The organism is Pseudomonas peradeniyensis (assembly GCF_014268935.2).
GTDB classification, from domain to species: domain Bacteria; phylum Pseudomonadota; class Gammaproteobacteria; order Pseudomonadales; family Pseudomonadaceae; genus Aquipseudomonas; species Aquipseudomonas peradeniyensis.
On sequence record NZ_JABWRJ020000001.1, the window covers coordinates 282336 to 731352 of the forward strand.

General features: G+C 64.8%; 408 protein-coding genes, 21 tRNA genes and 6 pseudogenes (2 of these 435 only partly in view). 275 read left to right on the forward strand and 160 right to left on the reverse strand.

Going from position 1 to position 449017, the window contains the following annotated elements; all coding sequences use genetic code 11:
- The 13 genes from HU751_RS01205 to HU751_RS01265 form a co-directional block, all read left to right on the forward strand.
- On the forward strand, positions 1-543 hold the 3' portion of the coding sequence (locus HU751_RS01205; protein ID WP_186733737.1) for a GNAT family N-acetyltransferase. 39 nt of this gene lie to the left of the window's left edge; only the last 543 of its 582 coding nucleotides appear in the window; its start codon lies beyond the left edge, outside the window; it ends in the stop codon at positions 541-543.
- Entirely contained in the window at positions 540-1499 is a 960-nt protein-coding gene (locus HU751_RS01210; protein WP_186733736.1) for a GNAT family N-acetyltransferase, read from the forward strand. Before HU751_RS01205 ends, HU751_RS01210 begins: the two co-directional genes overlap by 4 nt.
- On the forward strand, positions 1499-2908 hold the full coding sequence (locus HU751_RS01215; protein WP_186733735.1) for a polysaccharide deacetylase family protein: 1410 nt from the start codon (positions 1499-1501) through the stop codon (positions 2906-2908). The genes HU751_RS01210 and HU751_RS01215 overlap by 1 nt, the downstream gene beginning before the upstream one ends.
- A gap of 87 nt (positions 2909-2995) precedes the next feature.
- Entirely contained in the window at positions 2996-4279 is a 1284-nt protein-coding gene (locus HU751_RS01220) for an oligosaccharide flippase family protein (protein ID WP_186733734.1), read from the forward strand.
- A 266-nt stretch (positions 4280-4545) separates the two neighbouring features.
- Complete coding sequence (locus HU751_RS01225; protein ID WP_186733733.1) at positions 4546-6138, forward strand: hypothetical protein; 1593 nt, start codon at positions 4546-4548, stop codon at positions 6136-6138.
- Positions 6135-7271 (forward strand): glycosyltransferase, encoded by a 1137-nt coding sequence (locus tag HU751_RS01230; protein WP_186733732.1) that lies wholly within the window; start codon positions 6135-6137, stop codon positions 7269-7271. The genes HU751_RS01225 and HU751_RS01230 overlap by 4 nt, the downstream gene beginning before the upstream one ends.
- Positions 7272-7504: 233 nt before the next feature.
- Entirely contained in the window at positions 7505-9274 is a 1770-nt protein-coding gene (locus HU751_RS01235) for a hypothetical protein (protein ID WP_197866344.1), read from the forward strand.
- A 16-nt stretch (positions 9275-9290) separates the two neighbouring features.
- Positions 9291-10520 carry a glycosyltransferase family 4 protein gene (locus HU751_RS01240; RefSeq protein ID WP_186733731.1) on the forward strand — a complete coding sequence of 410 codons (1230 nt, stop codon included), beginning with the start codon at positions 9291-9293 and terminating at the stop codon, positions 10518-10520.
- On the forward strand, positions 10517-11110 hold the full coding sequence (locus HU751_RS01245) for a sugar transferase (RefSeq protein WP_186733730.1): 594 nt from the start codon (positions 10517-10519) through the stop codon (positions 11108-11110). The genes HU751_RS01240 and HU751_RS01245 overlap by 4 nt, the downstream gene beginning before the upstream one ends.
- Entirely contained in the window at positions 11107-11742 is a 636-nt protein-coding gene (locus tag HU751_RS01250; protein WP_186733729.1) for an acetyltransferase, read from the forward strand. The genes HU751_RS01245 and HU751_RS01250 overlap by 4 nt, the downstream gene beginning before the upstream one ends.
- Positions 11743-11970: 228 nt before the next feature.
- Entirely contained in the window at positions 11971-13146 is a 1176-nt protein-coding gene (locus HU751_RS01255) for a DegT/DnrJ/EryC1/StrS family aminotransferase (protein ID WP_186733728.1), read from the forward strand.
- A gap of 164 nt (positions 13147-13310) precedes the next feature.
- Positions 13311-15308 carry a polysaccharide biosynthesis protein gene (locus HU751_RS01260; RefSeq protein WP_186733727.1) on the forward strand — a complete coding sequence of 666 codons (1998 nt, stop codon included), beginning with the start codon at positions 13311-13313 and terminating at the stop codon, positions 15306-15308.
- Between the two features lie 316 nt (positions 15309-15624).
- Complete coding sequence (locus tag HU751_RS01265) at positions 15625-15948, forward strand: ComEA family DNA-binding protein (protein WP_186733726.1); 324 nt, start codon at positions 15625-15627, stop codon at positions 15946-15948.
- 49 nt (positions 15949-15997) lie between these two features.
- Here the strand turns inward: HU751_RS01265 and HU751_RS01270 are convergent, their stop codons facing one another.
- Complete coding sequence (locus HU751_RS01270; RefSeq protein WP_082120463.1) at positions 15998-16165, reverse strand: DUF2897 family protein; 168 nt, start codon at positions 16163-16165, stop codon at positions 15998-16000.
- Between the two features lie 182 nt (positions 16166-16347).
- Between HU751_RS01270 and pyrF the strand changes: the two genes are divergently transcribed.
- The gene (pyrF, locus tag HU751_RS01275; protein ID WP_069017485.1) at positions 16348-17049 is read left to right on the forward strand and encodes an orotidine-5'-phosphate decarboxylase; all 702 of its coding nucleotides are present in this window, start codon (positions 16348-16350) and stop codon (positions 17047-17049) included.
- Positions 17050-17149: 100 nt separating this feature from the next.
- Here the strand turns inward: pyrF and HU751_RS01280 are convergent, their stop codons facing one another.
- Positions 17150-18151 carry an NADP-dependent oxidoreductase gene (locus HU751_RS01280; RefSeq protein WP_186733725.1) on the reverse strand — a complete coding sequence of 334 codons (1002 nt, stop codon included), beginning with the start codon at positions 18149-18151 and terminating at the stop codon, positions 17150-17152.
- Between the two features lie 176 nt (positions 18152-18327).
- Between HU751_RS01280 and HU751_RS01285 the strand changes: the two genes are divergently transcribed.
- A complete protein-coding gene (locus HU751_RS01285) occupies positions 18328-19089 on the forward strand; it encodes an SDR family oxidoreductase (protein ID WP_186733724.1) in 762 nt (253 codons plus the stop codon).
- On the opposite strand, the gene HU751_RS01290 is transcribed toward HU751_RS01285, so the two are convergent.
- Positions 19040-20221 carry an MFS transporter gene (locus HU751_RS01290; protein ID WP_186733723.1) on the reverse strand — a complete coding sequence of 394 codons (1182 nt, stop codon included), beginning with the start codon at positions 20219-20221 and terminating at the stop codon, positions 19040-19042. The genes HU751_RS01285 and HU751_RS01290 overlap by 50 nt on opposite strands.
- 123 nt (positions 20222-20344) lie before the next feature.
- Here HU751_RS01290 and HU751_RS01295 point away from each other — a divergent pair, with 123 nt between their 5' ends.
- The 3 genes and pseudogenes from HU751_RS01295 to HU751_RS27165 all read left to right on the forward strand — a co-directional run bounded on the left by HU751_RS01295 (position 20345) and on the right by HU751_RS27165 (position 23796).
- Positions 20345-21742 (forward strand): aminotransferase-like domain-containing protein, encoded by a 1398-nt coding sequence (locus tag HU751_RS01295; protein WP_186733722.1) that lies wholly within the window; start codon positions 20345-20347, stop codon positions 21740-21742.
- A 968-nt stretch (positions 21743-22710) separates the two neighbouring features.
- A pseudogene (locus HU751_RS27160) lies at positions 22711-22938 on the forward strand (HAMP domain-containing protein); the annotation flags it as partial.
- Positions 22933-23796 carry a methyl-accepting chemotaxis protein gene (locus tag HU751_RS27165; RefSeq protein WP_437181040.1) on the forward strand — a complete coding sequence of 288 codons (864 nt, stop codon included), beginning with the start codon at positions 22933-22935 and terminating at the stop codon, positions 23794-23796. The pseudogene HU751_RS27160 and the gene HU751_RS27165, both read left to right, overlap by 6 nt.
- Before the next feature lie 97 nt (positions 23797-23893).
- Here the strand turns inward: HU751_RS27165 and HU751_RS01305 are convergent, their stop codons facing one another.
- Positions 23894-25084 (reverse strand): benzoate/H(+) symporter BenE family transporter, encoded by a 1191-nt coding sequence (locus HU751_RS01305; RefSeq protein WP_186733720.1) that lies wholly within the window; start codon positions 25082-25084, stop codon positions 23894-23896.
- A 145-nt stretch (positions 25085-25229) separates the two neighbouring features.
- On the opposite strand from HU751_RS01305, the gene HU751_RS01310 reads away from it, so the two are divergent.
- Complete coding sequence (locus HU751_RS01310) at positions 25230-25832, forward strand: glutathione S-transferase family protein (RefSeq protein WP_110736600.1); 603 nt, start codon at positions 25230-25232, stop codon at positions 25830-25832.
- A gap of 95 nt (positions 25833-25927) precedes the next feature.
- Here HU751_RS01310 and HU751_RS01315 read toward each other — a convergent pair whose 3' ends face one another.
- From HU751_RS01315 to HU751_RS01335, 5 genes are all read right to left on the reverse strand, one after another.
- Positions 25928-26299, reverse strand: coding sequence for a glutathione S-transferase N-terminal domain-containing protein (locus HU751_RS01315; RefSeq protein WP_186712821.1), 372 nt, complete (start codon positions 26297-26299; stop codon positions 25928-25930).
- Positions 26300-26357: 58 nt separating this feature from the next.
- Positions 26358-26903 carry a GTP cyclohydrolase I FolE gene (folE, locus tag HU751_RS01320; protein ID WP_110736603.1) on the reverse strand — a complete coding sequence of 182 codons (546 nt, stop codon included), beginning with the start codon at positions 26901-26903 and terminating at the stop codon, positions 26358-26360.
- Between the two features lie 69 nt (positions 26904-26972).
- A complete protein-coding gene (locus HU751_RS01325) occupies positions 26973-27533 on the reverse strand; it encodes a Smr/MutS family protein (protein ID WP_186733719.1) in 561 nt (186 codons plus the stop codon).
- 205 nt (positions 27534-27738) lie between these two features.
- Complete coding sequence (locus HU751_RS01330) at positions 27739-28059, reverse strand: hypothetical protein (protein WP_186733718.1); 321 nt, start codon at positions 28057-28059, stop codon at positions 27739-27741.
- An 88-nt stretch (positions 28060-28147) separates the two neighbouring features.
- Positions 28148-28738, reverse strand: a complete 591-nt coding sequence (locus HU751_RS01335; RefSeq protein ID WP_050704637.1) for a cysteine hydrolase family protein — start codon at positions 28736-28738, stop codon at positions 28148-28150.
- A gap of 179 nt (positions 28739-28917) precedes the next feature.
- On the opposite strand from HU751_RS01335, the gene prmB reads away from it, so the two are divergent.
- Complete coding sequence (gene prmB, locus HU751_RS01340) at positions 28918-29826, forward strand: 50S ribosomal protein L3 N(5)-glutamine methyltransferase (RefSeq protein WP_028691769.1); 909 nt, start codon at positions 28918-28920, stop codon at positions 29824-29826.
- Between the two features lie 180 nt (positions 29827-30006).
- On the opposite strand, the gene HU751_RS01345 is transcribed toward prmB, so the two are convergent.
- The gene (locus tag HU751_RS01345) at positions 30007-30789 is read right to left on the reverse strand and encodes a hypothetical protein (RefSeq protein ID WP_186712823.1); all 783 of its coding nucleotides are present in this window, start codon (positions 30787-30789) and stop codon (positions 30007-30009) included.
- 151 nt (positions 30790-30940) lie between these two features.
- Positions 30941-31900, reverse strand: coding sequence for an alpha/beta hydrolase (locus HU751_RS01350; RefSeq protein ID WP_186733717.1), 960 nt, complete (start codon positions 31898-31900; stop codon positions 30941-30943).
- A 211-nt stretch (positions 31901-32111) separates the two neighbouring features.
- Between HU751_RS01350 and aroC the strand changes: the two genes are divergently transcribed.
- The 3 genes from aroC to HU751_RS01365 all read left to right on the forward strand — a co-directional run bounded on the left by aroC (position 32112) and on the right by HU751_RS01365 (position 34995).
- On the forward strand, positions 32112-33203 hold the full coding sequence (aroC, locus tag HU751_RS01355) for a chorismate synthase (RefSeq protein WP_186733716.1): 1092 nt from the start codon (positions 32112-32114) through the stop codon (positions 33201-33203).
- A gap of 101 nt (positions 33204-33304) precedes the next feature.
- Positions 33305-34459, forward strand: a complete 1155-nt coding sequence (locus HU751_RS01360; protein ID WP_186733715.1) for an MFS transporter — start codon at positions 33305-33307, stop codon at positions 34457-34459.
- Positions 34459-34995: an oxidase gene (locus HU751_RS01365; RefSeq protein ID WP_186733714.1), complete on the forward strand. Its 537-nt coding sequence runs from the start codon at positions 34459-34461 to the stop codon at positions 34993-34995. The genes HU751_RS01360 and HU751_RS01365 overlap by 1 nt, the downstream gene beginning before the upstream one ends.
- Positions 34996-35013: 18 nt before the next feature.
- Here the strand turns inward: HU751_RS01365 and HU751_RS01370 are convergent, their stop codons facing one another.
- Positions 35014-35286: a DUF3509 domain-containing protein gene (locus HU751_RS01370; RefSeq protein ID WP_028691763.1), complete on the reverse strand. Its 273-nt coding sequence runs from the start codon at positions 35284-35286 to the stop codon at positions 35014-35016.
- 268 nt (positions 35287-35554) lie between these two features.
- On the opposite strand from HU751_RS01370, the gene HU751_RS01375 reads away from it, so the two are divergent.
- The gene (locus HU751_RS01375) at positions 35555-36076 is read left to right on the forward strand and encodes an ankyrin repeat domain-containing protein (RefSeq protein WP_186733713.1); all 522 of its coding nucleotides are present in this window, start codon (positions 35555-35557) and stop codon (positions 36074-36076) included.
- 60 nt (positions 36077-36136) lie between these two features.
- Positions 36137-36667: a hypothetical protein gene (locus HU751_RS01380; protein ID WP_186733712.1), complete on the forward strand. Its 531-nt coding sequence runs from the start codon at positions 36137-36139 to the stop codon at positions 36665-36667.
- A gap of 213 nt (positions 36668-36880) precedes the next feature.
- On the opposite strand, the gene HU751_RS01385 is transcribed toward HU751_RS01380, so the two are convergent.
- Positions 36881-37819: a ZIP family metal transporter gene (locus HU751_RS01385; protein ID WP_186733711.1), complete on the reverse strand. Its 939-nt coding sequence runs from the start codon at positions 37817-37819 to the stop codon at positions 36881-36883.
- 126 nt (positions 37820-37945) lie between these two features.
- Here HU751_RS01385 and HU751_RS01390 point away from each other — a divergent pair, with 126 nt between their 5' ends.
- The 4 genes from HU751_RS01390 (at position 37946) to HU751_RS01405 (ending at position 41298) form a co-directional block, all read left to right on the forward strand.
- Complete coding sequence (locus HU751_RS01390; protein WP_023629733.1) at positions 37946-38137, forward strand: PLDc N-terminal domain-containing protein; 192 nt, start codon at positions 37946-37948, stop codon at positions 38135-38137.
- A 185-nt stretch (positions 38138-38322) separates the two neighbouring features.
- A complete protein-coding gene (locus tag HU751_RS01395) occupies positions 38323-40398 on the forward strand; it encodes an LTA synthase family protein (RefSeq protein WP_186733710.1) in 2076 nt (691 codons plus the stop codon).
- A 145-nt stretch (positions 40399-40543) separates the two neighbouring features.
- Positions 40544-40780, forward strand: coding sequence for a hypothetical protein (locus HU751_RS01400; RefSeq protein WP_028691758.1), 237 nt, complete (start codon positions 40544-40546; stop codon positions 40778-40780).
- A 185-nt stretch (positions 40781-40965) separates the two neighbouring features.
- Positions 40966-41298: a ribonuclease E inhibitor RraB gene (locus tag HU751_RS01405; protein WP_186712832.1), complete on the forward strand. Its 333-nt coding sequence runs from the start codon at positions 40966-40968 to the stop codon at positions 41296-41298.
- 13 nt (positions 41299-41311) lie between these two features.
- Here the strand turns inward: HU751_RS01405 and HU751_RS01410 are convergent, their stop codons facing one another.
- A complete protein-coding gene (locus HU751_RS01410; protein ID WP_186733709.1) occupies positions 41312-42115 on the reverse strand; it encodes a c-type cytochrome in 804 nt (267 codons plus the stop codon).
- Between the two features lie 528 nt (positions 42116-42643).
- On the opposite strand from HU751_RS01410, the gene HU751_RS01415 reads away from it, so the two are divergent.
- Entirely contained in the window at positions 42644-43369 is a 726-nt protein-coding gene (locus tag HU751_RS01415) for an amidotransferase (protein WP_186733708.1), read from the forward strand.
- Between the two features lie 42 nt (positions 43370-43411).
- Here HU751_RS01415 and HU751_RS01420 read toward each other — a convergent pair whose 3' ends face one another.
- From HU751_RS01420 to HU751_RS01430, 3 genes are all read right to left on the reverse strand, one after another.
- Positions 43412-44383, reverse strand: a complete 972-nt coding sequence (locus tag HU751_RS01420) for a magnesium and cobalt transport protein CorA (protein ID WP_050704649.1) — start codon at positions 44381-44383, stop codon at positions 43412-43414.
- 75 nt (positions 44384-44458) lie between these two features.
- Positions 44459-45178, reverse strand: coding sequence for a lysophospholipid acyltransferase family protein (locus HU751_RS01425; protein ID WP_186733707.1), 720 nt, complete (start codon positions 45176-45178; stop codon positions 44459-44461).
- 192 nt (positions 45179-45370) lie between these two features.
- A complete protein-coding gene (locus HU751_RS01430) occupies positions 45371-46060 on the reverse strand; it encodes a crotonase/enoyl-CoA hydratase family protein (RefSeq protein ID WP_186733706.1) in 690 nt (229 codons plus the stop codon).
- Between the two features lie 290 nt (positions 46061-46350).
- Between HU751_RS01430 and HU751_RS01435 the strand changes: the two genes are divergently transcribed.
- Positions 46351-46440 (forward strand) — tRNA-Ser (locus HU751_RS01435).
- A gap of 113 nt (positions 46441-46553) precedes the next feature.
- On the opposite strand, the gene HU751_RS01440 is transcribed toward HU751_RS01435, so the two are convergent.
- From HU751_RS01440 to HU751_RS01455, 4 genes are all read right to left on the reverse strand, one after another.
- Positions 46554-48566: an acyltransferase family protein gene (locus HU751_RS01440; protein ID WP_186733705.1), complete on the reverse strand. Its 2013-nt coding sequence runs from the start codon at positions 48564-48566 to the stop codon at positions 46554-46556.
- 11 nt (positions 48567-48577) lie between these two features.
- On the reverse strand, positions 48578-49609 hold the full coding sequence (locus HU751_RS01445; protein WP_186733704.1) for a hypothetical protein: 1032 nt from the start codon (positions 49607-49609) through the stop codon (positions 48578-48580).
- A 201-nt stretch (positions 49610-49810) separates the two neighbouring features.
- A complete protein-coding gene (locus HU751_RS01450) occupies positions 49811-51943 on the reverse strand; it encodes a TonB-dependent siderophore receptor (RefSeq protein ID WP_186733703.1) in 2133 nt (710 codons plus the stop codon).
- Positions 51944-52165: 222 nt separating this feature from the next.
- A complete protein-coding gene (locus HU751_RS01455; RefSeq protein ID WP_186712839.1) occupies positions 52166-52543 on the reverse strand; it encodes a hypothetical protein in 378 nt (125 codons plus the stop codon).
- Between the two features lie 440 nt (positions 52544-52983).
- Between HU751_RS01455 and HU751_RS01460 the strand changes: the two genes are divergently transcribed.
- The 5 genes from HU751_RS01460 to HU751_RS01480 are packed head-to-tail and all read left to right on the forward strand — an operon-like array spanning position 52984 to position 59290.
- Entirely contained in the window at positions 52984-54441 is a 1458-nt protein-coding gene (locus tag HU751_RS01460; RefSeq protein WP_186733702.1) for a serralysin family metalloprotease, read from the forward strand.
- Between the two features lie 53 nt (positions 54442-54494).
- Positions 54495-54872 carry an AprI/Inh family metalloprotease inhibitor gene (locus HU751_RS01465; RefSeq protein ID WP_186733701.1) on the forward strand — a complete coding sequence of 126 codons (378 nt, stop codon included), beginning with the start codon at positions 54495-54497 and terminating at the stop codon, positions 54870-54872.
- 44 nt (positions 54873-54916) lie between these two features.
- Positions 54917-56638: a type I secretion system permease/ATPase gene (locus tag HU751_RS01470; RefSeq protein WP_186733700.1), complete on the forward strand. Its 1722-nt coding sequence runs from the start codon at positions 54917-54919 to the stop codon at positions 56636-56638.
- A complete protein-coding gene (locus tag HU751_RS01475) occupies positions 56635-57927 on the forward strand; it encodes an HlyD family type I secretion periplasmic adaptor subunit (protein ID WP_186733699.1) in 1293 nt (430 codons plus the stop codon). Before HU751_RS01470 ends, HU751_RS01475 begins: the two co-directional genes overlap by 4 nt.
- Before the next feature lie 10 nt (positions 57928-57937).
- Entirely contained in the window at positions 57938-59290 is a 1353-nt protein-coding gene (locus HU751_RS01480) for a TolC family outer membrane protein (RefSeq protein ID WP_186733698.1), read from the forward strand.
- Positions 59291-59460: 170 nt separating this feature from the next.
- Here the strand turns inward: HU751_RS01480 and HU751_RS01485 are convergent, their stop codons facing one another.
- Positions 59461-60648, reverse strand: coding sequence for an MFS transporter (locus HU751_RS01485; RefSeq protein ID WP_186735923.1), 1188 nt, complete (start codon positions 60646-60648; stop codon positions 59461-59463).
- Positions 60649-60756: 108 nt separating this feature from the next.
- Here HU751_RS01485 and HU751_RS01490 point away from each other — a divergent pair, with 108 nt between their 5' ends.
- Positions 60757-61641 (forward strand): LysR family transcriptional regulator, encoded by an 885-nt coding sequence (locus HU751_RS01490; protein ID WP_186735921.1) that lies wholly within the window; start codon positions 60757-60759, stop codon positions 61639-61641.
- 104 nt (positions 61642-61745) lie between these two features.
- Here HU751_RS01490 and HU751_RS01495 read toward each other — a convergent pair whose 3' ends face one another.
- A complete protein-coding gene (locus HU751_RS01495) occupies positions 61746-62495 on the reverse strand; it encodes a 3-oxoacyl-ACP reductase family protein (RefSeq protein WP_110736651.1) in 750 nt (249 codons plus the stop codon).
- A gap of 116 nt (positions 62496-62611) precedes the next feature.
- Between HU751_RS01495 and HU751_RS01500 the strand changes: the two genes are divergently transcribed.
- Positions 62612-63553 (forward strand): LysR family transcriptional regulator, encoded by a 942-nt coding sequence (locus tag HU751_RS01500; RefSeq protein WP_186735919.1) that lies wholly within the window; start codon positions 62612-62614, stop codon positions 63551-63553.
- Between the two features lie 21 nt (positions 63554-63574).
- Here the strand turns inward: HU751_RS01500 and HU751_RS01505 are convergent, their stop codons facing one another.
- Positions 63575-64057, reverse strand: coding sequence for a GreA/GreB family elongation factor (locus HU751_RS01505; protein WP_186735917.1), 483 nt, complete (start codon positions 64055-64057; stop codon positions 63575-63577).
- 2 nt (positions 64058-64059) lie between these two features.
- Positions 64060-64458 carry a hypothetical protein gene (locus HU751_RS01510; protein ID WP_186735915.1) on the reverse strand — a complete coding sequence of 133 codons (399 nt, stop codon included), beginning with the start codon at positions 64456-64458 and terminating at the stop codon, positions 64060-64062.
- A 135-nt stretch (positions 64459-64593) separates the two neighbouring features.
- Between HU751_RS01510 and earP the strand changes: the two genes are divergently transcribed.
- Together earP and efp are read left to right on the forward strand one after the other, a co-directional pair.
- Positions 64594-65727 (forward strand): elongation factor P maturation arginine rhamnosyltransferase EarP, encoded by a 1134-nt coding sequence (gene earP / locus HU751_RS01515; RefSeq protein WP_186735913.1) that lies wholly within the window; start codon positions 64594-64596, stop codon positions 65725-65727.
- Between the two features lie 48 nt (positions 65728-65775).
- On the forward strand, positions 65776-66345 hold the full coding sequence (gene efp / locus HU751_RS01520; protein ID WP_028691737.1) for an elongation factor P: 570 nt from the start codon (positions 65776-65778) through the stop codon (positions 66343-66345).
- 128 nt (positions 66346-66473) lie between these two features.
- On the opposite strand, the gene HU751_RS01525 is transcribed toward efp, so the two are convergent.
- From HU751_RS01525 to HU751_RS01535, 3 genes are all read right to left on the reverse strand, one after another.
- A complete protein-coding gene (locus tag HU751_RS01525; protein ID WP_023632623.1) occupies positions 66474-66902 on the reverse strand; it encodes an organic hydroperoxide resistance protein in 429 nt (142 codons plus the stop codon).
- A 130-nt stretch (positions 66903-67032) separates the two neighbouring features.
- Entirely contained in the window at positions 67033-67488 is a 456-nt protein-coding gene (locus HU751_RS01530; protein WP_110698155.1) for a MarR family winged helix-turn-helix transcriptional regulator, read from the reverse strand.
- A gap of 55 nt (positions 67489-67543) precedes the next feature.
- Positions 67544-68500 carry a LysR family transcriptional regulator gene (locus HU751_RS01535; protein ID WP_110736662.1) on the reverse strand — a complete coding sequence of 319 codons (957 nt, stop codon included), beginning with the start codon at positions 68498-68500 and terminating at the stop codon, positions 67544-67546.
- Between the two features lie 117 nt (positions 68501-68617).
- Between HU751_RS01535 and HU751_RS01540 the strand changes: the two genes are divergently transcribed.
- Positions 68618-69367 carry a sulfite exporter TauE/SafE family protein gene (locus HU751_RS01540; protein WP_186735911.1) on the forward strand — a complete coding sequence of 250 codons (750 nt, stop codon included), beginning with the start codon at positions 68618-68620 and terminating at the stop codon, positions 69365-69367.
- Between the two features lie 110 nt (positions 69368-69477).
- Here HU751_RS01540 and HU751_RS01545 read toward each other — a convergent pair whose 3' ends face one another.
- Positions 69478-70329 carry a LysR substrate-binding domain-containing protein gene (locus HU751_RS01545; protein WP_028691732.1) on the reverse strand — a complete coding sequence of 284 codons (852 nt, stop codon included), beginning with the start codon at positions 70327-70329 and terminating at the stop codon, positions 69478-69480.
- A gap of 96 nt (positions 70330-70425) precedes the next feature.
- Here HU751_RS01545 and HU751_RS01550 point away from each other — a divergent pair, with 96 nt between their 5' ends.
- Complete coding sequence (locus tag HU751_RS01550; protein WP_028691731.1) at positions 70426-70644, forward strand: DUF1127 domain-containing protein; 219 nt, start codon at positions 70426-70428, stop codon at positions 70642-70644.
- Between the two features lie 76 nt (positions 70645-70720).
- The gene (locus HU751_RS01555) at positions 70721-71941 is read left to right on the forward strand and encodes a winged helix-turn-helix domain-containing protein (RefSeq protein ID WP_186735682.1); all 1221 of its coding nucleotides are present in this window, start codon (positions 70721-70723) and stop codon (positions 71939-71941) included.
- Here HU751_RS01555 and HU751_RS01560 read toward each other — a convergent pair.
- Positions 71922-73268, reverse strand: coding sequence for a class II 3-deoxy-7-phosphoheptulonate synthase (locus tag HU751_RS01560; RefSeq protein WP_186735680.1), 1347 nt, complete (start codon positions 73266-73268; stop codon positions 71922-71924). The two genes, HU751_RS01555 and HU751_RS01560, sit on opposite strands and share 20 nt — an antisense overlap.
- A 116-nt stretch (positions 73269-73384) precedes the next feature.
- On the opposite strand from HU751_RS01560, the gene HU751_RS01565 reads away from it, so the two are divergent.
- Positions 73385-74140: a spermidine synthase gene (locus HU751_RS01565; protein ID WP_186735678.1), complete on the forward strand. Its 756-nt coding sequence runs from the start codon at positions 73385-73387 to the stop codon at positions 74138-74140.
- A gap of 490 nt (positions 74141-74630) precedes the next feature.
- Complete coding sequence (locus HU751_RS01570; protein ID WP_186735676.1) at positions 74631-76307, forward strand: DEAD/DEAH box helicase; 1677 nt, start codon at positions 74631-74633, stop codon at positions 76305-76307.
- A gap of 130 nt (positions 76308-76437) precedes the next feature.
- Here the strand turns inward: HU751_RS01570 and HU751_RS01575 are convergent, their stop codons facing one another.
- Positions 76438-77190, reverse strand: coding sequence for a DODA-type extradiol aromatic ring-opening family dioxygenase (locus HU751_RS01575; RefSeq protein ID WP_186735674.1), 753 nt, complete (start codon positions 77188-77190; stop codon positions 76438-76440).
- 101 nt (positions 77191-77291) lie between these two features.
- Here HU751_RS01575 and HU751_RS01580 point away from each other — a divergent pair, with 101 nt between their 5' ends.
- Positions 77292-77942 (forward strand): thiopurine S-methyltransferase, encoded by a 651-nt coding sequence (locus tag HU751_RS01580; RefSeq protein ID WP_186735672.1) that lies wholly within the window; start codon positions 77292-77294, stop codon positions 77940-77942.
- Between the two features lie 134 nt (positions 77943-78076).
- On the opposite strand, the gene htpX is transcribed toward HU751_RS01580, so the two are convergent.
- Both htpX and HU751_RS01590 read right to left on the reverse strand, forming a co-directional pair.
- Complete coding sequence (gene htpX / locus HU751_RS01585; RefSeq protein ID WP_038705666.1) at positions 78077-78964, reverse strand: protease HtpX; 888 nt, start codon at positions 78962-78964, stop codon at positions 78077-78079.
- Positions 78965-79228: 264 nt separating this feature from the next.
- Positions 79229-80440 carry a pyridoxal phosphate-dependent aminotransferase gene (locus tag HU751_RS01590; protein WP_050704677.1) on the reverse strand — a complete coding sequence of 404 codons (1212 nt, stop codon included), beginning with the start codon at positions 80438-80440 and terminating at the stop codon, positions 79229-79231.
- Positions 80441-80607: 167 nt separating this feature from the next.
- Here HU751_RS01590 and msrB point away from each other — a divergent pair, with 167 nt between their 5' ends.
- Both msrB and HU751_RS01600 read left to right on the forward strand, forming a co-directional pair.
- The gene (gene msrB, locus HU751_RS01595) at positions 80608-81003 is read left to right on the forward strand and encodes a peptide-methionine (R)-S-oxide reductase MsrB (RefSeq protein WP_050704678.1); all 396 of its coding nucleotides are present in this window, start codon (positions 80608-80610) and stop codon (positions 81001-81003) included.
- A gap of 12 nt (positions 81004-81015) precedes the next feature.
- Positions 81016-81504, forward strand: coding sequence for a glutathione peroxidase (locus tag HU751_RS01600; protein WP_069017516.1), 489 nt, complete (start codon positions 81016-81018; stop codon positions 81502-81504).
- Here HU751_RS01600 and HU751_RS01605 read toward each other — a convergent pair.
- Entirely contained in the window at positions 81494-83848 is a 2355-nt protein-coding gene (locus HU751_RS01605) for a response regulator (RefSeq protein ID WP_186735670.1), read from the reverse strand. The two genes, HU751_RS01600 and HU751_RS01605, sit on opposite strands and share 11 nt — an antisense overlap.
- Positions 83849-83953: 105 nt before the next feature.
- Between HU751_RS01605 and HU751_RS01610 the strand changes: the two genes are divergently transcribed.
- Together HU751_RS01610 and HU751_RS01615 are read left to right on the forward strand one after the other, a co-directional pair.
- Positions 83954-84841 carry an ATP-binding protein gene (locus HU751_RS01610; protein WP_084941800.1) on the forward strand — a complete coding sequence of 296 codons (888 nt, stop codon included), beginning with the start codon at positions 83954-83956 and terminating at the stop codon, positions 84839-84841.
- Positions 84842-85324: a GAF domain-containing protein gene (locus HU751_RS01615; RefSeq protein ID WP_186599762.1), complete on the forward strand. Its 483-nt coding sequence runs from the start codon at positions 84842-84844 to the stop codon at positions 85322-85324.
- Positions 85325-85398: 74 nt separating this feature from the next.
- Here the strand turns inward: HU751_RS01615 and HU751_RS01620 are convergent, their stop codons facing one another.
- Positions 85399-86166, reverse strand: a complete 768-nt coding sequence (locus HU751_RS01620; RefSeq protein ID WP_186599763.1) for a hypothetical protein — start codon at positions 86164-86166, stop codon at positions 85399-85401.
- 431 nt (positions 86167-86597) lie between these two features.
- On the opposite strand from HU751_RS01620, the gene HU751_RS01625 reads away from it, so the two are divergent.
- The 6 genes from HU751_RS01625 (at position 86598) to HU751_RS01650 (ending at position 87632) form a co-directional block, all read left to right on the forward strand.
- Positions 86598-86673, forward strand: a tRNA-Glu gene (locus tag HU751_RS01625).
- 4 nt (positions 86674-86677) lie between these two features.
- Positions 86678-86753, forward strand: a tRNA-Gly gene (locus tag HU751_RS01630).
- Between the two features lie 92 nt (positions 86754-86845).
- Positions 86846-86921: transfer RNA gene (locus tag HU751_RS01635), tRNA-Glu, on the forward strand.
- Positions 86922-86926: 5 nt separating this feature from the next.
- Positions 86927-87002 (forward strand) — tRNA-Gly (locus HU751_RS01640).
- An 81-nt stretch (positions 87003-87083) separates the two neighbouring features.
- Positions 87084-87159: transfer RNA gene (locus tag HU751_RS01645), tRNA-Gly, on the forward strand.
- 248 nt (positions 87160-87407) lie between these two features.
- Entirely contained in the window at positions 87408-87632 is a 225-nt protein-coding gene (locus HU751_RS01650; RefSeq protein ID WP_186716210.1) for a hypothetical protein, read from the forward strand.
- 63 nt (positions 87633-87695) lie between these two features.
- On the opposite strand, the gene HU751_RS01655 is transcribed toward HU751_RS01650, so the two are convergent.
- On the reverse strand, positions 87696-88106 hold the full coding sequence (locus HU751_RS01655; RefSeq protein ID WP_186735668.1) for a PA2817 family protein: 411 nt from the start codon (positions 88104-88106) through the stop codon (positions 87696-87698).
- 206 nt (positions 88107-88312) lie between these two features.
- Positions 88313-90760: an acyl-CoA dehydrogenase gene (locus HU751_RS01660; protein WP_186735666.1), complete on the reverse strand. Its 2448-nt coding sequence runs from the start codon at positions 90758-90760 to the stop codon at positions 88313-88315.
- Positions 90761-91028: 268 nt separating this feature from the next.
- Here HU751_RS01660 and HU751_RS26755 point away from each other — a divergent pair, with 268 nt between their 5' ends.
- Both HU751_RS26755 and HU751_RS01665 read left to right on the forward strand, forming a co-directional pair.
- Positions 91029-91337, forward strand: a complete 309-nt coding sequence (locus HU751_RS26755) for a transposase (protein ID WP_062574409.1) — start codon at positions 91029-91031, stop codon at positions 91335-91337.
- A gap of 8 nt (positions 91338-91345) precedes the next feature.
- Positions 91346-92176, forward strand: a complete 831-nt coding sequence (locus HU751_RS01665) for an IS3 family transposase (RefSeq protein ID WP_264082599.1) — start codon at positions 91346-91348, stop codon at positions 92174-92176.
- 77 nt (positions 92177-92253) lie between these two features.
- On the opposite strand, the gene HU751_RS01670 is transcribed toward HU751_RS01665, so the two are convergent.
- Positions 92254-92496, reverse strand: coding sequence for a DUF3077 domain-containing protein (locus HU751_RS01670; RefSeq protein ID WP_186735909.1), 243 nt, complete (start codon positions 92494-92496; stop codon positions 92254-92256).
- Positions 92493-92732 carry a hypothetical protein gene (locus HU751_RS01675; protein WP_186735907.1) on the reverse strand — a complete coding sequence of 80 codons (240 nt, stop codon included), beginning with the start codon at positions 92730-92732 and terminating at the stop codon, positions 92493-92495. The genes HU751_RS01670 and HU751_RS01675 overlap by 4 nt, the downstream gene beginning before the upstream one ends.
- 401 nt (positions 92733-93133) lie before the next feature.
- Here HU751_RS01675 and HU751_RS01680 point away from each other — a divergent pair, with 401 nt between their 5' ends.
- The 3 genes from HU751_RS01680 to HU751_RS01690 all read left to right on the forward strand — a co-directional run bounded on the left by HU751_RS01680 (position 93134) and on the right by HU751_RS01690 (position 95598).
- Entirely contained in the window at positions 93134-93757 is a 624-nt protein-coding gene (locus HU751_RS01680; protein WP_186735905.1) for a glutathione S-transferase, read from the forward strand.
- 132 nt (positions 93758-93889) lie between these two features.
- On the forward strand, positions 93890-94822 hold the full coding sequence (locus tag HU751_RS01685; RefSeq protein WP_028690973.1) for an ABC transporter ATP-binding protein: 933 nt from the start codon (positions 93890-93892) through the stop codon (positions 94820-94822).
- The gene (locus HU751_RS01690; RefSeq protein ID WP_050704689.1) at positions 94819-95598 is read left to right on the forward strand and encodes an ABC transporter permease; all 780 of its coding nucleotides are present in this window, start codon (positions 94819-94821) and stop codon (positions 95596-95598) included. Before HU751_RS01685 ends, HU751_RS01690 begins: the two co-directional genes overlap by 4 nt.
- On the opposite strand, the gene HU751_RS01695 is transcribed toward HU751_RS01690, so the two are convergent.
- Positions 95482-96108 carry a DUF2062 domain-containing protein gene (locus HU751_RS01695; protein ID WP_186735903.1) on the reverse strand — a complete coding sequence of 209 codons (627 nt, stop codon included), beginning with the start codon at positions 96106-96108 and terminating at the stop codon, positions 95482-95484. The genes HU751_RS01690 and HU751_RS01695 overlap by 117 nt on opposite strands.
- Before the next feature lie 144 nt (positions 96109-96252).
- Between HU751_RS01695 and HU751_RS01700 the strand changes: the two genes are divergently transcribed.
- The 10 genes from HU751_RS01700 (at position 96253) to HU751_RS01740 (ending at position 104402) form a co-directional block, all read left to right on the forward strand.
- Positions 96253-98469 (forward strand): DNA internalization-related competence protein ComEC/Rec2, encoded by a 2217-nt coding sequence (locus HU751_RS01700; RefSeq protein ID WP_186735901.1) that lies wholly within the window; start codon positions 96253-96255, stop codon positions 98467-98469.
- Between the two features lie 151 nt (positions 98470-98620).
- Positions 98621-99256 carry a MotA/TolQ/ExbB proton channel family protein gene (locus tag HU751_RS01705; protein ID WP_028690976.1) on the forward strand — a complete coding sequence of 212 codons (636 nt, stop codon included), beginning with the start codon at positions 98621-98623 and terminating at the stop codon, positions 99254-99256.
- Positions 99253-99687: an ExbD/TolR family protein gene (locus tag HU751_RS01710; RefSeq protein ID WP_186735899.1), complete on the forward strand. Its 435-nt coding sequence runs from the start codon at positions 99253-99255 to the stop codon at positions 99685-99687. Before HU751_RS01705 ends, HU751_RS01710 begins: the two co-directional genes overlap by 4 nt.
- Positions 99687-100691 (forward strand): tetraacyldisaccharide 4'-kinase, encoded by a 1005-nt coding sequence (gene lpxK / locus HU751_RS01715; protein ID WP_186735897.1) that lies wholly within the window; start codon positions 99687-99689, stop codon positions 100689-100691. The genes HU751_RS01710 and lpxK overlap by 1 nt, the downstream gene beginning before the upstream one ends.
- A gap of 34 nt (positions 100692-100725) precedes the next feature.
- Positions 100726-100911: a Trm112 family protein gene (locus HU751_RS01720; protein WP_011532874.1), complete on the forward strand. Its 186-nt coding sequence runs from the start codon at positions 100726-100728 to the stop codon at positions 100909-100911.
- Positions 100908-101672, forward strand: a complete 765-nt coding sequence (gene kdsB, locus HU751_RS01725) for a 3-deoxy-manno-octulosonate cytidylyltransferase (protein WP_186735894.1) — start codon at positions 100908-100910, stop codon at positions 101670-101672. The genes HU751_RS01720 and kdsB overlap by 4 nt, the downstream gene beginning before the upstream one ends.
- Positions 101672-102136 carry a low molecular weight protein-tyrosine-phosphatase gene (locus tag HU751_RS01730; RefSeq protein WP_062573279.1) on the forward strand — a complete coding sequence of 155 codons (465 nt, stop codon included), beginning with the start codon at positions 101672-101674 and terminating at the stop codon, positions 102134-102136. The genes kdsB and HU751_RS01730 overlap by 1 nt, the downstream gene beginning before the upstream one ends.
- Positions 102133-103152, forward strand: a complete 1020-nt coding sequence (gene murB, locus HU751_RS01735; protein ID WP_186735892.1) for a UDP-N-acetylmuramate dehydrogenase — start codon at positions 102133-102135, stop codon at positions 103150-103152. Before HU751_RS01730 ends, murB begins: the two co-directional genes overlap by 4 nt.
- Positions 103153-103200: 48 nt before the next feature.
- Positions 103201-103560 carry a transposase gene (locus HU751_RS26760; RefSeq protein WP_075043813.1) on the forward strand — a complete coding sequence of 120 codons (360 nt, stop codon included), beginning with the start codon at positions 103201-103203 and terminating at the stop codon, positions 103558-103560.
- An 8-nt stretch (positions 103561-103568) separates the two neighbouring features.
- Positions 103569-104402, forward strand: coding sequence for an IS3 family transposase (locus HU751_RS01740; RefSeq protein ID WP_264082600.1), 834 nt, complete (start codon positions 103569-103571; stop codon positions 104400-104402).
- Positions 104403-104590: 188 nt separating this feature from the next.
- On the opposite strand, the gene rne is transcribed toward HU751_RS01740, so the two are convergent.
- Positions 104591-107815: a ribonuclease E gene (rne, locus tag HU751_RS01745; RefSeq protein ID WP_186735613.1), complete on the reverse strand. Its 3225-nt coding sequence runs from the start codon at positions 107813-107815 to the stop codon at positions 104591-104593.
- Positions 107816-108611: 796 nt separating this feature from the next.
- On the opposite strand from rne, the gene rluC reads away from it, so the two are divergent.
- The 3 genes from rluC to HU751_RS01760 are packed head-to-tail and all read left to right on the forward strand — an operon-like array spanning position 108612 to position 111238.
- Entirely contained in the window at positions 108612-109565 is a 954-nt protein-coding gene (rluC, locus tag HU751_RS01750) for a 23S rRNA pseudouridine(955/2504/2580) synthase RluC (protein ID WP_050704696.1), read from the forward strand.
- A 3-nt stretch (positions 109566-109568) separates the two neighbouring features.
- Positions 109569-110249 carry an HAD family hydrolase gene (locus tag HU751_RS01755; RefSeq protein ID WP_186735614.1) on the forward strand — a complete coding sequence of 227 codons (681 nt, stop codon included), beginning with the start codon at positions 109569-109571 and terminating at the stop codon, positions 110247-110249.
- Positions 110250-110251: 2 nt separating this feature from the next.
- Positions 110252-111238, forward strand: a complete 987-nt coding sequence (locus tag HU751_RS01760; RefSeq protein WP_186735616.1) for a S49 family peptidase — start codon at positions 110252-110254, stop codon at positions 111236-111238.
- 119 nt (positions 111239-111357) lie between these two features.
- On the opposite strand, the gene HU751_RS01765 is transcribed toward HU751_RS01760, so the two are convergent.
- Entirely contained in the window at positions 111358-111936 is a 579-nt protein-coding gene (locus HU751_RS01765) for a Maf family protein (RefSeq protein ID WP_186735618.1), read from the reverse strand.
- A gap of 96 nt (positions 111937-112032) precedes the next feature.
- On the opposite strand from HU751_RS01765, the gene HU751_RS01770 reads away from it, so the two are divergent.
- The 12 genes from HU751_RS01770 to HU751_RS01825 all read left to right on the forward strand — a co-directional run bounded on the left by HU751_RS01770 (position 112033) and on the right by HU751_RS01825 (position 121915).
- On the forward strand, positions 112033-112560 hold the full coding sequence (locus HU751_RS01770) for a YceD family protein (protein WP_023630499.1): 528 nt from the start codon (positions 112033-112035) through the stop codon (positions 112558-112560).
- A 13-nt stretch (positions 112561-112573) separates the two neighbouring features.
- Positions 112574-112756: a 50S ribosomal protein L32 gene (gene rpmF / locus HU751_RS01775; RefSeq protein ID WP_028690987.1), complete on the forward strand. Its 183-nt coding sequence runs from the start codon at positions 112574-112576 to the stop codon at positions 112754-112756.
- Between the two features lie 3 nt (positions 112757-112759).
- Complete coding sequence (gene plsX, locus HU751_RS01780; protein WP_082337679.1) at positions 112760-113770, forward strand: phosphate acyltransferase PlsX; 1011 nt, start codon at positions 112760-112762, stop codon at positions 113768-113770.
- Positions 113771-113956: 186 nt separating this feature from the next.
- Complete coding sequence (fabD, locus tag HU751_RS01785) at positions 113957-114895, forward strand: ACP S-malonyltransferase (RefSeq protein ID WP_050704702.1); 939 nt, start codon at positions 113957-113959, stop codon at positions 114893-114895.
- Positions 114896-114911: 16 nt separating this feature from the next.
- Positions 114912-115652 carry a 3-oxoacyl-ACP reductase FabG gene (gene fabG / locus HU751_RS01790; protein WP_023630496.1) on the forward strand — a complete coding sequence of 247 codons (741 nt, stop codon included), beginning with the start codon at positions 114912-114914 and terminating at the stop codon, positions 115650-115652.
- A 204-nt stretch (positions 115653-115856) separates the two neighbouring features.
- Positions 115857-116093, forward strand: coding sequence for an acyl carrier protein (gene acpP, locus HU751_RS01795; RefSeq protein ID WP_028690990.1), 237 nt, complete (start codon positions 115857-115859; stop codon positions 116091-116093).
- A gap of 162 nt (positions 116094-116255) precedes the next feature.
- On the forward strand, positions 116256-117500 hold the full coding sequence (gene fabF / locus HU751_RS01800) for a beta-ketoacyl-ACP synthase II (RefSeq protein WP_050704704.1): 1245 nt from the start codon (positions 116256-116258) through the stop codon (positions 117498-117500).
- On the forward strand, positions 117500-118315 hold the full coding sequence (pabC, locus tag HU751_RS01805) for an aminodeoxychorismate lyase (protein WP_186735620.1): 816 nt from the start codon (positions 117500-117502) through the stop codon (positions 118313-118315). Before fabF ends, pabC begins: the two co-directional genes overlap by 1 nt.
- A gap of 3 nt (positions 118316-118318) precedes the next feature.
- Positions 118319-119491 carry an endolytic transglycosylase MltG gene (gene mltG / locus HU751_RS01810; RefSeq protein WP_186735622.1) on the forward strand — a complete coding sequence of 391 codons (1173 nt, stop codon included), beginning with the start codon at positions 118319-118321 and terminating at the stop codon, positions 119489-119491.
- Positions 119488-120120 carry a dTMP kinase gene (gene tmk, locus HU751_RS01815; protein ID WP_186735624.1) on the forward strand — a complete coding sequence of 211 codons (633 nt, stop codon included), beginning with the start codon at positions 119488-119490 and terminating at the stop codon, positions 120118-120120. The genes mltG and tmk overlap by 4 nt, the downstream gene beginning before the upstream one ends.
- Entirely contained in the window at positions 120113-121099 is a 987-nt protein-coding gene (locus tag HU751_RS01820) for a DNA polymerase III subunit delta' (RefSeq protein ID WP_186735626.1), read from the forward strand. Before tmk ends, HU751_RS01820 begins: the two co-directional genes overlap by 8 nt.
- Before the next feature lie 33 nt (positions 121100-121132).
- Positions 121133-121915: a TatD family hydrolase gene (locus tag HU751_RS01825; protein WP_186735628.1), complete on the forward strand. Its 783-nt coding sequence runs from the start codon at positions 121133-121135 to the stop codon at positions 121913-121915.
- A 365-nt stretch (positions 121916-122280) separates the two neighbouring features.
- Here HU751_RS01825 and HU751_RS01830 read toward each other — a convergent pair whose 3' ends face one another.
- Positions 122281-123414 (reverse strand): aminotransferase class V-fold PLP-dependent enzyme, encoded by a 1134-nt coding sequence (locus HU751_RS01830; protein WP_186735630.1) that lies wholly within the window; start codon positions 123412-123414, stop codon positions 122281-122283.
- A gap of 74 nt (positions 123415-123488) precedes the next feature.
- Between HU751_RS01830 and HU751_RS01835 the strand changes: the two genes are divergently transcribed.
- From HU751_RS01835 to HU751_RS01855, 5 genes are all read left to right on the forward strand, one after another.
- On the forward strand, positions 123489-124124 hold the full coding sequence (locus HU751_RS01835; protein WP_011532895.1) for a TetR/AcrR family transcriptional regulator: 636 nt from the start codon (positions 123489-123491) through the stop codon (positions 124122-124124).
- Between the two features lie 129 nt (positions 124125-124253).
- A complete protein-coding gene (locus tag HU751_RS01840; RefSeq protein ID WP_186735632.1) occupies positions 124254-125222 on the forward strand; it encodes a GTP 3',8-cyclase MoaA in 969 nt (322 codons plus the stop codon).
- A gap of 66 nt (positions 125223-125288) precedes the next feature.
- The gene (locus tag HU751_RS01845; protein ID WP_186735634.1) at positions 125289-125894 is read left to right on the forward strand and encodes a DUF4823 domain-containing protein; all 606 of its coding nucleotides are present in this window, start codon (positions 125289-125291) and stop codon (positions 125892-125894) included.
- Positions 125895-125905: 11 nt separating this feature from the next.
- Positions 125906-126466 (forward strand): DUF1285 domain-containing protein, encoded by a 561-nt coding sequence (locus tag HU751_RS01850; RefSeq protein ID WP_186735636.1) that lies wholly within the window; start codon positions 125906-125908, stop codon positions 126464-126466.
- Positions 126467-127390: 924 nt separating this feature from the next.
- On the forward strand, positions 127391-127807 hold the full coding sequence (locus HU751_RS01855) for a cupin domain-containing protein (RefSeq protein ID WP_186735945.1): 417 nt from the start codon (positions 127391-127393) through the stop codon (positions 127805-127807).
- Between the two features lie 55 nt (positions 127808-127862).
- On the opposite strand, the gene HU751_RS01860 is transcribed toward HU751_RS01855, so the two are convergent.
- Together HU751_RS01860 and HU751_RS01865 are read right to left on the reverse strand one after the other, a co-directional pair.
- A tRNA-Asn gene (locus HU751_RS01860) sits at positions 127863-127938 on the reverse strand.
- Positions 127939-128000: 62 nt separating this feature from the next.
- Entirely contained in the window at positions 128001-129197 is a 1197-nt protein-coding gene (locus tag HU751_RS01865; protein WP_028690419.1) for an amino acid aminotransferase, read from the reverse strand.
- 289 nt (positions 129198-129486) lie between these two features.
- Between HU751_RS01865 and uvrB the strand changes: the two genes are divergently transcribed.
- On the forward strand, positions 129487-131502 hold the full coding sequence (uvrB, locus tag HU751_RS01870) for an excinuclease ABC subunit UvrB (protein WP_050704719.1): 2016 nt from the start codon (positions 129487-129489) through the stop codon (positions 131500-131502).
- Positions 131503-131617: 115 nt separating this feature from the next.
- On the opposite strand, the gene HU751_RS01875 is transcribed toward uvrB, so the two are convergent.
- Entirely contained in the window at positions 131618-133168 is a 1551-nt protein-coding gene (locus tag HU751_RS01875) for an MDR family MFS transporter (RefSeq protein ID WP_189657195.1), read from the reverse strand.
- Complete coding sequence (locus HU751_RS01880) at positions 133158-134207, reverse strand: HlyD family secretion protein (RefSeq protein ID WP_186735943.1); 1050 nt, start codon at positions 134205-134207, stop codon at positions 133158-133160. Before HU751_RS01880 ends, HU751_RS01875 begins: the two co-directional genes overlap by 11 nt.
- Positions 134208-134349: 142 nt before the next feature.
- On the opposite strand from HU751_RS01880, the gene gltX reads away from it, so the two are divergent.
- From gltX to HU751_RS01940, 12 genes are all read left to right on the forward strand, one after another.
- Positions 134350-135831 (forward strand): glutamate--tRNA ligase, encoded by a 1482-nt coding sequence (gene gltX, locus HU751_RS01885; protein WP_186735941.1) that lies wholly within the window; start codon positions 134350-134352, stop codon positions 135829-135831.
- Between the two features lie 346 nt (positions 135832-136177).
- Positions 136178-136253, forward strand: a tRNA-Ala gene (locus tag HU751_RS01890).
- Positions 136254-136325: 72 nt separating this feature from the next.
- A tRNA-Glu gene (locus HU751_RS01895) sits at positions 136326-136401 on the forward strand.
- 53 nt (positions 136402-136454) lie between these two features.
- Positions 136455-136530: transfer RNA gene (locus HU751_RS01900), tRNA-Ala, on the forward strand.
- Positions 136531-136572: 42 nt separating this feature from the next.
- Positions 136573-136648: transfer RNA gene (locus HU751_RS01905), tRNA-Glu, on the forward strand.
- A gap of 66 nt (positions 136649-136714) precedes the next feature.
- Positions 136715-136790, forward strand: a tRNA-Ala gene (locus HU751_RS01910).
- 42 nt (positions 136791-136832) lie between these two features.
- Positions 136833-136908 (forward strand) — tRNA-Glu (locus HU751_RS01915).
- A gap of 171 nt (positions 136909-137079) precedes the next feature.
- Positions 137080-137619, forward strand: coding sequence for a TetR/AcrR family transcriptional regulator (locus tag HU751_RS01920; RefSeq protein ID WP_050704722.1), 540 nt, complete (start codon positions 137080-137082; stop codon positions 137617-137619).
- Positions 137620-137643: 24 nt separating this feature from the next.
- The gene (locus HU751_RS01925) at positions 137644-138477 is read left to right on the forward strand and encodes an alpha/beta fold hydrolase (protein WP_186716407.1); all 834 of its coding nucleotides are present in this window, start codon (positions 137644-137646) and stop codon (positions 138475-138477) included.
- Positions 138478-138521: 44 nt separating this feature from the next.
- Positions 138522-138956, forward strand: a complete 435-nt coding sequence (locus HU751_RS01930) for an acyl-CoA thioesterase (protein WP_096048341.1) — start codon at positions 138522-138524, stop codon at positions 138954-138956.
- A 52-nt stretch (positions 138957-139008) separates the two neighbouring features.
- Positions 139009-139980, forward strand: coding sequence for a tRNA dihydrouridine synthase (locus HU751_RS01935; protein ID WP_186735838.1), 972 nt, complete (start codon positions 139009-139011; stop codon positions 139978-139980).
- A 167-nt stretch (positions 139981-140147) separates the two neighbouring features.
- Positions 140148-140591: an Hsp20 family protein gene (locus HU751_RS01940; RefSeq protein WP_186735837.1), complete on the forward strand. Its 444-nt coding sequence runs from the start codon at positions 140148-140150 to the stop codon at positions 140589-140591.
- Between the two features lie 177 nt (positions 140592-140768).
- Here HU751_RS01940 and HU751_RS01945 read toward each other — a convergent pair whose 3' ends face one another.
- Positions 140769-144065: a PAS domain S-box protein gene (locus HU751_RS01945; protein WP_186716408.1), complete on the reverse strand. Its 3297-nt coding sequence runs from the start codon at positions 144063-144065 to the stop codon at positions 140769-140771.
- A 61-nt stretch (positions 144066-144126) separates the two neighbouring features.
- On the reverse strand, positions 144127-145005 hold the full coding sequence (locus HU751_RS01950; RefSeq protein WP_186735836.1) for a LysR family transcriptional regulator: 879 nt from the start codon (positions 145003-145005) through the stop codon (positions 144127-144129).
- A gap of 131 nt (positions 145006-145136) precedes the next feature.
- Between HU751_RS01950 and leuC the strand changes: the two genes are divergently transcribed.
- From leuC to HU751_RS02045, 19 genes are all read left to right on the forward strand, one after another.
- Positions 145137-146570, forward strand: coding sequence for a 3-isopropylmalate dehydratase large subunit (gene leuC, locus HU751_RS01955; RefSeq protein WP_186735835.1), 1434 nt, complete (start codon positions 145137-145139; stop codon positions 146568-146570).
- A complete protein-coding gene (leuD, locus tag HU751_RS01960) occupies positions 146567-147211 on the forward strand; it encodes a 3-isopropylmalate dehydratase small subunit (protein ID WP_110739341.1) in 645 nt (214 codons plus the stop codon). The genes leuC and leuD overlap by 4 nt, the downstream gene beginning before the upstream one ends.
- 90 nt (positions 147212-147301) lie before the next feature.
- Positions 147302-148384, forward strand: a complete 1083-nt coding sequence (gene leuB, locus HU751_RS01965) for a 3-isopropylmalate dehydrogenase (RefSeq protein ID WP_186735834.1) — start codon at positions 147302-147304, stop codon at positions 148382-148384.
- 63 nt (positions 148385-148447) lie between these two features.
- Positions 148448-149560 (forward strand): aspartate-semialdehyde dehydrogenase, encoded by a 1113-nt coding sequence (asd, locus tag HU751_RS01970; RefSeq protein WP_028690434.1) that lies wholly within the window; start codon positions 148448-148450, stop codon positions 149558-149560.
- 953 nt (positions 149561-150513) lie between these two features.
- A complete protein-coding gene (locus HU751_RS01975; RefSeq protein WP_186735723.1) occupies positions 150514-151521 on the forward strand; it encodes an aspartate-semialdehyde dehydrogenase in 1008 nt (335 codons plus the stop codon).
- Positions 151522-151592: 71 nt separating this feature from the next.
- The gene (locus HU751_RS01980; protein WP_186735725.1) at positions 151593-154259 is read left to right on the forward strand and encodes a FimV/HubP family polar landmark protein; all 2667 of its coding nucleotides are present in this window, start codon (positions 151593-151595) and stop codon (positions 154257-154259) included.
- A gap of 135 nt (positions 154260-154394) precedes the next feature.
- The gene (truA, locus tag HU751_RS01985; RefSeq protein WP_023632367.1) at positions 154395-155249 is read left to right on the forward strand and encodes a tRNA pseudouridine(38-40) synthase TruA; all 855 of its coding nucleotides are present in this window, start codon (positions 154395-154397) and stop codon (positions 155247-155249) included.
- A gap of 59 nt (positions 155250-155308) precedes the next feature.
- Positions 155309-155929, forward strand: a complete 621-nt coding sequence (locus HU751_RS01990) for a phosphoribosylanthranilate isomerase (protein WP_046856435.1) — start codon at positions 155309-155311, stop codon at positions 155927-155929.
- A gap of 207 nt (positions 155930-156136) precedes the next feature.
- Positions 156137-157030, forward strand: a complete 894-nt coding sequence (accD, locus tag HU751_RS01995; RefSeq protein ID WP_028690439.1) for an acetyl-CoA carboxylase, carboxyltransferase subunit beta — start codon at positions 156137-156139, stop codon at positions 157028-157030.
- Complete coding sequence (gene folC / locus HU751_RS02000) at positions 157030-158337, forward strand: bifunctional tetrahydrofolate synthase/dihydrofolate synthase (RefSeq protein WP_186735727.1); 1308 nt, start codon at positions 157030-157032, stop codon at positions 158335-158337. Before accD ends, folC begins: the two co-directional genes overlap by 1 nt.
- A complete protein-coding gene (locus tag HU751_RS02005; RefSeq protein WP_186735729.1) occupies positions 158321-159004 on the forward strand; it encodes an SPOR domain-containing protein in 684 nt (227 codons plus the stop codon). Before folC ends, HU751_RS02005 begins: the two co-directional genes overlap by 17 nt.
- A gap of 329 nt (positions 159005-159333) precedes the next feature.
- Positions 159334-159888 carry a CvpA family protein gene (locus tag HU751_RS02010; RefSeq protein ID WP_050704773.1) on the forward strand — a complete coding sequence of 185 codons (555 nt, stop codon included), beginning with the start codon at positions 159334-159336 and terminating at the stop codon, positions 159886-159888.
- A 42-nt stretch (positions 159889-159930) separates the two neighbouring features.
- Positions 159931-161436, forward strand: a complete 1506-nt coding sequence (gene purF / locus HU751_RS02015; protein WP_050704774.1) for an amidophosphoribosyltransferase — start codon at positions 159931-159933, stop codon at positions 161434-161436.
- Between the two features lie 15 nt (positions 161437-161451).
- The gene (locus tag HU751_RS02020; RefSeq protein ID WP_028690444.1) at positions 161452-162663 is read left to right on the forward strand and encodes an O-succinylhomoserine sulfhydrylase; all 1212 of its coding nucleotides are present in this window, start codon (positions 161452-161454) and stop codon (positions 162661-162663) included.
- The gene (locus tag HU751_RS02025) at positions 162660-163433 is read left to right on the forward strand and encodes an SDR family oxidoreductase (RefSeq protein ID WP_050704775.1); all 774 of its coding nucleotides are present in this window, start codon (positions 162660-162662) and stop codon (positions 163431-163433) included. Before HU751_RS02020 ends, HU751_RS02025 begins: the two co-directional genes overlap by 4 nt.
- Positions 163434-163696: 263 nt before the next feature.
- Positions 163697-163772, forward strand: a tRNA-Val gene (locus HU751_RS02030).
- 79 nt (positions 163773-163851) lie between these two features.
- Positions 163852-163928 (forward strand) — tRNA-Asp (locus HU751_RS02035).
- 83 nt (positions 163929-164011) lie between these two features.
- A tRNA-Asp gene (locus HU751_RS02040) sits at positions 164012-164088 on the forward strand.
- Positions 164089-164284: 196 nt separating this feature from the next.
- On the forward strand, positions 164285-165166 hold the full coding sequence (locus tag HU751_RS02045; RefSeq protein ID WP_186735731.1) for a DUF2242 domain-containing protein: 882 nt from the start codon (positions 164285-164287) through the stop codon (positions 165164-165166).
- Between the two features lie 205 nt (positions 165167-165371).
- On the opposite strand, the gene HU751_RS02050 is transcribed toward HU751_RS02045, so the two are convergent.
- Both HU751_RS02050 and HU751_RS02055 read right to left on the reverse strand, forming a co-directional pair.
- Entirely contained in the window at positions 165372-166412 is a 1041-nt protein-coding gene (locus HU751_RS02050) for an AraC family transcriptional regulator (RefSeq protein WP_186735734.1), read from the reverse strand.
- A 4-nt stretch (positions 166413-166416) separates the two neighbouring features.
- A complete protein-coding gene (locus HU751_RS02055; protein ID WP_186735736.1) occupies positions 166417-167535 on the reverse strand; it encodes a nitrilase-related carbon-nitrogen hydrolase in 1119 nt (372 codons plus the stop codon).
- Positions 167536-167741: 206 nt separating this feature from the next.
- Here HU751_RS02055 and HU751_RS02060 point away from each other — a divergent pair, with 206 nt between their 5' ends.
- Positions 167742-169778, forward strand: a complete 2037-nt coding sequence (locus HU751_RS02060) for an NADPH-dependent 2,4-dienoyl-CoA reductase (protein ID WP_186735738.1) — start codon at positions 167742-167744, stop codon at positions 169776-169778.
- Positions 169779-170402: 624 nt separating this feature from the next.
- On the opposite strand, the gene HU751_RS02065 is transcribed toward HU751_RS02060, so the two are convergent.
- Positions 170403-171766, reverse strand: a protein-coding gene (locus HU751_RS02065; protein ID WP_437181031.1) for an IS3 family transposase whose coding sequence is annotated in 2 segments (ribosomal slippage) — positions 170403-171251 and positions 171254-171766 — 1362 coding nt in all. Because the reading frame shifts where the segments join, the coding sequence is not laid out codon by codon here.
- Positions 171767-171977: 211 nt separating this feature from the next.
- Between HU751_RS02065 and HU751_RS02070 the strand changes: the two genes are divergently transcribed.
- Both HU751_RS02070 and HU751_RS02075 read left to right on the forward strand, forming a co-directional pair.
- Positions 171978-172211 carry a hypothetical protein gene (locus HU751_RS02070; RefSeq protein WP_217862529.1) on the forward strand — a complete coding sequence of 78 codons (234 nt, stop codon included), beginning with the start codon at positions 171978-171980 and terminating at the stop codon, positions 172209-172211.
- 9 nt (positions 172212-172220) lie between these two features.
- Positions 172221-173114, forward strand: coding sequence for a 1-aminocyclopropane-1-carboxylate deaminase/D-cysteine desulfhydrase (locus tag HU751_RS02075; protein WP_186734406.1), 894 nt, complete (start codon positions 172221-172223; stop codon positions 173112-173114).
- On the opposite strand, the gene HU751_RS02080 is transcribed toward HU751_RS02075, so the two are convergent.
- Entirely contained in the window at positions 173105-173650 is a 546-nt protein-coding gene (locus HU751_RS02080) for a cytochrome b (protein ID WP_050704781.1), read from the reverse strand. The two genes, HU751_RS02075 and HU751_RS02080, sit on opposite strands and share 10 nt — an antisense overlap.
- A 125-nt stretch (positions 173651-173775) precedes the next feature.
- A complete protein-coding gene (locus HU751_RS02085; RefSeq protein ID WP_186734407.1) occupies positions 173776-174762 on the reverse strand; it encodes a DUF1853 family protein in 987 nt (328 codons plus the stop codon).
- A 44-nt stretch (positions 174763-174806) separates the two neighbouring features.
- On the opposite strand from HU751_RS02085, the gene HU751_RS02090 reads away from it, so the two are divergent.
- The 11 genes from HU751_RS02090 to HU751_RS02140 all read left to right on the forward strand — a co-directional run bounded on the left by HU751_RS02090 (position 174807) and on the right by HU751_RS02140 (position 186893).
- Positions 174807-175697: an NAD(+) kinase gene (locus HU751_RS02090; RefSeq protein WP_023632574.1), complete on the forward strand. Its 891-nt coding sequence runs from the start codon at positions 174807-174809 to the stop codon at positions 175695-175697.
- On the forward strand, positions 175697-176668 hold the full coding sequence (locus tag HU751_RS02095) for a metallophosphoesterase (RefSeq protein WP_186734408.1): 972 nt from the start codon (positions 175697-175699) through the stop codon (positions 176666-176668). Before HU751_RS02090 ends, HU751_RS02095 begins: the two co-directional genes overlap by 1 nt.
- Complete coding sequence (locus HU751_RS02100) at positions 176665-177537, forward strand: rhomboid family intramembrane serine protease (RefSeq protein ID WP_186734409.1); 873 nt, start codon at positions 176665-176667, stop codon at positions 177535-177537. The genes HU751_RS02095 and HU751_RS02100 overlap by 4 nt, the downstream gene beginning before the upstream one ends.
- 13 nt (positions 177538-177550) lie before the next feature.
- Positions 177551-177811, forward strand: a complete 261-nt coding sequence (locus HU751_RS02105; RefSeq protein WP_011532970.1) for a YeaC family protein — start codon at positions 177551-177553, stop codon at positions 177809-177811.
- A complete protein-coding gene (locus tag HU751_RS02110) occupies positions 177808-178638 on the forward strand; it encodes a DUF2797 domain-containing protein (protein ID WP_186734410.1) in 831 nt (276 codons plus the stop codon). The genes HU751_RS02105 and HU751_RS02110 overlap by 4 nt, the downstream gene beginning before the upstream one ends.
- 13 nt (positions 178639-178651) lie before the next feature.
- Positions 178652-181309, forward strand: coding sequence for an aminopeptidase N (gene pepN, locus HU751_RS02115; protein WP_186734411.1), 2658 nt, complete (start codon positions 178652-178654; stop codon positions 181307-181309).
- A gap of 235 nt (positions 181310-181544) precedes the next feature.
- Positions 181545-182561 (forward strand): WD40/YVTN/BNR-like repeat-containing protein, encoded by a 1017-nt coding sequence (locus HU751_RS02120; protein WP_186734412.1) that lies wholly within the window; start codon positions 181545-181547, stop codon positions 182559-182561.
- The gene (locus HU751_RS02125; protein WP_186734413.1) at positions 182558-184951 is read left to right on the forward strand and encodes an efflux RND transporter permease subunit; all 2394 of its coding nucleotides are present in this window, start codon (positions 182558-182560) and stop codon (positions 184949-184951) included. The genes HU751_RS02120 and HU751_RS02125 overlap by 4 nt, the downstream gene beginning before the upstream one ends.
- Before the next feature lie 108 nt (positions 184952-185059).
- A complete protein-coding gene (locus HU751_RS02130; RefSeq protein ID WP_186734414.1) occupies positions 185060-185350 on the forward strand; it encodes a DUF5629 family protein in 291 nt (96 codons plus the stop codon).
- Positions 185316-186446: a lactonase family protein gene (locus HU751_RS02135; protein WP_186734415.1), complete on the forward strand. Its 1131-nt coding sequence runs from the start codon at positions 185316-185318 to the stop codon at positions 186444-186446. The genes HU751_RS02130 and HU751_RS02135 overlap by 35 nt, the downstream gene beginning before the upstream one ends.
- Before the next feature lie 270 nt (positions 186447-186716).
- Entirely contained in the window at positions 186717-186893 is a 177-nt protein-coding gene (locus tag HU751_RS02140; RefSeq protein ID WP_186714796.1) for a hypothetical protein, read from the forward strand.
- A 157-nt stretch (positions 186894-187050) separates the two neighbouring features.
- Here HU751_RS02140 and HU751_RS02145 read toward each other — a convergent pair whose 3' ends face one another.
- From HU751_RS02145 to HU751_RS02185, 9 genes are all read right to left on the reverse strand, one after another.
- Positions 187051-187644 carry a glutathione S-transferase gene (locus tag HU751_RS02145; RefSeq protein ID WP_186734416.1) on the reverse strand — a complete coding sequence of 198 codons (594 nt, stop codon included), beginning with the start codon at positions 187642-187644 and terminating at the stop codon, positions 187051-187053.
- Complete coding sequence (locus HU751_RS02150; protein ID WP_186734417.1) at positions 187641-191285, reverse strand: SbcC/MukB-like Walker B domain-containing protein; 3645 nt, start codon at positions 191283-191285, stop codon at positions 187641-187643. Before HU751_RS02150 ends, HU751_RS02145 begins: the two co-directional genes overlap by 4 nt.
- Entirely contained in the window at positions 191282-192520 is a 1239-nt protein-coding gene (locus HU751_RS02155; protein ID WP_186734418.1) for an exonuclease SbcCD subunit D C-terminal domain-containing protein, read from the reverse strand. The genes HU751_RS02150 and HU751_RS02155 overlap by 4 nt, the downstream gene beginning before the upstream one ends.
- Positions 192521-192616: 96 nt before the next feature.
- A complete protein-coding gene (locus HU751_RS02160; RefSeq protein WP_186734419.1) occupies positions 192617-194245 on the reverse strand; it encodes a BatD family protein in 1629 nt (542 codons plus the stop codon).
- Complete coding sequence (locus HU751_RS02165) at positions 194242-195960, reverse strand: vWA domain-containing protein (protein WP_186734420.1); 1719 nt, start codon at positions 195958-195960, stop codon at positions 194242-194244. The genes HU751_RS02160 and HU751_RS02165 overlap by 4 nt, the downstream gene beginning before the upstream one ends.
- Positions 195957-197033 carry a vWA domain-containing protein gene (locus HU751_RS02170; RefSeq protein WP_186714801.1) on the reverse strand — a complete coding sequence of 359 codons (1077 nt, stop codon included), beginning with the start codon at positions 197031-197033 and terminating at the stop codon, positions 195957-195959. Before HU751_RS02170 ends, HU751_RS02165 begins: the two co-directional genes overlap by 4 nt.
- Positions 197026-197520 (reverse strand): DUF4381 domain-containing protein, encoded by a 495-nt coding sequence (locus HU751_RS02175; RefSeq protein WP_186714802.1) that lies wholly within the window; start codon positions 197518-197520, stop codon positions 197026-197028. Before HU751_RS02175 ends, HU751_RS02170 begins: the two co-directional genes overlap by 8 nt.
- The gene (locus HU751_RS02180; RefSeq protein ID WP_186734421.1) at positions 197517-198461 is read right to left on the reverse strand and encodes a DUF58 domain-containing protein; all 945 of its coding nucleotides are present in this window, start codon (positions 198459-198461) and stop codon (positions 197517-197519) included. Before HU751_RS02180 ends, HU751_RS02175 begins: the two co-directional genes overlap by 4 nt.
- 3 nt (positions 198462-198464) lie before the next feature.
- Positions 198465-199424, reverse strand: a complete 960-nt coding sequence (locus tag HU751_RS02185) for an AAA family ATPase (protein WP_050706542.1) — start codon at positions 199422-199424, stop codon at positions 198465-198467.
- A gap of 329 nt (positions 199425-199753) precedes the next feature.
- Here HU751_RS02185 and HU751_RS27410 point away from each other — a divergent pair.
- From HU751_RS27410 to HU751_RS02235, 10 genes and pseudogenes are all read left to right on the forward strand, one after another.
- Positions 199754-200123: pseudogene (locus HU751_RS27410) on the forward strand (transposase); the annotation flags it as partial.
- A gap of 250 nt (positions 200124-200373) precedes the next feature.
- Positions 200374-201954 carry a ShlB/FhaC/HecB family hemolysin secretion/activation protein gene (locus HU751_RS02195; protein ID WP_186734423.1) on the forward strand — a complete coding sequence of 527 codons (1581 nt, stop codon included), beginning with the start codon at positions 200374-200376 and terminating at the stop codon, positions 201952-201954.
- Between the two features lie 33 nt (positions 201955-201987).
- Positions 201988-203793 (forward strand): DUF2341 domain-containing protein, encoded by a 1806-nt coding sequence (locus HU751_RS02200; protein WP_186734424.1) that lies wholly within the window; start codon positions 201988-201990, stop codon positions 203791-203793.
- Positions 203794-203803: 10 nt separating this feature from the next.
- Positions 203804-204229: an ExbD/TolR family protein gene (locus HU751_RS02205; RefSeq protein WP_050707632.1), complete on the forward strand. Its 426-nt coding sequence runs from the start codon at positions 203804-203806 to the stop codon at positions 204227-204229.
- A gap of 8 nt (positions 204230-204237) precedes the next feature.
- Positions 204238-204909, forward strand: coding sequence for an energy transducer TonB family protein (locus HU751_RS02210; protein ID WP_225933211.1), 672 nt, complete (start codon positions 204238-204240; stop codon positions 204907-204909).
- Positions 204910-204947: 38 nt separating this feature from the next.
- Positions 204948-206645, forward strand: a complete 1698-nt coding sequence (locus HU751_RS02215) for a putative porin (protein ID WP_186734426.1) — start codon at positions 204948-204950, stop codon at positions 206643-206645.
- A 15-nt stretch (positions 206646-206660) separates the two neighbouring features.
- Positions 206661-207308 (forward strand): DNA repair protein, encoded by a 648-nt coding sequence (locus tag HU751_RS02220; protein ID WP_186734427.1) that lies wholly within the window; start codon positions 206661-206663, stop codon positions 207306-207308.
- A gap of 28 nt (positions 207309-207336) precedes the next feature.
- Complete coding sequence (locus HU751_RS02225) at positions 207337-207813, forward strand: YbjN domain-containing protein (protein ID WP_186734428.1); 477 nt, start codon at positions 207337-207339, stop codon at positions 207811-207813.
- Complete coding sequence (locus tag HU751_RS02230; RefSeq protein WP_186734429.1) at positions 207810-208769, forward strand: peptidylprolyl isomerase; 960 nt, start codon at positions 207810-207812, stop codon at positions 208767-208769. The genes HU751_RS02225 and HU751_RS02230 overlap by 4 nt, the downstream gene beginning before the upstream one ends.
- A gap of 99 nt (positions 208770-208868) precedes the next feature.
- Positions 208869-209789 carry a LysR family transcriptional regulator gene (locus HU751_RS02235; protein WP_186734430.1) on the forward strand — a complete coding sequence of 307 codons (921 nt, stop codon included), beginning with the start codon at positions 208869-208871 and terminating at the stop codon, positions 209787-209789.
- 9 nt (positions 209790-209798) lie between these two features.
- On the opposite strand, the gene alkB is transcribed toward HU751_RS02235, so the two are convergent.
- The 5 genes from alkB to HU751_RS02260 all read right to left on the reverse strand — a co-directional run bounded on the left by alkB (position 209799) and on the right by HU751_RS02260 (position 214517).
- A complete protein-coding gene (gene alkB / locus HU751_RS02240; protein WP_186734431.1) occupies positions 209799-210443 on the reverse strand; it encodes a DNA oxidative demethylase AlkB in 645 nt (214 codons plus the stop codon).
- 121 nt (positions 210444-210564) lie between these two features.
- Complete coding sequence (locus tag HU751_RS02245; protein ID WP_186734432.1) at positions 210565-211893, reverse strand: MFS transporter; 1329 nt, start codon at positions 211891-211893, stop codon at positions 210565-210567.
- Between the two features lie 46 nt (positions 211894-211939).
- A complete protein-coding gene (gene lhgO, locus HU751_RS02250) occupies positions 211940-213133 on the reverse strand; it encodes an L-2-hydroxyglutarate oxidase (protein WP_186714815.1) in 1194 nt (397 codons plus the stop codon).
- Between the two features lie 102 nt (positions 213134-213235).
- A complete protein-coding gene (locus HU751_RS02255) occupies positions 213236-213946 on the reverse strand; it encodes a FadR/GntR family transcriptional regulator (protein ID WP_050704752.1) in 711 nt (236 codons plus the stop codon).
- A 217-nt stretch (positions 213947-214163) separates the two neighbouring features.
- Positions 214164-214517 (reverse strand): hypothetical protein, encoded by a 354-nt coding sequence (locus tag HU751_RS02260; RefSeq protein ID WP_186734433.1) that lies wholly within the window; start codon positions 214515-214517, stop codon positions 214164-214166.
- Positions 214518-214788: 271 nt separating this feature from the next.
- Between HU751_RS02260 and HU751_RS02265 the strand changes: the two genes are divergently transcribed.
- A complete protein-coding gene (locus HU751_RS02265; RefSeq protein ID WP_186734434.1) occupies positions 214789-219654 on the forward strand; it encodes an NAD-glutamate dehydrogenase in 4866 nt (1621 codons plus the stop codon).
- 90 nt (positions 219655-219744) lie between these two features.
- Here HU751_RS02265 and ppsR read toward each other — a convergent pair whose 3' ends face one another.
- Positions 219745-220563 (reverse strand): posphoenolpyruvate synthetase regulatory kinase/phosphorylase PpsR, encoded by an 819-nt coding sequence (gene ppsR / locus HU751_RS02270; RefSeq protein WP_028692934.1) that lies wholly within the window; start codon positions 220561-220563, stop codon positions 219745-219747.
- Positions 220564-220741: 178 nt separating this feature from the next.
- Between ppsR and ppsA the strand changes: the two genes are divergently transcribed.
- The 8 genes from ppsA to HU751_RS02310 all read left to right on the forward strand — a co-directional run bounded on the left by ppsA (position 220742) and on the right by HU751_RS02310 (position 228970).
- Positions 220742-223117, forward strand: coding sequence for a phosphoenolpyruvate synthase (gene ppsA, locus HU751_RS02275; RefSeq protein WP_186734435.1), 2376 nt, complete (start codon positions 220742-220744; stop codon positions 223115-223117).
- 136 nt (positions 223118-223253) lie between these two features.
- Entirely contained in the window at positions 223254-224246 is a 993-nt protein-coding gene (locus HU751_RS02280) for an alpha/beta fold hydrolase (RefSeq protein WP_186734436.1), read from the forward strand.
- 121 nt (positions 224247-224367) lie between these two features.
- Positions 224368-224859 carry a ribonuclease E activity regulator RraA gene (rraA, locus tag HU751_RS02285; protein WP_023630330.1) on the forward strand — a complete coding sequence of 164 codons (492 nt, stop codon included), beginning with the start codon at positions 224368-224370 and terminating at the stop codon, positions 224857-224859.
- A gap of 25 nt (positions 224860-224884) precedes the next feature.
- The gene (cmaX, locus tag HU751_RS02290; protein ID WP_186734437.1) at positions 224885-225880 is read left to right on the forward strand and encodes a divalent cation transporter CmaX; all 996 of its coding nucleotides are present in this window, start codon (positions 224885-224887) and stop codon (positions 225878-225880) included.
- Between the two features lie 168 nt (positions 225881-226048).
- A complete protein-coding gene (locus HU751_RS02295) occupies positions 226049-226312 on the forward strand; it encodes a CrfX protein (RefSeq protein WP_186734438.1) in 264 nt (87 codons plus the stop codon).
- A 2-nt stretch (positions 226313-226314) separates the two neighbouring features.
- Complete coding sequence (locus HU751_RS02300; RefSeq protein ID WP_050704758.1) at positions 226315-227139, forward strand: mechanosensitive ion channel family protein; 825 nt, start codon at positions 226315-226317, stop codon at positions 227137-227139.
- Positions 227140-227252: 113 nt separating this feature from the next.
- Positions 227253-227819, forward strand: a complete 567-nt coding sequence (gene sigX / locus HU751_RS02305; protein ID WP_050704759.1) for an RNA polymerase sigma factor SigX — start codon at positions 227253-227255, stop codon at positions 227817-227819.
- 110 nt (positions 227820-227929) lie between these two features.
- Positions 227930-228970 (forward strand): OmpA family protein, encoded by a 1041-nt coding sequence (locus HU751_RS02310; protein WP_186734439.1) that lies wholly within the window; start codon positions 227930-227932, stop codon positions 228968-228970.
- Positions 228971-229080: 110 nt separating this feature from the next.
- On the opposite strand, the gene HU751_RS02315 is transcribed toward HU751_RS02310, so the two are convergent.
- The 4 genes from HU751_RS02315 to HU751_RS02330 form a co-directional block, all read right to left on the reverse strand.
- A complete protein-coding gene (locus HU751_RS02315; RefSeq protein WP_186734440.1) occupies positions 229081-230739 on the reverse strand; it encodes a bifunctional protein-serine/threonine kinase/phosphatase in 1659 nt (552 codons plus the stop codon).
- A 9-nt stretch (positions 230740-230748) separates the two neighbouring features.
- A complete protein-coding gene (locus HU751_RS02320) occupies positions 230749-231960 on the reverse strand; it encodes a nitrate/nitrite transporter (RefSeq protein ID WP_186734441.1) in 1212 nt (403 codons plus the stop codon).
- Between the two features lie 149 nt (positions 231961-232109).
- A complete protein-coding gene (locus HU751_RS02325) occupies positions 232110-232685 on the reverse strand; it encodes an ANTAR domain-containing response regulator (protein ID WP_186734442.1) in 576 nt (191 codons plus the stop codon).
- Positions 232686-232695: 10 nt separating this feature from the next.
- Positions 232696-233970 (reverse strand): CmpA/NrtA family ABC transporter substrate-binding protein, encoded by a 1275-nt coding sequence (locus tag HU751_RS02330; protein ID WP_189657425.1) that lies wholly within the window; start codon positions 233968-233970, stop codon positions 232696-232698.
- A gap of 66 nt (positions 233971-234036) precedes the next feature.
- Between HU751_RS02330 and HU751_RS02335 the strand changes: the two genes are divergently transcribed.
- Positions 234037-235062, forward strand: a complete 1026-nt coding sequence (locus HU751_RS02335) for a quinone-dependent dihydroorotate dehydrogenase (RefSeq protein WP_186734444.1) — start codon at positions 234037-234039, stop codon at positions 235060-235062.
- 214 nt (positions 235063-235276) lie between these two features.
- Here HU751_RS02335 and rmf read toward each other — a convergent pair whose 3' ends face one another.
- Complete coding sequence (gene rmf / locus HU751_RS02340) at positions 235277-235501, reverse strand: ribosome modulation factor (protein ID WP_186714826.1); 225 nt, start codon at positions 235499-235501, stop codon at positions 235277-235279.
- 549 nt (positions 235502-236050) lie between these two features.
- On the opposite strand from rmf, the gene rlmKL reads away from it, so the two are divergent.
- Positions 236051-238249, forward strand: coding sequence for a bifunctional 23S rRNA (guanine(2069)-N(7))-methyltransferase RlmK/23S rRNA (guanine(2445)-N(2))-methyltransferase RlmL (gene rlmKL, locus HU751_RS02345; RefSeq protein WP_186734445.1), 2199 nt, complete (start codon positions 236051-236053; stop codon positions 238247-238249).
- Positions 238250-238344: 95 nt separating this feature from the next.
- Positions 238345-240741 carry a sensor domain-containing diguanylate cyclase gene (locus HU751_RS02350; protein WP_186734446.1) on the forward strand — a complete coding sequence of 799 codons (2397 nt, stop codon included), beginning with the start codon at positions 238345-238347 and terminating at the stop codon, positions 240739-240741.
- A 977-nt stretch (positions 240742-241718) separates the two neighbouring features.
- Here the strand turns inward: HU751_RS02350 and dacB are convergent.
- Positions 241719-243182, reverse strand: coding sequence for a D-alanyl-D-alanine carboxypeptidase/D-alanyl-D-alanine endopeptidase (gene dacB / locus HU751_RS02355; protein WP_062574638.1), 1464 nt, complete (start codon positions 243180-243182; stop codon positions 241719-241721).
- 186 nt (positions 243183-243368) lie between these two features.
- Here dacB and HU751_RS02360 point away from each other — a divergent pair, with 186 nt between their 5' ends.
- Entirely contained in the window at positions 243369-243713 is a 345-nt protein-coding gene (locus HU751_RS02360) for a YggL family protein (protein WP_050704800.1), read from the forward strand.
- 30 nt (positions 243714-243743) lie between these two features.
- Here the strand turns inward: HU751_RS02360 and HU751_RS02365 are convergent, their stop codons facing one another.
- The 6 genes from HU751_RS02365 to HU751_RS02390 form a co-directional block, all read right to left on the reverse strand.
- The gene (locus HU751_RS02365; RefSeq protein WP_225933272.1) at positions 243744-247331 is read right to left on the reverse strand and encodes a transporter substrate-binding domain-containing protein; all 3588 of its coding nucleotides are present in this window, start codon (positions 247329-247331) and stop codon (positions 243744-243746) included.
- A gap of 46 nt (positions 247332-247377) precedes the next feature.
- Positions 247378-247998, reverse strand: a complete 621-nt coding sequence (locus HU751_RS02370) for a response regulator transcription factor (protein ID WP_050704801.1) — start codon at positions 247996-247998, stop codon at positions 247378-247380.
- 281 nt (positions 247999-248279) lie between these two features.
- Positions 248280-249611 carry a deoxyguanosinetriphosphate triphosphohydrolase gene (locus HU751_RS02375; protein WP_186735874.1) on the reverse strand — a complete coding sequence of 444 codons (1332 nt, stop codon included), beginning with the start codon at positions 249609-249611 and terminating at the stop codon, positions 248280-248282.
- A gap of 78 nt (positions 249612-249689) precedes the next feature.
- Positions 249690-250019, reverse strand: a complete 330-nt coding sequence (locus HU751_RS02380; protein WP_050704803.1) for a hypothetical protein — start codon at positions 250017-250019, stop codon at positions 249690-249692.
- On the reverse strand, positions 250016-250390 hold the full coding sequence (locus HU751_RS02385; RefSeq protein WP_186713712.1) for a phage holin family protein: 375 nt from the start codon (positions 250388-250390) through the stop codon (positions 250016-250018). The genes HU751_RS02380 and HU751_RS02385 overlap by 4 nt, the downstream gene beginning before the upstream one ends.
- A gap of 9 nt (positions 250391-250399) precedes the next feature.
- Entirely contained in the window at positions 250400-250711 is a 312-nt protein-coding gene (locus HU751_RS02390; RefSeq protein WP_186713711.1) for an ElaB/YgaM/YqjD family protein, read from the reverse strand.
- A 304-nt stretch (positions 250712-251015) separates the two neighbouring features.
- On the opposite strand from HU751_RS02390, the gene HU751_RS02395 reads away from it, so the two are divergent.
- The 4 genes from HU751_RS02395 to HU751_RS02410 all read left to right on the forward strand — a co-directional run bounded on the left by HU751_RS02395 (position 251016) and on the right by HU751_RS02410 (position 253845).
- Entirely contained in the window at positions 251016-252224 is a 1209-nt protein-coding gene (locus HU751_RS02395; RefSeq protein ID WP_186735872.1) for an ammonium transporter, read from the forward strand.
- Between the two features lie 72 nt (positions 252225-252296).
- The gene (locus HU751_RS02400) at positions 252297-252533 is read left to right on the forward strand and encodes a glutaredoxin family protein (protein WP_050704806.1); all 237 of its coding nucleotides are present in this window, start codon (positions 252297-252299) and stop codon (positions 252531-252533) included.
- Between the two features lie 68 nt (positions 252534-252601).
- Positions 252602-252910: a hypothetical protein gene (locus HU751_RS02405; protein ID WP_050704807.1), complete on the forward strand. Its 309-nt coding sequence runs from the start codon at positions 252602-252604 to the stop codon at positions 252908-252910.
- A gap of 50 nt (positions 252911-252960) precedes the next feature.
- On the forward strand, positions 252961-253845 hold the full coding sequence (locus HU751_RS02410; protein WP_186735870.1) for a pseudouridine synthase: 885 nt from the start codon (positions 252961-252963) through the stop codon (positions 253843-253845).
- A 113-nt stretch (positions 253846-253958) separates the two neighbouring features.
- On the opposite strand, the gene HU751_RS02415 is transcribed toward HU751_RS02410, so the two are convergent.
- The 3 genes from HU751_RS02415 to acnA form a co-directional block, all read right to left on the reverse strand.
- A complete protein-coding gene (locus HU751_RS02415) occupies positions 253959-255524 on the reverse strand; it encodes a methyl-accepting chemotaxis protein (protein ID WP_186713708.1) in 1566 nt (521 codons plus the stop codon).
- A gap of 200 nt (positions 255525-255724) precedes the next feature.
- Positions 255725-256501, reverse strand: coding sequence for a CPBP family intramembrane glutamic endopeptidase (locus HU751_RS02420; RefSeq protein WP_186735830.1), 777 nt, complete (start codon positions 256499-256501; stop codon positions 255725-255727).
- 129 nt (positions 256502-256630) lie between these two features.
- Positions 256631-259372, reverse strand: coding sequence for an aconitate hydratase AcnA (acnA, locus tag HU751_RS02425; RefSeq protein WP_186735828.1), 2742 nt, complete (start codon positions 259370-259372; stop codon positions 256631-256633).
- A 219-nt stretch (positions 259373-259591) separates the two neighbouring features.
- Here acnA and rlmM point away from each other — a divergent pair, with 219 nt between their 5' ends.
- The 3 genes from rlmM to pdxB all read left to right on the forward strand — a co-directional run bounded on the left by rlmM (position 259592) and on the right by pdxB (position 262156).
- Entirely contained in the window at positions 259592-260656 is a 1065-nt protein-coding gene (gene rlmM, locus HU751_RS02430; protein ID WP_186713705.1) for a 23S rRNA (cytidine(2498)-2'-O)-methyltransferase RlmM, read from the forward strand.
- Between the two features lie 67 nt (positions 260657-260723).
- Positions 260724-260966, forward strand: a complete 243-nt coding sequence (gene tusA, locus HU751_RS02435) for a sulfurtransferase TusA (RefSeq protein WP_050704845.1) — start codon at positions 260724-260726, stop codon at positions 260964-260966.
- Between the two features lie 47 nt (positions 260967-261013).
- Positions 261014-262156 carry a 4-phosphoerythronate dehydrogenase PdxB gene (gene pdxB, locus HU751_RS02440; RefSeq protein WP_186735826.1) on the forward strand — a complete coding sequence of 381 codons (1143 nt, stop codon included), beginning with the start codon at positions 261014-261016 and terminating at the stop codon, positions 262154-262156.
- Between the two features lie 63 nt (positions 262157-262219).
- Here pdxB and HU751_RS02445 read toward each other — a convergent pair whose 3' ends face one another.
- Positions 262220-262393 (reverse strand): PA1571 family protein, encoded by a 174-nt coding sequence (locus HU751_RS02445; RefSeq protein WP_186735824.1) that lies wholly within the window; start codon positions 262391-262393, stop codon positions 262220-262222.
- Positions 262394-262641: 248 nt separating this feature from the next.
- On the opposite strand from HU751_RS02445, the gene HU751_RS02450 reads away from it, so the two are divergent.
- The 4 genes and pseudogenes from HU751_RS02450 to mqo all read left to right on the forward strand — a co-directional run bounded on the left by HU751_RS02450 (position 262642) and on the right by mqo (position 268122).
- A complete protein-coding gene (locus HU751_RS02450) occupies positions 262642-264405 on the forward strand; it encodes an ABC transporter transmembrane domain-containing protein (protein ID WP_186735822.1) in 1764 nt (587 codons plus the stop codon).
- Between the two features lie 771 nt (positions 264406-265176).
- Positions 265177-265287 (forward strand): annotated as a pseudogene (locus tag HU751_RS27175) (hypothetical protein); the annotation flags it as partial.
- Between the two features lie 228 nt (positions 265288-265515).
- Positions 265516-266220 (forward strand): methyl-accepting chemotaxis protein, encoded by a 705-nt coding sequence (locus tag HU751_RS27180; RefSeq protein WP_371263132.1) that lies wholly within the window; start codon positions 265516-265518, stop codon positions 266218-266220.
- 336 nt (positions 266221-266556) lie between these two features.
- Positions 266557-268122, forward strand: coding sequence for a malate dehydrogenase (quinone) (gene mqo, locus HU751_RS02460; RefSeq protein ID WP_186735820.1), 1566 nt, complete (start codon positions 266557-266559; stop codon positions 268120-268122).
- A gap of 263 nt (positions 268123-268385) precedes the next feature.
- Here mqo and HU751_RS02465 read toward each other — a convergent pair.
- Together HU751_RS02465 and HU751_RS02470 are read right to left on the reverse strand one after the other, a co-directional pair.
- Positions 268386-268462 (reverse strand) — tRNA-Pro (locus HU751_RS02465).
- Positions 268463-268543: 81 nt separating this feature from the next.
- Positions 268544-268765: a YgdI/YgdR family lipoprotein gene (locus HU751_RS02470; protein ID WP_043206706.1), complete on the reverse strand. Its 222-nt coding sequence runs from the start codon at positions 268763-268765 to the stop codon at positions 268544-268546.
- Between the two features lie 170 nt (positions 268766-268935).
- Here HU751_RS02470 and moaB point away from each other — a divergent pair, with 170 nt between their 5' ends.
- Positions 268936-269475 (forward strand): molybdenum cofactor biosynthesis protein B, encoded by a 540-nt coding sequence (gene moaB, locus HU751_RS02475; protein ID WP_028692756.1) that lies wholly within the window; start codon positions 268936-268938, stop codon positions 269473-269475.
- Positions 269459-270679: a molybdopterin molybdotransferase MoeA gene (locus HU751_RS02480; RefSeq protein WP_186733480.1), complete on the forward strand. Its 1221-nt coding sequence runs from the start codon at positions 269459-269461 to the stop codon at positions 270677-270679. Before moaB ends, HU751_RS02480 begins: the two co-directional genes overlap by 17 nt.
- Here HU751_RS02480 and HU751_RS02485 read toward each other — a convergent pair.
- Positions 270668-271903 carry a glycosyltransferase family 4 protein gene (locus HU751_RS02485; RefSeq protein ID WP_186733479.1) on the reverse strand — a complete coding sequence of 412 codons (1236 nt, stop codon included), beginning with the start codon at positions 271901-271903 and terminating at the stop codon, positions 270668-270670. The genes HU751_RS02480 and HU751_RS02485 overlap by 12 nt on opposite strands.
- Positions 271904-271966: 63 nt before the next feature.
- Complete coding sequence (locus tag HU751_RS02490) at positions 271967-273424, reverse strand: mannose-1-phosphate guanylyltransferase/mannose-6-phosphate isomerase (RefSeq protein ID WP_186733478.1); 1458 nt, start codon at positions 273422-273424, stop codon at positions 271967-271969.
- Between the two features lie 266 nt (positions 273425-273690).
- On the opposite strand from HU751_RS02490, the gene yegS reads away from it, so the two are divergent.
- The gene (gene yegS, locus HU751_RS02495; protein WP_186733477.1) at positions 273691-274578 is read left to right on the forward strand and encodes a lipid kinase YegS; all 888 of its coding nucleotides are present in this window, start codon (positions 273691-273693) and stop codon (positions 274576-274578) included.
- Here the strand turns inward: yegS and HU751_RS02500 are convergent.
- The 3 genes from HU751_RS02500 to HU751_RS02510 form a co-directional block, all read right to left on the reverse strand.
- Positions 274562-275221 carry a response regulator transcription factor gene (locus HU751_RS02500; RefSeq protein ID WP_186733476.1) on the reverse strand — a complete coding sequence of 220 codons (660 nt, stop codon included), beginning with the start codon at positions 275219-275221 and terminating at the stop codon, positions 274562-274564. The genes yegS and HU751_RS02500 overlap by 17 nt on opposite strands.
- Positions 275211-276107, reverse strand: a complete 897-nt coding sequence (locus tag HU751_RS02505; RefSeq protein ID WP_186733475.1) for a sensor histidine kinase — start codon at positions 276105-276107, stop codon at positions 275211-275213. The genes HU751_RS02500 and HU751_RS02505 overlap by 11 nt, the downstream gene beginning before the upstream one ends.
- 377 nt (positions 276108-276484) lie before the next feature.
- Positions 276485-276985 (reverse strand): histidine kinase, encoded by a 501-nt coding sequence (locus HU751_RS02510; protein WP_186733474.1) that lies wholly within the window; start codon positions 276983-276985, stop codon positions 276485-276487.
- Positions 276986-277324: 339 nt separating this feature from the next.
- On the opposite strand from HU751_RS02510, the gene HU751_RS02515 reads away from it, so the two are divergent.
- Positions 277325-278254: a chemotaxis protein CheV gene (locus HU751_RS02515; RefSeq protein ID WP_050704823.1), complete on the forward strand. Its 930-nt coding sequence runs from the start codon at positions 277325-277327 to the stop codon at positions 278252-278254.
- A gap of 40 nt (positions 278255-278294) precedes the next feature.
- Positions 278295-279098, forward strand: coding sequence for an MOSC domain-containing protein (locus HU751_RS02520; protein ID WP_186733473.1), 804 nt, complete (start codon positions 278295-278297; stop codon positions 279096-279098).
- A gap of 74 nt (positions 279099-279172) precedes the next feature.
- On the opposite strand, the gene HU751_RS02525 is transcribed toward HU751_RS02520, so the two are convergent.
- Complete coding sequence (locus tag HU751_RS02525; RefSeq protein WP_186733472.1) at positions 279173-281101, reverse strand: transglycosylase SLT domain-containing protein; 1929 nt, start codon at positions 281099-281101, stop codon at positions 279173-279175.
- Positions 281102-281308: 207 nt separating this feature from the next.
- On the opposite strand from HU751_RS02525, the gene HU751_RS02530 reads away from it, so the two are divergent.
- Positions 281309-283240: an ATP-binding cassette domain-containing protein gene (locus HU751_RS02530; RefSeq protein WP_050704847.1), complete on the forward strand. Its 1932-nt coding sequence runs from the start codon at positions 281309-281311 to the stop codon at positions 283238-283240.
- A gap of 81 nt (positions 283241-283321) precedes the next feature.
- Here HU751_RS02530 and HU751_RS02535 read toward each other — a convergent pair whose 3' ends face one another.
- Positions 283322-283765, reverse strand: coding sequence for a universal stress protein (locus HU751_RS02535; RefSeq protein ID WP_186733471.1), 444 nt, complete (start codon positions 283763-283765; stop codon positions 283322-283324).
- 110 nt (positions 283766-283875) lie between these two features.
- Here HU751_RS02535 and HU751_RS02540 point away from each other — a divergent pair, with 110 nt between their 5' ends.
- The 7 genes from HU751_RS02540 to HU751_RS02570 all read left to right on the forward strand — a co-directional run bounded on the left by HU751_RS02540 (position 283876) and on the right by HU751_RS02570 (position 292180).
- Complete coding sequence (locus HU751_RS02540) at positions 283876-284313, forward strand: hypothetical protein (protein ID WP_186733470.1); 438 nt, start codon at positions 283876-283878, stop codon at positions 284311-284313.
- Between the two features lie 474 nt (positions 284314-284787).
- Positions 284788-286935, forward strand: coding sequence for a fatty acid oxidation complex subunit alpha FadB (gene fadB, locus HU751_RS02545; RefSeq protein WP_050704828.1), 2148 nt, complete (start codon positions 284788-284790; stop codon positions 286933-286935).
- 31 nt (positions 286936-286966) lie between these two features.
- A complete protein-coding gene (gene fadA, locus HU751_RS02550) occupies positions 286967-288142 on the forward strand; it encodes an acetyl-CoA C-acyltransferase FadA (protein WP_050704829.1) in 1176 nt (391 codons plus the stop codon).
- 78 nt (positions 288143-288220) lie between these two features.
- The gene (locus tag HU751_RS02555; RefSeq protein WP_050704830.1) at positions 288221-288472 is read left to right on the forward strand and encodes a DUF1653 domain-containing protein; all 252 of its coding nucleotides are present in this window, start codon (positions 288221-288223) and stop codon (positions 288470-288472) included.
- A 100-nt stretch (positions 288473-288572) separates the two neighbouring features.
- Positions 288573-291182 (forward strand): type I DNA topoisomerase, encoded by a 2610-nt coding sequence (gene topA, locus HU751_RS02560; protein WP_186733469.1) that lies wholly within the window; start codon positions 288573-288575, stop codon positions 291180-291182.
- A 191-nt stretch (positions 291183-291373) separates the two neighbouring features.
- The gene (locus HU751_RS02565) at positions 291374-291895 is read left to right on the forward strand and encodes a DUF6586 family protein (protein ID WP_050704832.1); all 522 of its coding nucleotides are present in this window, start codon (positions 291374-291376) and stop codon (positions 291893-291895) included.
- 51 nt (positions 291896-291946) lie between these two features.
- A complete protein-coding gene (locus tag HU751_RS02570; protein ID WP_023630868.1) occupies positions 291947-292180 on the forward strand; it encodes a hypothetical protein in 234 nt (77 codons plus the stop codon).
- A gap of 51 nt (positions 292181-292231) precedes the next feature.
- Here HU751_RS02570 and sulA read toward each other — a convergent pair whose 3' ends face one another.
- Together sulA and lexA are read right to left on the reverse strand one after the other, a co-directional pair.
- The gene (gene sulA / locus HU751_RS02575) at positions 292232-292708 is read right to left on the reverse strand and encodes an SOS-induced cell division inhibitor SulA (RefSeq protein WP_050704833.1); all 477 of its coding nucleotides are present in this window, start codon (positions 292706-292708) and stop codon (positions 292232-292234) included.
- Positions 292709-292721: 13 nt separating this feature from the next.
- Positions 292722-293330, reverse strand: coding sequence for a transcriptional repressor LexA (gene lexA / locus HU751_RS02580; protein WP_186733468.1), 609 nt, complete (start codon positions 293328-293330; stop codon positions 292722-292724).
- Between the two features lie 219 nt (positions 293331-293549).
- Between lexA and HU751_RS02585 the strand changes: the two genes are divergently transcribed.
- Both HU751_RS02585 and nagZ read left to right on the forward strand, forming a co-directional pair.
- Positions 293550-294254: a TetR/AcrR family transcriptional regulator gene (locus HU751_RS02585; protein WP_028692735.1), complete on the forward strand. Its 705-nt coding sequence runs from the start codon at positions 293550-293552 to the stop codon at positions 294252-294254.
- A gap of 191 nt (positions 294255-294445) precedes the next feature.
- The gene (gene nagZ, locus HU751_RS02590; protein WP_186713722.1) at positions 294446-295444 is read left to right on the forward strand and encodes a beta-N-acetylhexosaminidase; all 999 of its coding nucleotides are present in this window, start codon (positions 294446-294448) and stop codon (positions 295442-295444) included.
- Between the two features lie 67 nt (positions 295445-295511).
- Here the strand turns inward: nagZ and HU751_RS02595 are convergent, their stop codons facing one another.
- From HU751_RS02595 to mfd, 3 genes are read right to left on the reverse strand one after another with little or no spacing between them, the layout of a single operon-like run.
- The gene (locus HU751_RS02595; RefSeq protein ID WP_186733467.1) at positions 295512-298826 is read right to left on the reverse strand and encodes a DEAD/DEAH box helicase; all 3315 of its coding nucleotides are present in this window, start codon (positions 298824-298826) and stop codon (positions 295512-295514) included.
- 4 nt (positions 298827-298830) lie between these two features.
- A complete protein-coding gene (locus tag HU751_RS02600) occupies positions 298831-299391 on the reverse strand; it encodes a CsiV family protein (protein ID WP_186733466.1) in 561 nt (186 codons plus the stop codon).
- Between the two features lie 9 nt (positions 299392-299400).
- A complete protein-coding gene (mfd, locus tag HU751_RS02605) occupies positions 299401-302850 on the reverse strand; it encodes a transcription-repair coupling factor (protein ID WP_186733465.1) in 3450 nt (1149 codons plus the stop codon).
- A gap of 167 nt (positions 302851-303017) precedes the next feature.
- Between mfd and HU751_RS02610 the strand changes: the two genes are divergently transcribed.
- The 3 genes from HU751_RS02610 (at position 303018) to sthA (ending at position 307306) form a co-directional block, all read left to right on the forward strand.
- Positions 303018-304481, forward strand: coding sequence for a glyceraldehyde-3-phosphate dehydrogenase (locus tag HU751_RS02610; protein WP_050704838.1), 1464 nt, complete (start codon positions 303018-303020; stop codon positions 304479-304481).
- A 228-nt stretch (positions 304482-304709) separates the two neighbouring features.
- The gene (locus tag HU751_RS02615) at positions 304710-305708 is read left to right on the forward strand and encodes an FAD:protein FMN transferase (RefSeq protein ID WP_186733464.1); all 999 of its coding nucleotides are present in this window, start codon (positions 304710-304712) and stop codon (positions 305706-305708) included.
- A gap of 203 nt (positions 305709-305911) precedes the next feature.
- Positions 305912-307306: a Si-specific NAD(P)(+) transhydrogenase gene (sthA, locus tag HU751_RS02620; protein WP_023631920.1), complete on the forward strand. Its 1395-nt coding sequence runs from the start codon at positions 305912-305914 to the stop codon at positions 307304-307306.
- A 48-nt stretch (positions 307307-307354) separates the two neighbouring features.
- On the opposite strand, the gene HU751_RS02625 is transcribed toward sthA, so the two are convergent.
- On the reverse strand, positions 307355-308071 hold the full coding sequence (locus HU751_RS02625) for a glycerophosphodiester phosphodiesterase (protein ID WP_186733463.1): 717 nt from the start codon (positions 308069-308071) through the stop codon (positions 307355-307357).
- A gap of 32 nt (positions 308072-308103) precedes the next feature.
- Positions 308104-308688 carry a PilZ domain-containing protein gene (locus HU751_RS02630; RefSeq protein ID WP_186733462.1) on the reverse strand — a complete coding sequence of 195 codons (585 nt, stop codon included), beginning with the start codon at positions 308686-308688 and terminating at the stop codon, positions 308104-308106.
- 93 nt (positions 308689-308781) lie between these two features.
- On the opposite strand from HU751_RS02630, the gene HU751_RS02635 reads away from it, so the two are divergent.
- The 3 genes from HU751_RS02635 to HU751_RS02645 all read left to right on the forward strand — a co-directional run bounded on the left by HU751_RS02635 (position 308782) and on the right by HU751_RS02645 (position 312029).
- Complete coding sequence (locus HU751_RS02635; protein WP_186733461.1) at positions 308782-310032, forward strand: lipoprotein-releasing ABC transporter permease subunit; 1251 nt, start codon at positions 308782-308784, stop codon at positions 310030-310032.
- A 7-nt stretch (positions 310033-310039) separates the two neighbouring features.
- Positions 310040-310723, forward strand: a complete 684-nt coding sequence (lolD, locus tag HU751_RS02640; RefSeq protein ID WP_186733460.1) for a lipoprotein-releasing ABC transporter ATP-binding protein LolD — start codon at positions 310040-310042, stop codon at positions 310721-310723.
- 61 nt (positions 310724-310784) lie between these two features.
- Entirely contained in the window at positions 310785-312029 is a 1245-nt protein-coding gene (locus HU751_RS02645; RefSeq protein WP_186733459.1) for a lipoprotein-releasing ABC transporter permease subunit, read from the forward strand.
- Positions 312030-312177: 148 nt separating this feature from the next.
- Here the strand turns inward: HU751_RS02645 and HU751_RS02650 are convergent, their stop codons facing one another.
- Both HU751_RS02650 and HU751_RS02655 read right to left on the reverse strand, forming a co-directional pair.
- Positions 312178-313521 (reverse strand): heavy metal sensor histidine kinase, encoded by a 1344-nt coding sequence (locus tag HU751_RS02650; protein WP_186733458.1) that lies wholly within the window; start codon positions 313519-313521, stop codon positions 312178-312180.
- Positions 313521-314201 carry a heavy metal response regulator transcription factor gene (locus HU751_RS02655; protein WP_186733457.1) on the reverse strand — a complete coding sequence of 227 codons (681 nt, stop codon included), beginning with the start codon at positions 314199-314201 and terminating at the stop codon, positions 313521-313523. The genes HU751_RS02650 and HU751_RS02655 overlap by 1 nt, the downstream gene beginning before the upstream one ends.
- A 157-nt stretch (positions 314202-314358) precedes the next feature.
- Between HU751_RS02655 and HU751_RS02660 the strand changes: the two genes are divergently transcribed.
- Together HU751_RS02660 and queF are read left to right on the forward strand one after the other, a co-directional pair.
- Positions 314359-314874, forward strand: a complete 516-nt coding sequence (locus tag HU751_RS02660) for a cupredoxin domain-containing protein (protein WP_186733456.1) — start codon at positions 314359-314361, stop codon at positions 314872-314874.
- A 68-nt stretch (positions 314875-314942) separates the two neighbouring features.
- Positions 314943-315773 carry an NADPH-dependent 7-cyano-7-deazaguanine reductase QueF gene (gene queF / locus HU751_RS02665; RefSeq protein ID WP_186733455.1) on the forward strand — a complete coding sequence of 277 codons (831 nt, stop codon included), beginning with the start codon at positions 314943-314945 and terminating at the stop codon, positions 315771-315773.
- 33 nt (positions 315774-315806) lie between these two features.
- Here queF and HU751_RS02670 read toward each other — a convergent pair whose 3' ends face one another.
- Both HU751_RS02670 and pcrP read right to left on the reverse strand, forming a co-directional pair.
- On the reverse strand, positions 315807-316070 hold the full coding sequence (locus tag HU751_RS02670; protein WP_050704856.1) for a DUF4404 family protein: 264 nt from the start codon (positions 316068-316070) through the stop codon (positions 315807-315809).
- Between the two features lie 123 nt (positions 316071-316193).
- Positions 316194-316745, reverse strand: coding sequence for an HAD superfamily inactivated hydrolase PcrP (pcrP, locus tag HU751_RS02675; protein ID WP_186733454.1), 552 nt, complete (start codon positions 316743-316745; stop codon positions 316194-316196).
- A 188-nt stretch (positions 316746-316933) separates the two neighbouring features.
- On the opposite strand from pcrP, the gene HU751_RS02680 reads away from it, so the two are divergent.
- Positions 316934-317641 carry an MlaA family lipoprotein gene (locus tag HU751_RS02680; protein WP_186733453.1) on the forward strand — a complete coding sequence of 236 codons (708 nt, stop codon included), beginning with the start codon at positions 316934-316936 and terminating at the stop codon, positions 317639-317641.
- A gap of 144 nt (positions 317642-317785) precedes the next feature.
- Here the strand turns inward: HU751_RS02680 and HU751_RS02685 are convergent, their stop codons facing one another.
- Positions 317786-318085 carry a PilZ domain-containing protein gene (locus tag HU751_RS02685; protein WP_050704859.1) on the reverse strand — a complete coding sequence of 100 codons (300 nt, stop codon included), beginning with the start codon at positions 318083-318085 and terminating at the stop codon, positions 317786-317788.
- A gap of 269 nt (positions 318086-318354) precedes the next feature.
- On the opposite strand from HU751_RS02685, the gene rssB reads away from it, so the two are divergent.
- Together rssB and rssC are read left to right on the forward strand one after the other, a co-directional pair.
- Positions 318355-319539: a two-component system response regulator RssB gene (rssB, locus tag HU751_RS02690; RefSeq protein ID WP_028692716.1), complete on the forward strand. Its 1185-nt coding sequence runs from the start codon at positions 318355-318357 to the stop codon at positions 319537-319539.
- Positions 319536-320018, forward strand: coding sequence for an anti-sigma factor antagonist RssC (gene rssC, locus HU751_RS02695; protein ID WP_023631332.1), 483 nt, complete (start codon positions 319536-319538; stop codon positions 320016-320018). The genes rssB and rssC overlap by 4 nt, the downstream gene beginning before the upstream one ends.
- 111 nt (positions 320019-320129) lie before the next feature.
- On the opposite strand, the gene HU751_RS02700 is transcribed toward rssC, so the two are convergent.
- The 4 genes from HU751_RS02700 to HU751_RS02715 all read right to left on the reverse strand — a co-directional run bounded on the left by HU751_RS02700 (position 320130) and on the right by HU751_RS02715 (position 324825).
- Positions 320130-321983, reverse strand: coding sequence for an alkaline phosphatase D family protein (locus HU751_RS02700; protein WP_186733452.1), 1854 nt, complete (start codon positions 321981-321983; stop codon positions 320130-320132).
- A 197-nt stretch (positions 321984-322180) separates the two neighbouring features.
- Positions 322181-323101 (reverse strand): transaldolase, encoded by a 921-nt coding sequence (gene tal / locus HU751_RS02705; RefSeq protein WP_186733451.1) that lies wholly within the window; start codon positions 323099-323101, stop codon positions 322181-322183.
- Between the two features lie 214 nt (positions 323102-323315).
- Positions 323316-324323, reverse strand: a complete 1008-nt coding sequence (gene dusA / locus HU751_RS02710; RefSeq protein ID WP_186733450.1) for a tRNA dihydrouridine(20/20a) synthase DusA — start codon at positions 324321-324323, stop codon at positions 323316-323318.
- 256 nt (positions 324324-324579) lie between these two features.
- The gene (locus HU751_RS02715; protein WP_069016657.1) at positions 324580-324825 is read right to left on the reverse strand and encodes a hypothetical protein; all 246 of its coding nucleotides are present in this window, start codon (positions 324823-324825) and stop codon (positions 324580-324582) included.
- A gap of 949 nt (positions 324826-325774) precedes the next feature.
- Here HU751_RS02715 and HU751_RS02720 point away from each other — a divergent pair.
- Together HU751_RS02720 and HU751_RS02725 are read left to right on the forward strand one after the other, a co-directional pair.
- A complete protein-coding gene (locus tag HU751_RS02720) occupies positions 325775-326500 on the forward strand; it encodes a hypothetical protein (RefSeq protein ID WP_186733449.1) in 726 nt (241 codons plus the stop codon).
- A 1194-nt stretch (positions 326501-327694) separates the two neighbouring features.
- Positions 327695-328426: a hypothetical protein gene (locus HU751_RS02725; protein ID WP_186713626.1), complete on the forward strand. Its 732-nt coding sequence runs from the start codon at positions 327695-327697 to the stop codon at positions 328424-328426.
- A gap of 173 nt (positions 328427-328599) precedes the next feature.
- Here HU751_RS02725 and HU751_RS02730 read toward each other — a convergent pair whose 3' ends face one another.
- Together HU751_RS02730 and HU751_RS02735 are read right to left on the reverse strand one after the other, a co-directional pair.
- The gene (locus tag HU751_RS02730) at positions 328600-328869 is read right to left on the reverse strand and encodes a DUF3077 domain-containing protein (RefSeq protein ID WP_186733448.1); all 270 of its coding nucleotides are present in this window, start codon (positions 328867-328869) and stop codon (positions 328600-328602) included.
- Positions 328870-328979: 110 nt separating this feature from the next.
- Positions 328980-329225, reverse strand: coding sequence for a hypothetical protein (locus HU751_RS02735; protein ID WP_069016657.1), 246 nt, complete (start codon positions 329223-329225; stop codon positions 328980-328982).
- A 602-nt stretch (positions 329226-329827) separates the two neighbouring features.
- On the opposite strand from HU751_RS02735, the gene HU751_RS02740 reads away from it, so the two are divergent.
- Both HU751_RS02740 and HU751_RS02745 read left to right on the forward strand, forming a co-directional pair.
- A complete protein-coding gene (locus HU751_RS02740) occupies positions 329828-330823 on the forward strand; it encodes a sel1 repeat family protein (protein ID WP_186733447.1) in 996 nt (331 codons plus the stop codon).
- A 65-nt stretch (positions 330824-330888) separates the two neighbouring features.
- A complete protein-coding gene (locus HU751_RS02745) occupies positions 330889-331296 on the forward strand; it encodes a hypothetical protein (RefSeq protein WP_186733446.1) in 408 nt (135 codons plus the stop codon).
- A gap of 34 nt (positions 331297-331330) precedes the next feature.
- Here HU751_RS02745 and HU751_RS02750 read toward each other — a convergent pair whose 3' ends face one another.
- Positions 331331-331942, reverse strand: a complete 612-nt coding sequence (locus HU751_RS02750; RefSeq protein WP_186733445.1) for a hypothetical protein — start codon at positions 331940-331942, stop codon at positions 331331-331333.
- Between the two features lie 116 nt (positions 331943-332058).
- Here HU751_RS02750 and HU751_RS02755 point away from each other — a divergent pair, with 116 nt between their 5' ends.
- The 7 genes from HU751_RS02755 (at position 332059) to HU751_RS02785 (ending at position 340184) form a co-directional block, all read left to right on the forward strand.
- Entirely contained in the window at positions 332059-332850 is a 792-nt protein-coding gene (locus tag HU751_RS02755) for an aminoglycoside phosphotransferase family protein (RefSeq protein ID WP_186733444.1), read from the forward strand.
- 120 nt (positions 332851-332970) lie between these two features.
- A complete protein-coding gene (locus HU751_RS02760; RefSeq protein ID WP_186733443.1) occupies positions 332971-333546 on the forward strand; it encodes a hypothetical protein in 576 nt (191 codons plus the stop codon).
- An 86-nt stretch (positions 333547-333632) separates the two neighbouring features.
- Positions 333633-334673, forward strand: a complete 1041-nt coding sequence (locus tag HU751_RS02765; RefSeq protein ID WP_186733442.1) for an alpha/beta hydrolase family protein — start codon at positions 333633-333635, stop codon at positions 334671-334673.
- Between the two features lie 176 nt (positions 334674-334849).
- Positions 334850-335365 carry a sigma-70 family RNA polymerase sigma factor gene (locus tag HU751_RS02770; protein ID WP_050704877.1) on the forward strand — a complete coding sequence of 172 codons (516 nt, stop codon included), beginning with the start codon at positions 334850-334852 and terminating at the stop codon, positions 335363-335365.
- Positions 335362-336282 (forward strand): FecR domain-containing protein, encoded by a 921-nt coding sequence (locus HU751_RS02775; protein WP_186733441.1) that lies wholly within the window; start codon positions 335362-335364, stop codon positions 336280-336282. The genes HU751_RS02770 and HU751_RS02775 overlap by 4 nt, the downstream gene beginning before the upstream one ends.
- A gap of 163 nt (positions 336283-336445) precedes the next feature.
- On the forward strand, positions 336446-338857 hold the full coding sequence (locus HU751_RS02780) for a TonB-dependent siderophore receptor (RefSeq protein ID WP_186733440.1): 2412 nt from the start codon (positions 336446-336448) through the stop codon (positions 338855-338857).
- Between the two features lie 325 nt (positions 338858-339182).
- Entirely contained in the window at positions 339183-340184 is a 1002-nt protein-coding gene (locus HU751_RS02785) for an RHS repeat-associated core domain-containing protein (protein ID WP_186733439.1), read from the forward strand.
- On the opposite strand, the gene HU751_RS02790 is transcribed toward HU751_RS02785, so the two are convergent.
- Positions 340181-340645: a MarR family winged helix-turn-helix transcriptional regulator gene (locus HU751_RS02790; RefSeq protein ID WP_186733438.1), complete on the reverse strand. Its 465-nt coding sequence runs from the start codon at positions 340643-340645 to the stop codon at positions 340181-340183. The genes HU751_RS02785 and HU751_RS02790 overlap by 4 nt on opposite strands.
- Before the next feature lie 94 nt (positions 340646-340739).
- Between HU751_RS02790 and HU751_RS02795 the strand changes: the two genes are divergently transcribed.
- The 3 genes from HU751_RS02795 (at position 340740) to HU751_RS02805 (ending at position 342435) form a co-directional block, all read left to right on the forward strand.
- The gene (locus HU751_RS02795) at positions 340740-341108 is read left to right on the forward strand and encodes an antibiotic biosynthesis monooxygenase family protein (protein WP_186733437.1); all 369 of its coding nucleotides are present in this window, start codon (positions 340740-340742) and stop codon (positions 341106-341108) included.
- A gap of 392 nt (positions 341109-341500) precedes the next feature.
- Positions 341501-341791 carry a hypothetical protein gene (locus tag HU751_RS02800; protein ID WP_186733436.1) on the forward strand — a complete coding sequence of 97 codons (291 nt, stop codon included), beginning with the start codon at positions 341501-341503 and terminating at the stop codon, positions 341789-341791.
- 11 nt (positions 341792-341802) lie between these two features.
- Complete coding sequence (locus HU751_RS02805; protein WP_186733435.1) at positions 341803-342435, forward strand: hypothetical protein; 633 nt, start codon at positions 341803-341805, stop codon at positions 342433-342435.
- 8 nt (positions 342436-342443) lie between these two features.
- On the opposite strand, the gene HU751_RS02810 is transcribed toward HU751_RS02805, so the two are convergent.
- Positions 342444-343337 carry an EamA family transporter gene (locus tag HU751_RS02810; RefSeq protein ID WP_186733434.1) on the reverse strand — a complete coding sequence of 298 codons (894 nt, stop codon included), beginning with the start codon at positions 343335-343337 and terminating at the stop codon, positions 342444-342446.
- Positions 343338-343472: 135 nt separating this feature from the next.
- On the opposite strand from HU751_RS02810, the gene HU751_RS02815 reads away from it, so the two are divergent.
- From HU751_RS02815 to HU751_RS02880, 14 genes are all read left to right on the forward strand, one after another.
- Positions 343473-344270 carry an AraC family transcriptional regulator gene (locus tag HU751_RS02815; protein WP_186733433.1) on the forward strand — a complete coding sequence of 266 codons (798 nt, stop codon included), beginning with the start codon at positions 343473-343475 and terminating at the stop codon, positions 344268-344270.
- 92 nt (positions 344271-344362) lie between these two features.
- Complete coding sequence (locus HU751_RS02820; protein WP_186733432.1) at positions 344363-344977, forward strand: YjfI family protein; 615 nt, start codon at positions 344363-344365, stop codon at positions 344975-344977.
- Between the two features lie 16 nt (positions 344978-344993).
- Positions 344994-345695 carry a PspA/IM30 family protein gene (locus HU751_RS02825; protein ID WP_186733431.1) on the forward strand — a complete coding sequence of 234 codons (702 nt, stop codon included), beginning with the start codon at positions 344994-344996 and terminating at the stop codon, positions 345693-345695.
- 291 nt (positions 345696-345986) lie between these two features.
- Positions 345987-346643: a DUF2491 family protein gene (locus HU751_RS02830; protein ID WP_050704883.1), complete on the forward strand. Its 657-nt coding sequence runs from the start codon at positions 345987-345989 to the stop codon at positions 346641-346643.
- A gap of 12 nt (positions 346644-346655) precedes the next feature.
- Entirely contained in the window at positions 346656-347081 is a 426-nt protein-coding gene (locus tag HU751_RS02835; RefSeq protein ID WP_028692698.1) for a DUF350 domain-containing protein, read from the forward strand.
- Between the two features lie 25 nt (positions 347082-347106).
- On the forward strand, positions 347107-347862 hold the full coding sequence (locus HU751_RS02840) for a DUF1190 domain-containing protein (protein WP_186733430.1): 756 nt from the start codon (positions 347107-347109) through the stop codon (positions 347860-347862).
- Positions 347863-347864: 2 nt separating this feature from the next.
- Positions 347865-349022, forward strand: a complete 1158-nt coding sequence (locus tag HU751_RS02845) for a glutathionylspermidine synthase family protein (protein ID WP_186733429.1) — start codon at positions 347865-347867, stop codon at positions 349020-349022.
- A gap of 402 nt (positions 349023-349424) precedes the next feature.
- The gene (locus HU751_RS02850; protein WP_186733428.1) at positions 349425-349910 is read left to right on the forward strand and encodes a formate dehydrogenase subunit gamma; all 486 of its coding nucleotides are present in this window, start codon (positions 349425-349427) and stop codon (positions 349908-349910) included.
- Entirely contained in the window at positions 349904-351448 is a 1545-nt protein-coding gene (locus tag HU751_RS02855) for a formate dehydrogenase beta subunit (protein ID WP_186733427.1), read from the forward strand. The genes HU751_RS02850 and HU751_RS02855 overlap by 7 nt, the downstream gene beginning before the upstream one ends.
- Complete coding sequence (gene fdhF / locus HU751_RS02860; RefSeq protein ID WP_186733426.1) at positions 351445-354321, forward strand: formate dehydrogenase subunit alpha; 2877 nt, start codon at positions 351445-351447, stop codon at positions 354319-354321. Before HU751_RS02855 ends, fdhF begins: the two co-directional genes overlap by 4 nt.
- Positions 354318-354533, forward strand: coding sequence for a formate dehydrogenase subunit delta (locus HU751_RS02865; protein ID WP_186713608.1), 216 nt, complete (start codon positions 354318-354320; stop codon positions 354531-354533). Before fdhF ends, HU751_RS02865 begins: the two co-directional genes overlap by 4 nt.
- Positions 354534-354742: 209 nt before the next feature.
- The gene (locus tag HU751_RS02870) at positions 354743-356560 is read left to right on the forward strand and encodes an ABC transporter ATP-binding protein/permease (RefSeq protein WP_186733425.1); all 1818 of its coding nucleotides are present in this window, start codon (positions 354743-354745) and stop codon (positions 356558-356560) included.
- A 73-nt stretch (positions 356561-356633) separates the two neighbouring features.
- The gene (locus HU751_RS02875; RefSeq protein WP_156329610.1) at positions 356634-356801 is read left to right on the forward strand and encodes a YhfG family protein; all 168 of its coding nucleotides are present in this window, start codon (positions 356634-356636) and stop codon (positions 356799-356801) included.
- 2 nt (positions 356802-356803) lie between these two features.
- Complete coding sequence (locus HU751_RS02880) at positions 356804-357400, forward strand: putative adenosine monophosphate-protein transferase Fic (RefSeq protein ID WP_186733424.1); 597 nt, start codon at positions 356804-356806, stop codon at positions 357398-357400.
- A 90-nt stretch (positions 357401-357490) separates the two neighbouring features.
- On the opposite strand, the gene HU751_RS02885 is transcribed toward HU751_RS02880, so the two are convergent.
- Complete coding sequence (locus HU751_RS02885) at positions 357491-358660, reverse strand: MFS transporter (RefSeq protein WP_186733423.1); 1170 nt, start codon at positions 358658-358660, stop codon at positions 357491-357493.
- 198 nt (positions 358661-358858) lie between these two features.
- Positions 358859-360799 carry a methyl-accepting chemotaxis protein gene (locus HU751_RS02890; RefSeq protein WP_186733422.1) on the reverse strand — a complete coding sequence of 647 codons (1941 nt, stop codon included), beginning with the start codon at positions 360797-360799 and terminating at the stop codon, positions 358859-358861.
- A gap of 621 nt (positions 360800-361420) precedes the next feature.
- Here HU751_RS02890 and HU751_RS02895 point away from each other — a divergent pair.
- Positions 361421-361708, forward strand: a complete 288-nt coding sequence (locus HU751_RS02895) for a hypothetical protein (RefSeq protein ID WP_036986696.1) — start codon at positions 361421-361423, stop codon at positions 361706-361708.
- A gap of 18 nt (positions 361709-361726) precedes the next feature.
- Here HU751_RS02895 and HU751_RS02900 read toward each other — a convergent pair whose 3' ends face one another.
- The 4 genes and pseudogenes from HU751_RS02900 to HU751_RS02915 all read right to left on the reverse strand — a co-directional run.
- Positions 361727-362029, reverse strand: coding sequence for a Txe/YoeB family addiction module toxin (locus tag HU751_RS02900; RefSeq protein ID WP_186733421.1), 303 nt, complete (start codon positions 362027-362029; stop codon positions 361727-361729).
- Positions 361995-362279 (reverse strand): type II toxin-antitoxin system Phd/YefM family antitoxin, encoded by a 285-nt coding sequence (locus HU751_RS02905; RefSeq protein WP_062574577.1) that lies wholly within the window; start codon positions 362277-362279, stop codon positions 361995-361997. The genes HU751_RS02900 and HU751_RS02905 overlap by 35 nt, the downstream gene beginning before the upstream one ends.
- Positions 362280-362476: 197 nt before the next feature.
- Positions 362477-362926 carry a GNAT family N-acetyltransferase gene (locus HU751_RS02910; RefSeq protein ID WP_186733420.1) on the reverse strand — a complete coding sequence of 150 codons (450 nt, stop codon included), beginning with the start codon at positions 362924-362926 and terminating at the stop codon, positions 362477-362479.
- Between the two features lie 35 nt (positions 362927-362961).
- Positions 362962-363156 (reverse strand): annotated as a pseudogene (locus HU751_RS02915) (helix-turn-helix domain-containing protein); the annotation flags it as partial.
- An 84-nt stretch (positions 363157-363240) separates the two neighbouring features.
- On the opposite strand from HU751_RS02915, the gene HU751_RS02920 reads away from it, so the two are divergent.
- Complete coding sequence (locus HU751_RS02920; protein WP_186733418.1) at positions 363241-363612, forward strand: hypothetical protein; 372 nt, start codon at positions 363241-363243, stop codon at positions 363610-363612.
- 18 nt (positions 363613-363630) lie between these two features.
- Here HU751_RS02920 and HU751_RS02925 read toward each other — a convergent pair whose 3' ends face one another.
- Positions 363631-364203: a biliverdin-producing heme oxygenase gene (locus HU751_RS02925; RefSeq protein ID WP_186733417.1), complete on the reverse strand. Its 573-nt coding sequence runs from the start codon at positions 364201-364203 to the stop codon at positions 363631-363633.
- Between the two features lie 150 nt (positions 364204-364353).
- Here HU751_RS02925 and HU751_RS02930 point away from each other — a divergent pair, with 150 nt between their 5' ends.
- Both HU751_RS02930 and HU751_RS02935 read left to right on the forward strand, forming a co-directional pair.
- Positions 364354-365394, forward strand: coding sequence for a DUF1176 domain-containing protein (locus HU751_RS02930; protein WP_186733416.1), 1041 nt, complete (start codon positions 364354-364356; stop codon positions 365392-365394).
- Positions 365395-365424: 30 nt separating this feature from the next.
- Entirely contained in the window at positions 365425-366474 is a 1050-nt protein-coding gene (locus tag HU751_RS02935) for a DUF1176 domain-containing protein (protein WP_186733415.1), read from the forward strand.
- 33 nt (positions 366475-366507) lie between these two features.
- Here the strand turns inward: HU751_RS02935 and HU751_RS02940 are convergent, their stop codons facing one another.
- Both HU751_RS02940 and HU751_RS02945 read right to left on the reverse strand, forming a co-directional pair.
- Positions 366508-367293 (reverse strand): sulfite exporter TauE/SafE family protein, encoded by a 786-nt coding sequence (locus tag HU751_RS02940; protein ID WP_050705024.1) that lies wholly within the window; start codon positions 367291-367293, stop codon positions 366508-366510.
- 266 nt (positions 367294-367559) lie between these two features.
- Positions 367560-368162: a helix-turn-helix domain-containing protein gene (locus HU751_RS02945; protein WP_186733414.1), complete on the reverse strand. Its 603-nt coding sequence runs from the start codon at positions 368160-368162 to the stop codon at positions 367560-367562.
- Positions 368163-368275: 113 nt separating this feature from the next.
- Here HU751_RS02945 and HU751_RS02950 point away from each other — a divergent pair, with 113 nt between their 5' ends.
- From HU751_RS02950 to HU751_RS02960, 3 genes are all read left to right on the forward strand, one after another.
- Complete coding sequence (locus tag HU751_RS02950) at positions 368276-369412, forward strand: NAD(P)/FAD-dependent oxidoreductase (protein WP_186733413.1); 1137 nt, start codon at positions 368276-368278, stop codon at positions 369410-369412.
- A gap of 12 nt (positions 369413-369424) precedes the next feature.
- Entirely contained in the window at positions 369425-369802 is a 378-nt protein-coding gene (locus HU751_RS02955; RefSeq protein ID WP_186733412.1) for a RidA family protein, read from the forward strand.
- A gap of 132 nt (positions 369803-369934) precedes the next feature.
- Positions 369935-370999: a YkvI family membrane protein gene (locus tag HU751_RS02960; protein ID WP_186733411.1), complete on the forward strand. Its 1065-nt coding sequence runs from the start codon at positions 369935-369937 to the stop codon at positions 370997-370999.
- A 42-nt stretch (positions 371000-371041) separates the two neighbouring features.
- On the opposite strand, the gene HU751_RS27185 is transcribed toward HU751_RS02960, so the two are convergent.
- The 3 genes and pseudogenes from HU751_RS27185 to HU751_RS02970 all read right to left on the reverse strand — a co-directional run bounded on the left by HU751_RS27185 (position 371042) and on the right by HU751_RS02970 (position 373957).
- A complete protein-coding gene (locus tag HU751_RS27185; protein ID WP_371263136.1) occupies positions 371042-371782 on the reverse strand; it encodes a methyl-accepting chemotaxis protein in 741 nt (246 codons plus the stop codon).
- 114 nt (positions 371783-371896) lie between these two features.
- Positions 371897-372928, reverse strand: a pseudogene (locus tag HU751_RS27190) (HAMP domain-containing protein); the annotation flags it as partial.
- A gap of 150 nt (positions 372929-373078) precedes the next feature.
- A complete protein-coding gene (locus tag HU751_RS02970; protein WP_186733409.1) occupies positions 373079-373957 on the reverse strand; it encodes a LysR family transcriptional regulator in 879 nt (292 codons plus the stop codon).
- Positions 373958-374057: 100 nt separating this feature from the next.
- Between HU751_RS02970 and HU751_RS02975 the strand changes: the two genes are divergently transcribed.
- A complete protein-coding gene (locus HU751_RS02975) occupies positions 374058-374486 on the forward strand; it encodes a PACE efflux transporter (RefSeq protein ID WP_186733408.1) in 429 nt (142 codons plus the stop codon).
- Between the two features lie 144 nt (positions 374487-374630).
- Here HU751_RS02975 and HU751_RS02980 read toward each other — a convergent pair whose 3' ends face one another.
- Positions 374631-375608 carry a hypothetical protein gene (locus tag HU751_RS02980; protein WP_186733482.1) on the reverse strand — a complete coding sequence of 326 codons (978 nt, stop codon included), beginning with the start codon at positions 375606-375608 and terminating at the stop codon, positions 374631-374633.
- A 190-nt stretch (positions 375609-375798) separates the two neighbouring features.
- Positions 375799-376242 (reverse strand): GNAT family N-acetyltransferase, encoded by a 444-nt coding sequence (locus HU751_RS02985; protein WP_186733407.1) that lies wholly within the window; start codon positions 376240-376242, stop codon positions 375799-375801.
- Between the two features lie 99 nt (positions 376243-376341).
- Between HU751_RS02985 and HU751_RS02990 the strand changes: the two genes are divergently transcribed.
- Positions 376342-376926: an isochorismatase family protein gene (locus HU751_RS02990; RefSeq protein WP_186733406.1), complete on the forward strand. Its 585-nt coding sequence runs from the start codon at positions 376342-376344 to the stop codon at positions 376924-376926.
- A gap of 6 nt (positions 376927-376932) precedes the next feature.
- Here the strand turns inward: HU751_RS02990 and HU751_RS02995 are convergent, their stop codons facing one another.
- The 5 genes from HU751_RS02995 to HU751_RS03015 all read right to left on the reverse strand — a co-directional run bounded on the left by HU751_RS02995 (position 376933) and on the right by HU751_RS03015 (position 381956).
- Entirely contained in the window at positions 376933-377790 is an 858-nt protein-coding gene (locus HU751_RS02995; RefSeq protein ID WP_186733405.1) for a lectin MOA-related protein, read from the reverse strand.
- A gap of 195 nt (positions 377791-377985) precedes the next feature.
- The gene (locus HU751_RS03000; RefSeq protein ID WP_186733404.1) at positions 377986-378690 is read right to left on the reverse strand and encodes a GntR family transcriptional regulator; all 705 of its coding nucleotides are present in this window, start codon (positions 378688-378690) and stop codon (positions 377986-377988) included.
- A 19-nt stretch (positions 378691-378709) separates the two neighbouring features.
- Positions 378710-379411, reverse strand: a complete 702-nt coding sequence (locus HU751_RS03005; RefSeq protein ID WP_186733403.1) for a FadR/GntR family transcriptional regulator — start codon at positions 379409-379411, stop codon at positions 378710-378712.
- Between the two features lie 70 nt (positions 379412-379481).
- Positions 379482-380792 carry a C4-dicarboxylate transporter DctA gene (locus HU751_RS03010; protein ID WP_050705037.1) on the reverse strand — a complete coding sequence of 437 codons (1311 nt, stop codon included), beginning with the start codon at positions 380790-380792 and terminating at the stop codon, positions 379482-379484.
- Between the two features lie 297 nt (positions 380793-381089).
- The gene (locus HU751_RS03015) at positions 381090-381956 is read right to left on the reverse strand and encodes a LysR substrate-binding domain-containing protein (protein WP_225933213.1); all 867 of its coding nucleotides are present in this window, start codon (positions 381954-381956) and stop codon (positions 381090-381092) included.
- A gap of 277 nt (positions 381957-382233) precedes the next feature.
- Here HU751_RS03015 and HU751_RS03020 point away from each other — a divergent pair, with 277 nt between their 5' ends.
- A complete protein-coding gene (locus HU751_RS03020) occupies positions 382234-383556 on the forward strand; it encodes an MFS transporter (protein ID WP_186733401.1) in 1323 nt (440 codons plus the stop codon).
- A gap of 397 nt (positions 383557-383953) precedes the next feature.
- Here HU751_RS03020 and HU751_RS03025 read toward each other — a convergent pair whose 3' ends face one another.
- The gene (locus HU751_RS03025; protein WP_186733400.1) at positions 383954-384268 is read right to left on the reverse strand and encodes a helix-turn-helix domain-containing protein; all 315 of its coding nucleotides are present in this window, start codon (positions 384266-384268) and stop codon (positions 383954-383956) included.
- 276 nt (positions 384269-384544) lie between these two features.
- Between HU751_RS03025 and HU751_RS27195 the strand changes: the two are divergent.
- The 3 genes and pseudogenes from HU751_RS27195 to HU751_RS03035 all read left to right on the forward strand — a co-directional run.
- Positions 384545-384826, forward strand: a pseudogene (locus HU751_RS27195) (PAS domain-containing protein); the annotation flags it as partial.
- Positions 384827-385000: 174 nt separating this feature from the next.
- Positions 385001-386110, forward strand: a complete 1110-nt coding sequence (locus tag HU751_RS03030) for a methyl-accepting chemotaxis protein (protein ID WP_437181042.1) — start codon at positions 385001-385003, stop codon at positions 386108-386110.
- A 12-nt stretch (positions 386111-386122) separates the two neighbouring features.
- Entirely contained in the window at positions 386123-387805 is a 1683-nt protein-coding gene (locus tag HU751_RS03035) for a putative bifunctional diguanylate cyclase/phosphodiesterase (protein WP_186733398.1), read from the forward strand.
- 51 nt (positions 387806-387856) lie between these two features.
- Here the strand turns inward: HU751_RS03035 and HU751_RS03040 are convergent, their stop codons facing one another.
- The 8 genes from HU751_RS03040 to folD form a co-directional block, all read right to left on the reverse strand.
- Positions 387857-388348, reverse strand: coding sequence for an Lrp/AsnC family transcriptional regulator (locus tag HU751_RS03040; RefSeq protein WP_050705041.1), 492 nt, complete (start codon positions 388346-388348; stop codon positions 387857-387859).
- Between the two features lie 13 nt (positions 388349-388361).
- Complete coding sequence (locus tag HU751_RS03045) at positions 388362-389174, reverse strand: ABC transporter ATP-binding protein (RefSeq protein WP_225933214.1); 813 nt, start codon at positions 389172-389174, stop codon at positions 388362-388364.
- 4 nt (positions 389175-389178) lie between these two features.
- Positions 389179-389892 carry an ABC transporter permease gene (locus tag HU751_RS03050; RefSeq protein WP_186733397.1) on the reverse strand — a complete coding sequence of 238 codons (714 nt, stop codon included), beginning with the start codon at positions 389890-389892 and terminating at the stop codon, positions 389179-389181.
- A complete protein-coding gene (locus tag HU751_RS03055) occupies positions 389889-390596 on the reverse strand; it encodes an ABC transporter permease (protein WP_186733396.1) in 708 nt (235 codons plus the stop codon). The genes HU751_RS03050 and HU751_RS03055 overlap by 4 nt, the downstream gene beginning before the upstream one ends.
- A gap of 69 nt (positions 390597-390665) precedes the next feature.
- Positions 390666-391448, reverse strand: a complete 783-nt coding sequence (locus tag HU751_RS03060) for an ABC transporter substrate-binding protein (protein ID WP_084941448.1) — start codon at positions 391446-391448, stop codon at positions 390666-390668.
- A 397-nt stretch (positions 391449-391845) separates the two neighbouring features.
- Entirely contained in the window at positions 391846-392892 is a 1047-nt protein-coding gene (ocd, locus tag HU751_RS03065) for an ornithine cyclodeaminase (protein ID WP_186733395.1), read from the reverse strand.
- A gap of 19 nt (positions 392893-392911) precedes the next feature.
- The gene (ctlX, locus tag HU751_RS03070; RefSeq protein ID WP_186733394.1) at positions 392912-393829 is read right to left on the reverse strand and encodes a citrulline utilization hydrolase CtlX; all 918 of its coding nucleotides are present in this window, start codon (positions 393827-393829) and stop codon (positions 392912-392914) included.
- Positions 393830-394115: 286 nt separating this feature from the next.
- Positions 394116-394970 (reverse strand): bifunctional methylenetetrahydrofolate dehydrogenase/methenyltetrahydrofolate cyclohydrolase FolD, encoded by an 855-nt coding sequence (gene folD / locus HU751_RS03075; RefSeq protein ID WP_050705047.1) that lies wholly within the window; start codon positions 394968-394970, stop codon positions 394116-394118.
- 255 nt (positions 394971-395225) lie between these two features.
- Here folD and HU751_RS03080 point away from each other — a divergent pair.
- The 11 genes from HU751_RS03080 to HU751_RS03130 all read left to right on the forward strand — a co-directional run bounded on the left by HU751_RS03080 (position 395226) and on the right by HU751_RS03130 (position 404821).
- Positions 395226-395302 (forward strand) — tRNA-Arg (locus HU751_RS03080).
- 35 nt (positions 395303-395337) lie between these two features.
- Positions 395338-395413 (forward strand) — tRNA-His (locus tag HU751_RS03085).
- 56 nt (positions 395414-395469) lie between these two features.
- Positions 395470-395554, forward strand: a tRNA-Leu gene (locus HU751_RS03090).
- A 36-nt stretch (positions 395555-395590) separates the two neighbouring features.
- Positions 395591-395666, forward strand: a tRNA-His gene (locus HU751_RS03095).
- A 149-nt stretch (positions 395667-395815) separates the two neighbouring features.
- Complete coding sequence (locus HU751_RS03100; protein WP_186734351.1) at positions 395816-396115, forward strand: DUF6388 family protein; 300 nt, start codon at positions 395816-395818, stop codon at positions 396113-396115.
- Between the two features lie 248 nt (positions 396116-396363).
- Positions 396364-397677, forward strand: coding sequence for a trigger factor (gene tig, locus HU751_RS03105; RefSeq protein WP_186734350.1), 1314 nt, complete (start codon positions 396364-396366; stop codon positions 397675-397677).
- A 91-nt stretch (positions 397678-397768) separates the two neighbouring features.
- A complete protein-coding gene (clpP, locus tag HU751_RS03110; RefSeq protein ID WP_043213484.1) occupies positions 397769-398410 on the forward strand; it encodes an ATP-dependent Clp endopeptidase proteolytic subunit ClpP in 642 nt (213 codons plus the stop codon).
- 108 nt (positions 398411-398518) lie between these two features.
- Complete coding sequence (gene clpX, locus HU751_RS03115) at positions 398519-399802, forward strand: ATP-dependent Clp protease ATP-binding subunit ClpX (RefSeq protein WP_050705049.1); 1284 nt, start codon at positions 398519-398521, stop codon at positions 399800-399802.
- Positions 399803-399957: 155 nt separating this feature from the next.
- Positions 399958-402354: an endopeptidase La gene (gene lon, locus HU751_RS03120; RefSeq protein WP_050705050.1), complete on the forward strand. Its 2397-nt coding sequence runs from the start codon at positions 399958-399960 to the stop codon at positions 402352-402354.
- Positions 402355-402508: 154 nt separating this feature from the next.
- Positions 402509-402781: a nucleoid-associated protein HU-beta gene (gene hupB, locus HU751_RS03125; protein ID WP_011533117.1), complete on the forward strand. Its 273-nt coding sequence runs from the start codon at positions 402509-402511 to the stop codon at positions 402779-402781.
- 180 nt (positions 402782-402961) lie between these two features.
- On the forward strand, positions 402962-404821 hold the full coding sequence (locus tag HU751_RS03130; RefSeq protein WP_186734349.1) for a SurA N-terminal domain-containing protein: 1860 nt from the start codon (positions 402962-402964) through the stop codon (positions 404819-404821).
- Between the two features lie 274 nt (positions 404822-405095).
- Here HU751_RS03130 and HU751_RS03135 read toward each other — a convergent pair whose 3' ends face one another.
- A complete protein-coding gene (locus tag HU751_RS03135; protein ID WP_186734348.1) occupies positions 405096-406136 on the reverse strand; it encodes a patatin-like phospholipase family protein in 1041 nt (346 codons plus the stop codon).
- Between the two features lie 157 nt (positions 406137-406293).
- On the opposite strand from HU751_RS03135, the gene HU751_RS03140 reads away from it, so the two are divergent.
- From HU751_RS03140 to HU751_RS03150, 3 genes are all read left to right on the forward strand, one after another.
- Complete coding sequence (locus tag HU751_RS03140; protein WP_046854892.1) at positions 406294-406572, forward strand: hypothetical protein; 279 nt, start codon at positions 406294-406296, stop codon at positions 406570-406572.
- 14 nt (positions 406573-406586) lie between these two features.
- Positions 406587-407354 carry a CHAD domain-containing protein gene (locus tag HU751_RS03145; protein ID WP_186734347.1) on the forward strand — a complete coding sequence of 256 codons (768 nt, stop codon included), beginning with the start codon at positions 406587-406589 and terminating at the stop codon, positions 407352-407354.
- A gap of 83 nt (positions 407355-407437) precedes the next feature.
- Positions 407438-408235: an acyl-CoA thioesterase gene (locus tag HU751_RS03150; RefSeq protein WP_186734346.1), complete on the forward strand. Its 798-nt coding sequence runs from the start codon at positions 407438-407440 to the stop codon at positions 408233-408235.
- A gap of 60 nt (positions 408236-408295) precedes the next feature.
- Here HU751_RS03150 and HU751_RS03155 read toward each other — a convergent pair whose 3' ends face one another.
- The 3 genes from HU751_RS03155 to HU751_RS03165 all read right to left on the reverse strand — a co-directional run bounded on the left by HU751_RS03155 (position 408296) and on the right by HU751_RS03165 (position 411127).
- Positions 408296-408664 carry an Mpo1-like protein gene (locus HU751_RS03155; protein ID WP_186734345.1) on the reverse strand — a complete coding sequence of 123 codons (369 nt, stop codon included), beginning with the start codon at positions 408662-408664 and terminating at the stop codon, positions 408296-408298.
- 91 nt (positions 408665-408755) lie between these two features.
- A complete protein-coding gene (locus tag HU751_RS03160; protein ID WP_186734344.1) occupies positions 408756-410234 on the reverse strand; it encodes a methyl-accepting chemotaxis protein in 1479 nt (492 codons plus the stop codon).
- Positions 410235-410320: 86 nt separating this feature from the next.
- A complete protein-coding gene (locus HU751_RS03165; protein WP_186734343.1) occupies positions 410321-411127 on the reverse strand; it encodes a TatD family hydrolase in 807 nt (268 codons plus the stop codon).
- Positions 411128-411285: 158 nt separating this feature from the next.
- Here HU751_RS03165 and HU751_RS03170 point away from each other — a divergent pair, with 158 nt between their 5' ends.
- From HU751_RS03170 to greB, 4 genes are all read left to right on the forward strand, one after another.
- Entirely contained in the window at positions 411286-412686 is a 1401-nt protein-coding gene (locus tag HU751_RS03170) for an MltF family protein (RefSeq protein ID WP_186734342.1), read from the forward strand.
- A gap of 111 nt (positions 412687-412797) precedes the next feature.
- Positions 412798-413232: a DoxX family protein gene (locus HU751_RS03175; RefSeq protein WP_028692624.1), complete on the forward strand. Its 435-nt coding sequence runs from the start codon at positions 412798-412800 to the stop codon at positions 413230-413232.
- Positions 413233-413478: 246 nt separating this feature from the next.
- Positions 413479-413787, forward strand: coding sequence for a hypothetical protein (locus HU751_RS03180; RefSeq protein ID WP_186734341.1), 309 nt, complete (start codon positions 413479-413481; stop codon positions 413785-413787).
- A gap of 89 nt (positions 413788-413876) precedes the next feature.
- Positions 413877-414356: a transcription elongation factor GreB gene (gene greB, locus HU751_RS03185; RefSeq protein WP_186734340.1), complete on the forward strand. Its 480-nt coding sequence runs from the start codon at positions 413877-413879 to the stop codon at positions 414354-414356.
- A gap of 40 nt (positions 414357-414396) precedes the next feature.
- Here the strand turns inward: greB and HU751_RS03190 are convergent, their stop codons facing one another.
- The 3 genes from HU751_RS03190 to HU751_RS03200 are packed head-to-tail and all read right to left on the reverse strand — an operon-like array spanning position 414397 to position 418418.
- A complete protein-coding gene (locus tag HU751_RS03190) occupies positions 414397-415218 on the reverse strand; it encodes a hypothetical protein (RefSeq protein WP_186734339.1) in 822 nt (273 codons plus the stop codon).
- Positions 415219-415227: 9 nt separating this feature from the next.
- Positions 415228-417735 carry an ABC transporter permease gene (locus HU751_RS03195; protein WP_186734338.1) on the reverse strand — a complete coding sequence of 836 codons (2508 nt, stop codon included), beginning with the start codon at positions 417733-417735 and terminating at the stop codon, positions 415228-415230.
- Positions 417735-418418 carry an ABC transporter ATP-binding protein gene (locus HU751_RS03200; RefSeq protein ID WP_050705063.1) on the reverse strand — a complete coding sequence of 228 codons (684 nt, stop codon included), beginning with the start codon at positions 418416-418418 and terminating at the stop codon, positions 417735-417737. Before HU751_RS03200 ends, HU751_RS03195 begins: the two co-directional genes overlap by 1 nt.
- Positions 418419-418428: 10 nt before the next feature.
- On the opposite strand from HU751_RS03200, the gene HU751_RS03205 reads away from it, so the two are divergent.
- From HU751_RS03205 to HU751_RS03215, 3 genes are all read left to right on the forward strand, one after another.
- Positions 418429-419034, forward strand: coding sequence for an arylesterase (locus HU751_RS03205; protein WP_186734337.1), 606 nt, complete (start codon positions 418429-418431; stop codon positions 419032-419034).
- Between the two features lie 58 nt (positions 419035-419092).
- On the forward strand, positions 419093-419374 hold the full coding sequence (locus HU751_RS03210; RefSeq protein WP_028692618.1) for a hypothetical protein: 282 nt from the start codon (positions 419093-419095) through the stop codon (positions 419372-419374).
- 94 nt (positions 419375-419468) lie between these two features.
- Positions 419469-420443, forward strand: coding sequence for a L,D-transpeptidase family protein (locus tag HU751_RS03215; protein WP_050705065.1), 975 nt, complete (start codon positions 419469-419471; stop codon positions 420441-420443).
- Between the two features lie 228 nt (positions 420444-420671).
- Here HU751_RS03215 and oprI read toward each other — a convergent pair whose 3' ends face one another.
- Positions 420672-420923 carry an outer membrane lipoprotei OprI gene (gene oprI / locus HU751_RS03220; protein ID WP_003259780.1) on the reverse strand — a complete coding sequence of 84 codons (252 nt, stop codon included), beginning with the start codon at positions 420921-420923 and terminating at the stop codon, positions 420672-420674.
- Between the two features lie 633 nt (positions 420924-421556).
- On the opposite strand from oprI, the gene HU751_RS03225 reads away from it, so the two are divergent.
- Positions 421557-421838 (forward strand): GNAT family N-acetyltransferase, encoded by a 282-nt coding sequence (locus HU751_RS03225; protein WP_186734336.1) that lies wholly within the window; start codon positions 421557-421559, stop codon positions 421836-421838.
- A gap of 57 nt (positions 421839-421895) precedes the next feature.
- Here the strand turns inward: HU751_RS03225 and HU751_RS03230 are convergent, their stop codons facing one another.
- Positions 421896-422972, reverse strand: a complete 1077-nt coding sequence (locus HU751_RS03230; RefSeq protein ID WP_028692615.1) for a 3-deoxy-7-phosphoheptulonate synthase — start codon at positions 422970-422972, stop codon at positions 421896-421898.
- 261 nt (positions 422973-423233) lie between these two features.
- On the opposite strand from HU751_RS03230, the gene HU751_RS03235 reads away from it, so the two are divergent.
- The 3 genes from HU751_RS03235 (at position 423234) to cysB (ending at position 425891) form a co-directional block, all read left to right on the forward strand.
- Positions 423234-424196: a putative 2-dehydropantoate 2-reductase gene (locus tag HU751_RS03235; RefSeq protein WP_186734335.1), complete on the forward strand. Its 963-nt coding sequence runs from the start codon at positions 423234-423236 to the stop codon at positions 424194-424196.
- Positions 424197-424291: 95 nt separating this feature from the next.
- A complete protein-coding gene (locus tag HU751_RS03240; protein WP_028692613.1) occupies positions 424292-424789 on the forward strand; it encodes a universal stress protein in 498 nt (165 codons plus the stop codon).
- Between the two features lie 127 nt (positions 424790-424916).
- Positions 424917-425891, forward strand: a complete 975-nt coding sequence (cysB, locus tag HU751_RS03245; RefSeq protein WP_011533140.1) for an HTH-type transcriptional regulator CysB — start codon at positions 424917-424919, stop codon at positions 425889-425891.
- Positions 425892-425929: 38 nt separating this feature from the next.
- On the opposite strand, the gene HU751_RS03250 is transcribed toward cysB, so the two are convergent.
- The 5 genes from HU751_RS03250 to rloA form a co-directional block, all read right to left on the reverse strand.
- Positions 425930-426664 (reverse strand): phosphoadenylyl-sulfate reductase, encoded by a 735-nt coding sequence (locus tag HU751_RS03250; protein ID WP_186734334.1) that lies wholly within the window; start codon positions 426662-426664, stop codon positions 425930-425932.
- A 113-nt stretch (positions 426665-426777) separates the two neighbouring features.
- Positions 426778-428121, reverse strand: coding sequence for an aminodeoxychorismate synthase component I (gene pabB, locus HU751_RS03255; protein WP_186734333.1), 1344 nt, complete (start codon positions 428119-428121; stop codon positions 426778-426780).
- A 248-nt stretch (positions 428122-428369) separates the two neighbouring features.
- Positions 428370-429350: an alpha-L-glutamate ligase-like protein gene (locus HU751_RS03260; protein ID WP_028692610.1), complete on the reverse strand. Its 981-nt coding sequence runs from the start codon at positions 429348-429350 to the stop codon at positions 428370-428372.
- Positions 429350-430885 carry an osmotic stress tolerance membrane protein RloB gene (gene rloB, locus HU751_RS03265; RefSeq protein WP_186734332.1) on the reverse strand — a complete coding sequence of 512 codons (1536 nt, stop codon included), beginning with the start codon at positions 430883-430885 and terminating at the stop codon, positions 429350-429352. Before rloB ends, HU751_RS03260 begins: the two co-directional genes overlap by 1 nt.
- Positions 430886-430890: 5 nt before the next feature.
- The gene (rloA, locus tag HU751_RS03270) at positions 430891-431427 is read right to left on the reverse strand and encodes a retropepsin-like aspartic peptidase RloA (RefSeq protein ID WP_186734331.1); all 537 of its coding nucleotides are present in this window, start codon (positions 431425-431427) and stop codon (positions 430891-430893) included.
- A 285-nt stretch (positions 431428-431712) separates the two neighbouring features.
- Here rloA and HU751_RS03275 point away from each other — a divergent pair, with 285 nt between their 5' ends.
- The 6 genes from HU751_RS03275 (at position 431713) to prpD (ending at position 440306) form a co-directional block, all read left to right on the forward strand.
- A complete protein-coding gene (locus tag HU751_RS03275) occupies positions 431713-432429 on the forward strand; it encodes a GntR family transcriptional regulator (protein ID WP_186734330.1) in 717 nt (238 codons plus the stop codon).
- Complete coding sequence (prpB, locus tag HU751_RS03280) at positions 432426-433316, forward strand: methylisocitrate lyase (protein ID WP_028692606.1); 891 nt, start codon at positions 432426-432428, stop codon at positions 433314-433316. The genes HU751_RS03275 and prpB overlap by 4 nt, the downstream gene beginning before the upstream one ends.
- Before the next feature lie 114 nt (positions 433317-433430).
- Positions 433431-434558: a bifunctional 2-methylcitrate synthase/citrate synthase gene (prpC, locus tag HU751_RS03285; RefSeq protein ID WP_028692605.1), complete on the forward strand. Its 1128-nt coding sequence runs from the start codon at positions 433431-433433 to the stop codon at positions 434556-434558.
- Positions 434559-434722: 164 nt separating this feature from the next.
- On the forward strand, positions 434723-437311 hold the full coding sequence (gene acnD / locus HU751_RS03290) for a Fe/S-dependent 2-methylisocitrate dehydratase AcnD (protein ID WP_186734329.1): 2589 nt from the start codon (positions 434723-434725) through the stop codon (positions 437309-437311).
- A 151-nt stretch (positions 437312-437462) separates the two neighbouring features.
- Positions 437463-438653: a 2-methylaconitate cis-trans isomerase PrpF gene (gene prpF / locus HU751_RS03295; protein WP_186734328.1), complete on the forward strand. Its 1191-nt coding sequence runs from the start codon at positions 437463-437465 to the stop codon at positions 438651-438653.
- A 168-nt stretch (positions 438654-438821) separates the two neighbouring features.
- A complete protein-coding gene (gene prpD / locus HU751_RS03300) occupies positions 438822-440306 on the forward strand; it encodes a 2-methylcitrate dehydratase (protein WP_186734327.1) in 1485 nt (494 codons plus the stop codon).
- A 183-nt stretch (positions 440307-440489) separates the two neighbouring features.
- Here prpD and acnB read toward each other — a convergent pair whose 3' ends face one another.
- Positions 440490-443099 carry a bifunctional aconitate hydratase 2/2-methylisocitrate dehydratase gene (gene acnB / locus HU751_RS03305; protein ID WP_186734354.1) on the reverse strand — a complete coding sequence of 870 codons (2610 nt, stop codon included), beginning with the start codon at positions 443097-443099 and terminating at the stop codon, positions 440490-440492.
- 409 nt (positions 443100-443508) lie between these two features.
- Here acnB and HU751_RS03310 point away from each other — a divergent pair, with 409 nt between their 5' ends.
- Entirely contained in the window at positions 443509-443988 is a 480-nt protein-coding gene (locus HU751_RS03310) for a DUF1289 domain-containing protein (protein WP_186734326.1), read from the forward strand.
- Between the two features lie 66 nt (positions 443989-444054).
- Here HU751_RS03310 and queD read toward each other — a convergent pair whose 3' ends face one another.
- Both queD and HU751_RS03320 read right to left on the reverse strand, forming a co-directional pair.
- Positions 444055-444411 (reverse strand): 6-carboxytetrahydropterin synthase QueD, encoded by a 357-nt coding sequence (gene queD / locus HU751_RS03315; RefSeq protein WP_023630589.1) that lies wholly within the window; start codon positions 444409-444411, stop codon positions 444055-444057.
- A gap of 53 nt (positions 444412-444464) precedes the next feature.
- Positions 444465-445544 carry a patatin-like phospholipase family protein gene (locus tag HU751_RS03320; RefSeq protein ID WP_186734325.1) on the reverse strand — a complete coding sequence of 360 codons (1080 nt, stop codon included), beginning with the start codon at positions 445542-445544 and terminating at the stop codon, positions 444465-444467.
- Between the two features lie 333 nt (positions 445545-445877).
- Between HU751_RS03320 and HU751_RS03325 the strand changes: the two genes are divergently transcribed.
- From HU751_RS03325 to HU751_RS03345, 5 genes are all read left to right on the forward strand, one after another.
- Positions 445878-446183: a PepSY domain-containing protein gene (locus HU751_RS03325; protein ID WP_186734324.1), complete on the forward strand. Its 306-nt coding sequence runs from the start codon at positions 445878-445880 to the stop codon at positions 446181-446183.
- Positions 446183-446497 (forward strand): PepSY domain-containing protein, encoded by a 315-nt coding sequence (locus HU751_RS03330; RefSeq protein ID WP_186734323.1) that lies wholly within the window; start codon positions 446183-446185, stop codon positions 446495-446497. The genes HU751_RS03325 and HU751_RS03330 overlap by 1 nt, the downstream gene beginning before the upstream one ends.
- Positions 446498-447166 carry a response regulator transcription factor gene (locus tag HU751_RS03335; RefSeq protein WP_050705081.1) on the forward strand — a complete coding sequence of 223 codons (669 nt, stop codon included), beginning with the start codon at positions 446498-446500 and terminating at the stop codon, positions 447164-447166.
- A complete protein-coding gene (locus HU751_RS03340; protein ID WP_186734322.1) occupies positions 447163-448482 on the forward strand; it encodes a sensor histidine kinase in 1320 nt (439 codons plus the stop codon). Before HU751_RS03335 ends, HU751_RS03340 begins: the two co-directional genes overlap by 4 nt.
- A 389-nt stretch (positions 448483-448871) precedes the next feature.
- Positions 448872-449017: the start of an HPP family protein gene (locus tag HU751_RS03345; protein WP_186734321.1), read on the forward strand. It continues 1012 nt past the right edge of the window; 146 of the gene's 1158 nt are visible here — the first part of the coding sequence; its start codon is at positions 448872-448874; its stop codon lies off the right edge, out of view.

Sequence of the window (449017 nt, forward strand, 5' to 3'; positions counted from 1 at the left end):
TTCTTGATTGGGAATTTTTCGCGTTTTCTTCGCGTGGCGGCTATCCCTGAATTTAGAACGGGTGGTGTCATTGTGCGGGGGTGTCGACGCGGGGAGTTGAGTTCTGCTTTTTTGCTGTACTCGCACCTTAACGATGGAGGAGAGGTGGGGTATGTGCAGCGGATTTTGTATTATTTTCTGAGTGAGCGCTGCTTTCTGGTTGCCTTGCAAGATGATGCGCAAGGACAGAGGTCTGTGGTTGGCGTTGACCTCTACTATCTGAACCCCCGAGATCTCCGTGAGGGGACAGTACATGAAGGATTCATTGGTGTGCATCCTGCAACGGAAGGGAAGGGAGTGGCCACCACGCTGCGTAGGCAGGCGCTGCGGCATTTCCGCAACGCGAAATTTTCCGGTGTTTCGACGCGCATCTCTGTGAGTAATCCCGGCTCATTGCGCTCGGCCAGTAAGCTGGGCTTCGAGCAAGTAGAGGAGTACGTTGATGCTTGCTCTGGAGAGCAGAGGCTCTACATGGTTTGTAAGATTCAGGAGAGGTCTGATTGAGTACCAATGTTGAGCGGTACAGGTTGCTCTGTGCCCAGGAGGACTCTATCCCCTTGTTCAGTCAGTCATGGTGGCTGGATGCTGTCGCCGGCGAGAGTTGGGATGTCGTTCTGCTTGAGAATGACGGTGTGATTGTTGCCACACTTCCTTACGTGGCTCGCTCAAGACTCGGGCTCAGACTGATAGGCCAACCTATATTGACCCCAAATCTCGGTCCCTGGCTTAAATCGAGTGAGGCAAGAACAGCTCGTCGCCTGGGGCAGGAGAAAAATCTGCTGCAGTCTCTGTATCGACAGCTGCCCAGCTTTGCGCAGTACAATCAGAATTGGTATTGCGAGCGGAGCAATTGGCTGCCGCTCTATTGGCTGGGCTATGAGCAAAGTACGCGGTACACCTACCGGATTGAGCAGCTCGACGATCTGGCGGCTATCTGGAATGGTTTTGACAGTAATATTCGCACTGATATCAGGAAGGCTGAAAGCAAGTTTGGTGTCAAGGTGCAGACCGACTGTTCAATAGAAGCTTTTCTGGCTCTGAATAAAAAAGTGTTCGACCGGCAATCCATGGCAGTGCCGTATACGAATGAAACGGTGAAGGCTATTTATGCTGCGGCTTCAGCGCAAAAAGCATGCCGGGTGTTCATGGCAGAAGATGAACAGGGGCGGCAGCATGCTGCAGTCTTCATTATCTGGGATAGCAACAGTGCATATTATCTGCTAGGGGGTGGGGATCCGGATCTGCGTAACAGCGGCGCCACCAGTCTATGCATGTGGCATGCTATTCAATTTGCCGCAACGGTGACCAAGAAATTCGACTTTGAAGGCTCGATGATCGAACCGGTTGAGCGGTTTTTCCGTGGTTTCGGTGCCACTCAGGCCCCCTACTCGGTCATAACCAAAACCAACTCCCGGCTTATCAGGACTCTCCAATTTCTTCGTACGATCAGGGCCGGATAATGCGCGATCATACGTTTTGGCACTCTGCAGCGGCATTGTCATGGATGCAGGTCTTGTTGGAGGAGCGTGTCGGACAGGGCTTCGTGCTTCGAGTCGAGTCCGACGATCGATTGACGATCAGGCGGCTGGGCGAGCCAGGCGCCATCAGTCTGAAGCTCGATGGCGCTACTTTTCTTCGCGCCGACTCCGAAATGGCGTGCACTCAGTGGGATGGCGTTGCCGAGGGTTGGGCGATGGCATTACCGGGCCAATTGCCGGCCCCGGGCGTGCAGTGCCTTGAGTTACCGTTGATCAGGAGCGTTGGGGGCGATTACCACATCGGCTACGACATTCTGGGTCTGACTTTCTGGATGCTGACGCGGCAGGAGGAAGTCGGGCGTGAGGATCTTGACAGTCATGGGCGTTTTCCTGCCACCTCGTCTCATGCATTCAGACACGATTATCTAGAGCGCCCCATCGTCGATGAGTGGTTGCATATACTGCGTCTGGTCGTCGGACGGGTCTGGCCTCGGGTGGTGCTCAGGCAGCATCGCTTCAGTATCAAGTTGTCCCATGACGTCGACACGCCGAGTCTGTATGGCTTCAAATCCTGGACAATGCTAGGACGGATGATGCTGGGAGATTTGCTTAAACGGCATGATCTACGTGCTTTCGCGCAAGCTCCGTTTATCAGGGTGGGTAGCCGTAAGGTGCTTCACACTGCCGATCCTTACAATACATTTGACTGGATCATGGAGCGCTCGGAGGCGCAGGGGCTGCGCAGTGCGTTCTATTTCATCTGTGGTCGGACCGATGAATCCCGCGATGCAGAGTACGAGCCGGAGCACCCAGCCATCAGGCAGTTGATTCGCCGCATTCATGCGAGAGGACACGAGGTTGGCTTGCATCCAAGTTATGCCTCGTATCAGCATGCAGGGACGATCAAGGCTGAGGCTGATCGTCTACGCAAGATTGCGCGAGACGAAGGTGTATTCCAGGATCAATGGGGGGGGCGCATGCACTATCTTCGCTGGGAGCAACCGACCACCCTGCGTGCCTGGGCTGATGCGGGAATGGACTACGACAGTACACTGGGTTACGCGGATCGTCCGGGCTTTCGGTGTGGCACCTGCTTTGAGTATCCGGCCTTTGATCCGGTGATGGACAAGGCGATCAATTTGCGGATACGGCCACTGATCGCCATGGAAGCTACGATTATTGATCCTATTTATCTGGGGCTTGGTCTTGGGCAGGAGGCGCTGGAGCGGTTCGAGGCGCTGAAGGCAGCGTGTGCAAGGGTGCAGGGATGCTTTACGCTGTTGTGGCACAACTCAAGTCTTGTAAGCCTTGAACAACGTGAACTATATTCCAAGGTTTGCACGATGAGCGATATTTCATTAGAGGGTGAGCGACGCCCGTTGCGGCAATAGTCTGAGGCGTGCGTTGGAGAGCCCAGGTGTTAATAATAAGGTGGTAGCGGTCATGGGGTGGAGTGTGTTGAGGCATGAGCGTTGTGGTTGGAAAGTCTGCTGATGTCTATTATCCCGAGAAGTAACTTTGCCAAGAGTGTCATCACCTTGATGACCGGGACTGGCTTGGCGCAGGCCCTGCCGATTGTGCTCGCGCCAATCTTGACACGCTTGTACACACCCGCGGATTTTGGCGTGTTTGCGATGTATGCATCTATCTGTGCGGTTTTGGCGGTGCTGGTCACCGGCAAGTATGAGCTTGCTATTGTGGTGCCGAAGTATGAAGGTGAGGCGGTGAATTTGGCCGCCGTGACGATGGTGCTGAGCTTTGCTGTCAGTCTTGCGCTCATGGTTGTTGTCATGGTGTTTGGTAGTAAAATTGTTGCATTTCTAAATCATCCGGAAGTGGGGGTGTGGCTTTACTGTGTTCCGGTCGCCACGTTTGTTCTGGGTGTTTACTATGCGCTCAATTTTTTTGCAAATCGTCGAGGGGGCTATAAAGATATGGCCGTCAGTCGAGTGGTGCAAAGTGCGAGCGGTGGGGTTACACAATTGTTGGCGGGGTTTTCAAGGTTTGGTTTTCTTGGGTTGGTAATTGGGCAGCTGTTTGGTCAGTTCTTGTCGACGTTATTCTTGGCAAAGTCGCTATCTGGGGAGGCGCCCAAGTTATTGCGGCGTGTGAGTCTCAAACGCATGCGCTGCGTGGCGCGGAAGTATGTAGGCTACCCAAAGTTTATGGTGCCAGGGCAGTTGATGAATGCGGGAGCTAACGAACTGCCGTTGCTGCTGCTTACGGTGTTTTATGGTCCTGTCGTTGCGGGTTTTTACTCGCTTGCTCAGCGAGTAATGACGGCTCCGATGAGTCTGTTTGCAAATGCCATTGGTGACGTCTACAGGCAGGAGGCCGCCGAGCAGTATGCAGGGAAAGGCGAGTGTAGGGATATATTCATTGCTTCTTTCCGGCGACTGCTTGTGTTTGCATTCCTGCCGATGATACCTGTTTTCGTGTTTGGTCCTTCCATTTTTGGCTTTGTATTCGGAGAGGACTGGCGCGGGGCGGGTGAAATTGCATCAATTGTATCGGTTTTGATGTTTTTTCAAACAGTTTCTTTACCGCTTAGCAATACGGTTCTGTTGCGAGGTTGGTTGAGGCTTGACACGGTCTGGCAGTTGTCGAGGGTTTTGTTTGTTGGTGTTGCTTTCTATCTGAGCAGTGCGTTCGGTGTCGGCTTCTTGAATGCGATTCTTGCTTACGTCTGTGTATGTTCGGTGTTCTTTATGTTGCACTCTTTCATTCAGTTTCAGGCTGCGAAGGGGTCGCTTGTTGTTTGAGTCTGGGAGGGCGTGGTTATACTGAGGTGACAGCCGGTTGGTGTGTGGCTGAAGTGAGGGGTGTTCCCCGGCGCTTGCGCGGTATTTTTGCACATTGCCATTTTGGCGATGATGTTAGGGTGGGGGCGTTGCTGGCACGTTGGTTTTTGTGTGGTCGGCGCTGAGATGAAAATATATTTTCTGGCGGCTGGTTCTATGGACAGGTGCCTGTGGTAGGGGTTATGGAGACTGCTGACTACACAATAATGCTCACTCAGTTGAGTGTCATGAAACCGGTGTTTTCCGGTTTCTGGGCCTTCAATGTGGTGTGCACCTTGCTTGTTCTGACTACCTGTGCGGTCAGATTCTCGAAGAACAAGTACATTCTTGCGCGGTTGTCGTTCTGTTTCCCTTTGTTCGTTTGCGTATTTTACCAGGTCCCCCTGGTGATTTTTTCCGGGCAGTTGGACAGGGCGCTCGCTGAACCCTGGGCGTATGCATTGGTCGTCAATGGCGGTGCAGTGGCGCTTGTGTCTTGGGGGTGGTTGAGCAGTCGTTTCGACTTCAAGGCGGAAGGCTCCGAGTTCCCTGTGGCAGTGAACGGGGTTTACTCATTCACGGCGCTCGCTGGTGCTGCCTTGGTGTTTGTTTATTTGTGGAGGGTGTCGTGGGAGTGCAGTGGGCTTTACGCGCTGATGTACGATCCTTGGATGACGTTGTTGGCTCGTGAGTTTAGTGTAAAACTTATTGGTACATCCATCTCAACCTATGCCTTGGGTGCATACGTAAACACAGTAGCCCCCATGCTTGCGTTGCTTTCCATCTGGTTGCTCAAGGCTTCTGTTCCGCATCATCCACTTCGCGCGATAATCGCTGTCCTCGTAGGATTCCTGGCGATCTTGGCAGTGCTCATCAGTGGCACCAAAGGACTCCTGGTTTCTTCGATGCTGATGCTGTTGGCAGGGGCATTCTTCTGGTGCAGAACCTGGATCTCCCGCCTGCTGATGGGCGGCTTCGCGGTGGCGTTCGTAATGGCCTCGCTTGTTGCTTTCGAGGTGCTGAAGGAGCGCGAATCGGTCGTGGGGGGGCACTATGACTTCGCGGCCTGCTCCGTCAAGGCCGGTACATGCCAGAAGAGCAAGGAGCTCATAGAATCCCTGGCCCTCAGAGATTACTCGCTGGGGTTGCCGTCCAAGTATATCGGACCTATCGCCGCGCGCCTGGAGTGTCTGTGTGCAAGTGAGGGAGCCGTGGAGGAGTGCCCTTCGAGTGTGCTGTCGTCACCGGCTCAAAGTGTTGCGATCACACCCGGGCAGGCACCCAAGCAGGAGCAGGAGCAGGCGCCAGTCGTTCAGGCACAGGCGGTGGCTGCGTCGCAAAACAGGAGTTTGATTTTCCTGCAGGCAATCTTCAACCGGATGCTGGTGATTCCATTCCAGGTTTCTGTATGGAACTTCATGTATGCCGAAAGCGAAGAAGTGGACGGGTTCAAGACCTTACCGTTTGCCAGGCGCGTATTGGGAGAGTCGGTAAACATACCTGAGTTGGTCTATCAGAAATTTGGCTCTGTCTATGCACAAGGTGATAAAACCAGTACCAGTACGGCACCGACGAGCTTTTTCCTTGTCTATCCAGCTTTCCTGGGTGTGATGGGAATGGCAATCGCATTGCTGGCGATTATTGTGCTAGACCTCATTCTTGCCAGGTTGGCATCCTCCATGGGGAGCGGCCTGATTCCAATCCTGGTCGGTGTTGTGCTGATAATGTGTGTGAATTTCATGTCGTCAGACTATATCACCGTACTGATGTCTCATGGTGGGATCGCGGGTCTCCTCATGTTGTCGTTCTACACCCTACTGCTCAAGAAAAATAGCCGATGAAAACTCTTCATTTAACTCACACAGATATTGAGTCTGATTCGAGAATACTCAAGGAAATGGGTGCGCTGGCTGCTGCTGGCTATGCCGTCAGTGGGTTGGGAGTTGCACTCGATGAAGGCGCGCAAAAGACCGCTATTTCCTTTCCCGCGGATATCGTCGCGCTCAACCTGGGGGCGCGGAAGCTGACATCTGTGCCGAGGACCCTGCGGCACGTCATTACGCTGCTTGAGCTGGTTCTTAAAATGCTGCCTCGGGCAGTGCGCAAGCGTCCGGACGTCATCCACTGTCACGATATACTGGTCCTGCCGCTGGGGTGCATTGTGAAATGGCTTGTCGGCGGAACACTGGTTTATGACGCCCACGAGTTGGAGTCCAACCGAAATGGGCTGACCAAACTGCAAGGTACGTTGACATTGCGCATGGAGAAGCTGCTATGGCGCTTCGTTGATGCATTGATCGTGGTCAGCCCTTCCATCGATCGCTGGTACCAGGAAACCCTCGGCCCAAAGCCGTCTGCGGTCATCCTCAACTCGCCGCTTTTCAGCGGGGAACAAGCTCATGACGAGGATTACCTGCGCAAGAAATTCTCAATCCCTGACGAAAGCAAGATTTTCATCTATGTCGGAATTCTGGGGCATGGGCGTGGCATTGACCTGCTCACGGAAGCCTTCAAGGATCCGCAGGTGTCTTCGCATGTCGTGTTCCTTGGCTATGGCGAGTTGAGCGATGACCTCAAGCGTTTGGCTGAGCAGCACTCGAATGTGCATGTACACGATGCTGTACCGCATTCGCAGGTCGTGCCGATCGCGCAGTCAGCGGATTTCGGATTGTGCCTGGTTCAGGATGTTTCCCTCAGCGATTACTATTGCCTTCCCAACAAGCTCTTCGAATACTGCTTTGCTGGCGTGCCTGTGCTGGCCTCGGATTTTCCGGACATTCGCACTGTGCTTGAGACGTACGGATTGGGTGAATGCTGTAAACTGCAGGCCAATGAAATACGGGACGCTATCCTGAGGCTCGAGCGTTCGCAGGTGGCGTTCGAGTTTTCCGACCTGACGCCTCTGAGCTGGCAAGCCCAGGAGCAGAAGCTGGTGGCGCTTTACCAGCAAAGCCTTTCAAATCGTAATCACTGATTTTTCTGGTGGGCACGCAATCCATGCATGGCCGCCTTGGGGTCGTTGCGGCGTTTGTAAGGGGATGTCCTTACGGAAACCAGTCGCAGCACAAGGCGGTGCTCAGCGGTTAGTGCGTACTGGCTCAGATTACAACCCTGCGTGAGCGCTAGGGAAAACCATTCAATACGGGTTGCAATATGTGTGGAATTTTTGGCTACATCGGCAAGGAAAAAGTCAACAAGGAAAGTCTGATGACCCTGGCGCTGCATGCCAGGCAGCGTGGGCGTGACTCCAGCGGCCTGATCTACGCGGATGGCGCGGGCTACCAGGTGAGCAGGGCCGACTACGACATCAAGAAGTTGATCTCGCAGGTTAAGCCTTTCGATTCCGCCTTTGTCTTCGGCCATAGCCGCCTGATCACCAATGGCCTTGCCGACAACCAGCCCGTCGTGCGCGGCGGTGTTTGCGTGATCCACAACGGGATCATCGTGAACGACGCCGATGTATGGAATCACATCAAGCCCAAGCGAACCCTCGAGATCGACAGCGAGGTGATCGCCGCGATCACCGAGCAGCATCTGGAAGAAGCAGGCGACACGCTTGAAGGCCTGGCGGAAAAGGTCCTGGCGCTGTGCGTCGGTGTCATCGCCTGCGCGATCGTCGTGCCGCGCCTGGGCAAGGCCGTGCTGTTTTCCAACAACGGCAGCCTGTATGTCGGCACGGTGGAGGGCGGGCGTTGTTTCTCCTCGGAGCGCTTCCCACTTACCCAGGTTGGTTGCAGCGACATTCTCCAAGTCAGGGAGAAAGCAGTAGTCATCGATCTGCCGGTGGCTTCGGACATTCGCGTGTCCGACAACAACCAGCGCGTTCACAACCTGATTCCACCCTTCCAGTTCATCACCTCCGAAGAAAAGCAACTGCTCTACCCGCAGCCCAACCTGCGTCGCTGCACCCGTTGCATCCTTCCTGAGACCATGCCGTTCATCACCTTCGATGCCGAAGGTGTCTGCAACTACTGCCACAACTACAGTCCTCGCAATGTGCCCAAGCCGAAAGAGGAACTGTTCAATCTGGTCGAGGGCTATCGCCGTGCGGGCGTTACTGACTGCATCGTGCCGTTCTCGGGAGGACGCGACAGCTGCTACGGGTTGCACCTGATCGTCAAGGAACTGAAGATGAACCCGGTCACCTATACCTACGACTGGGGTATGGTCACCGACCTGGGGCGGCGCAACATCAGCCGGATGAGTGCCGAACTGGGTGTCGAGAACATCATCGTCGCCGACGATATCGCCAAGAAGCGCCATAACATCGCCATCAACCTCAAGGCGTGGCTCAAGGCGCCGCACCTGGGCATGATCAGCATCCTGACCGCGGGCGACAAACACTTCTTCCGTCATATCGAGACAGTCAAGCAGCAGACCGGCGTGAGTCTGAACCTGTGGGGCGTCAACCCGCTGGAAGTCACTCACTTCAAGGCCGGATTCCTCGGTGTGCCGCCCGCGTTCGAAGAAAAGCGGGTCTACATGCACGGCTGGCGCAAGCAGATGGAGTACCAGAGCCTGCGTTTCAAGGCGATGCTCAAGAGCCCGGGGTATTTCAACAGCTCGCTGTGGGACACCTTGTCGGGCGAGTACTACCGCAGCTTCACCGAGAAGAAGGACTACTACCACATCTTCGATTACTGGCGTTGGGACGAGAAGACCATCGACGACACCTTGATCAACGATTACGGCTGGGAGCTGGCGGTCGACACCAGCACTACCTGGCGGATCGGTGACGGTACCGCGGGCCTGTACAACTATATCTACTACCTTGTGGCCGGCTTCTCCGAACACGACACGTTCCGCAGCAACCAGGTACGTGAAGGCGAAATCACCCGTGAGCGTGCCCTTGAACTGGTACGTGAGGAAAACCGCCCGCGTTACCAGAACATCCGTTGGTACCTGGATGCCCTGGGCATGGACTTCACCGAAGTGATCAAGATCGTCAATTCCATTCCCCGCCTTTACAAAGATTGATGAGCTGTTTGCCTAGATGAACAAGACGATCTGGTACGTAACGAAGTACTTCTCTCCAAAGACCGCCACCAGCCCCGGAGGACGGGGCTGGTTCCTGGTGGACGAAATGAGCCGCGCTGGCCACCAGGTCGTCGTGATCAGCTCGGACTCCAACAACCTGGTGGATCTCCCGGTGCTGCAGGACCGGGTAACGGTTGAGGATACCGATGGGGTCAAGATCGTCTGGTTGAAGACGATGAAGTACTCGGTTGCCAAGTCCTTGCGCAGGATCCTGAGCTGGTTCCATTTCGAATGGAACCTGTTCTGGCTCGACAAACGTGCGTTGCCGCGTCCTGATGTGGTGATCATTTCCAGCCTGTCGTTGCTGACCATCGTCAATGGCCTGTTGATGCGGCTCAAGTACCGGTGCCGTCTGGTGTTCGAGGTTCGGGACATATGGCCGCTCACCATCGTGGAGGAGGGCGGCTTCAGCAACGGCAACCTGTTTGTCAGGGGGTTGTCGTGGCTGGAGCGGCTCGCCTACCGGAAGTCCGATGCCATCGTGGGGACCATGCCGAACCTTGCCGCTCATGTCCGGGCGGAGCTGGGTCATGAGCGGCCGGTCTACTGCGTGCCGATGGGTGTCAGCCAGGAGCATCTGAACGATGTGGCCGAGGTTCCCGCGGACTATGCCGAGCGCTATCTGGCCAGCGACAAGTTCAAGGTGGTGCATGCCGGTACCATCGGCATCACCAACGCGCTGGACGTGTTTTTCGAAACGGCGAGGGCGATGCGCGAGCACACCGACGTCGAGTTCGTGATCGTTGGCGATGGCGCGCTGCGGGAAAGCTACCAGAAGCAGTATGGTGATCTTCCCAATCTTGTGTTTGCGCCAAAGGTTCCGCGCAACATGGTCCAGTCGGTGCTGTCCGAGGGTGACCTGCTGTACTTCTCGGTGCACGACTCGAAGGTCTGGGATTACGGGCAGTCGTTGAACAAAGTCATCGACTACATGCTGGCGGCCAAACCAGTGGTGGCCTCCTATAATGGCTACCCGTCGATGATCAACGAAGCGGACTGCGGTGTGTTCGTGCCGGCGAACGATGTCGGTGCCGTGGTAAGCGCCATTGTCGAAATGAAATCGAAAAGTGCGCAGGAGCGGGCCCAGATGGGCATGCGTGGGCGCGAATGGTTGCTGCAGAACCGGAACTACTCGACCTTGGCTGATAATTATCTGTCGATATTGTTTCAGGGTGATGTCAAGTGAAACGCCTGGTTGATATCGTACTGGCCCTGCTGGGGCTGCTCGTGCTTGCGCCCGTCATCCTGTTCGTTGCGATGGCGATCCGCAGGCGTCTGGGGTCGCCGGTCATCTTTTCCCAGGTTCGTCCGGGATTGCATGGCAAACCGTTCAAGATGGTGAAGTTCCGTACCATGCGTGATGCGTTCGACGCCGATGGCAACCCGTTGCCGGACGCGCAGCGCATGACCCCCTTCGGAAACTTCCTGCGTGCCAGTAGCCTCGATGAGTTGCCGGAGCTGTGGAATGTCCTCAAGGGCGACATGAGCCTGGTTGGGCCACGACCTTTGCTGATGGAGTACCTGCCGCTCTACAGTCCTGAACAGTACCGGCGCCATGAGGTTCGGCCCGGCATCAGCGGGTGGGCTCAGGTCAATGGTCGCAATGCCTTGAGCTGGGAAGACAAGTTCGATCTGGACGTCTGGTATGTGGACAACCGTTCATTGCTGCTGGACTTCAAGATCATCTTCCTCACCCTGAAGAAGGTCGTGATCCGCGAGGGGATCAATGGCGCAGGCGAGGTGACCATGTCGAAGTTCACGGGAAAACGCTCGTGAGCAGACTGGCGATCCTCGGTGCCAGTGGCCATGGCAAGGTGGTGGCCGATACCGCGCAATGCTGTGGTTGGCAGGTGGTCGATTTCTACGATGATGCCTGGCCGGATCGGCAAAGCAACGGTTTCTGGCAAGTGGCGGGCGACAGCGCCTTGCTGCGCGAGCGCCTGCACGAATACGACGGCGTGGTGGTGGCCATCGGCAACAATCCGATCCGTTTTCGCAAGCTGCTTGAGCTGGAGTCGGCAGGTGGCCGGTTGTGCACGCTGGTACATCCTGCAGCCACCGTCAGTCGCCACGCACTGATCGGCAAGGGGACGGTGATCTTTGCCGGGGCGGTTGTGAACGCCGATGCACGGGTCGGGCTTGGCAGCATTCTCAACACCGGATGCAGTGTCGATCATGACTGCGTGCTCGGGGATGGTGTGCATATCAGCCCCGGTGCACACCTTGCCGGTGGCGTCAGGGTCGGCGATTTGAGCTGGGTTGGCATCGGTGCTAGTGTTCGTCAGCTTGTAACAATTGGTATGTCTGTAACGGTGGGGGCAGGCGCGGCAGTCACGGCCGATATTGCGGACGGACTGACCGTGGTAGGGGTTCCCGCCAGGCCCATGGCAGGCAGGAGCGTCACCTAGCGTCGTTGCATTACCTGTCACTGTCGATTCGTCTTGTGTTGATGCCATACCTGGCGCAAGCTTTCTTGACTGTATGGATGAGAAGCATTCGCGCAAGTGCTGTCGGCAGAGGTGACCGCCAAGGTTGCTCGTGGCTGCCGAGGGTTTCGAGATGTGCAATGGAATTCAACCGAGGGGCTGCGTGTGCGCAGCCCTTCTATTTCGACCAAATACTGAAGAGCCTCAATTGTGTTGAACACTTCCTTCTCGCCATGGCCTTCCTTTACCGAGGAAGAGGCGAACGCGGTACGTGACGTGATTCTGTCCAATAAGGTCAACTATTGGACGGGACAGGCGTGCCGAGAGTTCGAAAAGGAATTCGCTGCCTGGGCGGGTACCGAACATGCGGTAGCGTTGGCCAACGGAACGGTGGCGCTGGATGTGGCCCTCAAGGCGCTGGACCTGGGGGACGGTGACGAGGTGGTGGTCACCTCGCGCACTTTCCTGGCGTCGGCCTCTTCGATCGTCAATGCCGGCGCGATACCGGTCTTCGCCGACGTGGATCCTGACTCGCAGAACATTACCGCGAAGACGATCGAGGCGGTGCTGACGCCGCGTACAAGAGCGGTGATCTGTGTGCATCTGGCGGGTTGGCCTTGCGACATGGATCCGATCATGGCATTGGCTGAAAAGCATGGCCTGAAGGTCATCGAAGATTGTGCCCAGGCACATGGCGCCCATTATAAAGGGCGCCCGGTAGGGTCGATCGGACATGTGGGAGCCTGGTCCTTCTGCCAGGACAAGATCATGACCACGGGCGGCGAGGGCGGCATGGTCACGACCAATGACCGGACGCTGTGGTCGCGCATGTGGTCGTTCAAGGATCATGGCAAGAGCTGGGAGGCGGTCTACGAGCGACAACACGCTCCTGGTTTCCGCTGGTTGCATGAAAGTTTCGGGACAAACTGGCGCATGCTCGAGGTGCAGGCGGTAATCGGTCGGATCCAGTTGCGCAGGATGGTGGACTGGCAGGCCCGTCGACTGGCCAATGCCCGTCGAATCTGGAGCACGGCTGCGCAACTGTCCGGCCTGCGCGTGCCGTCGGTACCCCATGACATTATCCATGCGGCCTACAAGTGCTATGTCTTCGTCGAACCGTCGGCACTGAAGGACGGTTGGAACCGGGACCGCATCCTGGGTGAGATCACTGCCCTGGGTGTGCCGGCGTATTCCGGTTCGTGCTCGGAGGTCTACCTGGAGAAAGCCTTCGATGGTACCGGCTGGCGACCGCAGCCGGGCTTGCCCGTTGCCCGGGAACTGGGGGAGAACAGCTTGATGTTCCTGGTACATCCCACCCTGACTGACGATGAGATCGGCAAGACGTGCGATGTACTGCGTGACGTCCTGCAGCGGGCAAGTCTGTAAGCGATTCAAGGTATACGACCCGTCGGAATGAAGGCAGGCACCGCTTGCCTTCGTCCGGCGCGTTCGATACCGATGTGTGTCAAGGCAATCTGGTTGGCGCTGTCGGTCGTTGCCTGGCCAACACGGTATAACATCCGCGGGAAGCGGAAGCGGGACAAACTCTGATGATGGATAAATTGAGGGCCGCCCTCCTGGGCCTGCCTCGTCGAAAAAAACGCGCATTGCAAGTAGTGGTGGACCTGCTGCTGGTGTGGTGTGCGCTGTGGATGTCATTCATCGTCCGGCTGGGCTTCGAGGACGCCGGCAATCCCATGGTCAGCCATCCATGGCTGTTCGCAGCCGCGCCGCTGATTGCCATTCCCACGTTCATCCGCTTCGGCATGTACCGGGCCGTCATGCGTTATATCGGCAACGACGCCCTCATCGTCATCTTCAAGGCGGTGGGGTTGTCATCGTTGGCGCTGGCGCTGGTGGTCTATTGGTACAGCAACCATGCCACCCTGGTACCGCGCTCGATCATCTTCAACTACTGGTGGCTGAGCATGGTCATGCTCGGTGGATTGCGCCTGATCATGCGCCAGTACTTCCTGGGTGACTGGTTCTCGACGGTGAAGCACGTCCCGTTTGCCAGCCAGGACGATGGTTTGCCACGTGTGGCGATCTATGGTGCCGGAGCTGCGGGCAACCAGCTCGTCGCCGCCCTGCGCATGGGGCGCACCATGCGTCCGGTGGCCTTCATCGATGACGACCCGGATATCGCCGAACGGGTGATTTCCGGCCTGCATGTCTACAAGTCACGCAATATTCAACGACTGATCAACGTCACCGGTGCACAGGAAGTGCTCATGGCCATCCCATCGGCCAGCCGCGGACGACGACGCGAGATCCTGACCTATCTGGAAGGTTTCCCTCTGCATGTGCGCAGTGTGCCGGGGCTGATGGACCTCGCCAGCGGCAGGGTCAAGGTCGACGACATCCAGGAAGTCGACATCGCCGACCTTCTGGGGCGCGATGCCGTGCCTCCGCAGGAAGGTCTGCTCGAACGTTGCATCACCGGCAAGGTGGTGTTGGTGACAGGGGCAGGTGGCTCCATCGGCTCGGAACTTTGCCGGCAGATCCTCGAACTGGGGCCGACCACGCTCCTGTTGTTCGAGCACAGTGAATTCAACCTCTACAGCATACTTGCGGAGCTGGAACAGCGTTGCCAGCGAGAAGCCTTGGCCGTTCATGTGCTCCCGATACTCGGCTCGGTGCGTGACCAGAACAAGCTGCTGCATGTCATGCGCACCTGGCATGTGGAAACCGTCTATCACGCGGCGGCGTACAAGCATGTGCCAATGGTCGAACACAACATTGCCGAGGGCGTGCTCAACAATGTTATTGGAACCTTGCACGCGGCCCAGTCTGCTTTGCAGGCCGGGGTGTCCAATTTCGTCCTGATCTCGACTGACAAGGCCGTGCGTCCTACCAATGTCATGGGCAGCAGCAAACGCCTGGCCGAAATGGTCCTGCAGGCATTGAGTCGGGAGAGTTCCGCGACGCTCTGGGGGGACAGGAACGCTATCCCGCATATCAACTCCACACGTTTCACCATGGTGCGTTTCGGCAACGTACTGGGTTCCTCAGGTTCAGTGATTCCATTGTTCCGTCAACAGATCAAGTCCGGCGGGCCGCTGACTGTCACGCACCCGAAGATCACCCGATACTTCATGACCATTCCGGAGGCTGCGCAGTTGGTGATCCAGGCCGGGTCCATGGGGTTGGGCGGGGATGTCTTCGTGCTGGATATGGGGGAGCCGGTGAAGATCGTCGAGCTGGCGGAAAAGATGGTGCATCTCTCAGGGCTCAGTGTCCGCTCCGAGCGCAATCCGACAGGGGACATTGCCATCGAGTTCACAGGGTTGCGGCCAGGCGAGAAGTTGTACGAAGAACTTCTGATCGGCGACAACGTGGAGGCGACACGGCATCCGATGATCATGAGTGCGCACGAGGATTATCTTGCCTGGGAAGTCCTCAAGGAGCGCCTCGATCAACTGGTGGCCGCAGTATCGGAGGATGACTATGCACGCGTACGGCAGTTGCTGCGCGAAGTGGTGAGCGGTTACTCGCCCGACGGCGAAATCGTCGACTGGATCTACCAGCAACGGCGACTCGATCCCTGAGCATCACCACTGAACATGGAAAGCCCGACGCAATGTCGGGCATTTTTGCATTGAGAGCGGGTGAGGTTGGGTTGGCTGACAATGCGTCTGCAAGGAGATGATGCTGAAGCGGCCAATACGTTGTAACAGTTCGACTGTTGTGGCACATCGGTCGCAATTCCACCTGGCGGCGGGGCTTTGCCATGACGTTCTGGTGCCAGAAGCATCCGGTAAAGGCTTGCGTCGGCAAGGCGATTGCCGTGAGCGATATCGCGATCTAACGTGAGGGGGCAATCAAGGAACGTTGCTTCATTTCAGCCGCAAGGAGTGATACCTCATGCGTAATACCGTACTGTCATACCTGTTGCTTCCACTTTTCGCCGCTCTTCCATTTACCATCAGCGCGGCTCCCGGGGTGGACAGCCAGCCGGCTGCCGCAGTGGTGAGCTCGCTGGGCCAGGGTAATCGGGTGGACCTGAACAAGGCTGATAGCCAGACCTTGCAAAAGGCGCTCGATGGCATCGGCCAGTCCAAGGCCCAGGCAATCATTGCCTACAGAGAAGCGAACGGTCCGTTCACTTCGGTGGATGAGCTGTTGGAAATCAAGGGCATCGGCAGCGCGTTGCTTGAGCGTAACCGTGACCGGTTGACGGTCGAGTAATGCAATCGACAGCCGATCAGGCGTCTTGCCCGGTCGGCCTGTCGGTCACTTAGCGATCCTGCGCGTCCTTCGCATCCGCCTCGGCATTGCGCTCATGCACCTTCTTCAACTGCTCCTCGGTCAACGGCAACTTCTTCGCCGTATCCCGCAGCAGCATCAACCCGCCGACAATCGACCCGAGAGCCACAAGCAGTATCAACCAGGCATACCAAGGCATCGAGATTCTCCTGAACGCGTACAGGGCACCGCTTACATGGCATTCGAGCCATTGCCGCAGCCGTTGGTTCAATTATAGGAGCCGCCCCCGCCCGGGCCAAATCTCATGACCCGCGGCCCCCAAACCCCGCGCCACTTCGTTTACAATGCGCGCCGTTTACGACTTGCCAAGAGACCCTGCCCATGTCCGCCTGCCAGACGCCCCTGATCGTCGCCCTGGATTTCCCCACCCGTGACGCCGCCCTGAAGCTGGCCGACCAGCTCGACCCCGCCCTGTGCCGGGTCAAGGTGGGCAAGGAACTGTTCACCAGCAGCGCCTCGGGTATTGTCGAAACCCTGTGCAGCAAGGGCTTCGAAGTATTCCTCGACCTCAAGTTCCACGACATCCCCAACACCACCGCCATGGCGGTCAAGGCCGCGGCCGAGATGGGCGTGTGGATGGTCAACGTGCACTGCTCCGGTGGCCTGCGCATGATGTCGGCCTGCCGTGAAGAGCTGGCCAAGCGCAGCGGCCCGCAGCCGCTGCTGATCGGCGTGACCGTGCTGACCAGCATGGAGCGCGAGGACCTGGCCGGCATCGGCCTGGATGTCGATCCGCAGGAGCAGGTGCTGCGCCTGGCGGCGCTGGCGCAGAAGGCCGGCATGGACGGCCTGGTGTGCTCGGCACTGGAAGCGCCGGCACTGAAGGCGGCGCACCCGTCGCTGCAGCTGGTGACCCCGGGTATTCGCCCGGCGGGCAGCGCCCAGGATGACCAGCGCCGGATTCTGACCCCGCGTCAGGCACTGGACGCCGGTTCCGATTACCTGGTGATCGGGCGTCCGATCAGCCAGGCGGCCGATCCGGCCAAGGCACTGGCTGCCGTGGTGGCTGAAATCCGCGGTTGAATCAGGGATCGTGGGAGCGGGCTGGCCCCGCGATGGCGTCAGCCCAGGCAATCGCCATCGCGGGGCAAGCCCGCTCCCACAAAGCGCCTGGCTGCTGATCTCAGACCTTCAACACCAGCTTGCCGAAATTCTCCCCGCTGAACAGCTTGAGCAGCGTCTCGGGGAAGGTCTCCAGCCCCTCCACCACATCTTCCTTGCTCTTCACCTTGCCGCTGGCCAGCCAGCCGGCCATTTCCTGCGCGGCCTTGCCGTACTCCTTGACGTAGTCCATCACCACGAAGCCTTCCATGCGCGCACGGTTGACCAGCAGCGACAGGTAGTTGGCCGGGCCCTTGACCGCTTCCTTGTTGTTGTACTGGCTGATGGCGCCGCAGATCACCACCCGGGCCTTGAAGTTCAGGCGCGACAGCACGGCATCGAGGATCTCGCCGCCGACGTTGTCGAAGTACACATCCACGCCATTGGCGCATTCACGCTTGAGACCGGCGAGCACATCCTCGGCCTTGTAGTCGATGACCCCGTCGAAGCCCAGCTCATCCAGCAGGTACTGGCACTTCTGCGCGCCACCGGCGATGCCCACCACGCGGCAGCCCTTGAGCTTGGCGATCTGCCCGGCAATGCTGCCGACCGCCCCGGCGGCGCCGGAGATCACCACGGTTTCGCCGGCCTTGGGCTGGCCGACATCGAGCAGGGCGAAGTAGGCGGTCATGCCGGTCATGCCCAGGGCGGACAGGTAGCGGGGCAGGGGCGCCAGGCGCGGGTCGATCCGGTGCAGGCCCTGGGGTTCGCCGGTGAAGTAGTCCTGTACGCCAAGGGCACCGCTGACATGGTCGCCGGGCTTGTAGTCCGGGTGCATGGAGCTGACCACCTCGCCGACGCCGAGGGCGCGCATGACCTGGCCCAGGCCCACGGGTGGGATGTATGACTTGCCTTCGTTCATCCAGCCGCGCATGGCCGGATCCAGCGACAGGTAGAGGTTCTTCACCAGTACCTGGCCTTCGCCCGGCTCGGTGGCGGGTACCTGCTCGTAGGTGAAGTCGTCACGACGCACGGCGCCGACCGGGCGTCGGGTCAGCAGGAAACGGCGGTTGGTGTGGGGCATGGCGAGTTCTCCTGAACGAGTGTGAGGGGCTGATGATCGGCGGGTTGAATGGGCCGCGTCACGCAAGATCACCGCGAACGATAGTAGTCCAACCGTGCCCTTGATGATGCTGCCCAGCCCGGCGGTGCCCTGACTAGACTCAGCCACGACTTTCCATCCTTTTGCAGGAGCCAGTGATGAGCATGACTTTCTCCGGCCAGGTTGCCCTGGTCACCGGTGGCGCAGCGGGCATCGGCCGGGCGACGGCCCAGGCATTTGCCGCCGAGGGGCTCAAGGTGGTGGTGGCCGACCGTGACGCGACCGGCGGTGAAGCCACCGTGGCGCTGATTCGCCAGTCTGGTGGCGAGGCGCTGTTCGTCGCCTGCGACGTCACCCGCGACGACGACGTGCGCCAGCTGCACGAGCAGGTCATCACGGCCTATGGCCGGCTCGACTATGCCTTCAACAACGCCGGTATCGAGATTGAGAAGGGACGCCTGGCCGAGGGCAGCGAGGCGGAGTTCGATGCGATCATGGGGGTCAACGTCAAAGGTGTGTGGCTGTGCATGAAGTACCAGCTACCGCTGTTGCTGGCCCAGGGCGGCGGCGCCATCGTCAACACCGCCTCGGTGGCTGGCCTGTCGGCGGCGCCGAAGATGAGTATCTATGCGGCGTCCAAGCATGCGGTGATCGGCCTGACCAAGTCGGCGGCCATCGAGTATGCGAAGAAGGGCATCCGGGTCAACGCGGTGTGCCCGGCGGTGATCGACACCGACATGTTCCGCCGTGCCTACGAGGCCGATCCGCGCAAGGCCGAGTTCGCCGCGGCGATGCATCCGGTCGGGCGCATCGGCAAGGTCGAGGAGATCGCCAGCGCGGTGTTGTACCTGTGCAGCGATGGCGCGGCGTTCACGACGGGGCACAGCCTGACTGTCGATGGCGGCGCGTTGGCGATTTGACTGAGGTTATCCAAAGGACCAGTGCCACGGCTGTGCAGCCGAGCAGCAACACGCCGCCGAAGGCGATCAGCGCCAGTCGCGAGCCCAGCCGGTCACTGAGCAGCCCGGTAAAGATCACTGGCAGGCTGAACCCCAGGTAGGCGAGCAGGAAGAACCCGGCACTGGCCCGGGTCTTCTCGCTGCCGGCCAGTTCATTCACCGCCGCCAAGCCACCCAGGTAGATGAAGCCATAGCAGGCGCTGCTCGCTGCCACTGCGCCCAACAGCACACCCAGCAGATTGCCACTGTCGGCCCCCCAGGCCAGCAGCGCGTAGCTGCACGGCAGGATCAGCAGCCCCAGCAAGGTCGCCTGGGCACTGGCCAGGCGCCGGGCCAGCGGCTGGAACAGCAAGCCGCAACTGATCACGCAGAAGGTCGAAAACCCCGACCAGGCGCTCAGCCCGTGCTGGCGCAGAATCCCAGGCAGCAGGGCAATGACCAACCCGACACAGGCCCAGGCCAGCAGGATCGCCAGGCCATAGGCCAGGCTGCCGGCGGGGTAGCAGGGCAGGCGCAGCATGGCGCTGCGCTGCGCCGGGCGAGGGTCGGGCAGGCGCCAGACCAGCAGCAGAGCGACGGCGGCCAGCGCCAGTTGCAGGTGGAAGCTGCCGGGGGTGAGGGTCGCCCCGCTTAGCAGGAACAGGCTGGTCAGTGCCGCGCCCAGGCCGAAACCGAGCGACGTGCTGGCGGTGACCCAGGTGGCGGCGCGGCCACTGGCATCCGGCGCCATCAGTTCGCTCATGTAGGCGGTGGCGGTGGCCGAGGCAAGGCCTGTGCCCAGCCCCAGGAACAGGCGCGCCAGGCCCAGCATCTGCAGGCTCGGCGCCAGCAGCATGAGCAGCGTGGCGACCATCGACAGGGCCAGCGCGACCAGGATCAGCGGGCGCCGACCTACCCGATCGGCCAGCCCGCCGAGGGCCAGCAGCACCGGCAGCACGCCGAGCACATAGCCGGAGAAGGCCACGGCGGTTGCCGCCGCGCCTTGCCCGGACAGGTCGGCGTAGGTGATGTACAGCGGGGCCTGCAGGTTCACCGCCAGGGTGATCAGGCACAGGGCGAAAGCCAGCAAGGCTGGGGCATGGCGAGTGGACATCGGTACGGATCCGCAAGGCAGTGACAGTGACTGGCAGCATCGGCCTTGGCAGAGGCGCTCGCCAAGGCACACTCGCGGGGCATTTATGCTTAACTGTTTGCCTGAAAACAGCGAACACTTGCCATGCATTTTCATCTTGATCGTGACCTTCCCATCCCCCTGGTCCAGCAACTGACCGAGCACCTGCAGGCCTGGATCGAACAGCAGCGCCTGCGCCCCGGTGCGCGCCTGCCGTCGATCCGCGCGCTGGCCAAGGCGCAGTCGGTTAGCGCCTCGTGTGTGATCGAGGCCTACGACCGCCTGGCGGCCAACGGCTGGCTGGAGGCGCGACATGGCGCGGGCTTCTTCGTCGCCGAGCGCAAACCGGGCCTGCGGCCCGACCCCGGCGAGCCCTGGGGCGAGGCGATCGACGGCAGTTGGCGGCAGTTTCGCGAAGGGCATGAACAATTGCTCAAGCTTGGCTGTGGTTGGCTGCCGGTGGCCTGGCGCGCCGAAGCCGAGCTGGCCCAGGCCATCCGTCAGGTCAGCCGCGGCGCGCCCGAGGCGCTGTTCGACTACTGCCCGCCCCAGGGCCTGGCCAGCCTGCGCCTGCAACTGCACAAGGGTTTGGCGCGGCTGGACATCGCCGCCGAGCCGGAGCGGATCGTCACTACCCAGGGCGCCAGCCATGCCCTCGACCTGCTGGTGCGGACCTTGCTCAAACCGGGCGACACGGTGCTGGTGGAGCGCCCCGGCTACTACAACCTGTACAACTTGCTGCGCCTGCACGGTGTACGCATGCTCGAGGTGCCGCGCATCGCCACTGGCCCGGACCTGGTGGTGCTCGAGCAGTTGCTGGCCGAGCACCAGCCCCGTTGCCTGTTCATCAACAGCCTGTACCAGAACCCGACCGGCACCTGCCTTACGCCCAAGGTCGCCTACCGCCTGCTGGAACTGGCCCGCGAGCATGACCTGCGGATCATCGAGGACGACCTGTACGCGGACTTCCAGGACGGCCCGGCCACGCGCCTGGCGACCCTCGACAGCGAGCAGCGGGTGATCTACCTGGGCAGCTTCTCCAAGACCCTTAGCAGTTCGTTGCGGGTCGGCTACCTGGTGGCCGACCCGCCGTTGATCGCCCGCCTGGCCGAACTGAAGATGGTGGCCGGCATCGGCACCTCGCGCTTCGCCGAGCAGGTGGTCGGGCAGATGCTCGCCAATGGCGGCTACCGCAAGAGTGTGCAGCGCCTGCGGCTGCGCCTGGGGCAGCACCGGGCCAGGACGCTGGGGCAATTGGAGGCCTGCGGCTGGGAGGTGTTCTGCGAGCCGGTCGGCGGCATGTTCGTCTGGGCCCGGGTGCCCGGGCGCGACTTCGCCGAGCTGGAGCGGCTGGCGCTGGAGCATGCGGTACTGCTCACCCCGGGCAGCGCCTTCGATCCGCAGGGGCGGGCCAGTGACTGGCTGCGGATCAATGTCGCCTATGGGCAGGATTCCCGGGCCCAGGCGTTCTTCCGGCATGCGGGGCGACCTTTGGCGGTCTGAAAGCGACACGCTCATAGCTAAATGACACCATTCGCGCACGCGGCCCTTGTGACGAGGTCGGCGCCATTGTCACTCTTGCCGTTGGCAGAGGACCAAAGGCGAGGAGGGCGGTGATGACGGCGACCAAGCACGGTGTATTGGCCAACCTGGGCATGGCGCGCAAGCTGGGCCTGGGTTTTGCCCTGGTGTTGCTGCTCACCCTGGTGGTGGCCGCCATCGGTGTGTACGCCCTGGCCAATGTCGGCCAGCGCTTCGAGGGGCTGCGGCAGATGGCCCAGTTCAATACCGACCTGTTGAAGCTGCGCCAGCACGAACAGGCCTTCGCCCTGCGTTCGGACATCAAGGAGGCCGATGCCCTGCGCGTTGGCCAGCAGGGGCTGGTGGAGCGGGCCCGCGCGGTGCCGGCGCTGTCTTGGGCCGAGGCCGACCTTAACGCCTACGGGCAGGCCTTCGACCAGTTCGTCCAGGCGGTGCAGGCCAAGGAGCTGGCGCTGGACATGGCCAGTTGGTCGGTGTCGAGCGTGGCCAACAACCTCGATGTGCTGCAGGCCGGTCTGGCCGATGACGGCACCTATACCCTCAAGCAGTCCCAGGGCCAGCAAGGCAGCGAGTTCCTCGAGCAGGCCGGGCAGGTGGCGCAGGTGTCGCGGCTGATGCTGCAGGCCATGGACGAGGCCCGGGTGCGCCTGGAGCAGAGCCGCAAGGGCGGCGAGGCCGTTGCCGAGGGGCGCATCGCCCAGACAGTGGAGGCGGCCAGCCTGGTGGAGCAGCTCAAGTCGGCGGTGACCGACGCCGGCTACCAGAGCGTGCTGGGCGAAGTGGCCGGGCATATCGCCAGTTTCTCCGAGAAGCTCAACGAGTACACCGACCTGCTGGGCCAGGAGCGGGGGATCAAGGACCAGCTGCAGGCCCGGGCCGAGCAAGTCACCACGCGGGTCGACCAGGCCTACGTCGTCCAGGAGCAGGCCATGCAGGCGGAGCTGGCGCGCAACACCGTGGCCATCGCCGTGGCCACGGCCCTGGCACTGCTGGTGGGCGTACTGGCGGCCTGGTTGATCACCCGTGCCGTGGTCGCGCCGCTCAAGCGGGTGATCAGCCGTGCCCGGCGTATTGCCGCGGGTGAACTGGGTATCGAGGCCGAGCAGCCGCGTGCCGACGAGGTCGGTCAGCTGCTGCAGGCCATGCAGCAGATGGCCGAGGGACTGTCCGGTATCGTCAGTGGCCTGCAGCAGGGCATCGATCAGCTGGCCGGCAGCGCCCAGGCCTTGTCGGCGGTCACCGAGCAGACCAACCGCGAAGTCGGTAGCCAGAAGGATGAGACCGAGCAGGTGGCCACCGCCATGCAGCAGATGACCGCGACGGTTCACGATGTGGCGCGCAACGCCGAGCAGGCGGCCCAGGCGGCCCAGGATGCCGACGACAAGGTCGAGTCGGGGCAGCAGGTGGTGCGCCAGAGCATGCAGCGCATCGAGCAGCTGGCGGTGGCGGCCGAGACCGCCAGCAGCGGTATCGACAGCCTCAGCGCCGAGATCCATACCATCGGTGACGTGCTCGAGGTGATCAAGAGCGTGGCCGAACAGACCAACTTGCTGGCGCTCAACGCGGCGATCGAGGCGGCCCGCGCTGGCGAGCAGGGCCGTGGCTTCGCCGTGGTGGCCGACGAGGTGCGTGCCCTGGCCCGGCGCACCCGGCAGTCCACCGAGGAGATCGAGCGGCTGGTCGCCAGCCTGCGCGGCAATGCCCAGCAGTCGGTGACGCAGATTCGCGGCAGCACCGAGCTGGTGCGCCTGGCGGTGGCCGACACGCTGCAGACCGAGAGCGCCCTGGGCAGCATCGCTGCGGCAGTGTCGTTGATCCAGCAGATGAATCAGCAGATCGCCGCGGCGGCCGAGCAACAGAGCTCGGTGGCCGAGGAGATCAGCCGTAGCGTCACGCAGATCCGTGGCAGTGCCGACCAGGCGGCGCTGGCGATGCAGGACAATGCCCGTTCAAGCGTCGAGTTGGCGCAGTTGGGCAGTGACCTGAAGGGGATGGTGGGGCACTTTCGCCTGTGATTGGCTGTGGCGGCCCTATCGCGGGGCAAGCCCGCTCCCGAGCATGCCCGCTCACAGGGTCTGGGCGTGGGAGCGGGCTTGCCCCGCGATAGCGTTGTCAGCCCCTGCGCGGACTGAGGATCAGCAAGGTCAGCACTCCCGCCACGATCCCCCAGAACGCCGAGCCGATCGAGAACAGGGTGAACCCCGACGCCGTGACCATGAAGGTGATCAGCGCCGCCTCGCGCTCGCGTGCCTCGCCCATGGCCACGCTCAGGCCGTTCATGATCGAGCCGAACAGCGCCAGGGCGGCGATCGACAGCACCAGTTCCTTGGGCAGGGCGCCGAACAGCGCCGCCAGGGTCGCGCCGAAGGTGCCGGCGATGCCGTAGAAGATCCCGCACCAGACCGCCGCTGTGTAGCGCTTGGCCGGGTCTTCATGGGCATGGGGTCCGGTGCAGATCGCTGCGCTGATCGCCGCCAGGTTGATGCCGTGGGAGCCGAACGGCGCCAGCAGCAGCGAGGCGAACCCGGTGGCCGAGATCAGCGGCGAGGCCGGCACCTGGTAGCCGTCGGCGCGCAGCACGGCGACGCCGGGCATGTTCTGCGAGGTCATGGCCACCACGAACAGCGGGATGCCGATGCTGATGGTTGCCGCCAGCGAGAAGCTCGGCGTGGTCCATACCGGGGTGGCGATCTCCAGCTGGAAGCCGCTGAAGTCCAGCAGCCCCAGGGCGCCGGACAGCGCCGTGCCGACCAGCAGCGCGGCCAGCACGCAGTAGCGCGGCGACAGGCGCTTGACCAGCAGGTAGCTGAAGAACATCCCCAGCACCAGCACCGTGCGATGCTGGGCGGCGACGAAGATCTCGCTGCCGATCTTGAACAGGATGCCGGCCAGCAGGGCCGAGGCGAGCGAGGTGGGGATGCGCCGCACCAGGCGCTCGAAACTGCCGGTCAGACCGCATATCAGCACCAGCACGGCGCAGGTGATATAGGCACCGATGGCCTCGCCGTAGGTGACGCCGCCGAGGCTGGTGATCAGCAGCGCCGCGCCGGGTGTCGACCAGGCCACGGTGACCGGGGTACGGTAGCGCAGCGACAGGCCGATGCTGCACACCGCCATGCCGATCGACAGGGCCCAGATCCACGACGAGATCTGCGCGCTGGTCAGGCCGGCGGCCTGGCCGGCCTGGAACATCAGTACCAGCGAGCTGGTATAGCCGGTGAGCATGGCGATGAAGCCGGCGACGATCGCCGACGGGGAGCTGTCCGCCAGCGGCCGCAGGCGCGCGGAGGTGGCATCGGTCATGGGGAATTCCTTGTACAGGTGTAAGCAGTTTTTTCAGGCTACCGTGCAATGGCGTGATCCTTGCCATACAGCAGGCATTGCATTTAGCCGTACAGTCGCCAACTATGGGGTATTACTGCGCAACTGCGTAAAAAGGGGAGGGGCGATGTACAAGGTGTATGGGGATTACCAGTCGGGCAACTGCTACAAGGTCAAGCTGATGCTGAGCCTGCTCGACCGTCCGTATGAGTGGCACCCGGTGGATATTCTCAAGGGTGAGACCGAAACCCCCGAGTTCCTGGCCATGAACCCCAACGGCAAGGTGCCGGTGCTCAAGCTCGAGGACGGCACCTGCCTGTGGGAGTCCAACGCGATTCTCAACTACCTGGCCGATGGCAGTGAGTTCCTGCCCAGCGAGCCACGCCTGCGCACCCAGGTGCTGCAGTGGCAGTTCTTCGAGCAGTACAGCCACGAGCCGTACATTGCCGTGGCGCGCTTCATCCAGTTCTACCTGGGCTTGCCGCAGGACCGGCTGGAGGAATACAAGGGGCTGCACAAGGGCGGCTACAAGGCGCTCAAGGTGATGAACAAGCAGCTGGAAATGACGCCTTACCTGGTCGGTGAGCAATACTCGATTGCCGATGTGGCGTTGTACGCCTATACCCATGTGGCGCATCAGGGCGGTTTCGACCTGGCGGGTTACCCGGCCGTGCAGGCCTGGCTGGCGCGGGTGGCCAGCCATCCACGGCATGTGCCGATGGTGGATTGACCGGCCTCATCGCGGGTCAAGCCCGCTCCCACGCAAGCCAGCACCCGTGGGGGCGGGTCTGCGTGGGAGCGGGCTTGCCCCGCGATGGCGATCTGTCACACCGCCGCGAAGCGTTTGTCCAGATAGGCAATGATGTCCTTGGACTCGTACATCCAGGTCACCTTGCCGTCCTCCTCGATCCGCAGGCACGGCACCTTCACCCGGCCGCCGCCTTCGAGCAGCGCCTGGCGGTGCTGGGCGTCGTTCTTGGCATCGCGCAGCGCCACCGGCACGTTAAGGCGGTGCAGGGTGCGGCGGGTCTTCACGCAGAACGGGCAGGCGTGGAACTGGTACAGCGCCAGGCCCTTGGCCTGCTGCTCGACCTGGGCCTGGGCCGCGGCATCGCGCTGCTTTTTCGCCGGGCGGCTGATCCAGTCGCCGAACACGATTAGCTGGCCGAGGCCGACCCGCAGGGCTTTGACGATCATGGGCAACTCCTGAAATGAAAAAGCCGACCCCATGGGGTCGGCTCGGGACACAGGCCGATCACTTGATCAGGCTGAGGAACTCGCTGCGGGTGGAGGCGTTGTCGCGGAACTCGCCGAGCATCACCGAGGTGAGCATGGTCGAGTTCTGCTTTTCGACACCGCGCATCATCATGCACATGTGCTTGGCCTCGATGACCACCGCCACGCCCGCGGCGCCGGTCACCTGCTGGACGGCCTCGGCGATCTGGCGGCTGAGGTTTTCCTGGATCTGCAGGCGACGGGCGTACATGTCGACGATCCGCGCCACCTTGGACAGGCCCAGCACCTTGCCCTTGGGCAGGTAGGCCACATGGGCCTTGCCGATGAACGGCAGCATGTGGTGTTCGCACATCGAGTACAGCTCGATATCCCGGACCAGCACCATTTCGCTATTGTCGGAGGTGAACAACGCGCCGTTGGTCACTTCTTCCAGGGTTTGCTCATAACCGCGGCAAAGGTACTTCATGGCCTTTGCGGCCCGCTTGGGCGTGTCGAGCAGGCCCTCGCGGGAGACGTCCTCGCCGATCTGGCTGAGGATCGCGGTGTAGTTCTGTTCCAGGGACATGGATCTACCTGTGGAAAATTTCGCAAAGACGAAGGGTACGGCGACGGCGGCGGCGCTGCAAGCGCGATGTCACTCGTCGCGGCCTTCGAGCATGGTTCGCTTGAGCATCACGTACACCGCGCCGGTGCCGCCGTGGCGGGCCTGGCACGAGGCGAAGCCGAGTACCTGCGGGTGCTGGCGCAGCCAGGTGTTGACGTGGCTCTTGATCATCGGGCGCTTGCCGTCCAGGCGCGCGGCCTTGCCGTGGGTGACGCGCACGCAGCGTACTTCGAGCCTGGTCGCCTCGGCGATGAAGTCCCACAGTGTCTCGCGGGCCTTCTCGACGCTCATGCCGTGCAGGTCGAGGCTGCCCTCGAAGGCGATCTGGCCGAGCTTGAGCTTGCGGATCTGGGTTTCCTGGACGCCGTCGCGGCGCCACATCAGTTCGTCCTCGGCGCCGACGTCGATGACGAACTGGTCGGACAGGCCGTCGATCACCAGCGGCTGGTCGCTGCGGATGGTCGCCGCCTGGCGCAGGCCGGCCAGCTGCTTGCGGTCGGCCTTGGGTTTGCCGACTTCGGCGCGGTCGTGCTTGATCGGCTTGACGCCCTGCACTTGGCTGCGGAAGAGGGAAAAGTCGTCGTCTTGCATGGTGCCTCCACGTGGGCGGCGTAGTTTACGCGACTGTGCGTCGGAGTGAAGCCCTGAGCTGCGCGCGGTTTGTGTAGGGGCGGCCTCGTGCCGCGAAAGGGTCGCATAGCGGCCCCGGCGATATCAGCTTGATGCGAAGATCTGGGGGCGCTTCGCACCCCTTTCGCGGCACAAGGCCGCTCCTACACGGGGACGTGTAAATCTGTCAGTCGTGCTTCTTCATCAGGTGCGGCGACAGGTTCAACTCGCGGCCACGGCGCAGGCGGATGCGGCTGCGTCGCCAGGCGCGCACGCCGATCCACAGCAGCAACAACCCGACCACGACGAGAATCGCCGACAGCGGGCGGTTGGCATTGAGCTCGGCCAGCGCGGCGTAATTGCCCAGCAGGCCGGCGAAACCGGCCATGGCGAGCAGTATGCCCAGGGTGGCCAGCAGCACGGAAAGGGCGGCGGCAACCCGCGCGCCCCAGTTGCTCGGCTCGCGCTGGCGCAGGCGCTTGGCATCGAAACTGCCTTTGAGCTTCATTCGAATTCCTCAGGATCTGATAGAGCTGATCCGGATTTCGACCTGCGGGTCACCTTGGGGTTCCGCCCGTCCGCCGGGCGGTCGTGGCTCAGACCAGGCTGGCGGTGGGGGCGACGCAGGCGAAGTTGTCGGCCATCACGGCCATTTCGCACTGGTGGATCTGCGCGGCAGGGATCACGGTGTCCTTCAGGGCCAGGTCACGGGTTGCCGAGGCGTCCTCCACCAGGGTGCAGCGATAACCATAGTCCTTGGCGCGGCGCACGGTGGTGCTGACGCTGGAGTGGCTCATGAAACCGCAGACGATCAGGTCCAGCGGGCCGAAGGCCTGCAGCGTCTCGTGCAGCTTGGTGTTCTTGAAGGCGTTGGGCATGCGCTTGTCGATGATGGTTTCACCGGCCAGTGGCTCCAGGCCCGGGATGAACTCGCCCGCCGGGCCCTGGGGGTCGAAGCGACCGCCGACGGTGCCGAGGTGGCGCACGTGGATGATCGGACGGCCGGCCTTGCGGGCGGCATCGAGCAACCTGGCAATGTTCGCCACGGCCTCGTCCATGCCCGACAGCGCCAGCGGACCGCTCAGGTACTCCTTCTGCGCGTCGATGACGATCAGGCTGGCTTGGCCCAGCTTGGCCGGCGGGTAGTCGCGGCCAGTGAGGCGGAACATCGTGGTTGGAACGGACATCAAGGGCTCCTTGGGTAGGGCTTTTGTATACCTATTCTCCCTTGCCTTGACGTCAATGTGAATGGTTGACAGTGCAGACAGCGTGGTTGCTGGCTTGTGGCTATCGGTTTGGCTATCGGAGGAAACAAATGTGCGGTGTGGGCTGTTAGACTTTTGTCCTGTCTGAAAAGGAGTACCCCGTGATCACATCCCGCCTGCGCACCCTGCGCGACCATATCCGCTGGGCGGTCAGCCGCTTCCATGAACACGAGCTGTTCTTCGGCCATGGTGCCGACAACGCCTGGGACGAAGCCCGTCTGCTGGTGCTCGGCGCGGTGCACCTGCCCTGGGAGGTGGCCGACAGCTACCTGGACTGCGCGCTGGAGGATGACGAAACGGTACGCCTGCAGCACCTGCTCAAGCGCCGCATCGAAGAGCGCGTGCCCACCGCCTACCTGCTGGGAGAGGCCTGGTTCTGCGGCATGTCGTTCATCGTCGACGAGCGGGTGCTGGTACCGCGCTCGCCCATCGGCGAGTTGATCGAGAAACGCTTCGAGCCGTGGCTGGCTGCAGAGCCTGCGCGCATCCTCGACCTGTGCACCGGCTCAGGCTGCATCGGCATCGTTGCCGCCGAGGTGTTCCAGGACGCCGAGGTGGTGCTGGCCGACCTGTCCTTCGACGCGCTGGAGGTGGCCAACCAGAACATCGAGCGCCATGGCCTCGATGAGCGGGTGTACACCGTGCAGGGCGATGGTTTCGCTGGCCTGCCGGGGCAGCGCTTCGACCTGATCCTGTCCAACCCGCCGTATGTCGATGCCGAGGATTTCGGCGACATGCCGGCTGAGTACCACCACGAGCCCGAGCTGGGCCTGGCCTGCGGCAACGACGGCCTGGATCTGGTGCGGCGCATGCTGGCCGAGGCGGCCGACCACTTGACCGACAAGGGCCTGATGATCGTCGAGGTGGGCAACAGCCAGGTGCACGTCGAGTCGCTCTATCCCGAGGTGGACTTCGCCTGGCTGGAGTTCGAGCGCGGTGGTCACGGGGTGTTCATGCTGACGGCAGAGCAGTGCCGGCAGCATCAGGAGCTGTTCAAGGCGCGGGTCTGAAGGATTCACACCGCCCCTGTAGGAGCGGCCTTGCCGAGGCGTCGGACCGGTCGGAAAGGGCTGCATAGCAGCCCCAGGATTTCAGTGTTGATGCAAAGATTGCTGGGGCCGCTTTGCGGCCCTTTCCGACCGGTCCGACGCCTCGGCAAGGTCGCTCCTACACGGATCGCGTAGGGCAGGTCAGCGAGTGGCGATCCAGATCAGCAACCCGGCCTGGAACACCGCGAACGCCACCAGGCAGGTGATGGTGAAGCGCAGGCCGCTGTCCTCGCGGCGGTACTTGGCTACCCGCTCGTCACGCTCGCGCAGCTGGGCTTCCTTCTCCATCAGGTTCTGCTCGGCCTGCTGCAGCATGCCGGCGGCCTCGAGGTTGTCCACCCGCTGCACCTTCTCGGTGTTCCAGCCGCCCTTGAGCTGGCCCACCGGCGTTTCCACCACGCGGCCCTTGAGCAACTGGCCGTCGGTGTACTCCACCGCCAGGCCGACGCTGCTCAGCACATGGTCGCGGCGCAGGCGGGTGTCTTCGTTCAGGGCGTCCTTGTTCGGCAGGCTCATGCCCTCGACCCGGTAGTGCGAGCAACGCTGCTGCAGCCACTGCACCGCCTGCGCCAGCAGGTAGCGGCCAAGGCCACGGTTCAGCGGCTCCAGCTGCAGGCCAGCCGCGTCGCCGATACGTACCGTGCGCGCTTCGTGGTCAACGCGGATATCCAGCTGGTTCTGTTCCTTGCGCACTTTCTGCCCCGGCAGGCGGATTTCCATGCGCAGCAGGCTGTGGGCCTTGTCGTGGCGCTCGGCGTAGCCGAACTGGACGAAACGCAGCGGGCGGGCGCCGCTGTTGCGGTCGGTCGGCAGCGGCGCCAGGCGCAGCAACTGGAAGTGCTCGGCGGCAAGGTCCGCCCAGGGCAGCGGGGCGCTTTCCGGGGCTTGTTCTTCGGTCGCCTCGGCGGCGGGGGCATCGGTCATCAGGGAATCCTCAGGTGCACAGCGGCCGGGTGCCGGTACCTGCAAGGACATCGCAGATGTGGGCTTGCCCGCGATCGGGGCGCGCATGCCCCCGGATCACTGCCTTCTTAGCCGCGTTATCGGCAGGCCTGGTCAATACCTGAGGGTACTTTCAGGCCTGCGGCAGCCCGTGGATGAACAGGACGATGCGCTCCCCCAGCTCACGGGCCAACGGCAGCTCGGGATTGCGGTAGCTGTCCCGCTGCAGGTCCATCTCCCGCGGGCTGATGCGCAGCATGTGGTTCATGCCGTCGATCAGCGCCAACTGGGCGTCGGGCTTGGCCGCCTTGAGGCGCTCGGCGTCGGCCACCTCGACCTGGATGTCGTTGCGGCCCTGGACGATCAGCGCGGGCACCTTGAGCCGGGCGAATGCGGCCGCCGGGTCCTGGTGCAGCAGGGTGATCAGGTACGGCTGCACGCTGGGGCGAAATACCTGGCGCAGCGGGGCGGGCACGTCGAGGCTGGTCTGCCCGGCCTGCAAGCGGTCGATCAGCGCCACGCCACCGGCCAGTTGCGCGGGGGGCAGGCGTTGGGCCAGTTGTTCACGCAGCACGTCGGCCACCGGCCGGCCGCTGCCGGCCAAGGTGATCACCGCGCTGGCGCCGGCCTGTTCGGCGGCGAGGCTGGCGATCAGCGCGCCTTCGCTGTGGCCGACCAGGATCAGCGGGCCGAAGCGCGGGTCCTGGCGCAACGCGCGCCCCCAGGCCACCACATCGGCGACATAGCGCTCGACGCTGAGGTCGCGTTCGTCGGGGGTGGCCGGCTGGCTGGCGGCCACGCCGCGCTTGTCGAAGCGCACGCTGGCGATGTGCTCGCCGGCCAGCAGCAGGGCCAGGCGCTTGAGGTTGTCGATGCGACCGGAGGCGGGATTGTTGCCATCGCGGTCGGTAGGGCCGGAGCCGGCAATGATCAACACCACCGGCGGCGGGGTGGCTTGTTGCGGCAGCAGCAGACTGCCATGCAGCACGCCTTGGCCGGTGTCCAGGTCGATGGGGCGCTGCAGCACGGTGGGGGCGGCCTGGGCGAGGCTGGCGCAGAACAGCAGGAGCAGGGCGGCGAGGCGCGACTTCATGGAGGGGGTACTACATGGGAAGTTGATGTTTCGACCTTGGGTCATCCTGAAGGTTCGCGGGCCTCGTCGCGGAGCAAGCCCGCTCATACGAACCAACGAGAACTTTTGGGAGCGGGCTTGCCCCGCGATAAGGCCTGCACGCCCCCCAAATCCCCGTTGTTTTCCGTATACTGCCGCTTTCGACCACTTCAGGCAGATTCGCGGAGCGTCCATGTCCGGCAATACCTACGGCAAGCTGTTCACTGTCACCACCGCTGGCGAGAGCCATGGCCCGGCGTTGGTCGCCATTGTCGACGGCTGCCCGCCAGGCCTGGAAATCTCCCTCGCCGACCTGCAGCACGACCTCGACCGGCGCAAGCCCGGCACCAGCCGGCACACCACCCAGCGCCAGGAACCGGACGAAGTGGAGATCCTCTCCGGGGTGTTCGAAGGGCGTACCACCGGTTGCTCGATCGGCCTCTTGATCCGCAACACCGACCAGAAGTCCAAGGACTACTCGGCGATCAAGGACCTGTTCCGCCCGGCCCACGCCGACTACACCTACCACCACAAGTACGGCATCCGCGACTACCGCGGCGGTGGCCGCAGCTCGGCGCGCGAGACCGCCATGCGCGTGGCGGCTGGCGCTATTGCCAAGAAGTACCTGGCCACCCAGGGTATTCGCGTGCGCGGCTTCATGAGCCAGCTCGGCCCGATCGAAATCCCGTTCAAGACCTGGGACTCGGTCGAGCAGAACGCCTTCTTCAGCCCCGACCCGGACAAGGTGCCGGAGCTCGAGGCCTACATGGACCAGCTGCGCCGCGACCAGGACTCGGTGGGGGCGAAGATCACCGTGGTCGCCGAAGGCGTGATGCCGGGCTTGGGCGAGCCGATCTTCGACCGCCTCGACGCGGAGCTTGCCCATGCGCTGATGAGCATCAACGCGGTCAAGGGCGTGGAAATCGGCGCAGGCTTTGCCAGCGTCGCCCAACGTGGCACCGAGCACCGTGACGAACTGACCCCCGAGGGCTTCCTCAGCAACAATGCCGGCGGCATCCTCGGCGGCATTTCCTCGGGCCAGCCGATCGTCGCCCACCTGGCGCTCAAGCCGACCTCGAGCATCACCACCCCGGGTCGTTCGATCGACGTCGACGGCAACCCGGTCGAGGTGATCACCAAGGGCCGTCACGACCCGTGTGTCGGCATCCGCGCCACGCCGATCGCCGAGGCGATGATGGCCATCGCCTTGATGGACCACCTGCTGCGCCACCGGGCGCAAAATGCCGACGTGAGGGTCAACACCCCGGTGCTGGGCCAGCTCTGACAGTCCCGGCCCTATCGCGGGGCAAGCCCGCTCCCACGAATTCCAGCGTGGGAGCGGGCTTGCCCCGCGATAGGACCGCAAGTTTCTGAACGGACTTCCCAATGCCCCCGATCCCCTACTGGCGCCTCTCCAGCTTCTACCTCTTCTACTTCGCCCTGCTCGGCTCCACCGCGCCGTTCCTGGCCCTGTACTTCGATCACCTGGGCTTCTCTCCGGCACGCATCGGCGAGCTGGTGGCCATCCCCATGCTGATGCGCTGCGTCGCTCCCAACCTGTGGGGCTGGCTGGGTGACCGCAGCGGCCAGCGCCTGCTGATCGTGCGCCTGGGCGCGCTGTCGACCCTGGCGACCTTTTCGCTGATCTTCTTCGGCAAGAGCTATGCCTGGCTGGCGATGGTCATGGCCCTGCACGCGTTCTTCTGGCACGCGGTGCTGCCGCAGTTCGAGGTGATCACCCTGGCCCACCTGCATGGCCAGACCGCGCGCTACAGCCAGGTGCGGCTGTGGGGCTCGATTGGTTTCATCCTCGCCGTGGTCGGGCTTGGGCGCCTGTTCGAATGGCTGAGCTTGGACATCTACCCGGTGGCGCTGGTGGCGATCATGGCCGGGATCGCCGCCGCCAGCCTCTGGGTGCCCAACGCGCAACCGGTGGAGCAGGCCGAACGGCGCGGGGCAGGGGGCTTCCTCGCGCAGGTACGGACGCCTGGTGTACTGGCCTTCTATGTGTGCGTGGCCCTCATGCAGCTCAGCCACGGGCCGTACTACACCTTCCTCACCCTGCACCTGGAGCACCTGGGCTACAGCCGCGGCGCCATCGGCCTGCTGTGGGCGCTCGGGGTGGTGGCCGAGGTGCTGGTGTTCATGGCCATGAGCCGGATCTTCGGCCGTTTTTCCGTGCGCAAGGTGCTGCTGGCGAGCTTCCTGCTGGCCGCCGTGCGCTGGCTGTTGCTGGGCAACCTGGCCGATGTCCCGGCGGTGCTAGTGTTTGCCCAGGTGCTGCACGCGGCTACGTTTGGTTGTTTCCACGCTGCGGCCATCGCCTTCGTCCAGGCCAGCTTCGGCGCCCGCCAGCAGGGCCAGGGCCAGGCGCTGTACGCGGCGCTCTCGGGCACCGGCGGCGCGCTGGGCGCCTTGTACTCGGGCTACAGCTGGAAACTGCTGGGCCCGCACTTCACCTTTGGTATGGCCAGCGTCGCGGCGCTCGCGGCAGCCGTTATCATTGCCTTCCGACTCAAAGACAGCAGGAACCACCCCTGATGAGCATCCTCAGCGTATTCGACCCGTCCAGCCCGGAACTGCCGCACAAGGTGCTGACCCACCACGACGACATCGCCGCGACCCTGGCCGAGCAGGGCGTGCGCTTCGGCCGCTGGCAGTCCGGCGCGCGCCTGCGCCCGGGCAGCAGCCAGGATGAGGTGGTCGCTGCGTGCCGTGGGCCGCTCGACCAACTCATGACTGCCCATGGCAGTGTGGTGTTCGGCGTGCTCAGTCGCGATGGCGTCGACCCGAGCCAGGCCGACCTGCGCGACGAGCATGTGCATGACGGCGAGGAAGTGCTTGCGCTGATCAGCGGGCGTGGACAGGTCAGCCTGCGTCTGGGAGACGCGGTGTACGCCGTGTTGTGCGAGAAGGACGATGTGCTGGTGGTGCCGGCCGGGACACGCCGCTGGCTGGATCTGGGCGACACGCCGTTCTGCCTGGCCCTGCGTCTGTTCGCTAGCGAAAAAGCTGTGCTGCCGCGTTTTACCGGTGATGCCACGGCCCGGCAATTTGCCGGGCTCGACGAGCTCTGAAGGGGTTGGGCCGCGTGATTAGCGGTAGGTCGGCAGGGCGAAGCGTTGCTGGCTCTGCAGCATCGAAATCACCGGCAGCTCGCTCGGTTGTCCGGCCAGGTCGCGGCGGATGGCGCTGATCGCCCAGGACAGTTGCTCGGCGCTGTGCAGCTGCGCATAGGTCAGCACGCGGCGGGTCACCACGCCGTCGCTGGCGCGCAGGGTCAGCAGGACACCACCGTCCGGACGCGGTTGGGTGGTGACCTGGTAGGCGGCGAAGACCGAGGCGAATTTTTCCTGGATGAGGTCCATATCAACTCCTGACTGTTGTACTGGCAGACTTGAGTTGATGATTGCAGCGACCGTGCCAGCCTTTGATTTGATAAAAATCCTTTAAATTCAATGGCTTGAATTTGATTTTATAAGGTCGTGCATTGCAATCTGCACGCCCGTGCATTTTGCACAGTGCATTTTGCACGGTCATAGCCTCGCTCTCTGCCGCCGATAGAATCTGAACCTTGGACCGCTCGCCGCTGCCTGATGGACACTTGGCCCATTGCCAGATGCCAGGAGGTTCCCGATGTCCGATCACCAGCCCGCCACCATGACCGCCGAAGAAACCGCGGCCTTCGCCGAGGAGGTCTTCGAGCGCGCCCGCCGCGGCGACGCGACCATGCTCGGTCGCCTGCTCGACGGTGGCCTGTCCGCCGACCTGCGCAACCACAAGGGCGACACCTTGCTGATGCTGGCCAGTTACCACGGCCACCACGACGCCGTGCGGGTGCTGCTGGCCCATGGCGCCGATCCGCTGATCGCCAATGACAACGGCCAGCTGCCCATGGCCGGCGCGGCCTTCAAGGGCGACCTGGCGATGATCCGCCTGCTGCTCGAGCACGGCGTGCCGGTGGATGCCGCCGCCGCGGACGGCCGCACCGCGCTGATGCTGGCGGCGATGTTCAACCGCCTGGAGATCATCGACTACCTGCTGGCTCAGGGGGCCGATCCGGCGCTGCGTGACGCGGCCGGCGCCACCGCGCTTGCAGCCGCACGCACCATGGGCGCGGTGGACGCCGCCGCACGCCTGGAGGCGAAGGCCGGCTAACCCTTCGGGGGCGTTTGCGGCTATCCTTGGCGCCTTTCACGCCAACCCGCAGGGCCCCCCATGAAAGACCAGTTGCTCGAATTCATCAGCCTCATCGGCGCCGGCTGCATGCGCGATGAGGATATCGAGCGCATCGCCGCCGAGGCCGCCCAGGCCTACGCCGACCCCGCCGCCTTCCTCGCCGCCAACCCGGACATCAACTACGACGACACTTTCCCGTTCCCGCTGGGCGAATGGGTGGTGGTCGGCAGCCTGCCCGACACCGTGCTGTTCCAGGCCGACAGCTACCAGGACCTGTTCCAGCGGATCAGCGACTCGTTCGACAAGAGCGTGCCGTTCACCCTCAAGCCCAAGCAGCTGACGCGCACCGAGGCGCTGACCGCGCTCAACCGCATCCAGGTGCAGATGGGCGCGCTGAACAAGGAAGCCGGGGGCTACGTGTTGCTGAACTTCAGCCAGCTGCTCGATGACGAGCTGCAGATGGTGATGGTGGGGCAGAACGACCTGGCCCGTGTGCTGGAGTTGGGCGAGGCGGTTGGGATCAAGGTGGAGCCGGCGCTGGAGGCGCTGAAGGTGGCGGTGCACGTCTAAGCAACGATTCCACTTTAAGAGATCGTCCAGCCCTTCGGGCTACGCTGTCGCGCAGGGAACTATCCCCTGTGGGAGCGGCCTTGTGTCGCGAAAGGGCCGCAAAGCGGCCCCAGATTCCGAGCCACCATCAAAATTGCTGGGGGCTGCTGCGCAGCCCTATCGCGACGCAAGGCCGCTCCCACAGGGATTGCGCATGGTTTGAGAATGTGTGCCTCAACCCAACGCGGTATCAAGAAACATCATCACCGCGAACCCGCCCATCAGCCCCAGCGTCGCCGCGGTCTGGTGCCCGTTGCGATGGGTCTCCGGGATCACCTCGTGGGACACCACGAAGATCATCGCCCCCGCCGCCAGGCCCATGCTGATCGGGTAGGCCAGGGCGAAACCGGTGGAAATGCCCAGGCCGATCACCGCGCCCAGCGGCTCCATCAGGCCCGAGCCAATCGCCACCATCATCGCCTTGAAGTTCGACAGCCCCGTGGCGCGCAGGGCCAGGGCCACGGCCAGGCCTTCGGGAATGTCCTGGATGGCGATGGCGCTGGTCAGCGGCAGGCCGATGTTCATGTCGCCGTTGGCGAAGCTCACGCCGATGGCCATGCCCTCGGGCAGGTTGTGCAGGGTGATGGCCAGCACGAACAGCCACACCCGGTTGACCCGCTCGGCCTGCGGCCCGCAAGGGCCGGTGCTTTCATGCTCGTGTGGGGTGAAGCGGTCCAGGCCGAGCATCAGCAGTACCCCGAGGCCCATGCCCAGGACCACGGTGAAGGCCGCCGCCGGGCCGTTGCCGGTGATTTCGCGGGCGGCGTCCAGGCCCGGCAAGATCAGCGAGAACGAACTGGCGGCGAGCATCATGCCGGCGGCAAAGCCCAGCATCACATCCTGGGTGCGGGCGTTGACGTCGCGCAGGATCACCGCCAGCACCGCGCCCAGGGCGGTGGCGCCGAAGCCCGACAGCCCGCCGAGCAGGGCCAGGTGCAGGTTGTCGGCGTGGTCGCCGTTGACCGCGTTCCACAGGCTCGCCAGCAACAGCGCGGCGACGGCCAGCAGGCTCAGGGCCAGGCCGGCGCTGAGCCAGGGCGTTTCCTGGGCCTGTTGCCGCCAGGCGTTGAACAGTGAGTCGGGGGCGGCGCTTTGGGTGTGGGCAGGGGGCATGGAAACCTCGGGGCAGTGGATGAGAGCAGTCTATCCACTGGCCGGTACGCCCGGCCAAGGATTCCCTTCTATCGAGGCCATAGCCAGCTATGCTCTTGAACACATTTACCGTGCGGGAGCGGCGCCATGGGGTCCACCTTCAACAGTCTGGTCGGCCTGATCATCCTGGCCCTGGATATCTGGGCCATCCTCAATGTGCTCAAGAGCGGCGCCGAGGTCGGCATCAAGGTGCTGTGGATCCTGCTGATCCTGCTGCTGCCGGTGCTGGGGCTGATCATCTGGGCGATCGCCGGGCCGCGGGGCAATGTGCGGATCTGAAGCCTCTCATCCCAACTGTGTAACTTTGTAAGGGCAAGCTGCTCTCGACAAAATTTTCACACTCGATTTTTGAAAATCCGCGCCGCACAATGCGGCCTTGGTCTCGCCTCGCGTTCGAGGGCCGACCACCAGGCTGTCGGCGACTTCGCCTTCCCGCAAACCGCAATCCTAGGACCTCTCCATTCATGGCTAACACGGACGCCTTGAAGCAACAGGGCGTGCGAGGCTCGTTCTCGCCGACCCTGAAATCCCACCTGGCCTACACGTTGCTCAGTGGCCTGGTGATCATGCTGATGCTCAGCCTGGTGCGCCTGGCGCTGCTGGTCTACAACAGCGACATGATCGGCGACACGCCGTACTCGACTGTCGCCGAAGGCTTCCTCAACGGCCTGCGTTTCGACCTGCGGGTGGTGGTGTACATCAGCATTCCGTTGCTGCTGGCGCTGCTCAGCCCCTGGCTGATGGCCCGCCGTGGCTTCTTCCGCTTCTGGCTGACCATCGCCTCGAGCGTGGTGATGTTCCTCGGCCTGATGGAGATGGACTTCTACCGCGAGTTCCACCAGCGCCTGAACGGCCTGGTGTTCCAGTACATCAAGGAAGACCCCAAGACCGTCATGAGCATGCTCTGGTACGGCTTCCCGGTGGTCCGCTACCTGCTGGCCTGGCTGGTCGGCACCTGGCTGCTGAGCCTGCTGTTCAAGGGCATCGATCGCCTGACCCGTGGCGAGCAAAGCCTCCAGCCCGCCAGCAGCCGCAAGCTCGCGCCGTGGTATGGCCGCCTGGCAGTGTTCATGGTCGTGCTGCTGGTGGCCGTGGTCGCCGCCCGTGGCACCCTGCGCCAGGGCCCGCCGATGCGCTGGGGCGATGCCTTCACCACCGACTCGAACTTCGTCAACCAGCTGGGCCTGAACGGCACGCTGACCCTGATCGACGCCGCCAAGAGCCGCTTTGGCGAGGACCGCGCCAACATCTGGAAGCCGGTACTCGAACAACCGCTGGCCACTCAGACCGTGCGCGAGCAGCTGCTGACCGCCAACGACACCTTGGTCGATGCCGACGAGGCACCGATCCGTCGTGATTTCCTGCCGCCGGAGAAGAACACACTGGCGGTCAAGAATGTCGTGGTCATCCTCATGGAAAGCTTCGCCGGCCACTCGGTGGGCGCCCTGGGCAGCCCGAACAACATCACCCCGTACTTCGACAAGCTGGCCAAGGAGGGTCTGCTGTTCGACCGCTTCTTCTCCAACGGCACCCATACCCACCAGGGCATGTTCGCCACCATGGCCTGCTTCCCCAACCTGCCGGGCTTCGAGTACCTGATGCAGACCCCGGAAGGCGGCCACAAGCTGTCCGGCCTGCCGGCGCTGCTCAGTGCCCGCGACTATGACGATGTCTACGTCTACAACGGCGACTTTGCCTGGGACAACCAGTCCGGGTTCTTCGGCAACCAGGGCATGACCACCTTCATCGGCCGCAACGACTTCGTCGACCCGGTGTTCTCCGACCCGACCTGGGGCGTGTCCGACCAGGACATGTTCAATCGCGGCAACGAAGAGCTGGCCAAGCACGATGGCAAGAAGCCGATCTACGCGCTGCTGCAGACCCTCTCCAACCACACGCCGTACGCCTTGCCCAAGGACCTGCCGGTGGAGAAGGTCACCGGACAAGGCCGCCTGGACGAGCACCTGACCGCCATGCGCTATTCCGACTGGGCGCTGGGCCAGTTCTTCGAGAAGGCCCGCAAGGAGCCGTACTTCAAGGACACCCTGTTCGTCATCGTCGGCGACCATGGCTTCGGCAACCACCAGCAGGTCACCGAGCTGGACCTGGGCCGCTTCAACGTGCCGCTGCTGCTGATCGCCCCGGGCATCCAGGAGAAGTTCGGTGCGGTCAACCACACCGTGGGTACCCAGGTCGACATCGTGCCGACCATCATGGGCCGCCTGGGTGGCCAGGCCCGTCACCAGTGCTGGGGCCGCGACCTGCTCAACCTGCCTGAGGGCGACCAGGGCGTGGGCATGATCAAACCGTCGGGCAGCGAGCAGATCGTCGGCCTGGTGCAGGGCGACCGCATCCTCATCGAGTCCAAGGACATGACCCCGCGGATGTACCGCTATCAGCTGGGTCGCGAGTTCAAGGCCGAACTGATCGAAAGTCCGGATCAACCGGAAATGCTCAAGAAACTCGAGGCCTATATCCAGACCGCGACCAAGAGCCTGCTGGACAACACCGCCGGTGTCGTCCACGGCACGCCGAAGTAAGGCCGCCGCCTGCCTCATGAAGCCCGCCCTGAACCGGCGGGCTTTTTTTCATGCGCTTTCATGTATGTGGCTGAACATTCATCCCTGCGCGATGGTCAAGTGAGTACGCCGTTCCATTCACCGTTGCGTCAGCGAGGGTTGATCGATGAAAGCATGGGAAGTCAGCTTTGCCGACCAGAAGGGCGAGCCGCAGACGCTGCTGCTCAATGCCGAGCAATGCCCCAGCGAGGAGGATGCCGCCCGCGCGATCCGTTCGCGGCTGTTTCCGCTCATGGACGAACTGGACCTCAACGACTTCCAGGACCGCAGCTTTTCCCCCACCGCACGTTGGCTCAAGGAACAGAGCGGCGTGACCATCACCACCATTCGCGAAGCGCCCTGAACCGGGAGTCTCTGGCGTAGCGCCAGCGCAGGCGCTACGCTCAAGTCAGGCGCCGGCCTTCTCTGCGGGCCGCCGCCGTTTTCATCGCGTCTTGCAATCCGCTCGTATTGTCAGGCATTCCTTGTGTGCCAGGCAGGTGCGTTGTGCACGGAAAGTCTATCCATTGCTTTGCAGGAGGACGTTTCATGAGCAGCCAGAACGACGACATCAGCAGCAGTGTCCTGCGCCAGATGAAAGCTGGCGGTTTCGATTTCACCCGCATCCATCCGATCGAGTTCTACGCCGTGTTCCCCAGCGAGGCTGGTGCGCGCCGGGCAGCGGGGCAGTTTCGTGGCGAATCGCTCAACGCCCAGGTGAGCGAGCGCGACGACGGCGCCTGGCACCTGGAGTTGAGCAAAGTGATGTACGCCACCCATGGCGGCATCGGCGCCTTCGAACAGGCCTTTGAACAGGTCGTCTCGCCCTACGGTGGCGAAGTCGAGGGTTGGGGCGTCAAGCAGGAAAGGCCGATCGCCTAGGCCCGCGAGGCCATTAGTCTGCTTTGCGCCCCGCCATATGCTTCAGGTACGCCAGCACGGCATCGAGCGCCGGCTCGTCCAGCACCTGGGTGGAAAACCCGGGCATCTTCGCCTGCGGCCAGTGCCGCAGGCTCTGCGGGTCGCGAATGTACTGGCGCAGGAAGGCCGGCTGGAAATACTCGGTGGGGTTGTGCGGCAGGTTCAGGTCCGGGCCCAGGTGCGCGTCGCCGGCGCCATTGAGGCGATGACAGGCCAGGCAGTTCTGCTGGAACAGGGCAAAACCCTGGCGCACCGGATCGTTCTCGGCCACGGCCGTGTCGGGCAGCAGGGCGGGGAAGCGTGTCTCAACTGGGGGCAGGCGGCGGATGCTGGCGATCTGATACGGCCATTGTTCCGGGCGGATACCACTGGCCTGCGGTTGCGTCCATACCAGGTAGAACGGCCCGGCGCCTGGCTTGCCTTTGCTCAGCGCGGGCCAAGGGTGGCTGGGGTCTTCGATGGCCAGCCAGGCCTGCGCGGGGCCCGCCTGCAACAGCGGCCCGGCGGGCATCTCGGCGGCGAAGCCATCGAGCGCCACGGCCTGCAGGTGATCGCTCGGGCTCACGCCCTGCAGCAGCACCGCCAGGGGCACGGCGCGGTAATGCAAGGTGCGCTTGTAGGCCACGTCCTGTTCGATGGTGATGTTTCGCGCCTGTGGATGGGCAAGTAGCTGTTCACTGCTCCAGTGCCGGCTGTCGCCACCCAGTTCGAGGTTCAGCTGCGCCGCCGACAATGTCGGGGCGAGCAGCAGGCAGAGCAGGGCAAGACACAGGCGCATGGGCAATCTCCAACCATCAAGGTCGGCAGAGTACCCGTGCGTGATCGGAGAAGGCCACCGCCGCGTTCAGCCGAACAGCCGGGTGAGGTTCGGCAGGATCAGCAGCAGCGTCGTGGCGAAGAGTATGAGGCCGGCTTGGCGTACCTTGGATTGTCTGAACATGGCGGACCGCCTTCTTGTTGTTATTCCTGAATAACCCTTGGCTTCCTTGTCTAGCGTCGGGTCGATCGCAGCGGCGTGATGGCACGCCGTTTCTGCTTGCCGCGTGTATCTGGATATACAACCAACAGTAGGGCCCGCGTCATCCCTGTTTCAGAACCCTTTGTTCTAAGATTTATCATGTCGATTCCTCATGGCTTTAAGGCCACTGGCCACCCCGCTGGCACGCTCAGGCTAGACGAGTGCGCGGCAGGGGTTACCAAGGGTTACAGGGCCTACCGTTCGTCCGGACATCCTACTTGCTTGTACGGCCCTTTCGCGTCAGTCTCTACAGCAAATCCCACCCACATGTCGTTCAGGACTACCCCTATGTCGTTACGCATCTGCATCCTTGAAACCGATGTCCTGCGACCGGAGTTGATCGCGCAGTACCAGGGCTACGGAAGGATGTTCGAGCAGCTGTTCTCGCGTCAGCCGATCGCGGCCGAATTCGATGTGTACAACGTGATGAACGGCGACTACCCCCCGGACGGCGAACGCTTCGATGCGTACCTGGTGACCGGCAGCAAGGCCGACTCGTTCGGCGACGATCCGTGGATCCAGACGCTCAAGGCCTACCTGCTCAAGCTCTACGAACGTGGCGAGAAGCTGTTGGGCGTGTGTTTCGGTCACCAACTGCTGGCGCTGACCCTCGGCGGCAAGGCCGAGCGCGCCGACAAGGGCTGGGGCGTGGGGGTTCACCGCTACAGCCTGGCGGCCCATGCGCCGTGGATGGACCCGCAGGTGTCCGAGCTGACCCTGCTGATCAGTCACCAGGACCAGGTCACCGAGCTGCCCGAAGGGGCCACGGTGATCGCCTCCAGTGACTTCTGCCCGAACGCCGCCTACCACATCCGTGACCAGGTACTGTGCTTCCAGGGGCACCCGGAGTTCGTCCATGACTACTCCCGGGCATTGCTCGACGCGCGACAGGCGTCGCTGGGTAATGAAGTCTATGAGAAGGCGGTGGCCAGCCTGGCCACTGAGCACCAGGGGGATCTGGTGGGGGAATGGATGCTGCGTTTCGTCCAGCAGCCCGGCAGCCGCGCGATCTGAGATCCGCATCGACCTCAATCGCGGGCTCGCCCGCGATTGGCGTTACAGCCAGCCCGAACGCTTGAAGCTGTAGTACAGCCCCGAACAGCCCAGGGCGATCACTCCCAGCACGCCGAAGTAACCGTAGCGCCAGGCCAGCTCCGGCATGTTCTCGAAGTTCATCCCGTAGATCCCGGCGACCGCCGTGGGAAACGCCAGGATCGCCGCCCAGGCCGCGAACTTGCGCTGGGTGATGCTTTGCCGTGACGACTCCAGCAGCATGCCGATCTCGATGGTCTGGCTGGCGATGTCGCGGATCCCGGCCAGGTCCTCCATCTGCCGCGTGACATGGATCTGCACGTCGCGAAAGTACGGGCGCATGTTCTTGTCGATGAACGGGAAGCTCAGGCGCTGCAGTTCCTCGCTGATCTCCACCATCGGCGCCACGTAGCGGCGCAGGCGCAGGATGTCGCGGCGCAGGCTGTGCAGGCGCTGGATGTCTTCTTCCTTGAGCGAATTGCTCAGCACACTCTGCTCCAGCTCCTCGATCTCGCCGTGGATGGCCTCGCTCACCGGCTGGTAGTTCTCGGTGACGAAATCCAGCAGGGCATAGAGCACGAAGTCCTCGCCGTGCTCGAGCAGCAGCGGGCGCGCCTCGCAGCGCTGGCGCACCAGGGCGTAGGACTTCGAGTGACCGTTGCGGCAGGTGATGATGTAGCCGTTGCCGGCGAAGATATGGGTCTCGATGAACTCGAGCTTTCCCTCGTGGCGTACCGGCGAGTAGGTGACGATGAACAGCGCGTCGCCGAAGGTCTCGAGCTTGGGCCGGCTGTGTTTCTCCAGGGCATCCTCGATGGCCAGCTCGTGCAGGCCGAACTGGCGCTGCAGGTTGGCCAGTTCCTCGGCGTTGGGCTCTTCCAGGCCGATCCAGACGAAGTGTCCGGGCTTGCGCGCCCATTCGGCGCCCTCGTCGAGGCTGATATTGGTGACCTTCCTGCCGGCGCTGTACACCGCCGATGCGACGACTCGACCCATGGTTGTCCGCTTATCCGATTGAACACGCTACACAGCTTGGGCTGTGAAGCGGCACGGGGCAAGTCCGGGCGCCGATCAGGGCGCGGTGACTTCGCTTTCCATATGGTCGATGCAATGCTGCATCTGGCTGCGGCATTGCTCGATCAGCGCGGGCAGGTCCTGCTGGGTCAGGCCCGCGGTGGCGATGGGGGCCAGCGAGCGAATGATCACGGTGCGCTGGCGCCAGCTGTTCAGGCCCAGGCGCTGGGTGTAGCGGCTGACGCACACCGGCACGATCGGCACGCCGGCCTCGATGGCCATGTGGAAGGCGCCCTTCTTGAACGCCAGCAACTGCTCGCCGGGGTTGCGCGTGCCTTCGGGGAAGATCCAGATCGAGGTGTCGTCGCGCAGGGTCCGGGTGGTGGTCTGCATGGCCTTGCGCGCCTGGTAGGCGTTCTTGCGGTCGATCAGCACATTGCCGCCCAGCCAGAACAGCTGGCCGAACAGCGGGATCCAGCCCAGGCTCTTCTTGCCGATGGCCACGGTGCGGCGCGGCACGACCTGGCCGATGATGAACAGGTCATAGTTGGACTGGTGGTTGGCGATGATCACGCAGCCGGGGGGCTGGTCCCACAGCGGGCCGACCTCGGCCTTGACCTTGATGCGCATGAGCCAGGCGGCCGGCACGCTGTACAGACGGGCGAACAGGCGGCTGTTGTCGGGGTTGAACGGGCGCAGCAGGCCGATCACCAGACCGACGACACCCACGAGCAGGAAGTGCAGCGCCAACAGGAGCATGCGAAGCATATAAAGCATGGTACGACTCACACCGGACAGTCGCGGCGCAGTGTACGGGTGTGCACTGTCAGGGGCAAACGTTGGTGTCGCGTACGGAGCCTGGATATCACGTGGGAGCGGGCTTGCCCCGCGATGCGATCGCCCGGGCGGACGCCATCGCGGGGCAAGCCCGCTCCCAAAATGCCTGTAGAGAAAAGCCAGTGGACGGGATCAGCCCAGGTGGTTCTGATCCGCCAGGATCGCTTCGTCCAGCGCCTCCAGCAGCGCCTTGCGTACCTTCAGCTTGGTGTTCTTGTGCGCCAGCATGTTCAGCTTCTTGAATTCACGGGCCGCGGCCAGGGCGGTTTCCTGCAGCTGCTCGGCGGGCACCACCTTGTCGAGGAAGCCGGCTTCACGGGCGCCCTGAGGGTCGAACACCTCGGCGTTGTTCACCGAGCGCTGGAACGCCGCGCGGCCCAGGCGGTCGCGGGCCAGCTCGATACCGGCATGGTGCATGGTCATGCCGATCTGCACTTCGTTCAGGCAGATCTTGTAGGGGCCTTCGACCCCGATGCGGTAATCACCCGACAGCAGCAGGAAGGCGCCCTTTGCCACGGCATTGCCGGGGCAGGCGACGATCACCGGGAAGGGGTGCGACAGCAGGCGACGGGCCAGGGTGGAACCGGCGGTGACCAGGCCGACGGCCTCCTTGGGGCCGGCGGTCATCACCTTGAGGTCGTAGCCGCCGGAGAGAATGCCCGGTTGGCCGGTGATGATCACCACCGCGCGCTCCTCGACGGCACGGTCGAGCGCGGCATTGAAGGCTTTGATGACATCCGGGGAGATGGCGTTGACCTTGCCGTTGTTCAGGGTCAGGGTGGCGATGCCGTCTTCGGCGTGGTAGGTAATCAGCTCGCTCATGGCAGAGTCCTTTGGATGGCGTGGCGATGACGTTACCCAGCGGCACCGGCCAGGTAAAGCGCCAAGACTGACTGGTCAGTCAGCGTCGCGTCCTTGCGCCCTGTGCCACCGGGGTGGGGGCACGAGGGGCGGGAAAAGCGCTGGGCACAATGGCAGCATTGCCCTGATTGCCCCGGTTTTTCGGTCGATTGGCTTAAGCGCATGAAAATTCTGAAAAAAATGCTTGCCAAAGGAAAAGGCTTCTACTAAATTAGCGCGCCTCGACAGGCTGAATAGCTTGAAGAGAAAACGGTGAAGTGTCCGAGTGGTCGAAGGAGCACGCCTGGAAAGTGTGTATACGAGAAATCGTATCAAGGGTTCAAATCCCTTCTTCACCGCCACATTCTACGAGAAGCCCCCGAATCGAAAGGTTCGGGGGCTTTTTGTTTGCGTGTGATTTATATCGAAGCAACAGCGGGTGGCGCGCGCTGTTGGCGGCGCCACCCTTGCGCTGCTAGCGCAGCGCGTTGGCGGAGGGGGTCGCCGTGGAGGGGCGTGGCAATGCCTGTCGCTCCAGTGCCTCGCGGATTCTTTCCTTGGCGGCTTCCCCATAAAGCCTTGAGCCGATCTCGTTCAGATGATCGCTGTCCGAGTAAAGCGGTGTCGCTCCGTGGAAGGGTGCATCGCGCCAGAGTTCGAGGTCGGTGAAATCCAGTACCCCGACGTTCGAATACTGCCTGGTCATCTCGCTGATCCTGGTATTGGCCAGTCGCCACTTGTCGTCGACCTCCACCGCAGGGGCGAGACCGAGCGCCTTGAGTCGCATGGCGCGCTGCAGGTCGGCGGTGAGGTTGGGAATCTGCATGAGCACGAACACGTGCTGATGGCGGCGTGAGGCATCCTTGAGCAGCTTGTCGATCGCATCGACGGAGACTGGGTCGTTGGCGTGCAGATCCCATCGGCCGGCAAGCATCACCGTGCTGGCCGTGGCCAGCTCCTTTTCCACCTGCTGTGTCTGTGCCTTGCACGCGGCGCGCGCGTTTTCCGGGACAGACTGAAGGTTGAAACCATGGATCGGCAGGCAACTGCTCGCGCTGATGACTTTCAGGCGTGCATTGAGGTGGCGTCCGACCACATCGGCAAACAGATTGAGCTGCGCGGCATGGCTGTCACCGATTACCAGGATCTCCTGGTTGCCATCCCGGGCGCCCCGTATGCAGTCGCCTGTTACCTGGCCATGGCAGATGAGCGCCGGATCGGCGTAGCGGGTGACCTCGACGGGTGGGCGTGGGTATACCACCTTGTTGACCTTGCGCGTCGACCAGATCGTTGCCACTGCAACGATCACGATCAAGGCGGTCAGGCCCAGTGATGGCGACAGGTTGCGTTTGAAGCGGATGGTGTTTTCGATGAAGCGGTAGGAGAGCCAGCTGGTCACCAGGGTCAGCAAGGCCGCGCTTGCCAGGGCTGTCGGGGGAAGCTCGTAGCTGCCATGGATGTAACGCAGCGCCGCCAGTATCGGCCAGTGCCAGAGATACAGCGAATAGGACAGGTTGCCGACGGCAACGGCCAGCGGGTGGCACAACGGGTTGCCGCGCTGGTTGATGGCGCCCCAGATCACCAGGGCTGCGCCGAAGCATGCTGGCAGCATCGGCAGCCCGGGCTTGAAGGTGTCTTCCTGTATCAGGACAAGGCTGGCCAGCATCAGGACAGCCCCCGCTGCGCAGGCCAGGCGCTGCCACATTGCCTGGGTTGGCGGGCGGATCAGGGCGGTCACGCTGCCGATCAGAAATTCCGGTACTCGGGCGAGCAGCGAGTAATAGAGCCCGGTGGAGTCCTGCTGCCCGCCCCGAAACGTCGCATAGGCGGTGAGCAGGACGAACAGCGCGACCAGGACCGGCCGTCGCCATTTGTCGGGCAACAGCAGGAACAGCACCGGCATCAGCAGGTAGTACTGCATTTCGATCGCCAGCGACCAGGTGTGCAACAGCGGCAGTTCGAAGGCCTTGGGGCCGAAGTAGTCGTAGTAGCTGGCGAAATAGTGGTTGCTGTTGAAGACCAGTGCCGCTTTGGCGCTGTCGAAGAAGGCACGGAAGTCGCCCTTGGTCAGCAGTACGGCGAAGCCCAGTGAGCTGATGACGATCAGGGCCAGGTAGGCCGGTATGATTCTCCGGGCACGTGACAGGTAGAACTGCCGGTAACTGAAGCGGCCGCAGGCATGCTGGTCGCGCAACAGCCGGGTAATGATGAAGCCGGAAATGACGAAGAAGATGTCGACGCCGAGGAAGCCCCCTGGCAGCCAGCTGCTGTTCATGTGGAACAGGATGACGGCGAGCACTGCAAGTGCACGCAAGCCTTGGATGTCGTTTCTTATTACGGGGACGGTCGTCTGCATGGGCCGGTATTCTATTGCCAGGGGCGGGCGGCTGGCGATTATACGGGGCGTGACGAAGCGGGGGTTAGCGGGTTTTGCCCGGTGAGACAGGCCTGATTGAATGCAGGCCCGACGCGTTGCGGGTCGGGCCATGCGAATGGGCGTTAACTGACAGCCCTGGATCGACGTTCTGCAAAGGCGTGGAAATCCCGGTCCTGAGCCCAGAGTTTATCCACCTCGTCGCGTTTCTCCGGCGTCGGCATTTGGTTCAGCACCTCAAGTGCCTTGTCCCAAAACACATAGCGGGTCGCGTTCAGGTAGACGCAGGTGCTTGGCTTGCGACCGAGCAAGTAGTACCGGCCAACCTTGCGCAGCTCGCTGCTCAGGCCCATGAGCCTGAACCTGTTGCCGACCCTGTGCGTCAGGTTGGGGGGCGGTATGTGGCTGGGCACTCCCCGCGAAACCTCGACCAGTGCGCGGCTGAACTGCTCATCGAAACGCTGGAAGAACAGCCCTACCATGGCGTGGTAATAGGACTTCTGTGAATAGTAGTGATGCACGCAGTCGCGGGCCTCGACCACCTGCTTGTCGCCCAGCATGAAGGAAACGGCGATCTGCTCCATGGTGTGCAGCTGTGTATGCAAGTGTGCCCATTGATCGATCAGGGCGATCGCCTCGTCCAGCAGTCCGGTGTGACGGCGAGTCATTCCGCAGATACCGCTGTTGTAGAGACGCAGCGAAGGGCTGGGGGAACGTTTGCTCGCCGCCAGTTCTGCGACCAGCCCGGTGTAGTCGTCGCGTTGCGACGCGTGCTGCCAGCAGAACTCGAATTGGTCCATGAGGAAATGCTCATCGCTGACGCGCTCGAAGAGCATTGCCGGATCTTTCACGAAGATGGTATCGGTATCGACGAAGATGGTCTTTTCAGCGAGCTCCATGCCCCGGCGAATCGCCATGGCCTTGCGTCGGTGAACGTAACCGGCCGGTCCCATCCAGTCGGCCAATGTCGCCTCGTCCAGAAACTCCGTATGAACCGGCCAGCCTGCGAAGGCCTCGGGATGGTCGGTGAACACGGTAATGTTGAAGCTCTCGCGGTCGGCTTGGTGACGCAGGGCGGAGAGGATGCTGAACTTTGCCTCGTGCAGATAAGCGGTTTTCTTTCCGTACAGGAGGTACAACAGATGATTCGACTGCATAAAAACTGAATTCCAATATCCCTATCCGGCTCCGCGCCTATTGGGTGGCATAATGCCATATGCGTGTGAAAGCCTCCAAACGGCTTTCAGCGGGTGTGGCGACGATTATGTTGCAGGGGACTGCAACGATAAGGTGAGAAGGCCCCCGCGTCGTTCGACCGCGAACTGGGGGCCGTGTTTGCCGGATATCCGGCGCGGCGCTCAAAAACTGACACTGGCCGACAGGCGGGCGGTTCGCGGTGCTCCCTGGAACAGGTAGTTGTCGCCCAGGTAGTCGCCCACGTCGCGCCAGTAGCGCTTGTCGAAGAGGTTGTCCACGGTCAGGCGCAGCACGGTGTCGTAGCCACCGATGGTCGTGCGGTAGCGGCTGCCGACGTCGAACACGGTATAGCCGCCGACTTCGACATCACCGGTGTGGTTGGCGTACTTGCTGGCGCTGTAGCGGGCGCCGCCGAGCAGGGCCAGGCCGGGTACGGGCAGGGCGTAGTCGGCCTGCAGCGCCGCGCGCAGGCGCGGGACGTTGATCGCCTGGTGGCCTTCGTAGGCGTCAGTGTCGCTGTTCTGCACGCGTGCGCGGATCGCCGCGGCGCTGGCCTGGATCTGCAGGTTGGAGGTCACCCAGCCGCTGGCGCCGAGTTCGAGACCGGTATTTTTCTGCTGGCCCGACTGCACGTAGGTCGGCGCCGGGGTGTCGTCGGGCCGGGCATATTGGTAGGCCTGGCGGATCTGGAACAGCGCCGCGCTGAAGCTCATGCCCTGCCAGTCGCGCTTGATGCCGACCTCGAGCTGGCGCGACAGGGTGGGGGCGAGGATTTCGAATTTGTTGCTGGCGAACCACGGTGCCGTGCCGCCTGCTGAAAGACCCTTCGAGTAGCTGGCGTACAGCGTGGTGTCCGATTGAGGTTTATAGATCAACGCGGCGTTGGGCAGCAGTTGGTACTGGCGAGTATGGCGGTCGGGTTCACCGGTTTCCTTCCAGGTTTTTTCATCCAGGCGTACTTCCCGGGCACCGATTACAGTCTGCCAGTTCTCGTTGAACGTGATGCGGTCACTGAAGAACAGGCCGTACTGGCGGCTGTCGAGACGGCGCTCACTGTCGCGAAGCGGGTTATCCGAGGGAGGAAAGGCGGGGGCACCGGTGTGGATATTGCCGGTGCCGCGCCAATCATTGTAGCCCGGCCGCTGATCCAGTGTACGACGCTGAGCGCTGGTGCCCACAGTCAGCTCATGGCCCACGCCCAAGGCGTCGAAGCGTCCATCAAGCGTGGCCTGTGCCTCGTCGATCCGCCGGGTGTCGTCGGGACTGCGGAAATCGTAGATGTCGTAGTCGCCGTTGCTGCCGAAGAAGGCGCCCTCGCTCGAGCCCCAGGCAAACGCACTGTAGTCGTCGATCACCACCTTGCTGCGCGAAGCGCTCAAGGTGCCGTTCCAGTTGTCGTTGAACTGGTACTTGAAGCGCCCACCCAGGTTCAGCGAGTCGTTCTGCACCGGCTTGGCCCAGGACTGCCAGGCCAGGTGATCCTTGGGATCGATGTTGTGGGGTAGCTGCTTGCCGCCGAGCAGTTGATAACCCGGTACCGAATATTGCTCTCGGTGCTGGTACTCGGCGTCCAGTTCCAGCACGGCATTCGGGTTGATCTGCCAGTCGAGCGCCAGGGAGGCGAAATCCCGCTTGCCGTCGGCGTGGTCGACATAGGAGCGGATGTCCTCGTGGGCCAGGTTGACCCGCAGGCCGAACTGGCGCTCGGCGCCGAACCAGCCGCCCAGGTCGGTGGCCAGGTAGCGTTCGCCCTGCTCGTTGCTCGAGACCGTGACCGAGCGCACGTCCTCGGCGCGCTTGGTCACGTAGTTGACCAGCCCGCCGGGCTCCGACACGCCGCTCTGCAACCCCGACAGCCCCTTGAGCAGTTCCACCTGCTGCTTGTTCTCCAGCGCCACGTTCTGCTCGCCGGCGATGGTCTGGCCGTTGATCCGGTAGCTGCTGGCGGCATTGAGCTCGAAGCCGCGCACGTTGAAGTTCTCGTAGTAGCCGATCGGCGCGTAGCTTTCGCCCACCGAGGCATCGCTTTGCAGCACCTCGCTCAGCTTGCGCACCTGGCGGTCGTCCAGCAGCTGGCGGCTGAACACGCTGACCGAGGCCGGGGTGTCGAGCAGTGGTGCATTGTGCAGGCCGCCGACCTGGGCTTCGCGTGCCTGGTAGCCGGTGTTGTCCTGAACCTCGGAGATGCGTACCGGGGCGAGGGTCACACTGTCCTCGGCCAGGCCCTGGCCACTGTGCAGGGCCAGGCCCAGGCCGAGCAGGCCAAGGGGCAGGCGGGGGCGAAGCGGGGTCATGCAAGGCTCCTTGAAAAGTGGACGCGCCGTTATCGCTCGGCAGCTGTCGGGCAGGCAAAAGGGCGCCATGGTAGCAGGCTGCCAGGGGAGGGATTCGATGTTTCAGGGGAAACGTTCGTATGGCTGATGCAAGCCCGCTCCTACAGATGCATCTGCCCCTGTGGGAGCCGGCTTGCCGGCAATCAGGCCTGTCATGTCAGAACGAACGAAGCAGCTGTGGATTCAGGCCGCCGCCGGCCGCTGGTGCCGGCGCCAGTTGTCGTCGATCTTCGACCAGGTCTTGCCGTCGGTGATGGCCAGCAGCTTGCGGCCATCCTTGAAGGTGGCGAGGAAGGTGACTTCCTCTTCCTTGCCGCCCAGCAGGAGGCCAGCCAGCAGGCCGACCGGGCCGGCCACCAGGGCGCCGGCCACGCCCCAGCCCAGGGCGCCACCGAGGCTGCGGGTCGATTCGAGGTTGGCCAGCTTCAGATCCTTGATCCGCGCCAGCGAAATGCGCTCGCCGGGCGAGGGGCTACGCGGGGTCTTGAGAGTGAGCGCTCCATTGCGATACTCGCCTTCACCTTGCAAGAAATCGCCGGATTGCACCGTGAGTCTTGTCATTGTGTCGTCCTGTCAGGAAGGGGTCGTTGACCAACGCCTACTGAGCGCTTGCCACGCCGGCAAGTCAACGAGCAGGCGACGGAGGGTCGTGTGGCGGGTTGTCGCGCAGTAAAGCGCATAGACGAGCGAGCGGTGGCGCTCAACAAGTGAAAGTCGCATTTTCGAAAGTAAACTTCGAACCGTTGTCTATAACTGTCACGGTGCATGACTGGAACTAATGCTTATCGCTGGCGCCGTTGATCCATCGCAGTTTGCGCAAATTAGTGCGGCGCAGTTTATTTTCGAAAACGAAAAAATGACGTCAAAAAACGCTGGACATCAAGTTTCAATGTGTGTCAGTTTTTTTGCGCCTCATAAAGGCGAGTGACAGGAAGTTCTCGCCCGGTGGGAGAACCCTGTCGGACATCAACTGCTTTTTTGTACACAAGGAAGTAATCTGCATGTCGAAAGTCAAAGAAAACGCCATTGTTTCCGCCGTTTCCGCACTGCAACCGAAGGGCCCAAGTTCTTCCTTCGGCCTGATCGACAGCTTTGCCCACCAGTACGACCGCGGCGGCGCGAACATCAATGGCAAGAAGTCCTTCACGGCCGACCAGGCCGCCGATCACATCCTGCGTGACGGCGCTTCCTGGAAAGACCTGAACAAGGACGGCACGATCAGCCTCACCTACACCTTCCTGACCAAGGCACCGGCGGACTTCTACAGCCGCGGACTGGGCACCTTCAGCCAGTTCAGCGACCTGCAGAAGCAACAGGCCAAGCTGTCCATGCAGTCCTGGGCGGACGTGGCCAAGGTCACCTTCACCGAGGCGGCATCGGGTGGCGATGGCCACATGACCTACGGCAACTTCAGTGCCAGCAACGGCGGCGCGGCATTCGCCTACCTGCCGTTCGACGGCCCGGGCTCGCACAAGGGTGAATCCTGGTACCTGATCAACAGCGGCTACCAGGTCAACATCAACCCGGGCACCGGCAACTACGGTCGTCAGACCCTGACCCACGAGATCGGCCACGTACTGGGCCTGTCCCACCCCGGCGACTACAACGCCGGCGAGGGCAACCCGACCTACAAAGACGCCGACTACGCCCAGGACACCCGTGGCTACAGCGTCATGAGCTACTGGAGTGAGAGCAACAACGGGCAGAACTTCGTCAAGGGCGGCGGTCAGTACTACGCCTCGGCCCCGCTGATGGACGACATCCTGGCGATCCAGAAGCTCTACGGCGCCAACTACGCCACCCGTGCCGGCGACACCACCTACGGCTTCAACTCCACCGCAGAGCGCGACTTCTACTCGGCCACCTCGGCCTCGTCGAAGCTGGTGTTCTCGGTGTGGGACGGTGGCGGCAACGACACCTTCGACTTCTCCGGGTTCACCCAGAACCAGAAGATCAACCTCAACGAAGCGTCGTTCTCCGACGTCGGCGGCATGGTCGGCAACGTTTCCATCGCCAAGGGCGTGACCATCGAAAACGCCTTCGGCGGCTCGGGCAACGACCTGCTGATCGGCAACGCGCTGGCCAACGTGCTCAAGGGTGGTGCCGGCAACGACATCATCTACGGCGGCGGCGGTGCCGACCAGCTGTGGGGCGGCACCGGTTCGGACACCTTCGTGTTCGCGGCCGTCAGCGACTCCACCAAGGCGGCGCCGGATCGCATCATGGACTTCACCTCGGGTGTGGACAAGATCGACCTGTCGGCCATCTCCGCGTTCGCCGTGAACAAGCTGCCGCTGCAGTTCGTCAACGCCTTTACCGGTCATGCCGGCGAGGCACTGCTGACCTACGACCAGGCCACCAACCTGGGCAGCCTGTCCATCGACTTCACCGGAAACAGCTCGGCTGACTTCCTGGTGACCACCGTTGGCCAGGCCGCTGTCACCGACATCGTGGTCTGATGCAACAGGGGGCGGCGCTTGCGCGTCGCCCCTTTTGCCGGTGAGGCGAAGCAATGAAAGCAAACCTGAGAATGATCGCGCTGGCCGCGGTCCCCATGGTGTCGATGACCGAGGTAGTCATGGCGAGCAGCCTGTTACTCCCCAACGCCGCGCAACTGGCCGGCCGTTGGCAGCTTTACCCTGAACAGCAGCAAGCGCAGGCCTGTGACCTGCGTCTTGGCGCCACGGAAGGCGAAATCGAAGGTGATCTGGAGTGTGCCAAAGGGCTGATAGGCCTGCGCCCCGGCAGCTGGCTGGTGACCCCCGACACCCTGGCCCTGGTGGGCGGTGACGGCAGCAGCGTGGTGCACTTCAGCCGCGAAGGCGCCCAGCGTTACGCCTGGACCACCCCGGACGGCAAGCAACTGGTGCTCGAGCGCCTCGACAAATAATCCCAGCCTGGAACTAAAAAGTTCCAGGCGAGCCAGGGCGAAACATGAAACTACCGAGCCAAAAGCCCGGGGCGCCTTTGTGGGCGGCACTCGGCGAACATAAGTCGACCTTGATCAGCGTTGGCTGTTTCACAGCATTGATCAACTTGCTCATGCTGGTGCCGTCGATTTATATGCTTCAAGTGTACGACCGTGTACTGAGTTCGCAGAGCACCACAACTTTGTGGGTGCTTACCCTGATGGTGGTCGGCTTCTTCGTTTATATAGGTGGGCTTGAAGCAGTCCGCAGTTTCATTGTCATCCGCGTGGGCAACCAGTTGGAGAAAAGTTTCAACTTGAAGGTCTACCGCGCGGCCTTCGAGCGCAACTTGCGCCAGCGTGACGGCGCCGCCGGGCAGGCCCTGGGTGATCTGACCCAGCTGCGCCAGTTCATCACCGGCCCCGCGCTGTTCGCCTTCTTCGATGCGCCCTGGTTCCCCATCTACCTGGCGGTGATCTTCGCCTTCAACGTCTGGCTGGGGGTGATGGCCACGGTCGGCGCGCTGCTGCTGATCGCCCTGGCGATCCTCAACGAACGCCTCACCCACGCCACCCTGGCCGAGGCCAGTGGCTTCCAGCAGCAGTCGACGCAACTGGCCGGTAGCCAGTTGCAGAGTGCCGAGAGCATCCAGGCCATGGGCATGCTCGGCGCCCTGCGCCAGCGCTGGTACACCCTGCACGGACGCTTCCTCGACCTGCAGAACAAGGCCAGCGACACCTCGGCGGTGATCACCGCCACCAGCAAGGGCCTGCGCCTTTGCCTGCAATCGCTGGTGCTGGGGCTGGGCGCGCTGCTGGTGATCGAGGGGCAGATGACCCCGGGCATGATGATCGCCGGTTCCATCCTGATGGGCCGGGTACTCGCCCCGATCGACCAGCTGATCGCAGTGTGGAAGCAGTGGAGCGGCGCGCAGCTGGCCTACCAGCGCCTGGACGTCCTGCTGCGCGAGCACCCCGAGCCGCCGACGCCGATGCCCCTGCCGGTGCCCACCGGGCAACTGGCGGTGGAGCAGGTCAGCGCCGGCCCGCCCGGGCGCAACCTGGCCACCCTGCAGCAGGTGAACTTCGCCCTGGCGCCGGGTGAACTGCTCGGCGTGCTGGGCGCTTCCGGCTCGGGCAAGTCGACCCTGGCCAAGGTGCTGGTCGGCGTGTGGCCGACGATGAGCGGCCATGTGCGCCTCGACGGCGCCGAGCTCAGTCAGTGGGATCGCGATGCCCTGGGCCCGCACATCGGCTACCTGCCGCAGAACATCGAACTGCTGCGCGGCAGCATCGCCGAGAACATTGCCCGCTTCGGCGAGCTGGACGGTGTCAAGGTGGTCGAGGCGGCCCGCCTGGCCGGCGTGCACGAATTGATCCTGCGCCTACCCCAGGGCTATGACACACGCCTGGGCGAGGAGGGCGTCGACCTTTCCGGCGGTCAGAAGCAGCGCATCGCCCTGGCCCGCGCCCTGTACGGCGATGCCCGGCTGATCGTGCTCGATGAACCCAACTCCAACCTCGACAGCCACGGCGAGGCCGCGCTGGCCAGCGCCATCGTCCAGCTCAAGGCCCAGGGTCGCACCGTGGTCCTGGTGACCCACCGCAGCGCGGCGCTGGCCCAGGCCGACAAGCTGCTGGTGATGAACGAAGGGCGCATGCAGGGCTTCGGCCCGGCCCGCGACATCCTCCACGCCATGGGCCAGGCCCCGGCGCAACGCCCGCTGCAAGCCGGAGGTGGCGCATGAGCCAGCACACCCGTGATGCACGTTTCCATGTTCGCCTGGGGTGGTTGCTGACCCTGGTCGGTTTCGGCGGTTTCATGGCCTGGGCCAGCCTCGCTCCGCTCGACCAGGGCGTGCCGGTGCAGGGCACCGTGGTGGTATCGGGCAAGCGCAAGGCGGTGCAGTCGATGGCCGCCGGCGTGGTCAGCCGCATTCTGGTCAGCGAAGGCCAGCTGGTGCGCCAGGGCGAACCGCTGTTCCGCCTCGACCGCACCCAGGTGCAGGCCGATGTCGATGCGCTGCAGGCCCAGTACCGCATGACCCGCGCCGCCCTGGCGCGCTGGCAGAGCGAGCGCGACAACCTGGGGCAGGTGCAGTTTCCCGCAGAGCTGCTGGAAGATTCCGACGCCCGCCTGGCGCTGATCGTCGAAGGTCAGCGTCAGCTGTTCGACAGCCGCCGCCAGGCCCAGGCCCGCGAGCAGGGCGCCCTGGCCGCCAGCATTGACGGCTCCCAGGCCCAGCTGACCGGCATGCGTCGCGCGCGCAGCGACCTGCAGGCCCAGGCCGATTCGCTGCGCGAGCAGCTCGACAGCCTGCGCCCGCTCGCCGGCGACGGCTACATCCCGCGCAACCGCGTGCTCGAGTACCAGCGCCAGCTGTCGCAGGTGCAGCGCGACCTGGCGCAGAACGCCGGCGAGAGCGCGCGCCTTGAGCAGGTGATCGTCGAAGCCCGGCTCAACCTGCAACAGCGCCGCGAGGAGTACCAGAAAGAAGTGCGCACCCAATTGGCCGAAGCCCAGGTCAAGGCCGCGACCCTGGAGCAGCAGCTCAATTCCGCGCACTTCGAGTTGCAGCACAGCGAGATCCTGGCGCCGGCCGACGGCGTGGCGGTCAACCTCGGCGTTCACACCGAGGGCGCCGTGGTGCGGGCCGGTGACACCCTGCTGGAAATCGTGCCCCAGGGCACCGCGCTGGAAGTGGAAGGGCGCCTGCCGGTGAACCTGGTGGACAAGGTGGCGCCGCAGTTGCCGGTGGACATCCTGTTCACCGCCTTCAACCAGAACCGCACGCCACGGGTGACCGGGGAGGTGGCGCTGGTGTCGGCCGACCAGCTGATCGACGAGCGCAGCGGCCAGCCGTACTACGTGCTGCGCAGCACCGTCAGCGAAGAGGCGCTGGCGCGTCTCGAGGGGCTGGCGATCCGCCCGGGCATGCCCGCCGAGCTGTTCGTGCGCACCGGCGAGCGCTCGCTGCTCAACTACCTGTTCAAACCCCTGCTCGACCGTGCAGGCACCGCCTTGACCGAACAATAAGGACCGCCCAGTGAAGAAGTTCCCACTGATCGGGCTGCTGCTGGCCTGTGCCTGGCTGCCGACCGCCGCCCAGGCGGCCATGGGGCCGTTCCAGGTGTACGAGCAGGCCCTGCGCCGCGACCCGACCTACCTGGCGGCATTCAAGGCCCGCGAGGCTGGCCAGGAATACCGGGCCATCGGCCGCGCCGGCTTGCTGCCGAACATCTCGTACAGCTACAACAAGGGGCGCAACGACTCCGAGGTGCGCTACCTCGGCGATTCACGCCGGCAAAAGGAGGACCGCAACTACAACAGCATGGGTTCGACCTTCATCCTCCAGCAGCCGCTGTTCGACTACGAAGCCTATTCGAGCTACCGCAAGGGCGTGGCCCAGGCGCTGTTCGCCGACGAGAGCTTCCGCGACCAGAGTCAGCAGTTGCTGGTGCGGGTGATGACCAGCTACACCCAAGCGTTGTTCGCCCAAGACCAGATTGCCATCAGCGTGGCCAGCAAGCAGGCCTACCGCCAGCAGTTCCAGCAGAACCAGCGCCTGTTCGACGCCGGCGAAGGCACGCGCACGGACATCCTCGAGGCCCAGGCCCGCTACGAGCTGGCCGATGCCGAGGAAATCAAGGCGCGCAACGAGCAGGATGCCGCGCTGCGCGAACTGGGGGCGCTGATCGGCGAGCCGGCGGTGCGGGTGGAAGACCTGGCGCCGCTGCGCCTGGGCTTCGCCTTGCCGGTGGTCGACCCTAGCGGCTACGAGGCCTGGCAGGAGCGGGCCCTGGCCAACAACCCGCAACTGGCTTCGTCACGCCAGGCGCTGGAAGTGGCGCGGTACGAAGTCGAGCGCAACCGTGCCGGGCACCTGCCCAAGGTCACCGCGTTCGCCACCTCGCGGCGCCAGGAGTCGGACAGCGGCAACACCTACAACCAGCGCTACGACACCAACACCGTGGGCATCGAAGTCAGCGTGCCGATCTTCGCCGGGGGCGGCGTGCTGGCCTCGACCCGCCAGGCCAGCCGGCACCTGGAGCAGGCCGAGTACGAGCTTGACGGCAACACCCGTAGCGCGTTGATCGAACTGCGCAAGCAGTACAACGCCTGCGAGTCCGGCGCCAGCCGCCTGCGCGCCTACGAGCGGGCGCTGGTGGCGGCCGAGGCGCTGGTGGTGTCGACGCGCAAGAGCGTGCAGGGCGGCGAGCGGGTCAACCTGGACGTGCTCAACGCCGAACAGCAGCTGGCCACCACCCGCCGCGACCTGGCCCAGGCGCGTTATGACTACCTGCTGGCGTGGATCAAGCTGCACTACCAGGCCGGGGTGCTGAGCGAGACGCAGCTGGCACGGGTGGACGAAGCGTTCATCGAGGGCAAGTCAGGCTGACCAGGCATGCACAAGTCCCTGTAGGAGCGGCCTTGCCGAGGCGTCGGACCGGTCGGAAAGGGGTGCGAAGCGCCCCCAGGATTCGTGCATCAAGCTGATATCGCCGGGGCGCTACGCGCCGACCGGTCCGACGCCTCGGCAAGGCCGCTCCCACAGAGGGGGGCGGGCATTCAGGCTGCCACGACCAGCTTCCCGCGCTTGCGCTCCGCCAACCCCCACACCACCAGCGCCAGCGCTCCGATCACCAGCCCGGCCACCACGATCCCATCCCAGCCATGCACCTCGAACAGCTGCGTCCCCAGCAACGACCCCAGCGCCCCGCCAATGAAGTAGCAGGTGATGTACCCGGCATTGAGCCGCGTACGCGCCTCCGGCCGCAGCACGATCACCGCATTCTGGTTGCTCACGTGCACCAGTTGCACCGCCAGGTCGAGCAGCAGCACCCCCACCAGCAACGCCACCAGCGATTGCTGCGCGAAGCCCAGCGGCACCCACGACAGCAGCAGCGCCACCAGCCCCACGGTGGTGCCCAGCGGCCCTTTACCGCGATCAGCCAGGCGCCCGGCCCAGTTGGCCGCCAGCGCGCCGATCGCCCCGGCCAGGCCGAACAGGCCGATCACCGCATCGGAATAGTGGTAGGGCGCATTGCTCAGCAGGAACGCCAGCGGTGTCCAGAACAACGCGAACAGGCTGAACGCCAGCAACCCCAGCAGCGAACGCAGGCGCAGCACCGGTTCCTCGACGAACAGGCGGAACACCGAACCGATCAGCGCCGGGTACTTGAGCCCCGCGTGGCTGTGGTGTTGCGGCAGGCTGCGGTAAAGAGCGAGGGCGCTGATCGCCATCAGCACCGCCGCCAGCACGTAGATGCTGCGCCAGCCGCCCAGTTCGGCCATGAACCCGGCGGCGGTGCGCGCCAGCAGGATGCCCAGCAACAGCCCGCTCATCAGCGTGCCCACGGCGCGGCCACGCTGCTCCGGGGCACTGAGGGCGGCGGCCATGGGCACCAGCACCTGGGCCACCACCGAGAACAGCCCGGTCAGCGCGGTGCCGAACAACAGCCACGGCAGGCTCGGCGCGCAGGCGCTGATCACCAGCCCGGCGGTGGCGATCAGCACCATGCTGACGATCAGCCGGCGCTGCTCGAACAGGTCGCCCAGCGGCGCCAGCAACAGCAGCCCGGCGCCGTAGCTGAGCTGGGCGGCGATGACGATGGTGCCGGCGCTGGCGGTGCTCAGGCCGAACTGTTGGGCGATGCTGTGCAGCAGCGGTTGGGCGTAGTAGTTGCTGGCTACGGCCAGGCCGGTGGCGGTGGCCATCAGGAAGATCAGGGCGCGGCCGAGAGTCGGGGCGTTCATGGGCAGTCTCGTTGCAGGCAAGGTTGTGTGGTTACAAGTATCAGGAAGTGTCTGGCATGACGCCAATGTATAGTTTTCAACTTATTCATCTTGAAAGCAGATAGATCGATGAACCTCAAGCAGCTCGAATATGCCCTGGCCGTGGCCGACACCGGCAGCTTCACCCGCGCCGCCGAGCGCTGCCATGTGGTGCAGTCGGCCCTCAGCCACCAGGTGGCGCGGCTGGAGGCTCAGCTGGGGGTGAGCCTGTTCGAGCGCAGTTCGCGGCGGGTGCGCCTGACCCCGGCGGGCGAGGCCTTCGTGCTCAGCGCCCGGCCGGCGGTGGCGGCGGCGCGGCGGGTGGCCGAGGATGTCGCCGCCGCCTGCGGGCAGGTGCGTGGGCGCCTGTCGATCGGCGAGATCAGCTCGCTCACCGCGCTGGATCTGGTCGATCTGCTGGCGGTGTTCCATGAGCGTTATCCGGATGTGGACGTGCGCTGGTTGACCGCCAAGAGTGAGTTGCTGATGGCGGACGTCTGCGAGCGGCGCCTGGACGTGGGCTTCATCGGCCTGTGGCAGGGCGAGGCACTGCATGGCGTGCAGCATCGCCTGCTGGCGCGGGAGGAACTGGTGGCGGTGCTGCCGCCCGGCCATCGGCTGGCGGGCAGGGCACGGCTGGCCCTGGCCGACCTGGCCGACGAGGTGCTGGTGGACTTTCCCGAGGGCACCGGGGCGCGCCGGCAGACCGACGAGGCTTTCCAGGCGGCGGGGTTGCGGCATCGGGTGCAGTTCGAGATCGGCCATATTCGCCTGGTGGAAAAATTCGTCCAGCGCGGGATGGCGCTGGGGTTGGTGCCCGAGCGCATTGCCCGGGGTTTTCAGGGAGTGGCCACGGTGCCACTGGTGGATGCGCCGGTGCGGCATCTGTATGCGGTCTGGTCGCCGAGCCCCACGCCCGCGGCGCGGGCATTTCTCGACGTTCTGGAAGAGCGTCTGGCGGCCATTCAAATGTGACCTGCACCGGCCCTTTCGCGGGCAAGCCCGCTCCCACAAGGAAAGTGAAATACCTGTGGGGGCGGGCTTGCCCGCGAAAGGGCCGGTGCAGGTAAATCGGTCGATCAGGCCGCAAACCCACCATCGGCCAGCAGGCTCGCCCCGGTGATGTACCCCGCTTCAGGTCCCGCCAGGTAAGCCACGAAACTGGCGATCTCGTCCGCCTGCCCATAGCGCCCGATGGCCATCAACGGGATCAGGCTCTCGGCGAACTCGCCGCTGGCCGGGTTCATGTCGGTGTCCACCGGCCCCGGCTGCACATTGTTGACGGTGATCCCCTGCGGCCCCAGGTCCCGGGCCAGGCCCTTGGTCAGGCCGACCAGCGCCGACTTGCTCATGGCATAGGGCGCGCCGCCGGCGAATGGCATGCGCTCGGCGTTGGTGCTGCCGATGTTGATGATCCGCCCACCCTTGCCCATGTGCTTGACCGCCGCCTGGGTGGCCACGAACACGCTGCGCACGTTGATCGCCAGCAGGCGGTCGAAGTCGGCCAGGTCGAACTCGGCCACCGGCGCCACCGCCAGCACGCCGGCGTTGTTGACCAGGATATCGAGGCCGCCGAAGGCCTTGGCGGTGTCGGCCACGGCCTGTTGCACGGCCTGGATGTCGGCGCTGTCGGCGCGCAGGGCCAGGGCCTGGCCACCAGCGTTGTTGATTTCACCGGCCAGGGCCTCGGCGCTGGCGCTGGAGCTGACATAGGTGAAGGCGACCTTGGCGCCGTCGCGGGCCAGGCGGCGGACGATGGCCGCGCCGATTCCGCGTGAACCGCCCTGGACCAGGGCCACCTTGCCGGTGAGAGGAAGTGCTTGGGACATGCTGATCTCCTGCAGTGAAGCAAGGCCGGATGCCTTGGGATGGACGCAGTATCCGCGCTCGATTACCTGTTGATAAGATGGCAATCGAGTTACTCAGAATAAACCAGGAGTTGATAATGGCCGTGGTGGAATCCTTCAGCAGCCTGGAATGCTTCATCCGCAGCGCCGAAGTCGGCAGCTTTGCCGAGGCGGCCCGGCGCCTGTCGCTCACCCCGGCGGCGGTTGGCAAGAATGTCGCCCAGCTCGAGGCGCGGCTCGGCGTGCGCCTGTTTCTGCGCAGCACGCGCAAGCTGACCTTGACCGAGGCCGGGCAGCGATTTCTGGCCGAGGTGAGCGAAAGTTTTCGCACCATCCAATACGCCGTGTCCAACCTCGCCAATTGCGAAGGGCATCCGTCGGGCGTGCTGCGGGTCAGCATGGGCACGGTGTTCGGGCGCCTGTATGTGTTGCCGTTGCTGGGCGAGTTCCTGGCCCGCTATCCGGCGGTGACGGCGGACTGGCATTTCGACAACCGCCAGGTCGACCTGATCGGCCAGGGCTTCGACGCCGCCATCGGTGGTGGCTTCGAACTGCCGCCAGGGGTGGTGGCACGCAAGCTGACCCCGGCGCACCGGGTGCTGGTCGCTTCGCCGGACTACCTGCGACAGCACGGACCCCTGAGCCGCCCTGAGCAGTTGCAGACGTGCGCCGGCATCCTTATCCGCTCGCCGCAGACCGGCCGGGTGCGCAGTTGGCCGCTGACCAGCCGTTGGCAGGAGCAACAGCCGCTGCAACTGCCCCAGCGCCTGACCATGAGCGATTCGGACGCCGCCTGCGTGGTGGCCGAGCAAGGGCTGGGGATCGCCCTGGTCAGCCTGCCGTTCGCCTTGCCCTACCTGACCGCCGGGCGCCTGAGCCGGGTGTTGCCGGACTGGTATGTGGACGATGGACATATCAGCCTGTACTACGCCGAGCGCAAGCTGTTGCCGGGCAAGACCCGGGCCTTCATCGATTTCGTGGTGGAGCAGTTCGCCGAGCAGGGGCTGGCGGGGCGCTTCGATGCGTTACAGGGCCATTAATGGCCCCACTATAGCGCTCACTCAGGCGATATCGATGATGAACTGCACCTGCGCCGCCCCGGCCACTACCAGGCTCACTTCGTCATCCAGCCGCTTGCCGAGCAGTTGCTGCCCCAGCGGCGCGCGGGGCGTGATCACCGTCACCAGCTCATCCCCCTCGCCAACCTTCAGCCCGGCCCCTTCCGGCCCGAGGAACAGTCGGCGCCGCTGGCCCGCCTCATCTTCCAGGGTCACCAGGCAACCGATCTGGATCCCCCGCGCCGGGTCGTAATCGCGCAGCACCAACTGCTGGTAGGTCAGCAACGCCTGGCGGATCTCGGCGGTGCGCCGCGCCTGCCCGGTGGCCAGGTACGACGCCTCCAGCCCCAGGGTGTCGTACTTGTTCTCGGCGATGTTCTCTTCGGCGGTGGCGGCCTCGTAGGCGGTCTGGGCGGCGCGGCGCAGCACCTCCATGTCGTGCTCGAGGGTGGCGACGATGCGTTGCAGCAGGCTGGCCTTGTCCATGGTCAGTAGCAGAACTCCAGCACGTTGGCCTGGCTCTTGTCGGTCGGCGCGGTGCGGTTCTGCTGCAGCCAGAACTGGCACTTGGGGCTGTTGAGGTTGCGCGGGTTGCCCTGGGCGGCCTCGGCGGCCTGTTGCAGTTCCTGCTTGTGCAGGATCTCCTTGTAGTGCTCGAACATCTGCGATTGGGCGTCAGCCGGTTGTGCCGGCGCGGTTGCAGGCGCAGGCTGGACCACGGCGGGGACGGCGGTCTCGACCAGTGGCTGCACCTGTGCCGGCCACAGGCGCAGGGCCAGCCACAGGCTCAAGGCGATGGCCACGGCGCCGAGCCACAGGCCCAGGGCGACGCACAGCACCAGTTGCACGGGTCTGAGGGTGATCTTCAATTCGCGGGGGCGGGGCATGGCGGCCTCCTGGCAGGCGGGTCGATGGGGGCCATTCTCGCATGGCGCGACAGGTTTTTTCAGCGCCGCGCTTTTGCTGGTGGGCAAATATCCGCAAAATCCGCGGTCTTTTTTCGCAGGTAACGGAACGTGGCGATGAAAACCACCTGGGACATCTTCTGCACGGTCGTCGACAACTATGGCGACATCGGCGTCACCTGGCGCCTGGCGCGCCAGCTGGTGGCCGAGCACGACCTGGCGGTGCGCCTGTGGGTGGACGACCTGCAGGCCTTCGTGCGCCTGTGTCCGCAGGCCGACAGCCAGGCCGGGCAACAGTGGCAGCAGGGCGTCGAGATACGCCACTGGCCTGTCACGTGGCAAGGTGCGCAGCCAGCCCAGGTGGTGGTGGGTGCCTTTGCCTGCCAACTGCCGGACGGCTACGTCGAGGCCATGGCCCGTCAGCCCACGCCGCCCTTGTGGCTGAACCTGGACTACCTGAGTGCCGAAGACTGGGTGGAGGGCTGCCATGGCTTGCCTTCGCCCCAGGCCAATGGGCTGCGCAAGTTCTTCTTCTTCCCGGGTTTCACCGAGAACACCGGTGGGTTGCTGCGTGAAGCCACCTTGCTGCCGCGTTGCCAGGCCTTCCGGCAGACGCCCGGCGAGCGCGCGGATTTCCTCGCTGGGCTGGGCGTGCAGCCCCGGGAAGGGGCGCGGCTGATCTCGCTGTTTGCCTACGAGAACCCGCAACTGGGCGACTGGCTCGATGCCCTGGCCGCCGATGTGCATCCCACCCACCTGCTGGTGCCGCAGGGGCGCATCCTGGGGGACCTCGGCGACTGGCTGGGCGAGGCGGACCTGCCCGTGGGCGCGCTGCATCGGCGCGGGGCCTTGACCGTGCAGGTCCTGCCTTTCGTCAGCCAGGACGACTACGACCGGCTGCTGTGGAGCTGCGATTTCAACGCCGTGCGCGGCGAGGATTCCTTCGTGCGCGCGCAATGGGCTGGCGTGCCGATGCTCTGGCACATCTACATCCAGGAAGAGAACGCCCACTGGGAAAAGCTCGAGGCATTCCTCGCCCTTTATCGCCAAGGCCTGTCGGCCGCCGCCGGGCAGGCGCTGACCGAACTGTGGCGCGCCTGGAACATGGATCGCCCGATGGGCCAGGCCTGGCAGGCGCTGCAGCCGCATTGGGACGAGGTGCGCGAACACGCCCGCCAGTGGCAGGCCGCGCAGGCCGCTCGGCCGGACCTTGCCACGAGGCTGGTACAGTTTTACCTAAATTCGCTATGATACGCGGCCTCGATTTTTATAAATCCATCCAGATTCGGATACTTCGTAATGAAAACTGGTAAAGAGCTGAAACCCGGTACCGTACTGCGGATCGACAACGACCCGTGGCTGGTTCAGAAAGCTGAGTTCACCAAGTCGGGCCGTAACAGCGCGATCATGAAGACCAAGCTGAAGAACCTGCTGACCGGCTACAAGACCGAAACCGTATACGGTGCGGACGACAAGCTGGACGACGTGATCCTGGATCGCAAAGAAGCGACCCTGTCGTTCATCAGCGGTGACTCGTACACCTTCATGGACACCACCGACTACACCATGTACGAACTGAACGCCGAAGACATCGACGCCGTTCTGCCGTACATCGAAGAAGGCATGGAAGACGTCTGCGAAGCCGTGTTCTTCGAAGGCCGCCTGGTATCGGTAGAACTGCCGACCACCATCAGCCGCCAGGTTGTCTACACCGAGAACGCCGCACGTGGCGACACCTCGGGCAAGGTCATGAAGCCTGCCAAGCTGAAGAACGGTACCGAGATCTCGGTTGCCGACTTCATCCAGATCGACGAGTGGATCGACATCGACACTCGCGACAACAGCTTCAAGGGCCGTTCCAAGAAGTAATCCTTCTTGCGATGAGCACGAAAAACCCGGCCTTGGCCGGGTTTTTTTGTGCCTGTGAAACCGTGTCGCCTTCATCGCGGGGCAAGCCCGCTCCCACGTGGGAGCAAGCTTGCCCCGCGATGGCGTCCTCAGACCGTCACATGCAACCGCACATCCACATTGCCGCGGGTGGCGTTGGAGTAAGGGCAGACCTTGTGCGCCTTCTCCACCAGCCCTTCGGCGTCGGCCTGGGCCAGGCCCGGCAGGTTGATGTGCAGGTCGATGTCCAGGCCGAAACCGCCCGGGATCTGGCCGATGCCGACCTTGGCGGTGATCGACGCATCCGCCGGCAGGGCTTTTTTCTCCTGGCCGGCGACGAACTTCAGCGCGCCGATGAAGCAGGCCGAGTAGCCGGCGGCGAACATCTGCTCGGGGTTGGTGCCGTCACCACCCGCGCCGCCCAGTTCCTTGGGGGTGCTCAGCTTGACTTCCAGCTTGCCGTCGCTGGAGCGGGATTTGCCATCACGACCACCGGTGGAAGTGGCTTCTGCGATGTACAGCGGAGTGACCTTTTGCATCTTGAGCCTCGCTTGGGTGCTGTGCGCCGTCGGCGCTGAGTGGGTATGGGTTTAACTTAGCGCGCAATTATTTAGTGCGCAAGTTAAATATTCGACCATTCATCCGAACAGCCATCTCACAGCTTAGACGTCAGAGGTTTTCTTGCAGCTGCGCACGCAGGGCGAGCAGGTCGGCCTGCAGCTTGCGCAGCTGCTCGGCGCTGTGACCGCTGGCCTGCAGAATGCACTGCGGCACGCGCTGGGCCTCGGCCTGCAGGGCGCGGCCCTTGTCGGTCAACTGCACCAGCACCACCCGTTCGTCCTCGCGGCTGCGGCTGCGCTTGAGCAGGCCTTCGCTTTCCAGGCGCTTGAGCAGCGGCGTCAGCGAGCCGGGGTCGGTTAGCAGGCGCTGGCTGATCTCGCCCACGGTCAGGCCGTCCTGTTCCCACAACACCAGCATGGCCAGGTACTGCGGGTAGGTCAGGCCCAGTGCTTGCAGCAGGGGCTTGTAGACCTTGGTCATCAGCAACGAGGTCGAGTGCAGGGCGAAGCAGACCTGGTTGTCCAGCAGCAGCGCGTCGCAGGGGGCTTGGGTGTCGGCGTTCATGCAGGTCCTTGGAATCGGTAAGGGTTAAAATCTAGCACGCCAAAGCTTGGTGCGCTCATTGCCAGCGCAGCTCGCTTCTCAGCGCCAGGTCCCAGGGCGGCACCGGGCTGAAACGGCTCTTGAGGAATTCGAGCAGCAAGCGGCTGCGAGAGTTCGTTTCATGTTCCAGGCGCAGGGCATAGATGCCGCTGGTCTCGGGCTCCGGCAGGCCGTTGTCACAGAACAGCGGGACCAGTTCGCCACGCAGCAGGTAGTCGCTGATCAGCCAGGTCGGCAGGTGGGCGACGCCCAAGCCGGCCAGGGCGCCGAACAGCAGGGTCTCGGCGTTGTTGGCGGCCATGCGCATGCGCGCCGGGCGGTACAGGCGGGTCTGGCCGTCGACCGCGAAGCGCCAGGCGAACGGCGGGGCCAGCCCGTCCCAGTCGAGGCCGTCGTGCCCGGGCAGCTCGCTGGGGCAGGCCGGCACTCCGCGGCTGGCCAGGTACGCGGGGCTGGCACAGGCGATGCGCACCATGTAGGCCAGGGGCGTGGCCACCAGGCGGGTGTCGGCCAGGGGGCCGGCGCGCAGCACCAGGTCTACTTCGCCCAGGTGACTGCCGTGCAGGTCGACGAAGCTGTCGATCAGGCGCAGCTGCACGTCGAGCCCGGGGTAGGCCACCAGGAAATCGGCGATGGCCGGGGCCAGGTGGCGACGGCCGAAGGCGGCTGGTGCGTCGATGCGGATCAAACCTTCCGGGGCATTGCTCAACGACACCGCCTCGGCGCGCGCCAGGCGCAGCTCCTCGATGATGCGCCGGGCCCGCTCGGCGAAGGCGTTGCCAGCCGGCGTCGGGCGCACGGCGTGGGTGCTGCGCGAGAACAGGCGGCTGCCCACCGCGCTTTCCAGGTTGTCGATGCGCCGCGCCACGGCAGAGGGCGTCAACGGGTGGCGCCGGGCGGCGGCGGAGAAACTGCCGGTTTCCAGCACGTCGAGGAACAGGCTGAGTTGTTCGGTGAGGATGTCAGGGCTCATGGCAGCTCGGTGCTTGTGCGAAATGCGCAAAGCCATTGTGCGCTGCTGTGCGTTTCCCCGCCAGCCGCGACTGGCTAGCATGCCCTCATTCTCTGAAAGCAGGCGGATGAGGCGCTGATGATCGAGTGGGTGATGTATATCGTGCTGGGGGCCGCGCTCGGCACCTTGGGTGGGCTGTTCGGCATCGGCGGCGGATTGATCGCCATTCCGGCGCTGGGCGTGCTGTTCGGCCTTGACCAGCAGCTGGCCCAGGGCACCGCCCTGGTGATGGTGGTGCCCAACGTGCTGCTGGCGCTGTGGCGCTATCACCAGCGCAACCGCATCGAACTGCGCCATGCCGTGCCGTTGTCGCTGTGCAGCTTCGTGTTCGCCTGGCTGGGGTCGATCTGGGCGGTGGGCATCGATGCCCAGTCGATGCGCCTGTACTTCGTCGGTTTCCTGGTGGCGCTGGCAATCTGGAACGTGGCGCGGATGTTCCTGCCGGTGCGACCGCCGAGCAACCAGCTGCGTTATCCGTGGCCCTGGCTGGGCGTGCTGGGCAGTTTCGCCGGGACCATGGGCGGGCTGTTCGGCGTGGGCGGGGCGGTGGTGGCCACGCCGATCCTGACCTCGGTATTCGGCACTACCCAGGTGGTGGCCCAGGGGCTGTCGCTGGCATTGGCGGCGCCGAGCACCATGGTGACGCTGTTGACCTACGGGGTGCACCAGAGTGTCGACTGGAGCATCGGGATTCCGCTGGCGGTGGGTGGGTTGCTGAGCATCAGCTGGGGGGTGAAGCTGGCCCATGCGTTGCCGGAGAAGGTGTTGCGCACGCTGTTCTGCGGGTTTTTGGTGGTGTGTGCGGTGATGCTTGGGTTCGAGCTCTAGCGAGCCGGGGCCGCGTTGGGTCCATCGCCGGCAAGCCGGCTCCCACAGGGGGCGATGCTGTTCTTGTGGGAGCCGGCTTGCCGGCGAAAAGGGTGCGAAGCACCCTCGACTTACTTGAACCCTTCGACGATGTACTCGGCCATGCAGTCGGTAATCGGCGAATGCTGCTGGTCGTTGCGCAGCAGCATCACATTGGCCATGTGCAACTGCGGCAGGCCGTCGTCCGCGCCGAGTATGCGCAGGTCGCCGCCGATCAGGCTCTGCAACTGCGCGGTCACCGCCAGCCCGGCATGCACGATGGCGAAGATCGCCGCCAGGCTCGGGCTGGTGTAGGCAATGCGGTACTCGATGCCCTGGCGCTCCAGGGCGTTGCAGGTCCAGGCGCGGCAGAAACAGTCGGTGTTGAACAGCGCCAGCGGCATCGGCCGCTGCTCGTGGGGGCAGAAACCCTTGGCCGCAGCCCACACCAGGCGCTCCTGGCGCAGCAGCTGGCCGACCTCGTTGCCCGGCTCGCGGGTGACGATGGTCAGGTCCAGGTCCTGGCGCAGCATCAGTTGCTTGGACGAGTCGCAGTGCACCTCGACATGAATCAGTGGATACGCCTGGGCGAAGCGGGTGAGGATGCCCGGCAGGTAGCGCATGGCGTAGTCGTCCGGAGTGCCGATACGCACCACGCCGACCATGTGCGGCATGCGCAGGGTGTTGAACACCTCGCCGTGCAGCTTGAGGATGCGCCGGGCATAGCCCAGCAGGACCTGGCCCTCGGCGGTGAGGCGCACCTGGCGGCCGTCGCGCTCGAACAGCTGGCGCTGCAGGATGTCCTCTTCCAGGCGCTTCATCTGCATGCTCACCGCCGACTGGGTGCGGTTGACCACCTCGCCGGCGCGGGTGAAGCCGCCTTGCTCGGCGATGGCGACGAAGGTGCGCAGCACGTCCGCGTCGAGACTCTGGTACTGGGACATGGCATCAATCTCCGAGATGCATGACATCAGAAACATTCGTTGGATTGATCTTAGGCCTGGGCAGAGACTGGAGCCATCCACAAGGAGGGCGTCAAGATGAAAGGTCATTTCAACGTTGCTCACCAGCCTGGGTCTACCCTCGGCCACCTGTTGCACGATGCCGGCGGGCGGCTGCTGCGCTGGTACGAGCTGCACCGCCAGCGCGACGAACTGGCGCGCCTGAGCGATGCCACGCTGCACGACCTGGGGTTGTCGCGAGCCGATATCCAGCAGGAGGCCGACCGGCATTTCTGGGAGGATCCGTTGCGTAAATGAAGAGGGCTACAATCGCCGGACAAGCCTGTCCGGCGATTGCGTCTTTACTGTCTGAACATCAGACGGAGCCCACTTCATGCCCCTCAGCTTGTCCATTTCCCAGGCCCGCCGCCTGGCCTTGTCCGCCCAGGGCTTCGGCAAGTCGCCCGGCGGCCCGCCGACCCTCGCCAGCCTCACGCGGATGTTCCAGCGCCTGGGCGTGGTGCAGATCGATTCGGTCAATGCCCTGGTACGCTCCCACTACCTGCCGCTGTTCTCGCGCCTGGGCGACTACCCGCACGACCTGCTGGACCAGCTCGCCTGGGGCCAGCGCCGCCAGCGCCGATTGTTCGAATATTGGGGCCATGAAGCATCGCTGCTGCCGCTGGCGTTGTACCCGCTGATGCGCTGGCGCATGGCCCACGCTGCCGACGGCAAGGGCATCTACCGGCAACTGGCCGCGTTCGGCCGCGAGCGGCGCGAGGTGATCGAGCGGGTGCTGGCGGCGGTGCGCGACCAGGGCGCGTTGGGCGCGGGCAGCCTGTCCACCCGCGAGGAGCGCGCCGGCCCCTGGTGGGACTGGAGCGAAGAAAAGCACGCGCTGGAATGGCTGTTCGCCGCCGGCGAGGTCACCGTGGCCGGGCGTCGCGGTTTCGAGCGCCTGTACGACCTGCCCGAGCGGGTGCTGCCGGCGGCGATCCTCGAGCAGGCCCGGCCCAGTGAGGCCGAAGCGCACCAGGGCTTGCTGCTGCACGCCGCCGTTGCCCTGGGCGTGGCCACCGAACAGGACCTGCGCGACTACTTTCGCCTCTCGCCGCAGCAGAGCAAGGCCGCCCTGGCGGTGTTGGTCGAGGACAGGCGCCTGCAGGCCTGTACCGTGCAGGGCTGGAAACAACCGGCTTATGTCGCGGGGGTGCCACGGATTCCCCGGCGTATCGAGGCCAGCGCCTTGCTTTCGCCGTTCGATTCGCTGGTCTGGGCGCGCGAGCGTACTGAGCGCCTGTTCGATTTCCGCTACCGCCTGGAGATCTATACCCCGGCGCACAAGCGTGTGTACGGTTACTACGTGCTGCCGTTCCTTTATCGGGAGCGTATTGCCGCGCGGGTGGACCTGCGCGCCGAACGCGCCCATGGGCGGTTGGCGGTGCATGCAGTGCACGAGGAACCGGCAGGGCTGGACGGGGAAGGGTATCTGGCGCTGGCGGCCAACTTGCAGCGGCTAGCCGCCTGGCTGGGGCTGGAGAGGTTGCAGCTCAACTGCCCCCGCGCCGAGGGCAGCCGGCTGCGTCAGGCGTTGCTCAGCGGCGTACCTGCTTGAGGGTTTCGGCGATCAGGAACGCCAGCTCCAGCGACTGGTCGGCGTTCATGCGCGGGTCGCAGTGAGTGTGGTAGCGGTCGGACAGGGCGTCCTCGGTGATCGGCCGGGCGCCGCCGATGCACTCGGTGACGTTCTGCCCGGTCATCTCGATATGGATGCCGCCAGCGTGGCTGCCCTCGGCCTGGTGCACCTGGAAGAACTGCTTGACCTCGTCGAGGATCTGCGCGAAATCGCGGGTCTTGTAGCCGCTGCTGGCCTTGATGGTGTTGCCGTGCATCGGGTCGGAGCTCCACAGCACCTGGCGCCCCTCCCGTTGCACGGTGCGGATCAGCCCCGGCAGGTGGTCGCCGACCTTGCCGGCGCCCATGCGCACGATCAGGTTCAGGCGGCCCGGGTCGTTGTCCGGGTTGAGCACGTCGATCAGGTGGATCAGCTCCTCGGGGTTCATGCTCGGGCCGACCTTGACCCCGATCGGGTTGTGCACACCGCGCAGAAACTCGACATGGGCGCCATCGAGTTGGCGCGTGCGGTCGCCGATCCACAGCATGTGCGCCGAGCAGTCGTAGTAGTCACCGGTCAGGCTGTCGCTGCGCACGAAGGCTTCCTCGTAGTTGAGCAGCAACGCTTCGTGGGCGGTGAAGAAGCTGGTTTCACGCAGTTGCGGCGCGGTGTCCAGGCCGCAGGCGCGCATGAAGGCCAGGGTCTCGTCGATACGGTTGGCCAACTGGTGGTACTTGTCGGCCAGCGCCGAGTTGGCGATGAAGTCCAGGTTCCACTTGTGCACCTGGTGCAGGTCGGCGAAGCCGCCCTGGGCGAAGGCGCGCAGCAGGTTGAGGCTGGCGGTGGCCTGGTGGTAGGCCTGCAGCAGGCGCTCCGGGTCGGGGACGCGGCTTTTTTCGTCGAAGCCGATGCCGTTGACGATATCGCCGCGGTAGGCGGGCAGGGTGATGTCGCCGATGGTCTCGTCATTGGCCGAGCGCGGCTTGGCGAACTGGCCGGCCATGCGCCCGACCTTGACCACCGGGCAGCCGGCGGCGAAGGTCATGACAATGGCCATCTGCAGCAGCACCTTGAAGGTGTCGCGAATCTTCGCCGCGGAGAACTCGGCGAAGCTCTCGGCGCAGTCGCCGCCCTGCAGCAGGAACGCCCGACCCTGGGTTACTTCGGCGAACTGCCGGCGCAGCTCGCGGGCCTCGCCGGCGAACACCAGCGGCGGGTAGCTGGCCAACGTCTGCTCCACCTTCAGCAGGTGCGCGGCGTCGGGGTAGATCGGTTGCTGCTGGATCGGCAGGGCGCGCCAGCTGTCAGGGGTCCATTGTCGGGTCATCGCAAGCTCTATCCATAAGTGTCGTTAAGGCCTGCCAGCCATGGTACGCCCGGGTGTGCTTGTTGCACCACCGGCATTGGCGGACAATGGGCGTTTTGCGCGGGCAGGTGGTAAGGATGGCGACGGAGCGGGAAGAGCGGCTGCTGGCACGGGTCGAGGACGCCTTTGGCGTCATCAGCGTGTACGAGGTGGATGACTATCGCTTCCTCGAGTTCGGCGACGCCATCGAGCAGAGCTGCACCTTCACCGCCGATCCGAGCTGGCTGGAGTACGACTACACCCGCGCCATGCTGGTCGGCGCGCTGTGCCACGGGCAGCCGGAGAGCGCGCTGTTCCTCGGTCTTGGCGCCGGCACCCTGACCCAGGCGTGCCTGAAGTTCCTGCCGCTGGAGGATGTCGAGGCCATCGAGCTGCGCCCCGACGTGCCGCGCCTGGCCATGGAGTACATGGGCCTGGACGACGACCCGCGGCTGTATGTGCGGGTGGGCGACGCCCTCGAGCTGCTGCCCAGCGCGGAGAAGGCTGACCTGCTGTTCGTCGACCTGTATACCGACTATGGTCCCGGTGTCGGCCACCTGGCCTGGGGCTTCCTGGAAAACTGCCAGAAGCAGTTGAACCCCGATGGCTGGCTGGTAATCAACCAGTGGGCCGGGGACGACGGCAAGCCGCTGGGCGCGGCCTTGTTGCGTGGTTTGTACCACCGCCATTACTGGGAGCTGCCGGTGAAGGAGGGCAACGTGATCCTGCTAGTGCCGGCGGACCTGGAGCAGGCGCTGGATATCGATGCCGTGCGGGCGCGGGCCGCCGCGCTGGCGCCGCAGCTGGGGTATTCGCTGGAATACCTGATCAAGGAAATCCGCCCGGCGACCTGATGAGCCGCCCAACGCGATCCCTGTGGGAGCGGCCTCGTGTCGCGAAAGGGCCGCAGCGCGGCCCCGGGATATGTGCCCACCTCAAGATCGCCGGGGCCGCCTTGCGGCCCTTTCGCGACACAAGGCCGCTCCCACAGGGGATAGTTTCCCTGCGCGACAGCGTAGCCCGAAGGGCTGGGCGATCTTCTACAGGGAAACGATTCAGCCTGGATCCAATGTGGGTCTTGGCCGTCGAAATATTTCTCACAATTCACGGCTATTTCGGGTATAGTACGCGCCGGTCTTTTAGCGGACCTCAAAATCAGGTGGTGCAAATCCTCCGAATCCAGCTTCGGCTGCGCGTCCGCTAGGCGGACCTTCCCAAGACGTTCCTATTTCAATCGTTTTCGCAAATCCCCGCCGCCAAAGCTGCCTGGGTGACCGACTGGTCTTTCAAGGCATGTGCAGCTTTGGAGCATGGGTCTTTGCGGATGCACCTAGAGGCAGACCCATGACCCAGGAAACCGGCGGATTCGCCGCTCTCGAACTCAATCCGAACATCGTTGCTGCCGTCCTGGCCACCGGCTATGAAGAGCCGTCGGCCATCCAGCAACAGTCGATCCCGATCATCCTCGCCGGTCACGACATGATCGGCCAGGCGCAGACTGGCACCGGCAAGACCGCTGCCTTCGCCCTGCCGATCCTCAACAAGATCGACGTGAGCAAGCGCGAACCGCAAGCCCTGATCCTGGCGCCAACCCGTGAGTTGGCGCTGCAAGTAGCCACCGCTTTCGAAACCTACGCCAAGCAGATGCCGGGCGTTAACGTGGTGGCCGTGTACGGTGGTGCCCCGATGGGCCCACAGCTGCGTGCCATTCGCAATGGCGCACAGATCGTCGTCGCCACCCCGGGCCGCCTGTGCGACCACCTGCGCCGCGACGAGAAAGTCCTGTCCACCGTCCAGTACCTGGTACTCGACGAAGCCGACGAGATGCTCAAGCTGGGCTTCATGGATGACCTCGAAGTGATCTTCGATGCCATCCCTGCCACCCGCCAGACCGTGCTGTTCTCCGCCACCCTGCCGGCCTCGATCCGTGCCATCGCCGAGCGCCACCTGCGCGAGCCGAAGCACGTCAAGATCCAGAGCAAGACCCAGACCGTGACCGCGATCGAGCAGGCCCACCTGATGGTCCACGCCGACCAGAAGATCCCGGCCGTGCTGCGCCTGCTGGAAGTGGAAGAGTTCGATGCGCTGATCGCCTTCGTGCGTACCAAGCAGGCCACCCTGGACCTGGCCGCCGCCCTGGAAGCCAAAGGCTACAAGGCTGCCGCGCTGAACGGCGACATCGCCCAGAACCAGCGTGAGCGCGTGATCGACTCGCTCAAGGACGGCCGCCTGGACATCGTCGTCGCCACCGACGTCGCTGCCCGTGGCCTGGACGTGCCGCGCATCACCCACGTGTTCAACGTCGACATGCCGTACGACCCGGAGTCCTACGTGCACCGTATCGGCCGTACCGGCCGTGCCGGTCGCGATGGCCGTGCGCTGCTGCTGGTCACCCCGCGTGAGCGCCGCATGCTGCAGGTGATCGAGCGTGTCACCGGTCAGAAAGTCGCCGAAGCCCGCCTGCCTAACCCGCAAGCCGTGCTGGATGCGCGCATCAAGAAGCTGACCAAGAGCCTGGCGCCGCTGGTGGCCGAGTCCGAGGCCAGCCACGGCGAGCTGTTCGACCGCCTGACCGCCGACCTGGGCTGCACCCCGCGTGCCTTGGCCGCGGCCCTGCTGCGCAAGGCCACCAACGGCCAGGCGCTGGACCTGGCTTCGGTGGAGCGCGAGCAGCCGCTGGTGCCGACCTACACCCCGCGTGAGCGTGGTGAGCGTACCGAGCGCGGCGAGCGTCCGGACCGTGGCGAGCGCGAGCGCCGTGCGCCAATGCCGCTGGCCGAAGGCCGCGTGCGTTGCCGTACCGCCCTGGGTGCCCGTGACGGCATCGCCGCCAAGAACCTGCTGGGCGCGATCCTCAACGAGGGTGGCCTGGCGCGTGACGCCATCGGTCGTATCCAGGTGCGTGACAGCTTCAGCCTGGTCGAGCTGCCGGAAGACGGCCTCGAGCGCCTGCTGACCAAGCTCAAGGACACCCGCGTGGCCGGCAAGCAGCTGAAGCTGCGCCGCTACCGCGAAGACTGATCCTGGCGCTGCAATAAAAAATCCCCGGCCACTTGGCCGGGGATTTTTTTTGCCTGACGCTCAGCTGACCCCGATCCCTGTAGGAGCGGCCTCGTGCCGCGAAAGGGGCGCAACGCGCCCCCGGCGTACGTCAGTCGAACCGATAGATATCCATCCCCAACGCCCCCAGCGTAAACCCCTGGTGCACGATCCCAAACCGTCCGCCAGCCCCCATGGCGAAGAACAACGGCAAAAGGTGTTCGTCACTGGGATGGTTACGCACCGCAAACGGCGCCTGCCGCCGATAATCCACGAGCGCCGTCTCATCCCCGGCACTTGACCGATCCACCACCCAGTCACGAAACGCCAGCGCCCAGGGCTCGACCGCATCCGGCCCGGCGTGCCAGTCCAGCTCGCCCAGGTTATGGGTGATGCTACCCGAGCCGACCAGCAGGATGCCTTCTTCGCGCAGTGCCGACAGCGCCCGGCCAACCTTCAGTTGCAGATCGGGACCGGCCTGGCTGGGCAGCGACACCTGAACCACCGGAATATCCGCCTCGGGATACATCAGCGACAACGGCACCCAGGCACCATGGTCGAAGGGCCGCTGCTCATCCAGCCGGGCTCCGAGAAGTTCGGACAGCCGCCTGGCCAGCGCCGGTTCGCCGGGCGCCGGGTACTGCACCGCATACAGCGCTGGCGGAAAACCATGGAAGTCATGCCAGGTCTGCGGCTGCGGGTTGCTCATCACCAGCAGTTCGCGGCTCTCCCAGTGCGCCGACACCACCACGATCGCCTTCGGCCGGGGCAGTGCGCGGGCCAGCGCGGCCAGGGCCGGGCCGCTGGCGCCGGGTTGCAGGGCGAGCATGGGCGATCCATGGGAGATGAACAGGCTGGGCAGCATGGCGGGGTCCTGGCAGGTAAGATGCTGCCATCTTCGATCAGCTTTCGATCGAGATCCAATATAAGTTTTCACAGGCTTTTATCGAAAAACCGGGAGGAATCATGGAGCCAGCGTTCTGGCACAAGCGGTGGGCGGACAACCAGATCGGCTTTCACCAACCTCAGGTGAACCCGTACCTGCAGGCGCACTGGTCGACGTTGGGGCTGGCCCACGGCGCGCGGGTGCTGGTGCCGCTGTGCGGCAAGAGCCTGGACCTGCTCTGGCTGGCCGCCCAAGGCTATAGGGTGCTGGGGGTGGAGCTGTCGCGCAGGGCGGTGGCGGACTTCTTCACCGAACATGGCCTGGTGGCGCAGATTGCCCGGCACGGTGCCTTCGAGGTGTGGCGCAGCGATGAGGTGGAGCTGTGGTGCGGGGATGTGTTTGCCTTGCGCGCCGAGGATCTGGCGGAGTGCGCGGGGGTGTATGACCGGGCGGCGCTGATCGCCTTGCCGCTGGCGATGCGCGAGCGCTACATGGCGTTGTTGGGTGAGCGGTTGCCAGCGGCCTGCCGTGGGCTGCTGGTGACCCTGGATTACGACCAGGGATTGATCGACGGGCCGCCGTTCTCGGTGCCGGACGCCGAAGTGCGGGCTGGGTTTGCCGGGTGGCGGGTCGATGAGGTCGAGGCGCGGGAGATTCTGGGCGAGAGTCCGAAGTTTCTCAAAGCTGGTGTCGAAAGTTTGGTTGAGCGAGTCTACAGCGTTCGGCGTTGAAGCCATCGCGGGGCAAGCCCGCTCCCACGCCTGCACCAAACGGGCTGGTGTGGGAGCGGGCTTGCCCCGCGATGGGGCCGGTACTGGCAATGAAAAAGGGCGACCGAAGTCGCCCTTTCTTGTTGCTGCCTGGATCAACCGCGACGGCGCAGGGCGTCGATACGGTCTTCCAGCGGCGGGTGGCTCATCAGCAGGCCGGCCAGGCCATGCTTGAGGCCGCCATTGATACCGAAGGCCTTCATGGTGTCGGGCATGTGCACCGGCAGGCCCTGTTCCGAGCGCAGGCGCTGCAGTGCACCGATCATCGCGCCGGTACCGGCCAGGTGGGCGCCGGCTTCGTCGGCGCGGAACTCGCGGCGACGCGAGTACCACATGACGATGATGCTGGCGAGGATGCCCAGTACCAGCTCGGCGACGATGGTCGCGATGAAGTAGGCGATGCCGTGGCCTTCTTCGTTCTTGAAGATCACCCGATCGACGAAGTTGCCGATGATACGGGCGAAGAACATCACGAAGGTGTTCACCACGCCCTGCACCAGCGCCATGGTGACCATGTCGCCGTTGGCCACGTGGCCGATCTCGTGGGCCAGCACCGCACGCACCTCATCGGGCGAGAAGCGCTCCAGCAGGCCCTGGGAGACGGCGACCAGCGCGTCGTTGCGGTTCCAGCCGGTGGCGAAGGCGTTGGCCTCGTAGGCCGGGAAGATACCCACCTCGGGCATCTTGATGCCGGCCTCGCGGGACAGTTCCTCGACGGTCTGCAGCAGCCACTGTTCGTGGCGGGTGCGCGGCTGGGTGATGATCTGGGTGCCGGTGGTCATCTTCGCCATCCACTTGGAGATGAACAGCGAGACGAGCGAGCCAGCGAAACCGAACACGGCGCAGAAGACCAGCAGCTGGCCGAGGTTGAGGTCAACCCCGTTGGCCGCCATGAACCCGTTGAAGCCGAACAGGCTCAGGGTAATGCTTGCAACCAGCACCACCGCGAGGTTGGTGGCTACAAACAACAGAATGCGCATCATGGTTGTTACGTTCTCCTGACGGATAAGTTCGTTGCGTACTGCGGGGTATATAAGGGGGAGGGCGCGGCTATTCAACCGGGCGACTATTTCAAACTGTGTACGCGAGGAGTATGGCAGAGGATGCCGGGCGTACCGTGGGATAGAGCGTTGCAGGATGTAAGGCGAAAACATCGCGGGGCCAGTCGCATCGGCGCACCGCCGCTCCCACGCCAGCTAGCGTGGGAGCGGCGTGGGAGCGGGCTGGCCCCGCGATGACGGTATCGCTTACTGCGAATAAGTGCGCAGGAAATTGCCGATCCGGCCAATGGCCTGTTCCAGGTCATCCACCCGCGGCAGCGTCACCACGCGGAAGTGGTCCGGCCATGGCCAGTTGAACGCCGTGCCCTGGACGATCAGCAGCTTTTCCGACAGCAGCAGGTCGAGCACGAACTTCTCGTCGTTGAAGATCGGGCAGACCTTCGGGTCGATCTTCGGAAACGCGTACAGCGCGCCCATCGGCTTGACGCAGCTCACCCCGGGGATGGCATTGAGCAGCTCGTAGGTGCGGTTGCGCTGCTCCAGCAGGCGGCCTGGCGGCAGTACCAGGTCGTTGATGCTCTGGTAGCCGCCCAGGGCGGTCTGGATCGCGTGCTGGGCCGGCACGTTGGCGCACAGGCGCATGTTGGCCAGCATGTCGATGCCTTCGATGTAGCTCTGGGCGTGGTGCTTGGGCCCGGAGATGATCAGCCAGCCGGAGCGGAAGCCCGCCACCCGGTACGACTTGGACAGGCCGTTGAAGGTCAGGCACAGCAGGTCCGGGGCCAGCGACGCGGTGCTGATGTGCACGGCCTCGTCGTAGAGAATCTTGTCGTAGATCTCGTCGGAGAACACCACCAGGTTGTGCTGGCGGGCCAGCTCCAGCATGCCCAGCAGCAGCTCTTTCGAGTAGACCGCGCCCGTCGGGTTGTTCGGGTTGATGATCACCAGGGCCTTGGTATTCGGGGTGATCTTGGCCTTGATGTCGTCCAGGTCCGGGAACCAGTCGGCCTGCTCGTCGCACAGGTAATGCACCGGCTTGCCGCCGGCCAGGCTCACCGCGGCGGTCCACAGCGGGTAGTCGGGCGCCGGGATCAGCACCTCGTCGCCGTTGTTGAGCAGCGCCTGCATCGACATCACGATCAGCTCGGAAACGCCGTTGCCGAGGTAAATGTCCTCGATGGTGACACCTTCGATTTCCTTCTGCTGGCAGTACTGCATCACCGCCTTGCGCGCGCTGAACAGACCCTTGGAGTCGCTGTAGCCCTGGGCGGTGGGCAGGTTGCGGATCACGTCCTGGAGGATCTCGTCCGGCGCCTCGAAACCAAACGGCGCCGGGTTGCCGATGTTCAGCTTGAGGATGCGGTGGCCTTCCTCTTCCAGGCGTTTGGCGTGCTTGAGCACTGGGCCGCGAATGTCGTAGCAGACATTGGCGAGCTTGTTCGATTTGCTGAACTGCATGATGAGATCCCGAGTGAGAATGCGCGCCGCCCTTGCTCGAAAGGTTTGAAAGGGCGGGAAGCGGGTGCCAGACTGGCGGCCTTGCACACGAAGCCAACTAATATACGTGCCACCCGCGCCAGGGAAAAGCCGGTGCGAGGTGAAAATCAGCCTGCCGAGGTCCCATCATGCAAAAGATCGACAAAACCCTGGACGAATGGCGCGCCATGCTCGATCCGGCCCAGTACCAGGTGTGCCGGCTCAAGGGCACCGAGCGGCCGTTCAGCGGCAAGTACAACAGCGAGCGCCGCGACGGCATCTACCACTGCATCTGCTGTGACCTGCCGCTGTTCGACGCCAAGACCAAGTTCGATTCCGGCTGCGGCTGGCCGAGCTTCTACGCGCCGATCGAGGAGGCTGCGATGATCGAGATTCGCGACACCTCCCACGGCATGATCCGCACCGAAGTCACCTGCGCCCAGTGCGATGCCCACCTGGGCCATGTATTTCCCGACGGCCCGCCGCCGACCGGGCTACGCTACTGCATCAACTCGGTGTGCCTGGACCTCAAGCCACGCGATTGACGGAGAGCGAACATGGCCGATGCGCTGCTGGACATCCCCTGCGTCACCCTCGGTGGCGAACAGAAAGTGCTGGGCGACTTCGCCGGCAAGGCGCTGCTGGTGGTCAACACCGCCAGCCAGTGCGGTTTCACCCCGCAGTACAAGGGCCTCGAACGCCTGTGGCAGGACTACCGCGACCAGGGCCTGGTGGTGCTGGGCTTCCCCTGCAACCAGTTCGGCAAGCAGGAGCCGGGTGACGCCCGCGAGATCGCGCAGTTCTGCGAGCTCAACTTCGGCGTGAGTTTCCCGCTGTTTCGCAAGATCGAGGTCAACGGCCCCGGTGCCCACCCGCTGTTCGCCGAGCTCAAGCGCCGCGCGCCGGGCGTGCTGGGCACGCAGAAGATCAAGTGGAACTTCACCAAGTTCCTGGTCGACCCACGCACCGGCAAGGTCAGCCGCTTTGCCCCGACCACCAAGCCCGAGGCACTGAAATCGGCGATCGAGCCGCTGCTCAACCGCTGACCGGCACCCAGTGCTCGATCAGCGCCAGCAGTTCCTCGCGGCGGAACGGCTTGGCCAGGTAGTCGTTCATGCCCGCGGCGCGGCAGCGCTCGCGCTCCTCGGGCATGGCATTGGCGGTCAGCGCGACGATCGGCAGCTCCGGCCAGCGGCTGCTCTGGCGGATGCGCCGGCTGGCCTCGTAGCCATCCATCACCGGCATGTTGCAGTCCATCAGCACCAGGTCGAAGCTGCCTTGCTCCAGGCAGTCCAGGGCTTCCTGGCCGTGGGCGGCCACCTGCACCTGACAGCCGAGCTTGCCCAGCATGCCCTTGGCCACCAGCTGGTTCACCGGGTTGTCCTCCACCAGCAGGATGCGCGCCCTGAGCTCGCGCGAGGCCGGCACCTCGTGGGGCAGTGGCGCGTTGGGCTCGCCCTGCAAGGTGCGGCGCAGTGTCTGGTACAAGGCATTGCGTGCCAGGGGGCGGGCCAGTTGCTGCAAGGGCGCCAGTTGCTCGGCCTGCTCGGTGGGCAGGAAGTTGCCGTAGGCGGTCACCAGCAGGATCGGCGCCTCGATGGCCGGGCGCAGGTCGAGCACGTGGTCCAGGTCGTCGGTAATCAGCAGGTCGACGGCCGTGCCGGCCAGGTCCTTGGCATCCTCATGACGCGCGTATTCCAGCCCCCAGCGCGGCAACAGCCCCGCCAGCAGCTCGGCCAGGCCACTGCCGGGGTTGCCCAGGGCCACCACCCGTCCGTTCAATGGCGCCGGCGGGATCGCCTCGGTGTGCGCCGGTAGCGGCAGGTCGGCGCTGAAGCGGCTGCCGAAGCCGGTTTCGGACTGGATATGCAGGTGCCCCTGCATGGCCTGGCACAGGTTGCGGGTCAGGGCCAGGCCCAGGCCAGTGCCGCCGTACTGGCGAGTGATGCCGGCGCCAGCCTGGGTGAACGGCTGGAAGATCCGCGCCTGGGCCTCCTCGGGGATGCCGATGCCGGTGTCGCTCACCTCCAGGCGGATACCGCCGACGATGCTGCTCAGGCGCACATCGACGCGGCCGAAACGGGTGAACTTGAGGGCGTTGGACAACAGGTTGCTGACGATCTGCCGCACCCGGGTCGGATCGCCCAGCACCGTGCTGGGGAAGTCCGGGGCGACCAGGCAGGTCAGCTCGACGCTGGGCGCGGCATTTTGCGACAGCAGGTTGGCGGTGTCCTCGACCATGGCGCCGAGGTCGAACGGAATGCGCTCGAGCTCCAGCTGGCCGGCGTCGAACTTGGACAGGTCGAGGATATCGTTGAGCAGCTCCACCAGTACCTTGCCCGAGTCGTGGGCGATCGACAGCTGCTGGCGCTGCTCGGGCGCCAGGCCACTGTCCAGGGCCAGGGCGATCATGCCCAGCATGCCGTTGAGCGGGGTGCGGATCTCGTGGCTCATGTTGGCCAGGAAGGCAGCGCGGGCCTGGGCCATGTCCAGGGCGCGCTGGCGCGCTTCGTCCAGCTCCTGGTTGGACAGGCTCAGGCGGCTGTTGCTGGCCTTGAGCTCGGTGGTGCGCGCCGAGACGATGTCCTCCAGCTCGTTGAGGTACTGGGTCAGGCGGTTCTCGGCGGTGCGCCGCTGCTGGATCTCGGTGGCCATGCTGACGAACTGCTGGTTGGCGACCCGCACCAGCACACCGATCTCGTCGTTCTCGTGGCCCCTGGGGCAGTCCACGCGGTTCTGCCTGGGTGTGCGCGCATCGTTGCCGCTGAGCGCGCCGATCACCGTCACCAGCGGCTTGGTCAGCATCAGGTAGAACAGCGCCAGGAGGATGCCGGTAAGCACCAGGCTGCGGGCGAAGCCGTTGACCAGGGTAACCCCGGCCCGATCGAGGAAGCGCCCGCCGAAGGTGTAGGTGTCGACATCCAGGTAAAGGGTGCCGAGGTATTCATCGGGCATGTGGGCGAGGAACAGCCGGTCCTGGAACTGGCGCTGCTCGCCGAACAGGAAGTCCGACAGCGCTCGGTAGCGGCTTTCCATGCTGGGCCGCTGCACGTCGGCCAGTACCGTGTCGTTGTTGTCGATCAGCCGCGCGCGGATCAGCGCCGGCGATTTCAGCAGGCCGCCGGTCAACTCCTGGGCCAGTTCCGTGTCGATGTTGTAGGCGATGCGCGAGGCCGTGTCGTGGCTGATCTTCAGCAGTGCCTGAATTTCACGGTTGATGGACGCGTCTTCGCTGGCATAATCGATGCCGATCTGGATGAGACTGAGCAATGTTCCCAGGATGAAGCCGACCAGGACTGTCAACCGGGCTTGCTTGTATGACAGGCGATTGGTGAACTTGATATCCATGGGTCCCAAGCCGGTTACTTGCTCCGTGCGCTGCGCAAGCATAGCCGATCAGCCCTGGCTGCTGGCGGGTCTGTCTGTTCATTTCAGTTGATCGTCGATAGTGGGTCGCTGCGCGCCCCCCAAAAACTGAAATCAATAGGAGTCGTAATGGACGCCCGTCTCAATGCTTTCCTCGACCGCGCCGAATCGGTCCTCGCCCGCCTCGAACCCTTGTTGCCGGCCCCGCGCCCGGACATCGACTGGACCCGCACCCTGGCCGCCCGCTGGCAACGCGACGGCCGCAGCGGCTACCTGATGCCGCTGGAGGTCAGCCTCGATATCCGCCTGTCCGACCTGATCGGCGTCGACCAGCAGCGTGAACAGCTGGGCCGCAACACCCACCAGTTCATCAACGGCATGCCGGCCAACCACGCCCTGCTGTGGGGCTCGCGCGGCACCGGCAAGTCGTCGCTGGTGCGCGCGCTGCTGGCCGAGCATGCGGGCCAGGGTCTGCGCCTGATCGAAATCGAGCGCGACCACCTGGCCGACCTGCCGCGGGTGGTCGAGCAACTGCAAAAGCTCGAACAACGCTTCATCCTGTTCTGCGACGACCTGTCGTTCGAAGCCGGGGAGGGCGACTACCGGGTGCTCAAGAGCGTGCTCGACGGCTCGCTGGAGCAGGCCCCGGACAACGTGCTGCTGTACGCCACCTCCAACCGCCGCCACCTGGTGCCTGAGAAACAGAGCGACAACGAGAACTGGAAGATGGTCGACGGCGAGCTGCACCCCAACGAGGCTGTGGAGGACAAGATCGCCCTGTCCGATCGCTTCGGCCTGTGGCTGTCGTTCTACCCGTTCAGCCAGGAGCACTTCCTCAACGTGGTCGAGCACTGGATCGGCCAGCTGGCACGCCCGGCCGGGCTGCAGTGGCAGCGCAGCGAAGCGCTCGACATCCTCGCCGTGCGCTGGGCCACCGGCCGCGGCAACCGTAATGGCCGTTGTGCCTATCAGTTCGCCCGCTACTGGGTCGGGCTGCAATTGCTGGAGCAGAAATAAATGATCGACCTCAACGCCAGTGGCCAAGGCCTCGACGGCTACGACCTGCTGGCCGCGCAAGTCCAGGCGCTGTTCGCCGACGAGCGCGACTTCATCGCCAACGCCGCGCAGTTCTCGGCCTTCCTGTACAACCAGGTAGAGGACCTGAACTGGGCGGGCTTCTATATCAACCGCAACGAAGAGCTGGTGCTCGGCCCGTTCCAGGGCCAGGTGGCGTGCGTGCGCATCCCGTTCAGCCGGGGCGTGTGCGGTGCCGCGGCGGCCACCCGCACTACCCAGCGGGTCGAGGACGTGCATGCGTTTCCCGGGCATATCGCCTGTGACAGCGCGTCCAACAGCGAGCTGGTGATCCCGTTGGTCAAGGCCGGCAGGCTGATCGGCGTGCTCGACCTGGACAGCCCGAAGCTGGCGCGCTTCAGCGAAGCCGACCAGGCGGGGCTGGAGCGGTTGGTCGAGGTGTTCCTCGAGTTGACCGATTGCTGAAATGAAGAAGGGGCCTGCATTGGCCCCTTTCTTTATCAAGATCGCTGGGGCGCAAAGCGCCCCCAGAATCTCGATCAGTCGTAAATAACCTTCTTCTTCCAGGTCTCATCCTCGTCAGTCTTGAGCCCCTGGGTCAGCGCGTTCTGTTCATTCTCCGCCGGCTCCATCTGGTCCAGCACCTGGGCATTGGCCCGGTTCAGCAGTTTCTCAAGGTAAGTCAGCTGCTCTTCATACTGCTTGGGCTCAGGCTGCTTGCGCAGGTACTGCACGCCACGCTCGAACGCCAGGCGCGCCTGCCCCGGCTGGTTCTGCTGCAGGGCCTGCTGGCCGAGGTTGTTGAAGAACTCGATATGCAGCAGCACCAGGATATGGCGGATCTCCTTGACCCAGTACTTGCCTTCGTTGGTCGCGAGGAACCCCTCCTGGGTGGCGCGCACGATCTGGTTGTGCAGCAGTTCCAGCAAGAAGCGCACATCCTTGGCCTTGACCTCGGTGTGGATAGGCGAGGGCGGGTTGCTCACCGGGATCCTCTCGCCTTGGCCGATTAGCCCTTCCAGCTCGGCGATGCGCGCCTTGAGGTCGCCACTGTGCTTGTCCAGGGCCAGCTGGCGCTGGTTGAGGTTCAGTTCCAGGCGGGTCAGCAGCAGCTTGAGCGCGGGCGTCATGAACTGCCCGGGGAAGGTCTCGGTGATTTCGCCGCAGCGGCGCAGGCGGTCGGCCAGCTCGACCTTGAGCCGTGCACGCTCGAGCTTGCCGTTCTCGACCACATTGTTGAGGTAGCCGATCACGATCAGCAGCGCGATACCCGCAACGATAAGCAGGGTGATCAGAAGTGGTGTCACCGTTAACGCCTCATGAAGAAGTTTTGCATCTATCGAGAGTGTAGTGAGTCCGCCCGAAAGCGAACAGTGCAGCCTGGCGGAACAGCCTGCGCTCCCTCATATCTGTAGATATGCGTGGGAGCGGGCTAGCCCCGCATGGGCCCTCAAGCCTTGCCTATATGTATCGGCCCGTAATCCAAAACCTACAGATAGTGGCATATCGCCACGAGCTTGCCGAGGCAACGTCAGAAAAGCAACGCCAATCCCCGGACGCATCCTGCACCACCGCCCATGACGACGGGAAGTCATTGATTTAAATAAATTTCTACAAAGGGGTTGACGACCTTCCAAGGCATCCATAGAATGCGCGCCACTTGCAGCGTAAAGCACACAGCGAAACGCGGCAGGGAGTGAAAGCAAGCAGTACTTTGAATAGGTAGTGCAAGCAGTGTGTCCCCTTCGTCTAGTGGCCTAGGACACCGCCCTTTCACGGCGGTAACAGGGGTTCGAGTCCCCTAGGGGACGCCATATTGCGGGAATAGCTCAGTTGGTAGAGCACGACCTTGCCAAGGTCGGGGTCGCGAGTTCGAGTCTCGTTTCCCGCTCCAGTTTCTCCGGCACTGCTTCGGCAGGGCAGGAAAAGAAAATCCAGGCTGAATCGTGAGGTTCATGTTCTGGTACGCTGAAAAGCGTCGGCTTAGTCCCCTTCGTCTAGTGGCCTAGGACACCGCCCTTTCACGGCGGTAACAGGGGTTCGAGTCCCCTAGGGGACGCCATATTTGCGGGAATAGCTCAGTTGGTAGAGCACGACCTTGCCAAGGTCGGGGTCGCGAGTTCGAGTCTCGTTTCCCGCTCCAGTTTCAACGCATCGTTTCCGACGGTGCAGGTGGTGAAGGTCGTCAAGGCGCTTCACGCCACATGCGGTAAAGCTTCACCCTGCGGGAATAGCTCAGTTGGTAGAGCACGACCTTGCCAAGGTCGGGGTCGCGAGTTCGAGTCTCGTTTCCCGCTCCAAATTGAAAACGCCACTTCGTTTGAAGTGGCGTTTTTTTTTGCTCGCGTGGTTGGTTTTTGGGGCGAGCTGGCTCAGCACACCTATCAATTTTGCTAGTTGGCTAATGTCGTCTGAGGGCGTACAACGGCATGGCGCTACTCGTTACGTGCCCGATGTTCGTACTCATACCATCAGTTATTACTCTGTCTGGGGAGAATGTTGGGCGCGCCTGATCCCACTCCATTCTGCCTTGAACAAGGAAGGAGCAATGACCGTGACGATCGAAAAGACGGATTTGGAAGTCCAGCTGGAGATATGTAAACGGGCGGTCGATGCGTGGAGGCGTTATGAAGAAAGTAAAGGGCAGCAGCCCCCTTCGCAGGTAGAACGACTTCGACTGGAAGCAGAGTTCTTATGTTCTTCGGCGCATCATTTTTTCGGGGGTAAGGCTAGGATTCCCGCAGATTTGCTAGATCGTGATTTGGCGGAGTGAATTCACTTGTCCCGCTCAGGTGATTGGGGTTCCCGGCCCAGATGGGGCCGGGATGCATCTACATCAGTGAATATCACCCTGAGCAGGCTTGGCTAGCAGTTGCTTTTCTTGGTGCCAATCAAACGCTTCGCCGTTCTGCTCTGCCTCGTAGCGTCGCTCTTCCAGCGTCTGGTAAAGCTCCAGCTCTTCATCCGGCATGAAGTGCAGGCAATCCCCACCAAAGAACCACAGCAGGTCACGCGGCACCAGGTGGGCGATCTGCGGATAACGCTGGATCACCTGGCAGATCAGGTCCTGGCCCAGGTACTGGCTTTCCAGCGGGTCCTGGGGCAGCAGGGTGAGCAGTTCGTCGAAGCGCTCGAGGAACAGGGCGTGGCTTTCCTCCGGGACCTGTTCGGCTTCACCCAGCGCGGCCAGGATGGTGCGCAGGTGGTGAAGCAGTTGCAGGTGGTATTCCAGGTGGGGGTTGGCCATGGCGGCGGTCCTCGGGGTGGTTGAAACGGGGGGCGGAGTATACGCCGGTTTTGCATGGGCTGGCAGCGTGGCTGCCTGTGCTGGCGCTATCGCGGGGCAAGTCGCATCGGCGCACCGCAGCTCCCACACCCACACTAGTCGCATCTGTGGGCGTGGGAGCGGCGGTGCGCCGATGCGACTTGCCCCGCGATGCGGTCGACCAATTCTCAGCGCACTTTGCCTGCCTCGGACAACAGCACGTCCTTGTCGAACGCATCCACATCGATCACCACCCGCCGCGCCTGCTCGGCCTGATGCAGGCGCTGGCCTTCCTCCGCCTGCAACACGCCCGCTTCGATGGCGGCGTCGATCACCGACTGCCCCGGTGCCGCCTGCACCTTGCCTTCCTTGACCGCCTGATGCAGCGCCTTGTGTAGCGGGGCGGCATCGTCCAGCAGGTCGCAGGCCGTCTGCAGCGCGGCCACCGGGTCGCCCTCGGCCTGGGGCCTGAAGCAGCCCGCCAGCAGCTCTTCCAGCGCCGGGTCGCCTTTGCGGCGGCCGATCAGTGCCGCCACCTCGGCATCCAGTTCATCGCTGGGCCCGGTATGCCGGCGGCCGAACGGGAACACCAGCACCCGCAGGGCGCAGCCCAGGAAGCGGTTGGGGAAGTTGTCGAGCAATGCGTCCAGCGCTTTCTCGGCCTGCCCCAGGCTTTCCTCCAGCGCCCAGCGCAGCAGCTGGCGCAGGTGCTCGGGCGAGCCGAGGTCGTGGTAGCGCTTGAGCGCGGCGCTGGACAGGTACAGGTAGCTGAGCACATCGCCCAGCCGGGCGCTCAGGCGTTCGCGGCGCTTGAGCGCGCCGCCCAGAAGCATCATCGACAGGTCGGCCAGCAGGGCGAACGCCGCCGCCTGGCGGTTGAGGGCGCGGAAGTAGCCCTGGCTCAGGGCATCGCCCGGAACCTTCTCGAAATGCCCCAGGCCCAGGCCCAGCACCAGGGTGCTGGCGGCGTTGCCGGCGGCGAACAGGATGTGCTGCAGCAGCAGGTCGTCGAACTCGTTCAGCGCCTGGTCGTGGTCCTCGCGCCCGGCCAGGGCCATTTCCCTGAGCACGAACGGATGGCAGCGGATCGCGCCCTGGCCGAAGATCATCAGGTTGCGCGACAGGATGTTCGCCCCCTCGACGGTGATGAAGATCGGCGCGCCTTGCCAGTTGCGGCCCAGGTAGTTGTTTGGGCCCATGATGATGCCCTTGCCGCCGTGCACGTCCATGGCGTGCTGGATGCATTCGCGGCCGCGCTCGGTGAGGTGGTACTTGAGGATCGCCGACAGCACCGAGGGTTTTTCCCCGAGGTCCACGGCCTTGGCGGTGAGCAGGCGGGCGCTGTCCATCAGCCAGGCGTTGCCGCCGATACGCGCCAGGGACTCCTGGATGCCTTCGAAGGCGGCCAGCGGCACGTTGAACTGTTCGCGCACGCGGGCGTATTGGCCGGTGACCAGGCTTGTGTACTTGGCCGCGCCCGTGCCGACCGCCGGCAGGGAGATCGAGCGGCCCACCGACAGGCAGTTCATCAGCATCATCCAGCCCTTGCCGAGCATGGCCTGGCCGCCGATCAGGCAATCCAGCGGCACGAATACGTCCTTGCCGCTGTTGGGGCCGTTCATGAACGCGGCCCCCAGCGGCAGGTGGCGCTGGCCTATTTCCACGCCGGGGAGGTCGGTGGGGATCAGCGCCAGGCTGATGCCCAGCTCGGTCTGCTCGCCCAGCAGGTGGTCGGGGTCGTAGGCCTTGAAGGCCAGGCCTAGCAGGGTGGCGACGGGGCCGAGGGTGATGTAGCGCTTTTCCCAGTTCAGGCGCAGGCCGATGACTTCTTCACCCTGCCACTGGCCTTTGCAGATGACGCCGGTATCGGGCATGGCCCCGGCGTCGGAGCCGGCCAGGGGGCCGGTGAGGGCGAAGCAGGGGATGTCGTCGCCACGGGCCAGGCGCGGCAGGTAGTGGCTGCGTTGTTCGTCGGTGCCGTAGTGCAGCAGCAGTTCGGCCGGGCCCAGGGAGTTGGGCACCATCACCGTGGAGGCCAGGTCGCCGCTGCGGGTGGCCAGTTTCATCGCCACCTGGGAGTGGGCGTAGGCCGAGAAGCCCTTGCCGCCGTATTCCTTGGGGATGATCAGGGCGAAGAAGCCGTGCTGCTTGATGAAGTCCCAGGCTTGCGGCGGCAGGTCGAGGTCCTGGCCGATCTGCCAGTCGCTGACCATGGCGCACAGCTGCTCGGTGGGGCCGTCGATAAAGGCCTGTTCCTCCTCGCTGAGCCTGGGCGCGTCGTAGTCAAGCAGGGTGTTCCAGTCGGGGCGGCCGCTGAACAGGTGGCCGTCCCACCACACGGTGCCAGCGTCGATGGCTTCGCGCTCGGTCTGCGACATTGGCGGCAGGGTGCGCTGGAACCAGCTGAACATCGGCGCGGTGAACAGCTTGCGGCGCATCTCGGGCAGGACGAAGAAGGCGGCCTTGAGGGCGATCACCACCCAGATCAGCGTCAGCAGCCAGCCCGGCGCCGTGCTGAACAGGCCCATGAGCAGGGTGTAGGCGGCGATTGCCGCGAGGATCTGCAGTGGCGCCAGGCGCCGATGCAGGAGATACGCGGCGCCTAGCACCAGGACCAGCAACCACAACAGCAGCATGATTCTTCCTCCTTGGAAGCGGGGGGCGGGGGCGATCCACAGAGCTTAGACGTGTTGGGGTGGATGGCCTGCCTAGGAGATGACAGGGTGGGGCGCTGGGAGTTCGTTCGGTGACTGTCGATGGATCCTGGGGCCGCTTTGCGGCCCTTTCGCGACACAAGGCCGCTCCTACAGGGATACGCGTACTCCTGTAGGAGCGGCCTTGAACTGGCCTAATGATCCCGGACACCTCTTAAGGGCGATATGATTCGCCCATTCAGGAGGTTCCATGCAAGAGCGAAAGACCTATACCCGCGAGTTCAAGCAACGTGCTGCAAGCATGGTTCTTGACGACAACTGTTCGGTTCCCGACGTCTGCGCATCGATGGACGTCGGTCCAACGGCTCTGCGCCGGTGGGTGGATCAGGTTCGTAAAGAACGCCAGAAAGGACAGCCAGTGCCAGGCACCAAGGCGATTAGTGACGAACAGCGGGAGCTCCAGCAGTTACGCGCCAAGATCAAACGCTTGGAGACCGAGGCCGAAATATTAAAAAAGGCTACCGCTCTCTTGATGTCGGATCCCGGTCGTTTTTCCTGATCGAGGAGCTGAGAGAGTCAGGCTCGTATCCGACCAGCCAGCTTTGCAGTGTTCTGGGCGTTTCCCGTAGCGCGTTTTACGACTGGCTCCATCGCCGCTCAGTACCGGATACCGAGCGCGATGCGCTCAGGGAAAAGGTTGTGCAACTGCATGCTGAAAGCAGAGAAAGTGCCGGTGCAAGAATGATCTCTCAGTACTTGAAGGCCCAGCAACTCAAAGTGGGAAGGTATCTGGCTGGAAGACTTATGGCGGAGGCAAACCTGACCAGCAGGCAGCGCCGTCGCCACCAATATCGCTCTAAAGGTGTTGAGGCATTTGTGGCCAAGAATGTCCTTGAACGTAATTTCCGGCCAGCAGCAGTCAATCAGGTTTGGTGCGGCGACGTTACCAGCCTGATGGTCGGAAAGCGCTGGTATCACTTGGCTGTGGTCATTGACCTGTTCGCCCGCCGGGTCGTTGGCTGGGCATTTTCTCTGATCAATGACGCCAACCTGGTCGCCAAAGCACTGAGAATGGCTGTGGAAGTACGAGGCAAGCATACGGGCTTGATGTTTCATTCGGATCAAGGTTGCCAATACACGAGCCAGCGCTTCCAATCCGAACTGCTTGAGCATGGCATAACCCAAAGCATGAGTCGTAGAGGCCAATGCTGGGACAACGCACCGACAGAGCGCTTGTTCGGCACGCTCAAGTCAGAGTGGGTGCCCACTAAGGGCTACACAGAGATCGAAGAAGCCAGACAGGATATGACCAGCTTCTTCATGCGTTACAACCGAGTCAGGCTCCACAGCTACAACAACTACCTGTCGCCAATAGCCATGGAGCAGCAGGCGGCTTGATCACCGTAATCGGTGTCCGGAAAAACTTGACCAGAACACCTTGTGTCGCGAAAGGGCTGCGCAGCAGCCCCCGGGGTTCATGCGGTCTTCCGGTTCAACCCCACCTCCATGTCATCGATCAGCGCCTTGGCCATGGCGCTGAGGATCCGCGCCGAGCTGCCGGCCAGCAGGTCGCCTTCCATCTCCGCCTCGCAGGTCAGGTGGCGGATGCAGCCGAGCAGCACCGACAACTCGCTGAAGGCGTCTTCGAACGTAACACCCGGCTCGACCTTGAACAGGTCGAGGCAGGTGGTGCGGCCCGCGGTATGCCCGCGGCTCATGGCTGCACCTGCGGCTTGTGCTCGAGCAGGGCGCAGGCCAGCTGGCCGAGGTAGTCGCTGGCGGTGAACAGGCGGTCCTGGGTTTCGCCGGGCTCGGTCTTGAAGTAGATGTCGAGGACGTCGGAGATGGCGGTGGCTACTTCGACGGCGGCGGCCATGGCGTCGTCGCGGGGGAGGGTGGGGCGGATGGTGATGAAGTGGGAGAGACGGGGTGGGTCTGGGACGATTTTTTTCATGGTCGAGCTTCCTTGTGGTTACGAGTAACCACCACCCGCATCCTTTCTCACGAGATCAAGGTGGCAGCCATGTACGAGGTGAGAAATCCGGGCCACAAGGTAAACCCGGCCAGACCGAGGTCTGCCCGTACACGGCCACCATGACGGAGGCGCGTTACCGTTGTGGAAATCGGGTTTCTCACGCCCGGTCACCCAATTGGGCGACCCGATGAAGTTATCCCCGGGGTATTTCCCCGACAACGCGGCGGCTTCCGGCAAGCGCGTAGGATAGTTCCCAAGCTTTGCTGGCTGAAGCATTTGGTTTCAGGTTCGGAAATATCTGACAGATCGCGGGGGCCGCTGGCACCGCCCACCGCTTGGAGTAGACTGACCCCCCTCCCGCATTCATTAAGGACGTTGCCATGCTGAAGATCTGGGGCCGCAAGAATTCGAGCAATGTGCGCAAGGCGTTGTGGATCGCCCACGAGCTGGGCCTGGACTTCGAGTCCATCGATGCCGGCGGCGCCTTCGGCGTGGTCAACGAACCGCATTATCGGGCGCTCAACCCCAACGGCCTGGTGCCCATGCTCGAAGACGCCGACCTGGTGCTGTGGGAGTCCAACACCATCGTGCGCTACCTGTGCGCCGAGTACGGCGCGGAACAAGGCTGGTACCTCGACGACCCGCGCCAGCGCGCCCTCGCCGACAAGTGGATGGACTGGACCACCTCGTCCTTCGCAGGCCCCTTCCGCCCGCTGTTCTGGGGCCTGCTGCGTACCCCCGAGGACCAGCGCGACTGGGTGGCGATCAACGCCGCGCACAAGCAGTGCGCGCAACTGCTGGCCATCGCCGACGAGACCCTGGCCAAACAGCCGTACCTCTCCGGCGAGCAGATCGGCATGGGCGACATTCCCCTGGGCAGCTTCATCTACGCCTGGTTCGAAATGCCCATCGAACGCCCGGCCATGCACCACCTCGAAGCCTGGTACGCGCGCCTCAAGCAGCGCCCGGCCTACCAGGCGGCGGTGATGACCGCCCTGACGTGACGCCACTTCGATAGTCATTATCAATAGATGTGACTGTACTTGTGCGGCCGGCCCTTGCACCATGGCCGCACTCACTGCGCCAGTGACTTCACCTGGCGTGTCCCGCACCCTTTTCTCGGTACCCGACCCGCTATGAGTTCCGCCCTGTCCATCCGACAGCTGACCAAGACCTACGGCAACGGTTTCCAGGCCCTCAAGGGCATCGACCTGGACGTTTCCGAAGGCGACTTCTTCGCCTTGCTCGGCCCCAACGGCGCCGGCAAGTCCACCACCATCGGCATTCTCTCGACCCTGGTGAACAAGACCAGCGGCACGGTGAATGTGTTCGGCCACGACCTGGACCGCGAGCCTGCGGCGCTCAAGCGCTGCCTGGGCGTGGTGCCCCAGGAGTTCAACTTCAACCAGTTCGAGAAGACCTTCGACATCGTCGTCACCCAGGCTGGCTACTACGGCATCCCGCCCAAGGTGGCCAAGGAGCGCGCCGAGCAGTACCTGACGCAGCTCGGGCTGTGGGACAAGCGCGACGTGCCGTCGCGTTCGCTGTCCGGCGGCATGAAGCGCCGGCTGATGATCGCCCGGGCGCTGATCCACGAGCCGCGCCTCCTGATCCTCGACGAGCCGACCGCCGGGGTGGACATCGAGCTGCGCCGTTCGATGTGGAGCTTCCTCACCGAGCTCAATCAGAAGGGCATCACCATCATCCTTACCACCCACTACCTCGAAGAGGCCGAGCAGCTGTGCCGCAACATCGGCATCATCGACCACGGCACCATCGTCGAGAACACCAGCATGCGCCAGTTGCTGGGCAAGCTGCACGTCGAGACCTTCGTCCTCGACCTCAAGCACGACCTGCCCGCCGCGCCTGAGCTGCAGGGCTACCCGTGCCGGCTGATCACCCCGCACACCCTGGAGGTGCAGGTGGACAAGGACATCGGCATCACCGCGCTGTTCGGCCAGCTGGCGCTGAAGAACATCGAGGTGCAGAGCCTGCGCAACAAGACCAACCGACTCGAGGAGTTGTTCGTGTCCCTGGTGGAAAAGAACCTGTCGAAGGTGGCCGTATGAGTGTGGAGCTGCGCACCAACTGGGTCGCCCTGAACACCATCGTCTACCGCGAAGTGCGGCGCTTCCTGCGCATCTGGCCGCAGACCCTGCTGCCGCCGGCGATCACGATGGTGTTGTACTTCGTGATCTTCGGCAACCTGATCGGCCGGCAGATCGGCGACATGGGCGGCTTTACCTACATGGAGTACATCGTGCCGGGGCTGATCATGATGTCGGTGATCACCAACTCCTACGGCAACGTGGTGTCGAGCTTCTTCGGCAGCAAGTTCCAGCGCTCCATCGAGGAACTGATGGTGTCGCCGGTGTCGCCGCACACCATCCTCGTCGGCTATGTGCTGGGCGGCGTGCTGCGCGGGCTGGCGGTGGGGGTGATCGTGACCATGCTGTCGCTGTTCTTCACCCACTTGCAGGTGCATCACCTGGGCGTGACCATCGTCGTGGTGCTGCTGACCGCGACCATCTTCTCGCTGCTGGGCTTCGTCAACGCGGTGTTCGCGCGCAACTTCGACGACATCTCGATCATCCCGACCTTCGTGCTGACGCCGCTGACCTACCTGGGCGGGGTGTTCTATTCGATCAACCTGCTGCCGCCGTTCTGGCAGACCGTGTCGCTGGCAAACCCCGTGCTGCACATGGTCAACTCGTTCCGCTACGGCATCCTAGGGGTGTCGGACATCAGCATCGGCACGGCGATCAGCTTCATGCTGGTGGCCACCGCGCTGCTCTACCTGCTGTGCGTGCGCCTGTTGGTCAGCGGCCGCGGCATGCGTGCGTAGGCATCGGCACTGGCGCCGGCGCCACTGCCGGCCCACCCACCAGCGCCAGTAGCCCATGGTGGTGAAGTAGGCGAGCACGCCGAGCACCACCCCGCACACCACCGAGCCCAGCAGGAACGGTTGCCAGATCGTCGCCAGCTGGTCGGTGACCCAGTCGACGGTGATCTCGTCGGGCAGCGTGCGCGGCGGCACCTGCATCAGCCAGGCGCCGGTCATGTAGGTGACGAAGAACACCGGCGGCATGGTCAGCGGGTTGGTCAGCCACACCAGGCTCACCGCGATCGGCAGGTTGCCGCGCACCGGGATCGCCAGCGCGGCGGCCAGCAGCATCTGCATGGGGATGGGGATCAGCGCCGCGAACAGGCCGACGCCCATGGCCCGCGCCACCGAATGGCGATTCAGGTGCCACAGGTTGGGGTCGTGCAGCAGCTTGCCGAAAAAGCGTAAGGACTTGTGTTCGCGGATGCTGGTCGGGTCCGGCATGTAGCGTTTGAACAGACGGCGCGGCATGTGGGCTCCCGGCGGGGTTGAAGGGCGTCAGTATGCCTTGATTGAAGCGCAGCCTCGTTCAGAGTTTGTGACAATTGATTAGCAGGTTTCTCCCGCCAATCGGCTAAGCCTCAGGGGCCGTTTTCGCTTCTGGAGCTCTATCTCATGCGCACAGGGATGCTGGCGCTGGTCCTCGGGCTGTTGAGCCTGCGCTTTTTACCTGCCCTGCCACCGGTCGGATGGCTGATTCCATTGCTCTTGCTGGCCCTGGCCTGCCTGCGTACCCGGGCCTGGCCGCTGGGTTGGTGGGTGCTGGGTGTGTGCTGGGCCTGCTGGTCGGCGCAGCAGGCCCTGGACGACCGCCTGCCGGCCGCGCTGGACGGTCGCACGCTGTGGCTGGAGGGGCGGGTGGTCGGCCTGCCGACCCGTACCGAGCGCGGCGTGCGTTTCGAGCTTGAGCAGCCGCAGTCGCGCAGGGCCCGGTTGCCGCAGCGGGTGCAGTTGAGCTGGTTTGACGGGCCACCACTGCGGGCGGGGGAGCACTGGCGGCTGGCGGTCAACCTGCGTCGGCCGCAGGGCCTGCTCAACCCCCATGGCCCCGATCAGGAGGCCACGCTGTTGGCGCGGCGGGTCGGTGCCACCGGCACGGTCAAGGCCGGTACGCGCCAGGGCGAGGCGGCCAGCAGTTGGCGCGACGGCCTGCGTCAGCGCTTGCTGACCACCGATGCCCATGGCCGGGAGGCGGCGTTGGCCGCCCTGGTGCTCGGGGATGGCGCAGGCCTGGCGCGGGAGGACTGGCAGGTGCTGCAGGCCACCGGCACGGTGCACCTGCTGGTGATTTCCGGGCAGCACATCGGCTTGCTGGCCGGGTTGGTCTATGGGTTGGTGGCCGGCTTGGCGCGCCTGGGGGCCTGGCCCCGGCGGTTGCCGTGGCTGCCCTGGGCCTGCGGCCTGGCGATGACAGCGGCACTGGGTTACGGCTGGCTGGCGGGGTTCGGCGTGCCGGTGCAGCGGGCGTGCCTGATGCTGGCGGTGGTGCTGCTCTGGCGCTTGCGCTTTCGCCATCTGGGCGCCTGGGTGCCGTTGTTGATGGCGCTGTCGGGCGTGCTGCTGGTCGAGCCGCTGGCCAGCCTGTTGCCGGGGTTCTGGCTGTCGTTCGCTGCCGTGGCGGTGCTGGTGTTGTGTTTCGCCGCCCGACTGGGCGCCTGGCGGCCCTGGCAGGCCTGGACCCGCGCCCAGTGGGTGATCGCCGTAGGGTTGTTGCCGGTATTGCTGGCCTTGGGGCTGCCCGTCAGTCTCAGTGCGCCGCTGGCTAATCTGCTCGCCGTGCCGTGGCTCAGCCTGGGCGTGCTGCCGCTGGCGTTGCTGGGCACGGCCCTGTTGCCGGTGCCTGGGCTGGGGGAGGGGATGCTGTGGCTGGCGGGCCTGTCGTTGGACGGCTTGTTTGCCGTGGTGACGCGATTGGCGGGCCTGCAGCCGGCCTGGATACCCGAGCCACTGCCGTTGTGGGCTTGGCTGCTGGTGTGCCTGGGCGCCTTTCTGGTGCTGCTGCCCCGTGGCGTGCCGTTGCGGGCGCCGGGTGCGGTCATGCTGTTGGCGCTGTGGGTGCCACGCGAACAGCTGCCATTGGGCCAGGTGGAGGTCTGGCAGCTGGATGTGGGGCAGGGCCTGGCGGTGCTGCTGCGCACCCGCAATCACGCGCTGCTGTATGACGCAGGCCCGGCCCGGGGTGGCAGTGACCTGGGCGAAACGGTAGTGCTACCGACCTTGCGCAAGCTGGGGGTGAAGGCGCTGGATGTGATGCTGATCAGCCATGGCCATGCTGACCATGCCGGTGGGGCGGCGGCTGTGCGGCGTGGGGTGCCGGTGAAGCGGGTGCTGGCCGGCGAGGTTGCCGGGCTGGAAGCGGCGTCGCTGTGCCGCAGCGGCGAGCGCTGGCAGTGGGATGGCGTAGATGTCGAGCTTTGGCACTGGCCGCAGGGGGCTTCCAGCAACGAGCGCTCCTGTGTGTTGCGGGTGCAGGCCAAGGGCGAGCGCTTGCTGCTGGCCGGGGACATGGAGGCCGGCGCGGAGCGTGCGTGGCTGGCCGCGACCGATGATCCTCGGGTGGACTGGTTGCAGGCGCCGCACCATGGCAGCCGCACGTCGTCCAGCGAGCCGTTCGTCCAGGCCACGGCGCCGCGCGGGGTGCTGATTTCCCGAGGGCGGCACAATGGTTTCGGGCATCCCCATGGGCAGGTGATCGAGCGCTATCGGCGGCATGGGGTGGCGGTGCATGACACGGCGGTGGAGGGGGCGTTGCGGTTGGTGCTGGGGAGTCGGGTTGGGGTGGAGGGTGTGCGCAGGGATCGGTGGTTCTGGCGTGAGGTTGACGAGGGCTGAGCCGGCGCCATCGCGGGGCAAGTCGCATCGGCGCACCGCCGCTCCCACGCCAACGCGATTACGCGGACCGAACGTTTCCCTGACCTCCGGCAGATGAGCCCCAGGCGCTCCTATGGTAGAGTGGCGGCCTTTTTCCGAGGGGATGCTAACTGTGTGGGAATTGGTCAAGTCCGGTGGCTGGATGATGCTGCCGATCATCCTGAGCTCCATCGCCGCCATGGCGATCGTCGTCGAGCGCCTGTGGACCCTGCGCGCCAGCCGTGTCACCCCGCCGCACCTGCTGGGCCAGGTATGGATGTGGATCAAGGACAAGCAACTCACCAGTGACAAGCTCAAGGCCCTGCGCGCCGACTCGCCGCTGGGCGAGATCCTCGCCGCGGGCCTGGCCAACTCGCGCCACGGCCGCGAGATCATGAAGGAGTGCATCGAGGAGGCCGCCTCGCGGGTCATCCACGAGCTGGAGCGCTACATCAGCACTCTCGGCACCATCGCCGCCATGGCCCCGCTGCTGGGCCTGCTGGGCACCGTGCTGGGCATGATCGACATCTTCAGCGCCTTCATGGGCTCGCAGATGACCGCCAACGCCGCCGTCCTGGCCGGGGGGATCTCCAAGGCCCTGGTCACCACCGCGGCCGGCCTGATGGTCGGTATCCCGGCGGTGTTCTTCCACCGCTTCCTGCTGCGCCGCATCGATGAGCTGGTGGTGGGCATGGAGCAGGAGGCAATCAAGCTGGTGGAAGTGTTGCAGGGCGACCGCGAAGTGGAAGTGGCCGGAGGCAAGGCGTGAAGTTCCGGCGCAATCGCCAGCGCGAGAACGTCGACATCAACCTGGCGTCGTTGATCGACGTGGTGTTCGTGCTGCTGCTGTTCTTCGTGGTCACCACCACCTTCACCCGTGAGACCCAGCTGCGCGTCGAACTGCCCGAGGCCAGCAGCGCCGAGCAGCCGCCGGCCGACCCGGGCAAGCTGGTGGAGATCTCCATCAGCGCCGATGGCGTGTACTCGGTGAACAACCACCTGCTGCCCAAGAGCGACCTGGACACCCTGACCGAGGCGATCGAGAAGGAATCCGGCGGTGACATCACCCTGCCGCTGGCCATCAGCGCCGACGGCAAGACCCCGCACCAGGCTGTGATCACCGCAATGGACGCGGCCGGCAAGCTCGGCTTCAGCAAGTTGCGCATGACCACCGTCGAGGCCGCGCAGGGCAAGCCCTGATGGCCTTCGCCGATCGTCTGCTCGCCGCCTGGTACGCCGGGCACCCGGCGCTTGCCGTGTTGCGCCCGCTCGAGGCGCTGTACCGCCGCGTGGTGACGCGCAAGCGCGCGCGCTTCCTCAGCGGCGAAAGCCCCAGCTACCGCGCCCCGGTACCGGTGATCGTGGTGGGCAACATCACCGTCGGCGGTACCGGCAAGACACCGATGATCCTCTGGCTGATCGAGCACTGCCGCCGGCAGGGGCTCAAGGTCGGCGTGGTCAGTCGGGGCTATGGCGCCAAACCACCGCACTATCCCTGGCGCGTCCAGGCTGACCAGCCTGCGGAGCAGGCCGGCGATGAGCCCTTGCTGATCGTCCAGCGCACCAGGGTGCCGCTGGTGATCGACCCCGACCGTTCCCGCGCCGTGCAGGCCTTGCTGGCCAGCGACGCGCCGGACCTGATCCTGTGCGACGACGGCATGCAGCATTACCGCCTGGCCCGCGACCTGGAGCTGGTGCTGATCGACGCCGCCCGGGGCCTGGGCAATCGCCGCTGCCTGCCGGCCGGCCCGTTGCGCGAGCCGGCCGAGCGCTTGGGCGAGGCCGACGCGGTGCTGTTCAACGGCGCCGAGACCGACCGCGACGACGGCTTCGCCTTCCGCCTGCAACCCTCGGCGCTGATCAACCTGCGCAGCGGCGAGCGCCGCGAGCTCGACCTGTTCCCGCCTGGCCAGGCGCTGCACGCCGTGGCCGGCATCGGCAATCCGCAACGTTTCTTCAACACCCTGCTGGGGCTACACTGGCAGCCGGTGCCGCACCCTTTCGCCGACCATGCGCCCTACAGCCGTGAAGTGCTGTCGTTCAGCCCGCCGCTGCCGCTGGTGATGACCGAGAAGGATGCGGTGAAATGCCGGCCCTTCGCCGCCGACGACTGGTGGTACCTGGCGGTCGACGCCGTGCCGACGCCCGCTTTCAGCGCCTGGTTCGACGCCCAGCTCGACCGCCTGCTGCCCGGCCGCCCCTGAGCCTTTTTTCATTTTCCGTCGCAAGGACTCCTCCATGGACACCAAACTGCTCGATATCCTGGCCTGCCCGATCACCAAGGGCCCGCTCAAGCTCAGCGCCGACAAGACCGAGCTGATCAGCAAGGGCGCGGGCCTGGCCTATCCGATCCGAGACGGCATCCCGGTGATGCTGGAAAGCGAAGCGCGCACCCTGACCGACGAAGAGCGCCTGGACAAATGAGCCTGGACTTCACCGTGGTGATTCCCGCCCGGCTGCGCTCCACGCGCCTGCCGGGCAAGCCATTGCTGCCGATCGCCGGCAAGCCGATGGTCCAGCATGTGTGGGAGCAGGCGCGCAAGAGCGGCGCCAGCCGCGTGGTCATCGCCACCGACGATGCCAGCATCGTCGAGGCCTGCCGGGCGTTCGGCGCCGAGGTGCTGCTGACCCGCGCCGACCATGAGTCGGGCACCGATCGCCTGGCCGAGGTGGCCGCCCAGCTGGGCCTGGCCGCTGATGCCATCGTGGTCAACGTGCAGGGCGACGAGCCGCTGATTCCGCCAGTGATCATCGACCAGGTGGCGGCCAACCTCGCCGCGCACCCGGAAGCCGGCATCGCCACCCTGGCCGAGCCGATCCACGCCCCGGAAACCATTTTCAATCCCAACGCGGTCAAGGTGGTCAGCGACAAGCACGGCCTGGCCCTGACCTTCAGCCGCGCGCCGCTGCCCTGGGCCCGTGACGCCTTCGCCAACAACCGTGACCAGCTGCCGGAGGGCGTGCCTTATCGCCGTCATATCGGCATGTATGCCTACCGCGTGGGCTTCCTCCAGGACTTCGTCGCCTGGGGCCCGTGCTGGCTGGAGCAGACCGAATCGCTGGAGCAGCTGCGCGCCCTGTGGCACGGCGTGCGCATCCATGTCGCCGACGCCATCGAGGCGCCGGCCGTGGGCGTGGACACCCCTGAAGACCTGGAGCGCGTACGGCGCTTGCTGGAGGCCTGATGCGCGTTTTGTTCGTCTGCCTCGGCAATATCTGCCGTTCGCCGACCGCCGAAGGCGTGCTGCGCCACCAGCTCGAGGCCGCAGGCCTGGGTGATCTGGTGCAGGTGGCCTCCGCCGGCACCGGCGATTGGCATGTCGGCAAGGCGCCCGACAGCCGTACCTGCAAGGCCGCCCTGGCCCGTGGCTACGACCTGTCGCGCCAGCGTGCCCAGCAGGTCAAGGCGGCGCATTTCGCCGAGTACGACCTGGTCCTGGCCATGGACAAGAGCAACCTGGGCAACCTGCAGGCCCTGCGCCCGCACAACGCCAAGGGCGAGCTCGACCTGTTCCTGCGCCGCTATGGCGCGGCCCTGGACGAAGTGCCGGACCCTTACTACGGCGGTGCCGAAGGCTTCGAGCAGGTCCTGGACCTGATCGAGGCGGCCTGCCGCGAGCTGGTCGTGGAAATCAAGGGGCGGTTATGACGGCGCACTGGCAGGAGCGCGTGTCGCTCAAGCCCTACAACACCTTCGGCATCGACGTCAGTGCCCGCTACTTCACCCAGGCCCATGACGACGACGAAGTCCGCCAGGCCCTGGCCCAGGCCGCCGAGCGGCAGGTACCGGTGCTGGTGATCGGCGGCGGCAGCAACCTGCTGCTGTCCCGCGATGTCGAGGCCCTGGTACTGCATATGGCCAGCCGTGGCCGACGCCTGCTCAGCGACGATGGCGAGCGGGTGGTGGTCGAGGCCGAGGCCGGGGAACCCTGGCACCCGTTCGTGCAGTGGAGCCTTGGGCAGGGCTTGTGCGGGTTGGAAAACCTCAGCTTGATCCCCGGCACCGTGGGCGCCGCGCCGATGCAGAACGTCGGTGCCTATGGCGTGGAGATCAAGGATGTGTTCGCCGGCCTGACCGCGCTGGACCGAGAGACCGGCGAGCTGCGGGATTTCTCGCTGGAGGAGTGCGCGTTCGGCTATCGCGACAGTCTGTTCAAGCGCAACCCCGGGCGCTGGCTGATTGTGCGCGTGCGCTTTGCCTTGAATCGCACGTTGCAGGCACACCTTGACTACGGCCCGGTGCGTCAGCGTCTGACGGAGCAGGGCGTCGAACAGCCGACCGCGCAGGCGATCAGCGACGCGATCTGCAGTATCCGTCAGGAAAAGCTGCCGGATCCGGCTGAGCTGGGCAACGCCGGGAGCTTCTTCAAGAACCCGGTGGTGTCCGCTGAATTGGCCGAGTGTATCCGTGCCGGGCATCCCGGCGTGGTGGCCTATCCCCAGGCCGATGGCCAGGTGAAGCTGGCGGCCGGCTGGTTGATCGAGCAGGCGGGGTGGAAAGGCTATCGCGATGGCGATGCCGGGGTCCACCGTTTGCAGTCGCTGGTGCTGGTGAACTACGGCCAGGCGAGCGGGGCGCAGTTGCATGCCCTGGCGCGGCGGATCCAGGCGGATATCCTCGAGCGCTTCGGGGTGGAGCTGGAGATGGAGCCGAACCTGTACTGATGGGTTGGCCTGGGCCGGCCCTATCGCGGGGCAAGCTGAACTGGCCTAATGATTTTGGACACCTTCATCGGGCGCTATGATGGCGCCCAATTGGAGGCAAAATCAGTGCGTAAATCTTATTCAAGAGAATACAAAGTCCAAGCTGCCGAAATGGTGCTGGACGGTGGGCAGTCAGTTCCTGAGGTCTGTGCCGCCCTTGGGCTGGGCCCTACCGCGCTTCGCCGCTGGGTTGACCAGGTACGTGAAGAGAGAGCCGGTAAGGTTCCGGCTGGAGCCAAAGCGATCACACCCGAGCAGCAACGAATTGAAGAACTCGAAGCGCTGGTTCGGCAAAAGGATCGGGATATCGAAATCCTAAAAAAGGCCAGTGCTCTCCTGCTTCGGGACTCCAAAGATCGTTCTCGCTGATCAACGAGCTGAGTGAGCAATACCCTGTTGTCGACTGCTGCCGCGTGCTTGGGGTTAAGCGCAGCAGTTTCTATGCGTGGCGCAAACGGCAAGGACGTGAAAACCCGGCCAGAGATGCTCTACGCCTGCTGGTAATCAAGCACTTCAACGCATCGCGAAGTGCTTTTGGCTCGCGAACCCTGGCGCAGGAATTGCGGCATGAGGGCCATGGAATAGGACGATACAAGGTGCGTGCGTTGATGCGCGAAGCTGGCCTGAAGTGCAAGCAGCGCAGGCCGCACCGCTATCGGTCATCAGGGGCAGAAGCGTTGATTGCCGAGAATCAGCTGAAGCGCAATTTCAAGGTTTCGGCGATCAATGAGGTTTGGTGTGGCGATGTGACCTATATCCAGGTTGGCAGGCGCTGGCTGTACCTAGCCGCCGTGATTGACCTCTATGCCCGTCGCGTAGTGGGTTGGGCATTCTCGATGATTGCAGATGCCAACTTAGCTTGTAACGCCCTGCGCATGGCAGCTGAATCGCGGGGTAGACCGGCGGGCGTAATGTTTCATTCAGACCAGGGCTGTCAGTACACCAGCCATAAATTCAGAGCCGCGCTCGATGAGTACAACTTGAACCAGAGCATGAGCCATCGAGGCCAATGCTGGGATAACGCTGCCATGGAGCGATTCTTCGGAGCATTGAAATCAGAATGGGTGCCGGCAGAGGGTTACGAGACCGAAGCGCAGGCACGAGTGGATATCCAGGCTTATCTGATGCGCTACAACCTCAAGCGCCTCCACAGCTACAACGGCTATGAAACGCCAGTAGCCATGGAGGAAAAACTCAAGGCAGCGGCATGAACCTTAACCGGTGTCCAAAATTACTTGACCAGTTCAAGCCCGCTCCCACGCCACCGTTCCGCGGCTGAGAGGGACTGCGTGGGAGCGGGCTTGCCCCGCGAACACCGGCGAAGCCGGTGCCATCCACCCGGCAAAGAAAAAGCCCCGCCAGTTCGCACTGGCGGGGCTTTTTCATTCAGCCGAGGCTATCAACCGTGATGAGGCTTGTGCTCGTCAGCGGTTTCCAGGGCTTCGGCCGGGGCAGCAGCGGCCAGGGCAGCGGCGGCTGCTTCGGCTTCACGCTTGCGGCGACGCACTTCACGCGGGTCGTTCGGCGCACGGCCGTTCGGCAGCATGATGGTGGACGGCTCGACCGGCGCTTCTTCGGCAACCACGGCTGGTGCAGGCTCAGCCACCGGGGCTTCGACCACTTCAGGCTGGACTTCGACGGCTTCGACCACCGGAGCAGGCTGCTCGGCGACTGGTGCCTGGGCTTCGACCACTTCGGCAACCGGTGCCTTCTCGATCTCGCCCGCTTCCACCGCTGGGGCTTCCACGACCACTGCAGGCTCGACGGCTGCCTCGACAACGGCGGTCGGCTGCTCGATGGCGGCTTCTTCAACCACAGGCTGCGGCGCCACTTCGACGACAGGCTCGATGCTTGGCTCGGCAGCGACCACTGGCTCGCTGACAGGCTGCTCGACCACCGGGGCGATGGCGACCTGCTCGGCCACGACTTCGGTGATTTCCACCTGGGTCTCGGCGACAGCGGCGCTGGCGCGTTCGGCCTGCTGGTTGGCTTCGGCCTCGGCGTCGGCACTGATGTTGCTGGTGGCAACGGCAGCGATGACGGCAGTGCCGGCGGCCAGTTCGGCACCCAGCTCGGTGGCCTGGTGCTGTTGTGGCTGCTCTTCGCCGGCGTCTTCGTCGCCGCCTTCGATCAGCTCGCCATTGGCGTTGCGCTGGCGCTCACGACGGTTGCTGCGACGACGCTGGCCACGGGAACGGCGACGTGGACGTTCGCCATCGGCGCCTTCCTGCTCGTCCTGCAGCAGCTCTTCGTTCGGCAGTTGCTCCTCGGCGAGCTCCACGGCCTGTTCGGCGGCCTGCACCTCAGGGCGCAGCTGGCGCTCTTCGCGTGGGGCGCGTTCCTCACGTGGCGCACGCTCTTCACGAGGGGCACGTTCTTCACGCGGTGCACGCTCTTCGCGAGGTGCACGTTCTTCACGCGGTGCACGCTCTTCGCGAGGGGCGCGTTCTTCACGTGGTGCGCGCTCTTCGCGAGGAGCGCGTTCTTCACGCGGTGCACGCTCTTCGCGTGGGGCGCGCTCTTCACGGGCTACGCGTTCTTCACGTGGCGCACGCTCTTCACGCGGGGCGCGTTCTTCGCGGGCGACCGGTGCGGCGTCCAGCGGCTCGCGCAGTTCGCGCACGCGCTCTTCGCGGTTGCCACGGCGGTCTTCACGCGGCTGGCGCGGTTGACGCTCTTCACGTGGCGCGCGTTCTTCACGCGGGGCACGCTCTTCGCGAGGCTGACGCTCTTCACGCGGGGTGCGCTCGCCGCGCTCTTCGCGTGGCTTGCGGTCTTCTTCGCGACGGCCGTTGCGGTTGCGGCTCTGCTGGCGACCGTTGCGACGCTCTTCATTGCGTGGCGAGCGCTCGGTGGCAGGCTTCTCGGTGGCGGCGGCCGGTGCGGCGGCAGGTTCTTCCTTACCGGCGAACAGGCTGACCAGCGACTTGACCAGGCCCTTGAACAGGCTTGGTTCGGCGGCGGCAGGGGCGGCGACCGGCGTGGCAGGTGCCGGCTGCTCTTCAGCGGCGGCCGGCACCGGGGCGTTGGCGCGGGCCGGCGCGGTCTTGACCGCGGCTTCCTGGCGCACCAGGGTGCGGGTGGCGGTCGGCTGCGGCGCTTCTTCGGTCTCGGCCGAGGCGATCTCGTAGCTGGACTGGTTGTTCAGCACGTCCGGGTTGTCGTCGCGCAGGCGCTGGACTTCGAAGTGCGGGGTTTCCAGGTGATCGTTCGGCAGGATGATGATGCGTGCGCGAGTGCGCAGTTCGATCTTGGTGATCGAGTTGCGTTTCTCGTTGAGCAGGAAGGCGGCCACCGGGATCGGCACCTGGGCGCGTACTTCGGCGGTGCGGTCCTTCAGTGCTTCTTCTTCGATCAGGCGCAGGATCGCCAGCGACAGCGACTCGACGTCACGGATGATGCCGGTGCCGGAGCAGCGCGGGCAGACGATACCGCTGCTTTCGCCCAGCGATGGACGCAGGCGCTGACGGGACATTTCCAACAGGCCGAAGCGCGAGATGCGGCCTACCTGCACGCGAGCACGGTCGGCTTCGAGGCACTCACGCACGCGCTCTTCGACGGCGCGCTGGTTCTTGGCCGGGGTCATGTCGATGAAGTCGATGACGATCAGGCCGCCGATGTCGCGCAGGCGCAGCTGGCGGGCGATCTCTTCGGCCGCTTCCAGGTTGGTCTGCAGGGCGGTTTCTTCGATGTCGCTGCCTTTGGTGGCGCGTGCCGAGTTGATGTCGATGGACACCAGGGCTTCGGTCGGGTCGATGACGATCGAGCCGCCGGACGGCAGGTCGACCACGCGCTGGAAGGCGGTTTCGATCTGGCTTTCGATCTGGAAGCGGTTGAACAGCGGCACGCTGTCTTCGTACAGCTTGACCTTGCTGGCGTACTGCGGCATCACCTGGCGAATGAAGGTCAGGGCTTCTTCCTGGGCGTCGATGCTGTCGATCAGCACTTCGCCGATGTCCTGGCGCAGGTAGTCGCGGATGGCGCGGATGATGACGTTGCTTTCCTGGTAGATCAGGAACGGCGCGGCGCGGTCTTGCGAGGCTTCCTTGATGGCGGTCCACAGCTGCAGCAGGTAGTCGAGGTCCCACTGCATTTCTTCGCTGCTGCGGCCCAGGCCCGCGGTGCGCACGATCAGGCCCATGTCGCCCGGAACGGTCAGGCCGTTCAGCGCTTCGCGCAGTTCGTTGCGCTCTTCGCCTTCGATGCGGCGGGAGATGCCGCCGGCGCGCGGGTTGTTGGGCATCAGCACCAGGTAGCGGCCGGCCAGGCTGATGAAGGTGGTCAGGGCGGCGCCTTTGTTGCCGCGCTCTTCCTTCTCGACCTGGACGATGACTTCCTGGCCTTCGCTCAGGACTTCCTTGATGTTGACCCGGCCTTCAGGGGCTTTCTTGAAGTATTCGCGGGAGATTTCCTTCAGCGGCAGGAAGCCGTGACGGTCGGAGCCGAAGTCGACGAAGGCGGCTTCGAGGCTGGGCTCGATCCGGGTGATCTTGCCTTTGTAGATGTTGGCCTTTTTCTGCTCACGGGCGCCGGACTCGATGTCCAGGTCGTAGAGACGTTGGCCGTCCACCAGGGCTACACGCAACTCTTCGGGCTGAGTTGCGTTAATCAGCATTCTTTTCATGTTGTACCGTCGGTTTCCGGGCTGCCGGAAACGGCGTGCGGCACACACGACTTCTCAGGGTCGGTGCCAAGGTGCGCAAAGGGTGGCGGGCCACCCCCGTGTCTGGCGACGTTCGGCACCAGCCGGTTGCCCAGCCTGCCGTTGTCGCGACGACGCGTCCTGTTTTGCGGTGCCAAAAGACCTGTCGAGCTTTTCGAAGGTTATCCGAATCAATCGAGCGGGCCTGGTGCACTCAGTCAGGAGGAGGAATCAACCGGTCGTCCGTGGACGCCACGAGGGCGTCTGTTCAGGACCTTGTCCGCTCATCGCCCGTTGAGTGGGGCGCTGGTGCGGGTTCGGTGCCACACGGTCCGAGGGCTGTACGTCTCCACCCTGCACGTATCCCTTGAAAATTCGGTGCTGCCGCGCGCTGAATCCGCAACGGGTTGCATTTTTCGCCAGCCCGGTTCCGGGCTGGCGCCATAACATATCCAAGGCAGGTATTTCCGAAGCATTCGCCCGAATGCGCGGAAACGACGGTGGCGGGCAGAGGTACGGCGAAAAGAATCGGGTAAGCAGGTGAAACACCGCACTTGTCGTTTTTTTTCGGTCTTCTCTACACAGCGCTGGTGGCGATTCCAGGCATTTAGTTAAACTGGCGAACGCTCCGTAGGACGGCCTCGCGTCCTCGGGAATTGCGATGGTCAGGGCCGGCGTAGAGCCTGGTGCCGCTGGCCTGCCGCTTTTGGCGGCGTTCGCGACTATAGCAGCAATGATTAAGTGCTTCAATTCCATAAAAAATTGTTATGATCCCGCCATGACGACCAATACCCCCCCGACTTCCGGCGTTCAGCTGATCGAAGTCCCGCCGGAGCTTGCCGGCCAGCGCATCGACAATTTCCTCATCACGGCCCTCAAGGGCGTGCCCAAGACCTTGGTCTACCGCATCCTGCGCAAGGGTGAGGTGCGGGTCAACAAGGGCCGGATCAAGCCTGAGTACAAGCTGCAGGCCGGCGATATCGTGCGGGTGCCGCCGGTACGCCTGCCCGAGCGCGACGAGCCGGCGCCGGTGGCCCAGGGGCTGCTGCAGCGCCTGGAGGCCGCGATTGTCTACGAGGACAAGGCGCTGATCGTGATGAACAAGCCGGCCGGCATCGCCGTGCACGGCGGCAGCGGCCTGAGTTTCGGTGTGATCGAGGCGCTGCGCCAGCTGCGTCCGGACGCCAAGGAGCTGGAGCTGGTGCATCGCCTGGATCGCGACACCTCGGGCCTGCTGATGATCGCCAAGAAGCGCAGCATGCTGCGCCACCTGCACGCCGCCCTGCGCGGCGATGGCGTGGACAAACGCTACATGGCGCTGGTGCGCGGCCATTGGCCGACCTCCAAGAAGCAGGTCAACGCGCCCCTGCAGAAGAGCAACCTGCGTTCCGGCGAGCGCATGGTCGAGGTCAACGACGAGGGCAAGGACGCGCTGACGATGTTCCGCGTGCTGCGCCGTTTCGGCGAGTTCGCCACCATCGTCGAGGCACGGCCGATCACCGGGCGTACCCACCAGATCCGTGTGCATACCCTGCATGCCGGGCACATGATCGCCGGCGACAGCAAGTACGGCGATGAAGACTTCACTCGCGAGATTCGCGAGCTGGGCGGCAAGCGTCTGTTCCTGCATGCCTACCAGCTGACCGTGCCACTGCCCGACGGTGGCGAGCTCAAGCTCGAGGCGCCGGTGGACGAGATGTGGGCCAAGACCATCGAGCGGCTGGCGTCCTGATCCATGAATAAAAGTTATGACCTGCTGATCTTCGACTGGGACGGCACCCTGGCCGATTCCATCGGGCGCATCGTCGAGGCGATGAACGTGGCCGCCGGGCGTGCCGGCGAGGCCGTCAGCAGCGACGAGGCGGTCAAGGGCATCATCGGCCTGGCGCTGGGGGAGGCGATCGCCACCCTGTACCCGCACCTCGATGTGCCGCAGGTCGAGGCATTCCGTCAGCACTACGCCGACGTGTACATGGCGCTGGACCAGCAGCCGTCGCCATTGTTCGACGGCGTGGTCGAGTCGCTGGAAGCGTTCCGTGCCGAGGGGTATCGTCTGGCGGTGGCCACCGGCAAGGCGCGGCGCGGCCTGGATCGCGTGCTCAAGGCCAATGGCTGGGAAGGCTATTTCGACATCACCCGGGCGGCCGACGAAACCCGTGGCAAGCCGCATCCGCTGATGCTCGAAGAGATTCTAGCCCATTGCCGGGTCGAACCCGGGCGGGCGCTGATGGTCGGAGATTCGGCGTTCGACCTGCAGATGGCCAGCAACGCCGGCATGCATTCGGCGGCGGTGGGCTACGGCGCCATGCCGCTGCAGGCCCTGGCCGAATACGGCCCGCAGGTGTGCATCGAGCATTTTTCCCAGTTGCGCGAATGGCTGGCCGAGCCTGCGCAGATCAATTTCCAAGGTAGGTGAGCATGACTGACGAATGGAAGGCGCCCGAGCCGGACGACACTGGCGAGGAGCGCAAGAGCTGGAAGCTGCTGGAGAAGACTTTGCTGGCCGGCGTCCAGGAGCAGCGCCGGGCGCGGCGCTGGGGGATCTTCTTCAAGCTGCTGACCTTCGTTTACCTGTTCGGCATCCTGTTCCTGTTCACGCCGTTGATGGATGTGGACAAGGCGGCCTCGCGCAGCGGCAACCATACCGCGCTGGTCGAGGTGCGCGGGGTGATCGCCGACCAGGAGCCGGCCAGCGCCGACAATATCGTCAAGAGCCTGCGCGAGGCGTTCAAGGATCCGAAGACCAAGGCCGTGGTCATGCGCATCAACAGCCCGGGCGGCAGTCCGGTGCAGTCGGGCTACGTGTATGACGAGATCCGTCGTCTGCGCGCCGAGTACCCGGCCATCAAGCTGTATGCGGTCATCAGTGACCTGGGGGCGTCCGGCGCCTATTACATCGCCAGTGCCGCCGACGAAATCTATGCCGACAAGGCCAGTCTGGTCGGTTCCATTGGTGTTACCGCGGCCGGTTACGGCTTCGTCGGGACCATGGACAAGCTGGGGGTGGAGCGTCGCACCTACACCGCCGGCGAGCACAAGGCGTTCCTTGATCCGTTCTCGCCGCAGAAGCCCGAGGAGACCGCGTTCTGGCAGGGCGTGCTGGATACCACGCACCGCCAGTTCATCGCCATGGTCAAGCAGGGGCGGGGTGAGCGGTTGAAGGACAAGGAACATCCGGAGCTGTTCAGCGGGCTGATCTGGTCCGGCGAGCAGGCCAAGACGCTGGGGCTGGTGGACGGGCTGGGCAGTGCCAGCTATGTCGCCCGTGACATCGTGGGCGAGAAGGAGTTGGTGGACTTCACCGTGCAGGAGTCGCCGTTCGATCGCTTCTCCAAGCGCATCGGTGCCAGCGTGGCGGAGCGTCTGGCGCTGTACATGGGCTTCCAGGGGCCTTCGCTGCGTTGATCTGAAATCGATTGGGGCCGTTTCACGGCCCTTTCGCCGGCAAGTCGGCTCCCACAGGGGGTGTAATTCTTGTGGGAGCCGGCTTGCCGGCGAAAGGGGCGCGAAGCGGCCCCAGTCTTTCAGGGCACCTGCACGCCTTCCTTGTGCAGCATGTCCACCAGTCTGATCAGCGGCAACCCGATCAGGCTCGTGGCGTCGCAGCCATGGGTGCTCTGGAACAGGCTGACCCCCAGTCCCTCCGCCTTGAAGCTGCCGGCGCAGTCCAGTGGCTGCTCGGCCGTCACGTAGCGCTCCACGCACTCTCGATCCAGCTCGCGCATCGTCACGGTAAACGGCACGCAATCGACCTGGCAGTGGCCGGTGGCGCTGTTCAGTAGCGCCAGCCCGGTGAGGAAGGTGACCTGCTGCCCGCTGGCCTCCAGCAATTGCTCGCAGGCACGTTCGAAGGTGTGGGGCTTGCCGAGGATCTGCTCGCCCAGTACCGCCACCTGGTCGGAGCCGATGATCAGGTGGTCGGGGTGGCTGGCGGCCAGGGCCTCGGCCTTCTGTCGGGCCAGGCGACGGACCAGCTCGACGGCGGGCTCGCCATCGAGGCGCCGTTCGTCAAGGTCGGGGCTCGCCCAGGTGAAGGGCAGGCGCAGGCGGGTGAGCAGTTCGCGGCGGTACGCAGAGCTGGAAGCCAGTAACAAGGGAAGCATGGTAGACTCCTGGGCAATTACCCCGAATTCTAACATGCGAGATGACACCTAATTTCCTTTGACAGGGAGGGGGTGCATCCCTAGAATGCTGCGCCTATGTTGAATGACCCGATTCCACCTCACGTTGACCCGCGCAAATTGGCTGATCGTGGCGTAACCCTCGAAGGTTCGCTGCAACTCGCTGATTTGGAAAGACTCTGCGACCCGCTTTCCGACAATGTCGGTACGGTGCAGGCGAAGTTCGATTTTGAACGAGATGAACAGCACGTGGTGGTTATCCACAGCGCGCTGGACGTCGAAGTCAAGATGGTTTGCCAGCGTTGTCTTGAGCTGGTCACCCTGCCGATCCACAGCGAATGCACATACGCCGTGGTGAAGGAGGGTGCGAACACCCAGTCGTTGCCGAAAGGCTATGACGTGCTGGAACTGGGCGAAGATCCTTTGGATCTGCAGGCGTTGGTCGAGGAAGAGCTTCTGCTTGCCCTGCCGATCGTGCCTGCTCATCATCCGGAAGAATGCCAGCAGCCGGCGGGACTCGATGAGCCCGAGCCGAGCAAGGACGAGGTATCGCGGTCCAACCCGTTCAGTGTATTGGCGCAGTTAAAGCGTGACCCAAACGTTTAGGAGTTAATCAATTATGGCTGTTCAGCAGAACAAAAAATCCCGCTCTGCCCGTGACATGCGCCGTTCGCACGACGCCCTGTCGGCAGAAGCTCTGTCGGTAGAGAAGAGCACCGGTGAAGTACACCTGCGTCACCACGTATCGCCAGAAGGCGTATACCGTGGTCGCAAAGTGATCGACAAGGGCGCCGACGAGTAATCCTTGTCCGCTCAGATCATCGCGATCGACGCAATGGGCGGGGACTTCGGTCCCCGCAACATTGTCCAGGCTAGCATTGCCTGCCTTTCGGCTACCCCCTCGCTGCACCTGACCCTCGTCGGTCAACCCTCCCTCCTTGAAGATCTCGTCAGCGGCCTTGCGGCTGCGGATCGCGCGCGCCTGCAGATTGTCGCGGCCAGCGAAGTGATCGGCATGGACGAGCGGCCATCGCAGGCGTTGCGGGGCAAGCCGGACTCGTCGATGCGCGTCGCCCTCGAACTGGTGCGTGATGGCAAGGCCCAGGCCTGCGTGAGCGCCGGCAATACCGGTGCGCTCATGGCTCTGTCGCGCCTGGTGCTCAAGACCCTGCCTGGTATCGATCGCCCGGCGATGGTGGCGGCGATTCCGACCCAGGCCGGCTATTGTCAGCTACTCGACCTCGGCGCCAATGTCGATTGCAGCGCGGAGAACCTCTACCAGTTCGCCGTGATGGGCTCGGTGGCCGCCCAGGCCCTGGGCGTGCACCGGCCGCGGGTGGCACTGCTCAATATCGGCACCGAGGACATCAAGGGCAACCAACAGGTCAAACTGGCCGCCAGTCTGCTGCAGAACGCCCGGGGCCTGAACTACATCGGCTTCGTCGAGGGTGACGGGCTGTACCGTGGCGAGGCGGATGTGGTGGTGTGCGACGGTTTCGTCGGCAATATCCTGCTCAAGTCCAGCGAAGGCCTGGCGACCATGATCGGTGCGCGCATCGAGGCGTTGTTCCGTGGCGGGCTGCTGGCGCGGGCGGCGGGGGCCATGGCCATGCCGTTGCTCAAGCGCCTGCAGGCCGACCTGGCGCCGGCGCGACACAATGGCGCAAGCTTCCTGGGGTTGCAGGGCATCGTCATCAAGAGCCATGGCTCGGCGGGCGTGCAGGGCTTGCAGAGCGCGATCCAGCGGGCGCTGATCGAGATCCAGGAGAACCTGCCGCAACGCCTGCACGGGCGCCTCGAAGACCTGTTGCCCTGAGCGGCGTGGGAGCGGGCTGCCCCGCGATGAGGCCATGACTGGAAATACAAAGCCTTTGGGCGTGTCGCCCATGAAGTGCTTAAATGTGACCGCTTGGTCCGCCGCTCCATCCAAGCTTTCAGATTGCGCGCCCGGCCCACGGCCCGGCGCACCCTATCCGACGACAAGATCATAAGGGCTTGTTCAATGTCTGCATCCCTCGCATTCGTCTTTCCTGGTCAAGGTTCCCAGTCGCTGGGCATGCTCAAGGAGCTGGGCGCCGAAAAACCGGTAATCGTCGAGACCTTCAAGGAAGCATCCGAGGCCCTGGGCTACGACCTGTGGAAGCTCGTCCAGGAAGGCCCGGAAGAACAACTCAACCAGACCGACAAGACCCAGCCGGCCATCCTGACCGCCTCGATCGCCCTGTGGCGCCTGTGGCTGGAAGAGGGTGGTGCGCAGCCTGCGTACGTCTCCGGTCACAGCCTGGGTGAATACAGCGCCCTGGTCGCCGCCGGCAGCCTGTCGCTGAAGGACGCCGTGCGCCTGGTCGAGCGTCGCGGTCAGCTGATGCAGGAGGCCGTGCCGGCCGGTCACGGCGCCATGGCCGCGATCCTCGGCCTGGACGACGCGGTCGTGGTCGAGATCTGCGCCAAGGCTGCCGAAGACCAAGTGGTCAGTGCGGTGAACTTCAACTCCCCTGGCCAGGTGGTCATCGCCGGCAACAAGGCGGCTGTGGATCGCGCCATGGAGCTGTGCAAAGAGGCCGGTGCCAAGCGCGCCCTGCCGCTGGCGGTCAGCGTGCCGTCGCACTGCGCGCTGATGAAGCCGGCCGCCGAGCGTTTCGCCGAGTCGGTCAACGCCATCGAATGGAAGGCCCCGCAGATCCCGGTGGTGCAGAACGTCACCGCCGCCATCGCCGCCGATCTCGACGCTCTCAAGCAAGACCTGCTGGCGCAGCTGTACCAGCCGGTACGCTGGGTAGAATGCGTGCAGGCCCTGGCCGAGCGCGGCGCGGTGAACCTGGTCGAATGCGGCCCGGGCAAGGTCCTGGCCGGCCTGAACAAGCGTTGCGCCGACGGCGTGACCACCTACAACCTCAACACCCCAGACGCCGTCGCCGCCACCCGTGCGGCGCTGGCCTGAATTCGGAGAAGCTTGCATGAGCCTGCAAGGTAAAGTTGCACTGGTCACCGGCGCCAGCCGTGGTATCGGCCAGGCCATCGCCCTCGAGCTGGGCCGTCAGGGCGCGACCGTGATCGGTACCGCCACCACCGCTTCGGGCGCCGAGCGCATTGCCGCCACCCTGAAAGAGCACGGCATCAATGGCACCGGCCTTGAGCTGAACGTCACCAGCGCCGAGTCCGTGGACGCGGTGCTGGGCGCCATCGGCGAGCAGTTCGGCGCACCGGCCATCCTGGTCAACAACGCCGGCATCACCCGCGACAACCTGATGCTGCGGATGAAGGACGACGAGTGGTTCGACGTGATCGACACCAACCTCAACAGCCTCTACCGTCTGTCCAAGGGCGTGCTGCGCGGCATGACCAAGGCCCGCTGGGGTCGTATCATCAGCATCGGCTCGGTGGTAGGTGCCATGGGCAACGCCGGCCAGGCCAACTACGCCGCCGCCAAGGCCGGCCTGGAAGGCTTCAGCCGTGCCCTGGCCCGTGAAGTGGGCTCGCGTGGCATCACCGTCAACTCGGTGACCCCGGGCTTCATCGACACCGACATGACCCGCGAACTGCCAGAAGCGCAGCGCGAGGCCCTGCAGAAAGAGATTCCGCTGGGCCGCCTGGGCCAGGCCGAGGAGATCGCGAAAGTGGTTTCCTTCCTGGCTTCCGACGGCGCAGCCTATGTCACCGGCGCCACCGTGCCGGTGAACGGCGGGATGTACATGTAAAAACCGCAACTCAATGTGACGGATTGCTTCAAAAAAGAGTCATACTGCGAGCCTAAAATCCGTTATAAAGCTGCAACCAGATTCCGGGCAGAGGGCCCGGTGGCCTGGTGGAAGGCGCGTTACGCTTGAAAAGCAGGCGTCTTCCTATAAACTTGGTCACCGGCCAGCTGCCTGACATATGTCCATTAGGAGTGAAAACTAGGTATGAGCACCATCGAAGAACGCGTCAAGAAAATCGTCGCCGAGCAACTGGGCGTCAAGGAAGATGAAGTGAAGAACACCTCTTCCTTCGTTGAGGACCTGGGTGCCGATTCGCTTGACACCGTTGAGCTGGTGATGGCTCTGGAAGAGGAATTCGAGACCGAAATCCCTGACGAAGAAGCCGAGAAGATCACTACCGTTCAAGCTGCCATCGACTACGTCAACGCCCACCAGGCCTAAGACGTTTCAGTCGACGCTTCTTGTCGGGAAAAACCGCACTGCCGTCGCCGGCGTGCGGTTTTTTCTTTGCAAGCCCTGCAATCAGCGGAGTCTGTTGCCAGGCCATTGGCCGCGCCAGTGCACTGGCAAGAGACTCTGTAATTTGGAAATGAGGAGAGTACTGTGTCGCGTAGACGCGTCGTGGTCACTGGTATGGGTATGCTGTCGCCACTGGGTACCGATGTACCGAGCACCTGGCAGGGCATTCTGGCTGGCCGCAGTGGCATCGGTCCGATCGAGCATACGGATCTGTCTGCCTACTCCACCCGTTTTGGCGGCTCGGTAAAGGGCTTCGAAGTCGAGCAGTACCTGTCGGCCAAGGAGGCCCGCAAGCTCGATCTGTTCATCCAGTACGGCCTGGCGGCCGGCTTCCAGGCGGTGCGCAACGCCGGCCTGGAAATCACCGACGCCAACCGCGAGCGCATCGGCGTGGCCATGGGCTCGGGCATCGGTGGCCTGACCAACATCGAAGAGACCAGCAAGACCCTGCACGAGCAGGGGCCGCGCCGGATCTCGCCGTTCTTCGTGCCGGGTTCGATCATCAACATGATCTCCGGCTTCCTGTCGATCCACCTGGGTCTGCAAGGGCCGAACTACGCGATCGCCACCGCCTGCACCACTGGCACCCACTGCATTGGCATGGCCGCGCGCAACATCGCCTACGGTGAAGCCGACGTGATGATCGCCGGCGGCGCCGAAATGGCCGCCTGCGGCCTGGGCATGGGCGGCTTCGGCGCGTCCCGCGCGCTGTCGACCCGCAACGACGAGCCGGCCCGTGCCAGCCGTCCGTGGGACAAGGGCCGTGACGGCTTCGTGCTGTCCGACGGTGCCGGCGCCCTGGTGCTCGAAGAGCTGGAGCATGCCAAGGCCCGTGGCGCCACCATCTACGCCGAGCTGGTCGGCTTCGGCATGAGCGGTGACGCCTATCACATGACTTCGCCGCCCGATTCCGGCGAAGGCGCCGCCCGCTGCATGGCCAACGCCCTGCGCGATGCCGGCATCCAGCCTGAGGACGTCAGCTACATCAACGCCCACGGCACCTCGACGCCGGCCGGCGACATCGCAGAAGTGGCCGCGATCAAGCGCGTGTTCGGCGAGCACGCCTACAAGCTGGCGGTCAGCTCGACCAAGTCGATGACCGGCCACCTGCTCGGCGCCGCCGGCGCGGTGGAGGCGATCTTCAGCGTCCTGGCGATCAACAGCCAGATGGCGCCGCCAACCATCAACCTGGACGAGCCCGACGAAGGCTGCGACCTGGACTTCGTGCCGCACCAGGCGCGCAGCATGCCGATCGACGTGGTGCTGTCCAACTCGTTCGGCTTTGGTGGCACTAACGGCTCGCTGGTATTCCGTCGGTTCGCCGACTGATGCACAGCTGGATCGATGGCCAGGACGCGGCTGCGGTCAATCTGCAGAATCGTGGCCTGGCCTACGGCGATGGCCTGTTCGAGACCATCGCCGTGCGCGGCGGCAGGCCCAGCCTGCTGGCCCTGCACCTCGACCGCCTGGCGCTGGGTTGCCAGCGCCTGGCGATCGAGGCCGACCTGACGCTGGTTCGCAATGAACTGTTGCAATTCGCCCAGCTGCTGGGCGAGGGCGTCGCCAAGCTGATCCTGACCCGTGGCGACAGCCAGCGTGGCTATGCCCCGGCGGCTGGCGCCCCGGCGCGGCGCATCCTCCAGGGCAGCCCCTTGCCGGCCTATCCCGCCGAACATGCCGAACAGGGCGTGCGCCTGTACGTCTGCCAGACGCGGCTGGCGGAACAACCGCTGCTGGCCGGGCTCAAACACCTCAACCGCCTCGAGCAGGTGCTGGCCCGCGCCGAATGGCAGGATCCGGCGTTTGCCGAAGGCTTGATGCGTGACGGCCAAGGGCGGGTGATCGAAGGGGTGTACAGCAACCTGTTCCTGGTGCGTGACGGCGTGCTGCTGACCGCCGAGCTGAGCCGTTGCGGCGTGGCCGGGGTGATGCGCGCGGCGTTGCTGGAGCAGGCGGTGTTGCTGGGCATTCCCACCCAGGTGCGGGACTTGCCGCTGGAGGCGCTGGAGCAGGCCGACGAAGTGTTCGTCTGCAACAGTGTCTACGGCATCTGGCCCGTGCGTGAATTCGCCGCGCTGAACTGGCCGGCCGGGCCGCTCACCCGTAAACTGCAGGCCGTTGCCCGTACGTTACTGGATACCTGATTCGTGAGACGCAAATTCCTGCTGCTGCTGGAAATGAGCTTGATCCTCGCCGGCCTGGCACTGGGCTGGGCCGCCTGGAAGGTCAACTCGGTCCTGGAGCAGCCCCTGCAAGTGGCGCAGGAGCGCCTGCTCGACGTGCCCAGCGGCACGACGCCCAACCGTATGTTCTATCGCATGCAGAGCGAAGGCCTGCTCGACGATCCGCTGTGGCTGCGCCTTTACTGGCGCTTCAACATGGCAGGCACGCCGCTGCATACCGGCGAATACCGGGTGACCCCGGGCATGACCGTGGGGCAGCTGTTCGACGCCTGGAAGCGCGGCGACGTGGTGCAGTACAACATCACCCTGGTCGAGGGCTGGACCTTCCGCCAGGTGCGTGCCGCGGTGGCCAAGCATGAAAAGCTCAAGCACACCCTCGAAGGCTTGTCCGATACCGAGGTGATGGACAAGCTCGGCCACACCGGCGTGTTCCCCGAGGGCCGCTTCTTCCCTGACACCTATCGCTTCGTGCGCGGCATGAGCGACGTCGAGCTGCTGCAGCAGGCCTACATGCGCCTGGACGAAGTGCTGGCCAAGGAGTGGGCCGAGCGCAGCACCGACCTGCCGTATCGCGACCCTTACCAGGCGCTGATCATGGCCTCGCTGGTGGAGAAGGAAACCGGCATTCCCCAGGAACGCGGGCAGATCGCCGGCGTGTTCGTGCGGCGCATGCGCCTGGGCATGATGCTGCAGACCGACCCGACCGTGATCTACGGCATGGGCGAGCGCTACAACGGCAAGATCACCCGCGCCGACCTGCGCGAGCCGACCCCCTACAACACCTACACCATGACCGGCCTGCCGCCGACGCCGATCGCCATGGTCGGGCGCGAGGCGATCCATGCCGCGCTCAATCCGAGCGACGGTTCGAGCTTGTACTTCGTCGCCCGTGGCGACGGCAGCCATGTGTTCTCCGACGACCTGGACGATCACAACAGCGCGGTGCGCGAGTTCCAGCTCAAGCGTCGGGCGGATTACCGTTCCAGCCCCGCGCCGCAGGCCGAACCCACGACGACCGAGCCGCAAGCGGCACCGGACGCGGCCCCAGCGCCCGCACCGGAGAGCGACGCGCCGGCCACCGATGAATCCGCGCCGGCCGACACGTCGGTGCCTGAAGACACTAAGGAACACTCGTGAGCGGTTTGTTTATCACCCTGGAAGGCCCTGAAGGCGCCGGCAAGAGCACCAACCGCGACTACCTGGCGGCACGCCTGCGCGAGCAGGGCGTCGATGTGGTCATGACCCGCGAGCCCGGTGGCACGCCGTTGGCCGAGCGCATCCGCGAACTGTTGCTGGCGCCGAGCGAGGAGCGCATGGCGGTCGACACCGAGCTGCTGTTGATGTTCGCCGCCCGTGCCCAGCACCTGGCCGAAGTCATCCGCCCGGCACTGGCCCGTGGCGCCGTGGTGCTGTGCGATCGCTTCACCGATGCCACCTACGCCTACCAGGGCGGCGGCCGTGGCCTGCCGGTGGAGCGCATCGCCATCCTCGAGGCCTTCGTCCAGGGCGAGTTGCGCCCTGACCTGACCCTGGTCTTCGACCTGCCCGTGGAGGTCGGCCTGGCCCGCGCCGCGGCCCGTGGCCGGCTGGACCGCTTCGAGCAGGAAGGCCAGGCCTTCTTCGAGGCGGTGCGCCAGGCCTATCTGCAGCGTGCCGGCCAGCAGCCGCAGCGCTACCGGCTGCTGGACGCCGCACAGCCGCTGAGTGGGGTGCAGCAGGCCATCGACGCCCTGGTGCCGGGTATCCTGGAGCGTTGCCGTGGCTGATGCCTACCCCTGGCAGCAGACGCTCTGGCAGCAACTGGCCGGGCGCGCCCAGCATGCCCATGCCTACTTGCTGCACGGCCCCCAGGGCATCGGCAAGCGCGCCCTGGCCGAGCGCCTGATGGCGCGACTGCTGTGCCAGCAGCCGCAGGGGCTGGATGCCTGCGGCCAGTGCAAGTCGTGCCTGTTGCTCAAGGCCGGTAGCCACCCGGACAACTTCGTGCTGGAGCCGGAAGAGGCCGACAAGCCGATCAAGATCGACCAGGTGCGTGATCTGGTGTCGTTCGTGGTGCAGACCGCCCAGCAGGGCGGGCGCAAGGTGGTGCTGATCGAGCCGGTGGAGGCGATGAACATCAATGCCTCCAACGCCCTGCTCAAGAGCCTGGAGGAGCCTTCCGGTGATACCGTGCTGCTGCTGGTCAGTCACCAGCCCAGCCGCCTGCTGCCGACCATCAAGAGCCGCTGCCAGCAGGTCGCCTGCCCGCAGCCGAGCCTGGAGCAGAGCCGCGCCTGGCTGGCCGCCGCCCTTGTCGACAGCGGTGAGGAAGAGCGCGAAGAACTGCTGACCCTGGCCGCTGGTTCGCCGCTGATGGCCGTGAGCCTGCAGGCCCAAGGCGTGCGCGAGCAGCGGGCGCTGGTGACCGAGGGGGTGAAGAAGCTGCTCAAGCAACAGCAGTCGCCCAGCCAGCTGGCCGAGGCCTGGAACAGCGTGCCGTTGCTGCTGCTGTTCGACTGGTTCTGCGACTGGTCGCACCTGATCCTGCGCTACCAGTTGACCCAGGATGAGGAAGGACTAGGCTTGGCCGACATGCGCAAGGTGCTGCAGTACCTGGCGCAGAAGAGCCGCCAGGGCAAGGTGCTGGAGGTCCAGGCGTGGATCCTCGAGCAGCGCCAGAAAGTGCTGGGCAAGGCCAACCTCAACCGTGTACTGCTGCTCGAAGCCTTGCTCGCCCACTGGGTGCAGCTGCCGGGCATGCGCTGATTTCCACCGTTCATTCATGTGTGTCGTGTTCCCATGCTCGTAGATTCCCATTGCCACCTCGACCGTCTCGACCTGAGCGCCCACCAGGGCTCCCTCGATGCTGCCCTGCAGGCAGCCCGTGAGCGCGGGGTAGGGCACTTCCTGTGCATCGGCGTGAGCTCCGAGAATGCCGGCGCGGTCAAGGCGCTGAGCGAGCGTTACGCCGACGTGGACTGCTCGGTGGGCGTGCATCCGCTCGACCTGGCGCCCGGCGAGACGCCGGCGCTGGAGTGGCTGTTGCGCGAACTGGCCCACCCGCATGTGGTGGCCATCGGCGAGACCGGGCTGGACTACCACTACGAGCCGGAGGCCGCCGAGTTGCAGCAGGCCTCGTTCCGCCTGCACCTGGAGGCCTCGCGGCAGACCGGCAAGCCAGTCATCGTGCACACCCGAGCGGCCCGCGAGGACACCCTGGCGCTGCTGCGCGAGGCCAGCCTGCCCCAGGCCGGCGTGCTGCACTGCTTCACCGAGGACTGGCCGATGGCCAGGGCCGCGCTGGACCTGGGCTACTACATCTCGCTGTCCGGCATCGTCACCTTCCGCAATGCCGACGCCCTGCGCGAGGTGGCCCGGCAGGTGCCGGTGGATCGCCTGCTGGTGGAGACCGACTCGCCGTACCTGGCGCCGATCCCGCATCGCGGCAAGCCGAACCTGCCGCAGTATGTGCGGGAAGTGGCCGAGTATGTGGCGTCGTTGCGAGGGGTGAGCTACGAGCAATTGGCCGAGCAGACGACCGGCAACTTCAAGCGACTGTTCCCGCTGGCAAGGGTGGCCTGAGGTCGTTTCGTGGTGTAAGGCTCAAGTTGGATGTGGGCATTGAAATCGAGCGCCGCGCGGGCGGCGCTCGATCTTGAGAGCGCTGAAAATCTGTCGGCGAACGCCTGCAAGCCTGCCCCAACGCTATCAGACGCCACCCCAGCCCCGAACCGGACAAAAAAAACCCGGGTTCTGGGGGGGGAATCCGGGTTAAGACCATTAGGAGTAAAACAAAGGCACACGGTCCCTGGGCACCTTTATCGGCGCGCCACTTGGGGGGATGCGCCGCGCCAACACTTCAAGTATTGGCCAGGATTGGCGCCCCGCCAGCGGTGATTGATCGTTTTTTAAACAGATTTGGAATACGTCCGCAGCCCCTTGCGCGCTCAATGCATGGCGATTTGCCGGACCTGTCGCAGTACTTCGTCGATCAGGCGGCGGTCGGTATAGAAATGTGGGGAAAACCGTACCCCAGGGCCGCGTACGGCGCACATCACTCCGTTACTGCTCAGGGTTCGATAAATGTCGGCGTTGGCATGGCCGTCCAGGCTGAAACTGACGATGCCGGCCCGCCGTGAAGGATCGCCCGGGCTGTGCAACTGCGCACCAGGGATGGCCGTCAGCCCTCGATGCAGCTGCTCGACCCGCTGCTCCAGCTGTTCGGCGACCACCGTCATGCCGACATCCTCCAGCAGCGACAGGCTGGCCTCCAGCGCGCAGGCGCCGAGCATGTTCGGGCTACCGCACTCGAAGCGCCGCGCACTGCGCGCCGGTTGCCACTGGCGGCGTTCGAAGTCGCCAAGGTGTTCGAGCATGTGCCAGCCATAGGCATGCAGCTTCAACTGCCGACGCAGCTCGCTACGGCAATAGAACACCCCCAGCCCCTCGGGGCCGAGCATCCACTTGTGGCCGTCGGCCATGGCGAAGTCGCATTGGTAGTGCTGCACATCGAAGGGCAGGGCGCCGACCTGCTGGATCGCATCGACGCAGAACAGTACGCCGCGCTGGCGACAGGCGGTGCCCAGGCGAGCCAGGTCCAGGCGCAGGCCGCTGGCGAACTGCACGGCGCTGACCGACATCAACCGCGTTCGCGGGCCGCAGACGGCGAGCAGCGCCGCTTCCGGATCGGCGCCGGCCAGGCTTGCCTCGATCACCTCGACTCCGCGATTGGCCAGGGCCTGCCAGACCACGCGGTTGGAGGGGAACTCCTCGTCGCTGATGACGACCCGGTCGCCGGGCCGCCAGTCCAGGCCGAAGGCCACCAGCGACAGCGCCTGGGAGGTGTTGCCCACCAGGGCGATGTCGCCGGTGGTGGGCGCATTCAGCAAGCGTGCCAGGCGTTCGCGCAGGCGGCGCTCGGTGGCCAGCCAGGCGGGATACTCGCGGGCGCCCAGGCGGACATTATCCTGGGCGAAGCGCGCCACGGCCTCGGCGGTCCGTCGCGGCCAGGGGGCGATCGCCGCGTGATTCAGGTAGCACAGGCCCGGCGCCTGCTCGAACTCATCAAGAAACACAGACATGGTTGGAAGATCCGTGCAATTTGCCGCCAGTTAGGCATAATAATCCGCTTCGATTGTCATCCCAGTCCTTCTTTATGCAGAAAGAACCTCGCAAGGTCCGTGAGTTTCGCCGTCGCGAACAAGAGATCCTCGACACGGCGCTCAAGCTGTTTCTCGAACAGGGTGAAGACAGCGTCACCGTCGAGATGATCGCCGACGCTGTCGGTATCGGCAAAGGCACGATCTACAAGCACTTCAAGTCCAAGGCGGAGATCTACCTGCGCCTGATGCTCGACTACGAGCGCGACCTGAATGAGCTGTTGCATTCGGCTGACGTCGACCGCGACAAGGAAGCCCTGTCGCGCGCCTACTTCGAGTTCCGCATGCGCGACCCGCAACGCTACCGGCTGTTCGACCGCCTGGAAGAGAAGGTGGTCAAGGGCAACCAGGTGCCGGAAATGGTCGAGCAGCTGCACAGCATCCGCGCCTCCAACTTCGATCGCCTCACCCAGCTGATCAAGGGGCGCATCAGCGAGGGCAAGCTCGAGGACGTGCCGCCGTACTTCCACTACTGCGCGGCCTGGGCGCTGGTCCATGGCGCGGTGGCGCTGTACCACTCGCCGTTCTGGAGCAATGTGCTCGAGGATCAGGAAGGTTTCTTCCAGTTCCTCATGGACATCGGCGTGCGCATGGGCAACAAGCGCAAGCGCGACCCGGAAGCCGCGAACTAAAGCCGTTCAATGCTCGCCCGCCGAGTCTTCGGCGGGCGCGTTGCATCCAGGCTTCGACGGGAAGGCTTGCAAAAACCTGATTTTTGAGTCAGGTTTTGCCCGCCAGAATCTTCCACGCCGGAGTCATCCATGATCGTCGATCGTCAAGGCAGGCGCTTTCGCAACCTGCGCGTCAGCCTGACTGCTGCCTGCAACTATGCCTGCACCTACTGCGTGCCCGACGGCAAGCGCCTGGTGGCGGCGCAGGACGAGCTCACGGCGGATGCCCTGGCCCGGGGCGTGGCCTACCTGGTGGAGGCGGCCGGGGTCGAACGGCTGCGCATCACCGGCGGCGAGCCGCTGGTCAGCCCGCGACTGGAAGCCTTTCTCGGCGCGGTGGCGGGCCTGGGGCTGGAAGACATCAGCCTGACCACCAACGGCCAGTTGCTCACCCGCAAGCTGCCGCTGCTGCGCGCTGCCGGCATCCGTCGGCTCAACGTTTCCCTCGATACCCTCGACGCCAGTGCCTTTCGCCGGATCGCCCGGGGCGGCGACCTGGCCAGCGTCTTGGCGGGCATGGCGCAGGCCAGTGCCGCGGGCATGGCGATCAAGGTCAACATGGTGCCCATGCGCGGGCAGAACCTTGATCAGGTGCTGCCGCTGCTCGACTATTGCCTCGAGCGTGGCTACGAGCTGCGCTTCATCGAGCTGATGCGCATGGGCCACCTGGCGCGCGACGGCAATGCCTTCCTGCAGCAGTTCGTCGGCCTTGAGCAACTGCTGGCGCTGATCGGCCAGTCGTACAGCTATGAGCAGGCGCCGCGCCCGTTGGATGCCACGGCCCTGCGCTACCGCATTCCCGGCAGGGGCCATTTCGGCGTGATTGCCAACGAGAGCGTGCCGTTCTGCCGCACTTGTTCGCGCCTGCGCCTGTCGTCCACTGGCTGGCTGCATGGCTGCCTGTCGTCGAGTAACCGTCACTTTGTCGGCGACCTGCTCGACAAGCCCCGCCATCAGGCGCTCCCGGCGCTGCAGCGGCTGCTGGTGAAGGCCCTGGCGGACAAGCAGGATGTGGCGTTTTCCGGCGATGTGATGGTGATGAAGGTGATCGGCGGCTGACTCTGGCGCAAAAGCTGCATCCTGCGGCTATTCGCCGGTTTTTCGTCACCGGTTTCTGGAGGAAAGATGCGTAGCCTGGTCTTGCTGCTGGCGCTGATGGCGTTGGGCGGCTGCATGAATGTCAGCGATATGGGCGAGGGCGTCCGTTACCACATGAGTGATGCGGGCCTGCTGGACCACAGCGACACCACCCGTACCCTGTCGATCCGTCTGCAGCCGGACTCGTTCATCTTCATTGGCCAGGGCGCGTTCGTGCCGCCGGGCAAGGGGGCGGTGCCGCAGCAGAACGCGGTGGCCGAGGAGGCCTTCAAGAGCTTTGTCGAGTACTTCCCGCTGGTGCGCCGCGCCCAGGGCCCGCTGGGTCTGGAAGACGCGATCGCCGAGGCCCGCGCGGTAGGTGCCGACTATGTGCTGTATACCCGTTTCGCCCGCACCGACGACCGTATCGGCAATGGTGACGAGTGGTATGACGAGCAGGCTGTCGATCGCCTGGGCTGGGACCGTGGCGTGGTGCAGATGATGCTGATCGAGACCAGCACGCGTTACCTGATCGACACCGCGCGCATCAAGAGCCGCGGCGGTTTGTTGACGTTCCACGACAACACGCCACAGGATTTGCTTGCCGCGCCGATGCGCGAGTACGCTCGTAGTCTTCTGGGCATGAGCAACTGAGCGAGCGTGTCATGAGCGATTCCGGCAAGGCCAACGATCTGCTGGCGCAGATCCCCGCGCACAAGGGGCTGCCCCCGGTGCACCTGTGGAACCCGGATTTCTGCGGTAACATCGACATGCGGATCGCCCGGGACGGGACCTGGTACTACCTGGGGACGCCGATCGGGCGCAAGCCGATGGTGCGGTTGTTCTCTACCATCATTCGGCGTGACGGGGACGATTACTTCCTGGTCACGCCGGTGGAGAAGGTCGGGATCCGGGTCGATGATGCGCCGTTTGTTGCCGTGCTGCTGGATGTCGAGGGCAGTGGGGAGCAGCAGGTGTTGCGGTTTACCAGCAATGTCGATGATCAGGTCGAGGCTGGGCCTGAGAATCCCCTGCGGGTCGAGCTTGATCCGGTTACCCAGGAGCCTTCTCCCTATGTGCTTATGCGCGGGAACCTGGAGGCGTTGATTCATCGCAATGTGTTCTATCAGTTGGTGGAGCTGGCGGTGGCGCGGGAGATTGATGGGGAAGATTGGCTTGGGGTTTGGAGTCGGGGTGAGTTTTATCCGATTGGGCGTAGTGTCTAATACCTGTTTCTGAATCCTCGTTTCATTGCAGATACAACAGCCCAGCAATCAACTCATATTTCTTGATCTTGATCTTGATCTTGATCTTGATCTTGCTTCTAAGCGCGCGATAGCTCAGGCAACGCCAATTGCGACTTCAGGAGGCCGAGCGGAGTTCTTGCGAAGGGAGGTGACGGGCATGGATGCCCGTCAAGCGCTGCGCCCCAGGATGGGGCGTTCAGCGCGGTCCTCCCGGGAGCAAGAACAGAGTGAGGGAACCCCGGAGCGAAGCGTAGGGGCCGGATGAATGGAGCGAGGATTTTTTGGTTCCTTTTTGATCCTTCAAAAAGGGACCCGCCGTAAGGGCGGAAAGGTGACTTCGCGTCACCATCGCGAATGAATGCGCATATAACTTTCAAAACACATGACTCTAAAAGTCAAAGTCAAAGTCAAATGCGATCGGCGTGGGTTTTCACAGGTGTAAGCGCATTCATTAGCTATACTGACGCATAGTCACCTTTTCGCCCTTACGGCGAGTCACTTTTTGTCAAACGCGACAAAAAGTAACCAAAAAACGCTGCGCTCCATTCATCCGGCCCTGCGCTTCGCTCCGGGTCCCCTCACTCCGGCCTTGCTCCCGGGAGGACCGCGCTGCAGGGCCCATCCTGGGCCCCAGCGCTTGACGGGCATCCATGCCCGTCACCTCCCTCCGCAAGGCCTGCGTTCGGCCTCCTGAAGTCGCGAAAGTACGGGCGGCGCCTGGGCTGGCGCAGCTGTCGCTAGCGAGCTATGGCGCTAGACTCTTGATCGGCAACGGCAACGGCAACGGCAACGGCCAAAAACGATAAACCGGAAATCGGCCTCCCGTTTTTTCCGCGAATTGGTCATTTGCCCCTCACAACCCTGGGCTTAACCTGCAGGCAGATACCCCTCAGGAGAAACCCCATGCGATCCATCCGCCTACCTATTGCCCTACTGACATTAGGCCTGCTCGCCCCGTTGTCGCCCACCTGGGCCCACGGCGAGAAGCCCGACCAGGTCAAGATACTCCAGGAGCAACTCCCCACCAACGCCCCCGGCAAGAAAGCCGTGATGCTCACGGTCAGCTATGGCCCCGGCCAGGCGTCGCCCGCCCACCAGCATCCAGGAGCGGTCATGGCCTATGTGCTGGAAGGGGCGGTGACCTCCAAGCTCAATGACGAACCGGAGAAAACCTACAAGGCCGGCGAGTTCTGGTACGAGGCGCCGGGCACCGTGCACAGCGTGTCGCGCAATGCCAGCAAGAGCGCGCCGGCCAAGCTGCTGGTCTGGAGCCTGGTGGAGGAGGGCAAGCCGGTGACCGAGCCCCTGGCCAAACCCTGAAATGCAGGCAATAAAAAAACCTCCAGTGCTTGCGCATCTGGAGGTTTTCAGTATTTGGCTCCGCGACCTGGACTCGAACCAGGGACCCAATGATTAACAGTCATTTGCTCTACCGACTGAGCTATCGCGGAATCTGCGCGTATCTTACCGACTGCCTGGGGGAAGTCAAGCTTCCCCCAAGACAATCAAGCAGTTACAGCACTTCGACGATGGCCTTGGTGACCACGTGAATGTTGCTCTGGTTCAGCGCGGCGACCGCGATGCGGCCGGTGTCCAGGGCGTAGATGCCGAACTCGTTCTTCAGGCGCGCCACTTGCTCCACGGTCAGGCCCGAGTAGGAGAACATGCCGCACTGGCGACCGACGAAGCTGAAGTCGCGCTTGGCGCCATATTCGGCCAGCAGCTCGACCATCTGCTTGCGCATGCCGTGGATGCGCTCGCGCATCTCGGCCAGCTCGGTTTCCCACATCTGGCGCAGTTCGGGGCTGTTGAGCACGGCGGCGACGATGCTGGCGCCGTGGGTCGGCGGGTTGGAGTAGGTGGTGCGGATCACCCGCTTGACCTGCGACAGCACGCGGGTGCTCTCGTCCTTCGAGGCGGTGACGATCGACAGCGCGCCGACGCGCTCGCCATACAGCGAGAACGACTTGGAGAACGAGCTGGAAACGAAGAACTCAAGGCCCGACTCGGCGAACAGGCGCACGGCGAAGGCGTCTTCGTCGATGCCGGCACCGAAGCCCTGGTAGGCCATGTCCAGGAACGGGATGTGGCCCTTGGCCTTGACCACTTCCAGGACGTTTTTCCAATCGTCCAGCGACAGGTCGACACCGGTCGGGTTGTGGCAGCAGGCGTGCAGGACGATGACCGAGCCGGCCGGCAGTTTGTTCAGGTCCTCGAGCATGCCGGCGCGGTTGACGTCGTGGCTGGCAGCGTCGTAGTAACGGTAGGTCTGTACCGGGAAGCCGGCGCTCTCGAACAGGGCGCGGTGGTTTTCCCAGCTCGGGTCGCTGATGGCCACCACGGCGCCCGGCTGCAGGCGCTTGAGGAAGTCGGCGCCGATCTTCAGCGCGCCGGTGCCGCCCACGGCCTGCACGGTGACCACGCGACCGGCGGCCAACAGCGGCGACTCGGCGCCGAAGATCAGCTTCTGCACGGCCTGGTCGTACTGGGCGATGCCGTCGATCGGCAGGTAGCCGCGGGAAGCGTGCTGGGCGGCACGGGCGGTCTCGGCCTCGATCACCGCGCGCAGCAGCGGGATGCGGCCTTCCTCATTGCAGTAGACGCCCACGCCCAGGTTCACCTTGTCGGTGCGTGGGTCGGCGTTGAATGCTTCGTTGAGGCCCAGGATAGGGTCGCGGGGTGCCAGCTCGACAGCGGAAAACAGGCTCATTGTTACCTTGGCTCTGATAGGAGAGTGATAGGGGTCGCCACGCTCCAGCCGAAGGCACTGAAGCGGTGCGCAAACGGGGAGTCAGTATAGTGATACCGACCGGTCACTGCGACAGTCTGGCGCAGCTTTTCCGGCTGTTTGCGCAAATATTTTTCGACCATTGGTCGAATTGCCCGGTCCATTGACATGAACGTTCACAGGTCGGGCTTGAATCCCGCGCCCGGGGCGCGCATTTGGGTATAGACTACTGGCTAAATTTACAGTTGCCGCGACATCCACGAGGTCCGTCATGTCCGAGTTCCAGCTCGTCACCCGATTCCAGCCGGCCGGCGACCAGCCCGAGGCCATCCGCCAGATGGTCGAGGGCATCGACGCGGGCCTGTCGCACCAGACCCTGCTCGGGGTGACCGGCTCGGGCAAGACCTTCAGCATCGCCAACGTCATCCAGCAGGTGCAGCGCCCGACCATGGTGCTGGCGCCGAACAAGACCCTGGCGGCGCAGTTGTACGGCGAGTTCAAGGCGTTCTTCCCGAACAACGCGGTGGAGTACTTCGTCTCCTACTACGACTACTACCAGCCCGAAGCCTACGTGCCGTCGTCGGACACCTTCATCGAGAAGGACGCGTCGATCAACGACCACATCGAGCAGATGCGCCTGTCGGCGACCAAGGCGCTGCTGGAGCGGCGCGACGCGATCATCGTCACCACCGTGTCGTGCATCTACGGCCTGGGTAGCCCCGAGACGTACCTGAAGATGGTCCTGCACGTCGATCGCGGCGACAAGCTCGACCAGCGCGCCCTGCTGCGGCGCCTGGCCGACCTTCAGTACACCCGCAACGAGATGGACTTCGCTCGCGCCACCTTCCGTGTGCGCGGCGACGTGATCGACATCTTCCCGGCCGAATCGGACCTGGAGGCGATCCGCATCGAGCTGTTCGACGACGAGGTGGAGAACATCGCCGCCTTCGACCCGCTCACCGGCGAGGTGATCCGCAAGCTGCCGCGCTTTACCTTCTATCCCAAGAGCCACTACGTGACCCCGCGGGAAACCCTGGTCGAGGCCGTGGACGGGATCAAGGAGGAGCTCAAGGAGCGCCTCGAGTACCTGAATTCGCACAACAAGCTTGTGGAGGCCCAGCGCCTGGAGCAGCGCACCCGCTTCGACCTGGAGATGATCCTCGAGCTGGGCTACTGCAACGGCATCGAGAACTACTCGCGTTACCTCTCTGGCCGTCCGGCCGGCGCGCCGCCGCCCACGCTCTACGACTACCTGCCGGATGACGCGCTGCTGGTGATCGACGAATCCCACGTCAGCGTTCCCCAGGTCGGCGCCATGTACAAGGGCGACCGCTCGCGCAAGGAAACCCTGGTGGAGTACGGCTTCCGCCTGCCGTCGGCACTGGACAACCGGCCGATGCGTTTCGATGAATGGGAGGCGGTCAGCCCGCAGACCATCTTCGTTTCCGCCACGCCCGGCCCCTACGAGGCCGAGCACGCCGGGCGGGTGGTGGAGCAGGTGGTGCGGCCGACCGGCCTGGTCGACCCGCAGGTCGAGGTGCGCCCGGCGCTGACCCAGGTGGACGACCTGCTGTCGGAGATCGGCAAGCGCGTGGCCATGGGCGAGCGTGTGCTGGCGACCACGCTGACCAAGCGCATGGCCGAGGACCTCACCGACTACCTGGCCGACCACGATGTGCGGGTGCGCTACCTGCACTCGGACATCGACACCGTCGAGCGGGTCGAGATCATCCGCGACCTGCGCCTGGGCACCTTCGACGTGCTGGTGGGGATCAACCTGCTGCGCGAGGGCCTGGACATGCCCGAGGTGTCGCTGGTGGCGATCCTCGATGCCGACAAGGAAGGCTTCCTGCGCTCCGAGCGCTCGCTGATCCAGACCATCGGCCGTGCAGCGCGTAACCTCAACGGCAAGGCGATTCTCTACGCCGACAACATCACCGGCTCCATGCAGCGGGCCATCGACGAGACCGAGCGGCGCCGGGCCAAGCAGGTGGCGTTCAACGAAGCCAATGGCATCGTGCCCAAGGGTGTGGTCAAGGACATCACCGACATCATGGAAGGCGCCACGGTGCCGGGGGCGCGGAGCAAGAAGCGCAAGGGCATGGCCAAGGCGGCGGAGGAGGCCGAGCGCTACGAGGCCGAGCTGCAGACCCCGGCGCAGATCACCAAGCGCATCAAGCAGTTGGAAGAGAAGATGTTCCAGTTCGCCCGCGACCTGGAGTTCGAGGCCGCCGCGCAGTTGCGCGACGAGATCGGCAAGCTGCGCGAGCGCCTGCTGACCAGCTAAAGCCCTACGCAATCCCTGTAGGAGCGGCCTTGTGTCGCGAAAGGCCGCTCCTACAGGTTCATGCGTAATCCCAAACGCCCAGCAAGACAGTTGCTCCCATGTGATATGAGCCTCCTCAGTGAGCCTCACCCGCCTTCAACCCCTGCGGCAACGTGCGTGTCAGCAACACCGCCAACATGCTCACCGCCAGCCCGATCCCGACAAAATGGAAGGCATCGTTGTAGGCCATGATCAAGGCCTGCTGGTGGGTAATCTCGGACAGCTTGCCCAGCGCCGCATTATCGCTGCCCAGCCGCTCGGCCAGCTGCGCCAGTCGCTCCGCCACCTGGGGGTTACTCGGCACCACCGCCTCGCGCAGGTAGTCGAAGTATTCCTTGGTCCGCGCATCCAGCAGCGTCGCCAGCAAGGCGATGCCGATGGCACCGCCCAGGTTGCGCAGGATGTTGAACAGGCTCGACGCCGATCCGGCGTCCTGGGGCTGGATATAGGCCGTGGCGATCAGCGAGATGGTCACCATGATCATCGGTTGGCCAAGGGCGCGGATCACCTGGATCTGGTTGAACTGCGGCCCGGCGAAGTCCGGGTTGAGCACCCCGGAACCGAAGCTGGCCGCGCCGAACAGGCAAAAGCCCAGGGCGCACAGCACCTTGGGCGGGATTACCTTCATCAGCTGCGGCACCAGCGGGATCAGGAACAGCTGCGGCACCCCCATCCACATGATCACCTCGCCGATCTGCAGGGCGTTGTAGCCCTGGATCTGCGCCAGGTACAGCGGCAGCAGGTAGATCGACCCGTACAGGCCGACGCCCATGCCCAGGCTGGCGATGCTCGACAGGCCGAAGTTGCGGTTGCCGAGGATGCGCAGGTTGATCAGCGGGTGCGGGCGGGAGAACTGCAGGATCACGAACAGGATCAGGCTGAGCAGGGCGACGCTGCCCAGGCTGACGATCAGGTTCGACTCCAGCCAGTCCTTACGATGCCCCTCCTCGAGAAACACCTGCAGGCAGCCCAGGCCAAGGCCAAGGGTAACGATGCCAGCGTAGTCGGTGCTCTTGAGCAGTTCCCAGTGCGCCTCCTTCTTCTCCAGCCCGTAGAGCAGGCCGGCGATCATCACCAGCCCCGGCGGGATGTTGATGTAGAAGATGTATTCCCAGCCCCAGTTCTCGGTCAGCCAGCCGCCCAGGGTCGGGCCGATGGAGGGGGCGAAGGTGGCGGTCATGGCGAACATGGCCATGCCCTTGGCGCGGTGGTGTTCGGGCAGCTTGATCAGGGTCAGGGTGAACGCCAACGGGATCAGCGCGCCGCCGGTGAAGCCTTGCAGGGCGCGGAACACGATCATGCTCTCGAGGTTCCAGGCCATCGAGCACAGCAGTGACGACACCAGGAAACCCAGCGACACCCACACCGCCAGGCGCCGGGCCGAGAGCAGCTGCACCAGCCAGGCGGTCAGCGGGATCATGATGATCTCGGCCACCAGGTAGGAGGTGGAGATCCACGAGCCTTCCTCCAGGGTCGCCGACAGCGCGCCCTGGATGTCCTTGAGCGAAGAGTTGGTGATCTGGATGTCCAGCACCGCCATGAAGGCGCCGAGCATCACGCTCATCACCGCGATCCAGTCGCGCCGGGTCGGCTCCGCGGTGGGGCGCAGCAGCGCGTCACCGGCCATCCGCATCCCCATCGCGCAGGTCGACCGTGGCGGTGACCGACATGCCCGGGCGAATGCGCCCATGCAGCGGGTTGTCGGCGGCGAAGGTCAGCTTGACCGGAATGCGTTGCACCACCTTGGTGAAGTTGCCGGTGGCGTTGTCTGGCGGCAACAGGCTGAACTGCGCGCCGGAAGCGGCGAACAGGCTGTTCACGCGGCCTTCGATCGGGGTGTCGGGGTAGCTGTCGAACAGCAGTTCGGCACGCTGGCCGGGGTGCATCCGGCCGATCTGGGTTTCCTTGAAGTTGGCCTGCACCCAGATGTCCTCGTCGGGGACGATCGACAGCAGGTAGGCACCGGCCTGCACCACCTGGCCGTTGCGGGCGCTGCGCTGGCCGATGGTGCCGCTGATCGGCGCGTGGATCGCGCAGCGGGTCAGGTTCAGCTCGGCCTGGGCCAGGTCGGCGCGGGCATTGGCGATCTGCGCGTCGAGGCGCTTGAGCTCGGCGTTCAGGGCGTCGACCTGCTGGCGCTGGCCCTTGAGGTCGGCCTGGGCCTTGTCCACTTGGGAACGGGCGACATGGCTTTCTGCCGACAGGGTGGTGACCCGCTCTTCGGAGACGAAGCCGGGCTTGCGCAGGGCCTGGGCACGGTTGAGGTCCAGTTGCGAGCGGTCGAGGGTGGCCTGGCTGGCGGCGACCTGGGCCTGGCCGGCCGCGATCAGGCTGCCTTGCTGGGTCAGGCGGCTGCGCGCCTGGGCCAGTTCCGCCTCGCGGGTGGCCAGGGCCGCGCGGGCGCGCTCGACGGCCAGTTCGAAGTCGGCGGCTTCCAGGCGCACCAGGAGGTCGCCCTTGCGCACGTGCTGGTTGTCCTCGACCCGCACCTCGTCGATGCGCGCGCCCAGCTGGCTGGAGATGCGGGTGATCTCGCCCTGCACATAGGCGTTGTCGGTGCTCTCGTAGAAGCGTCCCTTGAAGTACCAGTGGGCCAGGAAGGCGAGGCCGACCAGCAGCACCAGGGAGAGGAAAACCAGCAGGCGACGTTTGAGTGGAGTGGGCATGGGAGGCTGTCATTGCGAAAATGTAAGCAAATATAACAGCGCTCGGCGGGACGCTCACAAGTGACGATCGCGCCATTGCTGGAGCCCGGTGCCCGCTCCCTGCTAACATTCCGCCTTTGTTTCTCTTTGTCCGAGACTCTCCATGACCACCGTTCGTACGCGCATCGCGCCATCGCCCACCGGCGACCCCCATGTCGGCACCGCCTACATCGCCCTGTTCAACTACTGCTTCGCCAAGCAGCACGGCGGTGAGTTCATCCTGCGGATCGAAGACACCGACCAGTTGCGCTCCACCCGCGAGTCCGAGCAGCAGATCTTTGACGCCCTGCGCTGGCTCGGCATCGAATGGAACGAAGGCCCGGACGTCGGCGGCCCGCACGGCCCGTACCGGCAGAGCGAGCGTGGCGAGATCTATGCCCAGTACGCCAAGCAGCTGGTCGACGCCGGCCACGCCTTCTACTGCTTCTGCACCGCCGAAGAGCTGGAGCAGATGCGTGCCGAGCAGATGGCCCGCGGCGAAACCCCGCGCTACGACGGCCGCGCCCTGTTGCTGAGCGACGAGGAAGTGCAGCGCCGCCTGGCCGCTGGCGAGCCGCACGTGATCCGCATGAAGGTGCCGAGCGAAGGCGTCTGCGTTGTACCGGACATGCTCCGTGGCGACGTCGAGATCCCTTGGGACCGCATGGACATGCAGGTGCTGATGAAGAACGACGGCCTGCCGACGTACTTCCTGGCCAACGTGGTCGACGACCACCTGATGGGCATCACCCATGTGCTGCGCGGCGAAGAGTGGCTGCCGTCGGCGCCCAAGCTGATCAAGCTGTACGAGTACTTCGGCTGGGAACAGCCCAAGCTGTGCTACATGCCGCTACTGCGCAACCCCGACAAGAGCAAGCTGTCCAAGCGCAAGAACCCGACCTCGGTGACCTTCTACGAGCGCATGGGCTTCATGCCCGAAGCCATGCTCAACTACCTGGGCCGCATGGGCTGGTCGATGCCGGACGAGCGCGAGAAGTTCTCGCTGGCCGAGATGGTCGAGCACTTCGACCTGTCGCGCATCTCCCTGGGCGGTCCGATCTTCGACATCGAGAAGCTCTCCTGGCTGAACGGCCAGTGGCTGCGTGAGCTGCCGGTGGAAGAGTTCGCCGCGCGCGTGCAGAAGTGGGCGTTCAACAGCGACTACATGATGAAGATCGCCCCGCACGTGCAGGGCCGGGTCGAGACCTTCAGCCAGGTCGCCCCGCTGGGTGGCTTCTTCTTCGAGGGCGCGCTCAAGCTCGATGCCAAGCTGTTCGAAAGCAAGAAGCTGTCGGCCGACCAGGTACGCCAGGTGATGCAGCTGATCCTGTGGAAGCTGGAAAGCCTGCGTCAGTGGGAAAAGGACCGCATCACCGGCTGCATCCAGGCCGTGGTCGAGTCGCTGGAGTTCAAGCTGCGCGATGCCATGCCGCTGATGTTCGCCGCCATCACCGGCCAGGCCAGCTCGGTGTCGGTGCTCGACGCCATGGAAATCCTCGGCCCCGACCTGACCCGCTACCGCCTGCGCCAGGCCATCGACCTGCTCGGCGGCGTGTCGAAGAAGGAAAACAAGGAGTGGGAGAAGCTGCTGGCGAATATTGCCTGATGGCGTACTGAAGGCGGTCGCTGAACCTTGTGGGAGCGGCCTTGCGTCGCGAAAGGACCGCAACGCGGTCCCGCGAATTTAGCTTCCACGCAATAATCGCCGGGGCCGCTGTGCGGCCCTTTCGCGACGCAAGGCCGCTCCCACAGGCATTTCGCTCGCGGCCAAGTAACCGGTAGCAGCAGGGCAGGGCGGTAAGTGATTGTTATCTGTGAAAAAAATTTTGAATATTTTCAAAAATTCGTTTGACAGCCCTGCAATCCGATCTTAATATGCGCCCCGTCCACAGCGATGAACGAAAACGAAACGCCAGGCACCCAGCCAGCGCTTCGGTTCAAAGCGACATTGTGGGGCTATAGCTCAGCTGGGAGAGCGCCTGCATGGCATGCAGGAGGTCAGCGGTTCGATCCCGCTTAGCTCCACCAAATTCCGACTGATGGCCAAGGCCGTCAGGCAAGACCGGTTCCAGCAAACGGGTCTTGAAGGTAAGAAGGTTCGTCCCCTTCGTCTAGTGGCCTAGGACACCGCCCTTTCACGGCGGTAACAGGGGTTCGAGTCCCCTAGGGGACGCCAGTTTCACACAAGCGATGTTTCACGATGTCGCTGGGCCGCGAGGCTAGAAATCCGGGGCTATAGCTCAGCTGGGAGAGCGCCTGCATGGCATGCAGGAGGTCAGCGGTTCGATCCCGCTTAGCTCCACCAATTTTGCCGCGATTCGCGAAAGCGGGTCGGCACGAAGGTTACGTCCCCTTCGTCTAGTGGCCTAGGACACCGCCCTTTCACGGCGGTAACAGGGGTTCGAGTCCCCTAGGGGACGCCACTTTTACCCGCGTTTGCGGGAGTTGAATGGCTCATCATCCAGATCGGTGAGTCATTTGTTTTACTCGGGGCTATAGCTCAGCTGGGAGAGCGCCTGCATGGCATGCAGGAGGTCAGCGGTTCGATCCCGCTTAGCTCCACCAATTCGCCACGATTCGCAGCAGCGGATCGGCACGAAGGTTAAAGTCCCCTTCGTCTAGTGGCCTAGGACACCGCCCTTTCACGGCGGTAACAGGGGTTCGAGTCCCCTAGGGGACGCCAATTTTTTACCTGCGTTTTGCAGGACTTATAAGGCTCATTCGATTATTGAATGGGCCTTTTGTTTTTTCTGCCTCCCGAAAACTTTCGCTGCGCCGATCAATGGCCGCAGATTCCGCTTGCCAGAAAATATTATGAGCATAATATGATGGCTATAATGTTTTGAGGTGAGCCATGAGCGACAAGAAGAGCAAGACCCGCGAACGCATTCTTGATGCCGCCCGCAGCGCGCTGGTCCAGCAAGGGCCGGCCGAGCCGAGCGTCAGCCAGGTCATGGGCGCCGCAGGGCTGACAGTCGGCGGCTTCTATGCCCACTTCGACAGCAAGGACGAGCTCATGCTCGAGGCGTTCAGCCAGTTGCTCGGCGAGCGCCGCGCCTTGCTCGCTCAGGTCGATCCTGCCCTTGACGGCGCCGGGCGTCGGGCCCTGGTTGCGGCCTTCTATCTGTCGCGCAAGCACCGTGATTCCGAGGTGCAGGCGTGCCCGATTCCCAATGCCCTGAGCGAGATGCAGCGCCTGCCGGAGGCGTTTCGCAACGTGCTGGCCGAACACATCGAGCTGATGACCGCACAGATGGTCGATCGTCCCGAAGACATCGACAAGGCGCTCGCCGATTTCGCCCTGATGGTGGGCGGCCTGGCCGTGGCCCGTGCCCTGGGCGATGGCGAGCTGTCCGACCGTATCCTGCGCGCCGCCAAGTCGGCGGTGATCTGAGCAACCTGACCCTGGAGCATGGCGATGACTACCCTGAGCTGGATTCGTGGCGTCAATGGCACCCTCGGCCACCTGGTCCCCGAGCATGTCGCCGGCAAGATGCGTCGTGCCTTCATGACGCCGCGCAGCTTGCCGCCCAAAGCCTGGGAGCTGCCGTTGCTGGCCCGTGCCGAGCGCATCACCCTGCGCTTCGGGCTGTCGGCGCTGCGCTGGGGGCAGGGGCCGACGGTGTTGCTGATGCATGGCTGGGAAGGGCGCCCGACCCAGTTCGCGGCGTTGATCGAGCGACTGGTCGACAGCGGCCACACCGTGGTGTCGCTTGAAGGGCCGGCCCATGGGCGCTCGCCCGGCGAGCAGGCGCATGTGGTGGCGTTTGCCCGGGCATTGCTGGAGGCCGCTGCCGAGCTGCCGCCGTTGCGGGCGGTGATTGGCCACTCCATGGGCGGCGCCAGCCTGTTGCTGGCCCTGCAATGGGGGCTGCGCACCGATGCGGCGGTCAGCATCGCCGCGCCGGCACGCCTGCTTGGCGTGCTGCGCGGCTTTGCCCGGCGTCTTGGCCTGCCGGCCCGGGCCCGGGCCGCGTTCATCCGCCAGGTGGAGCGGGATGTTGGCGTCCAGGTGGCGCGGCTGGATGTCAGTGGCTATCAGCTGGATGTGCCGGGCCTGGTGGTGCATGCCGAGGACGATCCGGTGGTGCCGGCCGGCGAGGCACCGGTGATTCACCAGGCCTGGTTCGACAGCCGTTTGCTGCTGCTGGAGGAGGGCGGCCATCAGCGGGTGCTGGCCGACCCGCGCCTGGGCGAGGCGGTGATGGAACTGCTGGCGCGCTCCAGCCAGCGCGCGCGGCAAAGCGCCTGAGCATCCGTTACACTCTGCCCGGTCACTGAACACCAGGAGCGGGCATGAGTTGGGATCTGGCAACACCATTCATCATCGACCTACGCGTCGGCAGCGAGGACATCGACGGCCTCGGCCACGCCAACAACGCCGTCTATGTCACCTGGCTGGAGCGCTGTGCCTGGCGCCATTCCCAGCGCCTGGGGCTGGACCTGGCCGAGTATCGCCGGCTGGACCGGGCGATGGCCGTGGTCCGCCATGAAATCGACTACCTCGCCGCCGCCTATGAGGACGACGAACTGCAGCTGGGCACCTGGATCGTCGACTGGGACCAGCGCCTGCGCATGACCCGACGCTTCCAGCTCAAGCGCCCGAGTGACGGCGTCACCCTGCTGCGGGCGCAGACCACCTTCGCCTGCATCGAGCTGTCCAGCGGCAAGCCCAAGCGCATGCCGGCGGAATTCCTCGATGGCTACGGTCCGGCGCTGACCGGCCGCTGAAGCGCGGCGGTTTTTTGCTAGACTGCCGCCTTTTGCGTGGCGAGACCCTGAAATGCAAATTGCCCTGGCCCCGATGGAGGGGCTGGTCGACAACATCCTGCGCGACGTCCTGACCCGGGTGGGCGGTATCGATTGGTGCGTCACCGAGTTCATCCGCGTCTGTGACCGCCTGCTGCCAGCTTCGTCGTTCGACAAGCTGGCGCCGGAGCTGCGCCAGGGCGCGCGCACCTCCGCCGGCGTGCCGATGCGCGTGCAACTGCTCGGCTCGGATCCGGTGTGCCTGGCTGAAAACGCGGCCCTGGCCTGCGAGCTGGGCGCGCCGGTCATCGACCTGAACTTCGGCTGCCCGGCCAAGACCGTCAACAAGTCCCGGGGTGGGGCGGTGCTGCTCAAGGAGCCCGAGCTGCTGCATGCCATCGTCCGCGAGGTGCGGCGCGCGGTGCCGGCGCATATCCCGGTGACCTCGAAGATGCGCCTGGGCTACGACAGCCCCGACGGCGCGCTGGACTGCGCCAGGGCGCTGGCCGAAGGCGGCTCGGCGCACCTGGTGGTGCATGCGCGAACCAAGGTCGAGGGCTACAAGCCGCCGGCCCATTGGGAGTGGGTGGCGCGGGTGCAGGATGTGGTCGCGGTGCCGGTGTTCGCCAATGGCGAGATCTGGACGGTCGATGATTGGCGGCGCTGCCGCGAGGTCAGTGGCGCCAGGGACATCATGCTGGGCCGTGGGCTGGTGTCGCGCCCGGACCTGGCCCTGCAGATCGCCGCGGCCCGCGATGGCGTCGAGTACCAGCCGATGAGCTGGGACGAGTTGCTGCCGCTGCTGCGCGAGTTCTGGCGCCAGGCCCAGGACAAGCTGTCGCCGCGCTACGCGCCGGGGCGGATGAAGCAGTGGCTGGCGATGCTGACCCGTGGCTATCCCGAGGCGGTGGCGCTGTTCGCCGAGTTGCGTCGGGAGGATGACTGCCAGCGGATCAGTGGGTTGCTGGGGATGGAGCTGCAGGCCGTCGAGGCTTGTGTCGCCTGAGCTGGCGCGATCGCGGGGCCAGCCCGCTCCCACGAAGCCATACCCAGTCGAAAAATTTTTCAGGCCAGCCCTTGAAAGCCGTTTGCCCGGACATATCTCTTGAGTACGCGATGCCGAAGTCGGGTCGCGTAGTGACTTTACTTGCTGAATCTCAGGAGTTAATGACCATGACTACCGCTTTCTCTCTCGCACCGCTTTTCCGCAACTCCGTCGGTTTCGACCGTTTCAACGACCTGTTCGAAGCCGCCGCCCGTAACGAGGCCGGTAGCAGCTACCCGCCCTACAACGTGGAAAAGCATGGCGATGACCACTATCGCATCGTGGTTGCCGCAGCCGGCTTCCAGGAACAGGACCTCGACCTGCAGGTCGAAAAAGGCGTCCTGACCGTGACCGGCGGCAAGCGCGACAACGCCGGTGAAGGTGTCACCTTCCTGCACCAGGGCATTGCCCAGCGCGCCTTCAAGCTGTCGTTCCGCCTGGCCGACCATATCGAGGTCAAGGGCGCGGGCCTGGCCAACGGCCTGCTCAGCATCGAACTGCTGCGCATCGTGCCGGAAGAAGCCAAGGCCAAGCGCATCCCGATCAACGGCGAAAAGCCGGCGCTGAACTGAGTTCGGCGGGATGAAAGAAAGGGCACCTTCGGGTGCCCTTTCTGCTTTGTGCTGGGGATGAATGCCCTTTGACTGGCGTGGGAGCGGGCTTGTCCCGCGATTGCAATGCTGGGTCTCATACCGCAATCGCGGGGCAAGCCCGCTCCCACGCCATGCGTGAACTGTTACCAGGCCAGTTCAGTAATCCGCCGGCGCCTCCAGCAGCATCTGGCGGAACTCCGGCAACGGCAGCGGCCGGCTGTGCAGGTAGCCCTGGTACAGGTGGCAACCCAGCCGCTCGAGGAATTCCAGCTGCTCGGTCAGCTCCACGCCCTCGGCAATCACCGCCAGTTCCAGGCTGCGGGCCATGGCGACGATGGCGCGGACGATCTCGGCGTCGTTGGGGTCGACCGGCGCGTCGCGCACGAAGGTCTGGTCGATCTTCAGCGCATCCACCGGCAGGCGCTTGAGGTAGGTGAGCGAGGAATACCCGGTGCCGAAGTCGTCCATGGCGAAGCTCACGCCGTAGCCCTTGAGCTCGCGCATCTTGCTGATGGTGTCCTCCAGGTTCTGGATGACGATGCCTTCGGTGATCTCCAGCGTCAGCATGCGCCGCGGCAGGCGGTAGTCGTCGAGGCTGCGCAGCACCCGCTCGACGAAGTCGTTCTGGCGGAACTGCCGCGGGCTGATGTTGACGCACAGGCTGAAGTCGTCGGCGTCGATCAGGCCGTCCGCGAGCATGCGCGCGCAGGCATCGCAGGCTTCGTCGAGGATCCAGCTGCCGACTTCGAGGATCAGGCCGCTTTCCTCCAGCACCTGGATGAACTGCGCCGGCGGTTGCTGGCCCAGTTGCGGGTGGTGCCAGCGCAGCAGCACCTCGGCGCCGACGATGCGGTTGTCGCGGGCATCGACCTGGGGCTGGAAGTGCAGGGCCAGTTCGCCCCGGGCCAGGGCCAGGCGCAGGTCGCTCTCCATGCGCAGGCGCTCGCTGGCGGCCTTCTGCATGGTGGTGTGGAACAGCTGGGTGGTGTTGCGGCCGGAGTCCTTGGCCCGGTACAGGGCGATGTCGGCGCGCTTGAGCAGGTCGGCGGGGGTAGCGCCATGGTCGGGGATCAGCGCCACGCCGATGCTCGGCGTCACCTGCAGGCGCTGGCCGTCCAGCGACATCGGCTCGGCCAGCAGCTCGCGCAGGGTGTCGGCCAGCTCGCGGACCCGGGTCTCGACCACCTCGCGGCTGCCCTCCAGGCCGCTGAGCAGCACCACGAACTCGTCGCCGCCCAGGCGCGCCACGGTGTCTTCCAGGCGCACGCTGGCCTCGAGGCGGGCGGTGATGATCTTCAGCACCGTGTCGCCCACCGGATGGCCGAGAGAGTCGTTGATGTGCTTGAAGTGGTCGAGGTCGAGGAACAGCAGCGCGCCGCGCAGGTTGTGGCGCTTGAGCAGGGCGATCTGCTGGCTCAGGCGGTCCATCAGCAGGGCGCGGTTGGGCAGGTTGGTCAGCGGGTCGTGGTAGGCCAGGTGGCGGATCTGCGCCTGGGCGTTCTTCAGCAGGCTGACGTCGCGGGCGTTGATCAGCAGGCAATCGGTCTCGTTGAGGCTGATCGGCTCCACCGAGACTTCCACGGTAAGGATGTCGCCACGCTTGTTGCGCCCGAGCATCTCGCGGTGATGCACCCGGCCGCGCTCGCGCAGCTCGTTGAGCAGGGCGGCGCGCTGTTTTTCATCGGCCCAGATGCCGATCTCGTAGACCGTGCGCCCCACCACTTCCTCGGGGCTGTAGCCGGTCAGCCGGCTGAAGCCGTCGTTGACCTCCACGTAGCGCCCGCTCTGGCGTTCGGTGATGGTGATGGCGTCGGGGCTGGAGTGGAAGGCCTTGGCGAATTTCTCTTCGCTGGCCTTGAGCGCCGCCTCGGCGCGTTGCTGCTGGGTGATGTCGCGCAGGGTAGTGACGCTGCAGGGTTGGCTGTCGACGCTGATCAGGCGGCTGGAGATCACGCAGGTCAGCGGCGTGCCGTTGCGGTGGTTGACCACCACTGCCACGTTGCTCAGGGCCTGGTCGCGGATCACCCGCTCGATGCGCTGGGCGCGCTCGGCCGATTCGGCCCACAGGCCGATCTCCTCGGCGGTCTGGCCGAGGATCTGCTCCGGGTTCCAGCCGAAGGTCTGGCTGAAGGCCGGGTTGATCTCGATGAACTGGCCAGTGTCCTGGCGGGTCACGCAGATCGGGTCGGGGCTGACCTGGAACAGGCTGGCGAATTTTTCTTCCGAGGCGCTCAGGCGCTGCTCGCGCTCGACCTGGTCGGTGATGTCGAGCAGGGTGCCGGCCATGCGCAGCGGGTTGCCCTGGTCGTCACGGTACAGCCGGGCGCGGCTTTCGATATAGCGCGAGGCGCCGTTGTCCAGCTGCACGCGGTAGGTGATCTGGTAGTTGCCCGCCGGCCCCTCGCGCAGGCTACGGTAGGCCTGGCGCATGGCACTGCGCTCGTGCTCGGGCACGCCTTCGAAGAACGCCTCGAACGACTCGTGGAACGGCACCGGGTCCAGCCCATGGAGCTGGGCGGCGCGGGCCGAGCCGTAGAGCATGCCGCTGGGGATGTGCCAGTCCCAGGTGCCGAGCTGGGCCGAGTCCAGGGCCAGGTCGAGGCGCTCCTGGCTGTCCTTGAGCGCCTGTTCGGCGCGTTTGCGCTCGGTGGTGTCGACGAAGGTGCTGATCAGGTAGGTGACGCCTTCGAGCTCGATGCCCTGGGTGCAGAGGATGCCGTCGTGGATCTTGCCGCTGGTGGCGCGGAACTGCACCTCCAGGGTGAACGGCCCGCTGCCGGCGCGGGTGGCGTCCATCACCAGGTGGCGCTGCTCGGGATTGACCCACAGGCCCAGCTCCAGGCTGGTCTTGCCGACCACCTGGGCGCCCGGCCAGCCGAACATGTGCTCGAAATGCTGGTTGACCTCGATGATCAGGCCGTCGTGGCGGCGGGTCAGGAGGATGGCGTTGGGGCTGAGGTGGAACAGGGTGGCGAAGCGCTTTTCCGAGTTGATCAGCGCGGTTTCCCGCTCACGCTGGCGGGTGATCTCGCGAATGACCCCGATCATCTGTGGCCGGCCATGGGGGTCGTGGGTCAGGCTGCCGTTGATCTCCAGCCAGTGCACGCTGCCATCGGGCCAGCGGATGCGGTGGCGCATGGCCTGCTCCACCGGCTCGCCGTTGACCACGGCCTGGAACGCCTGGCGGGTGCGGGCGCGGTCTTCCTCGGGAAGCAGGTCGAGGTAGTCGACGTCGTTGGGCAGCGGGCGCTGCGGATCGAAGCCGAACAGTGCCTGGGTGCCCCGTGACCAGCTCACCCGGCCACTCTCGATGTCCCACAGCCAGGCGCCCAGGCGCGCGCCGTTGAGCGCGGCCAGCAGCTGGGGAGCGTTCTGCCAGGCCAGCTCCGATTCCTGGGGATCGGCCGCAGGGATGCGTGGCAGGCGCGGAAAGCGGTTTGCTGATTTGGGCATCGGTACCAGACCTTTGGCGGAAAACGCGTCCTTGTGGATGTCATGCCGTACTGACGAGCGGTCAGGCGGACCCTGCATGGCTGTCGAGCAAGGCCATGAAGGCCCTGGCCGCGTTCGACAGCGTGCGTTCGGTATGCAGTATGTAGCCTAGCTGGCGTGACAGCTGTATGCCGGGCAGGGCGATGGGCGCCACCTGTTCATCGAGCATAGTACGTGGCAGCACGCTCCACGCCAGGCCGATCGACACCATCATCTTGATGGTTTCCAGGTAGTTGGTGCTCATGGCGATGTTCGGCACCAGGCCCTGGCTCTCGAACAGGCGCTGGACGATATGGTGGGTGAAGGTGTTGCCGCCGGGGAACACCGCCGGGTGGCGCGCCACGTCGGCCAGGCTGACCGCGCCATTGCTGGCCAGCGGGTGCTCGGGCGAGGCGACGAAGTCCAGGGCGTCGTCCCACACCGGCACTGCCCGTACCAGGTGGTGCGGCTCGGGCGCCAGGGTGATCACGGCAATTTCGGCGCGGCCGTGCAGCACCTCGTCGTAGGCCGCCTCCGAGTCGAGGAACTGGATATCCAGGGCCACCGCCGGGTACTGGCGGGTGAAGGCACGCAGCAGCGGCGGCAGGCGGTGCAGGCCGATGTGATGGCTGGTGGCCAGGGTCAGGCGACCGCTCACCGCCCCGGTGAGGTTGGTCAGGGCGCGGCGGGTATCATCGAGTACGTTGAGGATCTGATAAGCACGGGGCAGCAGGGCGCGGCCGGCCTCGGTGAGGGTGATCTCGCGGCCCAGGCGGTCGAACAGGCGCACGTCCAGTTGCTGCTCGAGGCCGGCGATGCGTTTGCTGATGGCCGGCTGGGTCAGGTGCAGGCGTTCGCCCGCCCCGGAAAAACTGCCGGTTTCGGCGATGGCGATGAAGGCGCTGAGGTTGGCCAGGTCCATCTATTTGAATTCCTGATGGTTATGCAAAGCATGAAAATTATGAATTTGAGTTATTCAATCTATCGCCATAGCATCGTCCGTACAAGCCAAGGGGTCTTTGGCATAGAAAGACGCTGATGAGGAACAGTCTGATGGCTGGCAAAACGCTCTACGACAAACTCTGGGAAGCTCATGAGGTCAAGCGCCGCGATGACGGCTCGTCCTTGATCTACATCGACCGCCACATCATCCACGAGGTGACTTCGCCCCAGGCTTTCGAAGGCCTGCGCCTGGCCAGCCGCAAACCCTGGCGCATCGACGCCAACATCGCCACCCCCGACCACAACGTGCCGACCACGCCGGAGCGCAAGGGCGGTATCGAGGCCATCGTCGACCAGGTGTCGCGCCTTCAGGTGCAGACCCTCGATGAGAACTGTGACGAATATGGCATCGTCGAATTCAAGATGAATGACGAGCGTCAGGGTATCGTCCATGTCATCAGCCCGGAGCAGGGTGCGACCTTGCCGGGCATGACCGTGGTCTGCGGCGACTCGCACACCTCCACCCACGGCGCGTTCGGCGCCTTGGCCCATGGCATCGGCACCTCCGAGGTCGAGCATGTGCTCGCCACCCAGTGCCTGGTGGCCAAGAAAATGAAGAACATGCTGGTGCGCGTCGAGGGTGAATTGCCCGCCGGCGTCACCGCCAAGGACATCGTCCTCGCCGTGATCGGCAAGATCGGCACCGCCGGCGGCAACGGCCACGCCATGGAGTTCGCCGGCAGCGCCATCCGCGAGCTGTCGATGGAAGGCCGCATGACCATCTGCAACATGTCCATCGAAGCCGGGGCCCGGGTAGGCCTGGTGGCTGTCGACGGCACTACCGTCGCCTATGTCGAAGGCCGTCCGTACGCGCCGAAGGGCGAGCAGTGGACGCAGGCCGTCGAGGCCTGGAAAGGCCTGGTGTCCGACGCCGACGCTGTGTTCGATACCGTGGTCGAACTCGACGCCGCGCAGATCAAGCCGCAGGTCAGCTGGGGCACTTCGCCGGAGATGGTCCTGGCCGTCGACCAGCGCGTGCCGGACCCGGCCGCCGAGCCCGACCTGATCAAGCGCGGCTCGATCGAGCGCGCCCTCAAGTACATGGGCCTGGCCGCCAACCAGGCGATCACCGAGATCAAGCTCGATCGCGTGTTCATCGGCTCGTGCACCAACTCGCGCATCGAAGACCTGCGCGCCGCCGCCGAGATCGCCAAGGGCCGCAAGGTCGCCGCCAACGTCAAGCAGGCGCTGGTGGTGCCGGGCTCGGGCCTGGTCAAGGCCCAGGCCGAGCGCGAAGGGCTGGACAAGATCTTCCTGGAGGCCGGCTTCGAATGGCGTGAACCGGGCTGCTCGATGTGCCTGGCAATGAACCCGGACCGCCTGGAAAGCGGCGAGCACTGCGCGTCCACCTCCAACCGCAACTTCGAAGGTCGCCAGGGCGCCGGTGGTCGTACCCACCTGGTCAGCCCGGCCATGGCCGCCGCCGCCGCGGTGACCGGCCACTTCATCGATGTCCGCGAGTTGATCCAAGGGAGCGCAGCATGAAAGCCTTTACCCAGCACACCGGTCTTGTCGCGCCATTGGATCGTGCCAACGTCGACACCGACCAGATCATTCCCAAGCAGTTCCTCAAGTCGATCAAGCGCACCGGCTTCGGCCCCAACCTGTTCGACGAGTGGCGTTATCTGGACGTCGGCCAGCCTTACCAGGACAACAGCAAGCGTCCGTTGAACCAGGATTTCGTGCTCAACCATGCGCGTTACCAGGGTGCCAGCGTGTTGCTGGCGCGGGAAAACTTCGGTTGCGGCTCTAGCCGCGAGCACGCCCCATGGGCGCTCGACGAGTACGGTTTCCGCAGCGTGATCGCGCCGAGCTTCGCCGACATCTTCTTCAACAACAGCTTCAAGAACGGCCTGTTGCCGATCATTCTCGACGCTGCCGAGGTCGACGAGCTGTTCAAGCAGGTCGAGGCCAATCCGGGTTACCAGCTGACCATCGACCTCGAGGCCCAGGCCGTGACCCGCCCGGACGGCAAGGTACTGAAGTTCGAGATCGACGCGTTCCGCAAGCATTGCCTGCTCAACGGCCTGGACGATATCGGCCTGACCCTGCAGGACAGCGACGCGATCAAGGCGTTCGAGGGCAAGCACCGCGCCAGCCAGCCCTGGTTGTTCCGCGACGCGTGATTGACTGCTTGCCCCGCGCAGAGGGGCATTGGACACTGAAGTACTTCGGCGCGGCTGCGAGGCGCGCCGCTTGATTGGATAGAGGAAAGCATGAGCAAGCAGATTCTGATTCTCCCAGGTGACGGCATCGGCCCGGAAATCATGGCCGAGGCGGTCAAGGTGCTGGAACTGGCCAACGACAAGTTCCAGCTCGGCTTCAGCCTCACCCACGATGTGATCGGTGGCGCGGCCATCGACAAGCACGGCGTGCCGCTGGCCGACGAGACCCTGGCGCGTGCGCGCCAGGCCGACGCCGTGCTGCTGGGCGCCGTGGGCGGCCCGAAGTGGGACAAGATCGAGCGTGACATCCGTCCGGAGCGCGGCCTGCTGAAGATCCGTTCGCAACTGGGCCTGTTCGCCAACCTGCGCCCGGCCATCCTCTATCCGCAACTGGCCGATGCCTCGTCGCTCAAGCCCGAGATCGTTTCCGGCCTGGACATCCTCATCGTCCGCGAGCTGACCGGCGGCATCTACTTCGGCGCGCCACGCGGCCAGCGCGAGCTGGAAGGCGGCGAGCGCCAGGCCTACGACACCCTGCCGTACAGCGAGAGCGAAGTGCGCCGCATCGCTCGTGTCGGCTTCGACATGGCCCGCGTGCGCGGCAAGAAGCTGTGCTCGGTGGACAAGGCCAACGTCCTGGCGTCCAGCCAGCTGTGGCGCGAAGTGGTCGAAGAGGTGGCCAAGGGCTACCCGGACGTCGAGCTGAGCCACATGTACGTGGACAACGCCGCCATGCAGCTGGTGCGCGCGCCCAAGCAGTTCGACGTGGTGGTGACCGACAACATGTTCGGCGACATCCTGTCGGATGAGGCTTCCATGCTCACCGGTTCCATCGGCATGCTGCCGTCGGCGTCGCTGGATGCCGACAACAAGGGCATGTACGAGCCGTGCCACGGTTCGGCGCCGGACATCGCCGGGCAGGGCATCGCCAACCCGCTGGCGACCATTCTCTCGGTGTCGATGATGCTGCGCTACAGCTTCAACCAGACGGCCGCCGCCGAGGCGATCGAGCAGGCGGTGAGCCGGGTGCTGGACCAGGGCCTGCGCACCGGCGACATCTTCTCCGAGGGCTGCCGCAAGGTGGGTACGCAGGAAATGGGCGACGCAGTAGTCGCAGCGCTGCGGAATCTGTAATCTCTCTGGCCCGCCACCAAAAACTCCCGGTGGCGGCCCACTTTTAGCAAAGGTGTAGTTGCGATGAAACGTGTAGGTCTGATCGGTTGGCGTGGAATGGTCGGTTCCGTGCTCATGCAGCGGATGCTCGAAGAGCAGGACTTCGACCTGATCGAGCCGGTGTTCTTCACCACCTCCAACGTCGGTGGCCAAGGCCCGAACGTGGGCAAGGACACTGGCCCGCTCAAGGACGCCTACAGCATCGACGAGCTCAAGACCCTCGACGTGATCCTGACCTGCCAGGGCGGCGACTACACCAACGAAGTCTTCCCCAAGCTGCGCGAAGCCGGCTGGCAGGGCTACTGGATCGACGCGGCCTCGTCCCTGCGCATGCAGGATGACGCGGTGATCATCCTCGATCCGGTCAACCGCAAGGTCATCGACCAGCAGCTGGATGCGGGCACCAAGAACTACATCGGCGGCAACTGCACCGTCAGCCTGATGCTGATGGGCCTGGGCGGCCTGTTCGAAGCCGGCCTGGTCGAGTGGATGAGCGCCATGACCTATCAGGCGGCCTCGGGTGCCGGCGCGCAGAACATGCGTGAGCTGATCAAGCAGATGGGCGGTATCCACGCGGCGGTCGCCGATGACCTGGCCAACCCGGCCAGCGCGATCCTCGACATCGACCGCAAGGTGGCCGAGGCCATGCGTGGCGAGGGCTTCCCGACCGACAACTTCGGCGTGCCGCTGGCTGGCAGCCTGATCCCGTGGATCGACAAGGAGCTGCCGAACGGGCAGAGCCGTGAAGAATGGAAGGCCCAGGCCGAGACCAACAAGATCCTTGGGCGCTTCAAGAGCCCGATTCCGGTCGACGGCATCTGCGTGCGGATCGGCGCCATGCGTTGCCACAGCCAGGCGCTGACCATCAAGCTGAACAAGGATGTGCCTCTGGCGGATATCGAAGGCATGATCAGCCAGCACAATCCCTGGGTGAAGCTGGTGCCTAACCAGCGGGAGATCAGCATGCAGGAGCTGAGTCCTACCCAGGTGACCGGGACCCTGAACGTGCCGGTCGGGCGTTTGCGCAAGCTGAACATGGGGTCGCAGTATCTTGGGGCCTTCACTGTTGGCGACCAGTTGCTGTGGGGGGCTGCGGAGCCGCTGCGGCGGATGTTGCGGATTCTGCTGGAGCGGTGATCTGGGTGGTTTGAGTTTGGATTTTGAAGAGCCCGTGTTGCGTGAGTGATGCGGGTTTTTTTATTGGTCTTAGATTCGTTTTTTGTTTTGATGTTTTTATTCGCATTCATTTGCGATGTCGACGCATAGTCACCTTTCCGCCCTTACGGCGGGTAACTTTTTGAAGGATCAAAAAGTCACCAAAAAATCCTCGCTCCATTCATCCGGCCCTCCGCTTCGCTCCGGGTCCCCTCACTCCGGCCTTGCTCCCGGGAGGACCGCGCTGCAGGGCCCATCCTGGGCCCCAGCGCTTGACGGGCATCCATGCCCGTCACCTCCCTCCGCAAGACCTGCGTTCGGCCTCCTGAAGTCGCGAAGTTACGGGCGGCGCCTAGGCTGGCGCAGCTGTCGCTAGTTGAATTGGTAATTAACCTCTCTATCCCATCGCGGGGCAAGCCCGCTCCCACGCAGATTATTCAGCTTGGTGCGGGAATAGCGTGGGAGCGGGCTTGCCCCGCGATAGGTCGGAACAGCCAATATATACCTAAAGGTCAAATAACTAACTTCGCGCTTCTTGCTCTTGCTCTTGCTCTTGCTCTTGCTTCTAAGCGCGCAATAGTCCAGGCGCCACCAATTGCGACTTCAGGAGGCCGAGCGGAGTTCTTGCGGAGGGAGGTGACGGCCATGGATGGCCGTCAAGCGCTGCGCCCCAGGATGGGGCGTTCAGCGCGGTCCTCCCGGGAGCAAGAACGGAGCGAGGGAACCCCGGAGCGCAGCGCAGGGGCCGTATGAACGGAGCGGGACGGTTTTGCCTACTTTTCCCACGAGAAAAGTAGGCCGCCGTAAGGGCGGAAGGGTGATAATGCGTCGACATCGCCAATGAATGCGCATACAGAAATCAAAACCCACACTTTAGAACAATCCAAGTAAAGTGCCGCTCCCCCGCCGTACCCCCGCAGAAAGGAACCGATCCCATGACCACCCCCGCCCTAGACATCGCCGTAGTCGGCGCCACCGGCACTGTCGGTGAATCCCTCGTCCAGATCCTCGAGGAAGTGGCCTTCCCGGTCTCCACCCTGCACCTGCTGGCCAGCATGGAATCCGCCGGCAGCAGCGTCATGTTCGCCGGCAAGAAACTGAAAGTCCGCGAAGTGGACAGCTTCGACTTCTCCCAGGCGCAACTGGTGTTCTTCGCCGCCAGCCCCGCCGTGAGCCGCAGCTTCGCGCCCAAGGCCATCGCCGCCGGTTGCGCGGTGATCGACCTGTCCGGCGCCCTGGACGGCGCCACCGCCCTGGTCCCGGAAGCCAACGGCGAACGCATCGCCGAACTCGCTCGGCCCGCGCTGATCACCAGCCCGAGCGCCGGCGCGGTGGCCCTGGCCGTGGCGCTGGCGCCGCTCAAGGGGCTGCTCGATATCGAGCGCGTGCAGGTCAACGCTTGCCTCGCGGTTTCGGAGCAGGGCAGGGAGGCCGTCAGCGAGCTCGCCCGGCAGACCGCCGAGCTGCTTAACGCACGCCCGCTGGAGCCGCGCTTCTTCGATCGCCAGGTCGCCTTCAACCTGCTGCCCCAGGTCGGCACCCCCGATGAACAGGGCCACACAGCCGTGGAGCGCCGCCTGGTCGGCGAGCTGCGCCAAGTGCTCGACCTGCCGCAACTGAAGATTTCCGTGACCTGCATTCAAGTCCCGGTGTTTTTCGGCGATAGCTTCAGTGTGGCGGTGCAAAGCCGTAATCCGGTCGATCTGGTGGCTGTCAACGCCGCGCTGGAGGCCGCCGACGGCATCGAACTGGTCGAAGCGGGGGATTATCCGACACCGGTAGGTGACGCAGTGGGCCAGGACGTGGTCTATGTTGGTCGTGTACGCCATGGCGTCGATGAAGACCAGCAGCTGAACCTGTGGCTGACCACCGACAATGTGCGCAAGGGCGCGGCGCTGAATGCCGTGCAGGCGGCACAATTGTTGATAAAACACATGGCGTAAAAGATACTGCGAGCAATTTTGTCCTGCACCGCGCAAAGGTTTTCGGGACGCTTCATACAAGGGAAGAGTTCATGCTTCGAATTCGCAAACTGGTTCTGGCCATCGCGGCAGCCTCGGCGCTGTCGTCCGGCATGGCTAACGCTCTGGGGTTGGGCGAGCTGACCCTCAAGTCGGCGCAGAACCAGCCGCTGGATGCCGAGATCGAACTGCTCGACGTGCGCGACCTCACCGCAGCGCAGATGGCGCCCAGCCTGGCGTCGCCGGAAGAGTTCGCCAAGGCCGGGGTGGCCTTCCCGCCGTACCTCGAAGACCTCACGTTCACCCCGGTGGTCAACCCCAACGGCAAGAGCGTGCTGCGGGTCACCTCCAGCAAGGCGCTGCCGGAGCCGGTGGTCAAGTTCCTGGTCCAGGTCATGTGGCCCCAGGGCCGCCTGCTGCGCGACTACAGCGTGCTGCTCGACCAGGCCCAGGCCCAGGGCAGCCAGCCGACCCAGGCCAATATAAACCCGCCGGTCAGCGCGGGCAGCTACACCACCAAGCGCCGCGACACCCTCTGGCAGATCGCCGCGCGTAACAGCAACGGCGGCTCGATCCAGCAGACCATGCTGGCCATCCAGGCGCTGAACCCGGATGCCTTCATCGGCAACAACATCAACCAGCTCAAGACCGGCCAGGTGCTGCGCCTGCCCGATCAGCAGCAGGCACAGAGCATTCCCCAGGCCCAGGCCAACCGCGAAGTGGCCGAGCAGTACGCCGCCTGGCGCGAAGGCCGTCGCCTCGGCCCGCGCGCACGGCAACTGGACGCCACCCGCCGTGGCGAGGCTGGCGCCGCGCCGGCACGCATTGCCCAGGGCGACAACCTGCGCCTGGTGGCGCCGGGCGGCAAGGGTGCGGCCGGTGAGGCCAAGGCGCTGGGCGACAAGCTGGCCGTGGCCCAGGAAAGCCTCGACACCAGCCGTCGCGACAATGAAGAACTCAAGAGCCGCATGGTCGACCTGCAGAGCCAGCTGGACAAGCTGCAGCGTCTGATCGAGCTGAAAAACGACCAGCTGGCGCGCCTGGAGGCCCAGGGCGCCGCGGCACCGCAGCCGCCGGCCGGCGCGCTGCCGGGCGAGCCGGCTCCGGCACAGCCGGCGGTAAACGCCCAGCTGACCCCGGCCGAACCGGTAGTCGCTCCGGCGCCTGCCGCCGCCGACACCGCGCCGCAGGATGTGGCCGCCGAAGCACCGGCCAGCGAAGAGCCCGGCATGCTCGACCAGTTGCTGGGCAATCCGCTGCTGCTGGGCCTGATTGCCGGCTCCGCGTTCCTGGTCCTGCTGCTGTTGCTGCTGCTCCTGGCGCGCAAGCGCAAGGCCCAGCAGGAAGCCGAAAAGCACCTGCGCATGGCGCGTGCCCTGGCCGAGGATGGCGAGCGTGGCCCTGACCTGGAGCTGCCACCCAGCAGCTTCGAAGGCCTCGACGTGTCGGCGCCGAGCGTGACCCTGTCGCCAGCGGTGGTGGCGGCCTCGGCCGCAGCGGCCGTTGCCGCGGAAAAGCCTGCGGCCGCCGTCGAAGCCGCCGCGCCGGCGGTCGATCCGCGTGCCGCGCTGCTGGCCGAAGTGGACGACAGCCTGGCCCGTGGCCGTCTCAACCATGCCGCCGACTTGCTGGAGGCTGCGGTGGCCTCCGAGCCGCAGCGCAGTGACCTGCGCCTGAAGCTGATGGAAGTCTATGCCCGCCAGGGCGACCAGGACGCCTTCGCCGGCCAGGAACGCAAGTTGGCGGTCAATGACGCGAACCAGGCCGAGGTCGCCGCGCTCAAGGAGCGCTTCCCGGCCATGCTGGGTGTCGCGGCGGTGGCGGCAGGCGCTGCCGGGGCTGCAGCCCTGGCCGCCGAGCTGGATGAGCAGTATGTCCAGGACCTGCTGCAGGACAAGGAGCTGGAGCTGGGCGAAAGCGCGCCGGAACTCGTCGTGGAGCCGGAACCTGAGCCTGAGCCTGTCGTGGCGGCCGAGCCGGAACCTGAGCCTGTCGCCGAAGAGGCCGACCTGGACAGCGCCTTCGACCTGAGCCTGGGTGATGACCTGCCGGTAGATGATCACCTGGACATGGCCGGTCTTGAGGACCTGGTTGTCGAGGCGCCCGAGGTCCAGGCCGAGGTCGCGCCTGCGCCTGCGGTTGCCGAAACCGATGCCGACGACGACTTCGAGGCTTTGCTTGCCCAAGCCCAGGCGACGCCGCAGAACGTCGACGACCTGGCCGAATTCGACCTGGATGTCGCCGAACAGCCGGTGGCCCCGGCCAGCAGCGAGGAAACCCCGGTGGATGTGGCGGCGGAGCTCGCGGCCTTCGAGGCCATCCCGGAGTTCGACCCGATCTCCGAGTTGGAGCTGCCCGAGGACTTCGACCTGTCGCTGTCGCTGGACGACGACTCGCCGGCGGCGAAGAACTTCGCCTCGGAACTGGACGACGTCAACGCCGAACTCGACAAGCTGTCGCAGAACCTCGATGTCCCGGCAGCGGCGCCTGAACCGCAGTTCACCGCCGAGGACGCGGCGCTCGAGCCCGAGCCGCTGGACGACCTGGACTTCGACTTCTTCTCCGGCGCCGACGAAGTGGCCACCAAGCTCGACCTGGCCCGCGCCTACATCGACATGGGCGACCACCAGGGCGCCCGTGACATCCTCGACGAAGTGGTCAAGGACGGCGACGACAGCCAGCGCCAGGAAGCCAACGAGATGCTCTCGCGCCTGGTCTGAGGCGACGTTGCACCGTGCGGGGCAAGCCCATTTCCACAGAACACGTGGGAGCGGGCTTGCCCCGCGATCATTTCGGCCCCTGCACGGTTTGCCGGTATACTCCCGCCTTTCGTTTCAGCATCAGGTTTGCCGCTCTTGGACATCATCGACACCGCCGCCGCCGAATCGGCCGCCGAAGGCTACACCCGCATCGCCCTGGGCGTGGAATACAAAGGCTCGCGCTACCGCGGCTGGCAGCGCCAGGCCAGCGGCGTGCCCAGTGTCCAGCAGGCCCTGGAGCAGGCGCTGTCGACGGTGGCCAACGAGCCGATCTCGGTGATCTGCGCCGGGCGCACCGATGCCGGCGTCCATGGCTGCGGGCAGATCGTGCATTTCGACACCCGCGCCGTGCGCGACGAGCGCGCCTGGACCCTGGGCACCAATTTCAACCTGCCCCATGACATCAGCGTGGTCTGGTCGGCGCCCATGCCCGCGCACTTCCATGCCCGCTTCAAGGCCACCGCGCGGCGCTATCGCTACGTCATCTACAACGACCCGATCCGCCCGGCGCACCTTGCCGAGGAAGTGACCTGGAATCACCGCCCGCTGGATGTCGAGCGCATGGCCGAGGCCGCGCAGTATCTGCTGGGTACCCATGACTTCAGCGCCTTCCGCGCCAGCCAGTGCCAGGCCAAGTCGCCGATCAAGCATATCCACCACCTGCGCGTGACCCGCCATGGCCGGATGATCGTGCTGGACGTGCGCGCCACCGCGTTCCTGCACCACATGGTGCGCAACATCGCCGGCGTGCTGATGACCATCGGCGCCGGCGAGCGTCCGGTGGAGTGGGCCCGCGAAGTGCTGGAGGGGCGCAACCGCCGTGACGGCGGGGTGACCGCGCACCCTTACGGCCTGTACCTGGTGCAGGTGGAGTATCCGGAAGAATACGCGCTGCCGCAGCGTTACATCGGCCCACACTTTCTTACCGGCTACGAGGCGCTGGCGGACTGACGGGGCACGGGGCATTTGCTACCATCGACGCTTTCCCGATCACCCAAGGTTCGCCGTCCATGAGCAACGTTCGCAGCAAGATCTGCGGGATTACCCGTATCGAGGACGCCCTGGCCGCGGTCGAGGCCGGCGCCGACGCCCTCGGTTTCGTCTTCTATGCGAAAAGCCCGCGGGCGGTGGACGTGCGCCAGGCGCGGGCGATCATCGATGCGCTGCCGCCGTTCGTGACCACCGTGGGGTTGTTCGTCAACGCCTCGCGCTGCGAGCTCAACGAGATCCTCGAAGTGGTTTCCCTGGACCTGCTACAGTTCCACGGCGATGAGACCCCGGCCGATTGCGAGGGCTACCACCGCCCCTGGATCAAGGCCCTGCGGGTGCGCCCCGGGGATGACCTGGAGGCCGCCTGCCGGCATTACGCCGGCGCCCGCGGCATCCTGCTGGACGCCTATGTGCCGGGCGTGCCGGGGGGAACCGGCGAGGCCTTCGACTGGTCACTGATTCCGCAGCGCCTGAGCAAGCCGATCATTCTTGCCGGTGGCCTGTCGGCCGACAACGTCGCCGAGGCCATTCGCCAGGTGCGCCCGTACGCGGTGGATGTCAGCGGCGGCGTGGAGCAGGCCAAGGGCATCAAGGATGCGGCAAAGATCGAAGCCTTCATGCAGGCGGTGAAACACGCGTGAACGCGGATGTGACGGCTGGCCGCGCGCCATCGTCCATAGCTTTCGCAGCCCGGTGCTGCCAGGCCGCGCCAGAGCGCGGGGCATGCCGGGGAAGAATTGGAGGTGGGGCGGTTGTAGCCGGTCCATCGTCGCTTTACAGAAGAATTTGAGCTCAAGGGCAGGGCGGGGCCATGCAGGTCTCCCCGGCCAATACTGGAGAAAGCAAGCATGAGCAACTGGTTGGTAGACAAACTGATCCCTTCGATCATGCGTTCCGAGGTGAAGAAGAGCTCGGTGCCGGAAGGGCTGTGGCACAAGTGCCCGTCCTGCGAAGCCGTGCTGTATCGCCCGGAGCTGGAAAAGACCCTCGACGTCTGCCCTAAGTGCAACCACCACATGCGTATCGGCGCCCGCGCGCGCATCGATATCTTCCTCGATCCAGAAGGCCGTGCCGAGCTGGGCGCCGACCTGGAGCCGGTCGACCGCCTGAAGTTCCGCGACGGCAAGAAGTACAAGGACCGCCTGACCGCCGCGCAGAAGCAGACCGGCGAGAAGGACGCGCTGATCTCCATGAGCGGCACCCTGATGGGCATGCCGATCGTGGTCAGCGCCTTCGAGTTCTCCTTCATGGGCGGCTCCATGGGTGCCATCGTCGGTGAGCGTTTCGTGCGCGCCGCCAACTACGCCCTGGAAAACCGCTGCCCGATGGTCTGCTTCTCCGCTTCCGGCGGCGCGCGCATGCAGGAAGCGCTGATTTCGCTGATGCAGATGGCCAAGACCTCCGCCGTGCTGGCGCGCCTGCGCGAAGAAGGCATTCCGTTCATCTCGGTGCTGACCGACCCGGTCTATGGCGGCGTTTCGGCCAGCCTGGCGATGCTCGGCGACGTGATCGTCGGCGAACCGAAGGCGCTGATCGGCTTCGCCGGCCCGCGCGTGATCGAGCAGACCGTGCGCGAGAAACTGCCCGAAGGCTTCCAGCGCAGCGAGTTCCTGCTGGAGCACGGCGCCATCGACCTGATCATCTCGCGTGACGAGCTGCGTCCGCGTCTGGCTCGCCTGCTGGCGCAGATGACCGGCCAGCCGACCCCGGAAGCGGCCAAAGAGGTCGCTGCGGTCGCGTGATGAACCAGCGCAGCCTGGGCGACTGGCTCGCCTACCTCGAACAGTTGCACCCCTCGGCCATCGACATGGGCCTGGAACGCTCGCAACAGGTGCTGACGCGCCTGGGGCTGGGCAAGCTGGCGCCGCGAGTGGTGACGGTGACCGGCACCAATGGCAAGGGTTCGACCTGCGCCTTCGTGGCCGCGCTGCTGCGCGCCCAGGGGCTCAAGGTCGGGGTGTACAGTTCGCCGCACCTGCTGCGTTACAACGAACGGGTGCTGATCGAAGGCCGCGAGGCTAGCGATGAGCGCCTGTGCGAAGCGTTCGCCGCGGTGGAAGCGGCGCGTGGCGAGATCTCGCTGACCTATTTCGAGATGGGCACCCTGGCGGCGTTCTGGCTGTTCAAGCAGTCCGCGCTGGACGCGGTGGTGCTCGAGGTCGGCCTGGGTGGTCGGCTGGACGCGGTCAACCTGGTGGATGCCGACGTATCGCTGGTCACCAGTATCGGCGTCGACCATGTCGACTACCTGGGCGATAGCCGCGAGTCGGTGGCCTACGAGAAAGCGGGGATCTTCCGTCAAGGCAAGCCTGCGCTGTGCGGTGACCTGGATCCGCCGCAGCCTTTGCTGGACAAGGTGCGCGAGCTGGGTTGCCCGTTCTTCCTGCGCGGGCGTGATTTCGACCTGGATAGCAGCGTCGACCACTGGCATTGGCGTGGTCGCCAGCTCGACGGTTCGCCCGTTGAACTGCGCGACCTGCCGTTGCTCGACCTGCCCATGGAGAATGCCGCCCTGGCCTTGCAGGCTTTCCTGCTGATGGGCCTGCCGTGGGATGCCGGCACGGTTCGCCAGGCCTTGCTGGATACGCGTATCACCGGTCGTCTCGACCGGCGCGAGTTGCTGCTGCGGGGCAAGCGCGTGGAGTTGCTGCTGGATGTCGGCCACAACCCGCACGCCGCCGAGTACCTGGCCCGCCGCCTGGCGGCGCGCCCGGTGAAAGGGCGACGCCTGGCGGTGTTCGGCCTGTTGGCCGACAAAGACCTGCCCGGTGTGCTCGCGCCGCTGCGCGACCAGGTCGCCGATTGGGCGGTGGCGCCGCTGGACACGCCGCGCAGCCGCCCGGCCGCGGAACTGGCGGATGCCTTGACGAACCTCGGTGCGACGGTGAAGTCTTACGCCAGTGTCGCGGCTGCCCTCGAAGGGCAGTGCGCCCAGGCGACGGCGGATGACCAGATCCTGCTGTTCGGTTCGTTTTTCTGCGTCGGCGAGGCCTTGGCCTGGCTAGAGCGGCAGGTCCTCGAGGATGGAGTAGATGGCAGTGCTGGATAAAGGGATGAAGCAGCGCATGGTCGGTGCGCTGGTGCTGGTGGCGCTGGCGGTGATCTTCCTGCCGATGTTGTTCACTCGCGAGGACGAGATGCGCCAGGTGCGTGTCGAGGCGCCGGAGGCGCCGGCCATGCCCAGCCTGCCCCAGGTGCAGGTGGAGCCGGTCCAGGTGCCGGAACCGCAACCGTTGCCGGAGCAGAACGAGCAGCCGCCGGTGGTGGTCAACGAGTCCACGGCGCCGGTGACGACACCGAGTCAGCCGATCGCGCCGGTAGCGACCTCGGCGCCGCCCGTACAGCCCAAGCCGCAGACGCCAGTGCCGACGCCGCCGGTGGCGAAGGTGGAGGCGCGTCCGGCGCCTGCGCCGAGCGTGGCGCCCGCCGCTCCCGCCGCCAAGCCGGCCGCGCCGTCGAAGATCGATGCCAACGGCCTGCCGGTGAGCTGGTCGATCCAGTTGGCCAGCCTGTCCAATCGGGCTGGTGCCGAGAACCTGCAGAAGACCCTGCGCAGCCAGGGCTACAACGCCTATATCCGTTCGGCGGATGGCATGAACCGGGTGTTCGTCGGTCCGCTGATCGAGCGCGCCGAGGCCGAGCGCCTGCGTGATGTGATCAGTCGCCAGCAAAACCTAAAAGGCATCGTGGTGCGCTTCCAGCCGGAGCGTGGCTGACGCCCGATTGTCGACACCATGCGCCGTCCCTGTGGGAGCGGCCTTGCCGAGGCGTCGGACCGGTCGGAAAGGGCTGTGCAGCAGCCCCAGCGATTTCTGCTTCGACGCTGAGATCCTGGGGCTGCTGCGCAGCCCTTTCGCGACACAAGGCCGCTCCTACAGGTGCGCGTAGGATTTTGCAGGCGTGGGATTGCCTCGAAAGGGCTTTTCTAGCCCGCAAAGCTGTCCCCGGAGTCAGCCCGCAGCCCTTCAAACGCCTGACATTCCGCTTACCCCAAGCCCCCTGCCTCTGGTAAAATGCGCCGCCTCAAACGTCGGCAGGCAACACCGTGGCATTTACCTGGGTTGATTGGGCGATCATCGCGATCGTCGTCATTTCATCACTGATCAGTCTCAAGCGCGGCTTCGTCAAGGAAGCCTTGTCCCTGCTCATCTGGATTGTCGCCGGTGCGGTGGCCTGGATGTTCGGCGGCTCGCTTGCGCAGTATCTTGAAAGCTATATCCAGATGCCTTCAGCACGGGTCATTGCCGGCTGTGCGATTCTTTTCGTCGCCACGCTGCTGGTCGGGGCGATGCTCAATTTCCTCATCGGCGAGCTGATCCGCGTGACCGGGTTGTCCGGCACCGATCGCTTCCTCGGCATGGCCTTCGGCGCCGCGCGCGGGGGGCTGCTGGTGGTGGTGGCGGTCGGGCTGCTGAGCCTGGGGCCGGTGCAACAGGATCCGTGGTGGCAGGAATCACGCCTGATACCACAATTTCTATTGGTAGCCGATTGGTCGAAGAACCTCATACTCGGGTTCAGTGGCCAGTGGATGTCCAGTGGGGTCAGCGCACCCGTTGACCTTCCGTTCAAGGAGCAGCTGCTCGGGCCGACCAAGCCCTGAGTGCTCTTCACTCAAGTTTCATCAAAGTAGGGGTTGCGTCGCATGTGTGGCATCGTCGGTATCGTCGGTAAGTCGAACGTCAATCAGGCGCTGTATGACGCGCTTACGGTCCTCCAGCACCGCGGCCAGGATGCTGCCGGTATCGTGACCAGCCACGACGGCCGGTTGTTCCTGCGCAAGGATAACGGCCTGGTGCGCGACGTCTTCCAGCAGCGTCACATGCAACGCCTGGTCGGCAGCATCGGCATCGGTCACGTGCGTTACCCGACCGCCGGCAGCTCCACCTCGGCCGAGGCCCAGCCGTTCTACGTCAACTCGCCCTACGGCATCACCCTGGCGCACAACGGCAACCTGACCAACGTCGAGCAGCTGGCCAAGGAAATCTACGAGTCCGACCTGCGCCACGTCAACACCAACTCCGACTCTGAAGTGCTGCTGAACGTGTTCGCCCACGAGCTGGCCGTGCGCGGCAAGCTGCAGCCGACCGAAGAGGACGTGTTCGCTGCCGTTTCCCACGTGCACAGCCGCTGCGTCGGTGGCTACGCGGTGGTGGCGATGATCACCGGCTACGGCATCGTCGGCTTCCGCGACCCCAACGGCATCCGTCCGGTGGTGTTCGGCCAGCGTCACACCGACGAAGGCGTCGAGTACATGATCGCCTCGGAAAGCGTGGCCCTGGACGTGCTCGGCTTCACCCTGATCCGCGACCTGGCGCCGGGCGAGGCGGTGTACATCACCGAAGGCGGCCAGATGTTCACCAAGCAGTGCGCCGAGAACCCGAAACTGCAGCCGTGCATCTTCGAGCATGTCTACCTGGCCCGTCCGGACTCGATCATCGACGGCGTCTCGGTGTACAAGGCGCGCCTGCGCATGGGCGAGAAGCTGGCCGAGAAGATCCAGCGCGAGCGCCCGGACCACGACATCGACGTGGTCATCCCGATCCCTGACACCAGCCGCACCGCGGCGCTGGAACTGGCCAACCACCTGGGCGTCAAGTTCCGCGAAGGCTTCGTCAAGAACCGCTATATCGGCCGTACCTTCATCATGCCCGGCCAGGCCGCGCGCAAGAAATCGGTACGCCAGAAGCTCAACGCCATCGAGCTGGAATTCCGCGGCAAGAACGTGATGCTGGTGGACGATTCGATCGTGCGCGGCACCACCTGCAAGCAGATCATCCAGATGGCCCGCGAAGCCGGCGCCAAGAACGTCTACTTCTGCTCCGCGGCCCCTGCGGTGCGCTACCCCAACGTCTACGGCATCGACATGCCGAGCGCTCACGAACTGATCGCCCACAACCGTACCACCGAACAGGTGGCCGAGTTGATCGGCGCCGACTGGCTGATCTACCAGGACCTCCCGGACCTGATCGACTCGGTCGGTGGCGGCAAGATCAAGATCGAGCATTTCGATTGCGCGGTGTTCAACGGTGAGTATGTCACCGGCGATATCGACGAAGCCTACCTCGATCGCATCGAGCAGGCCCGTAATGACCTGGCCAAGGTGAAGAACCAGGCAGTCAGCGCGATCATCGACCTGTACAACAACTGATTTGGGAGCGACGGCATGACCGATCAATGGGATGCCGGTCGACTGGACAGTGACCTCGAGGGTGTCGGTTTCGACACCCTGGCGGTGCGCGCCGGTCAGAACCGTACTCCGGAGGCCGAGCACAGCGAAGCGCTGTTCCTGACCTCCAGCTATGTCTTCCGCACGGCCGCCGACGCCGCCGCGCGTTTTGCCGGCGAAACGCCGGGCAACGTCTATTCGCGCTACACCAACCCGACCGTGCGTGCCTTCGAGGAGCGCCTGGCGGCCATGGAAGGCGCCGAGCAGGCCGTGGCCACCTCCACCGGCATGGCGGCGATCCTCGCCGTGGTCATGTCGCTGTGCAGCGCCGGCGACCATGTGCTGGTGTCGCAGAGCGTGTTCGGCTCGACCATCAGCCTGTTCGAGAAGTACTTCAAGCGTTTCGGCGTGCAGGTGGACTACGTGCCGCTGGTCGACCTGAACGGCTGGGAAAAGGCCATCAAGGCCAATACCAAGCTGCTGGTCGTCGAGTCGCCGTCCAACCCGCTGGCCGAGCTGGTGGACATCACCGCCCTGGCCGAGATCGCCCATGCCCGTGGCGCCATGCTGGTGGTGGACAACTGCTTCAGCACCCCGGCCTTGCAGCAGCCGCTCAAGCTCGGCGCTGACATCGTGTTCCACTCGGCGACCAAGTTCATCGACGGCCAGGGCCGCTGCATGGGCGGCGTGGTGGCCGGACGCAGCGAGCAGATGAAGGAAGTGGTGGGCTTCCTGCGTACCGCCGGCCCGACCCTCAGCCCGTTCAACGCCTGGGTCTTCACCAAGGGGCTGGAGACCCTCAAGCTGCGCATGCGCGCCCACTGCGAGAGCGCCCAGGCGTTGGCCGAGTGGCTCGAGCAGCAGGATGGTATCGAGAAGGTCCACTACGCCGGCCTGCCAAGCCATCCGCAGCATGAACTGGCCAAGCGCCAGATGAGTGGCTTCGGCGCGGTGGTCAGCTTCGAGGTCAAGGGCGGCAAGGAAGGCGCCTGGCGCTTCATCGACGCCACCCGGGTGATCTCCATTACCACCAACCTCGGTGACAGCAAGACCACCATCGCCCACCCGGCGACCACCTCCCACGGGCGTCTGACGCCGCAGGAGCGCGAGGCGGCGGGTATCCGTGACAGCCTGGTGCGCGTGGCGGTCGGCCTGGAAGACGTGGCCGACCTGCAAGCCGATCTGGCCCGCGGCCTGGCGGCGCTGTGATCGACTGGAAGGGTGGCGAGCCCGGCCATAACGGCCGGGTGGCCCTGGTGACCGGTGCCGCTCGCGGCATCGGCCTGGGTATCGCCGCCTGGTTGATCTGCGAGGGTTGGCAGGTGGTGCTCAGCGACCTGGACCGCCCACGCGGCACCAAGGTTGCCAAGGCCCTGGGCGACAATGCCTGGTTCATCACCATGGATGTGGCCGACGAAGCCCAGGTCAGTGCCGGGGTGTCCGAGGTGCTCGGGCAGTTCGGCCGGCTGGATGCGCTGGTGTGCAACGCGGCGATCGCCAACCCGCATAACCAGACCCTGGAAAGCTTGTCCCTGGCTCAATGGAACCGGGTGCTGGCGGTCAACCTCAATGGCCCGATGTTGCTGGCCAAGCATTGCGCACCTTACTTGCGCGCCCATGGCGGTGCGATCGTCAACCTGACCTCCACCCGCGCCCGGCAGTCCGAACCGGACACCGAAGCCTATGCCGCCAGCAAGGGCGGCCTGGTCGCCCTGACCCACGCCCTGGCCATGAGCCTGGGGCCGGAGATTCGCGTCAATGCGGTGAGCCCGGGCTGGATCGATGCCCGTGATCCTTCGCAGCGACGCGCCGAGCCCTTGACCGAGGCCGACCATGCCCAGCATCCGACGGGCAGGGTAGGGACGGTCGAGGATGTGGCGGCGTTGGTGGCGTGGCTGTTGTCGCGTCAGGCGGGGTTCGTCACCGGCCAGGAGTTCGTGGTCGATGGTGGGATGACCCGCAAGATGATCTACACCTGAGCTGTAACCTGTTGAGATGAAAGAGAAAGGGGCCGAGAGCCCCTTTTTTTGTCGGTTGTGCTGGCTCTATCGCGGGGCAAGCCCGCTCCCACGCTGTGGTGTCTTGCTGTGGGGGGGGCGGGCTTGCCCCGCGATCAGGCTGCCCCAGTGGCTACCTTTTTTGCCCTTTTTGAAAAAAACTTCAATGGGGGTATTGACTTAGCATCGGTACCTGCGTAAATTTCGCGGCCTCAGCGAAGCAAACGCAACAAGCAACATCGCGGGGGTGATTAGCTCAGCCGGGAGAGCATCTGCCTTACAAGCAGAGGGTCGGCGGTTCGATCCCGTCATCACCCACCACTTCCTGAGGCGTTCCTGGTTCAGTGGTTTCGAAAGAAACACGCTGGCAGAGAGGAACAGGACGCAAGTCCAACTATGCGCGGCGGTAGTTCAGTCGGTTAGAATACCGGCCTGTCACGCCGGGGGTCGCGGGTTCGAGTCCCGTCCGCCGCGCCATTTTTCTCCAGATGGGTGCTTGCACCGGTCTGAGGCCGAAAGGCCAGATCCCAGTTTCAATCAGGCGCAAGCCTGAACGATACGCAGCGGTAGTTCAGTCGGTTAGAATACCGGCCTGTCACGCCGGGGGTCGCGGGTTCGAGTCCCGTCCGCTGCGCCATCTTCGCCTCGAGGTCCCTAGAACACTTCGAAGCAACGAGAAAGCGACCTTCGGGTCGCTTTTTTCGTTTCAGCATCTTGCGCAGTCATGGGCAAGGATTTACACCAAGCTGACAGAGTCTTCACCGATCAATGGTTTCGGCTGCTGATCGATGTGTTGCACAATACGCCCCATTCGTTTCTTCCCGGAATTGGCAATGTCTAGATCAACCGTCTATGGCGCGCTCGGGCTGGCCCTCGTGCTGGCGGGTGTGTCCGGCTGTTCCTCGAAAAAGGCCGCCGTCTACGAGCACGAGAACTTCGATGACTCGGGCACCTTCTCCCGCAGTTTCGCCACCAGCGAGGCGGGCTCCTGCGAGGCGGCGCGGCGCGCGCTGCTCAGCCAGGGCTACATCATCACCAGCAGCGACGCCAACCAGGTCGCCGGCAACAAGAGCTTCCAGCAGAACGCCGAGAACCACCTGCAGATCAGCTTCAACATCACCTGCGTGCCGGACATGAGCGACAAGCAGCGCTCGACCATGTTCGCCAACGCCCTGCAGGACCGCTACACCCTGAAGAAATCCAATACTTCCGCCAGCCTTGGCGTGGGTGTGCTGGGTTCGGTGTCGATGCCGATCGGCTCCACCGACGATTCCATGGTCAAGGTCGCCAGCGAGACGGTTACCGCCGCGCAGTTCTACGACCGCTACTTCGCCCTGGTGGAAAGCTACCTGCCGAAGCCGAAGAAGCCGGAGAAGACCGAACCTGCCGCGGAGCCGAAGGTGGAAAAACCGGCCGCCGACCTGGGCTTGCCGGAACCCGCGCCCGCTGCCCTGGCGCCCGCGCCGCAGTCTGCCGCGCCGGTCGCCGAGAGCGTGGCAGAGGCTCCGGTACCGACTCCGGTTGCCGTCGCCCCGGCCGCTGCGCCTGCGCCTGTCGCCGCTCCAGCGGCTGCCGTACCGGCCAGCGAAGCCCCTGCGGCCCCGATTGTGGACGACAGCAAGGGTTCGCAGCCCATCGCGCCGCCCGTCGAGCCAACGCCGATCCAGGTACAGCAGGAAGCGCCGGCAGTGGAGCAGGCCCCCGCGCCACTCTGACGCGTCGATAACTTCCCGGGCGCCTGCTACGTTTATCGTTCATAGGGCTGTAATCATTTGGTCATTCCGTTGCCTTAGGTTGGCGCAATGACCAAAGAACGATGAATCAAGGGGGCGAGAAGATGGACGACTACCAGGAAGAACTGCTCGAGTTTCAGGCCTATGAGCTGGACCTGCCAGAACCGGCGGACGACGCCACCGAACTCTAACCCACCTGCCGCTGATGGCGGCGAAATTCCCCCGGTGTCAGCCCCGTCCAGCGCTTGAATGCGCGCTGGAAGGCCTCGGCCGAGGCGAACCCCAACAGATAGGCGATCTCGCCGAAGGCCAGCTCCGTGTCGCGGATATAGGTCTCGGCCAGGTCGCGCCGCGTGTCGTTGAGCAGGTTGCGAAAGCGCGTGCCTTCCTCGGCCAGTTTGCGGCGCAAGGTCCAGGTCGGCAGCTGCAGGTGCCGCGCCACTTCTTCCAGATCCGGCTCGCGCCCACCGTTCAACAGCGGCCCCAGCAGGTGGGTGATGCGTTCGCCCAGGCTGCGCACGCGAGTGCGCTGGGCCAGTTCTGCTTCGCATAGCTGCAACAGGTGCTGCCAGGTGCTGGGGCAGTGCTGCGGGTTGGGCAGGGCCAGGGTGGCCTGGCTCAGGCGCAGTTGATTGGCCGTGGCACCGAAATGCACCGGGCCTGCGCACAGGCTTTGGTACTGCGCGGCGTAGGCGGGGGCGTCGAACTCGATTTCCAGGCGCTCGGCCTGCACCGGCCTGCCCACCAGGGCGCTGAGCTGCGCCAGCCAGCCAGCGAGCAGCGAGTCGACCACGAAGCGGTTGTAGTCGTTGTAGGGGCTGATGGAGTAGAACCGCAGCCAGGCGCCCTGGGCGTCTTCGTGAAAGCTCGACTGCCCACGGTAGTTGGCGGCATAAAGCGGTTCGAAACGTAGCAGGGTGCGGGCGGCGTCGCCGAGGGTCGGGGCCTGGGCGGCGGCGACGCCGGCCAGGCCGGCTTGGGCCAGGCGGCTCAGGCGCCCCATGTGCAGGCCCAGCGCCGGCTCGGCGGACAAGGCGATCGCCGCGTGTCCCAGGTGCATGTAGCGCGGGATCGACAGCCGCGCGCCCGGTTCGGCCAGGCGCCTGGCGTCGAGGCCATAGCGCAGCAGCAGGGGGTGCGGATCGTGGTCGAGTGCCGTCAGCGCCTCGGCCAGGGGCTGGACGAAACCGACCGACAGTTCACCCAGGCGTACGCGGGGGCGGGGCATGTCGTCACAGCCACAGGTTGAGCAGGCGCGCGCCGTGGCTGTCGTTGCCGACCCACAGCGTGCCACCCTGGCTGGCGAAGCCCTGTCCGTCGCTGCCCAGCTCCCAGAACTGGCCGCGCATGAATACGCTCATGCTCGGGGTGGCGGCGTTGGCGGCCAGGGGCAGTTGCTGCCAGGCGCGCTGTTCGCTCACTGCGCCGCGGCGCAGGGGCAGGTCGGCGGCCTGGGCCTGGTGGCGGTTGCCACGCCAGGGCGCCAGCCAGCTCTGCTTGCCGCTGAGGAATACCGGGTTGGCGACCAGTTGCACCGATTGCGCGGCCAGTTGCCGGTAGTTGGCGGGGTACCAGCTGTCGCTGCCGATCAGTACGCCCAAGCGTCCGGCGGGGGTTTGCAGCACCTGCAGCGGATGCTGCTGGCCGTCGTGGATGTAGCGTCGGCTTTCGCTGTCGGGGTACTGCTGGTGCTGGGGCTGCCCGAGCACCGAACCGTCGCTGGCGAACACCAGGCTGCTGTTGTACAGCGGGCCGTTGCCGGTGCGCAGCACGCCGTTCTCCACATAGGGCGCGGGCAGGACGATGGAGCCGGCGACCAGGGTGACGCCGAATTCCCGGGCCAGGTTTCCGAACACCTGCTGGTAGTCGGCGGCCATCTGCGCGGCCTTCATGCGCAGGTGGGCGTCCGAGCGGCGATCGTCGCCGCTGGCGGCGAGCATCGCCAGGCCATAGCGCAGCGGGTTGCTCAGCTCCAGCCACTGCCAGGCCTCGTTGCGCTGGGTGACCTGGTACAGCTCGCGCTTCTCGCCCCGGGCCCACAGCCAGGTGCCGATATGTTCCGGCAACACCACCACGGTGCGCGGGTTGACCAGGCCCTGGGCGCGGGCCTGTTCCAGGTAGGCCGAGAGCTTGCGGTGCAGGCGCGTGAGGTTCTGGTAGTCCCCTGGGTACAGCAGGGGTTCGACCCCCAGCAGGTTGCCGTGCTCGCCCGGCACGCCCTGGTTGAGGGCCAGTTCGATGCGCAGGTCGGACAGGTAATGACCCTCCGGGCGCTGCAGGGTCCAGAAGCCGTAGCCGCAGAGGGCGGCAAGGGTGACCAGCGCCAGGGCGCCGGCTAGCAGTTTTCGCATGGAGCAGTCCAGCGCTGTGCAGAAGGAGTGCCCTAGGGTAGTCCTGCTGTGCAGCAGGATCAATAAGTTGTCAGTTTCGATCATTGAGCGTGTTCAAACGCCTGTTTAATGTCGACCTCAGACAAACGACGGGCCCCGCCACGCTGCTGTAGAGGCTTGGTAGAGGCGCCCGCATTCCGTGATCACGCCACCTGTGGAGTCCATCCATGGCTACCGACCGTTACCCGCACCTGCTGGCCCCCCTCGACCTGGGCTTCACCACCCTGCGCAACCGCACCCTGATGGGCTCGATGCACACCGGCCTCGAGGAGCGCCCGGGCGGCTTCGAGCGCATGGCCGCGTACTTTGCCGAACGCGCCCGTGGTGGCGTCGGGCTGATGGTCACCGGTGGCATTGCGCCCAACGATGAAGGCGGCGTGTACTCTGGTGCGGCCAAGCTCAGCACCGAGGAAGAGGCTGACAAGCATCGGATCGTCACCGAGGCGGTGCATGCCGCCGGTGGCAAGATCTGCCTGCAGATCCTGCATGCCGGACGCTATGCCTACAGCCCGAAACAGGTGGCGCCCAGCGCCATCCAGGCGCCGATCAACCCGTTCAAGCCCAAGGAGCTGGACGAGGAGGGCATCGAGAAGCAGATCCGCGACTTCGTCACCTGCGCAAGCCTGGCCCAGCGCGCCGGCTACGATGGCGTCGAGATCATGGGTTCGGAAGGCTACTTCATCAACCAGTTCCTCGCCGCCCACACCAACCACCGTACCGACCGTTGGGGCGGCAGCTACGAGAACCGCATGCGCCTGGCGGTGGAAATCGTGAGCCGGGTGCGCGAGGCGGTGGGGCCGAACTTCATCATCATCTTCCGCCTGTCGATGCTCGACCTGGTCGAGGGCGGCAGCACCTGGGACGAGATCGAGCTGCTGGCCAAGGCCATCGAGCAGGCTGGCGCCACGCTGATCAACACGGGTATCGGCTGGCATGAGGCGCGCATCCCGACCATCGCCACCAAGGTGCCGCGCGCGGCGTTCAGCAAGGTCACCGCCAAGCTGCGTGGCGCGGTGAAGATCCCGCTGATCACCACCAACCGCATCAACACCCCGGAGGTGGCCGAGGCGGTGCTGGCCGAGGGCGATGCCGACATGGTCTCCATGGCCCGGCCGTTCCTGGCCGATCCTGACTTCGTCAACAAGGCCGCTGCTGGCCGTGGTGACGAGATCAACACCTGCATCGGCTGCAACCAGGCCTGCCTGGATCACACCTTCGGCGGCAAGCTGACCAGCTGCCTGGTCAACCCGCGGGCTTGCCATGAGACCGAGCTCAACTACCTGCCGGTACGGGCGGTCAAGCGCATTGCGGTGGTCGGCGCCGGTCCTGCGGGCCTGGCGGCCGCCACCGTGGCCGCCGAGCGCGGTCATGAGGTGACGTTGTTCGATGCCGCCGGCGAGATCGGCGGGCAGTTCAACGTGGCCAAGCGCGTGCCGGGCAAGGAGGAGTTCTACGAGACCCTGCGTTACTTCCGCAACAAGGTGAAGTCCACGGGTGTCGACCTGCGCCTGAATACCCGTGTCGATGTGGCTGCGTTGGTGGCTGGCGAGTTCGACGAGATTATCCTGGCTACCGGCATCGCCCCGCGTACGCCGGCCATTCCCGGTATCGACAACGCCAAGGTGCTGAGCTACCTGGACGTGCTGCTGGAGCGCAAGCCGGTGGGTGAGCGGGTGGCGGTGATCGGTGCCGGTGGCATTGGTTTCGATGTGTCCGAGTACCTGGTGCACAAGGGCGTGGCCACCAGCCAGGACCGTGAGGCGTTCTGGAAGGAGTGGGGCATCGATACGCGTTTGCAGGCTCGTGGTGGTGTGGCCGGGGTCAAGGCCGAGCCTCACGCGCCGGCGCGCCAGGTGTACCTGCTGCAGCGCAAGAAGACCAAGGTCGGCGACGGCCTGGGCAAGACCACCGGCTGGATTCATCGCACGGGGCTGAAGAACAAGCAGGTGCAGATGCTCAACAGCGTCGAGTACCTGAGCGTGGACGATGCCGGTCTGCATGTGCGGGTTGGCGAGGGCGAGCCGCAGTTGTTGGCGGTGGACAATATCGTCATCTGCGCTGGGCAGGATCCGCTGCGCGAGTTGCATGATGGCCTTGTTGCGGCCGGGCAGTCGGTGCACTTGATCGGGGGCGCTGACGTGGCGGCGGAACTTGATGCCAAGCGGGCGATTAACCAAGGGTCGAGGTTGGCGGCGGAACTGTGATTGTTTGAATCGTTGGTGAGCCAACTTCCACAGTTGAGATGGTAATACACCTTTTCTGTGGAAGTTGGCTTGTCAACGAGTGGCTGTAACTAAGTAAATATTGCCAGCACTCTACACTTACTCCATGTCCGTTGATCTTGATCTTGATCTTGATCTTGATCTTGATCTTGATCTTGCTGTTGCTTCTAAGCGCGCGATAGTTCAGGCAACGCCAATTGCGACTTCAGGAGGCTGAGCGGAGTTCTTGCGGAGGGAGGTGACGGGCATGGATGCCCGTCAAGCGCTGCGCCCCAGGATGGGGCGTTCAGCGCGGTCCTCCCGGGAGCAAGAACGGAGCGAGGGAACCCCGGAGCGAAGCGTAGGGGCCGGATGAATGGAGCGAGGATTTTTTGGTTCCTTTTTGATCCTTCAAAAAGGGACCCGCCGTAAGGGCGGAAAGGTGACTTTGCGTCACCATCGCAAATGAATGCGCATATAACTTTCAAAACACATGGCTCTAAAAGTCAAAGTCAAATGCGATCGGCGTGGGTTTTCACAGGTGTAAGCGCATTCATTTACTGTACTGACGCATAGTCACCTTTTCGCCCTTACGTGAACTGACCCCCGAAAGTTGGACAGGGTACGCTATGGGTTCAGCGCTTGGGTCCGAAATTGTACCGGACTCAAGCCATTTAGTCTGAGACTGATGCGTTCTTGGTTGTAGTAAGCGATGTAATCCTCTAGCCCTGATGCCAGTTGTTCAACACTCTCAAACGATTCCAGATAAAAGAACTCGCTCTTGAGCGTGCCAAAAAAGCTTTCCATCGCGGCGTTGTCCAGGCAGTTTCCCTTTCGCGACATGCTCTGCTCGATATTCTTCCCGGCCAACATGTGCCGGTAAGCTGGCTGCTGATACTGCCAGCCTTGATCGGAGTGCAATATTGGTTTGTCATCTTGATTCAGCCGCTCGAAAGCTTGCTCCAGCATTGTCGAAACCATCCTGAACTCAGGGCGTCGGTTGATCTGATAAGCGAGGATCTCGCCGTTGTACAGGTCCATCACCGGCGAAAGAAATAGCTTCTGGCCCTTTACCTTGAACTCTGTCACGTCGGTTACCCATTTTTGATTAGGGGCCTGCGCCTTGAATTCACGCTTGAGCAAATCAGATGCAACAAGCCCCTCGGAGCCTCGATACGAGCGATATTTCTTCACTTTGACTAGCGATTTGAGGCCCATCAACTGCATCAGCCGCTGCACCTTCTTGTGATTGATCACCTCGGCATTGTGCCCAAGAACCGCAGTGATACGGCGGTAGCCATACCGCCCCTTATGCTGGTGATAGACCCTGTCGATGCGTTCCTTGAGGGCAGCATGCCTGTCGGTCTGCAACACTTTGCTTTGGTAGTAAAAGGTACTGCGTGCCAGGCCTGCAGCGCGCAACAGCAGAGCGAGTCGATGCTCACGCCTTAATCCTTGGACAGCTTGCGTTTTCTTGCCTGCGCAGTGCGTGGGTCCGCTTGGATCAAGGCATCGAGCTTTTTTAGATAGGCATTCTCCGCGCGCAGATATTCCAGCTCTTCGAGCATTTGCTCAGGCGTGAGCTCACGATCCGAAGGTGCAGAAGGTCCTGCGCTGGATTGCTTTGATGGCTTGCGGGGCATGTTTAACTCTCGGGCACGGTTCGGATGAAGGGCTTCTATTCCGCCTTCATCGTACAGCCTTTTCCATTGCCTGATGCTGCTCGGCCCACGGATATCAAACCTTACGCATGCTTGCTGAGCAGACAGCCCGTCTTGCTCGATGCATTGCAAAACCTTTAATTTGAACTGAGCATCGTAGTGACTGTACTTGGGAATCAAACCGGCTGCGCCGTGTTTCTCATAGCCCTTTACCCAGCGGCGCAGCAGCGAAGGGCTCAGCTCATGCTTCAGTGCCACTTCATGAACACTGCGGGCAGAAAGGCACTCTTCGATGAGTGCCTGCTTGAGCGCCAGGTTGTATTTCGTCATGGAACACCCTCCAAGGGATAAGGTGTCCAACTTTCGGGGGTCAGTTCAACGGCGAGTCACTTTTTGTCAAACGCGACAAAAAGTAACCAAAAAACGCTGCGCTCCATTCATCCGGCCCTGCGCTTCGCTCCGGGTCCCCTCACTCCGGCCTTGCTCCCGGGAGGACCGCGCTGCAGGGCCCATCCTGGGCCCCAGCGCTTGACGGGCATCCATGCCCGTCACCTCCCTCCGCAAGGCCTGCGTTCGGCCTCCTGAAGTCGCGAAAGTACGGGCGGCGCTTGGGCTGACGCAGCTGTCGCTAGCGAGGTATGAGGATAGACTCCTGATCGGCAACGGCAACGGCAACGGCAACGGCAACGGCAACGGCAACGGCAACGGCAACGGCAACGGCAACGGCAACGGCAACGGCAACGAGCAGCACATCTGCATCTGCGCGATCAGATAAACTGCCTTCATGTCTGATTTTTCTCTCCCCCAAGCCCCCCTGCAACGTCTCGACCTGCCTTGGTTGCGCCACGCGGGAATCGAAGCTGCGGTCCTGCGCCTGGACCTGATCGACCCGCTGATCAGCGGCAACAAATGGTTCAAGCTGCGTCATCACCTGCACCAGGCCCGCAAGGCCGATGCCCCGGGCCTGATCAGCCTGGGCGGCAACCATTCCAACCATCTCCACGCCCTGGCGGCGGCCGGCAAGCGCTTCGGCTTCGCCACCGCCGGCCTGTTGCGTGGCCACCCCCAGGAAACACCCACGGTACAGGACCTGCGAGCCCTGGGCATGGAACTTCACTGGCTCGGTTTCGGCGGCTACCGCGCCCGCCATGACCCCGGCTTCTGGCAGCCCTGGCGGGCCCGGTACCCAGGCTGGCACTGCATCCCCGAAGGCGGTGGCGGCCTGGCCGGTGCCCAGGGCTGCGGGTTGATCATCGAGCAGTGCCGGGCGCAACTGGCAACGCTCGGCTGGACCGACTACGACGCCTGGTGGCTGGCAGCGGGAACCGGCACCACCCTGGCAGGGCTGGTGCTGGAGGAGGCGGGCAGGCATGCCGTCCATGGCGCTCTCGCCGTGCCGCTTGACCACGGCGTGCCGGAAACCGTCGCGGCGCTGGCCGGTGCGCACGGCTACCAGTTGCACGACGCCAGCCGCGGCGGCTTTGCCCGCATCGACGACGCGCTGCTGACGTTCATCGCCGACACCGAACGGCAAACCGGCATACCGCTGGAGGCGCTCTACACCGGCAAGGCCCTGCTGGCCCTGCGCGACCAGGTCGAGGCCGGGCGTTTCGCCCCCGGCACCCGCCTGGTGTTCCTGCACAGCGGAGGCCTGCAGGGACGACGCGGTTACTTGTAGGGCAGCATGCGCAGCAGCGTGTTGTCGCGCCGCACATAGTGGTGATAGAGCCCGGCCAGCGCGTGCAGGCCGATCAGCCAGTAGCCCCAGCTGCCGATGCGCTCGTGCCAACCCTTGATGAACTTGCTCAGGTCCGGATCGGGGGCGACGATCGCCGGCAGCTCAAGGCCATAGAACGGGATCGGCTTGTCGGCGGCGCTGAGGATCGCCCAACCGGCCAGCGGCAGGCCGATCATCATCAGGTACAGCAGCAGGTGCACCAGGTGCGACAGGCCCGTCTGCCAGGCCGGTGGCCTGGGCACGATCGGTGGGGTGGGGCGCGACAGGCGCAGGGCCAGGCGCAGCCAGACCAGCACGAACACCGTCAGCCCAAGCATGAAGTGCAGGTCTTTCATCAGGTCGCGTTCGGCGCTGCCCTTGGGGAACAGGCCACGCAGCTCGATGCAGGCGTAGACGGCGGCCAGCAGCACCAGCATCAGCCAGTGCAGGGCGATCGACAGCCGCGCGTAATGGGCCGCGGGAGTGGATGAAACCATGGTGGGTCCTCGTCATCAGGTCGGAAAGGGCGCTCTTGCTGGCGCTCAGGTACAACTGTAATGGCAGTCGGGAGTCGATCCTTGCGCCAGGTCGGTGAAAATTGTGTTGTCTGCTCCGGCCTACCTCAAAGTCCGGGCAAGTACGGCCAGCTGTCCGCCACCAGGAACAACCGCTCGGCCTCTTGCCAGGCGCCGTCGTCATCCTGTTCCAGCCGCACCAGCAATTGTGCGGGGGCGAATACATCCAGCCCGGTCAACCAACCGTCGAACTGGTTCGCGGGCCAGGATGCCTCCACCCGCGCTGGCGCGAGCCAGCCATGCCGGGGCAGCGGCTGCCAGCGTCCGGGCGGGCAGGTCGCGAGGTAATCCGCCCAATCCCGCCGATGCAGCCAACGCCCACGCAAATGTGCCGGATGAGCACCGACGGGCGCCTCGGCATGCCCGGGCCAGGGGTAGAACAGATAGCCGCCGAGCCACAGGTGGGCCTCGACCTCGGCGATTCCCAGCCCGTCCAGCGCGGCACGGCTATGGGGCTGGCCGGAAATCGTCAGTTGATGCCCGGCCAGGTGCGCCAGCTTGGTCCCGAGGCGGTCGTGGCAACCGGGGCCGAGCCAGTGCGTCGGGTCCTGCCCATCGCCGGCAGGCGGGCCGAGGTAGAGCTTGATGGCCAGCTCCAGGTGATGATCGCCGTCACGGTCGCGCAGCAACAGGTCGAGTTCGCCCAGGGTGTGGCCGCCGTCGCGGATCGCCAGGTTGGCCGCCAGCAGCAAGATGCCCGGCGCCTGCTGCAGGGCGAACTGCCACAGGCTTTCGTAGTACAGGCCCAGCCGCCGACTGTTCAGGCGTGCCAGCCAGCTCAGCAGCGGTGCAGGCGCCTGGTCGAGCGCCGCGAGCCAGTGGCCCAGGCGCTGCGGATCATCGGCCCAGGCGCTGCCCTGCAGCGGGTGGCGCTGGGGGCAGCCGGCCTGCGCCAGCAGCGGTGGCGACAACAGCGCCCAGGCCAGGTCGCGCACGGCAGGGTGGCGCAGCTGGCGGGGCAGGGACTCGAGGTCGGCGAAGGGCATCATCCTGCGAGCATAGCCGGTTTGCCGCTGGCCGGTCCTTTCGCCCATAATCCTGGCATTGTCACCCCGCCGCAGAGCCTTGCAGGAGCACCATGGAGCAATTTCGCAATATCGGTATCATCGGACGCCTTGGCAGCTCCCAGGTGCTCGACACCATTCGCCGACTGAAAAAATTCCTCCTCGAGCGCCACCTGCACGTGATCCTCGAGGACACCATCGCCGAAGTCCTGCCCGGCCACGGCCTGCAGACCTCCACGCGCAAGCTGCTGGGCGAGGTCTGCGACCTGGTCATCGTGGTCGGCGGCGACGGCAGCCTGCTGGGCGCCGCCCGCGCCCTGGCCCGGCACAACATCCCGGTGCTGGGCATCAACCGCGGCAACCTGGGCTTTCTCACCGACATCCGCCCCGACGAGCTGGAAGAGAAGGTCGCCGAGGTACTCGACGGCCACTACCTGGTGGAGAACCGCTTCCTGCTGCAGGCCGAGGTGCGCCGTCACCACGAGGCCATCGGCCAGGGCGATGCGCTCAACGATGTGGTGCTGCACCCGGGCAAGTCGACGCGGATGATCGAGTTCGAGATCTACATCGACGGCCAGTTCGTCTGCAGCCAGAAGGCCGACGGCCTGATCGTCGCCACCCCGACCGGTTCCACCGCCTACGCGCTGTCGGCCGGCGGCCCGATCATGCACCCCAAGCTCGACGCCATCGTCATCGTGCCGATGTACCCGCACACCCTGTCGGGCCGACCGATCGTGGTGGACGGCAACAGCGAGCTGAAGATCGTCGTGTCCAAGGACCTGCAGATCTACCCGCAGGTCTCCTGCGACGGCCAGAACCACTTCACCTGCGCCCCCGGCGACACCATCACGGTCAGCAAGAAGCCGCAGAAGCTGCGCTTGATCCACCCGCTGGACCATAACTACTACGAGGTCTGCCGCACCAAGCTCGGCTGGGGCAGCCGCCTGGGCGGCAGGGACGACTGATGCTCGATCCGGCGCGCAGTTTCGACATCATCGGTGACGTGCACGGCTGTGCGCTCACCCTCGAACGCTTGCTCGACGCGCTCGGCTACAAGCGGGTCGGCGGGGTCTGGCGTCACCCACGGCGCCAGGCACTGTTCCTCGGCGACATCGTCGACCGCGGCCCGCGCATCCGCGAGGCGCTGCACATCGTCCACGACATGGTCGAGGCCGGCCAGGCCTTCTGCATCATGGGCAACCACGAGTACAACGCCCTGGGTTGGGTAACCCCGGCACTGCCCGGCAGCGGCAAGGCCTTCGTGCGCGAGCACACCCCGCGCCATGCCCGGCTGATCGACGAGACCCTCGCACAGTTCGCCCAGCACCCCGGCGACTGGCACGATTTCATCCAGTGGTTCTATGAACTGCCGCTGTTCGTCGACGCCGGGCGCTTCCGCCTGGTGCACGCCTGCTGGGACCCGCGGCTGATCGAGCCGCTGCGCCAGCAGTACCCCACGGGCCGCATCGACGAGCACTTCGTGCAGGCGTCGGCGGTGTCTGGCAGTTTCGCCGCCACGGTGTGCAACCGCTTGCTGCGCGGCACCGACATGCGCCTGCCGGACGGTCTGACGCTGACCGGCGGCGACGGCCTGACCCGCGCCTTCTTCCGCACCAAGTTCTGGGAGGAAGACCCGCAGACCTATGGCGACATCGTCTTCCAGCCCGACGCGCTGCCCGACGAGGTGGCCCGCACGCCCCTCAGCCACAGCCAGAAGAACGCCTTGCTGCGCTACGACGAGGACGAGCCGTTGCTGTTCGTCGGCCACTACTGGCGCAGCGGGCGCCCGGCACCGATCCGCGCCAACCTGGCGTGCCTGGACTACAGCGCCGTGCTCTACGGCAAGCTGGCGGCCTACCGGCTGGATGACGAAACCCGCATCGATCCGCACAAGTTCGTCTGGGTCGACGTCGACCGTCCGCAGGCCAGCCAATGAACGTGATCGAAGTGCTGCGCCTGCCGTTGGCGGTCGATCTCAGTGGTTTCGTTGCCTTGCTGCGGCGCCTGCAGGTGCCGCACCGGGTGGTGGAGGAGGGCGAGGAGCAGGTGCTGTGGGCACCGCCGGCCATGGCCGGGGATGTGCTCGAGCTGTACCGGCGTTTCCCTGACGGCAATGCCGATCTGCAAGCCATGCCCGAACCTGTGGAAGCTGCCCCGGCACCACCTTCGCTGAAGGACCAGGCCCTGGCATGCAAGGTCACCGCCGCGGTGCTGATCCTGAGCCTGGTGGTCGCCGGGGTAACCGGCCTGGGCGACAACCTGTCGACCATCGGCTGGTTCACTTTCCTGTCGTTCAAGGTGCAGGGCGACTACCTGTACTTCACCCCGTTGCTCCAAGGCCTGGCCGAAGGCCAGTGGTGGCGCCTGGTGTCGCCGATGCTGCTGCACTTCGGCGTGTTGCACCTGGCGATGAACGGCTTGTGGTATTGGGAACTGGGCAAGCGCATCGAGTTGCGCCAGGGGCCGTGGATGCTGCTGGGGCTGACCTTGCTGTTCAGCCTGGTATCCAACCTGGCCCAGCATTTCACCAGCGGCCCGAGCCTGTTCGGCGGCCTGTCCGGGGTGCTCTACGGCTTGCTCGGGCATGTCTGGCTGTACCAGTGGCTGGCGCCCGATCCGCAGTTCAACCTGCCCAAAGGCGTGCTGGTGATGATGCTGATCTGGCTGGTGATCTGCCTGAGCGGCGTGGTCGGCCAGCTCGGCTTCGGCCAGATCGCCAACGCCGCCCATGTCGGCGGGTTGCTCATCGGATGCCTTACAGGGCTCTTGGGTGGCGCGCTGGCCCGGCGTAAACTGACCGCCTGACTGAGGAGACAGCATGTCCACGTTCGCGCAAATGATCGAAAACATCACCCCCGAGATCTACGAGAGCCTGAAGACGGCCGTGGAGATCGGCAAATGGTCCGACGGCCGCAAGCTGACCGCCGAGCAGAAGGAGCTGTCGCTGCAGGCGGTGATCGCCTGGGAGATGAAGAACCTCCCCGAAGAGCAGCGCACCGGCTACATGGGCCCGCAGGAATGCGCCTCGAAGTCGGCGCCGATCGCCAACATCCTGTTCAAGTCGGACTCGGTACATTGATCGAACTCGCTCGTGGCTCTTTGAGCAAGATGGCGGTGCGCCTGGACGCACCGGTCGTTCAATACAGTTTCCGCCTGGATGATACCGAGGTGCCGGTCAACCCGCTGATCGGCCAGTCGATCCGCCTGGAATACCTCGGCGCGATCCACTGCACCCACTGCGGCAAGCGCACCAAGACCAGCTTCAGCCAGGGGTACTGCTACCCGTGCATGACCAAGCTGGCCCAGTGCGATGTGTGCATCATGGCCCCGGAGAAATGCCACTACGACGCCGGCACCTGCCGCGAGCCTTCGTGGGGCGAGCAGTTCTGCATGACCGACCACGTGGTCTACCTGGCCAACTCGTCGGGCATCAAGGTCGGCATCACCCGTGCCACCCAGCTGCCCACCCGCTGGCTCGACCAGGGCGCCAGCCAGGCTCTGCCGATCATGCGCGTGGCCACCCGCCAGCAATCCGGGCTGGTCGAGGACGTGCTGCGCAGCCAGGTGCCGGACCGCACCAACTGGCGCGCGCTGCTCAAGGGCGACGCCGAGGTGCTCGACCTGCCGGCCATCCGCGAACAGATCTTCGACGCCTGCGCCGACGGCATCCGCGCCCTGCAGGAACGCTTCGGGTTGCAGGCCATCCAGCCGCTGCCCGACGCCGAGGTGGTGCAGATGCGCTACCCGGTCGAGGCCTACCCGAAAAAGATCGTCAGCTTCAACCTCGACAAGGACCCGGTCGTGGAAGGCACGCTGTTGGGCATCAAGGGCCAGTACCTGATCTTCGACACCGGCGTGATCAACATTCGCAAGTACACGGCCTACCAGCTGGCCGTGCTCCAGTAAAAGGATCGTCACCATGCGTACCGAACAACCGCAAGTGATCTACCTCAAGGACTATCAGGCCCCCGAGTACCTGATCGACGAGACCCACCTGACCTTCGAACTGTTCGAGGACCACAGCCTGGTCCATGCGCAGCTGGTCATGCGCCGCAACCCCGAGCGCGGCGCCGGCCTGCCGCCGCTGGTGCTCGATGGCCAGCACCTGGAGCTGCTGAGCGTGCAGCTGGACGACCAGGCGCTGGGCGCCGACGACTACCAGCTCGACGACGACAGCCTCACCGTGCAGCCGAAGGGCGAGCGCTTCACCCTCGACACCAGCGTGAAGATCCACCCGGAAAGCAACACCGCGCTGGAAGGCCTGTACAAGTCCGGCAAGATGTTCTGCACCCAGTGCGAGGCCGAGGGTTTCCGCAAGATCACCTACTACCTCGACCGCCCGGACGTGATGAGCACCTTCACCACCACGGTGATTGCCGAGCAGCATCGCTATCCGGTGCTGTTGTCCAACGGCAACCCGGTCGGCAGCGGTCCGGGTGATGACGGCCGCCACTGGGCGACCTGGGAAGACCCGTTCAAGAAGCCGGCCTACCTGTTCGCCCTGGTGGCCGGTGACCTCTGGTGCAAGGAAGACACGTTCGTTCGCCAGTCAGGCCGTGATGTGACCCTGCGCATCTATGTCGAGCCGGAAAACCTCGACAAGTGCGACCACGCCATGGTCAGCCTGAAGAAGTCCATGCGCTGGGATGAGGAGGTCTACGGTCGCGAGTATGACCTGGACATCTTCATGATCGTCGCGGTCAACGACTTCAACATGGGCGCCATGGAAAACAAGGGCCTGAACATCTTCAACTCCAGCTGCGTGCTGGCCCGCGCCGAGACCGCCACCGACGCCGCCCACCAGCGGGTCGAGGGCGTGGTCGCCCACGAGTACTTCCACAACTGGTCGGGCAACCGCGTGACCTGCCGCGACTGGTTCCAGTTGTCGCTCAAGGAAGGCTTCACGGTGTACCGCGACGCCGAGTTCAGCGCCGACATGAACTCGCGCACGGTCAAGCGCATCGAGGATGTCGCCTACCTGCGCACCCACCAGTTCGCCGAGGACGCCGGTCCCATGGCCCACCCGGTGCGCCCGGCGAGCTTCATCGAGATCTCCAACTTCTACACCCTGACCGTGTACGAGAAGGGCGCCGAGGTCGTGGGCATGGTCCATACCCTGCTGGGCGCCGAGGGCTTCCGCAAGGGCAGCGACCTGTACTTCGAGCGTCATGACGGCCAGGCGGTGACCACCGATGACTTCATCAAGGCCATGGAAGACGCCAACGGCGTTGACCTGACCCAGTTCAAGCGCTGGTACAGCCAGGCCGGCACGCCGCGCCTGGAGGTCAGCGAGGCCTATGACGCCGCTGCGCAGACCTACAGCCTGACCTTCCGCCAGAGCTGCCCGCAGACCCCGGACAAGGTCGAGAAGCTGCCGTTCGTGATCCCGGTGGCCCTGGGCCTGCTGGACGCCGAAGGCAACGACCTGCCGCTGCGCCTGGTGGGCGAGGCGCAGGCCGTCGGCAGCAGCCGCGTGCTGTCGGTGACCGAGGCCGAGCAGACCTTCACCTTCGAGGGGATCAAGGCCAAGCCGCTGCCGTCGCTGCTGCGCGGCTTCAGCGCGCCGGTCAAGCTGAGCTTCCCGTACGACCGCGACCAGCTGATGTTCCTCATGCAGCATGACAGCGATGGCTTCAACCGCTGGGAAGCGGGGCAGCAGTTGTCGGTGCAGGTGTTGCAGGAACTGATCGGCCAGCACCAGCGTGGTGAAGCGCTCACGCTTGACCAGCGCCTGATCACTGCCCTGGGCACCGTGCTCGGCAATGCGTCGCTGGACCCCGCCATGGTTGCCGAGATGCTTTCGCTGCCGGGCGAGGCGTACCTCACCGAAATCAGCCAGGTGGCCGATGTCGATGCGATCCACGCCGCCCGCGAGTTCGCCCGCCAGCAGATCGCCGAGCAGCTGTTCGACGCCCTGTGGGCGCGCTACCAGGCCAACCGCGAAGTCTCGCGCAAGACCGCCTATGTGGCCTCGGCCGAGCATTTCGCCCGCCGCAGCCTGCAGAACATCGCCCTGTCGTACCTGATGCTGAGCGCCAAGGCGCCGGTGCTCGAGGCGACCCTGGAGCAGTTCGAGCACTGCGACAACATGACCGAGCGCCTCACCGCCCTGGCGGTGCTGGTCAACTCGCCGTTCGAGGCCGAGCGGGCCAAGGCGCTGGAAGCCTTCGCCGAGCACTTCAAGGACAACCCGCTGGTCATGGATCAGTGGTTCAGCGTACAGGCGGCCAGCACCCTGCCGGGTGGCCTGGCGCGGGTCCAGGCGTTGATGGAGCACCCGGCCTTCACCTTGAAGAACCCGAACAAGGTACGCGCCTTGGTCGGCGCCTTCGCCGGGCAGAACCTGGTCAACTTCCACGCCGCCGATGGGTCGGGGTACCGCTTCCTGGCGGACCTGGTGATCGAGCTGAACGCGCTGAACCCGCAGATCGCCTCGCGCCAGCTCGCACCACTGACCCGCTGGCGCAAGTACGACGACAAGCGCCAGGCGCTGATGAAGGGCGAGCTGGAGCGGATTCTCGCGTCCGGGGCGCTGTCCAGCGATGTGTATGAGGTGGTGAGCAAGAGCTTGGCGTAAGCCTGTTCGACACCAATCGCGGGGCAAGCCCGCTCCCACGCCAGTTGAGGATGGCGTGGGAGCGGGCTTGCCCCGCGATGCTTCTGGCGGTTAACAAAACATAACGTCCCGCTCGTTGTGTTCCGCCGAACAACCCCGATACGATGGCCCGAAGCTATTCCAGGGCTCTGGAACAGGGTTTTCACAGTACCTGGCAATAGATTGACCCAGCACAAGAACACAACAGGGGGCAGTCATGAGAGAGCGGGCAAGGGCACGCTACAGCCTGGCGGCCAGCGCGATGCTGGCGCTGACGCTGGGTATCGGGGCCGGGCATGTCCTGGCGGCGGTGGCCGCCGAGGAATACTCGGTGGAGTCGGCCAAGGCCAGCCAGAGCCTGTTGATCGGCGCCACCCATGCCGGGCAACGCCTGGTGGTGGTCGGCGATCGCGGCCACATTCTGTTCTCCGACGACCAGGGCAAGACCTGGACCCAGGCCCGGGTCCCCACCCGGCAACTGCTCACCGCCGTGTTCTTCCTCGACGACAAGCGCGGCTGGGCCGTCGGCCACGACGCGCAGATCCTCGCCAGCAGCGACGGCGGCGCGACCTGGAGCAAGCAGTTCGAAGACCTGTCCCGCGAGGCCCCCTTGCTCGATGTGCGCTTCCTCGACCCGCAGCACGGCTTCGCCGTGGGTGCCTACGGCGCCCTGCTGGAAACCCTCGATGGCGGCCAGCACTGGCAGGACGTCGCCGAACGCCTGGACAACCCCGACCAGCTGCACCTCAACGCCATCACCCTGGTGAAGGACGCCGGCCTGTTCATCGTCGGCGAGCAGGGCGGCATGTTCCGCTCCAGCGACGCCGGCCAGAGCTGGACCAAGGTCCAGGGCCCCTACGAGGGCTCGCTGTTCGGCGTGATCGGCACCGCCCAGCCCAACACCCTGCTGGCCTACGGCCTGCGCGGCAACCTGTTCCGCTCCACCGATTTCGGCGACAGCTGGCAGCCGATCGAGCTCAAGGCCGAACGCGGCCCGCTCGAATTCGGCCTGGCAAGCGCTACGCTTCTCGAAGACGGCAGCCTGGTGCTGGTCGGCAATGGCGGCAGCGTGCTGCGCAGCCATGACGATGGGCAGACCTTCAGCGTGCGTAACCGCGCCGACCGCATTGCCCTGTCGGGCGTCAGCGGCCTGGGCGGTGGCGGCCTGCTGCTGGTCGGGCAAGGGGGCGTGCACCTGGCCTCGGCCGACGGCACCCAGGAGGCGCGTCCATGACCAGCCGGGAGAGCTTCGACATGCAGCACAAGGACAAGGCCACCCTGCTGGAACGCCTGATCTTCAACAACCGCCCCATCGTCATCGCCATCTGCGTGCTGGTGAGCATCTTCCTGTTCTGGCAAGCCACGCAGATCCGCCCCTCCACCAGCTTTGAGAAGATGATTCCGCTGCAGCATCCGTTCATCGAACAGATGCTCGAGCACCGCAACGACCTGGCCAACCTCGGCAACACCGTGCGTGTGTCGGTGGAGTCGACCAAGGGTGATATCTTCGACAAGGACTACATGGAGACCCTGCGCCAGATCCATGACGAGGTGTTCTACATCCCCGGCGTCGACCGCGCGGGGCTGAAGTCGCTGTGGAGCCCCAGCGTGCGCTGGAGCGAGGTCACCGAAGAGGGCTTCTCCGGCGGCGAGGTGATCCCCAACACCTACAACGGCTCCCAGGACAGCCTCGACACCCTGCGCGACAACGTGCTCAAGTCCGGCCAGGTCGGGCGCCTGGTGGCCAACAATTTCAAGTCCAGCATCATCGACATCCCGTTGCTGGAAAGCTACCCCGACCCGCAGGACCCGGGGCGCCAGGTCAAGCTCGACTACCAGCAGTTCTCGCACCAGCTGGAAGAGAAGATTCGCGACAAGTTCCAGGCGCAGAACCCCAACGTGAAGATCCACATCGTCGGCTTCGCCAAGAAGGTCGGCGACCTGATCGACGGCCTGGTGATGGTGGCAATGTTCTTCGGCGTGGCGCTGGTGATCACCTGGGCGCTGCTGTACTGGTTCACCTGGTGCATCCGCAGCACCATCGCCGTGCTCATCACCACCCTGGTGGCGGTGGTCTGGCAGCTGGGCCTGATGCACGCGGTGGGCTTCGGCCTGGACCCGTACTCGATGCTGGTGCCGTTCCTGATCTTCGCCATCGGCATCTCCCACGGGGTGCAGAAGATCAACGGCATCGCCCTGCAGTCCAGCGACGCCGACAACGCCCTGACCGCGGCGCGGCGTACCTTCCGCCAGCTGTTCCTGCCGGGGATGATCGCCATCCTCGCCGACGCCGTGGGCTTCATCACCCTGCTGATCATCGACATCGGGGTGATCCGCGAGCTGGCCATCGGCGCCTCGATCGGCGTGGCGGTGATCGTCTTCACCAACCTGATCCTGCTGCCGGTGGCGATCAGCTACGTCGGCATCAGCCAGAAGGCCATCGCCCGCAGCAAGAAGGACGCCACCCGTGAGCACCCGTTCTGGCGCCTGCTGTCCAACTTCGCCAGCGCCAAGGTGGCGCCGGTGTCGGTGGTGCTGGCGCTGCTGGCCTTCGCCGGTGGCCTCTGGTACAGCCAGAACCTGAAGATCGGCGACCTCGACCAGGGCGCGCCGGAGCTGCGCCCGGACTCGCGCTACAACCAGGACAACAGCTTCATCATCAGCAACTACTCGACCAGTTCCGACGTACTGGTGATCATGGTCAAGACCCCGGCCGAGAGCTGCTCGATCCACTCGACCATGGCGCCGATCGACGAGTTGATGTGGACCATGGACAACACCCCGGGGGTGCAGTCGACCATCTCCCTGGTGACCGTGTCGAAACAGGTCATCAAGGGCATGAACGAGGGCAGCCTGAAATGGGAGACCCTGTCGCGCAACCCGGACATCCTCAACAACTCCATCGCCCGCGCTGACGGCCTGTACAACGCCGACTGCTCGCTGGCGCCGGTGCTGGTGTTCCTCAACGACCACAAGGCCGAGACCCTGGAGCGGGTCACCGCCGCGGCCAAGGCCTTTGCCGACAGCCACAACAAGGAAGGCCTGCAGTTCCTCCTGGCGGCGGGTAACGCCGGCATCGAGGCGGCCACCAACGAGGTGATCAAGTCGGCCGAGCTGACCATCCTCATCCTGGTCTACATCTGCGTGGCGGTGATGTGCATGATCACCTTCCGCTCGTTCGCCGCGACGCTGTGCATCGTCCTGCCGCTGGTGCTGACCTCGGTGCTGGGCAACGCGCTGATGGCGTTCATGGGCATCGGCGTGAAGGTCGCCACGCTGCCGGTGGTGGCGCTGGGCGTGGGTATCGGCGTGGACTACGGCATCTACATCTACAGCCGCCTGGAGAGCTTCCTGCGTGCCGGCCTGCCGTTGCAGGAGGCCTACTACGAGACCCTGCGCTCCACCGGCAAGGCGGTGCTGTTCACCGGCCTGTGCCTGGCCATCGGCGTGTGCACCTGGATCTTCTCGGCCATCAAGTTCCAGGCCGACATGGGCCTGATGCTGACCTTCATGCTGCTGTGGAACATGTTCGGCGCCCTGTGGCTGCTGCCGGCGCTGGCGCGGTTCCTGATCAAACCGGAGAAGCTGGCGGGCAAGGAGGGTGGTTCGATCTTCGCTCACTGATCGAGGTCTGATTGCGGGGCAAGCCCGCTCCCACGACCTACCTGGCGTGGGAGCGGGCTTGCCCCGCGATGCGTATAATGGCGGCCATTTTTCTCAATCGGTGCCTCCATGACCACCCTCGCCAGCGCCCTCGCATCCTGCGACATGCTCCTGATCGACGGCCTGCACGCCTTCGACTTCACCTTCGACGCATCCGGCCTCACCATCGAGTGCATGGACGGCCGCCAGCTGCGTCGCTGGTCCTTCACCCCCGACCAGGTCGCCGCCGCCACCGGCGCGGGCGACGACTGGAGCCTGGCCAGTGACGAAGGCGAGCATCGTCTAGTCTGTATGAGTGCTTTTCGTGCCCCGGATGAAGAAGACGATGAACAGGAAATGGACACGCCTGCTGACCGCTAGCCTCATGGCTTTGTCAGTCAACGCCCAAGCCGCCACGTTGCTGGTGGGCAGCTACACCGACAACGGCAGCGAAGGGATCTACCGCTACGACTTCGACTCCCGCACGGGGCAGATCGACGCCACGCCCCGTCAGGTGGTCAAGAGCGTCAGCCCTTCGTGGCTGGTGCTGTCCGCCGACCAGCGCCAGTTGTTCGCGGTCAATGAAACGCCCAAGGGCCAGGTCAGCAGTTTCTCGCTGGGCAAGCAGGGCGAGATCAAGCTGTTGAACCAGGTGCCCAGCCAGGGCGATGAGCCGACCCACGCCAGCCTCAGCCACGACCAGCGCTACCTGTTCGTTGCCAACTACGCCGTTGCCCCCGACCCCGGTGGCAGCCTGGTGGTGATCCCGGTGGCCCGGGACGGCAAGCTCAAGCCGGTGGTGCAGCAGGCCCGGCATGCGCCGAGCAAGGTCAATCTCGAGCGCCAGGCCGGTGCCCATGTGCATTCGCTGGTGTTGTCGCCCGATGGCCGCCACCTGTACGCCAGCGACCTGGGCGCCGACAAGGTGTTCATCTACCGCTACGACGGCGCCAGCCCCGAGCATCCGCTGAGCCCGGCGATCCCGCCTGCGGTCGAATTGCCGCCTGGCAGCGGCCCGCGTCACCTGCTGTTCGACGCCAAGGGCCGGCATGCCTACCTGACCCTGGAGATGAGCGCCGAGGTGGTGGTGTTCGATGTGCAGGACGGTGCGCTGACCGAGCGCCAGCGCCTGCCGCTGACCGAAAGCACGGACGCTGCGGCGAAGGCCGCTGGCGGCCTGCACCTGTCGGCCGATGGGCGTTTCCTCTATGTCAGCAACCGCGGCACCGCCAACGAGATCGTGGTGTATGCCGTGGGCAAGGACGATGGCCGACTCACCCTGCTGCAGCGCCGTTCGGTGGAGGGCGATCATCCCCGGGAGTTTGCCCTCGATCCGGATGGCAACTACCTGCTGGTGGCGAACCAGAAGAGCAACCAGATCGTGGTCATGCGCCGCGATCCGCGCAGCGGCAAGCTGGGCGAGACGGTGCAGAAGCTGCCCCAGCAGGCGCCTTCGGATCTCAAGTTTTTGGAATGAACCTGCGTTTGCCCTGTAGGAGCGGCCTTGTGCCGCGAAAGGGCCGCAGAGCGGCCCCAGGATTTCAGCGTTAATGCATCAATCGCCGGGGCTGCTGTGCAGCCCTTTCGCGGCACAAGGCCGCTCCTACAGGGGGCGTGCGTCCAATTATCGATGGGGGTGATATTCGCTACTGCTGCAATGAATTTTTCCAGGCAGACGCATCGGCGTAAGTTTTGACCCAAGGCCCCGACGGGCCAACGTCAACCACCGAAGTCGAGGTCAGCCCACATGAACTTCAATCTCTTCCCGGTCATCGCCGCATCCGCCATCTCCGCCTCCGTCGTCCTGCCGGCCCATGCCCAGCTGGAGCAAAGCGCCAAGGCGTCCAACACCCACAGCTACACCCAGAAGTACCTGCAGCAGAGCGCGCATTTCCATGCGGCCCTGAGCAAGCACGTCAATTGAGTGTGTAAAGCCATTGGTAATAGCACAACGCCATGTGATTTAATTTGACGCTAATTTTTTGACTCGCCAAAGGGGCAGAGCATGATGTGGCGTATCACGGCGGTAGTGCTGTTGTTGATGTCCGCGCCGATCCTGGCGCTTTGAGCGACACGCTGTTTCACTTGGCCATCACGGCCTTGAACAGCGGCGATGCCAGCCAGCCCTGCAACCAGCTCCGCAACCGCGGATAAGCCGCCTCGGCGAACCATTCGGGTTCGACCCCGGCAAACTGGCGCATCAGGGGCAGCAAGGCGGCGTCGGCCAGGCTTGGGTGAGCGGCCAGCAGGTAGGGCCTGCCTTCGAGCAGGCGTTCCAGCTCGGCCAGCCAGGGCTCGGCCTGGGCGCGGTAGTGCGCCCGGGTGTGCTCGGGGTAGCGCTCGGCGTACTTGTACAGGTTCACCTGCGCCTTGAAGGTGCCGTCGTTGCGCGCGATCAGCATTTCGGCCTGCTGCGCCGCGGCGGGATCGGCCTGCAGGCGCCAGTCCTCGGGGTCATGTCGGGCCAGCGCCCAGCGCATGATGTCCAGGCTTTCCTCCAGCACCGCATCCCCGGTATCGAGCACCGGCACCGTGCCCTTGGGCGACAGTGCCAGCAGCTCGGCCGGCTTTTCCTTCATCTTCACCTCGTGGACCTGCACGTCGCAGCCAGCGTAGCGCAGGGCCAGGCGCGCGCGCATGGCCCAGGGGCAGCGGCGGAACGAGTAAAGGATCACCCGCACACCTCCACGTCGCTCAGACCATTGCCCTGGCGGCGCACCTGGATCTGCACCGGAATGCGCTCGTGCATCTCCTGCACGTGGGAGATCACTGCCACCTTGCGCCCCTGGGCCTGCAGGCCGTCGAGGGCGTCCATGGCCAGTTGCAGCGACTCGGGGTCGAGGCTGCCGAAGCCTTCGTCGATGAACAGCGATTCGATACGCAGGGTGCTCGACGCCATGGATGCCAGGCCCAGGGCCAGGGCCAGCGACACCAGGAAGGTCTCGCCACCCGACAGCGAATGCACCGAACGCAGCTCGTCGCCCATCTCGGTGTCCAGCACCAGCAGGCCCAGGGCACTGCCGCCGCGCTTGAGGCGATAACGCCGGGCCAGCTGGCGCAACTGGCTGTTGGCGTGGTGCAGCAGCAGGTCGAGGTTGTAGCCCTGGGCGATCTTGCGGAACACATCGCCCGAGGCCGAGCCGATCAACGCATTCAGGCGTGCCCAACGTTGCCATTGCTGGTATGCCTGGTCGATCTGTTCGGCCAGGGCCTGGCTGGCCTGTTGCCGGCGCTGATCCTCGGCCTGTTGGGCGCGCAGCTCGGCGCATTGCTGCTCTTGGGCCGCCAGCTGTGCGGCCAGCTCGGCGAGGGCGGTTTCCAACGCTTCGACGGGCAGCTCGCCATGGGCCTGTGCGGTATGTTGCTGCAGCCGTTGCTCACGCTCCTGGACCAGCACGCGGCCTTGCTCGACGGCTTTTTCCGCGGCCTGCAGGCGTTGGCGCAGTTCGCTCACTTGGCTGTCGTCGATGGCCAGCAGGCGGTCGAGGCCGGCGTCGTCCAGCTCCGGGTGTTCGCTGCGCCACTGGGCGATTTCGCCCAGCAACTGTTGGTGCTCCTGCTCCAGTGCCTGCTGGCGCTGCTGGTTGGCCTTGAGCTCGCCGGCCAGTTGCACGCCCTGGGTGTGCAGCGCCTGCAATTGCCGGGCGCTGTCTGCCTCGGCGGCGCGGGCCTGCTCCAGCTGGGTGTCCATGTGCTGCTGCCAGGCCTCGGCGCTGGACTGTTCGCCGAGCAGCTCGCCCAGGGTGGCCTGGGCCTGCCGGCGTTGCTCGTCCAGCACGGCGAGCTTCTGTTGCAGCTGCTGCTGGCTGTGCAGGCGTGCCTGTTGCTGATCGCGCTGTTTGTCCAGTTGGACCTGGCGAGCCTGTTGTTCTTCCAGCTCGTCCTTGCGCAGGTCGAGTTGCTGGCGGCGTTGGGCAATCTGCTGGTCGAGGCCGAGGAACGCGTTGGCCGGATCGTCGCGCAGGGCCTGGTGAATGTCCGGGGGCAGCACGCTTTCGAGGCTTTCGAGGGCCTGTGCGAGTTGTTGCTCGTCGGCGGCCAGGGCCTGGTGCTGCTGGTCGAGGTGGCGCTGGGCCTGTTGCTGGGCTTCGCCTGCGGCCTGCAATTGCTGGGTGAGGCGGGCGGCATCCTTTTGCAGGGCGAGCAGGGCGCCCTGGCGTTTCTCGTCGCGGTCGATCCCATCGCCGAGGCGGCGCAGCTGGCCGTCGAGCCACTTGCCACGGGCGCTGTCGTCCTGCGGCGCCAGCGCTGGCCACAGGGCATGGGCCTGAACCTGCTCGAGCACGGGCTGCAACTGCTCGCCCAACTGCTGCTGTTGCTGCTGGTAGTCCTTTAGCTGGGCGTTGACCACGCCCAGCTGGGTGCGCAGCTCCACCAACCTGGTATTGAGCTGTTCGACCTGCTGCTGCGCCGCCGCTTCCTCGGCCTGGTCGTGGCGCCCGAGGCTGTGCAGCAACGCCTCGGGTTGATGGAACGGGTGCTCGGCGCTGCCGCACACCGGGCAGGGTTCGCCATCGCGCAGCTGGGCGCGGAGTTCCTCGACGCTGGTGTTGCGCGCCAGGCGTTGGCGCTCGAGCAACTGGCGGGTCAGGGTCAGCGCCTGCTCGGCGCTTTCCAGTTCGGCCTTGGCCGCCGTGCCTTCGCCGATCAGTTGCTGGCGCTGCTGCATGGCCTGCTGCTGGCGCTCGCGCAGCGCATCGAGGCCGTTGCGCAGTTCCATTTCTCGGCCATGCAGGCGCGACAGCTCCTCGACCGCGCGTTGTTGCTTGCGGTTGTCCTGGAGCATGGCGCCGAGCAGGTCGATCTGTTCGGCCAGCGCCTGGGGCTCGGCACCCGCCTCGCGGAACAGCAGCTCGAAATGCTCGCGCTGGGCTTGCAGCTGGGCGTTGGCCTGGCTGGCCTGGGCCTGCAGGCCGGGCAGCTCTTCGCGGCCCTTGGCCAGGCGGCCGCCGATCAGCATCACCTGCTTGAGTTGTGGCAGGTAGGCCTGCCAGGCGTCGGCCAGGCTGCCGAGCGGTTCGCTCTCGGCCAGGGCGCTGTCGATCCGGGCCAGTTGTTGCAGGCTGCGCTGCTGGTTGTCCTCCAGCTGCTGCAGTTGCTGCTGGGCTGCACCGACTTCCTGTTCGACCTGGGTGCAGGCTTCACGTTGCTCGGCAAGCTCCTTGTCCAGGCGCGCCAGGTCGCCCTGGGCGGCGAAGGCCTGGCGCAGGCGCGGGGCGTTTTCGCCGTGCAGGGCCTGGTGCTGGACCAGGTGCTGGCGGGCCGTTTCCAGAGCCTGCTGTAGCGCGTCGGTGTGATGCTGCAGTTCGGTTTGCTGGCGCAGTTGCTGTTCGATATCGGCCAGCACCGGGGCCAGTTGCCCGGCCAGGTGCTGCTGGCGGTGGAACTGGTGGCGCTGGGGCGCCAGGCGCTCCAGGCGTTGCAGGTCGACGCGCTGCTCGGCCAGTTGCTGCCACTGGTGTTCCGCGTTTTGCAGGGCCGTGCCGGCTTCGCTGTGCTGGGCCTGCAGGCGCTGTTGTTCGGCAAACCAGGTGCGCTGCTGTTCCAGCTGGCGCTGGCGCGCCTGCTCGGTCTTGAACTGTTGCTGGGCCTGTTCCAGTGCCTGGTCGAGGGCGGCGCGGGCTTTGGCCTCCATCGGCAGCAGGTGCTCGGCCTGCTTCTTCAGGTCGTTGTGAACCTCGCCGGTTTCCCGCGCCTTGCTGAAGGCGCGTTGGCCCAGGCGGGTGTAGATCGCGGTGTTGGTGAGTTTTTCCAGCAGTTCGCTGCGTTCACGGTCGTCGGCCTTGAGGAAAGCACCGAACTCGCTCTGGGCCAACATCACCGCGCGGGTGAACTGCTCGAAGTTCAGGCCCAGGCGTGCCTCGACCAGTTGCTTGTACTCGTTCTTGCCGCTGACCAGCAGTTGCTCGCTGTCCAGGTCGTAAAGGCTCTGGCGGCTGTTCTGCAGTTTGCCGGTGGCCTTTTCGCGGGCGCGGTTGGCTTCCCAGCGGGCGCGGTAGCGGCCGCCGTCGATGCCGACGAAATCGACTTCGGCGAAGCCGCTGCCGGTGCCGCGGCGCAGCAGGTTGCGCGGATCCGAGGTGGGGATCTCGCCGTCGGCGTCCGGCACCTTGGCTTCCCGGGCGATGTCGTTCAGCCGTGGCACGCTGCCGAACAGCGCCAGGCACAGGGCGTCGAGCAGGGTGCTCTTGCCGGCGCCGGTGGGCCCGGTGATGGCGAACAGGCCGGCGCTGGCCAGGGGCTCGGCGGTGAAGTCGATATCGATCGGGCCGGCCAGCGAGGCCAGGTTCTTCAGGCGGATGGCGAGGATCTTCATGCCTGCTCCTCCTCTTGCAGGACGTCCTGCAGCAATTCGGCGAAATCGGCCAGGGACTGGTCGTCGGCGGGGTTGCCGTAGGCCTGCTCCCAGGCACGGCCGAACAGGTCCTGCGGGGTCATCTGGGCCAGCTCGACGAAGGCTTGCTCGTCGTCCTCGGCGCGGCCGCTGCCGGCGTATTCGGCGCTGATGCGCACCAGGCGCACGGCCTTGCCCTGCAGGGCGCCTTCGATCTGCTGGCGCAGGTCGGGCTGCGGCTCGTCCAGGCGTACCCGCACTTCCAGCCAGGGCTGGCGGTTGGGGTCTTCGAGCAGGTCGATCACCGGCAGTTGCCCGAGCTGTTCGAGCAATTCACCCAGTGGCGCCGGGCCGACCCGTTGCAGGGCCACCGCGCGGGGCACCGGACGCGGTTCGACGCTGACCAGCTCGGCGCCGTCCAGCTCCACTTCCAGGACCTGGTGCGGGTAGTTGATCTCGGCGAACGACAACGGGATCGGCGCGCCGCTGTAGCGGATGCGGTTCTCGCGGTTGACCTTCTGCGGCTTGTGCAGGTGGCCGAGGGCGACGTAGCTGATGGCCTTGTCGAACAACTTGGCCGGCAGGGCTTCGGCGTTGCCGATGATCAGGCTGCGCTCGGAGTCCTCCGAGATGCTGCCGCCGGCCATGTGCGCGTGGCTGATGGCGACCAGCGCCTGGTCTTTCTTGCGCTTCTTGCGCGCCGCGGCGATCAGTTGCTCATGGACCTGGTTGATGCCCTGCAGGTAGTCGTCGCCCAGCGCGGGGCCGGTGACTTCGGCGGGGCGCAGGAAGGGCAGGGCCAGGCACCAGGCGCCAACCTTGCCACGGGCGTTGGTCAACGGGATCAGCAGCCGCTCGGTGTCCAGCTGGCCCTCGTCGAGCCAGTGCACCCGGCCCAGGGCGTGGGTGCGCAGGCGGCGCATCAGTGGCGCCGGCAGCTCGATGCGCGAGCCTGAGTCGTGGTTGCCGGCGATCATCACGATATCCAGCTTGGGCTGTTGCTCGTGGGCCTGGACAATGAAGTCGTAGAGACGCTCCTGGGCTTTGACCGGCGGGTTGACCGTGTCGAAGATGTCGCCGGCGATCAGCAGCGCGTCGGGTTGGCGCAGGCGCAGCTGGCCGAGCAGCCAGTCGATGAAGCAGGCGTGTTCGAAATCGCGTTCCTGGCCATGCAGGCTCTGGCCCAGGTGCCAGTCGGAGGTGTGAAACAGACGCATGGAAGATCCGTTGGGTGGGCGGCAGGGGGCGTTTGGATTAGGGCGCTATGGTAACTCATCGCAGGGCCGTGGGAGCGGGCTGGCCCCGCGATGAGGCTACTTGGGATAGAGCGGCGGCAGGCTACCCGCTTCGCCCGACGGCGCCAGCACCTGCTCGGCCGGCGGAATCGCGCCGATCGCGCGCCACAGCTCGTCGCCGTGCCAGTACTGGCCACTCTCGCTGTACAGCGCGCCGTTCAGGCCATCCAGGGCATCGGACAGCGGCACGAAGCGCGCCGCCATCTCGGCCAGGGTTTCCGGCTGCTGCCGGGCCCAGGCGTCCAGCGCCTGGCGGGTGGCCTGCGGGTCGTTGGCCTGGCAGGCGCGCTTGAGGTCGTCGAGCAGCGTGCGCGGGCTCGGGCCGGTCTGTGCCGCGCGCAGCACGGCCGGTTGCGAGCGGGCCCGCCACCACAGGGTGAAGCCGAGCAGGGTGGTCAGGGCCAGGACCAGCGTGGCCAGTTGCCAGGGCCAGAGCGGGCTGGGGCTCAGGTTGCCATCGCCGACGGGCGTGTCGGCGCTCAGCGCCGGGTTGTCCTGCACGTTCAGGGTGCGGGCCGGCAGGCTGCTGTGCTCCAGGTGGTCTTCGCGGGTGTTCCACCAGGTCACCTCCAGCGCCGGTAAGGCCAGGTCGCCAGCGTGGGTCGGCACCAGCGCCTCGCGCTCCTCGCGGTTGGCGACCATGCCGCGCTCGCCGATCTCGTTGCGCAGCAGTGGCTGGTCGGGGTAGCGGCGCAGGCCGGTGACCTCGGTGGCCGGCAGTGGCGGCAGTTGGGTGCTCGACAGGCCCTCGGCACGCACGGTGATGTTGCGCGTCAGCGAGTCGCCGATCTGCGTCGGCTGACGCTCCGGGTCGGGGTTCCAGTGCTCTTCCAGAGTCAGGCTGCGGGCCGGCAGCCAGGGGCGGTCGGCCGGGTAGCTGGCCGGGATCGGCTTGACCGTCAGGCGCAGCGGCAGCGAGCTGACCTGCACCTGGCGGCCGACCCGCGGCGTGCCGGCCGGCTGTTCGCCATTGTCGGCGGCGGCGGTGGCGGTGAAGCGCAGCGGCGGTACTTCAAGGCTGCCGCTCTGTTGCGGATAGATCGCATAACGGGTCTCGATCACCCCGTGGCGCACGCCGTTGATGTCCTTCTCGTAGGTGCGCGACTCGCCCAGCGGGTCGACCTTGGCGTTTTCCAGCTGCAGCGGGCTGAGGCTGCTGTCGTCGTACAGCGCCACCGAATGGTAGATGCGCAGGGTCAGCACGGCCTGGGCCTGGACGTAGACCTCGCTGCTGTCCAGGGTGGCCTCGACGAACACCTGCGCCGCCGCGTCCGGGCGCTGGCTGTCGGCTTGCTGTACCTGCAGTTCGATGGCCTGGCTGCGCGACTGGCCCAGTTGCAGCTCGGGGATGCGCAGGCTGCCGCTGCGCCGGGGCAGCAGGGTGATGATCCAGCGGGTGCTGGCGCGGGTCTCGCCGTCCAGGGTATGCAGGCTGTTGAGCTGGCGCGTGCCGCGCACCTCGAAGTCGGGCTCGAGGGCGCGCAGGTCGGGCTTGCCGAACTGGGTGACGTCCTGGCTCTCGAGGGTGAGTTCCAGGGTTTCGCCGGCTTCCAGGCGCGTGCGGTCGACGCTGGCCTGCAGGATCGGTTCGGCCTGTGCCGCGAGGCTCCATAGCAGGCCTAGGAGAAAGACGCCGAGGCGACTCATCGTGGGGTTTCCTGATGCAATTGCTGTTCGTACCAGAATTTGCGCCGCAGCAGTTCCGCCGGATTGTCGGGGATCTCCCGCAGCCATTGCTCCAGGGCCTGGCGCTGCTCGGCGTCGAGGCTGGTGGAGAGCGGCCGCTGGGGCGGCTGGGTGAGGCTGTCATCATCGCCGCCGGCAGCGCCGGGTGGGGCCTGGGTGTTGCCCTGGCTTTCGCCGTTCTGCTGGCCTTGGGCCTGTTCGTCGCTGCCAGGTGTGCCTTGGGCCTGGCTGCTGGTCGAGCTGCTGTTGCCTTCGGTCTCGTTGCCGGGGGTGCCTTGGGCATCGGCGTTGTTCGGTTGTGTCTCGGCGCTGGCCTGGCGCTGTTGCAGCAGTTGCTGGACCAGGGCCTGGTTGTCCAGCGCCGCCTTCAGGTCGGGCTGACGCTCCAGCGCCTGTTCATAGGCGTCCAGCGCCGCCTCCAGTTCGCCGGCGCGGGCCAGGGCGTTACCCCGATTGTAGTGGGCGGCTGCGGTGCCGGCCTGGGCGAAGGCGGCGGCGGCGCCTTCGAAGTCGCCGGCCTGGTACAGGGCCATGCCGCGCCACTGGCTGTCCTCGAAGTGGCGAGCCGCCTCGGCCGGGCGTTGCCGCTCCAGCAGGCGCTGGCCCTGCTGGTCGGGACGCAACCACAGGTCGTTGAACTCGAAGGCCTGGCTCGGTTGCGGCAAGGCCAGCAGCAGCGGCAGGCAGAACAGCCAGCCACGCCGGCCGGCGCAGGCGGCGAGCAGCAGCAGGGGCAGCAGCAGCCAGTAGCCCTGGTCGGCCCAGCTGTCCAGTTGCAGGGTCTGGCCATCGTTGTGCAGCAGCCGCGGGTTGTCGAACAGGCCCAGGCCGCGCAGGTCGAGATCATCGATGCGGGCGTGGCGGTAGCGCCCGCCGGTCGAGCCGATGAAGCTCTTCAGCGAGGCGCTGTCCAGGCGTGGCAGGAGGATGCCGCCTTGGTCGTCCTTCAGGTACTCGCCATTGGCCTGACGTACCGGCGCCCCCTCGGCGCTGCCGACACCCAGCATCAGCAGGCTCGGGCCCTGGCGTCCGAGGGCCTGGCGGATGCCTTCGCGCTCCGGCTCACTCAGTGAAGAGCCGATCAGCAGCAGGCGGCCCTGGCCGAGGCCGCTCTGAGCGAGCAGGGCCAGGCCCTTGTGCACGGCGAGGTCGGCACGCTGGCCGGGCTGCGGCATGATCGACGGATCGACGGCCTCGAGCAGGTTGCGCGTGGTGCCCAGGTCATCGGACAGCGGCACCAGGGTGTGGGCGGAGCCTGCGTAGACGATCAGCGCGGTCTGGCTGTCGCGGCGGTGCTCGAGCAGGTCGAGGATCTTGCGCCGGGCCTGTTCCAGGCGGTTCGGCGTGCTGTCCTCGGCGAGCATCTGCGGCGTCAGTTCGAGCAGGATCACCAGCGGGTCGGCCGGGCGTTGGCGGGTTTCCTCCAGGCGCTGCCAGCTGGGCCCGAGCAAGGCCAGGACGACCAGCAGCCAGGCCAGGCCCAGGGCGATCCACGGCAGCTTGCTGGTGCTGCCGCTGCCGCCGCCGAGCAAGACCGCGTGGAACGGCTGCGGCAGGATCAGCTGCCAGCGCCCGGCGCGCTTGCGTCGGTGCCAGAGCTTGAACAGCAGCCAGCCAAGCAGAGGGATCACCAGCAGCCAGAGCGGGCGCAGCCATTGGGGCCAGAGTTCGATCATCGCCGCCTCCTCAGGCGCAGGCGCTTGAGGCGCTGGCGCCATTCCGGGTGGGGCTGCAAAAAGCGTGGCTTGCGCAGCAGGCGTTGCAACAGGTTGTCCGGCCACTGCACGGCCACCACCAGCAGCACGCTGAGCAGCAGCGCCAGGGCCAGTGGCCAGGCGTACAGCGCGTGGGCGGTGCGCGCCTGGGTCGGCTGCTGGGCCACCGGTTCCAGTTGGTCGAGGGTGTCGCCGATGGCGCCCAGCTCGGCGCCGTCGTGGGCGCGGAAATAGCTGCCGTGGGTGATCTCGGCGATCTCCTTGAGCGAGGCTTCGTCCAGGTCCAGGCTCGGGTTCAGCCCGAGCAGGCCCGGCGTGCCGCTGGCTTCGGGGTTGGCGCCGATGCCAATGGTGTAGATGCGCACGCCTTCCTGGGCGGCCAGGCGTGCGGCGGTCAGCGGATGGATCTGTCCGCCGTTGTTGGCGCCGTCGGTGATCAGGATCAGCACCCGGCTCTGCGCCGGGCGCTGGCGCAGGCGCTTGACCGCCAGGCCGATGGCGTCGCCGATGGCGGTGTTCTTGCCGGCGATGCCGATCTGCGCCTCGTCGAGGAAGGTGCGCACGGTGCGCCGGTCGAAGGTCAGCGGGGCCTGCAGGTAGGCCTGGCTGCCGAACAGGATCAGGCCGACGCGGTCGCCCTGGCGGTCCTGGAGAAAGTCGCCCATCAGCGCCTTGACCAGGTCCAGGCGGCTGATCTCGTCGTCCTTCCACTGCATGTCGGGGAAGTCCATGGACCCCGACACGTCCACCGCCACCAGCAGGTCGCGGCCACTGGCCGACACCGGCAGCGGATCGCCCAGCCACTGCGGGCGGGCGGCGGCCAGCAACAGCAGCAGCCAGATCAGGATGAACGGCGCCTGCTGGCGCCAGGTTGGCAGATTGAGCCGCGCGCGGCGCCCGGCCAGGCCTTCGAGTTCGTCGAGAAAGCCCACCTTGAGCACCGGCTCGCCGCTGTCGGCGGCGGGCAGCGCCAGGCGCGCCAGCCAGGGCAGCGGCAACAGCAGGAAGATCCACGGCCAGGCCAGTTCAAACATGCTTGCGGATCCAGGTTTCGACCGCCTGGGCGAGCCCGGCGATGGCCTTGTCGTCGAGCTTGCACTCGGGCTTGTAGGTGCCTTCGACCAGCACCATCCAGCGGGTCAGGCCGGCGGCCGGACAGCGGTTGTCGAGAAACGCCAGCCACTGCCGGCCATTGAGGGTATGGCTGTTGGCACCGGGATAGTCGTTGCGGCACAGACGTTTGAGCAGGGCGTTGATCTGCTGCAGCCAGGCGCCGGCCGGCGCGCCGTCGTAGGGGCGCGGCAGGCGCGCCAGTTCCGCCAGCGCCTCGACACGGATCGGGTCCAGCGGCAGTTCGGCGCGCACCACCTTGCGCTTGCCCGGGCGCCAGTGGCGCAGGCGCCACAGGCCCCAGCCGAGCAATGGCAGCAAGGCCAGCAACAGCCACCAGCCTGGGGCCGGTGGCCACAGGCCGATGGCAGGCGGTGCGATCAGCGGTTGCAGCTGATCCAACGGGTTCATTTGGCGCTCCCGGGACGCTGCGCGTTCAGGTACTCGCGCAATTGCTCGATCATCTCACTCTGGGTGCTCAGCGGCATCAGCACCACCCGCAGCTTCTGCGCCAGCAGTTCCCAGCGTTCGATGCGCGCCTCGGCCTGCTGGTGGTAGGCCTGGCGCAGGTTGGCATCCAGCGTGTCGAGTTCCAGTTGCGCGCCACGCTGGGCGAAGCGCAGCAGGCCGGCGGCGGGCAGGGCATGGTCGAGCGGGTCGCTGACCGGCATCAGCAGCACGTCGCAATGCCGTGAGAGCATGGCCAGGTGCTGCTCGACGCCGGCACTGAGGGCGCGTTCGTCGCAGATGACGATGGCCAGGCTGCCCGGACGCAGCACTTCGCGCGCCCGGCGCAGGGCCAGGCCCAGGCTGTCGGGCTGCGGCACGGCCTCGGTGTGCAGGGCCTGGTTGACCTTGGCCAGGCGGTTGAGCAGTTGCAGCAGGCTCTGCTTGCTGCGCCGTGGCTTGATCTCGTGGGGCTCGCTGTCGCCGAACACCAGCCCGCCGATGCGGTCGTTGTGGCCCAGCGCAGCCCAGCCGAACAGGGCCGCGGCCTGGGCTGCCAGCACCGACTTGAACATCAGCCCGGAGCCGAAGAACAGCCGCTGGCTCTGCTCGACCATGATGAAGATCGGCCGTTCGCGCTCTTCATGAAAGAGTTTGGTGTGCGGTTCCTGGGTGCGCGCGGTGACGCGCCAGTCGATGTTGCGCACATCGTCGCCGGCCTGGTACACCCGCACCTGGTCGAAGTCCACCCCGCGGCCACGCAGCTTGGAGTGGTGCAGGCCCACCAGCGGGCTGCGCTGGCCGGGCCGGGAGAACAGCTGGATCTCGCGCACGCGGTGGCGCATGTCGATCAGGTCGGCCAGGCCGATGCGGATGCCGGGTTCTGCCAGCTGCGTGGTGGGCATGGGTCAGGCGACGGCGACGACGTCGAGGATGCGCTGGACCACGCGGTCCTGGTCGACCCCGGCCGCCTCGGCCTCGAACGAGAGGATGATGCGGTGGCGCAGCACGTCGAACAGCACCGCCTGGATATCCTCGGGGCTGACGAAGTCGCGTCCGGCCAGCCAGGCGTGGGCGCGCGCGCAGCGGTCCAGGGCGATCGAGCCGCGGGGGCTGGCGCCGTAGGCGATCCAGTCGGCCAGCTCGCTGTCGAACTTGGCCGGAGTGCGGGTGGCCATGACCAGCTGCACCAGGTACTCCTCCACCGCATCGGCCATGTACAGGCCGAGGATTTCCTTGCGCGCGGCAAAGATCGCCTGCTGGCTGACCCGGCGCTCGGGCTTTACTTCGCCGCCCAGGGCTTCGCCGCGGGCTTGCAGGAGGATGCGCCGCTCGACGGTGGCATCCGGGAAACCGATCTTCACGTGCATCAGGAACCGGTCGAGCTGGGCCTCGGGCAGCGGGTAGGTGCCTTCCTGCTCGATCGGGTTCTGCGTGGCCATCACCAGGAACAGCGGCGACAGCTCGTAGGTGCTGCGCCCGACGCTGACCTGGCGCTCGGCCATGGCTTCGAGCAGCGCCGACTGCACCTTGGCCGGGGCGCGGTTGATTTCGTCGGCCAGCACCAGGTTGTGGAAGATCGGCCCTTGCTGGAATACGAAGCTGCCGGTTTCCGGGCGGTAGATCTCGGTACCGGTGATGTCGGCCGGGAGCAGGTCGGGGGTGAACTGGATGCGATGGAATTGCGCCTCGATGCCTTCGGCGAGCTCCTTGATGGCCTTGGTCTTGGCCAGCCCCGGGGCGCCCTCGACCAGCATGTGGCCGTCGGCCAGGAGCACGATCAGCAGGCGCTCCACCAGTTTTTCCTGGCCGAGGATCTGGGAGGAGAGAAAGGTGCGCAGCGCGATCAGCGCTTCACGGTGTTCCATCGTTGGCGGTTCCTGGGGATGGGCCCTGGCGCGCTGTGAGCGGTGGCCGGGCGGGGGTGGATACTTTAATCCATCCGGGGGGGCGGGGACCAATGGCGGTTTGCAAAATTAGTGTAAAGCAGCGAACGGGGGCCGAAGACGTTGCGACCTGTTCGCCCGCAAGCCTGGACCGCTGATGAACCTTTCATGACAAAACTTCGGTAGCAAAGCGCCACCCCCGTCAAAGCCATGGATACCGACAAGGCATCTGGCCATCAGGCCGGTCGAGCCTTGGGGAACGGCCTGGGAGCGGGGCGATGGGGACTATGGAACGCTACACGAAGGTGGGAATGCAGGAGCTCGACCAGCGCCTGGCGAAGATCGTCGAGGCCGCGCGCAAGCAGCCGGTCTCGGTCTACCGCTACGGCGCGCCCTGGGTCTGGATCGTCTCCCAGGAAGACTGGCAGGGCGCCCTGCGCGAGGTGGCCAGTTGCGTGCCGCCCGGGCATTCGCTGGCGCTGCTCAAGCCACGCATCGAGGCCTTGCTGGACGAGCACCGCCCTGCGCTGGCGCTGCTGGCCGAACAGCAGGGCATGATCATCGCCCCGCACACGCTGATGCACGTGCTGCTGCTGCAGCTGCTGTATTCGGTACCCAGTGAGAAACAGCTCTACGAGCAACTCAACTACAACCTGCTGTTCCGCTGGTTCGCCGGCCTGGAACTGAAGTCGCGGGTGTGGAACTTCAGCCTGTTCAGCCATGACCTCGGTGTGCTGCTGGGCAGCGCCATGGCCGTGTCGCTGCTGCAGCGCATGGTCGACGAGGTGCTCGGCGCAAGCTTGCAGGCCATGCCCGAGTTCAGCCTCAACCTGGCCCTGCTGCACAGCTGGCTGGCACGTCACCAAGGTCAGGCCGCGCCTGACGCAAACCACTAGAAACCCAACGAATTCCTGGCGCTCAAGGGGGCGGTGTGGAGCATTTTTTCTTCAAGCGATGCGCCATCGGCGCAGGGCTGCTGTCGTGCCTGCTGGCGCTCGAGGTGGTCGCGGACGAGGCACAGCGCCGGGTCGAGATCAATGAATACGTGGTGCGCGGCAATACGGTGCTCGACGCCCAGGCCATCGAAGAGGCGGTCTATCCCTACCTGGGGCCGGACAAGACCCTGGCCGACCTCGAAGGCGCCCGCGAGGCCCTGCAGAAAAGCTACCAGGCCCGAGGCTACCAGTCGGTGTTCGTCGAGCTGCCCGAGCAGAAGGTCGAGGGCGGCGTGGTCTATCTGCAGGTGAGCGAGACCAAGGTCGGCCGCGTGCGCGTGGTGGGTGCCAAGCATTACTCGCCGCTGGAGATCCGCGAGCAGGTCCCGGCGTTGGAGGAGGGCAAGGTGCCCGACTTTGCCCAGGTGCAGGACGAACTGGCCATGCTCAATCGAACCCCGGGCCGGCAGGTCATGCCGCTGGTGCGTGAAGGCCAGCGGCCGGGCACCATGGACGTCGACCTGCAGGTCGAGGACAAGCAGCCCTGGAACCTGAGCCTGGGCTTGAACAACGACCACAGCGCCGACACCGAGAAGCTGCGCAGCGTCGTCAGCCTGGGCTACAACAATCTCTGGCAGGCCGGCCACAGCGTCTCGCTGACCTGGTTCACCGCGCCTCAGGACCGCGATAACGCCGAGGTCTGGTCCGGTTCCTACGCCGCGCCCCTCAACGAGCGCTGGACCGTGCAGTTCTCCGGCTACCACTCCGACAGCAACGTCGCCACGGTGGGCGGCACCAACGTCCTCGGCAAGGGCCATTCCTATGGCGTTTCGGCAATCTACAACCTGCCGGGCGTCGGCGCCTGGGCCAACGCCCTGTCGATCGGCGTGGACTTCAAGGACTTCGACGAGCAGGTCGGCCTGGGCGGCAGCAGCGACAAGGTTCCGCTCAAGTACGCGCCGATCACCCTGGGCTACACCGGCTACCGCTTCACCGAACAGGACCAGCTGAGCCTGGGCCTGAGCCTGGTGGCCGGCACCCGTAGCCTGCTGGGCTACGGCAGCGATGACGCCGAGTTCGACTACAAGCGCTACCGCGCCGATTCCAGCTTCGCCGCGCTCAAGGGCGACGGCAGCTACACCTTCGACTTCGCAGGCTCCTGGCAGAGCGCCTCGAAGCTGGCCTTCCAGCTGGCCTCGGGGCCGCTGGTGTCGAACGAGCAGTTTGCCGCCGGCGGTGCCACCTCGGTGCGCGGTTACCTGGCCGCCGAGCGCACCGGGGACGACGGCCTGCTGTTCTCCCAGGAGCTGCGCACCCCGTCCATCGGCCGCTACGTCGGCAGCTACATCAGCGACTGGCGCTTCTACCTGTTCGCCGAAGGCGCCCAGCTGCGCCTGCAGGACGCGCTGCCCGAGCAGGACGACCGCTACAGCCTGGCCAGTGTCGGCGTCGGCACCCGCGCCACGCTCAATGACTGGCTGTCCGGCAGCGTCGACTGGGCCGTGCCGCTCAAGGATGGCCCCAACACCGACAAGAACGCTTCCCGTGTGCACTTCAGCGTGCAGGCGACTTTCTGAACTCACTGACCGGCATCGACCTGGAGACCTCTCATGCAACGCCTGATTTTGACCTTGCTGCTGTGCCTGGGCTTCGCCCTGCCGGGCAGCGCCAGCGCCTGGTGGCAGGATGACTGGATGTACCGCAAGCAGATCGCCGTGGACACCACGCCCCAGGGCGCCGGCCTGACCCAGGCGCTGGGCCGCACCGCGCTGCTGGTACGCCTGCATACCGGCAACTTCAGCTTCGACGGCGTCAGCGAGACCGGCGCCGACATCCGCTTCGTCGGCGCCGATGACAAGACCGTCCTCAACCACCATGTCGAGCAGTTCGATCCGCTGATGGGCATGGCGCTGATCTGGGTGGACGTGCCTCGCATAGAGGCGGGCCAGCGCCAGGACCTGTGGATGTACTACGGCAACCCGAAAGCCCAGGCGCCTGTTGGCCAGCCCAGCTTCGACGCCGACTACACCGCGCTCTACCACTTCGATGGCGCCACCGCGCGTGATGCCAGTCCCTATGGCAACCAGCTGCAAGGGCCGACGGTGAGCGTCGATGGCGTGATCGGCCGGGCCATTCAGCTTGGCGGCCAACCTCTGCAACTGCCGGCCAGCGCCTCGCTGCAACTGCCGACGGGCGCGGCGTTCACCTTAAGCACCTGGCTGCGCCAGGACCAGGCGGTGGGCGAGCAGTTGCTGCTGGCCCGTCGCGAGGCCGGCCACAGCCTGCTGCTGGGCCTGGCCCAGGGCGTGCCGTTCGTCGAGGTTGACGGCCAGCGCGCCAGCGCCAACCAGGTTGTGAGCGCCGGCCAGTGGCAACACCTGGCCCTGGTGGGCGAGGGCGGCAACCTGAGCCTGTTGCTCGAAGGCCAACCGGTGGCGCGCCTGGCCGCCAGCCTGGCGGCCTTCAGCGGTGCCATCGGCGTCGGCGGCGACCTGCCTGCGGCCGAAGGCGAGGCGGCCAGTCACTTCGCGCCGTTCGTGGGTGCCCTGGACGAACTGCGCCTGTCGCGCGTGGCCCGTAGCCAGGCCAGCCTGCAGGCCGACGTGCTGGCCCAGGGCGCCGAGTCGCGCCTGGTGGCGTATGGCGTCGACGAGGAACAGTCGGGCTTCGGCTTCGGCGGCCTGGGCTTCCTGCTCAAGGCGGTGCCGGTGGACGCCTGGGTGATCATCGCCATCCTGGTGCTGATGATGGTGCAGTCGTGGGTGATCATGCTGCGCAAGCAGCGCACCCTCAACCGCGTCACCGCCGCCAACACTCGCTTTCGCGAGCACTTCGCCACGGTCGGCACGCGCCTGGAGCAGTTCGCCGACGATCAGGACTTGCATGCGCGGCTGACCGACTCCTCGCTGTGGCGCCTGTACCTGGTGGCCGTGCAGGAGCTGCGCACCCGCCGCGCCCAGGGCGCCGACACCAGCTCAGTGTCCGCTGCCACCATCGAGGCCATCCGCTGCTCCATGGACGGCGTGCGCACCCGCGAGAACCAGGCGTTGTCGTCGAAGCTGTCGACCCTGTCCAACGCCATCGCCGGCGGCCCCTACATCGGCCTGCTGGGCACGGTGCTGGGGATCATGGTGGTGTTCCTCGGCACTGCCATGGCCGGCGACGTCAACATCAACGCCATCGCCCCGGGCATGGCTGCGGCGCTGCTGGCCACCGCCATGGGCCTGTTCGTCGCCATCCCCGCGCTGTTCGGCTACAACCGCCTGACCACGCGCAACCGCGAGGTCAGCGCCGACATGCGGGTGTTCGTCGACGAGTTCATCACCCGCCTGGCCGAGTTGCACGGCGAGGGCCAGGCCGGTGAGGCGGCGCAGCGTCCGGCCGGGCGCAGCGTCAACCCGTCGGTTCCGGCGTGAGGGCGCAGCCATGGCATCCGTGAACAACGCCCATGACGACGACGCCGACGCTGCGGTCGACAGCATCAACATCACCCCGCTGGTGGACGTGCTGATGGTGGTGCTGGTGATGTTCATCCTCACCGCCACCGCGCAGGTCTCCGGGATCCAGGTGCAGTTGCCCAAGGCCAGCGCCACGGTGTCGCTGGCCCAGCCCAAGACCAAGGCGATCTCGATCAACGATGCCGGCCAGGTATTCCTCGACGCCTACCCGGTGACGCTGCAGGAGCTGGAGGACCGCCTGCGCAGCGAGAAGGCGCGCAACCCGGACTTCCCGCTGATCGTGCGCGGCGACGCGGGCGTGCAGTACCAGAAGGTGGTCGAGGTGCTCGACCTGCTGCGCCGTCTTGAACTGGCCCAGGTCGGGCTGGTCACCGGCAAGCCGAACCAGGGATGAGCACAGGCATGGAACGTACAGCCAACCCCCGTCGCCTGCTGACCTGGGCCGTGCTCGCCGTTGCCGGCGCAGGCCTGGCCTGGCTGCTGTGGCAGTGGGCCAACGACATGGCCGGGGTGCGCCGCGAGGCGCCCAAGGTGCCGGCGATCATCCCGCTGCCACCGCCTCCGCCGCCACCCCCGCCCGAGCCGCCCAAGGAGCCCGAGCCGCCGGTCGAGGAGAAGATCGTCGAGCCGCAGCCGGTGCCCGAGGCCGAGGAGGTCAAGCCCGCCGAGGAGGCGCCCGACCCGGCCCAGGACCTGGCCGAGCCGATGCAGATGGACGGCGACGCGCAAGCGGGCGGCGACAGTTTCAACGTCGGCGCCGGCAAGGGCGGCGGCATGGCTGGCGGCGGCGGGGGGCTGGGCAGTGGCACCTACAGCCAGTACCTGGCCTACGCCTTCCAGCGCCTGCTGCGCGACAACCCCGAGCTGCGCAACCTGGTGTTCAACCTGCAGGCCGAGATCTGGCTCAGCGCCGCCGGCGAGATCACCCGTGTCGAGCTGCTGCGCGGCAGCGGCGAGCCGGAGGTGGACGCCCAGGTGCTCGCCGCCTTGCGCGGCGCCCGCGCCCTCGACCAGCGTCCGCCCGCCAACCTGACCTTGCCGGTGAAGATCGCCCTGCAGGGGCGCCGGCCATGAACAACGAAGCACGACTGACCCACAGGAGTTGCAAACCCATGAAGTGCCCAGTCAACCGATTGACCCTGGCGCTCGGCCTGCTGGCCGCCGCCGCGGTCGGTCCGACCGTCGCCCATGCCGCGCCGTCGGAGAATGCGACCGTCAACCTGATTCGCCTGCTGGTGGAGCAGGGCGTGCTCAAGCAGGACAAGGCCGACGCGCTGATTGCCCAGGCCGAACGCGAAGCCCAACAGGCGCGGGTCGCCGGCAGTGCCGCGCCGATTGTCGCCCAGGCCCCGGCCGCCAACGGCGAGGTGCGCGTGCAGTACGTGCCGGCCATCGTCCGCCAGCAGATCCGCGACGAGATCAAGGCCGAGGTGATGAACACCGCCAAGCAGGAAAACTGGGCCGCGCCCAACACCTTCCCCGACTGGGCCTCGCGCATCAGCTTTGACGGTGACCTGCGCCTGCGCTACGAGTCGCGTTCCTACGCCGACGGCAACAGCAACGAGATCGTCGATTTCGCCAAGCTCAACGACAAGGGGCCCTACGACGTCAACCCCAACAGCAGCTCGAGCCTGCCGCCATTGCTCAACACCCGCGAGGACCGCGACAGCCTCCTGCGCCTGCGGGCGCGCTTCGGCCTCAAGGCGCAGCTGGCGGACAACTGGGTGGCCGGCATCCGCGTCGCCACCGGGTCCAACAACAATCCGGTCTCGACCACCCAGAACCTCGGTGGCGGCTTTGGCAAGAAGGACATCTGGCTTGACCAGGGCTACGTCACCTGGACGCCGAGCGAGCGCCTGACACTGACCGGCGGGCGTATCGCCAACCCGTTCATGTCCACCGACATCCTGTATTCCCACGACCTCAACTTCGATGGCGTGGCGGCGCTCTTCGACCAGCCGCTGGGCCGTGACCTCAGCCTGTTCGGCACCGTCGGCGCATTCCCCGTGCAGTACAGCGACGACAACGCCACCAGCAACGGCCTGGACAAGGAAGACAGCGACAACAAGTGGCTGTACGGCGCGCAGCTGGGCGCGAAATGGGCGCTCAACGACAACAACCGGCTCAAGGGCGCGATGGCCTACTACCGCTTCGACGATATCGCCGGCGAGCGCTCCAGCCCATGCGCCCCGTGGGACGGCCAGCCGGCCTGCGACAGCGACGAATCCCGGCCGACCTTCATGCAGAAAGGCAACACCGTGTTCCTGCTCCGTGACATCACGCCGAATCCGGCCAACCCGGCGGCCACGCCGCAGCCGCAATTCGTCGGCATTGCCTCGGAGTTCGAGCTGCTCGATTTGAACCTGGTGTGGGACGCCGACCTGCCCCATGACTTCAAGCTGCGCAGCCAGGCCAACTACATCCACAACCTGGCCTACGACGAGGGCGACATGCGCAAGCGTTCGGCGGGACAACTGGCCAACAACGTCGACGAGAACGGCAACCTCAAGAGCGGCGGCGATGCCTGGATGTTCCAGTTCACCCTGGGCAACGCCCTGGACATGCGCAAGGCCGGCGACTGGAACCTGTTCGCCGGTTACAAGCGCATCGAGCCCGACGCGCTGCCGGACGGCTTCAACGACTCGAGCTTCCACCTCGGCGGCACCAACGCCAAGGGTTATTTCCTCGGTGGCAACTACGGCCTGGCCGACAACGTCTACGCTACAGCCCGTTGGTTGAGCAGCGAGGCGGTCTACGGCGCGCCGTTTGACATCGATGTGCTACAACTTGAAGTCAACACGCGGTTCTAGGGAAGGAGCACGGGCATGAACAAGGGAGCTTATCGCCACCGCTGCGCCTGGTTGATGCTGGCCCTGGGCGCAAGCCTGGCGGCCTCGGCGTCGGCCGAGACCCTCGAGGAGCGTCTGCGCACCCAGCTGCGCAGCACCACGCAACAGCTGCAGAACCTGCAGAGCGAGCAGGCCCAGGCCAGCGCCGCCCGCCAGGCGGCCGAGCAGCAGCGCGACGCGGCCCTTGGCCAGGTGCGCGAACTGACCGCGCAACTGGCCAAGGCCCGTGGCCAGAGCGAGCAACTGGCCGGCCAGCAACAGGCCGTGCACAGCCAGGCCCAGGCGCTGGTGGCCAGCAGCAACGAACAACTGCACAAGTACAAGCAGGCCTACGACGAGCTGCTGGCGATGGCGCGCACCAAGGAAAGCGAGCGCGCCACCCTGCAGGCGCAGCTGGGCGAACGTGACGGCCAGGTGCAGCAATGCCAGGCCCGCAATCAGCAGATGTACGGGGTGGCCAAGGAGATGCTGGCCGCCTACGAGAAGGTCGATATCGCCGATGTCATGAAGATGCGCCAGCCTTTTGCCGGTGGCGCCCGGGTCAAGTTCGAGGAGCTGGCCCAGGCTTATGGCGACAAGCTCTACGAAAGCCAGTTCGACGCCCCCAAGGGCGTGACCCATTGATGTTTTCTCAACGCAAGGAAGTAAGCACATGACCGAAGTCACCCTGATCGAAACCGTTAGCGCCGACTCCCTGACCCAGCTGCTGCAGGATGCCGGCTGCCGGGTCAACCGCACCGAGCAGAACGCCGTGGTGCAGTTGCTCAGCGCCAGCCAGGGCGTGGGTTATGCCGTTCGTTTCGGCAACCGGGCCGCGGGCAAGGAGGGCGAATTCCTCGACTTCACCTTCAGCTGTGCCCTGCGTATCCAGGGCGAGCTGCCGGCGGGCCTGGCCGAGCACTGGAATGCCAGCCGGCGCTTCGCCCGCCTGTCGGTGCAGGGCGAGTTCCTGGTGATGGAGCAGGACGTGGTGGTCGCCGACGGCGTCAGCCAGCAACACCTGCTGGGCAGCCTGGTGCTGTGGGACCGGCTGCTGCAGGAACTGATCGTCTATCTGCGTGACTACAGCCGTAATGTGGCCGACCAGCAGAAAGCCCAGGTCGCCCACGACGAAGAGCGCGCCTCGTGACGGCGCGCACTTTCTGGGCCGGCGCCGGCGCGCTGGCCATTGTCGCGGTGGCGGTCGCCCTGGCCTTGCGCCCGGGCGACGAGCCGGTGGCGGCGGCGCGTCCGGCGTCGCCCGCCGCCCTGGTGGCCGCCGACAACGGCCCGGTACTGGCGCGCCTGGGCGAGCAGCAGGTCGGCAGCGGCGAGCTCAAGGCGCTGTTCGCCCAGTTGCCCGAAGAGGCCCGCGCCAGCCTGCGCGGCGACCGCCCGGCACTGGAGGCCTGGATTCGCGCTCGCCTGGCGGAAAAGGCCCTGTACCAGCAGGCCGAGGCCCAGGGCTGGTTGCAGCGCCCGGAAATCCAGGTGCAGACCCGCGCGGCCACCGAGCAGATCGTCCTGCGCGACTACCTGAACTCGGTGAGCAAGGTGCCCGACGATTACCCTGGCGAGGCGGAGCTCAAGCAGGCCTACGAGGCAGGCAAGGCCGGGTTGCAATTGCCGGTGCGCTACCGCCTGAGCCAGATCTTCCTGCGGGTGGAGAACCCCAGGGACGACGAGGCCGTGCGCAAGCAGGCCCAGGCGCTGGCCAAGCAGGCCCAGGCCGCCGATGCCGACTTTGCCGCACTGGCCCGCGAGCACTCCCAGGATGCCGGCACGGCCGCCGCCGGCGGCGACACCGGCCTGCAAGCGCTGGCGCAGTTGTTGCCAGAGGTGCGCGGGGTGGTGCCCAAGCTCAAGGTGGGCACGGTCAGCGAACCGGTGCAGAGTGCGGCGGGCTATCACATCATCAAGCTGGTCGAGCAACAGCCCACCCGGGCGGCGACCTTCGAGGAGGTGGCGCCACGCCTGCGCGAGTTGCTGCGTGCCCAGCGCCAGGAGCAGGTGGCCAAGGCCTATGTCGAGGGCATGTTCGACACCGCCACCCTGAGTATCGATGGCGCGGCGCTGAACCAGGTGCTGGAGAGCAGCAGCCGCTAATCGCCAACAACCATGGAAGAACCGGGCCTGCCCAGGCGGGCCCGCGGGAGGCGAGGAATGCCGATCGATCTGCCCCGGGGACGAGCCCCGGATACCGCCGTGCCTGTCGTTCGTCCCCAGGTGCCGCTGGCCCTGGACGAACAGACCCTGAACTGTTTCCTGGTCACCGCGCGCTGCGGCTGTTTCATGCAGGCGGCGCGGCGGCTCAACCTCAAGCCGGTGGCCTTGCGCAAGCGCCTGGCGGCGCTGGAAGCGCGCCTGGGCTACAGCCTGTTCGTCAACCGCAACAACAACCCGGTGCTCAGCCAGCAGGGCGAGCGCCTGCTGCAGATACTCCAGGCGCGCGAGCCGGTCGTGCCGCTGCCACGAGAGCAAAGCGCCAGCGTGCGCCTGGCCGTGGCCGAACCGCTGCTGCAGGACCTGCTGGGTCGCAACCTGATCAACTTCGTGCGCCAGCATGCCGGCATGCGCCTGGAGGTGGCCACCCTCGATGGTCGCCAGGTACCCGAACAGGTCGCCGATGTCGCCCTGTGGTTGGGCGACGCCAGCCACGGTGCCCGCTCCGGCAGCTTCGCCGGTGCCGCCCCCGAGGCCCTGGCCACCCTCGAGTACCTGCCGCATATCGCCAAGCGCTACGCCCGGGAGGCCAACCGACCGACCCGCCTGGCGGACCTGCAGGACTACATGCTGGTGCAATGGCAGGGTGAGGTAGGTGTGCAGGCGCTGATGCCCTGGCAAGCGTTGCTGCGGAGCCGTTCGGCCGGGGTGACGCAGATCGAGGATTACGAAATGTACTGCCAGCTGATCAAGTGCAGCGCCAGTGTCGGCTTGCTGCCGCATTATGCGACGCACCTGGACCGTGGGTTGCTGGCCCTGCCGGGCCTGTTCCGCGAACCGATGCGGCGGCGGGTGTGGCTGGCGGTCAACGGGCAGACCGAGGGCGATCCACTGGTGCAGGTGATGGTCGGGGCGATCCGGGCTGCGTTCGAGGAGCGCCGCGAGTGGTTCGCCAGCCTGTAGGCGGGCGGCTTATCCCGCCTTGCGCAGCGTGAGGTTGATCCGCCGCTCGCCCATGCGCGGGTGCACGCCTGGCTTGATCGGCAATACGCCATGAAAGCGCAGGCGGTCCTCGCCGCCCCAGACGAGCACATCGCCATGGCTCAGCGGGATGTGTCGAGGGCGGTCCGAGCGTTGCAGCCCGCCGAACAGGAATACCGCAGGCAAACCCAGCGAAATCGAGACGATCGGCTGCCCGTAGTCCTGTTCATCGCGGTCCTGGTGCAGGCTCAGGCGGGTGCCGGGCAGGTAGTGGTTGACCAGGCAGGCATCGGCCACGAAGTCATCGAAGCCCGCTTGCGCGGCGGCGCGGGTGGCCAGGTCGACCAGCAGCGGGGGCAGGGCGGGCCAGGGTTTTGCGCTGACCGGGTCGATGGGGGTGTAGCGGTAGCCGTTCTCGTCGCTGACCCAGCCCAGCGCGCCACAGTTGGTCAGGGCCACGGCCATGCGCAGGCCGCCAGGGGTATGCATGTGACGAAACGGTGCCGCGCGCAGCACGGGACGCAAGGCGTCGAGCAGGGCTTCGAGTTCGGGCAGGGCGAAGCCGGGCAGCAGCAGGGTATGGCGCGCCAGGCGCTGGGGATGGGGGTCGAAGAGATCGAGGCTGGACTGGATCATGTCTGGAGGCTGCTGCCTGGGGAGGGGGTCATTATATCCTCCCAAGACAGCAGTTGGCGGTGGTCTACCTGGGAAATCCTGGCCAATGCCCGGGATTGTCCTCGATCCATGTGTTGCCAGGTCAGTTCTTCGACTTCGAATGCCGCCAGCCCTGGTCAAGGAACGCAAACACCACCACCAGCACTCCGGCCACCGCCAGGATCAAGGCTACGCCATCGGTGGAGTGAGTTGCCGAGCCGGCCACCAGCGCCAGCCCGCCCAGCGGTGCCAGGCCACCGGCCACGGCGGTGCCGACCTCGCGGCCGGTGCCGAACCCCGACGAACGCGTCTGGGTCGGGAACTGCCGGCTGAGGAACGAGCCCTGCGGGGCGAACATCATCGGCGCCAGGATCCCGGTGCCCACGGCGATGGCCAGGTAGATCATCATCGGCTCGCCGGTCGACAGCAGTTGCAGGAACGGGAAGGCGAACAGCGCCGACAACAGCCCGCCGAGCATCAGCACGGTCTTGCTGCTCCATTTGTCGCACAGCCAGCCGAAGAACGGCACGGCAAAGATCGCCACCAGGCTGGCCAGGGTCACCGACAGCGAGGTGACATGGGCCTCGACGCCCTTGAACTGGGTCAGGTAGGCCAGCGAGAAGGTCTTGAAGATGTAGCTCAAGGCGTTGTAGCCCACGGCCACGAAGAACACCACGGCCAGGCCCTTGAGGTCATTCCTGAACAGCAGCTTGAGCGGCGACACCTGCGGCTTGTCGTCGGCCTTGTCCAGTTCCTTGAAGTCCGGGGTCTCGGGGATGCTCTTGCGTACCCACAGGCCTACCGCCACCAGGGCGATACTGGCGATGAACGGGATGCGCCAGCCACCGGCCAGCAGGAACTCGTTGCCGTTCATGGTCAGCAGGTACACGGTCAGCGACGACAGCAGCAGGCCCAGGTTCAGCCCCAGCGCCGGCCAGGCGCCCTGGCTGCCGCGCTTGCCTTCGCTGGCGTGCTCGTAGGAGGTCACCGCCGCGCCGGACAGCTCGGCGCCGGCGCCCAGGCCCTGGATGATGCGGATGACCACCAGCAGGATCGGTGCCCAGATGCCGATGGTGGCGTAGCCGGGGATCAGGCCGATCAGCATGGTGCACAGGCCCATCATGCAGAAGGTGATCACCAGCACGTGCTTGCGCCCGAAGCGGTCGCCCAGGTAGCCGAACAGCACGCCGCCGAAGGGGCGGGCGATGAAGCCGATGGCGAAGGTGGAGAACGCCAGCAGCGAGGCCACCGCCGGGTTGCTCGGGTCGAAGAAGATCTTCGAGAAGACGATCGCCGCCATGGTGGCGTAGAGGTAGAAGTCGTACCACTCCAGCATCGAGCCGAAGATGGTCGCCGCCGCCACCTTGCGCAGGCGCTTGCGTTGCTGTTCGGGGGTTTCGCTCGCGGCCAGGGCCGTCTCGTGTACCGACATTGGGGTTTTCCTTGTTGTCTTTGTAATTGTGGATGCAGCGGGTGGATCAGCGGGCCTGGAGAATCTTCTCGGCGATCATCTGGCCGATGGGGATGGCCGAGGTGGCGGCGGGCGATGGCGCATTGCACACATGCACCATGCGTGGCGTCTCGGCGAACAGGAAGTCGTGCACCAGGGTGCCGTCGCGCATCACCGCCTGGGCGCGGATGCCGGCCTCATAGGGCAGCAGGTCCTCGACTTCGAGGGACGGGCAATACTTGCGGCACTGCTCCAGGTAGCCGCGCTTGAACAGCGAGTTCTTCATCTCGGTGGTTCCGGAACCGAGGTTGTTCCAGATGGTTTTCCAGAAGCCCGGGAAGCGTGCGTACTCGGCGACATCGCGCCAGTTCACCGAGAACTTGCGGTAGTTCTCCCGGCCGAAGCCGAGCACCGCGTTGGGGCCGACGGTGACGCTGCCGTCGATCATCCGCGTCAGGTGCACGCCGAGGAACGGCAGCTCCGGGTCGGGGATCGGGTAGATCAGGTGGTTGACGATCTGGTTCTTGCTCGCCGGCAGGCGGTAGTACTCGCCACGGAAGGGGATGATCTGGTGGTCGATCTTCACGCCTGCCAGACGGGCCAGGCGGTCGGACTGCAGGCCTGCACAGGCCACCAGCTGGCGGGCGCGCCAGGCATTGCCGTCGGCGCTGATCGCGACATGATCGGCATGCTCCTGGATGGCGCGCACGGTGGTGGACAGGCGCAGCTCGCCGCCGGCCTGGCGGATCACCTTGGCCATGGCGTCGCACACCTGCTGGTAGTCGACGATGCCGGTGGCATCGAGGAACAACGCACCCTTGCCGACGATGTTCGGCTCCCGCTCGCGCAGGGCGCCGGCATCCAGGCGCTCGACCTTCAGGCCGTTCTGCTGCGAGCGCTCGTACAGCGCCTGCATGCGCTGCACCTCCAGGTCGTTGGAGGCCACCAGCAGCTTGCCGCAGACCTCGAAGGCGATGCCGTGCGCGCTGCAGAAGTCCTTGGTGGCCTGGGCGCCGCGCTTGCACAGGTCGGCCTTGAGGCTGCCGGGCGCATAGTAGATGCCGGCATGGATCACGCCGCTGTTGTGGCCGGTCTGGTGGCGGCCGAGGCTGGCCTCCTTTTCCAGGATCAGCAGCGAAGCGCCGGGGCGTTGTTCGAGCAGGGCCATCGCGGTGGCGAGGCCGACGATGCCGCCGCCGATGATGCAGTAGTCGTAGGTCATGCAGGGTACCTTGGTATTCTTGTCGGTGAATCTGCTTATCAGGTTGTCAGACTAAGTAGTGCGCGTGAAAGCCTCGCCAGGCCGCGATGGGGTTCTCCGGGGTCAGTCGAGGTCGGGAAGGTCGAGTTTCAGGCGCTTGGCCGAGGCGCGCAGGTGGGCCTCGGCGCAGCCCGCCGCCGCCTGGCGGTCGCCGTCGGCGATGGCCTGGTACAGCGCCCGGTGCTCGCGCAGGGCATCGGCCGAACCGCCCACCGCCGGGGTGGCGGAGTTTTCCCAGGCGGTGCGCCGGGCGGCGGCCAGCTGGCCGCCGAGGAAATCGTGGAAGGCGACGAAGTAGTCGTTCTTGCTGGCTTCGGCGATGGCACGGTGGAAGGCCACGTCGGCGGCCGAGGCCGTGGCGAAGTCGCTGCGCGGGTCTTCCATGGTGCCCAGGGCGCTGGCCATGCGCGCGAGGTCGTCGGCGTCGCGGCGGCGGGCGGCGATGGCGGCGGCCTGGGTCTCGATCCACAGGCGCATCTCGAACATCTGCACCAGGTCCGGCTTGCGCCCCTGGCTGCCGGGGAAGCGGAACACCGTGCCGCTGGGCGTCTGCGAGATGTACGAACCGAGCCCGCGGCGGGCGATCAGCACCCCGTCGGCCTTGAGCTGCGCCACGGCCTCGCGCACCACCGAGCGGCTGACATTGAGCTGTTCAGCCAGTTGCTGTTCGGTGGGCAGGCGCGATTCGGCGGCCAGGCGGCCGGAATCGATCTCGGCGCGGATGGCGCTGACGACCCGTTCGACGAGGGTGTCGGGGCGCTGGAGCTGGAGCATGGACAGAGGTTTCTTGTTGGTCAGGTTGTCAGACAATGCCTGTGTCGATAGTGGGCTGTCAATGTCCTGAAGGCTTGCGCGGTCCCTGTAGGAGCGGCCTTGTGTCGCGAAAGGGCCGCATAGCGGCCCCGGCTATATCAGCGTGATGCACCAATAAGGGGGCGCTTCGCACCCCTTTCGCGGCACAAGGCCGCTCCTACACGAGCGATGTAACTGCTCAGATTTCGGACACGAACGTCCCGGTCCCGTCGAGGATATTGCGCAAGGTCAGCGCCACTTCCTCCAGGTCGGTTCCGGCGCTGGTCAGAATGATCTCCAGTTCCTCATCCCCCTTCAGCGCATCACGATCTCCGGCCGCCACCTCGATCAGCAGCCGCTGCGCACTCAGGGTTACCTTCAGCCCGTCCAGGGTCGACGGCTCATCATCCAGGGTCAGGTCGACGGTGTCCTCGTCCGGATAACGGGTCAGTAGGAACATCTGGCCCTTGTCGCTGTGGCAGCACAGGGTCGCCATGTTGTCTTCCTCATCGTCACAGGGGGTGGCGAAGAGCAGGGCGGTTTTCAGTTGCATGGGCGGCTCGGGTCAATGGCAAGGGAAAGGAATTCTGACAGCCTTGGCGGCCGTGTTAAACGTAAAGTTACCGCGCATTGACCGAAATTGTCGCAGCGCTGCAAGCCGTAGTGACCGTTCAGTCGTTAAGCTCCCCAGTCGGTGGACATGACGCTCATGTCCAACGCCTGGTTTTACCGTCCGGCTTGCCGCGGGTTGGCTATCGTTGATCCGTACACGGCGGACGTACGCGACGCTTCACCTATAACAAAGCCCAAGCGGAGTACCACAGATGGCGTTTTTCACCGCAGCCAGCAAAGCCGACTTCCAGCATCAACTGCAGGTGGCCCTGGCGCAGCACATCAGCGAACAGTCCCTGCCACAAGTGGCGCTGTTCGCCGAGCAGTTCTTCGGCATCATCTCTCTGGACGAACTCACTCAGCGCAGGCTGTCGGACTTGGCCGGCTGCACGCTGTCCGCCTGGCGCATCATCGAGCGCTTCGACCCCGAACACCCGCAGGTGCGGGTCTACAACCCCGATTACGAACGCCACGGCTGGCAATCGACCCACACCGTGGTCGAGGTGCTGCACCATGACCTGCCGTTCCTGGTCGACTCGGTGCGCACCGAGCTCAACCGCCGCGGCTACAGCATCCACACCCTGCAGACCACCGTGCTCAGCGTGCGCCGCAGCGCCAAGGGCGAGTTGGTCGAACTGCTGCCCAAGGGCACCCAGGGCGAGGGCGTCAGCCATGAGTCGCTGATGTACCTGGAGATCGACCGCTGCGCCAATGCCGCCGAGCTCAACACCCTGAGCATGGAGCTGGAGCAGGTGCTGGCCGAAGTGCGCGGCGTGGTCGCCGACTTCGAGCCGATGAAAGCCAAGATCCGCGAGCTGCTGGAACTGGTGGAGCAGAACGCCTTCGGCCCGGCGCAGAACGACAAGGCCGAGGTCAAGAGCTTCCTGTCGTGGCTGCTGGACAACCACTTCACTTTCCTCGGCTACGAGGAGTTCACCGTCGAGTCCGACACCGACGGCGGCCACCTGGTCTACGACGAGGCCTCGTTCCTCGGCCTGGCCCGCCTGCTGCGCGCAGGCCTGGGCGCCGACGACCTGCGCATCGAGGACTACGCCGTCGCCTATCTGCGCGAGCCGCGCCTGCTGTCGTTCGCCAAGGCCTCGCAGCCGAGCCGCGTACACCGCCCGGCATACCCGGACTACGTGTCGATCCGCCAGATCGACCAGGACGGCAAGGTCATCAAGGAATGCCGCTTCATGGGCCTGTACACCTCGTCGGTGTACGGCGAGAGCGTGCACACCATCCCGTACATCCGTGGCAAGGTCGCCGAAGTCGAGCGCCGCTCCAATTTCGACCCCAAGGCCCACCTGGGCAAGGAGCTGGCCCAGGTCCTCGAGGTGCTGCCCCGTGACGACCTGTTCCAGACGCCGGTCGACGAACTGCTCAGCACCGTCATGTCGATCGTGCAGATCCAGGAGCGCAACAAGATCCGCGTGTTCCTGCGCAAGGACCCGTACGGCCGCTTCTGCTACTGCCTAGCCTATGTGCCACGTGAGATCTACTCCACCGAGGTGCGACAGAAGATCCAGCAGGTACTGATGGAGCGCCTGAAGGCCACCGACTGCGAGTTCTGGACCTTCTTCTCCGAATCGGTGCTGGCCCGTGTGCAACTGATCCTGCGGGTGGACCCGAAGAACCGCATCGACATCGACCCGCAACAGCTGGAAAACGAAGTGATCCAGGCCTGCCGTTCGTGGCAGGACGACTTCTCGGCGCTGGTGGTGGAGAACTTCGGCGAGGCCCACGGCACCAACATCCTGGCCGACTTCCCGAAAGGCTTCCCGGCCGGCTACCGCGAGCGCTTCGCCGCGCACTCGGCGGTGGTCGACATGCAGCATGTGCTGAACCTGTCTGAAGCCAAGCCACTGGCCATGAGCTTCTACCAGCCGCTGACCCAGCTGGGCGAGCGCCAGCTGCACTGCAAGCTGTACCACGCCGATACGCCGCTGGCGCTGTCGGACGTACTGCCGATCCTGGAAAACCTCGGCCTGCGCGTGCTCGGCGAGTTCCCGTACCGCCTGCGCCACGCCAGCGGTCGCGAGTTCTGGATCCACGACTTCGCCTTCACCTACAGCGAAGGCCTCAATCTTGATATCCAGCAGCTCAATGACACCTTCCAGGACGCCTTCGTCCATATCGTCAAGGGCGACGCCGAGAACGACGCCTTCAACCGCCTGGTGCTGACCGCCGGCCTGCCGTGGCGCGACGTGGCGCTGCTGCGCGCCTACGCCCGCTACCTCAAGCAGATCCGCCTGGGCTTCGACCTGGGCTACATCGCCAGCACCCTGAACAACCACACCGACATCGCCCGCGAGCTGACCCGGTTGTTCAAGACCCGCTTCTACCTGGCGCGCAAGCTGACCCAGGACGATCTGGACGACAAGCAGCAGCGCCTGGAGCAGGCGATCCTCAGCGCTCTGGACGAGGTCCAGGTGCTCAACGAGGACCGCATCCTGCGCCGCTACCTGGACCTGATCAAGGCCACCCTGCGCACCAACTTCTACCAGCCGGACGCCAACGGCCAGAACAAGTCGTACTTCAGCTTCAAGTTCAACCCCAAGCTGATCCCGGAACTGCCGAAACCGGTGCCGAAATTCGAGATCTTCGTCTATTCGCCACGGGTCGAGGGCGTGCACCTGCGCTTTGGCAACGTCGCCCGCGGCGGCCTGCGCTGGTCGGACCGCGAAGAGGACTTCCGCACCGAAGTGCTCGGCCTGGTCAAGGCCCAGCAGGTGAAGAACTCGGTGATCGTGCCGGTGGGCGCCAAGGGCGGCTTCCTGCCGCGCCGCCTGCCGCTGGGCGGCAGCCGTGACGAGATCGCCGCCGAAGGCGTGGCGTGCTACCGCATCTTCATTTCCGGCCTGCTCGACATCACCGACAACCTCAAGGACGGTGGCGTGGTACCGCCGGCCAACGTGGTGCGTCACGATGACGACGACCCCTACCTGGTGGTGGCGGCGGACAAAGGCACCGCGACCTTCTCCGACATCGCCAACGGCATCGCCATCGACTACGGCTTCTGGCTGGGCGACGCCTTCGCCTCGGGCGGTTCGGCCGGCTACGACCACAAGAAGATGGGCATCACCGCCCGTGGCGCCTGGGTCGGCGTGCAGCGTCACTTCCGCGAGCGCGGCATCAACGTGCAGGAAGACCCGATCACCGTGGTCGGTGTCGGCGACATGGCCGGCGACGTGTTTGGCAACGGCCTGCTGATGTCCGACAAGCTGCAGCTGGTGGCCGCGTTCAACCACCTGCACATCTTCATCGACCCGAACCCGGACCCGGCCACCAGCTTCGTCGAGCGCAAGCGCCTGTTCGACCTGCCGCGCTCGGCCTGGAGCGACTACGACACCGGTATCATGTCCGAAGGCGGCGGGATCTTCCCGCGCAGCGCCAAGAGCATCGCCATCAGCCCGCAGATGAAGGAGCGCTTCGCCATCGAAGCCGACCGCCTGACCCCGACCGAGCTGCTGCATGCGCTGCTGCAGGCGCCGGTGGACCTGCTGTGGAACGGCGGTATCGGCACCTACGTCAAGGCCAGCACTGAAAGCCACGCCGATGTCGGCGACAAGGCCAACGACGCCCTGCGTGTCAATGGCAACGAGCTGCGCTGCAAGGTGGTGGGCGAGGGCGGCAACCTGGGCATGACCCAGCTCGGCCGGGTCGAGTTCGGCCTCAACGGCGGCGCCACCAACACCGACTTCATCGACAACGCCGGCGGCGTGGACTGCTCCGACCATGAGGTCAACATCAAGATCCTGCTCAACGAAGTGGTGCAGGGTGGCGACATGACCGAGAAGCAGCGCAACCAGCTGCTGGGCAGCATGACCGACGAAGTTGCAGGCCTGGTGCTGGGCAACAACTACAAGCAGACCCAGGCGCTGTCGTTGGCGGCCCGCCGCGCCCGCGAGCGGATCGCCGAGTACAAGCGCCTGATGGCCGACCTCGAGGCCCGTGGCAAGCTGGACCGTGCCATCGAGTTCCTGCCCACCGAGGAGCAGCTGGCCGAGCGCCTGGCGGCAGGGCAGGGTCTGACCCGCGCCGAGCTGTCGGTGCTGATCTCGTACAGCAAGATCGACCTCAAGGAGCAACTGCTCAAGTCGCTGGTGCCGGACGACGACTACCTGACCCGCGACATGGAGACGGCCTTCCCGCCGTCGCTGGTGAGCAAGTTTGCCGACTCGATGCGCCGTCACCGCCTGAAGCGCGAGATCGTCAGCACCCAGATCGCCAACGACCTGGTCAACAACATGGGCATCACCTTCGTCCAGCGCCTGAAGGAGTCCACCGGCATGAGCCCGGCCAACGTCGCCGGCGCCTATGTGATCGTGCGTGACATCTTCCACTTGCCGCACTGGTTCCGCCAGATCGAGGCCCTGGATTACCAAGTCCCGGCCGAGATCCAGCTGACCCTGATGGACGAGCTGATGCGCCTGGGCCGCCGTGCCACCCGCTGGTTCCTGCGCAGCCGTCGCAACGAGCAGGACGCGGGTCGTGACGTTGCCCACTTCGGGCCGGTGCTCGCGCAACTGGGGCTCAAGCTCGACGAACTGCTGGAAGGGCCGACCCGCGAGCGCTGGATGGTCCGCTACCAGGGCTTCGTCGAGGCCGGTGTGCCAGAGTTGCTGGCACGCATGGTTGCCGGCACCACCCACCTGTACACCCTGTTGCCGATCATCGAGGCCTCGGATGTCACCGGTCACGATCCGGCGCAGGTGGCCAAGGCGTTCTTCGCCGTGGGCAGCTCGCTGGACCTGACCTGGTACCTGCAGGAGATCAGCAACCTGCCGGTGGAGAACAACTGGCAGGCCCTGGCCCGCGAGGCGTTCCGCGACGATATCGACCTGCAGCAACGGGCGATCACCATCTCCGTGCTGCAGATGGCCGACGCGCCGCAAGATATGGATGCACGGGTGGCGCTGTGGTGCGAGCAGCACCGGGTGATGGTCGAGCGCTGGCGCGCCATGCTTGACGACCTGCGCAACGCCACCGGCACCGACTATGCGATGTATGCGGTGGCCAACCGCGAGCTGGTCGACCTGGCAATGAGCGGGCAGGCGGCGGTGATTCCGTCCTGAGCCTGGTGTTGAGGTAAAAGAAAGCCCCGGCAGTGATGCCGGGGCTTTCTATTTGGAGTTGGAGTTTCACAATTTTGTGTAGGAGCGGTGTTACTTGAACCTGCGCTCCACACCTTTCTCCACCAGGATCTTCGCCGAGATCTCCTCCACCGAGAAGTGCGTGGAGTTGATGTTGGGAATGTTCTCCCGGCGGAACAGGTTCTCCACCTCGCGCACCTCGAACTCGCACTGGGCAAAGCTCGAGTAGCGGCTGTTGGGCTTGCGCTCGTGGCGGATGGCGGTCAGGCGGTCGGGGTCGATGGTCAGGCCGAACAGCTTGCTGTGGTGCTTCTTCAGCACCGCCGGCAGCTGCAGGCGCTCCATGTCGTCCTCGGTCAACGGGTAGTTGGCGGCGCGGATGCCGAACTGCATGGCCATGTACAGGCAGGTCGGGGTCTTGCCGCAGCGCGACACGCCAACCAGGATCAGGTCGGCCTTGTCGTAGTAGTGGGTACGTGCGCCGTCGTCGTTGTCGAGGGCGAAGTTGACCGCCTCGATACGCTCCATGTAGTTGGAATTGCCGCCGATCGAGTGGGATTTGCCCACGGAATACGACGAATGGGCGGTCAATTCCTGCTCGAGCGGGGATAAAAACGTCGAGAAGATGTCGATCATGAAGCCATTGGACGTGGCCATGACCTCACGGATGTCCTGGTTGACGATGGTGTCGAAAATGATCGGACGCACCCCGTCGCGCTCGGCCGCGGCGTTGATCTGCTGGACCATGGCCCGGGCCTTGTCCAGCGTGTCGATGTAGGGGCGCGTGAATTTATTGAACGGAATGCTCTCGAATTGTGCGAGCAGGCTCTGGCCCAGCGTTTCTGCAGTGATGCCGGTACCGTCGGAGATGAAGAACGCGGTTCGTTTCATTTGCACCTGGGGGCCTTAAGCTGCCGAAGATTTCTGGATATGATAGGTTCGGTTTGCCGAACGCGGTTGCTCGGCATTCTCACTTATTTTCCAGGTCCAGGCCACAAGCGTCCGGCCCAGTCAGTCAGGCAGGCGGGCGCCCTTGAGCTTTTCCAATACAGTTAGTGGAGAGATCACCTTGGTAGAGTACGTAGTTTCCCTCGATAAGCTCGGCGTCCATGATGTGGAGCATGTGGGGGGCAAGAACGCATCCCTGGGCGAGATGATCAGTAACCTCGCAGGTGCCGGTGTCTCGGTGCCGGGCGGCTTTGCCACTACGGCTCAGGCGTACCGCGATTTTCTCGAGCAAAGTGGCCTCAACGACCGCATCCACGCCGCGCTCGATGCGCTGGATGTCGATGACGTCAACGCCCTGGCCAAGACCGGCGCGCAGATTCGCCAGTGGGTGATGGAAGCCGATTTCCCCACGCGTCTAGATAGCGAAATCCGAACCGCCTTCGCCGAAATGGCCGCTGGCAATGACAACATGGCCGTGGCCGTGCGTTCCTCGGCCACCGCCGAAGACCTGCCGGATGCCTCCTTTGCCGGCCAGCAGGAGACCTTCCTCAACATCCGTGGCGTCGACAACGTGATCCGCGCGGCCAAGGAAGTGTTCGCCTCGCTGTTCAACGACCGCGCCATTTCCTACCGCGTGCACCAGGGCTTCGACCACAAGCTGGTGGCCCTGTCCGCCGGCGTGCAGCGCATGGTCCGCTCCGAGACCGGCACCGCCGGCGTGATGTTCACCCTCGACACCGAGTCGGGCTTCCGCGACGTGGTATTCATCACCGGCGCCTACGGCCTGGGCGAAACCGTGGTGCAGGGCGCGGTCAACCCTGACGAATTCTACGTGCACAAGCAGACCCTGCAGGCCGGCCGTCCGGCGATCCTGCGCCGCAACCTGGGCAGCAAGGCGATCAAGATGGTCTACGGCGACGAAGCCAAGGCCGGTCGCTCGGTCAAGACCGTCGAGGTCGAGCGTGCCGAGCGCGCGCGCTTCTGCCTGAGCGACGCCGAGGTCAACGAGCTGGCCAAGCAGGCAATGATCATCGAGCAGCACTACCAGCGCCCGATGGACATCGAGTGGGCCAAGGACGGTGACGACGGCAAGCTGTACATCGTCCAGGCCCGTCCCGAGACCGTGAAGAGCCGTTCCAGCGCCAATGTCATGGAGCGTTACCTGCTGAAAGAGAAGGGCACCGTGCTGGTCGAGGGCCGCGCCATTGGCCAGCGCATCGGCGCCGGCAAGGTCCGCGTGATCAACGATGTCTCGGAAATGGACAAGGTCCAGCCGGGCGACGTGCTGGTTTCGGACATGACCGACCCGGACTGGGAGCCGGTGATGAAGCGCGCCAGCGCCATCGTCACCAACCGCGGCGGGCGTACCTGCCACGCGGCGATCATCGCCCGTGAACTGGGCATTCCGGCCGTCGTCGGCTGCGGCAACGCCACCCAGGTCCTGAAAGACGGCCAGGGCGTCACCGTGTCCTGCGCCGAAGGCGACACCGGCTTCATCTTCGAAGGCGAGCTGGGCTTCGACGTCAAGCAGAACTCGGTCGATGCCATGCCGGAACTGCCGTTCAAGATCATGATGAACGTCGGCAACCCGGACCGCGCCTTCGACTTCGCCCAGCTGCCCAACGCCGGTGTCGGCCTGGCGCGCCTGGAATTCATCATCAACCGCATGATCGGCGTGCACCCCAAGGCGCTGCTCAACTACGCCGGCCTGCCGCCGGAGTTGAAGGAAAGCGTCGACAAGCGCATCGCCGGCTACGACGACCCGGTCGGCTTCTATGTCGAGAAGCTGGTCGAGGGCATCAGCACCCTGGCCGCGGCCTTCTACCCGAAAAAGGTCATCGTGCGCCTGTCGGACTTCAAGTCCAACGAGTACGCCAACCTGATCGGCGGCAAGCTCTACGAGCCGGAAGAAGAGAACCCGATGCTGGGCTTCCGCGGCGCCTCGCGTTACATCAGCGAGTCGTTCCGTGACTGCTTCGAGCTCGAGTGCCGTGCGCTGAAGCGCGTGCGCAACGAGATGGGCCTGACCAACGTCGAGATCATGGTGCCGTTCGTGCGCACCCTGGGCGAAGCCAGCCAGGTTGTCGACCTGCTCGCCGAGAACGGCCTGGCCCGCGGCGACAATGGCCTGCGCGTGATCATGATGTGCGAGCTGCCGTCCAACGCCATCCTCGCCGAAGAGTTCCTCGAGTACTTCGACGGCTTCTCCATCGGCTCCAACGACCTGACCCAGCTGACCCTGGGCCTGGATCGCGATTCGGGCATCATCGCGCACCTGTTCGATGAACGTAACCCGGCCGTGAAGAAGCTGCTGGCCAACGCCATCGCCGCGTGCAACAAGGCCGGCAAGTACATCGGCATCTGCGGCCAAGGCCCGTCGGACCACCCGGACCTGGCCAAGTGGCTGATGGAGCAGGGCATCGAGAGCGTGTCGCTGAACCCGGACTCGGTGCTCGAGACCTGGTTCTTCCTGGCCGAGGGCCAGGGCGCGGCGTGATGCGCTGAAGGCAACACACTGTGGGAGCGGGCTTGCCCCGCGATAGCGTCAGCGAAGACACCTCTGTAGTCTGCTCTGACATCATCGCGGGACAAGCCCGCTCCCACGTTCAAGTCACCTGTTTTTTCGTGAACCCATGCAAAGCAGCTCCACCCAATTCCCCGTCGCGTTGCTCAGTGCCGAGCGCCGCGGCGACCTCAGCGAAGACGTCTATCGGATCAAGGCCGGCAACAGCCCCGATTCGAGCGTCGAGCTGGCCGTCACCCGCCTGGGCCTGGCTGATCAGGAACGCGCCCAGGGCGTGCCGGTCATTCTCCTGCACGGCAGTTTCTCCAACCGGCGCTTCTGGTACTCGCCCAAGGGCATCGGCCTGGGCGCCTACCTGGCCCGCGCCGGTTTCGATGTGTGGATCCCGGAGATGCGTGGCCACGGCCTGTCGCCGCGCAACCGCGATTGGCGGCAGAACCGGGTGGCCGACTATGCCCGCTACGACCTGCCGGTGATCGGCGCCTTCGTCCGCGAACAGGCCGGGCAGGCGCCGCACTGGGTCGGTCACTCGCTGGGCGGCACCACCCTGGCGGCGGCGCTGGGCAGCGGTTATCTGGACACTTCGCTGGTGGCCAGCGCGGCGCTGTTCGGCACCCAGGTCAGCCGGGTCTACTGGCCGCTGAAGGTACCGCCGGTGGAGTGGGGCGCGCGCGTGCTGCTCAAGCGCTTCGCGCAGATCTCGGGTTCGCGCCTCAAGCGTGGTCCGGAGGACGAACCCATCGGCCTGGCTTTGGAGAGCCTGCGCTGGAATGGCCTGTTCGGCCGCTTTGGCGACAAGGACAAGGACTGGTGGGCGGGCCTGGCCGAGGTCGAGGTGCCGCTGCTGGCGGTGGCCGGTGCCGGTGACTTCCAGGACCCGGTGTGGGCCTGCCGCAAGTTGTTCGAGCAGTTTGGCGGTGACGCCAGGCAGTTCCTGCGCCTGGGGCGCGAGGAAGGCTTCGAGGCCTTCGGACATGTCGACATGCTGGTCAGCAAGGCGGCGCAAACCCAGGTGTGGCCGCTGGTGGAGCGCTGGCTGAGGGATCCGCAGGTGCCGGTGCATGCTTCGACGGTGGTGATGGAGCCGCTGCCCGCCAATTGATTGCGTGTCGGCTTCTTCGCAGGTAAAGGCAAACTGACTGCTCGGTCCCGGATGACTGCCGGCCTCCTGCGGTGTAGCCTTGCTCCACATCCGCTTTCGTTGTGACTGACAGGAGTTTCCCATGCAGCATTACGTAACGCCCGACCTGTGCGACGCCTACCCGGACCTGGTCCAGGTGCTAGAACCGATGTTCAGCAACTTCGGCGGCCACGACTCGTTCGGTGGCCAGATCGTCACCATCAAGTGCTTCGAGGACAACTCGCTGGTGAAGGAGCAGGTCGAGCTCGACGGCAAGGGCAAGGTCCTGGTGGTCGATGGGGGGGGCTCGCTGCGCCGCGCGCTGCTGGGCGACATGCTCGCCGAGAAGGCTGCGAAGAATGGCTGGGAAGGCCTGCTGATCTACGGCTGCGTGCGTGACGTGGACGTGCTGGCGCAGACCGATGTCGGTATCCAGGCCCTGGCCAGCCACCCGATGAAGACCGACAAGCGCGGCATCGGCGACCTCAATGTCGCGGTGACCTTCGCCGGCGTGACCTTCCGCCCGGGCGAGTACGTGTATGCCGACAACAACGGTGTGCTGGTCTCGCCAAGCCCGCTGAAAATGCCCGAGTGACGCGCCGTACACCGATGGAGCTTTGATGTTCGAGGAAGACAACGCGCAGTGGGGCCTGGTGCATGCCCTGGTGCTCGATGGCAAGGGTGGCGCGCGTTCGATCGCCCGCACCGAGCTGGACGACCTGCAGCTGCAGCCCCAGGAGAGCCTGTGGCTGCACTGGGACCGCAGTCACCCGCAGACCCGCACCTGGCTGCTTCACGACAGCGGTCTCAGCGAGTTCGCCTGCGAACTGCTGCTGGAGGAGAACACCCGCCCGCGCCTGCTGCCATTGGCCGACGAGCAGATGCTGCTGTTCCTGCGCGGGGTCAACCTCAATCCGGGCGCCGAGCCCGAGGACATGGTCTCGGTGCGCATCTTCGCCGAGGCGCGGCGGGTCATTTCCCTGCGTCTGCGGCCTCTGCGGGCGAGTGACGAGGTCCTGCAGCAACTGGACGAGGGCAGGGGGCCGAAGACTGCCTCCGAACTGCTGTTGCTGATGGGAGAGCTGTTGACCGAAAAGGTCCAGGCGCTGGTCAGTGACCTGGCCGAAGCGGTCGATCTGGAGGAAGAAAAGGCAGAATCCGACGAACGGTATTCGCCAGCCCAGGGCAGTCTGCAGCAGATCCGTCGCCGCGCTGCCGGCCTGCGGCGTTTCCTCGCCCCCCAACGCGACATCTATGCCCAGTTGTCGCGCAATAAATACAGCTGGTTCGCCGATGCCGATGGGGACTACTGGAACGAGCTGAACAACAGCCTGATCCGCTACCTTGAAGAACTCGAACTGGCCCGCGAACGCGCCGCGCTGGTGCTGGAAAGCGAGGACCGGCGGCGCAGCGAGCGGATGAACCGGACCATGTACCGGTTCGGCATCATCACCTGCATCTTCCTGCCCATGAGCTTTATTACCGGGCTGCTGGGAATCAATGTCGGCGGCATTCCGGGCTCCGACAGCCCCTATGGATTCCTGTTCGCCAGCCTGATCGTGCTGGGGCTGGCGGTAGGGCAATGGCTGCTGTTCCGGCGGTTGCGGTGGGTGTGATGTGTCTTGTCGCGGGGCAAGCCCGCTCCCACGTTCTCAGCGTGGTTTCGTGGGAGCGGGCTTGCCCCGCGATGGGCTCGCACACTCATTTTGAAACATTCGTCCCACATCCCTGTGTGACCCATCGCTCGGCGCCCTCGTCTTTGACTGACATTGCGCGAGGTGCCCATGCACGATCCGTTTGAAGAATCCCTGCGCGACCTGCTCAAGGCGTCGCCGTCCGGCCAGGACCGCGACGATGCCGCCTGCCTGGGTCGCGTGCTCAAGACCGCCAACCGCCAGGTCGGCGCGGGCGATCTGTTCAGCCTGCTTGGCCGCTGGAGCCAGGCGCTGCTGATCGCCGTGAACAATGGTTCGGCGCATGTCGCGCCGGTCCGTCGCAACTCTACCCGCAAACCTGCCGCCGGCAGCACCGCAGATAAGGCCGATTGAATATGGAACTCGATCTCTGGACCCAGAGCCTGGTCACCGCCATGACTGCCCTTTGGACCAAGGTGGCGAACTTCATCCCCAACCTGTTCGGCGCGCTGGTTGTGGTGCTGCTCGGCTTCGTCGTGGCCAAGCTGCTCGACACCCTGCTGTCCAAGGTGCTCGCCAAGTTCGGCCTGGATCGCCTGATGAGCGGTACCGGGCTGACCAAGATGCTCGCCCGGGTCGGCATCCAGGTGCCGATCTCGACCCTGATCGGCAAGATCGTCTACTGGTTCGTGCTCCTGATCTTCCTGGTCTCGGCCGCCGAATCCCTGGGGCTCGAGCGGGTCTCGGCGACCCTCGACATGCTCGCCCTGTACCTGCCCAAGGTGTTTGGCGCGGCCCTGGTGCTGCTGGCGGGTGTGCTCCTGGCGCAACTGGTCAACGGCCTGGTGCGCGGCGCCGCCGAGGGCATCGGCCTGGAATACGCCGCCGGCGTCGGGCGCATCGCCCAGGGCCTGGTGATCATCATCAGCATCTCGGTGGCCATCAGCCAGCTCGAGGTCAAGACCGACCTGCTGAACCACGTGATCGTCATTGGGTTGATTACCGTTGGTCTGGCAATTGCGTTGGCCATGGGCCTGGGCAGCCGGGAAATCGCCGGGCAGATCCTGGCCGGCATCTATGTGCGCGAGCTGTATCAAGTCGGCCAGCAAGTGCGTATTGGCGAGGTCGAGGGGCACATCGAGGAAATCGGCACGGTCAAGACGACCCTGCTGACCGATGATGGCGAACTGGTGTCGTTGTCTAATCGCGAGCTGCTCGAGCAGCGCGTGAATAGCCGCTAACCGCACAAAAGCTGTTAATGTATGCCGCCGCAAAAATCGGCCCTGGGGGCCGAGCGGCGACATTGACCTGACTGTCGGCCAGATCCGTTTTGAATAAAGTTCATTCGCCGCCCATGCGCTATGACCCCCGCGAGCTCACCGACGAGGAGTTGGTGGCGCGTTCGCATGAGGAGCTGTTTCATGTCACCCGCGCCTACGAGGAGCTGATGCGCCGCTACCAGCGCACGCTGTTCAACGTCTGCGCGCGCTACCTGGGGAACGATCGGGATGCCGACGATGTCTGTCAGGAGGTGATGCTCAAGGTGCTCTACGGGTTGAAGAACTTCGAGGGCAAGTCCAAGTTCAAGACCTGGCTCTACAGCATCACCTACAACGAATGCATCACCCAGTACCGCAAGGAGCGCCGCAAGCGCCGGTTGATGGATGCCCTGAGTCTGGACCCTGTCGAAGAGGCGTCCGAGGACAAGGCACCGAAGCCGGAGGAGAAAGGCGGGCTGGACAAATGGCTGGTGCATGTGAACCCGATCGACCGGGAAATCCTGGTGCTGCGATTTGTCGCAGAGCTGGAATTCCAGGAGATCGCCGACATCATGCACATGGGCCTGAGCGCCACGAAAATGCGCTACAAGCGTGCGCTCGACAAGCTTAGAGAGAAATTTGCAGGCCTGGCTGAAACTTAGTGGCCAGCAAATACCTCTAACCAACCGGCAAGTTCTGCTAGACTTGCCGTCGAGTTGTCCCCCGGATGTTGGTGGGACTGCTTAACTATCACCAGATGGGGATTTAACGGATGAAATTGAAAAACACCTTGGGCTTGGCCATTGGCTCGCTCGTGGCCGCTACTTCGTTCGGCGTTCTGGCTCAAGGCCAAGGCGCTGTCGAAATCGAAGGCAACGTCACCAAGCAGTACTACGACAGCGAACGTAACTTCAAGAACGACGGCACCAATCCTGGTGTTCGCCTCGGTTACTTCCTGACCGACGACGTCTCCCTGGACCTGGGCTACAACGAGACCCACAACGCTCGTGGCGAAGTCTTCAACAAAGACATCAAAGGCTCCAAGACCAAGCTGGACGCCACCTACCACTTCGGTACCGTCGGTGACGCCCTGCGTCCGTACGTTTCCGCTGGTTTCGCTCACGAGAGCCTGGGCCAGGCCACTCGCAGCGGCCGTGACCACTCCACCTTCGCCAACGTTGGCGCTGGCGCCAAGTGGTACATCACCGACATGTTCTTCGCCCGTGCCGGCGTCGAAGCCATGTACAACATCGACAACGGCAACACCGAGTGGGGTCCGACCGTTGGTCTGGGTCTGAACTTCGGTGGCAGCGGTGGCCAGAAAGCCGCTCCTGCGCCGGCTCCAGTTGCCGAAGTCTGCTCCGACAGCGACAACGACGGCGTCTGCGACAACGTCGACAAGTGCCCTGACACCCCAGCCAACGTTACCGTTGACGCTGATGGCTGCCCGGCTGTTGCCGAAGTCGTTCGCGTTGAGCTGGACGTCAAGTTCGACTTCGACAAGTCGGTCGTCAAGACCAACAGCTATGGCGACATCAAGAACCTGGCTGACTTCATGAAGCAGTACCCACAGACCACCACCACCGTGGAAGGTCACACTGACTCCGTGGGTCCAGACGCTTACAACCAGAAGCTGTCCCAGCGTCGTGCCGATGCCGTCAAGAAAGTCCTGACCCAGGACTACGGTGTTGAATCGAGCCGTGTTGACTCGGTTGGCTACGGTGAGACCCGTCCGGTCGCCGACAACGCCACCGAAGCTGGCCGCGCCGTCAACCGTCGCGTAGAAGCTCAGGTAGAAGCCCAGTCCAAGTAATTGGTCTGACGCTTCACGAAAAACCCGGCCTCGGCCGGGTTTTTCTTTGCCTGCCATTTGTCGAGGCAGGCCTCGTCCCGCCTTTGTAGGAGCGTCACTCGCCTGCGCGCTCAGTGCTTGAGCAGCACCAGCAACAACACAATGTTCAACAGCAACGACACCAACCCAATCGTGCGCCAAACCTTCAACGGCTCGCGTTCCAGCAGTGGCCGTGGCCGTTCGGCCAGCTCCTGGCGATCTCCACGCTCCAGCAACAGCAGCCACTGCTCGGCGGTCTCGAACCGCTGCGCCGGGTCTGCCGCCACCGCCTGCAACAGGTTGCGCTGCAACCACTCCGGCAGATCCGGCCGATAGCGTGCCGGGTTCACTGGCGTGCCGAAGCGTGGCCGCTGGAACGCCTCGACCTCGCCGTAGGGGTAGTGGCCGGTGAGCAGGTGGTAAAGGGTCACGCCCACGGCATACAGGTCCTGTCTTGGCGCGGGGGGCAGGCCGTCGAAGGCTTCCGGGGCGAGGAACGAGGGCGTGCCCGGCAGGGCATGAGGCGGGTCCTCGGAAAGCCCCGGGCAGTACGCCAGCCCGAAGTCCAGCAGGCGCAGTTGGCCATCGCTGCCGTGGTGCAGGTTGCCCGGCTTGATGTCGCGGTGCAGCAGGTTGCGCCGATGCAGCACGCCGACGGCCTGCAGCAACTGGCGGGCGACCTCCAGCCATTGCGCCAGCGGTAGCGGGGGCTGCCCGGCCAGGGTCGTGCCCGGGTATTCGCGCATCAGGTAGTACAGATGCTGGCGTTGGCTGGCGGGGTGGACCTCAGGGAAGTGGCGGCCGGCGACACGGCGCAGGAACCACTCTTCCAGCAGCAGGGCCTGGGCGGCGCCGGGCTCCTGGTCGCGGGACTGCGGCAAGGTCTTGAGCAGCCAGGGCTGGCCGTTCGGGTCGCGGACCCGGTACAGCAGTGATTGTCGGCTCTGGTTGAGCAATCCCTCGACTTGCCAGCCATCGATCAGCTGGCCATCACGCAGCGCGCCAGGCAGCGGCCATTGCTGGAGTTGCGCCAGGGTGTCGCCCAGACTGCTGGTGCCCAGTTGATCGACCCGCACCAGCAGGGCGCTGGCGTTGTCCTGGCTGCCGCGATGGTGGGCGCTGGCCACCAGGGTGTCGGCGGCCACCTGCAAATCGGGCTGTTCGCGCAGGATCGACTGGATGTGCGCATCGCCCAGGCTGGCCCACACGCCGTCGCTGAGCAGCACGAAGCACTCGCCTTCGCGCAGGTCGCCTTCCAGGTAGTCCACCAGCAGGTGCTGGTCCAGCCCCAGCGCGCGCTTGAGCACATGCTGCATGCCGGGCTGGTCCCAGACATGGTCTTCGCTCAGGCAGTGCAGCTGGTCGGCCTGCCAGCGATACACCCGACAATCGCCGACATGGGCCAGGGTGAATCGCCTTCCGCGCAGCACCAGGGCGCTGAGGGTGGTCAGCAGCGGCTGGCCATTACCCTGGGCACGCAGCCAGCGGTTCTGCGCCGTGAGCAGGCGGTCCAGGGCCTGGGCCACGCCCCAGGTGGCGGGCGTGGCGTAATAGTCCAGGGCCAGGGCCTGCAGGCTGGCCCGCGCCGCCAGGCCGCCGTCGGCGCACTGGCTGACACCGTCGGCCAGTGCGCACAGGTAGCCCTTGCTCGCGGCCAGCTCCGGCGCTGGGGTCACCAGGCGCAGGGCATCCTGGTTTTCCGGACGCGGCCCGGTGGCGCTGGCCTGGGCAAAGCTCAGTCGCAGGCTCATGGCAAGGCCTCAGACCCGCGCCGCGGTGATCGCCGCCGAGCCCCAGGTGGTGCGCCAGCGTTGCTTGACCCCATGCAGGCCGAACCAGGCCAGCAGGCCGAGGCTGGCGAACAGCCACAGGCCGAGCTGGTAGTCGCCGGTATGCTGCTTGATGGTGCCCAGGCCTGCGGCAAGCAGGAAACCGCCGATGCCTCCCGCCATGCCGATCAGCCCGGTCATCACGCCGATCTCCTGGCGAAAGCGCTGCGGCACCAGCTGGAATACCGCGCCGTTGCCGGCGCCCAATCCGAGCATGGCACTGACGAACAGCGCCAGGGCCGCCGCCGCGCTGGGCAGGTTGAAGCCCACCGCGGCGATGCACACGGCGGCCACGCCGTACATCGCCAGCAGGGTGCGGATCCCGCCGAAACGGTCGGCCAGGGCACCGCCGAGGGGGCGCATCAGGCTGCCGGCGAACACGCAAGCAGCGGTGTAGTAGCCGGCGGTCACGGGGCTCAGGCCGTACTGGTCGCTGAAGTAGCCGGGCAGGGCGCTGGCCAGGCCGATGAAGCCGCCGAAGGTCACGCTGTAGAAGAACATGAACCACCAGCTATCCCTGTCACCCAGGGCCTTGAGGTAGTCGGCCATGGCCTTGGGCCTGGGGCGTTGGGGCGCATTGCGCGCCATCAGGGCGAACAGCACAAGCGTCAGCAGCAAGGGCAGCACGGCGAAGCCGAACACATTGTTCCAGCCGAAGCCTGCGGCCAGCGCCGGGGCCAGCAGCGCGGCGAACACCGTGCCGGAGTTGCCGGCGCCGGCGATGCCCATGGCCTTGCCCTGGTGCTGGGGCGGATACCACTGCGAGGCCAGCGGCAGGGACACGGCGAACGAGGCCCCGGCGAAGCCGAGGAACACGCCCAGCAGCAATGCCTGCTCGTAGCTGCGCACCCCCAGGTGCCAGGCGCAGGCCAGGGCGGCGATCACGATGACCTGGCCAATCAGGCCGGCGGTCTTGGGTGACAGGCGATCGACCAGCAGGCCCATCGCGAAGCGCAGTACCGCGCCGGCGAGGATCGGCGTGGCCACCATCAGGCCCCGTTGCTGTGCGCTCAGTTGCAGGTCGGCGGCGATCTGCACCGCCAGTGGGCCGAGCAGGTACCAGACCATGAAACTCAGGTCGAAATACAGGAAGGCGGCGAACAGCGTGGGCACATGCCCGGATTTCCAGAAGCTCGTATTCATCGAACACCTCGTTGGGCGCGGAAACGAAAAGACGCCACTGCCCGGTCCACGGTTGTGGAAGGGCAAGCGACGTCTTTGTCAGGGTATGGGGGCAACCGCCGTTGGCTACCGGGCTATGTTCAGCAAGAGCCGGGCCAAGTGTGATGGCGTCAGCCCAGCATCTCCGACATGGCAATGATCTGTTCCGCCACCTGGATCAGCTTCTGCTGGCGGCTCATGGCCTGGCGGCGCATCAGGGTGTAGGCCTGTTCCTCGTTGCAGTCCTTCATCTTCATCAGCAGGCCCTTGGCCTGCTCGATGCGCTTGCGCTCGGCCAACTGCTGGTCGCGGGCCAGCAGTTGGGCCTTGAGTGCCTGATCGCTTTCGAAGCGGGCCATGGCCACATCGAGGATCGGTTGCAGGCGCGTGGCCTGGATACCCTCGACGATGTACGCGCTGACCCCGGCCTGGATCGCCTGGCGCATCACACCGGGGTCATGCTCGTCGGTGAACAGCACGATGGGGTGCGGCCGGTCGCGGCTGACCAGCACCACCTGTTCCATCACGTCCCGGCCCGGTGACTCTGTATCGATCAGCACCACGTCCGGGTGCACCGTTTCGACACAGGCGGGCAGGTCGATGCTCAGGCTACCCGCCTCGATCACCTCGAAGCCGGCCTCGATCAGGGCGGCCTTGAGGCGGCCGACCTTCTTTTCCGTGTCGTCGATCAGCAGGATGCGCAACATGGCCGGGCCCTCAGCGATGGGCGCGGGCGCCAGGCGCCGCGACCAGGGCGTGCAGGGCGAAGCTGCGCGCATAGCCATGGGGGTCGCAGCCGTCCCAGCGACTGCCGTCGATCAGCAGGCTGCTGCGCATGGGCGGGTCGGCGCAGGGGATGCCCAGCGCCGTGGCGGCCTCGCGGTACAGCGCCAGCTGCTGCACCTGGCCGGCGACGGCCAGGTAGTCCGGGTCGTCACGCAGCAGGCCCCAGCGGCGGAACTGGGTCATGAACCACATGCCGTCGGACAGGTACGGCAGGTTGGCCCGCCCCTGGTCGAACAGGCGCAGGGCGTGAGGGTCGTGCCAGCGATGGCCCAGGCCGTCCTGGTAGTCGCCGAGCAGGCGTGGCTCGATGCTGCCGACCGGGGTGTCCAGGTAGGCGCTGCCACTGAGCAGTTGCGCGGTGCCTCGGCGGTTCTCCTGGCTCTGCTCGATGAAGCGCGCGGCGGCAAGTACCGACTTGATCAGCGCCCGGGCGCTGTTGGGGTACTGTTCGACGAAGCCGCGGGCACTGGCCAGGACCTTTTCCGGATGGTCGGGCCAGATCGACTGGCTGGTGGCCAGGGTGAAGCCCTGGCCCCTGGCGAGGGCGTCCGCCGACCAGGGCTCGCCGACACAGAAACCGTCGATGCGTCCGGCCTGCAGGTGGGCGGCCATCTGCGCCGGGGGCACCACCACGCTGGTCACGTCGCGCAGCGGGTGGATGCCCTGGCTGGCCAGCCAGTAGTACAGCCACAGGGCATGGGTGCCGGTGGGGAAGGTCTGGGCGAAGGTCAGTCGTGCGCCCTGTTGGTGCACCAGCCGCGCCAGTGCCTCGGGGCTGGTCACGCCCTTGCGCTGCAGTGCAGGGGAGAGGTTGATGGCCTGGGCGTTCTGGTTAAGGCCCATGAGCACGGCCAGGGGGCTGGCGGGCACGCCGCCAATGCCCAGGTGCACCGCGTACACCAGGCCATAGAGGCAGTGGGCGGCGTCCAGCTCGCCGCTGACCAGCTTGTCGCGCAGCCCGGCCCAGGAGGCCTGGCGGCGCAGGTTGAGGGTCAGGCCGAACTGCTGGGCGAAGCCCTGGGTGGCGGCGACCACCACCGAGGCGCAGTCGGTCAGGGCCATGAAACCGATGTCCAGGCTGGGCTTTTCCGGCGCGTCGCTGCCGTTGACCCAGGCCAGGGGCGTTGTCGGGAGGAGTGTGTTCACGAGAATCCTCGGGCATTCACGGATGGCTGCATGCAGCAGACATAGCAACCCATGTGCCATGGCCCTGTCGTCCCGGCGGCGCGCTGGCTATAATCGCCCCCTCACACACCGCGAGTCCGCCCGCCCATGTATACCCTGGCCCGCCAGCTGCTGTTCAAGCTCTCCCCGGAAACCTCCCACGACCTCTCGCTGGACCTGATCGGCGCCGGTGGCCGCCTTGGGCTCAACGGCCTGCTGTGCAAGCAGCCGGCGGCGTTGCCGGTGACGGTAATGGGCTTGAACTTCGCCAACCCGGTCGGCCTGGCCGCGGGCCTGGACAAGAACGGCGCGGCCATCGACGGCTTTGCCCAGCTGGGCTTCGGCTTCGTCGAGATCGGCACCGTGACGCCGCGTCCGCAGCCGGGCAACCCCAAGCCGCGACTGTTCCGCCTGCCGGAAGCAACGGCCATCATCAATCGCATGGGCTTCAACAACCTGGGCGTCGACCACCTGCTGGCGCGGGTACGTGCCGCGAAGTACACCGGCGTGCTTGGCATCAACATCGGCAAGAACTTCGACACCCCGGTCGAGCGGGCCCAGGACGACTACCTGATCTGCCTGGAGAAGGTCTACAACGACGCCAGCTACATCACCGTCAACGTCAGCTCGCCGAACACCCCGGGCCTGCGTTCCTTGCAGTTCGGCGACTCGCTCAAACAACTGCTGGATGCCCTGGCCGAGCGCCGTGAGCAGCTGGCGCAGGCGAACGGCAAGCGCGTACCGCTGGCGATCAAGATCGCGCCGGACATGAGTGACGAGGAGACCGCCCTGGTGGCGGCGGCGCTGGTCGAGTCGGGGATGGATGCGGTGATCGCCACCAACACCACCCTGGGGCGCGAGGGCGTCGAAGGCCTGCCGTATGGCGGTGAGGCAGGCGGCCTGTCGGGGGCGCCGGTGCTGACGAAGAGCACCCATACGGTCAAGGTGCTGGCCGGTGAGCTGGGTGGCAAGTTGCCGATCATCGCTGCGGGCGGGATCACCGAAGGACGCCATGCGGCTGAGAAGATCGCTGCGGGGGCGAGCCTGGTGCAGATCTACTCGGGCTTCATCTATAAGGGGCCTGCGCTGATCCGTGAGGCGGTGGATGCCATTGCCGCGATGCCGAAACAATGAAGTGAATCTGTAATTGTGGGAGCGGGCTTGGCCTGTGATGGCGCCAGAACAAGTTGTTTGGGCAGATGCCATCGCGGGGCAAGGCCGCTCCCACGTTGCCCGTTGGATGGAGTGAAGAAAGGGGCATAAAAAAGGGCCCCTACAAAGGGGCCCCTGGGCCGCAGCCCGCCGCCCGGATAGGGCGCGCATGGTGACTCGAATTCAGTGTCCTCGTTCAGCCAAGTGCGTGGTTTTCGTTTCGGGTAGAAATGCCAGCGATGCCGGTTTCAGCGTTCCAGTAAGCTTCACGGCCGTTGCGCCAACCGTTCATCCAGTTTTGATGGCCAGCTGTACCTTCCTGTTTTGGGCACAGTTCTCGGGATTTACCTTGCATGCCGTATTGAAAGCCGCGTGAAAAATCTTTCTCCGACGAGTTACGCTTCATTCTTCTATCACTCATAAGGTATTGCCCTCACTTGTTGACTGAAATGTCCCGTCGACCTCTCCGAGGCCGGGCAGAGTCGTTCTGCCGAAGTGCACCCGCTGCTGGCGTGGCGGGTTGAAAGTGCCGCCCCGTTGCGGTGCGGCCTGAGATCAGTTCTAACGAATGCGAGTCACAGTGTGAATGATCGATTTGTCATAAGGACGTAACCTTTCCGAGGGTGAGGGGATAAGTAAATAAATGCGACTCAACCTTGTTTGCCGTTGAGCCCGCTATGATCAGGGTTTACCCAACCTTGACGTCAATTGGCCAGCGTTGCTGGATGATGACAGTAATATTTGGTAATGCGACGAAGGGTCACATCTGAACCCAGCGTCCACGCAATTTTCATACTGCTCGACGATCAAAGCCTTTTTCGCCAGCCGGCAAAGGCATGATCGACGGGCGGCCAGGCCTGGCGAGCGTTTCGCCGGGCCACCCGGGCGCCTCGTGGAAAGGCGTGCGGGCAAACAGCGGCAGCCGATGCGTCGGCTCGCCATCTACCTAGCCAAAGGCTCTGGATTGCACATGTCGGACCGTTTCGAACTTTACCTTACCTGCCCCAAGGGTCTTGAAGGCCTGCTCGCCGAGGAAGCCCGTCAACTGGGCCTGAACGAGGTGCGTGAGCACACCTCGGCCATTCGCGGCGACGCCGACATGGAAACCGCCTATCGCCTGTGCCTCTGGTCGCGCCTGGCCAACCGCGTGCTGCTGGTGCTCAAGCGCTTCTCGATGAAGAACGCCGACGACCTGTACGACGGCGTGCATGCCGTCGACTGGGCCGACCACCTGGCGGCCGATGGCACCCTGGCGGTGGAGTTCAGCGGCCATGGCTCGGGCATCGACAACACCCACTTCGGCGCCCTCAAGGTCAAGGATGCGATCGTCGACAAGCTGCGCAACCGCGAAGGCCTGCGCCCGTCGGTGGAGAAGGTCGACCCGGATGTGCGCGTGCATCTGCGCCTGGACCGTGGTGAAGCAATCCTGTCCCTCGACCTGTCCGGCCACAGCCTGCACCAGCGTGGCTATCGCCTGCAGCAGGGCGCGGCACCCTTGAAGGAAAACCTGGCGGCGGCGGTGCTGATCCGCTCTGGTTGGCCACGTATTGCGGCCGAGGGCGGGGCCCTGGCCGACCCGATGTGCGGCGTGGGCACCTTCCTGGTCGAGGCGGCGATGATCGCCGCCGATATCGCTCCCAACCTCAAGCGCGAGCGCTGGGGCTTCAGCGCCTGGCTCGGCCATGTGCCGGCGCTGTGGCGCAAGGTCCACGACGAGGCCCAGGCCCGGGCTCAGACCGGCCTGGCCAAGCCGCCGCTGTGGATCCGCGGCTATGAGGCTGACCCGCGGTTGATCCAGCCGGGGCGCAACAACGTCGAGCGCGCGGGCCTGGGCGACTGGGTGAAGATCTACCAGGGCGAGGTGGCCAGCTTCGAACCGCGCCCGGACCAGAACCAGAAAGGCCTGGTGATCAGCAACCCGCCGTACGGCGAGCGCCTGGGCGACGAAGCCAGCCTGCTTTACCTCTACCAGAACCTCGGCGAGCGCCTGCGCCAGGCCTGCATGGGCTGGGAAGCGGCGGTGTTCACCGGCGCGCCGGAGCTGGGCAAGCGCATGGGCATCCGCAGCCACAAGCAATATGCTTTCTGGAACGGTGCGTTGCCGTGCAAGCTGTTGCTGTTCAAGGTCCAGCCCGACCAGTTCGTTACCGGTGATCGTCGTTCGGCCCAGGTCGAGGCGGCTGAGGGCGAGCCTCGTCGCCAGGCCCCGGTGGCCAGCGAGCCGGCGCGCCTGTCGGAAGGCGCGCAGATGTTCGCCAACCGCCTGCAGAAGAACTTCAAGCAGCTGGGCAAATGGGCCCGCCGCGAGAAGGTCGATTGCTACCGTGTGTACGATGCCGACATGCCTGAGTACGCCCTGGCGGTCGACCTGTATCACGACTGGGTGCATGTGCAGGAGTACGCCGCGCCTCGCTCGATCGATCCGGACAAGGCCCAGGCGCGCCTGCTCGACGCGCTGAGCGCGATTCCCCAGGCTCTCGGCGTCGATCCGCAGCGTGTGGTGCTCAAGCGCCGGGAGCGCCAGACCGGCACTCGCCAGTACGAGCGCCAGGCCACCGAAGGACGCTTCCAGGAGGTCAACGAAGGCGGCGTCAAGTTGCTGGTCAACCTCACCGACTACCTGGACACTGGGTTGTTCCTCGACCACCGCCCGATGCGCATGCGCATCCAGCGCGAGGCGGCGGGCAAGCGTTTCCTCAATCTGTTCTGCTACACCGCCACGGCCACCGTGCACGCGGCCAAGGGTGGCGCACGCAGCACCACCAGCGTGGACCTGTCGAAGACCTATCTGGACTGGGCGCGGCGCAACCTGTCGCTCAACGGTTTCTCCGAGCGCAACCGCCTGGAGCAGGGCGATGTCATGGCCTGGCTGGAGAGCGCCCAGGACAGCTACGACCTGATCTTCATCGACCCGCCGACCTTCTCCAATTCCAAGCGCATGGAGGGGGTGTTCGACGTGCAGCGCGACCATGTGCAGCTGCTCGACCTGGCCATGGCGCGCCTGGCCCCGGGAGGTGTGCTGTACTTCTCCAACAACTTCCGCAAGTTCCAGCTCGACGAGCACCTGGCGACGCGGTACGTGGTGGAGGAGATCAGTGCCCAGACCCTGGACCCGGACTTCGCCCGCAACAACCGCATCCACCGCGCCTGGCAGCTGCGCCTGCGCTGAACCGACGAGGTACGTGGCACGCCTGCTGGCCAGTGGCTATAACTCAGGACAGGGCGGGACAATACGCAGGACGCTGACCTTGGTTGGAGTCCTCTATGTCGACCCCGGGCGTACCTGTGAAGCGGCTTGGCCTGCTCGGCGACGAGTTGTCGGCCTGGGGCGTGGCCCTGGCGGCGCTGGTCGCCGGGGCGTTGCTCACGGCGGCCCTGGCGATCGCCACCCAGACCTTCTACCAGCAGCAACTGCGCCAGCGCTTCGAGCTGCTGGCCAGTGAGCGCTACAGCCGTATCGCCGAGCGTTTCGAGGAACAGGAGCAGCGCCTGGACGGCCTGCGCCGGTTCTTCGCCTATTCCACTGAAATCACCCCCCGCGAGTTCGATGGCTACGCACGTCCCTTGCTGCACCGCACCCAGGCCTACTCCTGGGCACCGCGGGTAGCGGCGGCGCAGCGCGAGGACTTCGAGCGGCGCGCCAGTGCCTGGCTGGGCCAGCCTTACCAGATCCGCGACGTGGACGCCCGGGGCGATTGGCAGGCCGCGCCGGCGCGCGATCACTACTATCCGGTCCTGTACACCCAGGCGGCGAGCCGCCAGGCCCAGCCCTACGGCTTCGACCTGGGCGGACAGCCGCTGCGCGCCGCGACCCTGGCCCGGGCCGTGAGCCCCGGCAGCATGGCGGTGTCGGCGCCGCTGGACATGATCAACGTCGAGCCGACCTATACCCGTGGCCTGCTGATCGTCGCCCCGGTGTTCGCTGAAGAAGCGTCTGCGGGCGAGCCCCCCCGAGGCTACGTCATGGCCTTGCTGAGCCTGCATCAGCTGATCGCCGAGAGCCTGCCGACGGTGGCTGACGACAACCTGGTGGTGCGCATCCTCGACCTGTCCACCGAGGGCGGGCACGAGGTGCTGTTCGATTCGGGGATGCCGCCGGCGCGGATGGGATTTGCCAGCAGTCACCTGCTGCACCTGGCCGACCACCATTACCAGCTCGATATTCGCCCCAGCCAGGGCTTTCTCGCGGCCAATCGTTCGTCGGCGGTGCCGGTGGTGGCGTTGCTCGGCGGCCTGCTCAGCGTGTTGCTGGCGTTGCTGCTGTACAGCCTGTTCAGCCAGCGCCAGCGTGCCCTGGGCCTGGTGGCCCGGCGCACTGCCGAGCTGCGCGTCAGCGAGCAGTCATTGCGCGAGACCCACAACCAGTTGCGCAGCGTGCTCGATGCCGCGACCCAGGTGGCGATCATCGCCACCAGCCTGCGCGGCGTGATCGGTACGTTCAACGCGGGCGCCGAACGCATGCTGGGCTATTCGGCCGGCGAAGCGCTGGGCCAGTTGCGGCTCGAGGATCTGGTCCTGCCCGAAGAGCTGCACCAGCGTGCCCACGCCTTGAGCGTGCGCTTCGGTCGTGAGGTCGGCGCGGGTCAGGCGATGTTCGCCGAGACCGTGCAGGAGGGCGGCGCGGAGCCGGCGGACTGGACGCTGGTGCGCAAGGATGGCAGTCACCTGCTGGCCAACATGCTGGTGACGGCGGTGCTGGACGAGCAGGGGTTGTGGGTGGGTTACCTGGCGATCTGCATCGATGTCACCGAGCGGCGCCGGGTGCACGAGGCGCTGGCGGCCCGTGATCGGCTGCTGGAAAAGCTCAGCGCGGAGGTGCCTGGCGGCATCTACCAGTATCGTCTGGATGCCGATGGTCATTCCTGTTTCCCCTATGCCAGCCAGGGCCTGCACGACATCTATGAGGTGGACCTGGCGTTGCTGCGCCAGGACGCCGCGGCGGTGTTCGAGCGTATTCATCCGGACGACCTGGAGCGGGTGCGGCGCTCGGTGCGTTACTCCGCCGAGTACCTGACGCCGTGGCGGGAGGAGTACCGGGTGTGCCTGCCACGGGCGGGGTTGCGTTGGGTGCGGGGGGAGGCCACCCCGGAAATCGGCGAGCACGGCAGTACGCTCTGGCATGGGTACCTGACCGATATCTCGGACCTCAAGCGGGTAGAGGAGGAGCTGCGGGCGCTGTCGGTGACCGATGCGCTGACCGGGATCTACAACCGGCGGTATTTCCAGGAGCGGTTGCGTAACGAGCTGGATCGGGCACAGCGGGATGGGTTGGACCTGGCGGTGATCATGCTGGATATCGATCACTTCAAGCGGATCAACGATCAGTTCGGGCATGCGGTGGGGGATCATGTGCTGCGCAGCCTTTGCCAGCGGATCGGGCAGCGGTTGCGGCGGACCGATGTGTTTTGTCGGTTGGGGGGGGAGGAGTTCATGGTGTTGTGTCCGGGGAGCAATGCCGAGCAGGCGCGGATGCTGGCGCAGGAGTTGTGGCAGGGGGTGCGGAGTGTGCCGGTCGAGGGGGTGGGGCGGGTGACGGCGAGTTTTGGTGTGGCGGGGTGGCGGGTTGGGGAGGGGGCGGATGCGTTGTTGTTGCGGGCGGATGCTGGGGTTTATGTGGCCAAGCAGGGGGGGAGGGATCGGGTTGAGGGGGAGCTGTCTTGAGTTAAGCTTGATCTGTTGTTTGGTTGTTTGGTTGTTTGGTTGTTTGATTGTTTGATTGTTTGATTGTTTGATTGTTTGATTGTTTGGTTGTTTGGTTGTTTGGTTGTTTGATTGTTTGATTGTGTTGAAGGATTTATGCGCATTCATTTTTGATGTCGACGCTTAGTCACCTTTCCGCCCTTACGGCGGGTAACTTTTTGAAGGATCAAAAAGTCACCAAAAAATCCTCGCTCCATTCATCCGGCCCTACGCTTCGCTCCGGGTTCCCTCACTCCGGCCTTGCTCCCGGGAGGACCGCGCTGCAGGGCCCATCCTGGGCCCCAGCGCTTGACGGGCATCCATGCCCGTCACCTCCCTTCGCAAGACCTCCGTTCGGCCTCCTGAAGTCGCGAAGTTACGAGCGGCGCCTGGACTGGCGCAGCTGTCGCTAGTTGAAAGCTTAGTTGATCTCTCGACCGTATCGCGGGGCAAGCCCGCTCCCACGCAATAGTCGCCGTTATATATAACCCTGTAAGAGCAGGGCTTGCCCTGCGAAAAGGGCCGGAACAGCCAGTACATAATTAACTGTCAAACAACTAAATTCGCATTTCTTGCTCTTGCTCTTGCTCTTGCTCTTGCTCTTGCTTCTAAGCGCGCGATAGTCCAGGCGCCACCAATTGCGACTTCAGGAGGCCGAGCGGAGTTCTTGCGGAGGGAGGTGACGGGCATGGATGCCCGTCAAGCGCTGCGCCCCAGGATGGGGCGTTCAGCGCGGTCCTCCCGGGAGCAAGAACGGAGCGAGGGAACCCCGAAGCGAAGCGTAGGGGCCGGATGAATGGAGCGAGGATTTTTTGGTTCCTTTTTGATCCTTCAAAAAGGAACTCGCCGTAAGGGCGAAAAGGTGACTATGCGTCACCATCGCCAATGAATGCGCTTACAACTCTCAAAACCAACACCCTGAAAGCCCAAGCCCAAGCCCAAGCCCAAGCCCACTCAAATCAAGGCATCACCCCAACAGTCCCATTCCCCGCCTTAGGCTGCCGATAAAGATCCAGCAACACCTGGTCGAGAACCTGCGAAGCCCCCCAAGGCTTGGGATCATTGAGAATGGCCGCCACCGCCCAGGTGTGCCCGTTACTGTCCCGGCTGAACCCGGCAATCGCCCGCACGGTATTCAGGGTCCCGGTCTTGATGTGCCCTTCGCCCGTCATGGCCGTGCGCTTGAGCCGCTTGCGCATGGTGCCGTCCATCCCCACCAGCGGCATCGAGCTGATGAACTCGGCCGCATACGGGCTCTTCCAGGCCGCCTGCAGCAACGCCGCCATCTCACGGGTGCTGACCCGCTCGGCACGGGACAGGCCCGAGCCGTTCTCCATCACCAGGTGCGGCGAGGTGATGCCTTTCTTCGCCATCCACTGGCGCACCACACGCTGGGCGGCACGGGCGTCGTCGCCGTCGGCGTCGGTGCGGAACTGCGCGCCAAGGCTCAGGAACAGCTGCTGGGCCATGGTGTTGTTGCTGTACTTGTTGATGTCGCGGATGACTTCGACCAGGTCCGGCGAGAAGGCGCGGGCCAGCAGGCGGGCGCTCTTGGGCACGTTCTCGATGCGGTCGCGGCCCTGGATGCTGCCGCCCAGCTCGTTCCAGATCGCCCGCACGGCACCGGCCGCGTAGGTCGGGTGATCCAGCAGCGACAGGTAGGTCTGCGAGTTGCAGCCGTCGGCGAGCTGGCCACTGACCGTCACGCTGACACCGTCCGGCTGGACTACCGGGTTGTAGCGCACCTCGCCGGTGCACTGCTTGCCAGCCACGGCCTTGACCTGGTTGTCGATGCGGATGCTGGCGATCGGCGGCTCGACCGAGACGTTGACCTTGCCACCGTCGTTGCGGGCAACGAAGCGCAAGGCCTTGAGGTTGACCAGCAGCGAGTCCGGCTTGACCAGGAACGGCTTGTTCTCGTCGCCGCCGTCGTCATCGAATTGCGGCAGGTTGGGTTGTACGAAGTGACTGCGGTCCAGGACCAGGTCGCCGGTCACGGTGCGCACACCATTGGCGCGCAGGTCGCGCATCAGCAGCCAGAGCTTTTCCATGTTCAGCTTGGGGTCGCCGCCGCCCTTGAGGTACAGGTTGCCGTTCAGCACGCCGTTGCTCAGGGTGCCGTCGGTGTAGAACTCGGTTTTCCACTGGAAAGTGGGGCCCAGCAGTTCCAGCGCGGCGTAGGTGGTGACCAGCTTCATGGTCGAGGCCGGGTTGACCGACACGTCGGCGTTGAACACGGTCGCCGTGCCCGGGCCGTCCAGCGGCAGCATGACCAGCGACAGGGCCGAATCCTGCAGCTTGTTGGTCTTGAGCGCCTGCTGCACCTTAGGCGGCAGGCTGGTGTTGACGGTGGCGGCCTGCACGGACAGCGACAGGGGCAGGAACAGGCCGGCGAGCAGCAGTGGGCGGAGCGTCTTGATCATAAATGGACAAACCCTGCAGGCGAGGGAAAAAGACAACGGGGCTGTAGGAAGTGATGGCCCCAGGACAAAATGTAGTGCGCATTATGCCCCAAGCAGCACGAGCATGGGCTTCATTCGACGGAAAAGCGCCGTTAGGCAGCGGAAACTGGTAAAGTGCCGCGCGTAATTAATTGAGAGGATTGTTTCATGGCTACCAACCGTTCCCGTCGCCTGCGCAAGAAACTGTGCGTGGACGAATTCCAGGAGCTGGGTTTCGAACTGAACCTGGGCTTCAAGGAAGACCTGTCCGATGAAGCCATCGATGCCTTCCTCGACGCCTTCCTGGCTGAAGCCATGGATGCCAACGGCCTGGACTACGTCGGTGGCGACGACTTCGGCCTGGTCTGCAAGGCCACCCGTGGTTCGGTCAACGAAGAACAGCGCGCCGCTGTCGAAGCCTGGCTCAAGGGCCGCAGCGAACTGACCAATATCGAAGTCAGCCCGCTGCTGGACGCCTGGTACCCGGAAAAACCGGTCAACCCGGCTTCCTGATGAATGTCGGCGGTACGCCCTGTACCGCCCTCATCCGGCTTCGGCCAGGCGCTCCCGCTGCCTGGCCAGGGCTTTCTCCACGCGGCGCATATGCCGCGCCAGCGCCTGACGGCGCCGTTTAAGCTCAGCCTGGGGCAGGTCCGTCTCCTCCAGTGCCTCGCACGCCTCGATCAATGCCTGTGCATCCAGCATCCTTCCTGCGCTGAGGATCTTGTGTGCCTGTAATGCCAGCTCGGCGCTTTCATGCCGCGGGTCGATGGCCATCAGCACCTGCAGGTCCTGGCGCAGGCTCAGCAGCAGGGTGTCGAGGATACGGTCGCGGTCGGCGAGGTTGTCGCCGACGATCGCTGAAAGACCGTCGAGGTCGAAACGCGCTGCTGGCGTATGGCGCTTGTCACCCTGGCGGGCAAGCAGCGCAATCGCATTCAGTCGCTGCCCCAGCACTTGCAGGCCGATGGGTTTGAGCAGGCAGTCGTCCATGCCGGCGTCGAGGCACTGCTGGCGCACCTCGGGTTGGGCGTTGGCGGTGTAGCCGAGGATGGTGCAGGGTGGTCGCTCGTGCAGGCGTTCTTCCATGCGCACGGCCCTGGCCAGTTGGTAGCCATTCATCTGCGGCATGTTGCAATCAACGATCAGCACGTCGAAACAGCCCTCACGCCATTTGCGCAGCCCTTCGCGTCCATCCTCGGCGCTTTCCTGGCTCAGGCCCAGGTAGTTCAGTTGCTGGGCCATCAGCAACAGGTTGGCCGGGTGATCGTCGATCACCAGTATGCGCAGCTGCCGGTCGGGCTGGAGGATTTCAGTGGCCGGTCGTGGCAAGGCTGCCGCCGGCTCGATGCATTGCAGCGGCATCACCAGGCGCACGCGGGTGCCTACGCCCTGCAGGCTTTGCAGGGTGAGTTCACCGCCCATCATCGCGCACAGGTCGCGACTGATGACCAGGCCCAGCCCGGTGCCGGCCCGGGCACCATCGCTGTAGGGGTTGGCCTGCACGAAGGGCGAGAACAGGCGTTGCAGGTCCTGCTCGTGGATCCCTATGCCGCTGTCGCGCACCTCCAGGTCGAGGGTCGGCACCGCCGGCTCGCCGTCGTTGCGCAGGCGGACGCTGATGCGTACCTGACCTTGTTCGGTGAACTTGATCGCATTGCTCACCAGGTTCGACAGCACCTGCTTGAAACGCAGCGGATCGAGCATCGCATGGCAGCGGGCCTCGCGGGCGATCACCACATCCAGCACCAGGCCCTTGTGCCGTGCCAGGCCATCGAACACGCGGCCGACCGACTCGACCAGGACCGCGAGGTCGACAGGTTCGGGAGCCAGGGACATTTGCCCGGATTCGATCCGGGCGATATCCAGGATGTCGCCGATCAACCCCAGCAGGTCGCTGGCCGAATGATGGGCGACCTCCAGCGCAGGGCGGTCCAGCTTGCCCTGGTCGGCGCGCTTGAGGGCCAGTTCCAGCATGCCGATGAGGGCGTTCATCGGCGTGCGGATCTCATGGCTGATGGTGGCCAGGAAGGTGCTCTTGGCCCGATTGGCGTCATCGGCCTGTTGCTTGGCCAGGCGCAGGTCCTGGACCAGGTTGCGGCGTTCGCTGATATCGATCCAGCCACCGATGATGCCCTGCATCTCGCCCACCGAGTCGCGGTAGGGCAGGATCCAGTGATAGATCGTCAGCTCACGGTCACGCAGGCGCAGGGGGCGATCGAGGATTAAGGGCTTGCCCTGGGCCATCACCCGCTGGTAGTCATCCTGGACCTGGCGGGTATAGTCGCAGTCGCTGAAGGGGGCCTCGTCCAGGCTCTTGCCCAGGACTTCCTCGAGACTGGCGCCAACGGCCTGCAGGTAGCTGTCGTTGCAGCTTTGCAGGCGCCCGTCACGGTCGCGGACATACATCGGATGGGGCGTGCCATTGAGCAGCGCGCCCATGAATTCCAGCTGGTCGTTGAGCGCCCGTTCGGCCCGCTGGCGCTGCTTGATCTGGCGGCGCAGCCGGGCATTCCACACCAGTGCGAGGACCAGCAGCACCGCGATGACCCCCGCCACCTGAAGGATCAGCCGACGGTAGCTGCGCCAGTAGGCGTCGTCACGCAGGCCATGGTCGCGCCAACGGCTGTTGATCACCCCCAGTTCCTCCGGCGAAATGCTCAACAGCGCCTTGTCGAGGATCGCCGCCAGCTCGCTGGCACCCGCGGCAGTCGCCATGGCGAAGGCTGCCGGTTCCGTGCCCACGGTGCTGCGGATCACCAGGTTGTTGCTGGTGGCGAGCATGTGGTTGGCGTCGATCAGGGTGGCGATTGCCGCATCCACCGCGCCGCTGCCGAGCAGCACCATGGAGTAGTAGGTGCTTTCGGTGGCGACCTGGTGAATCCGTGGGTGACGTGCCGCGAGCAGGGCGGCCACGCTGCTGTCGCGGGGCACGGCGACGCGTTTGCCCTTGAGTTGCTTGAGGCTGCTGGGCTGGTCGTCGCCGGTGTGGCTGACCAGCACGTAGGCGCTTTCAAGGTACGGGCGGCTGACCTGCAGCGGGCTGCCGCGACGGGCGTCGGTGGAGAGGCTGGCGATGATATCGGCGCGGCCGGACTCGAGCTGGTCGATCATGTCGCCATCGCCGCTGGCGCGGCGGATCTCGAAGCGCAGGCCGGTGCGCAGGCGGATGAGTTCGAGCAGGTCGGCGACGATGCCGCGCAGGCGGTCATTGTTGTCGAAGAAGGTCAGGGGCGCGGCGGTGTCGTTGACCACCACGCGCATGATCGGATGTTCGCTCAGCCACTGTTCCTCGCGCGCCGACAACTGCAGCTTGCGATCGGTCAGCAGGCTACTGCTGCTGGCACTCCAGCGCTTGAAGATATCGTTGCGGGTGGTGTTGGGCTGGGCGTCGAGGGCGGCGTCCACCAGGGACTGGAGGGTGAGCGCGTCCTCGCGCATGGCGAAGCTGAAGCCCACGGCTTCGTGCTTGCCGAAGTTTGCCATGCGCAGGTGCGGCAGGTGCCCCTGGCTGATCAGGTAGTGGGTGGAAATGGTATCGCCGATGAACACGTCGGCCTGCTCGAAGGCCACGGCATTCAGCGCCTGGGTGGATGATTCGAAGGTCAGCAGCTCGGCCTTGGGGTAGTTGGCGTGAATCTCCCCGGGCGGCAGGTAGTGATACAGCATGCTCAGGCGCATGCCCGTCAGGCCCGTGTCCAACGCCCGGGTTTCATCCTCGCGGGTCACCAGCACCGGTTGGTCGATGGCGTAGGGCCGCGACAGCGCCAGGCCCTGGGTCACCGCTTCGTAGCCGTTGGCGCTGCCCAGCAGGTCGATATGCCCACTCTTGAGCGCCGCGACCGCCGCCGGCCGGCTGGGAAAGCGCTGCACCCGCACCGGCAGGCCCAGGGCGCTGCCGATCAGGCCGGCGTAGTCGGCCGTCAGCCCCTGGTATTCGCGCCCGCCCGTGGCGATGTCGAACGGCGGGTAGTCAGGGGCCGAGGTGCCCAGCACCAGTTCCCGGCGTTGCGCGAGCCAGTCGCGCTGGGCCGGTGTCAGGCCGGGCTGGACCGATGCCGGCGCCGAACGGCTGAGCAGGGTATAGGTTCGCCCGGTGTCGACGGTCACGCCGGCACCTTGCAGCGGCATGCCCAGGCACAGCAGCGATGTAACGATGCACCTCCACATCATGACCTCAAACCAGCGCGTTGCGTTTGGCGACGTCGATCAATTCCACCAAAGTGCTGGCGCGCAACTTGTGCATGAGACGTTTCTTGTAAGTGCTGACGGTCTTGTTGCTGAGAAACATGCCCTTGGCGATCTCCTTGTTGCTGCGCCCCTGGGCAAAAAGTTGCAGGACCATGAGTTCCCGATCATTGACCTGGCGGAACAGCTCCAGCTCCTGGTTGCTGCCCGTCGGCGGTGGATTGAGTGCCTGGCTGGGGAAATAGTTGTAACCGGACAGTACGGCCTTGATCGCGCTGAGCAGTTCGCTGAGGTCTTCCTGCTTGCACACGTACCCGGCCGCGCCGGAGTGCATGCAGCGCACGGCGAACAGGGCCGGCGATTGGGCTGTGAGCACCAGGACCTTCAGCGGGATGGCCATGGCCTGCAGGCGCGAGAGCATCTCCAGGCCATCGAGCTTGGGAATGCTGATGTCGAGGATGACCAGGTCCGGCGGAGTCTCGCGGATCAACTGCATGGCGTCCACGCCGTTGTCCGATTCCCCGACCACCTTGTATCCCTGGTTTTCCAGCAACATCCGTATCGCCAAACGTATGACGGGATGGTCATCAACTATAAAGACTGAGTGCATATTCAACATTCCATGCGGCGCGTGAAGGCAGCCGGCACATTAGCTCAGTTGAATGTCAACGGGCAGGGAAGTAGCTGCCAAAACCGGGATATAGGAATTTACTTACAGTGTTGGCGAAACATTGCTACGAGTGATGTAGATATTGAGAGGGATTTATCAGGGTTTGATCGTTTTTGTGGGTTTGCGTGGTGAGTGTGTTTATTGGATATCAATATTGCGTGGGAAATTTCATGCATATTAAACGCGAGTGGCAAACAGACGCCTGCCACCCCGTCATTCCCTTATTTCGGACTGGAGCGCCCGGTCATTTCCAGGGCCATTTCGCTGGCGTAGCTGTCGGTCATGCCGGCGATGAAGTCGATCATGCGCAGGAAGGCGTCGTGCAGCGAACCATGCGGGTCGGGGGCGTTGTTGCCGATCAGGTCCAGCACCCGCCGGCTCTTGAACGACGGGGTACGCCCGCCATGCTGTTCCAGGGCCGCACCGCAGAAGGTATTGAGCAGGATCTCCAGGGTCGTGTAGGCGCCGATCTCGTGCAGGGTCTTGCGCTTGTCCTGGAAGATCTTCTTGCGCGCCATGTCCTTGGCCTGCAGCACGCAGCGTTGCGCCGGGCCGTGCATGTGCTCGACCAGGTCGCCCGCCAGGCTGCCTGCGAGCAGGGTCTGCTGCTGCTCGACGAAGGCCTGGGCGGCGGCGTTGGTCAGGTGCTCGATGGCCTTGCCACGCAGGATCGCCAGCTTGCGTCGACGTGATTCGCCGGGCCCCAGCAGGCGATAGGTTTCCGGCAGGTCGTCGCCCACCAGGTCCAGCAGCAGCGCCTCGACCTCGGCGTATTGCAGCAGGTCCATCTCCAGCCCGTCCTCGAGGTCGATCAGGGCGTAGCAGATGTCGTCCGCGGCCTCCATCAGGTACACCAGCGGGTGGCGCGCCCAGCGCTGGTGCTCCAGCTGCGGCAGGCCGAGCTTGCCGGCGATCTGTTCGAGCAGCCCCAGTTCGCTCTGATAGCAGCCGAACTTGTGCTTCTTGTAACCCAGGGCATCGGCATGGCGTGCCGCCCACGGGTACTTGAGGTAGGCGCCGAGGGTGGCGTAGGTCAGGCGCATGCCGCCGTCGAACTGGTGGTACTCCAGTTGGGTGAGCACGCGAAAGCCCTGGGCATTGCCTTCGAAGTTGAGGAAGTCGGCGCGCTGGTCGTCACTCATGTCGTCCAGCCAGCCGCGCCCGGCGGCCTGTTGGAACCAGTGGCGGATGGCATCTTCGCCGGAATGGCCGAACGGCGGGTTGCCGATGTCGTGGGCCAGGCAGGCCGACTGCACGATCATCCCCAGGTCGCTCGGTTCGCACCAGGCCGGCAGTTGCTCGCGCAGGGTCTCGCCGACGCGCATGCCCAGCGAGCGGCCGACGCAGCTGACCTCCAGGGAGTGGGTGAGGCGGGTGTGGATATGGTCGTTGCTCGATACCGGGTGCACCTGGGTCTTGCGCCCCAGGCGGCGGAAGGCGCCGGAGAAAATGATGCGGTCGTGGTCCTTGTGGAACGGGCTGCGGCCGAGTTCCTCGGGGCTGTAGAGGGCCTTGCCCAGTCGTTCGCGGGTCAGCAGGGTGTGCCAGTCCAAGGCGTGATCTCCCATCGTAGAGTCGGGATAGCTTCCTGCGTCCGGCGCGCCCGCGCAAGCGTCGGACGCGCCTTGGCCTCAGGGGCGGCGGCTGTTGCCGAGAAACAGGCGGATCAGCGGTACCAGGCTGGTGCCCAGGCGTACCAGGCGCGTCAGGTTGCCGCTGCGCACGCCCTTGCCGGTGAGAAAACCCAGGGCGACGACGGCGCCGATGCCCCACAGCGAGCCGTGCTTGACCCCCAGGCCCTCGCCGAACGAGCTGCCCATGCCGCGCAGGCGGCGGACTGGTTCGAGCAACTGGCCGGACTCGTGGCGGATTTCCTGGCGGTGCATTTCCATGCGCAGGCGCAGCAGCGCCTTGCGCAGCTCACGTGGGTTACGGGTGTTGGGCAGTTCGGGCAGGCTCATGGCAGCAGGCGCTCCCGATCCTTGGCCAACTCCTCGAGGGTGGCGTTGAACGGTGAGGACTCATCGAACACCGCGGCTTTCAGGCGCAGGCCGCAGTACAGCGCGGCGAGCCCGTAGAACACGCACAGGCCGATGATCCCGGCCAGCCGGTAGCTGTCCCACAGCAGCACCAGCAGCAGGCCCGACAGCGCGGTCAGCAGCAGCAGGGCGAACACCAGGGCGAGGCCCGCGAACAACAGCAGGCTGAGGGTGCGGGCCTTCTGCTCCTGCAACTCGATGCCGAACAACTCGATATGGCTGTGCAGCAGCCCCAATATGGCCGCGCCCAGGCGCCGACCGGAGGCGCCCGTGCCGATGGCGTCGTTGTCCATGCCGGCTCCTCAGCGCTTGGCCAGCAGGCCGATCAGCAGGCCGACGCCGGCGGCGATGCCGATGGCCTGCCACGGGTTCTCCTGCACGTACTCCTCGGCGCTGCCAAGGGCCGCCTGGCCACGGGCGCGCACCGAGTCCTGGGTCAACTGCAGGGTTTCGCGGGCCTGTACCAGGCGTTCGTGGATCTGCTCGCGCAGTTCGTCGGCCTGGTCGCCGGCCAGGTTGGCGGTGTCGGCGAGCAGCTTCTCGGTGTCGCGGACCAGGGCCTGGAAGTCAGCCATCAATATTTCCTGTGCAGTCTTTGCCGATTTGCTGGCCATGGATGGGCCTCTCCCTGTGGATGTGTACTGGTTATTTCGAGTGATCGGTGGCGCGGAAGGTTCAGCGGGATGTGTTGGTACAGCGCTTGCTAAAAAGCGGTGCGTGTCCGCCAAGGCTTGCGCCGAAACCATGCGCCAGCGCTGCGGATACCGCTAAACCTTAACCCAATCCACGACAAACCCAAGAAAAAACCACGCAGGCGCCGCCCGGCTCACCGAAACGGGGCAGGGGCCTGGCACCGATCCGGTGCATGGATGCCGGTTCTTGAACTGTCCTGGTGCCTTTTTGCAGGTCTGCCACTTCATGGAAAACATGCACAGCGCGATGGACTCCCTGGTCCATGGCTCCAACACCTTGTTCATCCTCATGGGCGCGATCCTGGTCCTGGCCATGCACGCGGGGTTCGCCTTTCTCGAGGTCGGCACGGTGCGGCACAAGAACCAGGTCAACGCCCTGTCGAAGATCCTCAGCGACTTCGCCATCTCGGCCCTGGTGTATTTCTTCATCGGCTATTGGGTCGCCTATGGCGTGAGCTTCCTGCAGCCGGCGGCGACGCTGGCCAGCGATCACGGCTATGCGCTGGTCAAGTGCTTCTTCCTGCTGACCTTCGCCGCGGCCATTCCGGCGATCATCTCCGGCGGTATCGCCGAGCGCGCGCGCTTTGCGCCGCAACTGTGCGCGACGGCTTTGATCGTGGCGTTCATCTACCCGTTCTTCGAGGGCGTGGTGTGGAATGGCAACTTCGGCCTGCAGGCCTGGTTGCAGGCGCGTTTCGGCGCGCCGTTCCATGATTTTGCCGGGTCCGTGGTGGTGCACGCCATGGGCGGCTGGCTGGCGCTGGCGGCGGTATTGTTGCTCGGCGCGCGCCGTGGCCGCTACCGCGACGGACGCCTGGTGGCGTTCGCGCCGTCGAGCATTCCGTTCCTGGCGCTGGGCTCGTGGATCCTGATCATCGGCTGGTTCGGCTTCAACGTCATGAGCGCGCAGACCCTGCAGGGGGTTAGCGGGCTGGTGGCGATCAACTCGTTGATGGCCATGGTCGGCGGCACGCTGTCGGCCCTGCTGGCCGGGCGCAACGACCCGGGCTTCCTGCACAACGGCCCGCTGGCCGGCCTGGTGGCGGTATGCGCGGGCTCCGACCTGATGCACCCGGTGGGCGCGCTGGTCACCGGGCTGGTGGCCGGTGGCCTGTTCGTCTGGTGCTTCACCGCCGCGCAGAACCGCTGGAAGATCGACGATGTGCTGGGCGTGTGGCCATTGCACGGCGTGTGTGGCGTATGGGGCGGCATCGCTTGCGGCGTGTTCGGCCAGGCGGCCCTGGGCGGCTTGGGCGGCGTCAGCCTGGTCAGCCAGTTGCTGGGGAGCCTGGCGGGCGTGCTGGTGGCGCTGGCCGGCGGTTTTGCCGTGTATGGCCTGATCAAGGCGCTGCATGGCCTGCGCCTGAGCCACGAGGAGGAGTTCCAGGGGGCGGACCTGGCCGTGCACCGGATCGGCGCCACCAGCCAGGATTGAGCCAGGTCAGGTGCGCGTTGGCGGGGACGGACCTAGAATGAGCATCCATTCATGCGAATTACGGATGTCTGCATGCTCCCTGAAACCCAGTTGTTCGGCACCGTGGGGTGCCACCTGTGCGAAGTGGCCGAGGCTGTGCTGATGCCGTTCGTCGAGCACGGCCTGCTGGTCGAGCTGGTCGATATCGCCGACAGCGAGGCGCTGTTCGAACGCTATGGGCTGAGCATCCCGGTGCTGCGCCGTTGCGATACCGGCGCCGAGCTGGGCTGGCCGTTCGATGCCGAGCAGGTGGTGGCCTTCCTCGGCTGAACCGTGCATTGACGAGCGGGTGGCTCGCTCCGTATGCTGTATATAAATACAGTATCCGAGGTGAAGCCATGCTCAATGTCGAGCAACTCAAGTACAGCATCAATCACATGGCTCCCGAGCGTGTGTGCGAGGCCGTGCTGGAATTGCGCCTCGACGGCATCGTCACCGACGAACGCACGCCGTTCGGCAAGGTGCATTTCAACACCTGCTTCGCCGAGATCGAGGCGCTGTTCCAGCGCGCCGGCTTCCACCGTCCGCTGGACGTGGTGGGCTACCAGGGCCTGAGCTACGCCCTCTACGATCCGGGGCGCTGGGACGCGGTGCAGGTGCTGCGCTGGCTCAAGGCGCGTTGCGAGCCGGCCAGCGAGGCTGGTTGAGGGGCGTGGGGTAGGGGATAATGCCGCCCCCTGCAAAACCGAGCCTGATGATGACCACGCCTTTCGACCCCGCCCGCCAGCAAGCCAGCACCGTATGCCTGCCCCCAGGGCCCTGGACGACCGTGCTCGACTGCCTGTGCGATCATTTCAAGGGCATCGACCGTGAGCAGTGGCTCGACCGCTTCGCCCGGGGCCGGGTGCTGAATGCCGATGGCCAGCCTATTGCGGCGGATACGCTTTATCGGCGGGGCATGCGTTTGCACTATTTCCGTGAAGTGCCCAACGAGAAGGTGATCCCGGTGCAGGAAGAAATCCTGCATGTCGACGAGCACCTGGTGGTGGCGGACAAACCGCACTTCCTGCCTGTCACGCCCACCGGCGAGTACGTCGAACAGACGCTGCTGCGCCGGCTGATCCGGCGCCTGGACAACCCGCACCTGGTGCCATTGCACCGCATCGACCGGCACACTGCCGGGCTGGTGCTGTTTTCCGCCAACCCGCAGAGCCGTGGCGCCTATCAGCGCCTGTTCCCTGAGCGGCGCATCGACAAGCACTACCAGGCCATCGCCTCAGCCATGCCGCAGCATCACTACCCGCTGGTGCACCGCAGCCGTTTGGTGCATGGCGAACCGTTCTTCCGCATGCATGAGGTGGAAGGGGTCGACAACAGTGAAACCCATGCCTGTGTGCTGGAGAAGAATGGCGAGCTGTGGCGCTATGGCCTGTCACCGGTCACCGGCAAGACTCACCAGTTGCGGGTGCATATGGCGGCGTTGGGCGCGGGGATCTGCAACGATCCTTTTTATCCGCATCTGGTCAACGAACAGGATGATTACGCACGGCCACTCAAGCTGCTGGCCCATAGCCTGCGCTTCGAGGATCCGCTGACGGGTGAGGCGCGTTACTTCGAGAGCCGGCTGACGCTCGACTGGTAAAAGCATCGCCGGCAAGCCGGCTCCCACAGGTACGGCGCAGGTCTCGAAATCGATGCGGCCGGTGTGGGAGCCGGCTTGCCGGCGATGCGCCGCGTAAGCGGCGCCCTATGGACTCAGCGGTTGAAGCGTTCCACCAGCGAGTACTGGGTACCCGCCGTGCTGGTCAGCTCTTCGCTGAGCAGCGCCGAGCGCTGGGCCTGGCCGGAGGTCTGGTCGGCCAAGTCGGCGATGGTGCTGATGTTGCGGCTGATCTCCTCGGCCACCGCGCTCTGCTCTTCGGTGGCGGCGGCGATCTGGGTGGCCATGTCGGTGATGTTGGCCACGGCCTCGCTGATGCCCACCAGCGCCTGGTCGGCCTGCATGACCCGCTCGACGCCTTCCTGGGCTTGGCGGTGGCCAGTCTCCATGGTCTGCACCGCATTGTTGGCGGTCTGTTGCAGCTTGGCGATCAGGGTGTGGATCTGCCCGGTGGATTCGGCGGTGCGCTGGGCCAGCTGGCGTACCTCGTCGGCGACCACGGCAAAGCCACGGCCCATCTCCCCGGCGCGCGCCGCTTCGATGGCGGCGTTGAGCGCCAGCAGGTTGGTCTGGTCGGCGATGCCCTTGATCACATCGACCACGCCGCCGATCTCGTCGCTGTCCTTGGCCAACTGGGTGACGGTCAGCCCGGTCTCGCCCACGGCGGCGGACAGCCGCTCGATGGCGTCACGGGTTTCGCCGGCGATGTTGCGGCCCTGGCTGGTCAGGCGGTTGGCTTCCTGGGTGGCGTCGGCGGTACGCTGGACATGGTTGGCCACCTCCTGGGTGGTGGCGGCCATCTGGTTGACGGCGGCGGCGACCTGCTCGGTCTCCACCCGCTGGCGCTCCAGGCCCGACGAGCTCTGGTGGGCGAGGGCGTCGGACTGGCGGGCCTGGTCGCTGAGCTGCTCGGCGCTGTCCTGCAGGCGGGTCAGGCAGGTCTTCATCCGTGCGTCCTGGCTGAGCATGGCCATTTCCAGGCGTGCCTGGACACCGCGGCTGTCGGTGTACATCTGCGCGATCAGCGGGTCGGAGGTGGTCTGTTCGGCCAGGCGCAGCAGGCGCTTGAGGCCGCGCTGCTGCCAGCTCAGGCCGAGCAGGCCGAGCGGCACCGACAGGCCGGCGGCCAGGGCGAAGCCCCAGGAGTGGCCGAGCCAGTTGCCGATCAGGAAGCCGACCTGGCTGACCAGGATGAACGGCAGCCAGTCCTGCAGCACCGGCAGCCACTTGTCACGTTTCGGGATGGCCGAGCGGCCCTGGTTGATGCGCTGGTACAGCGCTTCGGCGCGGCGGATCTGCTCGGCGGTGGGCTTGACCCGCACCGACTCGTAGCCAACCACCTGGTTGCTGTCGAAGATCGGCGTGACGTAGGCATTGACCCAGTAGTGGTCGCCCGACTTGCAGCGGTTCTTGACGATGCCCATCCACGGCAGGCCTTGCTTGAGGGTCTGCCACATGTGGGCGAACACGGCCGGCGGCACATCGGGGTGGCGCACCAGGTTGTGCGGCGCGCCCATCAGCTCCTCGCGGGAAAAACCGCTGATCTCGATGAAGGCATCGTTGCAGTAGGTGATCACGCCCTTGGCGTTGGTGGTGGAGATCAACCGCTGCTGGGCAGGGAAAGTCCGTTCTCTCTGGGTAATCGGCTGGTTGTTACGCATTGGCTGTTCAATCCGCAAGGCTTTCGACGGGTATCGGCAAGCCTCTGGTTTTATTGAATGAATATTTAACTGGCTTGATCTGGGGCAAGGTGCCATCAGTGCGGCTGAGCTAATGCAGCCCACCTGATCGCAGCCGTTGCCGCCAATATTGCAGTTTTCTTTATAAATGATGACGATCAGGTCTGATCATGACCGATTGTTCAATTAGGGGCCAGCATCGGGTAGCTGAAAGCGGCGAAGTGCGCCAGGTTGACGCAGGTGTGGCACAGCACCGCCGCCGCCAGCCCGCCATGGCGATAGGCCAGACCATACCCCACCCCGGCCAGGGTGGCCAGGTAGAACCATTGCCAGCCACCGGCCAGGTGCGCGAGGCCGAACAACAGCGCGGCCACCAGCAACGCCAGCCCTTCATGCCTGAACAGACGTTGCAGGCCGCCCTGGATATAGCCGCGGAACAGCAGTTCCTCGGTCAGGCTCACCAGCAGCAGGTTGTTCAGCAGCCACAGCCAGGCCTGGTCCGGCCATTTCGGTGCCCAGGCCAGCATGCCCAGGGCCCAGGCGCCACCCAGGCAGGCGAGCAGGGTCAGGGGCAGGGTCAGTGCCAGGCCCGGCAGCAGGCCGCGTGGGCGCAGTATCACCAGCCACGGGCAGGCCAGCAGCAACCACAGGCCGATCAGGGGCTTGTCCAGGTTGAGGTACAGGGAGAAGGGCGCGGCGCCGTCACTGAGCACGGCCTTGTCGATCACCTTGGCGCTGTGGAAGCCGGGTAGCCAGTGCAGGGCCAGGGCGATGGCCAGGACGATGAACAACAGGTGGCCGAGGCTCTGTTGCCAGCGCACCGGACGGCGGGCGAGCAGGGCACTGCACAGCAGCGCGAGCAAGGCGGGCAGGGCAGCGAGACCGAGGCTGCCGTAGGTCAGGGCGATCGCATAGCCGAGGGCGAGCAGGATCAGGGCGATCCAGTGGGGAAGAGGCATGACATTTCCTTAGTGCCGGTGAATCCGAGGAGGGTAGGACTCCTCGTTTGGCCGTCAGGACACCTGAAATCAGCCACGCGGGGCAAGCCCTCACATTGCGTGGGAGCGGGCTTGCCCCGCGATGGGGCCTTACCCTGCGATCAATTGCCGCAGCACATAATGCAGGATCCCTCCCGACTTGAAGTACTCCACCTCATTGAGGGTATCGATCCGGCACAGCACCTCGATCTGCTCCTGGCGCCCGTCCTCGCGGGTGATACGCACCGGCAGGCTCATGCCCGGGCGGATCTGCGCGCCGCCAAGGCCCAGCACATCGATGCGTTCCCTGCCGGTCAGCCCCAGGCGCTTGCGGTCGTCGCCGGCCTTGAACTGCAACGGCAGCACGCCCATGCCCACCAGGTTGGAGCGGTGGATGCGCTCGAAGCTCTCCGCCAGCACCGCCTTGACCCCCAGCAGGTTGGTGCCCTTGGCCGCCCAGTCGCGGCTGGAGCCGGTGCCGTATTCCTGCCCGGCAATCACCACCAGCGGCGTGCCATCCTGCTGGTAGCGCATGGCGGCATCGTAGATCGACAGTTTCTCGCCCGTGGGGACATACAGCGTGTTGCCGCCTTCCTCGCCACCAAGCATCTCGTTGCGGATGCGGATATTGGCGAAGGTGCCGCGCATCATCACCTCATGGTTGCCGCGCCGTGAGCCGTAGGAGTTGAAGTCCCTCGGTTCCACGCCCTTGCCGCGCAGGTAGCGGCCGGCCGGGCTGTCGGCCTTGATGTTGCCGGCCGGGGAAATATGGTCGGTGGTCACCGAGTCGCCGAGCAGGGCGAGGATGCGCGCGCCGTGGATATCGCCGATTTCCGGCAATGGACCACCGATGTCGTCGAAGAACGGCGGGTGCTGGATATAGGTGGAGTCGTCCTGCCAGACATAGGTGGCCGCCTGGGGCACCTCGATGGCCTGCCACTGGGCGTCGCCGGCAAACACTTCGGCGTACTCCTTGTGGAACATGCGCGTGTCGACATTGCGCACGGCCTCGGCGATCTCCTGCTGGCTTGGCCAGATATCGCGCAGGTACACGGGCTTGCCGTCCTTGCCGGTGCCCAGGGCGTCCTGGGTCAGGTCCAGGCGCACGCTGCCGGCCAGGGCATAGGCCACCACCAGCGGCGGCGAGGCCAGCCAGTTGGTCTTGACCAGCGGGTGCACCCGGCCTTCGAAGTTGCGGTTGCCCGACAGTACCGAAGCCACGGTGAGGTCGGCGCTGCCGATGGCCTTCTCGATCGCCTCGTCCAGGGGGCCGGAGTTGCCGATGCAGGTGGTGCAGCCATAGCCGACCAGGTCGAAACCGAGCTTATCCAGGTAGGGGGTGAGGCCGGCAGCCTTGAAGTAGTCCGTCACCACCTTGGAGCCTGGGGCCAGCGAGCTCTTGACCCAGGGCTTGCGGGTCAGGCCCTTCTCCACGGCTTTTTTCGCCACCAGCCCGGCGGCCATCATCACGCTGGGGTTGGAGGTGTTGGTGCAGGAGGTGATGGCGGCGATCACCACGGCGCCGTCGCGCAAGGTGTGGGTCTGGCCGGCATGGCTGTAGTCGATTTCGCCGGCCTGGTCGGCATTGCCCACCGCCACACCGCCGCCGCCTTCGCTTTCCAGGCGGCCGACTTCCTTGGCCAGGGGCTTGGGCTGCAGTTCGATGAAGTGGTCGAAGGCCTGGGCGACCTGGCCCAGGGCGACCCGGTCCTGCGGGCGCTTGGGCCCGGCGAGGCTGGCCTCCACCTCGTTCATGTCCAGCGCCAGGGTATCGCTGAACAGCGGCTCCTGGCCCGGCAGGCGCCACAGGCCCTGGGCCTTGCTGTAGGCCTCGACCAGTTGCACGGCCTCCTCGGGGCGGCCGGACAGGCGCAGGTAGTCCAGGGTCACCTGGTCCACCGGGAAGAAACCGCAGGTGGCGCCGTACTCGGGGGCCATGTTGGCGATGGTGGCGCGGTCGGCCAGCGGCAGGTCGGCCAGGCCGTCGCCGTAGAACTCGACGAACTTGCCCACCACGCCCTTCTTGCGCAGCATCTGCGTCACCGTCAGCACCAGGTCGGTGGCGGTGATGCCCTCGCGCAGCTTGCCGGTGAGCTTGAAGCCGATCACCTCGGGGATCAGCATCGACACCGGCTGGCCGAGCATCGCCGCCTCGGCCTCGATGCCGCCGACGCCCCAGCCGAGCACGCCCAGGCCGTTGATCATGGTGGTGTGCGAGTCGGTGCCGACCAGGGTGTCGGGGAAGGCATAGGTGCGGCCGTCCGCTTCACGGGTCCACACGGTGCGCCCCAGGTACTCGAGGTTGACCTGGTGGCAGATGCCGGTGCCCGGCGGTACCACGCGGAAGTTGTCGAAGGCGCTCTGGCCCCAGCGCAGGAAAGCGTAGCGCTCGCCGTTGCGTTGCATCTCGATGTCGACGTTCTGGGCGAAGGCACTGGGGCTGGCGTAGCGGTCGACCATCACCGAGTGGTCGATCACCAGGTCCACCGGCGACAACGGGTTGATCCGCTGCGGGTCGCCGCCGGCCTTGGCCATCGCCGCGCGCATGGCGGCCAGGTCGACCACCGCCGGCACGCCGGTGAAGTCCTGCATCAGCACGCGCGCCGGGCGGTACTGGATCTCGCGGTCGGAACGACGTTCCTGCAGCCACTGGGCCAGGGCGCGCAGGTCGTCGCCGGTGACGGTCTTGCCGTCTTCCCAGCGCAACAGGTTTTCCAGCAGCACTTTCAGCGACATGGGCAGGCGCTGCAGGTCGCCGAGCTGGCGCGCGGCGTCGGGCAGGCTGAAATAGTGGTAGGCGCGGTCGGCCACCTGGAGGGTCTTGAGGGTTTTCAGGCTATCGAGCGAGGGCATTTACAACTCCTTGTGCTCCGGTGCCCGGCGATTGCGGGTCGCTCGCCGGTGTCACCGCTCTGGACCGGTCCGCACGGCACGGACCTGGCTGAACAGTCAGGTTAGACCGGTTTGCCTGGCCTGACCCTTTTCTGGACCGATGGGGCGTGTCGTCGGTTCCGATCTTCCTTTATCATTCGCCGCCCTGGCGCCGTCTGCGCCAGTGATGTGGAGTGAGAAATGAATACCCTGTTCATGCATTGCCGGCCCGGCTTCGAGGGCGAGGTCTGCGCCGAAATCAGCGAACATGCCGCCCACCTGGGCGTGGCCGGCTATGCCAAGGGCAAGCCGCAGAGCGCTTGCGCCGAGTTCGTCTGCAGCGAGGCGGACGGCGCCGAACGCATGATGCAGACGCTGCGTTTTTCGCAGCTGATCTTCCCGCGCCAGTGGGCCCGCGGCGCCTATGTCGAGCTGCCGGAGACCGACCGCATCAGCGTGCTGCTCGAGCACCTGGCCGGGCTGCCGGTGTGCGGCAGCCTGTGGCTGGAAGTGCTCGACAGCAACGATGGCAAGGAGCTGTCGACCTTCTGCCGCAAGTTCGAGGTGCCGCTGCGCAAGGCCCTGGAAAAGGCCGGGCGGCTGGTGGACGACGCCCGGCGGCCGCGCCTGCTGCTGACCTTCATCAGTGGCCGGCGGGTGTTCCTGGGGCTGGCCGAGGCCGACAACTCGGCGCTCTGGCCGATGGGCATCCCGCGCCTGAAGTTCCCCCGCGAGGCCCCCAGCCGCTCGACCCTCAAGCTCGAGGAGGCCTGGCACCAGTTCATCCCCCGCGAGCAGTGGGACCAGCGCCTGAACGACGACATGACCGGTGTCGACCTGGGCGCCGCGCCCGGCGGCTGGACCTACCAGCTGGTCAAGCGCGGCATGCTGGTGACCGCCATCGACAACGGGCCGATGGCCGAAAGCCTGATGGACACCGGCCTGGTCACCCACCTGATGGCCGACGGCTTCACCTGGAAGCCCCGCCAGACCGTGGACTGGATGGTCTGCGACATCGTCGAGAAGCCGGCGCGCACCGCCTCGCTGATCGAGACCTGGCTGGGGGAAGGGCTGTGCCGCGAGGCGGTGGTCAACCTGAAGCTGCCGATGAAGCAGCGCCATGCCGAGGTGCGCAAGCTGCTCGAGCGCATCGAGGCCGGGTTCAAGGCGCGCAAGGTGAAGGTGTCGATCGCCTGCAAGCAGCTGTATCACGACCGCGAGGAAGTGACCTGCCACCTGCGCCGGCTGGACCTGAAACCGCGCTGAGGCCAGCGCGGGGCTGTGACAGCCCCGCTTCATGCGCCACAATGACGATCATTTTGCGGAGCCCTACATGACCGATTTCACCCACGACGCGATCCTCGACGCCACCGGCCTGAACTGCCCGGAGCCGGTGATGATGCTGCACAAGCACGTGCGCGAGCTGGCCGGCGGCGGCGTGCTCAAGGTGATCGCCACCGACCCGTCGACCCGTCGCGACATTCCCAAGTTCTGCATCTTCCTCGGCCACGAGCTGCTCGGCCAGCAGGAAGAGGCCGGCACCTACCTGTACTGGATCCGCAAGAAGGCCGACTGAGCCGCCTGCGATCGCGCTACACTGCGCTCCCCTGACAGGAGAGCGCCATGCTGATAGTTGCCGACGAGAATATCCCGCTGCTCGATGCCTTCTTCGCCGGTTTCGGCGAGATCCGCCGTTACCCCGGCCGGGCCATCGACGCCGCCTGCGTCAAGGACGCCGACGTCCTGCTGGTGCGCTCGGTGACCCGCGTCGACCGGCAACTGCTCGAAGGCAGCCGGGTGCGCTTTGTCGGCACCTGCACCATTGGCACCGACCACCTTGACCTCGAATATTTCGCCCAGGCCGGTATCCACTGGAGCAGTGCGCCGGGCTGCAACGCCCGTGGCGTGGTGGACTACGTGCTGGGCAGCCTGCTGACCCTGGCCGAACTCGAAGGCGTTGACCTGGGCAAGCGGGTCTATGGCGTGGTCGGCGCCGGCGAGGTCGGTGGGCGCCTGGTGCGGGTGCTGCATGGCCTGGGCTGGAAGGTGCTGGTATGCGACCCGGTGCGCCAGGCCAGCGAGGGCGGCGACTTCGTTGACCTGGAGACGATCCTTGCTCAGTGCGATGTGATCAGCCTGCACACGCCGCTACAACGCGGCGGCGATCACCCGACCTGGCACCTGCTCGACCAGCCGCGCCTGGCGCGCCTGCGTGCCGGCGCCTGGCTGATCAATGCCAGCCGCGGCCCGGTGGTGGACAACGCAGCCCTGCGCGAATTGCTGCTGGATCGCGAGGATCTGCATGCGGTGCTGGATGTGTGGGAGGGCGAACCGCAGGTGGACCTGCAACTGGCCGACCTGTGCACCCTGGCCACACCACATATCGCCGGCTACAGCCTGGACGGCAAGCAGCGGGGCACGGCGCAGATCTACCAGGCCTTCTGCCGCTGGCGCGGCGAGCCCGAGCAGGTGCGCCTGGCCGAGCTGCTGCCGGCGCCGGGCCTTGCACAGATCGAGTTTGACTCGAGCGCGGATCCGGCATGGGCATTGGCCACCCTGTGCCGGGCGGTCTACGACCCACGTCGTGACGATGCGGATTTCCGTCGCAGCCTCAGCGAAGATCCGGCCGAACAGCGTGCGGCGTTCGACCTGCTGCGCAAGCACTACCCGGTAAGGCGTGAGATCGAGGGATTGCCGGTACGTGTACGCGGGGAAGTACCGCAATTGGCGCAGCTGGTCAGTGCATTGGGCGCGGTGCTGGCCTGAGGACGCAGAAAGGCAGGGCAATAAAAACCCGGCGCAAGCGCCGGGTTGCACGCAATTCGGGGCTCAGGCCTTGCCGACTTTCTTGACCCGGCTCTCTTCCAGGTCCTTGCAGGCCTTCTGGATCATCTGCTCGGTGATCGGGACCTCGCGGCCCTGGGCATCGATGATCGAGCCGCAAACCTGAGGTTGCGGACGGTTCTGGGTCTTGGGCGTGTCGGTGCTGTGCTGCAAGCTCATGTCCTGTCTCCTCTTTCAGGTTCAAGCTCAAGGTAGCGCTTCGCCGTGACTGGTCTGTGACAGTTTCTTCGGCGTCATGCCGGATCAGTCCAACAGAAACGGCGGTAAACCTCCAGTCGCAGGTTAGAACGAATGGGCATAGTCACTGCCGCCTCGTTCGATCATGGGACGGCGTCGCATTCCCAGGCGTTGCACGGGGCCGACGAGTGGTAGTCTTGGTCTAATCCGTGCAAAGAACGACTTTCGCCATGCCCGAGCCAATCTCCCCCCGCCAGCGCCGCGCCCTGCACCTGGGCTGGCATTTCGTGCGCCCCTATCGCCGCCAGGCACTGCTGGCCTTGCTGGCGCTGGTGGTCACCGCCGCCATCACCCTGTCCATGGGCCAGGGCATCCGCCTGTTGGTCGACCAGGGCTTCATGACCGGTTCGGCGCACCAGCTCAACCAGACCATCGGCCTGTTCCTGCTGCTGGTGCTGGCCCTGGCGGTGGGGACCTTCGCCCGTTTCTACCTGGTGTCGTGGATCGGCGAGCGCTGCGTGGCCGATATTCGCCGGGCAGTGTTCGATCACCTGATCGGCCTGCACCCGGGCTTCTTCGAGGACAACCGCAGCTCGGAAATCCAGTCGCGGCTGACCGCCGACACCACCTTGCTGCAGTCGGTGATCGGCTCGTCGCTGTCGATGTTCCTGCGCAACGCGCTGATGGTGCTGGGCGGGGTGATCCTGCTGTTCGTCACCAACCCCAAGTTGACCAGCATCGTGGTGCTGGCCTTGCCCTTGGTGCTGGCGCCGATCCTGTTGTTCGGGCGGCGCGTGCGCAGCCTGTCGCGGCAGAGCCAGGACCGGGTGGCCGACGTGGGCAGCTATGTCGCCGAGGCCCTCGGCCAGATCAAGACGGTGCAGGCCTACAACCATCAGGGGCATGACCAGGCGCGCTTCGCCGAGACCGTGGAGGCGGCGTTCGGCGTGGCACGCAGGCGCATCGCCCAGCGCGCCTGGCTGATTACCCTGGTGATCGTGCTGGTGCTCGGGGCGGTAGGGGTGATGCTCTGGGTCGGTGGCATGGACGTGATCGCCGGGCGCATCTCCGGCGGCGAGCTGGCCGCCTTCGTGTTCTACAGCCTGATCGTCGGCAGCGCCTTCGGCACCCTGAGCGAGGTGATCGGCGAGCTGCAACGGGCCGCCGGTGCCGCCGAGCGCATTGCCGAGCTGCTGGCGGCACAGACGGCGATCCTGGCGCCGGCGCAACCACAGGGGCTGGCGCAGGGCCGCGCCACGGGCGATATCCAGCTGAGCGACGTGCGCTTTGCGTACCCGTCGCGCCCCACGGCGGCGGCCATCGATGGTCTTAGCCTGCACATCCGCCCGGGCGAGACCGTGGCCCTGGTCGGGCCGTCGGGGGCCGGCAAGTCGACCCTGTTCGACCTGCTGCTGCGCTTCTACGACCCGCAGGGTGGTGCGATTCTGCTCGATGGCCAACCGATCACCGGTCTGGAGCCGGCCGAGCTGCGTCGCCAGTTCGCCCTGGTGGCCCAGCAGCCGGCGCTGTTCCGTGGCACGGTCGAGGCCAACATCCGCTACGGTCGGCCCGACGCCAGCCTGGCCGAGGTCGAGGCGGCGGCGCGCGGCGCCCATGCCCATGAGTTCATCGCCCAGTTGCCCCAGGGCTACCAGACGCTGCTGGGCGAGGGCGGCCTAGGGCTGTCCGGCGGCCAGCGCCAGCGCCTGGCGATCGCCCGGGCGCTGCTGGTGGATGCGCCGATCCTGCTGTTGGACGAAGCCACCAGCGCCCTGGACGCGCAGAGCGAGCACCTGATCCAGCAGGCGTTGCCGCAGCTGATGGCCGGGCGCACCACGCTGGTCATCGCTCACCGCCTGGCGACGGTGCAGCATGCCGATCGCATCGCGGTGATCGACAAAGGCCGACTGGCGGCAGTCGGCAGCCATCGACAATTGATCGAGCAAAGCCCACTCTACGCACGCTTGGCCGCTCTGCAGTTCAACCCGGCCTGAGCGGCCATCGCTGTCACTGTTTTGTAACAATTTTGTAGCAATTGCCTGAGACTATCTGCCTCGGCCGTTGCGCAGGTGCTCGCCCTGGTTGTCATCGCCCGATGGCGGCGTTTTCGGGCCAGCGAACGAGGACAAGGATGCCTCCGTCGGCGGTGCCGTCGTGCGCCGTTTTCCCTCTTCCTTGTTCCGAGATCCGCAATCTTGCGTAAATCCCTCAGAGTGCAAATTCTCTCCCTGCTCGGTGGCAGCCTGGTGGCGATCCTGCTGATCGCCCTGGTGTGTTTCCAGTTCCTGTCGTCCAGCGTGCGCGGCTATGCCGAGCTGGTGGATGGGCCGTTGCGTGCCTCGCAGCTGATCGACGAAGCCAACCTGCAGTTCAAGATCCAGGTGCAGGAGTGGAAGAACGTGCTGCTGCGTGGTCGCCAGCCGGCGGAGCTGGACAAGTACTGGCAGCAGTTCCAGGCCCGCGAGCAGCAGGTGCAGCAGTTGCTGGGGCAATTGATCGACAGCAGCGAGCCGGCGCTCAAGGCGCGCCTGGAGCAGCTCAAGGCCAGCCACCGGCAGCTGGGCTCGGCCTACGAGCAAGGTCGCCAGGCGTTCCTGGCCGCCGGCGGCGACCCGGTGGCGGGCGACCTGGCAGTCAAGGGCGTGGACCGTGCCACCAGCGACCAGATGAGTGCGTTGGTGGAGCAGTTGCGCGCCGACGCCCACGGGCGTGCCGGTGCCATCAGCGCTAGTGCCGAGCGCACTGTGTGGCTGGGCGTGCTGGTGATGCTGGGCTCGGCCGTGCTGGTCGGGTTGTTCAGCCTGTGGCTGGTCAACCGCAGCCTGGTCGAGCCGATTCGCCAGCTGATCGACTATGTCGCCCAGCTCAGCCAGGGGCGTTTCGCCGCCCGTGTCGACAGCCGCCGCGAGGATGAGCTGGGGCGCCTGGCGCTGGCCGCCAACACCCTGCGCGACTTCCTCGCCGACACCGTCGGCCGTCTCAAGGACAACGCCGAGGAGCTGGAAAGCGCCAGCGACCGCCTACGCAGCATCGCCGGCGACATGGCCCATGGCACCCACGACCAGTTCCAGCGCACCGACCAGGTCGCCACGGCCATGCACGAGATGTCGGCCACCGCCCAGGAAGTGGCGCGCCACGCCGCCGACGCCGCCCGCGCCGCGGACGAGGCCGACCACAGCGCCCAGGCCGGCGAGCAGGTCATGCAGCGGACCATCGACACCATCGCCGTGGTCAACCGCGAAATCGCCGGTACCGCGGCGGTGATCCGTCATCTGGAACACGACAGCACGCGTATCGGCAAGGTGCTCGAAGTGATTCGCGGCATTGCCGAGCAGACCAACCTGCTTGCGCTCAACGCCGCCATCGAGGCCGCCCGTGCCGGCGAGGCCGGGCGCGGCTTCGCCGTGGTGGCCGACGAGGTGCGCAGCCTGGCCCAGCGCACCGCGGCGTCGATCGCCGAAATCCACCAGATCATCGAGGCGGTGCAGTCGGGCGCGGTGGAGGCGGTCAAGGCCATCGAGAGCGGCCAGCAGCGCAGCGAGGAGGGCGCCGAGCAGGTGCAGCAGGCCGGGCAGATGTTGCAGCGCATCACCACGGCGGTGGAGGCGATCCGCGACATGAACCGGCAGATCGCCACTGCTGCCGAGGAGCAGACCAGCGTCGCCGAGGACATCTCGCGCAACCTGGTCGAGATCACCCGCATCGCCACCGCCAACCAGGAGGCCGTGCAGCATACCGAACAGGCCGGACAGCGCCTGCACGGGTTGTCGGGGCAGCTGGGCGAGGTCACCTCCCGCCTGACCGCTTGAAATCGCCATCGCGGGGCCAGCCCGCTCCCACGCAATCGTGGGAGCGGGCTGGCCCCGCGATGCTTTTGAGGGTGGGGAAATCCGCCATATACGCATGCTGAATCAGGTGCCTGTGGCGGATTGTCGCCATCCAGGTGATGGCCAGGGGCGGCGCAAGCGGCACCAGCCGTGACCCAGGCCATGCTGGCACACTCCCTGCTTTACGGCGCCCCGGGCCACGGCCCGAGGCGATCGTGCCCCGATTTCGCAAGACTCCTGCTGACCAGAACAACAACATCCGGGCGTGCACGCCGGGGGCAACGACTGCCAATCCTTCACTTCAATTGGATTGAGCTAATGAAAAAAATCCTGCTGACGCTCCTGTGCCTGGGCGTCATCGGCTGCTCCAAGCCCGCAGAGCCACAGAAGTCCGTCGATGTCCTGCTGATCGGCGGCGGCATCATGAGTGCGAGCCTGGGGACCTACCTCACCGAGCTGGAACCGAACTGGAAGGTCGACGTCTACGAGCGCATGGACCAGGTCGCCGAGGAAAGCTCCAACGCCTGGAACAACGCCGGCACCGGCCACTCGGCGTTCTGCGAGCTGAACTACACCAGCGTCGGCAAGGACGGCAGCATCGACATCAGCAAGGCGGTCAACGTCAACGAGCAGTTCGAGGTGTCCAAGCAGTTCTGGGCCTACCAGGTCGAACAGGGCGTGCTGAGCAACCCGCGTTCGTTCATCAACAATGTGCCGCACATGAGCTTCGTCTGGGGTGACGACAACGTCGACTTCCTGCACAAGCGCGTCGAAGCCCTGCAACACAGCTCGCTGTTCCGCGGCATGGAGATCACCGAGGACCACGAGCAGATTCGCAAGTGGGTGCCGCTGGTGATGGAAGGCCGTGATCCCGGGCAGAAAGTGGCCGCGACCCGCATGGCCATCGGCACCGACGTGAACTTCGGCGAGATCACCCGCCAGCTGTTCGCCTCGATGACCCGCAACCCCAATGTACAGCTGCACCTGAGCCACGAAGTACGCGACATCGTGCGCAATGACGATGGCAGCTGGAACGTGGTGGTGGCCGACCTGGCCAACGGCGGCAAGGAATCGGCGGTCAAGGCCAAATTCGTCTTCATCGGGGCCGGTGGCGGTGCGCTCAAGTTGCTGCAGAAGTCCGGTATTCCGGAGGCCGAAGGCTATGCAGGCTTCCCGGTCGGTGGCCAGTTCCTGATGACCGACAATGCCGACCTGGTCGCCCGTCACAAGGCCAAGCTGTACGGCAAGGCCTCGGTCGGCGCGCCGCCGATGTCGGTACCGCACCTGGACACCCGGGTGATCGATGGCAAGGAAGTGCTGCTGTTCGGCCCGTTCGCGACCTTCTCCACCAAGTACCTCAAGCACGGCTCGCTGCTGGACATGTTCAGCTCGCTGACCACCCACAACCTCAGCCCGATGGTGCATGCCGGGATCGACAACATTGACCTCAGCACCTACCTGATGGGCCAGCTGATGCTCAGCTTCGATGATCGCATGGCGGCCCTGCGCGAGTACTTCCCCAACGCCAAGAACGAAGACTGGAAGCTGCTCCAGGCCGGCCAGCGCGTGCAGGTGATCAAGAAGGATCCCGAGCACGGTGGCGTGCTGCAGTTCGGCACTGAAGTGGTGGCCGCCGAGGACGGCAGCATTGCCGCGCTGCTGGGCGCTTCGCCCGGCGCCTCGACCGCCGCGCCGATCATGCTGAGCGTGCTGGAGAAGACCTTCAAGGACCGGATCAAGAGTGCCGAGTGGCAAGCCAGGCTCAAGGAGATCGTGCCGACCTACGGCCAGAAGCTGAACAACGACCTCGCGCTGACCAACAAGACCCGTGAGTGGAGCAGTGCGCGCCTGCAACTGCTGTACGTGCCGGTGTTGCCGGAGTAAGGCATAAAAAGGCGCAGCCCATTGGACTGCGCTTTCATGCGAGCAGTAGAGCCCTCTGTGGGAACGGCCTTGCGTCGCGAAAGGCTGCTGCGCAGCCTTTCGCGACGCAAGGCCGCTCCCACAGGGGGACAGTTCCCAGCGTGACAGCGTGGCCAAAGGACTAGCCGATCTCCTACAGGGCCCAGTGTTGCCCGATGCAGGGCGCTATCAGGCCTTTTCGCAGGCAACAAAAAACCCGCTCAAGGCGGGTTTTTTGTGGGATATGGTCGGAGAGACAGGATTCGAACCTGCGGCCTTCTCGTCCCGAACGAGACGCGCTACCTGGCTGCGCTACACTCCGATGTCCAAAATGCTACTGCATCGCTTTTTTCAACGCAACCCCTTGTTGCAAAAAGGAGTTGCGCTAAAAAGCGGGACTGGATCACAGCTCCTTGACGGTGCGGATCTGGTCCTTGTTGATGCGCGTGCGCTTGCCGTCGAGCTGCTCGAATTCGTAGAAGCCGGAGTCTTCGTCATAGGAAGGGGTGTCCACCGCCTGGATTTCGCGGCCGTCGTTGAGGGTGATGACGGTTGGCGAGGCGCAGCCGGCGAGGGCGCCCAGGCCCAGGGCAAGCAGGAAGGCGGGAAGGGTCCGTTGGATCATCGTGTTTCTCCAGTGCGATGGTGCTAGATGTCATTAAGACGCAGGGCGTCCACGCAAGTTCCTTGCACAGTGCAGCATAGCGCCATCGCGGCGGCATTGACCAAGAACAACGCCGCAGGCGGCCTGTGATATAACAGCGCACATTCCCAGTTACCCTGCGACGGACTCCCATGAAAGCCAAGGCAGATACCCCTTTCGTTGCGCTGAACATCGCCGTGCTGACGGTCAGCGACACCCGCACCTTCGACACCGACACCTCCGGCCAGCTGTTCGTCGATCGCCTGGGCGCCGCCGGCCATCGCCTGGCCGAGCGCGTGCTGCTCAAGGACGACCTCTACAAGATCCGCGCCCAGGTCGCGACCTGGATCGCCGACGACCAGGTGCAGGTGGTGTTGATCACCGGCGGCACCGGCTTCACCGGCCGCGACAGCACCCCGGAAGCCGTGGCGTGCCTGCTGGACAAGCAGGTCGAGGGCTTTGGCGAGCTCTTCCGGCAGATCTCGGTGGCCGATATCGGCACCTCCACCGTGCAGTCCCGCGCCCTGGCGGGGCTTGCCAACGGCACCCTGGTCTGCTGCCTGCCGGGGTCGACCAACGCCGTGCGCACCGGTTGGGACGGCATCCTCGCCGAGCAGCTGGACGCCCGTCACCGGCCGTGCAATTTCGTGCCGCACCTGAAGCAGGCGGCGGCCTGTGACAGCCGTGGCTGAGGTGGCCCGGCCCTTGATGCCGGTGGAAGAGGCCCTGGAGCGCCTGCTGGCGCTGGCCGACACGGCGCCCATCGCCGAGACCGAACACGTACCGCTGGCCGAGGCCGAAGGGCGGGTCCTGGCCCATGAGCTGGTGGCTGGCCTCGACCTGCCGCCGTGGCCCAATAGCGCCATGGACGGCTACGCCCTGCGCCTGGCCGACTGGCAGGGCGAACCGCTGCGGGTGACCCAGCGCATCTTTGCCGGGCATGCGCCACAGCCCCTGGAGCCTGGTACCTGCGCAAGGATCTTCACCGGTGCGCCGCTGCCGGAAGGTGCCGATTGCGTCGAGATGCAGGAAAACACCGAGGTGCTCGAAGACGGCCGGGTGCGCTTTCTCGAGTCCCTGGCACTGGCGCAGAACGTTCGCCCCAAAGGCCAGGAAACTCGTGTCGGCGAACAGGTGATGAGCGCCGGCACGCGGCTGGGCCCGATCCAGCTCGGCCTGGCCGCGACCCTGGGCTTTGGCACGCTCGAAGTGCGACGCCGACCCCGGGTGGCGGTGCTGTCGACTGGCGACGAACTGGTCGAGCCGGGCCTGGCACTGGGACCCGGGCAGATCTACAACAGCAACCGACGCCTGCTGGTCAGCTGGCTGCAACGCCTGGGCTGCACGGTGGTCGACGCCGGTATTCTCCCGGACGATCTCGAGCGCACCCGCCAGTGCCTGGGCGGGCTGGGCGATGTCGACCTGATCCTGTCCACCGGCGGCGTGTCGGTGGGCGAAGCCGATTTCCTCGGCCTGGCCCTGCGCGAGGCGGGCGAGCTGGCACTGTGGAAGCTGGCGATCAAGCCGGGCAAGCCGCTGACCTTCGGCCATTACCAGGGTGTGCCGGTGATCGGCCTGCCGGGCAATCCGGCCTCGACCCTGGTCACCTTCGGCCTGCTGACCCGACCCTACCTGCTGCGTCGAATGGGCGTAGCCCATGTCGCGCCGCTGCGCTTCAGCGTGCCGGCGGGCTTCGACTGGCCCAAGGCCGGGACGCGCCGCGAGTACCTGCGGGCGCGTATCGAGGAGGGTCGCGTGCGCATCTACAAGAACCAGAGCTCCGGCGTGCTGCGCAGCGCGGCATGGGCCGATGGCGTGGTGGAAGTGCTCGAAGGCACGACGCCGCAACAGGGCGATGCGGTGACGTTCATTCCGTTCAGCGAACTACTTGGCTAGCACGCTAGCGGCGGCCGCCGCGCCGGCCGGCGCCAGCTGGGTCAGGCGCATGTGCACGTTCTCCAGCTGCTGGGCGGCGACGCTCCAGTCATGACGCTGACGGGCGAACTGGCGCCCGGCCTCGCTGAGCTGGCACATGCGCCATGGCTGGTTGAGCAACTGGGTGACCAGCAGCGCCAGCTGGCCGCTGTCATCGCTGCCCAGGTAATGCTCGCCGTTGTTCATGGCCAGGCCCGAGGCGCCCTTGCTGGTGGTGATCACCGGCAACCCGGCGGCCATCGCCTCGAGGATCTTCACCTTGGAGCCGCCGGCATGGCGCAGCGGCGCGAAGAACAGCGCCGAGCGCCGTTGCAGTTCGCGCAGGTCGGGGCGATAGCCCACCCACTCGATGCGCGGGTCGTTCCAGTGCAGCTTCCAGCTGGCCGGCAGGGCGTGGCCGGCAATGGCCAGGCGCACCGCCGGATTGCTCATCCACACCTGGGGCAGGATTTCCTCCAGCGCCCATTCGATCGCCTCCAGGTTGGCGCCGTACTCGAAGTTGCCGACGAACAGCAGGCGCTGGCTGTGCGGCGTGGGGCGCACGTCCTGGTAGTGGTCGCAGTCCACGCCATTGACCACCACGTTCACCGGGCGCCCGCTGATCTGGCCGATCAGCTCGGCGTCGTGGGCGCTGACCGCCACCACCTCGGTGGGCTGGCGCAGCACCCGCTGCTCCCAGCGCCGGTAGCGCCAGCGGTCGAAGGCGTTCAGCGGCCGTAGCCACAGGGGCAGGCGGTCGTGACAGGCGGCGCCCATCACCGACTCCAGGTAGTGCTCGCTGAGCATGTAGGGCAGGCCACGGGCCTGCAAGGCCTTCTCGAACGGCTGGAAGCTATAGCTGTGCTCGATCTGGATCACGTCCCAGGGTTCGTCCAGCAGTTGCTCGAAGCGGTGCCTCAGGCAGGGCGCCAGGCCATTGATGATGGCCCGCATGGGGTAGTCGATGATGGGCGAGGCCAACAGGTTCAGCGGGCTGTGCAATGCGCGCCGGGGCAGCACCACCAGGCGCTCCACCAAGGGTTCCAGGGCCTCGCGCGCCGCGTCGCTCAAGGGTACCTTCGACTGCACCAGCAAGGTGATCCGGTGGCCATGCTGCGCCAGGGCGCGCAGCAGGTGGTATTGCCGGGTCTTGCTGCCGCTGGTGGTGGGCCAGGGCAGGTAGGGCAGGGTCCAGAGTATGCGCATGAGCCCGAATCCTCGCGGTTGGCCGGGTGTCGGCCCTGGATGGCAAAACGCGCCCTCTGGCAGTCAAGCAGGTGCTGCTGCTGCCGGGGCGCGTCCATAGATATCAGTAAAGCGCACGATGTCGTCTTCGCCCAGATACTCGCCGCTCTGCACCTCGATCATCACCAGGTCGATGACGCCGGGGTTGGTCAGGCGATGGCTGCGGCCGGGCTTGATGAAGGTCGACTCGTTGGTGTCGAGCAGAAACTCCTCTTCACCGTTGGTCACGCAGGCCATGCCGCTGACCACGATCCAGTGCTCGCTGCGGTGATGGTGCATCTGCAGCGACAGCGATTCGCCGGGGCGGACCATGATGCGCTTGATCTTGAACCGCGGCCCTTCCTCGAGCACGGTGTACAGGCCCCAGGGGCGGGTCACGGTGCGGTGCAGGCGGTAGGCATCGTGGCCCTGGCGCTTGAGTTGCTGGGCGATCACCTTGACCTCCTGGCTGCGCGCGGCATCGGCGATCAGCAGGGCGTCGGGGGTGTCGATGACGATCAGGTTGTCCAGGCCCACCGCGCCTACCAGCCGGCGCGGCGAGTCGATGTAGCAGTTGCTCACGTCGTGCAGCACGGTTTCGCCGTTGCAGTGGTTGCCCTGGCTGTCGGCCGGGCGCAGCTCGCGCACCGCTTCCCAGCTGCCGATGTCGCTCCAGCCGATGGCGCAGGGCACCACGGCCACCTGGGTGGAGGGCTGCATGAGGGCGTAGTCGATGGAGATGTCGGGGGCCAGCGCGAAACTGTCGGCGTCGAGTTCCACCTGCTGGCCGCACGTCCCCTCCTTGAACGGGCTCTGCGCCAGGCAGTGGGTCACGTTGTGCAGTACCTCGGGGGCATGGGCCTGCAGCTCCTGCAGCACGGTGCCCGCGCGCAGGCAGAACATGCCGGCGTTCCACAGGTGCCGGCCACCGTCCAGGTAGGCCTGGGCAGTGTCGGCGTCGGGCTTTTCGACGAAGCGGGCGACCCGGTAGCTGTCGCCGTCGAGCGGCTGGCCCAGTTCGACGTAGCCGAAGCCGGTTTCGGCGCGGGTCGGCAGCAGGCCGAAGGTGGTCAGCCAGCCTTGTGCGGCCAGGGTCATGGCCCGCTGGACGGCCGCCTCGAAGGCGTCCTGGTCCTGGATCAGGTGGTCGGCAGGCAGTACCAGCAGCAGGCTGTCCTCGCCATGCAGGCGGGCGCAGTGCAGCGCCGCGGCGGCGATGGCGGGGGCGGTGTTGCGACCGAAGGGTTCGAGGATGAAGTCCAGCGCAATGCGCTGGGTGCCGACCTGGCGATACTCGTCCTGGGTACGGAACACCACTTCGCGGTTGGTCACCGTGAGCACTCGTTCAACGCCGGGCAGGCTGCTGGCGCGGCTGAAGGTCTTCTGCAGCAGACTCATGCCATCGGGCAGGCGCATGAAGGGCTTTGGCATGGCCTCGCGGGAAACCGGCCACAATCGGGTGCCGGCGCCGCCAGCGATGATGCAGGGGATCAGAACGCTCATAGTCACAGCCTCGAATCAGGGCGCCGGGGGCAGCGCAATGCAAGGAAATCACGACCTGTCAGGCGTCTGGCGGCACAAAGTCAATAAAATGACTTTTCGAGTCGGCTTCGTCCGTGATGGCCAAATATTTGTCAGATGATGCACCTGTGGCGAGCGGCTTTCAATGGTATTTGTGAGAAGTGGCGGTTTTTGGTCGTTGCCGGGAGCAATCTGCGTAACGCGGTGGTCGAGATTGCGATAGGGCATTTTTATTCGGGGAGAGCGGCATGAGCGAGCGCAAGGCAATGTTGATCCTGCATGGCAAGCAGGCTGGCAACGAAGAGGTGCGAGCCGCGGTGGGTCAACTGCGCGAGCGGGGCTGGACCCTGGATGTGCGTCTGACCTGGGAGGGCGGTGACGCCCAGCGCCTGGTCGGCGAAGCCTTGGCGGCGGGCTATGGCCAGGTGGTGGCCGGTGGCGGTGACGGCACCTTGCGCGACGTGGCCGAAGCCATGGGCTTGGCCGCCACCCAGGCCAGCCTGGCGCTGCTGCCACTGGGCACCGCCAACGACTTCGCCAGGGCGGCCGGCGTGCCCCTCGAACCGCAGGCGGCTCTCGACCTGCTGGAGGTTCCGGCGCGGCCGATCGACCTGGGGCGGGTGGGCGACCAGTTGTTCCTGAACATGGCCACCGGGGGCTTCGGCAGCCAGGTCACGGCCAACACCTCGGAAGACTTGAAGAAAGTGCTGGGCGCGGCGGCCTACCTGTTCACCGGCCTGTCACGCTTCAGCGAACTGCAGGCTGCCTCGGTCGAGCTGCAGGGGCCTGGCTTCCAATGGCAGGGCGAGTTGCTGGCGCTGGGCATCGGCAACGGCCGTCAGGCCGGCGGCGGGCACGTGCTGTGCCCGGAGGCGACGGTGGATGACGGCCTGCTGGATATCGGCATCCTGCCGGCGCCGCAGGAAGTGGCGGGGGCCTTGCGCGACCTGTTGGCCGGTGACGGCCTGTTCGTCCGCGCGCGCTTGCCTTGGGTGGAAATCAAGGGCGCCCAGGGGCTGGACATGAACCTCGACGGCGAGCCGCTGCAGGCCGCCAGCCTGCGCTTCGAGGCCATGCCACGGGCGTTGCGCGTGCACCTGCCGACGGATTCGCCGCTGCTCAGTCGTCCAGGCTGATGATCTTCTCGCGCACGGCGAACAGCACCAGCCCCGCCACGTCGTAGATCTGCAGGCGCTTCATGATCTGTGAGCGGTGGGTCTCCACGGTCTTGATCGACAGGCCCAGGCCGGCGGCGATCTCCCGGGTCGACTTGCCGCGCACGATCAGGCGCAGGATCTCCAGCTGGCGACCGGTCAGGTTGTGACCTTCGTTGCTCGGCTGGCGGCCGCTCTGGGCGCGCAGCAGGGCCTGGTTGATGACGGTGTGGGCGATGGCCGGGCTGAGGTAGCGTTCTTCGTTGCGTAGCGCGGTGAGCGCCTGTTCCAGTTCGGTGGCCGTGGTGTCCTTGAGCAGGTAGCCGTGGGCGCCGCTTTCCAGGGCACGCATGATCAGTTCCGGGTCGGTGTGCATCGACAGGATCAGGACCTTGCAGGTGCAACCGTTTGCGCGCAATTGCGTCAGCGCGTCCAGGCCGCTGGTCGAGCGCATGGAGATGTCCAGCAGGACGATGTCCGGCGCCAGACGCTGGACGTGGTCCAGAAGCTGGTCGCCGTCGTCGGCCTCGCCGATCACGGTGTAACCGGGGATGTCCGATACCAGTGCCCTGACGCCTGCGCGAATCAGGGAGTGGTCGTCCACCAGCAGTAATCTACAGGTCATCGGGGGCAGGGGTCCTGGCGCGTTCTTGGCTGCGGGGCGGCCACGGAAAGAGGGCTTCGATCTGGGTGCCCTGGCCGGGCTGGCTGGTGATGGTCAGGCTGCCTTGCAGCGCGGTCACCCGCTCCTGCATGCCGGCCATGCCGCGCTGGCCGTATTCTGCGGGAGACTGGGCCGGTACGAAGCCGCCGCCGTCATCGTGGATCGACAGGGCGAGGCCGGCCGAGGTGCGTTGCAGGCGAACCACCAGGTTGCGGGCGTCGGCGTGGCGCAACATGTTGGTAACCGCCTCCTGGGTGATGCGGAAGGCGGCCATGGCCACCTCTTCGCTGATGCCACCCAGGCGCTGCTTGCATTCCAGGCTCCAGTGCACCTCGGTGTTTTCCAGGGTACGTAGCAGATGCGCGCGCAGGCTCGCCTCCAGGCCCAGGCTGGCCAGCTGGCGCGGGTTGAGAATGGTGGAGACGTCGCGCACGTTGCTCAGGGTCAGGTCCAGGGTACTGCGCAAGGTGCTGCAGTGCTCCTGCAGCTCGGCCGGCACCCGGCGTTGCAGCCAGTCGACCTGAAGCTTGGCGGCGGTCAGCAGCTGGCCGATATCGTCGTGCAGCTCGCGGCTCAGGCGCTGGCGCTCGCTTTCCTGCACCTTGAGCATGCGCGTGGCCAGTTCCGCCGGGCGCAGGCTGATCGAGCGCGCCCAGTGGCGCAGGTGCCAGCCGACGCCGATCATCGCCAGCAGTTGCAGCAGCAGCAGGCTGGCCGACAGGGGCTGGGTGCTCAGGTATACCACCAGGTTCGCCGCCAGCGATGCAACGCACAGCAGCGCGGTCGTCCAGCGCAGCAGGGCAACGCTGGAGCGACAACGCTGGAGAAACTTCAAGCGTGGGAGCATAGATAGGGAAGCCACTGAGTTATAGCGGTTAGGGGCATTGCACACGTCTGACCAGAGGTTTTACCGCCCCGCGTTCAATCAAGTGCGCAATGCGGATCCAATCGCCCGATAACCTGGGCGCGCATGTTCGAGTGCGCGCATGTTATCACTTTGATTGAATTTGGTCGCGGGGGGATAACTGCTTGAAACCTCGTATTTTCCGGGTTGTGGCGGGCCTGGTGGTCGAGGGCTTGGCTAGCAGAGTGCCATTATTAAATGATGTTTCCAATGCGCCTGGGGCAACTAATAAACCCGCTGCGCAAAAACATTTGGAAAAACTTGTCCAACTTTGCAAGTTTCACCCTGAGCCGACCTTAGTTGTGACTCAGTTGGCCGCATTAGTGTTGCCGGTCGGACGCGTCGATGCCGTTGTCTGCCGTATGAGGGTGGGCGCAGTACACCCCTGTCTGCTGGCAGTCCGTGCACAGCTGCGTGGACGGCTGGCCCAGGGAGGTGGCCAGTTCGCCCAGCAGCAGCCGTTGTTCGTCGGTGTCCATGCCCAGCTGGCCGGTCTGCGGGTCGAGCAGCTCCAGTTGCCAGTCGAGCAGGGTCAGGCAGGCGTCCAGTGCAGGCAGGCTGCTACCGTGCAGGTGCTGCTGGGCGCAGGTGGGCGCGAGCAGCTTTTGCAAGGCAAACGCATAGTGGGCGACCTCGAGCAGGCCGAGCGCGTCGGCGCGGCGGGCGAGGGTATCGAGTGCCGTGGTGAGGCTGTGGCAGGCGTCCGGGTCGTTGGCGATCAGTTCCAGGTGCTGCAGGCATTCCTGGGACCTGGCCAGCAGGACCTGCGCATCTTGCAGGAAGGCCGCCACGGCGGCGTTGTGCAGTGGTGTGCTATCCATCATGGCGCCCCGTGGTCAGGGATTGGCCGTACCAAGATGATCGCTCGCAAAAGCCTGACTCCGTTCATGCAGTGAGAATGGCGTCACATTAATGGCTAATGGATATTGCGAACATCAGGTTGCACCCGATTGCTACTAGGGGATTCCCTGATGAGGATTCAGGTGGGTCGTTCGTTGCGAGCGACGGACGCGGCGGGATGTGGCAGCAGTAAAGCATGATGGTAAAGTGATATCAATCACCCGGCGCGGCTTTTTCCATCAGGGGTCAAGCTGCGCGCGCATCCGCCGATACAGGGGGATGCATTCATTTTTTACCGACTCACGCCTGGGGGCTTTCCAATGGCTGGCATTCTCGACACGGTAGACCAACGCACGCAACTGGTGGGTGAGAACCGCCTGGAAATCCTCATGTTCCGCCTGGCCGGCCGACAGTTGTTCGCCATCAACGTGTTCAAGGTCCAGGAGGTGCTGCAGCTGCCCAAGCTGACCCTCATGCCACAGCGTCATTCCTTCGTCTGCGGCGTGGTCAACCTGCGTGGCCAGACGCTGCCGGTGATCGACCTGTCCCAGGCGATCGGCATGCGCCCGCTGCAGCCCGGGCCGGACAGCACCATCATCGTCACCGAGTACAACCGTTCGGTGCAGGCGTTCCTGGTGGGCGGCGTCGATCGTATCGTCAACATGAACTGGGAAGCCATCATGCCGCCACCGGCCAGCGCCGGTCGCCAACACTACCTCACGGCGATCACCAAGGTCGACGAGAAGCTGGTGGAGGTCATCGACGTGGAGAAGGTGCTGGCCGAGATCGTGCCGTACAGCGCCAAGGTATCCCGCGACAAGCTGGAAGACCCGGTGCTGGCCCGTGCCCGTGGCCGCGAAGTGCTGCTGGTGGACGACTCCAGCGTGGCCCTGGCGCAGTTGCGCGACACCCTGTCGCAACTGGGGGTGAAGCTGCACGTGGCCAGCGACGGCCTCAAGGCCCTGCGCCTGCTCAAGGGCTGGGCCGACGCCGGGGAGAATGTCTGTGAGAAGCTGCTGATGATCTTCACCGACGCCGAAATGCCCGAGATGGATGGTTACCGACTGACCACCGAGATCCGCAACGACCCGCGCCTGCGCGGCCTCTACGTGGTACTGCACACCTCGCTTTCCGGCAGTTTCAACGAATCCATGGTCAAGAAGGTCGGCTGCGACAACTTCCTGTCCAAGTTCCAGCCCGACCGTCTGGTGGATGTGGTGCGTCAGCGTCTGAACATGGATCACGCCTAGGTGTAAGCTTGGCATTTCCACGGATGCCAGGTGAGCAAGGATGTTTCTGAGTGCGTTGTATCGATACCCGGTGAAATCGGGGCGGGCCCAGGGCCTGCAAGCGTCCGCGGTCGGCAATCTGGGCCTGGACGGTGACCGCCGCTGGTTGGTGGTGGAGGAGGAGAATGGCCGCTTCCTGACCCAGCGGGCCTGGCCGCGGCTGGGGCAGGTTGCTGCCGATTATGGCGATCAGGGCCAGTTGCTGCTCCAGGCGCCGGGGCGGGCACCCTTGGAGGTTCCCGTGCCGCCGGCCGACGACGCCCTGCGCGGCGTCACCATCTGGCGCGACACCTTGCGCGTACCCGATGCCGGCGATGCCGCCGCGGCCTGGCTCAGCGAGCTGCTGGGCAAGGCGGTAAGGCTGGTGCACTGCCCCGAACAGCGGGCCCGCTACCTGCCCAGCGGCTACGGCCTTAACAGTGACCGGGCAGCCTTTCCCGATGGTTTTCCGCTGTTGCTGATCGGCCAGGCTTCACTGGATGAGCTGAGCCGTCGGGTGGGGCGCCCCATGGAGATGCTGCGTTTTCGCCCGAACCTGGTGGTCGAGGGGGCCGAGGCCTTCGCCGAGGACCGCTGGAAGCGTATCCGTATCGGCGACATGACCTTTCGCGTGCTCAAACCGAGCGTGCGCTGCATCCTCACCACCCTCGATCCCGCCACGGGCGAGCGCAGCCCGGACCGTGAGCCGTTGACCACGCTCAAGACGTTCCGCGAGAAGGAAGGGGATGTGCTGTTTGGTCAGAACCTGGCGGTGGATGGCGAGGGGGCGCTTGAGGTGGGTATGGACGTCGAGGTCCTCGAATAGCACCGTCGCGGGGCAGGTCGCATCGGCGCACCGCCGCTCCCACGTTGCGTGGGCGCGGGGTGATGGCGTCCCGATCACATATCGTCGAAATACCGCTCATGCCAATCCACCAGCGGCTGCGGTGAATTGAGCTTCTGCCCGTAGATGACCGAATACGACAGCACGTTCTGCACGTACTGGCGCGTCTCGTCGAACGGAATCGACTCGACCCACACATCGAAGCTCAGGTGCTTGGCGCCCTTGAGCCACTGGCGCACGCGCCCGGGGCCGGCGTTGTAGGCGGCCGAGGCCAGCACGCGGTTGCCGTTGAACTGGCCGTGCACCTGGCTCAGGTAGGCGGCGCCGAGCTGGATGTTCTTGTCCGGGTTGAACACCTGGGCCGGCGAGGCCAGCGGGATACTGAACTTGCGTGCGGTCTCCTTGGCCGTGCCCGGCATCAGCTGCATCAGGCCGCTGGCGCCGACGCTGGAGCGGGCGTCCTCCATGAAGGCGCTTTCCTGGCGGGTGATGGCGAACACCCAGCTCGAATGCAGGCCGCGGACCTTGGCTTCGCGCACCAGGGTGTCGCGGTGGGCCATGGGGAAGCGGATGTCCAGGTCGTCCCAGTACTGGGCCTGGCTGATGGTGCGGATGGCCGGGAAGTACCAGCGCATGTCGTAGGCCAGACGGGCCTGGGCGACCATCTCGTCACGGTTGAAGTGGCGGCTGACGTGGTACCACTCGCGGCGGCCCTCGACGATCTGGCCGCGGGCATGGAACTCCAGGGCGCGACGCACGCCCGGGGTATTGCGGACCTTGTTGATCACCGCCTGGCTGAGCGCCAGCGGCTTGTTGTTCAACTGGTAGGGCGTCTGCGCCCGGTCGGCGGCGAGGAAACCATAGAAGTCGCGCTCGCGGGCGACGGTCTTGTACAGCAGCGGGACCTGCGGGTTGTTCGGCTGGGCCAGCTCCAGGCTGCGCGCCTGCCAGTACTTCCAGCGGTTGCTGCTGGCCAGGTCCTGGGGCAGGCGTTTGGTCAGCTCGTAGGCGTCCTCCCAGCGGCCCAGGCGCAGCAGCAGGCGCAGGCGCCATTCGCTGACGGTGTTGTCGCGCAGCTCGGGGTCGTAGCGGGTCATCAGGTCGAGGGCGCGCGGGTCGTAGCGCCGGGCCAGGGTCAGGCCGATCTCGCGGGCGATGGCGACTTTCTCGTCACGGGAGAAGTGCATGCGCTGGGCGTAGTCGTCGAGCAGCGCCATGGCCTGCTCGGGGTCCTGGCGGGCCAGGCGGCGCAGGCCGAGGCTGACCACGTCGGGCATGGCTTCGTTGACCGGGGTGAAACGCGACGGCTGGTTGAGCAGCTCGGGCTTCTGCGCCACGTCGATCAGCAGCTTGCCCTGGGGGCCGAGGGTGGTGAGGGTCTTGACCAGGCTGCTGGCCAGGCCGTAGTTGCGTGCCTGGGCCGCCAGTTTGGCGCGCTGCCAGCGCTTGGCCTCGGTCAGCTGGCCTTCGGCCGCCCACATGGAGAACAGGGTATCGCAGGCGGTGGGCTGCGACTTGCCGACGTTCCACAGCTTGTCGGCGGTGGCAAAGCCTTCGGCGCGCAGGCCGTGGGAGAGCTGGTACTGACCGTTGAGGCAGTCCAGTTCGGTGAAGTTGAGCTTGGGGTCGTAGTAGCGGGTGAAGGTGTTCCATTCGCCGCGCTCGGCCAGCCAGCGCAACCAGCGCAGTTTCATCCAGTTGGCCTGGGGCAGGTCGCCGTGGGCCTTGAGGAAGCCCTCGATCTCCTCGTTGCTGGCGCTCTTCAGGCGGGCGGTCAGCTCGTCGTAGGTGAGGTAGGGCGTGAGCGGGTAGTCGCGCAGCGACTGCGCGTAACGCAGGTAAGGGCCCTTGTCGCCCTTGGCCAGGGCGCGCTTGGCCTCGTCGTAGTACTGACGCTGCTGGGAAATGTCGATGGCCTGTGCGGCGCTCGCGGCGGTGGCGGTGAGCAGCAGGCAGGAAGCAATTTGTAACAGGCGGCTGCGCATGATACGTCCGGGCAGTAGAACCATGGAAAGTGACGGCGGAGCCAGCACTGTTGGGTATTACTGCCTAGCTTAGCCGTTTGCCGGTGGCCGGTGAAAGCACTGTGCTTGTATCGAGTTGTTATCCGACGCCCTGCTGCCGGCGATGGGCTTTTGATGCCGTGAAGGGCCAAGTCAGGTAGAATGCGCGCCCGGTTTTTGGAGATGATCATGACCCTGCTCAAATTCAGCGATGTGTCCCTCGCGTTCGGCGCCATGCCGCTGTTGGACAAAGTGTCCTGGCAGATCGCCCGTGGCGAGCGGGTGTGCATCATCGGCCGCAACGGCACGGGCAAGTCGAGCATGCTGCGCCTGGTCAAGGGCGAGCAGAAGCCCGACGACGGCGATATCTGGCGCGCGCCTGGGCTGAAGATCGGCGAACTGCCACAGGAACTGCCGGTGGCCGACGAGCGCAGCGTCTTTGACGTGGTGGCCGCGGGCCTGGATGGCGTGGGCGAGCTGCTGGCCGAGTACCACCACCTGAGCCAGAACATCCACGGCGACGAGGACCTGGAAAAGCTCATGCATGTCCAGCACGAGCTGGAGGCCCGTGACGGCTGGCGCCTGCAGCAAGTGGTGGAAAGCACCCTGAGCCGCCTGCAGCTACCGGCCGACAAGACCCTGGCCGAGCTCTCCGGCGGCTGGCGCCGTCGCGTGTTGCTGGCCCAGGCACTGGTGTCCGAGCCCGACCTGCTGCTGCTCGACGAGCCGACCAACCACCTGGATATCGGTGCCATCGCCTGGCTGGAAGAAGCCCTTAACGGCTTCAACGGCGCGGTGCTGTTCATCACCCACGACCGTTCCTTCCTGCAGAACCTGGCTACGCGCATCCTCGAGCTGGACCGTGGCGGTCTGATCGACTGGAACGGCGACTACGCCAGCTTCCTGGTGCACAAGGAGGCCGAGCTTGCCGCCGAGGCCACCGCCAACGCGCTGTTCGACAAGCGCCTGGCCCAGGAAGAGGTGTGGATCCGCCAGGGCATCAAGGCCCGGCGTACCCGCAACGAAGGCCGTGTACGTGCGTTGAAGGCGTTGCGCGTGGAGCGCGGCGAGCGCCGCGAACGCCAGGGCAAGGCCAACATCCTTATCGAGGTGGCGGACAAGTCCGGCAAGCAGGTGATGGTGCTGGAGGACGTCAGCTTCGCCCACAAGGATGGCCCGAAACTGGTCAAGGACTTCTCCATGGTCCTGCAGCGCGAAGATCGCATCGGCCTGCTAGGCGCCAACGGTACCGGCAAGACCACCCTGCTCAAGCTGATGCTCGGTGACCTGGAGCCGACGTCTGGCAAGGTCGAGCGCGGCACCAAGCTGGAAGTGGCTTACTTCGACCAGATGCGCCATCAGCTGGACCTGGAAAAGACCGTCATCGACAACCTGGCCGAAGGTCGCGACTTCATCGAGATCGATGGCCAGAATCGCCACGTGCTGAGCTACCTCGGCGACTTCCTGTTCAGCCCGCAGCGTGCGCGCACGCCGGTCAAGGCGTTGTCCGGTGGCGAGCGTGCGCGCCTGCTGCTGGCCAAGCTGTTCAGCAAGCCGGCCAACCTGCTGGTGCTGGACGAACCGACCAACGATCTCGATGTCGAGACCCTGGAGCTGCTCGAGGAAGTGCTGTCCAACTACAAGGGCACGGTGCTGATGGTCAGCCACGACCGGGCCTTCCTCGATAACGTGGTGACCAGCACCCTGGTGTTCGAGGGTGAGGGCCGTGTGCGCGAATACGTCGGTGGCTACGAGGACTGGATTCGCCAGGGTGGTTCGCCGAAGCTGCTGGGCGTGACCGAGAGCAAGGGCGGCAAGTCCGAGCTCAACAGCGCGGTGGTGGCCAAGGCGGTTGAAGAGCAAGCGCCTGCGGCCGTCGCCGCGCCCGCTGCCGATGCCAGCAAGAAGAAGCTCAGCTACAAGCTGCAGCGCGAGCTGGAAGCGCTGCCAGGGCAGATCGATGCGTTGGAACAGCAGATGGCCGAGGTACAGGAAGAGGTCAATGCCTCGAACTTCTACCAGCGTCCGATCGATGAAACCACCGCAGTGCTGGCCAAGCTGGAGAAGCTGCAGGGCGAGCTGGACGTGCTGGTGGAGCGCTGGGCCGAGCTGGAAGGCTGAACGCATCGCGGGGCAAACCCGCTCCCACGCAGCCCTGTCTGACGGGCCATGTGGGAGCGGGCTTGCCCCGCGATTACAGGCTTACTCGGCCTTCTTCTGCAAGCGCACCGCCAGTACATCGCACGGCGCGCCGTGCAGCACGTCATTGGCGGTGGAGCCCAGCAGCAGTGCCAGGCCATGGCGGCCATGGCTGCCGACCACGATCAGGTCGCAGGCTTGTTTCTTGGCAAGTTCATGGATCTCCTGGCGCGGCTGGCCATAAACCAGGTGCGAATCGCCTCGCTGGATGTCCGGGTACTTGTTGAACAGGCGTTCCATGCGCTCCTTGGCCTGGTCGAACTGTTGCTGCTGCAACTGCGACAGGTCCATCGGCACGTCACCGCCGAAGGCCATGGCCATGGGTTCGACGATATGCACCAGGGATACCTTGGCGCCACTGGCCAGGGCGATGGTCTTGGCCCGCTTGATCACCGGGTCGCATTCTTCGGTCAGGTCGACGGCGACCAGAAGATGTTCGTAGGACATGTGCAGTACTCCTGACAATCGCGATAGTAGAAGTATGGTCGCTTTCGGGCCGGGCGTTCGTGAAACCTGGATAACCCGCTCATTTGCAACGCTTTATAAGGTCTACAGATATGACGGTATGGCTGGTGGTGTCAATCCTTGCGCTGATGCTCAGCCCGCTGGCCTGGCTGCGCCAGTCGCGCAAGCAGGGTGAGCAGATGAGCCTGCGCTTGGAGGGTCGGCGCATGGGCCTGGCCATGCAGCTGGCGCCGCAGCAGTGGCCGCACTGGCTGGAAAAAGAGCCGCCCAGCCCCTGTCCGCAATACCATCGGGCGCGGCGCAAGGGCCGCGAGGACTGCTGGTGCTACTGGCAGATCACCCCGGGCGTGTGGTGGAACCAGTGGCGCGAACCCTGCGAGGAGCCGCGCCTGGCTGAGGTCTTCGCCCGCCTGCCGGAAACCGTCTACAAGGTCGAGGCCGACCGGCGCATGATCGCCCTGTACTGGAGCGAGCGGGGCGATAAATCTGTTTTGCAGGATATTGCCCAGGCCCTCGATAGCCTCGCCTGAACCTGACCAACGCAAAACGGCGCGCAGGAGCAACCATGCTCTTGCGCGCCGTTTTGCGTTCTGCAGCGCAGAAAAAGGCCAGGCAGGCCGGAAACACTTTCATGCAGACCCAGTGTAGCCATCGTTGGCGGATGCGTTTAGAAAAAAGCGCTGTCCGCTGTCGGTGATGGTCTATCGCTGACATGAATGGTCGGCGATCACTGTCATCATGTTTCGTACCCGGCGGCTAGAAGATGACTGGAAAGTCGCGTTTTCACGGTGTTCGCGAGCATTTGACAACGCCGTCCATTTCGGAGAATGTGTGCACACCCAAGTCAAACGGGCGTATGAATTGAGCGTTTGTATGTCAGACGGCTCTTACAGAATCCCGATTAGCGCGTCGACGGGTGTGCCTGGGGCGAGGGACCGGTAGACCGGCTCTTGCGCCAGCGTTCGACGTGTACTGTTCAGCTTCCATATCGTGGAGATCAGTTGATGATTTACGAAGGTAAAGCCATCACGGTTAAGGCTCTTGAAAGCGGCATCGTCGAACTGAAGTTCGACCTCAAGGGTGAGTCCGTCAACAAGTTCAACCGTCTCACTCTGAACGAGCTGCGTCAGGCCGTGGACGTGATCAAGGGCGATGCCTCGATCAAGGGCGTGATCGTCAGCAGCGGCAAGGACGTGTTCATCGTCGGCGCCGACATCACCGAATTCGTCGACAACTTCAAGCTGCCCGAGGCCGAACTGGTCGCCGGCAACCTGGAAGCCAACCGCATTTTCAATGACTTCGAAGACCTGCAGGTGCCGACCGTCGTCGCCATCAACGGCATCGCCCTGGGTGGCGGCCTGGAGATGTGCCTGGCCGCCGATTACCGGGTCATGTCCAGCAGCGCCAAGATCGGCCTGCCGGAAGTCAAGCTGGGCATCTACCCAGGCTTCGGCGGCACCGTGCGCCTGCCGCGCCTGATCGGCTCGGACAACGCCATCGAGTGGATCGCCTCGGGCAAGGAAAATCGTGCCGAGGACGCCCTGAAGGTCGGCGCCGTCGACGCCGTGGTGGCTCCCGAGCTGCTGCAGGCCGGTGCCCTGGACCTGATCAAGCGCGCCATCAGCGGCGAGCTGGACCACAAGGCCAAGCGCCAGCCCAAGCTGGAAAAACTCAAGCTCAACGCCATCGAGCAGATGATGGCGTTCGAGACCGCCAAGGGCTTCGTTGCCGGCCAGGCCGGCCCGAACTACCCGGCGCCGGTCGAGGCCATCAAGACCATCCAGAAGGCCGCCAACTTCGGCCGTGACAAGGCCCTGGAAGTCGAGGCCGCAGGCTTCGCCAAGCTGGCCAAGACTTCGGTCGCCGAGAGCCTGATCGGCCTGTTCCTGAACGACCAGGAGCTCAAGCGCAAGGCCAAGGCCCACGACGAGATCGCCCACGACGTGAAGCAGGCCGCCGTGCTCGGCGCCGGCATCATGGGTGGCGGCATCGCCTACCAGTCGGCGGTCAAGGGCACGCCGATCCTGATGAAGGACATCCGCGAGGAAGCCATCCAGCTAGGCCTGAACGAGGCCTCCAAGCTGCTCGGCAAGCGCGTCGAGAAGGGTCGCCTGACCCCGGCGAAGATGGCCGAGGCGCTCAATGCCATTCGTCCGACCCTGTCCTACGGCGATTTCGCCAATGTCGACATCGTCGTCGAGGCCGTGGTCGAGAACCCGAAGGTCAAGCAAGCGGTACTGGCTGAAGTGGAAGGCCAGGTGAAGGAAGATGCCATCCTGGCCTCCAACACCTCGACCATCTCCATCAACCTGCTGGCCAAGGCGCTCAAGCGTCCGGAAAACTTCGTCGGCATGCACTTCTTCAACCCGGTGCACATGATGCCGCTGGTCGAAGTCATCCGCGGCGAGAAGTCCAGCGAAGTCGCGGTCGCGACTACCGTTGCCTACGCCAAGAAGATGGGCAAGAACCCGATCGTGGTCAACGACTGCCCGGGCTTCCTGGTCAACCGCGTGCTGTTCCCGTACTTCGGCGGCTTCGCCAAGCTGGTCAGCGCCGGCGTCGACTTCGTGCGCATCGACAAGGTCATGGAGAAGTTCGGCTGGCCGATGGGCCCGGCCTACCTGATGGACGTGGTCGGCATCGACACCGGCCACCACGGCCGCGACGTGATGGCCGAGGGCTTCCCGGACCGCATGAAGGACGACCGTCGCTCCGCCGTCGACGCCCTCTACGAGGCCAACCGCCTGGGCCAGAAGAACGGCAAGGGCTTCTACGCCTACGAGACCGACAAGCGCGGCAAACCGAAGAAAGTCGCCGACGCCAGCGTGCTCGACGTGCTCAAGCCGGTCATCTTCGAACAGCGTGAAGTCAGCGACGAGGACATCATCAACTGGATGATGGTGCCACTGTGCCTGGAGACCGTGCGCTGCCTGGAAGACGGCATCGTCGAGACCGCCGCCGAAGCCGACATGGGCCTGGTCTACGGCATCGGTTTCCCTCCCTTCCGTGGTGGCGCGTTGCGCTACATCGATTCGATCGGGGTCGCCGAGTTCGTCGCACTGGCCGACAAGTACGCCGACCTGGGGCCGCTGTACCACCCCACTGCGAAGCTGCGCGAAATGGCCAAGAACGGCCAGCGCTTCTTCAACTGAGCGCCCAACGAGCTAGAGCGAGAATATTGATATGAGCCTGAATCCAAGAGACGTGGTGATTGTCGACTTCGGTCGCACGCCGATGGGCCGTTCCAAGGGTGGCATGCACCGCAACACCCGTGCCGAGGACATGTCCGCGCACCTGATCAGCAAGCTGCTGGAGCGCAACGACAAGGTCGATCCGAAGGAAGTCGAGGACGTGATCTGGGGCTGCGTCAACCAGACCCTGGAGCAGGGCTGGAACATCGCCCGCATGGCCTCGCTGATGACCCAGATCCCGCACACCTCCGCCGCCCAGACCGTCAGCCGCCTGTGCGGATCGTCGATGAGCGCGCTGCACACCGCCGCCCAGGCGATCATGACCGGCAACGGTGACGTGTTCGTGGTCGGTGGTGTCGAGCACATGGGCCACGTCAGCATGATGCACGGCGTCGACCCCAACCCGCACATGTCCTTGCACGCTGCCAAGGCTTCCGGGATGATGGGCCTGACCGCCGAGATGCTCGGCAAGATGCACGGCATCACCCGTGAGCAACAGGATCTGTTCGGCCTGCGTTCGCACCAGCTCGCCCACAAGGCGACGGTCGAGGGCAAGTTCAAGGACGAGATCATCCCGATGCAGGGTTACGACGAGAACGGCTTCCTGAAGGTCTTCGACTACGACGAGACCATTCGCCCGGAAACCACCCTCGAAGGCCTGGCGTCGCTCAAGCCTGCGTTCAACCCCAAGGGTGGCACCGTCACCGCGGGTACCTCCTCGCAGATCACCGACGGCGCCTCGTGCATGATCGTCATGTCCGGCCAGCGCGCCATGGACCTGGGGATCCAGCCACTGGCGGTGATCCGCTCGATGGCGGTGGCCGGCGTGGACCCTGCGATCATGGGCTACGGCCCGGTTCCGGCGACGCAGAAAGCCCTCAAGCGCGCTGGCCTGACCATCGCCGACATCGACTTCTTCGAGCTCAACGAAGCCTTCGCCGCACAGGCCCTGCCGGTGCTGAAGGACCTGAAAGTGCTCGACAAGATGGATGAGAAGGTTAACCTGCACGGCGGCGCCATCGCCCTGGGCCACCCGTTCGGTTGCTCCGGTGCGCGGATCTCCGGCACCCTGCTCAACGTCATGAAGCAGAATGGCGGTACCCTGGGCGTCGCCACCATGTGTGTCGGCCTGGGCCAAGGCATCACCACTGTCTTCGAACGCGTCTGATCGCGTCGCGGGACAGCAGCCGGGGCCATGTGCCCCGGCTTTTGTTTTTTACAGGATTTGTTCAAGAGGGCGAGTGACATGCAGATACAACCTGGTGTGTACCGGCATTACAAAGGCCCTGAATACCGCGTGTTCAGCGCGGCGCGGCATTCCGAGAGCGAAGAGTGGATGGTCTTCTACCAGTGCCTGTATGGTGACTACAGCTTCTGGGTCAGGCCACTTTCGATGTTCCAGGAGTCCGTCGAGGTTGACGGCGAGCAGGTGCCACGCTTTGCTTTGGTCAAGGCCGAAGAGGGGCTGGGCGAGCGGCTTGGCAAGGCGCACGAGTGATCGACCACGCTTGACCTCACTCTTTTGCCACTATATATAGCGGTGCCGCGTCCGGCACCTGACGCGTTTTTCATCTTCAGATTCAGGAATACTCCGATCCATGGGCAAATCGCTGGTCATTGTGGAATCCCCGGCCAAGGCCAAGACCATCAACAAGTACCTGGGCAGCCAGTACGTGGTGAAGTCGAGTATCGGCCACATCCGTGACCTTCCCACCAGCGGTTCCGCCAGTGCGAGCAAGGAACCGGCGGCCAAGCGCGGCAAGGCCGCGGCCGAGGCTCCGGCCTTGTCGCCGAAGGAGAAGGCGCGCCGCACCCTGGTCGCGCGCATGGGCGTCGACCCGGAAGCGGGCTGGAAGGCCAAGTACGAGATCCTTCCCGGCAAGGAGAAGGTGATCGAGGAGCTGCGCCGCCTGGCCAAGGATGCCGACACCATCTATCTCGCAACCGACTTGGATCGCGAGGGGGAAGCCATTGCCTGGCACCTGCGCGAAGCCATCGGTGGTGACGACAGCCGCTACAAGCGCGTGGTGTTCAACGAGATCACCAAAAAGGCGATCCAGGAAGCCTTCTCCCAGCCGGGCGAGCTCGATATCGACCGGGTCAACGCCCAGCAGGCGCGGCGCTTCCTCGACCGCGTGGTCGGCTACATGGTCTCTCCGCTGTTGTGGGCGAAGATCGCCCGCGGCCTGTCCGCCGGCCGTGTGCAGTCGGTGGCGGTGAAGCTGGTGGTCGAGCGTGAGCGCGAGATCCGCGCGTTCAACCCGGAAGAATACTGGGAAGTCCACGCCGACCTGGGCACCGCCAAGAACGCCAAGGTGCGTTTCGAAGTGGCCCGCGAGAAGGGCGAGGCCTTCAAGCCGCTCAACGAAGCCCAGGCCATGGCCGCGCTGGAAAAGCTCAAGTCCTCCAGCTACAGCGTGAGCAAGCGCGAGGACCGACCGACCAGCAGCAAGCCTTCGGCGCCGTTCATCACCTCCACCCTGCAGCAGGCCGCGAGCAACCGCCTGGGCTTCGGGGTGAAGAAGACCATGATGATGGCCCAGCGTCTGTATGAAGCCGGCTACATCACCTACATGCGTACCGACTCGACCAACCTGTCGACCGACGCCGTCGAGATGGCGCGCAGCTACATCGAGAAAGAATTCGGCAAGCAATACCTGCCCGCCGCGCCGATCGTCTACGGCAGCAAGGAAGGCGCCCAGGAGGCGCACGAGGCGATTCGTCCGTCGGACGTGAACACCCATCCGACCAAGCTCAGCGGCATGGAGCGTGACGCCGAGCGCCTGTACGAGCTGATCTGGCGCCAGTTCCTGGCTTGCCAGATGCCGCCGGCGCAATACCTGTCCACCAGCGTCACCGTGGTGGCCGGCGAGTTCGAGCTGCGTGCCAAGGGCCGCATCCTCAAGTTCGACGGTTACACCCGCGTCCTGCCGCAGCAGAGCAAACCGGGCGAGGACGACGTGCTGCCGGAAATGGCCCAGGGCGAGGCGCTCAAGCTGATCCAGCTCGACCCCAGCCAGCACTTCACCAAGCCGCCGGCGCGCTTCACCGAAGCCAGCCTGGTCAAGGAAATGGAAAAGCGCGGCATCGGTCGTCCGTCGACCTATGCGGCGATCATCTCGACCATCCAGGATCGCGGTTATGTGACGCTGCACAACCGCCGGTTCTACTCCGAGAAGATGGGCGACATCGTCACTGAGCGCCTGTCCGAGAGCTTCGCCAACCTGATGGACTACGGCTTCACCGCCGGCATGGAAGAGAACCTCGACGATGTGGCCCAGGGCGAGCGTGACTGGAAGAACGTCCTCGACGAGTTCTATGGCGACTTCAGCAAGAAGCTGCAGACCGCCGAGTCCAGCGAGCACGGCATGCGCGCCAACCAGCCGACCCTGACCAACATTGCCTGCAAGGAATGCGGCCGGCCGATGATGATCCGTACCGCCTCCACCGGCGTGTTCCTCGGCTGCTCGGGTTACAGCCTGCCGCCGAAAGAGCGCTGCAAGGCCACGGTCAACCTGGTGCCGGGCGACGAGATCGCCGCCGACGACGAGGGTGAATCCGAGTCGCTGGTGCTGCGCGGCAAGCACCGCTGCCCGATCTGCTCGACGGCGATGGACGCCTACCTGCTCGATGAGAAGCGCAAGCTGCACATCTGTGGCAACAACCCGGACTGCGCCGGCTACGAGATCGAGGAAGGCAGCTACCGCATCAAGGGCTACGAAGGCCCGAGCCTGGAATGCGACAAGTGCGGCAGCGAGATGCAGCTCAAGACCGGTCGTTTCGGCAAGTTCTTCGGTTGCACCAACGCCACCTGCAAGAACACCCGCAAGCTGCTCAAGAGCGGCGAGGCGGCGCCGCCGAAGATGGACAAGGTGGACATGCCGGAGCTCAAGTGCGAGAAGGTCGACGACACCTACGTGCTGCGCGACGGCGCCTCGGGCCTGTTCCTGGCCGCCAGCCAGTTCCCGAAGAACCGCGAAACCCGCGCGCCGCTGGTGCTGGAGATCGTCCCGCACAAGCACGAGATCGATCCGAAGTACCACTTCCTCTGCGAAGCGCCGCAGAAGGACCCGGACGGTCGCCCGACGGTGATTCGCTACAGCCGCAAGACCAAGGAGCAGTACGTGCAGTCCGAGGTCGACGGCAAGCCGACCGGCTGGAAGGCGTTCTACGACGGCAAGGCGTGGAAGGTCGAAGACAAGCGCTGATCTGAGGTCGTAGTTGGGGCCGCTTCGCGCCCCATCGCCGGCAAGCCGGCTCCCACAGAGTTCGAGGTGATTCTGTGGGAGCCGGCTTGCCGGCGATGGGGTGCGAAGCGGCCCCAGTCATTTGATGACAAGCAAAGCGCAATCCCTGAAACTGCAGGCAATCGCCTTGCAGCCTTCAGGAGTCAGCCGAAATGGCCCAGGAACTCTACACCCGTACCAACCAGAAACTGTTCTTCGCCGGCCTTGCCCTGGAATCCATGGCCAAGGCCGCCGACAGCCAGGCCATGAACGCCCAGGGCCTGCTCCAGGCCGAGCGCGAATCGGCGCTGTTCCACCTGTATGGCGCGTTGCTGGGGTTGTGCCACGAGATCGCCGGCTTCTACCGCTTGCCCCAGGCCTCGGCGTCACGGGCCGAACTGCTGTTCAGCGACGAGGTGCTGCAGAGCGTGGCGATACCGGAAATGGCCGAGTTGCTGGAACTGGCCCGTCAGCCGGAAACCTGGCTGGCGCGCCTGCTGGCCGCTTATGCCGATTTGTTCCGACCGCCGGTCGCGAAGAAAGCCGTGAAGGGCGACGTCACCCAGCCGCTGATCCAGGCCGTCAATCTGGACGAGCCCGAGCCGGCCGAGCTTTCCCGCGAGGAGCTTGAAGCCTGGCGGCAGAACCTGAAAAGCCTGGTGAGACGATTCCGCGAAGCGCTGAGTGAGTGCTGACCGCCGCCATGGCTGGTACACTGATGGCCTTTCGTGAAAAGCAGGCCCTTTATGTCAACGTCCTTTCTAGAAATTGTCGAGTTGCCTGATGGCCGGATCGAGCTGCGCCGTGCCGAGGATGAAGGCTCCCTGGTGACCTTGGATTTCTCCGAGGATGCCAAGGCATTCCTGCAAGGACAGCATGTGGAAGTGGCCAAGGCCATGCTCAGCGTCGGTGTGCAGATGGCCGGCCGCCTCGTCGAGGGTGACTTCGAGCGTGAAGAGGGGCCGCGCGTCCTTCACTGAGGCAGGTTACCTGCCCAGGGTTTCAAGCGTTTGACAGGCAAAGCCTGAATATCAGCCGAGGCGGATGTTCAGGCTTTGTGCGTTTCCGCTGGCGGCGGCGCGCTGCAGCTGTTGGCGAGCGCTGCCGTTGAGGGTGCCCAGCCAGCTGACCACGGTGTGGCTGTGGCCCAGGCGCAGCGCTTCGCAGGCCAGTTGCAGGGCGGTCTGGTTGCCGCCAGGTTGCAGCAGCAGGATACGTTCACGGTTGAGGCCTGCATCGCGCAGCCAGGCTTGGGTGAGGCTGCCGGGTGGGGCGATGAGCGTCAGCCAGCGGCTGTCGTCTTCTTCGCTGAGTTCGCGCAGGACCGGCGCCAGCAGGCTCTGGCAATGCCCGGGCGCGCCGCGCAGGGCCAGTTCGCTGAACAGCTCGGGCTGGCTGCTCTTGCGCGCTGCTGGAGCGGGTTTGAGGCCGGGTAGCACCGGCTGGGCGAGAAAGGCCTCGAACAGCGGCAGCTGGGCTTGCTGGGGTGCATGGGTGAACGGCTGCATGACGCCTCCTGGTTCAGCGGCGCAGGACGCCGACGCTCAAGCCCTCGATCACCAGCTCCTGTTCCTTCAGGTCGACTTCGATGGGGGCGAATTCGGGGTTTTCGGCGATCAGCCAGACCTTGCTGCCTTCGCGCTTGAAGCGCTTGACGGTCACTTCGTCGCCGATGCGGGCCACCACCACCTGGCCGTTGCGGGCTTCGCGGGTGGTGTGCACGGCCAGCAGGTCGCCGTCGAAGATGCCGATGTCCTTCATGCTCATGCCGTGCACGCGCAACAGGTAGTCGGCTGGGGGGTGGAAGAAGGCCGGGTTGATGTTGCAGGATTCCTCGATGTGCTGCTCGGCGAGGATCGGCGCGCCGGCGGCGACCCGGCCGATAATGGGCAGGCCGTTGTCCTCGGACTTTGGTTCCAGGCCGGGAATGCGGATGCCGCGGGAAGCGCCGGGGGTCATCTCGATGGCACCCTTGCGGGCCAGGGCCTTCAGGTGTTCCTCGGCGGCGTTGGGCGACTTGAAGCCCAGCTCCTGGGCGATCTCGGCGCGGGTCGGCGGGAAGCCGTTGTCTTCGAGGCAGCGCTTGATGAAGGCCAGAATCTCGGCTTGGCGTGGCGTCAGTTTCAGCATGGGCGAGGGCTCTGTCTTTTTATACAGTGACTGGAATTATATACAGTGGCTCGCGGCCTGCAACCCACCCGGACCAAGAAAGATCGAAACGCCGACGCATCTTGTCGCTTGCAGCCTGACTCTTGGCGCTTTTAAATGGCGACCGACCGGTCACCCAGCCTTGACATCGGCAGGCCTGAAACGTATGTTTCAAACAACTGTTTGTCAGGCGGAGTAGTCATGGCCCAATCGGAAACCGTTGAACGCATCCTCGATGCGGCGGAGCAGCTGTTCGCGGAGCGCGGGTTCGCGGAAACCTCATTGCGGCTGATCACCAGCAAGGCCGGGGTCAACCTGGCGGCGGTGAACTACCATTTCGGTTCGAAGAAGGCCCTGATCCAGGCGGTGTTCTCGCGCTTCCTGGGGCCGTTCTGCGCGAGCCTGGAGCGCGAGCTGGAGCGTCGCCAGGCGCGTCCCGAGCAGAAAGCCTCGCTCGAGGAGCTGCTGGAGATGCTGGTGGAACAGGCCCTGGCCGTGCAGCCGCGCAGCAACAACGACCTGTCGATCTTCATGCGCCTGCTGGGCCTGGCCTTCAGCCAGAGCCAGGGGCACCTGCGGCGTTACCTGGAAGACATGTACGGCAAGGTGTTCCGCCGCTACATGCTGCTGGTCAACGAGGCCGCGCCGCGCATCCCGCCGCTGGAGCTGTTCTGGCGCGTGCACTTCATGCTCGGCGCCGCGGCGTTCAGCATGTCGGGGATCAAGGCCCTGCGGGCCATCGCCGAGACCGATTTCGGCATCAACACCTCGATCGAGCAGGTCATGCGCCTGATGGTGCCGTTCCTGGCCGCCGGCATGCGCGCCGACAGCGGCGTCACCGACGAGGCCATGGCCACGGCGCAGCTGCGTCCGCGCAGCAAGTCCGCCGCCCCCGCCAAGGCCTGAGCACTGGGCGGGGCAGGGCGCTTGCGCTAAGCTAGCGCGCATGTCTGACCTTGCCCCCCGCCGCATTTCCCGCCAGCACGGCTACTTCGCCACTGAACCATCGGGCACTTCGTTGTCCGATGGTTGCGTGCGCCCGCGCCACGGCGAAGCGCCCCTGGACCTCCCATGAAGGATTCCCTATGACTGCCAGCCTGCAAGGCTCCCTGATGGTGGATATCGCCGGTAAATGGCTGACCGCCGAAGACCGCCATCTGCTGCGCCAGCCCGAAGTGGCCGGCCTGATCATCTTTGCCCGCAACATCGACAGCCCGCGCCAGGTGCGCGAGCTGTGCGCGTCGATCCGCGCGATTCGCCCCGAGCTGATCCTTGCCGTGGACCAGGAGGGCGGGCGGGTCCAGCGCCTGCGCCAGGGCTTCGTGCGCCTGCCGGCCATGCGCGCGATCGCCGACAACGCCAATGCCGAGTACCTGGCCGAGCAGTGCGGCTGGCTGATGGCCACCGAGGTGTTGGCGGTGGGCCTGGACCTGAGCTTCGCTCCGGTGCTGGACCTCGATCACCAGCGCAGCGCCGTGGTTGGCAGCCGCGCCTTCGAAGGCAATCCACAGCGTGCCACCGAGCTGGCCGGTGCGTTCATCCGCGGCATGAACGCCGCGGGCATGGCCGCCTGCGGCAAGCATTTCCCCGGCCACGGCTGGGCTGAAGCCGACTCCCATGTGGCGATCCCGGTCGACGAGCGCAGCCTGGAGCAGCTGCGCGCCGCCGACCTGGTGCCGTTCACCCGCCTGGGTGGCCAGCTGGCGGCGGTGATGCCGGCCCATGTGATCTATCCGCAGGTCGACAACCAGCCGGCCGGTTTCTCCCGGCGCTGGCTGCAGGACATCCTGCGGGGCGAGCTGGGCTTCGACGGGGTGATCTTCAGCGACGACCTGTCCATGGCCGGCGCCCACGTGGTGGGCGATGCCGCCAGCCGCATCGAGGCGGCCCTGAGCGCCGGCTGCGACATGGGCCTGGTGTGCAACGACCGGGCGGCGGCGGAGCTGGCGTTGAGCGCGGCGCAGCGGATGAAGGTCAAGCCGTCGCCGCGGATCGCGCGGATGCGCGGGCAGGGCTTCGCGCGTACCGACTACCGCCAGCAGCCGCGTTGGCTGGAGGCGTTGGGAGCGTTGAAGGAAGCCCAGCTGGTCGATTGACCTCGCCGGCCTCATCGCGGGGCAAGCCCGCTCCCACGAAGTCCTGAGGGCTCGTGGGCGCGGGCTTTTATTTGCTTCGCTTGCCCGGCAACGGCGCGAACAGCGCCTCGATCTCGTCATCCCCCAGCCGCCATTGCCCGGCCTGCCCGCCATCGAGCAGCCCGGCCGCCAGCGCCGCCTTCTCCTGCTGCAACTGCTGGATCTTCTCCTCCACCGTCCCCCGGGTGATCAGCTTGAACACGAACACCGGCTTGTCCTGGCCGATACGGTAGGCACGGTCGGTGGCCTGGTTTTCGCTGGCCGGGTTCCACCACGGGTCGTAGTGGATCACGGTGTCGGCGGCGGTCAGGTTCAGCCCGGTGCCGCCAGCCTTGAGGCTGATCAGGAACACCTCGCTGTCGCCGTTCTGGAACTGTTGCACTGGCGCGCGACGGTCGCGGGTGTCGCCGGTCAGCAGGCTGTAGCGGATGCCGCGCTTCTCCAGCTCGAACTCGATCAGCGCCAGCATCGAGGTGAACTGCGAGAACAGCAGCACCTTGCGCCCCTCGCTGAGCAGCTCCTCGAGCATCTCCAGCAGGCTGCCCAGCTTGCCCTTGTCGGCGAACGTGCCCTTGGTCTCGGTGCCCTTGACCAGGCGCAGGTCGCAGCACACCTGGCGCAGCTTGAGCAGCGCGTCGAGGATGACGATCTGGCTGCGGGCGGCGCCGTTGCGGGCAATCTCGTCGCGGACCTTCTTGTCCATCGCCACCCGCACCGCCTCGTAGGTGTCGCGCTGGGCGTCGCTGAGCTCGACCCAGTGGATCATCTCGGTCTTGGCCGGCAGTTCGGTGGCCACCTGCTCCTTGGTGCGGCGCAGCAGGAACGGGCGGATGCGGCTGGCCAGGTGGGCCATGCGCTCGGCATCGCCATGGCGCTCGATCGGGGTGCGGTAGTCCTGGGTGAAGCGCTTGCTGTCACCCAGCCAGCCGGGCATCAGGAAGTGGAAGATCGACCACAGCTCGCCGAGGTTGTTCTCCATCGGCGTGCCGGTCAGGCACAGCCGCTGGCTGGCCTGCAGCTCGCGCACGGCCTGGGCGGACTTGCTGGTGCTGCTCTTGATGTTCTGCGCCTCGTCCAGCACCAGCAGGTGCCAGGGCTGGGCCTTGAGGTGCTCGAGGTCGCGGGGAACGAGGGCGTAGGTGGTCAGCACCAGGTCGTAGTCGGCCAGGTTGGCGAAGTGCTTGTTGCGACCGGGGCCGTGCAGGGCCAGGACGCGCAGGTCGGGGGCGAAGCGCTGGGCCTCGTCGAGCCAGTTGGGCACCAGGCTGGTGGGCATCACCGCCAGCGCCGGGTGGGCCAGGCGTCCGGCTTCCTTCTCCAGCAGCAGGTGGGCCAGGGTCTGCAGGGTCTTGCCCAGGCCCATGTCGTCGCCGAGGATGCCTCCGGTGCCCATCTCGCGCAGGGCCTGAAGCCAGTTCAGGCCTTGCTGCTGGTAGGGGCGCAGGGTGGCGTTCAGGCCCTTGGGCGGCGCCACCTGCAGGTCGCGGGCGTCACGCAGGCGTCGGCCCAGGTCGCGGACATGGCTGCCCCCCTCCCATTGCAAAGGCAGGTGGTCGATGTCGTTCAGCCGCGCGGCGTCGGCGCGTTCCAGGCGCAGGCTCGGGCCGCTGGCATCTTCGTGCAGGTACAGCTCGCCGAGGGTGCCCATCACCGCCTTGATCCGCCCGTAGGGCAGGGCGACGCGCAGCGCAGGGCTGTCGTGGCGGGCGCGGTTGAGGTCGATCAGCAGGTGTTCGTCGTCACTGCGCCGCGCCAGTTCGCTGGGGCGCAGCAGCTCGGGGCTGGCGCGCAGCAGCTGCAGGACGATGGGCAGCAGGCTGTGGCGCTGGCCCTCGACGACGATGCCCAGTTCCAGGTCGAACCACTCGTGGCCCGGTGCTTCATCGATGGTGGCGTACCAGTCGTCGACCTCGTGCAGGTTGAAGGCGAAGTCGCGGTGCACATCGATGGCCCAGCCGGCCTCGCGCAGGCGCGGCAGGCCTTCGCGGGCGAAGCGCAGCCAGGCTTCGTCGTCAGGCAACTGGAGCATCTCGCCGGCGCTGTCGGGCAGGGCCTTGCTCTGGCGGGTGGCGGGCTTGAAGCCATGCTCGCGCAACACCTTGCGCAGGGCCTGCTCTGCCTGGGGCTGGCGGCGGATGCGCTGGCTGGTGCTGCCCACCAGGCGGCTCAGCGGCTTGTCGTCGCCGCCACTGGCGCGCAGGCCGTCGTAGTCGAACGCCAGCGCGGCGCGGTGCTGCATCTGCCGTTGCATGCGTCCGGTCTTGGGCGTGTAGGCGCTGAATTCGAGGCTGCCGAGGGTCAGCTGCGGGGTCGGCTGGATGTCGTCGAGCTGCTCCTGCTGCACGGTGGTGGGCGTCGGCAGGTGATGGTTGAGGGCGTTGAGCTTGTGGCTGAGGGGCACGATGAGGTGTTCCGGTACATCGGGAGCAAGGGACAGCTGCAGGGCGGTGTGCGGATCCAGGTCGTGGGAAACGCTGCCGACCTCATTGGTGTCGATGTCGAAGTAGTACAGCGGTACCAGCGGTAGCACGCAATTGAGCGGTTGCTCGCTGTTGTACCACATGCCCCTATAGTCGCCGCTGTCCAGGCGCACCCAGCGGAAGTCCGCCTTACGAGGCGCGCCCTGGGTCAGCAGGGGCAGGTCTTCGATGAACATCAGGCGTCCGGTGTCCAGCGCCCGCTGCAGCAACTCGCCGCCCTCGAGCCCCTTGAGCGCATAGCCGCGCTCGTGGCCGTAGGGCGCGGTCTGCGCCGAGAGCTGACGAAGGATGCGCAGGTCATCTTCCTTGACAAACTTCGGGGGTTCGTAGAGCAGTTCGTACAGCGACTGGATGCGGCTGTAGCGAATGCCGTGCTCTTCCCGGGTGCCCTTGCGCACGCGCAATGCGCAACTGCTGTGGTCGTCGTTGAGCGCCAGCTGGTAGCAGACCATGCGGCCCCGTTTGTCCTCGGCATCGCCCTGTCGGGGTGTGGGCGGCTCCAGCCCCTGCAGCCAGTGCTGCAGGTGATGGGGCAGCTGGTCGCCGTTGGCCGCGACGTGTCCGTAGCTGTTGGCCAGGGTATAGAGCGCGGCGGCGCAGTGCTTGCAGTTGGTGCCGACCGGGCAGGAGCAGTCGCCGCGCACATGGCACTGCCCGGAAGGGCCGGCAGTGATGATGATCCGCTGGCGGTAGACATTGCCGCCGCTGCCGTGGCAGGTGGACGCGATGCGCGAGTCGCCGTGGGACTGGATCTGCACCAGGCCCTGTTCGGCGTAGCGTTCGCCACGTTGCAGGGTGGCCGCGGAAAAGTCACGCTTCCAGCTCGGGTTCTCGGCCGCCAGCTTCTGCACATCGGCGTTCACGGTTTCACTGCTCCATCATTTCCGGATCCGGCAGCGGGATCTTGCGCATGCCGGCCGGCGAAACCTTGAGCAGCAGCGCCAGGTGCCCGCCATCGAGGAAGGTCAGCTGGCCGGCCTTCATGTTGCTGTTGCTCTGCTTGAGCTGTTCGCTCTGCATCACGCTGCCGTTGCCGTCGAGCTGGTTGACCCAGAAGTTGGCGTCGACGGCGATGAAGCGATCTTCCCTGATGCTCAGGTTGCCTTCGATGGGGAAATGGCCGAACTGCTCGTCACCGGCGCTCACGGCGACGGTATCGCCGTCCTGCTGCCAGGCCTTGTGCAGCAGCACGGTGTAGTCGGCGGTGGCTTGCAGGCGGGTGACTTCGTCGCCCAGGCCGGTTGGGCGCTCGGCGCCTTTTTCCAGGCGCGGCGCGCCGGCGCTCCAGTCTTCCGGGGCGAACGGGCTGGTGATCGCCGGCACGGCGTTCTGCCGCACCAGGATCATTTCCACCTGGTAGGGGCCTGCGGCGAAGGCAGCTGGCGCGAGCAGGGCCAGCAGCAGGGTCAGGCAACGGATGGCACGCATGAAGCTTCCTTATGGATTTTGTGGGGTGAGGCGCTCGAACAGCGCTTCCAGGGTGTTGAAACGTTCTTCGGGGCGTTCCATCGGTACCAGGAAGCGGAACTGGGTCGCGCCTTCGAACTTGTAGCGTTTGGGCTGGCCCTGGATCAGCTTGATCAGGGTCAGCGGGTCGACCGGGGTCTCGGCCTCGAACTCCAGCTTGCCGCCGTTGGGGCCGGCGTCGACTTTCTTGATGCCGAGCTTTTCCGCCTGCAGCTTGAGCAGGGTCAGGCGCATCAGGTTCTTGGTCGGCTCCGGCAGCAGGCCGAAGCGGTCGATCATTTCCACCTGCAGGTCCTTGAGGCCCTCTTCGTCGGCCGCCGAGGCGATGCGCTTGTAGAGGATCAGGCGCGCATGCACATCGGGCAGGTAGTCCTCGGGGATCAGCGCCGGCAGGCGCAGGTTGATCTCCGGGCCACCGCCGAGCGGCTGCTCGAGGTTCGGCTGGGCGCCCTTGCGGATGGCCTTGACCGCGCGCTCGAGCATTTCCATGTACAGGGTGAAGCCGACCGCCTGGATCTGCCCGCTCTGGCCTTCGCCGAGCAGTTCGCCGGCGCCGCGGATCTCCAGGTCGTTGGTGGCCAGGACAAAACCTGCGCCCAGGTCCTGGGTGTTGGCGATGGCCTCCAGGCGCTTTTCGGCATCGGCACTGATCTGCTGGCGCGGCGGCGTCAGCAGGTAGGCGTAGGCCTGGTGGTGACTGCGCCCGACCCGGCCGCGCAGCTGGTGCAGCTGGGCCAGGCCGAACTTGTCGGCGCGCTCGATGACGATGGTGTTGGCGCTGGGCACATCGATGCCGGTCTCGATGATGGTCGAGGCGATCAGCACGTTGAAGCGCTTGTGGTAGAAGTCGCTCATCACCTGTTCAAGTTCGCGCTCGCGCATCTGCCCGTGGCCGATACCGATACGCGCCTCGGGCACCAGTTCGGCCAGTTCCGCGGCGCATTTCTCGATGGTCTTGACGTCGTTGTGCAGGTAGTACACCTGGCCGCCGCGCAGCAGTTCACGCAGCAGGGCCTCCTTGACCGTGCTCTTGTTCTGCTCCATGACGAAGGTGCGCACCGACAGGCGTCTGGCCGGCGGGGTGGCGATGATCGACAGATCGCGCATGCCCGACACCGCCATGTTCAGCGTGCGCGGAATGGGCGTTGCGGTCAGGGTGAGGATGTCTACCTCGCTGCGCAGGGCCTTGAGCTGCTCTTTCTGGCGCACGCCGAAGCGGTGCTCCTCGTCGATGATGGCCAGGCCCAGGTCCTTGAAGCGCACATCGTCCTGCAGCAGCTTGTGGGTGCCGATGAGAATGTCGATCTTGCCTTCGGCCAGGTCCGCGGCGGCGCTGGCGACTTCCTTGGCCGACTTGAAGCGGCTCATCACCTCGACCTTCACCGGCCAGTCGGCGAAGCGGTCGCGGAAGCTGTTGTAGTGCTGCTGGGCGAGCAGGGTGGTGGGTACCAGCAACGCGACCTGGCGCCCGCCGTGCACGGCGATGAAGGCGGCGCGCATGGCCACCTCGGTCTTGCCGAAGCCGACGTCGCCGCAGACCAGGCGGTCCATCGGCTGGCCAGCGAGCATGTCGGCGCGTACCGCCTCGATGGCCGCCTGTTGGTCGGGGGTTTCCTCGAACGGGAAGCCGGCGCTGAAGGTGGCGTAGTCGGCGGCCGGGTCGGCGAAGGCATAGCCTTTGCGCGCGGCGCGGCGGGCGTAGATGTCGAGCAGTTCGGCGGCGACGTCGCGCACCTGTTCGGCGGCCTTGCGCTTGGCTTTCTGCCAGGCTTCGGAGCCCAGCCGGTGCAGTGGCGCCAGGGCGTCGTCGCTGCCGGTGTAGCGGGCGATCAGGTGCAGGTTGGCCACCGGCACGTAGAGCTTGGCGCCCTCGGCGTATTCGAGGGTGAGGAACTCGGCGGCCTGGCCGTCGATTTCCAGGGTCGCCAGGCCCAGGTAGCGGCCCACGCCGTGGTCGATGTGCACCACCGGGGCGCCTTCGCGCAGCTCGGTGAGGTTCTTGATCACCGCGTCGTTGGCCGCCTCGCCGCGTTTCTCGCGGCGCCGGCGCTGCATCACGCGCTGGCCGAACAGCGGGCTTTCGGCGACCAGGGCCAGGCTGGGGTCGTCCAGCAGCAGGCCGTCGTCCAGCGGCGCGATGGTGATCGCCAGGCGTTCGCCGCCACTGACGAAGTCGGCCCAGCCGTCGACGGTGTGCGGGCGCAGCTTCAGGCGTTCGAGCAGTTCCAGCAGCACTTCGCGCCGGCCCGCCGATTCCGCCGTGAACAGCACGCGACCGGGGAACTGGTCGAGGAAGCTCGCCAGCTCCGCCAGCGGCTGGTTGGCCTTGGCCTCGATCGCCAGGTTGGGCAGGGCGCGGGCCGGGAAGCGCTCGCGGCCGACGCCGGGCTCGACGTCGTCGGCACCGATCACCACTCGTGGCCATTGCTTGAGGCGGGCGAAGCAGTCCTCCACCGGCATGAACAGCTCCGCCGGCGGCAGCAGCGGCCGGCTGAGGTCGCCGCGACGCTCTTCATAGCGCCCGCGCACATCGTTCCAGAAGTGCTCGGCGGCCTGCTCCACGCCCGGCAGGGAGAACACCTGGGTGTCCGTCGGCAGGTAGTCGAACAGGGTGGCGGTCTCTTCGAAGAACAGCGGTAGGTAGTACTCGATGCCGGCGGGGATGATGCCGCTGGTCAGGTCCTGGAAGATCGCGCTGCGGCGGAAGTCCACGTCGAAGCGTTCGCGGAAGCGCGCCTTGAAGCGCGTCACCTCGTCCTTCTGCATGGGGAACTCGCGCGCCGGCAGCAGGCGGATCGAATCGACCTTGTCGATCGAGCGCTGCGACTCCGGGTCGAAGGTGCGCAGGGTCTCGATCTCGTCGTCGAACAGGTCGATGCGGTACGGCTGCTTGCTGCCCATGGGGAACAGGTCGATCAGCGCGCCGCGCACGGCGAACTCGCCATGCTCGTAGACCGTGTCGACGCAGCGGTAGCCGCTGGCCTCGAGGCGCGTGCGCATCTGCTCGACGTCGATCTTCTGGCCGACGTCCAGCACCAGGCTGCTGCCCAGCAGGAAGCGCGTGGGGGCCAGGCGGTGCAGGGCGGTGGTGATCGGCACGACGAGGATGCCGTGGTCCAGCTCCGGCAGCCGGTAGAGGCTGGCGATGCGCTGGGAGATGATGTCCTGGTGCGGCGAGAACAGGTCGTAGGGCAGGGTTTCCCAATCGGGGAACGGCAGCACCGGCAGCGCCGGCGCGAAGAAGCGCAGCTCCTGCTCGAGGCGGTCGGCCGCCTGGCTGTCGGCGGTCAGCAACAGGGTGAAGCGACCGGCGGTACTGGCCGCCTCGGCGATGGCCAGGCTCAAGGCGGCGCCGGGCAGGTTGCCCCAGGTTTGTTTGCCGGCCGTGGCCGACATTTGCGGTAGGCGCAGAACTGACACGGGAGATCGGACTCCAAGCGTTGCGGCAAAGAGGTCGATTGTACCGGTGACGGGGCTCGCTGTCAGGCTCGCGAGGGCATGACGACGGGGTCTGGCGTCGGCGACAGGCGCTCATTGCCCGATACGCCGAGGGGCGTCATAATGTAGCCCCTTTTTTGTTCCCCTACATGTGGAAGGTTACCGTGACTCAGAAGCCCGACCAGTGTCTTGGTGAGTGGATCGATCGTGAAGCCCTGGCTGAAGCGATGATCCCGCTTATCGGTCAGCTCTACCGCAACAACAACGTGGTGAGCTCGATCTATGGCCGCAGCCTGATCAACCGTTCGGTTATCTCGATCCTCAAAGCCCACCGCTTTGCCCGTCACCGTCAGACCGACGAGACCGAGCTGTCCGTCCACGAGACATTCCCCCTGCTCAAGGCCATGAGCGAGCTGAAGCTGGGCGCCGCCTCGGTGGACCTGGGCAAGCTGGCCAACAAGTTCAAGGTCGAAGGCAATGGCCGCAGCGCCGAGCAGTTCGTCCGTGACGAGCTGGCTGACGTCGTGGGTCAGCAGAACGCTTCCGCACGCAAGGGTACCGACGTCGTCCTGTACGGCTTCGGCCGCATCGGCCGCCTGCTGGCGCGCATCCTCATCGAGAAGACCGGTGGCGGCGACGGCCTGCGCCTGCGCGCCATCGTCGTGCGCAAGGGCGCCGAGAACGACCTGGTCAAGCGCGCCAGCCTGCTGCGCCGCGACTCGGTGCACGGTCCGTTCGATGGCACCATCGTCATCGATGAAGCCAACAACACCATCACCGCCAACGGCAACCTGATCCAGGTGATCTACGCCAAGAGCCCGAGCGAAGTCGACTACACCCAGTACGGCATCCACGATGCGCTGATCGTCGACAACACCGGCGTATGGCGTGACGCCGACGGCCTCGGCCAGCACCTGGCCTGCCCGGGCGCCGCCCGCGTGATCCTCACCGCACCTGGCAAGGGCGCGCTGAAGAACATCGTGCACGGCATCAACCACGGCGACATCAGCGCCGATGACAAGATCATCTCGGCGGCGTCCTGCACCACCAACGCCATCGTGCCGGTGCTCAAGGCCATCAACGACCAGTACGGCATCGTCAACGGTCATGTCGAAACCGTTCACTCGTTCACCAACGACCAGAACCTGATCGACAACTTCCACAAGGGCAGCCGTCGTGGCCGCGCCGCGCCGCTGAACATGGTCATCACCGAGACCGGTGCCGCCACCGCCGCCGCCAAGGCCCTGCCGGTGCTCAAGGGCAAGCTGACCGGCAACGCCATTCGTGTGCCGACGCCGAACGTGTCGATGGCCATTCTCAACCTGAACCTCGAGAAGGCCACCACCCGCGAAGAGCTGAACGAGTACCTGCGCCAGACCGCCATGCACTCGGAACTGCACAAGCAGATCGACTACGTCAGCTCCCAGGAAGTGGTGTCCACCGACTTCGTCGGCTCGCGCCACGCCGGTGTGGTCGACGCCGAGGCCACCATCTGCAACGACAACCGCGTTGTCCTGTACGTCTGGTACGACAACGAATTCGGTTACAGCTGCCAGGTGGTGCGCGTGATGGAAGACATGGCCGGTGTGAACCCGCCAGCGTTTCCACGCTGATCCGCTTGTAATGCGTTGAAAAAACGGGAACCTTCGGGTTCCCGTTTTTTTTTCAGGATTCGATGGCCCTATCGCGGGGCAAGCCCGCTCCCACGCCGGCCGATGTGCGATCTTAGTAAGTAGTGAGCCGGCAGTGCAGCCGCGCAGGAAATAGAGCGACAAGCATCACCAGCGTGGGAGCGGGCTTGCCCCGCGATAGGGTCAGTCCTGACAGTCGAGATCTAGAGATTGCGTGCGCTTTTAATCTTCATCCTCATCCTGATGTCCGCCTGCGAGCCAACTCCCACCCTAGAACGCTTCGGCGGCCCGACCATGGGCAGCAGCTACAGCATCCAGTACGTGCGCCAGCCCGGTGGTCCTGCGCCCGAGCAGGTCCAGGCCGAGGTCGAGGCCATCCTCCAGGCCATCGATGCCCGCTATTCCACTTACCGCGGCGACTCCACCGTCAGCCGTTTCAACCAGCTTGCGGCCAATCAGTGCCTGTCCATCGACGCCGACCTGTTCGAGCTGGCCAGCTTCGGCCAGCACCTGGCCGAGCAGAGCCAGGGCGCCTTCGATCTCACCGTCGAGCCGCTGCTCGACCTCTGGGGCTTCGGTCCCCAGGCCCGCGAGATGCACGTGCCCGACCCGCAGGCGTTGGCCCGTGCTCGCCAGCGTGTGGGCTACCGCCACCTGCGCATCGAAGGCGGGGCCCTGTGCAAGGACGCTGCCATCGAACTGGATTTCAACAGCATCGCCGCCGGCCACGTCGTCGACCTGATCGCCAAGCGCCTGCGTGGCATGGGTATCGAGGCGTTTCTCGCCGAAGCCACCGGCGAGCTCAAGGCCGTGGGCCGCAAGCCCGACGGCAGTGCCTGGCGGGTGGCCCTGGAGTTGCCGCGCGAGGACCGCCAGATCGCCCGCCAGGTCATCGACGTGGAGGACATGGCCGTGTCGACCTCGGGTGACTATCGGCATTATTTCGAGGACAATGGCCGGCGCTATTCGCACACCTTCGACGCCCGTCTCGGGCGCCCGGTCGAGCACGACCTGGCGGCGGTGACGGTGCTCGACGCCTCGGCGCTGCAGGCCGACGGCTACTCGACCGTGCTGTTGATCCTCGGGCCGCAGCAGGGCTGGGACTTCGCCATCGCCCACGGTATCGCCGCGGTGCTGGTGACCCGGGTCGAGGGTGGTTTCGTCTCCCGTTCCACGCCGGCCTTCGAGCGGCTGGTGAAAGGCGAGTGAAAGGCAAGCCACGGATGATCAATGCCACGGATACGGTGAAACGACATGTAGTGCAGGCAATAATGGCCTACGACGCGACCAAGGGTTAATGTGCGCGGCGTTCACGCTTGATTAGACTGCACCCGAATTTTCTCATGGCGCCCCGGCGACATGATCGCGCCCCGCGGCCATCCGGCCGGCGGGCCAGTTCTGAAGGAGTACGCATGGCTGTCTACAACTACGACGTAGTGGTGCTGGGTTCCGGTCCGGCCGGAGAAGGCGCGGCAATGAACGCCGCCAAAGCAGGGCGCAAGGTGGCCATGGTCGACAGCCGTCGCCAGGTCGGCGGCAACTGCACCCACCTGGGCACCATCCCGTCCAAGGCGCTGCGTCACTCCGTGCGGCAGATCATGCAGTTCAACACCAACCCGATGTTCCGCGCCATCGGCGAGCCGCGCTGGTTCTCCTTCCCCGACGTGCTCAAGAGCGCCGAGAAGGTCATCAGCAAGCAGGTTGCCTCGCGCACCGGCTACTACGCGCGCAACCGCGTCGACGTGTTCGTCGGCACCGGCAGCTTCGCCGACGAGCAGACCGTCGAAGTGGTCTGCCCCAACGGCGTGGTCGAGAAGCTCAACGCCAAGCACATCATCATCGCCACCGGCTCGCGCCCGTACCGCCCGGCCGACATCGACTTCCATCACCCGCGCGTCTACGACAGCGACACCATCCTCAGCCTGAGCCACACCCCGCGCAAGCTGATCGTCTACGGCGCCGGGGTGATCGGTTGCGAATACGCCTCGATCTTCAGCGGCCTGGGTGTGCTGGTCGAGCTGGTCGACAACCGCGGCCAGCTGCTGAGCTTCCTCGACTCGGAAATCTCCCAGGCGCTGAGCTACCACTTCAGCAACAACAACATCACCGTGCGCCACAACGAGGAATACGACCGCGTCGAAGGCCTGGACAACGGGGTGATCCTGCACCTGAAGTCGGGCAAGAAGATCAAGGCCGACGCCTTGCTGTGGTGCAACGGCCGTACCGGCAACACCGACAAGCTGGGCCTGGAGAACATCGGCATCAAGGTCAACAGCCGTGGCCAGATCGAGGTCGACGAGACCTACCGCACCAGCGTGCCGAACATCTATGGCGCCGGTGACGTGATCGGCTGGCCGAGCCTGGCCAGCGCCGCCCACGACCAGGGCCGCTCGGCCGCCGGCAGCATCGTCGACAACGGCAGCTGGCGCTTCGTCAACGACGTGCCGACCGGCATCTACACCATTCCGGAGATCAGCTCGATCGGCAAGAACGAGCAGGAGCTGACCCAGGCCAAGGTACCCTACGAAGTGGGCAAGGCCTTCTTCAAGAGCATGGCCCGCGCGCAGATCGCCGGCGAGCCGCAAGGCATGCTGAAGATCCTGTTCCACCGCGAGACCCTCGAGGTCCTCGGCGTGCACTGCTTCGGCTACCAGGCCTCGGAGATCGTCCACATCGGCCAGGCGGTGATGAACCAGCCGGGTGAGCAGAACAACCTGAAGTACTTCGTCAACACCACCTTCAACTACCCGACCATGGCCGAAGCCTATCGGGTAGCTGCCTATGATGGTCTGAACCGGCTTTTTTGAGCGGCTCCGACCGGTGGCCTGAGCCGGTCGGGGAGACCGATTTCAGCCCTACCCGAGGGTGGTCCTGGCCAAACCGGGAAAGTCTGTAATCAGGCTGTCCACGCCAAAGTCGGCGAGCCGGCGCATCAGCGCCGGTTCGTTGACCGTCCATACCGACACGTGCAAGCCCTGGCGCTGCGCCTTGATCAGGCGCTCGGGGGTGCACAGCGTCCAGTTTAACGCCAGCATCTCGCACTCGTAGTTCTGCGCGACCTTCAGCGGGTCGAGCCAGGCGTACTCGGCAACCAGCCCGCGCTTGATGTCGGGCACCAGCTCCTGGGCGGCGCCCAGCACTTCCCGTGAGCTCGAGGTGATGGTCACCTTGTCCAGCAGGCCATGCTGCTGGGCCAGTTCGCGGATCGCCAGCACGGTGCTGGCGGCGCGGGTGCGCGAGGCGCTCTTGACTTCCAGCTGCCAGTGCTCGAACGGGCACTTCTCGAACAATTCCTCGAGCCGTGGGATGGGGCAGGGCTGCACATGGCCCGGGCCGCCCTTGCGCGCGTCGTAGGTGACCAGGTCGGCCGCCGTGTGCTCGACCACCTTGCCGCGCCGGCCGGTGGTGCGCTTGAGGGTCGGGTCATGGATCACCATCAGCTCGTTGTCGGCCGACAGGTGCAGGTCGAGTTCGCAGCGGGTCACGCCATGGGACAGGCACTGGCGGAAACTCTGCAGGGTATTCTCGGGCGCTTCGCCCTTGGCGCCGCGGTGGCCATAGATCAAGGTCACGTTCGTTCCTTCAAATCAGAGAGAAAAGGGCTTCAGGACGCGGGGTCGTTCTGTTCCAGCGCCTGGCGTCGTTGCTGTTGCTGGCGCTGCAGGATGTAGCGGGCCAGCAGCTGGCGCTGGGCGTCGGTCATGTCGATGAACTCGGTACCGACCTCGAAGTCGCCGTCGGGGCGCGGGTCGCAGTGGGTGACCCGGCCGCGCAGCAGCAGGCCGTGGGCGCGGGGCATCAGCACCATCTTCACCTTGACCCGGGTGCCGGGGGCGATTTTCTGCGCCTGGGCGAACTCGATGCCGCCTTCGGAGATGACCACCGCTTGCGGCTGGCCAATCTCGCCGATCAGGCTCTGGGCGACCACGGCGCTGAGCAGGTCGAGGCGTTTGTTCTGGGCGCGCAGGAAGGCGGCCAGGGTGCGGTCCTTCTCGCTCAGCTGGCGTAGCAGGTGCTGCGACTCGAAGTCCGAAAGGTGCAGCTCGCTGAGCAGGTTGAACAGCTCGGAATCATCCTGCAACAGTTCTGTTTCAAGGGCTTCGGCCGCGCTGAGGGGGCTGATTTGAAGTGCGATCCGATCTTCGATGCGGTAGTATTCGCGGCGATCTTCTTCGTCTAATGTCGTCATGGCGAACCCAAGGTTACGGCGGTGGTCCGAGTGTAAAGCCGCCGTAGGCGCCTCGCCACAAGGACGTTCCCTTTCATCCGAACAAGCCCCGACATGTTCAGACCTCTATTCGTATTCATTGGTACGCGCTACACCCGTGCCAAGCGCCGCAATCACTTCGTCTCGTTCATTTCGCTCACCTCGATGATCGGCCTCGCCCTGGGCGTGGTGGTGATGATCGTGGTGCTCTCGGTGATGAACGGGTTCGACCACGAGATGCGTACCCGCGTGCTGGGGATGATCCCCCACGCCACGCTGGAGACCGGCCAGCCGATCGACGACTGGCAGGCCCTCGCCTCTAAAGTAAAGCAGAATCCGCAGGTGCTGGCGGTCGCGCCGTTCACCCAGATGCAGGGCCTGCTGACCCATGAAGGCAAGGTGCAGAAGGTGCTGCTCAACGGCATCGACCCGGCCCGCGAGCGCGAGGTGTCGATCATCGACAAGTTCGTCCTCGACGGCAGCCTCGACAAGCTGGCCCCGGGCGAGTGGGGCATCATGATTGGCGACAAGGCCGCGCAGAAGCTGGGCGTGGGTATCGGCGACAAGCTGACCTTTGTCGCCCCCGAGGTCAGCGTCACCCCGGCGGGGATGTTCCCGCGTATGAAGCGCTTCACCGTGGTCGGCACCTTCCACGTCGGCGCCGGCGAGATCGACGGCTACCTGGGCCTGACCAACATCGCCGACCTGTCGCGCCTGCACCGCTGGAAGGCCGACCAGGTCCAGGGCGTGCGCCTGAAGTTCGACGACCTGTTCCAGGCCCCGCGTGCTGCCTGGGCCATCGCCCAGCAGTTGGGCGAGCAGGAGTTCTACCCGCGTGACTGGACCCGCACCCACGGCAACCTGTACCAGGCGATCCGCATGGAGAAATCCATGATCGGCCTGCTGTTGCTGCTGATCGTCGCGGTGGCGGCATTCAACATCATTTCCACCCTGGTGATGGTGGTCAACGACAAGCGCGGCGACATCGCCATCCTGCGCACCCTGGGCGCCACGCCCGGGCAGATCATGGCCATCTTCATGGTCCAGGGCACGGTGATCGGCGTGGTCGGCACGCTGATCGGCGCGGTGCTGGGCATCCTCGGCGCGCTCAACGTGAGCGCGGCCATCGCCGGCATCGAGACCCTGATCGGGCACAAGTTCCTCAATGCCGACGTGTACTTCATCGATTACCTGCCGTCGCAGATCCAGGCCCAGGACGTGTACATGGTCTGTGGTGCGGCGCTGGTCCTGAGTTTCTTCGCCACCCTGTATCCGGCCTGGCGCGCCTCGCGCACCCAGCCGGCGGAGGCGCTACGTTATGAGTGAGTCGCGCATGAGTGATAAAGCCGTGTTGAGCTGCCGCAACCTGGGCAAGAGCTACGAGGAAGGCCCGGAGTCGGTCCAGGTCCTGTCGGGGTTGAACCTCGAGCTGCACCCGGGCGAGCGGGTGGCCATCGTCGGCAGCTCGGGCTCGGGCAAGAGTACCTTGCTCAACCTGCTCGGCGGCCTCGACACGCCGACCCGGGGCAGCGTCTGGCTGGCCGGCGAGGAGCTGTCGGCGCTGGGCGAGCGGGCCCGTGGCCTGCTGCGCAACCGCGCCCTGGGCTTCGTCTACCAGTTCCACCACCTGCTGGCGGAGTTCACCGCCCTGGAAAACGCCTGCATGCCGCTGCTGATCGGCAAGACGCCGATCGCCGAGGCCCGCGAGCGCGCCGAGGCGCTGCTCAAGCGCGTCGGCCTGGGCCACCGGTTGAATCACAAGCCGGCCGAGCTGTCCGGTGGCGAGCGCCAGCGCGTGGCGATCGCCCGCGCCCTGGTCAACCGCCCGGGCCTGGTGATGCTCGACGAGCCCACCGGCAACCTCGACCACCATACGGCCATGGGGATCCAGGAATTGATGCGAGAGCTGTCCACGCATTCGCAGACCGCCTTCCTGGTGGTGACCCACGACCTCAACCTGGCGCGCCAGATGGACCGCGTGCTGAGCCTGGAAGACGGGCGCCTGGTGGCGATCTGAATCGCTTGCGCGGGGCGCCTTGAGGCGCTCCGGTTCACACTTAGATTGGGTATCCCTGTTCATGTTCAGACCCTTGTCCTTGTTCATCGGTGCTCGCTACACCCGTGCCAAGCGTCGCAACCACTTCATCTCGTTCATCTCCATGACCTCGATGATCGGGCTGTCGCTTGGCGTGCTGGCGATGATCACGGTGCTGTCGGTGATGAACGGCTTCCAGCGCGAGATGAGTTCGCGCGTGCTGGGCCTGGTGCCCCATGCCGCGATCCTCGGCGCGCAGCCGCTGGACGACTGGCGCAAGGTCGCCATCACCGCCGAAGGCAATCCGGCGGTGATGGCCGCGGCGCCGATCACCGAGATGGAGGGCATGCTCTCGTACAAGGGGGCGATGCAGCCGATCCAGGTCGCGGGCATCGACCCGGCCGAGGAGGGCAAGGTCTCCATCGTCACCCAGCATATCGTCCAGGGCAGCCTGCAGGATCTGGTGCCGGGCGAGTATGGCGTGGTCATCGGTGAATTGACCGCCCGGCGTTTTCGCCTGAACACCGGCGACAAGCTGACCCTGATCGTCCCGGAGATCAGCAAGGAGCCGGGCGGCATCACCCCGCGCATGCAGCGCCTGACCGTGGTCGGGATCTTCAAGGTTGGCGCCGAGCTGGATGGCTCCCAGGCCTATATCCATATCGCCGACGCCGGCGAGATGCAGCGCTGGGCGCCGGGCCAGGTACAGGGCGTGCGCCTGAAGCTTCACGACCTGTACGCCGCGCCGCAGGTGTCCAAGGCCATCGCCGCCGGGCTGGGCGACGGCTACCGCGCCGACGACTGGTCGCACACCCAGGGCAGCCTGTTCAGCGCCATGAAGATGGAAAAGACCATGATCGGCCTGCTGCTGATGATGATCATCGCCGTGGCCGCCTTCAACATCATCGCCACCCTGGTGATGGTGGTGAACGACAAGGGCGCGGACATCGCCATCCTGCGCACCATCGGCGCGACGCCGGCGCAGATCATGGGCACGTTCATGGTCCAGGGCAGCCTGATCGGCATCGTCGGCACCTTGATCGGCGGCGTGCTCGGGGTGCTCCTGGCGCTGAACGTCAGCGCCGTGGTCGGCTGGGTCGAGCGGGTCAGCGGGCAGCACATCTTCACCTCCGACATCTACTTCATCAGCAGCCTGCCGTCGGAGCTGCAGTGGGGCGACGTGGCGATCATCTGCGTGGCCGGGCTGGTGATGAGCTTCCTGGCGACCATTTACCCTGCGTACCGCGCCTCGCAGATCGAACCGGCGATGGCGTTGCGTTACGAGTAAGGCATGGCAACACCGGGGGCGCTTTGCGCCCCTTTCGCCGCGGTTCGTCGCCACGGCAAGCCGGCTCCCACCTCGACCGTTTAGATCTCAAGCCTTGCGCTATCCCTGTGGGAGCCGGCTTGCCGGCGATGGGCTGCGCAGCAGCCCCTTATGCAGGCAACTCGATCACGAACCGCGTCCACCCATCTTCACACTCCGCTCGAATCTTCCCGCCGTGGGCCTGCACGATCGAGCGGGTGATGGCCAGCCCGAGCCCTGCATGCTCACTGCTGCCTTCCTGGCGCGCCGGGTCTGCCCGATAGAAACGGTCGAACAGCCGCTCCAGCAGTTGCGGGGCGATCGCCGGGCCACTGTTGGCCACCTCGATGCGCAACCCCGGCGCAAGGCTCACACGGATCTCGCCGCCCGCCGGGGTGAAGCGCAGGGCGTTGTCCAGCAGGTTCGACAAGGCCCGGCGCAGCATGTGCCGGTCGCCTTCGACATGCGCCTGGCCCTCACGAGACAGCCTGACTTCAGCCTCCTCGGCCAGCGGCGCGTAATACTCCAGCAGCGCATCGACCTCGGTCGCCAGGTCCAGCGCCTGACTATTGGGCATCAGCAGGCCGTGGTCGGCCTTGGCCAGGTAGAGCATGTCGTTGACCAGCTGGGCCATCCACTGCAGTTCCTCGAGATTGCCATGCAGGGCCTCGCGGTACTCCTCGAGGCTGCGCGGGCGGGTGAGGGTGACCTGGGTGTGGGTCAGCAGGTTGGACAGCGGCGTGCGCAACTCGTGGGCAATGTCGGCGGAGAATGCCGACAGGCGCTGGAAGGCGTCGTCCAGGCGCTGCAGCATGGCATTGACCGTGCCGGCCAGCTCGGCCAGCTCCTCGGGCATCTCGGCGGCCGGCAGGCGGGTGGTCAGCGAGCGGGCGTTGACGCTGGCGGCGACCTTGCCCATCCGCCGCAGCGGCTTCAGGCCACGGCGCACGGCCCAGGCACCCAGCAGCGCGGTGACCAGGGCGCTGAGGCCGACCGTGAGCCAGATCAGGCGCTGCATGCCTTGCAGGAAGTGCTGGTGATGGGTGATGTCGAGGAACAGAGTCAGTTGAGGCGAGGCGGGTCGGGTTTCGTCCAACGGCAGGCTCAGCCCGCGGTAGTCGATGCCCTGGGTATGCAGGGTGGCCAGGCCGGGTTGGTCCGGGGCGTTCGGCAGGTCGCTGCGGCTGGCGAACCAGGTGGTGCCGTCGATCGCGCGCACGCGCAAGGCCAGGTCGGACTGGTGGCTCAGCTCGTTGAGCAGCCCTGGTAGGCGCGTGGCCAGTTGCTCGGGGCTGGTGACGCCGTCGAGCAGGCTGCGCATCAGCGACAGGCGGCCGCTGAGCAGTTGCTGGTCGAGTTCGACGAAGTGCTGCTCGCTGGCGCGGCTGAACAGCAGGCCGGCGCCCAGCGAGACACTGGCGGTGCAGGCGGCGAACAGCAGCGCCAGGCGGCTGCCGAGGGACAGGCGGCGCATCAGTCCTGGCGCTCCTCGAGCACGTAGCCCATGCCGCGCACGGTATGGATCAGCTTGGTGGCGTGGGTGTCGTCGATCTTCAGGCGCAGGCGGCGGATGGCCACCTCGATGACGTTGGTGTCGCTGTCGAAGTTCATGTCCCACACCTGCGAGGCGATTAGTGACTTGGGCAGCACCTCGCCCTGGCGGCGCAGCAGCAGTTCGAGCAGGGCGAATTCCTTGGCGGTCAGGTCGACGCGCTGGCCGGCCCGCTCGGCGCGGCGGCGAATCAGGTCAAGGCGCAGGTCGGCCAGGCTCAGGCAGGTGTCCTGGCTGGCGCTGGCGCCGCGGCGCAGCAGGCTGCGTACCCGGGCCAGCAGCTCGGAGAAGGCGAACGGCTTGACCAGATAGTCGTCGGCGCCCAGCTCCAGGCCGTGGACGCGGTCCTCGACGGCATCGCGGGCGGTGAGGAACAGCACCGGCGTGTCCAGCCCGGCCTGGCGCACGGCCTGGAGGATCTGCCAGCCGTTGCGCCCCGGCAGCATCACATCGAGGATCAGCAGGTCGTGGTCACCGGTCAGGGCCAGGTGCTGGCCGGTGTCGCCATCGTTGGCCAGCTCAGTGGCGAAACCGGCTTCGCTCAGCCCCTGGCTCAGGTACTGGCCGGTCTTGGCCTGGTCTTCGACGATCAGCAGTTTCATGTATTTACCAACGGTTAGGGCCAACGTGATGCCGAAATGATACGTGACGATCCGACGGCCTGCCCAAGCTGACAAAGTTGTAATCTTCCCGTCAGCCAGCTGCCAGCCAGCCTTTTCGAGAATGGCCTCATTCTCCCAGAACGACCCGGAGTCACCCATGAAACACCTGTTCATCGCCGCCGCCCTCGCACTGGTCAGCCTGCCGAGCTTCGCCGACAGCGGCAAACCCTTCGCCTTCGGCGAGCCGGCCGAGGCGGCCAAGGCCACCCGCACCGTCGAGGTGGTGCTCAAGGACATCGCCTTCGAACCCAAGGACATCAAGGTCAAGGCCGGCGAGACCGTGCGCTTCGTGCTGGTCAACCAAGGCAAGCTGCCCCACGAGTTCAACCTGGGCGACAAGGCCATGCACGCCGAGCACCAGAAGGAAATGATCGCCATGCAGGGCAAGATGTTCACCGCCGGCATGAACCACGAAGGCATGGACCATGGCCAGATGGATCACGGCCAGATGGGCGCTGGCCACGGCCATGGTGGCGGCAACACCGTGCTGGTGCAGCCCGGCCAGCGCGCCGAGCTGACCTGGACCTTCCGCAAGTCGGCGCCCATCGAGTTCGCCTGCAACGTGCCAGGCCACTATCAGGCAGGCATGGTCGGCCCGCTGACCATCGAGTGACAACGGCTCCAAGGCGGGGTGCAAAACCGGTAGACTAGGGGCAATTTCGAACCTTCAGGTCAGTTTCCATGCATCCCGCCGCCGAACACTCCCCGCTGGGCAAGTCCAGCGAATACATCGCCACCTACACCCCCGCGCTGCTGTTCCCGATTCCCCGCCTGGCCAAATGGGCCGAGCTGGGCGTGAGCGGCGACGCGCTGCCGTGGCAGGGCGTGGACTTCTGGAACTGCTTCGAGCTGTCCTGGCTGCTGCCCTCGGGCAAGCCGGTGGTGGCCATCGGGGAGTTCGCCATCCCGTGCGATTCGCCGAACATCATCGAGTCCAAGTCCTTCAAGCTGTACCTCAACTCGCTGAACCAGACGGTGTTCGAGTCGGTGGAGGCGTTGCAGGCGTGCCTGGTGCAGGACCTGTCCGCCGCAGCCGGCAAGCCTGTCGGGGTCAAGGTCAGCACCCTGGCCGAGGTCGAGGGGCAGGGCGTGACCGCGCTGCCGGGCCAGTGCATCGACGCGCTGGATGTGAACATCAGCAACTACGAGCAGCCGCAACCGGAGCTGCTGCGTTGCTCGTCGGAGCGCGTGGTGGAAGAGACGGTGCACAGCCACCTGCTCAAATCCAACTGCCCGGTCACCGGCCAGCCGGACTGGGGTAGCGTGGTGGTGGAGTACAAGGGCCAGGCGCTGGATCATGCCAGCCTGCTGACCTACCTGATCAGCTTCCGCCAGCATGCCGACTTCCACGAACAATGCGTGGAGCGGATCTACCTGGACCTGAAGAACCTGCTCAAGCCTGAGCACCTGACGGTGTATGCGCGGTATGTGCGTCGTGGCGGGCTGGATATCAACCCGTACCGCAGCACTGGGGCGATCAGTCCGCAGAATCTGCGATTGGTGCGTCAGTAATGTAATGGGGCCGCGTTTGCGGCCCCATTCGGTTCAGATCCCCATGCTGTGCAGGTGATTGGCGATATTGCGCAGGATGGCGGTGAGGTCCGGGTGATCGGCTTCGAAGCGTTCGACGGCGGTATTGACCCCGTCGACCAGGTTGTTGTCCTTGGTCGCTTCTTCGAGTTTGATCTGGGCTTCGATCTGCTGCATCAGTTCATGCAGGTGGTCGCGCTCTTCCAGCGAGAGCGGTGGATTGCGGTCCAGTTGCTCGCGCAGGCTATCGAGTTGCTCTTGCAGTTCGCGGGCAGGCATTGTTCGTTCTCCATCAATGACTTGGCGAGCCATGGACCTCGGTGACACGGTAAAGGTTCTGGCCTGCCTTCTAGCGTAATCCACCTGCCGCAGCTTTGCATGACCCGTATCAACGGGGATGTATCAGGGTTTCTCGCCCTTGTGCCGGCGCTGGGCGATGTCCGCCAGGCACGTGTCGAGGGATTCCAGGTGATCGATCACCGAGTGCACGCCCAGGCCGAACAGCGCCAGGGTCGCCTTGCCACGGGTGCGCTCCTGTTCCTGCCGGGTCATGGCCTGCCATTGGCTGGAGCCCAGGTCGCAGGCCGCCAGGCCCACCGTCCACAGGCCGGCGTTGAGCCCGGCCTGCAGCAGCCGCGGCTCGCCGCTGACCAGCACGCAGCCTTCCAGGCGTTGGCTGTCGAGGCTCATCAGCGCCTGCCAGCAGGCGTTGGGCGCCGGCCATTTGCAGCCATTGACCAGATGGCCCGGCAGCCAGTCGGGCAGCACGCTGCTCAGGCGCTTGCCCTGGGCGGCGCTGAGTTCGTCGAGCCAGATGCACGGCACAGCCTGCGAGTGCAGGCGGTGAAGGGAATCGAGGGCGCCGGGGGCGGGCAGGGTGCCGCTGTCGGTTGCCTGGACCAGGCAGCCGCGCAGTCCGAACAGCACGGCGGTGAAGGCGGGTGCGTCTTGCATGGCAACGTCCCTAAATACCCCGCAAGCTACCCGGCGATTGTGACCAAGGGATGACGACTACAGTTGTTCACGAAATCTTGACAGAGATATGTAAAACTACCGTTCAGCCAGCAAGCCAGTATACTTGCGCCCTATCGAGCAGCGCGCCAAAGGCCGTTGCCGCCGTGAAATCCGATGGAGAAACATCTATGCGTAGGATCGGTGCCGGAGTGATCGAGCGAGTCACCCAGGCCTGTGTCTGCGCCAGCTTGCTGCTGGCGCCCGTGGCAGCCACCCAGGCGGCCACCGAGGAGGATCCGTGGGAGTCGGTCAACCGACCGATCTTCAGGTTCAACGATGTCCTCGACACCTATGCCCTCAAGCCGCTGGCCCAGGGTTACCAGTACGTCACCCCGCAGTTCCTCGAAGATGGCATCCACAATGTCTTCCGCAACCTGGGCGACGTCACCAACCTGGCCAACAACGTGCTGCAGCTCAAGCCTCGAGCGGCGGGCGTCGACACGGCGCGGCTGATCGTCAACACCACCTTCGGCCTGGGCGGCTTCTTCGATGTCGGCACCAAGATGGGCCTGCAGCGCAACGACGAGGACTTCGGCCAGACCCTCGGCTACTGGGGCGTGCCCAGCGGGCCGTACGTGGTCATTCCGTTCCTTGGCCCGAGCACCGTGCGTGACGGCCTGGCCAAGTACCCGGACACCTACACCGAACCCTACCGCTACATCGACCATGTGCCGACCCGCAACTCGCTCATGGCAGTGGACGTGATCGACACCCGCGCCAGCCTGCTGTCGGCGGAGAAGCTGATCCAGGGCGACAAGTACATCTTCCTGCGCAACGCCTACCTGCAGAACCGCGAGTTCAAGGTCAAGGACGGTCAGGTCGAAGACGACTTCTGATCACATCGGTCAGCTAATGGGGCTGCTTTGCAGCCCATCGCCGGCAAGCCGGCTCCCACGGAGGATCGCACAACCTGTGGGAGCCGGCTTGCCGGCGATGGGCCGCAGGGCGGCCCCATTTGTTTTGGATAAATGTGTAACGGCTTAATGCATGGCCAGGATGCGCAGGCCGAATTTCTGCGCGCCGCCGGGCTGGTCGGCGATCCACACCACCTCGGTGCTGGCATGCAGGCCGGCAAGGGCGGCATGGTCGGAGTCGATGCGCACCTCGAGCTGGTCGCCTACCTTGAACCGCTGCGGTGCCTGAACCTGCATGCCGCTGCTGGAGAGGTCGATGCACACGGCGCTGATCACCTGGCCGGCGTGCAGCAGGCTGACCTCGGTTTCAATGCGCATGCGTATGAAATCGCGTTTTTCGCTGTAATCCACGGGAGGCTGGGACATGCTTGCATCCTTTCGTCAGGTTGCGCCGATGTGCTTTCTTATAACGCCGGGTGATTTGCCCTGTAAAGTGCGCGGAAGTCTTCCTTGCCATGCTTGAAACGCCAGGCGGATGGGAGTACCGTCAGCGCCTTACAGGGCACCTCGCTATTTGCCGGACCAGTCTTCTTGTCCTACAACTCAAATAGAGAGTGGCTAGAGAGCATTCCAGTAGCCGTCTGTCGGTCCTTCACAGCCGCTACGCCAACCCAAATCTGGCGCCGTTCGCCCACATGCAGAAACCCAGTGCAACGCTGCTGATCATCGATGACGACGAGGTGGTCCGTGCCAGTCTCGCCGCCTATCTGGAAGACAGCGGCTTCAGCGTCCTCCAGGCCGGCAACGGCCAGCAGGGCCTCCAGGTCTTCGAAGCACACCAGCCCGACCTCGTGATCTGCGATCTGCGCATGCCGCAGATGGGCGGCCTCGAACTGATCCGCCGGATCAGCGAGCGCGCGCCGCAGTTGCCGGTGATCGTGGTGTCCGGTGCCGGCGTCATGAGCGACGCGGTCGAAGCCCTGCGCCTGGGCGCGGCGGACTACCTGATCAAGCCCCTGGAAGACCTGGCCGTGCTCGAGCACTCGGTGCGCCGCGCGCTCGACCGCTCGCGGCTGGTGCTGGAAAACCAGCGCTACCGGGAGAAGCTCGAAGCCGCCAACCGCGAGCTGGAGGCCAGCCTGCACCTGCTGCAGGAGGACCAGACCGCCGGTCGCCAGGTGCAGATGAACATGCTCCCGGAAAACCCCTGGGTGGCCGGCGAGTTCGCCTTCGAGCACCAGATCATCCCGTCGCTGTACCTGTCGGGCGATTTCGCCGACTACTTCCGCGTGGATGACCGGCGCATCGCCTTCTACCTGGCGGACGTCTCCGGCCACGGTGCCTCGTCGGCGTTCGTCACGGTGCTGCTCAAGTTCATGACCACGCGCCTGCTGTTCGAATTCAAGCGTGGCGGCAAGATGCGCGAGTTCAAGCCTTCGCAGGTGCTCAGCCACATCAACCGCGGGCTGATCAACTGCAAGCTGGGCAAGCATGTGACCATGGTCGGTGGCGTCATCGACGAGGACACCGGCCTGCTCACCTACAGCGTCGGCGGCCACTTGCCGCTGCCGGTGCTGTACACCCCGGGCCAGGCCCGCTACCTGGAAGGCCGTGGCCTGCCGGTGGGGTTGTTCGACGAGGCCAGCTACCAGGACCAGGTGCTGGAGCTGCCACCGCAGTTCAGCCTCACCCTGATGTCCGATGGCATTCTGGACCTTTTGCCCGGGGACACACTCAAAGATAAGGAAGCGGCCTTGCCGGAAATCGTCAAGGCGGCGGGTGGTAGCCTGGAGGGGCTGCGCCAACGATTCGAATTGGCTACGCTTGGGGAGATGCCGGATGATATCGCCCTATTGGTGTTGAGCAGGAACCTTGAATGAGTACTGGTAGAATCCAGTTCGCCGAGCAGAGCGGGACCTTCGTTCTGAAATTTGTCGGTGAAGTGCGCCTGACCCTGTGTTCGGCGCTGGATGCGACGATCGAGAAGATCTTCACCGCGCTGAACTTCTCGGCCATCGTCATCGACCTGACCGAAACCGAGAGCATCGACAGCACCACCCTCGGCCTGCTGGCCAAGCTGTCGATCCTGTCCCGGCAGAAAGTCGGCCTGCTGCCGACCGTGGTCACCACCAACCCGGACATTTCCCGCCTGCTGCAGTCCATGGGCTTCGACCAGGTGTTCAACATCGTCGACCGCCCGGTGCCGTGCCCGGAATGCCTGACCGACCTGCCGTCCCAGGACCAGGACGAGAGCGTGGTGCGTTCCAAGGTGCTGGAGGCGCACAAGATCCTCATGGGCTTGAATGACTCCAACCGTGAAGCGTTCCACGACCTGGTGAGCGCGCTCGAGCGGTCCTGATCCTGCGCTGAACCTGCCGACGCCATCGCGGGGCAAGTCGCATCGGCGCACCGCCGCTCCCACAGGAAACAATGGTGTTCATTGTGGGAGCGGGCTTGCCCCGCGATGAGGTCAGTCCTGGATGAACGCCGTAGCCGGCGAACCATCCGCATTCAACTGATACACCCGCTCCGGCCGCCCCTGGCCATCGAAGAACACCTGCCCCAACCCCGCACTATTCCACAGCCGCTCCCCGGCCTTGCTGCGGCTGGGCGTGCGCGGCACCACCTGCATTTCCCGGCGTTTGGTAAACCAGTTGAGCGGCGAGCGTGGCGAATACAGCCAGCGGTTGAGCCGGTCGAGCACATCCAGCAGGCGCCGGGGAAACTCGTTCTTGATCCCGCTGCTGGTCACCTGCCACAGGTGCGGGCTGCGTTGGCGGTGGCGAATCAGCACCTCATAGACGAACGAGTAGTGCACGTCGCCCGACAGCACCACGTAGTGCCCCGGCGTGCGTGAATGGCGGAAGATGTTGAGGATCACCTGCGCCGCGCCGCGATGGGCCATCCAGTTCTCCGCATCCACCAGCAGCGGGTAGCCCAGAGCGCTGAACACCCGCTGCACGGTCTCGATCAGCTTGACCCCGAAGATCGGCGCCGGCGACACGATGATCGCCGAAGGATGGTCGAGCAGCGCCTGCTGCAGTTCGCTCAGCGCCTCCCAGTCGAGCAGGCCGGAGGGCTTGCCCAGGCTGCTTTCGCTGCGCCAGCGGCGGGTGCGGGTGTCCAGCACCAGCAGTGGTGGGTTGCTGGGCAGCGCGTACTGCCAGCCCTGGAAGCGCAGCAGCTCGCCGATCAGCTCGTCCCGTGCCTCGTTCAGTTGCCGGCATTGCCCGACCAGCGCCGCGCAACCGTCCGGGTCGTTGCCCCAGCCCTGGCACAGCAGGTAGCCGAGCAGGGCGTTGCCGATGATGCGCCGCGAGAACGGGTGGCCGTAGGCGGTCTGTTCCCATTGCGCCGACAGGTTCCAGTCGTCGGTGATGTCGTGGTCGTCGAAGATCATCAGGCAGGGCAGGTGGGCCATCACCCGCGCCACCTGGCCGAGGCCGTCGCGGAAGGCCTCGATCAGCGGCAGTTCGCGTCGATAACGGGCCTGGCGCTGGTCGGTCAGGCCCTCTGGCATGTCCATCCGCACCAGGGCCCACGGCAGCGGCGACCAGACCAGCAGGTACATGGCCATGACCTCGGCGAAGGTCACCAGGTGATTGTCGGCGTTGCTGGACGAGAAGATCGGCTTGCGCTTGCCGCCGAAGAAGCGTTCGCGCAGGGTCTCGTTGCCTTCCTGGGCCGGCAGCAGGTCGGCGCGGTGGTAGTAGCAGGCCGGGTGGCGATAGAGCGCGGCGCCGCTGTCGACCAGGGCGCCGTCGAGGGCTTCGTCGAACAGGCCCAGGCGCTCGATCAGCGCGTGGATGGCACGCAGCATGGGGCCGGCGACATCGTCGGCATAGACCTGGTCGCCGCTCATCAGCAGCACAGCGGGGCGTTCTTCAGGGCGCGGATCGGCGGCAAGCAGGCGGTCGGCGCAGAGCAGACCGTCGGCGGCCGGGTGATGGGGCTTGCGGCAGGAGCCGTGGAGCAGCTGGTCGAGGCGCTCGCGCAGCACGAAGCTGGGGCGGTTGGCGCCGGGGTAGAGCAGGTGCGGGGCCCAGTCGGCGATGCCCTGGCCGTTGGCCAGGCGCAGGTCGTACTCGAGCGCCATGTTGCTGGGCAGCGGGTGGTCGAAGTGGATGTCCAGCAGATGGATGAAGGCGTGCTCACCGACCGCGATCATCTCGCAGTGTGTGGTGGCGCTGATGCCGGCCTGGTCGAAGAAGAACTCGGGGTGCAGCGGTTGCGAGCCGACCAGCCAGATGGCCAGGCGTTGCGGTTCCAGACGGCGGAGGATGGGGCCGGCGAGGACGAGGGGGAGCGAAGCGGTGGCGGGCATGGATGGCTCAGGTTCGTGTGATGCTGATGGCCCTATCGCGGGGCAAGCCCGCTCCCACAGGGAATGGGGAATGCGGTGTTTTCATTGTGGGAGCGGGCTTGCCCCGCGATGGCGTCATCGGCCACCCCAACGAAAACGGGCGGGAAATGCTCTGCATTAACCGCCCGTCGATCAAGCCGAAGATGTATCAGGCTTTGTCAGCCAGCCATCAGCGCTTCCAGCTTTTCCTGGTCGCGGGCGAACTGGCGGATGCCTTCGGCCAGCTTCTCGGTGGCCATGGCGTCTTCGTTCATCGCCCAGCGGAACTGGCTTTCGTTCAACTGTTGCTTGGCTTCGCCGGCATTGCCCGGCTTGAGCAGGCGTGGCAGTTCGCCCTGGTCGTCCGACAGCTGCTGCAGCAGTTCGGGGCTGATGGTCAGGCGGTCGCAGCCGGCCAGTTGCTCGATCTGGCCGATGTTGCGGAAGCTCGCGCCCATGACCACGGTGTTGTAGCCGTTGGTCTTGTAGTAGTCGTAGATGCGGGTGACCGACCGCACGCCCGGATCCTCGGCGCCGACGTATTCCTTGCCGGTGCTTTTCTTGTACCAGTCGTAGATGCGCCCCACGAACGGCGAGATTAGGAACACCCCGGCATCGGCGCAGGCCTGGGCCTGGGCGAAGGAGAACAGCAGGGTGAGGTTGGTCTGGATGCCTTCCTTCTCCAGCTTCTCGGCGGCGCGGATGCCTTCCCAGGTGGAGGCCAGCTTGATCAGCACGCGGTCTTTCGACACACCGGCCGCTTCGTACAGCTCGATCAGCTGGCGGGCCTTTTTCAGCAGCGCCGGCTCGTCGAACGACAGTCGCGCGTCCACCTCGGTGGAGATGCGCCCCGGAATGACCTTGAGAATGCCCGAGCCCACCGACACGGCGAACTTGTCGCAGGCCAGGTCGACATTGCCCTTGGCATCGGCCTTGACCTGGTTGAGCAGGTCGGCGTAACCCGGGATGGCCGCGGCCTTGAGCAGCAGCGAAGGGTTGGTGGTGGCGTCGACCGGCTTGAGGCGGGTGATGGCGTCGAGGTCGCCGGTGTCGGCGACGACGGTGGTGAACTGCTTGAGTTGTTCCAGCTTGGAGGTCATGGGCGTGCTCTGTCCTGTGCAATGACTCGACATTACCCGAGCCCCGACAGCCACTCAAGGCCCGTCGCAGGCGTATCGGGAAACCCTTCGAAGCAGCCCGCTCCCCTGTGTAGGAGCGGGCTTGCCCCGCGAAGGGCTGCAAAGCAGCCCCGGCCAACGCCAGGGCCGCGGTAAAAGGCTAACCCTTCGAGTGCCAACCCCGCCCCAGGTTCCCTCAACGCCCCTGCAACAGCTCGGCAGCCTGGTCCAGCACCTTCAGCGGCTCGCTGGTCTTGTGAATGTCCGCCGACAGCAACTGCCGGAAGCGCCGCGCCCCCGGGAAGCCCTGGCCCAGCCCGAGGATATGCCGGGTGATGTGATGCATCGCGCCGCCGCTTTGCATGTGCGCGACGATATACGGACGCAGCTTTTCCATCGCCTCGGCCCGGCTGACCACCGGCGCTGTGCTGCCGAACAGCTGCTGGTCGACCTCGGCCAGCAGGTACGGGTTGTGGTACGCCTCGCGTCCCAGCATCACGCCGTCGAAGGTCTGCAGGTGGGTGCGGCACTCGTCGAGGGTCTTGATACCACCGTTGAGCACCAGCTCCAGGTCCGGGAAGTCGGCCTTCAGCTGCGCCGCCACGTCGTAGCGCAGCGGCGGGATCTCACGGTTCTCCTTGGGCGACAGGCCTTCGAGGATGGCGATGCGCGCATGCACGGTGAAGCTGCGGCACCCGGCGTCGCGCACCTGGCCGACGAAGTCGCACAGCTCGGCGTAGCTGTCGCGGCCGTTGATGCCGATGCGGTGCTTGACCGTGACCGGAATGCCGACCGCATCCTGCATGGCCTTGACGCAATCGGCCACCAGCGCCGGATGGCCCATCAGGCAGGCGCCGATCATGTTGTTCTGCACCCGGTCGCTGGGGCAGCCGACGTTGAGGTTGACCTCGTCGTAGCCAGCGTCCTCGGCCAGGCGCGCGCAGGCGGCCAGGTCCGCCGGCACGCTGCCGCCCAGCTGCAGGGCCAGCGGGTGCTCGGATTGGTCATGGCGCAGGAAGCGCTGGGCGTCGTTGTGCAGCAGGGCGCCGGTGGTGACCATTTCGGTGTAGAGCAGGGCGTGCTGGGAGAGCAGGCGCAGGAAGAAGCGGCAGTGGCGGTCGGTCCAGTCCATCATCGGCGCCACGGAAAAGCGGCGGGATGGCTCGGGGCGCAGGGTTGCGGGTGTGGCGGCTTGAGAATGCATAAGTCTGGGACACGAACTCAGCGAAGCCAGGCGGCGGGGTGCGCTGGCTGGCGATTGAAAGAGTGAATGGCTGCCAGTTTACCAAGCATGGCGGGATTCGTCCGGTTTGATCGGCGATCAGGCGCTGTCCGGTTCGAAGGTGAACAGCGTTGCAAGCATCATCGGCGTGAGAGCGGGCTCCTACGTCGGCACGCAATGGCGTGGGAGCGGGCTTGCCCCGCGATGACGTCAGTTCAGGCGCCACATGCCTTGTGATCTAGTGCAACGGACGCGGCTGCGCGTTCGGCATCTGCACCTGGATCAATGCCGACTCCAGTAGCACGCGCAGTGCCTCCATCTCATGCATGGAGGCCAGCATCAGAATCGCGGCGGGTGACTTGGGCTGCAGCAGGACAGCCTGATGCGCCACGCTTTGCGCGCACAGGGCGTACTCGGTGGCCTGGATGAGGGTGTCTTCGAGGGAGTGGTGGTTGTGGGGTGGATCGGGGACGATCTTTAACATGGTGATTTACCGTTGGCGGTGCCACCACCAGCCTGCTGTCAAACAGAAGGGTGGCAGCTGTACGTGGGTTGACAGACCGGCGGAAAATCACGCAAAAGTTCCGGCGCACGCAAGCGTGCCCACACGTACAGCCACCATTGAGCGGAGACTGCCTGCGTGATTCTACCGTTACAGCCTGTCAAAGCTGTGTCGCTGATGTGCAACGACAGGCCGAGACTAGAGCGCCCACAGAGCAGCCGCAACGGAAAACAGGCGGCAGCAGTATGTTTGGGAAATGGACTACAAGGAAGGGGTAAAATCTGATTGTTGGCGGTTTCAATCTGCTATTTTCAGGCCGGCTTGCTCTGCAGGTGGGCTTGATCATGGTGCAAGCAGCTGTGTAGCCAGGTCAGTTGGGGCGGAAATGGCTATCCGCGTTGGTTTGGAAATACACAGCAGAAAAATAAGACTTTGCCGCTCTTGTTGAGTCCCGGTTCTGGCTCGCCTTGCGCGGTGCACCTTCGACGAGCTTGGGTTCTTGGCCAGCTCGGGCAGCTGCAGGCAACAAGGCGTATTTTGGAAGGAAGATTGTCAGCAGGTGTGGAAGCAAGTTCACAGAAAGGAGATGAACGATGCTCAACAAGTTCAGGCTCGCCTGAACGACCGGCTTGCTACTGCAGATCTGCGGCTGTCAGGTTGCCACCGGATCCGTTGCCGCCCAGAGTTGTAACGGTGGGGTGCGACCGTCCTCCAGCCCCGAAGGCATGGTGGCTGGAGCTCTACACGGCCAACTTGACCCAGTGCATGCTCAAGGAATTATCGCCATCACAGACGAAGGCGATCGAGTAAAGCTCGCGCTGAGGGCATGTCAATATTTTGCTAGAATTATCAGTCATTAAAGTGATGGATTTGGCGCGCAATTGAATTTTCTGGACCTCAGAGTTCATTGTTTTTTGTTAAGGATAGCGATATGGTTAATAAGTTTGAAGATTTTAAGTCTGCATCTCCAGGCGGTATTCGTGAGTACTATCGTGGTAGGTTGTTGAGTCAGCTTGATATTTCAGAATTGGCCTATGTGCACTTAGAATGTTCAGGCGTGCGTATTCATGTGAAAAATGGAGTATTGAGTAGCAGTCTGTATGATCTTTGTCAGGCGGTATCGGCTAGCTTTAATAATGTTAGGACTAAACAGTACGTTCCTCTTTTAGGTTGTTTCTCGATACTGGATCAGATCGGGTGCGCATATGCCTTGCGTGAATCAGACTGTCGATTCGAAAACGGTATAAAGCGTGCCTTATATGATTTTGGTGAGATTAAAGATGCCGAGAGGCTCAAGCAGCTTGTGACTCTCAGGCATGGCTTATTTCATAATGGTAGTTTAGTTAATAAGAGTAGGCATGGCGATACCAATGTTTTCTTTCGTATGACCACCGAAGGGGACGAGTTGCTCGTTCCTCCGCTTAAGGAGTGGGATGGGTCTTATAGTGATGATCTTACGGAATATGTAACAAAAATTAATCTCAGTCATTTGTATTCGCGGGTGCAGCATGTCGTCGAAAGCTGCAAATCTAAGTTGCTCGAGGGCAAGATAGATTTCATGGTGCAGTCCGAGCGTGAGCTGTTTTACAAGTACTTGTTCAAGACGCCTCTTCCTACTCCCCAAAAAATGGAGACGGCATTTGGAAATTTGCTTTGAATTGTTAGGTATTTGATTTTTATTGTTTTTGTGAGCGGGGCTTGAGTCCAGTGATCTTGTCCCAGTACGAAGTCAGTATGGTGGGGATCCCAATTCATCTGTCCAGTATAGGGCAGATCTGATCCTCACTCTGATTACGCACATTCCCTAGGTTCTGTATGAAAACCTTTGAAACCTAGCAGAAACCTATGGAAGCCTGCTTTTCCGTAGAGTTCTCGCTTTTTAGGGGCTGTACGAAATGTGTCTGCGTGAAGGCCAGACAAGGCGAAACGGGGGGGAAGCGCAGTGTATTGGAGTACATGAGCATTCCGAGCCCCGTTTCAATGCAGTATGGGCGAGTGCAGATATATTTCGTACAGAGCCTAGACCGAGAAGACCTTACGACGGAGATCGAGGCTAGCAACGCTGGTGGGACGAAATTGGTATGGAATTAGATCGAATTGACTGCAAGGCACGGAATTCGGAGTATTCAAGAAGACTAATCCCAATCCATCATCGGCGCTACCGAGACGCGGTGGGATGGCTCGGGGCACAGGGTTGCGGGTGTGGCGGCTTGAGAATGCATAAGTCAGGGATACGAGCTCAGCGAAGCCAGGCGACGGGGGCGCTGACTGGCGATGGAAAGAGTGAATGGCTGCCAGTTTCTCAAGCATGGCGGGATTCGTCCGGTTTGATCGGCGAGCAGGTGCTGGCCGGTTCGAAGGTGAACAGCGTTGCAAGCATCGCCCTCCTGGGAGCGGGCTGGCCCCGCGAATGCGCCAGACCAGACACCCCATGGCGGAAGCATTGGCCCATCGTGCCGATCGGATTGCCCCAAGCGCGCGATTGGCGTTCTCGGGATTTCGTACAGCGCCAAACGACACCTTTGGCGGAACGATAGTTTGAATAAAACGATCAACCGCTATCGCATACATTTCTATCGTGAAAGCCAACAGGACTAACATTTTCAGCGGGCGCTGAAAAGTAAGGAATATCAGCCTGTTGTAGAAAGTACTATTCCAGTGCTTACTTTAGTATGAGTGTTACTTAAGTTTTAATTGAAAGATGAGTAGCTTTTAGCCACTACTCACTAATTCCCAATGATTCTAAGCACTCCGTAGCATATTTTTTTGTGATGGCTAAGCTCGTAGTCGCGCAACGGATGTTAGGGACGTACGCGCGTCTATCATGCTGCATCTACTAAAGGACTATCCCATGGAAAGCTTCGCTATCGCAGCCTCACAAATAAACTGGAACGGTGGCCAACGGATCACTTTGACTCCGGGTGATACGGCTACCTGCACAACGTTGCGCCCTGGCCAGATTTACGGGATTTTCATCTATAACTCTGCAGGTAGTGATAATAATGCCACTGTCAATGTGGTATGGAGCAATAGTCAAGCCCCTGCACGCATTACTGTTCCAGGTACCACTGCCAATGCCGGCTTGGCCTCGATGGGCTTTGTTTCGGGTACCGACACCCAGACCATTTCGGTTTCGCTGCCCAGCAACAGTGGCATCGCACAGGTCGAGCTGTGGCTGGGCAGTACCAGCATGCCGACCAATACAAGCGGGCTGAACAATAGCCAGCTGCAGGCGAATGGTGAGCAGTATCCGTTCAATAAATATAACCGCTATTATGCAGTGCCTCCGTCAAAGTGGATGAATCTGACCATCGTTAGCAAAATTACTCAGTTTATCTCGTGCCAGTTCCGGGAAGCGGCTGCGACTGTGTTTGTTGTTAATGAAACCTCCAATGGCCTGCTGGCTGGCCAAGTCACCAATATTGGGCCTACGGCTTCGGAGCAAGGAGCCGTCACCATCGTTGCGACTCAGATTCAAAGTATCAGCAATAACTTGCAAGGCGACGGCACGCAGTGGGTCTGGATGGACGCTGATAGTCAGCAAGACTCTACGAGCGCCAGTATTTCTCTGCAATCACTTTAAAAGGGCGGTCAGGTAAAATAAAAGAGTCGCGCGCCGCGCGGCTCTTTTATTTTGGGGCGGTAACTTCCCTGGCGTATCATCAACGCTTGATTGCATCCGTTCGCTGTTGCCAATTCGCTGCTTTGCTCCACAGGGCTTACCTGTTGCAAGGTAAGCCCAAGTCTTCTCCCGCTTCAGTGGCTCATGCCCAGTTCCGCATCATCCATCAGCGCCTTGGCCAGTGCGCTGAGGTAGTACGCCGCCCAGAGCATCTGCGGTTTCTCCTCCATGATCCCGGTGATGGTCAGGTCGCGTACGCAGCCCATCAGTTCCGAGGCCTGGTCGCGTGCATGCTGGCAAGGGATACCGGGTTCGATACAGAACAGCGGGTCGGTCTGGCCTTCGCCCTGGTAGAACTTGGTCTTGCCCACGGTGGTGTGGGGCGTGGTGGTGTCTGTGGTCATGATTGAATCTCCCTGAAGTTTTCGCTGCCTGGTCTGACGCTATCGCGGGGCAAGCCCGCTCCCACGGTGGGACGCGATGGCGTCAGCCCAGGCGCCACAGGCCTTGTGGTCTAGTGCAACGGACGCGGCTGCGCGTTCGGCATCTGCACCTGGATCAGCGCCGACTCCAGCAGCACGCGCAGCGCCTCCATCTCATGCATGGAGGCCAGCATCAGAATCGCGGCGGGTGACTTGGGCTGCAGCAACACGGCCTGATGCGCCACGCTCTGTGCACACAGGGCGTACTCGGTGGCCTGGATGAGGGTGTCTTCGAGGGAGTGGTGATTGTGGGGTGGGTCGGGGACGATCTTCAACATCACGATTTTTCTCAATGATGCGGTCACCTGCCTGCTGTCAAACAGAAGGGTGGCAGCTGTACGTGGGTTGACAGACCGGCGAAAATCGTAAAATTCCGGCGCACGCAAGCGTGCCCGCACATACAGCCGCCATAAACGGCAAGCCATACACGATTATTCGTCACAGCCTGTCAAAGCTGTGTCGTTGATATTCAACGACAGCCCGAGACTAGAGCTCTGCCCAAGAGGTCGCAACGGAAAAAACGCGGCAGAAGTATGTTTGGGAAATGGACTACAAGGAAGGGGTGAAATCTGATTGTTGGCGGTTTCTATCGCCTATTTTCAGGCCGATTCGCTCCGTAGGGGAGTGGTCTTGGAGCAAACATTTCGGCCTCCAGGCCAGCTGGATGTGTTCAGGCGGTCGTTGCTGAAAATCAGCAACAGGGAATGACCGTGCAGCAAATCGTCGGAAAATGCGCAGCAGTTCATCACGAAAGCCTGGTCCCTAGCATGATGTCAATTGGCCGCCTTTCCATGGCCCACCCTCTCCGATCCTGCTAGCATGCGCCCCTTTTTCCGCGCGGACGGACCGCCCGCATCACACGTATGGACACTGGCAGTACATGACCCGATCTCTTGCACTCATGGCCCTGATGGCCACCCTCGTTGGCTGTCAAAGCCTGGAAAATATCGGTCAGAGTACTGCCGAATACATCAAGTCGCGCCGCGAGCCCCCGCCTTCCACACCCATGGAGCAGTACCTTTACGATCTGCGCCACCCGTATGTGCCGTTGGGAACCTTCTACCGCAGCCCGGAGGACAAGCAGGGCGGGGCCTGCCATTCCACCGTCTATAACCGCACCGTGCTGCCGGCTGAGCTGCAAATGGTGACCGCCGCCAGCGAACAGGGAAATGCCGTCTGCCAGCATGTGCTAGGCACGTTTTACGAAATCGGCCACGGTGTGCCCAAGGACCTGGTCCGGGCCCGTGCGCTTTACCTGAAGGCCGCACCGAGTGACCCGTACGCTTATGTCGAGTTGGGACGTATGGCCCGTGACGGTGTCGACGCGCCGGCGGACTTCGTCAAGGCACGCGAGTACTACCGGCTGGCAGGTCCAGCCGGCGTTGTAGGCCTGGGCGGATTGATGGAGCAGGGCAAGGGCGGGCCTCAGGATGTGCAAGGCGCCCTGAACCTTTACATGGCGACGACCCAGAAACACCTTGACCCCGCATGGATGGCCATGCGGCCGCTGCTGGCCAGCGGTCAGCCGCTGGATGCGGAGCAGGTGGAGAAATACAACCGGCTCTGGACCAAGGGGTTGTGGGCGCTTCAGAACAAGTGGTTGAACCGCATGACGAATTTCAATAGCGTTGATCGTTCCGTGCAACTGACCGTCAAGGTGCTGTACCGCTTCCCGGCAGGACGGACGCGCCCAGATGCTTATCTGACGCAAAGCAGTGGCAACCCGCAGGCGGATGCCGTCGTGGTGAAGGCGCTGGACAAGTTGCCGATGGATGATCCCTATCTGATGCCTTTTGGCCAACCAACGCCCGATATTGTCGCGCCCGTCGTCCTGATGCCTGTCGCCGACAAGCCGACCGTGCGTGCGGGACTGTAGCGCAGAGCTCGGTGATCGCTGGTCAGTGTTCCTGTGGATACACCTCAACCTCAAAGGCCAGCGAGATGCCTGATTTTGTCGACCTGATTTGCCAGTGGTATGGCGCAGATGAACTTGAGTCTGTCGACGCGATAGCGCGTTTGATTACGGCGTTGGAGTTCGTTGCCATGACCGCAACACAGCAGGAGCAAGCGCTGCCGGGTTGCCTGGCCTGCGAGGTGTGGAACGCCAGGATGCGTCATGTACAGGACGCGCTTCAGGTCGTCGGTAATGCCTTGCCTGATTCGATTGCGGCGCCATTGAACCGCGTATGGGCGCTCTATGCGTCGATGGGCGACGGCGACCTGCCTTGCCATGATCGGTCGATCTTTCAGCGTGGCTATTGGCAACCGATGCGCGAGGCCGCCACGCAGGTTTTGAGTGCCATGGGGGCTGGGGCGGTCAAGACGTTACTGGCAGACTTCTCCCGTTGAGGCAGTTGCAGGGCAGGTTATATCGAACAAAACATCATTCAGCAGCTTCGCCATGGTGAAGTGGCTTCCTGCGCAGCGCATTGAATACCGCCTCGATGTACCAGGTTTCCGGCCCTATCTCGATGGCGTCCAGTGGCTCGGCATGTAGCTCGATCTGTGTCGTGATACCTTCGATGGCGAGCAGTTGCCGGGCATCTTCAAGTTGCCGGCGGATACCCTTGAACCACAGTCGGCCTGCCCCCTTCAGAAGGAACAGGGTGTCGGGATAGGAGTAGGCAAGCTTCTGTCGCAGGTTGATCACCGCCGTTCTGCTTTCACGAGTAAACGAAGGCGCCAGCACATAGGTTTTGCCCGCTGCGGCATGGAGGTCATCCTTGTCCTGCAGGTATTCCTCGATAGTGAAGCAGCTGGCGACCGTTTCGAGCGCGCCGCTTCTCACATCGACCAGGTGGGCGTTGACGCCGACGTAGCAGTACTCGGTCTTGCCATGCACCACGCAGTCCTCGCTGTTGCAACGAACTACCCAGTAGTCACCCTTCGTGGTGAGTTCACAGGACTGAATGACGAACCGTTCCGGGCGGCCATCTCGGATGATGTCTTTATGAAGGTCGAGGACGATGGCGCTGGCTTGGTGTGCGGATAGCATCTGCTGGTCCTCGGGTAATCGTCGCGTCAGGATAGTCATTTCCGAATGAACGGCATCGATGGATGTTCACCGGCTCATAGAGCCCTGTTCACAAGTGAATCGCGAGTAATGAAAGCATGTTTGACCACTACCTGAAACGATGGGGGCTGACCCTCGACGGGGACGCGTTCGTTTCGTTGAACGGCCATCTTCTCCCGGTTCGCCAGGGCGATACACCCGCCATGCTGAAAATCGCGCAATCACCCGAAGAGCAGGCCGGCAACCAGCTCATGGCCTGGTGGTGCGGTGATGGTGCGGCCCCGGTGCTGGCTCACGATGGCGAGGCGTTGTTGATGACGCGGGCGCAAGGCTCGGCCTCCCTGGCGCAGATGGTTGCCGATGGCCGGGATGATGAAGCCACGCGCATCCTCTGCGCGGTGGTGGCCCGCCTACACGCCCCACGCGCTGAGCCAGTGCCAACGCTGGTTCCGCTGGCGCAATGGTTCGAAGCGTTGTGGGATGCGGCGGCGACTCACGGCGGGGTGTTGGAACACAGTGCCAGGGCGGCGAGGGCGCTTTTGGCCGAGCCGCAGGAGGTGGTGGTGCTGCACGGCGATATCCATCACGGCAACGTGCTGGATTTCGGGTCGGCTGGATGGCTCGCCATCGATCCCAAAGGGTTGTACGGCGAGCGCGGCTTCGATTACGCCAATATCCTCTGCAACCCGGACGATGCAGGTCCGCTGGCACCGGGGGCCTTTGCACGTCGGATAGCGATCATCTCGGCTGTTGCCGCTATTGATCGCCGCAGGCTTTTGCAATGGGTGCTGGCATGGGCAGGGTTGTCAGCGACCTGGATGATCGAGGACGGTATCGAGCCGGACAGTAGGCTTGAGATGGCCAAGCTGGCAGCTTCGGCTCTCGACTGAGGCGTCCAGATTTCTGATTGAGCCGGTGCCTCACAAAATAAACGAGTTGCTATGCTGCTGGCGGTCCGGGCATACGCATTCGCCAGCGCCGGATGGTATTGCCAATACAAGGAGGTTCACATGCAAGTCACATTACCCCTGAGTGTCAGCGACTGGAAATACAAGACGGCCAGCGGTGGTGGTCTGACGGTGATGTTCGCCGCCGCCAGCGGCGGTCTGCTCACCCTGACCGATCCCGACAAGGCCGAACAACAGTTTCGCTACGGCTCGCTCGGGATCGGGGTGGGCGTCGGCGCGCGCCTGCCGCGGGTCGGCAAGATCAACTTGCTGGTACGTGGCAAGAGCGTCGGCGCGGTGGGCGCGAATGAAGATTTCCCGGCGATCGGCACGGTGCTGGTGGCTGACTCGATCGCTGGCCGTGGCCTGGTCCGCGACGATTTCAAAGGTGGATGCGTGTTCCTCGAAGGCGGGCTGGGCCTGGTCGGTGGTGGCAGCGGGTCGGGCGTGCTGTTCGGTCTGGACCCCAAATTGTTGATCATGAGCACCGCCGCAGTGGGGGCGGGTGGTGCGCTTCTGCCACAGGACACCCTGCCGCGTCTTCTGCGCTCGGCAAAGGGTGTGATCTTCTCCGCCGGATTCAACATCGGGGTGCAGGCTGGTGGCGGCTTGACGTTGACCATGGGCGGGCTGTTCTGATTGAGGGCAACGTGAGGGGGCGATACGTTCCCCACGCACCCGATCGCGCCCTGCTGGCGCTGATCCCATCAAGGAAGATAAAAACAATGAAAACAGTGCTCGGCTTCTTGCTCTCCATCTGTTTCAGCCTACCGGCGTTTGCCGGCGAAACACCCATCGGTTTCCGGACCTCACCCCTGGTAGACAAGCAGAATGACCGTCCGCTGGAACTGGCGGTCTGGTACCCGGCTACAACCACCGCCACGCCGCAATTGATCGGTGATACACCGGTGTTCGTCGGCGATCCTGTCGTTCGCGATGCGCTTCCGGCCAAAGGCGCGCACCCCTTGGTGGTGTTGTCCCACGGCTACCGCGGTAACTGGGGAAACCAGTCATGGCTGGCCAGCGCGCTGGTTCGGCAGGGTTACATCGTGGCGGCGGTCAACCATCCCGGCACCACCACCCGCAATCGCGACCCTGAAGCTGCGGCACAGTTGTGGCAGCGTCCCGTCGACCTGCAACGGGCCATCGATGCGGTGATGGCTCAGCCGGCAAAGTTCGGAACGGTGGCGGTGGGTAAGATCGCGGTGGCAGGCCATTCGCTGGGCGGCTGGACGGCCCTGGAAATCGCCGGTGCCCGGTTCGATGCCGAGCGCTTTGTCCAGGACTGCATCGCCCATCCGCAGCTGGCCAGTTGCAACGTATACAAACAGATCAACCCCGACCGCAGCCCGGCATCGAAAGCCCGATTGGACGACGATCTGCGTGACAAGCGTGTCACGGCCATCGTGACCCTGGATCTGGGCCTGTCACGGGGCATGACCAATGCCAGTCTGGCGGCATTGCCGGTACCGACGTTGGTAATCGCGGCGGGCGCGCCCTCCGAAGACCTTCCGGCACAGCTGGAGTCCGCCGACCTGGCCAAGCGTTTGCCTCAGGCGACGAGTCGTTATGTCGAGATCGAGGACGCGAGCCATTTCAGCTTCTTGTCCATGTGCAAACCCGGCGCATTGGCGTTGCTCGAAGAGGACGCGCCCGGTGATGGCGTCATTTGCCGGGATGGCGATAACGCTCGGCCACGGGCGCTGATCCAGCAGCAGATTGCTTCGCAGATCACCGAGTTTCTGGCGCAGTCATTTCATAACTGACGACGATCCATCATGGGCGGATCAATTGTTGCGCAGCTGATGCAGGCAATCGATCCGTTCATGAAAAGCTATCCAGCAATGTGAGCGTACCTGCCACCATTCCCAATCCCGCCCTCACTCAGTACACTTGCGACAAATTCTTATTCGCACCTGGTAATCTTTTGGGGGAGGGCGTGATGTCCACCGTTGTTCCCGCCGGCACTGTCCACTGCGGCCTGGAAACGCTCTACCGCGAGCACAGCACCTGGCTCCACGGCTGGCTGCGCCAACGCCTGAACAGCTCCGCCGATGCCGCCGACCTGGCCCAGGACACCTTCATCCGTGTGCTACTGGCGCGCACTGCCGGCACCCTCAACCAGCCCCGTCACTACCTGGCCACCATCGCCCGGGGCCTGGTCATCGACCTCTATCGCCGCCGCAGCCTGGAAACCGCCTATCTCGAAGCCCTGGCGCTGCAGCCGGAGAACTACGCACCTTCCGCCGAAACCCACGCCGCCATCCTCGATACCCTGATGGCCATCGACCGGATGCTCGACGGCCTCGGCCCGCGCACCCGGGCGATCTTCCTCGCCGTGCAACTGGACGGTTTGAGCTACGAAAAGGCCGCCGAACGCCTCGGCGTTTCGGTGAGCACCGTGCGCAAGCACCTGGCGCGCGGGCTGATGCATTGCCTGCTGGTCGAGGGTGCATGAAGGCCATTCTTGCCGAGGCCGTGGACTGGTACGTGCGCTTGCACGACAGCAACGTCGACGCCGCCACCCGCGCCTCTTGGCAAGCCTGGCGCGCCGCCGACCCTCGCCATGCTGCCGCCTGGGCGCGGCTGGAGGAGCTGCAAGGCCGCCTGGGCAACGCCCCCAGCGGCGCCGCGCAGACCCTGGAAATCGCCCGACGGGATCGGCGCCAGGCCGTGAAGGCCCTGGTGCTGTTGCTCGGTGCTGGTGTGGTGGGTTGGCAGGGCTATCGGATTTCGCCGTGGAGCACCGATTACTCGACCCGGACCGGCGAGCGGCGCCGAGTGACCCTGGCCGATGGCACGCGCCTGGACCTCAATACCAATAGCCGCATCGATATCCGCTTTGACGCTGGTCGACGGCTGATCCACCTGCGCCAGGGCGAAATCCTGGTGGAGACCGCCAAGGACCCGCGTCCGCTCAGCGTGCGCACCGCTGAAGGTGTGATCCTTGCCCTGGGCACCCGCTTCAGCGTGCGTCAGGACGCGGGTACGAGCCACGTGGCGGTGGCTGCCCATGCCGTGGAAGTAAGGCCAGGGCAAACGTCGCAAGTGGTGCGTATCGATGCCGGGTATGGGCTGAGCTTCGCTGCCGATAGCATCGGGCCGTTGCGTCCCCTGGCGCCCGGCGCCCAGGCCTGGGCACAGGGCATGCTGGTCAGCGTCGATTGGCGCCTGGGCGATGTGGTTCGTGAGCTGGGGCGCTATCGGCCTGGGTATCTGGGGTGCGCGCAGGAGGTTGCCGGATTGCGCCTGTCGGGGGCGTTCAATCTTGATGATACCGATGTTGCGTTGGCCAGCCTGGAAGACGCGTTGCCGGTTCGGGCAAGGCGCATGACGCGCTATTGGGTACGCCTGGAACCACTTGGGATGGGGTAGGTAGAGCACACCCTTCTGAAATTTTTTCGTGGGTGATTGCTCATCCTTTCTCAACATTCGAGAATTTTTCGCATTTGGGGTAGCAGATTTTTCGCGCTGCTTCGGCTCTTCAGGGCGCGCGCTTCAAGCGTGCCCAAGCCAACCAGCACAGGAACCCCTTTTCATGTCCGCACGCCGTACCTCGCTAGCCTGCAGTATCCGCCAGGCGACCCTCGCATTGAGCCTGTGCGCTGGCGCACTGGCGACCTCGACCGCCTGGGCCGCCCCGCAGCGCTACGATATCCCGGCCGGCAGCCTGGCCACAGCGATCAGCCAGTTCGCCGCCGCCAGCGGCGTGACCATCAGTTTCAGCAACGACGAAACCACCGGGCTGCATTCATCGGGGCTGCAGGGCAGCTTCGAGCTGGAGCAAGGTTTTGCCACATTGCTGCAGGGCTCCGGGTTGCGGGTGCAGCAGGTGGGCGAAAAACGCTATGTGCTGAGCAAGGTGCAGAACGACGGCGCCGTCGAGCTGGGCGCGACCAGTGTCGATGCCCTGGGCCTGGGCAGCACCACCGAAGGTACCGGCAGCTACACCACGGGCTCCGCCAGCACCGCGATCGGCCTGCGTCTGTCGGCGCGGGAGACGCCGCAGTCCGTAAGTGTGGTGACCCGCCAGCAGATCGAAGACCAGAACCTCACGGACGTGACCCAGGTGCTCGAGCAGACGCCGGGTGTGGTCGTCGACAGCATGGGGCCGGCTGGTAGCGACGCCAACCATATCTACGTGCGGGGTTTCCAGGTCGGCAGCATCCAGGTCGATGGCGTCAACCGCCCGGATAGCTACGGATTCCGCGATGATCTCGCTGACATGGTGTCGTACGACCGGGTGGAAGTGGTGCGCGGGGCCACCGGCCTGATGTCGGGCACCGGCGATCCCGGTGCCACGGTCAACCTGATTCGCAAGAAGCCGACCGTCGAGACCCAACGCAAGCTGACCCTCAAGGCCGGCTCCTGGGATAACTACCGCACCGAGCTGGATGTGTCCGGCAAGCTGTCGGAAAGCGGCCATGTGCGTGGGCGTTTCGTGGCCTCGACCACCGACAGCAAGAGCAATGTCGACCGCCAGTCGCTGGACCGGCAGGTCGCCTACGGCGTGGTGGAATGGGACGTCACCGACAGCACCCTGCTGACCGTGGGCGCGGAATACCAGGAGATGGACAACGACGGCGCGGGCAACCACGGTTTTCCGATGTACAACGCCGATGGCAGCCACTTCAACCCGTCGCGTTCGTTCAACTCGGCGTCCGACTGGAGCTACCACAAGCGCAGCGCGAAAACCCTGTTCACCACCCTGGAGCACCAGCTGGACAACGGTTGGCAACTGAAGCTGAACGCCGAGCACAGTCGCCGCAGCTATGACGATGCCTTTGCCACCGCCGCCAGCGGTACCGTCAAGCCCGACGGCAGTGGCATCAGCACCTGGACGGGGCGTTGGGCAGGGGACCCGCGGCAGACGTCGTTCGACCTGTCGGCGTCCGGTCCGTTCGAGCTGTTTTCCCGTGAGCACCAGGGGTACCTGGGAGCCAGCCACTATCGCGCCTACTACCGTAACAACGGTTACCCGCTGTGGTCGTTCCAGACCATCGACAACATCCACACCTGGGACGGTTCGCTGGCAATCCCGGCGGCCATCCACACCAAGTCCACGGAGGATGCGCTGGATGAAACCCAGGACGGCCTGGTGGCCTCGGTACGCTGGAGCCTGACCGATGAACTGGCGCTGATTACCGGTGCGCGGCTGATCGACTGGAAACGCGACGAAAGCCATACCACCCTGGCCACCGGCGCCACCAAGCGTACCTCGCGCAGCGAGACCGGGGTGGTCACGCCCTACGTGGGGCTGGTCTACGACTTTGCCGAGAACTGGTCGGCCTACGCCAGCTATACCGCAATCTTCAAGCCGCAGAGCAGGCAGGATGCCAGTGGTGGCTATATCGAACCGCTGGAGGGCGTGAACTACGAGCTGGGTATCAAGAGCGAGTTCTGGGACAAGCGGCTGACCACCGCCTTCAGTGTCTTTGAAGTGCAGCAGGACAACCTGGCCGTGGCCGACGGCGACAAGCTGGCACCGGACGGCAACCAGGCCTACCGCGCCGAGTCCGGCACCAAGACCCGTGGCTTCGAGATGGAGGCGGCCGGGCAGATCCTGCCCGATTGGCAAGTTTCCGCCAGCTACACCTATGCCCAGGCCGAGGACTCTGAAGGCAAGCGCCTGCTCACCGAAGTACCCCGCGACACCTTCAAGCTCTTCACCAGCTATCAACTGCAGTCCCTGCCGCAGCTGAAAGTCGGCGGCGGCGTGCGCTGGCAGGGCATGGAATACAAGAAGAAAGCGGGGCCCCATGGCGAGACGTTCACCCAGGACGCCTACAGCGTGGTCGACCTGATGGCGCAGTACGCGTTCACGCCGCAGACCAGCGTCTCGTTGAACCTCAACAACGTGCTGGACGAGAAGTACTACTCGGCGATCGGCGCGCGTGGCTGGTATGGCACCCCGCGTAGCGCCACGGCGACATTGGTCTATGCGTTCTGAGGTTGATGAAATGCGTGCGATGGCCCCGTAAGGGGCCATCGACTTAAGCAGGCGACTAGGCGCTGTACGAAATGTATCTGCACTCGCCCATACTGCGTTGAAACGGGGCTGGACTTCGCGCAGACACATTTCGTACAGACCCTGACCAAGGCCGCAGTCGACCTTGTACGAGCGGGCTTTCCTCGCGCTGGCGTTTCTCGAGCCGGGCAGGCTGAACCTTTAACCCTAACACCTGGCCATCGCTGTCGAGACTGGTAAAAGTGCCAGTTTCAGAGTGCTCCACAACCTCCAATACTGGTTTGAGATTCCGCTTGGCAGGTGTGCGATGAAGTACTTTTTCTATATGGAAGACAGGCCTGTTGTCGTCGGAGAAGTGGGGGCGGGCAGGCGTATCGTGCGTGGAGCAGGAGGTGCCTTGGCGCAGGTGGGGCAGGGTGACGGGCTGCTAACCGGCACACGCAGCGATGGGTCGATCACCTTCAGCGCCCGAGGCTCTGGGCATTTTGGTCATGTCTATGGTCCCTACGGCTTTGAGTCTCCTGGGGATCACACTGCGCTACTGGGCTATGCCGGTTATCTACGGGACTGGGAACCTGGCTGCTATCTGTTGGGAAATGGCCATCGACTTTACGATACGAGATTGATGAGGTTCGCGAGCCCGGATGCGCTCAGTCCATTCGGTGTCGGAGGGAGAAATGCCTACGCTTATTGTGAAGGTGATCCCATCAATCATGTGGACCCTGTTGGGAGGGGAAGAACTAGCTATGCTCCGATCGTTACTGGGTCCAATGGGCTTACCAGTAACAACTGGGAGAAAAGAGGGAATAACGGTGGTGTGATGTACCAAGGAGTTAAGAATCTGGTTGAGGCCAGGAAATTACATTTAACCTCGGGTACGGAGTTTGATATTTCCAATTATCAAGAGGCACAGGAACAGCTCGGGCGATCTATCTCGGACTTTAAACCTGGGGATTTTGATGCGCTTGCGGCTGAGGATCTGGGACCTTGGCGCGTAGCCGCAGACATGATGTCGGCCAATACGGCGCGAAATACCATGCAAGCATGGATGACGGGCGAGTTCACAGTTGACACCAGCGAGCTAACGTTGATCGGGCCAAAAGGCAACGTTCGCCTTTACAACGGCATGTACATGCAGGATGCGCACGCAGTGTTTAGTGCAATTAAAATCTATGAAAATGGCCTATCTAGATGGGCGAAATTTCCAGGGCGGAATTGGCATCGAAAGTTCGAAAGGACACTGGCGTTCAGATTGCTTGATCAAACGTTTAGACTGCGCGAGCAAGGCCTAGAAATGCCCTCGTCTTAGTCCTTTTGCTCTTCCTCAAGCTTGCTGCGCAGCTTGTTCAGAACCCGGTGAGTGATCTGGATGTCTTCGACCTCCAGCCCCTGGGCAAGCTCGTTGATCCAGGGCGCTTGAAGCTTCATCGCACGATTGAACGCCTCTTTGCCAGTGTCAGTCAGCACAACCAGGTGTGCTCTGCGGTGGTGAGGGTTCGGCTGGAGCTCCAGCATCCCATCCTTGACAAGATCATTGACGATTCGCTGAACGTTCTGGCGATTTGCGCCCATGTCACGGGCAAGCCATGAGACGGGTTGCGCTCGATCGGTATTGGCGACCGTTCCAAGGAGCTGCCATCGGGCGCTCGTAAGGCCTATCTCTGCAACGAGGCGATCACCTGCGGTGAGCATTCGCGTGCTTGTTCGAAAGAGCTCAAGGACCAGATCGGTCACGGCGCGTCCGGCGGGTGTGTGGTTTGGCGTTTTCATGGTGCGAACCTTTTCATATTGACATCATGGTGTCAATTTCGTAGTTTTGATTTGTCGGTCATATTGTCATCATGTTTACAATTTAGGGGTGCCTATGCTTTCCATTCGCCCGCTCGATCCCGTCATGCCGATCCAGAAGCAGCTCCAGTGCAGCGATTCTCCCGTCGTGCTGGTGAACCTTTTTACCGTCGCCGAGGAGGACATAGCGGACCTGCTTCGAGCCTGGGAGCTGGACGCCAACTGGATGAAACTGCGTGCCGGGTACATTTCGACACAGCTTCATCAGGCCATCGGAGGGAGCAACATGTTCCTGAACTACGCCGTGTGGGAATCGGTCGAGCGCTTTCGGGATGCCTTCAATCATCCGGACTTTACCAATGCGCTGAGCCGGTATCCCTCAAGCACCATGGCCATGCCGCACCTGTTTACCAAGGTCGCTGTGCCGAACATCTGCACAGCTTGAGAGTGGTCAATCAGCTGGACGTGCGCGATGGCCTGCGTCTTGGCGGTCACTTGCAGCCGCCTCATGGTCGATGAGCCCGGCGTTCGCCGAGCGCAGTCGTAGTACCAGATATCTGCCAGGTTGGTGAGGGTTTACCTGCGATATCTGCCGATATCGCAACGCCCTCCATATCAAGTGCCGCCCCGTCCAGCATTCTCGAAATATCCAGTTAATTCTCGACAGTAGCTGTTACACAGCCGTCCAACTCAGCTCCGCTCGCCAAGCCATAGTTCATCCCACACATGTCATTCGCATCTCGACCTGGCTCAGACGCCGCTGGTCGTGTGAATCGAGGTGAGGGTGGACTTATTCAAGGTTCTGTACGATGATTTTCGTAATGGCGAGGAAGGATCATGCCAAAGGGTTTCAGGGCAGTCAGGAGTGCAGTAGTCGCCGCGCTTGAATCCGGCGATTACCTGCATGTTTCAAGGGGCGATATCGAGGTCAAGAACCTGCTGGCCATTGGCGAGGTCGGCGCAGGTGAAGTCATCGACATCATCCATTCCTGCGACGGTAGCCACTACAGCAGCAGTCCGCATCATGCCGTGCCGGCCATCGAGGTCCATGTGCTCAAGCGCCGCGGCTGGTACATCAAGTTCTATTTCATCGAACCCCAGACGTGGTTCATCAGCGTTCACCAGTGAGTATTCCGACCATGAAGATCCTGTTCGAAGGCGATACCGGCCAGGCCCTGTGCGAGCACTGCCAGGCGCTCGTCGGCATGCATTACACCCGGCGTGACGTGCCCTTCAGCGATGGCCAGGGCATTGCGCGGGACATCCTGGTGGGCGTTTGCGATGGCTGCGACACGGTGGTGGCCATCCCGCCGCAATCCACCCCGGCAATTCGCGAGACGCGCAAGCAGCAGCTCAAGTCCATCGAGGCGCGGCTGCCGGCGGTCTATCTCGACGTGCTGGATGCGGCGATGCAGGCCGTATGCAGTGAGGCGGGGGCGCACCTGCGCAAGCTGTTTCTCGCCCATTACTTCCAGTGGCTGGTGCAGGCCCGCCAGGGCATGGGTTTGCAGCCTGGCCACGAGGCCTTCGTGACGGCCCTGGAGGCGCAGCGGCGTCAGCGTGGGTTGCAGGCATCGGGGGCTACGCGACGCTTGTCGATGAAGGTCAACGCACACATGGCCGAGGACTTTCTGGCACTGCTGCAGCAGACCCGGATGAGCCAGACCGAACTGCTCAAGGCGGTGATCGCGCGGATCCAGATGGATGTGCTCGAGGTACGCGATCCGCAGGTGATCGAGGTGTTGCAGCGGTTGGTGCGGGTGGCGGGGTAGGGGCGGCGCTAGGCGTCTTTCATGGATGCTGCTGCCGTGAATGATGCAGGCACCTTGCGATAAAGACCGACCGCAAGGCCGAAGATGATGGTCACGATGGCGGCCCTGTCGAGGGTGGAAACCTGTTCGCCAAGGATCAGCATCGAACTGCTGATACCGAACACGGGGATCAACAACGACAGCGGTGCGACCGTTGAAACGGGGTACAACCGGAGCAGCGAATTCCACCCCCAGTAGGCAAAGTGGGTGGCGAGGCAGACCTGGAACAGGATCGACAATGTCGAGGTCAGGTCGAGGCTATGCTGCAGGTTTTCGAACGGCGCGTTGCCATGCATCAGCCAGGCCACCAGGAACAACGGGATGGCGGGGAAAAGACTGGCCCAGACCAGGAACGAAAAGATTTCCCGGGTGCCGGACTGCTTGATGATGACGTTACCCACGCTCCAGGCGACGGCGCTGAAGACGATGAGCAACATCCCCAGCATGGCGTGCCCTCCCTGCCGGGTCGAGATGATGCCTGCCAGGCCGAGCAGGGCGATCGATGCGCCGAGCCATTGCGCGCGGCGCAACTTCTCATTGAACAACAATGCGCCCCAGCCCATGGTGAAGAACACGCTCAACTGGATGACCAGCGAGGCGATGCCTGGGCTCACACCGACCTGGATGCCATAGTTGATCACGCCCCACATGCCAAGGCCGAAGATCAGGCCGTAGGCCGCTACATACCTGAACTTGACTGCCGGGCGCCTGATGAACATGACCAGCGGGAATGCCGCCAGGGCGAAACGAATGCCGGTCAGCAGGAAGGGGTCGATCCCATGCAGGCCGAGTTTCGTGATAGGGAAGTTCACGCCCCAGATCAGAGTGACGATTATCGCCAGTAACAGGTGTTTCTTCTGCATGTCGGTCCTCAATGAGCCGACCTGCCACATGAACGGCAGGGCGGATTCCTTCCTCGTTTGGTTGTCACGCAGATACTACGGATGAGGTTTATGGCCCGCTTGTGAAGTCGGGTCGGTTTTTGACAAGATCGGGCCATGAACTTCGATTTGTTACCTGCCCCTTACGAATCCAGCAGTCCCCAGGCTGTGGTGACGCTGCGCGAGTATCCGTCCGGCGCTGTCTTTGCGCCCCACGCCCACAGCCGCGGTCAGTTCGCATATGCGGCCAGCGGATCGGTCAGGATGTTCACTGATCTCGGCAACTGGGTGGTCCCGGCGCAACGCGCACTTTGGGTGCCAGCTCACGTGTCCCATGAGATGCACATGTGTGGTGACGTGACCATGATCAATACCTACCTGGGCGATAAGGCCGTCGAGCTCGCAGGCTTGCCGGCCCATTGCCAGGTGTTTGGCATCACGCCGTTGCTGCGCCACTTATTCGAAGCTGCGTTGGTGCTGAGTCCGGATGCCGCGTCGTCGGTGCGCGGCGAAGCCGTGTTGACGCTGCTGATAGATGAGCTTCGCACCCTGCCGAACCTTGCGCTGAGCGTGCCGTTGCCCCGCGAGCGTCGGCTGGCCCGCGCCTGCGAGCGGTTCATCGATGCCCCAAGCCAGAATATTTCCGTTGATGACATGGCCGCCTGGTCGAGCATGAGTCGACGGGCCTTTACCCGGAACCTGCGCGCTGACATTGGCATGAGTTTTGTCGCCTGGCGCCAGCAGGCTTGCCTGCTCGAAGCGACGTCCCGGCTCAGCGCTGGTTCATCCATCACACAGGTGGCCAGTGATCTGGGATTCAGCAGCTCGAGTGCGTTCATCTCGATCTTTCGCCGCAACCTGGGGGCGTCGCCTGGGCGTTACTTTGCCAGGTCCGGGGGCGCCTCGAGGTATTGAGCAACAGTGCGGGATCTGACTCACATGTGAGACTTGCGAACGTCACAATCCAGGCGTAACGTACCTCACATGTGAGACAAGGACACCCCTCGATGGCAGGCAAGAAAAGCTCCACCGACTACATGCGCGACATGCGCGCCCGGCTCAAGGCCGCGGGCCTGGTCAAGCGTGAGTTGTGGATCCTGCCAGAGCATGCCGCCGCCTTGCGCGGTATCGAGAAGGCTTTACGTCAGCCCCTCGCGGGCAAACAGGTCAGAACGGAGGATTTCATGACCGAGCACAACCATTGGACGATCGAATCGCTGCACGGCGCCCTCCAGGGCCTGGAGGATGTACGTGGCGGGGCGATCGGCCTGTCCCTGCAACAGGGCGCCGAACCCAGCCTGAAACTGGTGATGCACGAGCTGGACGGCCTGCCGCTGTACATTGCCGTGGCCGGCGAGCAGATCCTGGTCGACACGCTGCTGGTTGAAGCCAGCCAGGTGAAGGACGCGGCGGCCTTCAACGATGCGGTGCTGCGCACCCGCGATGTGTTCCCGCTGTCGTCCATCGGCCTGCACACGCTGCCCTCGAGCGAGTCGGTGTACACCATGTTCGGCGCCCTGAGCGCGGCCTCGTCGCTGGACAACATCGTCCAGGAGATCCACACCCTGGCCGACAACGTCATCACCGCCGCCGAAGACTTCGAAGACTACTTCACCCACTGATTCCGGAGATTGCCCCATGAGCCTGTTGAAAAAGATCGTCACCGCCCTGCGTGGCGGCGCTTCGGAAGTCGGTGAGGCGATCGTCGACTCCCAGGCCCTGCGCATCCTCGACCAGGAGATTCGCGACGCGGACAACAACCTGATCGATGCGCGCAACCAGCTGGTCAAGATCATGGCCAAGCACAAGACCGCGCAGCAGCGCATCAGCGAGTTCGACAAGACCATCGGCGACTGGGAGCAGAAAGCCATCGCCGCCCTGGACAAGGGCGAGGAAGGGCTGGCCCACGAGTGCGCGGCGCGCATCGCCGACCTGACCAACCAGCGCGATTCCGAGCAGGCGCTGGCCGACCAGTTCGGCGCGTCGGTGGCGACCCTGACCGCCACCGTGAGCAAGACCGAGGCACAGATCAAGGGCCTCAAGCAGCAGGTGGACCTGGTCAAGGCCCGCGAGAGCGTGCAGCGCGCCCAGGTGAGCGCGGCGTCGGCCACCGGCGGCGCCAATGGCAGCCTGGAGACGGCGGTCGGCTCGCTGGACCGTATCAAGAAGCGCCAAAGCGAGCGCGCGGCCGAGCTGGAAGCGGCGGCGGAGCTGGCCGGCAAGGCCGATGGCAGCGACCTGGAGGCACGCCTTAAGGCGGCCGGCATCGGCGCCAGCAACAGCGGCGCCGATGATGTGCTGGCGCGCTTGAAGGCCAAGGCGGCGAAGCCGGCGGAGTGATCCGTTGAGTGGGCCGACCCTATCGCGGGGCAAGCCCGCTCCCACGGGTAAGGTTTGCAGCGGCTTTGTGGGAGCGGGCTTGCCCCGCGATGAGGCCGGTCCGGCTGGCGCAAAACCTTGCCCCAGACCCGTTGGCGGAGCGCACGAAAAGCAGTATCGTGTCGCCCCCGCCAAAGGACTGCCGCGACCCAAGGGATCTTCAATGTCGCCTTCTCCCCACAGGCCCTGCCTGTTCGCTTCAGCACCTGCATTGGCTCCGGTTCCGTCACCCTCTCATCCAGGAGATGCCCCGTGGGTTGGTTGAAACGCTTCATGGGCTTCGAAGCCCCCAAACCTGCCGCCGGCAGCCAGGCCCAAGGCAACCTGCCGTTCGGCCTGGGCAGCGGGCGCATGCTCAAGCTCGACCCCTCGCTCAAGCTGCTGCTCGACGGCCACTCCGAGCTGGAGGTCCCCGAGCAGGAAGTGGTCTGGGCCGTCGGTGAGGTCGATCTCGGCCAGTCGGTGCGCCTGGCGCGCTTCTACATGGAAGATGAAGACTACTGGCTGCAGGTAGTGATGAGCGGCACTTCCGCCGAGGACGTGCGCGATATCATCCTGTTCGGCTACTACAGCGTGCTACCGATCAACAGCGATGCCGAACTCAAGCGTCTGGTGGGCCCTGAGTCGACCATCGGCCTGCCGTACTACGAGCACGAAGGCTACGAGTTCGTCCGCCAGTGGGGCAGCGAAGAGGGGCAGACCGAGCTGACGCCGATCAGCGAGCGGGTCACCAGCCCTGAGACCAGCTACCGCATCCAGCACCTGTCCATGCTGTATGCCCGCGAGACCGGCCTGACCGATCGTCGCGAGTTCCTCCTGCTGTCGGTGGAGGAGGACGAAGAAGGCAATGTCAGTCTGACCACTTCGGTGGGTGTCACCCTGCAATCAACGGACTTCAACGTCATCTGACAAGGATTCACCATGCTCGACGCTCTTCGCATGTCGCTCAACGCCCAGGCAGTGATCGGCTTCATCCTCTACATCAGCGTGGCGCTGGTGCTGTTCTGGGTATTCCAGTTCATCTACACGCACCTCACCCCGCACCGCGAGTTCGCCTTGATCCGCGACAACAACAGCGCCGCGGCCATCGCCCTGGGCGGCGCGCTGATCGGCTTCTCGCTGCCGGCCAGCAACATCATCGCCTACAGCGTCAGCCTGCTCGATTTCGTGGTCTGGGTGGTGATCGCCGCAGTGGTGCAGCTGTTGGCCTTCGGCATCACCAGCCTGGTGCTCAAGGGCCTGGCCAGCCGGATCGCCAAGGGCGAGATGGCCGCCGCGATCTACGCCGCCGCCGTGGCGATCAGCGTGGGCTTCCTCAACTCGGCCTGCATGACCCCGTCGGTCTGAGCCGTTTGCGCGCAAGGAGCCCTTTATGAGACGAAGTTCCGTCAAGCTGGTGCTGGCCAGCTCCCTGCCGCTGGCGCTTACCGCGTGCAGCGCGCCCGAGGAGACCTACACGGTCAGCAAGCGCAGCAACTACACCACCGTTCAGGCCTGTGTCGATGACAAGATGCCGGTGGACGTGTGTTCCGACGCCTACATGGAGGCGCTGGCTGATCACCGCCGGGTCGCCCCGACCTATGGCGACAAGGCGGCCTGCGAGGCCGATTTCGTGCCCGACTACTGCCAGGTCACCAGCGACGGCCGCTACATGCCGCGCCTGGGTGGCTTCGAACTGGCGGTGTCGGGCGAAGTGAGCCAGTCGCAGGTCGACGCGGCCCGCGCCCAGGTCGAGAGCAGCGGCCAGGCCGTCAGCGGTGGCAGCAACTTCAACGGCCTGCTCACCGGCCTGTTGCTCGGCCAGATGATGAGTGGCGGGAGCCGCCAGTATTACTCGCAGCCGGTGTACCAGTACCGCGACAGCCGCGGCGACTACCGCACCACCACCCTCGGCCAGCAGATCGACCAGGGCAAGCGCTTCGAGCGCTCCGACCAGGCCCAGCAGAGTGGCGGCAGCTACAGCAGCTACTACTCCGGCAGCTCCAGTGGCGGTAGCAGCTACAAGTCCAGAACCTCGACCCGCTCCAGTGTGTCCTCGTCGATCTCCCGCGGCGGCTTCGGCAGCCAGGCCACTGCGCGCAGCGGCTGGGGCGGCAAGAGCAGCGGCGGCTTCAGCTTCGGCGGTTGAGCATGCGCAAGATCAGCATCGACGAACGCCCGGACTGGCGCGCCACCGCCGAACGCGAAGGTTTTTCCTTCCACACCATCGACGGCGAGCGCTACTGGGACGAGCGTGGCTACTACCAGTTCAGCGAGGCCCAGGTCAGCCGTGACCTGGAGGCGCCCACGCAGGAACTGCACGCCATGTGTCTGGATGCGGTCGAGCGCATCGTCGACAGCGAGGCGTTGATGACCCGCCTGGCGATCCCGCCGGCGTTCTTCGACCTGGTGCGCCGTTCGTGGAAAGAGGGGCATCCGCACCTCTACGGGCGTTTCGATTTCAGCTACGACGGCCACGGCCCGGCCAAGCTGATCGAGGCCAACTACGACACGCCGACCTCGCTGTACGAGGCGGCGGCGTTCCAGCTGATCTGGCTGGAGCAGCAGATCGAGCGCGGCGTGCTGCCGGCCCATGCCAGCCAGTTCAACACCCTGGCCGAGGACCTGGTGCGGGCCTTTGGCGCCTTCGAGCGTGAAAACCCGTTTTACTTCTCGGCCATCGCCGGCTCGGTCGAAGACCGCGGCACCACGGATTTTTTGCGCAAGATGGCCGGGCACGTGGGTATCAGCACCCGGCATATCGATGTGGAGGACATCGGCCTGAATGGCGACGGACGCTTCGTCGACCTCGAGGGCCGGCCGATTCCGCGTCTGTTCAAGCTGCACGCCTGGGAGCATATCTTCCACGAAGACTTCGGCCAGGCCATCGCCGGCTGCGATACCCAGTTCGTGGAACCGGCGTGGAAGGCGCTGATCTCCAACAAGGGCATCCTGCCGCTGCTGTGGGAATGGCACGAAGGGCACCCGAACCTGCTGCCGGCGTTCCTCGACGAAGACCCGCGACGCCCGGTACCCAAGGGCTGGGTACGCAAGCCGTACTTCTCCCGCGAGGGGGCCAACGTGGATATCCGCACCGCCGATGACCAGCGGGTGTTTGAGGACGGGCCCTACGACGATGCGCCTTACATCCTGCAGGGCTTCGCGCCGTTGCCGAAGTTTGGCGACAGCTACACCCTGATCGGCTCCTGGGTGATTGGCGACCTGGCCTCGGGGATCGGCATTCGGGAAGACGACACGCTGATCACCAAGGACAGCTCGCGCTTCCTGCCCCATGTAGTGCTGGACTGACCGCCTGCGCTCTCCTTGTAGGAGCGGCCTTGTGTCGCGAAAGGGCCGCAAAGCGGCCCCGGCAATCTTTGCGTCAACGCTGAAATCCCGGGGCTGCTGCGCAGCCCTTTCCGACCGGTCCGACGCCTCGGCAAGGCCGCTCCCACACAAGCAAGCCCGTGGCCCAGTGTGGCACCTCCAATGGTCGGTTTCAGGACGCGCCGGGTCGCCCGCGCACAACCCCCTCGCGCAATAACTGCCATGCTCTGAGGATGCCCGTGGACCGAGCGCAGCAAGACGCCCGGCCACGGACAAGGAGGGTGCCCGGCCTGCCGCCACCGTGACCTGGCCCGCGCACCGCAGCTGAACACCGCCGGACCGCCGCCCGCCAACGGGCCGCCCCGGGATGCCGAGGTCTGCTGTATGCCTGATGACTTGAACCACCTGCCCCTGATCCAACGCGTCCTGGCCCGTGAGCGGGACACCCCCGGCGCCCTGTTGCCGATCCTCCACGCCATCCAGGCCGGCGCCGGTTACATTCCCGACAGCGCCGTCGCCGAGATCGCCCATGCCCTCAACCTCAGCCAGGCCGAGGTGCGCGGGGTGATCAGCTTCTACCACGATTTTCGTACCACGCCAGCGGCCCGCCATACCCTGCGCCTGTGCCGCGCCGAGTCCTGCCAGAGCCGTGGCGCCGAGGCGCTGGCCGCGCAGTTGCGCGAGCAGCTCGGGCTGGAGGATCACGGCCGCACCGAGGATGGCGCGCTCGACCTGCGCCCGGTGTATTGCCTGGGCGCCTGCGCCTGCTCGCCGGCCCTGGAACTCGATGGCCGGCTATACGCCCGCGTCACCCCCGAATACCTGCGAGCGCTGGTGGACGCTTGCCGCGAGGAGGTGAAGGCATGCTGACCCTGTGCATCCCCTGCGATTCGCTGGCCTGCGCCGTCGGTGCCGACCAGGTGGCCGAAGCGTTGACCCGCGAAGCCGCGCAGCGGCGCCTGCCGCTGCATATCAAGCGCACCAGCTCCCGTGGCCTGTACTGGTTGGAGCCGCTGGTGGAGCTGGACACTGCACAAGGCCGCGTAGGCTTCGGGCCGGTCACCCCTGAGGATGTGCCCGGGCTGCTCGACGCCCTGGCGGGCGACCCCGGTAGCCATGCCCTGGCGCTGGGGCCGGTCGAAGCGATTCCCTACCTGAAGACGCAGCAACGCCTGTTGTTCGCCCGTGCCGGCATCACCCGGCCGCTGTCGCTGGACGATTATCATGCCAACGGCGGCTTCGAAGGCCTGCGCCAGGCCACGCTGCTGGACGGCGACGAAGTGGTCGCCGCGGTGCTCGACTCCGGGCTGCGGGGCAGGGGCGGCGCGGCGTTTCCGGCCGGCATCAAGTGGCGCACCGTGCGCCAGGCGCCGGCCGGGCAGAAGTACGTGGTGTGCAACGCCGACGAAGGCGACTCCGGCACCTTCGCCGACCGCATGCTGATGGAGGGCGACCCGTTCCTGCTGATCGAGGGCATGATCATCGCCGGCCTCGCCGTGGGGGCGAGCAAGGGCTACATCTATGTGCGCTCGGAATACCCGGATGCCGTGCGTGCGCTGAACGAGGCCATCCTGCTGGCCCGCGAGGCCGGGTACCTGGATGTCGCCGGCAACGGCGTGGCCTTCGACCTGCAGGTGCGGGTGGGGGCGGGCGCGTACATCTGCGGCGAGGAAACCGCGTTGCTCGAATCCCTCGAGGGCAAGCGCGGCATCGTCCGGGCCAAGCCGCCGCTGCCGGCGCTCGAAGGCCTGTTCGGCCAGCCGACGCTGGTGCACAACGTGCTCACCCTGGCCTCGGTGCCGATCATCCTGGCCAGGGGCGCGGCGTTCTACCGCGATTTCGGCATGGGCCGCTCCACGGGTACCTTGCCGTTCCAGCTGGCCGGCAATGTCCGCCATGGCGGCTTGGTGGAACGGGCCTTCGGCCTGACCCTGCGCGAGCTGGTGGAAGGCTACGGTGGCGGCACCGCCAGTGGCCGGCCGATCAAGGCGGCGCAGGTCGGCGGCCCGCTGGGCGCCTGGGTGCCGCCCGCGCAGTTCGACACTCCGCTGGACTACGAGGCCTTCGCCGCGCTGGGCGCGATGCTCGGCCACGGTGGCGTGGTGCTGGCCGACGACACCCTGAACATGGCGGGCATGGCCCGCTTCGCCTTGCAGTTCTGCGCCGAGGAATCCTGCGGCAAGTGCACGCCCTGCCGGATCGGCTCGACCCGTGGCGTGGAGGTGGTCGACCGCTTGATCGCCAGCACCGACCCGGCCTACCGCGCCAGCCAGGCCGGCCTGCTGCGCGACCTGTGCGACACGATGCAGTACGGCTCGCTGTGCGCCATGGGCGGGATGACCCCGTACCCCGTGGTCAGCGCCCTCAAGCACTTCCCCGCCGATTTCGGCCTGGAGGCCGCGCAATGATCAACTACTTCGATCCCCGCAACGACATCGACCTGGGCACCCCGGAACGGGTCAGCGAGGTGCAGGTCAGCCTGGTCATCGATGGCCGTTCGATCAGCGTGCCCGGCGGCACCTCGGTGATGCGCGCCGCCGCCATGCTCGGCACCAGCATTCCCAAACTGTGCGCCACCGACAGCCTCGAAGCCTTCGGCTCGTGCCGCCTGTGCATGGTCGAGATCGACGGCATGCGCGGCTACCCGGCCTCGTGCACCACGCCGGTCAGCGAGGGCATGGTGGTGCGCACCCAGACGCCGCGTCTGGCCGACCTGCGGCGCAATGTGATGGAGCTGTACATCTCCGACCATCCGCTGGACTGCCTGACCTGCTCGGCCAACGGCAACTGCGAGCTGCAGACCGTCGCCGGCCAGGTCGGCCTGCGCGAGGTGCGCTACGGCTATGACGGCGCCAATCACCTGGCCGAACAGAAGGACGTGTCCAACCCATACTTTGACTACGAGCCGAGCAAGTGCATTGTCTGCAGCCGCTGCGTGCGTGCCTGCGAGGAGATCCAGGGCACCTTCGCCCTGACCATCACCGGGCGTGGCTTTGATTCGCGGGTAGCGGCGGCCGGCGGCGACGATTTCCTCAGCTCCGAATGCGTGTCCTGCGGCGCCTGCGTGCAGGCCTGCCCGACCGCTACCCTGAGCGAGAAAAGCCTGGTTCAGCTGGGCCAGCCCGAACGGGCGGTGATCACCACCTGCGCCTACTGCGGCGTGGGTTGCTCGTTCCGCGCCGAGATGAAGGGCGAGCAGCTGGTGCGCATGGTCCCGGACAAGAACGGCGGCGCCAACCATGGCCATGCCTGCGTCAAGGGGCGTTTCGCCTGGGGCTACGCGACGCATCCGGACCGCATCACCAAACCGATGATCCGCAAGCGCCTGGAAGACCCGTGGCAGGAAGTCAGCTGGGACGAGGCGGTCACCTATGCCGCCAGCGAGTTCCGGCGGATCCAGCTCAAGTACGGGCGCGATTCCATTGGTGGCATCACCTCTAGCCGCTGCACCAACGAAGAGGCGTATCTGGTGCAGAAGCTGGTGCGCACGGCCTTCGGCAACAACAACGTCGACACCTGTGCGCGAGTCTGCCATTCGCCGACCGGCTATGGCCTGAAGCAGACCCTGGGCGAGTCCGCCGGTACCCAGAGCTTCGACTCGGTGATGCAGGCCGACGTGGTGCTGGTGATCGGCGCCAACCCCACCGACGCCCATCCGGTGTTCGGTTCGCAGCTCAAGCGCCGGCTGCGCCAGGGTGCCCGGCTGATCGTCATCGACCCGCGGCGCATCGACCTGGTCGATTCGCCCCACGCCCGCGCCGAGCTGCACCTGCAACTGCGCCCGGGCACCAACGTGGCCATGCTCAACGCCCTGGCCCATGTCATCGTCACCGAGGGCCTGCTGGCCCAGCGCTTCGTCGATGCCCGCTGCGAGCCGGAAGACTTTGCCCGCTGGCGTGATTTCGTCAGCCTGGCGGATAACGCCCCGGAAGTCCTGGGCCTGGTCTGCGGCGTGCCCGCCGAGCAGATCCGCGCCGCCGCACGACTGTATGCCACCGGCGGCAACGCGGCGATCTACTACGGCCTGGGTGTGACCGAACACAGTCAGGGCAGCACCGCGGTGATGGGCATCGCCAACCTGGCCATGGCCACCGGCAACATTGGCCGCGAAGGGGTGGGGGTCAACCCGCTGCGCGGGCAGAACAACGTGCAGGGTTCATGCGACATGGGTTCGTTCCCCCACGAGTTGCCCGGCTACCGGCATATCTCCAACGAAAGCGTGCGCGCCGAGTTCGAGCAGGCCTGGGGCGTGACCTTGCAGCCCGATCCGGGCCTGCGTATCCCCAACATGTTCGAGGCCGCGCTGGACGGCAGCTTCAAGGCGCTGTACTGCCAGGGCGAGGATATCGCCCAGAGCGACCCCAACACCCAGCACGTCACCGCCGCGCTGCTGGCGATGGAGTGCGTGGTGGTGCAGGACATCTTCCTCAACGAGACCGCCAAGTTCGCCCATGTGTTCCTGCCGGGCAGTTCGTTCCTGGAGAAGGACGGCACTTTCACCAACGCCGAGCGGCGCATCTCGCGGGTGCGCAAGGTGATGGAGCCGCTGGCCGGCAAGGCCGACTGGGAGGCCACCGTGGCCCTGGCCGGTGCCTTGGGTTACCCCATGCAATACCGCCATCCCTCCGAGATCATGGACGAGATCTCCCGCCTGACCCCGACCTTCCGCCGGGTCAGCTATGCCGAGCTCGACCGTCACGGCAGCCTGCAATGGCCGTGCAACGACGCCGCGCCCGACGGCACGCCGACCATGCACATCGACCAGTTCGTGCGCGGCAAGGGGCGCTTCATGCTCACCGGATACGTGCCCACCGACGAGAAGGTCAACAGCCGCTACCCACTGCTGCTGACCACCGGGCGCATCCTCAGCCAGTACAACGTCGGCGCGCAGACCCGGCGCACCGACAATGTCGCCTGGCACGACGAGGACCGCCTGGAGATCCATCCCAGCGATGCCGAGAGTCGGGGTATCAGCGACGGTGACTGGGTGGGCATCGGCAGCCGCTCCGGGCAGAGCGTGCTGCGCGCCAGGGTCAGCGGCCGGGTGGCGCCGGGGGTGGTGTACACCACTTTCCACTTCCCAGAGTCCGGCGCCAACGTGATCACCACCGACAACTCCGACTGGGCTACCAACTGCCCGGAATACAAGGTCACTGCGGTTGAAGTGGCGAAGGTGTTTCAGCCGTCGGAGTGGCAGAAGCGCTACCAGCGCTTCAGTGACGAGCAGCGCAGGTTGCTCAAGGAGCGGCGGCAGGCCGAAGCGGCGGAGGTGCGCCGATGAGCAGTGACAACCTGGTGAAGATGGCCAACCAGATCGCCCATTACTTCGACAGCGAGCCGGATCACGCCAAGGCGGTGCAGGGGGTCAGGCAGCATCTACAGAGCTTCTGGACGCCGGGCATGCGTAGGCAGTTGCAGGAGTGGACCGAGGCTCACGCAGGAGAGGGATTGGATCAGAAGGTCAGGGAGGCATTGGGCCAGGCGGTGATTTAGCCTGTTCCGACCCATCGCGGGGCAAGTCGCATCGGCGCACCGCCGCTCCCACGAAGCCCGCTTGGCGTTTTTGTGGGAGCGGCGGTGCGCCGATGCGACTTGCCCCGCGATGGGCCGGAACAGATTCAAGATGAAATGTCCGTCATGTTTGCAGGGTTAATGCAGGTCCGGTGCTACGCTCGCAAAAATAGCCTCTACGGACGCGCACCATGGACATGAACTGGCACCAGGCCCTGCAAGAGAGCCTGAGCTGGCTGGCAATCGCCTCGTTGGTCACCCTTGTCTGCTTCACCATTACCGCCTTGCTGGCGGTGCGCTATACCCGCTGGGGCGCGCAGTTCTGGCAACTGGCCGGGCCCTATTTCAGTTTGCGCCGCAGTTGGCGACCCTTGCTGGCCTTCGCCCTGCTGCTGGTCCTGACGCTGTTCGCGGTGCGCCTGAACGTGCTGTTCTCGTTCTGGTACAACGGCTTCTACAGCGCCTTGCAGGCACTGGACCAGACCGCGTTCTGGTACCTGCTCGGGGTGTTCGCGGTGCTGGCGACCATTCATGTGTTGCGCTCGCTGTTCGCCTTTTACGTCACCCAGGCGTTCAACATCCGCTGGCGGGTGTGGCTCACCGAGCGCCTGACCGCCGACTGGATGCACGGTGATGCCTACTACCGTGGACAGTTCCTCGCCGAGCCGGTGGACAACCCCGACCAGCGTATCGAGCTGGATGTGAACGCCTTCGTCAGCGGCTCCGTGTCGCTGGCGCTGGGGGCGGTGAGCGCACTGGTGTCGCTGGTGGCCTTCACCGGTATTCTCTGGGGTCTCTCCGCGCCGCTGGCGGTGGCCGGCATCGAAGTCCCCCGGGCGATGGTGTTCGCCGTGTATGTCTATGTGCTGATCGCCACCTGGATTGCCTTCCGCCTCGGTCAGCCGTTGATCCGCCTCAACTTCCTCAACGAGAAACTCACCGCCAACTTCCGTTACGCCTTGATGCGCCTGCGTGAGAACGCCGAGAACATCGCCTTCTACCAGGGCGCGCAGGTGGAGCGGGGCACCTTGCTCGGGCGCTTCTTCGCGTTGATCGGCAACGCCTGGGCACTGGTGTTCCGGAACCTCAAGTTCAGTGGCTTCAACCTGGGCGTCAGCCAGGTGGCGGTGGTGTTTCCGTTCATCCTCCAGGCGCCGCGTTTCTTCAGCGGCGCGATCAAGCTCGGCGACGTGATGCAGACCGCCCAGGCGTTTGGCCAGGTGCAGGATTCGCTGTCGTTCTTCCGTGAGTCCTACGACACCTTCGCCCAGTACCGCGCCACCCTCGACCGTCTGACCGGTTTCCTCGACGCCAACCAGCAGGCCAGTGAGTTGCCGCGCGTAATTAGCGTGGATCAGGACCACGCGTTGGGGATCCAGGGCTTGCAGGTGCGCCGCCCCGACGGCCACGCGCTGATCGCCGATCTCGACCTGAATTTGCACAGCGGCCAGGCGCTGCTGATCAAAGGGCCATCGGGCAGTGGCAAGACCACCTTGCTGCGTGCCCTGGCGGGCCTGTGGCCCTATGCCGAGGGTGAGGTCAGGCGGCCGCTGGGGACGCAGGCACTGTTCCTCTCGCAGCGTCCGTACTTGCCGCTGGGCGACCTGCGCACCGCCATCGCCTACCCGGCACAGGGCGTGCCCGGGGACGATGCGCGCATGCAGCAGGCCCTGCGCCAGGTCAACCTCGCCCATCTGGCCGAACGGCTGGACGAGCAGCGCGACTGGTCGCGGATCCTGTCGCTGGGCGAACAGCAGCGTCTGGCGTTTTCCCGGGTGCTGTTCAACCGGCCGCAGGTGGTGTTCCTCGACGAGTCCACCTCGGCGATGGACGAAGGGCTGGAGCATGCGCTGTATTCGCTGCTGCGCGCAGAGCTGCCGGCGACGCTGCTGGTCAGTGTCGGGCACCGCAGCACTCTGGCGGGGTTCCATTCTCATCGGCTGGAGGTGGACGGACAGGGGGGATGGTCGTTGCTGGAGCAGCAGCCTGCGACGGAGGTGCCTGCCTAGCGTCTATACGTAGCACGGTGCTTCTTGCGATCCGCTATAATCGCGATGTGTTCACCCATCAAGGTGTGTAAAGGTGAAAGGGATCAGCCTGGAAACCAAGAAGGCTTACTGTGCCAAGACACGTCGCTCTAACTATGTAGCCAGCCTGCGGCTAGAGGGGTTCACCGTGTCACCGGACGCGGCTGAGCGTGAGCTTCCCACCCGGGAGGAACTGCTGCGTAAATACCGCAAGCAGAGCTGACGTTGGATAAATACGGGGTCGGGCAGGATGCTTATTGCTATGCCGGCACCTCGGTTTTGCGCAATCGGCTCGGTATTCATGATGACGATGAGCTGTGCAGGGCCGAGCGGGACTTCTCCGAGCTGGCCGCGAGCGAGATCGAATTCAGTCTGCCACCCTACGATCTTGCCTACTTGAAGCAGATTCATCGTTCGCTCTTTCGGGATGTCTACGATTGGGCGGGCGAGCTGCGTGTTCTCGATATTTCGAAAGGCCAGACCCGTTTTTGCAATCTAAGTCGGATCGAGCCCGAAGCCGACAAGGTCTTCGCCGGGATGGCAGACAGGCAGTGGTTCGAGGGGCATGATCGTGGCGCCTTGGTGGCCGCTGTTGCTGAAAGCTTTGGGGATCTGAACATGATTCATCCCTTCCGAGAGGGCAATGGGCGGGCACAGCGCATCCTGTTCGAGCATCTACTGCTCAATGCGGGTTTTCAGATCGACTGGTGGCAGGTTGAGCCCGATGCATGGGTCGAAGCGAACATTGCCGCAGTTGTTTGTGATTACTCGGCGCTGGAGCGCATTTTTCACCAATCCCTGGGGTTGTCGGCAATTAAGTGAAGTCCGATTTCAGCGAGCTGGCTTAAACCTTTGGAGCGGGCCTGTTCCGTGACAGCTTTAGTGCAGGCAGCGAGGTTGCTCTTACATGCCTCATCGCCGGGTAAGCCATAGCCCAATCAGCGTAACCAGCGCGAAAGCGCCCCCCAGCATGAACGTCGCCTGATACCCCACCCAGTCCCACAGCCCTCCGGCCAGCACACTGGCCACCAGCAACGCCACCCCCGTCACCAGGTTGAACACGCCGAACGCGGTTCCGCGCAGATCCTCGGGTGCGCCATCGGCGATCAAGGCGCTGAACACGCCTTGGGTGAAACCCATGTGCAGCCCCCACAGGATCACACCCAGTGCCAGGCCGGAAAGGCCCGGTAACCAGGCCAGCAGCAGGTCGGCCAGTACCAGCAGGGCCAGCCCGAGCATCAACACACCCCGTCGCCCAACCTTGTCGGAGAGTGCCCCGGCAGGATAGGCCGACAGTGAATACGCCAGCGACATCAGCACCAGCACCGCTGGCGCCCACAATGGGGCAAGGCCAAGCGCCTGGCCGCGCAGCAGCAGAAACGCTTCGCTGAAGCGCGCCAGGGTGAACAGCGTGGCCAGGATGAGCAGGCGCCAGTAACTGTTGCCCAGTCGGGCCAGCTCGCGAAGTGCCAGAGGCGCAGCCACCGATCTGACGGCTGAAGGTTTATCGGGTTCGCGGACGAAGGCTACCAGCACATAGAGCGCCATGAACGCCGGAATCACCGCCACCCAGAACACCGTCTGGAAGTGGCTGGCGGTCAGCCACATCAACAGGATCGCCAGCAATGGTCCGAGAAACGCCCCGACCGTATCCAGCGCCTGGCGCAGGCCGAATGCCGCTCCGCGCAGTTCGGCGGGGGTGACATCGGCGATCAGCGCATCCCGTGGCGCGCCGCGGATGCCCTTGCCGACACGGTCGACGAAGCGTGCCGCAGTCAGCCATTCCAGCCCGGGGGCCAGCGGGAACACCGGCTTGGTCACGGCGGCCAGGCCGTAGCCGATCACCGTCAACAGCTTGCGCTTGCCCAGGCGGTCGCTGAGGGCGCCGGAGAACACCTTGGTGATCGCCGCTGTCGCCTCGGCGATGCCTTCGATCAGGCCCACGGCCAGCACCGAGGTGCCGAGCACGGTGACCATGTACAGGGGGAGCAGGGCGTGGATCATCTCCGAGGAGATGTCCATCAGCAGCGAGACGAAGCCCAGGGCCCAGACGCTGCGAGGGATGGGGCTGTGGTTGGGCATGGTGCTCTCGAGGGTGGCGTCGAGTTCACTGTAGCCGAGCCATGCGCAAGTTCTGTAGGAGCGGCCTTGTGCCGCGAAAGGGCTGCAACGCAGCCCCAGGATTTCAGCGTTGGAGCAGAGATTGCCGGGGCCGCTTTGCGGCCCTTTCGCGACACAAGGCCGCTCCTACAGGGCCCGTGTAAAGGCTCAAGCCAAAGGTCACGACTTGAAGCGCCCCACCAGCCCATTCAACTCATCCGACAACTGCGCCAGCCTGCCGGAGTCGGCCTGGGCGGAGCTGGCCAGCCCCTCGACCAGCCGTGCCTCGTCATAGATCTGCTGGATATGCCGGTTGATCTCCTCGGCCACGCTATGCTGCTCCTCGGCGGCGGCGGAGATCTGCAGGTTCTGGTCGCGGATCTCGTTCACCGAGAGCTGGATGCCCTCGAAGCTGTCCCGCGCGTTTTCGATCGACGACACGCTGGCCCGCGACAGGTCCAGGCAGCTTTCCATCTTCTGCGAGACCTCCTGGGTCTTGCCGCCGAGGGTGTTGAGCAACTGGTCGATCTCGCCGGTGGAGTCGGCGGTGCGCTTGGCCAGCGCCCGCACTTCATCGGCCACCACGGCAAAACCACGGCCCTGGTCGCCGGCCCGGGCCGCCTCGATGGCGGCGTTCAGTGCCAGCAGGTTGGTCTGCTCGGCGATGGCGCGGATGGTGCCGAGGATCTGGTTGATGCTGCGGCTGCCTTCCTCCAGCTCGACCATGGCCTGGGACGACTCGCTCAGGCGCCGGCCCAGGCGATTGACGTTGTCGGTGGTCGCCTCGATCTGCTGCTTGCCCTCGGCCACCCGGCGGTGGCCGTGCTCGGCGGCGTCGGCGGCGCTGCTGCACGAGCGCGCCACTTCGTTGGCGGTGGCGACCATCTCGTTGAATGCGGTGGACACCAGTTCCACTGCCTCGCGCTGGCGCCCGGCGGCCTCGTTCATGTTGCCGGCCATCTCGCTGTTGCTGCGCGAGGCTTCGTGCAGGTTGGTCGAGGCCGCGCCGATGCGCTGGATCAGCTGGCGGATGGCGGCGAGGAACTTGTTGAACCAGCCGGCCAACTCGGCGGTTTCGTCCTTGCCCTGGACCTGCAGGTCGCGGCGCAGGTCGCCTTCACCCTCGGCGATCGACTGCAGGCCGATACTGACCTGGCCGATCGGCTTGACGATCACCCGCGAGAACGCTGCGGCCACCAGGGCGAAGACCAGGGCCAGCACCACCACGATCAACGCGGTGACATAGGTCATGCGCGTCGCCGCGGCCATCACCTCGTCGTACTCGATCAGGCCGACAAAGCGCCAGCCCAGGCCCGGTGAGGTCCACACATTGGCCATGTAGCGCACGCCGTCGATCACCACGTCGGTGGAGCCCTGGGAAGTGGCGGCCAGTTGCGCGTAGGGCGCGCCGAGGTCCTTGAGCTGCTTGAAACCGTGGCTGGCGTTGCGCGGGTCGACCAGCACGGTGCCGTCCTCGATCAGCATCACGTAGCCGCTGTCGCCCAGCTTGATGCTCTTGACCAGCTCGGTGAGGTTCTTCAGCGACACGCTGATGACGAACACGCCCTTGGCCTTGCCGGCGTCGTCGAGCAGCGCCCGGGCGGTACCGACCAGGGCCACGTCATCCTTGTCGTAGTAGTAGGCGGCGGTGCGCACGGTCTTGTCCGGGCTGGCCATGGCGGCCTTGTACCACGGGCGGGTGCGCGGGTCGTACTTGGCCAGCTGCGGGTCGTCCGGCCATTTGGCGTAGCTGCCGTCCTCGAGGCCGATGGAGAGGATCGCCGCCGCCGGGTGGGTGGTGCCGTAGCGGGCGAAGGCATCGATCACTTGCTGCGCGGCTGCGGGCATTGGCTGGCGGGCGGCATCGGCGCCGGTGTAGTCCTTGAGCGAGGTGACCGAGGTGTATACAGGATCCTTGGCCATTTGATCGACGTTCTGCAACGTGCCATCGAAGAACTGGCGCATGTTGCCGTCGATCTGGCGGATTTCCCGGGTGCTGCCGTCGAGGAACTGGTCGACCGCCTCGCTGCGGATGTTCAGCACCGAGATCCCGCCGACCAGGGCCACCGGGATGAAGGCCACCAGTACGAAGGCCAGGATCAGTTTGTTTTTTATTTTCATGGTGACGCCCATCCGTGAGAGTGAAGGGTGTACATGGCCGCTTCGATGGAGTGGTGGCCACTTGCTACCTTTTCTGTTTCGGCGGGCGGAATATAAACCTTTAGTAGATGTTTGGTGTACAGGAAAATAAGAAATTGTCCTGACTTTCAGGGCGAGTAGCTGGGCAGATAGCGGGAGAAGCGTGGGAGCGGGCTTGCCCCACGATGAGGCCAGGACAGTTGTTTCAAGCGGATTACTAAGACTTTCCCTATTTCACGTAGGACGTTTCCCAAGCATGCTTTTACGGCCTTTCAGCTGTTGTTCTGGCCAGTCGCTCTCCTTAGTCTTGTCCTGTCGTTGCCAATTCAACGACCGGGTGTGCAAGCCCGTACAGGTACAACGCGAAAGCGCTTTTGGGCCTTGCCGGCAGTCTGCGGTTCTGGCCCTCCAATGGCGGCTATGCGTGGGAGGCCCTTGGGCCTGCCGAGTTCCTGTACCCTCGGTCTTGCACACCTGCGTATAGCTGCCACCTATTCGAGTGCAAGCGGATTCAGGCAGTTTTCACATGACGGTACAGGAGTGCTGAACCATGCTGAAAATCGTGCCCGACCCACCCCGCATCTTGCCCCGGGAGGTTCGCCCATGACCCTCGATACGACCCCTCGAACCTCCCGCCCCACCACGGCCCACGCCCATTTCGGCACGTGCCACGACGCCCATCCACCGATGTTCTCGGTGCATGCCGGTATTGATGGCGAGGATGCGCTGGTGTGCGCGGTAGCGGCCTTGCAGGCGGCCTACGAAACCAATGCCATGGCCTTGGAAAAAGCCAGCGAACCACTGCGCAGCCTGCTGGTGGCGACGGAGAACTCCCTGGAGAAAGGGCTGGCCTTGGCGTCGGCTGTGCTGGATGGGATAGAGCGAGGCTGAACAGACGTTGCAGGGCTGCTAGTAGTGAAACCTGCAGGCCAGCACAGTCAGTGCACCAGTTTCGTAGTAGTAGACGAAGCGATGCTCCTTGTTGATCCGCCGCGACCAGTAACCGGTCAGGTCGCCCTTCAAGGGCTCGGGTTTGCCCGTGCCCTTGAAGGGCGAGCGGCAGCATTCGTCGATCAGGGTCAGCACCCTGCCGAGGACCTTGGCGTCGGCAGACTGCCAGTACACGAAGTCCTCCCAGCCGATCGGCGTGAAGGACACCTTGATGGCGTTGCGGGCCTCAGCCTTGTTCTGCCGTTTCTGCTTCTGCGTCATGCAACGGAATGTCCTTGCTGAAGGTATTTCCAGCCTTGTGCTGAGCGATGGACTGGCGCAGCCGCGACGCGTTGTTTTCAGTGCCCAGCAGGTACATGGTTTCGGCCATGGCGTTGTAGTCGTCCAAAGACAGCAGGACTACCGGCTCACCACGTTGCCGGGTAATGACCGTCGGCTCATGGTCGCGACAGACATCATCCATCGCTTGTTTCAGGCTGGCGCGAGCCTGGCTGAAAGTGAGTACGTTCATTGGTTGTTCCTTTCTGAACACATCATGTACCACGGGCGTGCAAGGCTTGATGCAGGATCTGGCCGAGGCTTGCGTAGGGCATTTTTGACCGATACCTGACCAGGGATGCTCGACCTGGGAGTTGCCTGGGAATGTACAGAACGTTGTACGTATGCGCCAAGCCCGCTTATCCGATGGTGCACGGCGGCATGCAAGCCTTAGTGATCGAGCATCTTGTGATAGGTCACGAAATCCTGCTCGGCCACATACCCCAGCGATTCATACAACGCCTGGGCGGCAAGGTTGGTCCGGGCTGTGTCCAGGCTCAACCGCTGCGCGCCCTCGGCCTGGAAAATTTCGATCAATTGCTGCATCAGGTAACGGGCATGACCGCCCCTGCGGGCGTGCGGGGCAACGAACAGGTCATACAGCCAATAGAAGCGCTTCATCGCCAGCGAGCAGGTCGCCGGGTACAGCTGGGCAAAGGCGATAGCCTGGCCGTCGGCGTCCAGCAGTAGGTAGATGCGCGAGTTGCCGGTTTCGAGGTTGGCCTTGAGGAACGTGCGGGAAGCGGGCAGGTCATCCGCCTCCTGGTAGAACATCCGGTACTGGTTGAAGAGGTCCGCGGCGGCGTCCAGGTGGTGCAGATCACAGGCAATGACGTTCATGTCGGGGCTCGCTATCAGGCTGTCCAGCGCCCTTGCTATGTGGGGCGATCCTGCAGGATTTCATGAAACACATCCGGCCGTACAGATGCGATATGCAGTAGCGTACGTGCAGCTCCCGAAGGCGTGCGCCGGCCTTGTTCCCACTCTTGCAACGTACGTACGGAGACGCCGAGCAGCTCAGCGAACTTCAGCTGGGACAAGCCGGTCTTGCTCCGGGCCTCTACGACTTGCTGGCGTCCATTCAGGCCATTAGCATCCGTTTTCCTCACTCACGGCCCTGCGCAAACCACGGCCGGCTCCAGGATCAAGGACGAATGTTGCCGTTGCTTTCCCGTTTCCTACTGCACACACTGGCCTGTGTGGCGTTTCCTTTTCTCTTGAGTCTGGGCTTCGATCTGTACCAGCAACATGTCGGCCCGCCCATGGCGCGAGGCGTCAGCGTCGGCTTGGCGACGATGATGGTGTTCTACGCCTTCGTGCTCTTCAACCTGCTGATGGTGGCCATTCCAAGGGCGTCACTGCGCTACGGCTTGGCGCTGTTGCTGATGTTGTTGGTGCTGGCGTTCTTCAATACCTTGCACCCGTTGCGGGCGCTGGGTTTCGCACTGTTATGCGGTGGTTTGTGCGGGGCGGCGATCAGCATGACGCCCGCAGTGACATCGTTGTTGAACAGGTGCCGCAGGTGAGGGCTCCAGCGTGAGGGATCAGCAGACCAGCACGCGTCGCTCTTCGAGCCATCGTTCGAAGCAGGTGAAGGTCTCGACCGCTGCCTTTACCGTCCGGGCCTGGGCGGCAGGCTCCGGATCGGCGCCAGCCAGTCGATCGAGGAAGCTGCGCCAGCGTACGCCGGTCTGCGGGCCGTAGATGTCGAGAAACGCACCGCCGTTGTCGGCGTCGATACCCAGGCGTTCAGCCATGGCCCGCTTGAGCACCTGGCCGCCCAGGGTGGAGCCTTCCAGTACATACATCACGCCGAGCGCACTCGCTTCATCATCGATACGGGGTAGGGTGTGGCACAAGGGCAGTGCTTCGACATCGATGGCCAGGGCGCCCAGGTCGCGGGACAAGGCGGGTGTCTTGCTGCGTTCGGTGCCCTGGTACTCGGCCAGCAAGATGTCCAGCGGCGCATGGAAGCCATGGTAAGCCGCAAGTAGACGCGCATAGGCCGCCCGGTCGAAACCTTCGCTGAAGAACGGCAGGCGCGCCTCCAGCCCCTCGTGGCAGGCGCGGGTACCTTCGCGCAAGGCAAGCAACAGCGGGCTGACGGTAACGGACATGGCGCAGGCTCTGGCAGTGACGCATCCGATACTGCCAGATCCCATGGCGCAACCACCACTGTCGATTTTCCGCACCTGGCATTTGATCTGTGGAATCATTGCGCCGCCTCTGGAGTGGGGCTTTCACGGCTAAGACAGGAATGCAGCACGATGCGCGCAACAACAAGGAACTGGCTGGCCCTGGGGCTGGCGTTGCTACCGGGCCTGGTCGGCGCGGCGGAGCCAGAGCCGGTACCGGTGTACCGGGAGATCAAGGACTGGGTGGTGGGCTGCGACAACACGCGCTTCTGCACCGCGGTGTTGGCCGATCATCCGGAGAAGATGCGGGTGGGCATGCTGGTGCAGCGCGAGGCGGGCGCCTGGGGCAACCTGCACCTGACCCTGGTGGGCAGCACCGACTGGTCGGGCGAGCCCCTGCTCGACGGCCAGCTGCTGGTCGCCCCCTGGCGCATGACCCGTGGCGTCGAGACCACCCTGGAACTGGAAGGCGCCGATGCCTACGCCGTGTTGCGGCAATTGCGCAATGGCCAGCGCCTGGTGGACGACACCCGGCCAGGGGAGCGCGTGAGTTCGCTGCAAGGCCTGAGCGCCGCCTTGCTGCTGATGGATGCGGTGCAGGGCCGGGTCGGCCACTACAGCGCGCTGGTGCGACCCGGTGACAGCGTCGCCGACGCCCAGTTGCCCATCCCGGCCAAGCCCCGGGGGCCGGCCTTTGTTGCAGCCACGCCCCTTAGCGAGCAGGAACTGGCGGGCATCAACCCGGTAGTGATGGCCAAGGCGGCCGCCGAAGACCAGTTGAAGAACGAATTCGATGAGGCCCCCAAGCTTGAGCTGCATGCCCTGGACGACCAGCACGCCCTGGCGCTGCTCAGCTACAACTGCAACGACTTCCATTGCCTCTACGCGTTGTACAAGGTGTCGCGTGAGGCGCCTTATGCCCTTGGACCGCTGGAGTTCGAGGCGCCGTCCAGCCCGGTGCTGATCAGCCGGATGCGCGACGCCATCGAGTTCTACCCCAAAAAGGGCGAGCTCTACAGCTATGCCAAGGACGACTATCCCGGCAGTTGCGGGGTCGAGGAAAGCTGGCGCTACGACGGCCAGCGCATGCGCCTGGTCAGGTTGGCGCGGATGGACCGCTGTGCCGAGCTGGGCCCGGACAGTTGGCCGGTACTATGGCGCAGCGAAGGCTGAAAACGTGAAAGGGACGTCAGGGGCAACACCATGCAATGGATGAAACACCACCGTGCGGCACTGCTGCTGGCGCTCATGGCGCCACTGGCCGCGCAGGCCGAAAGCGCCCAGACAGCGCTCGAAGCGGTGCCGCTGTACCGGCAGGTCAAGGACTGGGCGGTAGGCTGTGACAACACCCGCGCCTGTACCGCGTTGCTGGCGATCGACGACGAGCTGATGAGCGGCCTGAAGACCATCGTCCGGCGCGAGGCGGGACCGCAGGGCAAGCTCGAGCTGACGCTGCGTGTCGGGCCGGCGTTTGCCGACCAGGTGTTGCTCGATGGGCAGGAACTGCCGGCCCAATGGCGGCGGATCCAAGGTGAGTACGATTTCGACCTGCAGCTCGAAGGCGATGCGGCGCTGGCGCTGATTCGTCAGATACGCAACGGCAATCGCCTGAGTTCGTTGACCGAGGATGGCGAGCTGGTCGCGTCGTTGCAGGGGATCAGTGGTGCGTTGCTGGCCATCGATGCGGTTCAGGGGCGGGTAGGGCATGTCGATGCGCTGGTGCGGGTGGGTGACGCCCCGGCTGCCGAGGTGCCTGACGCTCCTGTCGCGGTGGCGTTACCACGGTTCGTCGCTGCGCCGGGTATGAACGACGAGCAGGCCCATGAGATCGGCAGGGCGGTGAAGCGCCAGGCGAAGGTCGAAGGCGATGTACCGGGCATGAGCAACAGTTATTACGAGGTTCACCCGCTGGACGATGCCAATGTCCTGGTCATCCTCAACGTGGGGTGCAGTGGCGAGTTCTGCGCCAATTACCTGTATCGGGTGTCTCGTGCCGCGCCCTACCAGATCAGTGAAATGGCCTTCGAGGCGCCAACGCCGTTGCTGGCTCCGCGCCTGAGTGGCTACGCGGCGTTCGATGCGCGAAGCGGCCAACTGTATGTTGCGGACAAGAGCCAGCTCGAGCGAGGTTGCGGGCTGATCCAGCAGTGGCGCTACGATGGTGAGCGCATGCGCCTGGAGCGGGTGGCCCGGCTGGATCGCTGTGGGTACGTAAAGCCGGAATTCTGGCCGGTGCTATGGCGCCTTGGTTGACACGTTCCCTGTAGTAGCGGCCTGAGGGATGGCTCAGAACGCCAACTTGTAGCCAATCAGCAACAGCATGGTCGCCAGGCAAGGCCGCAGCACGCGGTCGGAGATGCGCCCGGTCAGGTGGCTGCCCAGGTAGATCCCCGGCAGCGAACCCAGCAGCAGGTAGCCCAAGAGCGACCAGTCCATGTTGCCCATGCCGGCATGACCCAGGCCAGCCACCAGGGTCAGTGGCACGGCGTGGGCGATCTCGGTGCCGACCAGGCGGCGGGTGACCAGGAACGGATACAGCAGGAACAGCGCCACCGTGCCCAGCGCGCCGGCGCCGATGGAGGTGAGGGTAACCATCACGCCCAGCACCACGCCGGTGATCACGGTGAGGATGTTCAGGGTGCGGTCGCTGAGGTGGTAGTGATCGCCGGCATGCTTGCTGGCGAAGGCCTGCAGGCGCGATTTGAACAGGATTGCCAGGGCGGTGAGGATCAGCACCACCGCCAGGCCTTGTTTGATGATGGCGTTGAGCGCGGAGGTGTCGGCATGCAGGGTGCTGAGGAACCACAGGGTCAGCGCGGCAGCGGGGACGCTGCCCAGGCTCAGCCAGCCGGTGATCTTCCAGTCGATGTTCTTGTTGCGGCCATGCACCCAGACGCCACTGGCCTTGGTGATGGCGGCGTAGAGCAGGTCGGTGCCCACGGCGGTGGCCGGGTTGATGCCGAACCACAGCAGGATCGGGGTCATCAGCGAACCGCCGCCGACGCCGGTCATGCCGACGATGAAGCCCACAACCAGGCCCGCAATGGTGAAACCGAAAGAACCTACATCCATACGCTACTCGACGCCCAGCTTGCCCGTGATCGGATGGATGCCAGCATATAGATTTTTTTATAGCCAAATAGACTTGTTCGTTATTAGGTTATAACTGGTGCGGGAGTCCACTGGCCTTGTGTAGGAGCGGCCTTGCGTCGCGAAAGGGCTGCGCAGCGGCCCCGGATTTCAGCGTTTAAGCAAAAATCGCCGGGGCCGCTTTGCGGCCCTTTCGCGACACAAGGCCGCTCCTACAGGGAGATGAGTAACCCCTGGGGCCAAGAGCTTCACCGATCAGTCATCACCACCACCACCTGCGCATCGCCGCCATCCTCGCTCTCCGACAGGTAGATATGCCCCACCTGGCTGTCGAAATACGCCGTCTCCCGCGGGCCGATGCTGACCGCCTCGCCGGTCTCGAACTCGATGCGCACGCGCCCGCTGATGACCATGGCGAATTCCTGGCCGGGGTGGCGGATGAAATCGTCGAACTGGCCGCGTTCACGGGCGATGATGCGGGCATAGGCCGGGGTCATGCGCCGTTCGGGGAAGGCGCCGGCAATCGGGTAGTAGTCGTAGGTGCCGGTGGAATAGCCCGCCACCGTTGCCAGCGAATCGACCACCACGGTGGCCGGCTGCGGCGCGCCCACCGGCCCGCTGGCGCGGAACAGCTGGGCGATGTCCAGGTTCAGGGCGCGGGCGGCGGCGGCCAGTTTTTCGTAACTCACCGAGACCTGCGCCAGCTCCATTTTCGACAGCGTGGACAGCGGCACGCCGCTGAGCGCCGACAGCTGCTTGAGCGTCATCTGCCTGGCCTTGCGCACCTGGCGCAGGCGCGCGCCGACTTCACTGCGGTCGAGCGGGGGGCGGGTGGAGGGGACGTCGGGCATCGGGGCTCTCGGGCTGTACTTTGGTCGGGCATCTTACCTTGGCGCCTTGCGCATTCCTAAATTCTCATATATTAGAATTCTCACAAATGATAATTAGCGCCGCAGGAGCGTGCATGGGACAGGTCCACGACATTCTGATCATCGGTGCCGGCATCGCCGGCGCCTCCCTGGGTTACCGCCTGGCCGGCCAGCGCCAGGTGCTGCTGCTCGAGCGCGAGGCGCAGCCGGGCTATCACGCCACCGGGCGTTCGGCGGCGATGTTCATGGAGGCCTACGGCACCCCGCAGATCCAGGCCCTGACCCGCGCCAGCCGGGCGTTCTACGAGCAGCCGCCCGCAGGCTTCTGCGAACATCCGCTGCTCGAACCCCGTGGCTGCCTGTATGTCGCCAGCCATGAGCAGCACGATCTGCTGGAAAGCACCTACGCCCAGAACCTGGCCAACGGCACCGCCGTCAGCCTGCTCGACAGCGCTGCGGCGCTCGAATTGGTGCCGAGCCTGCGTGGCGAGCTGCTGGCCGGCGCCGTGCACGAGACCGGGGCGATGGACCTCGATGTGCACGCCCTGCACCAGGGCTTCCTGCGCGGCCTGCGCCAGGCCGGTGGCGAGGTGCGCTGCAATGCCGAGCTGGTGCAGGCGTACTATCGGGATGACCTGTGGCATGTCGAGCTGGCCGACGGCAGCCGCCTGCGGGCGCGGCTGCTGGTCAATGCCGCCGGCGCCTGGGCCGATCGGGTGGCCGGGCAGTGCGGGGTCGGCAAGGTCGGCCTGCAGCCGTGCCGGCGCAGCGCGTTCACCTTCCCCGGCCCTGCGCAGCACGACTTCGCCCGCTGGCCGGCGGTGATCGGTGTCGACGAGAGCTTCTACTTCAAGCCCGACGCCGGCCAGCTGCTGGGCTCACCCGCCAACGCCGACCCGGTCGAGCCCCAGGACGCCGCGCCCGAAGAGCTGGACCTGGCGCTGGGCATCTACAACATCGAGGCGATGACCACCCTCGAGATCCGCCGTCCCAGCCACAGCTGGGCGGGGCTGCGCTCGTTCGTCGCCGATGGCGACCTGGTGATCGGCTTTGACCCGGTTTCCCCCGCGTTCTTCTGGCTGGCGGCCCAGGGCGGCTATGGTATCCAGTCCGCCGCCGGGGCCTCGCGCCTGGCGGCCGACCTGTTGCTGGGCCTGCCGCTGTGCGCGAGCCTTGTCAGCCAGGGGGTTGAGCCAGCACGGCTGTCCCCGGCCCGTTTCATCCAACCCTGAATGGAGAGTCCCATGAGCAATGAAATCCAGCGTTTCCCCAGCAGCCTGCCGTTTCCCTTCTCCCGCGCAGTGAAGGCCGGGGGTTTCCTGTTCCTGTCCGGGCAGGTGCCGATGAGCCCGGGCGGCGAGGTGGTGCGTGGCGATATCCAGACGCAGACCCGGGCGGCCTGTGAGCGTATCGCCGAGAGCCTGGCGGCGTGCGGCGCGCGCTTCGACCAGGTGGTGAAGTGCACCGTGTGGCTGTCGGACATGAGCCATTTCGCCGGTTTCAACGAGGTCTACAAGGAATTCTTCGGTGCGGCGCTGCCGGTGCGTTCGACGGTGGCCTCGGCACTGGCGCTGGGGGTGGATGTGGAGATCGAGGTGCAGGCCTACGTCGGTCAGGATTGATCGAAGTCGGGGCCGCGCTGCGGCCCATCGCCGGCAAACCGGCTCCCACAAGGTTGGTCTGCCCCCTGTGGGAGCCGGCTTGCCGGCGATAGGGCCCTCAAAGAGATACAACAATAAAAACCAGAGGTGCACATGCAAGAGCAGCTGAAGATCGCCGGCGCATTCGTCGGCGTGATCGTGGGGGCGGGCTTCGCGTCCGGGCGGGAACTGCTGTTGTTCTTCGTCGATTTCGGCGTCTGGGGCCTGGTCGGCGCGCTGGTCAGCGCCGCGTTGTTCACGTTCCTCGGCATGGCCCTGGCGGGGCTGGGCAACCGCCTGAAGGCCACCTCGCACAAGGCGGTGATCCAGGCCATCTGCGGTCGCCATCTGGGCGTGCTGGTCGACTGGCTCATCACCTTCTTCATGTTCGGCGTGACCGTGGTCATGCTCGCCGGTGGCGGCGCGCTGCTCGAACAGCAGTTCGGCATCCCGGCGCTGGCCGGCAGTGTGCTGGTCACCGTACTGGGGGTGGCCATCGTCTGCCTGGATGTGCAGAAGGTGATGGTGGCCATCGGCGCGATCACCCCGTTGCTGATCCTGGTGGCCTCGGCCATCGCGTTGTACGCGGTGTGCACCCGCAGCCTGAGTTTCGCGGCGCTCGACCAGGTGGCCAGCCAGCAGGAGGCGGGCACCCATCACTGGTTGCTCGGGGCGTTCCTGTATGTCTCCTACAACATCGTTGCCGGGGCGCCGATCCTGGCGATCCTCGGCGGGGCGGCGCGCAACGGGCGGGTCGCCGTGGTCGGCGGCCTACTGGGTGGCGCGGCGCTCGGCGGGTTGATGCTGGTGATGAGCGCGGGCCTGCTGTCGCGCCTGGACAGCGTGGCCGCGCTGCCGATGCCGATGCTGTCGATCGCCGGCGAAGTGTCGCCGCTACTGGGGCTGGTGATGTGCCTGATCATCTTCGGGATGATCGTCAACACGGCGGTGGGGACGCTGTTCTCGTTCCTGTCGCGGCTGTTGCCGGCGGGCACGGCGAAGTTCCGCTGGGGAGCGGTGGCGGCCGGAGGGGTAGGGTTCGTCTGCAGCCTGGTGGGGTTCATCAGCCTGGTCGGGCAGGTGTATCCGCTGTTCGGCTACCTGGGATTCGTGCTGATGGCGGCGGTGCTGGTGGGGTGGTTGCGGCGGGGCAGGGGGGCTAAGGTGGCGGTGGCCTGAGGCAAGCCCGCCCCCGCAGCGCGTGCGGGAGCGGGCGGCAGGTCAGATGCGGAAGCTGCCCACCAGTTGCTTCAGGCGCCCGGCCTGCTGGCTCAGGGCGTCGCAGTGGCGCAGGGTTTCGTTGAGGTTCTCCACCCCTTGCTGGTTCAGCGCGTTGATCTGGGTGATGTCCAGGTTCAGGCTCTCGACCACGGCGGTCTGCTCTTCGGTGGCGGTGGCCACCGACTGGTTCATGCCGTCGATCTCGCCGATGCGCTGGGTGACGCTGGCCAGGCGCTCGCCGGCCTCGTTGGCCACCTGCACGGTCTCTTCGCTGGAGACCTGGCTGGTGTTCATGGTGTGCACCGCCTCGCGCGAGCCGACCTGCAGGCTGGTGATCATGCGGTGGATCTCTTCGGCCGACTCCTGGGTGCGGTGGGCCAGGTTGCGCACTTCGTCGGCGACCACGGCGAAGCCACGACCGGCCTCACCGGCACGGGCGGCCTCGATGGCGGCGTTGAGCGCCAGCAGGTTGGTCTGCTGGGAGATGCCCTTGATCACGTCGAGGATCTTGCCGATCTCGTCGGTGCTGGCGTTGAGGGTCTCGATCTGCTCGCAGGATTCGCTGATGCGCTCAGACAGGGCGGTCATGGCGCTGATGGCCTCTTCGACCACCTGGCGGCCACCGTTGGCCTGCTCGCTGGCGCCACTGGCGTGTTGCGAGGCATCGGCGGCGTTGCGGGCGATCTCCTGGGTGGCGGCGCCCAATTCGTTGATGGCGGCGGCGACGCTGTTGGTGCGCATGCTCTGCTCTTCGGAGCCGGAAAGCGACGCGTTGGAGGCGCCCACGACTTTTTCCGACAGGTCATGCACCAGGCGGGTGGCCGACGACACTTCGCTGATCGAGGCGTGGATACGCTCGACGAAGCGGTTGAACGAGGTGGCCAGCTCGCCGAATTCGTCCTTCTGCTGCACGACCAGGCGGCGGGTCAGGTCGCCTTCGCCTTCGGCGATGTCCTGCATGGCGCGGCCCATGGTGGTCAGCGGGCTCATCAGCACCGGGATCAGCAGGCCCAGCAGGCCAGCGATGACGGCCACGGCAATGAGCATGGCGATGATGGCCGAGGTGCGGAACTGGCTCAGCGGGGCGTAGGCCTTTTCTTTGTCGATCGACAGACCGATGTACCACTGTGCCGAAGGCAGGCCGTCGACCGGGGCGAAGGAGATGATGCGCTCCTTGCCATCCAGGCTCACTTCCTGGATGCCGGTTTCCACGCGCAGCGGCGAGCCCGGGTAGATGTCCTTGAGGTTCTTCATCACCCGGTCCTTGTCCGGGCTGACGATTACCTGGCCATTGCGGTCGACCAGGAAGGCATGGCCGATGCCGCCGAAGTCGACGGCGTTGATGATGTCGACCAGGGTGTTCAGGCTCAGGTCACCGCCGACCACACCGATCAGCTCGCCGCTGCCCTTGGCCTTGACCGGCATGGCGATGGTCACCACCAGGCCACCTACCGCCGCCATGTAGGGCGGGGTCAGCATGGTCTGGTTGGCGGCCACGGCCTGGGTGTACCAGGGGCGCTGACGCGGGTCGTAGCCATCAGGCATCTTGGCGTCGGGGCGCTGGGTGAACAGGCCGGTGTTCTGGCCGAAATAGGTGAACTGGAAGTTGCTGGTGTACGACGGCTGGTCGACCAGGCCCGGCACGTTGTTGCCGGCACCTTGCTGGGCGATGTCCTGGGCCAGGTTCTCCAGCACCAAGATGCGTCCGCTCATCCAGTTCTGCACGCTGCTGGCGGTCTGTGCGCCGGCCTGGCGCACCGAGGACTCGATGTTCTGGCGGATGGTGTTGCGTTGCAGGTAGTCGTTGTAGAGGGTGAACAGCGCAAAGGCCAGTACGACGACGGCGCAGGCACTGAGCAGGATCTTGTGGCGGAATTTCAGGTTCATGTTTCGAGACCTTGAGCCAGTGAAAGGAGGGCGCCGCGTGCTTGTGGCACGAATGGCGGAGCCTGTTGCAACGCTATCGGCCGAATCTGAAAAATGTTGAAAGACTAAATGTCGCAGTGCTTGGCGCAATTGCCCTAACAGGGTGACAAATCATTTCGAAGCCAACAGGCTCACCAAGGCCCTCGCCGCCTGGCCGAGGGGTTGCTGCTTGAGCCAGAAGGCATTCACCGGCAGTTGCAGTTCGTTGCGGGTGTTATGGAATTCCAGGCGCACCAGGCGCCCGGCGTCAATCAGCGGCGCGACCCGCGACAGGGGCAAATCGCCCCAGCCCAGGCCCGCTTCGACCATCTGCACGGCGAGGTCCAGGCTGTCGGTGCGCCAGTGCGAGGTGCCGATCAGCGAGCGCGGGTCGGACAGCGGCAGGTCGCGGCTGCGCACCAGGATCTGGCGCAGGTTGACCAAATCTTCAAGGTGACGGATGCGCCCTTCACGCAGGGCGGGGTGCTGCGGCGACAGCGTGGCCACCAGCGATTCGATGGCAATGTGCTGGAAGCTGCGCCGCGGGTCCACCTGCAACCCGGCGAAGGCCAGGCACAGGCCGGCGCGACCGCTGTCGAGCAACTGCAGGGCCTCCTCCTGGGGCGCGGCGAGCAGTTCGATGTCCAGCAGCGGGTAGCGCTCGCCAAGGCGGGTGATGGCGTCGAGCAACGGGCGCTGGTCGATGTCCGGGACCACGGCGATGGCCAGGCTGCTTTCCAGCCCGCGCGACAGCTCCAGCGCGTGCACCTCCAGCAGCCCGAGCTGTTCGGCGATCAGCCGGGCATGGGGTTCCAGGGCCTGGGCCTGGGCGGTCGGGCGCGCCTCGCGCGAGCCGCGTTCGAACAACGGGTAGCCGAGCTCCGCCTCGAGGTTGCCGATGGCCATGCTCACCGCCGAGGGCACACGCCCTAGCGCCCGCGCGGCGGCGGAAAACGAGCCGCGGTCGAGCACGGCGAGAAACAGCAGGATGGTGTCGCTGGAAAAGTTCATGGCAGTCTCCTTTCAGTAAATCTGAAAGCTGCTGACTTTTTCTGTCAAGTGCGTTGATGCATCCTGCGCGCCTTCGTCATACCCGCAGCAAGGTAACTTTGTGCAAGGACTCAAACGCAAACTGGTCTACGTGACCTTCTATGAACTGATCGGCCTGTGCATGTCGACCCTGGGGCTGGCCTACCTGTCCGACACCCAGGCCTCGCACACCGGTCCCCTGGCGGTGATGATCACCACCATCGCCATGCTCTGGAACCTCATCTACAACACCTTGTTCGAGCGCTGGGAGAGCCGCCAGGCCAAGCGCGGCCGCAGCCTGGGCCGGCGGGTGGCGCATGCCATCGGCTTCCAGCTGACCCTGGTGGTGTACCTGATCCCGCTGATCGCCTGGTGGCTGGACATGACCCTGCTGGAGGCATTGTTGGTGGACCTGGCGTTCATCATCCTGGTGCCGTGCTACACGTTCCTTTACAACTGGGCGTTCGACCGGATCTTTGGCTTGCCGACCTCGGCAATGGCACCGGCCTGAGTTCTTTTGTAGGAGCGGCCTTGCGTCGCGATAGGGCTGCGAAGCAGCCCCTGGATTTCAGCATTTGTACATAGATCGCCGGGGCTGCTCCGCAGCCCTATCGCGACGCAAGGCCGCTCCTACAGGGACCGTGTTGGCCTCAGGTCACGGCGCTCGATAGCCCAGCAAACTGTCCTCCACCTGCCCCGACAGGTAGTACACCCCGGCCATGGCCCCGCTCTGGCGGTTCTCCATCAGCTCTTGCCATTCCTGGTTCAGCGCCACATTGAGGATCACCCGCAGTTGCTCGACCATCTGCGGCTGCTCGCGGTCATGGGTGATGATGCCGTAGCCGGTTGCCGCCACCGAGATCAACGCCCCCGCCGCCTTGCCCACCGCCGCCGCGATCGCGCTGGCGGCGCCGCGTGGGGCCAGGGTGGCGCCGAGTTTTTCGCTGGCCTGGGTGGCTACCGACGACAGCCCCGCCTCTGTCTGCCCGGGCCCCTTGGCGGCCTGCTGGTGCAGGTGCTGGCGCAGCGACTGCCAGGCCGGTTGCTGGTCCAGCGACTTGGCCCGCAGCAGTTGGTAGAGCGAGGCGTTTCGCGCCTCCGGCGGCCCCAGGGCGATGATCGGGATGCGGTTCAGGCGCTGGCTGAACTGCTCGGGCGGCGCGTTGTAACGCTGGATGATCGCCGGCAGTTGCTGGCCAAGCAGTTGCAGGTACAGCTCGCTGGCGCGGTCGCGGATGCCCTCGGGGTTGATCTGCTCGGCCACCGGGTCGATCACCCGTTCGCGGTATTGCTCCTGCAGGTACAGGCCCAGGCGCTTTTCCGGCGGCTCGTTGCCGTTGCCGCTGTTCATCGTGTACCAGGCCACCTTGAGCGTGAGCCATTGTTGAGTCCAGTAGCCGGTGAACCAGGGGATGAAGTCGTTCTCGGTGCGTTGCTGCACCTGTTCCTTCCACACGCGCATGGAGCGCCGGGCATAGTCGTTGGCCGAGCCTGCGGCACCGACCGAGGCCTCGATGATGTCCTGGTCGATGCGTTGCCAGACGGCGGGGGGCAGGTTTTGCGGTGGCGGCGGCGCCGGGGGGCGTTTGCCGGCGCAGCCGGCGAGGGCCAGCAGGAGGCACAGCGCAAACATCACGAGGATTGATTTCACGCGGATTGCCCCCTTGGTGAGAGGCTGGGTGGTTATCCGAAGTATAGGTTTGTCTTGACGGCCTCATCGCGGGGCAAGCCCGCTCCTACAGGTACTGCACAATACCTGTAGGAGCGGGCTCGTCCCGCGATGGGCCGCAAAGCGGCCCCCTTTGCAGGCGTGAATGACATGCTCACCCCTCCAGCTTCAAGTGCAGCAATGGATACGGATCGCCCTGGCCATCCACCTCGGAACGGCCGACCTGGACGAACCCCTGTTTCAGGTAGAACCCCACCGCTTGCGGGTTCTGTTCATTGACGTCCACTTCACGCACGCCCAATTCCTCGACCACAGCGGCCAGCAGTGTCTTGCCGATGCCCTGGCCGCGACAGGCGGGGTCGATGAAGAGCATTTCCAGCTTGCCGCCATGGACTCCGGCAAACCCCTGGATATGGCCGTCGCTGTCGTGCCAGGCGCGCAGTTCGACAAACCCCAGGTACTGCTCGCGCACCAGCGGCCGCAGACGCTCGATATAGCCATCGGGAAGAAAGTCATGGGTCGCCCGTACCGAGGCTTCCCACAGATCGGCCAGCCGATCGAAATGTTCCGCGCCCACCGGCGCGATAGCGTGTTTCATGTTGGCCTCCAAGGCACTGTGATGAATCGGCGGTCATGGTACGGCGCGCCTTGGGGCTGCGCTATGCTCGGCCTCTCATCTCTCGCCATGGAGCGCCGCATGCCCGCTGAACCGATCCCCCGGGCCGAGGCCCTGTTGCTGGTGGACGTGCAATGCGCATTCATGGAAGGAGCCGAAGCCGTCCCCGGTCACCTCGTCCTGCAGGCAAGCATCGCCCGCCTGCTGGCGCGGGCACGGCAGGCCGGCGTGCCGGTGATCTTCCTGCAGAACGACGGCGCGCCCGATAGTCCGGACGCCCCGCACACGGCCGGCTGGCAGTTGTACTTCCCGGCGGGCCGGGGCGAGCACGTGCTGTTCAAGACTGAGGACGACGGCTTTGTCGAGACCGGGCTGCAGGCCTTGCTGGATGAGCTGGGTGTCCAGTGCCTGGCCCTGTGTGGCCTGCTCTCTGAAATGTGCCTGGCCGCCACCGCGCGCACCGCGCTGCAACGGGGTTTCGAGGTGTTGCTGGCGCACGACGCCCATGCCACCTACGACGTGCCACCTGGCCCAGGCGGTTCGCCGGGTGTGCCCGCCGCCCTGGCGGCGCGGGTGGCGGAATGGTCGTTGGGGGACGAAGTGTTGATCCTGCCTGGCGTCGACTCGGTGGCGTTCAGCTCAGTCGATGCAGCAGGTGGAACGTGACAGGTCTCAGATCAGTATCTGGTACGGCGCATAGGACCAATCTTGCGCCAGCCTGATCTCGCCGGTTTGCGGCTCCAGGGTCTTGAGATGGCCATCCAGGTCCAGGAACAGGTTCACCGCGTGCGCTTGGTCGCCGCACGCACCCGCGATCCAGCCCACGGCGTAGGGGTAGGTTGCATTGCCGTGGTAGGCGTCGAGCGAGGCCTGGCCCTTGTAGACGAAGGCGAAGTCGTCGCAGTCGAAGCTTTCGCTGCGCCAGCGGCAGCGGCCAAGGCCCGCGTCCTGCCAGATCTGCCTGGCGTGGTGTGACGAGATGGCCTGGTAGGCGCTGTCGGCTTCACAGAGCGCGTCGGCGGCAACGGTCGGCCAGGTCGTCCTGATGAGGTCGAACAGGCGTTGGCCGGTGATATGGTAACGATGCAGGGAGAAGCGCGTGGGTTCCTTTCCGAGGCTTGCCAGGTACAGCCAGTCCCAGGTGCTGCTGCCGGCCTTGAAGGCTTTGCGCTCACCGTCGATTTCGACCTGCAGGGTGAATTGGTGGGCGTTGTTGCCGTTGCTGACGGGGCACAGGTTGATGCGCGGATAGCCTGGCCAGTTTTGGCCGGAGGCGAACAGCCAAGGCTCCCTGCCGATGGGGCCATTGGCGTAAAGGCTCCAGGGTCGATCGTTCGCCGAGATATCCAGCGTGGCTAGGCGCCCATGGCCTGCGGCCGATACGGCGATGTAGAGCACATCCGAGTTATAGGTGTCGAAGTCGCCCAGGTAGGCCCAGCCCCAGGATCCTTGCTGCTCGGCACACAGGACTCGCCCGTGTTCGTCGAACAGTACATACGACTCGTCACTGGCCAGCGTGTCCAGCGGCATTGCCGCGCTGAGTTCGCCACCCGCCGGGCTTGGTCTTGGCGCGGGCGCTGCCTCCGGCGGGGCCGTGGGAATGCGATCGGGTGAATGGCTGACTGATCGGGCAAGGGTTGCAGTTGTGTTCATGGCACCTTCGGCTGGACAAGCCCGACGAGATGTCGGGATGCCCTGGAGTCTCGCCCGGATCCCGCCGCCTGATCATCCGGCACGGTTTCCCTTGGGTCCGTCCAGTTCCAGCTTGCCTTCCAGGCGATCCAGGTGCTCGTGCATCAGACTCAGCGCGGCCTGGCCGTCGCCGCTTTCTACCGCATCAATGATCGCCGCGTGTTCCTGCCAGGCGCAGTGCTCGCAGCACGGTGACTCGTAGCGGGCGATGATCAACGAGGTCATCGGCACCAGGCCGTTGAGAAAGCGCGCCAGCGGTGCGTTGGCGGCCATCTGCGCCAGTTTCATATGGAATTCACCGCCCAGGCGGATCGCCGTGCAGCGTTCGCCGCGCTCATGGTGCTGGCGCTCGCGCTCGACCAGCTGGCGCAGTTGGCGGATCTGCGCCGGTCGGGCGCGCTGGGTGGCCAGGCCGATCAGGGTGGTCTCGGCCAGGCGCCGGGCGCTGAGCACCTGGCGCGCCTGCTCGGGGTCGGGCGCGGCCAGGTGCGCGGTATGGCTGGGGCGCTGCACCACCACCTGCTGGTCGGACAGGCGCCCGAGCACCCGGCGGATCACCGTGCGGCTGACGCCGAAGGCATTGCCCAGCGCCTGCTCGGGCAGGGCGCTGCCGGGCGGCAGGCGCTGTTCGAGGATGGCGTCGAACAGCCGGGGGTAGATCTGCTCCGCCGACAGGCGGGTCTCGCCGGCACCGAGCAGGGCAGGCAGGCGGGGGGCGGCTGGGGCGCAGGCGGTCATGGTCGCTCTCCTTCTTTGTTCAGGTGCCAGGTTGGTCGTCCGGGATGTTCAGGGCGATGCCCATGCGCTGGCCCTCGGCAAGGATATGCTGGCGCATCTGCTGGCTGGCCTTGGCGCTGTTGCGCTCGCGGATGGCGCGCACCACCGCCTCGTTCTCGCTCAGGCGCGCGGCCAGGTGCTCGGGCGAGTTGCGCAGCATGGCGGCGCTCTGCTTGAGGGCATTGCCGGTCTGCTGCACCACGCTCTGGAAGATCGGATTGGTGGTCAGGGCGAACAGCGCCTCGTGGAAGGCGATATAGGCGTTGATGCCAGCCTCGCTGTCACCGGCCTCGAGGGCTTCGCGCATGTCCATCAGGGTCAGGCGCAGCTGGCCGATGTCCTGGCTGCCGGCCGATTGCGCCACCAGCCCGGCGATGAAGGGCTCGAGGGTGTAGCGCAGCTCGAGCACGTCGGCCAGGCTGGCCTCGGCGATGGTATCCGCTTCCTGCGCCTGGGCGGCGTCGGCATCCAGCACCAGTACGCCCTTGCCGGGCATCGAGCGCACCAGGCCCAGGGTTTCCAGGACGATCACCGCCTCGCGCAGGCTTGGCCGGCTGATCCCCAGTTGTTCGGCCAGCTCGCGCTGGCCGGGCAGCATGTCGCCGCTGCGCCACTGGCCGCGGGCCAGGGCCTGGCGGAGTTTCTCCACCACTGAATTGACTACGGTCGAAGAGCTGATCACGGTTCGCTCCTTGGTTGACGCGGCATCTTTGCGCTTGGCCGGCCGGCGCTGGGCGCCGGCGGCCTTGGGCTTAGAATTCCTGTTGATGAGGTTGGCCCTGCTTACGGGTGATCGGGGCGAAGCCAGGCTTGTTGGCCAGCACGTTATGGGCGCGCTCCAGGTCGATGTCCTTCTCCCAGCGGGCGATGGCCACGGTGGCGACGCAGTTGCCGATCAGGTTGGTCAGCGCCCGGCCGATGCCCATGAACCAGTCCACGGCCAGCACCAGCACCAAGCCCACCACCGGAATCGCCGGTACGGCGGTGAGGGTGGCGGCGAGGATGACCAGGGCCGAGCCTGGGATGCCGTGGGCACCCTTGGAAGTCACCAGCGACACCAGAAGAATGGTCAGCAGGTCGGTCATCGCCAGCGGCGTGCCGGTGGCGTTGGCGATGAACACGATGGCCAGGGTCAGGTAGATGGAGAAACCATCGAGGTTGAACGAATAGCCGGTGGGGATCACCAGGCCGACGGTGGAGCTGCCGATGCCGAGGTGTTCGAGCTTGCGCATCACCTGGGGCAGCACGGCGTCGGAGGAGGCGGTGCCGAGGACGATGGACAGCTCCTCGCGCAGGTACTTGATGAGCGGCAGCAGCCTCAGGCCCGACAGGCGCATCACCGTGCCGAGGATGATCAGCACGAAGCCGGCGCAGGTCAGGTAGAACAGCGCCACCAGGCCGCCCAGGTGCTGCAGCGAGCTCAGGCCGTACTTGCTGGTGGTGAAGGCGATGGCGCCGAACACGCCGATTGGGGCCAGGCGCACGATCATGCCCATGATGCGGAAGATCACGTGGCTGAGTTCGTTGATCAGCCGTGAGATGCCCGAGGCCGACTCACCCACCAGGTTCAGCGCGCTGCCGAACAACACCGAGAACAGCAGCACCTGGAGGATGTTGTTGTCGGCGAAGGCGCCGACCACCGAGGTGGGGATCAGGTCCATCAGGAAGGTGGTGGTGTTGTGGATGTGCGCGCCGCGCTCGGCCAGGGCGCCGGCGTCGGCGCTGGACAGCTGGTCGAGGTGGATGTTGGCGCCGCTGCCGATGCCGGTGGAGAAGGCGAACACCAGGCCGATCACCAGGGCCAGGGTGGTCAGCACTTCGAAGTAGATCACCGACTTGAGGCCGATGCGCCCGACTTTCTTCAGGTCACCGGCACCGGAAATGCCGCTGACCACCACGCAGAACACGATCAGGCCGATGAGCATCTTGATCAGCTTGATGAAGCCGTCGCCCAGGGGTTTGAGTTGCAGGGACAGGTCGGGGAAGCTCAGGCCGCAGACAATGCCGAGGGCAAGGCCGAGCACAACCTGGAGGAAGATCGAACGCGAACACCATTTGAGCATGGGAGGAGTCTCTGGTCGGTGTCCTTGCCCCCCAAGCCACACGGAGCGAAAGAGCGCAGGACTTAATTATTGTGGTCTTACCGGTTTGTTCACTGCCGAGCCATAAAACGCCGATTTTTTTCACTTTGCAAGCGATTTCGGCCTTACCGGTCTGACCAGTTGAGGCGCAGTGACAATGCGTCTGCTCTAGCGTGGTGCGCAGGGGGATTTCACGGCTTGCAAAGCACCTGATCGACGGCTGCGATCAGCTTGCCGGGGGATTTTCGCTTTGCGTTTCAGGCTGGGTGCTGGTTCGCTTCAGCATGTTGAGTCGGCTTGTTGCATAAGCCACTGGCAAAAAACGGTCACTGCCCTGTTTTCCGATTTATGTGGCGGGATCAACAGGTAGTAGCCGCAGTGGGTCAGGTAGCGGGACTCGAACGGGATTTGTAACGTACCATTCTCAAGTTCATCTCGGATCAGAAACTTCGGCAGCAGGCCGATGCCTATTCCAGCAGATACCGCCTGGACCAGATGCGCGGTCAGTTCGAAGTGTGGACCCAGGCGAAAGCTGTCGGGCATTACGCCCTGGTATTTCAACCATTCAAGCCATAAGCCGGGCCTGCTGACAAGTCGAAGCAGCAGAGCATGCCGAAGGTCTTCTGCACTTTGATAGAGGGTGGCCGTGTGTGCGCTGACGACGGGTACCAGTTCTTCATCCATCAATTTGTAAGCGGAAAAACCCTCCCATGTCCCTTCACCCACACAAATGACAGCATCGAAGCTGATGTTGGCGAAGTCTATGGCGCCGACGCGTGTATGCAGATGTACAAATATATCAGGGTGCTGCTTATAGAAATCACATAGCCGTGGCAACAGCCATTTGCTACCGAAGGTGGGCAGAACGGCCAGGTGCAGGGAGCATTCACTGCTCCCGTACGACATCGCTTGCATGCTTGCATTACGAACAAGCGTGATGGCAGTACTGACCTCCATGAGATAACGCTGCCCGATCGCTGTCAGCACGATATGTCTGCCAATTCGCTCAAACAGCTCTACCCCGAGGATCTCCTCCAACGACTGTACTTGGCGACTCACGGCACTTTGTGAGAGACAAAGTTCATCGCCTGCCCGGGTAAAGCTGCCCAGGCGCGCGGAGGTCTCGAACGCCAGGAGCGCGGTCATCGATGGGATATGCTTCCTGGGATGCATAACAACTACCTCGCGCGCGCTCAGATTGTAAATGCAATGATATATCGTCCCGCAGGGTAGCCGTTTTTATGACGGTCCGCAAAGGTAAAGTCGAGCATCATTCATGTTTTTTTTGCATGAATAGACTGACTTTTTATGGTTTTTCTCTTGGTTAAGCGCGTGGCAGTCTTATGCGTGAGGGACGCTCAAGTTTGTTTCGAGTCATGATGTTCATGCGTGTGTATAAAAATAAGAACGAGGAAATGCCGCCATGGTTAAAAATGTGGAGCAGCAGATCGTGCATAAAGCGGCGCTGGGGATTTTGCCGCTGTTGATTTGCCTGTACATCGTGTCCTATCTGGATCGCGTCAATATTGGATTCGCTGCGCTTAGCATGAATGCGGACATTGGTTTGAGTGCGTCTGTTTATGGCTGGGGCGCGGGATTGTTTTTCGTTGGATATTGCTTGTTCGAGGTTCCGAGCAATCTGCTGATGGTGAAGTTCGGTGCGCGTCGCTGGATTGCGAGAATCCTGTTTACCTGGGGCGCCATTTCGATGTGCATGGCCTTTGTTCAGGGGACTGGCAGCTTTCTGCTGTTGCGCTTTCTCCTGGGCGTCGCCGAGGCAGGGTTCTTTCCAGCAGTGATTCTGTACCTTACGCTTTGGTTTCCATCTCGTTACCGCGCCAGAATCATTTCACTGTTCATGCTTTCCATCCCGGTTGCCTTGGCGCTCGGTGCGCCGCTTTCCACATTGCTACTTGAACTGGACGGTTTGTTGGGTTTGCAGGGGTGGCAGTGGTTATTCATTATCGAGGGGTTGCCCGGTGTGTTGCTGGTACCTGTGGTGCTCCGGTATTTACCTGACTCGCCGGGTTCCGCGAAATGGTTGACCGCCTCCGAGAAGGCTTGGATCAAGCGGGAGCTGGCGTTGGATGAGGTGGTGCAATCTAGGCAGTCAACGTGTAAGGCCTCTGTCTGGCAGGTGTTTTGTGATCCACGGGTTCTTATCTTGTGTCTTGTTTATTTTTGTGCGACGGCATCGAATCTTGGGTTGTCCATGTTTCTGCCTCAGATAATAAAGCAGCATGGATTTGAAGGTATGGCGGTGGGGTATATTTCAGCGATTCCATACCTGGCGGGATGTGCAGGTATGATTGTCATGGGTGTGGTTTCTGACAAGGCGCTCAAGCGCAAGGTCTTTTTAAGCACGGCTTTCTTGATGATTGCGGGGGGGTTGAGTGGGGCTGCGCTGTTCGAGAATATCAGTTTGAGTGTTTTGGCTATGAGCATCGGTACGATTGGCATCATGGGTTGCAAGGGGCCCTTCTGGGCACTTTCAGGCTCAACAGTGAGTGGGGTTGGCGCGGCGGCAAGTATTGCATTGATCAATTCAGTCGGAAATTTAGGCGGGTTCCTCGGGCCAGGCATGGTAGGTATGGCCAAAGATTGGTCGGGCAGTTTCGACAGTGGTTTGTACTTGTTGAGTGGTTTTGCGCTGTTTGGACTTGTTCTGGTCGCGGTGTTCGTCTCTGAGGGGAATAGTGCCCACACTGAGTTGACAGGTCAGGAAGAACGCGAAGAGCTGGCTTGAAAAATCTGAGATTGCCTCGCTTTTTCGTTTTTAACGAGTGGGCGTTGTTGTTGGCAGGGGCATGAGTTTTCTATCTTGGAGGTATCATGAAAGACGATTTGAATTCTGGTTTTATTTTGTTCAGAGACCGTCGTGGACATCCGAGAGGACCTCAAGCGCAAGAGCGCTGGGAGTCCGTGCGAACTGAAAGGGGTGCTGCAAGCACGCTTGAAAGACTGGACGTTGGGCTCTTGCTATTGGTTTTGGTCACGGGAGGGTTTGTGGGCGCAGGCATATGCCTGAGTGTTCTGGGGGCATGGTGACCACCGACCCGGGCACAATCCAGATCAAAAGGGCGATTTCGGCCTTGCTACCAGTGCGATCAGGAGGCCTCTGGGTTAGTACTGCGCGGAGAATTTCACGACTTGGCCAGCACCTGATCGACGGCGGCGATCAGCTTGCCGAGGTCCTTGGGAGGGGCGTTGTGGATCACGCCGAAGAGGTAGGCGCGCTGCTCGTCTTCGTCGTCGGGGTCACTGAAAAAGACTTTCGGCTTGACTCCCAGGGCCTCGGCGAAGCTCACCAATGACTCGATGCTGGGGGTGTAGGTACCGGTTTCGAAACGGCTGATGGTCTTGGGGTCGAAGCCGGTTCGCTCGCCCAGTTGCGCCTGAGTGAGGCCCGCCAGTTTGCGGTAGCGGCGCAGGGCTGGACCTAGACCTGTTCTCGTCATCGCTCAATTCCCATTTAGAATCAAGCACTTAACGATATATGTCGATATGGCGCAACGCCATGATTCGTCACCTTTATTTGCAAAATGTGATGGAATTCGTAGAATTCGCCGCTTTGATTGATCAGTCATTCAAGTCGTCGTCCAGGGCGATCCGGCCATTTGCCGGCCCGTGTGCAAGCGTTGTCGGACATTGGAACTGATCCAGGATGAACGGTTCCGGCGCCCCTGGCCTCCTGTCAGGCCGTGCGTCGGACCGTGTATGAACGGAGTCTCATCGTGCGTCAGAACCTGCCGGTCAATCCGGTCGAGCAAAGCTTTCCCGAGCACCAGCGGCTGATTTCGGCGACCGACACGGCCAGCCTGATCACCTACTGCAACGCCGAGTTTGCCGCCATCAGCGGCTACAGCCAGGACGAGCTGATCGGCAGCCCGCACAACCTGGTGCGTCACCCGGACATGCCCGAGGCGGTGTTCGAGCTGATGTGGCAGTACCTCAAGGCTGGCCGCAGCTGGATGGGCATCGTCAAGAACCGCTGTCGCAACGGCAACTTCTATTGGGTCAACGCCTACGTCACGCCGATGCTCGACAACGGCCAGGTGGTCGGCTACGAGTCGGTGCGCGTGCGCCCGACCCGCGAGCAGGTGGCCCGCGCCGAGGCCCTGTACGCCCGGTTGCGTGAAGGCAAGGCGGCGCTGTCGCCGGCCCGGCGCTTGGCCCTGCTGGGGCGGGCCATGGCGCTGCCGCTGCTGGCGGGAGCCGTGGCCATTGGCGCCGGTCAGGTATTGCCGGACCTGCCCGCCCAAGGCCTGACCCTGGCGCTGTTCGCCGGCGTCGGCCTGTGGGCGCAGAGCCGCATGGGGCGCCACTTGCGGCGCATCGTTCAGGTCGCGGACAACACCTTCAGCGACCCGGTCGCGGCCTTGACCTATAGCGACCTGCCCGGTGCCGCCGGGCAGCTGGAACTGATCCTGGTCAGTGAGGAGGCGCGTCTGAAGACCGCGCTCACCCGTCTGAGCGACCTCGCCGTGCAGATGGCCGGCGCCGCCCAGGATGCCGGGCGGTTGTCGCGCAGTACCGAGTCGGCGCTGCTCGAACAGCGTGCCGAGACTGACCTCACCGCCACCGCCATGACCGAGATGGCCGCTTCCATCGGCGAGGTCGCCGGCCACGTGCAACTGACAGCCGAGCAGGCGCACACCGCGCACCTGCTGGCCGGTCAGGGCAGTCAGGTGGCTGACGCCACCGGCGCTGCGATCCAGAGCCTGGCCGGCACGGTCGGGCAGATCAACCAGGCGGTCAACGACCTGGCCGGTCAGACCGGTGCCATTGCCGAGGCAGCCGGAATGATCCGCGCCATCGCCGAGCAGACCAACCTGCTGGCGCTCAACGCCGCCATCGAAGCGGCCCGCGCCGGCGAGCAGGGGCGCGGCTTCGCGGTGGTCGCCGACGAGGTGCGCGCCCTGGCCGACAAGACCCGCCAGTCGACCCTGCATATCCAGTCGATTATCGACAGCCTGCGCGGCGGTGCCGAGCAGGCGGTGAGCATCGCCAGCCAGGGTATAGAAGGCGCACAGCAGGGCGTGACCCAGGTCGCCCTGACCCAGGAGGCCCTGCAGGGCATCCAGCATGCGGTGCAGCGCATCAGCGACATGAGCCAGCAGATGGCTGCGGCCTCGCAGGAGCAGTCCAGCGTGGCCGAGGATGTCTCGCGGCAGATCAACGGCGTGGCCGGCACGGTGCAGCAAAGCGCCCGCCATGCCAATGCCGCCGCCATTCGCGGCGCGGAACTGGAGCAAGTGTGCGCCGGGTTGCGTGCCCTGGTGGAGCGCTTCAACCGCTAGGTTGCGAGGCTTATGGACGATAACTACCGCGCGGCCGTCGATGCGGCCGCGATTTTTTCCGAGACCGACCTGCGCGGTCACATCACCTACGTCAACCAGCAGTTCTGCAGCATCTCCGGCTACAGCCGCGAGGAACTGCTGGGGGCCAACCACCGCATCCTCAATTCCGGGTTGCACGAGCCGACCTTTTTCCTCGAGATGTGGCGCGCGCTGGCCGCCGGCCGGGTGTGGAAGGGCGAGATCTGCAACCGCGCCAAGGACGGCTCGCTGTACTGGGTGGACAGCACCATGGTACCGCTGATCGACCCGCACACCGGCCAGGTGCGCAAGTACGTGTCGATCCGTTTCGACGTCACCGAGAAGCGCCAGTTGCTGCACACCCTGCAGTGGCGCGTGGGGCACGACGTGCTGACCGGCCTGCCGAACCGCGCCTACCTGTCCGACCTGCTCAACCAGGCCTTGGCGTTCTCCCGCCGGGAGAGTATTCCGTTGGCGGTGTGCATGCTCGACCTCGATGGCTTCAAGGCGGTCAACGACGGCTACGGCCATGCCACCGGCGACCTGCTGTTGGTGGAAGTCGCCCAGCGCCTGCAGAACATCCTGCGCGGCGGCGATGCAGTGGCGCGGCTGTCGGGCGACGAGTTCGTGCTGATCCTGCGCCATATCGAAGGTCCGCAGCAGTTGCATGCCGCGTTGCAGCGCATCCTCCAGGCGCTGGCCGCACCCTATGTGGTGCGCGATCACCCGCTGAGCCTGAGCGCGAGCATCGGCGTGACCCTGTTCCCGCAGGATGACGAGGATGCCGACACCCTGGTGCGCCACGCCGACCAGGCCATGTACGTGGCCAAGCAGCGCGGACGCAACCGCTACCACCTGTTCGACGTGTCCCAGGAGCTCGAGCTCAAGGCCACCCACCAGACCGTGGCGCGGGTGCGCCAGGCCATGCGCCAGGGCGAGCTGTGCCTGCACTACCAGCCCAAGGTGAACATGCGCAGCGGCCAGGTGATTGGTTTCGAAGCCTTGTTGCGCTGGATGCATCCGTCCAAGGGGCCGGTACCGCCGGGGGAGTTCCTGCCTTTCGTGGAGCAGACCGACCTGATCGTCGAGCTGGGCGAGTGGGTCATCGACCAGGCCTTGACCCAGTTGCAGCAGTGGCAGCTGTCAGGGCGTGACTGGTCACTGAGCGTCAACATCGCCGCTCGCCAGCTGCAACGCGGCGACTTTGCCCAGCGCCTTGAGCGCCTGCTGGCGCGTCATCCCGGGGTGTCACCGGGGCGTCTGGACCTTGAAATCGTCGAGTCGGTGGCGATCGACAACCTGCCGCGGGTTGGCCGTTGCCTGGATGCCTGCCGAGCCCTGGGCGTACGTTTTTCCCTGGACGACTTCGGTACCGGCTATTCCTCGTTGAGCTACCTCAAGCGCCTGCCGGCGCAGACCATCAAGATCGACAAGTCCTTCGTGCGCGACATCCTTCATGATCATGACGACCTGGCCCTGACCGGCGCGGTAATCGGCCTGGCGCGGGCGTTCGGGCGCGAAGTGATCGCCGAAGGGGTGGAGACTGTCGAGCACGGGCGGGTGCTGATGGGGCTGGGCTGCGAGCTGGCCCAGGGTTACGGCATCGCCCGGCCGATGCCGGTGGAGGCGGTGGCGCAGTGGGTGGCGGACTACCGGCAGCCGCAGCAGTGGTGCTGAGCTTGCCCCTGCAGGAGCGGACAAACCCATTCCTGCAGGGGTAGAGCCTGTTCACGCCTGCGGCGCCGTGCTCTTCACCGCCGCCAGCTCCGGATGCGCCACCAGCTTGTCGATATGCAGCTCGTCGTTATTCATCCAGGTCTCGGTCAGCACCCGGTAATGCTCCATGTCGCGGCAGCGCATGCGCAGGCTGTAGTCGAAGTGCCCGCTGATCAGCTGGCACTCGTAGACCTGCGGGCAGGCGCGCACGGTGGCTTCGAAGGCTCGTTGCGCCGAGCGCCCGCTCTGGTTGGACAACGCCACCAGCACCAGCAACGACAACCCGGGGGAGACCTGCTGCAGGTCGATGATGGCCCCGTAACCGCGGATCACCCCGCGCCGCTCCAGCTTGCGCACCCGTTCCAGGCAGGGCCTGGGGGTCAGGTGCACGAGGGTGGAGAGCTTTTCGTAGGTGATCCTTCCTTGGTGTCGCAGCACGTCGATGATCGCTTCGTCGATGCGATCCAGCGGTGCGGCGGCGGGGGTGATGGCCTTGGTATCCATATGCGGCGTGACTTCACTTCAGACGATTGGAGAGGAACTGCCGCAGGCGCTCGCTTTGTGGCCGGTCGAGGATCTCGGCGCTGCCGCTTTCCTCGACCAGGCCCTGGTGCAGGAACAGCACCTGGCTCGACACCTGGCGGGCGAACCCCATTTCATGGGTGACCATGAGCATGGTACGTCCTTCCTCGGCGAGCGTCTGTATCACCTTGAGCACTTCGCCGACCAACTCGGGGTCCAGCGCCGAGGTGGGCTCGTCGAACAGGATGATTTCCGGCTCCATCGCCAGCGCCCGGGCGATGGCCACGCGCTGTTGCTGGCCACCGGAGAGAAACGCCGGGTACTGGTCGGCGGCGCGGGCCGGCAGGCCGACCTTGTCCAGGTACTTGCGTGCCCGCGCCTCGGCTTCGCCGGCGCTGATGCCCAGCACCTTGCGCGGCGCCAGGCAGATGTTCTCCAGTACCGTCAGGTGGCTCCACAGGTTGAAGTGCTGGAACACCATGGCCAGGCGCGTGCGCAGGTTCTGCAGCTGGGCCGCTGGCGGGGTGCCCTTGCTCAGGTCGAGGGTCTGGCCGTCGAGGGTGATGCTGCCGGCGTTGGGCTTTTCGAGGAAATTGATGCAGCGCAGGAAGGTGCTCTTGCCCGAGCCGCTGGCGCCGATCAGGCTGATCACGTCGCCCTTGCGCGCCTGCAGCGAGACACCCTTGAGCACCTGGTGCTCGCCGTAATGCTTGTGCAGCCCCTCGACGCTGAGCTTGGTGGCGCCGGTATGGGCGTGCGCCTTGGGGGCCTGTTCGAAGGTGGTGAGTGGCAGTGCGGTAGCGGTCATGGGTTCAGCCTCGGGCAGGGTCAAGGAAGCGCATCCAGCGACGTTCGGCCAGGCGGAACAGGCCGACCAGGGCGAAGGACAGCAGCATGTACAGCAGGGCGGCCACGCCGAAGGCCTGGAAGGTCAGGAAGGTCGCGGCGTTGGCGTCGCGGGCCACCTTGAGGATGTCGGCGACGGTGGCGGTGAAGGCCAGCGAGGTGGCGTGCAGCATCAGGATCAGCTCGTTGCTGTAGGCCGGCAGCGAGCGGCGCAAGGCCGCTGGCAATACCAGGAACAGGTTGAGCCTCCAGCCGCGCAGGCCGTAGGCCTGGGCCGCTTCCAGTTCGCCGGCGGGCAGGTTGCGGATGGCCCCGGCGAAGATTTCCACGGTGTAGGCGCAGGTGTTGAGCACGAACGCCAGCAGGGTGCAGTTGAGCGCGTTGCGGAAAAACTGGTCGAGCAAGGCATGCTCGCGCACCACCTGCAGGCCGTAGAGCCCGGTGTAGCAGATCAGCAGCTGGATATAGAGCGGCGTGCCGCGGAACACGAAGGTGTACAGCTGCACCGGCAGGCGCAGCCAGGCGTGGCGCGAGGTGCGTGCCAGGGCCAGCGGCAGCGACAGGGCGAAGCCCAGCACCATGCTGGCCAGGAACAGCCAGAGGGTCATGGCCAGGCCCGACAGGCCGCTGCCGTCGTGGTAGAGGTAGGCCAGGCCGTATTCCTGAAGGAGTTCGATCATCGCGCCAGCTCCTTGATGCCGATGTTGTAGCGCCGCTCGAGGTGCTTGAGCAGGCGGTTGGACAGGGTGGTGATGGCCAGGTACACCAGGCCCGCCAGGCACAGGAAGAACAACACGTCGTTGGTGCTCTTGCCGGCGTTCTGCGCGGCCTTGACCAGGTCGGCCAGGCCGATGATCGACACCAGCGCGGTGGACTTGAGCAGCACCAGCCAGTTGTTGCCCAGCCCCGGCAGGGCGAAGCGCATCAGTTGCGGGAACAGCACCAGCCGAAACCGCTGTGCCCGACTCAGGCCGTAGGCGGTGGCGGCCTCCAGTTGGCCGACGGGCACGCTGAGGATGGCGCCGCGAAAGTTTTCGGTGAAATACGCGCCATAGATGAAGCCCAGGGTGATGACCCCGGCGCCGAACGGATCGATCTCGACATAGTCCCAGCCCAGCGCCTCGGTCAGGTCGTTGAGCCAGATCTGCATGCTGTAGAAGATCAGCAGGATCAGCACCAGGTCCGGGACGCTGCGGATCAGCGTGGTGTAGAGGGTGGCCGGCAGGCGCAGCAGTCGGGATCGCGACAGCTTGGCGCTGGCGCCGATCAGGCCGAGCGCGAGGCTCAGCGCCAGCGACAGCAGGGCCAGCTTGACGGTCATCCAGGTGCCTTGGGCCAGCAGCGGGCCGAAGCCTTGCAGGCCGCTTGTGAGGAAGTCGTGCATGGGGGGATCTCGCGGGGAGGCTATCGCGGGGCCAGCCCGCTCCCACAGGGAGGCGGGCGGCCCGCCGGGTCACTCGTTGTAGATGTCCAGGTCGCCGACGTACTTCTTCTGGATCTCGGCATAGGTGCCGTCGGCGTGGATCATGGCGATGCCCTTGTCGAGCAGGGCCTTGAGCTCGGGGTCGGTCTTGCGCAGGCCCATGGCGATGTCCAGCGGCAGGGTCGGGTCCTTGATCGCCGGGCCGCTCCTGAAATCGGCACCCTCGGGCTTGGAGAGGAAGTTCAGCTGGGCTTCGAGCTTGTCGGTGACGGTGGCGTCGAGGCGGCCGTTGAGCAGGTCGGCGTAGTTCTGGTCCTGGCCCTGGTAGGCCTTGACCTGCGCGCCCAGCGGCGCCAGCACGGCGCGGGCGTAGGCCTCCTGCAGCGAGCCCTGGAGCACGCCGACCTGCTTGCCCTTGAGCGATTCGGCGCTGTCGCCGAAGTCGGCCGACTTGCGCACGATCACCGAGGTGGGGCTGAGGAACAGGCGGTTGCTGAAGTCGATCTGCTTCAGGCGGGCCGGGGTGACGGCCATCGACGACATGATGGCGTCGAACTTGCGGGCGCGCAGGGCGGGGATCATGCCGTCGAATTCGTTGTGCACCCAGGTGCACTTGACCTGCAGCTTGGCGCAGATGGCATTGCCCAGGTCGATGTCGAAGCCTTGCAGGCTGCCATCGGCGGCGACGGATTCGAACGGTGGGTATTCGGGGAACACGCCGAAGCGGATCTCGGTCCACTCCTTGGCCTGAGTGAGGGTGGTGGCGCACAACGAGAACAGCAGCACGCCGAGGCGTTTTCGCATGGAGGGCATGGTCTTGGGTCCCTGGGTGTTGTTATTGGTAGTAGGGCGATTAGCGCGTGTAGGTCCGTCGGTGACTCATGGGTCGGGCTCAGAATGCGCGAGATAGACAGGTTTTTTGTGTCGTTTGCCTGCGCGTGGGCTGCCGGATTCGGCTGTAAAGTTTCTTTTTGCAGCCGAATCGGCTGTACCGACAAAGATTTATGGAAGTGCGACAGCGGTTTCGGTCACTGCCGCTGCTCACGTGGGCGTCCTATGGGCTTATGCGTACCCTGTAGGAGCGGCCTTGTGTCGCGAAAGGGGCGCGTAGCGGCCCCAGGATCTCAGAGTTGATGCACAGATTGCCGGGGCCGCTCTGCGGCCCTTTCGCGACACAAGGCCGCTCCTACAGGGGGCTGTGCAGGGCCTGTCAGGCGGCGCTGGCCTTGCGTTGCGCCGCTTTCGGCTGCAGCAGGGCAAACAGGTCCTTCGGATTCTCCAACTGCGGCACCAGCGCGATATCCCGGCCGATGTCCAGCGCCCTGGCCACATCCAGCACATAGCGCAGCGCCGAGTAGTCTTCCAGGGCGAAACCGACCGAGTCGAACAGCGTCACCTGCGCGGCACTCTCGCGCCCGGCGGCGATCCCCTCGACCACCTGCCAGAACTCGGTGGTCGGCGAGTCCGCTGGCATCTGCTGGATCTCGCCCTCGACCCGGCTCTGCGGTTCGTACTCGACGATCACCCGCGCCCGCTCGACGATGTCGCGGTGCAGCTCGGTCTTGCCTGGGCAGTCGCCGCCCACGGCGTTGAGGTGCATGCCCGGCTCGATCATCTCTGGGGTGAGGATGGTGGCGTAGGCCTTGTCGGCGGTGACCGTGGTGACGATGTCGGCGCCGCGCACCGCCTCGGCCACGCTGCCGGCAATCATCAGCTTAAGCTGCGGGAAACCGGCCAGGTTGGCCACTAGTTTCTCCGAGGCCTTGCGGTCGATGTCGAACAGGCGAATCTCCTCGATGCCGAGCAAGGCATGGAAGGCGATGGCCTGGAACTCGCTCTGCGAGCCGTTGCCGATCAGCGCCATGCGTTTGCTGTCCGGGCGCGCCAGGTAGCGGGCGGCCAGGGCCGAGGTGGCGGCGGTGCGGATGGCGGTGGTCAAGGTCATCTCGCTGAGCAGTACCGGCGCGCCGGTGTCGACATCGCCCAGGGCGCCGAAGGCCATCACTGTGAGCATCCCGTTGCGGGTGTTCTTCGGGTGGCCGTTGACGTACTTGAAGGCGTACAGGTTGGCGTCGGACACCGGCATCAGTTCGATCACCCCGTCCGCCGAGTGGTTGGCCAGGCGTGGGCATTTCTCGAAGTCGTGCCAGCGCAGGTAGTCCTGGCGGATGTACTCGGCCATTTCGGTCAGGCAGGTGGGCAATCCCTTGCGGTTGACCAGGTGGGCGAGGTCGTGCACGTCGATGTAGCGGGTCATGATGATTCTCCTTGTCGAGTCAGTGGCGCGAGGGCAGGTGGACTTCGGCGAGCATGCAGCGCGCGCTGCCGCCACCGATGCGTTCGATATGGTCGATGTTCACCACCAGTGGGTGGCTGTGTCGCTCGACCTGGCGGCGCTGGTCGGCGTCGAGTGCATTCCATGCGCTGCGTGACATGACCAGCAGGGAGCGGCCGTCGCGGTCGTGGACTTCGAGCATGTTGCCGGCGAAGTTCTCCAGCTGGTCGAAGTTCAGCGCCAGCACCTGCTTGCCGGTATCGCGCAGTGAATGCTCCAGGGTGCGGCGTTCATCGTGGCGGGGCAGGGCGTCGAGGCAGGCCACGGCGAGCTGGCGGCCGACGTTCATCATCACGTTGCTGTGGTAGATCGGCGCCTGGCGGCGGTCGACGGCGTGGAACAGGCACAGGCGGTAGTCCAGGCGCTCGGCGAACTGGCGCAGGGCGTGTTCATGGGTGCGCCCGGAGTGGCAGGCGTAGCTGATGCGGTGTTCGCGGTCCAGGACCATGCTGCCGGTGCCTTCGAGGAACAGATTCTGCTGTTCCAGCGGGCTCAGGTCGATGGTGCGCTGGATGGCGAAGCGCTCCTGCAGCACGCCCAGCACACCCTTGTTGCGTTCCAGGCGGCGGTTCTCGCCCTCCATCGGGTACAGCACCAGGCTGCCGTCGGCGTGGCTGCTCCACCAGTTGTTGGGGAAGATCGAGTCAGGGGTATGGGGTTCGGGGGTGTCCTGTACCACCAGCACATCGACGCCGTGCTGGCGCAGGGTGTCGACGTAGCCGTCGAATTCTTCCAGGGCCTTTTCGCTGGCGGCCTGCGGGTCCGGCGGCGCCTGCTGGAAGCGGTTGTTGGCGGCGGTGTCGGGGTTGAAGGCGAACCGCGCCGGGCGAATCATGAGGACGGTATTTGTTGTTTGCATTGGGCACGCATCCACGGGTGGGCTGTGTGACCATTGTGTGGTGGTTTGCGGTGAGATCCCGGCTGAAGCGGGCGGGGCGGGCAGCGGGTCCAGCTGAAATGGCTTGCTTGACAGCGGAATCGGCTGACGCCGCAGAAAAGGTCGCCATCCTCGTGGGAGCGGGCTTGCCCCGCGATGGCGTCGGCAGCCCCATCGCCATCGCGGGGCAAGCCCGCTCCCACGAGGATGAAGTGCGCAAATGAAAACGGCGCCTCGAAAGGCGCCGTTGCGTCATTGCCGGAACAACCTACTTGTGCAGCTCTTCAGCCGCATACAGGGTGTTTTCCAGCAGGCAGGCGCGGGTCATCGGGCCCACGCCGCCCGGCACCGGGGTGATCCAGCCGGCGCGGGGCAGGGCGGTCTCGTAGACCACGTCGCCGACCAGCTTGCCGTCGTCCTGGCGGTTGATGCCGACGTCGATGACGATGGCGCCTTCCTTGACCCACTCACCCTTGACCAGGCCCGGCTTGCCGGCGGCAACCACTACCAGGTCGGCGCGGCCGACGTGGCCGGCCAGGTCCTTGGTGAAGCGGTGGCAGACGGTGACGGTGCAGCCGGCTAGCAGCAGTTCCATGGCCATCGGCCGGCCGACGATGTTGGACGCGCCGACGATTACCGCGTTCATGCCGTACAGGTCCTGGCCGGTGCTGTGCAGCAGGGTCATGATGCCCTTGGGCGTGCACGGGCGCAGCAGCGGGATGCGCTGGGCCAGGCGGCCGATGTTGTAGGGGTGGAAACCGTCCACGTCCTTGTCCGGGCGGATGCGCTCGAGCAGCAGGGAGGCGTCCAGGTGCTCGGGCAGCGGCAACTGCAGCAGGATACCGTCGACGGCCGGGTCATCGTTGAGGCGATCGATCAGGTCGGTCAGGGCTTGCTGCGTGGTCTCGCTGGGCAGGTCGAACGCCTGGGAGATGAAGCCGACCTCTTCGCAGTCCTTGCGCTTGTGCGAGACATAGACTTGGGAGGCCGGGTCGGTGCCGACCAGGATCACCGCCAGGCCTGGCGTGCGCAGGCCCTGCTGGCGGCGCTCGGCGACACGTTGGGCGATCTGCTGGCGCAGGTTGGCGGCGATCGCCTTGCCATCGATTAGGTGTGCAGTCATAGACGCGTGATTAACCATCGAGAAGGGAACATATATAAGAAGCGCGCATTCTCGCACGACACGGCCCAAGGGCAAAGGCGGGTGGTCGGGCAAATCCCCTAACCCCTTCAATAATTTAAATTTTTTTGCGAAAGGTGTTGACGACCTGCAGGGTCGCCTATAAGATTCGCCGCACTTGTCGGGCACTGCCTGGCACGGGTTGGCAAAGTCGGGCAGAATAAGCGGTTCGTTTGTTCGGCTGGACTGTAAGCTTAAGCGCCCGTAGCTCAGCTGGATAGAGCATCCGCCTTCTAAGCGGATGGTCGCAGGTTCGAGTCCTGCCGGGTGCGCCATTAAGGCCTGGGCAAGTAAGCAGTACCGCAATATGGTGGGCGTAGCTCAGTTGGTAGAGCGCCGGATTGTGATTCCGGTTGTCGTGGGTTCGATTCCCATCGTCCACCCCAGATTCTGCAGGGGCGCCTTGATTGAATGATCCGGCGCCTTTGTTTTTGAGTTTCATGCGGACGTGGTGAAATTGGTAGACACACTGGATTTAGGTTCCAGCGGCGCAAGCTGTAAGAGTTCGAGTCTCTTCGTCCGCACCATGTTTCTGTAAGGCTGTACCGCAACACTGCATTATGGTGGGCGTAGCTCAGTTGGTAGAGCGCCGGATTGTGATTCCGGTTGTCGTGGGTTCGATTCCCATCGTCCACCCCATATTTGAAGAAGGCGCCCGGATCGGATGATCGGGCGCCTTTTTCGTTTTCGCCGTACGGGTCTTGTGGCTACTGGTGGCGGAGCGATAAAAGCTGATAGATTTCAGCCGGTTGAAGGGCTGGCCGAGGGCCGGCAGAGGAATAGCGCAGATGATTGCAAAAGAAGCGCGCCAGGCCCTGGCGCTGCAACGTTTCGCCGAGGCCAATCCGCAGCTGCTCGAGGAGATCCGCGAGCTGGATGCCCGCGAGCAGGCCCAGCAGATCGAGTGGGCGTTCGAGGATGCGGCGCAGGAGCAGGGCGTCGAGCCCTGGGAGTACGCCTTGCAGCTGGTCGCCGAGTCGCCGGAGCAACTGCAGGCCATGCGCCTGGAGACTCATCGCGAGGTGGCCGAGGCGCTGGGCATGGCCTGGGAAGAATACTGCCAGTTCAACGACCTCGATCCGCAGTAAGGCGGACGATCGTCCTGGCTGTTGTTTGTTTGACAAGGTTTTACAACCGCGCGGGCCAAAAGGGTCTGCGCGGCCGTGAATGAAACAGGCTCGACGCCAAGGCGGGCGGGCCTTTCAAGGAAATCGACCGGCGCGGTCCGCCGACAATCCGGGTGGGGTGACTTCTGCTTGATGAGTCACTAGAATGTTTGCCCTTGATTCTGGAGTCGGGCTATCGCCGGCTAACGTCTGTGCAACGAGGAATATCCATGCAAGTTTCTGTTGAAAACACTTCCGCTCTCGAGCGCCGCATGACCATCGCCGTTCCGGCCGAGCGCGTCGAGAACGAAGTCAACAAGCGTCTGCAGCAGACTGCCAAGCGCGCCAAGGTTGCCGGCTTCCGTCCGGGCAAGGTGCCGATGAGCGTGATCCGCCAGCGTTTCGAGGCCGATGCTCGCCAAGAGGCCTTCGGTGACCTGGTCCAGGCTTCCTTCTACGAAGCCATCGTCGAGCAGAAGCTGAACCCGGCTGGCGCGCCTGCCGTCGAGCCGAAGTCGTTCGAGAAGGGCAAGGACCTCGAGTTCGTCGCCATCTTCGAAGTCTTCCCTGAATTCACCGTTGCCGGTTTCGAGTCGATCGCCGTCGAGCGCCTGAGCGCCGAAGTGGCCGACGCCGACCTGGACAACATGCTGGAAGTCCTGCGCAAGCAGAACACCCGTTTCGAGGCCGTCGAGCGCGCTGCTGCCAATGACGACCAGGTCAACATCGACTTCGTCGGCAAGATCGACGGTGAAGCCTTCGCCGGTGGTTCGGCCAAGGGTACCCAGCTGGTGCTGGGCTCCGGCCGCATGATCCCGGGCTTCGAAGAAGGCCTGATCGGCGCCAAGGCCGGTGAAGAGCGCGTGGTCAACGTGACCTTCCCTGAGGACTACCAGAACCTCGACCTGGCTGGCAAAGCCGCCGAGTTCACCATCACTGTCAACAGCGTATCGGCCCCTGTGCTGCCAGAGCTGAACGAAGCCTTCTTCGCCCAGTTCGGCATCAAGGAATCGACCCTGGAAGGCTTCCGCGCCGAAGTTCGCAAGAACATGGAGCGTGAGCTGCGCCAGGCCATCAAGGCCAAGGTCAAGAACCAGGTCATGGACGGTCTGCTGGCCGCCAACCCGGTCGACGTGCCGAAAGCCCTGCTGGAAAACGAAGTCAACCGTCTGCGCGTGCAGGCCGTCCAGCAGTTCGGTGGCAACATCAAGCCTGACCAACTGCCGGCCGAGCTGTTCGAAGAGCAAGCCAAGCGCCGCGTCGTGCTGGGCCTGATCGTCGCCGAAGTGGTCAAGCAGTTCGACCTGAAGCCGGACGAAGCCAAGGTTCGCGAAGTCATCGAAGAGATGGCCTCGGCCTACCAGGAGCCTGAGCAGGTCATCGCCTGGTACTACAAGAACGACCAGCAGCTGAACGAAGTCCGTTCGGTTGTGCTGGAAGAGCAAGTTGTAGATACTGTCCTGCAGAAAGCGACTGTGACCGACAAATCGGTCTCGTACGAAGAAGCCGTCAAACCAGCACAGGCTCCTGCCGCCGCTGAGTAACAGGCTACTCTCGTAGGAAACCCCCACAAGCCAGCCTTCGCGCTGGCTTGTGCGTATTCAAGCCATGACTATTTGGGAGCGAGTGCAGGACATGTCCCGCAATTCTTATATTCAGCAAAGCTCTGACATCCAGGCCGCAGGCGGCCTGGTCCCGATGGTTATCGAGCAGTCCGCCCGTGGCGAACGTGCCTACGACATCTACTCGCGCCTCCTCAAGGAGCGCGTGATCTTCCTGGTCGGCCCCGTAGAAGACTACATGGCCAACCTGGTGGTGGCGCAGCTGCTGTTCCTTGAGGCGGAAAACCCGGACAAGGATATCCATCTTTATATCAACTCCCCGGGCGGCTCGGTAACTGCCGGCATGTCGATCTACGACACCATGCAGTTCATCAAGCCGGACGTCTCGACCATCTGCATCGGCCAGGCCTGCAGCATGGGCGCCTTCCTGCTCGCGGCCGGTGCCGCCGGCAAGCGCCACTGCCTGCCCAACTCGCGGGTGATGATTCACCAGCCGCTGGGTGGCTTCCAGGGCCAGGCGACCGACATCGAGATCCACGCCCAGGAAATCCTCAACATCAAGGCGCGCCTGAACGAGCTGCTGGCCCATCACACCGGCCAGGACCTCGAGACCATCAAGCGCGACACCGAGCGCGACAACTTCATGAGCGCCGCGCGCGCGGCCGAGTACGGCCTGATCGACTCGGTCTACGACAAGCGGCAACTGGCATCCTGAAGCAATGCGCCAGAGCGCGCGGGCGCGGATTGCGCCCGTGCGCGGACTTGAAAAAGCCAGCGATTGCCTTCATCTTGTGTTTCAAGCCTACCGGATTGGATCGATCGAATGACTGACACCCGTAACGGCGAGGACAACGGCAAATTGCTCTACTGCTCTTTCTGCGGCAAAAGCCAGCATGAAGTGCGTAAATTGATTGCCGGCCCCTCGGTATTTATCTGCGACGAGTGCGTCGACCTGTGCAATGACATCATCCGTGAGGAGGTGCAGGAAGCCCAGGCCGAGAGCAACGCGCACAAGTTACCCTCGCCGAAAGAAATCAGCGGCATCCTGGACCAGTACGTCATTGGTCAGGAGCGCGCGAAAAAGGTCCTGGCAGTAGCGGTGTACAACCACTACAAGCGCCTGAACCAGCGTGACAAGAAGGGCGACGAAGTCGAACTGGGCAAGAGCAACATCCTGCTGATCGGGCCGACCGGCTCGGGCAAGACGCTGCTCGCCGAGACGCTCGCGCGCCTGTTGAACGTACCGTTCACCATTGCCGACGCCACCACCCTGACCGAAGCCGGTTATGTCGGTGAGGACGTCGAGAACATCATTCAGAAGCTGCTGCAGAAGTGCGACTACGACGTGGAAAAGGCCCAGATGGGCATTGTCTACATCGACGAGATCGACAAGATCTCGCGCAAGTCGGACAACCCGTCCATCACCCGTGACGTCTCGGGCGAGGGCGTGCAGCAGGCGCTGCTGAAACTGATCGAAGGCACCGTGGCCTCCGTGCCACCGCAAGGGGGGCGCAAGCACCCGCAACAGGAGTTCCTGCAGGTCGACACCCGCAATATCCTGTTCATCTGCGGTGGCGCCTTCTCGGGCCTGGAAAAGGTCATCCAGAACCGCTCGACCAAAGGCGGCATCGGCTTCAGTGCCGAAGTGCGCAGCAAGGAAGAGGGCAAGAAGGTCGGCGAGTCGCTGCGTGAGGTCGAGCCGGACGATCTGGTCAAGTTCGGCCTGATCCCAGAGTTCGTCGGCCGCTTGCCGGTGCTGGCGACCCTGGACGAGCTGGACGAGGCTGCGCTGATGCAGATCCTCACCGAGCCGAAGAACGCGCTGACCAAGCAGTACGCCAGGTTGTTCGAGATGGAAGACGTCGACCTCGAGTTCCGCAGCGATGCGCTCAAGGCCGTGGCACGCAAGGCCCTGGAGCGCAAGACCGGTGCCCGTGGTCTGCGTTCGATCCTCGAGGGCGTGCTGCTCGACACCATGTACGAGATTCCTTCGCAGAAGGATGTCAGCAAGGTGGTGATCGACGAAAGCGTCATCGAAGGCTCGTCGCAGCCGCTGCTCATCTACGAGAACAGCGAGCCGCAAGCCAAGGCCGCCCCCGACGCCTGATCGGGCAAGGGGCAGCACGCACGAAGGGGCCTTTTTGGCCCCTTTTTGCATTTCATGGCCTGGGCGCTTGTAATTTGCCAGGCCTGCCCCCACATTAGCCCCAAGCACCATTTCCAACGGTTTCCGGCCACCACGGCCGCTGTAGAGGCGAAATCATGAAGACCACCCTCGACTTGCCTCTTTTGCCATTGCGCGACGTCGTCGTCTATCCGCACATGGTCATCCCACTGTTCGTGGGGCGTGAGAAGTCCATCGAAGCCCTCGAGGCGGCGATGACGGGCGAGAAGCAGATCCTCCTGCTGGCCCAGAAGAATCCGGCCGACGATGATCCGGGCGAAGACGCCCTGTATCGCGTCGGTACCGTCGCCACCGTGCTGCAACTGCTCAAGCTGCCCGATGGCACCGTCAAGGTGCTGGTCGAGGGTGAGCAGCGCGGCGCCGTGGAGCGTTTCAATGAAGTCGACGGCCATATCCGCGCCGAAGTCAGCCTGATCGACGAAGCCGAGACCGCCGAGCGCGAGTCCGAAGTGTTCGTGCGGACCTTGCTGTCGCAGTTCGAGCAGTACGTGCAGCTGGGCAAGAAGGTCCCGGCCGAAGTGCTGTCCTCGCTCAACAGCATCGAGGAACCGGGCCGCCTGGTCGACACCATGGCCGCGCACATGGCGCTGAAGATCGAGCAGAAGCAGGAGATCCTCGAGATCGTCGACCTGCAGGCCCGCGTCGAGCACGTGCTGGCGCTGCTGGACGCCGAGATCGACCTGCTGCAGGTCGAGAAACGCATCCGTGGCCGGGTCAAGAAGCAGATGGAGCGCAGCCAGCGCGAGTACTACCTGAATGAGCAGATGAAGGCCATTCAGAAGGAGCTCGGCGATGGCGACGAAGGCCACAACGAAGTCGAGGAGCTGAAAAAGCGCATCGATGCCGCCGGCCTGCCGAAAGACGCCCTGGCCAAGGCCCAGGCCGAGCTGAACAAGCTCAAGCAGATGTCGCCGATGTCGGCCGAGGCCACCGTGGTGCGCTCGTACCTCGACTGGCTGGTGCAGGTGCCGTGGAAGGCCCAGAGCAAGGTGCGCCTGGACCTGGCCAAGGCCGAGGAAATCCTCGATGCCGACCACTACGGCCTGGAAGAGGTCAAGGAACGTATCCTCGAGTACCTCGCCGTACAGAAGCGCGTGAAGAAGATCCGTGGCCCGGTGTTGTGCCTGGTCGGTCCGCCCGGCGTGGGCAAGACCTCGCTGGCCGAGTCGATCGCCGCCGCCACCAACCGCAAGTTCGTGCGCATGGCCCTGGGTGGCGTGCGTGACGAGGCCGAGATCCGTGGCCACCGCCGTACCTACATCGGTTCGATGCCCGGTCGTCTGATTCAGAAAATGACCAAGGTCGGTGTACGCAATCCGCTGTTCCTGCTCGACGAGATCGACAAGATGGGCAGCGACATGCGCGGCGATCCGGCCTCGGCGTTGCTGGAGGTGCTCGACCCCGAGCAGAACCACAACTTCAACGACCACTACCTGGAAGTCGACTACGACCTCTCGGACGTGATGTTCCTGTGCACCTCGAACTCGATGAACATTCCGCCGGCGCTGCTCGACCGCATGGAAGTCATCCGCCTGCCGGGTTACACCGAGGACGAGAAGATCAACATCGCGGTCAAGTACCTGGTGCCCAAGCAGGTCAAGGCCAACGGCCTGAAGAAAGACGAGCTGGAGGTCGAGGTGTCGGCCATCCGCGACATCATCCGCTACTACACCCGCGAAGCCGGCGTGCGTGGCCTGGAGCGCCAGATCGCCAAGGTCTGCCGCAAGGTGGTCAAGGAGCACACCGGGGCCAAGCAGGTGAAGGTCAAGGTCAGCGGCGAGCAGCTCGAGCAGCTGCTGGGCGTGCGCAAGTTCCGCTACGGCCTGGCCGAGCAGCAGGACCAGATCGGCCAGGTCACGGGCCTCGCTTGGACCCAGGTGGGCGGCGAACTGCTGACCATCGAGGCCGTGGTCATCCCGGGCAAGGGCCAGCTGATCAAGACCGGCTCGCTCGGCGACGTCATGGTCGAGTCGATCACCGCCGCGCAGACAGTGGTGCGCAGCCGTGCCCAGAGCCTGGGGATCGCCGCAGACTTCCATGAAAAGCGCGACGTTCACATCCATATGCCTGAAGGCGCCACGCCCAAGGACGGCCCGAGCGCCGGTATCGGCATGTGCACCGCGCTGGTGTCGGCCCTGACCCAGATCCCGGTACGCGCCGACGTGGCGATGACCGGTGAAATCACCCTGCGCGGCCAGGTCCTGGCCATCGGTGGCCTCAAGGAAAAACTGCTGGCGGCACACCGGGGCGGGATCAAGACGGTGATCATTCCCGAGGAGAATGTTCGCGACCTGAAGGAGATTCCGGAAAATATCAAACAGGATCTTCAGATCAAACCGGTCAAATGGATTGACGAAGTCCTCCAAATTGCGCTGCAATACGCCCCGGAGCCCTTGCCAGATGTGGCTCCGGAGATTGTCGCGAAAGATGAGAAGCGCGACGGCGATGCTAAGGAAAGAATCAGCACGCACTAGTACGTATTTCGCTGGGGGGCTTTGGTTGACAGCATTTTCGGCCCCTTGCTATAAAACGGCACGCCAGTGTCAACAGGCCACCCAGCGCTCGTTTCATTAAGCTTTTCATTACATACTTAGAAACAAACTCAATAGAGAAATAAGGGGACTTAGAGTGAACAAGTCGGAACTGATTGACGCTATCGCCGCATCTGCTGACATCCCGAAAGCTGTAGCCGGCCGTGCGCTGGACGCAGTCATCGAATCCGTCACCGGCGCCCTGAAGCAAGGTGACGATGTGGTACTGGTTGGTTTCGGTACCTTCTCGGTCAAGGAGCGCGCCGAGCGCACCGGCCGCAACCCGCAAACCGGCAAGGCGATCAAGATCGCTGCCGCCAAGGTTCCAGGTTTCAAGGCTGGCAAGGGCCTGAAAGACGCCGTCAACTAAGTCGTCTTTCAGCCGGCCCAGGCATCGTCAGGGCCGATCGCGTGACGGCGGGTCGCAAACGTTCCCGCTGGCACGCTCGCTTCGAAAAGGCGCATCCACTGGATGCGCCTTTCTTCTATCAGGATTCTACCCACGCTCCGCGGTTGTCGACGCAGTGGTACAGCCGTTTCTGGGGGACGCATGCTGCAGAATATCAGGGACAATTCACAAGGTTGGATTGCCAAGACCATCATCGGCCTTATCGTCGTGTTGATGGCGTTGACCGGTTTCGAGGCCATTTTCCAGGCCGCCAGCCATAGCCAGGACGCCGCCAAGGTGAACGGCCAGACCATCAGCCAGAACGAGCTGAGCCAGGCCGTGGACATGCAGCGCCGCCAGCTGATGCAACAGCTGGGCAAGGATTTCGACCCTGCGCTGCTGGACGAGAAGATGCTGCGCGAAGCCGCGCTCAAGGGGCTGATCGATCGCAAGCTGCTGTTGCAGGGTGCCGAAGACGCCAAGTTCGCTTTTTCCGAGGCCGCGCTGGATCAGCTGATCCTGCAGACGCCTGAATTCCAGGTCGATGGCAAGTTCAGCGCCGAGCGCTTCGACTCGGTCATCCGCCAGATGGGCTACGGCCGCATGCAGTTCCGCGAGATGCTCGCCCAGGAAATGCTGATCGGCCAGCTGCGCACCGGCCTTGCCGGCAGCAGCTTCGTCACCGACAAGCAGGTCGAGGCCTTCGCCCGCCTCGAGAAGCAGACCCGTGATTTCGCTTCGCAGACCTTCAAGGCCGACCCGGCCGCGGTCAAGGTGAGCGATGACGAGGTCAAGGCGCACTACGACCAGCACGCCAAGGAATTCATGACTCCGGACCAGGTGGTCATCGATTACCTCGAGCTGAAGAAGTCGGCCTTCTTCGACCAGGTCAAGGTCGACGACGACGAGCTCAAGGCCCTGTACGAGAAGGAGATCGCCAACCTGGGCGAGCAGCGCCATGCCGCGCACATCCTGATCGAGGTCAACGACAAGACCGACGATGCCAAGGCCAAGGCCCGTATCGAAGAGATCCAGCAGCGTCTGGACAAGGGGGAGGACTTCGCCAAGCTGGCCAAGGAATTCTCCCAGGACCCGGGTTCGGCCAATACTGGCGGCGACCTCGGCTTCGCCGGCCCTGGCGTGTATGACCCGGCCTTCGAGGACGCGCTGTACAAACTGAACAAGGACCAGGTGTCCGCACCGGTGCGCACCGAGTTCGGCTACCACTTGATCAAGCTGCTGGGCGTGCAGGCGCCGGACGTGCCGAGCTTCGCCAGCCTGAAGGACAAGCTGACCCACGAGCTGAAGACCCAGCAGGTGGAGCAGCGCTTCGTCGAGGCCACCAAGCAGCTCGAGGACACCGCCTTCGAAGCCTCCGACCTGGCCCAGCCGGCCCAGGACCTGGGGCTGAAGGTGCACACCTCGGCGGCCTTCGGTCGTGAAGGTGGCGAAGGCATCACCGCCAACCGTGCGGTGATCCAGGCCGCGTTCGGCGAGCAGGTGCTGGAAGAGGGCGCCAACAGCAACGCCATCGAGCTGGATCCGGAGACCGTTGTGGTGCTGCGCGTCAAGGAGCACCGCAAGCCTGAGCAACTGCCGCTGGAGGCCGTGGCCAAGAACATCAGCGAGCACCTGGCCAAGGAGAAGGCGATTGCCGAACTCAAGGCCAAGGCTGACAAGCTGATCGCCGGCCTGCGCGAGGGTTCGGCCAAGGCCCAGGGTCAGGGCTGGAAGGTCCACGAAGCGGTCACCCGCGGCCAGGACGGTATCGACCCGGCCGAGCTGCAGGCGGTGTTCCGCCTCGGCAAGCCTGCGGCCAAGGACAAGCCGGTCTACGGCAGCGTGGTCCTGGGCGACGGCAGCCTGGTGGTCCTGCAGCTCAAGGGCGTCAACGAAGGCGCCGCCGCCACCGACGAAGAGAAGGCGCAGATCCGTCGCTACCTCGCTTCGCGTGCCGGTTCGCAGGACTTCGCGGCCTATCGCAAGCTGCTTGAAGGCAGTGCCGACATCACGCGCTACTGAGTGGCGCGCTGATCACGAAACAGGCCGCATATGCGGCCTGTTTCGTTTCCGATGATCGGAACTCACGCACGTTTCTCTGTAGGAGATCGTCTAGCCCTTTGGGCTGCGCTGCCGAGCGGGGAACTGTCCCCTGTGGGAGCGGCCTTGTGTCGCGAAAGGGGCGCGTAGCGGCCCCAGATTCCGAGCCGCCATCGAAATTGCTGGGGGCTGCTGCGCAGCCCTTTCGCGACACAAGGCCGCTCCCACAGGGATTGCACGCGGCCTGAAGAGGCACCTACCGCCGAACCCCTTCATGATTGTCCAGCGTATCCCGCGCAACCTCCCGTCCCAGGGCGATCAGCTCCGGCGCCTTGTAGAACTCGAAGAACCGGCACACGCGCTTGGGCACGTTGATCAGTACGTCCGGCGGGTAGCCGGCGATCTTGTACTGCGCCAGTGACGTCTGCATCACCTCGAAGCTCTGGTTGATCAGGTCGAGCAGGGAGGCGGGGCCGACGTTGTCGACGATGAACGATCCGGTAGCCGATTTCGGCGCCCCCTCGCTCTGCGGCGCGGCCGCCGGCTGCTGGCCTTCGGGGGCGGCGCTTTCAGCGAGCCACGGATTGGGGCTGGCCAGCCCCTCGGCAGTGATTTCCTGCTCCAGGCGGATCAATTGCTCGGCCGGCTTGCGGCGAAACGGCAGGCGCGAGCCGAGCGAATTGATCAAGGCATCGAAGCGCATCTTGAACGCCGCCGGGCGCTCGATCACCGGCAGTTGGTACTGCTTCTGGTTGGTGGCGTTGAGGTTGACGGCGATGATCAGGTCGCAATGGCTGGACACCACCGGCACGATCGGCAGCGGGTTGAGGATGCCGCCATCGACCAATGTGCGGTTGCCTTGCACCACCGGGGTGAACAGGCTGGGAATGGCTGCCGAGGCGCGCATGGCCTGGTGCAGGCAGCCCTCCTGGAACCAGATCTCCTGCTGGTTGGTGAGGTCGGTGGCGACCGCCGTGTAGGGGATGCGCAACTGCTCGATGTTGATCTCGCCAACGATCTTGCGGATCTGCCCGAACACCTTGTCGCCACGGATCGCCCCAAGGCGGAAGCTGACGTCCACCAGGCGCAGCACGTCGAGGTAGTCCAGGCTCTCGATCCAGCTGCGGTATTCGTCGAGTTTGCCGGCGGCGTAGATGCCGCCGATCACCGCGCCCATCGAGCAGCCGGCGATGCAGCCGATCTCATAGCCGCGCCGTTCGATTTCCTCGATCACGCCGATGTGCGCGTACCCCCGGGCACCACCGGAGCCCAGCACCAATGCCACGCGTTTGCCCATGACCTTTCCCCCACCGCTGTGCCACCATGGTCCAACAATGCACCCATTACCACCTGTGCTTCAATGTAGTCCGCGCTGGACTACGCTGAGCAGGGCACTTTTCGTTTGCTTTGCCGTCGAACGGCCACCTTAGTTTTTCACCCTCGAGGTATTACCGATGAAAGCCTGGATCACCCTTCCTCTGATTGCCCTGGCCCTGGCCGGCTGCGCGGGCAAGACGGCCTATCGCGACAGTTGCGCGACCCAGCTCGATGCCGCCTGGAAGGAACTGGACCTGGCCAAGGCCGAAGGCTTTGCCGGCACCGTGAGTTACTCCAAGGCGCTGTCGCTGTTGACCGGCGCCAAGACCCAGCAGCAGTTCGAGGGCTTCGAGGGTTGTACCCGCAAGGCCGAGAAGGCCCGTTTCTACATTCGTGAATCCCGCGCCGGGCGTTGACCGAGGAGCTGCCCATGTCCGCGATGCTCGATCATGTGGTCGGCCAGATCCTGGCGCTGCAGGTGCGTCTGCTGGCATGCCGCGAACGCCTGGCCGCCGACACCGACCGCGAGGCGTTGCACGACCTGCGCATCACCTTGCGGCGTCTGCGCAGCCTGCTGCGGCCGTTGCGTGGCCTGCCGGGCGTCGAACAGCTCGAGCAGGCGGCCGGGGCGCTGGGCACGCTGACCACGCCGTTGCGTGACCGCGAGGTGCTGGCAGCGCAACTGATCGGCCGTGGGCACGTGCAGGCAGGCGAGCGTCGCCAGGAGGGCAGGGCGCGCACCTATGCCGGTGTCGCGGCCAGTGCCCAGATCAATCGCGTGCTGGCGATTCTCGATGCGTTCCCGATGTTCCTGCGTGCCGCCGGCCGTGAAGGGTTGGCGGCGAAGCTGGGGCAGCGCATCGACAAGCGCCTGCACAAGCAATGGCGCGGGCTGCAGGCGGCCCTGGCGGACCCTGCCCACGACCGCCACCGCCTGCGCCTGCTGATCAAGCGGGTGCGCTATGGCGACCAGGCCTACCCACAGCTTGACCACGCCGGCAACAAGCTGCAGCGCCTGCTCAAGGCGGCCCAGGGCGACCTGGGCGACTGGCACGACCGCGTGCAGTGGTTGCTGCAGGTGCGCGAGCACAGCGACCTGCTCGGCTGCAAGGTGGCCTGGGAGCATGAGCTGCATGCCGCCGAGGCGCGTTCCGACCTCACCCTCGAAGCGCTGCAAAAGGCTCTGGCGCGCCGTTAGTCCCGGCAAATGACCGATATGCGGGCTGTGGCTGGCGTGATCGCTGGTTACTATCGGTTCTTTTCCCGCAGGAGCCCTGGCACATGAACTTCACAGAATTGCTGACAGCCGCCCGCGCGCACCCTGAGGCCATCAGCGTGCCCGCCGACTGGGCCCAGGGGCGCGCGGTATTCGGCGGCCTGATGGCAGCGATGGTGCACGAAGCGATGCGCCAGAAGCTGGGCGACGACCGCCCGGTGCGTTCGCTGGCCATTACCTTCGTCGGTCCGGCGGCGCCGGATGTGCCGATCAGCCTGGAGGTCGAGGTGCTGCGCGAGGGCAAGGCGGTCAGCACCTTGCTGGGGCGCGCCGTGCAGGATGGCCAGGTGGTGACCCTGGTGCAGGGCAGTTTCGGTGCCGGCCGCCCTTCGGTGGTGGCGGTCGATGCGCCCGCCGCGATGCCGATGAAGCCGCTGCAGGAGGCGGCGCCGGAGTTGCCCTTCATCAAGGGCATTACACCGCAGTTCATGCAGCACGTGGCGTTTCGCTGGGCGGTGGGCGGCCTGCCGTTCAGTGGTAACGACTCCCGCCATATGGGTGGTTGGGTACGCCTGCGCGATGTCGCCGGGGAGCCGGTCGGGGTGGCGCACCTGCTGGCATTGGTCGATGCCTGGCCGCCCAGCCTGCTACCGTATCTCAAGCAGCCCGCCGCGGGCAGCACGCTGACCTGGACCATCGAGTTCGTGCAGCCCACGCCGCAGCTGTCGACCCTCGACTGGTGCCGCTATGTCGTCGAGACCGAGTATGCCCGTGATGGCTATGGGCATGCGGCCGCGGCGTTGTGGACGGCAGAGGGTGAGCTGCTGGCGTTGAGCCGGCAGACGGTGACCGTGTTCGCCTGAGCCATCTTCATCAAGCCAATCGCGGGGCAAGCCCGCTCCCACGCCGGGTGATGTTTTCAGTCAGTGGCGGTGCTTGTGGCGCTCGCGCCAGGCCCGCCACCAGGCACCGCTCAGCACGAAGCGCGGGAAGGTGATGAACTGCTCGGTGAGCAGGCGCTGCACGGCGTCCTTGCGGTCGGTGAACGGCTCGGGTTGCTCGGCTTCCAGGCGGTGCCCCTGGCGTTGCAGGCCCAGCCCGGCCGCCAGGGCGATGATGCCCACGGCGATCTGCGACAGGTCCAGCGCGAACAGCCCCGACAGCAGCAGCAGCGCGCCGAGGATGAACAGCGGCACGGCGATCAGGTGCAGCACCAGGTTGGCGGGGTGGCGATGGTTGTGGTGGTAGCCGCGCCATTGCCAGGCGGGCAGGTTGGGCAGTCGTTTGCTCATGGACAGATCCTCTGGGGCCTGTCCAAAGCTTAGTGCGGCCCCCGGGCGGGGGCCAATCGAGGCTGGCTATGGTGATCATAGCCGGCGAAGGTCACAGCTTGAGCTGGCCGATCGCCTTGTTCAGCTCGCCGGCGAGGGTCGCCAGTTCGCTGCTGGTGGTGGCCGAGCCGACGGTCTGCTGCACGGTCTCCTCGGTGACGTCGCGGATACTGACCACGGCGCGGTTCATTTCTTCGGCCACCTGGCTCTGCTGCTCGGCGGCCACGGCGATCTGGGTGTTGCTTTCGCGCATCTGTGCCACGGCGCTGGTGATCTCGGCCAGGGCCTCGCCGGCCTCGCGGGCCTGCTTGACGCAATCGTCGGCCTTGTACGAGCTTTCCTGCATGAAATCCACCGCATCGCGAGTGCCGGCCTGCAGGTCGGCGACCATGGTGGTGATCTCGTCGGTGGAGGTCTGCACGCGCTTGGCCAGGTTGCGTACCTCGTCGGCGACCACGGCGAAGCCGCGGCCCAGGTCACCGGCGCGGGCCGCCTCGATGGCGGCGTTGAGGGCGAGCAGGTTGGTCTGTTCGGCGATGCTGTGGATGACCCCGACCACGCCGTTGATCTTCTGGCTGTCGTCGGCCAGCTGGCGGATCATCTCGGCGGTCTGCTGCACGCCGCTGGAGAGCCCGGCAATCGAGTCCTGCACGCGGCTGACCACGGCTTGGCCGCTACCGGCCAGGGTGTCGGCGGTCTGCGACAGGTCGCGGGTGGCGCCGGCATGCTGGGCGATATGGTGGACGGTGGCGGTCATCTCGTTGATCGCGGTGGCTGCCTGGTCGGTCTCGCTCTGCTGGCCGATCATGCCGTGGCGCACCTCGTCCATGCTGCCGGCAAGGCGCGCCGCGCCCGAGTCCAGTTGCGCGGCGGTGCGCGCCACGGTGCTGACCACGCGGTGGTAGGTGGTCTGCATGGCGTTGAACGCGCCGGCCATCTGCCCGACTTCGTCGCCGCAGGCCAGTGGCACCCGGGCGGAGAGGTCGCCGGTCTTCTCCACGTGCAGCATCACGTCCTTGAGGGTGTTGAGCTGGCTGAGCAGGAAACGGATCAACAGCTGCGAGGCGCAGAGCATCGCCAGCATCAGGATCAGCACGCACACGGCGTAGTTGCTGAAGCGGTCGAAATAGACCTGGCGCAGGCTCGGCGACTGGGCGATCAGCGCGAGCTGCTGGTCGCCCCGGCGCAGTACCTGGGCGCCGCGCAGCGGGTTGTCGCCGAGGATCCAGGCGCCGGGCAGCTCGACCCAGCCCTGGCCGTCTCGTAGGGGCTCGAGGGGTTCACCGGCGAACTGTGGTGTCTGGCCATTGCGCCAGGTGATCAGGTTGGCCTGGGCGGGCAGGGCCTGCCCGGCGGGCCAGGCCGCCAGCAGTTCGGCCTGGGCCTGGGCTTGTGCCTGGGCGCCGCTGGCGCGGGCCTGTTGCTCCAGGTACACCGCGTACAGTACCAGCATCAGGGTGGTGACGAAGGCCACGGCATTGACGGCCCAGAACTTGTATTTGAGGGAAACGTTGCTAAGCCAGGCACCCATGGTAGGTCTTCTCTGAGTTGGCGGAAACATTATTGGCAAGGTGCCATCATTGTGCCCGCCAAGGCCAGAGGCCTTGTTGATATGCGTCAAGAAACCTCAGGCAGGCTAAAGAACGCGCGGGCGCAGGCGCTGGTGTGGGCGGCGGTGTGCGCTGCGGATTCATTGCGGTGTAACGCCACTTCGCGCAGCACCTCGGGCAGGAAGGCCGGCTCGTTGCGGCCGTTCTTCGGCTTGGGCCGTAGGCTGCGGGGCAGCAGGTAGGGCGCATCGCTTTCGAGCATCAGGCGGCCCTCGGGGATGTTGCCGACCAGGGGATGCAGGTGGGTACCGCGGCGCTCGTCGCAGATCCAGCCAGTGATGCCGATGTGCAGGTCCAGGTCGAGGTAGGCGAACAGCGCCTGGCGCTCGCCGGTGAAGCAGTGCACCACGGCGGCTGGCAACTGGTCGCGGTAGTCCTTGAGGATTGCCAGCAGGCGCTCGCTGGCCTCGCGCTCGTGGAGGAACACCGGTAGGCGCAGCTCGACCGCCAGCGCCAGCTGCGCTTCCAGGGCCTTTTCCTGGGCCGGGCGCGGGGAAAAGTCGCGATTGAAGTCCAGGCCGCATTCGCCCACGGCCACCACCCGTCCGTGGGCGAGCAGTTCACGCAGCTGGCGCTCGCTGCCGCTGTTCCAGTGGCTGGCGTCGTGGGGGTGCACGCCGGCGGTGCTGAACAGGCGCTGGCCGGGCTCGTCCAGGCGCTGGCACAGCTCCAGGGCCTCGGCGCTGACGTCCAGGCTGGTGCCGGTGAGGACCATCTGCGCCACGCCGGCTTCCACGGCGCGCTCGACGATGGCGGCCTGCTGGTCGTGGAAACTGCTGTTGGTCAGGTTGACGCCGATATCGATCAGTTGCATGGTGCTACCTCGTGCCGCGGGGCGGCCAGCATAGCAAAAACCGGGATATCGAGAAAAAACCAAGAACTTCAAACGTTTGCCGTGGTCTGTTGCGGTCATTTATCAAGGATCGATCACAGCACATGGTGCCCGCCAACCGCTCTCGGACCCTTATCCCCATGTTGCGAACCTTTTTGACTGGCCTGTTGCTGTCCGGGCTGCTGGCCGGCGGGCCTGCCGCTGATGCCGGGCCGCAGCAGCATGTGCCGGCCAGCCAGGCGCGCGACCTGGCGCAGATCCGCTCGAGCAAGGTGCTGCGGGTGCTGGTCAACCAGAGCCGCAATAGCTCCGGCGAGGTCAAGGGCGAGCCGGTGGGCGTCGAGTACTACCGCTTGCGCGCCCTGGAGCACGCACTCAATGCCCGGGTCGCCGACGGCCAGGAAATCACCCTGAAGATCATCCCCCGCGCCAAGGAGCAGCTGCTCGCGGCCTTGCAGCGCGGCGAGGGCGATCTCGCCGCCCCCGGCGAGCTGCTCGACCCGAGCGTGGTGCGCGGAGTCGGCGCCAGCACCCCGGTGGTCGACCAGGTGCCGCTGCAACTGGTCGGGCGCAAGGGCGAGCGCGGCTACAACCGCCCCGAGCAGCTGTCCGGGCGCACCGTCGCGCTGACCACCGCCAGTGCCGCGGGTGCGGCGATCCAGGCGATCAACCAGCAGTTGGCCTTGCGCAAGCGGGCACCGATCAAGGTGGAATGGGTCGACCCGACGCTGGCGGTGGAGGATGTGCTGGAGATGGTCCAGGCCGGCATCTACCCGCTGACCGTGGTGGAGCGACCGATCGCCCAGCGCTGGGCGCGGGTGATGCCGCGCCTGCGGGTGGACAGCAAGCTGCAGCTGGCCCCGCCCCAGGCCATGCGCTGGTATGTGCGCCAGGACGCGCCGATGCTGCAGGCGGCGGTGGATCGCTTTCTCGCCACCTACCGCGCGCCGGACAACCAGGACGCGGCCTTCGAGCGCATCTATCGGCGCCAGTACCGGGTGCACAACCCGCTGGCTCGACAGGATCGCCAGCGCCTGGAGTCGGTGCGCCCGGTGCTGCAGAAGCACGGTGGCGACCAACAGTTCGACTGGCTCAACCTGGCCGCCCTGGCGTTCAAGGAGTCGACCCTCGATCCCAAGGCGCGTGGTACCGGTGGCGCCCACGGGCTGATGCAGATCACCCCGTCGGCGGCCCAGCGGGTGGGGGTGAGCAACACCGCCACGGTGGACGGCAATGTCCAGGCCAGCGCCCGCTACCTGGCGCTGATCCGCCGCAAATTCTTCGCCAGCCCCCAGCTCAACGAGCGCGAGCGCATGGCTTTCATCCTGGCTGCCTACAACCTCGGCCCGGAGCGGGTCCAGGCCATGCGTGCCGAGGCCCGGCGACGGGGTCTCAATGGCAACCAGTGGTTCTTCCAGACCGAGCGCATCGCCATGGAGCAGGTGGGCATGGGGCCGGTGAACTTCGTCAACAGCGTCAACAAGTACTTCCTCGCGTTCAACCGTGAGCGGGCTTCCCTGGAACGTGTGGCGAAGCGCTAGATAAATCTAATTATTCGATAGAATCTACGCGATTATTGCGATTTTCTTATTCGATGATTTGATTAAGATGGCGCTCATCCAACACACACCTGCTCAAACAAGGAAGCAAACATGAACAACTCCCTCAAAGCCCTGTTCACCACCCGCGCCGGTTATGGCCTGAGCGTCGTGCGTATCCTGGTCGGCGTCATCTTCATGGCCCACGGCGCGCAGAAACTGTTCGGCCTGTTCGGTGGCTACGGCCTGGAAGGCACCGGCCAGTGGATGGAAAGCATCGGCCTGGCCCCGGGCTACCTGATGGCCCTGCTGTCTGGCAGCGCCGAGTTCTTCGGCGGTCTGGCCCTGGTGGTCGGCCTGCTGGCTCGCCCGGCGGCGCTGGCGTTGAGCGTGACCCTGGTGGTGGCGATCTTCTCGGTGCATATCGGCAACGGGCTGTTCATGTCCAACAACGGTTACGAGTTCGCCCTGGCGCTGATGGCCGGTACCGTGGCGGTGCTGATCGAAGGCGCGGGCCGCCTGTCGCTGGACCGCCTGATCGCACGCTGATCATCGATTGCGGGTCCAGCCCGCTCCCACGAAACGTGTGGGAGCGGGCTGGACCCGCGATTGCGTTTGCACAAGCGCTTGTAACTTCCTGCGTCAGCCTCTAGCATACCGATTGCGCCGATTTAAACAGCTACTTGCGGGGCGCAGGAGAGGCCCCGACGGGTCATCCGAAATACCGCTAAAGCGCTGGTTCGGTGACGCCTCCCACCGCTGCCCAGCGGGAACAGCGAGGCGGAGAGAGACTCCATGAGTTGCCCACGTACCAGTGTCTGCTTGACCCCCCTGGCCAAGAACCAGGTTTCCCGTACCCCGCGCATCCTGCTCGGCGGCCAGCATCAACCCACGCTTTTGCGCAATCTTGATGGCTTTTCCCGACGCAAGGGCCAGGCCTGTGCCTTCCTCATACAGTTCTCCGAAAGCTGTGAACAGCTCGACCAGTACGGCAATGATCGCTTCGATCTGGCAGTGATCCAGGCGCCCGCCGCAGAAGAGGCCGCCGAGGTCATCGGCCAGCTCACCCGTATCGCCCGCCAGGGCCTGATCACCCGCCGTTGAGCGGCGTGTCGCGTCCAGCATTTTTTCGCTAAGCTCGGTCTCCCGGTGGGCGCATGGCGCCCGCCGTGGATGCACTGAGGAGACAGTCGTTGAGCACCAACATCATCACCATAGAAGGCCATGCCGCGCTGAAGCAGGAGCTTGATCACCTGTGGCGGGTCTATCGCCCGGAAATCACCCAGAAGGTCACCTGGGCGGCCTCGCTGGGCGATCGCAGCGAGAACGCCGACTACCAGTACAACAAGAAGCTGCTGCGCGAGATCGACCGCCGCGTGCGCTACCTGCGCAAGCGCCTGGAAGACGTCAAGGTGGTCGAGTACTCGCCCCAGCAGGAAGGCAAGGTGTTCTTCGGTGCCTGGGTGGAGATCGAGAACGATGACGGCGAGCAGCTGCGCTTTCGCATCGTCGGCTATGACGAGATCCACGGGCGCAACGACTACATCTCCATCGACTCGCCCATGGCCCGGGCCCTGCTCAAGAAAGGGGAGGGCGACGAAGTGCTGGTGCACACGCCCACGGGCGAGGCGACCTGGTATGTGAACAGTATCCGCTATGAGACTGGGTCTTAGGTGTCCTGAAATGCCAAGGCCCCTTAACAGGAGCCTTGGTCTAATAGAAGATACCGAACAGGTCGCTACCCTCTAGGAGTTGATGCGGCTCGCGTAGAGCTTGCTCCAGAAGTGCGGATCCCGATTCTGCTGTTTGGCATACCAGGGATCGGAGGAGTATGTTTCTTTTAAGCGTTGCGAGCCCAGCGCGCGCCTCTCCGCTTCTTGCAAGCTTATCACTCCAGCCTCCCAGAACTGTTTCCAGTAGTGGTCGGCCCTCAGCGTCGACGAAGGTCTTTGACTCGAATTCATAGATTGCATTGCATATCTCCGGAACACAGGAGGCTAAGGATGCGACACCAGTTTCGATCATGGATTGGATGTTGTCCAGCGTATGCCCGTGCGTCCAGGGTAGCGGAGGAACACCCAGAGTCGAGTTCCCCTCGCGCTGATATTGGTGGGGCGCCAGATGGTCGGTGGTACCGTACTTGATGGCCGATGATAGCATGGCATCCGTGCGTCGACGCAGTGCGAGATCCGACAAGCCATCCGGATCACCGATGAAGACGCGTCGAGTGTTTCTTGCAAAGCTTGCCACCCCTGAGTAGACGGCTGATCCCCCACGGCCGGGCCGGTTGTCTGAAATGTCGAGCCACACCTTGATCGGACCGACATAGACATCGAACTGAAGGGGGCCTTCAAATTCAAACTGGAATGTCTCGGGGTAGTCTTCGGCATCCAGAGTGTTCAGGTGTGCGGTGTCCGGCAAGAGCCGCCGGATGATGCTGACCAGATTTCCTTCGTCCGTGCGAGGTGTCTGAAACAGCTCATCCGCTGCTATTGCCAGAAGCCACTGCGCCGCGAAAATTCGGTGCTCACTCATGATGGCGGATTATCCCTCGCGCAACACCGCCAACGGACTTGCATTGAGCGCGCGACGCGTGCCGACCACCCCGGCTCCGCCTACCAGCACCGCCCCGGCCAGCGGCAACGCCAGCAGCCACGGATGGGGTGCCCAGTGCAGGTCGAAAGCATAGCGGTACAGCGCCCAGGTGATCAGCTCGCAACCCAGCGCCGCCAGCACGCCGCTGGCCGCGCCGAGCAGGCCGAACTCGATGCGTCGTGCCTTGACCAGCAACGGGCGCGCCGCCCCCAGCGCCCGCAGCAGGGCACCCTGGCGAATGCGTTCGTCGAGGGTCGCCTGCAGACCGGCAAACAGCACCGCCAGTCCTGCCGCCAGCACGAACAGCAGCACGTACTCCACCGCCAGGGTGACCTGGGCGAGGATGCTGCGCAGCTGCGCCAGCAGCGCGTCGACCTGCAGCACGGTCACCGCCGGGAAGGCCCGGGACAGCGCGACGATCTCCTGGTCGTGGCCCGGCGCCAGGTAGAAGCTGGTGAGGTAGGTGGTGGGCAGGCCTTGCAGGGTGCCCGGCTGGAAGATCATGTAGAAGTTGGGCTGGAAGCTGTCCCAGTGCACGCTACGCAGGCTGCTGACCCGCGCCTGGCGCTGCTGGCCGCCGATGTCGAAGGTCAGCAGGTCGCCCAGTTGCAGGTGCAGGCTCTGCGCCAGCTCCGCTTCCACGGACACTCCGGGGACTTCATCGTTGGCGGGTACCTGTTGCCACCATTGGCCGGCGCTCAGGGCGTTGCCCTGGGGCAGCTCGGCGGCCCAGGTCAGACTGAGGTCACGCTGGATGGCGCGCTCGCCGGTGGATTCCTTGCTGACCAGCTGGCGTACCGGCTGCTCATTGATATGGGTCAGACGGCCGGGAATCACCGGGTACAGCGGCGCGGCGCTGGCGTTGATCTGGGCCAGGCGCTCGGCGAACGGCTGGCGCTCGTCGGGCAGGATGTTCAAGGCGAAATGGTTGGGCGCGTCCTTGGGCAACTGCGCCTGCCAGGTGTCGAGCAGTTCCGCGCGCAGCAGGGCGACCAGGCCCATCGCCAGCAGGATCAGGCCGAAGGCCAGGGCCTGGCCGGCGGCGGCCAGCGGGTGGCGCAGCAATTGCCCGAGGCCCAGGCGCCAGGCCAGCGGCGCGCCGGCCAGCAACCGGCGCAGGCTGCGCAGGCCGAGCAACAGCAATCCACCCAGCAGCAAGGCGGCGATCAGCCCGCCGCCGAGCAGGGCGAAGGTCAGCAGCAGGTCCAGGCTCAGGCGCCACATGATCAGACCCAGGGCAAGCAGGGCGGCGCCGTACACCAGCCAGCTGCTTGGTGGCAGCGGCAGCAGGTCGCGGCGCAGCACGCGCAGCGGCGGCACGCGACCCAGGGCCGCCAGCGGTGGCAGGGCGAAGCCGGCCAGGGCCACCAGCCCGGTGCCGATGCCGGCCAGTGCCGGGGTGAGGCCGCCGGGCGGTACCTGGCTGGGCAGCAGGCCTTCGAGCAGGCGGAACAGCCCCAGCTGCGCCAACCAGCCGAGCAGGGCGCCGGCCAGCGCGGCGGCGACGCCGAGCATGGCCAGTTGCAGGCTGTAGAGGCCGAGGGCCTGGTGGCGGGACAATCCCAGGCAGCGCAACAGGGCGCTGGCGTCCAGGCGCCGCGCGGCATAGCGGCTGGCCGACAGGGCCACGGCGACGCCGGCCAGCAGCACTGCCACCAGGCTGGCCATGTTCAGGTAGCGTTCGGCCTTGCCCAGGGCGCCGCCGATCTGCCGGTTGCCGTCGCGGGTGTCGAGCAGGCGCTGGTTGGCGGCCAGGCTTTTTTCCGCCGTCTGCCGGTACTGCTGCAGGGCATCGATATCGCCGCGCCACAGGTCGCGGTAGCTGACCCGGCTGCCGGGCTGGATCACCCCGGTGGCGTCGAGGTCGGCGAGGTTCATCAGCACCCGTGGGGTCAAACTGTAGAAATTGTTGGCGCGGTCGGGCTCGTAGGTCAGCACGCGGCTCATGCGCAGCGTCTTCATGCCCACGTCGATGCTGTCGCCGATGGCCAGGCCCAGCGCCGCGAGCAGGCGCGGCTCGACCCAGGCCTCGCCCGGCGCGGGGCCGCCGCCGGGCGTTTCCTCGGCGTAGGGCGCCGCCGCGCTGCGCAGCTGGCCGCGCAGGGGATAGGCGGGGTCGGCGGCCTTGATGCTGGACAGCTGGATGCCGCTGTCGCCGCCGACCACGCTGGTGAACTCCACCACCCGCGCATGGCTCAGGCCCAGCGCCGTGCCATCGACGATCTGCTGCGCGCTGGGCGGGGCGCTGCCCTGCAGGACCAGGTCGGCGCCGAGGAACTCGCTGGCGCGCAACTGCATGGCACCGTTGAGACGGGCGCCGAAGTAGCCGATGGCGGTACTGGCCGCCACCGCCACCAGCAGCGCGAAGAACAGCACGCGCACTTCGCTGGCGCGAGCATCGCGCAGTAACTGGCGCAGGGCCAGGACACACAGTCGCGGAAACGATAGGCGGGTCATCAGGGCTCCAGGGGCGCCACCAGGCGACCGGCATCCAGGCGGATCAGGCGGCGACAGCGCTTGGCCAGGCGCTCGTCGTGGGTCACCAGCACCAGGGTGGTGCCGCGCTCCTGGTTCAGTTCGAACAAAAGGTCGCTGATGCGTTCCCCGGTGTGGCTGTCGAGGTTGCCGGTGGGCTCGTCGGCGAACAGCACCGCTGGCTGCGCGGCGAAGGCGCGGGCGATCGCCACCCGCTGCTGCTCGCCGCCGGAGAGCTGGCGCGGGGTGTGGCTCAGGCGTTTGCCCAGGCCGACCCGTTCGAGCAGGTCGCGGGCGTGTTCGCGGGCATCGCGCCGGCCGTCCAGCTCCAGCGGCAGCATGACGTTCTCCAGGGCGTTGAGGCTGTCGAGCAACTGGAACGACTGGAACACGAAGCCCACGTGCTCGGCGCGCACCCGGGCGCGTTGGTCCTCGTCGAGCGGTCCGAGGTCGTGGCCGGCGAGGATCACCTTGCCGGCGCTGGGTCGGTCGAGCCCGGCAAGCAGCCCCAGCAGCGTGGACTTGCCGGAGCCGGAGGCACCGACGATGGCCAGGCTGTCGCCCTGGGCGAGGTCGAGGGAGAGGGCGTGGAGGATGGTCAGGTCGCCTTCCGCGCTCGGGACCACTTTGCTAAGGTTCTGCGCAACGAGAATGCTGGGGCCCATGGAGAATCCGATGCGAATGTGGTGGTTGAGTGCCGGCCTGGCCCTGTGTTGCCTGGCCCAGGGCGCGGCGGCGGGAACGCTGCTGGTCGTCGGCGATAGTATCAGCGCCGGTTTTGGCCTGGATACCCGCCAGGGGTGGGTCAGCCTGCTGCAACAGCAGTTGAAGAAGGAGGGTTTCGACGATCAGGTGGTCAATGCCTCGATCAGCGGCGACACCAGCGCAGGTGGCCAGGCGCGGCTGCCGGCGCTGCTTGCGGCGCACAAGCCGGACCTGGTGGTGCTGGAGCTGGGAGGCAACGACGGCCTGCGCGGACAGCCGCCGCAACAATTGCAACAGAATCTTGCCGCGATGATCGATCAGTCCCGCCAGGCTGGTGCCAAGGTGGTGTTGCTGGGCATGCGCCTGCCGCCGAACTATGGCGTGCGCTACACCACGGCGTTCGCCCAGGTTTATGAACAGCTGGCCGCCGATAAAAAGGTGCCCCTGGTGCCGTTCTTCCTCGAAGGCGTGGGCGGGGTGCCGGAGTTGATGCAGGCCGATGGCATCCACCCGGCGGCGGCTGCCCAGCAGCGCCTGCTGGAAAATGCCTGGCCGACGATAAAACCCTTGCTGTGACGCTTTTATCGGGGGCCGCTTTCGGCTAATGTTGCGCCCCCCGTTTCGAGTGCCCCCGATGCCGCGCCCTGCCTGGTCCCTGTACGCCTACCAACTGATCGAGCCCGATGAGCAGCTCGACCTGTTTGCCTGCCAGGAAGTGCGCATCCACCTGGCCGCCCGCCAGCTCGAGCTGGGCGTGCCGGTCGACCGTACCTTGTGCGGCGGTCTGCTGCCGGCGCAGCCGCGCTGGTCGGGGGTGGAGCGGGCGATCTACCGCGACGAGCGCCTGTGCCCGCTGTGCCGGGCGATCCTCGATGCCCAGCGGCGCGGCATGCGCCCGGTGTGGCCGGAACTCTGAGCGCCTTTCATCATCTGAAACGCATGCGCCTCCCGCTCGTTTCGGCGCGGGTGTACAATCGTTGTCTTGACTGATCTTTCGAAGGATTTCCCGGATGTTGCCGCGCTTTCCCGCCGTCACCCGTAGCCTGACCCTGGCCGCCATGCTGGCGACAGGCCCCGCTGTTGCGCTGGAACTGCCGTTGCCACCTCCCGGTGAAGATGTCGTCGGCCAGGTCCACACCATCAAGGCCAAGTACGAAGACACCTTCGCCGACATCGGCACCGCCAACGACCTCGGCTACCTCGAGATGATCGCCGCCAACCCGGGCGTCGACCCCTGGCTACCGGGCGCCGGCACCGAGATCGTCCTGCCGACCCGCTACATCCTGCCACCGGGCCCGCGTGAAGGCATCGTCATCAACCTGGCCGAGTACCGCCTGTACTACTACCCGAAAGGGCAGAACGTGGTGCACACCTTCCCGCTGGGTATCGGTCGCGAGGGTTGGGGTTCGCCGATCGCCAACACCAAGATCACCGCCAAGACACCGAACCCGACCTGGACGCCGCCGGCCTCGATCCGCGCCGAGCATGCCGCCGATGGCGACATCCTGCCGGCCGTGGTGCCGGCCGGGCCGGACAACCCGCTGGGGCCGTTCAAGTTCACCCTGGGTGTGCCGGGTTACCTGATCCACGGCTCTAACAAGAAGTTCGGTATCGGCATGCGCACCAGCCACGGCTGCTTCCGCATGCTCAACAACAATGTGCTGACCTTGTCGAAGATGGTTCCGGTGGGTACTCCGGTGCGCATCATCAACGAGCCGTACAAGTTCGGCATCAGCGCCGGCAAGGTCTACCTCGAGGCGCACACGCCGCTGGACGACCACGGCAACCCATCGGTGGTCGACAAGCACACCGCGGTCATCAATGCGTTGCTCAAGCGTGAAGACCTGGCCAACAACTTGCGCATGAACTGGGACATGGTTCGCGATGTGGTGGCGGCCGAAGACGGCATGCCGGTCGAGATCGCGGTGCCAACCAATGGCGCAAGCGCGCCGATGGTATCGAGCATTCCGCCAGAACTGCAGTAAGCGATTGCCCGCTGGCAACTAGCGGGGCACTTTGGGGCCGCCTTGCGGCCCATCGCGGGACAAGCCCGCTCCTACAGGTACGGTGAACGCCATGCTTTAGGCGCAGCTTGTCCCGCGATGGGTCACCAGGCGGCCCCAGTTGTTTGGGCGGCATCGTCCGGCTTTTGTCCAGGCAATAAAAAAGCCGACCCACAAGTGGGTCGGCTCCATAACAATCCGTGAGGATTATTATTTGCGGCTGGCTTTGTCCAGCATACGCAGAGCGCGCTCGTTGGCTTCGTCAGCGGTCTGCTGAGCCTTCTGAGCAGCTGCCAGGGCGTCGTCAGCTTTGCGGTAGGCTTCGTCTGCACGAGCCTGGGCGCGAGCTGCTGCGTCTTCGGTAGCAGTCAGGCGAGCTTCGGTTTCTTTGGATACGCTGCTGCAACCGGTAGCCAGAACTGCGGCCAGAGCCAGAGCAGAGAATTTCAGAACGTTGTTCATCGTGTTCCCCTTCAAGGACTTTCTATTAAATAGCCATCTCTCGGAAAAGAGAAACTGGCCGGCGTACATAGTACCCATTACTTGTAGTAAGTAAACTGACTGAGCGCAAGAACTGCAAAAAAAATGCTGCGCAGGGCTCCGACGACGGGGTTTGTAAACAAAGTGTGAAAATCCTGGCCAGCGTTCGCAAGCGATTGTAGTACAGGAACTTTTTTGTTGAACTAAGGGTGACTTTAACTGTCGGCGGGCGTCATAGCCCAAGAACATCCGGTTGCTGTTGCCGGACCTCGGGCGGGTGGCTGTCAGCATTTTCATGCTGCGCGGCTTGAGCATTCTCGCTGGTGCCGCCTACTATTTGAGGGGGCCATCGACGCAGAACGATCCAGGTCGTGTTGCTGTCCAAGGGGCAACAGGTGGCGTAGGCTTTGTGCGAAAAGTCGCCGAGCGGCGATCAGGCAAGGCGAAAACAGGCGAGGAAGCGGAGTTTGCTGGTTGCAAATGAGCTCCGAGCCTGTTTTCAACGCAGCATGATCGTCGCGCAGGCACTTTTCGCGCAAAGCCTGGAGGTTCCTCCGCCGGATAAACCATATCGGTAAGGTAAGGGTCTGCCGACAAGACCTGCGAGGAGTAGTGATGAGCGAAACGCTGACCATCCACCATGACCAGGCCGGTCATCAGTTCGAGACCACCGTGGACGGTCACCGGGCCTATCTGACGTACATGGACCTGGGCAAGCAGACGCTGGACATCTATCGCACCTTCGTGCCCAGCGCCCTGCGCGGTCGCGGGATCGCCGCGGCGCTCACCGAGCAGGCCCTGGCCTATGCCGAGCAGATGGGCTACACCGTGATTCCGTCGTGCTCCTACGTCGAGCGCTATATGGAGCGCCAGCAGCGCCATTCAAGCAAGGTCTGAACGACCGTACACATGAAAACGCCGGGCATTGCCCGGCGTTTTCGTTTGCGCAAGAAGTCAGCCGCGCTGACGCTTGGGCAGCACGTCCTTGAGCTTGGCGTGCATGCTGCGCAGGGTCTTCTCGGTGGCTGCCCAGTCGATGCAGGCATCGGTGACGGACACGCCGTACTGCAGCTCGTCGAGGTTCTTCGGAATGGCCTGGCAGCCCCAGTTCAGGTGGCTCTCGACCATCAGGCCGATGATCGACTGGTTGCCTTCGAGGATCTGGTTGGCGACGTTCTCCATGACCAGCGGCTGCAGGGCCGGGTCCTTGTTGGAGTTGGCGTGGCTGCAGTCGACCATGATGTTGGGCTTGATCTTGGCCTTGACCAGGTCCTGCTCGCACAGGGCGACGCTGACCGAGTCGTAGTTGGGCTTGCCATTGCCGCCACGCAGCACCACGTGGCCATAGGCGTTGCCCTTGGTGGTGACGATGGACACGCCGCCTTCCTGGTTGATGCCCAGGAAGCGGTGCGGCTTGGATACCGACTGCAGGGCGTTGATGGCCACGGTCAGGCCGCCATCGGTGCCGTTCTTGAAACCGACCGCCGAGGACAGGCCCGAGGCCATCTCGCGGTGGGTCTGGGATTCGGTGGTGCGGGCGCCGATGGCCGACCAGCTGATCAGGTCTTGCAGGTACTGCGGGGAGATCGGGTCGAGCGCTTCGGTGGCGGTGGGCAGGCCCTTCTCGGCCAGGTCCAGCAGCAGTTGGCGACCGATGTGCAGGCCGTCCTGGATCTTGAACGAGTCGTCCAGGTACGGGTCGTTGATCAGGCCTTTCCAGCCGACGGTGGTCCGCGGCTTCTCGAAGTACACGCGCATGACCAGGTACAGGGTGTCGGAGACTTCCTCGGCCAGCACCTTCAGGCGCTCGGCATACTCGTGGGCGGCCTTGATGTCGTGGATCGAGCAGGGGCCGACCACCACGAACAGGCGATGGTCCTTGCCGTCGAGGATGTTGCGCACCACTTCACGGCCGGCAGTCACGGTCTGCAGGGCCTTGGCGCTGAGGGGGATTTCCTTCTTGAGCTGATCGGGGGTGATCAAGGTCTCGTTGGAGGCAACGTTAAGGTCATCGATCGGTAAATCAGCCATCGTGTTACTCGTCAGGTCACGGGTGCCGGCCGCCAGCGTTCCCCGTGCGGCCCAGCAGCAGATTATTCGCAGCGGGGAGGCCGAACCTTAGCGCGTTAGCGGGGGCGCGACAATGGGCTGGGGCCCGTCGATACGGGGTTTTTGCCCGTCAGGCGGCAATTGCGGGCAAGCACTGCGCCTGCGGGGAGGATTTGGCCGCGATGGCCGGCGCGCGGGTATAGTGGCTGACCCACAACAATGACTCTCGACCAGGAGCACGGCATGGCGTCCCTCGACCCTCGCATTGGCAATCCCCGCATCGGCATCATCGGCAGCGGCGCAATCGGTGGCTTCTATGGCCTGATGCTGGCCCGCGCCGGCTTCGATGTGCACTTTCTGCTGCGCAGCGAATACCAGGCCGTGCGCGAGCAGGGGCTGCGCCTGGACAGCGCGGTGCATGGCCAGGTGCACATGCCGGTGCAGGCGTACGCCCGTGCCGCCGACATGCCGCCCTGCGACTGGCTGCTGGTAGGCGCCAAGGCCACCAGCAACGCGGAGCTGGCGCCCTTGATCGTGCAGGCCGCGGCGCCCGATGCCCGGGTGGTGTTGCTGCAGAACGGCCTTGGCGTCGAGGAACAGTTGCGCCCGGCCTTGCGCCCGGACCTGCACTTGCTCGGCGGCCTGTGCTTCATCTGCGTCAATCGCGAGGGCCCCGGCGAGATCCGCCACCAGTCGCTGGGCGCGGTAAACCTGGGCTATCACAGTGGCCCGGCGCAGGACGGTGGGGCCGCCGTGGTGGAGGAGGGCGTCGGGCTGTTCCGGGCTGCGGGCATTGACTCCCAGGCCATGGCCGACCTCGACCAGGCGCGCTGGCAGAAGCTGGTGTGGAACGTGCCCTACAACGGCCTTTCGGTGTTGCTGCAAGCCAGCACCACGCCCTTGATGGGTGATGCCGACAGCCGCGCGCTGATCCAGGCGCTGATGGCCGAAGTGGTGGCGGGCGCCAAGGCCTGTGGCCGCGAGCTGCCGGCGGGCTACGCCGAGCACCTGTTCCGCATCACCGAGAAGATGCCCGACTACTGGCCGAGCATGTACCACGACCATCTCCAGCAGCGGCCGCTGGAGCTGCAGGCGATCTATGCCGAGCCCCTGGCCCGGGCCCGCGCGGCCGGTTGCGCGTTGCCGCGCATGGAGGCGTTGTACCAGGCCCTGGCGTTCATCGACCGGCGCAGTCGGCAGGCCTGAAGCCCGCGGCGGCTGTGCGCCGGACGGCCAGGCGACCGCCGATGGCGCTGCTAAGCTCAAGCTTGCTCTGCCGTCGCGGCAGTCGAGGAGGTCGAATGATCCGTTCCATGCTGTTTGCCACTGACCTCGGTGTCTATGCGCCCTTTGTCATGCAGCACGCCCTGGCCCTGGCGCGGACCTTCAACGCAGAGCTGTATGTGATCCATGCCGTGGAACCCATGGGCCAGTTCGCCGAATCGTTGCTGCAGAGCTACCTCGATGAACAGACCCTCGATGCGCTGCACAGCGAGGGCGTCAACACGGTCATGGCCAATATCGAGCAGCGGGTGCTGGAGAACTTTCGCGACGAGATGACCGAGCCGGCCGACCTGGCATTGATCCGCGCGGTGCGGGTACGCCAGGGCGACCCGGCCCAGGTGATTCTCGAGCAGGCCCAGCGGTTGTCGGTCGACCTGCTGATCTTCGGCAGCCACAGCGCCGGCGCGGGAGTGGATGTGCCGATCGGTCGCACGGCGGTGCGGCTGCTGCAACTGTCACCGGTGCCGGTGTACATGGTGCCGTTGGCTCACCATCTTGGACGTAGGAAATCGTGAACCTAGCGGTAGGACTTTTTCCAGCGAACGTAACAAAATAGTTCTAGATTTATTTCTCAAGCCACTAATATAGTTATAACTCGTCGCTGCCGGCGCGCCGGTGACCTACCGCCTTTGAGGGATATCTATGAAGCTTCAGCAACTGCGCTACATCTGGGAAGTGGCGCACCATGACCTCAACGTTTCCGCGACGGCGCAGAGCCTGTATACCTCCCAACCGGGCATCAGCAAGCAGATCCGCCTGCTCGAGGACGAGCTGGGCGTCGAGGTCTTCGCCCGCAGCGGCAAGCACCTGACCCGCGTCACCCCGGCGGGCGAGCGCATCATCAATACCGCCGGCGAGATCCTGCGCAAGGTCGAGAGCATCAAGCAGATCGCCCAGGAATTCTCCAACGAGAAAAAGGGCACCCTGTCGATCGCCACCACCCACACCCAGGCGCGCTACGCGCTGCCGCCGGTGATCAGCAACTTTATCAAGCAGTACCCGGAAGTCGCCTTGCACATGCACCAGGGCTCGCCGATGCAGATCGCCGAGATGGCGGCCGACGGCACCGTCGACTTCGCCATCGCCACCGAGGCGCTGGAGCTGTTCGGCGACCTGATCATGATGCCGTGCTACAAGTGGAACCGCTGCGTGGTGGTGCCTCAGGGGCACCCGCTGACCAAGCTGCCGAAGCTGACCCTGGAAGCGGTGGCCGAGTATCCGATCGTCACCTACGTGTTCGGCTTCACCGGTCGTTCCAAGCTCGACGAGGCGTTCAACCACCGTGGCCTGACGCCGAAGGTGGTGTTCACCGCCGCCGACGCCGACGTGATCAAGACCTATGTGCGCCTGGGCCTGGGCGTGGGCATCGTGGCCAAGATGGCGGTCGATCCGAAGCTCGACAGTGACCTGGTGTGCCTGGATGCCAGCGAGCTGTTCGAGGCCAGCATCACCAAGATCGGCTTCCGTCGTGGCACCTTCCTGCGTGGCTTCATGTGCGACTTCATCGAGAAGTTCGCGCCGCACCTGACCCGTGAGGTGATGGCCAAGGCGATTCAGTGCCATAACAAGCAGGAGCTCGAAGAGCTGTTCGAGGGCGTTGAGCTGCCGGTGCACTGATCTGAAATAGCTGGGGCCGCTTTGCGGCCCCAGCTATTTCAAGCCTTGCTGATCAGGTTGCCAGCGTGCAACCCGCATTCCTTCTGCGTCGACTCTTCCCACCACCAACGCCCTTCACGCTCGTGCTGGTTCGGCAGCACCGGGCGGGTGCACGGCTCGCAGCCGATGCTGATGAAGCCGCGCTCGTGCAGGCTGTTGTAGGGCAGCTCGAGCATGCGGATATAGCCCCAGACTTCCTCGCTGGTCATCTGCGCCAGCGGGTTGAACTTGTACAGGGTGCGCTCCGGGGTGGAGAAGGCGCTGTCGATCTCCAGCGCCGCCACCTGGCTGCGGGTGCCGGGGCTCTGGTCGCGGCGCTGGCCGGTGGCCCAGGCGCTGACGGTGGCCAGCTTGCGGCGCAGCGGCTCGATCTTGCGGATGCCGCAGCACTCGCCATGACCGTCCTTGTAGAAGCTGAACAGGCCTTTTTCCTTGACCAACGGGTCGAGCTTGTCGCGGTCCGGGCTGAGGATCTCGATGGGCAGGTTGTACTGCTCGCGCACCTGGTCGATGAACCGGTAGGTCTCCGGGTGCAGGCGGCCGGTGTCGAGGCTGAACACCTTGACCTGCTTGTTCAGCTTCCAGGCCATGTCCACCAGCACCACATCCTCGGCGCCGCTGAAGGAGATCCACAGGTCATCGCCAAAATGCTCGAAGGCGAGCTTGAGGATCTCCTGCGGGGACTTGCTGGCGTAGGTCGCGGCCAGGGCGGCGACGTCGAAGGGTTGGCTCATCAGGCGGTTTCCATCGGGTGAGTGGCGCTGTGCGCTCGTAGTGGTCAGATGGTAACAAAAAATGGCGGGGCAGACGCCTGGCGATCGCGGGGCAAGCCCGCTCCCACGGAGTCTTACAGCGCCTGCAGTGTTTCCATCAGCACCCGCACCTTGGCGATCGACTCCTCGTACTCGGCCTGCCAGTCCGAGTCGGCCACCACCGCGCCGCCGCCCCAGCAACTGACCTGGCCATCCTTGACCAGCAGGCTGCGGATGGCGATGGAGCTGTCCATCTCGCCGCGCACATCGACATACAGCAGTGAGCCGCAGTACAGCGCCCGGCGCGCCGGCTCCAGCTCGTCGATGATCTGCATGGCGCGGATCTTCGGGGCGCCGGTGATCGAGCCGCCGGGGAAGCTGCCGGCGATCAGGTCCAGGGCGTCCTTGTCGGTGGCCAGGCGGCCGACCACGCTGCTGACCAGGTGATGAACGTTGGGGTAGCTCTCCAGGCTGAACAGCTCCGGCACCTTCACCGAGCCGGTCTGGCAGGTGCGGCCGATGTCGTTGCGCAGCAGGTCGACGATCATCAGGTTTTCCGAGCGGTCCTTGGGGCTGGCCAGCAGCTCGGCGGCGTTGCGCGCGTCCTCGGCCGGGTCGGCGGCGCGCGGGCGGGTGCCCTTGATCGGGCGGGTCTCGACCGCACCCTGGCTGACACGGATGAAGCGCTCGGGGGAGAAACTCAGCAGCGCCGTGCCTTCATCCAGCTGCTGGTAGCCGGAGAACGGCGTCGGGCAGGCGGCGCGCAGGGCCTGGTAGGCGCGCCACGGGTCGCCCTGGCAGGGGGCGCGAAAGCGCTGGGTGAGGTTGATCTGGTAGCAGTCGCCGGCCTGGATATAGCGCTGCACCTGGTCGAACGCCGACCGGTACTGCTCGGGGCGAAGATCGCCGGTCATGGGCGCGAGCAGGTGGAAGTCACCGCTATCGCCCGGGGGGCTGGCCTCGAACAGCGCGATGAGCCGTTGCCGCTCGGCCTCGGGCAGGCTCGGGTGGAACACCAGCTGGCTGTTGCACAGCCGATGGTCGGACACCAGTGCCCAGGCATACAGCCCCAACCGGGCGTCGGGCAGGCCGAGGTCGTCGACCGCGTGCGTCGGCAACTGCTCCAGGCGCCGGCCGAAGTCGTAGCTCAGGTAGCCGATCAGGCCGCCGGCGAACGGTAGCTCGATGCCCTCGGGCAGTTGTGCCGTGCCCAGGTCGGCCAGGGCCTGGCGCAGACGCTGCAGGTAGTCGCGACCGTCTTCCTCGGGGTGTGCCTGCAACTGCTGCAGCGGCCAGGCGCTGAGCAGGTCGTAGCGGCCGCGTTCGGCACCCGGGCGGGCGCTGTCGAGCAGGATCGCACCGGGCGCGCGGCGCAGGCGTTCGAAGTAGAAGGCGGGGTCGGGCTGGTAGGACAGGGGGTGGAGCGTACAGGTCGGCATCAGGATGGACGGCGATGAACAAGCGAGGTGGGCGATTGTAGACCCCGGGGGGGAATGCGCCTAGCGCTGGCAGCGACATTCGCCATCCGGATTTGCGCATTCCCCCTGTAGGAGCGGCCTTGCCGAGGCGTCGGACCGGCCGGAAAGGGCCGCAAAGCGGCCCCAGGATTTCAGCGTTGATGCAAAGATCGTCGGGGCTGCTATGCAGCCCTTTCGCGGCGCAAGGCCGCTCCTACAGAGGGGCGCGGTTACAGCGGATTGACGTGCCCGAACAAGCCCTGCGAGACCTTCACGCGCTGCTCGGCATCCTCGCTGCGACCTTCCTTGGCCAGCATCTCCAGGTGCGCCTCGATGGCATGGGTGCGCTGGGTCAGGCCGCAGTCGTTGGCGATCTGGATGTTCAGGCCCGGACGGGCGTTGAGCTCGAGGATCAGCGGGCCCTTGTCCTGGTCCAGGACCATGTCCACGCCGATGTAGCCCAGCCCGCACAGCTCGTAGCAGCTGGCGGCGAGCTTCATGAAACCGTCCCAGTTCGGCAGTTGCACGCCGTCCACCGCGTTGGTGGTGTCCGGGTGCTTGCTGATGATCTTGTTCAGCCAGGTGCCGCGCAAGGTCAGGCCGGTGGCCAGGTCCACGCCCACGCCGATGGCGCCCTGGTGCAGGTTGGCCTTGCCGCCGGACTGGCGGGTCGGCAGGCGCAGCATGGCCATCACCGGGTAGCCCATCAGCACGATGATACGGATGTCCGGCACGCCTTCGTAGCTGATGCTCTTGAAGATCTGGTCCGGGGTGACCCGGTACTCGATCAGCGCGCGGTCGCGGTGCCCGCCCAGCGAGTACAGGCCGGTGAGGATGCTGGAGATCTGGTGCTCGATCTCCTCATGGCTGATGATCTTGCCCGACACGGTGCGGTAGCGATCTTCGAACCGGTCGGCGATCACCAGGATGCCGTCACCGCCGGCGCCCTGGGCCGGCTTGATGACGAAGTCGCTGCGTCCGCCGATGATCTCGTCGAGTTTCTCGATCTGCTTCTCGGTCTCGATGATGCCGTACATCTCCGGCACATGGATGCCGGCCGCCAGGGCGCGCTCCTTGGTGATGATCTTGTCGTCGACGATCGGGTACAGGTGGCGCTTGTTGTACTTCAACACGTAGTCCGCGTTGCGCCGGTTGATACCCATGATGCCCCGGGCCTCCAGGGCTTTCCACGTCTTGATCAGGCCAAACATCAGGCGTCAGCCTTCTTCAGGAATGCCTTGAAGCGCACGAGCTCGGTCAGGCGGTAGCCGCGGTAGCGACCCATCGCCAGCATGAAGCCCACCAGGATCAGCAGCACCGCCGGGAAGGTGAAGACGAAGTACACCGCTTCCGGCACGGTCATCAGCAGGTGCGCGATGGAGGCGGCGAACAGGGTGCCGACGGCCACTTTCATGGCATGGCCGCCGCCACGCTCTTCCCAGGTGATCGACAGGCGCTCGATGGTCATGGTCAGGATCACCATCGGGAACAGTGCCACCGACAGCCCTCGCTCCAGGCCCAGCTTGTGGCTGAACAGGCTGATGGCGGCGATCAGCACCACGACGAAGGTCAGTACCACCGACAGGCGCGGCAGCATCTGTAGCTTGAGGTGCTCAAGGTACGAGCGCAGCGACAGGCCCAGGGCGGTGATCACCGTGAACAGGATGATGCCGAAGCCCAGCTGGGTCTCGCGGAAGGCCAGGGCGATAAGCACCGGGGTGAACGTACCCAGGGTCTGGATGCCGATCAGGTTGCGCAGCACCAGGATCACCAGCACGCCGATCGGGATCATCACCATGATCATGAAGGTCTGCTGGGTCTGCAGCGGCAAGCCGTACAGCGAGTATTCGAGGAAGTCGGCGTCGGTGTTCTCGTCGGTCAGCTTGGCCAAGCGGATGGCGTTCATCTCGCTGTTGTTCATGCTGAAGGTGACGGTGGCCCTCTTGCCGCCATCGACGGTGATCAGGTTGTCGTCACCGGTCCACCACAGCAGGCGGTCGCTGGGCAGGCCCTGCTCGCCGGTCTCCGGGTTGAAGTACAGCCAGTCGTTGCCGTTGAAGCTGCGCAGCCACAGTTCGGGGCTCTGCGGGGTGTCGGCCACCAGGCGGATGGTGTGGACCTTCTCCAGCGGCACGTGGGCGATGGACAGCAGCAGGTCGATGACCTGGGCCTTCTTCAGCGGCGAGTTGTCGCCGGCCAGCAGCAGCTTGGCGTTGTCGTCGTTGACATTGTTGACCCGCTTGATGGTCTCGCTGACGAAGGTCTCGACGTCGGCCGAGTGCTGGCGGATCGGTGCCATCAGCGCTTCGGCGGCGATCTTCTCCGGGCCCTCGACGGCCAGGCTGTCGCGGAAGGTCGGGCCCTTGATCTTGGTCTTTTCGTTGCTGTAGCGCTTGGTCAGCACCAGGCGGTAGTAGAGGGTCTGGTTGCCGCTGGCGCGACGGGCCGACCAGGTCACCTTGCGGTTGCCGTCGGCGCGGTTGACGCTGACCCCGTAGTTGTTGGAGATGAAGCTCTCGTTGAGGCTCACGTAGTCACGGTTCAGCGGGGGCACGAACATCTGCACCTTGACCGGGTCCTTGGCGCTGGCGACGAACTCGACCTTGGCGTCGATGTTCCACAGGTCGTCGGTCTCGTCCTCGGTCACCGGGATGCCGAGGGCGAAGATCTGGTAGGCCGTGATCGCGATGCCCAGCAGCACCAGGACGGTGATCAGGACTTTCAGATGGAGGGTAAGAGAGCGCATCGGAATTACTCTGCTTTGGGAGCTTCGGTGGCGCAGGCAGGTTTGCCGGCCGCGTATTTAAGGCTTGGGTCGACCAGCGCACCGAAGTGCTTGAGGGCCTCGGAACCGATCAGCAGCGGGAACTGGAAAGCGCTGCGGTCGGTGAGGTTGACCTCGATGGTGCGTTGCGTCTGGCCCATGCAGATCTCGAGTTCGATGACCGGACGGGCGGTGTAGGCCTTGCCGGATTCGCCATCATAGTCCCCGGCGCGGCGCTTGATCTTGCTGACGCGGGCCAGGGGGCGTTCGATGGGGTGCTTGTGCGCGGCGTCGATGGCCAGGTAGAAGCGCACCCAGCTCTCGCCGTTGCGCTTGAAACGCTTGATGTCGCGGGCGCTGAGCGAGGCGGTCTTGGCGCCGGTGTCGAGCTTGGCCGCCACTTCCAGGTCAAGGTCGCCCAGGCGGGCGTATTCGTTCAGGCCGTACACGGTCTTCTCGGCCGCGGGCGCGAGCGCCGGCAGCAGGGTCAGGCAGAGCAGCAATAAAGCGGGTTTGAGTCTCATAATCCTGGCGCGGTGCTGTGCAGGTTTCAGGGCAAGGCGACTGGCCAAGCGTCCTCATTGATCTGTCAACAACATGAAATGATGACAGACACACTATCCATGCTCCCGAAGGAGCGCGGCATTCTATCACGCCGATGTCTTGACGCCAGCGCGCCCGCGATCAGACCCCATGAAAGCGGGGTAAGTTCGTTATTAGACGATTGTCGACAATATTCTTTTTGTCTTTGACTCCATGCCTCTATTTGGCTAGTTTTGGCGTCACTGATTTTGAAGGTGTCGACAATCATGCTGGACACAGCCCCGGCCACCACATTGCCCCAGGACGAGACCGAGACCCTCTCGGAGCACGTCTTTCGCTGCATCCAGGCCGCCATCGTCAAGGGTGACATCGCGCCCGGCAGCAAGATCTCCGAGCCGGAGCTGGCGCGCACCTACGGCATCAGTCGTGGCCCGTTGCGCGAGGCGATTCATCGCCTGGAGGGCCAGCGCCTGCTGGTGCGCGTGCCCCATGTCGGCGCCCGGGTGGTGTCGCTCAGCCATGCCGAGCTGATCGAGCTGTACGAAATCCGCGAATCCCTCGAAGGCATGGCCTGCCGCCTGGCCGCCGAGCGCATGAGCCAGGCGGCCATCGACGAGCTGCGCCACGTGCTCGACACCCATGAGCGCGACGCCGCGTTCCAGGCCGGCCAGGGCTACTACCAGCAGGAAGGCGACTACGACTTCCACTACCGGATCATCCAGGGCAGCGGCAACCAGACCCTGTACAAGATGCTCTGCGGCGAGCTGTACCAGCTGGTGCGCATGTACCGCATCCAGTTCTCCAGCACGCCCAACCGCCCGCGCCAGGCCTTCTCCGAGCACCACCGCATCCTCGATGCCATCGAAGCTCGCGACGGCGAACTGGCAGAACTCCTGATGCGTCGCCACATCGGCGCATCCAAACGCAATATCGAGCGCCACTACCAAGGTGCCGACAACAATAGCCCACGAGGTGAGTCATGACAGTGAAGAGCACGCCCGGCCAGCGTTTCCGTGACGCGGTCGCCGCCGAACATCCGCTGCAGGTGGTCGGGACCATCAACGCCAACCACGCCCTGCTGGCCAAGCGCGCCGGCTTCAAGGCCATCTACCTGTCCGGCGGCGGTGTCGCCGCCGGCTCCCTGGGCCTGCCGGACCTGGGCATCAGCGGCCTGGACGACGTGCTCACCGACGTGCGGCGCATCACCGACGTGTGCGACCTGCCGCTGCTGGTGGATGTCGACACCGGCTTTGGCGCCTCGGCCTTCAACGTCGCCCGCACCGTCAAGTCGATGAGCAAGTTCGGTGCTGCAGCCATTCATATCGAGGACCAGGTCGGCGCCAAGCGCTGCGGCCATCGCCCGAACAAGGAGATCGTCTCGCAGCAGGAGATGGTCGACCGCATCAAGGCCGCCGTCGACGCCCGCAGCGACGACAGTTTCGTGATCATGGCGCGCACCGACGCGCTGGCCGTGGAAGGCCTGAACGCCGCCCTGGACCGCGCCGCCGCCTGCATTGAGGCCGGCGCCGACATGATCTTCCCGGAAGCCATTACCGAGCTTTCGATGTACAAGACCTTCGCCGACCGGGTGAAGGCGCCGATCCTGGCCAACATCACCGAGTTCGGCGCCACGCCGCTGTACACCACCGAGGAACTGGCCTCGGTCGACGTGTCGCTGGTGCTGTACCCGCTGTCGGCCTTCCGCGCCATGAACAAGGCGGCCGAGAACGTCTACACCGCGCTGCGCCGCGACGGCACCCAGAAGAACGTGATCGACACCATGCAGACCCGCATGGAGCTCTACGATGCCATCGGCTACCACGCCTTCGAGCAGAGCCTCGATGCGTTGTTTGCGCAGAAAAAAGGGTAGAAAGGCCTGACGCTGTACCTGTAGGAGCGGGCTTGCCCCGCGAATGCGCCGGTACAGCCACCCCTGATTAGCCAGAAAAGACTTCGATAACAAATTCAAGAAAGGAGAAACACCATGGCCGAAGCAAAAGTACTCAGTGGCGCGGGCCTGCGTGGCCAGGTGGCCGGCCAGACCGCGCTGTCGACCGTCGGCCAGGCCGGCGCCGGCCTGACCTACCGCGGCTATGACGTGCGCGACCTGGCCGCCGGCGCCGAGTTCGAGGAAGTCGCCTACCTGCTGCTGTACGGCGAGCTGCCGAGCAAGGCTGAGCTTGCCGACTACAAGCGCAAGCTCAAGGGCCTGCGCGACCTGCCGCAAGCGCTGAAGGAAGTGCTCGAGCGCATCCCGCGCGACGCCCACCCGATGGACGTGATGCGCACCGGCTGCTCGGTGCTTGGCACCCTGGAACCGGAACTGACCTTCGACGCCCAGCGCGAGAAGACCGACCGCCTGCTGGCGCTGTTCCCAGCCGTGATGTGCTACTGGTACCGCTTCACCCACCACGGCGTGCGCATCGACTGCACCAGCGACGAGGACACCCTCGGCGGCCACTTCCTGCATCTGCTGCACGGCAAGAAACCGAGCGCGCTGCACGTCAAGGTGATGAACGTTTCGCTGATCCTCTACGCCGAGCACGAGTTCAACGCCTCGACCTTCACCGCCCGGGTCTGCGCCTCGACCCTGTCCGACCTGTACTCCTGCGTGACCGCCGCCATCGGCTCGCTGCGCGGCCCGCTGCACGGCGGCGCCAACGAAGCGGCAATGGAACTGATCGAACGCTTCCAGACCCCGCAGGAAGCCACCGCCGAGCTGCTGCGCATGCTCGAGCGCAAGGACAAGATCATGGGCTTCGGCCACGCCATCTATAAAGAGTCCGATCCGCGCAACGAGGTGATCAAGGGCTGGGCCAAGCAACTCGCCGATGAAGTCGGCGACAAGGTCCTGTACCCGGTTTCCGAGGCCATCGACAAGACCATGTGGGAGCAGAAGCGCCTGTTCCCCAACGCCGACTTCTACCATGCCTCGGCGTACCACTTCATGGGCATCCCGACCAAGCTGTTCACCCCGATCTTCGTCTGCTCGCGCCTGACCGGCTGGGCCGCGCACGTGTTCGAACAGCGCGCCAACAACCGCATCATCCGCCCGAGCGCCGAGTACGTCGGCGTCGAGCAGCGCCAGTTCGTGCCGATCGAGCAGCGCTGATCAGAAGAGACAGGCTGTAGGTCTGTTGTGGGAACGGGCTTGCCCCGCGATTGCGCCAGCAGGTTCAACCTCGCTGGCGCATGCGATGCAATCGCGGGGCAAGCCCGCTCCCACGAATCTGCCAATGCCTGCCCAGGTAAACCGTGACCGAGCCCGATAACGATATGAACACCGCATTCCGCAAGAACCTGCCAGGCACCGCCCTGGACTACTTCGACGCCCGTGCCGCGGTCGAGGCGATCAAACCCGGCGCCTACGACGGCCTGCCGTACACCTCCCGCGTACTCGCCGAAAACCTGGTGCGCCGCTGTGACCCGGCCACCCTCAACGCCTCGCTGGAACAGCTGATCGAGCGCAAGCGCGACCTCGACTTCCCCTGGTTCCCGGCCCGCGTCGTGTGCCACGACATCCTCGGCCAGACCGCCCTGGTCGACCTGGCCGGCCTGCGCGACGCCATCGCCGACAAGGGCGGCGACCCGGCCCAGGTCAACCCGGTGGTGCCGGTACAGCTGATCGTCGACCACTCGCTGGCCGTCGAATGCGGCGGCTTCGACCCGCAGGCGTTCGAGAAGAACCGCGCCATCGAGGACCGCCGCAACGAAGACCGTTTCCACTTCATCAACTGGACCAAGCAGGCGTTCAAGAACGTCGACGTGATCCAGCCGGGCAACGGCATCATGCACCAGATCAACCTGGAGAAGATGTCGCCGGTGATCCACAACGATCGCGGCGTGGCCTACCCGGACACCTGCGTCGGCACCGACAGCCACACCCCGCACGTGGATGCCCTGGGCGTGATCGCCATCGGCGTCGGCGGCCTGGAGGCCGAGAACGTGATGCTCGGCCGCGCCTCGTGGATGCGCCTGCCGGAGATCGTCGGCGTCGAGCTGACCGGTCGCCTGGCGCCGAACATCACCGCCACCGACCTGGTGCTGGCGCTCACCGAGTTCCTGCGCAAGCAGAAGGTGGTCGGCGCCTACCTGGAGTTCCACGGTGCCGGCGCCAGCGCGCTGACCCTGGGCGACCGTGCCACCATTTCCAACATGGCCCCGGAATACGGCGCCACCGCGGCGATGTTCGCCATCGACCCGCAGACCATCGACTACCTCAAGCTCACTGGCCGCGATGACCAGCAAGTGCAGCTGGTGGAGACCTACGCCAAGGCCGCCGGCCTGTGGGCCGACAGCCTGGCCAAGGCCGAGTACGAGCGCACCCTGAGCTTCGACCTGTCGAGCGTGGTGCGCAACATGGCCGGCCCGTCCAACCCGCACGCCCGGGTGGCCACCAGCGACCTGGCGGCCAAGGGCATTGCCGGCCAATGGCAAGAAGTGCCTGGGCAGATGCCGGATGGTGCGGTGATCATCGCCGCCATCACCAGCTGCACCAACACCAGCAACCCGCGCAACGTGATCGCCGCCGGCCTGCTGGCGCGCAACGCCAACAAGCTCGGCCTGGTCCGCAAGCCATGGGTCAAGTCGTCGCTGGCGCCGGGCTCCAAGGCCGTGCAGTTGTACCTCAAGGAAGCAGGCCTGGAGCAGGAGCTGGAGCAACTGGGCTTCGGCATCGTCGCCTTCGCCTGCACCACCTGCAACGGCATGTCCGGTGCGCTGGACCCGGTGATCCAGCAGGAAATCATCGACCGCGACCTGTACGCCACCGCCGTGCTGTCGGGCAACCGCAATTTCGACGGGCGCATCCACCCGTACGCCAAGCAGGCGTTCCTGGCTTCGCCGCCGCTGGTGGTGGCCTACGCCATCGCCGGCACCATCCGCTTCGATATCGAGAAGGATGTGCTGGGCGTGGTCGACGGTAAGGAGATCCGTCTCAAGGACATCTGGCCGAGCGATGAGGAGATCGACGCCGTGGTGCGTGCCTCGGTCAAGCCGGAGCAGTTCCGCCAGGTGTACATCCCGATGTTCACCATCGAGGAAGACAAGGGGCCGAAGGTCGCGCCGCTGTATGAGTGGCGCCCGATGAGCACCTACATCCGCCGTCCGCCGTACTGGGAAGGCGCCCTGGCCGGTGAGCGTACCCTGCGTGGCATGCGCCCGCTGGCGGTGCTGCCGGACAACATCACCACCGATCACCTGTCGCCGTCCAACGCCATCATGCTCGACAGCGCCGCCGGCGAGTACCTGGCGAAGATGGGCCTGCCGGAGGAGGACTTCAACTCCTACGCCACCCACCGCGGTGACCACCTGACCGCCCAGCGCGCCACCTTCGCCAACCCCAAGCTGTTCAACGAGATGGTGCGCAAGGACGACGGCAGCGTGAAGCAGGGTTCGCTGGCGCGCCTTGAGCCGGAAGGCAAGGTGACTCGCATGTGGGAGGCCATCGAGACCTACATGGAGCGCAAGCAGCCGCTGATCATCGTTGCCGGTGCCGACTACGGCCAGGGCTCGTCCCGTGACTGGGCGGCCAAGGGCGTGCGCCTGGCTGGTGTCGAGGCCATCGTCGCCGAAGGCTTCGAGCGTATCCACCGCACCAACCTGGTGGGCATGGGCGTGCTGCCGCTGGAGTTCAAGCCGGGCACCGACCGCAAGACCCTGGGCCTGGATGGCAGCGAGACCTACGATGTGCTCGGCGAGCGCACGCCACGGGCGACGCTGACCCTGGTGGTGACGCGGCGCAATGGCGAACGTGTCGAGGTGCCGGTGACCTGCCGCCTGGATACCGCCGAAGAGGTGTCGATCTACGAGGCGGGTGGCGTGCTGCAGCGCTTTGCCCAGGACTTCCTGGAAGGCGCGGCCTGAGCATGAAACGGGGGCCGCTTTGCGGCCCTTTCGCGACACAAGGCCGCTCCCACAAAGAGCGGCGCAGTACCTGTGGGAGCGGCCTTGTGTCGCGAAAGGGCTGCAGGGCAGCCCCAGGGTACTTCACCGGACTATCAGGATGCCCAAGACAATGGCTCATGTACCCCAGATCAAAATCCCCGCCACCTATATTCGTGGCGGCACCAGCAAAGGCGTGTTCTTCCGCCTCCAGGACCTGCCCGAGCGGGCCCAGATCCCGGGCCCGGCCCGTGACGCCCTGCTGCTGCGGGTGATCGGCAGCCCCGACCCGTACGGCAAGCAGATCGACGGCATGGGCGGCGCCACCTCCAGCACCAGCAAGACGGTGATCCTGTCGAAGAGCATCAAGGCCGACCACGACGTCGACTACCTGTTCGGCCAGGTCTCGATCGACAAGGCCTTCGTCGACTGGAGTGGCAACTGCGGCAACCTGTCCGCCGCGGTCGGCTCGTTCGCCATCAGCGGCGGGTTGGTCGATGCCAGCCGCATCCCGCGCAATGGCATCGCCACCGTGCGGATCTGGCAGGCCAACATCGGCAAGACCATCATCGCCCATGTGCCGATCACCGACGGCGAGGTGCAGGAAACCGGCGATTTCGAGCTTGACGGCGTGACCTTCCCGGCCGCCGAGGTGCAGCTGGAATTCCTCGACCCGGCCGCCGACGAGGATGGTGACGGCGGGGCGATGTTCCCCACCGGCAACCTGGTCGACGACCTCGAGGTGCCGGGTGTCGGCACCTTCAAGGCGACCCTGATCAACGCCGGCATCCCGACCATCTTCGTCAATGCCGCCGATATCGGCTATACCGGTACCGAGCTGCAGGACGCGATCAACGGCGATGCAGCGGCATTGCAGCGTTTCGAGACCATCCGTGCCCATGGCGCGGTGCGCATGGGGCTGATCGAGCACATCGACCAGGCCGCTGGGCGCCAGCACACGCCGAAGGTGGCGTTCGTCGCGGCACCGACCGGCTATACCTCCTCCAGTGGCAAGGTTGTCGCCGCCGAGGACGTTGACTTGCTGGTGCGTGCGCTGTCGATGGGCAAGCTGCACCACGCGATGATGGGTACCGCGGCGGTGGCCATCGGCACCGCTGCGGCGATCCCGGGGACGCTGGTCAACCTTGCCGCCGGTGGCGGCGAACGAAGTGCCGTGCGTTTCGGCCATCCGTCCGGAACGTTGCGGGTCGGGGCCGAGGCGCGTCGGGTGGACGGGCAATGGACCGTGACCAAGGCAATCATGAGCCGAAGCGCTCGGGTGCTGATGGAGGGCTGGGTGCGCGTGCCCGGTGATAGTTTCTAAGGCATCAGTAGTGCTCGGCATTCGTTGAGCGGGGCCGCTCTCGCGGCCCATCGCCGGCAAGCCGGCTCCCACAGGGATAGCGCTTGGCTTGAGGGCGGCGCGGTCGGGGTGGGAGCCGGCTTGCCGGCGATGGGCTGCGCCGCAGCCCCAGTTGCAAAGGAGCCGCCAATGAGCGCCAATACTGAATCCAACACCCGCCCCGACTACGACCAGGTCCTGCAGACCCTCGCCGACTACGTGCTCGGCTACCGCGTCGATTCCCCCGAAGCCCTGAACACCGCCCGCCATTGCCTGATGGACACCCTGGGCTGCGGCCTGCTGGCCCTGCGCTTCCCCGAATGCACCAAGCATCTTGGCCCGTTGGTCGAAGGCACAATCGTCCCCCATGGCGCTCGCGTGCCGGGCACCAGCTACCGCCTTGACCCGGTCAAGGCCGCCTGGGACATCGGCTGCATCGTCCGCTGGCTGGACTACAACGACACCTGGCTGGCGGCGGAGTGGGGCCATCCCTCGGACAACCTCGGCGGTATCCTGGCGGTTACCGACCACCTCTCGCAAACGCGTTTGGCCAATGGCGAGGCGCCCCTGGTCATGCGCGAGGTGCTCGATGCCATGGTCATGGCCCACGAGATCCAGGGCGTGCTGGCGCTGGAGAACTCGTTCAACCGGGTCGGCCTGGACCATGTGCTGCTGGTCAAGGTCGCCTCCACGGCGGTCTGCGCCAAGCTGATGGGCGCCAATCGCGAGCAACTGCTGTCGGCGCTGTCCCACGCCTTCGTCGATGGCCAGGCCCTGCGCACCTACCGCCACGCGCCCAATGCCGGGTCGCGCAAGTCATGGGCAGCGGGGGATGCCTCCAGCCGCGGCGTGCGCCTGGCCGATATCGCCCTGCGTGGCGAGATGGGCGTGCCCGGTGCGCTGACCGCCAGGCAGTGGGGCTTCTACGATGTGTCGTTCAGCCACACCAACAAGGACCTGGCGCTCAAGCCCGAGCCGCTGCGTGAACTGCGCCTGCCGCAGCCGTTGGGCAGCTACGTGATGGAAAACGTGCTGTTCAAGATCAGCTTCCCCGCCGAGTTCCACGCCCAGACCGCCTGCGAGGCCGCGGTGACCCTGCACCCGCAGGTGCGCAACCGCCTGCACGAGATCGACCGGATCGTCATCACCACCCATGAGTCGGCGATTCGCATCATTTCCAAGGAGGGCCCGCTGGCCAACGCCGCGGACCGCGACCACTGCCTGCAATACATGACGGCGGTGCCGTTGATATTCGGTGACCTGGTGGCCGAGCACTACGAGGATGCCTTCCATGCCGCGCACCCGAGCATCGACCGCCTGCGCGAGAAGATGGTGATCGTCGAGGAGCCGCGCTTCAGCCGCGAGTACCTGGAGGCCGACAAACGCTCCATCGCTAATGGCGTACAGGTGTTCTTCAAGGACGGCTCGCACACGCCGCAGGTAGTGGTGGAGTACCCGATCGGGCATCGGCGTCGGCGGGAGGAGGGGATGCCGTTGCTCGAGGCCAAGTTCCGCGAGAACCTGGCGACGCGGTTTGCGCGGCAGCGCTGTGAGGAGATCGTGGCGTTGTGCAAGGACCAGGCGAGGCTGGAGGGCATGCCGGTGCACAGGTTTGTCGATCTGTTCGTGATTTGATGTTGCCTGTTGCGGCCTCATCGCTGGCAAGCCAGCTCCCACAGGTTTGGCGCAGACCTTGAGCACTGCGCGATCCTGTGGGAGCTGGCTTGCCAGCGATGAGGCCGGCGGCGCTAACAAAAAAGCCCCGGTATCTCTACCGGGGCTTCTTCTTACCGCTTGTAACTTACCACTTGCAGCTGCTTACGCCTGAACCACCGGGATCTTGGCGTTGGCCGCGGCTTCGCGGAACTCGGCGATCTGGTCGAAGCTCAGGTAGCGGTAGACGTCGGCAGCCATGCTGTCGATGTCTTTCGCGTACTGCATGTACTCTTCGACGGTCGGCAGCTTGCCGATGATCGAAGCCACAGCAGCCAGCTCGGCCGAGGCCAGGTACACGTTGGTGGCGTCGCCCAGACGGTTCGGGAAGTTACGGGTCGAAGTGGAGACTACGGTGGAACCGGTCTGCACACGTGCCTGGTTACCCATGCACAGCGAGCAGCCTGGCATTTCCATGCGCGCGCCAGCCTTGCCGTAGATGCCGTAGTAGCCTTCCTCGGTCAGCTGGTGGGCGTCCATCTTGGTTGGCGGGGCCAGCCACAGGCGGGTCGGGATACCGCCCTTGACCTTGTCCAGCAGCTTGCCGGCGGCGCGGAAGTGACCGATGTTGGTCATGCACGAACCGATGAACACTTCGTCGATCTTCTGGCCCTGTACGGTCGACAGCAGGCGTGCGTCGTCCGGGTCGTTCGGCGCGCAGAGCACAGGCTCCTTGACGTCGGCCAGGTCGATTTCGATGATCTCGGCGTATTCGGCGTCCTTGTCGGCTTCCAGCAGCACCGGGTTGGCCAGCCAGGCTTCCATCGCCTGGGCACGACGCTCCAGGGTACGGGCATCGCCGTAGCCTTCGCTGATCATCCAGCGCAGCAGGGTGATGTTGGACTGCAGGTACTCGGCGATGGCCTTCTCTGGCAGCTTGATGGTGCAACCGGCGGCGGAACGTTCGGCCGAGGCGTCGGACAGCTCGAAGGCTTGCTCGACGGTCAGGTCGTTCAGGCCTTCGATCTCCAGGATGCGGCCGGAGAAGGCGTTCTTCTTGCCTTTCTTCTCGACGGTCAGCAGGCCTTTCTGGATGGCGTAGTAAGGGATGGCATGCACCAGGTCACGCAGGGTGATGCCAGGCTGCAGCTTGCCCTTGAAGCGGACCAGGATCGACTCCGGCATGTCCAGCGGCATGACGCCGGTGGCGGCGGCGAAGGCCACCAGGCCGGAACCGGCCGGGAACGAGATGCCGATCGGGAAGCGGGTGTGCGAGTCGCCACCGGTGCCGACGGTGTCAGGCATCAGCATGCGGTTCAGCCAGCTGTGGATGATGCCGTCGCCTGGGCGCAGCGACACGCCGCCACGGGTGCGGATGAAGTCTGGCAGGGTGTGGTGGGTGGTGACGTCGATCGGCTTCGGATAGGCCGCGGTGTGGCAGAACGACTGCATCACCAGGTCGGCGGAGAAGCCCAGGCACGCCAGGTCTTTCAGCTCGTCGCGGGTCATCGGGCCCGTGGTGTCCTGGGAACCGACGGTGGTCATCTTCGGCTCGCAGTAGGTGCCTGGACGCACGCCCTGGCCTTCCGGCAGGCCGCAGGCGCGACCGACCATCTTCTGCGCCAGGGTGAAGCCCTTGGTCGAAGCGGCTGGCTGCTCGGGTTTCTTGAACAGGTCCGATGGAGCCTGGCCCAGTTCGGCGCGGGCTTTCTCGGTCAGGCCACGGCCGACGATCAGCGGGATACGGCCACCGGCGCGGACTTCGTCGAGCAGTACTTCGGTCTTCAGTTCGAAGCTGGTGACCAGCTCGTCGCTGCCATGACGGCGCACTTCACCTTTGAACGGGTAGACGTCGATGACGTCGCCCATGGCCAGGTTGGTGCAGTCGAATTCGATCGGCAGGGCGCCGGCGTCTTCCATGGTGTTGTAGAAGATCGGGGCGATCTTGGTGCCGAAGCAGAAACCACCGGCGCGCTTGTTCGGCACGTACGGGATGTCGTCGCCGAAGAACCACAGCACCGAGTTGGTGGCGGATTTACGCGAGGAACCGGTACCGACCACGTCACCGACGTAGGCAACCGGGAAGCCTTTGGCTTTCACGGCTTCGATCTGGGCCAGCGGGCCGACCGAACCTGGCTGCGAAGGCTCGATGCCGTCGCGGGCCATCTTCAGCATGGCCAGGGCGTGCAGTGGGATGTCAGGGCGCGACCAGGCGTCCGGGGCAGGGGACAGGTCGTCGGTGTTGGTTTCGCCAGGCACCTTGAACACGGTCAGGGTGTACTTGTCGGCGATCGCCGGACGGCTGGTGAACCACTCGCCGGCAGCCCAGGATTCCAGCACGGCCTTGGCATGGGCGTTGCCAGCCTTGGCTTTTTCAGCCACATCGTGGAAGGCATCGAACATCAGCAGGGTGTGCTTGAGCTGTTCGGCCGCGACGGCGCCCAGTTCGGCGTCGTCCAGCAGCGCGACCAGCGTCTCGATGTTGTAGCCGCCCTGCATGGTGCCCAGCAGCTCGGTGGCGTGCTTGCGGTCGATCAGCGGGGACTTGGCTTCACCCTTGGCGACGGCGGAGAGGAACGCGGCCTTGACGTAGGCGGCTTCGTCGACCCCTGGCGGAACGCGGTTGGTGATCAGGTCTACGAGGAAGGCTTCTTCGCCGGCCGGCGGGTTTTTCAGCAGCTCGACCAGGCCTGCAGTTTGTTCGGCGTTCAGCGGCTGGGGCACGATACCCAGAGCGGCACGCTCTTCGATGTGTTTGCGGTAGGCTTCAAGCACAGTTATTACCCTCATCAGTGGTCCCTAAAGGGAGTCCGGGACGCTCATCCAGCATTCCCATGCACCCATGCGCTCAAGACGGCTTTTTGGGCCGGCAAGCCAGGGTCGCAGAGAATCCTTACAGAAGCTGCTTTCAAAGTTTTACGCCTGTAGAACGGAAGGCTGATGAGGGGTTGGCCATGGCCATGCGCGCTTGCATGGACAGGGCCAACGCCGTTCTACCGGATGAACTGTGCTCGTGACGCTTTGAAAACAGCTTCCAACGGACATTGTTGCCTTGAAAAGGCGGAGTGATTCTACGGCAAAAATAAGCCGAAAGTAAGGCGGCGTAGATGACTTTAACGGGTGACCCTGGTTAGACAAAGGGCTAACATGAACCGGTGTTCCACCGCCAAGCCGTTGTTTCTACATGTCCAACCAATCCATCAAGACCCCTTGCGTCGGCCTGTGCTCCACGGTCTACGGCGACCTGGTGTGCCGCGGCTGCAAGCGCTTTCACCACGAAGTGATCCACTGGAACGGCTACGACGACGAGCAGAAGCGCGCCGTGTGGCTGCGCCTGGAGCAACTGCTGGTGCAGGTGATGATGGCCAAGCTGGAAGTGTTCGACAAAGAGCTGCTGCGCCAGCAGCTGGAGCAGCGTTCGATCCGCTTCGTGGCGCACCAGTCCGAGTATTGCTGGGCGTATCAGCTGATCGCCCGCGGGGCGCGGATGATCCGTGACCTGGAGGCGTACGGGATGGCGCTGCTGCCGGAGTTCCGCGACTGGGAACTGCCGCAGTTGCGCGATGCCATCGACCGGGAATTCTTCCTGCTGTCGGAGGCGCATTACCAGCGCTATATCGCGCCGAGCTTTCTGCGTGATGCCCTGGATCGCGGGCAGGGCTGAGTTCTGGGGTGGTAGTGCTGGCCTCTTCGCGGGCAAGCCCGCGAAGAGGCCAGTGAAGATCCCTGATCAGTCGCCGGTGTACTCGCACCCGCTGGTGCAAGTCTCATGGATCCGCACCTTCGACAGCTCCGGCAGCAGCGGCTTGACCTGGTCCCAGATCCACTTGGCGATCACTTCGCTGGTGGGGTTTTCCAGGCCCGGAATGTCGTTCAGGTAGTTGTGGTCCAATTGCTCGTAGATCGGCTTGAAGATCGCCTTGATCTCGGAGAAGTCGCGGATCCAGCCGGTGTGCGGATCGAGCGGGCCGGTCAGGTGCAGGGCGACCTTGAACGAGTGGCCATGCAGGCGACCGCACTTGTGGCCGGCAGGGACGTTGGGCAGGCGGTGAGCCGATTCGAAGGTAAATTCCTTAAAGATTTCCACGCTGGCATAACTCTGTGTGAATCAACGATGCGCGCAGTCTACCAGCATGCCCGCTACAAGGCTTGCAACCGATCCTGCAACCGCCCGGTGGCGATCAGCTCCAGCAGTTCGTCGCCCAGGCGCCGGCTTTCGGCCATGGCCTGGTACCAGTAGTGCCTGCGGCCCGGCGCATCGCCCATGAAGCGCTTGAAGTCGTTGCGGTCCGGCAGCTTGCCGTAGGGCAGGGCGGCCAGGTATTGCGGCGACGGGGTCATCAGCAGCACGTTCTGCAGGCGCGTGGCGTCGCCCTTGCGCCAGGGCAGGGCCTTGTCGAACCAGCCGGGCACCACCTTGTCGGTGAAGTGCGGGTAGAGCACCAGGTCGTCGCCCTGGTAGGGCAGGTCCAGGTGATAGTCGAGCAGGCCGCCGTCGCGGTAGGTGCCGGCGCCGGCGCCGGGAATGTCGCGCACGCCTTCCATGACCATGGGGATCGAGCCCGAGGCGAGCAGGGCGTGGCGCAGGTTGGCCAGGTCCAGCGGCAGGCTGCGCGACGGGAAGTCGGTCAGTGGCTCCAGCGGCGGGGCGGCGCGTTGGTCGTGGAGGATGACCCGCTCGAAATGCCGGCCCAGGCGCGAGCGCCCCAGCAGGTTGCTGGCGATCACCGAGGACAGGCCCATGCCCAGGCGGCCGCGGTGGTCGTGGGCGAGCTGGCCATGGCTCTTCACCACCAGGATGTTCAGGCGATAGTGCGGGTTGGCCAGGACCTGCCCGTCGCGGCCTTGCAGCAGGTCGTCGAGCATGCGCTGGCAGCTCTGGCTGATCTCTTTCGGCGTCACGCCCTTGGCGAAGTCCTGCTCGGTGTACAGCTCGCCCAGGCGGCGGAGGCCGGCGACCGGATCGTCGAGGCAGGCGCTGGCGAAGCGCCAGGCACCGATCGAGGCGCCGATCAGCGCGCGCTGGCGCGGCGCGCTGGGCAGCCATTCACCGAACAACGCCAGGTCCAGGCCTTGGATCCCCAGCGGCTTGGGGCCACCGGCGGCACCCGGCAGCACACCGACATCGGCGGCCCGCAGGCCGCGCTCGCGGATCTGGCGCAGGGCACGCTGGCCGGCCTTGAAGGTCAGGGCGGGGTACTTGATGTGGATGGCGCTCATGGCGGGGTCTCGGGTGGGGCAGGCGGGCAGTATAGAGGTTTTGCCGGCTGTATCGCGGGGCTGGACGTACACATCCCCTGTAGGAGCGGCCTTGTGTCGCGAAAGGGCCGCAAAGCGGCCCCAGGATTTCAGCGTTGATGCAAAGATCGCCGGGGCTGCTTTGCAGCCCTTTCCGACCGGTCCGACGCCTCGGCAAGGCCGCTCCTACAGGGGACTGCGCATGGGCACCAAGAGCTGCGCTATCATGCGGCCAGCTGTTTTCAGGTTGAGTTAAGGACCGGTGGTTAATCTTAACCCCGTAGACAAATTACATATCTCGCTGGAGAGAACCTCATGAAAACTTTGACTGCCCTTGTTACTGCCGCCGCCCTGACGCTTGGCGCCAGCGTTGCCCTGGCCGATGTACCGGCTCACGAGATCAGTGGCCTGGAAAAGGCAGGTACCGTTCAGTCGCTGCAGAAAATCGCAGACATCGCCAAGGCCAAGCACCCAGGCGCCACCATCACCGATTCCGAACTGGAAAACACCTATGGCCGCTACGTGCTGAAGGTCGAGCTGCGTGATGCGCAGAACGCCGAGTGGGACGTGGACGTCGATGCCAAGACCGGTGAAGTGCTGCGGGACGCCCGGGACAACTGATGAGCGATCTACCGCGAACAACGCGCTATCTTGCCTTCGCACTGATGACCGTCTGCTCGCTGGCCGCCGCGCGCGACCTGGATCAGGATGAAGCCCTGGCCCTTCGGCAAAAGGGCATCATCCTGCCGCTGGAGCAACTGCTCGAGTCCGCCCTGGGGCGTTACCCCGGGGCGCGGCTGTTGGAAGCGGAGCTGGAAGAGAAGCACGAGCGCTACGAGTACGAGGTCGAACTGCTGACCCCGGCCGGCGTGGTGCGCGAGATCAAGCTCGATGCCCGCACCGGCGAGTTGCTCAAAGACGAGGAAGACGACTGAATGCGCCTGCTGCTTGTCGAGGACAATGTCCCCCTGGCCGACGAACTGACCGCCGCCCTACAACGCCAGGGCTACGCCGTGGACTGGCTGGCCGATGGCCGCGACGCGGTGTACCAGGGCCAGAGCGAACCCTACGACCTGATCATCCTCGACCTCGGCCTGCCCGGCTTGCCGGGGCTCGAGGTACTGGCGCAGTGGCGCGCGGCCGGCCTGGCCACCCCGGTGCTGATCCTCACCGCCCGCGGCTCCTGGGCCGAGCGGATCGAGGGGCTCAAGGCCGGCGCCGACGATTACCTGAGCAAGCCGTTCCACCCCGAGGAGCTGCAACTGCGCATCCAGGCCCTGCTGCGCCGGGCCAAGGGACTGGCCAACCAGCCGAAGCTGGAAGCGGCCGGCCTGCACCTGGACGAATCGCGCCAGTGCGTGAGCCGCGAGGGTGTCGATGTCCAGCTCACCGCCGCCGAGTTCCGCCTGCTGCGCTACTTCATGCTGCATCCGGGGCAGGTGCTGTCCAAGAGCCACCTGGCCGAGCACCTGTATGACGGCGAAACCGAGCGCGACTCCAATGTGCTGGAGGTTCACGTCAACCATCTGCGGCGCAAGCTCGGCCGCAGCGTGATCGAGACCCGCCGCGGCCAGGGTTACGTGTACGCCGGGAGCGCCGCGTGAAGTCGATCCAGGCGCGCCTGAGCCTGGGCCTGGTGGCGGTGCTGGTGGTGGTGGGGCTGGCCCTGGCGCAGTTGACCCTGTGGCTGTTCGAGGCCGGCCTGCAACGCTACCTGGAAGCCGGCCTGCGCAAGGAAAGCGAGAACCTGCTGGTGGCGCTGGTGCGTGGCCCGTCCGGCCTGCAACTGGACGAGCGACGACTGTCGGCGGCGTATCAGCAGCCGTTCTCGGGCTATTACTTCCGTATCGATTTCGACCAGGGCACCTGGCGCTCGCGTTCGTTGTGGGACATGGACATGCCCAAGCCCGGCAAGCCGGGGCTGGACGATGGCCACGAGCTGGGCCCCGAGGGTCAGCAACTGCTGGCCTATCGTGGTGATTACCGGCGCCTGGGGCAGGACATCTCGATCAGCGTGGCCCAGGATTATTCGCCGGTGCGCGACGGCTTCCGGCACATGCAGCAGATCGGCCTGGGCCTGGGCCTGGTGGCCTTGCTGCTGGTGCTGGTGCTGCAGCGCATCACCGTGACCCGCTCGCTGCGCCCGCTGGAACGGGCGCGCCAGCAGATCGCCCAGTTGCAGCAGGGCCAGCGTTCGCAACTGGACGCCGAGGTGCCCAGCGAGCTGCAACCGCTGGTGGACCAGATCAACCACCTGCTGGCCCACACCGAGGACAGCCTGCGCCGCTCGCGCAATGCCCTGGGCAACCTCGGCCATGCCTTGAAGACGCCACTGGCGGTACTGCTCAGCCTGGCCGCCAGCGAGCGCCTGCAGGCATTGCCCGAGGTGCGTGCGCAGATGCGCGAGCAGCTGGAGCAGATCCAGCAGCGCCTGGCCCGCGAGCTCAACCGCGCGCGCCTGGCCGGCGACGCGCTGCCGGGCGCGCAGTTCGACTGCGACGCCGAGTTGCCGGGGCTGCTGGCGACCCTGGGCATGATCCATGGCGAAGGCCTGCTGCTGGAGCGGGATGTACCGCCCGGGCTGTTGTTGCCCTGGGACCGCGAGGACCTGCTGGAGTTGCTCGGCAACCTGCTGGACAACGCCTGCAAATGGGCCGACAGCGAGGTGCGCCTGGGTATCGCGCCGACCGCCGAGGGTTACCGGCTGTGGGTGGACGACGATGGTCCGGGCATCCCCGAGACGCAGCGCCTGCAGGTGCTCGAGCGCGGCTCGCGGCTGGACGAGCAGGTCGACGGCCATGGCCTGGGGCTGGGCATCGTGCGCGATATCGTCGAGGCCTGGGGCGGGCGGATTGCGCTGCTGGAAAGCCCACAGGGCGGGCTGCGGGTCAGCATTGACCTGCCGCGCAAAGGACGTTGATCCGGGCTACGCAATCCCCTGTAGGAGCGGCCTTGTGCCGCGAAAGGGCTGCGTAGCAGCCCCAGGGTTTCAGCGTTGACGCAAAGATCGCTGGGGCCGCTTTGCGGCCCTTTCCGACCGGTCCGACGCCTCGGCAAGGCCGCTCCTACAGGATTGCGCATGGCCTCAAGAGGAACGGATCAACCCTGCAAAAAAATTGCAGTACAGCCGCAGTTTTTTGAATTGGCCCGTCACTGCCCACACCCGGCACAATCCCTCCCCACGAAACCCTGCAGTTTCCATCTCTCCATGGACGGAGCCCCTTGCGCCATTGCATTGCGCAACACAGGGCCCAGGCCGGTCGCGCTGGGCTTTCTTTTTCCGCACAAGAACACGATCCGAATACCCCGATGCCTGCCTCGCGTCCCCCATCCCGCTTGCAGCGCCTGCTTCCGGCGCCCCTGAACATTCCCCCAAAAGAGTGGCTGCGCGCTGGCCTCGGCGCGCTGCTGGGCCTGTTTCTCGCCGGCTACTTGTGCAGCCTGGCCTACGGCCC

What these genes read in the sequence shown, in the direction of transcription:
- sthA (WP_023631920.1), top strand. Translation starts at nt 305,912, where the DNA reads ATGGCTGTCTACAACTACGACGTAGTGGTGCTGGGTTCCGGTCCGGCC.
- leuC (WP_186735835.1), top strand. Translation starts at nt 145,137, where the DNA reads ATGGCTGGCAAAACGCTCTACGACAAACTCTGGGAAGCTCATGAGGTC.
- HU751_RS01765 (WP_186735618.1), bottom strand. Translation starts at nt 111,936, where the DNA reads ATGCTTCCCTTGTTACTGGCTTCCAGCTCTGCGTACCGCCGCGAACTG.
- HU751_RS01730 (WP_062573279.1), top strand. Translation starts at nt 101,672, where the DNA reads ATGCGCGTTTTGTTCGTCTGCCTCGGCAATATCTGCCGTTCGCCGACC.
- HU751_RS02510 (WP_186733474.1), bottom strand. Translation starts at nt 276,985, where the DNA reads ATGGATAGCACACCACTGCACAACGCCGCCGTGGCGGCCTTCCTGCAA.
- HU751_RS03190 (WP_186734339.1), bottom strand. Translation starts at nt 415,218, where the DNA reads ATGAGTGAGCACCGAATTTTCGCGGCGCAGTGGCTTCTGGCAATAGCA.
- HU751_RS01445 (WP_186733704.1), bottom strand. Translation starts at nt 49,609, where the DNA reads ATGCAGTCGAATCATCTGTTGTACCTCCTGTACGGAAAGAAAACCGCT.
- HU751_RS01830 (WP_186735630.1), bottom strand. Translation starts at nt 123,414, where the DNA reads ATGTCTGTGTTTCTTGATGAGTTCGAGCAGGCGCCGGGCCTGTGCTAC.
- HU751_RS01425 (WP_186733707.1), bottom strand. Translation starts at nt 45,178, where the DNA reads ATGCTTTATATGCTTCGCATGCTCCTGTTGGCGCTGCACTTCCTGCTC.
- HU751_RS02980 (WP_186733482.1), bottom strand. Translation starts at nt 375,608, where the DNA reads ATGTTTGCGCTGTGCCTCCTGCTGGCCCTCGCCGGCTGCGCCGGCAAA.
- efp (WP_028691737.1), top strand. Translation starts at nt 65,776, where the DNA reads ATGAAAACTGGTAAAGAGCTGAAACCCGGTACCGTACTGCGGATCGAC.
- lhgO (WP_186714815.1), bottom strand. Translation starts at nt 213,133, where the DNA reads ATGACCTACGACTACTGCATCATCGGCGGCGGCATCGTCGGCCTCGCC.
- HU751_RS03260 (WP_028692610.1), bottom strand. Translation starts at nt 429,350, where the DNA reads ATGTTTGGCCTGATCAAGACGTGGAAAGCCCTGGAGGCCCGGGGCATC.
- HU751_RS02685 (WP_050704859.1), bottom strand. Translation starts at nt 318,085, where the DNA reads ATGTCCCAGCCTCCCGTGGATTACAGCGAAAAACGCGATTTCATACGC.
- HU751_RS03000 (WP_186733404.1), bottom strand. Translation starts at nt 378,690, where the DNA reads ATGACCGCCTGCGCCCCAGCCGCCCCCCGCCTGCCTGCCCTGCTCGGT.
- HU751_RS02185 (WP_050706542.1), bottom strand. Translation starts at nt 199,424, where the DNA reads ATGGAACACCGTGAAGCGCTGATCGCGCTGCGCACCTTTCTCTCCTCC.
- HU751_RS01540 (WP_186735911.1), top strand. Translation starts at nt 68,618, where the DNA reads ATGATCGAGTGGGTGATGTATATCGTGCTGGGGGCCGCGCTCGGCACC.
- moaB (WP_028692756.1), top strand. Translation starts at nt 268,936, where the DNA reads ATGAAAGCCAAGGCAGATACCCCTTTCGTTGCGCTGAACATCGCCGTG.
- HU751_RS01380 (WP_186733712.1), top strand. Translation starts at nt 36,137, where the DNA reads ATGAAAGACCAGTTGCTCGAATTCATCAGCCTCATCGGCGCCGGCTGC.
- HU751_RS01925 (WP_186716407.1), top strand. Translation starts at nt 137,644, where the DNA reads ATGACTACCCTGAGCTGGATTCGTGGCGTCAATGGCACCCTCGGCCAC.
- HU751_RS01390 (WP_023629733.1), top strand. Translation starts at nt 37,946, where the DNA reads ATGGGGTCCACCTTCAACAGTCTGGTCGGCCTGATCATCCTGGCCCTG.
- HU751_RS03010 (WP_050705037.1), bottom strand. Translation starts at nt 380,792, where the DNA reads ATGCTCAAATGGTGTTCGCGTTCGATCTTCCTCCAGGTTGTGCTCGGC.
- HU751_RS03045 (WP_225933214.1), bottom strand. Translation starts at nt 389,174, where the DNA reads ATGACCGCTACCGCACTGCCACTCACCACCTTCGAACAGGCCCCCAAG.
- HU751_RS02850 (WP_186733428.1), top strand. Translation starts at nt 349,425, where the DNA reads ATGCCTGATGACTTGAACCACCTGCCCCTGATCCAACGCGTCCTGGCC.
- HU751_RS02255 (WP_050704752.1), bottom strand. Translation starts at nt 213,946, where the DNA reads ATGCTCCAGCTCCAGCGCCCCGACACCCTCGTCGAACGGGTCGTCAGC.
- HU751_RS01935 (WP_186735838.1), top strand. Translation starts at nt 139,009, where the DNA reads ATGCAAATTGCCCTGGCCCCGATGGAGGGGCTGGTCGACAACATCCTG.
- HU751_RS01825 (WP_186735628.1), top strand. Translation starts at nt 121,133, where the DNA reads ATGCTCGTAGATTCCCATTGCCACCTCGACCGTCTCGACCTGAGCGCC.
- pyrF (WP_069017485.1), top strand. Translation starts at nt 16,348, where the DNA reads ATGTCCGCCTGCCAGACGCCCCTGATCGTCGCCCTGGATTTCCCCACC.
- HU751_RS03035 (WP_186733398.1), top strand. Translation starts at nt 386,123, where the DNA reads ATGGACGATAACTACCGCGCGGCCGTCGATGCGGCCGCGATTTTTTCC.
- HU751_RS02325 (WP_186734442.1), bottom strand. Translation starts at nt 232,685, where the DNA reads ATGTTGCGCATCCTGCTGATCGACGACACGGAAAAGAAGGTCGGCCGC.
- kdsB (WP_186735894.1), top strand. Translation starts at nt 100,908, where the DNA reads ATGAGCCTGGACTTCACCGTGGTGATTCCCGCCCGGCTGCGCTCCACG.
- HU751_RS02485 (WP_186733479.1), bottom strand. Translation starts at nt 271,903, where the DNA reads ATGCGCATACTCTGGACCCTGCCCTACCTGCCCTGGCCCACCACCAGC.
- HU751_RS03225 (WP_186734336.1), top strand. Translation starts at nt 421,557, where the DNA reads ATGAGCGAAACGCTGACCATCCACCATGACCAGGCCGGTCATCAGTTC.
- HU751_RS03135 (WP_186734348.1), bottom strand. Translation starts at nt 406,136, where the DNA reads ATGGGCAAACGCGTGGCATTGGTGCTGGGCTCCGGTGGTGCCCGGGGG.
- leuB (WP_186735834.1), top strand. Translation starts at nt 147,302, where the DNA reads ATGAGCAAGCAGATTCTGATTCTCCCAGGTGACGGCATCGGCCCGGAA.
- HU751_RS01280 (WP_186733725.1), bottom strand. Translation starts at nt 18,151, where the DNA reads ATGCCCCACACCAACCGCCGTTTCCTGCTGACCCGACGCCCGGTCGGC.
- HU751_RS01510 (WP_186735915.1), bottom strand. Translation starts at nt 64,458, where the DNA reads ATGCCCCGCCCCCGCGAATTGAAGATCACCCTCAGACCCGTGCAACTG.
- HU751_RS01555 (WP_186735682.1), top strand. Translation starts at nt 70,721, where the DNA reads ATGCCCCTCAGCTTGTCCATTTCCCAGGCCCGCCGCCTGGCCTTGTCC.
- HU751_RS01470 (WP_186733700.1), top strand. Translation starts at nt 54,917, where the DNA reads ATGAAACTACCGAGCCAAAAGCCCGGGGCGCCTTTGTGGGCGGCACTC.
- HU751_RS02365 (WP_225933272.1), bottom strand. Translation starts at nt 247,331, where the DNA reads ATGCCGCTGCAAGGTGCCGGCGTGACCGTCGACACCGGGCGAACCTAT.
- dacB (WP_062574638.1), bottom strand. Translation starts at nt 243,182, where the DNA reads ATGATCAAGACGCTCCGCCCACTGCTGCTCGCCGGCCTGTTCCTGCCC.
- HU751_RS02720 (WP_186733449.1), top strand. Translation starts at nt 325,775, where the DNA reads ATGGTTAATAAGTTTGAAGATTTTAAGTCTGCATCTCCAGGCGGTATT.
- cmaX (WP_186734437.1), top strand. Translation starts at nt 224,885, where the DNA reads ATGTTCGAGGAAGACAACGCGCAGTGGGGCCTGGTGCATGCCCTGGTG.
- HU751_RS01840 (WP_186735632.1), top strand. Translation starts at nt 124,254, where the DNA reads ATGATCGTCGATCGTCAAGGCAGGCGCTTTCGCAACCTGCGCGTCAGC.
- HU751_RS01605 (WP_186735670.1), bottom strand. Translation starts at nt 83,848, where the DNA reads ATGCTTGCGCAGCGCACGGAGCAAGTAACCGGCTTGGGACCCATGGAT.
- queF (WP_186733455.1), top strand. Translation starts at nt 314,943, where the DNA reads ATGCATCCCGCCGCCGAACACTCCCCGCTGGGCAAGTCCAGCGAATAC.
- lon (WP_050705050.1), top strand. Translation starts at nt 399,958, where the DNA reads ATGAAGACCACCCTCGACTTGCCTCTTTTGCCATTGCGCGACGTCGTC.
- ctlX (WP_186733394.1), bottom strand. Translation starts at nt 393,829, where the DNA reads ATGCAAACAACAAATACCGTCCTCATGATTCGCCCGGCGCGGTTCGCC.
- HU751_RS02315 (WP_186734440.1), bottom strand. Translation starts at nt 230,739, where the DNA reads ATGAGCCTGCGACTGAGCTTTGCCCAGGCCAGCGCCACCGGGCCGCGT.
- HU751_RS02265 (WP_186734434.1), top strand. Translation starts at nt 214,789, where the DNA reads ATGGCGTTTTTCACCGCAGCCAGCAAAGCCGACTTCCAGCATCAACTG.
- HU751_RS02520 (WP_186733473.1), top strand. Translation starts at nt 278,295, where the DNA reads ATGTTTCTGAGTGCGTTGTATCGATACCCGGTGAAATCGGGGCGGGCC.
- earP (WP_186735913.1), top strand. Translation starts at nt 64,594, where the DNA reads ATGAAAACCACCTGGGACATCTTCTGCACGGTCGTCGACAACTATGGC.
- HU751_RS02970 (WP_186733409.1), bottom strand. Translation starts at nt 373,957, where the DNA reads ATGAACTTTTCCAGCGACACCATCCTGCTGTTTCTCGCCGTGCTCGAC.
- HU751_RS02415 (WP_186713708.1), bottom strand. Translation starts at nt 255,524, where the DNA reads ATGCGTAACAACCAGCCGATTACCCAGAGAGAACGGACTTTCCCTGCC.
- HU751_RS02220 (WP_186734427.1), top strand. Translation starts at nt 206,661, where the DNA reads ATGAACAAGGGAGCTTATCGCCACCGCTGCGCCTGGTTGATGCTGGCC.
- asd (WP_028690434.1), top strand. Translation starts at nt 148,448, where the DNA reads ATGAAACGTGTAGGTCTGATCGGTTGGCGTGGAATGGTCGGTTCCGTG.
- sulA (WP_050704833.1), bottom strand. Translation starts at nt 292,708, where the DNA reads ATGCAGCCGTTCACCCATGCACCCCAGCAAGCCCAGCTGCCGCTGTTC.
- HU751_RS01755 (WP_186735614.1), top strand. Translation starts at nt 109,569, where the DNA reads ATGAATAAAAGTTATGACCTGCTGATCTTCGACTGGGACGGCACCCTG.
- HU751_RS03145 (WP_186734347.1), top strand. Translation starts at nt 406,587, where the DNA reads ATGTCCGCGATGCTCGATCATGTGGTCGGCCAGATCCTGGCGCTGCAG.
- HU751_RS02100 (WP_186734409.1), top strand. Translation starts at nt 176,665, where the DNA reads ATGAACGTGATCGAAGTGCTGCGCCTGCCGTTGGCGGTCGATCTCAGT.
- HU751_RS01700 (WP_186735901.1), top strand. Translation starts at nt 96,253, where the DNA reads ATGCGCACAGGGATGCTGGCGCTGGTCCTCGGGCTGTTGAGCCTGCGC.
- HU751_RS26760 (WP_075043813.1), top strand. Translation starts at nt 103,201, where the DNA reads ATGATTTTGGACACCTTCATCGGGCGCTATGATGGCGCCCAATTGGAG.
- HU751_RS02730 (WP_186733448.1), bottom strand. Translation starts at nt 328,869, where the DNA reads ATGACCACAGACACCACCACGCCCCACACCACCGTGGGCAAGACCAAG.
- HU751_RS01575 (WP_186735674.1), bottom strand. Translation starts at nt 77,190, where the DNA reads ATGCTGCCCAGCCTGTTCATCTCCCATGGATCGCCCATGCTCGCCCTG.
- HU751_RS02660 (WP_186733456.1), top strand. Translation starts at nt 314,359, where the DNA reads ATGAAACACCTGTTCATCGCCGCCGCCCTCGCACTGGTCAGCCTGCCG.
- HU751_RS01360 (WP_186733715.1), top strand. Translation starts at nt 33,305, where the DNA reads ATGCCCCCGATCCCCTACTGGCGCCTCTCCAGCTTCTACCTCTTCTAC.
- HU751_RS01235 (WP_197866344.1), top strand. Translation starts at nt 7,505, where the DNA reads ATGACCCTGGCGCTGCATGCCAGGCAGCGTGGGCGTGACTCCAGCGGC.
- HU751_RS02810 (WP_186733434.1), bottom strand. Translation starts at nt 343,337, where the DNA reads ATGCAGAAGAAACACCTGTTACTGGCGATAATCGTCACTCTGATCTGG.
- HU751_RS02175 (WP_186714802.1), bottom strand. Translation starts at nt 197,520, where the DNA reads ATGAACCCGTTGGATCAGCTGCAACCGCTGATCGCACCGCCTGCCATC.
- HU751_RS02885 (WP_186733423.1), bottom strand. Translation starts at nt 358,660, where the DNA reads ATGCCCAACCACAGCCCCATCCCTCGCAGCGTCTGGGCCCTGGGCTTC.
- HU751_RS01375 (WP_186733713.1), top strand. Translation starts at nt 35,555, where the DNA reads ATGTCCGATCACCAGCCCGCCACCATGACCGCCGAAGAAACCGCGGCC.
- HU751_RS02140 (WP_186714796.1), top strand. Translation starts at nt 186,717, where the DNA reads ATGAACTTCAATCTCTTCCCGGTCATCGCCGCATCCGCCATCTCCGCC.
- HU751_RS03050 (WP_186733397.1), bottom strand. Translation starts at nt 389,892, where the DNA reads ATGATCGAACTCCTTCAGGAATACGGCCTGGCCTACCTCTACCACGAC.
- purF (WP_050704774.1), top strand. Translation starts at nt 159,931, where the DNA reads ATGTGTGGCATCGTCGGTATCGTCGGTAAGTCGAACGTCAATCAGGCG.
- HU751_RS03015 (WP_225933213.1), bottom strand. Translation starts at nt 381,956, where the DNA reads ATGACCGCGCTCCTGGCGTTCGAGACCTCCGCGCGCCTGGGCAGCTTT.
- HU751_RS02870 (WP_186733425.1), top strand. Translation starts at nt 354,743, where the DNA reads ATGGACATGAACTGGCACCAGGCCCTGCAAGAGAGCCTGAGCTGGCTG.
- HU751_RS02170 (WP_186714801.1), bottom strand. Translation starts at nt 197,033, where the DNA reads ATGTTTGAACTGGCCTGGCCGTGGATCTTCCTGCTGTTGCCGCTGCCC.
- msrB (WP_050704678.1), top strand. Translation starts at nt 80,608, where the DNA reads ATGCAAAAGATCGACAAAACCCTGGACGAATGGCGCGCCATGCTCGAT.
- HU751_RS01950 (WP_186735836.1), bottom strand. Translation starts at nt 145,005, where the DNA reads ATGGACCTGGCCAACCTCAGCGCCTTCATCGCCATCGCCGAAACCGGC.
- HU751_RS01525 (WP_023632623.1), bottom strand. Translation starts at nt 66,902, where the DNA reads ATGCAAAAGGTCACTCCGCTGTACATCGCAGAAGCCACTTCCACCGGT.
- HU751_RS03250 (WP_186734334.1), bottom strand. Translation starts at nt 426,664, where the DNA reads ATGAGCCAACCCTTCGACGTCGCCGCCCTGGCCGCGACCTACGCCAGC.
- HU751_RS01530 (WP_110698155.1), bottom strand. Translation starts at nt 67,488, where the DNA reads ATGAACGCCGACACCCAAGCCCCCTGCGACGCGCTGCTGCTGGACAAC.
- folC (WP_186735727.1), top strand. Translation starts at nt 157,030, where the DNA reads ATGAACCAGCGCAGCCTGGGCGACTGGCTCGCCTACCTCGAACAGTTG.
- acnD (WP_186734329.1), top strand. Translation starts at nt 434,723, where the DNA reads ATGAACACCGCATTCCGCAAGAACCTGCCAGGCACCGCCCTGGACTAC.
- HU751_RS02350 (WP_186734446.1), top strand. Translation starts at nt 238,345, where the DNA reads ATGTCGACCCCGGGCGTACCTGTGAAGCGGCTTGGCCTGCTCGGCGAC.
- clpX (WP_050705049.1), top strand. Translation starts at nt 398,519, where the DNA reads ATGACTGACACCCGTAACGGCGAGGACAACGGCAAATTGCTCTACTGC.
- HU751_RS02655 (WP_186733457.1), bottom strand. Translation starts at nt 314,201, where the DNA reads ATGAAACTGCTGATCGTCGAAGACCAGGCCAAGACCGGCCAGTACCTG.
- HU751_RS01475 (WP_186733699.1), top strand. Translation starts at nt 56,635, where the DNA reads ATGAGCCAGCACACCCGTGATGCACGTTTCCATGTTCGCCTGGGGTGG.
- HU751_RS02770 (WP_050704877.1), top strand. Translation starts at nt 334,850, where the DNA reads ATGTCCACCGTTGTTCCCGCCGGCACTGTCCACTGCGGCCTGGAAACG.
- HU751_RS02855 (WP_186733427.1), top strand. Translation starts at nt 349,904, where the DNA reads ATGCTGACCCTGTGCATCCCCTGCGATTCGCTGGCCTGCGCCGTCGGT.
- HU751_RS02715 (WP_069016657.1), bottom strand. Translation starts at nt 324,825, where the DNA reads ATGTTAAAGATCGTCCCCGATCCACCCCACAACCACCACTCCCTCGAA.
- HU751_RS03275 (WP_186734330.1), top strand. Translation starts at nt 431,713, where the DNA reads ATGCTGGACACAGCCCCGGCCACCACATTGCCCCAGGACGAGACCGAG.
- HU751_RS02085 (WP_186734407.1), bottom strand. Translation starts at nt 174,762, where the DNA reads ATGGGCGAAAGGACCGGCCAGCGGCAAACCGGCTATGCTCGCAGGATG.
- HU751_RS02565 (WP_050704832.1), top strand. Translation starts at nt 291,374, where the DNA reads ATGGCCCAGGAACTCTACACCCGTACCAACCAGAAACTGTTCTTCGCC.
- HU751_RS01855 (WP_186735945.1), top strand. Translation starts at nt 127,391, where the DNA reads ATGCGATCCATCCGCCTACCTATTGCCCTACTGACATTAGGCCTGCTC.
- HU751_RS02130 (WP_186734414.1), top strand. Translation starts at nt 185,060, where the DNA reads ATGACCACCCTCGCCAGCGCCCTCGCATCCTGCGACATGCTCCTGATC.
- HU751_RS03160 (WP_186734344.1), bottom strand. Translation starts at nt 410,234, where the DNA reads ATGGGTGCCTGGCTTAGCAACGTTTCCCTCAAATACAAGTTCTGGGCC.
- HU751_RS02750 (WP_186733445.1), bottom strand. Translation starts at nt 331,942, where the DNA reads ATGCTATCCGCACACCAAGCCAGCGCCATCGTCCTCGACCTTCATAAA.
- rssB (WP_028692716.1), top strand. Translation starts at nt 318,355, where the DNA reads ATGCAGAAACCCAGTGCAACGCTGCTGATCATCGATGACGACGAGGTG.
- pabC (WP_186735620.1), top strand. Translation starts at nt 117,500, where the DNA reads ATGCACAGCTGGATCGATGGCCAGGACGCGGCTGCGGTCAATCTGCAG.
- yegS (WP_186733477.1), top strand. Translation starts at nt 273,691, where the DNA reads ATGAGCGAGCGCAAGGCAATGTTGATCCTGCATGGCAAGCAGGCTGGC.
- HU751_RS01285 (WP_186733724.1), top strand. Translation starts at nt 18,328, where the DNA reads ATGAGCATGACTTTCTCCGGCCAGGTTGCCCTGGTCACCGGTGGCGCA.
- HU751_RS02765 (WP_186733442.1), top strand. Translation starts at nt 333,633, where the DNA reads ATGAAAACAGTGCTCGGCTTCTTGCTCTCCATCTGTTTCAGCCTACCG.
- HU751_RS01650 (WP_186716210.1), top strand. Translation starts at nt 87,408, where the DNA reads ATGACCGTGACGATCGAAAAGACGGATTTGGAAGTCCAGCTGGAGATA.
- prpB (WP_028692606.1), top strand. Translation starts at nt 432,426, where the DNA reads ATGACAGTGAAGAGCACGCCCGGCCAGCGTTTCCGTGACGCGGTCGCC.
- fabD (WP_050704702.1), top strand. Translation starts at nt 113,957, where the DNA reads ATGTCTGCATCCCTCGCATTCGTCTTTCCTGGTCAAGGTTCCCAGTCG.
- fdhF (WP_186733426.1), top strand. Translation starts at nt 351,445, where the DNA reads ATGATCAACTACTTCGATCCCCGCAACGACATCGACCTGGGCACCCCG.
- HU751_RS02180 (WP_186734421.1), bottom strand. Translation starts at nt 198,461, where the DNA reads ATGCCCACCACGCAGCTGGCAGAACCCGGCATCCGCATCGGCCTGGCC.
- HU751_RS01980 (WP_186735725.1), top strand. Translation starts at nt 151,593, where the DNA reads ATGCTTCGAATTCGCAAACTGGTTCTGGCCATCGCGGCAGCCTCGGCG.
- murB (WP_186735892.1), top strand. Translation starts at nt 102,133, where the DNA reads ATGACGGCGCACTGGCAGGAGCGCGTGTCGCTCAAGCCCTACAACACC.
- pcrP (WP_186733454.1), bottom strand. Translation starts at nt 316,745, where the DNA reads ATGCAAGACGCACCCGCCTTCACCGCCGTGCTGTTCGGACTGCGCGGC.
- HU751_RS01370 (WP_028691763.1), bottom strand. Translation starts at nt 35,286, where the DNA reads ATGGACCTCATCCAGGAAAAATTCGCCTCGGTCTTCGCCGCCTACCAG.
- HU751_RS01410 (WP_186733709.1), bottom strand. Translation starts at nt 42,115, where the DNA reads ATGCGCCTGTGTCTTGCCCTGCTCTGCCTGCTGCTCGCCCCGACATTG.
- HU751_RS02020 (WP_028690444.1), top strand. Translation starts at nt 161,452, where the DNA reads ATGACCGATCAATGGGATGCCGGTCGACTGGACAGTGACCTCGAGGGT.
- HU751_RS01685 (WP_028690973.1), top strand. Translation starts at nt 93,890, where the DNA reads ATGAGTTCCGCCCTGTCCATCCGACAGCTGACCAAGACCTACGGCAAC.
- HU751_RS02670 (WP_050704856.1), bottom strand. Translation starts at nt 316,070, where the DNA reads ATGCCTGCCCGCGAACTGCAAGAGCAACTCGATAGCCTGCGCGAGCAA.
- HU751_RS01465 (WP_186733701.1), top strand. Translation starts at nt 54,495, where the DNA reads ATGAAAGCAAACCTGAGAATGATCGCGCTGGCCGCGGTCCCCATGGTG.
- rlmM (WP_186713705.1), top strand. Translation starts at nt 259,592, where the DNA reads ATGAATACCCTGTTCATGCATTGCCGGCCCGGCTTCGAGGGCGAGGTC.
- HU751_RS02895 (WP_036986696.1), top strand. Translation starts at nt 361,421, where the DNA reads ATGACCCTCGATACGACCCCTCGAACCTCCCGCCCCACCACGGCCCAC.
- HU751_RS01675 (WP_186735907.1), bottom strand. Translation starts at nt 92,732, where the DNA reads ATGAAAAAAATCGTCCCAGACCCACCCCGTCTCTCCCACTTCATCACC.
- HU751_RS02310 (WP_186734439.1), top strand. Translation starts at nt 227,930, where the DNA reads ATGAAATTGAAAAACACCTTGGGCTTGGCCATTGGCTCGCTCGTGGCC.
- rlmKL (WP_186734445.1), top strand. Translation starts at nt 236,051, where the DNA reads ATGTCGGACCGTTTCGAACTTTACCTTACCTGCCCCAAGGGTCTTGAA.
- HU751_RS01845 (WP_186735634.1), top strand. Translation starts at nt 125,289, where the DNA reads ATGCGTAGCCTGGTCTTGCTGCTGGCGCTGATGGCGTTGGGCGGCTGC.
- HU751_RS01335 (WP_050704637.1), bottom strand. Translation starts at nt 28,738, where the DNA reads ATGTCCGTTCCAACCACGATGTTCCGCCTCACTGGCCGCGACTACCCG.
- HU751_RS02900 (WP_186733421.1), bottom strand. Translation starts at nt 362,029, where the DNA reads ATGACGCAGAAGCAGAAACGGCAGAACAAGGCTGAGGCCCGCAACGCC.
- HU751_RS02950 (WP_186733413.1), top strand. Translation starts at nt 368,276, where the DNA reads ATGGGACAGGTCCACGACATTCTGATCATCGGTGCCGGCATCGCCGGC.
- HU751_RS01385 (WP_186733711.1), bottom strand. Translation starts at nt 37,819, where the DNA reads ATGCCCCCTGCCCACACCCAAAGCGCCGCCCCCGACTCACTGTTCAAC.
- HU751_RS03175 (WP_028692624.1), top strand. Translation starts at nt 412,798, where the DNA reads ATGAACAACTCCCTCAAAGCCCTGTTCACCACCCGCGCCGGTTATGGC.
- HU751_RS02125 (WP_186734413.1), top strand. Translation starts at nt 182,558, where the DNA reads ATGACCAGCCGGGAGAGCTTCGACATGCAGCACAAGGACAAGGCCACC.
- HU751_RS02840 (WP_186733430.1), top strand. Translation starts at nt 347,107, where the DNA reads ATGAGACGAAGTTCCGTCAAGCTGGTGCTGGCCAGCTCCCTGCCGCTG.
- HU751_RS27165 (WP_437181040.1), top strand. Translation starts at nt 22,933, where the DNA reads ATGGCCGAGGGACTGTCCGGTATCGTCAGTGGCCTGCAGCAGGGCATC.
- htpX (WP_038705666.1), bottom strand. Translation starts at nt 78,964, where the DNA reads ATGATGCGCATTCTGTTGTTTGTAGCCACCAACCTCGCGGTGGTGCTG.
- HU751_RS02380 (WP_050704803.1), bottom strand. Translation starts at nt 250,019, where the DNA reads ATGAGCCTGCCCGAACTGCCCAACACCCGTAACCCACGTGAGCTGCGC.
- HU751_RS27185 (WP_371263136.1), bottom strand. Translation starts at nt 371,782, where the DNA reads ATGCGCACCAACAGCGTCGCCGCCGCCATCAACGAATTGGGCGCCGCC.
- HU751_RS01485 (WP_186735923.1), bottom strand. Translation starts at nt 60,648, where the DNA reads ATGAACGCCCCGACTCTCGGCCGCGCCCTGATCTTCCTGATGGCCACC.
- HU751_RS01990 (WP_046856435.1), top strand. Translation starts at nt 155,309, where the DNA reads ATGAGCAACGTTCGCAGCAAGATCTGCGGGATTACCCGTATCGAGGAC.
- HU751_RS02700 (WP_186733452.1), bottom strand. Translation starts at nt 321,983, where the DNA reads ATGCCCGCCACCGCTTCGCTCCCCCTCGTCCTCGCCGGCCCCATCCTC.
- HU751_RS03310 (WP_186734326.1), top strand. Translation starts at nt 443,509, where the DNA reads ATGTCCAACCAATCCATCAAGACCCCTTGCGTCGGCCTGTGCTCCACG.
- HU751_RS01305 (WP_186733720.1), bottom strand. Translation starts at nt 25,084, where the DNA reads ATGACCGATGCCACCTCCGCGCGCCTGCGGCCGCTGGCGGACAGCTCC.
- HU751_RS02405 (WP_050704807.1), top strand. Translation starts at nt 252,602, where the DNA reads ATGCTCAATGTCGAGCAACTCAAGTACAGCATCAATCACATGGCTCCC.
- HU751_RS02360 (WP_050704800.1), top strand. Translation starts at nt 243,369, where the DNA reads ATGGCTACCAACCGTTCCCGTCGCCTGCGCAAGAAACTGTGCGTGGAC.
- HU751_RS02735 (WP_069016657.1), bottom strand. Translation starts at nt 329,225, where the DNA reads ATGTTGAAGATCGTCCCCGACCCACCCCACAATCACCACTCCCTCGAA.
- HU751_RS02540 (WP_186733470.1), top strand. Translation starts at nt 283,876, where the DNA reads ATGACGGTATGGCTGGTGGTGTCAATCCTTGCGCTGATGCTCAGCCCG.
- HU751_RS02420 (WP_186735830.1), bottom strand. Translation starts at nt 256,501, where the DNA reads ATGCCTCTTCCCCACTGGATCGCCCTGATCCTGCTCGCCCTCGGCTAT.
- HU751_RS02795 (WP_186733437.1), top strand. Translation starts at nt 340,740, where the DNA reads ATGCTTTCCATTCGCCCGCTCGATCCCGTCATGCCGATCCAGAAGCAG.
- HU751_RS02210 (WP_225933211.1), top strand. Translation starts at nt 204,238, where the DNA reads ATGGAACGTACAGCCAACCCCCGTCGCCTGCTGACCTGGGCCGTGCTC.
- HU751_RS02245 (WP_186734432.1), bottom strand. Translation starts at nt 211,893, where the DNA reads ATGTCGGTACACGAGACGGCCCTGGCCGCGAGCGAAACCCCCGAACAG.
- HU751_RS02300 (WP_050704758.1), top strand. Translation starts at nt 226,315, where the DNA reads ATGGAACTCGATCTCTGGACCCAGAGCCTGGTCACCGCCATGACTGCC.
- HU751_RS02050 (WP_186735734.1), bottom strand. Translation starts at nt 166,412, where the DNA reads ATGCCCCGCCCCCGCGTACGCCTGGGTGAACTGTCGGTCGGTTTCGTC.
- HU751_RS02600 (WP_186733466.1), bottom strand. Translation starts at nt 299,391, where the DNA reads ATGCGTGCCATCCGTTGCCTGACCCTGCTGCTGGCCCTGCTCGCGCCA.
- HU751_RS02045 (WP_186735731.1), top strand. Translation starts at nt 164,285, where the DNA reads ATGTCTAGATCAACCGTCTATGGCGCGCTCGGGCTGGCCCTCGTGCTG.
- rpmF (WP_028690987.1), top strand. Translation starts at nt 112,574, where the DNA reads ATGGCTGTTCAGCAGAACAAAAAATCCCGCTCTGCCCGTGACATGCGC.
- HU751_RS02160 (WP_186734419.1), bottom strand. Translation starts at nt 194,245, where the DNA reads ATGAGTCGCCTCGGCGTCTTTCTCCTAGGCCTGCTATGGAGCCTCGCG.
- HU751_RS01880 (WP_186735943.1), bottom strand. Translation starts at nt 134,207, where the DNA reads ATGCCCACTCCACTCAAACGTCGCCTGCTGGTTTTCCTCTCCCTGGTG.
- HU751_RS03150 (WP_186734346.1), top strand. Translation starts at nt 407,438, where the DNA reads ATGAACTTCACAGAATTGCTGACAGCCGCCCGCGCGCACCCTGAGGCC.
- HU751_RS01930 (WP_096048341.1), top strand. Translation starts at nt 138,522, where the DNA reads ATGAGTTGGGATCTGGCAACACCATTCATCATCGACCTACGCGTCGGC.
- rloB (WP_186734332.1), bottom strand. Translation starts at nt 430,885, where the DNA reads ATGCGCTCTCTTACCCTCCATCTGAAAGTCCTGATCACCGTCCTGGTG.
- HU751_RS02090 (WP_023632574.1), top strand. Translation starts at nt 174,807, where the DNA reads ATGGAGCAATTTCGCAATATCGGTATCATCGGACGCCTTGGCAGCTCC.
- HU751_RS02515 (WP_050704823.1), top strand. Translation starts at nt 277,325, where the DNA reads ATGGCTGGCATTCTCGACACGGTAGACCAACGCACGCAACTGGTGGGT.
- HU751_RS02680 (WP_186733453.1), top strand. Translation starts at nt 316,934, where the DNA reads ATGCGTAGGATCGGTGCCGGAGTGATCGAGCGAGTCACCCAGGCCTGT.
- rssC (WP_023631332.1), top strand. Translation starts at nt 319,536, where the DNA reads ATGAGTACTGGTAGAATCCAGTTCGCCGAGCAGAGCGGGACCTTCGTT.
- HU751_RS01560 (WP_186735680.1), bottom strand. Translation starts at nt 73,268, where the DNA reads ATGACCCGACAATGGACCCCTGACAGCTGGCGCGCCCTGCCGATCCAG.
- HU751_RS02165 (WP_186734420.1), bottom strand. Translation starts at nt 195,960, where the DNA reads ATGATCGAACTCTGGCCCCAATGGCTGCGCCCGCTCTGGCTGCTGGTG.
- HU751_RS01350 (WP_186733717.1), bottom strand. Translation starts at nt 31,900, where the DNA reads ATGAAGTCGCGCCTCGCCGCCCTGCTCCTGCTGTTCTGCGCCAGCCTC.
- HU751_RS01975 (WP_186735723.1), top strand. Translation starts at nt 150,514, where the DNA reads ATGACCACCCCCGCCCTAGACATCGCCGTAGTCGGCGCCACCGGCACT.
- HU751_RS01670 (WP_186735909.1), bottom strand. Translation starts at nt 92,496, where the DNA reads ATGAGCCGCGGGCATACCGCGGGCCGCACCACCTGCCTCGACCTGTTC.
- HU751_RS02945 (WP_186733414.1), bottom strand. Translation starts at nt 368,162, where the DNA reads ATGCCCGACGTCCCCTCCACCCGCCCCCCGCTCGACCGCAGTGAAGTC.
- HU751_RS01295 (WP_186733722.1), top strand. Translation starts at nt 20,345, where the DNA reads ATGCATTTTCATCTTGATCGTGACCTTCCCATCCCCCTGGTCCAGCAA.
- HU751_RS01550 (WP_028691731.1), top strand. Translation starts at nt 70,426, where the DNA reads ATGAAAGGTCATTTCAACGTTGCTCACCAGCCTGGGTCTACCCTCGGC.
- HU751_RS01695 (WP_186735903.1), bottom strand. Translation starts at nt 96,108, where the DNA reads ATGCCGCGCCGTCTGTTCAAACGCTACATGCCGGACCCGACCAGCATC.
- HU751_RS02135 (WP_186734415.1), top strand. Translation starts at nt 185,316, where the DNA reads ATGAACAGGAAATGGACACGCCTGCTGACCGCTAGCCTCATGGCTTTG.
- HU751_RS01230 (WP_186733732.1), top strand. Translation starts at nt 6,135, where the DNA reads ATGAAAACTCTTCATTTAACTCACACAGATATTGAGTCTGATTCGAGA.
- HU751_RS02650 (WP_186733458.1), bottom strand. Translation starts at nt 313,521, where the DNA reads ATGCGCCGCCTGTCCCTCGGCAGCCGCCTGGCGCTGCTGTTCGCCGCC.
- HU751_RS02930 (WP_186733416.1), top strand. Translation starts at nt 364,354, where the DNA reads ATGCGCGCAACAACAAGGAACTGGCTGGCCCTGGGGCTGGCGTTGCTA.
- HU751_RS02555 (WP_050704830.1), top strand. Translation starts at nt 288,221, where the DNA reads ATGCAGATACAACCTGGTGTGTACCGGCATTACAAAGGCCCTGAATAC.
- HU751_RS02225 (WP_186734428.1), top strand. Translation starts at nt 207,337, where the DNA reads ATGACCGAAGTCACCCTGATCGAAACCGTTAGCGCCGACTCCCTGACC.
- HU751_RS01920 (WP_050704722.1), top strand. Translation starts at nt 137,080, where the DNA reads ATGAGCGACAAGAAGAGCAAGACCCGCGAACGCATTCTTGATGCCGCC.
- HU751_RS01500 (WP_186735919.1), top strand. Translation starts at nt 62,612, where the DNA reads ATGGCCGTGGTGGAATCCTTCAGCAGCCTGGAATGCTTCATCCGCAGC.
- HU751_RS03060 (WP_084941448.1), bottom strand. Translation starts at nt 391,448, where the DNA reads ATGCCCTCCATGCGAAAACGCCTCGGCGTGCTGCTGTTCTCGTTGTGC.
- HU751_RS02530 (WP_050704847.1), top strand. Translation starts at nt 281,309, where the DNA reads ATGACCCTGCTCAAATTCAGCGATGTGTCCCTCGCGTTCGGCGCCATG.
- HU751_RS02780 (WP_186733440.1), top strand. Translation starts at nt 336,446, where the DNA reads ATGTCCGCACGCCGTACCTCGCTAGCCTGCAGTATCCGCCAGGCGACC.
- HU751_RS02080 (WP_050704781.1), bottom strand. Translation starts at nt 173,650, where the DNA reads ATGGTTTCATCCACTCCCGCGGCCCATTACGCGCGGCTGTCGATCGCC.
- HU751_RS01565 (WP_186735678.1), top strand. Translation starts at nt 73,385, where the DNA reads ATGGCGACGGAGCGGGAAGAGCGGCTGCTGGCACGGGTCGAGGACGCC.
- HU751_RS03155 (WP_186734345.1), bottom strand. Translation starts at nt 408,664, where the DNA reads ATGAGCAAACGACTGCCCAACCTGCCCGCCTGGCAATGGCGCGGCTAC.
- HU751_RS01270 (WP_082120463.1), bottom strand. Translation starts at nt 16,165, where the DNA reads ATGCCTTGGTATGCCTGGTTGATACTGCTTGTGGCTCTCGGGTCGATT.
- HU751_RS01490 (WP_186735921.1), top strand. Translation starts at nt 60,757, where the DNA reads ATGAACCTCAAGCAGCTCGAATATGCCCTGGCCGTGGCCGACACCGGC.
- HU751_RS02740 (WP_186733447.1), top strand. Translation starts at nt 329,828, where the DNA reads ATGACCCGATCTCTTGCACTCATGGCCCTGATGGCCACCCTCGTTGGC.
- HU751_RS03235 (WP_186734335.1), top strand. Translation starts at nt 423,234, where the DNA reads ATGGCGTCCCTCGACCCTCGCATTGGCAATCCCCGCATCGGCATCATC.
- alkB (WP_186734431.1), bottom strand. Translation starts at nt 210,443, where the DNA reads ATGATCCAGTCCAGCCTCGATCTCTTCGACCCCCATCCCCAGCGCCTG.
- HU751_RS02390 (WP_186713711.1), bottom strand. Translation starts at nt 250,711, where the DNA reads ATGGCCAGCAAATCGGCAAAGACTGCACAGGAAATATTGATGGCTGAC.
- HU751_RS01450 (WP_186733703.1), bottom strand. Translation starts at nt 51,943, where the DNA reads ATGACCCCGCTTCGCCCCCGCCTGCCCCTTGGCCTGCTCGGCCTGGGC.
- HU751_RS02280 (WP_186734436.1), top strand. Translation starts at nt 223,254, where the DNA reads ATGCAAAGCAGCTCCACCCAATTCCCCGTCGCGTTGCTCAGTGCCGAG.
- HU751_RS02990 (WP_186733406.1), top strand. Translation starts at nt 376,342, where the DNA reads ATGCCCGCTGAACCGATCCCCCGGGCCGAGGCCCTGTTGCTGGTGGAC.
- HU751_RS01430 (WP_186733706.1), bottom strand. Translation starts at nt 46,060, where the DNA reads ATGAGCGAGCTGATTACCTACCACGCCGAAGACGGCATCGCCACCCTG.
- HU751_RS01535 (WP_110736662.1), bottom strand. Translation starts at nt 68,500, where the DNA reads ATGAGCCCTGACATCCTCACCGAACAACTCAGCCTGTTCCTCGACGTG.
- tal (WP_186733451.1), bottom strand. Translation starts at nt 323,101, where the DNA reads ATGACCTCCAAGCTGGAACAACTCAAGCAGTTCACCACCGTCGTCGCC.
- HU751_RS01420 (WP_050704649.1), bottom strand. Translation starts at nt 44,383, where the DNA reads ATGGGTCGAGTCGTCGCATCGGCGGTGTACAGCGCCGGCAGGAAGGTC.
- rne (WP_186735613.1), bottom strand. Translation starts at nt 107,815, where the DNA reads ATGAAAAGAATGCTGATTAACGCAACTCAGCCCGAAGAGTTGCGTGTA.
- HU751_RS02525 (WP_186733472.1), bottom strand. Translation starts at nt 281,101, where the DNA reads ATGCGCAGCCGCCTGTTACAAATTGCTTCCTGCCTGCTGCTCACCGCC.
- mqo (WP_186735820.1), top strand. Translation starts at nt 266,557, where the DNA reads ATGAAAAAAATCCTGCTGACGCTCCTGTGCCTGGGCGTCATCGGCTGC.
- HU751_RS02150 (WP_186734417.1), bottom strand. Translation starts at nt 191,285, where the DNA reads ATGAAGATCCTCGCCATCCGCCTGAAGAACCTGGCCTCGCTGGCCGGC.
- HU751_RS03170 (WP_186734342.1), top strand. Translation starts at nt 411,286, where the DNA reads ATGTTGCGAACCTTTTTGACTGGCCTGTTGCTGTCCGGGCTGCTGGCC.
- HU751_RS01590 (WP_050704677.1), bottom strand. Translation starts at nt 80,440, where the DNA reads ATGCAGTTCAGCAAATCGAACAAGCTCGCCAATGTCTGCTACGACATT.
- HU751_RS01875 (WP_189657195.1), bottom strand. Translation starts at nt 133,168, where the DNA reads ATGGCCGGTGACGCGCTGCTGCGCCCCACCGCGGAGCCGACCCGGCGC.
- lexA (WP_186733468.1), bottom strand. Translation starts at nt 293,330, where the DNA reads ATGCTGAAACTGACGCCACGCCAAGCCGAGATTCTGGCCTTCATCAAG.
- HU751_RS01415 (WP_186733708.1), top strand. Translation starts at nt 42,644, where the DNA reads ATGTCGTTACGCATCTGCATCCTTGAAACCGATGTCCTGCGACCGGAG.
- HU751_RS02955 (WP_186733412.1), top strand. Translation starts at nt 369,425, where the DNA reads ATGAGCAATGAAATCCAGCGTTTCCCCAGCAGCCTGCCGTTTCCCTTC.
- HU751_RS01395 (WP_186733710.1), top strand. Translation starts at nt 38,323, where the DNA reads ATGGCTAACACGGACGCCTTGAAGCAACAGGGCGTGCGAGGCTCGTTC.
- HU751_RS02295 (WP_186734438.1), top strand. Translation starts at nt 226,049, where the DNA reads ATGCACGATCCGTTTGAAGAATCCCTGCGCGACCTGCTCAAGGCGTCG.
- HU751_RS01850 (WP_186735636.1), top strand. Translation starts at nt 125,906, where the DNA reads ATGAGCGATTCCGGCAAGGCCAACGATCTGCTGGCGCAGATCCCCGCG.
- HU751_RS01225 (WP_186733733.1), top strand. Translation starts at nt 4,546, where the DNA reads ATGAAACCGGTGTTTTCCGGTTTCTGGGCCTTCAATGTGGTGTGCACC.
- fadA (WP_050704829.1), top strand. Translation starts at nt 286,967, where the DNA reads ATGAGCCTGAATCCAAGAGACGTGGTGATTGTCGACTTCGGTCGCACG.
- prpD (WP_186734327.1), top strand. Translation starts at nt 438,822, where the DNA reads ATGAGCGCCAATACTGAATCCAACACCCGCCCCGACTACGACCAGGTC.
- HU751_RS02925 (WP_186733417.1), bottom strand. Translation starts at nt 364,203, where the DNA reads ATGTCCGTTACCGTCAGCCCGCTGTTGCTTGCCTTGCGCGAAGGTACC.
- HU751_RS03325 (WP_186734324.1), top strand. Translation starts at nt 445,878, where the DNA reads ATGAAAACTTTGACTGCCCTTGTTACTGCCGCCGCCCTGACGCTTGGC.
- acpP (WP_028690990.1), top strand. Translation starts at nt 115,857, where the DNA reads ATGAGCACCATCGAAGAACGCGTCAAGAAAATCGTCGCCGAGCAACTG.
- HU751_RS01215 (WP_186733735.1), top strand. Translation starts at nt 1,499, where the DNA reads ATGCGCGATCATACGTTTTGGCACTCTGCAGCGGCATTGTCATGGATG.
- HU751_RS01760 (WP_186735616.1), top strand. Translation starts at nt 110,252, where the DNA reads ATGACTGACGAATGGAAGGCGCCCGAGCCGGACGACACTGGCGAGGAG.
- rloA (WP_186734331.1), bottom strand. Translation starts at nt 431,427, where the DNA reads ATGAGACTCAAACCCGCTTTATTGCTGCTCTGCCTGACCCTGCTGCCG.
- HU751_RS02755 (WP_186733444.1), top strand. Translation starts at nt 332,059, where the DNA reads ATGTTTGACCACTACCTGAAACGATGGGGGCTGACCCTCGACGGGGAC.
- HU751_RS01835 (WP_011532895.1), top strand. Translation starts at nt 123,489, where the DNA reads ATGCAGAAAGAACCTCGCAAGGTCCGTGAGTTTCGCCGTCGCGAACAA.
- HU751_RS02070 (WP_217862529.1), top strand. Translation starts at nt 171,978, where the DNA reads ATGCCCGTCACCTCCCTCCGCAAGGCCTGCGTTCGGCCTCCTGAAGTC.
- clpP (WP_043213484.1), top strand. Translation starts at nt 397,769, where the DNA reads ATGTCCCGCAATTCTTATATTCAGCAAAGCTCTGACATCCAGGCCGCA.
- HU751_RS01405 (WP_186712832.1), top strand. Translation starts at nt 40,966, where the DNA reads ATGAGCAGCCAGAACGACGACATCAGCAGCAGTGTCCTGCGCCAGATG.
- HU751_RS02920 (WP_186733418.1), top strand. Translation starts at nt 363,241, where the DNA reads ATGTTGCCGTTGCTTTCCCGTTTCCTACTGCACACACTGGCCTGTGTG.
- HU751_RS01400 (WP_028691758.1), top strand. Translation starts at nt 40,544, where the DNA reads ATGAAAGCATGGGAAGTCAGCTTTGCCGACCAGAAGGGCGAGCCGCAG.
- HU751_RS01580 (WP_186735672.1), top strand. Translation starts at nt 77,292, where the DNA reads ATGGAGCCAGCGTTCTGGCACAAGCGGTGGGCGGACAACCAGATCGGC.
- HU751_RS02490 (WP_186733478.1), bottom strand. Translation starts at nt 273,424, where the DNA reads ATGAGCGTTCTGATCCCCTGCATCATCGCTGGCGGCGCCGGCACCCGA.
- HU751_RS02775 (WP_186733441.1), top strand. Translation starts at nt 335,362, where the DNA reads ATGAAGGCCATTCTTGCCGAGGCCGTGGACTGGTACGTGCGCTTGCAC.
- HU751_RS02205 (WP_050707632.1), top strand. Translation starts at nt 203,804, where the DNA reads ATGGCATCCGTGAACAACGCCCATGACGACGACGCCGACGCTGCGGTC.
- HU751_RS03230 (WP_028692615.1), bottom strand. Translation starts at nt 422,972, where the DNA reads ATGGCTGATTTACCGATCGATGACCTTAACGTTGCCTCCAACGAGACC.
- HU751_RS02075 (WP_186734406.1), top strand. Translation starts at nt 172,221, where the DNA reads ATGTCTGATTTTTCTCTCCCCCAAGCCCCCCTGCAACGTCTCGACCTG.
- HU751_RS02385 (WP_186713712.1), bottom strand. Translation starts at nt 250,390, where the DNA reads ATGGACAACGACGCCATCGGCACGGGCGCCTCCGGTCGGCGCCTGGGC.
- HU751_RS02890 (WP_186733422.1), bottom strand. Translation starts at nt 360,799, where the DNA reads ATGAAAATAAAAAACAAACTGATCCTGGCCTTCGTACTGGTGGCCTTC.
- HU751_RS01240 (WP_186733731.1), top strand. Translation starts at nt 9,291, where the DNA reads ATGAACAAGACGATCTGGTACGTAACGAAGTACTTCTCTCCAAAGACC.
- HU751_RS02055 (WP_186735736.1), bottom strand. Translation starts at nt 167,535, where the DNA reads ATGCGAAAACTGCTAGCCGGCGCCCTGGCGCTGGTCACCCTTGCCGCC.
- HU751_RS03330 (WP_186734323.1), top strand. Translation starts at nt 446,183, where the DNA reads ATGAGCGATCTACCGCGAACAACGCGCTATCTTGCCTTCGCACTGATG.
- HU751_RS01330 (WP_186733718.1), bottom strand. Translation starts at nt 28,059, where the DNA reads ATGAAGCTCAAAGGCAGTTTCGATGCCAAGCGCCTGCGCCAGCGCGAG.
- HU751_RS01325 (WP_186733719.1), bottom strand. Translation starts at nt 27,533, where the DNA reads ATGCAAGACGACGACTTTTCCCTCTTCCGCAGCCAAGTGCAGGGCGTC.
- HU751_RS03205 (WP_186734337.1), top strand. Translation starts at nt 418,429, where the DNA reads ATGCGAATGTGGTGGTTGAGTGCCGGCCTGGCCCTGTGTTGCCTGGCC.
- HU751_RS27180 (WP_371263132.1), top strand. Translation starts at nt 265,516, where the DNA reads ATGTCGGCCACCGCCCAGGAAGTGGCGCGCCACGCCGCCGACGCCGCC.
- ocd (WP_186733395.1), bottom strand. Translation starts at nt 392,892, where the DNA reads ATGACCCGCTACATCGACGTGCACGACCTCGCCCACCTGGTCAACCGC.
- cysB (WP_011533140.1), top strand. Translation starts at nt 424,917, where the DNA reads ATGAAGCTTCAGCAACTGCGCTACATCTGGGAAGTGGCGCACCATGAC.
- HU751_RS02260 (WP_186734433.1), bottom strand. Translation starts at nt 214,517, where the DNA reads ATGCAACTGAAAACCGCCCTGCTCTTCGCCACCCCCTGTGACGATGAG.
- HU751_RS02200 (WP_186734424.1), top strand. Translation starts at nt 201,988, where the DNA reads ATGCAACGCCTGATTTTGACCTTGCTGCTGTGCCTGGGCTTCGCCCTG.
- HU751_RS01440 (WP_186733705.1), bottom strand. Translation starts at nt 48,566, where the DNA reads ATGGCCCGACCCGCAACGCGTCGGGCCTGCATTCAATCAGGCCTGTCT.
- HU751_RS02610 (WP_050704838.1), top strand. Translation starts at nt 303,018, where the DNA reads ATGTGGAAGGTTACCGTGACTCAGAAGCCCGACCAGTGTCTTGGTGAG.
- HU751_RS01570 (WP_186735676.1), top strand. Translation starts at nt 74,631, where the DNA reads ATGACCCAGGAAACCGGCGGATTCGCCGCTCTCGAACTCAATCCGAAC.
- ppsR (WP_028692934.1), bottom strand. Translation starts at nt 220,563, where the DNA reads ATGAAACGAACCGCGTTCTTCATCTCCGACGGTACCGGCATCACTGCA.
- HU751_RS01600 (WP_069017516.1), top strand. Translation starts at nt 81,016, where the DNA reads ATGGCCGATGCGCTGCTGGACATCCCCTGCGTCACCCTCGGTGGCGAA.
- pepN (WP_186734411.1), top strand. Translation starts at nt 178,652, where the DNA reads ATGCGTACCGAACAACCGCAAGTGATCTACCTCAAGGACTATCAGGCC.
- HU751_RS03215 (WP_050705065.1), top strand. Translation starts at nt 419,469, where the DNA reads ATGTTGCCGCGCTTTCCCGCCGTCACCCGTAGCCTGACCCTGGCCGCC.
- HU751_RS01545 (WP_028691732.1), bottom strand. Translation starts at nt 70,329, where the DNA reads ATGTCCCAGTACCAGAGTCTCGACGCGGACGTGCTGCGCACCTTCGTC.
- HU751_RS03025 (WP_186733400.1), bottom strand. Translation starts at nt 384,268, where the DNA reads ATGACGAGAACAGGTCTAGGTCCAGCCCTGCGCCGCTACCGCAAACTG.
- HU751_RS01865 (WP_028690419.1), bottom strand. Translation starts at nt 129,197, where the DNA reads ATGAGCCTGTTTTCCGCTGTCGAGCTGGCACCCCGCGACCCTATCCTG.
- HU751_RS02630 (WP_186733462.1), bottom strand. Translation starts at nt 308,688, where the DNA reads ATGACGACATTAGACGAAGAAGATCGCCGCGAATACTACCGCATCGAA.
- sigX (WP_050704759.1), top strand. Translation starts at nt 227,253, where the DNA reads ATGCGCTATGACCCCCGCGAGCTCACCGACGAGGAGTTGGTGGCGCGT.
- aroC (WP_186733716.1), top strand. Translation starts at nt 32,112, where the DNA reads ATGTCCGGCAATACCTACGGCAAGCTGTTCACTGTCACCACCGCTGGC.
- HU751_RS01260 (WP_186733727.1), top strand. Translation starts at nt 13,311, where the DNA reads ATGATGGATAAATTGAGGGCCGCCCTCCTGGGCCTGCCTCGTCGAAAA.
- HU751_RS03020 (WP_186733401.1), top strand. Translation starts at nt 382,234, where the DNA reads ATGGTTAAAAATGTGGAGCAGCAGATCGTGCATAAAGCGGCGCTGGGG.
- HU751_RS02445 (WP_186735824.1), bottom strand. Translation starts at nt 262,393, where the DNA reads ATGAGCTTGCAGCACAGCACCGACACGCCCAAGACCCAGAACCGTCCG.
- HU751_RS01940 (WP_186735837.1), top strand. Translation starts at nt 140,148, where the DNA reads ATGACTACCGCTTTCTCTCTCGCACCGCTTTTCCGCAACTCCGTCGGT.
- HU751_RS02760 (WP_186733443.1), top strand. Translation starts at nt 332,971, where the DNA reads ATGCAAGTCACATTACCCCTGAGTGTCAGCGACTGGAAATACAAGACG.
- HU751_RS03100 (WP_186734351.1), top strand. Translation starts at nt 395,816, where the DNA reads ATGATTGCAAAAGAAGCGCGCCAGGCCCTGGCGCTGCAACGTTTCGCC.
- HU751_RS01315 (WP_186712821.1), bottom strand. Translation starts at nt 26,299, where the DNA reads ATGATCGTCAAAGCCCTGCGGGTCGGCCTCGGCCAGCTAATCGTGTTC.
- HU751_RS03240 (WP_028692613.1), top strand. Translation starts at nt 424,292, where the DNA reads ATGATCCGTTCCATGCTGTTTGCCACTGACCTCGGTGTCTATGCGCCC.
- rraA (WP_023630330.1), top strand. Translation starts at nt 224,368, where the DNA reads ATGCAGCATTACGTAACGCCCGACCTGTGCGACGCCTACCCGGACCTG.
- lolD (WP_186733460.1), top strand. Translation starts at nt 310,040, where the DNA reads ATGAGTGATAAAGCCGTGTTGAGCTGCCGCAACCTGGGCAAGAGCTAC.
- gltX (WP_186735941.1), top strand. Translation starts at nt 134,350, where the DNA reads ATGACCACCGTTCGTACGCGCATCGCGCCATCGCCCACCGGCGACCCC.
- HU751_RS01265 (WP_186733726.1), top strand. Translation starts at nt 15,625, where the DNA reads ATGCGTAATACCGTACTGTCATACCTGTTGCTTCCACTTTTCGCCGCT.
- HU751_RS01365 (WP_186733714.1), top strand. Translation starts at nt 34,459, where the DNA reads ATGAGCATCCTCAGCGTATTCGACCCGTCCAGCCCGGAACTGCCGCAC.
- HU751_RS02745 (WP_186733446.1), top strand. Translation starts at nt 330,889, where the DNA reads ATGCCTGATTTTGTCGACCTGATTTGCCAGTGGTATGGCGCAGATGAA.
- HU751_RS02725 (WP_186713626.1), top strand. Translation starts at nt 327,695, where the DNA reads ATGGAAAGCTTCGCTATCGCAGCCTCACAAATAAACTGGAACGGTGGC.
- HU751_RS02935 (WP_186733415.1), top strand. Translation starts at nt 365,425, where the DNA reads ATGCAATGGATGAAACACCACCGTGCGGCACTGCTGCTGGCGCTCATG.
- HU751_RS02845 (WP_186733429.1), top strand. Translation starts at nt 347,865, where the DNA reads ATGCGCAAGATCAGCATCGACGAACGCCCGGACTGGCGCGCCACCGCC.
- accD (WP_028690439.1), top strand. Translation starts at nt 156,137, where the DNA reads ATGAGCAACTGGTTGGTAGACAAACTGATCCCTTCGATCATGCGTTCC.
- HU751_RS01660 (WP_186735666.1), bottom strand. Translation starts at nt 90,760, where the DNA reads ATGCTGCTGTTGTGGTTGCTGGTCCTGGTGCTAGGCGCCGCGTATCTC.
- HU751_RS02215 (WP_186734426.1), top strand. Translation starts at nt 204,948, where the DNA reads ATGAAGTGCCCAGTCAACCGATTGACCCTGGCGCTCGGCCTGCTGGCC.
- HU751_RS03320 (WP_186734325.1), bottom strand. Translation starts at nt 445,544, where the DNA reads ATGAGCGCCATCCACATCAAGTACCCCGCCCTGACCTTCAAGGCCGGC.
- HU751_RS02635 (WP_186733461.1), top strand. Translation starts at nt 308,782, where the DNA reads ATGTTCAGACCTCTATTCGTATTCATTGGTACGCGCTACACCCGTGCC.
- HU751_RS03140 (WP_046854892.1), top strand. Translation starts at nt 406,294, where the DNA reads ATGAAAGCCTGGATCACCCTTCCTCTGATTGCCCTGGCCCTGGCCGGC.
- pdxB (WP_186735826.1), top strand. Translation starts at nt 261,014, where the DNA reads ATGCTGATAGTTGCCGACGAGAATATCCCGCTGCTCGATGCCTTCTTC.
- HU751_RS01310 (WP_110736600.1), top strand. Translation starts at nt 25,230, where the DNA reads ATGTACAAGGTGTATGGGGATTACCAGTCGGGCAACTGCTACAAGGTC.
- HU751_RS01720 (WP_011532874.1), top strand. Translation starts at nt 100,726, where the DNA reads ATGGACACCAAACTGCTCGATATCCTGGCCTGCCCGATCACCAAGGGC.
- HU751_RS02790 (WP_186733438.1), bottom strand. Translation starts at nt 340,645, where the DNA reads ATGAAAACGCCAAACCACACACCCGCCGGACGCGCCGTGACCGATCTG.
- HU751_RS02910 (WP_186733420.1), bottom strand. Translation starts at nt 362,926, where the DNA reads ATGAACGTCATTGCCTGTGATCTGCACCACCTGGACGCCGCCGCGGAC.
- folE (WP_110736603.1), bottom strand. Translation starts at nt 26,903, where the DNA reads ATGTCCCTGGAACAGAACTACACCGCGATCCTCAGCCAGATCGGCGAG.
- HU751_RS03055 (WP_186733396.1), bottom strand. Translation starts at nt 390,596, where the DNA reads ATGCACGACTTCCTCACAAGCGGCCTGCAAGGCTTCGGCCCGCTGCTG.
- uvrB (WP_050704719.1), top strand. Translation starts at nt 129,487, where the DNA reads ATGTCCGAGTTCCAGCTCGTCACCCGATTCCAGCCGGCCGGCGACCAG.
- HU751_RS01460 (WP_186733702.1), top strand. Translation starts at nt 52,984, where the DNA reads ATGTCGAAAGTCAAAGAAAACGCCATTGTTTCCGCCGTTTCCGCACTG.
- HU751_RS02905 (WP_062574577.1), bottom strand. Translation starts at nt 362,279, where the DNA reads ATGAACGTACTCACTTTCAGCCAGGCTCGCGCCAGCCTGAAACAAGCG.
- fabG (WP_023630496.1), top strand. Translation starts at nt 114,912, where the DNA reads ATGAGCCTGCAAGGTAAAGTTGCACTGGTCACCGGCGCCAGCCGTGGT.
- folD (WP_050705047.1), bottom strand. Translation starts at nt 394,970, where the DNA reads ATGACTGCACACCTAATCGATGGCAAGGCGATCGCCGCCAACCTGCGC.
- HU751_RS02820 (WP_186733432.1), top strand. Translation starts at nt 344,363, where the DNA reads ATGGCAGGCAAGAAAAGCTCCACCGACTACATGCGCGACATGCGCGCC.
- HU751_RS01655 (WP_186735668.1), bottom strand. Translation starts at nt 88,106, where the DNA reads ATGGCCAACCCCCACCTGGAATACCACCTGCAACTGCTTCACCACCTG.
- HU751_RS01495 (WP_110736651.1), bottom strand. Translation starts at nt 62,495, where the DNA reads ATGTCCCAAGCACTTCCTCTCACCGGCAAGGTGGCCCTGGTCCAGGGC.
- HU751_RS02005 (WP_186735729.1), top strand. Translation starts at nt 158,321, where the DNA reads ATGGCAGTGCTGGATAAAGGGATGAAGCAGCGCATGGTCGGTGCGCTG.
- rmf (WP_186714826.1), bottom strand. Translation starts at nt 235,501, where the DNA reads ATGAGTGATAGAAGAATGAAGCGTAACTCGTCGGAGAAAGATTTTTCA.
- HU751_RS02470 (WP_043206706.1), bottom strand. Translation starts at nt 268,765, where the DNA reads ATGATCCAACGGACCCTTCCCGCCTTCCTGCTTGCCCTGGGCCTGGGC.
- HU751_RS03180 (WP_186734341.1), top strand. Translation starts at nt 413,479, where the DNA reads ATGAGTTGCCCACGTACCAGTGTCTGCTTGACCCCCCTGGCCAAGAAC.
- HU751_RS02450 (WP_186735822.1), top strand. Translation starts at nt 262,642, where the DNA reads ATGCCCGAGCCAATCTCCCCCCGCCAGCGCCGCGCCCTGCACCTGGGC.
- HU751_RS02155 (WP_186734418.1), bottom strand. Translation starts at nt 192,520, where the DNA reads ATGCGTCTGTTTCACACCTCCGACTGGCACCTGGGCCAGAGCCTGCAT.
- HU751_RS02835 (WP_028692698.1), top strand. Translation starts at nt 346,656, where the DNA reads ATGCTCGACGCTCTTCGCATGTCGCTCAACGCCCAGGCAGTGATCGGC.
- HU751_RS02400 (WP_050704806.1), top strand. Translation starts at nt 252,297, where the DNA reads ATGCTCCCTGAAACCCAGTTGTTCGGCACCGTGGGGTGCCACCTGTGC.
- HU751_RS02645 (WP_186733459.1), top strand. Translation starts at nt 310,785, where the DNA reads ATGTTCAGACCCTTGTCCTTGTTCATCGGTGCTCGCTACACCCGTGCC.
- HU751_RS03200 (WP_050705063.1), bottom strand. Translation starts at nt 418,418, where the DNA reads ATGGGCCCCAGCATTCTCGTTGCGCAGAACCTTAGCAAAGTGGTCCCG.
- HU751_RS02940 (WP_050705024.1), bottom strand. Translation starts at nt 367,293, where the DNA reads ATGGATGTAGGTTCTTTCGGTTTCACCATTGCGGGCCTGGTTGTGGGC.
- HU751_RS02815 (WP_186733433.1), top strand. Translation starts at nt 343,473, where the DNA reads ATGAACTTCGATTTGTTACCTGCCCCTTACGAATCCAGCAGTCCCCAG.
- HU751_RS26755 (WP_062574409.1), top strand. Translation starts at nt 91,029, where the DNA reads ATGCAAGAGCGAAAGACCTATACCCGCGAGTTCAAGCAACGTGCTGCA.
- HU751_RS02865 (WP_186713608.1), top strand. Translation starts at nt 354,318, where the DNA reads ATGAGCAGTGACAACCTGGTGAAGATGGCCAACCAGATCGCCCATTAC.
- fadB (WP_050704828.1), top strand. Translation starts at nt 284,788, where the DNA reads ATGATTTACGAAGGTAAAGCCATCACGGTTAAGGCTCTTGAAAGCGGC.
- HU751_RS01610 (WP_084941800.1), top strand. Translation starts at nt 83,954, where the DNA reads ATGGACGCCCGTCTCAATGCTTTCCTCGACCGCGCCGAATCGGTCCTC.
- oprI (WP_003259780.1), bottom strand. Translation starts at nt 420,923, where the DNA reads ATGAACAACGTTCTGAAATTCTCTGCTCTGGCTCTGGCCGCAGTTCTG.
- HU751_RS02335 (WP_186734444.1), top strand. Translation starts at nt 234,037, where the DNA reads ATGTATACCCTGGCCCGCCAGCTGCTGTTCAAGCTCTCCCCGGAAACC.
- HU751_RS02120 (WP_186734412.1), top strand. Translation starts at nt 181,545, where the DNA reads ATGAGAGAGCGGGCAAGGGCACGCTACAGCCTGGCGGCCAGCGCGATG.
- pabB (WP_186734333.1), bottom strand. Translation starts at nt 428,121, where the DNA reads ATGCCGACCTGTACGCTCCACCCCCTGTCCTACCAGCCCGACCCCGCC.
- HU751_RS02785 (WP_186733439.1), top strand. Translation starts at nt 339,183, where the DNA reads ATGAAGTACTTTTTCTATATGGAAGACAGGCCTGTTGTCGTCGGAGAA.
- leuD (WP_110739341.1), top strand. Translation starts at nt 146,567, where the DNA reads ATGAAAGCCTTTACCCAGCACACCGGTCTTGTCGCGCCATTGGATCGT.
- HU751_RS02395 (WP_186735872.1), top strand. Translation starts at nt 251,016, where the DNA reads ATGGAAAACATGCACAGCGCGATGGACTCCCTGGTCCATGGCTCCAAC.
- prpF (WP_186734328.1), top strand. Translation starts at nt 437,463, where the DNA reads ATGGCTCATGTACCCCAGATCAAAATCCCCGCCACCTATATTCGTGGC.
- HU751_RS01505 (WP_186735917.1), bottom strand. Translation starts at nt 64,057, where the DNA reads ATGGACAAGGCCAGCCTGCTGCAACGCATCGTCGCCACCCTCGAGCAC.
- tusA (WP_050704845.1), top strand. Translation starts at nt 260,724, where the DNA reads ATGACCGATTTCACCCACGACGCGATCCTCGACGCCACCGGCCTGAAC.
- HU751_RS02095 (WP_186734408.1), top strand. Translation starts at nt 175,697, where the DNA reads ATGCTCGATCCGGCGCGCAGTTTCGACATCATCGGTGACGTGCACGGC.
- HU751_RS02330 (WP_189657425.1), bottom strand. Translation starts at nt 233,970, where the DNA reads ATGGCACATGGGTTGCTATGTCTGCTGCATGCAGCCATCCGTGAATGC.
- HU751_RS03030 (WP_437181042.1), top strand. Translation starts at nt 385,001, where the DNA reads ATGGCGCTGCCGCTGCTGGCGGGAGCCGTGGCCATTGGCGCCGGTCAG.
- HU751_RS01290 (WP_186733723.1), bottom strand. Translation starts at nt 20,221, where the DNA reads ATGTCCACTCGCCATGCCCCAGCCTTGCTGGCTTTCGCCCTGTGCCTG.
- lpxK (WP_186735897.1), top strand. Translation starts at nt 99,687, where the DNA reads ATGGCCTTCGCCGATCGTCTGCTCGCCGCCTGGTACGCCGGGCACCCG.
- HU751_RS02585 (WP_028692735.1), top strand. Translation starts at nt 293,550, where the DNA reads ATGGCCCAATCGGAAACCGTTGAACGCATCCTCGATGCGGCGGAGCAG.
- HU751_RS01690 (WP_050704689.1), top strand. Translation starts at nt 94,819, where the DNA reads ATGAGTGTGGAGCTGCGCACCAACTGGGTCGCCCTGAACACCATCGTC.
- topA (WP_186733469.1), top strand. Translation starts at nt 288,573, where the DNA reads ATGGGCAAATCGCTGGTCATTGTGGAATCCCCGGCCAAGGCCAAGACC.
- HU751_RS02320 (WP_186734441.1), bottom strand. Translation starts at nt 231,960, where the DNA reads ATGAATACGAGCTTCTGGAAATCCGGGCATGTGCCCACGCTGTTCGCC.
- tig (WP_186734350.1), top strand. Translation starts at nt 396,364, where the DNA reads ATGCAAGTTTCTGTTGAAAACACTTCCGCTCTCGAGCGCCGCATGACC.
- HU751_RS03210 (WP_028692618.1), top strand. Translation starts at nt 419,093, where the DNA reads ATGCCGCGCCCTGCCTGGTCCCTGTACGCCTACCAACTGATCGAGCCC.
- HU751_RS01345 (WP_186712823.1), bottom strand. Translation starts at nt 30,789, where the DNA reads ATGACCGATGCCCCCGCCGCCGAGGCGACCGAAGAACAAGCCCCGGAA.
- HU751_RS01455 (WP_186712839.1), bottom strand. Translation starts at nt 52,543, where the DNA reads ATGACAAGACTCACGGTGCAATCCGGCGATTTCTTGCAAGGTGAAGGC.
- HU751_RS02370 (WP_050704801.1), bottom strand. Translation starts at nt 247,998, where the DNA reads ATGCACTCAGTCTTTATAGTTGATGACCATCCCGTCATACGTTTGGCG.
- HU751_RS02105 (WP_011532970.1), top strand. Translation starts at nt 177,551, where the DNA reads ATGTCCACGTTCGCGCAAATGATCGAAAACATCACCCCCGAGATCTAC.
- rluC (WP_050704696.1), top strand. Translation starts at nt 108,612, where the DNA reads ATGACGACCAATACCCCCCCGACTTCCGGCGTTCAGCTGATCGAAGTC.
- HU751_RS03335 (WP_050705081.1), top strand. Translation starts at nt 446,498, where the DNA reads ATGCGCCTGCTGCTTGTCGAGGACAATGTCCCCCTGGCCGACGAACTG.
- acnA (WP_186735828.1), bottom strand. Translation starts at nt 259,372, where the DNA reads ATGCCCTCGCTCGATAGCCTGAAAACCCTCAAGACCCTCCAGGTGGCC.
- HU751_RS03195 (WP_186734338.1), bottom strand. Translation starts at nt 417,735, where the DNA reads ATGACCCGCCTATCGTTTCCGCGACTGTGTGTCCTGGCCCTGCGCCAG.
- HU751_RS01615 (WP_186599762.1), top strand. Translation starts at nt 84,842, where the DNA reads ATGATCGACCTCAACGCCAGTGGCCAAGGCCTCGACGGCTACGACCTG.
- HU751_RS01945 (WP_186716408.1), bottom strand. Translation starts at nt 144,065, where the DNA reads ATGCCCAAATCAGCAAACCGCTTTCCGCGCCTGCCACGCATCCCTGCG.
- HU751_RS02985 (WP_186733407.1), bottom strand. Translation starts at nt 376,242, where the DNA reads ATGAAACACGCTATCGCGCCGGTGGGCGCGGAACATTTCGATCGGCTG.
- HU751_RS02410 (WP_186735870.1), top strand. Translation starts at nt 252,961, where the DNA reads ATGACCACGCCTTTCGACCCCGCCCGCCAGCAAGCCAGCACCGTATGC.
- dusA (WP_186733450.1), bottom strand. Translation starts at nt 324,323, where the DNA reads ATGCATTCTCAAGCCGCCACACCCGCAACCCTGCGCCCCGAGCCATCC.
- HU751_RS02535 (WP_186733471.1), bottom strand. Translation starts at nt 283,765, where the DNA reads ATGTCCTACGAACATCTTCTGGTCGCCGTCGACCTGACCGAAGAATGC.
- HU751_RS02505 (WP_186733475.1), bottom strand. Translation starts at nt 276,107, where the DNA reads ATGCTCCCACGCTTGAAGTTTCTCCAGCGTTGTCGCTCCAGCGTTGCC.
- prpC (WP_028692605.1), top strand. Translation starts at nt 433,431, where the DNA reads ATGGCCGAAGCAAAAGTACTCAGTGGCGCGGGCCTGCGTGGCCAGGTG.
- HU751_RS01680 (WP_186735905.1), top strand. Translation starts at nt 93,134, where the DNA reads ATGCTGAAGATCTGGGGCCGCAAGAATTCGAGCAATGTGCGCAAGGCG.
- HU751_RS02805 (WP_186733435.1), top strand. Translation starts at nt 341,803, where the DNA reads ATGAAGATCCTGTTCGAAGGCGATACCGGCCAGGCCCTGTGCGAGCAC.
- HU751_RS01770 (WP_023630499.1), top strand. Translation starts at nt 112,033, where the DNA reads ATGTTGAATGACCCGATTCCACCTCACGTTGACCCGCGCAAATTGGCT.
- HU751_RS02825 (WP_186733431.1), top strand. Translation starts at nt 344,994, where the DNA reads ATGAGCCTGTTGAAAAAGATCGTCACCGCCCTGCGTGGCGGCGCTTCG.
- HU751_RS02800 (WP_186733436.1), top strand. Translation starts at nt 341,501, where the DNA reads ATGCCAAAGGGTTTCAGGGCAGTCAGGAGTGCAGTAGTCGCCGCGCTT.
- HU751_RS02960 (WP_186733411.1), top strand. Translation starts at nt 369,935, where the DNA reads ATGCAAGAGCAGCTGAAGATCGCCGGCGCATTCGTCGGCGTGATCGTG.
- HU751_RS02500 (WP_186733476.1), bottom strand. Translation starts at nt 275,221, where the DNA reads ATGACCTGTAGATTACTGCTGGTGGACGACCACTCCCTGATTCGCGCA.
- HU751_RS03130 (WP_186734349.1), top strand. Translation starts at nt 402,962, where the DNA reads ATGCTGCAGAATATCAGGGACAATTCACAAGGTTGGATTGCCAAGACC.
- HU751_RS02995 (WP_186733405.1), bottom strand. Translation starts at nt 377,790, where the DNA reads ATGCCGCTGGACACGCTGGCCAGTGACGAGTCGTATGTACTGTTCGAC.
- HU751_RS03165 (WP_186734343.1), bottom strand. Translation starts at nt 411,127, where the DNA reads ATGCAACTGATCGATATCGGCGTCAACCTGACCAACAGCAGTTTCCAC.
- HU751_RS03040 (WP_050705041.1), bottom strand. Translation starts at nt 388,348, where the DNA reads ATGGATACCAAGGCCATCACCCCCGCCGCCGCACCGCTGGATCGCATC.
- HU751_RS02570 (WP_023630868.1), top strand. Translation starts at nt 291,947, where the DNA reads ATGTCAACGTCCTTTCTAGAAATTGTCGAGTTGCCTGATGGCCGGATC.
- HU751_RS02060 (WP_186735738.1), top strand. Translation starts at nt 167,742, where the DNA reads ATGGCTACCGACCGTTACCCGCACCTGCTGGCCCCCCTCGACCTGGGC.